At 61.7% G+C, this 333,740-nt stretch carries 312 protein-coding genes, 3 tRNA genes and 11 pseudogenes; 136 read left to right on the forward strand and 190 right to left on the reverse strand.

All coding sequences use genetic code 11. The features are described from left to right. A partial coding sequence (locus tag CO660_RS03585; RefSeq protein ID WP_141504778.1) for a DUF4082 domain-containing protein occupies nucleotides 1-2,562 on the forward strand: 2,562 nt, incomplete at its 5' end. A 181-nt stretch (nucleotides 2,563-2,743) separates the two neighbouring features. Further along, nucleotides 2,744-3,598 carry a heparin lyase I family protein gene (locus CO660_RS03590; protein ID WP_097597473.1) on the forward strand — a complete coding sequence of 285 codons (855 nt, stop codon included), beginning with the start codon at nucleotides 2,744-2,746 and terminating at the stop codon, nucleotides 3,596-3,598. A gap of 1,223 nt (nucleotides 3,599-4,821) precedes the next feature. Here CO660_RS03590 and CO660_RS03595 read toward each other — a convergent pair. From CO660_RS03595 to CO660_RS03615, 5 genes are all read right to left on the reverse strand, one after another. Further along, entirely contained in the window at nucleotides 4,822-5,505 is a 684-nt protein-coding gene (locus CO660_RS03595; RefSeq protein ID WP_097597475.1) for a phosphatase PAP2 family protein, read from the reverse strand. Nucleotides 5,506-5,672: 167 nt separating this feature from the next. Then, a complete protein-coding gene (locus CO660_RS03600; protein ID WP_097597842.1) occupies nucleotides 5,673-6,443 on the reverse strand; it encodes an SOS response-associated peptidase in 771 nt (256 codons plus the stop codon). Nucleotides 6,444-6,765: 322 nt separating this feature from the next. Continuing rightward, on the reverse strand, nucleotides 6,766-7,086 hold the full coding sequence (locus CO660_RS03605) for a hypothetical protein (RefSeq protein ID WP_097597477.1): 321 nt from the start codon (nucleotides 7,084-7,086) through the stop codon (nucleotides 6,766-6,768). A 2-nt stretch (nucleotides 7,087-7,088) separates the two neighbouring features. Then, nucleotides 7,089-7,289 (reverse strand): hypothetical protein, encoded by a 201-nt coding sequence (locus CO660_RS03610; RefSeq protein ID WP_085779998.1) that lies wholly within the window; start codon nucleotides 7,287-7,289, stop codon nucleotides 7,089-7,091. Nucleotides 7,290-7,433: 144 nt separating this feature from the next. Next, the gene (locus CO660_RS03615; RefSeq protein WP_097597479.1) at nucleotides 7,434-8,168 is read right to left on the reverse strand and encodes an SOS response-associated peptidase; all 735 of its coding nucleotides are present in this window, start codon (nucleotides 8,166-8,168) and stop codon (nucleotides 7,434-7,436) included. A gap of 191 nt (nucleotides 8,169-8,359) precedes the next feature. Between CO660_RS03615 and CO660_RS03620 the strand changes: the two are divergent. Continuing rightward, nucleotides 8,360-8,515: pseudogene (locus tag CO660_RS03620) on the forward strand (ATP-dependent DNA ligase); the annotation flags it as partial. A 297-nt stretch (nucleotides 8,516-8,812) separates the two neighbouring features. On the opposite strand, the gene CO660_RS03630 reads toward CO660_RS03620, so the two are convergent. From CO660_RS03630 to CO660_RS33155, 3 genes are all read right to left on the reverse strand, one after another. Then, complete coding sequence (locus CO660_RS03630) at nucleotides 8,813-9,412, reverse strand: hypothetical protein (RefSeq protein WP_176536219.1); 600 nt, start codon at nucleotides 9,410-9,412, stop codon at nucleotides 8,813-8,815. A 102-nt stretch (nucleotides 9,413-9,514) separates the two neighbouring features. Beyond that, complete coding sequence (locus CO660_RS03635; RefSeq protein WP_097597483.1) at nucleotides 9,515-9,799, reverse strand: CopG family transcriptional regulator; 285 nt, start codon at nucleotides 9,797-9,799, stop codon at nucleotides 9,515-9,517. Nucleotides 9,800-10,371: 572 nt separating this feature from the next. Further along, nucleotides 10,372-10,548, reverse strand: coding sequence for a hypothetical protein (locus CO660_RS33155; protein WP_176536220.1), 177 nt, complete (start codon nucleotides 10,546-10,548; stop codon nucleotides 10,372-10,374). Between the two features lie 55 nt (nucleotides 10,549-10,603). On the opposite strand from CO660_RS33155, the gene CO660_RS03650 reads away from it, so the two are divergent. Next, the gene (locus CO660_RS03650; RefSeq protein ID WP_245421290.1) at nucleotides 10,604-11,314 is read left to right on the forward strand and encodes a hypothetical protein; all 711 of its coding nucleotides are present in this window, start codon (nucleotides 10,604-10,606) and stop codon (nucleotides 11,312-11,314) included. Nucleotides 11,315-11,378: 64 nt separating this feature from the next. Here CO660_RS03650 and CO660_RS03655 read toward each other — a convergent pair whose 3' ends face one another. Together CO660_RS03655 and CO660_RS03660 are read right to left on the reverse strand one after the other, a co-directional pair. Next, the gene (locus CO660_RS03655; RefSeq protein ID WP_097597491.1) at nucleotides 11,379-11,720 is read right to left on the reverse strand and encodes an NIPSNAP family protein; all 342 of its coding nucleotides are present in this window, start codon (nucleotides 11,718-11,720) and stop codon (nucleotides 11,379-11,381) included. Nucleotides 11,721-11,935: 215 nt separating this feature from the next. Then, nucleotides 11,936-13,897, reverse strand: a complete 1,962-nt coding sequence (locus tag CO660_RS03660; RefSeq protein ID WP_097597493.1) for an elongation factor G — start codon at nucleotides 13,895-13,897, stop codon at nucleotides 11,936-11,938. A gap of 233 nt (nucleotides 13,898-14,130) precedes the next feature. Between CO660_RS03660 and zwf the strand changes: the two genes are divergently transcribed. Further along, on the forward strand, nucleotides 14,131-15,600 hold the full coding sequence (gene zwf / locus CO660_RS03665) for a glucose-6-phosphate dehydrogenase (protein WP_097597496.1): 1,470 nt from the start codon (nucleotides 14,131-14,133) through the stop codon (nucleotides 15,598-15,600). A 139-nt stretch (nucleotides 15,601-15,739) separates the two neighbouring features. On the opposite strand, the gene CO660_RS03670 is transcribed toward zwf, so the two are convergent. The 9 genes from CO660_RS03670 to CO660_RS03710 are packed head-to-tail and all read right to left on the reverse strand — an operon-like array spanning nucleotide 15,740 to nucleotide 25,120. Continuing rightward, on the reverse strand, nucleotides 15,740-16,630 hold the full coding sequence (locus tag CO660_RS03670) for an intradiol ring-cleavage dioxygenase (protein WP_097597498.1): 891 nt from the start codon (nucleotides 16,628-16,630) through the stop codon (nucleotides 15,740-15,742). 7 nt (nucleotides 16,631-16,637) lie between these two features. Further along, nucleotides 16,638-18,392 (reverse strand): FAD-dependent monooxygenase, encoded by a 1,755-nt coding sequence (locus tag CO660_RS03675; RefSeq protein WP_097597501.1) that lies wholly within the window; start codon nucleotides 18,390-18,392, stop codon nucleotides 16,638-16,640. Continuing rightward, entirely contained in the window at nucleotides 18,385-19,500 is a 1,116-nt protein-coding gene (locus CO660_RS03680; RefSeq protein WP_097597503.1) for a branched-chain amino acid ABC transporter permease, read from the reverse strand. Before CO660_RS03680 ends, CO660_RS03675 begins: the two co-directional genes overlap by 8 nt. 7 nt (nucleotides 19,501-19,507) lie before the next feature. Further along, entirely contained in the window at nucleotides 19,508-20,371 is an 864-nt protein-coding gene (locus CO660_RS03685) for a branched-chain amino acid ABC transporter permease (protein ID WP_097597505.1), read from the reverse strand. After that, nucleotides 20,358-21,077 (reverse strand): ABC transporter ATP-binding protein, encoded by a 720-nt coding sequence (locus CO660_RS03690; protein WP_097597507.1) that lies wholly within the window; start codon nucleotides 21,075-21,077, stop codon nucleotides 20,358-20,360. Before CO660_RS03690 ends, CO660_RS03685 begins: the two co-directional genes overlap by 14 nt. Nucleotides 21,078-21,079: 2 nt before the next feature. Then, a complete protein-coding gene (locus tag CO660_RS03695; protein ID WP_097597509.1) occupies nucleotides 21,080-21,799 on the reverse strand; it encodes an ABC transporter ATP-binding protein in 720 nt (239 codons plus the stop codon). Between the two features lie 50 nt (nucleotides 21,800-21,849). Next, on the reverse strand, nucleotides 21,850-23,130 hold the full coding sequence (locus tag CO660_RS03700) for an ABC transporter substrate-binding protein (protein ID WP_097597511.1): 1,281 nt from the start codon (nucleotides 23,128-23,130) through the stop codon (nucleotides 21,850-21,852). 56 nt (nucleotides 23,131-23,186) lie between these two features. Beyond that, a complete protein-coding gene (locus CO660_RS03705; protein ID WP_097597514.1) occupies nucleotides 23,187-24,248 on the reverse strand; it encodes a maleylacetate reductase in 1,062 nt (353 codons plus the stop codon). Continuing rightward, entirely contained in the window at nucleotides 24,245-25,120 is an 876-nt protein-coding gene (locus tag CO660_RS03710; RefSeq protein ID WP_097597516.1) for a dioxygenase, read from the reverse strand. The genes CO660_RS03705 and CO660_RS03710 overlap by 4 nt, the downstream gene beginning before the upstream one ends. A 98-nt stretch (nucleotides 25,121-25,218) precedes the next feature. On the opposite strand from CO660_RS03710, the gene CO660_RS03715 reads away from it, so the two are divergent. Together CO660_RS03715 and CO660_RS03725 are read left to right on the forward strand one after the other, a co-directional pair. Further along, nucleotides 25,219-26,169 carry a LysR family transcriptional regulator gene (locus CO660_RS03715; RefSeq protein WP_097597518.1) on the forward strand — a complete coding sequence of 317 codons (951 nt, stop codon included), beginning with the start codon at nucleotides 25,219-25,221 and terminating at the stop codon, nucleotides 26,167-26,169. Nucleotides 26,170-27,351: 1,182 nt separating this feature from the next. Beyond that, a complete protein-coding gene (locus CO660_RS03725; RefSeq protein ID WP_097597522.1) occupies nucleotides 27,352-29,058 on the forward strand; it encodes an adenylate/guanylate cyclase domain-containing protein in 1,707 nt (568 codons plus the stop codon). 319 nt (nucleotides 29,059-29,377) lie between these two features. Here CO660_RS03725 and CO660_RS03730 read toward each other — a convergent pair whose 3' ends face one another. Next, the gene (locus CO660_RS03730; protein ID WP_097597844.1) at nucleotides 29,378-30,319 is read right to left on the reverse strand and encodes a LysR family transcriptional regulator; all 942 of its coding nucleotides are present in this window, start codon (nucleotides 30,317-30,319) and stop codon (nucleotides 29,378-29,380) included. A gap of 105 nt (nucleotides 30,320-30,424) precedes the next feature. Between CO660_RS03730 and CO660_RS03735 the strand changes: the two genes are divergently transcribed. Beyond that, on the forward strand, nucleotides 30,425-31,165 hold the full coding sequence (locus CO660_RS03735) for an SDR family oxidoreductase (protein ID WP_085777303.1): 741 nt from the start codon (nucleotides 30,425-30,427) through the stop codon (nucleotides 31,163-31,165). Nucleotides 31,166-31,245: 80 nt separating this feature from the next. Continuing rightward, entirely contained in the window at nucleotides 31,246-31,635 is a 390-nt protein-coding gene (locus tag CO660_RS03740; protein WP_097597523.1) for a limonene-1,2-epoxide hydrolase family protein, read from the forward strand. Between the two features lie 349 nt (nucleotides 31,636-31,984). Here the strand turns inward: CO660_RS03740 and CO660_RS03745 are convergent, their stop codons facing one another. Further along, complete coding sequence (locus CO660_RS03745) at nucleotides 31,985-32,536, reverse strand: DUF1003 domain-containing protein (RefSeq protein WP_085777301.1); 552 nt, start codon at nucleotides 32,534-32,536, stop codon at nucleotides 31,985-31,987. Between the two features lie 349 nt (nucleotides 32,537-32,885). Here CO660_RS03745 and CO660_RS03750 point away from each other — a divergent pair, with 349 nt between their 5' ends. Next, on the forward strand, nucleotides 32,886-34,154 hold the full coding sequence (locus tag CO660_RS03750) for a DUF892 family protein (RefSeq protein ID WP_097597525.1): 1,269 nt from the start codon (nucleotides 32,886-32,888) through the stop codon (nucleotides 34,152-34,154). 233 nt (nucleotides 34,155-34,387) lie between these two features. Here CO660_RS03750 and CO660_RS03755 read toward each other — a convergent pair whose 3' ends face one another. The 5 genes from CO660_RS03755 to CO660_RS03780 all read right to left on the reverse strand — a co-directional run bounded on the left by CO660_RS03755 (nucleotide 34,388) and on the right by CO660_RS03780 (nucleotide 39,012). After that, nucleotides 34,388-35,293, reverse strand: coding sequence for an NAD(P)/FAD-dependent oxidoreductase (locus CO660_RS03755; protein ID WP_097597527.1), 906 nt, complete (start codon nucleotides 35,291-35,293; stop codon nucleotides 34,388-34,390). 327 nt (nucleotides 35,294-35,620) lie between these two features. Continuing rightward, complete coding sequence (locus tag CO660_RS03765) at nucleotides 35,621-35,881, reverse strand: DUF982 domain-containing protein (RefSeq protein WP_097597531.1); 261 nt, start codon at nucleotides 35,879-35,881, stop codon at nucleotides 35,621-35,623. A 308-nt stretch (nucleotides 35,882-36,189) separates the two neighbouring features. Further along, a complete protein-coding gene (locus tag CO660_RS03770; protein WP_097597533.1) occupies nucleotides 36,190-36,657 on the reverse strand; it encodes a DUF2269 domain-containing protein in 468 nt (155 codons plus the stop codon). Further along, nucleotides 36,654-37,940 (reverse strand): SDR family oxidoreductase, encoded by a 1,287-nt coding sequence (locus CO660_RS03775; protein ID WP_097597536.1) that lies wholly within the window; start codon nucleotides 37,938-37,940, stop codon nucleotides 36,654-36,656. Before CO660_RS03775 ends, CO660_RS03770 begins: the two co-directional genes overlap by 4 nt. 325 nt (nucleotides 37,941-38,265) lie before the next feature. Next, a complete protein-coding gene (locus tag CO660_RS03780; protein ID WP_097597538.1) occupies nucleotides 38,266-39,012 on the reverse strand; it encodes a glucose 1-dehydrogenase in 747 nt (248 codons plus the stop codon). Between the two features lie 107 nt (nucleotides 39,013-39,119). Between CO660_RS03780 and CO660_RS03785 the strand changes: the two genes are divergently transcribed. From CO660_RS03785 to CO660_RS03805, 4 genes are all read left to right on the forward strand, one after another. Continuing rightward, nucleotides 39,120-39,464: a helix-turn-helix domain-containing protein gene (locus tag CO660_RS03785; protein WP_097597539.1), complete on the forward strand. Its 345-nt coding sequence runs from the start codon at nucleotides 39,120-39,122 to the stop codon at nucleotides 39,462-39,464. 839 nt (nucleotides 39,465-40,303) lie between these two features. Further along, nucleotides 40,304-40,648: a hypothetical protein gene (locus CO660_RS03795; RefSeq protein WP_245421291.1), complete on the forward strand. Its 345-nt coding sequence runs from the start codon at nucleotides 40,304-40,306 to the stop codon at nucleotides 40,646-40,648. Nucleotides 40,649-40,794: 146 nt separating this feature from the next. Next, nucleotides 40,795-41,478, forward strand: coding sequence for a winged helix-turn-helix domain-containing protein (locus CO660_RS03800; RefSeq protein ID WP_097597541.1), 684 nt, complete (start codon nucleotides 40,795-40,797; stop codon nucleotides 41,476-41,478). Nucleotides 41,479-41,536: 58 nt separating this feature from the next. Next, on the forward strand, nucleotides 41,537-42,934 hold the full coding sequence (locus CO660_RS03805) for a HAMP domain-containing sensor histidine kinase (RefSeq protein ID WP_176536221.1): 1,398 nt from the start codon (nucleotides 41,537-41,539) through the stop codon (nucleotides 42,932-42,934). On the opposite strand, the gene CO660_RS03810 is transcribed toward CO660_RS03805, so the two are convergent. The 9 genes from CO660_RS03810 to CO660_RS03850 form a co-directional block, all read right to left on the reverse strand. Next, complete coding sequence (locus CO660_RS03810; RefSeq protein WP_097597543.1) at nucleotides 42,831-43,727, reverse strand: glycosyltransferase family 25 protein; 897 nt, start codon at nucleotides 43,725-43,727, stop codon at nucleotides 42,831-42,833. The genes CO660_RS03805 and CO660_RS03810 overlap by 104 nt on opposite strands. A 297-nt stretch (nucleotides 43,728-44,024) precedes the next feature. Then, nucleotides 44,025-44,441 carry a GFA family protein gene (locus tag CO660_RS03815; RefSeq protein WP_245421292.1) on the reverse strand — a complete coding sequence of 139 codons (417 nt, stop codon included), beginning with the start codon at nucleotides 44,439-44,441 and terminating at the stop codon, nucleotides 44,025-44,027. Nucleotides 44,442-45,019: 578 nt separating this feature from the next. Further along, nucleotides 45,020-45,613, reverse strand: a complete 594-nt coding sequence (locus CO660_RS03820; protein WP_097597545.1) for a hypothetical protein — start codon at nucleotides 45,611-45,613, stop codon at nucleotides 45,020-45,022. A gap of 14 nt (nucleotides 45,614-45,627) precedes the next feature. Then, nucleotides 45,628-45,837 (reverse strand): helix-turn-helix domain-containing protein, encoded by a 210-nt coding sequence (locus CO660_RS03825; protein WP_097597546.1) that lies wholly within the window; start codon nucleotides 45,835-45,837, stop codon nucleotides 45,628-45,630. Then, nucleotides 45,834-46,130 carry a GcrA family cell cycle regulator gene (locus CO660_RS03830; RefSeq protein ID WP_097597549.1) on the reverse strand — a complete coding sequence of 99 codons (297 nt, stop codon included), beginning with the start codon at nucleotides 46,128-46,130 and terminating at the stop codon, nucleotides 45,834-45,836. The genes CO660_RS03825 and CO660_RS03830 overlap by 4 nt, the downstream gene beginning before the upstream one ends. After that, nucleotides 46,127-46,528, reverse strand: coding sequence for a hypothetical protein (locus CO660_RS03835; protein ID WP_097597551.1), 402 nt, complete (start codon nucleotides 46,526-46,528; stop codon nucleotides 46,127-46,129). Before CO660_RS03835 ends, CO660_RS03830 begins: the two co-directional genes overlap by 4 nt. After that, the gene (locus tag CO660_RS03840) at nucleotides 46,494-46,862 is read right to left on the reverse strand and encodes a hypothetical protein (protein WP_097597553.1); all 369 of its coding nucleotides are present in this window, start codon (nucleotides 46,860-46,862) and stop codon (nucleotides 46,494-46,496) included. Before CO660_RS03840 ends, CO660_RS03835 begins: the two co-directional genes overlap by 35 nt. A gap of 20 nt (nucleotides 46,863-46,882) precedes the next feature. Continuing rightward, entirely contained in the window at nucleotides 46,883-47,149 is a 267-nt protein-coding gene (locus tag CO660_RS03845; RefSeq protein WP_097597556.1) for an RNA polymerase subunit sigma-70, read from the reverse strand. 136 nt (nucleotides 47,150-47,285) lie between these two features. Further along, nucleotides 47,286-47,507: a hypothetical protein gene (locus CO660_RS03850; RefSeq protein WP_097597848.1), complete on the reverse strand. Its 222-nt coding sequence runs from the start codon at nucleotides 47,505-47,507 to the stop codon at nucleotides 47,286-47,288. Between the two features lie 83 nt (nucleotides 47,508-47,590). Here CO660_RS03850 and CO660_RS03855 point away from each other — a divergent pair, with 83 nt between their 5' ends. The 3 genes from CO660_RS03855 to CO660_RS34440 all read left to right on the forward strand — a co-directional run bounded on the left by CO660_RS03855 (nucleotide 47,591) and on the right by CO660_RS34440 (nucleotide 49,545). After that, nucleotides 47,591-48,238 carry a S24 family peptidase gene (locus CO660_RS03855; RefSeq protein ID WP_097597558.1) on the forward strand — a complete coding sequence of 216 codons (648 nt, stop codon included), beginning with the start codon at nucleotides 47,591-47,593 and terminating at the stop codon, nucleotides 48,236-48,238. 802 nt (nucleotides 48,239-49,040) lie between these two features. Next, entirely contained in the window at nucleotides 49,041-49,304 is a 264-nt protein-coding gene (locus CO660_RS03865) for a hypothetical protein (RefSeq protein ID WP_097597563.1), read from the forward strand. Then, complete coding sequence (locus CO660_RS34440; protein ID WP_097597565.1) at nucleotides 49,297-49,545, forward strand: hypothetical protein; 249 nt, start codon at nucleotides 49,297-49,299, stop codon at nucleotides 49,543-49,545. The genes CO660_RS03865 and CO660_RS34440 overlap by 8 nt, the downstream gene beginning before the upstream one ends. Before the next feature lie 26 nt (nucleotides 49,546-49,571). On the opposite strand, the gene CO660_RS03875 is transcribed toward CO660_RS34440, so the two are convergent. Continuing rightward, nucleotides 49,572-49,811, reverse strand: coding sequence for a DUF982 domain-containing protein (locus CO660_RS03875; protein ID WP_085777278.1), 240 nt, complete (start codon nucleotides 49,809-49,811; stop codon nucleotides 49,572-49,574). Between the two features lie 610 nt (nucleotides 49,812-50,421). Continuing rightward, nucleotides 50,422-50,649 carry a hypothetical protein gene (locus tag CO660_RS03880; RefSeq protein ID WP_097597568.1) on the reverse strand — a complete coding sequence of 76 codons (228 nt, stop codon included), beginning with the start codon at nucleotides 50,647-50,649 and terminating at the stop codon, nucleotides 50,422-50,424. Nucleotides 50,650-51,148: 499 nt separating this feature from the next. On the opposite strand from CO660_RS03880, the gene CO660_RS03885 reads away from it, so the two are divergent. Beyond that, nucleotides 51,149-52,204 (forward strand): septal ring lytic transglycosylase RlpA family protein, encoded by a 1,056-nt coding sequence (locus CO660_RS03885; RefSeq protein ID WP_245421293.1) that lies wholly within the window; start codon nucleotides 51,149-51,151, stop codon nucleotides 52,202-52,204. A gap of 218 nt (nucleotides 52,205-52,422) precedes the next feature. On the opposite strand, the gene CO660_RS03890 is transcribed toward CO660_RS03885, so the two are convergent. After that, a tRNA-Pro gene (locus tag CO660_RS03890) sits at nucleotides 52,423-52,499 on the reverse strand. A gap of 262 nt (nucleotides 52,500-52,761) precedes the next feature. On the opposite strand from CO660_RS03890, the gene CO660_RS03895 reads away from it, so the two are divergent. Next, a complete protein-coding gene (locus CO660_RS03895; RefSeq protein WP_097597570.1) occupies nucleotides 52,762-53,169 on the forward strand; it encodes a hypothetical protein in 408 nt (135 codons plus the stop codon). Between the two features lie 423 nt (nucleotides 53,170-53,592). Here CO660_RS03895 and CO660_RS03900 read toward each other — a convergent pair whose 3' ends face one another. Further along, nucleotides 53,593-56,568, reverse strand: a complete 2,976-nt coding sequence (locus tag CO660_RS03900) for an NAD(P)-dependent oxidoreductase (protein WP_097597850.1) — start codon at nucleotides 56,566-56,568, stop codon at nucleotides 53,593-53,595. Between the two features lie 666 nt (nucleotides 56,569-57,234). Here CO660_RS03900 and CO660_RS03905 point away from each other — a divergent pair. Continuing rightward, nucleotides 57,235-58,428 (forward strand): TCR/Tet family MFS transporter, encoded by a 1,194-nt coding sequence (locus CO660_RS03905; RefSeq protein WP_097597573.1) that lies wholly within the window; start codon nucleotides 57,235-57,237, stop codon nucleotides 58,426-58,428. A gap of 276 nt (nucleotides 58,429-58,704) precedes the next feature. Here the strand turns inward: CO660_RS03905 and CO660_RS03910 are convergent, their stop codons facing one another. The 3 genes from CO660_RS03910 to CO660_RS03920 all read right to left on the reverse strand — a co-directional run bounded on the left by CO660_RS03910 (nucleotide 58,705) and on the right by CO660_RS03920 (nucleotide 63,208). After that, a complete protein-coding gene (locus CO660_RS03910) occupies nucleotides 58,705-62,100 on the reverse strand; it encodes an acyl-[ACP]--phospholipid O-acyltransferase (RefSeq protein ID WP_097597576.1) in 3,396 nt (1,131 codons plus the stop codon). Nucleotides 62,101-62,192: 92 nt separating this feature from the next. Then, entirely contained in the window at nucleotides 62,193-62,474 is a 282-nt protein-coding gene (locus CO660_RS03915; RefSeq protein ID WP_097597578.1) for a YiaA/YiaB family inner membrane protein, read from the reverse strand. Nucleotides 62,475-62,521: 47 nt separating this feature from the next. After that, nucleotides 62,522-63,208, reverse strand: coding sequence for a PspA/IM30 family protein (locus tag CO660_RS03920; protein ID WP_097597581.1), 687 nt, complete (start codon nucleotides 63,206-63,208; stop codon nucleotides 62,522-62,524). A 111-nt stretch (nucleotides 63,209-63,319) separates the two neighbouring features. Between CO660_RS03920 and CO660_RS03925 the strand changes: the two genes are divergently transcribed. The 3 genes and pseudogenes from CO660_RS03925 to CO660_RS33710 all read left to right on the forward strand — a co-directional run. After that, the gene (locus CO660_RS03925) at nucleotides 63,320-63,934 is read left to right on the forward strand and encodes a TetR/AcrR family transcriptional regulator (protein ID WP_097597583.1); all 615 of its coding nucleotides are present in this window, start codon (nucleotides 63,320-63,322) and stop codon (nucleotides 63,932-63,934) included. 528 nt (nucleotides 63,935-64,462) lie between these two features. Further along, nucleotides 64,463-65,245: an SDR family NAD(P)-dependent oxidoreductase gene (locus CO660_RS03930; protein WP_097597585.1), complete on the forward strand. Its 783-nt coding sequence runs from the start codon at nucleotides 64,463-64,465 to the stop codon at nucleotides 65,243-65,245. A gap of 127 nt (nucleotides 65,246-65,372) precedes the next feature. Beyond that, nucleotides 65,373-65,538: pseudogene (locus tag CO660_RS33710) on the forward strand (CopG family transcriptional regulator); the annotation flags it as partial. On the opposite strand, the gene CO660_RS03935 reads toward CO660_RS33710, so the two are convergent. After that, a complete protein-coding gene (locus CO660_RS03935; RefSeq protein WP_097597587.1) occupies nucleotides 65,484-66,359 on the reverse strand; it encodes a DUF3800 domain-containing protein in 876 nt (291 codons plus the stop codon). The pseudogene CO660_RS33710 and the gene CO660_RS03935 overlap by 55 nt on opposite strands. Before the next feature lie 629 nt (nucleotides 66,360-66,988). Further along, nucleotides 66,989-67,063 (reverse strand) — tRNA-Gln (locus CO660_RS03945). A 163-nt stretch (nucleotides 67,064-67,226) separates the two neighbouring features. Here CO660_RS03945 and CO660_RS03950 point away from each other — a divergent pair. The 3 genes from CO660_RS03950 to CO660_RS03960 are packed head-to-tail and all read left to right on the forward strand — an operon-like array spanning nucleotide 67,227 to nucleotide 70,325. Then, entirely contained in the window at nucleotides 67,227-68,135 is a 909-nt protein-coding gene (locus CO660_RS03950; protein WP_097597590.1) for an MBL fold metallo-hydrolase, read from the forward strand. A 22-nt stretch (nucleotides 68,136-68,157) separates the two neighbouring features. After that, nucleotides 68,158-68,607 carry a DCC1-like thiol-disulfide oxidoreductase family protein gene (locus tag CO660_RS03955; RefSeq protein WP_097597592.1) on the forward strand — a complete coding sequence of 150 codons (450 nt, stop codon included), beginning with the start codon at nucleotides 68,158-68,160 and terminating at the stop codon, nucleotides 68,605-68,607. Then, nucleotides 68,604-70,325 carry a DUF4166 domain-containing protein gene (locus CO660_RS03960; RefSeq protein WP_097597594.1) on the forward strand — a complete coding sequence of 574 codons (1,722 nt, stop codon included), beginning with the start codon at nucleotides 68,604-68,606 and terminating at the stop codon, nucleotides 70,323-70,325. The genes CO660_RS03955 and CO660_RS03960 overlap by 4 nt, the downstream gene beginning before the upstream one ends. A gap of 225 nt (nucleotides 70,326-70,550) precedes the next feature. On the opposite strand, the gene CO660_RS03965 is transcribed toward CO660_RS03960, so the two are convergent. After that, nucleotides 70,551-70,949, reverse strand: a complete 399-nt coding sequence (locus CO660_RS03965) for a VOC family protein (protein ID WP_097597596.1) — start codon at nucleotides 70,947-70,949, stop codon at nucleotides 70,551-70,553. 89 nt (nucleotides 70,950-71,038) lie between these two features. Between CO660_RS03965 and CO660_RS03970 the strand changes: the two genes are divergently transcribed. From CO660_RS03970 to CO660_RS03985, 4 genes are all read left to right on the forward strand, one after another. Then, complete coding sequence (locus CO660_RS03970) at nucleotides 71,039-71,746, forward strand: YafY family protein (RefSeq protein ID WP_097597598.1); 708 nt, start codon at nucleotides 71,039-71,041, stop codon at nucleotides 71,744-71,746. An 83-nt stretch (nucleotides 71,747-71,829) separates the two neighbouring features. Beyond that, a complete protein-coding gene (locus CO660_RS03975) occupies nucleotides 71,830-72,399 on the forward strand; it encodes an NUDIX hydrolase (RefSeq protein ID WP_348627630.1) in 570 nt (189 codons plus the stop codon). Next, nucleotides 72,396-73,394: a PHB depolymerase family esterase gene (locus CO660_RS03980; protein ID WP_097597603.1), complete on the forward strand. Its 999-nt coding sequence runs from the start codon at nucleotides 72,396-72,398 to the stop codon at nucleotides 73,392-73,394. Before CO660_RS03975 ends, CO660_RS03980 begins: the two co-directional genes overlap by 4 nt. 114 nt (nucleotides 73,395-73,508) lie before the next feature. Beyond that, complete coding sequence (locus tag CO660_RS03985) at nucleotides 73,509-74,189, forward strand: redoxin domain-containing protein (RefSeq protein ID WP_097597605.1); 681 nt, start codon at nucleotides 73,509-73,511, stop codon at nucleotides 74,187-74,189. A 579-nt stretch (nucleotides 74,190-74,768) separates the two neighbouring features. Here CO660_RS03985 and CO660_RS03990 read toward each other — a convergent pair. Continuing rightward, nucleotides 74,769-75,677: a DUF1499 domain-containing protein gene (locus CO660_RS03990; protein ID WP_097597607.1), complete on the reverse strand. Its 909-nt coding sequence runs from the start codon at nucleotides 75,675-75,677 to the stop codon at nucleotides 74,769-74,771. Between the two features lie 334 nt (nucleotides 75,678-76,011). Here CO660_RS03990 and CO660_RS03995 point away from each other — a divergent pair, with 334 nt between their 5' ends. Next, nucleotides 76,012-76,398 carry a hypothetical protein gene (locus CO660_RS03995; RefSeq protein WP_097597610.1) on the forward strand — a complete coding sequence of 129 codons (387 nt, stop codon included), beginning with the start codon at nucleotides 76,012-76,014 and terminating at the stop codon, nucleotides 76,396-76,398. Nucleotides 76,399-76,413: 15 nt separating this feature from the next. Here the strand turns inward: CO660_RS03995 and CO660_RS04000 are convergent, their stop codons facing one another. Further along, a complete protein-coding gene (locus tag CO660_RS04000; RefSeq protein WP_097597612.1) occupies nucleotides 76,414-76,659 on the reverse strand; it encodes a hypothetical protein in 246 nt (81 codons plus the stop codon). Nucleotides 76,660-76,763: 104 nt separating this feature from the next. Between CO660_RS04000 and CO660_RS04005 the strand changes: the two genes are divergently transcribed. Together CO660_RS04005 and CO660_RS04010 are read left to right on the forward strand one after the other, a co-directional pair. Then, nucleotides 76,764-76,961: a hypothetical protein gene (locus CO660_RS04005; RefSeq protein WP_085777255.1), complete on the forward strand. Its 198-nt coding sequence runs from the start codon at nucleotides 76,764-76,766 to the stop codon at nucleotides 76,959-76,961. Between the two features lie 212 nt (nucleotides 76,962-77,173). Then, on the forward strand, nucleotides 77,174-77,449 hold the full coding sequence (locus tag CO660_RS04010; protein WP_097597614.1) for a hypothetical protein: 276 nt from the start codon (nucleotides 77,174-77,176) through the stop codon (nucleotides 77,447-77,449). Nucleotides 77,450-77,468: 19 nt separating this feature from the next. Here the strand turns inward: CO660_RS04010 and ppdK are convergent, their stop codons facing one another. Further along, a complete protein-coding gene (gene ppdK / locus CO660_RS04015; RefSeq protein WP_097597616.1) occupies nucleotides 77,469-80,135 on the reverse strand; it encodes a pyruvate, phosphate dikinase in 2,667 nt (888 codons plus the stop codon). Between the two features lie 902 nt (nucleotides 80,136-81,037). Between ppdK and CO660_RS04020 the strand changes: the two genes are divergently transcribed. Next, complete coding sequence (locus CO660_RS04020) at nucleotides 81,038-82,021, forward strand: phosphotransferase (protein WP_097597618.1); 984 nt, start codon at nucleotides 81,038-81,040, stop codon at nucleotides 82,019-82,021. 161 nt (nucleotides 82,022-82,182) lie between these two features. After that, nucleotides 82,183-82,836, forward strand: a complete 654-nt coding sequence (locus tag CO660_RS04025; protein ID WP_097597620.1) for a glutathione S-transferase family protein — start codon at nucleotides 82,183-82,185, stop codon at nucleotides 82,834-82,836. 570 nt (nucleotides 82,837-83,406) lie between these two features. On the opposite strand, the gene CO660_RS04030 is transcribed toward CO660_RS04025, so the two are convergent. The 8 genes from CO660_RS04030 to CO660_RS04065 all read right to left on the reverse strand — a co-directional run bounded on the left by CO660_RS04030 (nucleotide 83,407) and on the right by CO660_RS04065 (nucleotide 93,238). Then, nucleotides 83,407-86,868, reverse strand: a complete 3,462-nt coding sequence (locus tag CO660_RS04030; protein WP_097597622.1) for a chromosome segregation SMC family protein — start codon at nucleotides 86,866-86,868, stop codon at nucleotides 83,407-83,409. Between the two features lie 219 nt (nucleotides 86,869-87,087). Continuing rightward, nucleotides 87,088-87,864: a DsbA family protein gene (locus CO660_RS04035; protein ID WP_097597625.1), complete on the reverse strand. Its 777-nt coding sequence runs from the start codon at nucleotides 87,862-87,864 to the stop codon at nucleotides 87,088-87,090. Nucleotides 87,865-88,009: 145 nt separating this feature from the next. After that, nucleotides 88,010-88,312 (reverse strand): type II toxin-antitoxin system RelE/ParE family toxin, encoded by a 303-nt coding sequence (locus CO660_RS04040; protein WP_097597627.1) that lies wholly within the window; start codon nucleotides 88,310-88,312, stop codon nucleotides 88,010-88,012. Next, complete coding sequence (locus tag CO660_RS04045) at nucleotides 88,302-88,577, reverse strand: type II toxin-antitoxin system ParD family antitoxin (protein WP_097597629.1); 276 nt, start codon at nucleotides 88,575-88,577, stop codon at nucleotides 88,302-88,304. Before CO660_RS04045 ends, CO660_RS04040 begins: the two co-directional genes overlap by 11 nt. 191 nt (nucleotides 88,578-88,768) lie before the next feature. After that, nucleotides 88,769-89,770: a substrate-binding domain-containing protein gene (locus CO660_RS04050; RefSeq protein ID WP_097597631.1), complete on the reverse strand. Its 1,002-nt coding sequence runs from the start codon at nucleotides 89,768-89,770 to the stop codon at nucleotides 88,769-88,771. Between the two features lie 25 nt (nucleotides 89,771-89,795). Continuing rightward, nucleotides 89,796-90,731: an ABC transporter permease gene (locus CO660_RS04055; protein ID WP_097597634.1), complete on the reverse strand. Its 936-nt coding sequence runs from the start codon at nucleotides 90,729-90,731 to the stop codon at nucleotides 89,796-89,798. A 13-nt stretch (nucleotides 90,732-90,744) separates the two neighbouring features. Continuing rightward, a complete protein-coding gene (locus tag CO660_RS04060; RefSeq protein WP_097597635.1) occupies nucleotides 90,745-92,232 on the reverse strand; it encodes a sugar ABC transporter ATP-binding protein in 1,488 nt (495 codons plus the stop codon). A gap of 1 nt (nucleotide 92,233) precedes the next feature. Continuing rightward, nucleotides 92,234-93,238, reverse strand: a complete 1,005-nt coding sequence (locus CO660_RS04065; protein ID WP_097597638.1) for a LacI family DNA-binding transcriptional regulator — start codon at nucleotides 93,236-93,238, stop codon at nucleotides 92,234-92,236. Between the two features lie 240 nt (nucleotides 93,239-93,478). Here CO660_RS04065 and CO660_RS04070 point away from each other — a divergent pair, with 240 nt between their 5' ends. Beyond that, the gene (locus CO660_RS04070) at nucleotides 93,479-93,922 is read left to right on the forward strand and encodes an RbsD/FucU domain-containing protein (RefSeq protein ID WP_097597641.1); all 444 of its coding nucleotides are present in this window, start codon (nucleotides 93,479-93,481) and stop codon (nucleotides 93,920-93,922) included. Between the two features lie 46 nt (nucleotides 93,923-93,968). Here CO660_RS04070 and CO660_RS04075 read toward each other — a convergent pair whose 3' ends face one another. Further along, the gene (locus CO660_RS04075; protein WP_097597851.1) at nucleotides 93,969-94,460 is read right to left on the reverse strand and encodes a DUF721 domain-containing protein; all 492 of its coding nucleotides are present in this window, start codon (nucleotides 94,458-94,460) and stop codon (nucleotides 93,969-93,971) included. A gap of 96 nt (nucleotides 94,461-94,556) precedes the next feature. Here CO660_RS04075 and mutY point away from each other — a divergent pair, with 96 nt between their 5' ends. From mutY to CO660_RS04090, 3 genes are read left to right on the forward strand one after another with little or no spacing between them, the layout of a single operon-like run. Beyond that, nucleotides 94,557-95,648: an A/G-specific adenine glycosylase gene (mutY, locus tag CO660_RS04080; protein WP_097597644.1), complete on the forward strand. Its 1,092-nt coding sequence runs from the start codon at nucleotides 94,557-94,559 to the stop codon at nucleotides 95,646-95,648. Between the two features lie 2 nt (nucleotides 95,649-95,650). After that, nucleotides 95,651-96,265, forward strand: a complete 615-nt coding sequence (locus CO660_RS04085; protein ID WP_097597647.1) for an HAD family phosphatase — start codon at nucleotides 95,651-95,653, stop codon at nucleotides 96,263-96,265. A 5-nt stretch (nucleotides 96,266-96,270) separates the two neighbouring features. After that, entirely contained in the window at nucleotides 96,271-96,636 is a 366-nt protein-coding gene (locus CO660_RS04090) for a nuclear transport factor 2 family protein (protein ID WP_097597650.1), read from the forward strand. A 118-nt stretch (nucleotides 96,637-96,754) separates the two neighbouring features. Here CO660_RS04090 and CO660_RS04095 read toward each other — a convergent pair whose 3' ends face one another. From CO660_RS04095 to CO660_RS04105, 3 genes are all read right to left on the reverse strand, one after another. After that, on the reverse strand, nucleotides 96,755-97,885 hold the full coding sequence (locus tag CO660_RS04095; protein ID WP_097597651.1) for a site-specific DNA-methyltransferase: 1,131 nt from the start codon (nucleotides 97,883-97,885) through the stop codon (nucleotides 96,755-96,757). Nucleotides 97,886-98,007: 122 nt separating this feature from the next. Further along, nucleotides 98,008-98,358 carry an antibiotic biosynthesis monooxygenase gene (locus tag CO660_RS04100; RefSeq protein ID WP_097597653.1) on the reverse strand — a complete coding sequence of 117 codons (351 nt, stop codon included), beginning with the start codon at nucleotides 98,356-98,358 and terminating at the stop codon, nucleotides 98,008-98,010. Next, nucleotides 98,355-98,684 carry an NIPSNAP family protein gene (locus tag CO660_RS04105; protein ID WP_097597655.1) on the reverse strand — a complete coding sequence of 110 codons (330 nt, stop codon included), beginning with the start codon at nucleotides 98,682-98,684 and terminating at the stop codon, nucleotides 98,355-98,357. Before CO660_RS04105 ends, CO660_RS04100 begins: the two co-directional genes overlap by 4 nt. Before the next feature lie 68 nt (nucleotides 98,685-98,752). Here CO660_RS04105 and CO660_RS04110 point away from each other — a divergent pair, with 68 nt between their 5' ends. After that, a complete protein-coding gene (locus tag CO660_RS04110) occupies nucleotides 98,753-99,436 on the forward strand; it encodes a metalloregulator ArsR/SmtB family transcription factor (protein ID WP_097597657.1) in 684 nt (227 codons plus the stop codon). A gap of 53 nt (nucleotides 99,437-99,489) precedes the next feature. Here CO660_RS04110 and CO660_RS04115 read toward each other — a convergent pair whose 3' ends face one another. Then, a complete protein-coding gene (locus CO660_RS04115) occupies nucleotides 99,490-99,921 on the reverse strand; it encodes a hypothetical protein (protein WP_097597659.1) in 432 nt (143 codons plus the stop codon). A gap of 270 nt (nucleotides 99,922-100,191) precedes the next feature. Next, nucleotides 100,192-100,413, reverse strand: a complete 222-nt coding sequence (locus tag CO660_RS04120) for a hypothetical protein (protein WP_097597661.1) — start codon at nucleotides 100,411-100,413, stop codon at nucleotides 100,192-100,194. A gap of 255 nt (nucleotides 100,414-100,668) precedes the next feature. Between CO660_RS04120 and CO660_RS04125 the strand changes: the two genes are divergently transcribed. Genes CO660_RS04125 through CO660_RS04135 form a run of 3 tightly spaced genes read left to right on the forward strand, consistent with a single transcriptional unit; the run spans nucleotide 100,669 to nucleotide 102,093 of the window. Beyond that, nucleotides 100,669-101,241: a hypothetical protein gene (locus CO660_RS04125; protein ID WP_085777238.1), complete on the forward strand. Its 573-nt coding sequence runs from the start codon at nucleotides 100,669-100,671 to the stop codon at nucleotides 101,239-101,241. Nucleotides 101,242-101,295: 54 nt separating this feature from the next. Beyond that, nucleotides 101,296-101,640, forward strand: coding sequence for a hypothetical protein (locus CO660_RS04130; protein ID WP_097597663.1), 345 nt, complete (start codon nucleotides 101,296-101,298; stop codon nucleotides 101,638-101,640). Nucleotides 101,641-101,649: 9 nt separating this feature from the next. Further along, entirely contained in the window at nucleotides 101,650-102,093 is a 444-nt protein-coding gene (locus tag CO660_RS04135) for a hypothetical protein (RefSeq protein ID WP_097597665.1), read from the forward strand. A gap of 219 nt (nucleotides 102,094-102,312) precedes the next feature. Here CO660_RS04135 and CO660_RS04140 read toward each other — a convergent pair whose 3' ends face one another. After that, nucleotides 102,313-103,212 carry a LysR family transcriptional regulator gene (locus CO660_RS04140; protein ID WP_097597667.1) on the reverse strand — a complete coding sequence of 300 codons (900 nt, stop codon included), beginning with the start codon at nucleotides 103,210-103,212 and terminating at the stop codon, nucleotides 102,313-102,315. 118 nt (nucleotides 103,213-103,330) lie between these two features. Between CO660_RS04140 and CO660_RS04145 the strand changes: the two genes are divergently transcribed. Both CO660_RS04145 and CO660_RS04150 read left to right on the forward strand, forming a co-directional pair. Further along, on the forward strand, nucleotides 103,331-104,719 hold the full coding sequence (locus tag CO660_RS04145; RefSeq protein ID WP_176536222.1) for an MFS transporter: 1,389 nt from the start codon (nucleotides 103,331-103,333) through the stop codon (nucleotides 104,717-104,719). Between the two features lie 135 nt (nucleotides 104,720-104,854). After that, nucleotides 104,855-105,544 (forward strand): HAD family hydrolase, encoded by a 690-nt coding sequence (locus tag CO660_RS04150; protein WP_097597670.1) that lies wholly within the window; start codon nucleotides 104,855-104,857, stop codon nucleotides 105,542-105,544. A gap of 686 nt (nucleotides 105,545-106,230) precedes the next feature. Here CO660_RS04150 and CO660_RS04155 read toward each other — a convergent pair. Further along, complete coding sequence (locus tag CO660_RS04155) at nucleotides 106,231-106,878, reverse strand: hypothetical protein (RefSeq protein WP_176536231.1); 648 nt, start codon at nucleotides 106,876-106,878, stop codon at nucleotides 106,231-106,233. 248 nt (nucleotides 106,879-107,126) lie between these two features. On the opposite strand from CO660_RS04155, the gene thrC reads away from it, so the two are divergent. The 6 genes from thrC (at nucleotide 107,127) to CO660_RS04185 (ending at nucleotide 114,318) form a co-directional block, all read left to right on the forward strand. Further along, nucleotides 107,127-108,551 carry a threonine synthase gene (thrC, locus tag CO660_RS04160; RefSeq protein WP_097597672.1) on the forward strand — a complete coding sequence of 475 codons (1,425 nt, stop codon included), beginning with the start codon at nucleotides 107,127-107,129 and terminating at the stop codon, nucleotides 108,549-108,551. Between the two features lie 3 nt (nucleotides 108,552-108,554). Beyond that, nucleotides 108,555-109,850 (forward strand): pitrilysin family protein, encoded by a 1,296-nt coding sequence (locus CO660_RS04165; protein ID WP_097597674.1) that lies wholly within the window; start codon nucleotides 108,555-108,557, stop codon nucleotides 109,848-109,850. 28 nt (nucleotides 109,851-109,878) lie between these two features. Then, the gene (locus CO660_RS04170; RefSeq protein WP_097597676.1) at nucleotides 109,879-110,493 is read left to right on the forward strand and encodes a GNAT family protein; all 615 of its coding nucleotides are present in this window, start codon (nucleotides 109,879-109,881) and stop codon (nucleotides 110,491-110,493) included. Beyond that, nucleotides 110,490-113,402 (forward strand): sensor domain-containing phosphodiesterase, encoded by a 2,913-nt coding sequence (locus tag CO660_RS04175; protein ID WP_097597679.1) that lies wholly within the window; start codon nucleotides 110,490-110,492, stop codon nucleotides 113,400-113,402. The genes CO660_RS04170 and CO660_RS04175 overlap by 4 nt, the downstream gene beginning before the upstream one ends. Nucleotides 113,403-113,486: 84 nt before the next feature. After that, nucleotides 113,487-113,906: a hypothetical protein gene (locus CO660_RS04180; RefSeq protein ID WP_097597680.1), complete on the forward strand. Its 420-nt coding sequence runs from the start codon at nucleotides 113,487-113,489 to the stop codon at nucleotides 113,904-113,906. Between the two features lie 103 nt (nucleotides 113,907-114,009). Further along, nucleotides 114,010-114,318 carry a Dabb family protein gene (locus CO660_RS04185; RefSeq protein WP_097597683.1) on the forward strand — a complete coding sequence of 103 codons (309 nt, stop codon included), beginning with the start codon at nucleotides 114,010-114,012 and terminating at the stop codon, nucleotides 114,316-114,318. Between the two features lie 61 nt (nucleotides 114,319-114,379). Here CO660_RS04185 and CO660_RS04190 read toward each other — a convergent pair whose 3' ends face one another. The 5 genes from CO660_RS04190 to CO660_RS04210 form a co-directional block, all read right to left on the reverse strand. Beyond that, complete coding sequence (locus CO660_RS04190) at nucleotides 114,380-115,279, reverse strand: zinc ABC transporter substrate-binding protein (RefSeq protein WP_097597685.1); 900 nt, start codon at nucleotides 115,277-115,279, stop codon at nucleotides 114,380-114,382. A gap of 16 nt (nucleotides 115,280-115,295) precedes the next feature. Next, the gene (locus CO660_RS04195; protein ID WP_097597688.1) at nucleotides 115,296-116,168 is read right to left on the reverse strand and encodes a metal ABC transporter permease; all 873 of its coding nucleotides are present in this window, start codon (nucleotides 116,166-116,168) and stop codon (nucleotides 115,296-115,298) included. Next, complete coding sequence (locus CO660_RS04200; protein ID WP_097597691.1) at nucleotides 116,165-116,914, reverse strand: ABC transporter ATP-binding protein; 750 nt, start codon at nucleotides 116,912-116,914, stop codon at nucleotides 116,165-116,167. Before CO660_RS04200 ends, CO660_RS04195 begins: the two co-directional genes overlap by 4 nt. Nucleotides 116,915-117,409: 495 nt before the next feature. Beyond that, the gene (locus tag CO660_RS04205; RefSeq protein WP_097597693.1) at nucleotides 117,410-117,895 is read right to left on the reverse strand and encodes a peroxiredoxin; all 486 of its coding nucleotides are present in this window, start codon (nucleotides 117,893-117,895) and stop codon (nucleotides 117,410-117,412) included. Nucleotides 117,896-117,970: 75 nt separating this feature from the next. After that, nucleotides 117,971-118,810 (reverse strand): protein-disulfide reductase DsbD domain-containing protein, encoded by an 840-nt coding sequence (locus CO660_RS04210; protein WP_176536223.1) that lies wholly within the window; start codon nucleotides 118,808-118,810, stop codon nucleotides 117,971-117,973. Nucleotides 118,811-118,951: 141 nt separating this feature from the next. Here CO660_RS04210 and CO660_RS04215 point away from each other — a divergent pair, with 141 nt between their 5' ends. The 3 genes from CO660_RS04215 to CO660_RS04225 all read left to right on the forward strand — a co-directional run bounded on the left by CO660_RS04215 (nucleotide 118,952) and on the right by CO660_RS04225 (nucleotide 120,997). Further along, entirely contained in the window at nucleotides 118,952-119,557 is a 606-nt protein-coding gene (locus CO660_RS04215; protein WP_011424313.1) for a YqgE/AlgH family protein, read from the forward strand. 84 nt (nucleotides 119,558-119,641) lie between these two features. Continuing rightward, complete coding sequence (locus CO660_RS04220; protein WP_064800933.1) at nucleotides 119,642-119,833, forward strand: CsbD family protein; 192 nt, start codon at nucleotides 119,642-119,644, stop codon at nucleotides 119,831-119,833. 90 nt (nucleotides 119,834-119,923) lie between these two features. Next, nucleotides 119,924-120,997, forward strand: a complete 1,074-nt coding sequence (locus CO660_RS04225) for a putative zinc-binding metallopeptidase (RefSeq protein WP_097597855.1) — start codon at nucleotides 119,924-119,926, stop codon at nucleotides 120,995-120,997. A 419-nt stretch (nucleotides 120,998-121,416) separates the two neighbouring features. Here the strand turns inward: CO660_RS04225 and rnhA are convergent, their stop codons facing one another. The 5 genes from rnhA to CO660_RS04250 form a co-directional block, all read right to left on the reverse strand. Next, on the reverse strand, nucleotides 121,417-121,872 hold the full coding sequence (rnhA, locus tag CO660_RS04230; RefSeq protein WP_011424310.1) for a ribonuclease HI: 456 nt from the start codon (nucleotides 121,870-121,872) through the stop codon (nucleotides 121,417-121,419). Further along, on the reverse strand, nucleotides 121,869-122,834 hold the full coding sequence (locus CO660_RS04235; RefSeq protein ID WP_097597695.1) for a homoserine kinase: 966 nt from the start codon (nucleotides 122,832-122,834) through the stop codon (nucleotides 121,869-121,871). Before CO660_RS04235 ends, rnhA begins: the two co-directional genes overlap by 4 nt. Nucleotides 122,835-122,890: 56 nt before the next feature. Then, a complete protein-coding gene (gene ispH / locus CO660_RS04240) occupies nucleotides 122,891-123,892 on the reverse strand; it encodes a 4-hydroxy-3-methylbut-2-enyl diphosphate reductase (protein ID WP_097597698.1) in 1,002 nt (333 codons plus the stop codon). A 76-nt stretch (nucleotides 123,893-123,968) separates the two neighbouring features. Continuing rightward, a complete protein-coding gene (locus CO660_RS04245; protein WP_097597700.1) occupies nucleotides 123,969-124,724 on the reverse strand; it encodes an SURF1 family protein in 756 nt (251 codons plus the stop codon). After that, nucleotides 124,717-125,097, reverse strand: coding sequence for a DUF983 domain-containing protein (locus tag CO660_RS04250; RefSeq protein WP_097597703.1), 381 nt, complete (start codon nucleotides 125,095-125,097; stop codon nucleotides 124,717-124,719). The genes CO660_RS04245 and CO660_RS04250 overlap by 8 nt, the downstream gene beginning before the upstream one ends. A 235-nt stretch (nucleotides 125,098-125,332) precedes the next feature. Here CO660_RS04250 and CO660_RS04255 point away from each other — a divergent pair, with 235 nt between their 5' ends. Both CO660_RS04255 and CO660_RS04260 read left to right on the forward strand, forming a co-directional pair. After that, a complete protein-coding gene (locus CO660_RS04255) occupies nucleotides 125,333-125,974 on the forward strand; it encodes a chloramphenicol phosphotransferase (protein ID WP_097597705.1) in 642 nt (213 codons plus the stop codon). A 240-nt stretch (nucleotides 125,975-126,214) separates the two neighbouring features. Then, entirely contained in the window at nucleotides 126,215-126,478 is a 264-nt protein-coding gene (locus CO660_RS04260; protein WP_097597707.1) for a hypothetical protein, read from the forward strand. Nucleotides 126,479-126,588: 110 nt separating this feature from the next. On the opposite strand, the gene CO660_RS04265 is transcribed toward CO660_RS04260, so the two are convergent. The 6 genes from CO660_RS04265 to coxB all read right to left on the reverse strand — a co-directional run bounded on the left by CO660_RS04265 (nucleotide 126,589) and on the right by coxB (nucleotide 131,894). After that, entirely contained in the window at nucleotides 126,589-127,467 is an 879-nt protein-coding gene (locus CO660_RS04265; protein WP_085777208.1) for a cytochrome c oxidase subunit 3, read from the reverse strand. Between the two features lie 61 nt (nucleotides 127,468-127,528). After that, nucleotides 127,529-128,137: a cytochrome c oxidase assembly protein gene (locus CO660_RS04270; protein WP_097597709.1), complete on the reverse strand. Its 609-nt coding sequence runs from the start codon at nucleotides 128,135-128,137 to the stop codon at nucleotides 127,529-127,531. Further along, complete coding sequence (locus CO660_RS33160; RefSeq protein WP_004672998.1) at nucleotides 128,134-128,274, reverse strand: hypothetical protein; 141 nt, start codon at nucleotides 128,272-128,274, stop codon at nucleotides 128,134-128,136. Before CO660_RS33160 ends, CO660_RS04270 begins: the two co-directional genes overlap by 4 nt. Beyond that, nucleotides 128,274-129,224, reverse strand: coding sequence for a heme o synthase (locus CO660_RS04280; RefSeq protein ID WP_097597856.1), 951 nt, complete (start codon nucleotides 129,222-129,224; stop codon nucleotides 128,274-128,276). The genes CO660_RS33160 and CO660_RS04280 overlap by 1 nt, the downstream gene beginning before the upstream one ends. 66 nt (nucleotides 129,225-129,290) lie before the next feature. Then, nucleotides 129,291-130,991: a cytochrome c oxidase subunit I gene (gene ctaD / locus CO660_RS04285; protein ID WP_097597711.1), complete on the reverse strand. Its 1,701-nt coding sequence runs from the start codon at nucleotides 130,989-130,991 to the stop codon at nucleotides 129,291-129,293. 18 nt (nucleotides 130,992-131,009) lie between these two features. Further along, nucleotides 131,010-131,894, reverse strand: coding sequence for a cytochrome c oxidase subunit II (gene coxB / locus CO660_RS04290; RefSeq protein WP_097597713.1), 885 nt, complete (start codon nucleotides 131,892-131,894; stop codon nucleotides 131,010-131,012). A 315-nt stretch (nucleotides 131,895-132,209) separates the two neighbouring features. On the opposite strand from coxB, the gene CO660_RS04295 reads away from it, so the two are divergent. From CO660_RS04295 to CO660_RS04315, 5 genes are all read left to right on the forward strand, one after another. Beyond that, the gene (locus CO660_RS04295; protein WP_097597715.1) at nucleotides 132,210-132,866 is read left to right on the forward strand and encodes an invasion associated locus B family protein; all 657 of its coding nucleotides are present in this window, start codon (nucleotides 132,210-132,212) and stop codon (nucleotides 132,864-132,866) included. 472 nt (nucleotides 132,867-133,338) lie between these two features. Further along, complete coding sequence (gene tldD, locus CO660_RS04300) at nucleotides 133,339-134,754, forward strand: metalloprotease TldD (protein ID WP_097597717.1); 1,416 nt, start codon at nucleotides 133,339-133,341, stop codon at nucleotides 134,752-134,754. Between the two features lie 16 nt (nucleotides 134,755-134,770). Beyond that, nucleotides 134,771-135,262: a GNAT family N-acetyltransferase gene (locus CO660_RS04305; RefSeq protein WP_097597718.1), complete on the forward strand. Its 492-nt coding sequence runs from the start codon at nucleotides 134,771-134,773 to the stop codon at nucleotides 135,260-135,262. 163 nt (nucleotides 135,263-135,425) lie between these two features. Beyond that, nucleotides 135,426-136,067: a DUF47 domain-containing protein gene (locus tag CO660_RS04310; protein ID WP_085777201.1), complete on the forward strand. Its 642-nt coding sequence runs from the start codon at nucleotides 135,426-135,428 to the stop codon at nucleotides 136,065-136,067. After that, nucleotides 136,067-137,080, forward strand: coding sequence for an inorganic phosphate transporter (locus tag CO660_RS04315; RefSeq protein WP_097597719.1), 1,014 nt, complete (start codon nucleotides 136,067-136,069; stop codon nucleotides 137,078-137,080). The genes CO660_RS04310 and CO660_RS04315 overlap by 1 nt, the downstream gene beginning before the upstream one ends. A gap of 24 nt (nucleotides 137,081-137,104) precedes the next feature. Here the strand turns inward: CO660_RS04315 and CO660_RS04320 are convergent, their stop codons facing one another. Beyond that, entirely contained in the window at nucleotides 137,105-137,416 is a 312-nt protein-coding gene (locus CO660_RS04320; protein WP_097597720.1) for a MazG nucleotide pyrophosphohydrolase domain-containing protein, read from the reverse strand. A 76-nt stretch (nucleotides 137,417-137,492) separates the two neighbouring features. Next, complete coding sequence (locus CO660_RS04325; RefSeq protein WP_097597721.1) at nucleotides 137,493-138,776, reverse strand: D-alanyl-D-alanine carboxypeptidase family protein; 1,284 nt, start codon at nucleotides 138,774-138,776, stop codon at nucleotides 137,493-137,495. A 217-nt stretch (nucleotides 138,777-138,993) separates the two neighbouring features. On the opposite strand from CO660_RS04325, the gene CO660_RS04330 reads away from it, so the two are divergent. Next, nucleotides 138,994-140,031: a polysaccharide deacetylase family protein gene (locus tag CO660_RS04330; RefSeq protein ID WP_097597722.1), complete on the forward strand. Its 1,038-nt coding sequence runs from the start codon at nucleotides 138,994-138,996 to the stop codon at nucleotides 140,029-140,031. Between the two features lie 8 nt (nucleotides 140,032-140,039). Here CO660_RS04330 and pdxH read toward each other — a convergent pair whose 3' ends face one another. Beyond that, the gene (gene pdxH / locus CO660_RS04335) at nucleotides 140,040-140,660 is read right to left on the reverse strand and encodes a pyridoxamine 5'-phosphate oxidase (protein WP_085777196.1); all 621 of its coding nucleotides are present in this window, start codon (nucleotides 140,658-140,660) and stop codon (nucleotides 140,040-140,042) included. 65 nt (nucleotides 140,661-140,725) lie between these two features. Here pdxH and CO660_RS04340 point away from each other — a divergent pair, with 65 nt between their 5' ends. From CO660_RS04340 to CO660_RS04355, 4 genes are all read left to right on the forward strand, one after another. Beyond that, entirely contained in the window at nucleotides 140,726-141,184 is a 459-nt protein-coding gene (locus CO660_RS04340; protein WP_064800911.1) for an RT0821/Lpp0805 family surface protein, read from the forward strand. Nucleotides 141,185-141,514: 330 nt separating this feature from the next. Then, on the forward strand, nucleotides 141,515-142,675 hold the full coding sequence (locus CO660_RS04345; RefSeq protein ID WP_097597857.1) for a DnaJ C-terminal domain-containing protein: 1,161 nt from the start codon (nucleotides 141,515-141,517) through the stop codon (nucleotides 142,673-142,675). A gap of 121 nt (nucleotides 142,676-142,796) precedes the next feature. Further along, nucleotides 142,797-143,615 (forward strand): enoyl-ACP reductase FabI, encoded by an 819-nt coding sequence (gene fabI, locus CO660_RS04350; RefSeq protein ID WP_064800910.1) that lies wholly within the window; start codon nucleotides 142,797-142,799, stop codon nucleotides 143,613-143,615. Between the two features lie 19 nt (nucleotides 143,616-143,634). Beyond that, complete coding sequence (locus tag CO660_RS04355; RefSeq protein ID WP_097597723.1) at nucleotides 143,635-144,225, forward strand: histidine phosphatase family protein; 591 nt, start codon at nucleotides 143,635-143,637, stop codon at nucleotides 144,223-144,225. Between the two features lie 291 nt (nucleotides 144,226-144,516). On the opposite strand, the gene CO660_RS04360 is transcribed toward CO660_RS04355, so the two are convergent. Then, entirely contained in the window at nucleotides 144,517-144,777 is a 261-nt protein-coding gene (locus CO660_RS04360) for a DUF1344 domain-containing protein (protein WP_003569889.1), read from the reverse strand. A gap of 369 nt (nucleotides 144,778-145,146) precedes the next feature. On the opposite strand from CO660_RS04360, the gene aroC reads away from it, so the two are divergent. Together aroC and ribB are read left to right on the forward strand one after the other, a co-directional pair. Then, complete coding sequence (aroC, locus tag CO660_RS04365) at nucleotides 145,147-146,244, forward strand: chorismate synthase (RefSeq protein ID WP_097597724.1); 1,098 nt, start codon at nucleotides 145,147-145,149, stop codon at nucleotides 146,242-146,244. Between the two features lie 8 nt (nucleotides 146,245-146,252). Next, nucleotides 146,253-147,356, forward strand: coding sequence for a 3,4-dihydroxy-2-butanone-4-phosphate synthase (gene ribB / locus CO660_RS04370; protein WP_085777193.1), 1,104 nt, complete (start codon nucleotides 146,253-146,255; stop codon nucleotides 147,354-147,356). Nucleotides 147,357-147,537: 181 nt separating this feature from the next. Here ribB and CO660_RS04375 read toward each other — a convergent pair whose 3' ends face one another. Continuing rightward, a complete protein-coding gene (locus CO660_RS04375) occupies nucleotides 147,538-148,728 on the reverse strand; it encodes a winged helix-turn-helix domain-containing protein (RefSeq protein WP_097597725.1) in 1,191 nt (396 codons plus the stop codon). Between the two features lie 312 nt (nucleotides 148,729-149,040). Between CO660_RS04375 and CO660_RS04380 the strand changes: the two genes are divergently transcribed. Genes CO660_RS04380 through CO660_RS04390 form a run of 3 tightly spaced genes read left to right on the forward strand, consistent with a single transcriptional unit; the run spans nucleotide 149,041 to nucleotide 150,911 of the window. Further along, entirely contained in the window at nucleotides 149,041-149,715 is a 675-nt protein-coding gene (locus CO660_RS04380) for an ABC transporter ATP-binding protein (RefSeq protein WP_097597726.1), read from the forward strand. Further along, nucleotides 149,715-150,323 (forward strand): energy-coupling factor transporter transmembrane protein EcfT, encoded by a 609-nt coding sequence (locus tag CO660_RS04385; protein ID WP_097597727.1) that lies wholly within the window; start codon nucleotides 149,715-149,717, stop codon nucleotides 150,321-150,323. Before CO660_RS04380 ends, CO660_RS04385 begins: the two co-directional genes overlap by 1 nt. 24 nt (nucleotides 150,324-150,347) lie before the next feature. Further along, nucleotides 150,348-150,911, forward strand: a complete 564-nt coding sequence (locus CO660_RS04390) for a biotin transporter BioY (protein ID WP_011424275.1) — start codon at nucleotides 150,348-150,350, stop codon at nucleotides 150,909-150,911. Nucleotides 150,912-151,106: 195 nt separating this feature from the next. On the opposite strand, the gene CO660_RS04395 is transcribed toward CO660_RS04390, so the two are convergent. Both CO660_RS04395 and CO660_RS04400 read right to left on the reverse strand, forming a co-directional pair. Then, nucleotides 151,107-152,246, reverse strand: coding sequence for an acyltransferase (locus tag CO660_RS04395; protein ID WP_097597858.1), 1,140 nt, complete (start codon nucleotides 152,244-152,246; stop codon nucleotides 151,107-151,109). Between the two features lie 587 nt (nucleotides 152,247-152,833). Continuing rightward, a complete protein-coding gene (locus CO660_RS04400; protein WP_097597728.1) occupies nucleotides 152,834-153,727 on the reverse strand; it encodes a LysR substrate-binding domain-containing protein in 894 nt (297 codons plus the stop codon). A 232-nt stretch (nucleotides 153,728-153,959) separates the two neighbouring features. On the opposite strand from CO660_RS04400, the gene CO660_RS04405 reads away from it, so the two are divergent. After that, the gene (locus tag CO660_RS04405) at nucleotides 153,960-154,346 is read left to right on the forward strand and encodes an ectoine synthase (protein ID WP_085779980.1); all 387 of its coding nucleotides are present in this window, start codon (nucleotides 153,960-153,962) and stop codon (nucleotides 154,344-154,346) included. 93 nt (nucleotides 154,347-154,439) lie between these two features. On the opposite strand, the pseudogene CO660_RS04410 reads toward CO660_RS04405, so the two are convergent. The 3 genes and pseudogenes from CO660_RS04410 to CO660_RS04420 all read right to left on the reverse strand — a co-directional run bounded on the left by CO660_RS04410 (nucleotide 154,440) and on the right by CO660_RS04420 (nucleotide 158,817). Next, nucleotides 154,440-155,788: pseudogene (locus CO660_RS04410) on the reverse strand (SLC13 family permease). Nucleotides 155,789-155,881: 93 nt separating this feature from the next. Further along, entirely contained in the window at nucleotides 155,882-157,396 is a 1,515-nt protein-coding gene (locus CO660_RS04415) for a malonyl-CoA synthase (protein WP_097597729.1), read from the reverse strand. Then, nucleotides 157,393-158,817, reverse strand: coding sequence for a malonyl-CoA decarboxylase (locus CO660_RS04420; protein WP_097597730.1), 1,425 nt, complete (start codon nucleotides 158,815-158,817; stop codon nucleotides 157,393-157,395). Before CO660_RS04420 ends, CO660_RS04415 begins: the two co-directional genes overlap by 4 nt. A 165-nt stretch (nucleotides 158,818-158,982) precedes the next feature. On the opposite strand from CO660_RS04420, the gene CO660_RS04425 reads away from it, so the two are divergent. Next, a complete protein-coding gene (locus CO660_RS04425; protein WP_097597731.1) occupies nucleotides 158,983-159,633 on the forward strand; it encodes a GntR family transcriptional regulator in 651 nt (216 codons plus the stop codon). 293 nt (nucleotides 159,634-159,926) lie between these two features. Here CO660_RS04425 and CO660_RS04435 read toward each other — a convergent pair whose 3' ends face one another. Then, complete coding sequence (locus tag CO660_RS04435) at nucleotides 159,927-160,328, reverse strand: thioesterase family protein (RefSeq protein ID WP_085777184.1); 402 nt, start codon at nucleotides 160,326-160,328, stop codon at nucleotides 159,927-159,929. 266 nt (nucleotides 160,329-160,594) lie between these two features. Between CO660_RS04435 and CO660_RS04440 the strand changes: the two genes are divergently transcribed. The 4 genes from CO660_RS04440 (at nucleotide 160,595) to CO660_RS04455 (ending at nucleotide 163,652) form a co-directional block, all read left to right on the forward strand. After that, the gene (locus CO660_RS04440) at nucleotides 160,595-161,530 is read left to right on the forward strand and encodes a histone deacetylase family protein (protein WP_085777183.1); all 936 of its coding nucleotides are present in this window, start codon (nucleotides 160,595-160,597) and stop codon (nucleotides 161,528-161,530) included. 2 nt (nucleotides 161,531-161,532) lie between these two features. Continuing rightward, nucleotides 161,533-161,784: an exodeoxyribonuclease VII small subunit gene (locus tag CO660_RS04445; protein WP_039618216.1), complete on the forward strand. Its 252-nt coding sequence runs from the start codon at nucleotides 161,533-161,535 to the stop codon at nucleotides 161,782-161,784. Nucleotides 161,785-161,871: 87 nt separating this feature from the next. Further along, a complete protein-coding gene (locus CO660_RS04450; RefSeq protein ID WP_097597733.1) occupies nucleotides 161,872-162,639 on the forward strand; it encodes an SDR family oxidoreductase in 768 nt (255 codons plus the stop codon). Nucleotides 162,640-162,728: 89 nt separating this feature from the next. Continuing rightward, nucleotides 162,729-163,652, forward strand: coding sequence for a pirin family protein (locus CO660_RS04455; protein WP_097597734.1), 924 nt, complete (start codon nucleotides 162,729-162,731; stop codon nucleotides 163,650-163,652). A 25-nt stretch (nucleotides 163,653-163,677) separates the two neighbouring features. On the opposite strand, the gene CO660_RS04460 is transcribed toward CO660_RS04455, so the two are convergent. Continuing rightward, entirely contained in the window at nucleotides 163,678-165,657 is a 1,980-nt protein-coding gene (locus tag CO660_RS04460; RefSeq protein WP_097597859.1) for a phospholipase D-like domain-containing protein, read from the reverse strand. A 263-nt stretch (nucleotides 165,658-165,920) separates the two neighbouring features. Here CO660_RS04460 and dxs point away from each other — a divergent pair, with 263 nt between their 5' ends. After that, on the forward strand, nucleotides 165,921-167,837 hold the full coding sequence (gene dxs, locus CO660_RS04465; protein ID WP_085777180.1) for a 1-deoxy-D-xylulose-5-phosphate synthase: 1,917 nt from the start codon (nucleotides 165,921-165,923) through the stop codon (nucleotides 167,835-167,837). A 235-nt stretch (nucleotides 167,838-168,072) separates the two neighbouring features. Here dxs and CO660_RS04470 read toward each other — a convergent pair whose 3' ends face one another. Continuing rightward, a complete protein-coding gene (locus CO660_RS04470; protein ID WP_097597735.1) occupies nucleotides 168,073-170,016 on the reverse strand; it encodes a methyl-accepting chemotaxis protein in 1,944 nt (647 codons plus the stop codon). Nucleotides 170,017-170,280: 264 nt separating this feature from the next. Between CO660_RS04470 and CO660_RS04475 the strand changes: the two genes are divergently transcribed. Together CO660_RS04475 and CO660_RS04480 are read left to right on the forward strand one after the other, a co-directional pair. Next, nucleotides 170,281-171,027 (forward strand): TlyA family RNA methyltransferase, encoded by a 747-nt coding sequence (locus tag CO660_RS04475; RefSeq protein WP_097597860.1) that lies wholly within the window; start codon nucleotides 170,281-170,283, stop codon nucleotides 171,025-171,027. Beyond that, nucleotides 171,024-172,274 carry a class I SAM-dependent RNA methyltransferase gene (locus CO660_RS04480; RefSeq protein ID WP_097597736.1) on the forward strand — a complete coding sequence of 417 codons (1,251 nt, stop codon included), beginning with the start codon at nucleotides 171,024-171,026 and terminating at the stop codon, nucleotides 172,272-172,274. Before CO660_RS04475 ends, CO660_RS04480 begins: the two co-directional genes overlap by 4 nt. Before the next feature lie 64 nt (nucleotides 172,275-172,338). On the opposite strand, the gene CO660_RS04485 is transcribed toward CO660_RS04480, so the two are convergent. The 3 genes from CO660_RS04485 to CO660_RS04495 all read right to left on the reverse strand — a co-directional run bounded on the left by CO660_RS04485 (nucleotide 172,339) and on the right by CO660_RS04495 (nucleotide 177,162). Beyond that, nucleotides 172,339-174,420 carry a methyl-accepting chemotaxis protein gene (locus CO660_RS04485; RefSeq protein WP_097597737.1) on the reverse strand — a complete coding sequence of 694 codons (2,082 nt, stop codon included), beginning with the start codon at nucleotides 174,418-174,420 and terminating at the stop codon, nucleotides 172,339-172,341. Nucleotides 174,421-174,623: 203 nt separating this feature from the next. After that, entirely contained in the window at nucleotides 174,624-175,376 is a 753-nt protein-coding gene (locus tag CO660_RS04490; protein WP_097597738.1) for a crotonase/enoyl-CoA hydratase family protein, read from the reverse strand. A 10-nt stretch (nucleotides 175,377-175,386) separates the two neighbouring features. After that, nucleotides 175,387-177,162: an acyl-CoA dehydrogenase gene (locus CO660_RS04495; RefSeq protein ID WP_097597739.1), complete on the reverse strand. Its 1,776-nt coding sequence runs from the start codon at nucleotides 177,160-177,162 to the stop codon at nucleotides 175,387-175,389. Between the two features lie 206 nt (nucleotides 177,163-177,368). Between CO660_RS04495 and CO660_RS04500 the strand changes: the two genes are divergently transcribed. Together CO660_RS04500 and CO660_RS04505 are read left to right on the forward strand one after the other, a co-directional pair. Next, a complete protein-coding gene (locus CO660_RS04500; RefSeq protein ID WP_097597740.1) occupies nucleotides 177,369-178,364 on the forward strand; it encodes a transporter in 996 nt (331 codons plus the stop codon). 438 nt (nucleotides 178,365-178,802) lie between these two features. Further along, nucleotides 178,803-179,066 (forward strand): DUF982 domain-containing protein, encoded by a 264-nt coding sequence (locus tag CO660_RS04505; protein WP_085779977.1) that lies wholly within the window; start codon nucleotides 178,803-178,805, stop codon nucleotides 179,064-179,066. A 111-nt stretch (nucleotides 179,067-179,177) separates the two neighbouring features. Here CO660_RS04505 and CO660_RS04510 read toward each other — a convergent pair whose 3' ends face one another. Together CO660_RS04510 and CO660_RS04515 are read right to left on the reverse strand one after the other, a co-directional pair. Beyond that, nucleotides 179,178-179,645, reverse strand: coding sequence for a BA14K family protein (locus tag CO660_RS04510; protein WP_097597741.1), 468 nt, complete (start codon nucleotides 179,643-179,645; stop codon nucleotides 179,178-179,180). Nucleotides 179,646-179,762: 117 nt separating this feature from the next. After that, on the reverse strand, nucleotides 179,763-181,007 hold the full coding sequence (locus CO660_RS04515; RefSeq protein ID WP_085779976.1) for an aromatic ring-hydroxylating dioxygenase subunit alpha: 1,245 nt from the start codon (nucleotides 181,005-181,007) through the stop codon (nucleotides 179,763-179,765). 403 nt (nucleotides 181,008-181,410) lie between these two features. Between CO660_RS04515 and CO660_RS04525 the strand changes: the two genes are divergently transcribed. From CO660_RS04525 to CO660_RS04535, 3 genes are all read left to right on the forward strand, one after another. Beyond that, nucleotides 181,411-182,019: a DUF6656 family protein gene (locus CO660_RS04525; RefSeq protein WP_085777171.1), complete on the forward strand. Its 609-nt coding sequence runs from the start codon at nucleotides 181,411-181,413 to the stop codon at nucleotides 182,017-182,019. A 68-nt stretch (nucleotides 182,020-182,087) separates the two neighbouring features. Further along, entirely contained in the window at nucleotides 182,088-183,068 is a 981-nt protein-coding gene (locus CO660_RS04530) for an L-threonylcarbamoyladenylate synthase (RefSeq protein WP_097597743.1), read from the forward strand. Between the two features lie 29 nt (nucleotides 183,069-183,097). Next, nucleotides 183,098-184,534, forward strand: a complete 1,437-nt coding sequence (locus CO660_RS04535) for an FAD-binding oxidoreductase (protein WP_097597744.1) — start codon at nucleotides 183,098-183,100, stop codon at nucleotides 184,532-184,534. 249 nt (nucleotides 184,535-184,783) lie between these two features. On the opposite strand, the gene CO660_RS04540 is transcribed toward CO660_RS04535, so the two are convergent. After that, a complete protein-coding gene (locus CO660_RS04540) occupies nucleotides 184,784-188,119 on the reverse strand; it encodes a DUF1217 domain-containing protein (RefSeq protein ID WP_097597745.1) in 3,336 nt (1,111 codons plus the stop codon). Between the two features lie 301 nt (nucleotides 188,120-188,420). On the opposite strand from CO660_RS04540, the gene CO660_RS04545 reads away from it, so the two are divergent. Then, nucleotides 188,421-188,987 carry a DUF6101 family protein gene (locus CO660_RS04545; RefSeq protein ID WP_085777167.1) on the forward strand — a complete coding sequence of 189 codons (567 nt, stop codon included), beginning with the start codon at nucleotides 188,421-188,423 and terminating at the stop codon, nucleotides 188,985-188,987. Between the two features lie 93 nt (nucleotides 188,988-189,080). Here the strand turns inward: CO660_RS04545 and ubiA are convergent, their stop codons facing one another. The 5 genes from ubiA to CO660_RS04575 all read right to left on the reverse strand — a co-directional run bounded on the left by ubiA (nucleotide 189,081) and on the right by CO660_RS04575 (nucleotide 195,595). After that, on the reverse strand, nucleotides 189,081-190,040 hold the full coding sequence (gene ubiA, locus CO660_RS04550; RefSeq protein WP_097597861.1) for a 4-hydroxybenzoate octaprenyltransferase: 960 nt from the start codon (nucleotides 190,038-190,040) through the stop codon (nucleotides 189,081-189,083). A gap of 153 nt (nucleotides 190,041-190,193) precedes the next feature. Further along, nucleotides 190,194-191,006 (reverse strand): MipA/OmpV family protein, encoded by an 813-nt coding sequence (locus CO660_RS04555; protein WP_097597746.1) that lies wholly within the window; start codon nucleotides 191,004-191,006, stop codon nucleotides 190,194-190,196. Nucleotides 191,007-191,276: 270 nt separating this feature from the next. Then, nucleotides 191,277-191,858, reverse strand: coding sequence for a histidine phosphatase family protein (locus CO660_RS04565; protein ID WP_097597748.1), 582 nt, complete (start codon nucleotides 191,856-191,858; stop codon nucleotides 191,277-191,279). A 34-nt stretch (nucleotides 191,859-191,892) separates the two neighbouring features. Then, nucleotides 191,893-193,152 carry a cyclopropane-fatty-acyl-phospholipid synthase family protein gene (locus tag CO660_RS04570; RefSeq protein ID WP_097597749.1) on the reverse strand — a complete coding sequence of 420 codons (1,260 nt, stop codon included), beginning with the start codon at nucleotides 193,150-193,152 and terminating at the stop codon, nucleotides 191,893-191,895. A 133-nt stretch (nucleotides 193,153-193,285) separates the two neighbouring features. Further along, a complete protein-coding gene (locus CO660_RS04575) occupies nucleotides 193,286-195,595 on the reverse strand; it encodes a Tex family protein (RefSeq protein WP_097597750.1) in 2,310 nt (769 codons plus the stop codon). A 239-nt stretch (nucleotides 195,596-195,834) separates the two neighbouring features. On the opposite strand from CO660_RS04575, the gene glyS reads away from it, so the two are divergent. After that, the gene (gene glyS, locus CO660_RS04580; RefSeq protein WP_097597751.1) at nucleotides 195,835-197,949 is read left to right on the forward strand and encodes a glycine--tRNA ligase subunit beta; all 2,115 of its coding nucleotides are present in this window, start codon (nucleotides 195,835-195,837) and stop codon (nucleotides 197,947-197,949) included. Between the two features lie 369 nt (nucleotides 197,950-198,318). After that, the gene (locus tag CO660_RS04585; RefSeq protein ID WP_097597752.1) at nucleotides 198,319-198,807 is read left to right on the forward strand and encodes a DUF523 domain-containing protein; all 489 of its coding nucleotides are present in this window, start codon (nucleotides 198,319-198,321) and stop codon (nucleotides 198,805-198,807) included. An 80-nt stretch (nucleotides 198,808-198,887) separates the two neighbouring features. Here CO660_RS04585 and CO660_RS04590 read toward each other — a convergent pair whose 3' ends face one another. From CO660_RS04590 to CO660_RS04640, 10 genes are all read right to left on the reverse strand, one after another. Next, nucleotides 198,888-200,711 (reverse strand): methyl-accepting chemotaxis protein, encoded by a 1,824-nt coding sequence (locus CO660_RS04590; protein ID WP_097597753.1) that lies wholly within the window; start codon nucleotides 200,709-200,711, stop codon nucleotides 198,888-198,890. A 428-nt stretch (nucleotides 200,712-201,139) separates the two neighbouring features. After that, nucleotides 201,140-201,601, reverse strand: a complete 462-nt coding sequence (locus tag CO660_RS04595) for a plant virulence effector HPE1-like domain-containing protein (protein ID WP_097597754.1) — start codon at nucleotides 201,599-201,601, stop codon at nucleotides 201,140-201,142. Nucleotides 201,602-201,694: 93 nt separating this feature from the next. Then, nucleotides 201,695-202,978: a phosphoribosylamine--glycine ligase gene (purD, locus tag CO660_RS04600; RefSeq protein ID WP_097597755.1), complete on the reverse strand. Its 1,284-nt coding sequence runs from the start codon at nucleotides 202,976-202,978 to the stop codon at nucleotides 201,695-201,697. Between the two features lie 66 nt (nucleotides 202,979-203,044). Further along, nucleotides 203,045-204,979 (reverse strand): DUF2207 domain-containing protein, encoded by a 1,935-nt coding sequence (locus tag CO660_RS04605; protein WP_097597756.1) that lies wholly within the window; start codon nucleotides 204,977-204,979, stop codon nucleotides 203,045-203,047. 38 nt (nucleotides 204,980-205,017) lie between these two features. Then, nucleotides 205,018-206,280, reverse strand: coding sequence for a 3-phosphoshikimate 1-carboxyvinyltransferase (gene aroA, locus CO660_RS04610; RefSeq protein WP_097597757.1), 1,263 nt, complete (start codon nucleotides 206,278-206,280; stop codon nucleotides 205,018-205,020). A 91-nt stretch (nucleotides 206,281-206,371) separates the two neighbouring features. After that, complete coding sequence (locus CO660_RS04615; RefSeq protein ID WP_097597758.1) at nucleotides 206,372-206,923, reverse strand: LemA family protein; 552 nt, start codon at nucleotides 206,921-206,923, stop codon at nucleotides 206,372-206,374. Between the two features lie 61 nt (nucleotides 206,924-206,984). Beyond that, nucleotides 206,985-207,536, reverse strand: coding sequence for an AAA family ATPase (locus CO660_RS04620; RefSeq protein WP_097597759.1), 552 nt, complete (start codon nucleotides 207,534-207,536; stop codon nucleotides 206,985-206,987). Beyond that, entirely contained in the window at nucleotides 207,533-208,489 is a 957-nt protein-coding gene (locus CO660_RS04625) for a glycine--tRNA ligase subunit alpha (RefSeq protein ID WP_064694016.1), read from the reverse strand. The genes CO660_RS04620 and CO660_RS04625 overlap by 4 nt, the downstream gene beginning before the upstream one ends. A gap of 390 nt (nucleotides 208,490-208,879) precedes the next feature. Further along, nucleotides 208,880-209,071 carry a hypothetical protein gene (locus CO660_RS04635; protein WP_003584596.1) on the reverse strand — a complete coding sequence of 64 codons (192 nt, stop codon included), beginning with the start codon at nucleotides 209,069-209,071 and terminating at the stop codon, nucleotides 208,880-208,882. Between the two features lie 18 nt (nucleotides 209,072-209,089). Then, nucleotides 209,090-209,950: a S49 family peptidase gene (locus CO660_RS04640; RefSeq protein ID WP_097597862.1), complete on the reverse strand. Its 861-nt coding sequence runs from the start codon at nucleotides 209,948-209,950 to the stop codon at nucleotides 209,090-209,092. A gap of 182 nt (nucleotides 209,951-210,132) precedes the next feature. Between CO660_RS04640 and CO660_RS04645 the strand changes: the two genes are divergently transcribed. Beyond that, entirely contained in the window at nucleotides 210,133-211,473 is a 1,341-nt protein-coding gene (locus tag CO660_RS04645) for an Nramp family divalent metal transporter (protein WP_097597760.1), read from the forward strand. On the opposite strand, the gene CO660_RS04650 is transcribed toward CO660_RS04645, so the two are convergent. Further along, the gene (locus CO660_RS04650; RefSeq protein WP_097597761.1) at nucleotides 211,463-212,254 is read right to left on the reverse strand and encodes a methyltransferase; all 792 of its coding nucleotides are present in this window, start codon (nucleotides 212,252-212,254) and stop codon (nucleotides 211,463-211,465) included. The two genes, CO660_RS04645 and CO660_RS04650, sit on opposite strands and share 11 nt — an antisense overlap. Nucleotides 212,255-212,261: 7 nt before the next feature. After that, entirely contained in the window at nucleotides 212,262-212,489 is a 228-nt protein-coding gene (locus CO660_RS04655; RefSeq protein ID WP_085777151.1) for a DUF2007 domain-containing protein, read from the reverse strand. A gap of 108 nt (nucleotides 212,490-212,597) precedes the next feature. On the opposite strand from CO660_RS04655, the gene CO660_RS04660 reads away from it, so the two are divergent. From CO660_RS04660 to moaB, 4 genes are all read left to right on the forward strand, one after another. Continuing rightward, nucleotides 212,598-213,614, forward strand: a complete 1,017-nt coding sequence (locus tag CO660_RS04660; protein ID WP_064800854.1) for a polyprenyl synthetase family protein — start codon at nucleotides 212,598-212,600, stop codon at nucleotides 213,612-213,614. Between the two features lie 127 nt (nucleotides 213,615-213,741). Next, complete coding sequence (locus CO660_RS04665; protein ID WP_097597762.1) at nucleotides 213,742-215,574, forward strand: tetratricopeptide repeat protein; 1,833 nt, start codon at nucleotides 213,742-213,744, stop codon at nucleotides 215,572-215,574. A gap of 12 nt (nucleotides 215,575-215,586) precedes the next feature. Further along, nucleotides 215,587-216,471, forward strand: coding sequence for a 4-(cytidine 5'-diphospho)-2-C-methyl-D-erythritol kinase (locus CO660_RS04670; protein WP_097597763.1), 885 nt, complete (start codon nucleotides 215,587-215,589; stop codon nucleotides 216,469-216,471). Continuing rightward, on the forward strand, nucleotides 216,471-217,022 hold the full coding sequence (moaB, locus tag CO660_RS04675) for a molybdenum cofactor biosynthesis protein B (protein ID WP_097597764.1): 552 nt from the start codon (nucleotides 216,471-216,473) through the stop codon (nucleotides 217,020-217,022). The genes CO660_RS04670 and moaB overlap by 1 nt, the downstream gene beginning before the upstream one ends. Before the next feature lie 79 nt (nucleotides 217,023-217,101). Here the strand turns inward: moaB and CO660_RS04680 are convergent, their stop codons facing one another. After that, complete coding sequence (locus CO660_RS04680; RefSeq protein WP_176536224.1) at nucleotides 217,102-217,458, reverse strand: hypothetical protein; 357 nt, start codon at nucleotides 217,456-217,458, stop codon at nucleotides 217,102-217,104. A 370-nt stretch (nucleotides 217,459-217,828) separates the two neighbouring features. Further along, on the reverse strand, nucleotides 217,829-218,347 hold the full coding sequence (locus CO660_RS04685; RefSeq protein ID WP_097597766.1) for a glycosyl transferase: 519 nt from the start codon (nucleotides 218,345-218,347) through the stop codon (nucleotides 217,829-217,831). Nucleotides 218,348-218,487: 140 nt separating this feature from the next. Here CO660_RS04685 and CO660_RS04690 point away from each other — a divergent pair, with 140 nt between their 5' ends. Together CO660_RS04690 and CO660_RS04695 are read left to right on the forward strand one after the other, a co-directional pair. Further along, entirely contained in the window at nucleotides 218,488-219,645 is a 1,158-nt protein-coding gene (locus tag CO660_RS04690; RefSeq protein ID WP_097597767.1) for a PA0069 family radical SAM protein, read from the forward strand. A gap of 167 nt (nucleotides 219,646-219,812) precedes the next feature. Beyond that, on the forward strand, nucleotides 219,813-220,502 hold the full coding sequence (locus CO660_RS04695; protein ID WP_085777144.1) for a ribonuclease HII: 690 nt from the start codon (nucleotides 219,813-219,815) through the stop codon (nucleotides 220,500-220,502). Between the two features lie 382 nt (nucleotides 220,503-220,884). On the opposite strand, the gene CO660_RS04700 is transcribed toward CO660_RS04695, so the two are convergent. From CO660_RS04700 to CO660_RS04755, 11 genes are all read right to left on the reverse strand, one after another. Continuing rightward, nucleotides 220,885-221,376: a F0F1 ATP synthase subunit B gene (locus CO660_RS04700; protein WP_085777143.1), complete on the reverse strand. Its 492-nt coding sequence runs from the start codon at nucleotides 221,374-221,376 to the stop codon at nucleotides 220,885-220,887. Nucleotides 221,377-221,379: 3 nt separating this feature from the next. Further along, on the reverse strand, nucleotides 221,380-222,003 hold the full coding sequence (locus tag CO660_RS04705; protein WP_085777142.1) for a F0F1 ATP synthase subunit B: 624 nt from the start codon (nucleotides 222,001-222,003) through the stop codon (nucleotides 221,380-221,382). A gap of 77 nt (nucleotides 222,004-222,080) precedes the next feature. Continuing rightward, nucleotides 222,081-222,308 carry a F0F1 ATP synthase subunit C gene (locus tag CO660_RS04710; RefSeq protein ID WP_003588243.1) on the reverse strand — a complete coding sequence of 76 codons (228 nt, stop codon included), beginning with the start codon at nucleotides 222,306-222,308 and terminating at the stop codon, nucleotides 222,081-222,083. A gap of 68 nt (nucleotides 222,309-222,376) precedes the next feature. Beyond that, nucleotides 222,377-223,129, reverse strand: coding sequence for a F0F1 ATP synthase subunit A (locus CO660_RS04715; RefSeq protein WP_097597768.1), 753 nt, complete (start codon nucleotides 223,127-223,129; stop codon nucleotides 222,377-222,379). A 63-nt stretch (nucleotides 223,130-223,192) separates the two neighbouring features. Next, nucleotides 223,193-223,528 carry an AtpZ/AtpI family protein gene (locus CO660_RS04720; RefSeq protein ID WP_097597769.1) on the reverse strand — a complete coding sequence of 112 codons (336 nt, stop codon included), beginning with the start codon at nucleotides 223,526-223,528 and terminating at the stop codon, nucleotides 223,193-223,195. A gap of 271 nt (nucleotides 223,529-223,799) precedes the next feature. After that, complete coding sequence (locus tag CO660_RS04725; RefSeq protein WP_097597770.1) at nucleotides 223,800-225,011, reverse strand: cell wall hydrolase; 1,212 nt, start codon at nucleotides 225,009-225,011, stop codon at nucleotides 223,800-223,802. Nucleotides 225,012-225,353: 342 nt separating this feature from the next. Further along, complete coding sequence (locus CO660_RS04730) at nucleotides 225,354-227,252, reverse strand: potassium transporter Kup (protein ID WP_085777138.1); 1,899 nt, start codon at nucleotides 227,250-227,252, stop codon at nucleotides 225,354-225,356. An 18-nt stretch (nucleotides 227,253-227,270) separates the two neighbouring features. Beyond that, complete coding sequence (locus CO660_RS04735; protein WP_097597771.1) at nucleotides 227,271-228,245, reverse strand: magnesium transporter CorA family protein; 975 nt, start codon at nucleotides 228,243-228,245, stop codon at nucleotides 227,271-227,273. A gap of 451 nt (nucleotides 228,246-228,696) precedes the next feature. Then, a complete protein-coding gene (locus tag CO660_RS04745; protein ID WP_097597772.1) occupies nucleotides 228,697-229,866 on the reverse strand; it encodes an Mrp/NBP35 family ATP-binding protein in 1,170 nt (389 codons plus the stop codon). A gap of 571 nt (nucleotides 229,867-230,437) precedes the next feature. Then, nucleotides 230,438-231,172: a LuxR family transcriptional regulator gene (locus CO660_RS04750; RefSeq protein WP_097597773.1), complete on the reverse strand. Its 735-nt coding sequence runs from the start codon at nucleotides 231,170-231,172 to the stop codon at nucleotides 230,438-230,440. Between the two features lie 220 nt (nucleotides 231,173-231,392). Then, nucleotides 231,393-232,187, reverse strand: coding sequence for an IclR family transcriptional regulator (locus tag CO660_RS04755; protein WP_097597774.1), 795 nt, complete (start codon nucleotides 232,185-232,187; stop codon nucleotides 231,393-231,395). 103 nt (nucleotides 232,188-232,290) lie between these two features. On the opposite strand from CO660_RS04755, the gene CO660_RS04760 reads away from it, so the two are divergent. The 5 genes from CO660_RS04760 to CO660_RS04780 all read left to right on the forward strand — a co-directional run bounded on the left by CO660_RS04760 (nucleotide 232,291) and on the right by CO660_RS04780 (nucleotide 236,362). Continuing rightward, entirely contained in the window at nucleotides 232,291-233,088 is a 798-nt protein-coding gene (locus CO660_RS04760; protein WP_097597775.1) for an SDR family oxidoreductase, read from the forward strand. Then, entirely contained in the window at nucleotides 233,088-234,005 is a 918-nt protein-coding gene (locus CO660_RS04765; protein ID WP_097597776.1) for a 2-dehydro-3-deoxygalactonokinase, read from the forward strand. The genes CO660_RS04760 and CO660_RS04765 overlap by 1 nt, the downstream gene beginning before the upstream one ends. 13 nt (nucleotides 234,006-234,018) lie before the next feature. Continuing rightward, the gene (locus CO660_RS04770; protein ID WP_085777130.1) at nucleotides 234,019-234,651 is read left to right on the forward strand and encodes a 2-dehydro-3-deoxy-6-phosphogalactonate aldolase; all 633 of its coding nucleotides are present in this window, start codon (nucleotides 234,019-234,021) and stop codon (nucleotides 234,649-234,651) included. A 4-nt stretch (nucleotides 234,652-234,655) separates the two neighbouring features. Beyond that, a complete protein-coding gene (locus CO660_RS04775; RefSeq protein WP_097597777.1) occupies nucleotides 234,656-235,543 on the forward strand; it encodes an SMP-30/gluconolactonase/LRE family protein in 888 nt (295 codons plus the stop codon). A gap of 213 nt (nucleotides 235,544-235,756) precedes the next feature. After that, nucleotides 235,757-236,362 carry a PRC-barrel domain-containing protein gene (locus CO660_RS04780; RefSeq protein ID WP_097597778.1) on the forward strand — a complete coding sequence of 202 codons (606 nt, stop codon included), beginning with the start codon at nucleotides 235,757-235,759 and terminating at the stop codon, nucleotides 236,360-236,362. Nucleotides 236,363-236,591: 229 nt separating this feature from the next. Here CO660_RS04780 and CO660_RS04785 read toward each other — a convergent pair whose 3' ends face one another. Both CO660_RS04785 and CO660_RS04790 read right to left on the reverse strand, forming a co-directional pair. After that, nucleotides 236,592-237,956 carry an EAL domain-containing protein gene (locus tag CO660_RS04785; protein ID WP_097597779.1) on the reverse strand — a complete coding sequence of 455 codons (1,365 nt, stop codon included), beginning with the start codon at nucleotides 237,954-237,956 and terminating at the stop codon, nucleotides 236,592-236,594. A 138-nt stretch (nucleotides 237,957-238,094) separates the two neighbouring features. Continuing rightward, nucleotides 238,095-239,825, reverse strand: a complete 1,731-nt coding sequence (locus CO660_RS04790; protein WP_097597780.1) for a response regulator — start codon at nucleotides 239,823-239,825, stop codon at nucleotides 238,095-238,097. Between the two features lie 183 nt (nucleotides 239,826-240,008). Here CO660_RS04790 and mutL point away from each other — a divergent pair, with 183 nt between their 5' ends. Beyond that, nucleotides 240,009-241,811 (forward strand): DNA mismatch repair endonuclease MutL, encoded by a 1,803-nt coding sequence (mutL, locus tag CO660_RS04795; RefSeq protein ID WP_097597781.1) that lies wholly within the window; start codon nucleotides 240,009-240,011, stop codon nucleotides 241,809-241,811. A 67-nt stretch (nucleotides 241,812-241,878) separates the two neighbouring features. Further along, entirely contained in the window at nucleotides 241,879-242,109 is a 231-nt protein-coding gene (locus tag CO660_RS04800; protein WP_011424196.1) for a DUF2093 domain-containing protein, read from the forward strand. Here CO660_RS04800 and lpxK read toward each other — a convergent pair. The 6 genes from lpxK to CO660_RS04830 all read right to left on the reverse strand — a co-directional run bounded on the left by lpxK (nucleotide 242,106) and on the right by CO660_RS04830 (nucleotide 247,942). Next, nucleotides 242,106-243,149 (reverse strand): tetraacyldisaccharide 4'-kinase, encoded by a 1,044-nt coding sequence (gene lpxK / locus CO660_RS04805; protein WP_085777124.1) that lies wholly within the window; start codon nucleotides 243,147-243,149, stop codon nucleotides 242,106-242,108. The genes CO660_RS04800 and lpxK overlap by 4 nt on opposite strands. 89 nt (nucleotides 243,150-243,238) lie before the next feature. Continuing rightward, nucleotides 243,239-243,961 carry an HAD family hydrolase gene (locus CO660_RS04810; RefSeq protein WP_097597782.1) on the reverse strand — a complete coding sequence of 241 codons (723 nt, stop codon included), beginning with the start codon at nucleotides 243,959-243,961 and terminating at the stop codon, nucleotides 243,239-243,241. A gap of 9 nt (nucleotides 243,962-243,970) precedes the next feature. Continuing rightward, a complete protein-coding gene (waaA, locus tag CO660_RS04815) occupies nucleotides 243,971-245,290 on the reverse strand; it encodes a lipid IV(A) 3-deoxy-D-manno-octulosonic acid transferase (protein WP_085777122.1) in 1,320 nt (439 codons plus the stop codon). Nucleotides 245,291-245,449: 159 nt separating this feature from the next. Next, a complete protein-coding gene (locus tag CO660_RS04820; protein WP_085777121.1) occupies nucleotides 245,450-245,698 on the reverse strand; it encodes a DUF4170 domain-containing protein in 249 nt (82 codons plus the stop codon). 62 nt (nucleotides 245,699-245,760) lie between these two features. Next, a complete protein-coding gene (locus CO660_RS04825; protein ID WP_097597783.1) occupies nucleotides 245,761-246,570 on the reverse strand; it encodes a 3'(2'),5'-bisphosphate nucleotidase CysQ in 810 nt (269 codons plus the stop codon). 25 nt (nucleotides 246,571-246,595) lie between these two features. After that, nucleotides 246,596-247,942, reverse strand: coding sequence for a TldD/PmbA family protein (locus tag CO660_RS04830; RefSeq protein ID WP_097597784.1), 1,347 nt, complete (start codon nucleotides 247,940-247,942; stop codon nucleotides 246,596-246,598). Between the two features lie 119 nt (nucleotides 247,943-248,061). Between CO660_RS04830 and CO660_RS04835 the strand changes: the two genes are divergently transcribed. The 3 genes from CO660_RS04835 (at nucleotide 248,062) to CO660_RS04845 (ending at nucleotide 250,844) form a co-directional block, all read left to right on the forward strand. Continuing rightward, nucleotides 248,062-249,876 (forward strand): monovalent cation:proton antiporter-2 (CPA2) family protein, encoded by a 1,815-nt coding sequence (locus tag CO660_RS04835; protein ID WP_097597785.1) that lies wholly within the window; start codon nucleotides 248,062-248,064, stop codon nucleotides 249,874-249,876. A gap of 113 nt (nucleotides 249,877-249,989) precedes the next feature. Beyond that, nucleotides 249,990-250,361, forward strand: coding sequence for a VOC family protein (locus tag CO660_RS04840; protein ID WP_097597786.1), 372 nt, complete (start codon nucleotides 249,990-249,992; stop codon nucleotides 250,359-250,361). 3 nt (nucleotides 250,362-250,364) lie between these two features. Then, a complete protein-coding gene (locus CO660_RS04845) occupies nucleotides 250,365-250,844 on the forward strand; it encodes an EVE domain-containing protein (RefSeq protein WP_097597787.1) in 480 nt (159 codons plus the stop codon). Here the strand turns inward: CO660_RS04845 and CO660_RS04850 are convergent. From CO660_RS04850 to CO660_RS04860, 3 genes are read right to left on the reverse strand one after another with little or no spacing between them, the layout of a single operon-like run. Then, nucleotides 250,833-251,714: a patatin-like phospholipase family protein gene (locus tag CO660_RS04850; RefSeq protein ID WP_097597788.1), complete on the reverse strand. Its 882-nt coding sequence runs from the start codon at nucleotides 251,712-251,714 to the stop codon at nucleotides 250,833-250,835. The genes CO660_RS04845 and CO660_RS04850 overlap by 12 nt on opposite strands. A 15-nt stretch (nucleotides 251,715-251,729) precedes the next feature. Continuing rightward, the gene (rsmD, locus tag CO660_RS04855; RefSeq protein WP_088396576.1) at nucleotides 251,730-252,290 is read right to left on the reverse strand and encodes a 16S rRNA (guanine(966)-N(2))-methyltransferase RsmD; all 561 of its coding nucleotides are present in this window, start codon (nucleotides 252,288-252,290) and stop codon (nucleotides 251,730-251,732) included. Continuing rightward, nucleotides 252,271-254,205 (reverse strand): pseudouridine synthase, encoded by a 1,935-nt coding sequence (locus CO660_RS04860; RefSeq protein WP_097597789.1) that lies wholly within the window; start codon nucleotides 254,203-254,205, stop codon nucleotides 252,271-252,273. Before CO660_RS04860 ends, rsmD begins: the two co-directional genes overlap by 20 nt. 90 nt (nucleotides 254,206-254,295) lie before the next feature. On the opposite strand from CO660_RS04860, the gene CO660_RS04865 reads away from it, so the two are divergent. Then, a complete protein-coding gene (locus tag CO660_RS04865) occupies nucleotides 254,296-254,733 on the forward strand; it encodes a nucleoside deaminase (protein ID WP_097597863.1) in 438 nt (145 codons plus the stop codon). 112 nt (nucleotides 254,734-254,845) lie between these two features. On the opposite strand, the gene CO660_RS04870 is transcribed toward CO660_RS04865, so the two are convergent. After that, a complete protein-coding gene (locus CO660_RS04870) occupies nucleotides 254,846-255,475 on the reverse strand; it encodes a hypothetical protein (protein ID WP_085777111.1) in 630 nt (209 codons plus the stop codon). A 131-nt stretch (nucleotides 255,476-255,606) separates the two neighbouring features. Next, nucleotides 255,607-258,513 carry an isoleucine--tRNA ligase gene (gene ileS / locus CO660_RS04875; protein ID WP_097597790.1) on the reverse strand — a complete coding sequence of 969 codons (2,907 nt, stop codon included), beginning with the start codon at nucleotides 258,511-258,513 and terminating at the stop codon, nucleotides 255,607-255,609. 353 nt (nucleotides 258,514-258,866) lie between these two features. On the opposite strand from ileS, the gene CO660_RS04885 reads away from it, so the two are divergent. After that, the gene (locus CO660_RS04885) at nucleotides 258,867-259,130 is read left to right on the forward strand and encodes a type II toxin-antitoxin system Phd/YefM family antitoxin (RefSeq protein WP_097597864.1); all 264 of its coding nucleotides are present in this window, start codon (nucleotides 258,867-258,869) and stop codon (nucleotides 259,128-259,130) included. Continuing rightward, on the forward strand, nucleotides 259,127-259,585 hold the full coding sequence (locus tag CO660_RS04890; RefSeq protein ID WP_097597791.1) for a type II toxin-antitoxin system VapC family toxin: 459 nt from the start codon (nucleotides 259,127-259,129) through the stop codon (nucleotides 259,583-259,585). Before CO660_RS04885 ends, CO660_RS04890 begins: the two co-directional genes overlap by 4 nt. A gap of 11 nt (nucleotides 259,586-259,596) precedes the next feature. Here CO660_RS04890 and CO660_RS04895 read toward each other — a convergent pair whose 3' ends face one another. Next, nucleotides 259,597-260,580, reverse strand: a complete 984-nt coding sequence (locus tag CO660_RS04895) for a bifunctional riboflavin kinase/FAD synthetase (protein WP_097597865.1) — start codon at nucleotides 260,578-260,580, stop codon at nucleotides 259,597-259,599. Between the two features lie 14 nt (nucleotides 260,581-260,594). Next, a complete protein-coding gene (locus tag CO660_RS04900) occupies nucleotides 260,595-261,443 on the reverse strand; it encodes a TIGR01459 family HAD-type hydrolase (RefSeq protein ID WP_097597792.1) in 849 nt (282 codons plus the stop codon). 341 nt (nucleotides 261,444-261,784) lie between these two features. Here CO660_RS04900 and groES point away from each other — a divergent pair, with 341 nt between their 5' ends. From groES to CO660_RS04915, 3 genes are all read left to right on the forward strand, one after another. Further along, nucleotides 261,785-262,081 (forward strand): co-chaperone GroES, encoded by a 297-nt coding sequence (gene groES / locus CO660_RS04905; RefSeq protein ID WP_004675403.1) that lies wholly within the window; start codon nucleotides 261,785-261,787, stop codon nucleotides 262,079-262,081. Between the two features lie 72 nt (nucleotides 262,082-262,153). After that, the gene (gene groL / locus CO660_RS04910) at nucleotides 262,154-263,791 is read left to right on the forward strand and encodes a chaperonin GroEL (protein WP_085777109.1); all 1,638 of its coding nucleotides are present in this window, start codon (nucleotides 262,154-262,156) and stop codon (nucleotides 263,789-263,791) included. A gap of 590 nt (nucleotides 263,792-264,381) precedes the next feature. Continuing rightward, a complete protein-coding gene (locus CO660_RS04915) occupies nucleotides 264,382-264,828 on the forward strand; it encodes a hypothetical protein (RefSeq protein ID WP_097597793.1) in 447 nt (148 codons plus the stop codon). A 316-nt stretch (nucleotides 264,829-265,144) separates the two neighbouring features. Here CO660_RS04915 and CO660_RS04920 read toward each other — a convergent pair whose 3' ends face one another. From CO660_RS04920 to CO660_RS04930, 3 genes are all read right to left on the reverse strand, one after another. Next, nucleotides 265,145-266,053, reverse strand: coding sequence for a sigma-70 family RNA polymerase sigma factor (locus tag CO660_RS04920; RefSeq protein WP_097597794.1), 909 nt, complete (start codon nucleotides 266,051-266,053; stop codon nucleotides 265,145-265,147). Beyond that, on the reverse strand, nucleotides 266,050-266,793 hold the full coding sequence (locus tag CO660_RS04925; protein WP_097597795.1) for an SDR family NAD(P)-dependent oxidoreductase: 744 nt from the start codon (nucleotides 266,791-266,793) through the stop codon (nucleotides 266,050-266,052). The genes CO660_RS04920 and CO660_RS04925 overlap by 4 nt, the downstream gene beginning before the upstream one ends. A 444-nt stretch (nucleotides 266,794-267,237) precedes the next feature. After that, nucleotides 267,238-267,948, reverse strand: coding sequence for a glutathione binding-like protein (locus CO660_RS04930; RefSeq protein WP_097597796.1), 711 nt, complete (start codon nucleotides 267,946-267,948; stop codon nucleotides 267,238-267,240). A 202-nt stretch (nucleotides 267,949-268,150) separates the two neighbouring features. Between CO660_RS04930 and CO660_RS04935 the strand changes: the two genes are divergently transcribed. Further along, complete coding sequence (locus CO660_RS04935; RefSeq protein WP_085777104.1) at nucleotides 268,151-268,570, forward strand: DoxX family protein; 420 nt, start codon at nucleotides 268,151-268,153, stop codon at nucleotides 268,568-268,570. Nucleotides 268,571-268,647: 77 nt separating this feature from the next. Here the strand turns inward: CO660_RS04935 and hisG are convergent, their stop codons facing one another. From hisG to hisS, 3 genes are all read right to left on the reverse strand, one after another. Further along, the gene (gene hisG / locus CO660_RS04940) at nucleotides 268,648-269,343 is read right to left on the reverse strand and encodes an ATP phosphoribosyltransferase (protein WP_097597797.1); all 696 of its coding nucleotides are present in this window, start codon (nucleotides 269,341-269,343) and stop codon (nucleotides 268,648-268,650) included. After that, complete coding sequence (locus CO660_RS04945; protein ID WP_348627632.1) at nucleotides 269,340-270,515, reverse strand: ATP phosphoribosyltransferase regulatory subunit; 1,176 nt, start codon at nucleotides 270,513-270,515, stop codon at nucleotides 269,340-269,342. Before CO660_RS04945 ends, hisG begins: the two co-directional genes overlap by 4 nt. A gap of 126 nt (nucleotides 270,516-270,641) precedes the next feature. Continuing rightward, nucleotides 270,642-272,213, reverse strand: coding sequence for a histidine--tRNA ligase (gene hisS, locus CO660_RS04950; RefSeq protein WP_097597799.1), 1,572 nt, complete (start codon nucleotides 272,211-272,213; stop codon nucleotides 270,642-270,644). Nucleotides 272,214-272,341: 128 nt separating this feature from the next. On the opposite strand from hisS, the gene CO660_RS04955 reads away from it, so the two are divergent. From CO660_RS04955 to CO660_RS04965, 3 genes are all read left to right on the forward strand, one after another. After that, complete coding sequence (locus CO660_RS04955; RefSeq protein ID WP_097597800.1) at nucleotides 272,342-273,106, forward strand: hypothetical protein; 765 nt, start codon at nucleotides 272,342-272,344, stop codon at nucleotides 273,104-273,106. A 78-nt stretch (nucleotides 273,107-273,184) separates the two neighbouring features. Continuing rightward, nucleotides 273,185-273,553 (forward strand): hypothetical protein, encoded by a 369-nt coding sequence (locus tag CO660_RS04960; RefSeq protein ID WP_085777099.1) that lies wholly within the window; start codon nucleotides 273,185-273,187, stop codon nucleotides 273,551-273,553. A 74-nt stretch (nucleotides 273,554-273,627) separates the two neighbouring features. Next, on the forward strand, nucleotides 273,628-273,987 hold the full coding sequence (locus CO660_RS04965; protein WP_097597801.1) for a DUF305 domain-containing protein: 360 nt from the start codon (nucleotides 273,628-273,630) through the stop codon (nucleotides 273,985-273,987). A gap of 71 nt (nucleotides 273,988-274,058) precedes the next feature. On the opposite strand, the gene CO660_RS04970 is transcribed toward CO660_RS04965, so the two are convergent. After that, nucleotides 274,059-275,108 carry an aldo/keto reductase gene (locus tag CO660_RS04970; RefSeq protein ID WP_097597802.1) on the reverse strand — a complete coding sequence of 350 codons (1,050 nt, stop codon included), beginning with the start codon at nucleotides 275,106-275,108 and terminating at the stop codon, nucleotides 274,059-274,061. 255 nt (nucleotides 275,109-275,363) lie between these two features. On the opposite strand from CO660_RS04970, the gene CO660_RS04975 reads away from it, so the two are divergent. Then, the gene (locus tag CO660_RS04975; RefSeq protein ID WP_097597803.1) at nucleotides 275,364-276,068 is read left to right on the forward strand and encodes an HAD family hydrolase; all 705 of its coding nucleotides are present in this window, start codon (nucleotides 275,364-275,366) and stop codon (nucleotides 276,066-276,068) included. Between the two features lie 12 nt (nucleotides 276,069-276,080). Here CO660_RS04975 and CO660_RS04980 read toward each other — a convergent pair whose 3' ends face one another. Together CO660_RS04980 and CO660_RS04985 are read right to left on the reverse strand one after the other, a co-directional pair. Continuing rightward, nucleotides 276,081-276,581, reverse strand: coding sequence for a hypothetical protein (locus tag CO660_RS04980; RefSeq protein WP_085777095.1), 501 nt, complete (start codon nucleotides 276,579-276,581; stop codon nucleotides 276,081-276,083). Further along, entirely contained in the window at nucleotides 276,578-277,207 is a 630-nt protein-coding gene (locus CO660_RS04985; protein WP_097597804.1) for a DNA-3-methyladenine glycosylase I, read from the reverse strand. The genes CO660_RS04980 and CO660_RS04985 overlap by 4 nt, the downstream gene beginning before the upstream one ends. Before the next feature lie 228 nt (nucleotides 277,208-277,435). Here CO660_RS04985 and CO660_RS04990 point away from each other — a divergent pair, with 228 nt between their 5' ends. From CO660_RS04990 to CO660_RS05000, 3 genes are all read left to right on the forward strand, one after another. Continuing rightward, nucleotides 277,436-278,182 (forward strand): L,D-transpeptidase, encoded by a 747-nt coding sequence (locus tag CO660_RS04990; RefSeq protein WP_097597805.1) that lies wholly within the window; start codon nucleotides 277,436-277,438, stop codon nucleotides 278,180-278,182. 234 nt (nucleotides 278,183-278,416) lie between these two features. Beyond that, nucleotides 278,417-279,109 (forward strand): L,D-transpeptidase, encoded by a 693-nt coding sequence (locus CO660_RS04995; RefSeq protein WP_085777092.1) that lies wholly within the window; start codon nucleotides 278,417-278,419, stop codon nucleotides 279,107-279,109. Nucleotides 279,110-279,230: 121 nt separating this feature from the next. Then, nucleotides 279,231-279,905 carry an outer membrane beta-barrel protein gene (locus CO660_RS05000; protein ID WP_097597806.1) on the forward strand — a complete coding sequence of 225 codons (675 nt, stop codon included), beginning with the start codon at nucleotides 279,231-279,233 and terminating at the stop codon, nucleotides 279,903-279,905. A 23-nt stretch (nucleotides 279,906-279,928) separates the two neighbouring features. Here CO660_RS05000 and CO660_RS05005 read toward each other — a convergent pair whose 3' ends face one another. The 4 genes from CO660_RS05005 to CO660_RS05025 all read right to left on the reverse strand — a co-directional run bounded on the left by CO660_RS05005 (nucleotide 279,929) and on the right by CO660_RS05025 (nucleotide 284,594). Next, nucleotides 279,929-280,366: a hypothetical protein gene (locus CO660_RS05005; RefSeq protein ID WP_097597807.1), complete on the reverse strand. Its 438-nt coding sequence runs from the start codon at nucleotides 280,364-280,366 to the stop codon at nucleotides 279,929-279,931. Nucleotides 280,367-280,409: 43 nt separating this feature from the next. Continuing rightward, the gene (glcF, locus tag CO660_RS05010) at nucleotides 280,410-281,720 is read right to left on the reverse strand and encodes a glycolate oxidase subunit GlcF (RefSeq protein ID WP_097597808.1); all 1,311 of its coding nucleotides are present in this window, start codon (nucleotides 281,718-281,720) and stop codon (nucleotides 280,410-280,412) included. A 238-nt stretch (nucleotides 281,721-281,958) separates the two neighbouring features. Continuing rightward, nucleotides 281,959-283,158: a glycolate oxidase subunit GlcE gene (gene glcE / locus CO660_RS05020; RefSeq protein WP_097597809.1), complete on the reverse strand. Its 1,200-nt coding sequence runs from the start codon at nucleotides 283,156-283,158 to the stop codon at nucleotides 281,959-281,961. Continuing rightward, entirely contained in the window at nucleotides 283,155-284,594 is a 1,440-nt protein-coding gene (locus CO660_RS05025; RefSeq protein WP_097597810.1) for an FAD-linked oxidase C-terminal domain-containing protein, read from the reverse strand. Before CO660_RS05025 ends, glcE begins: the two co-directional genes overlap by 4 nt. 156 nt (nucleotides 284,595-284,750) lie before the next feature. On the opposite strand from CO660_RS05025, the gene CO660_RS05030 reads away from it, so the two are divergent. Beyond that, the gene (locus tag CO660_RS05030; RefSeq protein WP_097597811.1) at nucleotides 284,751-285,647 is read left to right on the forward strand and encodes a LysR family transcriptional regulator; all 897 of its coding nucleotides are present in this window, start codon (nucleotides 284,751-284,753) and stop codon (nucleotides 285,645-285,647) included. An 88-nt stretch (nucleotides 285,648-285,735) separates the two neighbouring features. Here CO660_RS05030 and CO660_RS05035 read toward each other — a convergent pair whose 3' ends face one another. Beyond that, on the reverse strand, nucleotides 285,736-286,893 hold the full coding sequence (locus CO660_RS05035; RefSeq protein WP_097597812.1) for an adenosylhomocysteinase: 1,158 nt from the start codon (nucleotides 286,891-286,893) through the stop codon (nucleotides 285,736-285,738). A gap of 97 nt (nucleotides 286,894-286,990) precedes the next feature. After that, nucleotides 286,991-287,869, reverse strand: coding sequence for a LysR substrate-binding domain-containing protein (locus tag CO660_RS05040; protein ID WP_097597813.1), 879 nt, complete (start codon nucleotides 287,867-287,869; stop codon nucleotides 286,991-286,993). Nucleotides 287,870-288,130: 261 nt separating this feature from the next. Between CO660_RS05040 and CO660_RS05045 the strand changes: the two genes are divergently transcribed. From CO660_RS05045 to CO660_RS05065, 5 genes are all read left to right on the forward strand, one after another. Further along, a complete protein-coding gene (locus tag CO660_RS05045; RefSeq protein WP_097597814.1) occupies nucleotides 288,131-288,643 on the forward strand; it encodes an NUDIX hydrolase in 513 nt (170 codons plus the stop codon). A gap of 64 nt (nucleotides 288,644-288,707) precedes the next feature. Continuing rightward, a complete protein-coding gene (locus tag CO660_RS05050; RefSeq protein WP_097597815.1) occupies nucleotides 288,708-290,204 on the forward strand; it encodes an inorganic phosphate transporter in 1,497 nt (498 codons plus the stop codon). 17 nt (nucleotides 290,205-290,221) lie between these two features. Then, on the forward strand, nucleotides 290,222-290,959 hold the full coding sequence (locus tag CO660_RS05055) for a 16S rRNA (uracil(1498)-N(3))-methyltransferase (protein ID WP_097597816.1): 738 nt from the start codon (nucleotides 290,222-290,224) through the stop codon (nucleotides 290,957-290,959). 145 nt (nucleotides 290,960-291,104) lie between these two features. After that, a complete protein-coding gene (locus CO660_RS05060) occupies nucleotides 291,105-292,478 on the forward strand; it encodes a glutamate--cysteine ligase (RefSeq protein ID WP_097597817.1) in 1,374 nt (457 codons plus the stop codon). 151 nt (nucleotides 292,479-292,629) lie between these two features. Continuing rightward, the gene (locus CO660_RS05065) at nucleotides 292,630-293,493 is read left to right on the forward strand and encodes a DUF937 domain-containing protein (RefSeq protein WP_097597818.1); all 864 of its coding nucleotides are present in this window, start codon (nucleotides 292,630-292,632) and stop codon (nucleotides 293,491-293,493) included. A 121-nt stretch (nucleotides 293,494-293,614) separates the two neighbouring features. Here CO660_RS05065 and CO660_RS05070 read toward each other — a convergent pair whose 3' ends face one another. Then, a complete protein-coding gene (locus tag CO660_RS05070; protein ID WP_097597819.1) occupies nucleotides 293,615-293,914 on the reverse strand; it encodes a DUF1127 domain-containing protein in 300 nt (99 codons plus the stop codon). Between the two features lie 204 nt (nucleotides 293,915-294,118). Here CO660_RS05070 and CO660_RS05075 point away from each other — a divergent pair, with 204 nt between their 5' ends. Next, nucleotides 294,119-295,075 carry a LysR substrate-binding domain-containing protein gene (locus CO660_RS05075; protein ID WP_097597820.1) on the forward strand — a complete coding sequence of 319 codons (957 nt, stop codon included), beginning with the start codon at nucleotides 294,119-294,121 and terminating at the stop codon, nucleotides 295,073-295,075. A 6-nt stretch (nucleotides 295,076-295,081) separates the two neighbouring features. Here the strand turns inward: CO660_RS05075 and CO660_RS05080 are convergent, their stop codons facing one another. The 3 genes from CO660_RS05080 to CO660_RS05090 all read right to left on the reverse strand — a co-directional run bounded on the left by CO660_RS05080 (nucleotide 295,082) and on the right by CO660_RS05090 (nucleotide 297,267). Then, complete coding sequence (locus CO660_RS05080; RefSeq protein ID WP_097597866.1) at nucleotides 295,082-295,723, reverse strand: TetR family transcriptional regulator; 642 nt, start codon at nucleotides 295,721-295,723, stop codon at nucleotides 295,082-295,084. A gap of 266 nt (nucleotides 295,724-295,989) precedes the next feature. Further along, entirely contained in the window at nucleotides 295,990-296,406 is a 417-nt protein-coding gene (locus tag CO660_RS05085; RefSeq protein ID WP_097597867.1) for an MAPEG family protein, read from the reverse strand. A gap of 105 nt (nucleotides 296,407-296,511) precedes the next feature. Beyond that, on the reverse strand, nucleotides 296,512-297,267 hold the full coding sequence (locus CO660_RS05090; RefSeq protein ID WP_097597821.1) for an SDR family oxidoreductase: 756 nt from the start codon (nucleotides 297,265-297,267) through the stop codon (nucleotides 296,512-296,514). Nucleotides 297,268-297,360: 93 nt separating this feature from the next. Between CO660_RS05090 and CO660_RS05095 the strand changes: the two genes are divergently transcribed. Beyond that, complete coding sequence (locus CO660_RS05095; protein ID WP_097597822.1) at nucleotides 297,361-298,278, forward strand: LysR family transcriptional regulator; 918 nt, start codon at nucleotides 297,361-297,363, stop codon at nucleotides 298,276-298,278. Between the two features lie 7 nt (nucleotides 298,279-298,285). Here the strand turns inward: CO660_RS05095 and CO660_RS05100 are convergent, their stop codons facing one another. The 3 genes from CO660_RS05100 to CO660_RS05110 form a co-directional block, all read right to left on the reverse strand. Then, entirely contained in the window at nucleotides 298,286-298,840 is a 555-nt protein-coding gene (locus tag CO660_RS05100) for a hypothetical protein (protein ID WP_097597823.1), read from the reverse strand. A 2-nt stretch (nucleotides 298,841-298,842) separates the two neighbouring features. After that, nucleotides 298,843-300,327: an IMP dehydrogenase gene (gene guaB / locus CO660_RS05105; RefSeq protein WP_085777072.1), complete on the reverse strand. Its 1,485-nt coding sequence runs from the start codon at nucleotides 300,325-300,327 to the stop codon at nucleotides 298,843-298,845. A gap of 276 nt (nucleotides 300,328-300,603) precedes the next feature. Beyond that, the gene (locus CO660_RS05110; protein WP_097597824.1) at nucleotides 300,604-301,596 is read right to left on the reverse strand and encodes an MBL fold metallo-hydrolase; all 993 of its coding nucleotides are present in this window, start codon (nucleotides 301,594-301,596) and stop codon (nucleotides 300,604-300,606) included. Between the two features lie 239 nt (nucleotides 301,597-301,835). On the opposite strand from CO660_RS05110, the gene CO660_RS05115 reads away from it, so the two are divergent. Further along, nucleotides 301,836-303,260 carry an MFS transporter gene (locus CO660_RS05115; protein WP_097597825.1) on the forward strand — a complete coding sequence of 475 codons (1,425 nt, stop codon included), beginning with the start codon at nucleotides 301,836-301,838 and terminating at the stop codon, nucleotides 303,258-303,260. A gap of 5 nt (nucleotides 303,261-303,265) precedes the next feature. On the opposite strand, the gene CO660_RS05120 is transcribed toward CO660_RS05115, so the two are convergent. The 4 genes from CO660_RS05120 to CO660_RS05135 form a co-directional block, all read right to left on the reverse strand. Continuing rightward, nucleotides 303,266-303,649 (reverse strand): VOC family protein, encoded by a 384-nt coding sequence (locus CO660_RS05120; RefSeq protein WP_097597868.1) that lies wholly within the window; start codon nucleotides 303,647-303,649, stop codon nucleotides 303,266-303,268. Nucleotides 303,650-303,756: 107 nt separating this feature from the next. Continuing rightward, the gene (locus CO660_RS05125) at nucleotides 303,757-305,031 is read right to left on the reverse strand and encodes an O-antigen ligase family protein (protein WP_097597826.1); all 1,275 of its coding nucleotides are present in this window, start codon (nucleotides 305,029-305,031) and stop codon (nucleotides 303,757-303,759) included. 294 nt (nucleotides 305,032-305,325) lie between these two features. After that, on the reverse strand, nucleotides 305,326-306,033 hold the full coding sequence (locus tag CO660_RS05130) for an RlmE family RNA methyltransferase (protein ID WP_085777067.1): 708 nt from the start codon (nucleotides 306,031-306,033) through the stop codon (nucleotides 305,326-305,328). Between the two features lie 10 nt (nucleotides 306,034-306,043). Then, nucleotides 306,044-307,600 carry a Ppx/GppA phosphatase family protein gene (locus tag CO660_RS05135; RefSeq protein WP_097597869.1) on the reverse strand — a complete coding sequence of 519 codons (1,557 nt, stop codon included), beginning with the start codon at nucleotides 307,598-307,600 and terminating at the stop codon, nucleotides 306,044-306,046. Nucleotides 307,601-307,844: 244 nt separating this feature from the next. Between CO660_RS05135 and CO660_RS05140 the strand changes: the two genes are divergently transcribed. Continuing rightward, nucleotides 307,845-307,918: transfer RNA gene (locus CO660_RS05140), tRNA-Gln, on the forward strand. 374 nt (nucleotides 307,919-308,292) lie between these two features. Here the strand turns inward: CO660_RS05140 and CO660_RS05145 are convergent. From CO660_RS05145 to CO660_RS05160, 4 genes are all read right to left on the reverse strand, one after another. Beyond that, nucleotides 308,293-309,378: an AI-2E family transporter gene (locus CO660_RS05145; protein ID WP_097597827.1), complete on the reverse strand. Its 1,086-nt coding sequence runs from the start codon at nucleotides 309,376-309,378 to the stop codon at nucleotides 308,293-308,295. 810 nt (nucleotides 309,379-310,188) lie between these two features. After that, entirely contained in the window at nucleotides 310,189-310,365 is a 177-nt protein-coding gene (locus CO660_RS33165) for a hypothetical protein (protein ID WP_176536225.1), read from the reverse strand. Between the two features lie 129 nt (nucleotides 310,366-310,494). Next, entirely contained in the window at nucleotides 310,495-310,620 is a 126-nt protein-coding gene (locus CO660_RS33715; protein ID WP_245421294.1) for a DUF1515 family protein, read from the reverse strand. An 85-nt stretch (nucleotides 310,621-310,705) separates the two neighbouring features. Beyond that, nucleotides 310,706-311,467 (reverse strand): Crp/Fnr family transcriptional regulator, encoded by a 762-nt coding sequence (locus CO660_RS05160; RefSeq protein WP_097597829.1) that lies wholly within the window; start codon nucleotides 311,465-311,467, stop codon nucleotides 310,706-310,708. A gap of 454 nt (nucleotides 311,468-311,921) precedes the next feature. Between CO660_RS05160 and CO660_RS05170 the strand changes: the two genes are divergently transcribed. After that, nucleotides 311,922-312,740 (forward strand): IS5 family transposase, encoded by an 819-nt coding sequence (locus CO660_RS05170; RefSeq protein ID WP_097597831.1) that lies wholly within the window; start codon nucleotides 311,922-311,924, stop codon nucleotides 312,738-312,740. An 853-nt stretch (nucleotides 312,741-313,593) separates the two neighbouring features. Next, entirely contained in the window at nucleotides 313,594-313,788 is a 195-nt protein-coding gene (locus CO660_RS05175) for a hypothetical protein (RefSeq protein ID WP_097597832.1), read from the forward strand. A 402-nt stretch (nucleotides 313,789-314,190) separates the two neighbouring features. Here CO660_RS05175 and CO660_RS05185 read toward each other — a convergent pair. The 10 genes and pseudogenes from CO660_RS05185 to CO660_RS05225 all read right to left on the reverse strand — a co-directional run. After that, a pseudogene (locus CO660_RS05185) lies at nucleotides 314,191-314,493 on the reverse strand (IS21 family transposase); the annotation flags it as partial. A gap of 98 nt (nucleotides 314,494-314,591) precedes the next feature. Beyond that, a pseudogene (locus CO660_RS33720) lies at nucleotides 314,592-315,418 on the reverse strand (ISL3 family transposase); the annotation flags it as partial. Between the two features lie 135 nt (nucleotides 315,419-315,553). Further along, a pseudogene (locus tag CO660_RS05195) lies at nucleotides 315,554-315,970 on the reverse strand (alpha/beta hydrolase); the annotation flags it as partial. Between the two features lie 3 nt (nucleotides 315,971-315,973). Further along, entirely contained in the window at nucleotides 315,974-317,917 is a 1,944-nt protein-coding gene (locus tag CO660_RS05200) for an ATP-binding cassette domain-containing protein (RefSeq protein ID WP_245421295.1), read from the reverse strand. Nucleotides 317,918-318,153: 236 nt separating this feature from the next. Continuing rightward, nucleotides 318,154-318,286: pseudogene (locus tag CO660_RS33725) on the reverse strand (IS6 family transposase); the annotation flags it as partial. Nucleotides 318,287-318,314: 28 nt separating this feature from the next. Then, nucleotides 318,315-318,467 (reverse strand): annotated as a pseudogene (locus CO660_RS33730) (pyridoxamine 5'-phosphate oxidase family protein); the annotation flags it as partial. A 16-nt stretch (nucleotides 318,468-318,483) separates the two neighbouring features. Continuing rightward, nucleotides 318,484-319,104, reverse strand: a complete 621-nt coding sequence (locus CO660_RS05210; RefSeq protein WP_245421296.1) for a DUF1003 domain-containing protein — start codon at nucleotides 319,102-319,104, stop codon at nucleotides 318,484-318,486. 72 nt (nucleotides 319,105-319,176) lie between these two features. After that, nucleotides 319,177-319,350 (reverse strand): hypothetical protein, encoded by a 174-nt coding sequence (locus tag CO660_RS33180; protein ID WP_176536228.1) that lies wholly within the window; start codon nucleotides 319,348-319,350, stop codon nucleotides 319,177-319,179. A 362-nt stretch (nucleotides 319,351-319,712) separates the two neighbouring features. After that, on the reverse strand, nucleotides 319,713-320,138 hold the full coding sequence (locus tag CO660_RS33735; RefSeq protein ID WP_245421297.1) for a PAS domain-containing protein: 426 nt from the start codon (nucleotides 320,136-320,138) through the stop codon (nucleotides 319,713-319,715). 89 nt (nucleotides 320,139-320,227) lie between these two features. After that, nucleotides 320,228-321,268, reverse strand: coding sequence for a fatty acid desaturase (locus CO660_RS05225; protein ID WP_097597835.1), 1,041 nt, complete (start codon nucleotides 321,266-321,268; stop codon nucleotides 320,228-320,230). Between the two features lie 617 nt (nucleotides 321,269-321,885). On the opposite strand from CO660_RS05225, the gene CO660_RS05230 reads away from it, so the two are divergent. Further along, a complete protein-coding gene (locus tag CO660_RS05230; RefSeq protein WP_210421945.1) occupies nucleotides 321,886-322,248 on the forward strand; it encodes a hypothetical protein in 363 nt (120 codons plus the stop codon). A 1,172-nt stretch (nucleotides 322,249-323,420) separates the two neighbouring features. On the opposite strand, the gene CO660_RS05235 is transcribed toward CO660_RS05230, so the two are convergent. Both CO660_RS05235 and CO660_RS05240 read right to left on the reverse strand, forming a co-directional pair. After that, complete coding sequence (locus CO660_RS05235; protein ID WP_097597836.1) at nucleotides 323,421-323,750, reverse strand: succinoglycan biosynthesis protein exoi; 330 nt, start codon at nucleotides 323,748-323,750, stop codon at nucleotides 323,421-323,423. A gap of 188 nt (nucleotides 323,751-323,938) precedes the next feature. Beyond that, the gene (locus CO660_RS05240) at nucleotides 323,939-325,432 is read right to left on the reverse strand and encodes a glycosyltransferase family 39 protein (protein WP_097597837.1); all 1,494 of its coding nucleotides are present in this window, start codon (nucleotides 325,430-325,432) and stop codon (nucleotides 323,939-323,941) included. Nucleotides 325,433-326,086: 654 nt separating this feature from the next. Between CO660_RS05240 and CO660_RS05245 the strand changes: the two genes are divergently transcribed. Then, entirely contained in the window at nucleotides 326,087-326,827 is a 741-nt protein-coding gene (locus tag CO660_RS05245) for a membrane-anchored protein (RefSeq protein WP_176536230.1), read from the forward strand. An 89-nt stretch (nucleotides 326,828-326,916) separates the two neighbouring features. Here CO660_RS05245 and CO660_RS05250 read toward each other — a convergent pair whose 3' ends face one another. Continuing rightward, nucleotides 326,917-327,606 (reverse strand): glycosyltransferase, encoded by a 690-nt coding sequence (locus CO660_RS05250; RefSeq protein ID WP_097597838.1) that lies wholly within the window; start codon nucleotides 327,604-327,606, stop codon nucleotides 326,917-326,919. A gap of 85 nt (nucleotides 327,607-327,691) precedes the next feature. Next, a complete protein-coding gene (locus tag CO660_RS05255) occupies nucleotides 327,692-328,519 on the reverse strand; it encodes a 3-deoxy-manno-octulosonate cytidylyltransferase (RefSeq protein ID WP_097597839.1) in 828 nt (275 codons plus the stop codon). 558 nt (nucleotides 328,520-329,077) lie between these two features. On the opposite strand from CO660_RS05255, the pseudogene CO660_RS05260 reads away from it, so the two are divergent. Both CO660_RS05260 and CO660_RS33740 read left to right on the forward strand, forming a co-directional pair. Beyond that, nucleotides 329,078-329,844 (forward strand): annotated as a pseudogene (locus tag CO660_RS05260) (ATP-dependent DNA ligase); the annotation flags it as partial. Between the two features lie 15 nt (nucleotides 329,845-329,859). Then, nucleotides 329,860-329,964, forward strand: a pseudogene (locus CO660_RS33740) (IS110 family transposase); the annotation flags it as partial. Between the two features lie 605 nt (nucleotides 329,965-330,569). Here the strand turns inward: CO660_RS33740 and CO660_RS05270 are convergent. Next, nucleotides 330,570-331,379: a membrane-anchored protein gene (locus tag CO660_RS05270; protein WP_097597840.1), complete on the reverse strand. Its 810-nt coding sequence runs from the start codon at nucleotides 331,377-331,379 to the stop codon at nucleotides 330,570-330,572. 789 nt (nucleotides 331,380-332,168) lie between these two features. Here CO660_RS05270 and CO660_RS05280 point away from each other — a divergent pair. Beyond that, nucleotides 332,169-333,128, forward strand: a complete 960-nt coding sequence (locus CO660_RS05280) for a glycosyltransferase family 92 protein (protein WP_097597841.1) — start codon at nucleotides 332,169-332,171, stop codon at nucleotides 333,126-333,128. 296 nt (nucleotides 333,129-333,424) lie between these two features. Here CO660_RS05280 and CO660_RS05285 read toward each other — a convergent pair. Further along, nucleotides 333,425-333,640 (reverse strand): annotated as a pseudogene (locus tag CO660_RS05285) (transposase domain-containing protein); the annotation flags it as partial. Nucleotides 333,641-333,740 lie beyond the last annotated feature (100 nt).

Genomic DNA, 333,740 nt, shown 5'->3' on the forward strand with positions numbered 1-333,740 from the left:
ATTACATCCGTAAGTTCCAGCCCCGTCAGCCTCTTCACCACCCAGACGCCGGCCCAACCCAACTTCACCGACGGGCCTGGAGTGGACTGGGAAGTCGGGATGCGCTTCGTCAGCAGCAATACCGGTTCGATCCAGGCGATCCGCTATTACAAGTCCCCCAGCGAGACCGGCACGCATGTCGGCCGCATCTGGTCGGCTACCGGGCAGCAGCTGGCCAGCGTCACCTTCACCAATGAGACGGCCTCAGGCTGGCAGCAGCAGACCTTGGCAAGCCCGCTGGTCATCAATGCGGGCACCACCTATGTCGTCTCGGTCAATGCCAACAGCTACTATTCGCTGACCTCGAACGGCTTTGCCAACCCGATCAGCAATGGCGGATTGACCGCCCCGGCCGGCGCCGGTGTCTACAACGAAACCATCGGCACCTTTCCAGCCCTGGTCTACCAGAACGAAAACTACTTCCGCGACGTCGTGTTTTCTGCTGGATCAAGCGTTGCCTTGCGGGACAACGCCACCATCTACGTCAGTGAAACAGCGGGTGCTGCAACAATCACGGTCGTTCGCACAGGCAGTACGAGCGGACAGCTGACACTGGAGTACACGACCAACGAGATCGGCGGAGCCGGAGCGGCACAGGCTGGAGCGGACTATACGTTGCCGACCTTCAATGGCCGAGCCAATACCGGGCAAGTTGTTTTCGAGGACGGCGAGAGCAGCAAGACGTTTGCCATCCCAATCGTCAATGATCCTGATGCCGAAGGGACCGAGACATTTTCTGTCGGCATCCAGAATCCCGGGCCTGGTGGCTCGCTGGCAGCGCCGCGGACTGTTCTGGTCTCCATCGTCGACAACGATTCCGCACCAACCATCTCCTTGAACAATCCAGTCATCACCTTGTCGGAGGCCGCCGCCGCCACCATCACGGTTCAGCGCAGCGGAAACATCGATGCCACGGCCACCGTCGCATATGCAACGAGCAATGGCAGCGCGATCGCGGGCTCCGATTATACGACAACAACGGGCGTGCTCACCTTTGCCGCAGGGCAAGCGATCCAGACCATTTCTGTTCCGCTGCTCAACAACACGACGGCCGAGAGCAACGAAAGCTTCACTTTAACCTTGAGCAACCCGACAGGTGCTGTCCTGGGGAGCCAAACGACTGCGACCGTCAACATCCTGGACGACGACAGCAACCTCGGCAATCTGGTCCGACAGACCGTCGTGTCCGGCTTGACCGAGCCAACGACCTTGGATTGGACCCCCGATGGCCGCTATATGATTGTCGCGCAACAGAATGGCATTGTGCGGGTGGTGGACAACGGTACGCTGAGATCGACGCCGTTTGTCGATTTGTCCAGCCAGGTCAACTATACGCCCGGAGACCGGGGGATGCTGGGGCTGGCAATTCATCCGAACTTCGCGGCAAATCCATACGTCTATCTGCTCTACACCTACGATCCGCCGGAAACCGCGAATGGAACCGGCCTGGCGGGACCGGATACCAAAGGGAACCGTCCTTCGCGCCTCGTTCGGCTTACGGTCAACCCCAACACGATGATTGCCGATCCGGCCAGCATGGTCGTGCTGGCCGGTACCAATAGCACCTGGGCATACACCAGCCGTCCGGATCTCGACAGTACCGGCGCTGTGAACATACCGCCGTCCGGCATCGTCAACGGCACCACCATTACCGCCCCTGCAAGCCAGATCGAGGTGGGAACGCAGGACAACGATCCAGATCGCGCCGGAATCCAGAACCAGAATATTCGGGACTATCTGGCGACGGACAGTGACTCCCATTCCAATGGAGCACTCCATTTCGGGCCCGACGGCATGCTGTACTTCAGCAACGGAGACGGCACCTCATACAATTTCATGGACCCTCGCACGGTTCGCGCCCAAGACGTTCACAATCTGTCCGGCAAAGTCCTGAGGATAGATCCGATGACCGGCGCGGGCGTTCCGGGGAACCCCTTCTATGACCCCGCAGATCCGAACAGCAATCAGTCCAAGGTATTCTATTCGGGCGTGCGCAACGCCTATCGCTTCACCTTCGATCCAGTGACCAACCTGCCCGTGCTCGGAGATGTCGGCTGGACCACTTGGGAGGAAATAAACACCGGCCCTGCAGGATCGAATTTCGGTTGGCCCTATCTGGAAGGTCCTGGCCGAACGGGCGGCTACCAGGGTCTCCCTCAGGCGATCAGCTTCTACAACAATGGGAACCGAAACAGCCCTTCTGATCAGGCTGCTGTTTTTCCGCTGCTATCGAGAAGCCACGGTTCGCCCGACAACGCCACTGCGATCACCGTCGGGGACTTCTACAACGACAACACCCTGATGTTTGCGGATCTTGTCAATGGAAATGTCTACACCGCAACGATGAACGCAAGCCGGCAGATCTCGAACGTACAGGTCTTCGATACGGGCGTCGCCTATCTCGTAGACATTCAGAAGGGACCGGACGGCTGGCTTTACGGCGCTGATTTGGGCACCGGCACTATCCGTCGCTGGGCAGACCCCAATGCGCCGACCGGCGCGACCCTGTTGACACCGACTTGAGCCGCAGCATTCAGGATGGGATTGGTGGCACGGCTCATTCGGTCGTCGTTAAGCGGTGTGCCGCTGGCCACCGCTGAAGTCGTCTGGTTGAAGCTCCATAATTCCTTCAAAGCTGAAGGTCGCCCCTTATGGCATATTGAACGCGTAACAGGCGATGCCGAGACAATGAGGGAGGTTGGTGATGCCGCTGAGACCTAATCGGCCAAGCTCAGGGTTCAAGAATATCGGCATATTGAACTTCCTCCGCAAAATCCTGGTGGCAGTACTTCTGCCAGTTCTTTCAGCAAATCTTTCATTCGCTGCGGAAAGGACATTTAAAGTTCCTGGCTTCACTCACCCGTTTAGAGTTACGACGGAGCGCAATCAGCCGGGCGGCTTTGCTATGGTGAAAGACCCGCTGGATCAGTACAACGCGGCCAAGGTGTTCAAGTTCTCGATCAATCCAGGCCCGTGCGTGCAGGACGACTGCGAGCAACAGTCGGCTCGCGCGACGGTTCAGCAGGGACGCAAGGCCAAGCAACCCAAGGAGGCATGGTATGGCTGGGACATGTATTTCGTGCCCGACTTTCCGATTGGTTCGAAGCAGGTAAGAGGTCACCAGATATTCGTCGAATTCAAGGATCAGGACCAATGCCAACTCGTTGCCCTGACCACCAATCCCCATAGCAACGACCAATTCCTTTCATGGAGTATGGAAAAGCCAAGCGGGAAGCAGATGACCCAGTTCGGCGGTGACTGTATTAACCTTTTCGACATGCGCGTCGCCTCTATCAGGGAACTGGCGGGCGCTTGGCACCGTTTCGAACTCTTTGTCCGATGGACCAGGGAAGGCGACGGACGCTTCTTGATGTTTCTGGATGGGAAGCAGGTCGTGGACTATCACGGCGTTACCTGTTTTTCATGCGATAAGCTAAATTACTTTCTTTTCGGCAACTACCTGTGCTGCACGACTGGCACCAAATTGGTGGTGCCCGCGACGGTCTACTATCGCTACGTCAGCATGGCGAAATCTCGTGAGGCTCTCGTTTGGAAGTAGCTCAGCAGGATCGACGGCGATGGGGCTCCGCGAACAACGAAGTTTGCGGAGCCGAGTGCACGGAGGGAGGTGGGCGGCCCGTCATCAAAATTTCCACGACTCACGAACCAATCCGCCGTCCTTGATCAGCAAATGTGTTCGACACTTATGTTCATTTGGCTGGGCTGAGAAAGAAGTCGTGCGTCGCGTTGGGAGCCCACTGGGAAACTTACTCCGCACGACCCAACTCTGAGATGGGGTGGATCGCAAGCAGAAAAGGCGTGTGCGATCCGAAGTTACTACCTCTCCGCCGGCGATCCGGTGAGTTAACCTCACTGCGCTGCCTGTGGTTCCCGTACACTACCGGACAATGAAGCCCTCGCAAGGGGGCAAGTCTTGGCAGGCGGCGCCAGGCATTGTGGACATTGGAACATGAGCCGCCGCCAAACATTATGTGCTTGCAACCTGGCTCATTCCCATTGAAGGAGATTCCACGTGAATAACTTAATCTGGCTCGTCGGCGCCGTCGTCATCGTGCTCGCTATCCTGAGCTTCTTCGGCTTCCGTTGAGAAAGAAGTGCGGCGGCTCAACTGCACCATCCATGAACGCAGGAGCACGCCGCTACGCCGGACGAAGAACCCGACCGGCGCAGCATGTTATATGGGGAGCGTTAGCAGGGACTTAAATGTCTGCTGTCGTACCCACTGTGGATCGAGGCTGTTCGGTCGAACTCGCGAACTGGATGCGTCCGCGTTTGATGGCGCCTCACATGGAAACGGCGCCATGAGGCCGCGGGCGTTAGAACCCCTCACCTTGATACGATCCGAGGATGAATTCGATTGAACATCACTCGGCGATTTCTTTCGAATTGTCTTGGAAGTGGGCTCGGGCAGTCTCGTCAAGATGTCGATCGCTTCCTCAACAGCGGCGGGGTGATCGGGCATAGTGCGGTTCCGGTACGATGCCGGACAAAAAAAGCCCCGCCGAAACGGGGCAAGTCTTGACAACACGGATCGCACAGGAGGAACACCCGTGCTTTCCTGTTGCCTCAACGAACGAGGGACCGGCTAGGTTCCGTTACAGCGTTGGAGATAGTTAAACTCAGCTTCGGCCTTCTTATTAGGCCAATCTCCGCTTGCTACGGTTTCGATTTTCGCCAGCCGGCCGCTCAAGTCGTCTATGTGATCCGGAACGGCCTGCAGTGGAAGGATGTGCTGTTTATCCGAGCTCGTCGATCTCGCAATCACGAGATGAGGTGTTGAATGGCCCTTCCGACGAGCCGCAGCTCGTCGAACTGCGTCACAAATTCATAGGATATGACAAAGAAACCAGAGAAGAACAAACCTGGAAAGCGCTCCTCAGCCGTTAGCACAGACGGCATCAATAGCTTCTGAAGAGGGCGTGCAACCAGAAGGGCTGTGCACACGCCTACAAAAGCGCCACCCAGGATGTCGGTCGCATAATGATAGCCAGCATAGATGCGCGGCAGGCAAATCACGAACGTCGACCAGATGAAGCAGGCCGCACCAAGCGGTCGGGATGCACGCCACATCGTTGTCGATACCGCGAAGGTCAGCGCGGCATGGTCACTGGGGAAGGAACTCCAATGCTCAAGCGCTTTCGGATCAACGCCCAAAGGCAGCACGAAGTCGGGATTGCCTGAATGCAGCGGCCTGAGACGCTCTGGCAGAAACAGTTGTATAAATCGCGATATGCCAATTCCGAAGAACATGTCGATGATGCATTCGACAATAACCGGCTTCCACTTCTTTCGAAAAAACCATAAAAACCATAATAATATAAATAGAGTCAGAAATTTTACAGTGTTCAAGTCAAGAAAATGAATAATGAACTTATTCGCTATAATCGACTTGGATGAATATTGACCCACCAGCTTCATCACGAAGGTGTCGAGACCGTTCAGCATTTGAGAAGCCAGCCAATTTCTTTGGTTTGGAATGATCTATGATGTATAGTTATGTCATCATCCCATTAAGACCACTCCGCGCAGCCGGCGACACAGCAATAGTGCTCGATAATCAGGTTAGCGCCCGGCGCCGATGATGCCTTTATGCCCTTGTCCACTCACGGTGATTACAGCAAACTCGTTTGCACCGGCTCCCCGTCGTTGCTGATGATGGTGGAGCCATAGGCCTCGCGCGAGATCACCCTGATTGCATCGTTCGGCAGCGGGCGGGCGAGCGCCTTCGCCTCTTCCCAAGGGGCGCGCATCCACACGTCGACTTCTTCTTGCGTCAGCAGCAAGACCGGCATCGCCTTTCCATGGATCGGTTTGACGACATCGTTGGGGTCGGTGGTCAAGAAGCCGTAGAGGTCGTCGGTCGTAAGACCATCCTTGACTTTCCGAACGCTTTGCCATTGCGGAACGTGGATCCCAGCGAAGAACATCAACGGCCTGCTGTCGTCACGGGCGAACCACGCGTTCGGCGTGCTTCCACCGTCCTGTTTGCTGGCGGGATCGGGTTCGGCAAAACTGGTCACCGGCACTATGCAACGGCTCTGGACGCCGAACCATTTCTTCCAGTGCGAAACATTGAGGTTGCGGACGTTGGTGACGCCCTTATCCGGCTCCATCCGGATGAGCATGTCCATGTCGACGGGCTTGGCTTTTTGGCGCAATTTCTCTGCCCGGGCCTCAGCTGCCTGTTTGATCACGAAGAATGGCGAAGGAAGACCCCATCTCGCATGGACAAGCTGCTTGCGGCCATCTGCTGTGTTGCGGACGATCGGGCCCAATTGGTCCGGGTTCATCTGGTAGGCCGGCATCAAGTTGACCAGACTCTCGACGTCTTGAGCCCACTTATTGACCCAATCCTTCGCATCCATCCGGTATAGATTGCACACATCTCCCTCCTTCGGCGTCCAGGCCCCATTGCGGGCCACTTCGTCCGTATCGATAAACTGGCCGTCCCAGCGATCCCTGAATTGCTCTGCAGCTTCGCGGCTGCTGAAGCAAAAGACAAGACAGCTATACCACTCGATCGACGCCCTATAGCTCTTCGATCTGCTGTCCAGTGCGAGCGCGGAGGTGATGACCGTACCCCGATCGTGAACGGAATAGGGGTGTTCGCCGGAGTGATAGTTGCCCCACCAGAGTATGACGTGATGAGGAAGATCAGTTTTTAGGCGCCAGCGGGCGCTAGGGTTATCTCGGCGCGACGTCATCCTACAAAACTCCGTCTTCCCAGATTGGTTTTTTGACCGATGTCACTTTGACCAGTCGGCGCACTGGAAGCTTGCCGATTTCAGCCCCCCAAATCTGAACGACCTTCAGGTTCATGTATTCCCTTCGGTCGCAGAGCTGACACCGGAACCGGCCGGCCAAGCGATCGAGGCTCACGTTCTTCGTCAGCTTCAACAGATCTCGCGGAAAAAACCGGTAAGTCCTTCGACACAGCTGGCACGTTACCTCGAGCAATTGGTTAGCATCAGCCGCGTCGCGCAGGGTCCACCCGCGCAACTTCTTGGAATAGTTGATTTCCGGCATGGTCAGTCTCGGTCGTATCTCGGCCGCCACCCACGCGTGATCCCTCGGCCCATAGCGCCTTCGGTCAGCACTAGCTGCCAGCGAAGGTGACGGATGTCCGCCAGGAGCGTTCCTATCGCCGCTTGCACATCGCCTTTGTGATAGGCAAGCACCTCGGCAATCTCATCATCAACCATGGCTTCGCCAATCGGCTGCTCGCGCATCCCGTGCTCCATACTTTAGTTTTCAGATTGGCGGCCGCACGCCGATGTTCTCATTATGTTCACGCGGGCGATGGAGTCAATAATCCTCTACTTCTTTTCGAAGGGCGGCTGATGTCGTGGCAGTGTGGAGGGCGGTTCCGCCTCTCAGCGAAGCTGACGAGTCAGAGGACGCTGCGGAGCAAGATTAACCGGGCTGATGATCTCGGGGCCGGTATTCTTCAGATTGTCAACGCCCGTGCCGATCGGCCACATGGTCAAAAGGTCGGCCGAGTATGGCTTCATCAGGTCGGATGGATTTGGATCAGGAGATAGCCAGCGCTCATAGTCTTGCCGACGGAGAATGACCGGCATTCGTTCACTGATTGTCGTCATCATCTCATTCGGCGCGCAGGTGACCACGGCGAAGGTGCGGATATCGATGCCGGCTGGGTGGCGCCAGAGCTCCCAAATGCCTGCGAGGGCAAACAGAACGTCCGTCTTCATCGCGATAGCATAGGGTTGCTTGTCTCGGCTGTGAGCGGAGATCAACTTCCACTCAAAGAATCCGTTGACTGGGATCAAGCAGCGCCGAGACCGGTAGGCGGGCCCGGCGAGTCTGTGTGCGGCAATCTTTTCGCAGCGAACATCGACCAATGGGCGACGCCGGTCGCTAGGCGTTCTAGATGCAGGCGCCAGTCCCCACTTTGCTATTGCAAAGACCGGGGCAACGATACCGGTTCCCGGCGCTGCTTCTTGGATGATGATCGGATAGACTTGGCCTGGTGAGCCGTTGTATCGAGGGATGCGGTCAACCAAGCCGTCAAGCTCGCCGTATCCGGCGAAAGAGAAACTACGCGCGAGCTCGTGAAGCGATTCTTTGATGTAAACGCGACTACACATTCGGTATTCCATGGGGAGACTACTTATTTAGATATAACCCTCCCTCAGCAGGTCAAGGCAGCAGAAATGTTTTCCTCGCCGCGACTTATGAAGTGTCAATACTCAATATGGGTCAATTGCATTTTAAGATATGGCTGTTCAACTTGCGGTATGACAACGCCGCCTCGCAAGCCTTCCCAGCCGGAACTGGCTTTAAGGCAAGCCGCAAGAACCTGATCTGGATCAAGCCGAAACTCATCGCTGAAATCGAATACAGAGCTTGGACACACGACGGGAAGCTGCGCCATCCGTCATATAAGGGACTGAGGGAGGAGCAGGACAACGCGGAGATCTATGAGCTGGAGTAGTGCTGCAACTGTTACGATCCGCAACCGACACTAAAGCCTGAGAAGAGCCAAGAGCAGCGCAGAACTCACAGCCACAACAACGGGCCACCCGATCAGAAACTTTTCTCTAGGCTTGGCTCGATCGAGATCGTCATGGAACTCGGACCAGAACATACTAGGGCCGAAGTCCACGCTGAAATCGAAGCCATTTTTAAGGTAAAAGATGACCGACCTGATGTACCAATACCAACTGTAGGCGCAACTGGCCCCCACAAAGAGGACGAGCACTACCCACAGCGCAATTTGATCTCCACTCAATCAAGCTTCCCCATCAATTCTGTTCGGCCTTTTGATTCTCTTGGCCAGCAACACGTTCGCCGATATCCCACCGCTCAGCATCCATAGAACAACGATATTGAAAAAGGTGAGAAAATACGCATTTCCGAGAACTGTTGTCGAAGCGCCTGTACCGTAGGCCGGCAGAGGAATAACAAAGATAAAAGTGACGAATGTGAGCAAGTATACCAAGGATATTTTCACGAGCCTCTTTGGGTCGGCAACTATAATTTCTTGGCCTAGTTTAGATGAGATGATATAAAACGAAAACAATAGTGTTTTCGCAAGCGTGAATGTGATCAGAGAAAACGAAAGACATGTGTAAAGGGCGATCTGCTCCGGATGATTTTCCGCCAACCATGGCAATTCATAGTAGTATTTTGGCAGAATAACCAAAATGTATCTTAGGTACGGGCTGGCATGGTCCAGTAAGTCTGCTCTGACCACCCAAAGAAGCAAGAGGGAGATAGACAAAATGACCGTATCGAGCGGTGGACCGCTGATATGGCTCTCGTATCGTTTTATGAAAACCTGATTATGAAGGCGAAAGAAAAGATCCACCCCGGCGAAATTTTTAAACATTTAGGTCCAGCCTTTGCCCCGAACTATGCTTGAAAAACTCAATCAAAGGGGCAGGGCACTTTCGTAGTGAGAGTGGGCGGAGTCTGTCAATCACAACGCCCGTCAACCATTCCCATCAACATCGCCATCTTCATCCAGCTCGTGCACCGGCAGATAGGTGTTCTTCTCCACCCACTCCCGAACGATGAGCCTGATGGCGTCCTCGCGCGTCAGCACCAGCTCGCTGGAGACATTCCGTAGGGCCTCTTCAGTGTCGTAGTCGAGCGCGATCGAGCCGCGCACCAGTAGCGCGGCGCGGCGCAGCATGATCTGCAAATCCCGCGTGGAAATTTCGCCTGTCCGGTTCGCGGCGTCTTCGAGTAGGGCGGCGGTGTCGTGCATCGTCATTCGCCATCGATTATGAGATGAGAGCAAGGCGTGAGCTTGCCGTGGTCACGAAAAAAGCGTCTGCTTTTGCCACCTTGCGATCCTGGCACCGGAGCGCCGGGAAGACGATGGACCGCCCCGGCGATTTAAAGGCAGACGGACACAGCTCTTCCGCCCCTCCGGCAGCAAATTGGTCTCATGTCGACGTCGTTGCGTCAAGCATAGTCACACCCGCAGACGCTTAACAATTGCGCGGCACACAAACCAAGCTAGATAGGTGGCTAGAATGATTAGCTGCTGCAAGAAGATGGCGACCACGACTATAAACTGGTCCAATCCGTTATAAGAGTCGCCCACATCCCGGATATCTGGCGTGAACGTCACTCTGTGGCACACGTATACTGACAGAACGATCCAGATCACCGCCAAAATATGCAATGTCTTCCAGCAACGTGGCCATGTGCGTCCAGCGAGAAAAGCCGTGATCGGAGCTGCAAAGTTGCTCATCATTATGATGGCGAATGCGAGTTCAGGCCTGATCATTGAGTAATTGATCCTCCGGAAGACCGAACAGCTCAGTGGCTGCCACGCAATCAATCATCGTCTTCCATGTCAGCGATGTCCTCGGCCAACGACACCGCGTGCTCTGACAGAATGGCAGCCACGTTGTCGAGAAGCGTTGCCAGGTCAGGGTCGCTATCAAAAAGCTCTTCCTGCTTGGCTTTCAGCTTTCCGATATAGAAATTGTGGATATGCAGTGAACCAGTCATCTGCGCGAGAGTCGGCGTGCTGACCCTCCATTTTCGTGCCCATCAAGAATAGCCCGTGTCAGGCACTCCCATCAACATCGCCATCTTCGTCCAACTCGTGCACCGGCAGATAGGTGTTCTGCTCCATCCTCTAATGGACGATGCTAACTACTGCCCCGTCGGCAGAAGCGTACACGTCATCAATCCAAGAAAGCTGCGGGAGCCGGACCGTTGTCATACACACCTGCGCGTGCAATTCTGTCGCGTAGACTATTTGGGCAAGGTGCATATGGCGGCAACAACATTCGCATCTCCCCCCTGGTGGAGAATTGCAGTTGCACTAATCGTAGTGCCTTTGGTGGCATCCTTCGCACATGCGGTTTACGCACCAGCCTATCAGGGCCTGCCGGATGTTATGGAGCGCGTTGTCCAAACGACTGCAGTCGTCGCGTTCTTGGGTGCGTATCCGCCAACCGTTGCATTGGGGATACCATTGATCCTCTACCTCAGGGGACGAGTACGGGCATCTCTTGCAAATTGTGCGATGGTCGGGGCCTCCATTGCGACCTTCCCGTGGTTTTGCCTAGCTATATTTTTCGGCCCCGACGAGGCCTACACGAATGATCACATGACCTACCAACACGGAATGATGACGTGGTGGGGATTGCTGGAAGCAATCGAATTGCTCACAGAAATAGCTGTATTCGGAATTGCCGCGGGGGGATTGTTCTGGCTGATCGCCGCGGCCGGCATCGAAAAACAGCCCCCTTCTAAAGTGTTTGAATAACGGCTCTCGGTATCGCCTGATGACGGTGCCGGACATGGTCATGGGGTCTCGGCTGCCGTAACCGCTATTCCGACAGGTTGGAGAAACCACGGTAGAAGCGTGTCGGCTGCAGCAGCGAACTGGTGATGTTGGCGATGATCGGCCCATCCGCCTCGCTCTTCGCCTTCGCTTCCTTCCACTCCGGATCGGCGATGAACTCGGCCCATTTTTGCTCGCGCTCCGCCAGCGACCGCCATTCGAGCAGGTAGGTCAGATCGTTGCTGGAAGAACCGATCATCGTTGTCCAGAAGCCGAGTGAGCGGATGCCGAGCCGTTCCCAGATCGCCAGCGTCGCGGTCTCGAAACGCTGTTGCAGTGCCGGCAGCCTCTCCGGCAGACAAGTATAGATGCGCAATTCGTGGATCATCGGATGCCCCTCATGAATGCCCTTTGGAGCGTCCTCAAGCCGCTCACGGTAATGAGGGCAGCTTATAAAGTTTCGCAGGGTAATCAATGGTTCCGCGGCGCGCCATCCTCGAAAGCGAGGATCGGAGCTCAGGCGCATTCTGAAAACCAGTGCGAACTGGCCGGCCCCGGCCGCATACTGCCCCCCAAGGCCGTCGAGGTATTGGCGGGAAGATTTCAGTGTGCGCCGCCCGTTTCCTCCTGTGCCCTCACGATGGCGTCCGCTTCCTTGCCGTATAGCTCCTCGAAGTGATCGAAGGTCTTGGAAAAGTAACCAATGCCCTGCGTCGCCGAGCGCAGCGCCCGCGCCAGATCGTCAAGTGCGCCGCCCGGAACAAGTGCCCGGAAGATGTCCCATCCCTTGGCGTTTTCATCCCGGTCGAAGCCGAGAACCTGACCCTTGAGCGCGGAGACGATCTGGACGAGGCTGCCGGAATAGATCGACGGAATGTGAATTTCGCTGCGGAAGACCGGTTGCATTAAAACGGCCGAGCCTTCGGAAAGCGCCTGTCGCACTCCCATTTTCGAAGCAGTCCTGAAGGCGTGTTCCGAACTGTCGACAGCATGGTGCTGACCATCGAACAGCGTTACGCCGACATCGATGACCTGGAAGCCGAGCGGCCCTTTCTCCATCGCTTCGCGCGCGCCTGCTTCGACGGCAGGGATGTAGTTGCGCGGAACGACGCCACCCTTGACGGTTTCGCTGAAGGTGAAGCCCCGGCCACGCTCGTTGGGGCGAATGCTGAGCTTCACATCCGCGAATTGCCCGGCGCCGCCGGTCTGTTTGCGATGCCGGTAGTGAACCTCGGACGGTTTCGCGATGGTTTCACGATAGATCGGGCGGGGCGTTCGATCTGTTACCTCGATGTGGAAGACGTCGGACAGGGTTCGGCAGAGATCGCGCAGATGTACCGGGCCCTGGGCGCGGACGAGCTGGGCGCCGGTGCCTTCCTCCTGCAGAACGACAAGACCGCGATCCGTCTCGGCAAGTTTTGCCAGCGTTTCGGAGAGTTTGTTTTCATCGCGTTCGCTGCCCGGGACCAGGATCCTTTCAAGCATCGGCGTCGGTGGCTCGGTCCATTCGGGCGGGGCGATCGCCGCGTTTGATGTCAACAGCGACGGGACGGGCAAGTGGTCGGACTTGACTGTTGCGAAGACATCCCCCGGTGCAGGCGTGATCGCCGAGCTGGACCGTCCGTTTGCGGGATCCTGCACGGCGCCGAGGCCGGAGCCGCCGAGTGATGCGCCTTGCCGCAGTCCCTCGCCAAACGCACGCACCAGCACAGTCTTGCCGATATTCTGACGATGATAGGCATGGAAGCTCACGGCGGTCAGCTTGTTTTCATCGACATTGCCCGCACGAGCCAGGCGCTGTCGAAGAGCCGTGACCTGCGGCGCCTCGTGGCGCAGCGCTTTCATCAGCCTCATCATGCCGTTGCCGTGACTTGCGGCGCCGATCAGGACCGGAATAATCCTGTTTTCGCTCAGAACCCGCGATGAAATGGCATAGAGCGCGTCGCTGGGCGGCTCGCGATCTTCGATCAGTTCCTCAAGAAGCCAGTCATCGAATTCGGACAGGTGTTCCAAAAGCTCGCTGCGCGCTTCGTGCTCGCGCTCGGCAGCACTTTCGGGGATTGCGATCAGCGCCGAAGTCTGGCCTTCCCGGTAGCGCCACGCCCGTTCCGAAATCAGATCGCAACTGCCGATGATCCTGTCTCCCTCGCGGATCGGGATCTGGCGAAGCAAAAGCGTGTGGTTGGCGTAGTCTTGAAGCGCGGCGATTACGTCCCTCAGCCGCCCTCTCGGTTCGTCCATCCGGTTGACGAAGAGGATGCAAGGCGTCCCCGAGGCTTCGATTATCCGCAGATAGGGCGCGGCGAGCACGGCCTCTTCGGGAGCCGGAGAAACACACAGAATGCAGGCGTCGCTGGCAAGAAGCGCGTGCTGCACATGCGCCAAGGCTTCGTTCGGTCCCGGCGCATCGAGCGCGCACCACGCCTCATTTCCAAAGGTGAATTCCGTGAGGTTCAGTCCATAAGGGGAGCTGGATTTTCTCGGCGTTCCCTCCAACGAGCCGAGCTTTTCGACGACCGTCGATTTTCCAGTCTGCGAGGGTCCAAGTACGGTAAAGCAACGCATCGGCATTCCTCCAACTGCCATAGACACAACTTTCAGCCATCATAGGATGCCCTGAACCGCTGCAAGGCGCCAGAGGGGTTCAGCCCCCTTGCTCCGCTACACGATCCATGCCTCTATTTAACCTTAGAGGGATGAGCTTCAACGTCATGGCATCACGCACGAAGATAGCCGCTCCGCGGCAGCGCGGAGCTGGGGTCGACCTCCATCCCCAAGCGACAACGGAAGGCTTGAGGATGAGTGTTTTGCGCAAGAATTCAACTCGGGTTGGCCCCGGCTACCCACAGGTCGTTGTGCTCGTCGGCGCGACGGGCGATCTCTCAAGGCGCAAACTACTGACCGGGCTGTTCCACCTCACCAATGCGGGCTTCATCCCAGGATGTCGCATTATCGGCGTCTCGCTCGACGACATCGATGCCGATGCCTTCCGCACCATCGCCCGTGACTCACTGGACAAATTCTTGACTCGCAAGTTCTCGCCGTCCGAATGGGAAGCGTTTGCCGCATCGCTCGACTATGTTCCGCTCGCTGCCGGCGCCAATGCTCTCAAGGAAGCGGTCGATAGAGCCGAGAAAGCACTGGGCGCCGAGACGCGGCGCGTGCATTATTTATCCGTGCCACCAAGCGCCGCCCTTCTGGCCGTGCAACTCCTCGCCCAGGCTGAGCTGACTGAACGCTCCCGTATCATCATGGAAAAGCCCTTCGGCACGGACCTTGCCAGTGCCGTTGAACTGAACAAGAAGCTGCACGAGGTGTTCGACGAAAAGCAGATATTCCGGATTGACCATTTCCTTGGCAAGGAGCCGGCGCAAAACATCCTGGCCTTCCGATTTGCCAATGGCCTGTTCGAACCAATATGGAACCGCAACTTCATCGACCATGTGCAGATCGACGTTCCGGAGACGCTCGGCCTTTCCACCCGCGCCGCCTTTTACGAGACCACCGGCGCCTATCGTGACATGGTGGTGACCCACCTTTTCCAAATCCTCGCCTTCATGGCGATGGAGCCGCCCACTGCCCTTGAGCCTGCGCCGATCTCGGAAGAGAAGAACAAGGTGTTCCGCTCCATGTTGCCGATTGAGCCGCGCGACGTGGTGCGCGGTCAATACATCGGCTACCGTAAGGAGCCTGGCGTCGATCCCGAAAGCGACACTGACACCTTCATCGCCTTAAAATGCGCCATCGACAACTGGCGCTGGGCTGGCGTGCCCTTCTACCTGCGTACCGGCAAGCGCATGGCCGAGGGGCAGCGCATTATTTCCATCGCATTCCGCGAGCCCCCGAAATCGATGTTCCCTGCGGGTTCCGGCGTGGGGGCGCAGGGCCCTGACCACCTTACCTTCGATCTTGCCGATGCCTCCAAGGTCTCGCTTTCCTTTTATGGCAAGCGCCCTGGACCGGGCTTCCGACTCGACAAGCTCTCGCTGCAATTCGCCATGAGCGAAACCGGCCTGATTGGCGAAGTTCTGGAGGCCTATGAGCGTCTGATCCTCGACGCCATGCGCGGCGACCACACGCTGTTCACTACGGCCGAGGGTATTGAGCGGCTCTGGGAGGTTTCCCAATCTCTCCTCGATAACCCGCCGCCCGTACGCCTCTACGACCAGGGCGGCTGGGGGCCGAAGTCGATCCACCAACTCATTGCCCCGCACGCCTGGCGCCTACCGTTCGAGCGCGCCTGGAGGGATGCGGCAAAGCGTGATTGAGGGTCTGCAGTTGGATCGGTGCCGGCGACCAGAATGGCGCCGACCAATTGCATGCGCCGGTTGCCGAAGCGGTTCAGCCCTCCAAACATTGCGGTGAACTCGTCTGCGCGTGCGGCGCCGCGAAATCTCGGAGGCTGGACTATTTTCGCTTGCGTTCCGGCGCCAGCACGAAATCGTGCTCGACCTGCCAGAACGATCCTGCGAATCCGAGCTCCCTTGCCCTTGTGGGATCGTCCATCAGCTTGAATTCGGCCAGCAAACTCTCCTTGACGCCGAATACCGCATCGGAATGGATGTAGCGATCATCGGGATCGAAAATATGGGTCGTCAGCGTCTCAAACCCGTCTGCCTTGATAATATAGTGCAGATGCGCAGGCCGGTAGGGGTGACGGCCGAGCGCACCGAGCAATTGCCCAACGGGTCCATCATTTGGGATCGGATAGTATTTCGGCTTCACCGCGCGGAACCAATAGCGTCCGTCCTTGCCGGTGCGGAATACGCCGCGCAAATTGAAATCGGGCTGGATGCCCTTCTGCTGGACGTCATAGAACCCTTCGTCATTCGCCTGCCAGACGTCGAGCACCGCGTTTTCGATCGGGCGGCTTTCAGTATCGAGGATACGGCCGCTGATCACCATATCCTCACCCTTCTGGTCGAGGCAGATATTGGCGCCCATCGGCAGCTCCGGCGCATCCGCGACATGGAAGGGGCCGAGAACCGTGCTTTCGGAGGCGCCCGATGGTTTACGGTTGTTGATTGCGTCGACCAACATCGATACGCCGAGTACGTCTGACAGCAGAATGAATTCCTGCCGCCAGTCGGTGCAGGTGTGACCAGTGCGGGTGAGAAAGAGGATCGCTTCCATCCATTCGTCCTGGGCCGGCTCCAGTTCTTTCACCGCCTCATGCAGCTTGCGGGTCACCACCTCCATCACCTGCTTCAGCCGCGCATCGAGTGCATTGGTGTTGCGGCCGGTGACGACCTCGACAGAGTTTTCCTCAGTGAAATAGCCTTTTTCTTCAATGCTCATTGTCGCCTCACCGATCCAGAATTGCTGTCAATACACGACGCAGCTCGTTTTCCGGATCGGCGACTGCGGCATGCGAACGCCAGCCGACATGATGGTCCGGACGCACGAGCAGAACGCCGGCATCGCGGATTTCACGGGCGCGCGCCCAGTCTCCCGTCAGGTCCTGCCATTCCTGCCGCGGGCCGATCTTGTGAGTCGTGATCGGCAGGCCGAACTCCTTCGACAAAGCCCTCGCCGCCGCAATCCAGCCGTCGCCACCGATCCCGGTCAACAGGGTGAAGACGCCATGACCGGTGAGATCGAGGCTCGATACTTTCCTGCCGCTGTCGTTGAACAGCCAGGCATGCGGCAGCCGCGCACCCGGCCACGTCGTCGGTTGGAAATGCAGCTCGGCATCCTTCTCGTAGGCTGGCTCCGGCTGCCCGTCCTTGACGACGGCATTCGAAGCGTAGCGATGGTTCATCTCCACGCCATGCGCGTCGAACTCGTAGACCTTATAGGCGATCGCCTCGCGGATTGCCGTGCGCTGGCGTTCGGCATCGGCGGTATCATCGCAGCGCGCATCCATGTTCTGCTGCATTTTCACCGGATCGACGGAATCGAGCAGACCCAGCGACTTGAAGATCGGGCCGAATTCCTCGATCGACTTGTTGGCGCGGGTAACGATCTGCTTGGCAACCGGCGCACGTTCGGCCTGGTAGCTCTCGAGCAGGGCCATGCCCGCCTGACCCTTGAGGACCAATGCGAGCTTCCAGGCGAGGTTGAAGCCATCCTGGATCGAGGTGTTGGAGCCGAGGCCGTTCGAAGGCGGATGGCGATGGACGGCATCCCCCATGCAGAACACCCGACCGTTCGACATACTCGTCGCGTACATGTTGTTCACAGTCCAGGTCGAAACGGATTTGATCTTCGGCTTGAGATCGGCAACGCCGACCAGTTCGCGCACGACCTTGGTGGCGAAAGCATCGTCGACCTGAGGCGCGGGCTGATTGATGTCGTAGCCCCAGACGATCAGCCATTCGTTCCATGGCCGCACCATGCGCACAAGGCCCATGCCGATGCCGCCGACATCGGCGCCAGGCTGCAGCACCCAGTAAAGCACCGACGGGCGATGGGCGACATAGCGTGAGAGATCAGCCTCGAACAGAATGTTCATCGAGCCGGCAACGCCCATCCTGCCTTCGAAGGTCAGGCCGGAATGCTCCGCCACCTTGGAGTTGCCGCCATCAGCGCCGATCAGGAATTTCGAGCGGATCACCAGCTCCCTGCCGGTCATGCGGTCGAGACAGGTGGTCGTGACCCCTTCGGCATCCTGAACATGGCTCACATACTCCGTCGACATGCGCGCCTGCGCGCCGCGCGAGCAGGCTGTCTTGAACAGCAGCGGCTCCATGTAAGTCTGCGGCAGGTCGTTCATGTGGGTGGGTGATGAAAGAAGGTGCTCGGCACGCGACAGCGGGTGGTTGCCCCAGCTCTGCATGCGGCCGATTTCCTCGCCGGCAACCGCCGTGCAGAAGACATTCTGCCCCATCAGATCCTGTTCGACCGCGAAGAGATAGGCCTCCTCCTCGACGTCGCGACCGAGATCGCGCAGAACCTCCATCGTCCGCTGGTTGGTGATGTGCGCGCGCGGCGTGCTAGCCAGCCAGCGATAACGGTTTATCACCATCGGCTCGAGGCCGTAGGTCGCAAGCAGCGCTGATGTCGCCGAGCCGGCGGGTCCCGTACCGATGATCAGAACGTCGGTGGTGATGTCAGCCATTTGGCCCTCCCTTTTCATCATGTAGCGTTGATCCGCCTTTCAGCAGGCGGCGGACCGGAAAGAGTTCCCAACCGGTACGGCTGGATATGAGACCCCACAGACCCCGTGGCGCGAACAGCATCGTGACGATAGCAAGCGCCCCGAGCGCAAGGAGATACCAGGAGCCGTAGCTCGAAAAGGCATTCTGCAGCAGGAAGAAGACGAGCACGCCGACCAGCGGGCCTTCGATGGTGCCGATGCCGCCTATGACGACAATGAACACGACATAGGCGGTCCAGTCAGTGAGCGAGAAGGCGGCATCAGGCGATATGCGCGCCTTCTGCAGGTAGATGAGCGCGCCGACCATGCCGGTCACGTAAGCGGTTGCCAGATAGACAACGATCTTCAGCCGCCGGGCGTCGACGCCGAGCGCACGGGCCGCTGTCTCATTGTCGCGCACGGCGGCAAGGCCAAGGCCCTGCTTGCTGCGCAGCAGCCGATAGATGAAGCCGATCGTCAGCGCGACGAGAGCCAGCGCCAGCCAATAGGTGAGCGCATCGGCCGCGGCCGCGGAACGCATGCCGAACCAGTTCTGCAGCACCGAAATACCGAGCATATCCTTGGTGGCTTCGCGTGGCAGCGAAGTTCCCGTTCCGCCGCCGAGCATCTTCCATTGGGCGAACAGCAACCGCCCGACTTCGGCGATGACCCAGGTGCCGATCGCAAAATAGGGGCCGTAAAGCCGGAAGGAAAAGAAGGCGGCTGGCGCTGCGATCAGCATTGCAAAGAGGCCGGCGAGCGGAATGGCAAGGATCGGGTCGACACCGGCAAGAATGACGAAGCCGAACAGCGCATAGGCGCCGGAGCCGACAAAGAGCTGCTGCCCGACCGAGATCAGTCCGGCATAGCCGGCAAGCAGGTTCCAGCTCTGCGCCAGCGCCAGCATAGTCAGGATGAAGAACAGATCCTGCACGACGCCGCGCGACACCATGAAGGGTGCAGCGGCGAGCGCGGCCGCCGCGACAAGCGAGAGGATGATGAAGATGTTCGAAAGCCGCGTCCGCGTTTCCACCCGCCAGCCCGGCGGTGCAGCAATTTCGGTCGGCATTGTTTCGAAACCCGGAGTCATGGCGCCCTCAATCCACGGCGCGAGGGAAAAGACCGCGCGGCCGGAAGAGCAGCACGAGCAGGAAGGCGATATGCCCGGCAAGAATCTGCCATTCGGGATTGACCGCAGCGCCGACCGTCTGGGCAACTCCCAGGATGACGCCGCCTGCAAGCGTGCCCCAAAGCGAGCCGAGACCACCGATGATGACGGCTTCGAAGGCGTAGATCAGCCGCGCCGGCCCAGCCGTCGGATCGAAGTTCGCCCGCATACCGAGATAAAGCGCGGCAACCGTCACGATCATCATCGCAAGGCCGGTCGCGACGGCGAAGATCGTATTCGGCCGAATGCCCATCAGGCTCGCCGTCACCACATCGTCCGAGGTGGCCCGGAAGGCGCAGCCGAGCTCAGTGCGGTAGATGAGCTGATTGAGACCGACGATGACGAGGACTGCCGAGGCAAAGGTGATGAGCGGCATCAGGCCGGCGCCCACACCACCGAATTGGAGTGAAGCCGTTTCGAGGGCGCCCGCGGAGATCCGCCGGCTATCGGCCGTGAAGCCCTCCAACAGACCGTTCTGAATGACGATCGACAGGCCGAAGGTGACGAGCAAGGGTGGCAGGATGTCCTTGCCAAGGGTGCGGTTCAGCAGGTGATATTGTAGCAGCCAACCGACGGCGAACATCAAGGGTGCGGCGATCAGCGCAGCCAGGAAGGGATTAAGCCCCAACAAAGAAACAAGTACCAGGATCAGGAACGCCGCCAGGACGATGAGATCGCCATGGGCGAGATTGACCAGGCGCATGATGCCGAAAACGAGGCTGAGACCTGCCGCAAACAGCGCATAGAGCCCCCCGAGCAGAACACCTTGCAGAAGCGTATCAAGCCAGTTCATGGGTGTCCGCTCCAAAATAGGCCGCATGGATATCGGCGCGATCGAGTTCTGCGGGGCGGCCGGTCAGGGTGATGCGGCCCTCCATCATGCAGTAGATACGATCGGCCACCTTCAGCGCCTGGGCGATATCCTGCTCGACGATGACGGTGGCCGCACCCGCAGCGCGGATATGGGAAAAGGCGGCATAAATGTCCTTGATGATCACGGGGGCGAGGCCGAGGCTCAGCTCGTCGCACAGAAGAACCTCCGGATTGGACATCAGCGCCCGGCCGATGGCGACCATCTGCTGTTGCCCGCCCGAGAGCGCCGTCGCCGGATTGCGGCTTCTCTCCTTCAGGACCGGAAATAGCGAATAGATGCTGTCGAGCGTCCAAGGTCCAGCGACGCGGCGGCCATAGCGGCCGATCTGCAGATTTTCCTCGACCGTCAGCGACGGGAACAACTTCCGCCCCTCCGGCACGAGCGCGATGCCGCGCCGCACGACATCGGATGCAAGCATTGCCCCAATCGGCTCGCCATGGTGCAGGACCATATCGGGCTTGTTGGCGATGACACCGGCGATCGAGCGCATCAATGTCGATTTCCCCGCACCATTGGCGCCGATAATGGCGATGGTCTCGCCCGCCTCAAGCCTGATATCAACGCCGAGCACGGCCTGGAAATCGCCGTAGGAGGCCGTGAGGCCGCGAGTTTCGATGAGGCTCATCGTCAGACCTCCATCCCGAGATAGATTTCGCGCACCTCGCTCGAAGCCATGATCGCATCGGGCTTGCCGATGCCGATCACCCGGCCGAAATTGAGCACGACGATGCGCTCGGCCACAGCAGTAAGAGCATGCAGCACATGCTCGATCCAGATGATTGCGATGCCGCGCTGGTGAACCCGCTTGATCGTCGCGACGAGCTGGCGGCATTCGCCTTCCGTCAGTCCGCCGGCGATCTCGTCGAGAAGCAACAGCTTCGGCTGGGTGGCGAGCGCACGCGCCAATTCCAGCCGCTTGCGTTCAAGCAGGGTCAACGATCCGGCAGGCACATTGGCTTTGGCGATCAAGCCGGTCTCGACAAGGATGTCCGCGCACGAAGCCGAGACATCGCTTTCCCTCGCCTTGGCACCGAAAGCACCGGCAACCAGCAGGTTTTCATAGGCCGTCAGACGCGCGAAAGGCTGCGGGATCTGGAAGGTGCGGCCCATGCCGGCAAGGCAACGTTGCATCGGCGGCACATGGGTGACATCGCGGCCGTCGAACTGGATCGATCCTCCGGCAACGGAGAGATTGCCGTTGATAAGGTTGAACAGCGTCGATTTGCCGGCGCCGTTCGGCCCGATGACGCCGAGCGCCTCGCCAGGCTCGACAGAGAAGCCGATATCCTCGGCGACGACGAGCGCGCCGAACGACTTCGAGACTCCCTTCAATTCCAGTAGGGGCATTGTCGTTCTCCGTTGGCGGCCGCCCGACCGAGTGCCGGGCAACCCTCCTTTCACGCAAGGGCTTCGAGCTTGCCGCCAAGCGGTACGTTGGGCGCCAGGCCGTTTTCAACGACGACGAGATCGTAGCCGCCGCCGGATTTCAGCCGCCATTGGCCGCCGACCAGCGGCGTCTTGGCGACATTCTTTTGCGCGAACGGCGGCAGCTTCTCGTTGCCCCAGGCAACCGGCCCGACGAGCGTGTCGAGCTTGGTCTCGCCGATCGCCTTGGCGACGGCATCGCCATCGCCCGCATCCTCGGTCCGCGTCACGACATCGACGGCGAGCTCGAACAGTGCATGGGCAAAGCCGATCGGCTGGGTCCATGGTCGGCCGGTTGTCTTGGTGAAGGCAGCCGCCACGGCGGCTGCGGTCTCGCCCGTCAGCGACGATTTGAACGGATGCGTCGGGGTCCACCAAACCTCGGTCGATAGATTGTGTCCTGCGTTTCCCAACGCTTCGACGGTCTGCGGGAAGAGAAGCGCCTTGCCGATCGAGGCGACCTTCGGCTTCAGGCCTTGCTGCTTGGCCTGGTTCCAGAAAGTGGTGAGGTCGGGGGGGATCATCACCCCGGTCAGGATATCGGTGCCTGCCTGCTTGAAGGCGTTGATCTGCGCCGAGAAATCATCCGTGAGGTTCTGGTAGCGGCCGGTATCCGTCAGCCCGTAGCCGAGCTTTTCCAGGACCGGCGGGAAGCCGACGACCTTGTCGCCCCAGGCATTGCCGTCACCATCGTTCGGGAACAGGCCACCGACCTTTTTATTCGTCTCGATTTGGCTCCACATGCCGGTAAAGACGGCGATGATATCCTCAAGGCCCCAGAAGAAATGATAGGCGTAATTGAAGGGCTTCCAGGAGGCCGGATCGCCGGGATTGCCCTGCTGGCCGATGAACCAGGGCTGCCACGGCGCGACCGTGGAAATGCAGGGCATCTCCTCGCCCTCGCAGGTCGTGGAAACCGGATTGGTCGTCTCCGGCGTCGAGGATACGAGCATCAGGTTGATCTGGCTGTCGACGATCAGCTCCTTTGCGACCTCGGCAGCGCGGTTCGGGTTCGACTGGCTGTCCTTGACCACGACCTCGTAGTTCAGGCCCTTTGCCTTCGTCGTCGCCAGAAAGGCATCGATGACGAACTTGTCGGCTTCGCCGAAAGCGGCGAGCGGCCCCGTCTGCGGGCTGACATAGCCGAGCTTGATTGCCGCATTCTTGGCAATCGCCGGCATGGGCAGGCCCGAGGTTGCAATCAATGCGCCGCCGGCCGCCGTCGTCTTCAGAAAATCGCGTCTCGTGAACATGTTTCCTCCTCCCATTGTCTCTCCTCCCAAAGAGTGCGCCCGCAGGCGCCTGTGTCTCAGTCCGTCGGCCGCCGGCCCTCCCAAGCGTCCTGTAGAAGCTGGCGGATCGCAGTCCGTTCGATCGGCCGCGGATTCCAGTAGGGATTCTCGACAGCAATCGCAGCCGCGCGATCGAGATCGATTTCTGTCAGCCCGAATTCCTTGAGCGATAAGGGAGATCCGATCGCCCTTGCGAAATCCCAGAGCCCGCCACCGATGGCGCCGCTGAAAATATCGGCCGCTCCTGCCAGCTCCGATGCCGCGGCTGCGGCATTGAAGGCGGCCGTATGCGGCAACATCACCGCATGGGTTTCGGCATGCGGCGTATCGAAGGAACCGCCGAGCGTGTGACAAATCTTGTGATGCAACGCCATGCCGACCGTGCCGAGCACCGATCCGCAGAGCCAGGCGCCGTAAAGGGCATCGCTGCGCGCCTCAGCGTTCTTGGGATCGTTGACGATAACCGGCAGGCTTCGGGCAAAGGCGCGCAGGCCTTCCAGCGCCATCAGGCTGGAAATCGGGTTGCGGTCTTGCGCGTAAAGCCCTTCGATGGCATGGGCCATCGCGTTCAGGCCACTCGTCACGCTCATGGCGACCGGCAGGCCGAGCGTCAGCGCGGGGTCGTAAATCACGATCTCCGGCAATATGCTGGCATCGCGCACCGTCGTCTTGCGGCCGCCTTCGGTCTGCCCGAGGATCGGCGTCACCTCCGACCCGGCATAGGTCGTGGGAATCACGATCTGGAGAAGATCGGTGCGATAGGCAATCGCCTTGCCGAGCCCCGTCGTCGATCCGCCGCCGAGGGAGACGACACAGTCCGCCGCGGTTTCCGCCACCACCCGCATCGCCGCCTCCGTCACCTCGACGGGCGTGTGCATGGTCGCGCCTGAGAAGACGCCGCAGGCAAGCGGCCCGATCTCTTCGGCCAGCGCGTCTGCATCAGCCTTCTGATGCGGCGTCGAGAGGATCAAGGCCCGCTTGCGGCCGGCTTTGGCGACCCATTGCGCGACCCGATTGCGGCTGCCGGCACCGAAGACGATTTGGGCGGGACTGCCCGCATAGGAAAAATCCTGGGTCATGCCGCCCTCCCCGGCTTTGCTCGAACCATCACGAAGGTGAGGCTCAACGCCTTGGCGGGCTGTCCATCGATCTCGGACGGCTCGAAGCAGACAATGAGCTCGGGCCGCACGCCGAAGAGGGCGTCTTCGCCAAGGTGTGGATCGCTCGCATCGTAAATCTGGGTGGTGATCGTCTCGAAGCCCTTGGCACGAACGACGAAATGCAGGTTCGCCGGGCGGCGCAGCGGATAGCCCGCCTCGGCGAGCAGCCGCCCGACCGGGCCATCGTCCGGCACGCCATAACCCGACGGCATGACGGAGCGATAATGGAACCGTCCGTCGATATCGGTATGGAAGAGGCCGCGCAGATTATGTTCCGGCTGCAAATCCGGCTGCTGGTTCTCGTAAAAGCCCTCGGCATTCGCCTGCCAAGTTACGACCTCGGCGCCTGCGATCGGCAGGCCATCGAGATCCTGCACCCGCACGGCCACCGCCAGCGGCTCGCCGATGCCGTCGAGCGAGATCGAAGAGCCCGATACCCTTGCTGGCGCATCATTGCGGAAAAACGGTCCGCGAATGGTATTCGGCGTCGCCGCTTTCGGTCGCCGCGAATTGATTTCCTCGACCAGGGCCGACGCGCCGATGAGATCGGACAGAAGCACCCATTCCTGTCGCCGCTCGTCCGAGGCATGGCCGACATCGGTCAGGAAGGCAATAACCTTGCGCCACTCGTCCTGGGTCGGGCGAAACTGCTTGATGAGATCATGAACATGGATGACGGCGGCAGCGATCAGCCGTGACAGATTGCCGTCACTGCCGGCGGAGAAGCGTTCCGAGAAAACCTCGGCCGACGTCGCCTCGCTGAATGTGAGCGCCTTTGCACGCTCCGCCATGCTCATCCTCCACGATCTCACGTGTATCCGAGATTGATACTAGCAGTCGGAATTGCATGGATTGATGATTTTGTTGCAAAACAATATAACGGATTGTTATGAAGTTCGATGAACGTCACCTGATCCAGCTTGCCGCCGTTGTCAAAACAGGGGGCGTAACCGAAGGTGCGGCCTTACTGGGCCTCGCTCAGCCTGCCGTGTCGCGCACCTTGTCCATGTTGGAGAAGCGCGTGGCCGAGCCGCTCTTCGTCAAGGGTCGCCGGCCATTGCAGCCGACGCCGTTTGGACTTTCGCTCGCCGAGCACGGCCTGGTCATGCTCGCAGCCTCGCGCAAGGCCTCCGATCTCGTCGAAAGCTTCCGCGTCGGCAAGAGCGGCGTCGTGCGGATCGGCGGCACGCCCTTCTTCATGGATGCGCTGATTGCCGGGCTGTGCGCAGAGTTTCAGACAAGCCGTCCGGACGTGCGGATCGATCAAAGCTACGGTTATTTCCCGGATCTGCGCGCAGCGCTGAAGGCAGATCAGATCGACCTCGCCATATGCCCGATCGACATACTCGACGAGGGTTCCGGGCTCGAATTCCAGCAGATCCTCCCGGGCCGCAATGTCGTGGCCTGTCGGGTAACCCATCCGCTGCTTCTGAAACGGCGGCCGCAGCCGAGCCATCTGCTCGACTATCCGTGGATTGCGCCGCCACCGGGAAGTCCGCTGCTGGCGGACCTGCGCGCACTGCTGCTCTCCTTCGGCGCCACCGAGATCAAGATCCGCTACAGCGGCGGCTCGCTGATGAGTGTAATCAATTATCTGAAATCGGCGGATGCGCTGACCATCATGCCGCACAGCGTCGTCTTCGCGCAGCGCAAGGAAAAGACGATCACCGCACTGCCAATCACGATCCCTCATCCAGAGCGCGCACTTGCGATCCTCAAGCGCGTCGATGCTCCACGAGCTCCCGCCGTCGATCAATTTGCCGAATTCGTCCGCCTGGGTTTCCAAGATCTTCGGCACTTGATCAAACGTCATGAGGAGTCGGTGATTTGGGGAGTTTGAGAGCCCCCGTTAAAATCAGTCGGTCTGCCACAAGCCTGCAGCAGTGATCTAAGATTTGCTTTTGCAGTTGATGGACGAACCGAGACCGCGTTCTTGGCTAGAAGCCCACTATCTCAAATGTTCCAGCAGCAGGCTCGGCTGCGGCCGAGAAGGAATGACCGATTTGGGGCCGGGAGCGGTCGTCGGCCTATCGGCTCTCAAGAGAGAGTTTCACAAGCAAAATTATCTTCGAAAAAGCATGCGCCACGCCGACTAAGACATATCCCAATAGACACGCTGCCACCTCTCCGAGAACCGGCAAAAGAACGAAGCCAGCGCCAGGGCCAGTGCTCTCGTCAGGGCGCATGTCCGGCGACGCTAAAAAGGCTGCCAAAATAGGTGAACAAGCAAGCCATACGAATATGATGACATGCGGCAACCATTTGAGGCGGGGCATGTTTATTGAGGCGAGAAACGCCGCGCAAAGCGCAATTAAGTTCACGACGAAGATAAGCGCGACTGCGAATTCCGGCGGCAAAATCGTAGGGTATGCTGGGTCAGATTGCGTGAACATGAGCTGCCGGTTTGTTAGGCTGCGATTTCAGTTAGGCAGATAAACAAGAATTTTGTGATCTCCGCAATGGTCGCTATGGAGGCGCATTTCAGCCATCTCTGTCACAACGCTGTTATTCGAAATGGCAATACGCGCCTAGTCAAGGTGCGAAGCAAACAGCGCCAGCGATGATTGCGCCAAAGCCGATAATTGTAGTGATTTGTCAAACGCTGCGCCGCCGGCGAGTTGGGCGGAAACGCACCCTCAACCTCCGTCATTCCAGGCCTTGAGCCTGGAATCCTTGGCCACAGCCGATGATGCCGGCGTGGGTCCTCGGGTCAAGCCCGAGGACGACGGAGGGTGGGTGAACCGATATCCGAGTATGCGCGCGCTGAAGAAGCGCGCGCTTTTCATTCCCATCTCAGCGGAAGCCGCCGCTCGCCACCAGCCGCTCGCCGCCCCCAGACGTTCAAGAACCGTCGGCTTTCCATGGATCCTTATTTCCGTGTCGTCCACTCGACGCCGGCGGCCACAAAGAGGGATGCGGCTTGATGGAGGTGGAGGTCGCCTGGGCTTTAGCCCTTACCTTTTGTTGACTCACCCGCGCTTGAACAATAATTTGGGAACTTGGTCGTGGGGCTTGTCCTCAAATGACGGATCATTCTCTTCAGCGTCGCCTTGCCGTCATCGTCGTTGCCGATGTGGTGGGATATTCACGCCTGATGGAGGCTGATGAAGTCGCAACGCTTGAGAACCTCAGGGAACTCCGTTCCGGCGTTATCGAGCCGGCTGTGTTGCGTCACAATGGTCGCATCTTCAAGGTCGTGGGCGACGGCTTCCTTATCGAATTCGCCAGCGCGGTGGACGCGGTCGACGCGGCCTTGGAAATGCAACGAGCCACCACCGCTGTTGAGGGTTCCGAAGACCGGCGCCTGCTTTTGCGCGTGGGCGTCAATCTCGGAGATGTCATCGACGACGGTTCAGACGTCCTCGGCGACGGGGTCAATGTCGCGGCGCGCCTCCAGACGCAGGCCGCGCCGGGAGGTATCTGCATTTCATCAAGCGTTCACGGCGAGATCGTCGGCGAGATCGCCGACCAGTTCTTCGATGCAGGTGAACGCTATTTGAAGAACCTGACCCGCCCAGTCCACGTGTGGCATTGGCCGGATGCGCTGCAGAGCATATTGCCGCTGCCGGAAAATCCCTCGATCGCTGTATTGCCGTTCACGAATATGAGTGGGAATGAAACGGACGAGCCTTTCGTCGACGGCTTGACTGAAGACCTGATCACCGACCTTTCCCGCACGGCTGGCCTGTTCGTCATCGCGCGCAATTCCGTCTACGGCTACAAAGGCAAGCCGATCGACGTACGGCTCGTCGCCCAGGAACTCGGCGTCCGCTACGTCCTCGAGGGGAGCGCCAGACGCGCTATGGGCCGTGTCCGCATCAATGCCCAATTGGTCGACGCGCTTGGCGGCCAGCACTTGTGGGCCGAACGGTTTGACAGGACGTTGGAAGATGTTTTCGAGTTGCAGGATGAGGTCAACGCCAAGATTGTTGAAGCTCTCGTCGGCCGGCTGACCATTCCGACGCCGCGCAATCGGCCGAAAAACTTCGAGGCCTACGATCTGTGTGTGCGCGCCCGCCTGCTGACGGAAGAGTCGCCGCAAACCGAGCGTGAGGCCTATATGCTGCTCCAACGCGCGGTCAAGCTCGAGCCATCCTATGCCGAGGCGCTCGGTCTGCTCGCCTATAACCGTTGGCTTGCCTGGACTCATTTCGGCGAGCCCGAAGATCCCAACCGTCGGATGGCGGTGACATCAGCACAGAAGGCGGTCGACCTCGATCCCAACGATGCCGGCTGCCGTTACGTTCTGGGGACCATTCTGGCTTATGAGCGGCGATGGGAGGAATCCGAGGCCGCCTTCGCCATGGCCCTGAAACTCGACCCCAACCACGCCGATACCTGGGCCGCCATGTCTGATATGTCCGTGCTGGACGGCAGGATTGCCGACGGACTGGCGCAGATCGAAAAAGCTCTGCGGCTCAATCCCTATCCAGCCTGCTGGTATCTTTGTCATCTTGGCCAGGCGCAATACGCTGCGGGTGACTATGAGGCGGCAACCGCTACACTGCGCAGGAAAGAAACGTATCGCACCAACTCACGCAAGTTCCTGGCTGCTGCGCTTGCGCAGCTGGGCCACCATGAGGAGGCGCGGCGAGAGGCAGAATTGTTCCTGATCGCCCACCCTCATTTCACGATCGGCCATTGGCTCAGCTCCCAGCCGCTGCGCGATGCATCTGTACGAGACCACTTTGTCGACGGCTTCCGAAAGGCTGGCCTGCCGGAGACGTGACAGCCGGCGGGGACAATCCCGACGCGTTCAGGACTTGATCAACGGATATGCGCTGGCGGCGCGTTTCTGCCATCTCTGTCACAGCGCCATTATTCGAAACGGCAAGAGGCGCATGATCAAGGCGCGAAGCAACCAGCGCTAGCGATGATTGCGCCATAAGACATCACCGCTAGCGGTTTGCGAGGCGCCGCGCCGCCGGCGAGTTGGCGAATACGCACCTCCGGCCTCGTCATTCCGGGCCTCGGGCCTGGAATCCATGGCCACAGCCGATCAGCGCCGAAGTCTGGCCTTCCCGGTAGCGCCACCCCAGGCCGCAACACTACTGTCCGGCAAACACCACCTCGTCCCAAGGTGGACGCGCCGGGAAAACCTCATCGAGAAATGTCAGAAATGCTTTGACATTCGGATTGGCGCGGCGGCTCTCTGGCCAGAGTGCAATCATGCTGGAGCGGTCGACGGCGAAGGCGGCGAGGATCGGCACGAGTTCGCCGCGTTTCACATAGGGCGCGGCGATGTAGGTTGGAGAGATGCCGACGCCGCCGCCGGCGACGAGGACAGCGGCGACACCATCGCTTGTGTCCACCGTGATCCCAATCTCCGGCGTGGCCTCGAAGACTCGTTTTCCTGATGCAAAGGGCCAGCGAAGTGTCTGGCCCGAGCTCTGGAAGCGAAAATTGACGCAGTCATGCCCCGCCAGTTCGTCAGGATGTCGAGGCGTACCCCGTCGTCTCAGATACTCGGGCGAAGCAAAGGCGCAAAGGCGATGCGGCGCAAGCCGTCGGGACTTCAAACGGGAGTCGGCCAGTGCTCCAACCCGAATGGCGACATCTATACCTTCCTCGATCATGTCCACGAACTGATCTCCCAGGCGCAGATCGATTGCGAGTGTCGGATGGCGTTCGCGCAAGCGAGGAAGCGCCGGGCCGAGTATATGCACGCCGACAGGAAGTGGTGCCGATATCCGGAGAATGCCCGACGGTTCGGCGCGGGCGGCCATTGCGGCCTGCTCGATATCCTCGGCCTGCCGCAACAGACGCAGCGCGCGATCGTGCAGATCGCGGCCTTCCGGCGTAAGCGTCAGAGAGCGCGTGGTACGGAGGAACAGGACAATGCCGAGCTGCTGCTCGAGCCGCTGGACGCTCTTGCTGACGGCCGACGGTGACACCGCAAGCGCGCGGGCTGCCGCCGTGTAGCTTCCAAGGGATGCGGCCCGCGCAAATGCAATCAGGCCCGTGAGACGTTCTATACCGATTTGTGCCATGATGGCATGAGTAAAGCGAATATTGGGCCAATTATCAATCGAGGCAATTGGAATTACTTTCTGGCCATCGGCGCAATCGAGCGCCTCCACAACGGAGCCAGAGCGATGGGCACTCAATCAAACATCTCGGATACCCTTTCAGGCAAAACCATACTCATCGTCGGCGGCACCTCGGGGATCGGCCTCGCCGCAGCCACACAAGCCAAGTCCTTCGGCGCAAAAGTCATCGTGGTCGGATCTGACGCCGAACGGGCAAAACAAGCCGCAGAACAACATGGCCTCAGTGGCTGGAGGGCGGCCGATGTGACCAAGCGCGCGGCCATCGAATCCGCGCTCGCTGATATCGACCATGTCGATCACCTCGTCTTGATGGCCGGAAGCTTCGTCGTCGGCAAGGTGCTGGAAGCCGACGTCGACCATCTCCGCCGCGCGTTCGAAGAGCGCGTCTGGGCGGCGATATATACGCTTCGGTCCCTTGGAGACCGGCTCGCCGCCGACGGTTCGGTGACATTCATCTCCGGAGCACTGGGCGACCGGCCGAATGCCTATGGGACCGCCGTTCTCGCTGCCGCTTCGGCAGCGATGGAAGCATTGGCACGCGGCCTGGCGTTGGAACTCGCGCCGCGCCGGGTGAACACCCTTTCGCCGGGTCCGATCGATACTCCACTGCTCGGCAAGGCACTTGGCGACGGTCGCGACGCCTTTGTCGAGGGCCTCAGGGCAACATTGCCGTTACATCGTCTCGGGAGCGCTGAGGAAGCCGGGGCGGCAGTCGTGTTCTTGATGGCGAATGGCTGGATGAATGGCGCGACGCTCAACCTGGACGGTGGATCGCGGCTGGTCTGAAGGCTTTTCAGCATTGCGAGCCAGAACTCTCTGAAATTTGTCGCTCGGGTTTTCGAACCCTTCAAGAAGGAATTCACTGAATGTCGACTGATCCGACCAAGACAGCCCTGACCTTCTTCGGCCACTGGAACGCGGGCCACATCGACGAGGCGATCGCCATGCTCTCCGAAGAAGTGCTGTATGACAACGTACCGTTCCCGAATATCGTCGGGCGCGAGAACGTCCGAAAGTTTCACCGGGATTTCGGAATTGGAACGACGTTCACCGTCGATTGGACGGTGACACAGATCGCGGCGGCCGGAAATGTCGTCCTTAACGAACGGCTTGATGTGTTCCTGCATGAGGGTGGTGGAAAAATCATACTTCCGGTCATGGGGACGCTGACGGTCGTGGAGGGAGCGATCACCGTATGGCGCGACTATTTCGATCCCTCTGATTTCGATCGGCAGTTGGCTCTCATCGGGAAATAACTCAATGGAATATATTGGAGGGCCAACGACGAGCGGGCGGCAACGCACCCCCCACTCACCGTCATTCCAGGCCTTGAGCCTTGAATCCATTGCCACAGTCGCGGAGGCGGCGTGGGTCCTCGGGTCAGGCCCTAGGACGACGGAGGGGTGAACCTTCTGCCAATACAGTATGCGCGCGCCAAAGGCGCACGCACCGCCATCGCAAGCCTCAGCGGAAACCGCGGCCACATCATCAACATGGCATCCGTGGCCGCCTACAAGCTCTTTCCGACAGCGGCCGTCTACTGCGCCGACAACAACGGCGAGGCACCAACATCCGCCCGCTTTTACAGCGCGAACATTGCCACTTCTACTTGTCTTCCCCTTCCGCCTGGATGCGATCCAACACGGCTTCCGGCGCGATGTCCTTCTTCAGCTCTTCGACCTCATGGTCCGCCTCGGTCGGGACTTCAAGCTTCTTTGCAATGGCTTCGACCATGGCGATCAGGCGTGTCGTCTCGTGTTCGTTTAATAAGCTGATCTGGAGGTCGAGGTCGGCGCGGATATTGTCTTGTGCAGCCATTCGGTTCTGGTTGATCAAGACGAACGTCGAGAGAAAGATCGCCTCGACCGAAGCCTCCATAGCGAGAATCACCAAAGAGGGGTCCCAGGGTGGAACCTGCGGGAGCAATCCTACGTTGGCGATGATCCAGACTCCGTAAAACACGATGTGAATGTAGACGAACATCATGGAACCGGCGAACTTGCTGATCAAAGCAGCGGAACGCTCCTGAGCAGACGCTGCATTTTGGCTCTGCCGGCGGCGCTGCATGATAGCCTCGATGTTACGGGTTAACGCAGGCGTTAATCCTTCCGCGGCCGGTGTTGTCGGGCTTTTGCGCTCCGGATGGTCGTCGTTCATTCCGCAATCCTCGGATCTGTAATTGATGGTTTCCACCTTTGCCGAAAACTGCCCTACGAAGATCCGGTTCAATGTTGGCTGCAATTCCCTGGGGCGAACGTCGCCCCGGCAGTTTGCGCCAAGCGTTGCCGCCGTCGTTCTGCAATATCTCTCATTGAGTGGAGTTGACTGTGGACGCGGCGACTCAGACAGCAATCAAGTATCATGCGGCAACTCTGCGCTGGCGAGTAGGCTTGACCGAAAGATTGCACGCGCTTGACGACCGGGTGACTAGCTACCTCCTCCGCCGGCCCGTGTGGAACATTCGTCACCGAGTGCGGTTTTGGGCCAGTTCAAAGGAGGACGCGGCATGTACCATCACGTCAAAAAGCTCATGTACACCGTTCGGGTGGATGAGCCTGATCCCCGATTCGGAAATATGCTCCTTGAGCAGTTCGGCGGGGCCAACGGCGAACTCGCGGCGGCAATGCAGTATTCGATCCAAGGCCTGAACTGCGAGGATCCCGGGCGAAAAGACCTGCTGATGGATATCGGCACCGAGGAGCTCAGCCATCTCGAAATCGTCGGCACGCTTGCCAGAATGCACCTAAAACCCTTGAAGTCCGTTCGCGAGGAGGCTGAAGCCGATCCTTTGATTGCCATTGCTGGAGGCGGCGGCGTGAACCTCTTCAACTCCATGGGCAACCCCTGGACGGCCGACTATCTGAAGATAACCGGCGAGCTGGACGTGGACTTGCGAAGCAACATCGCAGCCGAAGCCCGTGCGAAGATCGTCTATGAACGCCTGATCGACTTCTGCCGCGATTCCGGCACGAAGGACGCTCTGCAATTTCTCATGACAAGAGAGATCACCCATATGCGGGCATTCCAGCTCGCACTCGAAAGCATGGGTAAACCTCCCCTCAGTGTTGGAAGAATCGCTCCCACACCGGGGCTCGTCGACCAATTCTTCAACGATTCGACGGGCGAAGGCGACCTCGGCGAGGTCGATGTTCGCGGTCCGTGGAACGAAGGAGAGCCCTGGAAATTCGTCGAGGCTCCGGCGTTCCAGGGATTCAAGGGCGCCGACGAGACTGCACCGTCGATCGAAGCGCGAAGCGCGCCGCCGGAAAGATCGGAAGGGATCGAGGCGGTGCTCGTGGACGAGCTTCGCGACCTGCTGCATGCCGAAAAGCAGTTGCTCAAAGCGCTCCCCAAGCTGCAGAAGGCAGCCCGCTCCCAGCAACTGCAGACTTTGCTGCAGAAACATCTTGCCGAGACCGAAGCGCAGGTCGAACGGCTGAACGAGTGTCTGCGAGTACTCGGCTCCGCGGCAAGAGCAAAACCTTGCAAGGGAATGGCTGGCCTGATCGAGGAGGGTGAAGAGGTGATGGCGGAAGGCAAGAAGAGAGAAGACGCTCCTGCAGATCTGGCTCTCATCGGTGCAGCATTGCGCGTCGAACATTACGAAATTGCCGCTTACACCACCGCGCGTAATCTTGCCCTTCAGCTTGCACAGCCGGCGGTCGCTCAATTGCTGACATTGTCGCTGGGTGAGGAACAGAATGCGGGCCATTTGTTGGATCAGCTTGCTCAACCCCTTATGTCGGCGGCAAGAATGCCTGCCAGCGTCCGTTGACGTGGCTGGTAATCGTGGCACCCGCGGAGGCGTCAGAGGCGCCGACCGCGGGTGCCGCTTTACGGCAGAATTGGGCTAAGGCTCTATCGCACGCCTCCCCGTCGAGCTTCCTGGCAGCGGCTCAACTTTGATTTGCGAGATCGTGAGCGCCGACGCAGAGCAAGGCTCAGGCTCACCCTGTCCACAAACTTTCCTGGAAATGCGTTGGTGGGGCTCAGAAGCGACGGCATCCCTTAGCGCGCTAGAGGGCTAGCCTCGTTCAGATCGTTTCGGATCGCGCTGGCCGCTATGCCCGCCTGCCCCATTGCGGTCCCGATCTGATCCAAGCCGATGACCACGTCTCCCGCTGCATAAAGGCCAGGAATGCTTGACCTTTGGTGACCGTCGACGATGACGCAGCCGTTCTCCGACAATTCTGCGCCGACCATAGCTGCCAGTTCCGACCGAACGTCCGATCCAAGCGCCGGGTAAATAGACGAAAACACGCCGATGCTCGAAGCTGTTGCGATTGTGATCCTATCGCGCTCAGGGTCGATAGATTTTATCGGACCTTCCTGGAGGCCGATCCGCAAGTCCCGCAGCCGATTGAGCTCAATCTCCGAGAGCTCGTGTTCCTCTTGCGGAGTAATGATCGTTAGGTGTGTCGTATAACTCCGCAGGAACAGCGCCTCTGCAAACGCTCTCGATCCGCAACCGATGACGGCGACAGGCTTGTCGGTGATCTCGAACCCGTCGCAGACAGGACAGTAGCGGATAAGGCCGCGCGCAACAGCCTCGTCATGAAGCTCGGCCAACATCGGTGGCTTGCGGTCGGTGACGCCGGTGGCGAGAAGGACTGTTCGCGCCCGCATGCCGCCATGGCTGGAAACAACGTGAAAGCCGTCATGCTCCTGCTGAAGCTGTCTGACGCCCTCACTGCGGATCTCAACTTTGTACCTTTGAAGCTGCGTGCGCATCCTGGCGAGAAGCTCCCTTCCGCTGATACCCTCCGGGAACCCTGCGAGGTTATGGGAAATCGGAATGGTGGCGGCACGACTGCAATGGTCGTCGAATACGGTTGTCGAAAGGTGGTAGCGCGCAAGATAAACGGCCGCAGTCAAGCCAGCAGGTCCACCTCCGATGATAATGCAGTCGCGCATCGTGTCTCCAGACCGTCGCCGCTCAAGATGTCGTAAGGCGTTGGAATAACTCACATCGCCTGCATCGACCAGGTAGACCGCTCCGAGGAAGCCGTCCGGCGTCTGCTGCTCTTCAGGCGGATACCAAGATGGTAATCATCGCTAGTGCAAAGCCAACGCCGGCCCCAGCGAGGCCCGGTGTCATATAACCGGTAAATCTCCCGGCTTGACCGTGCCTGATCTCCTCAGCCGTCCCGAGAACGGCCGCCAGGCCGGCAGCAATCCAGCATGCAAGCGTCAACGTCCCCAAAAGTATCGCCCAGTGCGGTGCGTCGATTGAAAGCACGGTCATGCGAATACCCTCGCGGCGAGCGCCGCCTCCATGAAAGCCCTGCGGGCTCCCTCGGCACTTCCACGGCGAGCGATGGCATCGACGCATCTGCGCTTGGCGATGCCGAACTCACGAGAATTGGTCGACGGCCAGCGATGGAGAAGCGCCGCAAGCGCCGCATCCGGGCCCTCAATGCGCTCACGCATGCCGTCGCCGATCCGGACGTATACCGGTGGCTTCCAAGTGACATGGAAGTCGATATTGATAACCTTTTCCATTGCAGACCTCATTGCCAGGTTTTCCCCGACAACCGCCTTCAGCTGTCCGAGTTCCCAAGCCGTAATGGTTGGTCCGTTATCGGACAGCTTGGGAGAGAACATGGGGAGAAGGTCATGATCGTTAAGATCTTACACGAGCGTCGATAGGGATTCGCTGGAGTGTGCAGTCTGAGCGACGGCGTCCGCGATGACGCCAAGTTCGTGCAGCGGCGGTGGAGCCGGCGCGCGCCGAGTCCACATTTCCGGTCGGAGGGTGGCACGGAGGTCGGACAGGCAGGAGGTTGGTCGAAAAGCCGGAACTCCGCGGATTATCCAACCGGGCGGGTGATCATCAGCCAGAGAATTGCCAGCACCGCCGCGAAAGCCGGAAAGCCGAAATAGAACCAAGTCCAGAACAGCCGATGGTATCGCGCCGGCAGCGGCTCACCGTTGGCCGCTGCTCCCTTCGCAATCTTGCGCATCTCCATCTGCATCCAAACGACCGGCAGCCAAAAAGCACCCGTGATGAGATAAAGAACGATCGACCAAACGATCCAGCGCTCCCAAAGCGAATAGCCGACATACCAGGCGAGCGCCATGCCGGTGATCGGCTGAGCGATCACGGCGGTTGTGGTGAAGACGAAATCCGCAATGACCACGATCCGCGCGACGGCGGCCACGGTCGTTGCATGGCCGGTGCGATGCGCGACCAACATGAAAAAGGCGATGCCCGCGCCGGTGCCGAGGAGAACGGTGGCGCCGATGATATGCAGGAATTTCAACGCGAAATAGGTCATCGCTCCTCCAAGATCGCGAGAGCAACCAGGTGCAACACGAGGATCGGCCATATCTTTGTCAACGGGCCAAGCGGCTCATTCCATAACTCCGGCAATATCGCGGTGCCGGCCGCCGCATAGAAAAGTGACAGCAGGATAGCTGCGTAAAGGCCCCACCGCGCAGTGCGGCGTATGGCGATGGCGCATCCTATCGCGATGTCTGCAAGTGCCCCGGCAATAACGGTTGGTGCCGCCAAACTACCTGCCCCGCCCCCCATCATCAGCGTGACACCCTGCTCGAAGCCCGATGTCAGCGAGATTATTCCCGTCGATATCCAGAAGAGGGGCAGCAGCACAAAAGTGACGGGCTTCAGGAAGTAGAGTTTTGCAAACCAACGCTCCTGAACCGAAACCGGGCGACGTGCCAAGGCATCGTCCAACGACGATGGCCGGATACCCGTTGCGGCTATCCATTCGCTGGGATCGCCGACGGCGCCGCGCGCGATCTCCCTTGCGGCCGTGCTTCGAACCGGCGGCCGCCAGCCCAGCGACCCGGCAAAATCGCCCAACCAATAAAGAAGGCTGGCGAGCGGGCGGGGCAGCAGGTAGCGCTTGGCCGGAGGCCAGCCGAGCCAACTGCGGTATCGCGCCACAATCTCTTCAAACTCGAGCGCCTGCGGGCCGACGATTTCGAGCGCGATTTTCGACGGGGCCGTTCTGTCGAGCAGCCGAATGACGGTTTCGGTGACGTCTTCGAGCTGCACCACCTGAAGTTTCCCGGTCGATGGCATCACTGGCAGGAACGGCAGCGCCGCAAGTCCGCGAAACAATGCACTGGAGCCGAAGGCCGCATCACCAAGGATCACGGACGGACGCAGTATTACCCAGTCGAGATCCGTCTCCATTAAGGCCATGTCGCCGGAAAGTTTCGTCCGCGAGAACGTCGATGGCTGCTGCCGATCCACTCCAATTGCCGAGAAATGAATCACACGGCGCACGCCGGATTGCTCGCATGCGCGGAACAGCGCTCCCGGTCCCTGCGCGTGGACGCCGGCCATGTTGTGGGTCACTCCGTCCTGCAATGCCCCGGCGCAATTGACGACGGCGTCTATTCCCTCGAGATGATGCAGCCAGGCAGACGGCGCCACTGCTTTGGCCACATCGACTTCAACCCAACTGCCGGTGCTTTCAACCGGCCGTTTTCCAGGACGCACCACACAGATGATATCATGTCCGCATGCCGCTAGCCGGGCTGAGACGGCACAGCCAACAAGTCCTGTTGCGCCGATAACAAGGATTTTCATACGGACGACCTTCGCACTCAAAAGCCCCGAACCTTTGCGTGCAGGATTTCGTTCCAGCGCCCTTCCTCGTGACAATGCTGGGATAAATTTTGAATTGCGTCGACCCAGCAATTCCGAGTGCTTGAGTTCCCGGATCGCGTCTGCTCGATGCGGCGAGTTGGACGGAAACGCACCCTCATTCTCCGTCATCCCAATGACGATGGCCACAGCCGATGACGCCGGCGTTGGTCCTCGGGTCAAGCCCGAGGACGACGGAGGGGTGAACCTTCTGCCGACACAGTATGCGCGCGCCTCCATAAAGGCGCACGCACCGCCATCGCAAGCCTTAGCGGAAACCGCCGCTCGCGACCAGCCGTTCGCCGGTCAGCCAGCGGGCATCGTCGGAAGCGAGGAAGACGGCAACATCGGCGATATCGTCCGGCTGGCCGATGCGGCCGAGCGGCGTCTGGTCGGCCATGTTCTGTTCGAGATCGGAGCCGATGACGCCGGCCGTATGGGTGCCCTCGGTCTCGACCATGCCCGGCAGAATGGCGTTGACGCGGATCTTGCGCGGGCCAAGCTCCTTGGCAAGCACGCTGTTGATGCCCTCGACGGCGCCCTTGGTGCCGGTGTAGACGGCAGTGGCCGGCAGCCCGATGCTGGTGACCACCGAGGAGATGTTGATGATGCTGCCGCCCTCGCCGAGATGCTTGGCCGCTGCCTGGGTGGTCAGGAGAACGCCGAGAACATTGACGTCGAACATGCGGCGATAGTGCTCCTCGGTCACCTCGCCGATCGGGGCGAATTCATAGACGCCGGAATTGTTGACCAGCACGTCGAGCTTGCCGAATTCCTTGACCGCGGCATCGACCACGCCCTGCGCCTGCTCGGCTTTGGAAACATCGCCCTGCACCGCAATGGCCTTGCCGCCGGCCGCGCCGATCGCCTCGACCACGGCGTCGGCTCCGGCCTTGCTCGAAGCGTAATTCACCACCACTTCAGCACCTTCAGCCGCCATCGCTTTGGCAATCGCGGCGCCGATGCCCTTGGAGGCTCCCGTTATCACTGCGACCTTTCCTGTGAGCTTAGCCATTTCTTGTTCCTTCTGATCCGGACGGCCGCCGGAATTGACGGCCTTGTTCCGTAGTTCAGAAATTCGGAACTGTTGATCTCGATGTCAAGTGGCCCTATATAAAATTCATGCGACCGATTTTTCACCCCGCCCTGGAGGACATAAAACCCGAGGCGATCCTCTATGCGCTCTCTGATCCGGAGCGCGTCGCGATCTTCGCCAAGCTCGCCGGCACCGCCTGCGGCGGCACCTGTTCAGCGCTCGCCGATCTCGGCGACCGCGTCATTCCAAAATCGTCGCTCTCCAACCATTTCAAGGTGCTGCGCGAATCCGGCCTGATCCGCAGCGAACGCCAGGGGGTGGAGATGCGCAACCAGACCCGCTGCGCCGAGCTCGACGAGCGCTTTCCCGGCTTGGTCAGCGCGATTCTGACGGCTTACGGACAGCTTCCGGAGCAACTGCAGACGGGTTGACGGCTCTTGGAGCGATAGCAGCTGCTGTTGGTGGTTCGCCTGGGTCCTCGGTCAAGCCCGAGGACGACGGAGAGTGTTAGGTGCCCTGCGGTAACAGGGTGAGGTTCGGCAAACCTGGCGCAATCTCACTTTCTGATCTCGCTGCCAGACTTCGTCATTCACGCTAGCCGATGCATATCCGCTGCGCCGGCGGCGCGTTTGGCGAGAACGTCAACCCCCACTCTCCGTCATCCCAGGGCTTGACCCTGGGATCCATACTCGCGACTTGCCGACGCATGTCGGGAGGACAATTAGTTATAAGGTCTTGGCAGAAACTTATAACTGGAGATCGCCGCCAAAAGACACGCCATGCCTCTGAGCTGACAGATGCGTGGGCGGAAGCGTGGGATCGGGGGGTTTCATGGAAGGACGGCCTGTGCAAGGGTCTCCTGAGGCCTCCTCATAAGGGCTTCGAACCGCTCGGCAAGGCCCTGGGATCCGAGATGCCCGATTTGGAGAAGTTGAGAACCGAAACTCGGCAGAAGTGATTTCTGCTGCCGTTGCCGATCGACGACTACGGACGACTGCCTGCGGGCAAAGCAGTCGGGCCGATTGCGTTCGAGCCTCCTGTATCATTCGTCCAATTGAGAAGCGGACGCTGATGAAGGCGTCCGCAAGTTCTGCAGCAATTAGTGAAAACACAACCATACGTATTTGCCTTTGGTTTAAGTTCCGCTGCTAGTGATTGCGCATCGCGATCGGGTTGTGACACAGCCACCACGGGAAGGCCGCCTTTGCATGTTGCATCATTTCATTGCTAACCGATCCGCCAATTTCGGAATCATGGAGGCGGCACAGGGATGATCAGAGTTTGTTCGTTGGTCGTAGGGTGTCTGCTGGCCGTGTCCGGCGTGCTGTTCAGATCTTTCTGGTTGTCCGAATGGGGTGTGCCCAGCTTCATCTTCCTCGCGTGGCTCCTGGCCCTCGGCTTGGGGTGGGGAGGAAAGGACAAGCCGTACTCGATCCGCTTCGGGTTCATCTGCGCCAGCGGCATCGCGCTCGTCCTTCTGGCCACGGTCTACGTCCACCGCTATTTCGGCATCGCCCTGTTGCTCGCGCTCGTTTATCTTGGCGCCAAGACGAAATTCTTTGAACGCCAGTGGGGAGCCGCTCCGACCGGCCGGACGGGCAACCAGCAGCAATGAGCCCCTAGTTGCAGGGAGGCATTGTCACACTCGAGTCGAACTTCACCGGTGGAGCACCCTGCCCGCCCTCCCTTACCAATCCGTAAGTTGCCGCCAGACTGTCGTCTCGGCTAGATCTTGCCGCACCAGGCATCCGGGAGCGGCCGATGCGAATCCTGCTGATCGAGGACGATACCAAGACGTCCGATTATATCGCCAAGGGCTTCTCCGAGGCCGGGCATGTCTGTGACGTATTCGGCGACGGCCGCGACGGGCTGTTTCAGGCGCAGCGCGAGGCCTATGACGTCATCGTCGTCGATCGCATGCTGCCGGGCCTCGACGGCCTGGCGATCGTGCGCTCGCTGCGCGCCGCGAAGGTCGGCACGCCGGCGCTGTTCCTGACCTCGATCGGCGGCGTCGACGATCGGGTCGAGGGGCTGGAGGCGGGCGGCGACGATTATCTCACCAAACCCTTCGCCTTCTCGGAGCTTCTGGCGCGCGTCAATGCGCTCGGCCGGCGCCCGCCGGTGCAGGAGCAGCGCACCGTCTTGAAGGTCGCCGATCTCGAGCTCGATCTGATCCGGCGGGAGGCGCGGCGCGCCGGCCAGGTGATCGAGCTGCAGCCGCGCGAATTCACCCTGCTCGAGGTGCTGATGCGCGGCGAAGGCCGGGTCATCACCAAGACGATGCTCTTGGAGCGGGTCTGGGATTTCCACTTCGACCCGAAGACCAGCGTCGTCGAGACCCATATCAGCCGCCTCAGGGCCAAGGTCGACAAGCCGTTCCAGGCTCAGCTGCTGCACACGATCCGCAACACCGGATACAGCCTGCATGCCCCTCGAACAGGATGATTTCAGGCCCATCGGCCTGAAAATCTCAAATCCTGTTCGCAATTTAAAGAGTAAGAGCATGATGCCGTCCGAAAACCGCGCACACTTTTCGGCATCATGCTCTAGCCTGCGCAGGAGCACGCCGTTTCGCCTGGCCGTCACCTTTGGCGTGCTCTTCGTCGTCGCCTTCGTCTTCAGCGGCGCGATCATCTATCACATGCTCAGCCTCGGCCTCGGCCGCGATGTCGACCAGTCGCTGAGCGAGATGAATTCACTGATTGTCTCGACCTATCAGCCCGGCGACACCGAAGATCTGATCAACACGCTGAACAATTATGCAAGCTTCCAGTCGACCTCCGACGGGCTCTATTCGCTGACCGATGCCGGCGGGCGCAAGCTTGCCGGCAATTTCACAGCACCACGCATTCCGAACGGCGTCTATACTGTCACCTCTGGCGATGTCGGGCTCAAGGGGCATGAACGCTACCGGATGCAGGTATCGACGATCGGCCCCTACAGCCTTGTCGTGGCCGAGAACTTCAACGATGCCGACGAGATGCTGCGGATCGTGCTGGTCAGCTTCGAATGGGCCGCCGCAATCGTCGTGGCGACGGCGATCGGCGGCGGCGTCTTTCTCGCCGTTCGCGCCCAGGCACGGCTGGACCGGGTCGCCAACACCATGAACGACGTGTCGCACGGCGCGCTCGAGGCCCGCATTCCGATCACCGGCAACGGCGACGATCTCGATACGGTGGCGATCCAGATCAATGCGGCGCTGGAGCGGCTGCAGCGATTGGTCGAGAGCATGCGGCAGGTGAGCGCCGATATTGCCCATGATCTGAAAACGCCGCTCAACAGGCTGCGCCTGACGCTCGATGCTGCCGCGGCCGAGAACGACCGGCAGGCGGATGTTTCGGCTCTGCTCGACGAAGCCAGAAACGAGAGCGACCGGATCAATCTCACCTTCGAGGCGCTGCTGCGCATTTCCCAGATCGAGGCCGGCGCCCGCAAGGAGCGTTTCCAGGCGACCGATCTCGACGCCGTGCTGAGCGTCATCTCCGAGGTCTATGGCGATGTCGCCGAAGATGCGGGGCAGTCGTTCCGGATCGCCGCGCGCGCTCCCGCCGTCATCTGGGGCGACCGAGATCTCCTGACGCAGATGATCGCCAACCTGGTGGAGAACGCGATCACCCACTGCCCGGCCGGAACCGGCATCACGCTTTCGCTCCGCCGCGAAGGCAGCCGCGCCCTTCTTTCGGTCGCCGATACCGGCCCCGGCATACCCGCCGAGGAAAGGGACAAGGTCTTCCGGCGGCTCTACCGGATCGACAAGAGCCGCACGACGCCGGGAAGCGGCCTCGGCCTCAGCCTCGTCAAGGCGATCGCAGAGCTGCATTCGGCCGAGATTGCGCTGACGGACAATTATCCCGGCCTTCGCGTTTCGATCGCCTTCCCATTGATGCCGGAGAAATCCTGAGCCGCCATGCCGCGAGCCTGATGAAGCGGGCAACAAAGCGGCGGATTTCGGCCGCAGCGCGAAAGGGCAGCACGCTCCACGGCCTGCGGCGGCCGAGCCGGTAGGCCGAAAGCCCCGCCTGGATCTGCGAGCAGGGATCGGCCCTTTGGCTCACCGGCAGCGGATCGACGAAGCAGGCGCGTAGCCCCTCATCGAACTCCAGGTCGAAGGCGAGATCATAGGGCAGCCGCATCGGCAGCATCGCCCCAACAATCCAGCCCGCCGCCTTGCGGTTGATCAGATAGGCGCCGGAGCCCTTCTCGCGGGTCAGCGCGATGGCGAGCGAGCGGGCGGCGGTCAGCGGCTCGACCCGGTGCTTCCGCCCGGAATTGACCGTCGAGAGCCGCAGAATGTCCCACTGCGCCTCGTGCTGGAGGGCGGCCTCGAGCAGCTCGGCGAAATCATCGTCGAAGTCGAGATCGTCTTCGAGAATGAGGGCGAATTCGCCATTGCTGCCGAGGAAGCGCCTGGCGCATACGACATGGCTGAGATAGCAGCCGATCTCGAAAAGGTTCGGCCGGCGGCCGTGCCGGCGGAGATAGGATCTCTCGTCGAAGTCGGGATGCGGCAGGCTCAACCCCGCCCCGTCGACGGCCGCCACGCGCTCATAGGCAAGGCCGAAGCCTGACAGCAGCCGCTCCATTCGAAACCGGCGCAACGGCGCGCGGTCGAGATTGATGAGATAGGTATTCACCCGCAGGCTGACCGGATGAATGGCCGGCATAAGGGCGGCAGGCGTGGCGCGCATATTCATGAGACTTGGCCTCGACTTGGCAATGACGACGCCAAGCCTGCGCTGCCAATCTCACCGGGACTTCGCCTGAATCATACATTTCCGTAAGCTGCGCCATCGCCGGCCGAGCGATGCATTCTTACGGATTGGTATTGTCCCGGCAAAAAGCCCGTAAGAATGTTGCGCTACATCTCGCTTGCTGCACGCAATGGGTCACTTCCCTTCCCGCGATCATGACGACATCAATCAAGCCTTCGATGACGACGGCGACCCATTGCGTGCCGCGCCGGAGTCAGAAACTCGCGTCGGCCGGAACCCCTAATTTCCGGCATCACGCTCGATCGAGTGGGCGAGGTCGATCCATTGAGGGCGATTGTCCCACCAATGAACGTGATCGGGCGCAGGAAAGGACGGATCGGCGAATGTGCCGGCCGCGATGACGACGGTGCCGGGTAAGTATGCGCCGGATCTGGAAAACCCGCCGCCACCACAGATCCGGCAGAAGGCTTTCATCACATCCGGCACGGCTTCGCCCTGCGGAAACCATAGGGAATAGTCTCCCGAAACGATCCGGACATCTTCCTCACGGAACCATACATTGTGGGCGAGAGCGCTACCGGATGCGCGCTGGCAGCGCGTGCACGTGCAGACGTGATTGTGCACCGGATCGCCATCGACCTCCAGGCACAGGGCGCCGCAGCTGCACTTGGCATGAAAGACGGGCATTTGGCTCATTCCATGTTCATCTCACGGCGGAGTGCCGTTGTTCAGATCGTTCTGACGCGCCTCGCATCCAAAATACTTCGTCGGTTCGGGAACAACGGGCTTCCCCGATCGTAAGGTTTGTGGGCCGTGCGGAGGTGCTTATAACACAGCCATGCACTTCGATACTCTGTGCGGCCCACTCCGGTCAAAGCCAGGACGCGTCCACGTATGTGGGAGCGCCCCGCATTCTTGCCCACTTTTGATCCACATCGCGATTGGAGCGGCAGCCCGGAGGCACGTCCGGATAAATTGATCCTCGTTGGCGCTGTGCCATGCGGCCCCCTCATCCGACCCTTCGGGCCACCTTCTCCCCGCTGGGGAGAAGAGGGAGCAAGTCGCGCCTGCCTTGCCCAAATGAATCCGCCTGATCAAGGCACTCGGTACAATGGGGTTGACGAAGGAACGGCATTTCCCCCTTCTCCCCAGCGGGGAGAAGGTGGCCCGAAGGGTCGGATGAGGGGGCCTCACGGCACCGCATTCCATAGGTCGATCTGGTCAAAGCTAGGGTGCATCGTGCCAGTTCGAAGCCGCCCACAAGCTCGCCCCCATCACCCCGCCTTCGCCCTCCTTAGCGCGATCAACCCCCGCCGCAGCCACAGCAATTGTTGCGGCGGCATCTGGCGCAGGTGTTCGTAATCCATCACCGCCACGTTATAGACGGTGCTGCGCACCTGCGGCCCGTCGTCGCAGCGCAGAAGGACGGCCTGCAGTTCCATCATGCGGTTGCTGGCCTTGCGGGCGCGGTCGGCGAGGCTTTCGGTCACCTCGCCTTCATGGCCCTTGACGGCAAAGAGCGACTGGGCCCGCGGGCTCGGGGCCGGGATGCCGGTCGTCTTGTGGTAGCGGGCCATGACCTCGGCATAGTCGTCGCCGGCCTGGCGCTGCTCGTCTGATATCAGCCCGTCGAGGAACATGCGGCCAAGGGTATAACCGGCATAGGGGCTCCTGACCGTCTCGTCATCAACCGTCCTGCCGAAGCCGTGAATGCGCCGGCGCGCCGCCATCGCCACGCTGATATTCTCCTTCTCGGTTTCGAAGGGCTTGATCTTGCCGCAGGGGAAACGCTCGACATTGGCCTTGCGCGGCCGGCCGGCGCCCTTGTTAACCCGCTGTATCTTCACCTTGGTGGCCTTGCCGCCCATGCTGATTATCCTTCCTATCGAATGATGCCGTTTCGCAGCGCAGCGGCGACCAGGGCGGTCTCCTTGAACACGCCGAGTTTGGCCTTGGCATTGGCAATGTGGGTGTTGACGGTGATCGGCGAGATGCCGAGGATGGTGCCGATCTCGGCGGCGGTCTTGCCTTGCGCCATCCAGCCGATGATCTCTCGCTCGCGCGGGGTCACGGCACTGGTAACTGCACTCATGGCGCCGGCCCGTCGATCGTCGGCACGCGCGGCATCGTCACCTCGGCGCCGGACAGCGTCACCCGCCGCACCCGGTCGGGATGGCTGATCGGCGCGGGCGCCTCGCCGGCGACCGCCAGCGCCTTGCGCGCATCCTGCCTCGAGGGAAACCGGTCGCGGTTGCGATGCGCCATGTTGATGACGGTGTTCTTCTTCGAGCCGAAGAGTTCGGCGATCTCACGCGCCGAAAACCCTTCCTGCCAGAGCTTCTGCGCCTTGACGATCTTGTCTTCCGTCCAGAACAAATCTCTCATCCCATTGCCTCCTGTGCGTCTCGTGCGGCCCTTGCGATGACCGGATTGTCGGGAAACATCTCAGCCAGCGCCCGTTTGGCGCTGCGGCTGCCGTTTGCCGCCTGTCTCAGCAGCCGCATCTTGTGGGCGGCGACCTTCGGCTGCGGCGGCTGTTCGGGTGGCGCCTCGACGCGCGGGCGGCGTTGCGCCGTCATCACCGCCTGCTGCTGGCGGGCGATTTCGGCAAAACTCGCCGCGCTCGGGGCGAAGGCGCGGTTATGATCGCGGACCTTGCCGGAGAGGAACAGCTTGGCGGCCTGCCAGACCGCCTCTGCCGGAATGCCGTCGATGGCGACGAGATAGGCGCGGATCTGCATGTCGGGATCAATGCCGGCGGAGGCCGGAAAGCCCGAAAGCATCCCCGCTATGATCTTGACCGGAGATGAAATCTCTTGCGGCATCGACCGTTGTCCTTCTGCCCGTGCTTGCATTGATCGACCCGGCTTCCCTCGCCTTTTCATTGAAATACCAATCGGATTTGATCGCCCGCAAGCCGCGCAGGATCTGCATCTCGGCAGCCTCGACCGGGTTGCCGGTCTTCAGGTACTCCCTGACCTGGATCCGCGCCGCATAGGCCGTCAGCGGCTTTTTCAGCGTGCGGCTGCGATGCTCGATGATCGCCGCCGCCAGTTCCTGCCCCAGCACGGGGCTCAAGATCTCCATGATGTCCTTGCTCATCTCTGTCTTTTCCATGTGATTGCTTCTCGCCGTCCTTAAACCCGGAGCTTCAGCCGCCCTCGGGCGAAGTTGACCAGGGCGCCCGGCCTTACGGCGCGGCCGGGAAAGCGCCGGACCGCGCGGCCGTCATGATCCTGCTGGGCGGTGTCGCCCTTCTCGGCGCTGCGAAGACGGTGAATCTCGCTTTCCACGGCGGGCACCGGCAGGCCGAGGATGGCGGAGATTTCGATATAATCCCGGCCGGAGCGGAAGAGCTCGAGGGCGTTCATGTGAGTGGCTTGATGCGCCGGGGCGGTGCTCATCGTTTGATCTCTTTTCATTCGATCCGCGGCCGAGCTCTTCCCGCAAAGCGGGCGCCGGCGAGATCGTTCGTCTCAAATCTTGTGGAAGGTGCCGGCGTCGCCGAGGGAGCGCGGCGACGCCAGCTGCCGATAGCCTTCAGGGAGGAGTGAGGCTGCCGGAATTGCTGATCGGCCGAGAGCCGGGGACCGGCGTCTGCCGCATCTCTGCGGGCTCGGTCTGGCGGCCGCAATTTTCGCAATGGCGTTCGATCACCTCGGCGATCGACAGCGCCCTGCCGCAGCGCGGGCAGCCGGTGTAACGGGCATTGGCTAGGCCCGAAAGCCGGGGCCGGTTGTTGATGATATCGTTGCTTGTCATGACCATAAGGGTACGTAAAATACCTCGCACGTCAAGCGATTTAGGGGATTACATGTACCTTATTTTAGGGTATTATTTATATCATGTTGAAAGATCAGGAACAATTTGAGCGCGAAGAACGCGCAAAGCGTCTGGTCATGGCCAGGAAGAACGCGGGCTTTACCGGGCCGAAGGCGATCGTCGATCGTTTCGGCTGGAACGCCAATGTTTACAAGGCGCACGAGTCGGGCCGGAACGGCTTCGGCATCGCCGACGCGAAGAAATATGCCAAGGCGTTCAGGGTCAATCTCAACTGGCTGCAGTTCGGAACCGGCGATGCGCTCGATCCGGAGGAGCGGCCGGTTTCCGTCGCCGACGTGCCGAAGATCTCCTGGGTCAGCGCCGGCCAGCTGACCGAGCAGGCGCCGATCACCGACTTTTCGGAATTCCCGACCGTCGCCGCGCTCGATCTGCCCGACGGCGACTGGATCGCGCTCGAGGTCGAGGGCAATTCGATGAACAAGATCTCGCCGCCAGGCTCGATCATTTTCGTCAACCGCCGCGACAAGCGCCTGGCGCCGAACGCGCTCTATGTCGTCGCCGACGAGACCGGGGCTGCGACCTACAAGCGCTACCGCCCGAACGACAATCCGCCCTTCCAGCCCGCCTCCTACGAGGACGTGCCGCCGCCGGAATTCCACGGCGCGGTCACCATCGTCGGCCGCGTCCGCCGGTCGGTGATCGAGATGTGAGAGCAAGGCTCTTCAAAAAAATATAAATCTAATCTGTGACTTAACGCTTAGCGCTCCAGCAACATTCCAACCACTTCCCAAAAAGATTCAAGATCATCCGCCCGTCCTCACGAGCCGGCAGGATCTGGTTCCAAATCGCGACACTTGCCGTGCTGATCACCGCTTTCGGCGCCACGCTAGCGATCCTGCTTTGAGGTGAACCCCTCACAACGAAGACGGCTCTCAAGAAGCCCGCTCTGCCCGGCGCTCCACTCACCCCGTGCAAGGTACCTGCAGCGACCTCGCGACTGACGCCTGCAAACAACCGCTTCGAGCGCAGGCGTCCAATCTGAAGGCCGCGACGCGCCGCAGAGCGGAGCATCGCCCGCCCCGCGCGCCCGCGATATCCTGATCTCTCTCACTCCCTCTCTCTTCCATCTCTTTCCCGTTCCTGAAGGCTGGTGAGGGAGGGTTCCGGCCAAAGCTTCCCCCTACCCCATGAGCAAGGCCCATGAAGCCGGGAGAGCATTGGCCATGTCCTGAAGGCCGGAGCCGGGATGGGACACGTGCCAGAGGGGCCATTCGCTTCGCCCTCGTCCTGATTTTCTGACAGCGCACTTAAGGACTTTCGCTTCCCGCGCCGCTGGGCTTCGTCAGCTCGGGAGTTGCACCCGGTCGCCCAATCATCTGGTCGAGACATACGCCTACGATTCGTACCTCGTCAATCTGTCAGGTATTTTTTATACCTTTTTCGATTGACGATTTGGGGTATGTTATGTACCTTTTCCGATATGCCGACCGGCCGGCACGAGAGGGCAGAGCAATGCAGCATATCCGCAGGATCGAGACCGAGCAGAGCCGGCGGGACGCCCGCTGGAATGCGGTGCGAGAGCTCGACGACTGTGATGCCTATATGGCCAACGAGGCCCAGCGCATGGGCGCCCTCGGCTTTGCCTATCTCGGCCGCCCCGAACATTCGGTCCGCGGCCCGTCATGGCTGCGCGGCGCCACGGCCAGCGTCGAGGCGCATTACCGCTATGCCCGCGAGATCATGGGCATCACCGATCGCGATCAGCTCTATGCCTAAGGGAGAAACGGACATATCCGCCGATTGCGTTATCAGAGCTTTTTCCGGCTGTACCTGCCCACCCGGTCAATGCGCCGAGAAGCTCTTCGCCCCGGCGCCGGCCTCCTTCGTCTCCTGGCGGCTCCAGGCAATCACCTGCATCGCCTTCGGCTTTCTGGCGGCGATCGTCTCGTCCGCCTGGATGCAGCCGCAACTCAAGAATCCCGACCTCGATAATCGGAAGCAAGCATCATGGAAGTAAGCGAATGGTTCTCGAAGCGCCGCCGGTTAGGAGCTGAACTTGATGTCGCTCGCCTTCGCCGCGGTGATGAAGGCGCGGCGCACCTGCTCGGGCTCGGCGACATCGTTGAACACATCGAGCACCAGCAGCTCGGCGGCCTTGGCCGCCGGCGTCTGCTCCGGCCAGTCGTTCAGCAAGGCATTGCCGGCCTGAACGACGTTGTAAACGGTCCTGGTCTTGCCGTTGATGGTGATCTTCACCGGCTTGAAGCTTCGTCTCCTGCTCATGATGCAGCCCCTCACGCGGAACACGCGACTCAACGAGCGGCGCTCGGACTCGTTCCGGTTGCGATGACTATCTCACATCTAATTGTCGCCGAGCGAATCAACTTGCGGGCAGCCAGACGTTCGAGAGCCAGAAAAACGTGGCGACCGGTTTTTGGGTCGACCGCCTGACGTTCAGGGACGCGATGCTTGGGGTTTAGCAAACGATCATCGGACGGCCACCGAATACCAAGAAATTATGAGCCTGAGTTGTAGATAGTTTGCTTCCCTGAAGAATAAACTACAATCGCTCGAATATTCCTTCTATTTATAGCCGCTAGAATAGCACTCACGATAGTGTTAATCCTTGCAATAAATATTGATTTGTGTATAATAATTTCACAAACCTAGACACTGATACCTAGGAAACACCCCCTCTCTTCATCCCCGCTTTTGCGGGGCTTTCCTTATCTCAGCCGTAGTTTCAGAAGCAGGTGGACTTTTTGTTGTGTAGGACTTTCGGCAGCAGGCACCGAGCGCGCTCCTGCCAATCGCCGACCGTGCCGGCGCGTCCTAAGTATCAGCAAAAGCGATTTTGGCGCCCCTGCGGGGGCTGGCGACATCAATGGTGCCATCATGGAAAGCTCAGGTCCAAACCGAGCATCCTGCTGAGGACGAATGCGACGAGCCCCACGGCCAGGATCGTTAGCACGAAGACTGCGGCGATCGTGACGCCCGTGCGTAGTGCCGCTCGCCTCTCCCCCTTCTCCCCTTGATCGTAATGCCACTTGATGGCGAAGAACATGGCCATGCCTAACGCGAGAACCTTGAACGTAACGAAGACTATAGGGACCCAATCCATAAAAAATGGCTCTCCTGAGCATCAGCCACGCGCCTTATGACCTCAATCTCGGGCAAACGCATACTTCCTGTTATGCAATGCTGATGTGTAGCAGCAGTCTGGCGGCTTGCTGGCCCGTATCGTTGGGTTTGGGAATGACCGCTTAGGGCCTCAGCAGACTTCAGCCGTGTGTTCGCCCCCGGCAATTGGATAGTGGTCGTCCGATAGCCAATGCCGCCCGGCGACCACTCGGTGCCTGAGGTGGCAACCGGCCCTGGCAAAGCACAGCGTAAAATCGCATGTCCCCACGGAACTATTGCCCTCAGGCCAGCTTTCACTCTCAGGGATGGAGCGAATTGACGACAATCCCAGAAGGCAGTAGGGCCTCGAAGTGCGCTTGGGCTGCTATTCTGTCTGGCTCTCGCCCCCCGCGTAGCAAACTTCGAGTACGCGGCCGGCATGAGCGTTTGTATCGACCCATGGCGCGGATACATGGAAGACTGTTGTCAACGATGAACGGATGGCTATTGATGTAAGTGCTGCAAAGGGCTTGCGATGGCTGGCGATCATGGCGGTCTGCGCATGCTGTGCCTGTACGACCACACAAACACCGAACACGTATCGCAGCAGAGGATATGTTTCCGAGAAGGTTTACGGTGTGACGGCGAGCCCGCGACCCGCCCACGGCAGGAATATTCGCAAGGGCGGTGGCCGTTATACCGTCGGCAAGCCCTACGTGGTGAAAGGCAAACTTTACTCACCGAAGGAGGACCCGAGTTACGACAGGAATGGTGTCGCTTCCTGGTACGGCTCAGCGTTTCATGGTCGCTTGACTGCAAACGGCGAAGTTTACGACAGGCATCACCTTTCCGCCGCGCATCCCACCCTCCCTTTGCCCAGTTACGTGAGGGTGACCAATCTTGAAAACGGTTCTTCCCTCATCGTGCGTGTTAACGATCGCGGTCCCTACCATAGGGGCCGCATCATTGACCTTTCCAGCAAGGCAGCAGATTTGCTGGACCTGAAGCACCATGGCACGGCCTATGTTCGGGTCCAGTATGTAGGCCGCGCCCGCTCGGACGGACATGATATGCCTTTTCTTATGGCGTCCTACGTCAGGAAGCGTGATCGCCTCCAGGACATCAAACCCGAGCCTCAGATCGCGACCGACGCGACGGTGGCCTCGAACCAGTCGACCGGCGATCATTTGGGGGGCCACAGCAAGTTCTTCTCGTCGTCACGCGTGAACCCTGCCATCAAGGCGATGAGCGCCTCCTCCCAGCCAGGGGCAATCGCCGCGGCGTCGTTTCCGACATTCGGGCAATTCGTGATGTTACCTGAGATCGGCCCTACTACCTTTGAGCGGACGCCCGAATTCGCTCCGTCGCTGCCGCAACTAAAATACTGCTTGAACGAGGATAGTGATGACCGTGAGCGCGGCTCCTGCGAGGTTCAGGCTCTCCCGCTGCCGGGTGTCAATCGCAATGTGCGTCTGACGGTGGTTGTCTCAATAAAGCGACGCCGCTCTCGACTAAAAGGCCACCGCCGGCGAGGAACAGCACTGGTTCTTCCCTAGAATGCGCAAGAAGCCGTCACGAGACATGCCCACCCGCGGCGATCGTGCCGAGATAGCGGCCGATAGCGCCCGGTCAAAAGCCGTGGCAGTAAAATCAATACAGCAATTCTACCGCCCCAGAGCAGAATCAAATGCTAAGTCCGGGGTGGCTGTCATGATGGCGGATCGCAAGGCATATTAGCGATAAGAAAAAAGCCAGCTTTCGCGGGCTTTTCGGCTGGTCGGAGTGGAGTGATTCGAACACTCGACCCCCACGTCCCGAACGTGGTGCGCTACCAGACTGCGCTACACTCCGTGACCAGCGGCGCTTCTATAGAACAGCCTATCTGGTTGCACAAGCGCCAAATTTCAAAAAGGCGAGGGATTTTTTGACCGGTTGATGACAGAGGCCGGAATGGGCCGCTGCTGCAAAAAGACACACTCTGAGCAAATCGAACGGAAGTGCAAAAGGGGCAATTTTCTTTTGCCGGGTTCCGCGCTAAAGGGCTCGGCGGGACAGGCGAAACCGCCGTGACGGCGGCTTCGCAGCCATTGCGCTAGAGATCAGGGACGACACGATGAAACTCCGCACCATTACCGCGGCCGGGCTTGCAATTGCGCTTGCCGGATGCACGACCATTCCTTCCGCCGGCAATCCGATCGAGGCCCGCTGGGTCGGCAAATCGGCCGGCGTCTTCTTTGCCGCCTACGGGCCGCCGATCAGCGATCGTGAGGAAGGTGCGAGCACCATCTACACCTGGCGCGGCGGCTACAAGACCGTGCGCATTCCGGCGAAATATGCCGAGGGCGCCGACGGCAAGCGCGGCAAGCAGATCGCCGCCGCCCGCACGGCCTATCTGCGCTGCCAAGCCGAAATCACCACCAATTCCGACTACACGATCCGCGACATCCGCACCGTCGCCGACATTCCGGGCGGCAACGGCCCGTCCTATTGCGCAGAGTTCCTAGCGCCCGAACAGAAATAACGGACGCTTCGTCCGGCACATGGAGACAGGCGGCCAGGGTGCCGCCTGTTTTCGTTTGGGGCTACAAGTCTAGCCTCAAAGCATCCGCACGAGGGGCAGTTGCGGATCGTTTCAGGGACGGGGACGGGGTCGGGCACGGAGTCACCGAGCCAATGATGAATTTTGGTTGTGCCGCGAGGCCCCCTCATCCGACCCTTCGGGCCACCTTCTCCCCGCTGGGGAGAAGGGAAAGCAAGTCGCTCCGACACTGGCAAACGAACCCGCCTGCGTGTAGGCACTTCATCCAATGGGGTGGATGGCGAAGCGCCACTCTCCCTCTTCTCCCCAGCGGGGAGAAGGTGGCCCGAAGGGTCGGATGAGGGGGCCTCGCGGCACGACATCAATGACAAGAGCCGTCGTTGCCCGACGAGCCGTCGATAGGTCTCACCCCTCCGCCGGACCGTAGAGGCCGAGCTGGTCGAGAAGCGCCCGCTGCCGGTCGGCATTTTCGACCAGGAGGCCGGTGTAGCGTTCGACGATCCGCGCGCGGTGATCCGGGTCGGAGACGGCGGAGAGCGCGCCTGTGATGGCGGCGATCTTTTCCGAGGTCTGGCGCAGCTCTTGCAGAAGCTCGGCCTTGCCGCCGGCCTCGGCGACCACCTGCTTCGTCACCTTGCCGATGCCGGCCGGCGTGCGGCTGCCGGCAGAGACGTAGCCTTCCGGCAGGTCGCCCTTCAGATTGACGACCGACTTGAAGCGGATGACGTCGAAGATCTGGTCGACCGCCTGCTTGGCGCCGGTCACCCGCGAGGGATGGTCGGTGTCGGCGGCCGCATGCGGCAGCAGTTCGAGCTTACCCTTGTGGCGCTGTTCGAGCGGCAGGTAGGGCAGCATCGGGCCGCTGAGCGTACCGGTCGCAGCGTCCCGGAACAGGTCGGCATCGATTGCCGCATGCGCGATCTTGCCGGATGCCAGTGCTGCATGGAGCGCATTGGGATCGACGACTTCGCCGCGGTCGTAATTGACGAGCACCGCGCCGTCCTTCATGGCGGAGAGCACTTCTGCATCGACGGTGCCGGCATTCGAATAGACGCCGGTCGATGCATCCAGGCGGCCGAGACCGATATGGACGGAGAGCACGTCGGCGCCGCTTGCCGCTTCGACAGGGCTTGCGGCATAGGTAAAGCCTTCCGCCTCGATCCAGCGCTTGTGGTGCTCGCGGGCATAGATCGCCACCTTCATGCCGAAAGCCTTGGCGAGCTTGGCGACTTCACGGCCGATATTGCCGTAGCCGAGCACGGCCAGTTTGCGGCCCTCGAGCTTTGCCGTCGGGAAATCCTTCAGCTGACGGCCCGTGTCGAAATCACCGCCGGCGACCATCCGGTGCAGCCGGTCGACCGGCAGGTCGGGAACGACCTTAAGGATCGCCTTCATCACCATCTGGGCGGTCGCCCGGCTGTTGATCCCCGGCGTGTTCATCAGGGCGGCAGTGCCGCCCTCGCCATTGCCGCCGCCCCAGGAGGCCGAGCCCATATTGCCGGTGCCCGCACCAATGCGCACGCCGCCGAGCGGGAAGACCGAGGCCTTGGGAATGAAGGTCGCCGCGGCGATCAGCGCGTCGTACTGGCCCTTGTCGGTCTGCGGCAGGATCTCCGCCTCGGTGCTGAGGTTCGGCTGATAGAAGAAGTGGATGCGGCCCTTTTCGAGGCCGGCGCGATCACTGAGCGGACCGAGATGGAAGACGCCACCCTTCTCCTCGATATAGGCCTTGACCTCGCTGTAATCAGGCTCGCCGTCGGCGCCGAAACGCAGGCCCACCAGGTCGGCGATCAGCACCGTGTAAGCGCGGGTCGGATCGTCCTTGCGAACGGCGCCTTCGGCTTTGACCGGCGCCTCGAAGGTCACGCCGTGCTTTTCCAGCTCCTCCTCGAGAACCACGATCTTGGCTCTGAGATAGGCATATTGCAGATTTTCCAGCAGTGCCACGACATCGTCCGGCTCGCGGATGCCGCCGACCCAGGCGCGGTAATCGCCCGGCGTGCCCGGGAAGGCATTGACGTAGCGGGCCGCGTCGAGGCCGGGCTCGTATTCGCCGTTCGGATGGGTAATGCCCTCATAACCCAGCAGCTGCTTCGACCGGGCGATGATCCGGGCGTGGATGCCAGCATCGGTGATATCAGCGTCCTCGACCTTCAGCAACGTCACGGCGGCGCCACGCCGTTCGGCGTCGGCGACTGCAAGCGACAGCAGCGGATGCGACCCGACCCATTCGTCGATCACGGCGCGATTGGCGGCGGAGCGGCGGTTGAGCTCGACGACGGAGCCGACCCGGGCCTCAGACTGCAGCAGGCCGAAAGTGGTCTCGGCAAAGGCAAGCGCGCTGTAGGTGTTGATGACGCCGCCGAGCATGCGGTCTTCACCGGCATCGTAGAACGGGCCGGCATCGACGGAGCGCTTGGCCGAAAAGGGCTGCCGGGGATCGATCGGCGGGGCGATCTTCAGCTGCCGCGGGATCGCCCAGGCGGGATCCTGCTGGTTCCTCTCGATCAGCGCCAGGGCATGCGGGGTGAAGGAGGCGACGAAATAACCCGAAATGCCGCCGATCGCCTTCTGGAACGGCATGAACAGGCAGCATTTCGCCATCACGGCGCTGACCAGTTCCGGCTCCCACGGCATGGCGCCGAGCATCGAGGTGGCATCGAACACCGCATGGCGGTTGGCCGGATCGCCGTCGAGCCAGCTCAAGAGTTCGCTGATTTCGCGGCTGGTATAGGCGTTCGCCCCCGTCGTCTCGTGGCCGACGCCGACGAAGATCGAAACGCCGAGGTCGGCAAGTTCAGCCCCGGTCGGGATCACGCCTTCGGAGGCGGCGAAATGGATGCGGCTCTCGCAGCCCTTTTCGGCGAAGCGCTGCATCTCGATCAGCTGTGTGGCCCAGGACTGGCGGAAGAAGCCGGCGGCCTTCGACGGATCGCTCTCCGGCCGCGGCGTATCGACATAGACGCGCTGGCCGGCGTCGTTGGCATTCATCAGGTGCTGGATGCAGACGGTGAAGCCGCTATGGCCGCCGCCGAGCCCGACCGCCATGCGGTTGACCTTCGGAAAGCCGAAATAGCGATGGATCGCCCGCATCATGTCGGTCAGGATCTTATCGGCCGGGTAGCCGCGATGCATGCTGCGGGAAATCTCGGCCGTGGTGAAGCCGCCGATATCGTTGCCCCGGTCGTCTAACTTGCGATAGGTCTTTTCGATCCAACCCTCGAAGGCGATGCGCCGCAGGCGGCTGTCCACTTCGTCGGTCGTCGCGTCGGTGATCGGCCCGACGCCGAAGAAGGGGTTGGACGGCAGCTTCGGCGCACCCGACGCGGTCTGTCGGAGGGCGATCAATCGCTGTTCCTGCATCTTGGCGATATCTGTCATTGCCTGCCTGTCTCTGTCCGGAGCTGAAGTGCCGTCAATGGTGAAGCGAGTGCTCCGGCTCGACAACCTCATATGCGCCGAACGACAGGCGAAACGCGTCATTGCGATCGCTGCGGTGATGTTCCCGCGTTTGGCAGCAGGCGGGACGCGCCGATGCCTGCCCCTCATCCGCCTGCCGGCACCTTCTCCCCGTTCTGACGGGGAGAAGGGGATATGCCGCACGCTCTCCGTTCCCACCAACCTCTCGCAGGGCACGTCCCCTCTCCCCGTTTTACGGGGAGAGGGTTAGGGTGAGGGGCAACTCTCTGCTCGGATCCGAGGTCTATTGCCCGTCGACATCGCAACCCGCAGTCGCTCACCTCACGCAAAAACAGGCTTGCCGCACGCAACCATCCAGCGTATGTCTTTGCCGTCGCGAAAAGCGACTGCCTCCCTTGATCCGCTCAGTGGCGGAGTAAACAGGTGGACGAATGGGTCGTCCAGGCGGTCGAGCACACGCCGGCCATGCGCTTCAGCCATGGTTCGGCCAGCACTCCCTGAAACCAACGCCTGACGAGATCAGGCCTCATCGTGAGCCCTCGGCGTCGCGACGCAATTCCGTGATTTGAACGAAATCAGGGATGCGCTGGCGAGCCTCCCAGCTTGCGTCGACCGTGGAACGCACCCATGACCAGACCCCTCATCGTCATCTTTACCGCCATTGTCCTCGATGCCATCGGCATCGGCCTCATCTTTCCCATCCTGCCGCAGCTCCTGCAGGACATCACCCACAGCGGCGACGTCGCCCCCACTATCGGCGCGATGACCGCCCTCTACGCAGTGATGCAGTTCATTTTCGCGCCGGTGCTCGGGGCGATGAGCGACCGGCTCGGCCGCCGGCCCGTGCTGCTGCTTTCGCTTGCCGGTGCAGCCGTCAACTACCTGTTCCTCGCGCTCGCCCCCAACCTGCTGCTGCTCTTCATCGGCCGGGCGATCGCCGGGCTGACGAGCGCCAACGTCTCGGTGGCCACCGCCTATATCACCGACATCTCGCCGGAGGAGAAACGCGCCCGCCGGTTCGGCCTGTTCAACGCCATGTTCGGCCTCGGCTTCATCATCGGCCCGGTCCTCGGCGGCGTGCTCGGCGATCACTGGCTGCGGCTGCCCTTCATCGCAGCCGCCGCACTCAACGGCGCCAACCTGCTGCTCGCCTTCTTCGTTCTGCCGGAATCGCAGCCTGGCAGCCGCGAGAGGATCGACCTTGCCGCGCTCAATCCGCTGAAGCCGCTGAGCGCGGTGCTGGAGGTCAAAAGCCTGCTGCCCGTTATCATTCTCTTCTTCCTCTTCAGCGCCACCGGCGAGGCCTATGGCACCTGCTGGGCGCTCTGGGGCAGCGACGCCTTTCACTGGAACGGGCTTGCGATCGGCCTGTCGCTCGGCGCCTTCGGCCTCTGCCAGGCGCTGGCCCAGGCCTTCCTGCCGGGACCGGCGGTCCGGCTGCTCGGCGAACGCGGGGCGATCCTGACTGGCGTCGCCGGCGTCTCCATCGCGCTTTGCACCATGGCCTTTGCCGACCGGAGCTGGATGATCTTCGCCATCATGCCGGTCTTCACGCTCGGCGGCATCGGCGTGCCGGCGCCGCAGTCGCTGGCGACCCGGCAGGTCGATGAAAACAGCCAAGGCCAGTTCCAGGGCGTGCTCGCCTCGGCCGTCAGCCTCGCCTCGATCGTCGCCCCGCTTGGCTTCTCCAGCCTCTACTTCCTCGTCCGGCAGCAATGGCCGGGCGCCATCTGGCTCTCGGTCGTCGCCGTCTATGCGCTCGCCGTGCCGCTGATTCTCAGTCTCGGGCTGAGGAAGCCGGCGGCTGCGGCGGCGGGCTAGAATGCGAAACCGACCGCGAAGACGATTTTTCAGACCCCTCCCCAACCCCTCAAAGACGAGCGGAGATTCAATGAACGCAACATCCGCCCCTCAGCGATCGGCGAGAGCGGCCCCTCATCCGGCTGCCGCCACCTTCTCCCCGCTCGCGGGGCGAAGGGACATGCCGCACCCTCTCCGTTCCCCACCAAACTTTTGCGGGGCACGTCCCCTCTCCCCGTCAGAACGGGGAGAGGGTGAGGGTGAGGGGCAAGTCGCGATCCCGAAGGCGACGAACGCTCACGCCGCCTCTTCCTTCTGCACCGCCCCCTCCGCCAGCTTGCGGGCGGCGACGAAATCGACCTTGCCGGAGCCCAGCACCGGCACCTTGCCGATGGTGATCTCGGCAGGGACCATCATGTCCATGGCGCCCCTCGATTTGGCGAAGGCGAGAAATTCGGCGCGGGTGGCGGTTTCGGCGTCGGTCAAGAGCACCAGGCGCTCGCCCTTCTTCGGGTCGGGCAGCGACGAGACGACCGAGAGCGCGCCCGGCCAGAGCTCGGCGGCGAGTGCTTCGATCGCCGCCAGCGACACCATCTCGCCGCCGATCTTGGCGAAGCGCTTGGCGCGGCCGCGGATCTTGACGAAGCCGTCCTCATCGATGGTGACGATGTCGCCGGTGTCGTGCCAGCCATCGGCGAGCGGCTCGAGCACGCCCGGCTTTTCGGCGCGGAGGTAACCGGCCATGACATTGGCTCCGCGCACATGCAGCCTGCCGCCCTCGTCGATGCCCGGCACCGGCTCGAGCTTCCATTCCATGCCCGGCAGGATTTTGCCGACCGTGCCTGAGCGGTTGTACATCGGCGTGTTGATGGAAATGACCGGCGCGGTCTCGGTGACGCCGTAGCCTTCGAGGATGCGCAGGCCGAATTTCTCCATATAGATGTGGCGGGTTGCGGCCTTCACCGGCTCGGCGCCGGCGAAGATATAGCGGATCGAGCGGAAATCATACGGATGCGCCGTCCTGGCATAGCCGTTGAGGAAGGTATCGGTGCCGAAGATGATCGTGGCGTTGGAGACATAGATCAGCTCCGGCACGATGCGGTAATGCAGCGGCGAGGGATAGAAATAGACCGGCACGCCCGAAATCAGCGGCAGCACGGTGCCGGCCGTCAGCCCGAAGGAATGGAAGACGGGCAGGATGTTGAACACCTTATCGCCGCTGTGGAAATCGATGCGGGCGGCGGCCTGGGCGGCGTTCGACAGGATGTTGCGGTGGGTCAGCACCACGCCCTTCGGCGTGCCTTCCGAGCCCGAGGTGAAGAGGATGACGGCCGGATCGTCGGCCTGGCGCTTGACGAGCGGCCGGCCCTTTCTGAGAAGCCCGACGAGCTTGTCCTTGAAGGAGATTTCGGCTCTCAGATCATCGAGCCAGACGATCGCCAGCTGCTTTTCCAGTTCCTCGACCACCGGGCCGAGCTTGGCCTGGGTGACGAAGGCGCGCGAGGTCAGCACGTGTTTCACCTCGGCCGCCTTGCAGGCCGAGAGGATATTGGCCGCACCCGCGGTGAAGTTCAGCATGGCCGGCACCTTGCCTGATGTCATGACGCCGAGAATGGTGGCGGCGGCGCCATTGGCATTCGGCAGCATGACGCCGAGATTCTGTTCGGGGAAACGGGCGCGGAACTTGGCGCCGAGCACGGCCGCCCCGGTCAGCAGCTTGCCATAGGTCAGCCGGCCGGTGACCGGATCTTCGACGGCAAGCTTTTTCATGCCGAATTCGTCACCGGCCTGGATGACGCGCTCGAGCACGGTCGACGAGGTATCGGCGGTGCGGAACAGCAGGTTCGACATCACCTGATAGAGGGCGGCTCCCGCCGCCGTGCGGCGCTTGCGGCCCTTCAGCTCCGGCGGCACTTCCAGCTTCACCGGCTCGAGAATGGTGACCTTGACCTTGGGGAACAGCCGGCGGCGGATCTTGCCGTTATCGAGATAGGAGAAATAGGTCTTTTCCAGCCCGTCGATCTTCACCGGCACCACCATCGAGCCTGTCTTGTCGGCGACCATGGCCGCCCCGTCATAGACCTTCATCAGCGTGCCGGTCACCGTCAGGCGGCCTTCGGGGAAGATGCCGATCGGGCTTCCCTCCTGCGCCACCTTGATCAACGAACGTGTCGCCATCGGCTTTGTGGGGTCGAGCGGCAGGAATTTGCACATTTTCAGGAAGGGGCGAACCCACCAGGCCTGGGCGATCTTGTAATCGACGGCAAAGACCGGCTCTTCCTCGGTGATGGCGAGCGCCAAGGCACCGTCGAGCAGGCTGACATGGTTGAGCGCAATGATCGGCGCCGGGCCGGCCTTCTTGATATTCTCCAGTCCCTCGACCTCGAGGCGCATGAAGGCGCGGAACAGGATTGAGATGAAATCGCGGAAGGCATTGGTCGGCAGCGTCTTCAGCATCAGCCAGGCGACCGCGAAATTGACCACGCCGAGACCGATCAGGATCTGAGGTATGGAAGCGCCGAGCGCCTGGATGACGGCGACGAGGCCGAGGCCGACGGTGATGAACAGCGCCGAGAGCACATTGGCCGCACCGATGACGCGGGCGCGGCGATCCTCATGCGCCCAGCTCTGCAGGCCGGCAAAGGTCGGGACGGCGATGAAGGCTCCCGAGATCGCCATGCCGGCAAGATCGATGGCGACGCGGATGGTATTTTGCCCGGCGAAGAACGCAAGGATGGTCGTCGCGTGCGAGGTCGAGGTGAGGCCCCAGAGGTTCCAGGCGAGATCGAGGCTGAATAGGCCGAGCAGCGCGGTGCCGACCGGGGCCGGCAGCAGCACGATGCGGCCCGACGACATCCAGGCGGCGATGCCGGAACCAACGGCGACGGCAATGGCGAAGACCGTGAGATAGGCGGGCACGACGAGCTCGGAGCCGCCGAGCAGCTCGGTCACCATGGTCGGCAGGATGGAGAGGGTGAAGGCGCCGACCAGCCAGAACCAGCAATTCATCAGCGCCGAACGCCACAGCCGCTTGTCCTCGCGGATCTCCATCACCAGCGTATAGCTGGAGCGGATGACGTTGCGGTCGATCACAAGATCCGGCGCCTTGGAGCCGGTCGCCGGGATCATCCGCGCCGACAGCCAGCAGAGCACCGACAGCCCCATCATCATCGAGCCGAAGAGCAGCACATTGTCGCCGCTGGAGAAGGCAAGGGCTGCGATGATCGTGCCGCCGAGAATGGCGATGAAGGTGCCGCCCTCGATCCAGGCATTGGCCTTCGGCAGGTCGCGGCGTTCGAGATGATCGGGCAGGATGCCGTATTTGATCGGCCCGAACAGCGCCGAGACGACGCCGAAGCCGAAGAGCGCGGCCATCAGCACAAAAATCGAGGAGAAGGCGAGGCCGACGACGGCAAGGGCGGCGATGCCGATCTCGCAGCGTTTCAACAGCTCGGCGATTTTGGCCTTGTCGTGCTTGTCGGCGATTTCGCCGCCGAGTGCGGAAAGCAGCAGGAAGGGCACGATGAGGATGACGCCGGCGAGCGTCACAAGTGCTGCCCCCTCGCTTGCCGACATCTTGAAGAGGATGAGGAAGACCAGGGTGTTCTTGAGGAAATTGTCGTTGAAGGCGGTCAGGAACTGCGTCCAGAACAGCGGCGCGAATTTCCTCGATGTCATCAGATTGATTTGCACGGCGGGACCCTCTTTCAGCAGGCAGAGAAGGCCACAGAGTTGTTACGCAAAAGTTGAGTGCGATAACAACTCTGCGATGTGGTTAAGGAAGATCAATCTTCACCGTTGCGATTGAATTTGACCAGCAGCTTTTCGGTGCGGGCATCTTCGACCTTGCGGATCAGCTTCTCGGATTCGGCATTGTCGCGCAGCGTCTTGGTGATATTCACCGTCGTCTGCACCAGCATCAATATGCCCATGGCGAGATAGCCTTTGCCCCAGAGATCGAGCGGCATCATGTAGAGGCCGAGCGCCAGCATGAAGGCGGCGGCGCCGAAGGAGAAGTAGGAGAAGCTGACCCAGCTGGCGGAATGTTTCTGAAAACTGTCGTTCATGGTCTTTGTCCTTTGCTTCGATGAATGAATGGCTGGATGGAATGAGATCAGGCGGCCGGCGTGATGCGGCTCTTCAGCCGGGCGAGCACGTCATCGGCCGATGAGGCGAGCGGCGCGCCGCAGCCGGCATTGGCGAGCTTTTCGATGATGCTGGCCGGCCGCGTGGCGCTTTCCATCTCCTTCAGCGCCGCCGCCGTCAGCTCGTTCTGGCTCTGGCGCAGGCGCAGCCTGGCCAGCGTCTCCTCGGCCTCGTCGAGGGTTGCGAGGCCGGGGCCGGCGACTGCCACATCGAGCTTCTGCGCCTCCTCAGTTGCGCGGGCCAGCCGCTCGCCGCGCTGCAGCGCCTGCAGCCGCGCCTCGGCATCCCTGACGATGCCCTTCAGCTTGGCGATCGAAGTGGTGAACTGGCTCTGCGCCTGTTCCGACGCATCGCGCTCGGCCTCAAGAAAGGCGATCGCCTCGGCCGCTTCCCGTGCCAGCCCTTCGTTGCCCTTGGTGAGTGCCGCGGTGGCGCGGGTCTCGAGATCGGCGATGCGGGCGAGGATCGTCTGATGCTGCGCCTTCTCCTGCTCGTTCTGGGCGATGGCGACGGCGACGCTGCGCCGCGCCGTCTGGATCGATTGCGCGGCATCACGGATCTGCTGGGCCAGCAGCGGCACGGCGTTGCGATCGGCAAAAGCCTGCTCGGCATCATGCACCCTGCCCCGCAACAGTGTGGAAATCAATTTGAACATTTCCTTCCTCCGGTTTATGAACGTTGTTCACGAGATGAGTTATGGCAGAATCATGAACGACGTTCAAGATAAATTTTGAACGTCGTTCAAAAATTCGAAGGGAAATGGTTAATGGCCGGCAGACGAGAAGAAAAACGCGAGGACCTGAAGGCCCGGCTGATCGAGGCGGCGCGCGAGCGCATCGCCCGCGACGGGCTTGCCAACCTGCGCGCCCGCGACATCACCCAGGATGCCGGCTGCGCGCTCGGCGGCCTCTACACCGTCTTCACCGATCTCGCCGAGCTCGTCATCCATGTGAATTCCGCGACGCTGAAGGCGCTGGAGGCGAGGCTGACGCTTGACGAGGCCAGGGGCAAAAGCCCGACCGATCGCCTGCGCAACCTCGCCCAGGGCTACCTCGCCTTTGCGGTGGAACACCGCAATCTCTGGAAGGCGCTGTTCGACCACTTCCCCCCCGCCACCAGCCCGACCCCGCAATGGCACCTCGACGAACACCTCTTCCTGATGGACGTGATCGCCGAACCGCTCGCCGAACTGCAGCCCGACATGCCGGCCGAAGACCGCGCCATCCGCGCCCGCACATTGTTCGGCGCGGTGCATGGGGTGGTCAGCATCAGCCTTGAGGGTCGCTTTGTGGGCCTGCCGCTGGAGCGGCTGGCGCGTGAGGTGGACGAGCTGGTGCAGACGATTGCCGCCGGCGCTGAGCTGCGGCGGCAAGGGATGTGAGGTGGTGTCGGGTGGAGTGAGGTCGGAGGACGAGCGGACGTCGAAAGAGCGGTGTTTGGTAGAATGACGTAGAGAGGAAGCGGTATCATCTGATTACCCGCCTTGCGGTTCTAGCCTAAGCCCCACCCCACTCTCCGTCATCCTCGGCCTTGAGCCGAGGATCCAAGCACGCCACCGATGATCTCGACCGGGTATTGGCGACAACCGCTGAAATCACCGCGAAAAACGCCCCTCATCCGCCTGCCGGCACCTTCTCCCCGTAAACGGGGCGAAGGGAATATGCCGCACCCTCTCCGTTCCTCTCCCACGTTCCGCAGGGCACGTCCCCTCTCCCCGTCAGAACGGGGAGAGGGCTAGGGTGAGGGGCAGAACCACAGGCAAAATCGCACCCACACGCTGGTGGACTTGCTCCACCATCTCGCCTCTTGCCGCTCGCGCCCTCCCTACCTCCGTCGTCCTCGGGCTTGACCCAAGCACCCCTACCCTATCACTCTGCACCCACCCCCACCGCTCGCGAAAGGAACCCCCATGAGCCGCATCTTCATCACCGGTTCCACCGATGGCCTCGGCCTCGCCGCCGCCCTCACCCTCATCCGCGAAGGCCACGAGGTCGTCCTCCACGCCCGCTCCCGCGAGCGGGCCGCGGCAATCGCCGAGACCTCCGCCGCCGCCCTCGGCCTCGTCATCGGCGATCTCGCCAGCGCTGAGGAAACCCGCTCCATCGCCGACCAGGTCAACGCCATCGGCCGCATGGACGCCGTCATCCACAATGCCGGCATCTACCTCGAGCGCAGCCGCGGCGAAACGCCCGAAGGCCACGCCAAGACGCTGGCGGTCAACACGCTCGCCCCCTATCTCCTCACCGCCTGGATCACCCGGCCCGACCGCCTGATCTATCTCAGCAGCGGCATGCACCGCAGCGGCAGCAGCGCGCTCGACGATATCGACTGGAAGACGCGGCCATGGAGCGCCAGCCAGGCCTATTCCGAAAGCAAACTCTACATCGCCACCCTTTCCGCCGCCATCGCCCGCCACTGGCCGGATGTGCTGAGCAACGCCGTCGACCCCGGCTGGGTGCCGACAAAGATGGGCGGCGCCGGCGCGCCCGATGATCTGGAGATGGGGCACCTGACGCAGACATGGCTGGCGACGAGCGAGGACGAAGCGGCGAAGGTGAGCGGCGGGTATTGGTATCACCGCCAGCAGCGGGAGGCGGCGGCGGAGGTGGGTGATGCTGGGTTTCAGGAGGCGCTGGTGGAGAGGCTTGCGGGGTTGACGGAGGTGCGGTTGTTTGTGCACGATAGCCGATAACTCACGCTTGAACTGGGCAAACCGGGCCCTCTCTCCCGAGTGCAGACGGAATAGGAAATTGATAAACTCGCGCGATACCCCAGACTCCTGGAGGGCCCCCCTGATCAAATCGCCGATGTCTCACCAATTGCGTGCTGCGCTCCGCCTGCGCAACTCCGTCGCCATTTAGATGATGTCGAAGAAGCTGACGCGGAATGACACGATCAGACTCATCATGCGCGACACGCAGAGAACACACCTATCTGCCGGTGCGCGAGCTGGAGGAAGATGGCGATGTTGATGGGACGGCATGATGCAGATCCGCCACCCACGTGCCATGGAGCATATGCTCCGGAGGCAGAATTATTACTTCTTTACCTGACTGGCTCTTCGCCATTCGTGCGAGGGTCGGCAAAAATTGCTCTTCGCTAAACTCTATGTCCATTGTGACTCTAGGCGAGCGGTGAACGGCCACGGCGGCAAACTCTTCAAAATCATGTCGCAATATTCTCTGTGGCGCGCCTCGTTCGGTCCATTCACGGACCCACCAGGCCCAAAGGTCAGCGGCCTGCAGTGGCGGCACATTCTTGTCATCCTCGAATATCGGAGTACCGGCATAACGTTCGCGGACATCATCCGATCGATGGGAGATATATTCTTGCCACACGCTCTCAACCATCCTTCGATCGGAGGTATCATCCATATGAAATTGAACAACTTCATCAAGCGGAATCAATTTTTTTAGCTGTGGTCGCTCTAGATGGAATTTGTCCATCAGCAACCGGAAAGCGATCCAATAAAAGTTCACTGAGTCCCACTCGATTGTCGAACCCGGAATATAAATTCGCCTTCTTGCGCGATTGAACTCAGATCGATTGAAGCGGGCAGAAATGAAAACAGGCACATGCCTGCTTATCACCGAATAGAAGAAACCCACTTCCTCTAGCCTGTGCGTCATTTCGACCATGTGGAAATATCGGCGTCGAGTAGCATCTATCCGGCCAAAGCGTTCTGTGAACAACTGCCATTCTGCTGAAAAATCTTTCCACTGCGCTTCAGTGGCGATGCAGCCGCCGATCACGTAAGCATCGCGCTCGGGGTTATAACTTTCGTCAATATAGGCATGCCAGGACATGTACTCTCCCGTAACTCACAAACAGCGGCGTCTTCCTCAGCATCCCACGGCCCCTTTTATGAGGCGTGGCGCAGCTTCCCATCATGCGTCCAGCCTCCGTGATGGATCTGCAATAAGCTGCGGACGAATGAACCTCGCATTCCGGTTTCTGCAGGCACCGACAGTAGGCTTGCCGATCATCAGCTTGTCCATTGCTTCCGCGGGTCGTCAACGGAACGCTGTTAATGCCCGTTGCCGCCACCCCGACTAGACGAGTTCCCAAGTTCGGATTCGGAACATGTGATTGTGATGCGCGGTAGCACTATTAGGTGGCATACAATCTTTCTCAAATGGGCATTGGCTGCCGATGATGCTTGCGTGCTTCTCTCCGCAACTGTGCACACAAATGTTTCTTGCGATATGCTTTTTCAATGTTTCTTGCGATATGCTTTTTCCGAGGTGTGGCGGCCGCTACGCCTCTAGATCGAAGACCAGATCTGGCTCGCAGGCTTCACGGATTACGACCTAGGATACTTCGGTGACGAGACATGCAGGCTCGAACCGTTGCCGAAGCCTTTCGGCGCAAAGGTGTTACCTATGTCTCAGGAATAAACCGTAACCTATGTGTCCAGAACGGACCCAAAGAGCATTGGCTGGGGCGCCTGGATTCGAACCAGGGGATGGCGGTACCAAAAACCGCTGCCTTACCGCTTGGCTACGCCCCACCAGAGCTTGAGCGGAAACCGCTCGCTCAAATCGACGCCTGATTAGCAAAGCTCTTTGCCTGTCACAATGACTAAGTTGCGCCTGCCGCAGATTTATGCGCGCGAAGCGGCGGGCGGCGTGCTAGCATAAGGCGATATTATCAACCTGAGATCATCGTCCCGCATGGAAAGTCCCGCATTCGACCTTGCTTTCGAGCCGGCCTATGGGCGGGCCGTGCCGGTTGCTCCGGATGTCCTGCGCATCACGGCGGAAAATCCCGGGCCCTTCACCTTTTTCGGCACCAACAGCTATCTCGTCGGCGCCTCCTCGCTTGGCGTCATCGATCCCGGGCCGGAGGACGAGGCGCATTATCAGGCGCTGATGGCTGCGATCGGCGGGCGTCATGTGACGCATATCTTCGTCAGCCATACCCATCGCGATCATTCGCCGCTCGCCCGCCGGCTGCAGGCGGAAACGGGGGCGGTGACGGTGGGGCAAGGGCCGCATCGGCCGGCGCGGCCGCTGCGGGAGGGCGAGGTCAATCCCTTTGCCGAAAGCGCGGATATGGATTTCGTGCCCGATATCGCCGTCGGCGACGGCGAGACGATTGCGGGGGACGGCTGGGCGCTGACAGCGGTGCTGACGCCGGGGCATACGGCCAATCACGCCGCCTTCGCGCTCGAGGGCCGCGACATCCTCTTCTCAGGCGATCATGTCATGGCCTGGTCGACCTCGATCGTCGCACCGCCGGATGGGGCGATGGCGGATTACATGGCCTCGCTCGACAAGCTGATAGCGCGCGAGGACGGCCTGCTGCTGCCCGGCCATGGCGGGCCGGTCAACGAGCCGAAGACCTTCCTGCCGGCGCTGAAGGCGCATCGGCTCAGGCGCGAGCAGGCGGTGCTGGCGCGGGTTGCGGCCGGCGATCGCGAGATTGCGGAGATGGTGAAGGCGATCTATCGCGATACCGATCCGAAGCTGCATGGGGCGGCGGCACTTTCCGTGCTCGCCCATATCGAGCATCTCATGGAGCGCGGCGAGATTGCAGCGGATGGGCCGCCCTCGCTTGCCGCGCGCTATTGGCCGGGGTAATGAAAGGCGGAGGGAGATCAGCATGGGCCGCGCCGATTACAGCTATCGCACCGATCCCGCCGTCCCGGCCTTTGCCGATGACCGGCCGCTCATCGTCTTCGATGGCGAATGCGTCTTCTGCTCCGGCTGGGTGAAATTCGCGCTGAAGCACGACAGGCGGCAGCGCTACCGCTTCGTCGCGGCGCAGTCGCCGCTCGGGCAAGCGCTCTATAGGCATTACGGGCTCGATTGCCGCGATTACGAAACCAATATCCTCATCGAAGAGGGCCGCGCCTTCTTCAAGTCGGACGGCTCGATCCGCATGGTGGCGGGGCTCGGCTTTCCCTATTCGCTGGTGAAGCTGTTCCGGCTCTTGCCGCGGCGCGCGGCGGACGCGCTTTATGAATTCATCGCCCGCAACAGGCTGAAGATCGCCGGCCGCCAGAGCTGCATGGTGCCGACGCCGGAGCAGCGCAGCCGCTTCATCGCATGAGCGGCGGCACCTTTTCCCTGCTGATCATCGGCGGCTACGGCGCCTTCGGCGGCCGGCTCGCCCGGCTGCTCGGCGAGGAGCCGCGGCTCAGGCTGCTGATCGCCGGCCGCTCGCTCGAAAAGGCCGATGATTTCGTCTTCGATCTCCGCTCGCCGAAAGGCGGCGCCGGGCGGCTCGGCAGCAACGATCTCGGCGCCTGGCTGCAGGCGGTGACCTTCGATCGCGACGGCGACCTCCGGGAGCAGCTGACGCGGCTGAGGCCCGATCTCGTCGTCGATGCCTCGGGGCCGTTCCAGAGCTTCACCGGCGATGGCTACAAGGTGGTGCGGGCCTGCATCGAGCTCGGCATCGATTATGCCGATCTCGCCGACAGCAGCGGCTTTGTCGCCGGCATCGGCGGGCTCGATGCTGAGGCGAAGTCGAAGGGCACCTTCGTGCTCTCCGGGCTCAGCAGCCTGCCGGCGCTCTCCTTCGCGGCGCTGGAGGCGATGGCGCCGCATTTCTCCCGCGTCGAAAGCGTGGCGGCCGGCATTGCCCCGTCGGCGCATGTCAGGATCGGCCTCAATGTCGTCAGAGCCATCGCAAGTTATGCAGGCAGGCCGGTGGCGCTGCTGCGCGAGGGGCAGCCGGCCAAGGGGCGCGGGCTGATCGACGAGATGCGGGTGACGATCGCGCCGCCCGATGTGGCGCCGCTCGCCAGCCGGACTTTCCTGCTGGTGGATGCGCCCGACCTGACGCTGCTGCCCGGCCGCTTTGCCGGCCTGCAATCCATCTTCACCGGCGTCGGCACAGAGCCGCAGGCGCTGCAGCGGCTCTTGAGATTTGCGGCCCGGCTGGTGGAGATCGGGCTCTTACCCTCGCTCACGCCGTTCGCCCGGGCGCTGCAGGCGGCCAGCCATCGCTTCGCCGTCGGCGCCCATCGCGGCGGCATGTTCGTGCGCCTGGGCGGCCTCGATCATGAGGGACGGCGGCTGACCGCTGACTGGTCTCTGATTGCCGAAGGTGATGACGGGCCGTTCATTCCGGTTCTCGGCGTCGAGCTGCTCGTGCGCCGGCTGCTCGAAGGCAAGCGGCCGCAAAGCGGCGCGCGGCCGGCGGCCGGCGAATTGTCGCTTGCGGATTTCGAAGCGGCCTTCAGCCAGTTCTCCATCGCCTCAGGCATCCGGCTGGATTACCAGGAAGAGGCCCAGCCGCTCTACCGGCGCATCCTCGGCGACGCCTGGGAGAAGCTGCCGCCGGCGCTGGCGGCGATCCATGCGGGCGGCACGCGGCTTGCCTCCGGCCGGGCGCGGATCGAGCGCGGCAGCGGGCTCCTCGCCAGGCTGATCGCCGGCCTCATCGGCTTTCCCGCCGCCGGCGAGGATGTGCCGGTGGCGGTGCGCTTTGCCGCCGATGGCGAAAGGGAGATCTGGACGCGGTCTTTCGGCAGCAAGACCTTCCGCAGCTGGCAGACTGAGGGCAGCGGCCGCGAGCGCCACCTGCTCGTCGAGGTGTTCGGGCCGTTCCGGGTGCTGCTGGCGCTGGTGCCGGAGGGGCAGCGGCTCAGGCTCGTGGTGCGCGGCTGGCGGTTTTGCGGCATTCCGCTGCCGCTGTTCCTGGCGCCGGGCGGCGATACTTACGAGGAGGAGCGCGACGGGCGGTTTCATTTCCATGTGGAGATCGGCGGCCGACTGACAGGGCTGGTGGTGCGGTATTCGGGGTGGCTGGTGTTGGAGTGAGGGGTGGCGGCAAGCGCTGCTGTCCCGTTCGTGCTGGGACAGCCCCTCACCCTAACCCTCTCCCCGTAAAACGGGGCGAGGGGACGTGCCCCGCGTGAGTTTGGTGGGGAACAAAAAGGTTGCGGCATGTCCCCTTCGCCCCGCGCGCGGGGAGAAGGTGGCGGCAGCCGGATGAGGGGCGCGCGGCGTTCTCCGTGCGTTGGAGGCAATTTTGCAGGCAGCCGATCAATGGCCGGCGAAACGCTGTCTGGCGGCCTCGGTGACGGGCGTATAGAGGGCGACGCGGGTGCCCTCGGGATCGGCAAACTGCACTGTCCGATTGCCCCATGGCAGATCCTTGGGCGGGTGCACCACGGTGACCCGGTCCTTGAGCCGCGCGAATTCCGCATCGACATCAGAGACCATGAATTCGAGAATGGCCGTGCGGTTGGCCCCCGGCTCCGCGCTGCCCTCGCTGAACAAAGCCACCGTTTCGGCGCTGCCGATGGCGAGCGCCGCGCCTGGTGTGACGATCTCGGCGAAGACGGGCGCAAGCCATTCGGCGGGGCGGCCCGTCACAAGTTCATAAAAGGCCACCATGCTGTTGATATCAGCGGCGATCAGGCGGGTGGATGCGAATTTCATGATGTTTTCCCTGGCTGCGCGACAATCTCTTGGCTTGCCTTTGTCACACAGCCGTGCTGACAGCGTTGTGGCAGCAGGAGTCAGCAGGCATGCGAAAAGCGGAGCGGCTTTTTCAGATCATCCAGATTCTTCGCCGGTCGAGCCGCCCGGTGACCTCGTCGGCGCTCGCGGAGGAACTGGAGGTCGCCAGGCGCACCGTCTATCGCGACATCGCGCATCTGATTGCCCAGCGTTTGCCGATCGAAGGCGAAGCGGGGTTCGGCTACGTGCTCGATCCGCGATACGACATGCCGCCGCTGATGCTGACGCCCGAGGAGATCGAGGCGGTCGTGCTCGGCGTGCAGATGGTGGCAAGGCTGAATGATGCGGCGATGCGCACTGCCGCCGGCGATGTCATGGCCAAGATCACGTCGGTCATGCCGCCGGACCTGCTTCCCTATATCGCCGAGCCGGCGGTCGGCATCAGACCGGAGGATATCGGCGGCGATGCGACAATCGACACGCGGCCGCTGAGGTCGGCGATCAGGGAAGGCCGCAAACTTGAACTCGATTATCGCGCGGCGGATGGGACGGTCAGCAGCCGCATCGTCTGGCCCGTGCTGCTCGGCTATGCCGAGGCGCACAGCCTCCTGATTGCCTGGTGCCAATCGAAACAGGCCTTCCGCCACTTCCGCACCGAACGGATCCTCAGGGTCGAGATTCTCGCTGAATCCATCGGCATGTCCAGGAGCCGGTTGCGGCAGCAATGGCAGCAGTGGCGCGATGCCGAAATGCGCAAGCCGGGTGGGCTGCCGTAACTGCTTCCGGCCGACGAGCGACGTCACTGCCTTGTCGGGTTTTCGCAAAAGATCGGAACCAACGACGGCATTGCGGGCTTCTTGTGACGGTCGGTTCGGACGACAACTTGAACTCCGGCTGCCAGAGGAAACAACTCAACGCGGAGCAGACTGTCACTGTTCGATGCTACAGCTCTGATGAAAGACAGGAAAAATTGAACACAGCCATGCTCCACGGTGACGATCAATCCAACTCGACAATCGCAACCGACGTTCCGCAGGCGGGTGCGATCTGTTATCGAAGAAACGGAAGCGGGCAGCTTCGCATCCTTCTCGTGGGAAGTCGTCGGCATGGACGATGGGGCGTTCCGAAAGGCAATCTCGACCCCGGCGAGACGACATCGGCAGCAGCGAGGCGGGAATCCTTCGAGGAAGCGGGCGTCGTCGGCGACGTGGAGGCGACAGCCTTCGGTTCATTCAGCTACCACAAAGACAGCTCGCCGCATCACTACCATGTCACCGTTCACCTGCTGCACGTCGTCGAGGCGCAAGCTGATTTCCCGGAGAAGGGCATGCGCAAACAGAAATGGTTCCCTTTAAAAATCGCGATCCGAGATGCGGCGCAGCCCTGCTTGAAGGCTCTGCTTTCCAGGCTTGAAGGCGTGGCCCTTTGAAGCTCGGCTTCACCAAATCGCTGTCGAGATTGTTGAAGACGCGACGGCGAGCCGTACGTCTGCTGGAGAAGACATGGAGTCCGGTTCGCCACAAGCCATCCAGGCAGGAGCGACCGAGGCTCCAGACGACCTCCGCATTTGGCAGCAACCCCGGAAGGCTTGTGATGAAGACCTTCGTGCCAGCCGATCTGCCAGGCAAGCCGGCCCTTGTGGTGGTGCTTCATGGATGCCGGCAGACGCCGGAAAGCCTGGACGCCGCCAGCGGCTTCTCGAGGCTGGCCAGGGAGAGAGGCTTCGTGGTGCTTTACCCGCAGCAGACCCACGCCAACAATGCCCAGAAATGCTTCAACTGGTTCCGTCCGAGTGAGGTCGCTCGCGATCGCGGCGAAGTGCTTTCCATCAAGCAGATGATCGACCATGCCCTCAAACGATATCGAGCCGATCGCACGCGCGTTTACATTGTCGGCCTTTCTGCCGGCGGAGCGATGACAGGTTCATTGGTCGCCAACTATCCCGATATGTTTGCAGGCGCCGCTATCGTCGCCGGAATGCCGGTTGGCGCCGTGCGCGATGCAATGTCGGCGCTCCATGCGATGAAGTCCGGCGCGGCACTGCCCGCGGATGGCTGGGGCGCAAGGATTGCCGAAATCTCCCCCCGCCAACGGTCCTGGCCGCCGATCAGCATCTGGCAGGGGACTGCGGATCGCACGGTCAACCCGGCAAATGCGAGGGCTTGCGTCGATCAATGGCTTGAAGCGAACGCTGTCGATCGAAGCAGCGTCCGTGTCGAGAAGAAGCCCTGGGGCGAGTTGTCCTCTTGGAACGTCGCAGGCGCCCGCCCCGTATCGCTCTATTCGATCCATGGCATGGGGCACGGTCTTCCCGTCAAGAGTCGAAAGCCGGCCCCCTCAGGAGCGACAGACCCATTCGTGTTGGCAGCGGAGATCTCGGCTCCGATCGAACTGATGCGTCTGTGGCGTCTGCCGAGGCGGTAAGCATGCCTGGCCACTCCAGCCGATCTCAACACCGGGCGCTGGGTCTTCTTGCAACGAGTGCTATATTCAATTCCGGTCGTTTCACCTGAGACGATCCGGGAAAGGAATTCTTCCATGGGAGACCAGAAGCGCCCGCTGCAACCCGGAAACACCGCGCCCGCGTTCGAACTCGCCACGGCCAATTTCGAAGGAACGGTTTCCTTGGCCGACTTGAGCGGTCGCGCGTTCCTGATCGGCTTCTTTCGCGGGCTGCACTGCCCATTCTGCCGGCGCCAGCTCGAACAGCTTGCCGGCATAGCGCCCATCCTCAGCGCCGCCGGGGTGAAGACCGTGGCCGTTATCAACACGCCGGTGGAACGCGCTCGCCTGTATGTCCGCCACCGTCCGACGCCGGTGACGCTCTTATGCGATCCCGACTGCCGCACGCATCGCGCTTACGGCGTGCCGCATGCCGAGTTCCTGCCCGATGGCAGCGGCGAGCAGCCCGAATGGCCTTATCGCGCGACGATGGCGCAGTTCCAGGCGGCGCGCATCAACCCTACAGGCGAGTTCCCGGAACCGCTCCAGCCGATGGAAGCCAACACGGTGCTCAACGCCAAGGACCGCTTCGAGCTTGATGAAGCCGATCATGCGATCTTCGCCAAGCACGCCACCCAGCTCGTCGGGCACTTCCTGGTCGATCAGAACGGCACCATTGCCTGGGCGCAAATCGAGGCGCTGGACGGACCCAGCAGCCTTTGCATTTTCCCAACTGCAGCGGAGATCATCGCCGCCGTGGGTGAGCTTGGACGCTAGGTTGCAGGGGCGTAGCCGGATGATTGGCGGCCCGATTCACGTGGGCAAGGAACGGAGCTCGCGGCACGTCCCCTTCTCCCCTCGGGGAGAAGGTGCCGGCAGGCGGATGAGGGGGCCACACGGTACATCCTCGCATCACAACCCTAGGCGAGAATTTTCGAAGGATGCGCAGCTGTTTGGAAAGATCAGCGCGACCGGCCCCCTCATCCGCCCTACGGGCACCTTCTCCCCTCGGGGAGAAGAGGGGATCGACAGGTTGCGGCATATCAGCCTATTCCGGCCTTCGCTTTGGGCTCAGGGCGTTCGCAACTGCAATCGATTCACTGGATCGATTGCTGGCGCCTCTGGCGGCACCGGATCAGAGGGTCGCGTCTGCCGCACCCTCTCCCGGCCCTTCGCTTGGGCTCAGGGCGTTCGCCGCTGCAATCGATTCACTGGATCGATTGCTGGCGCTTTGCGCCACCGGATCAGGGGTCGCGTCTGCCGCGCCCTCTCCCGGCCCTTCGCTTGCGCTCAGGGCGTTCGCCGCTGCAATCGATTCACTGGATCGATTGCAGCCGCCTCTGGCGGCACCGCGGCTCACCCACCCGCAATCCCCAGAAGTTCGGCGTCGAGCGCCTTCAGATAATCGCCGGCGATTTCGGCGCTGAGGCCGAGGTCGTGCTGGCCGTAGCGGGAGGCGACGCGGATGTCGACGAAGGTGGTTTCGGCCTCTTCGCGCAGCCGGATGATCATATCGAAGCGCAGGCCGAGGATCAGCGTGCGGGTGGTGGCCTGCAGCGTCACGCCGTTGGCGCCGCGGATCAGCTTGGCGACATCGTCATCATAGGGGCGCGGCGTCGGCACCGGAATGATGCCCGGCGCATCGGTCACAGCGTCGTCGCCGGGGCCGGGCTTTGCCGGCCTGTCCTCGAGATCGCGGTCCGGCTCTGATGTGCCGGTGCTCCTGACGATCGTAAAGCCGCTCTGTTTGGCAACCTTGCGCACCGCTTCCAGCACGCGGTCGAGCGCGCCCTCATAACGCCGGCCGGTCAGTTCCGGATAGGCCTCCATCTGCTTCTCGCGATCTTCAGGCGTCACCACCGGATTGCGCTTCAGCCAGATCTGGTCGGATTTCGGCGGCGATAGCCACTCCGGTGCCGAGACCGGATCGGTGGAGACGTCGTAGATCGCAGGCAGGCCGATGTAGCGTTCGGCGGCCACAGCGCCGATACCAAGCGGAAAGGCAGCATAGATCAGCGCCGCCAGCGCGGCGAGCCCGCCCTCCGCCCCCGTCATCCAGAGGCTGCGCAGGCCGAGCGCGGCCAGCATCGTAGCGAGCAGCGCGCAACCGGCGGCAAAGATCAAAAGCAGCACCAGATAGGGGGTTGCGAGGCCGCCGAAGCGATGGGCGATCAGCACGGCGAGCGCCAGAACCAGCGAAAATGCCCCGAGCAGCCGCGAAAAGCGGGCGGCGCTGGAAACGGGGCGGTCGTAGCGGATGGCCATCAAACTTACCGGTTGCTCGTCAGCGCCGCGCCATGAACCACGCAAATCGCCATAGACCTGTTTAGAGCATGATGCCGAAAAGTGTGAAGCGGTTTTCGGACGACATCTTGCTCTATTTCTTTGATTTAGATCCGGATTCAGATTTTAGGTCGGCCCGGCCTAAAATCATCCGGATCTGGGGCAAGATTCGGCTGACTTGAAACTGTTGTCGCAAGCATATCCGCCGGAATCCACGGCGAAGGCGGAATGGCTATCCGTAAGCCCTTGCTGATATGCCAAAAAAAGGCCATTCTGCCGCGGTTTCATCTCCAAGGTCACGGACAGGAGAGACGGGATGATTTCACCCGAGATAGCAGCAAGGCCGCAGGCGTCTGCGCTTGGCGCGATCGACCACACCGAACCGTCGCTGCCGATGGAGCTCGTCGAGCTCGAACTGTCGCTCGAAGGTTATGCCGGTGGCGATGCCGGCTTCTGCGAGGCGGTGCGCCAGGCAGCTGGCCGTTCCGGCGGCGAACTGCTGTTCGACCTGCCGGCCGCCGGCCTGATCGAGGATTGCCGGCGCATCGCCGTCTTGCGCATTCCCGATGGCGAGAACATGCGCGTCGTGCTGGCGCTGCTCAATCATAACGGCACCGAGATCCGCATGCAGGCGCCCGACGAGGAGACCGCCCATCTGGTGCGCTTTGCCGATGCCTTCATCGAGGTGCTGGAGCGGATCTGAGCGCGACCGAGATTTCTAGCGCCGCTCGGCCGCGGCTTCCGCCAGGCTGCGGAAGGGAAACTTGCGCCCGCATTCGCATTTGATCATGAAGCTTTCCTGGTGGTTGGAAGCCCGCTGCACGCCGAAGCCGCGCGGCAGGTGATCGACCGTGAAATCCGGATGCTTGCGCTTGGGATCGTCGATCTCGGAGGCTTCGGCAAAACCCGCATTGCCGCATTGCGGGCAGTTCAGTTTCTTCGAAAATCGATCGCGGATGGCCATGCTCGGTTCCAGTGTTTTCCGGCCTCCTCATACAGAGGAATCGCCGGCGGCGAAAGTGGAACCATCTGCCTGGGCTGCCGTTCCTTTTTCAAAAGGAGGCGATCATGCCCAACAGAGACCCGATCCCGACACCGACGACTGACACACCGCGCGGCCCGACGCCGACGCCGGGCGTCCCCGACCGCACCCAGGAAAAACCGCCGCTGACGCCAGCCCAGGACCCGGGCGACACCAAGAACCCGCAAGACCCGCCGCTCGACCCGGCGCTCTTGCCGATCGGGGATCCGGCCGGGGCGGCGTGAAGATGCTGCCGTGATTTGCCCCTCACCCTAACCCTCTCCCCGTAAACGGGGCGAGGGGACGTGCCCCGCGAAAGGTTGATGGGAGCCGAGACAGTGCGGCATATCCCCTTCTCCCCGCGCGCGCGGGGAGAAGGTGCCGGCAGGCGGATGAGGGGCAGCTTGACGGCCTCGCCCGAATGGCATTTCCTCAGGGAAAAGCAAGGACCAACCCGATGCGCCTCCCCCTTCTCCTCACCCTTCTCGCCACGCTCGCCGGCCTTTCCGCCTGCCAGACGATGACGCCGGAGGAGCGGCGGGCGGCGGATGAGCAGCGATGCCTGAGCTATGGTTTCCGCCGCGGCACGGATGGGTTTGCCACCTGCCTGCAGCGCATCGATCTCGACCGGCGGGCCGAATCGCGGGCTGCGAGTGCCGAGCTGATGCACAGCATGGCCTGGGATCTGAACGGGCCCTATGTCTACCGCGATCACTGGCGCTATCACCACTGACGGCAGGCCTCGCCCGGTTTTACCGGTTTTCCGAAATGACCGCCTGCGCCGCCGCCAATCTGGCGATCGGCACGCGAAACGGCGAGCAGGAGACGTAATCAAGGCCGATCGTTTCGCAGAAGCGGATCGAGGCCGGGTCGCCGCCGTGTTCGCCGCAGATGCCGAGCTTCATGTCGTTGCGGGTGCGCCGGCCGCGTTCGGCAGCAATGCTGATCAATTCCCCTACCCCGTCGAAATCGAGCGAGATGAAGGGATCGTGCTCGATGATGCCCTTACGCTGATAGGTGGGGATGAAGGCGGAGGCATCGTCGCGCGAGATGCCGAAAGTGGTCTGCGTCAGGTCGTTAGTGCCGAAGGAGAAGAACTCGGCCGCCTCGGCGATCACATGCGCGCGCAGCGCCGCGCGCGGCAGTTCGATCATCGTGCCGACGAGATAATCGATCTTCATGCCGGCTTCGGCCATGACATTGCCGGCGATGGCGTCGATGCAGGCTTTGACGTAATCGAGCTCGGAACGGAGGCCGACGAGCGGCACCATGATTTCAGGCACGACGGCCGCCCCGGTCTCCTGGGCTGCGGCGACGGCCGCCTCGAAGATGGCGCGGGCCTGCATCTCGACGATCTCCGGATAGGAGATCGCCAGCCGGCAGCCGCGATGGCCGAGCATCGGGTTGAACTCGTGCAGCGCATCGACGCGCTGGCGCAGGACAAGCGGCTCCATGCCCATGGCAAAGGCAACCTCGGCCACCTCGTCGTCGGTCTTCGGCAGGAATTCGTGCAGCGGCGGATCGAGTAGGCGGATCGTCACCGGCAGGCCGTGCATGACAGTGAAGAGGCCGGTGAAATCGGAGCGCTGCATCGGCAGGAGCTTGTCAAGCGCCAGCCGCCTGCCCTTCTCATCCTCGGCAAGGATCATCTCGCGCATGACATGGATGCGCTCGCCCTCGAAGAACATGTGTTCGGTGCGGCAAAGGCCGATGCCTTCGGCGCCGAAGGAGCGGGCGGCGCGCGCATCGGCCGGCGTATCGGCATTGGTGCGCACCGTCATCCGCCGCGCCCGGTCGGCCCAGCCCATGATGCGGCCGAAATCGCCCGACAATTCCGGCTGGATCATCGGCACCTCGCCCTTCAGCACCTGGCCGGCCGAGCCGTCGATGGTGATGACATCGCCCTTCTTCAGGGTGACGCCGATGCCGAGCAGCCGCTCGTTGCGTTGATCGATGCGCATGGTGCCGGCGCCGACGACGCAGGGAATGCCCATGCCGCGGGCGACGACCGCCGCATGGCTGGTCATGCCGCCGCGCGTCGTCAGGATGCCTTCGGCGGCATGCATGCCGTGAATATCCTCCGGGCTGGTCTCGACCCTAAGCAGGATGACCTTGCGGCCCTCGGCTTCCGCCTCCACCGCCTCTTCCGCGGTGAAGACGATGGCGCCGGTCGCAGCCCCCGGCGAGGCCGGCAGGCCGGTGCCGATCACCTGGCGGTTGACGCGCGGATCGATCGTCGGATGCAGGAGTTGATCGAGGCTCGACGGTTCGATGCGCAGCACCGCCTCCTCCTCGGTAATCACTTTCTCGTCGACCATGTCGACGGCGATCTTCATCGCCGCCCGGGTCGACCGCTTGCCGGCGCGGGTCTGCAGCATCCACAGCTTGCCGCGCTCGATGGTGAATTCGATATCCTGCATATCGCGGTAATGCATCTCGAGCTCGCTGCAGATGCGGGTGAGCTCGCGGAAGGCCTCCGGCATCAGCTTTTCCATAGAGGGCTTGTCGGAGCCGGAGGAAAGCCGCCCCTCCTCGGTGATGCTGTGCGGCGTGCGGATGCCGGCGACGACATCCTCCCCTTGCGCATTGACGAGGAATTCGCCGTAAAGCGCCTTCTCGCCGGTCGAGGGGTTGCGGGTGAAGGCGACGCCGGTGGCCGAGCTATTGCCGAGATTCCCGAAGACCATGGCCTGGATATTGACCGCCGTGCCCCAGCCTTCGGGGATATTGTGCAGCTGGCGATAGGTGACGGCGCGCGCGCTCATCCAGCTGGAAAAGACCGCGCCAACCGCGCCCCAGAGCTGGACTTCCGGATTCTGCGGGAATTCCCGATCGAGCTCCTCCTCGATCAGCCTCTTGTAGAGCGAGACGATATGCTGCCATTCGGTGGCGCTGAGCTCGGTATCGAGTTCGTGGCCGAGCTTGGCCTTCTCGTCTTCGAGAATCTCCTCGAAGGCGTCGTTGCCGAGGCCCATGACGACGTCGGCATACATCTGGATGAAGCGGCGGTAGCTGTCCCAGGCAAAACGCGCATCGCCGGCATCGTGGCCGAGCGCCTGCACCGTCTCGTCGTTGAGGCCGAGGTTCAGCACCGTGTCCATCATGCCGGGCATGGAGACGCGAGCGCCGGAGCGCACGGAGAGCAGCAGTGGCTGGCTGGTGGATCCGAAATGGCGGCCGGTGATGGCCTCGATCGCAGCTATGCCGGCGCGCACCTCGGCCTTCAGCCGGTCGTCGATATGACCGCCATTCGTGTAATAAGTGTTGCAGGCACTGCTGACGATCGTCAGCCCCGGCGGGACGGGAAGACCGAGAGCGCACATTTCAGCGAGGTTGGCGCCTTTGCCGCCGAGAATCTCATGGTCGCGCGCGCCACCCTCAGCCTGTCCGTCGCCGAACCTATAGACCCACTTGGCCATCTTCCCCCCAACACCACAAAAGGATCAGCGTGATCCCTCAGTTTGCTGACATGTCCTTGCTCCCCTCGCCGTCATCCTCGGCCTTGTGCCGAGGATCTGCTCCATATCGACTGGCTGCAGATGCTCGGGACAGGCCCGAGCATGACGAAGGAGAAGTTTAACAAACACCGCCAGCGTCTGAGAAATCAGCTTAATGCCTTGGAGTTGAAATGAAAATCGACAAATGCGGCGAAAATGCTGCGTCGCACAATATTTTCACAGTCACTGGCGGCCGAAAGCCATGTAACCCCGCCTGAAGAAGGCATAAAAAAAAGCTTTGCGGGACTGCAACAATGTCCCGCAAAGCCTTGTTTCCGTCCGGCCAGGAAAACCGGACGGGGGGTCCCTCAACCCAGGGCGATTCATGGACCCGCCCTGATCTTTGTTTTCCGCAACTCCTCAAGAGACGCTTCGCATTTCCAGGGATTGCTCAAACAGCTTCCAGGTCCTTGCCCTCCACCTGAAAAGCGCATCGCAAATTCGACAAATCCGCAACTTTGACCGCCCCGCTCTTCAGCAAAGTCATCAGGTTGCGTTGAAACAACTTCTAATGCAAGTCAGAGAAAAGAGCATCACCCAAATGGGGTAGGGAACGCAAGACAGCCGACCTTTTTTGGTGTTTATCGCCAATTGAGAGAAAATTGCACCCGATCGGTTCTTCCCCCGGCCTCAGCTGCGGGTCCTGGTCGGCGCGTGCCGGCCATCAGACGGCCGCTCGGCCAAGCTCCGCGAGTGCTTTCCGGCCACAGAACGAATCCAATAGACGCCTGGGCGGACGGCACACCGGACACAATCAAGCGTTGCAACTATCGCAGAATACCTTATCTTGTCAGGCCTCCGCAGATGCCACCCCGGACGTCCAGATGCTCGATTTTGAACCGCAATATTCCACCCCCGGGGTCGAAACGATCGGGCGGTTCATCGATCGGCATTACGGCCTCGCCGGACCTGTGGACTGCCGCCTGCTCAATCGCGGTCTCAACGACAGTTATCTGGTCATCGACAGCATCGGCGAGCGCTATGTGTTCCGGCTTTCACATCGCCGCAGCCGCGGTCCGGCCGACGTCTGGACCGAAACGGCTTTCCTCAGGCATCTCCAGGAGGAAGGCGTGCCGGTCGCAGCGCCCATGCCGACGCGAGACGGCTCCTTCTTCCTGCAGGGACAGGCGCCGGAGGGGCTGCGCGAGGCTGTGCTGTTCAGGGAAGTTTCCGGCCGGGAGCCAGGCGCGGCAGATGCGGGCGATGCCCGGGCGAACGGCAGGACGCTTGCCCTGCTGCACAATGCGGCGCAGACGTTCTCGTCCGAGGGAGCGCTCTATCGGCTCGACCTCGAACACCTGCTACATCGCCCCCAGGCGCGTATCCGCGACAGCGGCCTGGTCGAAGACGCTGATGTGCTTCGCGACCTCGAAAGCATCGCCATGCGCACCGCAAAGGCGATAGACGCGTTCAGAAATCTGACCTGGACCCAATGCCACGGCGACTGTCACGGCTTCAACGCGCGCATCAATGACGCAGGCGAAGCGGTCTTTTTCGACTTCGACGACGGCGGGCCGGGATATCTCGCTTATGATCTGTCGGTCTTCCTCTGGGCAAAGGTTTCCTTTGGCCGGAGCTTGACCCCGATGTGGACGGCCTTCATCAACGGCTATCGCGCCATCCGGCCGATAACGCCTGACGATTTCGAAGCCGCTCTCCGCTTCGTGATCGTCCGCCACTTCTGGCTCATGGGCGAATATGCCAGTCGCGCGAACGAATGGGGAAGCACTGATGTCGGCTGGATCGCGCGGCAGGCGGATTTTCTCAAGACCTGGGAGGCAGAGTGCTTCGGCGATCGCCTGTTCTGACGGACGACTCGCCATGAATCCGTAGGGGAAATGGGCGTCAGGAACTATCTCATCGAAGGCGTTTCCGGCAGCGGCAAGACCGGCGTGGTCGATCGCGAATAGAAGATGTCGGATTCCCGTTTGGCCGCACGTCTTCAATACAACGAGCCATGGAGGAAACGATGCCGATCACCATCACCGCCTTTGAACGTTCGCCCGATCGGGGCCGGGGCCTTGCGCGCGACATGCGGGTTCGCTGGGCGCTCGAGGAAGCGGGCCAGCCCTATGAGGTTCGCCTCGTCACGTTCGAGACGATGAAGCAGCCGGCGCATCTGGCGCGCCAGCCTTTCGGCCAGATCCCGACCTATGAGGAAGGCGATCTGACATTGTTCGAATCCGGCGCGATCGTCCTGCATATCGCCGAGCGTCATGGGGGCCTGTTGCCGCAAGACGTCAATGGACGGGCGCGGGCGATTGCCTGGATGTTTGCCGCGCTCAATACGGTGGAGACGCCGGTCTTCGAGCACAGCCTCGCCAGGATCCTGGAGCGCGACGAACCCTGGTACGAACAGCGCCTGCGTGCCCTCGAGGGTAGCATCCGCAAAAGGCTGGACAGCCTTTCCACGCACCTCGGCGATGCCGACTGGCTGGACGGCGCATTCAGCGCCGGTGACTTGCTGATGGTGTCGGTGCTGCTGCGCCTGAAGTCGTCAAACATACTCGAGGATTACCCCAGCCTTGCCGCCTATGTCGCTCGCGCTGAGGCGCGACCCGCCTATCAGCGCGCCTTTGCCGCGCAGCTCGCGGTCTTCCAGGCCGCATCGGCGGCGGACTGATCAGGGATCATGGCCGGTCGGTGAACAGCGAAGGAGTTGCACCGCAGAGAAATAGAAGCCGCCTGCTCGGTTATGGATCCCAGGGTCAAGCCCTGGGATGACGGAGAGTGTGGTTGGTTTTGTTGCCAGACGCACCGGCGATGCAGCTTGCTCCGCCGCGCCTGCCGTAGCTTCATCGCGCCAGGCGCGCCCCATGGGCCTCAGCACCACCCCTCCGCCCTCAAGTTTGTACCGTTTCTCGTCCGTCGCCCCGGCACCACCTCTCCTCCGTCGACGGGCACCACCTCCTCCGTCATCCCAAGGCTTGACCCTGGGATCCATGCGGCTGGCACTGGGTGAACGGCGAAGGCGTCCCACGGCAGGGAAATAGAAGTCCGCGTGTTTGGCCATGGATCCCAGGGTCAAGCCTGGTCAAGCCCTGGGATGACGGAGAGTTTGGTTGGCGTTCTCACCACGCACCGGCGACGCAGCTTGCGGCTCTGCGCCGGCCGTAGCTTCATCGCGCCCCGCACCAACTCTCATTGGTGATCCGAGGGCTTGACCCTGGGAGCACAGCCTCCTCGCAAGACCTCAGGCAATCTCGCGCAGGCGTTCGGCTGTCTGCAGGTCGACGGAGACGAGGGTGGAGACGCCCTGTTCGGCCATGGTGACGCCGAAGAGGCGGTTCATGCGGGCCATGGTGATGGGATTATGGGTGATGATGACGAAGCGGGTCTCGGTCGAAGCCGCCATTTCGTCCATCAGGTTGCAGTAGCGTTCGACATTGTGGTCGTCGAGCGGCGCGTCCACCTCGTCTAGCACGCAGATCGGCGCCGGGTTGGTGAGGAAGACGGCGAAGATCAGCGCCATCGCCGTCAGCGCCTGCTCGCCGCCCGACAGCAGCGTCATCGTCTGCGGTTTCTTGCCGGGCGGCCGCGCCAGGATTTCGAGGCCCGCTTCCAGCGGATCGTCGGATTCGATCAGCTGCAGCTCGGCGGTGCCGCCGCCGAAAAGATGGGTGAACAGCCGCTGGAACTGGCCGTTGACGACGTCGAAGGCGGCGACCAGGCGCTCGCGGCCCTCGCGGTTCAGGCTCTGGATGGCGCCGCGCAGCTTGCGGATCGCGTCGATGACGTCGTCGCGCTCCTTGATCAGCGCTTCGAGCTTCTCGCTCAGCTCCTTCTGCTCCTCGTCGGCGCGCAGGTTGACGGCGCCGAGCCGTTCGCGCTCCATCTTCAGCCGCTCCAGCTCGCGCTCGACCTCGCGCGGATCGGGCAGCGCCTGCATCGGCTGCAGGCCGGCGAGCCGAAGCGCCTCATGCGGCGGCACGTTCAGCGCCTCGCGGATGCGGACTTCACTTTCGTGCCGACGTTCGCGGGCCGAGACCAGGCGCTCCTCGGCGCGGCCGCGGCGTTCGCGGTATTCGGCAAGCTCGGAAAGCGCGGTCGCCGCCTTGTGATCGGCATCGCGCTGGATGCGTTCGGCTTCGGCCAGGAGATCGCCGGCGTTGCGGCGCGCCTCCTCGGCCTTCTGTAATTCGCTGAGCAGGGCGCGACGCTTGTCGTCGAATTCGTCAGGCGCCATTTCGAGATCGGCCGCCTCATCGCGCGCCTCTTCCTCGCGCTCGCGCAGTGTCGCAACATGATCCTCGCCGCTTGCCGCCCGCTGGCGCCAGGTCTCGCGTTCCTGGCCGATCGCCATGATGCGGCGCTGGCGGGCTTCGTTTTCCCTCGCCAAGCTTTCATGATGGGCGCGGGCCTCGGCGAGCGTGCCGCGGTCGGTCGCCACTTCCGCCTGCTGGAAGCGCAGCCGATCGTCGATCTCGGTCAGATCAGGCGCGTCCTCCAGCTCGATGCGGGCATTTTCTTCCTGGACGCCGATCTCTTCCAGCTGCGCGCCCAGCTGGCTGGCAGCCTCGCTGACGACATCGCGGCGGCGGATGAGATCGCCGGAAGCCCGCTCGGCCGCAGCCAGCGCCTCGCGCGCTTCGGCCAGATGACGCGCCGACAGCCGGCTCATATCGCGGGCCTCGGCCAACCGCCGCTCCTCGAGGCGGATTGCTTCGGCCGCCGCTGCCTGCCGCTCTTCGGCCTCGGCAAGCACATCACGGGCGATCGCCGCTTCGCTTTCGAGTTCGGCCAGGCGGTTCTTCTGGGCAAGGCGCAGCGCGGCAGCGCTCGGGGCATCGGCGCCGGTGACATGGCCGTCCCAGCGATAGACGGCGCCCTCCTTCGTCACCAGCCGCTGGCCGGGCTTCAGCGCCGCCATAAGCGACCGCGCGTCGCCATCGGCGACCAGGCCGATCTGGCGCAGGCGGCGGGTGAGAGCTGATGGCGCGCTGATATGAGCGATCAGCGGCACGGCGCCTTCGGGAAGCGCCGGATCGCCGGCGCCATCGCCATTGACAGACCAATGGGCCGGCGCCTCGGCATCGAGCGGCGATTCCAGATCGTCGCCGAGTGCGGCACCGAGCGCCGTCTCGAAGCCGCGATCGACCTTCAGCTCTTCGGCCACCGGCGGGAACTTGCCGGCCGCCGCACCGGCGGCGAGCATGCGGGAAATGGTGCGGGCTTCGGTTTCCAGCGCGTTCAGCCCGGCGCGGGCCTGCTCGACGGGGGCGCGCGACATGGCTTCGGCCTGGCGGGCGGCGGCGAGCGCCTGTTCGACCGTCTGGACGGCGGCTTCGGCATCGGCGAGCGCGATTTCGCCTGCCTCGACGATCGCGCGTTTTTCATCCGGATCGGGCAGGCCTGATATCTTCTCGCCGATCGCCGACAATTCCGCATTTGCTTCGTCCATCTGGCGCTCGAGGCGCATGCGGCGGTCGGCCAGATCGCGAATGGCGCGCTCCAGCTGGTTGCGGCCGGCGGCGGCTTCCGCCCGCTCGGCCGTCAGCTGCGTGAAGGTCCGTTCGCTGTCGGCAAGTTTTGCCGCCGCCGCTTCGAAGGCTTCGCGCGTCTCCTCGGCATGACGGCCTGAATCGGCGAGGATGTCCGAAATCTCGGCCTCTTCGGCGTCGAGCTTGGCGAGGATGACGGCATTATCGGCCACCAGCCGCTCCTCGCGGCGGATATCCTCGGCAAGCTGGGCGAGACGGCGGGTCAGTTCGTCGCGGCGGCGCAGGATGCGGCCGGCATCCTCCTCCAGCTGGCTCCTGGCGATCTGCAGGCGCTGCAGGGCGGCGGCGGCGCGCGCCTCGCCGTCGCGCAGTTCCGGCAGCTTCAGGCTGGCGATGCCCTGCTGCTTGGCGGCCTCCATCTGAATCTGCGCCTTTTCGGCGACGATTGATGTTGCCTGATTGAGGGCGCTGTCGGCCTCGGCCTCAGCCTCCTTGGCCTGCACCCAGCGGATATGCAGGAGCATCGCCTCGCGGGCGCGGACATCGGCCGACAGCGTCTTGAAGCGATTGGCCTGGCGGGCCTGGCGCTTCAGGCTCTCGATCTGGCTTTCGAGCTGCGAGGTGACGTCGTCGAGGCGCTCGAGATTGGTTTCGGCGGCGCGCAGGCGCAGCTCGGCCTCATGGCGGCGCGAATGCAGGCCCGAAATACCGGCCGCTTCTTCCAGGAGCTGGCGGCGGGCCTGCGGCTTTGCCTGGATCAGCTCGCCGATGCGGCCCTGGCCGACCATCGAGGGCGAGCGGGCGCCGGTCGAGGCATCGGCAAACAGCAGCTGCACATCCTTGGCGCGGCTTTCCTTACCGTTGATGCGATAGAGCGAGCCCTGCTCGCGCTCGATGCGGCGGGTGACCTGGATCTCGTCGCTGTCGTTGAAGGCGGCAGGCGCGGTCCGCTCGCCATTGTCGAGATAGAGGGCCACCTCGGCGGTATTGCGGGCTGGGCGGTTGCCGGAGCCGGAAAAGATCACGTCGTCCATGCCGGAGGCGCGCATGTTCTTGTAGGAATTCTCGCCCATCACCCAGCGCAGCGCCTCGACGAGATTGGACTTGCCGCAGCCGTTCGGCCCGACGACGCCGGTCAGCCCCCGCTCGATGATGAATTCCGTCGGCTCGACGAAGGATTTGAAGCCGACCAGGCGCAGCTTGTTGAACTTCATGCGGAAATATCCACGGCAGGAAGCCCCCTCATCCGCCTGCCGGCACCTTCTCCCCGCTGGGGCGAAGGGGGTGTGCCGCAACGCCTCGATTCCCTCTTCTCCCCAGCGGGGAGAAGGTGCCCGTAGGGCGGATGAGGGGGCCACGCCCGCAAACTGCGCTGAAAACGAAAACCGGGCGCACGGCTTTCGCCGTCGCCCGTTGTGGTCGAACGATCCGGTTCAGATGAGGCTGTCGATGAGCTTCGACATGGTGTCAACCGGCATGTCTCCAGAATAGCGCTTGCCATTGATGAGGAAGGTTGGCGTGGCGTTGACGCCGAAATCCTTCGATCCCCTTTCCCGCGTGGCGTTCACTTCATCCAGAAGCTTCTGGTTCGTCAAGCATTTCGTGAAGCTATCCTCAGTAAATCCGGCAAGCTTCGACATCTGCAGCAGTGCGGCGCGGCCGTCATCGGCGGCGGCCCAGACCTGCTGCTGCTTGAACAGCATCGAAACCATCGGGAAATACTGTTCCGGCGTGCTCAACTGCTCCGGATTGGAGGAACTGCAGCGAGCGAGCATGAAGGCGGCCGCCGCACGCGGATCGAAGGGGAATTCGCGGATGATGAACTGCACCTTGCCGGTATCGACGTATTTCTGCTTGATGGCGTCGAAGGTGGTGTTGTGGAAATGGGCGCAATGCGGGCAGGTCATCGACATATATTCGACGATCTTGACGGGCGCGTCGGCCTTGCCAAGCGCCATTTCCGGCAGCGCGCCGGGTTTCAGCACCTCGGCCATATCGACATCGCCGTCGGACTGCGGCATGTCCCCCGTCGTGGTGGCCGCCGTCTGCATGGTATCGACATTGCTGCCGTCGGCCATGGTCTTGCCGGAAGACGAAGCATCGGCAGCGTCCTTGCTGTCGTTGCAGGCGACAAGCACGGCCGCAGCTGCGGCGATGGCGATCCCACCCAAGAGGCGGCGTTTCCTCAGTTGCATTTCGGACATCTGCATGGGTTCCCCATAAATGAGATTGACGGCGTGACTGTGCGATATAACGGCTTGCGGCCACTCACAAGCCACGGTTCGCCAACTTCCTTCAAAGAATTGTGACCGTGATGGGACCGAAAGCAGATGCCGTAGCCGAAATGAGCGATTCTCAGTTTTCACGGAAGGCCGAAGGCGTATTCCGGCCAGCATAAAACAGCCTCAGTATCTGCACCTGCTCCTTCACGACCCGATAAGCAATGGTCACGCGCCGCTCGAAAACCAGAATGCGAACACCCGGGGCAAAATCCTCACGCGGCGCTCCCCTTTCCGGCATGTCTTCCAAGCCATGACAAAACTGTCTCAGCCGGCGAACGAGTTCTATTGCCGCCATTGGATTGTCTGCAGCGATGAATTCGTAAATATCGAGCAGATCCTTCTCCGCCCTAGGGCGAAATACCACCTTAGGCATCATCGCCCTGGGGCTTCATTCGATCGGTGTGCAGACGTTCGAGTCGCTCGAAGACCACATCAGCGTCGATATCCGAACCCGGATCGTCAATCGCCTCACGGATTTTCCGACGCATGATTTCGTCGATCGCATTCTCTTCCCGGTCGAGCGCGCGCAACGCGGCGCGGATAACCTCGCTCGCCGAACTATAGGCGCCAGATTCCAGCCGCGCTTCCAAGCTCTTCTGCTGGCTCCCGAGCGTCACCGTAATGGGTTTGCTGCTGCGCATTCCTGTTCACTCCTCTCGGGTGATTACAGTGTAATACACTTGCGATGGAGTTCAAGACCGGCTTCATGCCTAGGCTTTCTAACTGACGTCGGGCTGCTCGACCAGCCGCCGACCAGGCAGCTTGATCGTCGGATCTCAACCGAAAGTCCGGCGCTCCCCATGGATCGCGCCGGACTTCGACTTCTATCGGATCATTTGCATTCAGGGTCGTCGCCGAAGCCCTTGCAGAAGAACTCGGCGGCGTTTTCCTTGGTGATCATTTTCGATGCGATCTCGATTTCCATCGAGCCATCGTCTTTCTTCGTCAAGGTTCCGAGCTTTTCAAGCGCCGCGGTATCGTTGGTGGCGAGCGCGTGCGCGGCGATGACGCCTTCCGGCGCGACGGTGGAATAGGTGAAGGTCGCTGTGAGGTCACCCTTGGCGACGGCACGGATGGCGGCATTCTCGCCGTCGATGCCGATGATGAGGATGCCTTCCTTGTCACGGCCGGCGGCCTGAATCGCCCGTAGCGCACCAAAGGCCATATTGTCGTTATGGGCGTAAACGGCCTGGATTTGCCCGGCCGGGAAACGCTGGAGCGTATCCTCCATGAACTTCAGCGCTTTTTCCTGGTCCCAGTCGGCGTGGGTCTCGGCGATCACCTTGATATCGGTGCCGGCGATGGCTTCGGCAAAACCTTCATGGCGCTCGACCGCGGGAGCGACAGCCGGGTCGCCCTTGATCTCCACGACATTGCCCTTGCCTTTCAGGGCTTCAGCTATGTATTTGCCGGCAAGCGTGCCGATGGGTTTGTTGTGCGGGCCGACATGCAGCGTCACGGGAATATCAAGGCTGCGTTCGAGCGTAATGACCGGAATGCCAGCGGCCAACACCTGCTTGACGGTCGGAGCGATCGCGGCGCCATCCTGCGCCGAGATCATCAGAACCTTCATGCCCTGAACCATCAGGCTTTCGACGTCCGAAATCTGCTTTGCGGACTTGCCTTCCGCGTTGGTGACGATCAGATCGACATCCTTGAAGTTTTCGGCGGCATAGGCCTGGTTGCGTTTGGTCATCGTGTTGCGATGCGCCGAGTTCGAGCTCGCCTGCGAGAAGCCGATGACGATCTTGTCCGCACTGAAGGCGGGGACCGCTGTCAGGACGGTGGCGAGTCCGGCGGAGATAATGAGCATGCGTCTGGTGATATTGAGCATTTTAGTTCTCCCTCTGTTGAACACGCTAGCTGCGTGGCTTTCTTCCGGCTTCGAGCAGCACGGCAAGAACGATGATCCCGCCCTTCACCACCTGTTGTGAAAATGGTGAAACGCCTGCGAGATTGAGAATGTTTGCGATGATGGCGAGCACCATGGCGCCCCCCATCGTGCCGAGAACCGTGCCCTCGCCGCCAAACAGCGACGTGCCGCCGATCACCGCGATCGTGATCGCTTCCAGTTCGAGGCCGAGGCCGGAATTCGGGTCGCCGACGGAAAGGCGGGACAGGAAAATCAGGCCGGAAAGCGCCGCCAGCACGCCGCAGATGATGTAGACGCTGAAGATGACCAGCGGCACGTTGATGCCGGACAGCCTCGCCGCCTCCTCATTGCTGCCAACCGCATAGATCGCCCGGCCGAACGGCGTGAAGCTCAGCACGATGGCAGCGATGATGCAGACGATCGCGAAGACGTAGATCGGAGTGGGCACACCCAGAATATAACCGCCGCCGAGCACGAAGAAGCTGTCGGCGAGCTTTCCCGGATTGACGGTTCCGCCGTCGGCAATCATCAGCGCGAAGCCGCGCACCATCACCATGCAGCCCAGCGTCATGATGAATGCCGGAATGCGGAAATGGGAAATGCCGAAGCCGTTGACGCAGCCGACGAGGGCGCCAATGGAGAGACAGATCAGCACCATCAGCGGGATGGGCATGCCCTGCTCCATCAGGACCGCGCCGGTGACGCCGACCAGCGCCACGATCGAGCCCACCGAAAGATCGATCCCCTTGGTGAGGATCACGAATGTCATGCCGATGCCGAGAATCCCGTAGAGCGCGACCTGCCTCAGAACGTTCAGAATATTAATGGGGTTGAGAAAATGAGGAGAGATCAGCGAGGCGGCGATGATCAGTACGATCAATGCACCGGCAAGACCCGTCCCGCGCGGAAGACTTTTTTTCATGGTGGTCCCCTCATTAATGTAGCGCCGCAAAGTGCATGACTTCTTCTTCGGTCGCAGTGCGTGCATCGAGTTCGGCCGTTATTTCGCCCTCTCTCAAAACATAGAGCCGGTCGCACAGACCCAGGATTTCCGGTAATTCGGAAGAGGCGATGACGATCGCCAAGCCGCGGGCTTCCGCCAGCTCGACCAGCAGATCGTAGATCTCACGTTTGGCCCCGACATCGACGCCGCGCGTGGGCTCGTCGGCGAGCAGGATCTCGCATCCGGCGCTGACGAGCCTCGCCAGCACGCATTTCTGCTGATTGCCACCCGAAAGGTTTTGCGTCGCCGCTGCGGCGTTCGGCGTCCTGATCCGCAGCCGCTCGATGAGACCGCTGACTATTCGGCGCTCGCGGCCAAGGGATAGAAGTCCGAACCGGACGATCTGCGCGAGACTGGCCGACATGATGTTGAAACCGACGCTCTGTATCAGGAAGAGGCCTTCGGTCTTGCGGTCTTCCGGCACGAGGCCCAGTCCCTTCACGATGCCGGCGCGCGGCGAACCGATGCTGGTGCTGGCGCCGTTGATGCTGACCTCGCCGGCATCGCGCGGGTCGGCACCGTAGATGGCGCGCAAAAGCTCCGTGCGGCCGGCGCCGGCCAACCCGAACAGACCGACGATCTCGCCTTTTCGAACGTGGATACTGACGTTCCTGAGCAGCGCGTGCGTCGAAATATCCTTGGCGGACAGGGCTTCCTCGCCGATCCGGGGCGTGCGCTTGGGAAAAACGTCGCCCACCTCCCGGCCCACCATGCTGCGAATGAGATCGTCCGTCGTCAGCCCGTTGGAGGGTCCGTTGTGGACGACGGTGCCGTCACGCAGAACGGTCACCGTATCGCTCAGCTCGAAAACTTCGCGCAGGCGATGCGAGATATAGACAAATGCTACGCCGCTCTCGCGCGCCAGCTGCCTGACGACCCGGAACAGCTGGTCGATCTCCGCCTGCGCCAGTACGGCCGACGGCTCGTCGAGAACGATGATCTTCGCGTTGCGCGCAAGCGCCTTGGCGATCTCAACCATCTGGCGCTTGGCAACGGAAAGCGTTCCGATACGGGCCGTCGGATCGACATCGAAACCGAGCCGATCGACGACCTCGATGGTCCGGCGCTTTGCTTCGCCCCAGTCGATCAGGGCGCCCTTGCGCGGCAATCGCCCCATCAGAACGTTTTCGGCGACGGTCAGGTGCGGCGCCTGAGCCAGTTCCTGATAGATAACCGCAACACCCCGCGCGATCATTCCCGCCGGGGTCGGGTCGAGAACCTCCTCGCCAAAAAGCTCGATACGCCCCTCATCGGCGGAATAGGCGCCGGAAAGGATCTTCATCAGCGTCGATTTGCCGGCGCCGTTTTCCCCCACCAACGCCCTGATTTCTCCGGGCTGCAGAGAAAACGACACGCCCTTCAGGGCGCGCACGCCCGGAAAGGATTTGGTGATCCCAGCAAGAGCGAGCGCCGACGTCATTTCAGTGTCCTCCGCAGCCGCAGGAGCGGCGAATTGTCAGTTTTGCCGGCAGACGGACCTGTCGCACGCTTTCGGTGCTCGATTTGATCCGCCTGGACAGCATTTCCGCCGCCTGCATGCCGATCATCTCGCTCGGCTGCGCCATGACGGTCAGCCGCGGTTCGAAACAGTCGGCCCAATCGAAATCATCGAAGCCGATCAGCGCCAGATCCTCGGAAATGCGCAAGCCGAGGTCCCGCACCGCGCGCATGACGCCGATTGTCGCCAAATTGTTGCCCGAGGCGATGGCGGTCGGACGATCGGGCCGACCAAGGATGGCAAGCGCGGACTGGTGAGCATCCGCGCTATTGGCATTGCCTTCGCTCATCAAAGTGGGATCAATCTCGAGACCGTTCTTGCGCATCGCATGCACGTATCCACGCACGCGCTCGAGCGTGGACCGCAGCCCCGGCTCACCGGCGATGAGGCCTATGCGGCGATGCCCGTGGCCCACCAGATGGTCGATCAGCGTTTCCATCGCCGCCTCGTTGTCCAGGCAGACCCCGTCCGCATCCTCAACGGTCAGACGGTCGACGAGCACAAAGGGCATGCGAGCCGATCTGAGATATTCGACGGCGCGGTTTTCCGGATCGCTTGACGGAGCCAGAATCACTCCATCCACCCGCCGCTGGACCAGTTCGCGGACCAGCTTCAGTTCGGTCGCCGGATCGTTCTGCGTGTCGCAGAGAAAGACGAGCTGCCCGATCGCGGCGCAGGCCCGTTCGATCGAGGATACGATATCGTTGAAATAGTAGTTGGTGCTGATCGAAATGGCGATCCCGACGGCATCGGTCGAGGATCGCACCAGTGACCGGGCGACGGCGTTCGGCACGAATCCGAGGTTTTCGATCGCCTCTTTGACGAGCTTCGCGGTCGCCTCGTTCACATGCCGCGTGCCATTGATGACGTGCGAAACGGTAGAGACCGACACGCCCGCGGCGCGCGCGACATCAGTGATTGTCGCCATGATTGCAGACCTCCTCCCCCACGCCCGACGCGACAGTTTCAAGCCGTCGCCGCGTCGCCTCCTCCGAACGAAATCGAAATAGCCAGGCGATCCCGAACAAGGCCGCAGCTCGCCGGTCGCTTTCTGCCCGCTTCATCCTCCAATGAAACGATCGCAGGCAGCGTATGGCCATCGAAACGTTTGCGCAAGCGTTTTCTTCGGTGATTTATAGTGATATACGGGCGTAAGGGAGGAACGCACATGGCGCTGAAAAACATCCCCGGGATTCTCTGCCCGGATCTTTTGTGGATACTGAGCGCGATGGGCCATGGCGACGAGATCGCCATCGTCGACAAGAATTTCTCGGCGTCCCGCGTGTCGAAAAAGACCGGAAGCGGCAAACTCATATCGATGAACGCGGCCAGCGCCACGGAGACCATAGAAGCGATCCTGGCGGTCATGCCGCTCGATCACTTCGTCGAACAGCCGCTCATGCACATGGAGGATCCGGATCAGGCCGGGATATTACTGCCCGTTCATTCGGATGTGGAATTGCTTTGCGCGACCGCCGAACAGCGCGGCATCAGGAGCAAGCCTGTCGAGCGCTTCGCCTACTATCCGATTGCAGAAGCCTGCTTCGCGGTGGTTCAGACGGGTGAAACACGGCCCTATGGAAACTTCATCCTGAAGAAGGGTGTGATTTAGGAACGCCCCTGGAACCGCGCTAGAGCCGGATGCTTGTCCACTGCATTCATCGTCCCCGCTTGCCCATCACCGCCGTGCCCAGGCGCTCAATCGCCTGGCGCAGCTTGTCTCCCTCTATCCCCTCCATCATGCCTTTGAGCTTGCGGGCGGCTTCGCCCTTCAGCGGCGGCGGGGTGTGGGAGCGGCGGACGGCTTGCGACACCGGCTTCTGGACGATGCGGATCTGGTGGATGGCGGCGAAGCCGAAGAAGCTGTTGATGCGCTGGATGAGTTCGCCCTGGGCATGAGTGAGGAAAAGCGCGCGCGCGCCTTCGCAGGCGATGGTCAGCACGCCGGGGCGGAAGCTGCCGTCATCGCCGCCGCCGCGAGCCCAGGCTATCTTTTCCGGGCGGGTGCAATCGGCGAAATCCTCGCCGGCGATCTCGCTCCAGGAGCCAAGCAGCGCCGTGTTGATGCCGGCGCGGCGCGCCAGGACCGGATCGATCAGCCCGTTCGCCAGCTCGGAAATCTGTTTCACATCTTTGCGTGGATAACTCATCGAAACCCTTGGACGGCGCCACGAAGTGGCACGGCCGACTTGATCGCGCGCCATTGCTTCGCCAAGTATAAGGCCTTCCCCCCATTGCGGCAAATCATGACGACCACGACACTCGATACGCTCTCGGCAAAGCCCCTCCTCGACTGGTACGACCGCCATCACCGCGATCTGCCCTGGCGCGTTTCGCCCGGCATGGCGGCGCGCGGCGTCCGCGCCGATCCCTACCGGGTGTGGCTGTCCGAAGTGATGCTGCAGCAGACCACGGTGCAGGCGGTCAAACCCTATTTCGAGAAATTTCTCCGGCGCTGGCCTGACGTCACCGATCTCGCCGCCGCCGAGAACGACGAGGTGATGGCCGCCTGGGCGGGGCTCGGCTATTACGCGCGCGCCCGCAACCTGAAGAAATGCGCCGAAGCGGTGGCGAGGGAGCATGGCGGCGTCTTTCCCGATACCGAAGAAGGGCTGAAGTCGCTCCCCGGGATCGGCGACTATACGGCGGCGGCCGTCGCGGCCATTGCCTTCAACCGGCAGGCGGCCGTCATGGACGGCAATGTCGAGCGGGTGATTTCAAGGCTTTATGCCATCGAAGCGCCGCTTCCCGGCGCCAAGCCGCTGATGAAGGAGAAGGTGGCGCTGCTGACGCCGCCGGGCCGGCCGGGCGATTTCGCCCAGGCGATGATGGATCTCGGAGCGACGATCTGCACGCCGAAGCGGCCGGCCTGTTCGCTCTGTCCGTTCCGAGACGCCTGCCAGGCGCTGAAATTGTCCGATCCCGAGCTCTTTCCAGTCAAGGCGGCAAAGAAGGAAAAGCCGGTGCGCCATGGCGCGGCCTTCATCGCGGTGACCAGAGAGGGCGAGATCCTGCTCAGGCGGCGCGATGAAAGCGGCCTGCTCGGCGGCATGACCGAGGTGCCGACGACGGCCTGGACGGCGCGGCTCGACGGCGAGACCTCGGCCGCGGCCGCTCCTTTCGCTGCCGGATGGCAGGCAAGCGGCACTGTTACCCATGTCTTCACCCATTTCGAGCTCAGGCTTGCAATCTGGCGGGCGGCGATCGCTCAAAAGCCTGACATGGATGACGGATGGTGGGAACCCGTTACAAATCTTGAAGCGCAGGCCTTGCCCACCGTCATGAAAAAAGCGATCGCAGCGGCTATTCCTCTCGCATTCAAAACATCCAGGGCATAAACATGACCACCGAAATAAAGCATATCGTTTTCGACATCGGCAAAGTCCTCATTCATTACGATCCCAATCTACCCTTCGCCCGCCTCATTCCCGACGAGGCCGAGCGCAACTGGTTCTTCGCCAATATCTGCACCCATGACTGGAACGTCGAGCAGGACCGCGGCCGCACCTGGGCGGAGGCCGAAGCGCTGCTGATCGAAGCGCATCCGACGCGCGAGGAGCATATCCGCGCCTTCCGCAAATACTGGCATGAGATGGTGCCGCACGCCTATGAGGAGAGCGTCGCGATCATGGAGGGACTGATCGAGGAGGGCCGTGACGTGACGATGCTCACCAACTTCGCCTCCGACACGTTCCGCGAGGCGCAGGTGCGTTTCCCCTTTCTGACGAAACCGCGCGGCGTCACCGTTTCCGGCGATGTCGGCCTGATCAAGCCTGACATCGCGATCTACGAGACGCATACGAAGAGCTTCGGCCTCGATCCCGCCGCGACGATCTTCATCGACGACGCGCCGGCCAATGTCGAAGGTGCGAAGGCTTTCGGCTGGAATGCGGTGCTGTTTTCGGGCACGGATAAACTGCGCAGCGATCTCGCCGCCCATGGCGTGAAGGTCTGAGACCCATGGCCTTCGACCCGGCAGAAGAAATCGAACGCTTCCACGCCGCCATCAACGCGCTGGATTTTCCCACAATCGAGGACTATTTCGCCGAGGACGCGACTTATGTCTCGAACGGCGTCGGCAGCCTTGCCGGGCGCACCGAGATCATGGCCGCCTTCCGGCGCTATTTCGACGATTACCCCGATCAGACGGCCGAGAATTCGCTGGTGGAAAACCTGACGCCCCTCTCCGGCCGCGCCGTCTGGTCGCTCCGCGCCACCCACAGCCAGACCGGCAAGCCGCTGCTGCGCGAGGGCGAGGAGACGATCACCTTCAATGAAGACGGCCGCATCACCCGCGTCGAGGTCACCGATTACAAGGCGTTTTGACGAGGCAATCCGGACGCTGAAATAGAAGACGCCCGAGGCTCGAGCCCCGGGCGCCTTGGTCTTCTTCCGCAACTGGAGGAAACCGGAAGAAGGTATTTCGATCCCGCGAAGGCGCTGCTCAATCCACCTTTGCCAGATCACTGCGGATGACGGACCTCAAATCGTCGATCGGGCGCAGGGACTGCCCGTCTTCGAAATGCCAGAAGGTCCATCCGTTGCATGCATCGAGACCCTGCACCTTGGCGCCGAGACGATGAATGGAGCCGGCCTCGCCGCCGGAGGCTACGGTGCCGTCGGCGCGAACGATGGCGCTGTAGCGGCGCTTCGCATCGGTCAGCACCTGGCCGGGCTTGATCAGGCCGCTTTCAACAAGCACGTTGAAGGCAACGCGCACCTCAGCCTTCTTGCCGGTCATGACCGTCAGTTCCGCCTTCCCCAGCGGCTCGACGGCGGCAATGCGGGCCGAAGCCGCATCGATATAATCCTGCTCCCGCTCGATACCGACGAAGTGACGGCCGAGACGCTTGGCGACCGCACCCGTCGTTCCCGAACCGAAGAAGGGATCGAGCACGATATCGCCGGGCTTCGTCGAAGCCATGATGACGCGGGCAAGCAGCGCTTCCGGCTTCTGCGTCGGATGCACCTTCTTGCCATCCTCGCCCTTCAGCCGCTCATTGCCGTTGCAGATCGGGAAGAGCCAGTCGGAGCGCATCTGCACGTCGTCATTGGCGGCCTTCATCGCATCGTAATTGAAGGTATAGCCCTTGGCCTTGGCATTCGGGCTTGCCCAGATCATCGTCTCATGGGCGTTCTGGAAGCGGCGGCCCTTGAAATTCGGCATCGGATTGGTCTTGCGCCAGATGATGTCGTTGAGGATCCAGAAATTCAGATCCTGCAGCGTGGCGCCGACGCGGAAAATATTGTGGTAGGAGCCGATCACCCAGATCGAGCCGGTCGGCTTCAGCACGCGGCGGCAGGCGAGCAGCCAGGCGCGGGTGAAGGCGTCATAGGCTTCGAAGGAAGCGAACTGATCCCATTCGTCGTCGACCGCATCGACCAGCGACTGGTCGGGACGGTGCAGCGTTCCGCCGAGCTGAAGGTTATACGGCGGGTCGGCGAAGATCACGTCGACGGAGTGGTTGGGCAAGGCTTCAAGGGCGCTCACGCAGTCGCCCTTGATGATCGTGTCAACCCAGGAGTCCGCCTTGGCGGAAGCCTTGAGGTCGGCAAGCGGAAAAACTGACGCCATTCTGATACTCACTCATACGCTTTACGCTTAACTCTCCGTTATGGTTACCCAACTTAGTTACCAAAGCCTGAAGCGATGACTGAATTCCGGAATTTATTGTGGCGGCGACACCCCTTCCCTCATCAAGCAGCCTCGTGAACCCTGCGGCTGTCGGCCGGCGCCTCATCGCGTTCGAACATGCCGTAGTCGCGCACGACACTGGCGATCCGCAGGCGATAATCGGCGAAGATACCGCCGCGGCCGGCCTGCTGGGCGGCGCGATGAGTTTCGCGGTTGCGCCATTCCTTGACCGCCGCCTCGTCGCGGAAGAAGGAGAGCGACAGCAGCTTGCCGCGGTTTGTCAGGCTCTCGAAACGTTCGATCGAGATGAAGCCGTCGATCGTTTCGAGCTCGGCACGCAGTTCGCCGGCAAGATCGAGATATTTGTGACGTTCGCCCATATAGGGCACGACTTCGAAGATGACGGCGATCATGGCAGCACCAGCTCGGCATGTGGGGTCGAGACGTTTTTCAGGAAGATGCGGTCCTCCTTCAGAATGAAGCGTTCACGCCTGGCGAATTCGTAATTCTCGCGGCCGAGCGGGTCCGCGGCCAGCCTGGCGCGATAGGCTTCGTAGGCGGCGAGGCTCCCTATGTTATAGACGCCGTAAGCGGTCGTCGCCGATCCCTCGTGCGGGCCGTAATAGCCGATCAGGTCGGCGCCGTTTTTCGGGATCGCCTGGCCCCAGTTGCGGGCATAGTCGGCGAAGGCGTCCTTCTTGAAGGGGTCGATCTCATAGCGGATGAAGCAGGTGATCATCGGGTTCTCCTTTGTGCTTCCCGTTTTCGCACATTGCCGGACGGCGATGCTTCGGTTACGATCGAACTATGAAGGAAGGACCAGACATTGCCCAGATCGGCGCGCTCATCGGTGATCCCGCTCGCGCCAACATGCTGGCGGCGCTGACCGGCGGCCGGGCGCTGACGGCGACCGAGCTTGCCGGCGTCGGCGGCATCACCGTGCAGACGGCAAGCACCCATCTCGCCAAGCTCGAAGCCGGCGGCCTGATCGCCCAGCGCAAGCAGGGGCGCCACCGCTATTTCACACTGGCCGACGAGGCTGTCGCCCGGCTGATCGAAAGCATGATGGGCTTTGCCGCCGGCCGCGGGCATCTGCGCCACCGGCCCGGTCCGAAGGAGCCGGCGCTGCGCAAGGCGCGCATCTGCTACGATCATCTCGCCGGCGATTACGGGGTGCGCATGCTCGACAGCCTGATTGCCTCAGGCGCGATCGAGGCGGTCGGAGAGGGTCTTGCGCTGACTGATAAGGGCGAGAGCGATCTCGCCCGCATCGGCATCGACGTCGGCAATCTCAGATCCTCGCGCCGGCCGCTCTGCCGCTCCTGCCTCGACTGGAGCGAAAGGCGCGCCCATCTGGCCGGCAGCCTTGGCAAGGCGCTGCTTTCAAGTTTCCTCGACAGGGGCTGGGCGCGGCGAACGACGGAAAGCCGCTCGATCCTCTTTACCCCGGAAGGCGACCGGCAATTTCTATTGCTTTTTCCGGCTGGATAGACTGGCCGCAGATCTGCAAAAACCTGCCGCGAAGTTGCGGAAACGGCGCGCAATTATGCACTTGCCGTCTTTTCACCTTCCTGCCGTACGTGCGCCCGCAGCGCCGCCAGCGTCAGCGCCAACGCCGCGTGATTGCTCTCGGCTTCACCCAGGACGCTTTGGCCTTCCGCCGTTTCACGCAGTTGAGCACCGTAAAGCGGATCATCCGGCGTATGTCGGGCGCGGGCGAGGTGCCAGATCGCATCCGGCCGAATTTCCCGGCATAGATCGATGGCGTGATTCACGTCATGGGTGAACGGCCGCGCCATCAGGAAGCCGTGCCCAGACCTGATGCTGCTCGGCAGGTAGTCGCGAGGGCCGTCGAAATCCTTCGGCTCGGCCGGCCGGAACTGTTTCAGCATAAAGGCGCAGGTGATGAAGGCGTCGATCCGGCCGTCGGGCATATCCGTCCTTTCCAGGGTTTCGATGATATCCTCGATCGTCATACAGTCTTCCTCTTCGTCCACTTTCGGGCATGCCGCGTCCCTCCCACGGCGGCGGTGGTTTCATCTTCCCGGAGCGCCATCTAGTGCACGAAAAGTCCAAAGGTAGTCCTGGCAATGTAGCTGGTTGCCGATCAACCGAATTTCATCGATTTCCCACTCGCCTCGCTTGAGTTGCCGCCCCTGCGCGCCCGCTCCAGTCGAGCCACGCTCGCATTCGGCACGAGTGCGGGCTCCATCCGGCGTCCTTTGCTGGCGCGCGAAGCCATCAAGCTAGCAGCCTTTCTTCCGCATCTTCTTTTCGATCTTTGCCTTCCTTTCAGGCCCGTCGCCGGCATGTTTTCCGCCGGTCAAACCATGATCCATCATCGCCTGCAGCTGCGCACAGCTCTTGTGATTGTGGTGCTTGCCGCCCTTGGCGGTGGCATCGGCGGACGTGAAGGCAAATAGCAGCGCTGCGGCCGCCGCTGATTGAAAAAGAGCAGCCAGCCTCATGGTCCCTCTCCTCTTGTCGCCCATAGTAGGATCAAGCCCTTGGACCGGCAACGCTGCTCGTGTCGCGCCGCTGCAGAAACAGCATTGCTAATTTCTTCGCCGCCAGCCGATCGCGATCGGGATCAGACCAAGGTCGGGGTTTTATCCGACCGAGGGCTTAAGAGAGGAACAGTGAGGTTTAACCGAAGTTTGCCATGGAGCTATCCATCCACTCCGGATGCGAAAGCGCTTCAAGAACAAACGGAGGAATATCCTATGATGAAGGTAACACATCTGGCATTGGCAGCGGCCCTTCTGGCCGGCACGGCGGCGTCCGGCTACGCCCAATCGTCAAGCACGGTCGGAACCGGCGGTTCGTCGGCAGGCGGCGGAACTGCGAGCAGCACCGTCGGTACTGGTGGCAGCTCTGCCGGGGGCACCTGCCCGGCCGGCACGACCAACTGCAATTCCGGCTCGTCCTCGACCCTCGGCACCGGCGGCTCGTCGGCCGGCGGCGGCACATCCAGCAGCTCCGTCGGCACCGGCGGTAGCGCTGCTGGTTCGGGGTCCGGCTCAGGCTCTGCTTCGACGCTCGGCACCGGCGGCTCATCGGCCGGCGGCGGCACGTCCAGCAGCAGCGTGGGAACCGGCGGTAGCGCCGCAGGTTCGGGCGATGCCAATTCCGCTTCGAGTGTCGGAACCGGCGCATCGTCGGCGGATGGAGACAAGACCGGCAGTACTGTCGGCACCGGCAGCAGTGCTGCAGGCTCTTCGCACGACAACAAAGGCAAGAAAGGCTGCGCACCGGGCCAGGTCAAGAAGGACGCCGCCGGCACTAAAGGTTGCTGACGATGTCGGCCGGCGCCTTGATGGCGCCGGCCAAAACCTTTGGAGATGAAAGCAATGACCAGATTTCCGACAATCGCATTGACGGCATCGCTCGTGGCGATCGGCGGGCAGGCCATGGCCGAGGAGATCAAGCTCGACGACGGAACGACGTGCACCGTCGTCCAGTCCCAGGCGGGCGACATGTCCACCACCGTCACCGCCGGCAACGGGCATGTGTCCTCGTCGACCACGAGGGGGAGCGGTTCGGCCGGCTCCACCTCGTCATCGGCCTCCGCCGGATCCTCGTCGAGTTCGGGAAGCGTCGACAGCTATTCGACCGCCAGCGTTACCCGGCCCGACGGCACCGTCATCACCAAACGTTCCGATGGAACCTGTTCGGTGACGAAACCGAAAAAATAGGAGATGGCAATGAAACCTATCAATCTTATCGCTGCCGCCTCGATCGCGCTGCTCGCATCGAGCCCGGCCGTTCTTGCAGAAGAGTGTAATGCGGCAGGAACCGTTGGAACGGCGGGAAGCGCTGCTGTCGGCGGCACATCCGCGAGCTCCGTCGGGACGGCCGGCGCCTGCCAGACTGACGGCGGCACGACATCGTCGATCGGATCCGGCGGAAGTGCCGCGACGGTCGACGGAAAGGCGCAAAGCAAGACCCACATCAATGACAATGGCGACAAGCTGAAGGCGCAGACCAAGGCCCAGGCGGTCGACCAGGGCACGTTTAGCAAGTCCCGCACCAAGACCAGCACGGACGGCGACAGCTTGCAAAGCACAACGCGTACGATGTCGCATGTTCCCGGCGAGAAGCCGGTGAAAGGCACGACCACTCAGAAGATCATCTTGCCGCAACAATAAGGTAAGGGGGCTCACCTCTCTTGAACAAGGTGAGCCGTGCCTTGCCGCCATTGCGGACCGGCGCTCAATGCCGGTCCTCCCCGCCGCCAACACAGAGCATTCAACCATCCATCGAGCGAAACCGCTACAACCTGCGGAGCTGCAAAGCTGCGTGAGCTCGTTTCCCGATTCAAGCTGCGTTCGACAGCTTCGACGCAGCCTGCGGCGTGCCTCGCTTCCTCAGTTCATGGCGTTGTGGAAAGTCTCGAAAATCAGCGCCCGCAGCCAGCGATGGGCGGGATCTGCATCCATGCGAGGGTGCCAGGCCTGGACGATGTTGAAAACCGGCACGGCGACTGGCAGGTCAAAGGTCCTGATCCCGCTGATCGGGGAAGACTTGCAATAGGACTTCGGGATAGAGCCGATCAGATCGGAAGCCGCTGCAACGGCGATCACCGCCGGGAAACTCGGGACGATCAGCCTGACATCCCGGTAAAGGTCCAGCTCGGCGAGCGCCCTGTCGACGGGACCGGCATAGTCCGCTTGCGGCGAGAAGACCACATGACCACAGGCGGCATAGCCCGCAGCCGTTAGCCCTGCATCGAAGATCGGATGCCCCGCCCTTGCGACACCGACGAACCGGTCCTCGAAAAGACTCTGGCAACGCAGCTCCCCGCCGTCCCGCGGCAGGACACCGATATCCAAATCGATTGCCGCGTCCCGCAAAGCCTGAACGTCCTTGTCCGATCGCGGCGCAAAACGAAGCCTTATCCCCGGCGCGGCGTTGGTCACGGCGGCGCTGAGGTCGGCGGCGTAGAGAAGCACGAAGGCCTCATTGGCACGGATGGTGAAGTCGCGCCGCACTTCCCGGATTTCCACGGTCGATGGCGGACTCAGCACCGCTTTCACGGCGTCCTTCAACACCTGCACCTCTTCGGCAATCGCCAGGGCATGCGGTGTGGCGACCATGCCGCGCCCGGCCGGCACCAGGATCGGATCGCCGAGTGCCGCCCGCAAGCGCGACAGCGTCCGGCTCATGGCCGATGTGCTGAGGCCAAGCCGGCGAGCGGCGGCCGATACGCTCTGCTCGCGCAGCAACGCATCCAGCGCCACCAGAAGATTGAAATCGAGATCGGACATGGCGCTATTCTATCAGGCATGGCGCTATATGCAACGGTCAATTGCTTCAGTTGCGTCTGGCGCAGGAGATCGACGAGGGCTAATGAATCGGCCATCCCATAAGCATCCCGGAGTTTCCATGTCCCTCACCTGCACCCCCCCGATCTCTCAAGATGGCCTGGCGTCGCCCCGACGGTACCTGGCTGTCGCCCTCCTGCTTCTGGCAATTGTTCTCGTCGTTCTGGATGGGGCGATCGCCAATGTCGCTTTGCCATCGATCGCGCTTTCGCTTCACGCGCAAGCGGACAGCACCGTATGGGTCGTCTCCGCCTATCAGCTGGCCGTGCTCGTCGCCATTCTTCCCTGCGGGGCGCTCGGCGAGATCTACGGCGCGCGCAGGGTCTTCCTGATCGGCGTCGCGCTGTTTACCGCGGCATCCGCAGCCTGCGCCTTGGCGGACGACCTGCCCGTGCTGATCCTTGCTCGCTTCGCACAGGGCCTTGGTGCGGGCGCGATCATGGCGCTCGCGATGATGAACCTGCGCCAGGCCCTGCCGCAGCACATGCTGGGTCCGATCATCGGCGTCAATGCCATGATCATCGCCATTTCCTCCGCGGCGGGCCCGGGCCTTGCCGGCGCCATCCTTTCCGTTACGAGCTGGCCCTGGCTGTTTGCGGTCAACATACCGCTAGGCATGATCGTTCTCTTCGGCGGCGGCCTGCTGGGGCAGGTCGAAGGCGCGAAGCGGAAGCTGAATGCGAAGGTGTTGCTGGCCAATACAGCGATGTTCATCCTGTTCTTTTCAGGCGCCGATCGGATTGCGACCGCGCCGGTCAGCGGCGCCGCCCTCATCGTGGCGTCGCTCGCCTGCCTGTTCAGCCTGCTGCGCCTCGAACGGAACAGTGACGTCCCGCTCATTCCGACCGATCTCCTGGCCGCACCGGCATTCCGCGTATCGGTCATTGCCTCGATTTTCTGCTTCTGCGGTCAGATGCTGGGCACCATCGCGCTCCCTTTCTACCTGCAGCACAGGCTGCACATGACGCCGGTTCTGGCCGGTCTCTACATGATGGCCTGGCCGGCCGCGACTGCGATCATTGCGCCCATCTCGGGACGCCTGGCAAACCGCGTCAAGACGGCATGGCTTTGCGCCATCGGCGGGGCGCTGTTGGCGCTTGGTCTGCTGGTGGCGGGCCTGACGCCGCCCGATCCGCGCGGTACCGCCTTTGTCGTCGGCACCGTGGTCGCCGGCCTCGGTTTCGGACTGTTCCAGACGCCGAACAACCGCATTCTCCTTCTTTCGGCACCGAAAGCCAGAAGCGGTGCGGCCGGCGCCATGCAGGGCACCGCGCGGCTTCTCGGCCAAACCCTGGGCGGGATCTCCATGTCAATCCTATTTGCAACATTGGCGCTGTCGACGGCACTCGACTTTGCGGTCGTCATATCGGGCGGCTGCGCAGCCGCAGCCAGTTTGGTCAGCCTGAGCCGGGCGCGCTACGAAGTGGCGGGACAGCCCGGAGCGTCCTGAACGAGCTTCTGGCTTTACGGAGCCGGTCGCCTGCCGCATCGCAGCCATGCTTGAGATCAGGTTGAGCTTTGGCCGGCCATCGTGTAAAGCCGCAGCATCCCCGGACAAGACCAGATTTCCAGCAAGGCATGAACAATGGACGGCTTCGATCTCATCATCTTCGACTGCGACGGTGTTCTCGTCGATTCCGAAATCATCGCGGCCGAAGTTGAATCCGCGCTTTTGACGGAGGCCGGATATCCGATCGGCGTCGAGGAAATGGGCGAGCGTTTCGCCGGCATGACCTGGCACAACATCCTGCTGCAGGTTGAGCGTGAGGCCAGCATCCCGCTTTCGGCTTCCCTGCTCGACAAGTCCGAGAAGCTGCTCGACCTCAGGCTGGCGAATGACGTCAAGGCGATCCCAGGCGTCGAATTCGCCGTCTCCAGGCTGCCGATGAAGCGCTGCATCTGCTCGAATTCGAGCATGAAGCGGCTCGACATGATGCTGGGCAAGGTCGGGCTGAAGCCGCTCTTCGCGCCGAACATCTTCTCCGCCAAGGATCTCGGCGCCGACCGCGTCAAGCCGAAGCCGGACATCTTCCTGCATGGCGCAAGCCGCATGGGCGTCTCCCCCCAGAAGACCGTCGTGGTCGAGGATTCCGTCCACGGCGTGCACGCGGCCCGCGCCGCCGGCATGCGCGTCATCGGCTTTACCGGCGCGTCGCACAGCTACCCCGCCCATGCCGACAAACTGACCGATGCCGGCGCCGAGACGGTGATCTCACGCATGAACGACCTGCCGGGCGTCGTTGCAGCGCTTGCGGCCTGGGAAGGCGTGCTTTAAGGCCTCGGCCATTCGCTCGGCTGCTGGGCCCGATGCGGTCGCGGCACACCCCTCCTCCACGCCGACGGGCGTATGCCTCCCGGCAACGCCTCTCCTCCGTCATCCCAGGGCTTGACCCTGGGATCCATGCGGCGGGCACGGCGTCAGGAGCGATGGAGTGCAGCTGCAGGAAATTATTGAGGCCGCGTGCTTGGTTGTGGATCCCAGGGTCAAGCCCTGGGATGACGGAGTGTGGGGTTGGCGTTCTCGCCAAACGCATCGGCGGCGCAGGTTGTGAGACGTCGCTTTCGCCGAAGCTTGTGGGCGCCGGATCTGGCGTCGCTTCATCGCCGTAGCTGTGCCGATGTGCCCAGACACCACCTCTGATGCGCCGGCGGGCTAATGCATCCGGCACCACCTCTCTCCGCGCCGCGGAGTTATCGATCGCGGCACCACCTCTCCTCCGTCATCCCAGGGCTTGACCCTGGGATCCATGCGGCGGGCACGGCGTGGAAAGGCACGGCATCCAACTGCAGGAAAATCACAGAAGCCGAATGCCGGGTCGTGGATCCCAGGGTCAAGCCCTGGGATGACGGAGTGTGGGGTTGGCGATGTTGCCAAACGCACCGGCGGCGCAGCTTTTAAGACGTCGCTATTACCGAGGCTTGTGAGGGGCGCTCCTGCCGAAGCTCGTGCGAATGCAAAATCTAGCTGCTCTTCTTGCTCTTGGCCGGCTGGGTGTCGAAGCCGACGTTGACGCGCACCAGGGCGCCGGCGCCGACGGGCATCTTGATGCCTTCCTTGCGGAAGATGACCTGCGTGCCCGGCGAGCCCGGCGGGATTTCGGTCGCGAACTTGGTGACCTCGGAGTAGAGCACGTTTTCGCCATCGAGCACGCTGACGCGAATCGGCAGCGTCACCGGGCCGGGAGCGCCGGCGGGGCCGGTGATCAGGCGCAGCTGGGCGACGACCGTCATCGTCAGGTTCGTGTCGTTCAGCATGCACTGGCGGGTGTAATCGCCGAAGGAAGCCTGGACGGCGATCTGCTGCGGATCGTCCTTCTTGCCCTTGGCATAAGTGCGGAAGATCGCATCCTGATCCCGCATGAAGATCTGCGGGCAGGCGCCCTGGACGACCGGGGCAGTCGTGCCCTGCGCGGTCTTGGCAGTGCCGATCGACGGATTGTTCGACGAGGGGTTGGCGGGTGCCAGCGGCATGATCTGGGCGTTGCCGTTCGGCTGGGCGGGCGCAGCCTCCGGTTTGCTGTCGCCGCCGATGCCGAGCGAATTGCAGCCGGCGAGCAGGCCGACAAGAGAAGCGGAGACGATGAGACGCGAGACCTTGCCGAGCACGATATTCCACCCCTTGCACAAGCGTTTCTTGGCGGCCCCATGTCTTTTGCGTGAGGCCTTTCACGACGGTTTGCGATGGTCTATATCAGCGGCTCAAACAAAAATCGATTGGGTACGCGCCGTTTTGATGCACTTTTCGCCGCCGGATGCGGGCAACTTCAACAAGATAACGGCGATCATATGTCCGCAGCGCCGCGCCCACTCGGTTTCCGGCGAGCAAGCGGCCGGTTTCTTTCAGCGATAGATCAAGGATGACCAACGTGGACTATATCTCGACCCGCGGCGAGGCCCCTTCCCTCGGCTTTTGCGACGCCCTCTTGACCGGGCTGGCGCGCGACGGCGGGCTCTATGTTCCCCGTGAATGGCCTCACTTCTCCAAGAAGGAGATCCGTGCGCTCAGGGGCAAGACCTATCAGGAGATCGCCTTCACCATTCTCTCGCCCTTCACCAATGGCGAGATCCCCGAGGCGACCTTCCGGGCAATGATCGACGAGGCCTACGGCACCTTCCGCCATCCGGCGATCGCGCCGCTCATCCAGACCGGGCCGAACAGCTTCGTCATGGAACTGTTCCACGGTACGACGCTCGCCTTCAAGGACGTGGCGATGCAGCTGCTGGCGCGGCTGATGGATTATGCGCTGGAAAAGCGCGGCGAGCGGGCGACGATCGTCGGCGCCACTTCGGGCGACACCGGTGGGGCGGCGATCGATGCCTTCGCCGGGCGCGAGCGCACCGATATCTTCATCCTCTTCCCGCACGGCAAGGTCTCGCCGGTGCAGCAGCGGCAGATGACGACCTCAACGTCTTCGAACGTGCATGCGCTCGCCGTCGAGGGCAATTTCGACGATTGCCAGAACCTGGTGAAGGCGATGTTCAACGATGCGGCCTTCCGCGACAAGGTCCGTCTCTCCGGCGTCAACTCGATCAACTGGGCCCGGATCATGGCCCAGATCGTCTATTATTTTACGACGGCGGTGGCGCTCGGCGGCCCGGACCGGAAGATCTCGTTCACGGTGCCCACCGGCAATTTCGGCGATATCTTCGCCGGCTACTGCGCCAAGCGCATGGGCCTGCCGATCGACCGGCTTGTCATCGCCACCAATGAAAACGACATCCTGACGCGGACGCTGAAGACCGGCCGCTACGATATGAAGGCGGTCAAGGCGACAAGCTCGCCGTCGATGGATATCCAGATCTCGTCGAACTTCGAGCGGCTGCTGTTCGAAGCCTATGGGCGCGATGCCTCGAAGGTACGCGCGGCGATGGAAAGCCTGAAACAATCCAACGGCTTCGAGATCGGCGGCCAAGCGCTGAAAGCGATTCGCCGCGACTTCCGGGCCGGGCGCGCGAGCGAGCGGCAGGTGGCCGAGACGATCCGCAAGACCCATGCCGAGACCGGCTACCTGCTCGATCCGCATTCGGCGATCGGCGTCTTCGTGGCAAAGAAGAAAGAGAAGCCGAACACGCCGATGGTGACGCTTGCGACCGCGCATCCGGCGAAATTCCCGGTTGCCGTAAAATCGGCCAGCGGTATTGACCCGGCGCTTCCGACGTGGCTTGCTGGTCTGATGCAAAGGGAGGAGCGTTTCCAGATCATCAAACCGGAGCTGAAAGCCGTTGAGACCTTCATCGGCAAACACGCCCGCAGCGAGACGACGGCAGGCGCAGAAAGATAGCCAATGACAGTTGAGTGCACCCGGCTCAAATCCGGGCTGACAGTAGTCACAGAAACCATGCCGCACCTGGAAAGCGTTGCGCTCGGAGTCTGGATCAAATCGGGATCGCGCAACGAGACGGAAGATGAGCACGGCATCGCCCACCTGCTCGAACACATGGCCTTCAAGGGCACGGCGCGCCGTTCGGCCCGCCAGATTGCCGAGGAGATCGAGGATGTCGGCGGCGAGGTCAATGCCGCCACCTCGACCGAAACGACCTCCTATTATGCCCGGGTGCTCAAGGACCACGTGCCGCTCGCCGTCGACATTCTCGCCGACATCCTGACGGAATCGGCCTTCGAGGAGGAGGAGCTGGAGCGTGAGAAGCAGGTGATCCTGCAGGAGATCAACGCTGCCAACGACACGCCCGACGACGTCGTGTTCGACCGCTTCTCCGAGGCCGCCTATCGCGACCAGACGCTCGGGCGCGCGATCCTCGGCACGCCGCAGACCGTCGTCTCCTTCACGCCGCAGCAGATCCGCACCTATCTCGGCCGCAACTACACGACCGACCGCATGTTCGTGGTGGCGACCGGCGCCGTCGACCACCAGGAATTTCTGCGCATGGTCGAGCAACGTTTCGCCAGCCTGCCGACGCAGCCTTCGGCGCCGCCGGTGATGGAAGCGGCCCGTTATATCGGCGGCAGCGTGCGCGAGCCGCGCGACCTGATGGACGCGCAGATCCTGCTCGGCTTCGAGGGCAAGCCTTACCACGCGCGCGACTTTTACTGCTCGCAGATCCTCGCCAATATCCTCGGCGGCGGCATGTCCTCGAGGCTGTTCCAGGAAGTGCGCGAATTCCGCGGCCTCTGTTATTCCGTCTATGCCTTCCACTGGGGCTTTTCCGATACCGGCATCTTCGGCATCCATGCCGCCACCGGCGGCGAAAACCTGCCGGAGCTGGTGCCTGTCATCATCGACGAGCTGCACAAGTCGGCCAGCGAGATCCACGAGAAGGAGATCGAACGCGCCCGCGCCCAGATCCGCGCCCAGTTGCTGATGGGCCAGGAAAGCCCGGCCGCGCGTGCCGGCCAGATCGCACGGCAGATGATGCTCTACGGCCGGCCGATCTCCAATCCGGAGATGATGGAACGGCTGGAGGGCATCACCATCGAGCGGCTGACCGACCTCGCCGGCCGGCTGTTCTACGATACGGTGCCGACGCTTTCGGCGATCGGGCCGCTGGAACAGCTCGCGCCGATGGAAGACATCATCGCCTCGCTTTCGGTCCCGGCGCCGAAGACGATGCAGGCCAGCTGAGCCGACGTCCGTCTGCCGGGAGTGATCGATGCCAAAATCGGTGTTTCGGTTTCTGTCGCGGCAGCCGGATGCGGTGGAGCTGGAGAACGAGAAATACCTTTTGCGCCTGCCGCGCTATCAGGATTTCAACCAGTGGCACCGGCTGCGCGCCGAAAGCCGCAAGTTCCTCGAACCCTGGGAGCCGACCTGGCGGCGCGACGAGCTGACGGAGGGCGCCTACCGCGCCCGCGTCATCCGCGGCAAGCAGGAATATGCCTCGGGACAGTCGATCCCGCTGTTCATCTTCCTCAAGGAAAACCGGACGCTCGTCGGCGGCATCACCATCGGCTATATCAGGCGCGGTGCGGCACAAAGCTGCATGATCGGCTACTGGATGGGCGAACGCTATGCCGGCCAGGGGCATATGTACGCTGCCCTTCAGTTGGTTATTCCTTACATCTTCTCCGGGCTTGAGTTGCACCGTATTGAAGCAGCCTGTATTCCAGATAACGCGCGCAGCATGCGTCTGCTTGAAAAGGCCGGGTTTCAGCGGGAAGGTTATCTGCGCGGATATTTGAAGATCAACGGTCAGTGGCACGACCACGTGATGTTTTCACGGCTCGCCACCGATACGGATAAAGGCAGGAAAACCGACAGCCGATGACCAGAAACAGCATGCTGCCCAAGTCACCGTCCGGACGAGTGATCGCGGTGATCGCAGCCCTTTTCCTGGCGGTCTTCGCCCTTTCAGCGGGCGTTTCGCAGGCGGCCGAACCGGTGAAGATTTCCCGCGACGATACCGCGCTCGACCTGACGGCGACGACCGAGATCTACGCCAACCAGGGCGAGGCCTTCCAGGTGTCCACGGCCGCCGGCGCCGACGGCATCCGCCGGCGTATCGAGGTCCGGGCGAGTTCGGAGAACCATCAGGGCGACTGGGCGGTGTTTGCGCTCGCCAACGTCTCGGAGGAACAGCTGGAGCGCGTCATCGTCGCGCCGCATTTCCGTCTAGTCAATTCCAAGCTGTTCTGGCCGGATCTCGGTTCGCAGCGCATTATCGCCATTACCCCGAGCGAAGGCTTTGCGCTCGACCGCCAGCCCAGCGACGAGGCCGACGTCTTCCGGATCACGCTCAATCCGGGCGCCGTCATCACCTTCGTCGCCGAACTGTCGACGCCGCAACTGCCGCAGATCTATCTCTGGGAACCGAACGCCTACAAGGATACGATCAACGCCTTCACGCTCTATCGCGGCATCGTGCTCGGCATTGCCGGCCTGCTCGCCGTGTTCCTGACCATCCTCTTCGTCGTCAAGGGCACCTCGATGCTGCCGGCAACGGCGGCGCTCGCCTGGGCAGTGCTCGGCTATATCTGCGTCGACTTCGGTTTCCTCGGAAAGCTCATCAGCGTCGCCTCGGCCGACCAGCGAATATGGCGCGCCTGCGCCGAAGTTGCGCTCGCCTCGAGTTTCGTCATCTTCCTCTTCACCTATCTGAACCTCAATCGCTGGCACGCCCATCTCGGCTACGCCACGCTCGCCTGGGTGCTCGGCCTTGCCCTGCTGTTCGGCGTGGCGATCTACGATCCGTCGATCGCCGCCGGGATCGCCCGGCTGTCCTTTGCGCTGACGGCCGCGACCGGCCTGCTGCTCATCATCTATCTCGGCTTCAATCGCTATGATCGCGCCATTCTGCTGGTGCCGGCCTGGGCGCTGACGCTCGTCTGGCTGTTCGGGGCGTGGCTGACCGTGACCGGACGGCTGGACAACGACATTATCCAGCCGGCGCTCGGCGGCGGCCTGGTGCTGATCGTGCTCTTGATCGGCTTCACCGTCATGCAGCACGCCTTTGCCGGCGGCGCCTTTCAGCAGGGACTGTTTTCCGATCTCGAGCGGCAATCCCTGGCCTTGACCGGCTCCGGCGACATGGTCTGGGACTGGGATGTGGCGCGCGATCGCGTCGTCACCATTCCCGACGTCTCGGTCAAGCTTGGTCTCTCCCCCGGCACCATGCATGGGGCGGCGCGCAACTGGCTGCCGCGGCTGCATCCCGACGACCGCGACCGCTTCCGCGCCACGCTCGACGTGCTGCTCGAACACCGGCGCGGCCGGCTGAACCACGAATTCCGCATCCGCGCCGAGGACGGGCATTTCCATTGGCTCTTGATCCGCGCCCGGCCGGTGCTCGGCTCCAACGGCGAGATCATCCGCTGTGTCGGCACGATCGTCGACGTCACCGAGCAGAAGAATTCCGTCGAGCGGCTGCTGCATGATGCGCTGCACGACAATCTGACCGGCCTGCCGAACCGGCAGGTCTTCCTCGACCGGCTGCAGTCGGTGCTGGCGCTAGCGCCGGGCGGCGAGACGCTGCGCCCGACTGTGATGGTGATCGATATCGACCGCTACAAGCTGGTCAATGATTCCCTCGGCGTTGCCGCCGGCGACAACATCCTGATTGCGCTGACGCGGCGCCTGCGGCGTCTGATGAAGCCGCAGGACACGCTGGCGCGGCTTGCCGGAGACCAGTTCGGCCTCATCCTGGTCTCCGAGCACGATCCGGCCAAGGTCGCCGATTTTGCCGATGCTGTGAGCAAGGCGATCATGGTGCCGATCAATTTCGCCAATCGTGAGATCATCCTGACCGCCTCGATCGGGCTCGCCTCCTGGGTGGACCGGCAGGAGAGCGCCAGCGGCCTGCTCAGTGATGCGGAGCTTGCCATGTATCGGGCAAAACGGGCCGGCGGCAACCGCGTCGAGCCGTTCCAGCCGGCTTTCCGCGACTTCGGCACCGACCGGCTGCAGCTCGAAACAGACCTGCGCCGCGCCATCGAGCGCAGGGAATTGTCGATGGTCTACCAGCCGATCGCCCGGCTTGAAGATGTCGAGGTCGCCGGCTTCGAGGCGCTGATGCGTTGGGAGCATCCGAAACGCGGCAATATCCCGCCGTCGGAATTCATTCCGCTTGCCGAGGCGTCCGACATCATCGGGGCGCTCGGCATGTTCGCGCTCGAACAGGCGACCAATGACCTGATGAACTGGCAGAACCAGACCGGCGAACTGCCAATCTTCGTGTCGATCAACCTGTCGAGTGTGCAGCTGCTCAACAACGAGCTTTATGACGATGTGCGCTCGGTTCTCGCCAAGACGCATTGCACGCCCTCGCGGCTCAAGCTGGAACTGACGGAATCCATGGTGATGGAAAATCCGGAACAGGCCCGCCTCGTTCTGCAGAAGCTCAAGGAAGCCGGCATCGGGCTGGCGCTCGATGATTTCGGCACCGGCTATTCGTCGCTTGCCTATCTCACCCGCTTCCCCTTCGATACGATCAAGCTCGACAAGGCGCTGGTGCGCGACAGCAGCGACAAGAAGGCAACCGTGCTCCGATCGGTGATATCGATGGCGGCCGAGCTCGAGATGAAGGTGGTGGCCGAGGGAATCGAATCCAACGAGGATGCGATCGAGCTTGCCAAAATGGGCTGCAGCTACGGGCAGAGCTATCTCTTCGGCCCGCCGATGCCGTCGGACTCGGTGCTGCGGCTGCTTCGCGATCGGTTTCCGCTGACGAAACGGGCGTGATCACCGGCAATGATCTCCCTAGAAATGGCGATTGACCGGCGGCCGGCAATATGCGCCACTCGCTTATCATATAAGGAATTTGCGATGCTCAAACTTCTGCTCGCCCTGTCGATCGGCGTCTTTTTCGTTTCGCCGCTTCAGGCCGGTGACGTCCATCCCGTCATGAAAGCCTGCGTGCCTGGGGTGAAGCATTGTGAACGATGGACCCAGGAATTCCAGACGGCGCTCGCGCTGGCACAGAAGGGCGATCATGCCGCACAGCAGACCGTGGCTTTCTGCCTGTCTTCCGGATGCCATGGCGCGGTGGTCGTCGACAAGGTCGCCTCCTGCAGCTGGCATCTCGTCATCACCAATTCAGGTGCGGCCACCGTGCTCGACCGGTCCAACCTCAGGAACACCTGCCGGCCGATGACGCCGGCTCAGAAGGACGAAGCCCGTGCTCACGCCGGCGAGCTCGTCCGCAAGATCTATAATCGTGACATGGCGGCGACCGACCAGATGTAGGCTCGGCCTCCTGCGGCGCTCGGCCAACGACACGTAAAATAAATCTCATTGCCCTTGCGGCTTTGGCCGCTATTCTCCTCTCAAGAAAATCGGGAGGACCATAATGATCCTGCATTGCGTGTTCCTGCGGCTGAAGACGGCGCTGACGATGGACGACAAGCAATCGCTGTTCGACGCGATCGTCGCGCTAAAACAGGTCATCACGGGCATATTGGATATTAAATACGGGCCGAATGTTTCGCCCGAAGGCCTGCATGCCGGCTTCGTCGACGGTTTTGCCGTAACCTTCGAAAGCGCCGAAGCCCGGGACGCCTATCTCGTCCATCCCGAACATGTGGCGGTCGGCGAGCGTATCGTCTCCTCGACGGACGGCGGCCTTGCCGGCATCCTGGTCTTCGACCTCAATCTCTAGCGTAGGAAGCGCGCCGCTTGATTCAAGGCTTCATGCGACGCCCTTTCAGAGCGGCCAGCCTTTAGCTCGATTTCGCCATAGCGGCGGCGAGTTGATCGACATTGTAGCGGAACATCTTCTCATAGGTCGGCGCCGGGCCCTTGGCGTCGGAGAGAGATTCGACATAGAGCTCGCCGCCGGGCTCCGCGCCGGTGGCCTTGGCGACCTGCTTGACGAGGCGCGGATCGTTGGAATTCTCGAAGAAATAGGCCTTCACATGCTCGCTCTCGATCTGCTCGATCAGCTTGGCGACGTCGGCGGCCGAAGCCTCGCTCTCGGTGGAAAGGCCAAGCGGCGCGAGGAAGCTGACATTATATTCGCGGCCGAAATAGCCGAAGGCGTCATGGCTGGTCAGCACCTTGCGGCGGTCGTCGGCGATCTTGTCGAATTTCGCATGGGCATAGGTGTTCAGTTCATCGAGCGTCTTCGTGTATTTCTCGGCATTGGCCTTGAAGGCGGCGGCATCGGCCGGATCGGCTGAAGACAGCGCCTTCTCGATATTGGCGACCCAGACCTTGACGTTGACGGGACTGTTCCAGACATGCGGGTCGGTGATCTCAGCACCGTCCTCCTCCATGGTGCGAGTGGCAATGCCTTCGGACACCATGACCGGCTTGCTCTTGTAGCCCGAGGCAGTGATCAGCCTGTCCAACCAGCCTTCCAGCCCTTCGCCGCTGACGAAGGTGACTTGTGCCGCCTTCAAATTCTTCGCATCGGCCGGCGACGGCTCGAATTCATGGGGGTCGCCGTTCGGTCCGACCAGGCTCGTCACATGCACATGGTCGCCGCCGACCTGTTTGACGACATCGGCAAGCACGGTGAAGGAGGCAACCACCTTCAGCGTTTCGGCGGAAGCCGGCGCGGCCGAGAGCGCCATCAGCGCGGGAAGTGCGGCGGCAAGAAGCAGTCTGCGCGGGTTCATCGAAGTCTCCTTGAGATCAGCCCTTCAGATGCGGGCGGGGAAAGAAGCGCCGGGCGAGGCCAGAGGGCGCGAAAAGGATCGAAAATGTGTAGATCGCCGCCGCCGTCATGATGATCGTCGGGCCGGAGGCAAGCTCGAGATGGTAGGAGGCGATCAGGCCGAGATAGCCGGAGGCGGCGGCGCTCGCGGTCGCGATCAACATCATCACGGGCAGGCTGCGCGACCAGAGCTGGGCGATGGCGGCCGGTAGCATCATCAGGCCGACCGCCATCAGCGTGCCGAGCGCCTGGAAGCTGGCGACAAGGTTCAGCACCACCAGCAGCAGGAAAAGCACATGATAGGCCGGGCCGCGCCCGCCGACGGCCCTGAGAAAACCCGGATCGAAACATTCGGCAACCAGCGGCCGGTAGATGGCGGCGAGCGCGACGAGCGTCAGCGAGGTGATCGCGCCGATCAGATAAAGCGCCGGCGCATCGATCGCCAGGATGGTGCCGAAGAGCACATGCAGCAGATCGATGTTCGAGCCGCGCAACGACACGATCAGGACGCCGAGCGCCAGCGATGCGAGGTAGAAGCTGGCAAAGCTCGCATCCTCCCGCAGCACGGTCATCCGGCTGACGGCGCCCGACAGCAGCGCCACCGACAGGCCGGCGACAAGGCCGCCGATGCCCATCGCCGTCAGCGACAGCGAGCCGGCGACGAGGTAACCGATCGCCGCCCCCGGCAGGACCGCGTGGCTCATCGCGTCGCCCATCAGGCTCATGCGCCGCAGCATCAGGAAGACGCCGATCGGCCCCGAGCCGATCCCGAGGCAGAGGCAGGCGACGAGAGCCCGGCGCATGAAACCGAAATCGGCAAAGGGCGCGAGGAAGAGATCATAGGCCGTCATGCCGCCGGCGCCTCTTGGGATTCGCAGGCCGCGGCATCCTCGTCCCAGCGCTCGGCCATGGCGCGCGCCTGCAAAAGATTGGCCGGCGACATGACCTCGGCGGTCGGGCCCCAGCCGACGAGTTCGCGGGCAAGCAGCAGGGTTTCGGGGAAATGGCCGCGGACGAGATCGAAATCGTGAAGCACGGCAATCACCGTGCGGCCCTCGCCATGCCAGCGCAGGACGAGATCGACGAGGTCCCTGGTCGTGCGGGCATCGATTGCCGTGAACGGTTCGTCGAGCAGGATGATGCGGGCATCCTGCAGAAGCAGGCGGGCGAAGAGCACGCGCTGGAACTGGCCGGCCGAGAGCGATCCGACATGGCGTCGGCCGAAGCCCTCGAGCCCGACGGCGGCAAGCGCCTCGCCTGCCCTTTTCACATCGGCCGCAGTGATCCGGCCGAAGGCGCCCGATGTCTTCCAGGCGCCGAGCATGACGGTGTCGATGACCGAGATCGGAAAGCGGCGGTCGATCTCGGCCGCCTGCGGGAGATAACCGAATTCCGCCCGCCCGAGCCGATGCTCGACCCTGCCCTCGGCCGGGCGAAGCTCGCCCATGATCGCCTTCAACAGCGTCGACTTGCCCGCCCCGTTCGGCCCGGCAATCGCCGTCAGGCTGCCCGGCGCAAATGCGCCGGAGACATGATGGACGGCGGGATGCCTGTCATAGGCGACGGTCAGATCGTCGAGACGGATCAACGGCGTCATGGCAGCAGAACCGCCCAATGGATGGTGAGCCAGAGGACGGCAATGACCAGTGCCACGCCGAGTACCCTCGATAGGGCCGATTGTCCAATGAGGCTGATGGGAAGGCGATCGGGGTTTCGCGGCATGGCTCGTCCTACAATGTAATAACATTACCGTTATGTTATAACAATTGCGGCAAGATTGAGGCGGGAGGCGCGGCCTTCTCTGTCACGATGTGAACATGTCCACCACGTTGTTGGATCGGCCCAAGGCCTGACGACGGAGGATGGGGAGGACGCGGAGCGACATCGCCATTCTGCACCATCATTGGGTTTGCCACAGCCTCGGGCTAGACCGAGGCCCCATGCACCGGCCATGGATCCCAGGCTCGAGGCAGCTCGAGGCCTGGGATGACGGAGATTTGGGGTGCGCTTCTGCCAAACTCGCCGGCGCAATGCCTATCCGACAAAAAAGGGCGACCAATCGGCCGCCCTTTCATCTCTCGCGCGTGGCTTCTCAGAGCAGCTCCAGCATCGCCGCAGCACCGGAAACCGTCGCCTGGCCGGGGCTTTCCTCGACGTTCAAGGCTTTCACCACGCCGTCTTCGACCAGCATCGAATAGCGCTTGGAGCGCAGCCCGAGGCCGCCGGCGGAGAGGTCGGCGTCGAGGCCGACGGCCTTGGTGAAGGCGGCGTTCCAATCGGCGAGGAAGTGGATCTTGCCGAGGCCGCCGGAGGATTGCGCCCAGGCGCCCATCACATGCCAGTCGTTGACGGCGAGAACGGCGATGTCGTCGACGCCCTTGCCGAGGATGGTATCGCGGTTTTCGAGATAGCCCGGCAGGTGGTTCAGCGAGCAGGTGGGCGTGAAGGCGCCCGGCACGGCAAAGAGCACGACGCGCTTGCCGGCGAAGAGCTGCTCGGTGGTGATTTCGACCGGGCCGTCGGCGGTCTTTTCCTTGAAGGTGGCGGCAGGAAGCTTGTCGCCGATCGCGATGGTCATGGTTTTCTCCTCGGGTTCTGTGGGTTCGGGCTCTGCGGCGGGCGCCGCCGGGGATGGGGCGACTATAAGTGCCGGTCAGTCAAAGGCAAGCGTGGTCTCCATCGCCCTGTCGCCATCGATGACAAGCACGTCCCAGCGCTTGCCTGAAATATCGTAATCCTTGGGCAGCCTGCCGATTGCCATATCGGTCTTGAAGGTGGCGCCATCGCGTTTGCCGCCGCTCTGCTTGGTGAAGGCATAACCGCTCGGACCGGTGACGATGATATCGGGGGCGCCCTTCCCGTCACCCGGCAAAGCGAGCGTCAGCGACAGCGTCTTCCTGTCAGGTGAGATCGCATGCGCCGTCACCTTGAAATCATCCGAAGGCGGCTTCGGCAGCGTCGCATCAGCGGCCGCAAGGATCGCCTCTTCCTGCGGATGCGACTGCATGGCACGGCCGAGCTTCAGGCTTAAATTCGCCTGGAAGGGAATGCAGATATCCTTGCAGATGCCGATGAAGACGGCGGCGTCGATCTTCACCCCGCCTTTGCCGGCCGCCCTCATGGACAGCGGCAGCGTCACCGGCGCGTCATAGGCGATATCCTCGATCTCGCCATTGAAAAAATGCTTCGGCACGGGATAGGCAATGGCGTCGAGCGTGACGCCGCCGGCCGGCGCGATGGTGACCTGAGGCGGAATGCCGCTGTTGCCGGGTTCGCGCCAGTAGGTGATCCAGCCGGGTTTCGGCTCGATCTGCAGGCCGGCGCGAATTTTGCCGCCGGCATCGGGCGCCAACGCCACGAGGCGCATGCGTCCACCCTCGGCCTCGGCCCAGGCGCTCATTTCCGCATGGGCCTGGCGAAGGGGCATAAGAACAGCAGCCCCTGAGACGGCCGCAATTAAAAACCTACGCGGGACCAAGCTAATAATCATCATGGAACAACGGTTTACCGAAAGTGCTCTCCGGCCGCCAGAAGCCGCGCCCATTTAAATCTTCATTTTCGGTTGATTGATTTGTGACATTGGCCCATCTTTCTCTTGTCGGGGCCTTGGTGCGGTCTGGCAGCAGGAGGAACGATGTCCTTATCGACGCTGAAGAACAGACGGGAACGTGGCTTCTTCGATGGCCAGTTCCTCATCGCCATGCCAGGCATGGAAGACCGCAATTTTGCGCGCACGGTGATTTACATCTGCGCGCATTCGGATGCCGGCGCCATGGGCTTCGTCATCAACCGGCCGCAGAGCCTCACCTTCACCGACGTGCTCCTGCATCTCGACATGATCAAGCAGGAAGAACCGATCGTGCTGCCGCAGCGGGCGCGCGATTTCCCAATCCAGACGGGCGGCCCGGTGGAGAGCGGCCGCGGCTTCGTGCTGCATTCGGACGATTATGCCAGCGACTCCTCGATCCCGGTCAGCGACGACATCTGCCTGACGGCGACCCTCGATATCGTCCGCGCCATCTCCAAGGGCGCCGGGCCGAAGCGCGCGACCATGCTGCTCGGCTATTCCTCCTGGGCGGCCGGCCAGCTCGAAAACGAGGTCGCCAACAATGGCTGGCTCACCTGCCCGGCCAATGAGGAACTGATCTTCGACCGCAACCTCGACGACAAGTACGAGCGGGCGCTTGCCGGCATGGGCATCAACGCCGCCATGCTATCGGCCGAGGCCGGCCACGCCTGACGGTCGCGGGAACGAATAGCCGCCAGTGACGTTCCCTTTCCGCGCGGACGACAGGTCCGACGCCGAAGCATGGAGACATCACAGATGGGTAGCACCAGCGACAAGATTTCAGGCAAGGCAAACGAAATTGCCGGCAAGACCAAGCAGGCCGCCGGCAAGGCCACGGGCAATCGCGACATGCAGGCCGAGGGCGACGTCCAGGAAGCCAAAGGCAAGGGACAGGTCGCAACAGGCAAGGTCAAGGACAAGCTCAAAGGCGCCGTCGACCGGCTCTGAACCACCAGCTCAGCCCGGATGAACCAGGCCTGCCGCGCACGCGCGCGGCGGGCATTTTTCATCCGCCCCTGCTTTGCAGAGATCAAAACGATGAAACTCTTTGCCTGCGACAATTGCGATCAGGTCGTCCACTTCGATAACCGGCACTGCGTCCGCTGCAATCACCGTCTCGGCTTCCTCCCGGGCGACCTTGCCATGCACGCGCTGGAGCCGCGCGACGAAATGGTCTGGCAGCTCGTTTCCGACCCCGACCGGCACGTGCGCTTCTGCGCCAATGCCAGCCTCGACATCTGCAACTGGCTGGTAGACGTCGAGAGCGACGGTGAATTCTGCACCGCCTGCCGCCATAACCGGCTGGTTCCGAATACCGACACCCAGGACGGCATCGATCGCTGGCGTCGCATCGGTCAGGCGCAGCGTCATCTGTTCTATTCGCTCTTGCGCTGGAAGCTGCCGCATCCCGATCGCGGCCAAGATCCGCAAGGCGGCCTGGTCTTCGATTTCCTCGAAGATTCCCTGCAGGGCAACGGCAATGTCGTGCCGGCCATGACCGGTCATGAGGAAGGCCTGATCACCATCCGCGCCGCCGAAGCCGACGACGCGACGCGCGAACAGGCGCGCAGCTCGATGAACGAGCCCTACCGCACGCTGCTTGGCCATTTCCGCCACGAGGCCGGCCATTTCATTTGGAACAAGCTGGTGCGCGACCAGAACGGCCTCGACGATTTCCGCGCCGTCTTCGGCGACGAGCGGCAGGATTATGCGGCCGCGCTGCAAAACCACTATGCCAACGGCCCGCCTTTGGGATGGCAGGATAATTTCATCAGCGCCTATGCTTCGTCGCACCCCTGGGAGGATTTCGCCGAATGTTTCGCGCATTACCTCCATATCGTCGACACGCTGGAGACGGCCCGCGCCTTCGGCATCGCCATCGATCCGCGCGGCCACGAGGAAATCGCCGGCGAGGTCGATTTTCTTCCCTATAGGGCAAAGAGCGCCGAGCAGCTCGTCAGCGCCTGGGTGCCGCTCAGCATCGCGATCAACGCCATCCAGCGCAGCATGGGCCAGCCGGACTCCTACCCCTTCGTGCTCTCCTCCCCTGTGGTGGCCAAGCTCGAATATCTGCACCGGCTGATCCAGGGGGCGGCGACGCGGCAGGCGTGAGAGGCAAAGCCTCTCCCTGAGCTCGTCACCGAAACGAGAGAGCAGGATGCAACCAACAGTGCAGGGAACGCAGATCGGCACCCTGGTTGTCGTGGCGCCGGCATATCTCCACCCTCATTCCTGTGCTCGTCACAGGAATGAGGGAGCAAGGCGAGATGCCAGCCTCCATTGCGGGCTTTGCTCTACCTCGAAAACAGCAAGATCCTACCCTGTCCGAGACAGCAAAACTGCGTGCATGGGACGTCACCGCACATTCCGTCGTCCTCGGCCTTGAGCCGAAGATCTATGCCCAATCTGGTGGGTGTCGCGTGGATCTAGGGTCCAGCACCAGCATGACGGGGATTGGGTTGGACCGACGGGCGCATTCAAGCCGCGAGCGAGATGATAGGAATAGGAGCGAGACGGCAAACCGCGCACCCTTAAAACGAAACCGCCTTGCCCTTCTTGAAAGGCTCCATGCCGCGGCGCGCAAGTTCATCCGCGCGTTCGTTTTCGGGGTGACCGGCGTGGCCCTTGACCCAGTGCAGCGTCACCTTGTGGCGGTTGCGGGCTTCCTCAAGCGCCTGCCAGAGCTCGGCATTCTTCACCGGCTTCTTGTCCGATGTCTTCCAGCCGTTTTTCTTCCAGCCGAAGATCCACTTGGAGATGCCGTCCTTGACATAGGCGCTGTCGGTATAGAGGTCGACTTCGCAAGGGCTCTTCAGGGCCTGCAGCGCCGAGATCGCCGCCATCAGTTCCATGCGATTGTTGGTCGTCTCCGCCTCGCCGCCGCAAAGCTCCTTTTCCACCTCGCCGTAGCGCAGCACCGCGCCCCAGCCGCCGGGACCGGGATTGCCGGAGCATGCGCCGTCGGTGAAGATATCGACATGTTTCATAGGCTCAACCCGTATTCGGCGGCCGAACCGATCTGGCGGTGGAAGCGCAGCTTACGCAGATATTCGAGCGGATCTTTCTTGGTGACCATGGCGCCTTCCGGCGTCATCAGCCAGTCATAGAGCCGCGTCAGGAAGAAGCGCAGCGCCGAGCCGCGCGCGAGCACCGGCAGGGCGGCGATTTCTTCACCGCTCATCGGCCTGACGCTCTGGTAACCATCGAGCATCGCCATGCCTTTGGTGATGTTGTAGGCGCCGTCCTTCTCGAAGCACCAGGCATTCAGGCAGATCGAGACGTCATAGGCGAGCAGGTCGTTGCAGGCGAAATAGAAATCGATCAGGCCGGAGAGCTCATCACCCAAAAAGAAGACGTTGTCGGGGAAGAGGTCGGCATGGATGACGCCGGACGGCAGGCTCTTCGGCCAGACGGCGGCGAGAAAATCCAGCTCATTGCGGATCTCGCCCTGCAGGCCGGGCTCGACCTCATCGGCACGCGCCTCGGATTTCTCCCAGAGCCCCCGCCAGCCGTCGATCGACAGCGCGTTGGGGCGCTTCAGATCGAAGCCCTCGCCCGCCACATGCATCTCGGCCAGCGCCTTGCCGACCTCGCGGCAATGCTTCGCCTCCGGCTTCCTCAGCCACATCCCTTCGAGGAAGGAAATCAGCGCGGCCGGGCGGCCGGAGAGCGAACCGAGCAGCGCGCCGTCGCGGCGCGGCAGCGGCAGCGGGCAGGAGAGGCCGCGGGCCGAAAGATGCTGCATCAAGCCGAGGAAGAACGGCAGGTCGCGCTTTTCCACGCGCTTCTCATAAAGCGTCAGGATCAGCGGCGCCTTGGAAGTATGCAGCAGGAAGTTGGAGTTTTCCACGCCTTCGGCAATGCCCTTATAGGAGAGCAGCGTGCCTGCATCATATTCCGTCAGGAACCATTTCAGATCGTCTTCGGCGATATCGGTGTAGACTGCCAAGTGAGCTCTCGTCTCTGTATTGTGGATGGTAGATGACCGGGGACGCGGGTGGCGGCCTAGCCGTTGACGAAGGCCATGTCGGCCGCCGTCAGCTCGATGCTGCGCAATTCGCGGTTGACCAGGAAGTTTTCGGTTTCCTGCACCGTCTCGGCCAGTTCGACCCGGGCATCGAAGCGGGCGCGGAAGGCTTCGATGATCTCGTTGACGATCACCTCAGGCGCCGAGGCGCCGGCGGAAAGGCCGAGCGTCGAAATCGCGCCGATCTCCTCCCAGTCGAGCTCGGCGGCGCGCTGCACCAGGATCGATTTCTTCGCCCCTGCCCTCAGCGCCACTTCGACGAGGCGCTTGGAATTGGACGAATTCGGCGCACCGACGATGATGAAGAGATCGCAGCCGGGGGCTGCCTGCTTCACCACTTCCTGGCGGTTGGTCGTGGCGTAACAGATCGAGTCAGCCGCCGGCGCAGTCAAATTCGGGAAGCGCTCCTGCAGGCGGGCAATGACGCCGGCCGTATCATCGACTGACAGCGTCGTCTGGGTGACATAGCCGAGGTTGTCGGGATCGGCGGGGGCGTAGGCGTCGGCATCCTCGATGGTCTCGATCAACGAAACCGCGCCTTCCGGCAACTGCCCCATCGTGCCGATTACTTCGGGGTGGCCGGCGTGGCCGATGAGGACGACATGGCGGCCAAGGCGATTGTGGCGCATCGCCTGCTTGTGGACCTTGGAAACCAGCGGACAGGTGGCGTCGAGATAGAAGAGATTGCGGCTCACCGCATCCTCCGGCACCGATTTCGGCACGCCATGGGCGGAGAAGACCACCGGCTGGGCGCGATGCTCGGCCGGGATCTCGTCCAGTTCCTCGACGAAGACGGCGCCCTTTGCCTCCAGTCCCTCGACGACATAACGATTGTGGACGATCTCGTGGCGTACATAGACCGGCGCGCCATAGGATTTCAGCGCCAGCACGACGATCTGGATGGCGCGGTCGACTCCGGCGCAGAAGCCGCGCGGGCCGCAGAGCCTGATCGTCAAAGGAGGTTTCGCCGCAATATTCATGTCCGTTCCGTCAAAATTCCGTCCAGCGTGGGAGTAAGGGACCTCTAGCCCAATATGGCCGGGAATTGAAGCGATACTATTGCCGAGGCGCCTTGCCGGGTTTTCGGAACCAGGAGATCGCCACCACGGCCACGAGCACGGCGGCAAGTCCGTACCAGGTCAGGGCATATTGCAGATGATCGTTCGGCAGATCGACCTGGGTGACGCCGCCGATCGGCAGGCCGGCCGGGTTGGGCGTGGAATCGGCATCGACGAAGAACGGGATGACACGCGCCTTCTCCAGACCGACGCTCTCGGCCATGACGTCGAGATCCTTCCAGTAGAAGATGTTCTTGCGGACGTCGTTGTCAGGCACCAGCCAGGAGGGCTTGCCGGCAAGTTTGGCGCGCGCCAGGCCCGTGACCGTCTGCTGATCCGTCAGCTGGCCCTGCACGCGCATTTCGGGCTCCTTGTTCTCATAGGGAACGAAGCCGCGGTTGACGAAGAGGATGCGCCCGTCGGCAAGCTCGAGCGGGGTATAGACGTAAAAGCCCGTCTGGCCGCGCCAGGTGGCGAAGAAGTGCCGTTCCTTGTTGTTGATATAGCGGCCGGTGGCAGTGACCTTGCGGTATTCGATATCGCCGCCGGAGGCCGCCAGTGCCTCGATGTCGGCGAGCGGCACCGGCGCGGCAGCCTGGCGCGCGGCGATATCGGCGAGCAGGCCTTGCTTCCAGTGGAGGCGCTGCAGCTGCCAGGTGCCGAGCGACAGCAGGATGGCCAGCGCAATCAGCACCAGAATGCCGGTTATCACAGGCAGCCGGCGGCGCGGCGCGGCGCGATCGATATCAGTCACTCAGACGTCCTTCGCGGGCATTGTGGCGGTACTGCATGGCGATCAGGATGCCCTTGAACCAGCGCAGCGTCAGAAGCGACAGGATGATCGTCAGCGGCCCGAAGATGAGGATATGCACCCAGATCGGCGGCCCGTAATTGACCTGCAGCCACAGCACCATGCCGATGATGATGAAGCCGACGATCAGGATGACGAAGACGGCGGGACCGTCACCGGAATCGGCGAAGGAATAGTCGAGGCCGCAGGAGGCGCAGCGCGGCTGCAGGCCCAGCAGGCCATCGAACAGTTTGCCATGGCCGCAGCGAGGGCAGCAGCCTTTGATACCGGTTTTTACCGGATCTAGAGGGGGAAATTGCGCGCTGTCGTCGCTCATGCTGCTCCTCTGTACGGCCACTTGCGGCCGCGGCATTTTCGATGCTGCCTTAACTCTCCCATAAAGTATTCGCATCCCGAATGGAAATGCCTGCGCGGTTTCGCCGCTGCATAATTCCTCCGATCGGAATCGATGTGAGGAATGGTGCAGCAATTCAAGGCGTTACGGCGTCCTTGCGTGTCTGAGAAGACACGCGGCGCTGTAATGATTCGCGCCAAACAGAAGAAGAAGACTGATGACCAATGACAGCCATGCCGGACAGATCATCGTCCTGAACGGGGCGCCGAGAAGCGGCAAATCCAGCATTGCGCGCGCGGTTCAGGACGAATTCGAAGGGCCGTGGATCAACCTCGGCGTCGACGCCTACAACAACATGACGCCCAAGCGCTACCTGCCCGGCATTGGCCTGAGGCCCGGCGGCGAGCGCCCGGATCTCGAGGAACTCGTGCCGTTCCTCTACGCAGCCCTTTACGAATCGATCGCCATTCATGCCGGCCTGGGGCTCAATGTGGTGGCCGATCTCGGCCATCACGACAGCTACTCGCAGCCGCTCGGCATTCTCGCCGATTGCGCCCGGCGGCTGGAGGGATATCCCGTGCTGTTCGTCGGCGTGCGCTGTCCGATCGAGAGCATCGTGCAGCGGCGCGAGATCAAGCAAGAGGGGCGCGAGACACTTTATGCAAGAGCATCCGAAGACGTGCCGGTCCCCGAACCGGTGCAGCGCTGGCAGGACGAGGTGCATCGGCCTGGCATCTACGATATGGAGGTCGATACGTCGGTGCTGACGGCACTGGAATGCGCCGAAACGATCCGCCACCAACTCGATCTCGGCATACCCGCCCCCTCGGCCTTCGAACGGATCGCCGGCGGGCGGTGATGCCGATCGTACGTCCCACTCTCCATGAGGCTCAGGCTTGACCGACTTGACCCGAGCATCGACGCCGAGTTCGGCGGCAAATGCCACCATGATCGCTTCCAGGTGCGAAGCTGGGGCCGAAAGCGACGAGAACATCGACATCTTTGCCATCTGACGACGACGATGCGCCCGCCCATCCGGGTAATATCAATGCGATCAATCGCGGCGTAGTGTTCCATTTGGCTTTGAGAGGAGGATGCTATGCCTACCATATTGGCCTACCACGACGTCAAGGACGTCAAGCATTGGCTCACTTCACCGCGCCGCAAAGAGGTCTTCGAGCCCCTCGGCTGCACGAACATTCGTACGTTTGTCGATCCACAGGCGTCCAATCGCGTTGGCCTCGTCATGGACGTTCCCGACATGGGCCGCCTGGAGGAATTTATGAAGTCCAAGCAAGCGGCGGATGCGATGGAGTATGACGGAGTGTTGCCGGAGACCTTGGTGATTCTCACTCAATCGTAGCGGGACGTCAGGGGCCGCGCCGTGGATTAAGCCCTGCGATCACGGTGCGTGGAGCAAAAAACAGAAAAGGCGGACCCGAGGCCCGCCTTTCGCTTGAACATCGCTCCCGATCAGCCTGCGGCGACCGGAGCGCCCCAACCGCCCCAGACGTAGATGCAGAAGAACAGGAACAGCCAGACGACGTCGACGAAGTGCCAGTACCAGGCAGCCGCCTCGAAGCCGAAATGCTGCTTCGGGGTGAAGTCGCCGCGCAGCGCGCGCAGCAGGCAGACCAGCAGGAAGATCGTGCCGACGAGGACGTGGAAACCGTGGAAGCCGGTCGCCATGAAGAAAGTCGCGCCGTAGATCGAATTCTTGAAGTCGAACGGAGCGTGGGCATATTCGTAAGCCTGCACGCAGGAAAACAGGATGCCGAGCAGCACGGTCAGCGTCAGGCCCTGAACGAGGCCCTTGCGATCATTGTGCAGCAGCGCATGGTGCGCCCAGGTGACCGTCGTGCCGGAGAGCAGCAGGATGACGGTGTTGTAGATCGGCAGGTGCCAGGGATCGAGGACTTCGATGCCCTTCGGCGGCCAGACGCCGCCGGTATAGGCCATGCGCGAGGCCTGGATCGCCTCATTCGGAAACAGGCTGGCGTCGAAATAGGCCCAGAACCAGGCGACGAAGAACATCACTTCCGAAGCGATGAACATGATCATGCCGTAACGCAGGTGCAGCGAGACGACGCGGGTGTGAGAGCCCTCATGGGCTTCCTTCACCGTATCGGCCCACCAGCCGTACATGACGTAGAGAACCAGCACGAGACCGATGTAGAAGAGCCAGGGATTGGCGAGTTCGGCGCCCGCGACCTTGAAGGAGCCGCCGTTCAGGTAACGCATGTAGCAGACGCCACCGATCGCCATGATGAAGGCGCCGAGCGAGGCGAGAATCGGCCATGGGCTCGGATCGATGATGTGGTAGTCGTGGTTCTTCTGATGCGCATCGGCCATGTGGCTAATCCCCGGATGTCTTCCTCACTTCGCTCCCGGCTTAGCCGGAAACGAGCCTTGATCAAAGTCTCTTTTCAATCTTTACCGCTCCACCCTCATTCGAAGCGACGGGCTTCGGACCCTCTTTTGGGTAGAACGTATATGACAGCGTCACCGTGTGGATATCCTTCGATTCCACCGCCTTGACGATTTCAGGGTCGATATAGAACACGACCGGCATTTCCAGCTTCTCGCCCGGCTTCAGGTCCGTTTCCGTAAAACAGAAACATTGCACCTTGTTGAAATAGGCGCCCGCCTCGCCCGGCGTGACGTTGAACACCGCCTGGCCGCGCTGGGTCTCGTTCGAGCGGTTCTCGGCGACGAAATTGACCTGGATGGTTTCGCCGATCTTCGGATTGACCTCGCGCTCGACCGGCTTGAAATTCCACTGCAAGCCAGGGGCGACATTGGCGTCGAAGGTCACGCGCATCTTGCGGTCGAGCACGACGCTCGACATCTGCTCGACGCGCTGCGTCGTGCCGTTATAGCCGGTCACCTGGCAGAAGATGCGGTAGAGCGGCACGGCGGCATAGCTCATCGCGCCCATGCCGAAGACGAAACTCAGGCACATCAAAACGACCGCGCCGTTGTTGCGGCCCTGCTTCCTGGGTGCGGCGGCTTTTTCGCTCATCCGGCCATTCCCCCGCCGATCTTGACGATCGTGATCGCATAGAACAGGACGACGAGGCCGGCCAGCACGAGCCCGAGGGCGATGTTGCGGTTGCGGCGCGACTTCATCTGCTTTTCGGTGAGCTTGACGAGATCCATCAGAACGAGCCTCCTGCTTGCGAGACCAGCATGGCGGCCAGCCGGTCGATCATCAGCGCGGAAAAGACGGCGAAGAGATAGAAGATCGAGAAGGCGAAGAGCTTCTTTGCCGGGATCATCTTCAGATCGCCGTCGGGCATGCGCCAGACGGCGATGGAACAGGTGATGAAGATCGCGCCGAGAGCGGCGGCAACCAGGCCGTAGCCGAAGCTTGCGAAACCGAGGACGGAGGGCAGCACCGCGCAGATGGCGGTCAGCACCGCATAGGCGACGATCTGATGCTTGGTCATCCGCTCGCCGGCGACGTTCGGCAGCATCGGCACGCCGACGGCCTCGTAATCGCGCATCTTGAAGAGGGCAAGCGCCCAGAAATGCGCCGGCGTCCACAGAAAGATGATCAGGAAGAGAACGGTGCTCTCGATCGTCACCGAATTCGTCACGCAGGCCCAGCCGATCATCGGCGGAAAGGCGCCGGCGGCACCGCCGATGACGATGTTCTGCGGCGTCGAGCGCTTCAGCCACATGGTGTAAATGACGGCGTAGAAAAAGATGGTGAAGGCGAGGATGCCGGCCGACAGCCAATTGACGGCAAGGCCGAGAATGACGACCGAAAAGCCCGACAGCACCAGCCCGAAGGCGAGCGCTTCCGACGGGGCGATGCGGCCGGCCGGAATCGGGCGCTTGGCCGTGCGGCTCATGACCGCGTCGATATCGGCGTCGTACCACATGTTCAGCGCGCCCGAGGCACCGGCGCCGACGGCGATGCAAAGGATCGCGATCAGGCCGAGGACAGGGTTGATGTGGCCCGGGGCCAGCACCAGACCGGCAAAGGCGGTGAAGACCACGAGCGACATGACCCGTGGCTTCAAGAGCTCGAAATAATCGCGCGCGCTCGCTTCCGACATTTCGCCGTCCTCTGCAAGCGCCTCGTGATTGTCGATAACCGTCATCATTCCGTCCTGAATTTACTTATGCCGGACGCCGTTTCGAGTGCGGCGTCCGGTTTTCCGCACGTCTTACTTGATGCGCGGCAGCTGTTCCCACTGGTGATAGGGCGGCGGCGAAGGCAGCTGCCATTCCAGCGTCGTCGCACCCTCGCCCCACGGATTTTCGCCGGCGAGGCGCTTCTTGGCGAAGGCTTCGAAGACCGACACGAGGAAGATCAGCACGCCGAAGGCCGAGATGTAGGAGCCGATCGAGGAAACATAGTTCCAGCCGGCAAAGGCATCCGGATAATCGATGTAGCGGCGCGGCATGCCGGCGAGACCAAGGAAGTGCTGCGGGAAGAACACCAGGTTGACGCCGATGAACATGACCCAGAAATGCAGCTTGCCGAGGAACTCGTTGTACATGTAGCCGGTCATCTTCGGGAACCAGTAATACCAGCCGGCAAAGATCGCGAAGACGGCGCCGAGCGACAGAACGTAGTGGAAGTGAGCCACGACGTAATAGGTGTCATGCAGCGAGCGGTCGAGACCGGCATTGGCAAGCTGGACGCCGGTGACGCCGCCGACCGTGAACAGGAAGATGAAGCCGATCGCCCAGATCATCGGAGTGCGGAAGGAGATCGAGCCGCCCCACATCGTCGCGATCCAGGAGAAGATCTTCACGCCCGTCGGGACGGCGATGACCATCGTGGCGAAGACGAAGTAGCGCTGCGCATCGAGCGACAGACCGACCGTATACATATGGTGGGCCCAGACGACGAAGCCGACGGCGCCGATCGCGACCATGGCGTAAGCCATACCGAGATAACCGAAGATCGGCTTCCTCGAGAAGGTCGAGATGATGTGGCTGATCATGCCGAAGCCCGGCAGGATGAGAATGTAGACCTCGGGATGACCGAAGAACCAGAACAGGTGCTGGTAGAGGATCGGGTCACCGCCGCCTTCCGGAGAGAAGAAGGAGGTGCCGAAGTTGCGGTCGGTCAGCAGCATGGTGATGCCGCCTGCCAGAACCGGCAGCGACAGCAAGAGCAGGAAGGCGGTGATCAGCACCGACCAGGCAAACAGCGGCATCTTGTGCAGCGTCATGCCGGGGGCGCGCATGTTGAGGATCGTTGTGATGAAGTTGATCGCGCCGAGGATCGACGAGGCGCCGGCGATATGCAGCGCGAAGATCGCCAGGTCGACCGCCGGTCCGGGCGTGCCGCTCGTTGCCAGCGGCGGATACATCGTCCAGCCGCCGCCGGTGCCGTAAGCGCCTGCCGGGCCCTCGACGAACATCGACAGCAAGAGCAGCGCGAAGGCCGGAACGATCAGCCAGAAGGAGATGTTGTTCAGGCGCGGGAAGGCCATGTCGGGGGCGCCGATCATGATCGGCACCATCCAGTTGGCAAAACCGCCGATCATCGCCGGCATGACCATGAAGAAGATCATGATCAGCGCGTGCGCCGTCGTGAACATGTTGAACATCTGCTTGGCGCCGTCGATCGCGGCATCGCCCTCATAGCCGTAGACCATCGAGGCCAGGCCGTGGAAGATCTGGATGCCCGGCTCCTGCAGCTCCATGCGCATGGCCACCGACAGCGCGCCGCCGATAATGCCGGCGATGATCGCGAAGATCAGGTAGAGCGTGCCGATGTCCTTGTGGTTGGTCGAGAACAGCCAGCGATTGACAAAGCTCGGCTTGTGCCCGTGATCGTGGTGATCGTGATCATCATGCGCATGGTCGTGGTGGGCGTGAGAATGATCGTCGTGAGCGGAAGGTCCAGCCATTGTCCCGATCCCCTTTAATTACTGTGCTTCGGCAACGTCGACGGTCTTTGCGGGACCATCGGTTGCGGCCATGAGTGTCTTGTAGGCGCCGGGCAGGTCGCTGGCGGCTGCGGTCAGCCACTGCTTGTACTTGTCCTCGGAGACGACGCGGATGGCGATCGGCATAAACGCATGGTCCTTGCCGCAGAGTTCGGAACACTGGCCATAGAACAGGCCTTCGCGCTCGGCCCTGAACCAGGTCTCGTTCAGGCGGCCCGGCACGGCGTCGATCTTGATGCCGAAGGACGGCATGGCGAAAGCGTGGATGACGTCGGTCGGTGCCGCGGTCACGAGAACGCGGACCGTCTTATTGACCGGCAGCACCAGCTCGTTGTCGACGGCGAGCAGTCTCGGATAGACCGACTTGTCTTCCTTGCCGGCGGCGGCGCGATCCTGATCCTTCAAAAGGTAGGAATCGAAGGCGAGCGGGCTGTCGCCCGAACCCTCATATTCATAGTTCCACTGCCACTGGGTGGCGGTCGCCTTGATCGTCACGTCAGGATTTTCGGGCAGCGTCAGCTGCGCTGTCAGAAGGTTGAAGGAGGGAATGGCGAGGAAGAGCAGCACCAGGACCGGCCCCACGGTCCAGATGACCTCGATCAGCGTATTGTGGCTCGTGCGCGACGGAACCGGGTTGGCGCTGGCGCGGAACTTGAAGCAGACGACGATGAGCAGGATCAGGACGAAGAGCGTGATCGGAACGATAAACCACAGGGTATATTGTTCGAACCAATGAATTTCCCGCATGATCGGCGTCGCCGCCGGCTGCAGCGTCGCCTGCCACGGCGTCGGCTGGTCGGCATATGTGCCGGAAGCAAAAAGCAGACAGACCAGCGTGGTCAGGGCTGCATAAGCCTTCTTCATCACCTTATTATCTCCCTCGAGCGCTTGACCTGCTAAATCGAACGCAGAATCCTTGCCATCTTCAGCGCTTCAAACCACAGTTTGGCATTTGCCGCAACAGGCAGGAGCAATTGTCTATGCGGCATTTTTGCTTAAAGCACAGGCAGGCCGAACGGCAAAACATCCCAAGTTTTTCATCGGCATATGAAAAATGCCCTTTCCGGCCGATCCGCCCGCCGTACATTATATGACAAAGGTCCAATTTCTGCCGCAGTCCCCCGGTTTTCACGGGGTGGGGCTTTTCATTTCCGGTGGGCAGCTTCAACAATAGCCGCAATGATTCGATATCCAGAGGTTTCCATGGGTTTCCGTTCCCTCGCGCGGTCGCTTCTCGTGACTGCAAGCATCGCGGCCGCAGCGACGACGCCCGTCTTCGCGCAGCAACCCGCCCCCTCCCCGGCCACGCCCACCACCCCTGCACCGGCCACCCCTGCCCCGGCCCAGCAGCCCCCGGCTGCCAACCCGAATATCCAGGTGACGCCCGGCCAGACCCAGCCGCAGGCGCCGGGCACAGTGAAATCCAATCACGGCGCATGGTCTGTCGTCTGCGACAAGCCGGCGGGGGCGGCGACCGAACAATGCGCGCTGATGCAGAATGTCATCGCCGAGGACCGGCCGGAGGTCGGGCTTTCCGTCGTCGTCTTGAAGACGGCCGACCGCAAATCGAAGATCCTGCGCGTGCTGGCGCCGCTCGGCGTGCTCCTGCCGAACGGCCTCGGTCTCAATGTCGACGGCAAGGATATCGGCCGCGCCTACTTCGTCCGCTGCTTCGCCGACGGCTGTTATGCCGAAGTCGTGCTCGAGGACGAGCTGCTGAAGACCTTCCGCAGCGGCGCCCAGGCCACCTTCATCGTCTTCCAGACCCCGGAAGAAGGCATCGGCATCCCCGTCGACCTCAAGGGCTTCGCCGAAGGTTTTGACGCGCTGCCGTGAGGCTGGCGGCCGCGGATTTCGAACGCTGAGCGCAGCTCCGCTACCCTTCAAACCCGAGCATTTCACGGGGCCCGCGAGGCAGCCATGGATCCCAGGCTCAAGGCCTGGGATGACGGAGGTTGGGGTGGGCTGCCGCCAAACTCGACGACAGCGCATGGCCGGTGCTCTTCCCTCGCCTTCCATGTGTTACTCCGCATGTCCCCTCACACTCCGTCATGCTCGGGCTTGACCTGGCTTGACCCGAGCATCCACGCCGCACTCGGAGGCGCCGATGATCCCAAGTTCGGGGGCATGGGACGACGAAGGTTAGAGTGCCGTTGCTGCATAATACCTCGTACGAGACAATTCCCCTCTCAACTTGCCAGTCCAACTCCAGCAATAATAATTCCACCGCAGGGCTTCACTCTTTATCAACAGGAGCCCTATCTAAGGCGCAAGCGCATTCCCGAACGCATGCCATTGGAGCCAGACCATGACCACCGATCTCCTGACGCTTTTCGATGCCGACGAAGCCACGATGCGCGGCCTTGTCGCCGAAGCGCTCGCCGGCGCCGATGACGGCGAGCTGTTTATCGAACATGCCCAGGCCGAGGCGCTGACCTTCGACAATGGCCGGCTGAAGGGCGGCAGCTTCAATACGGAACAGGGTTTCGGACTTCGCGCCGTTGCCGGCGAAGCCGTGGGTTATGCCCATGCCGGCGACCTCTCGGTGGCGGCGCTGAAGCGGGCGGCCGATGCGGTCGGCGCGGTGACGCGGGGCTATTCCGGCACCTATGCCGCCGCTCCCCAGGGCACCAACAAGAAATTCTACGGCGACCAGAACCCGATCGGCCAGCCGAGCTTCGAGGAGAAGGTCAAGGTCCTGCAGGACATCGACGCCTATCTCAGAGGCAAGGACGACAAGGTGCGGCAGGTGACTGCTTCGGTCGCGGCGAGCTGGCAGGTCGTCGACATCCTGCGCGCCGACGGCCACCGTGTCCGCGACATCCGGCCGATGACCCGCATCAACATTTCCGTCGTGGTCGGCGAAGGCGAGCGGCAGGAGAGCGGCTCTTACGGCAGCGGCGGGCGCATCGGCTTTGGCGATTTCATCGCCGAGGGCAGCTGGCAATATGGCGCCGACGAGGCGCTGCGCCAGGCACTCGTCAATCTGGAGGCGATCGATGCGCCGGCCGGCACGATGGACGTCGTTCTCGGCTCCGGCTGGCCGGGCGTGATGCTGCACGAGGCCGTCGGCCACGGGCTGGAAGGCGATTTCAACCGCAAGAAGACGTCGGCCTTTGCAGGCCTTCTCGGCCAGATCGTCGCCGCGCCCGGCGTCACCGTCGTCGATGACGGCACGATCGACAACCGCCGCGGCTCGATCACGATCGACGACGAGGGCACGCCGTCCGGCTACAACGTGCTGATCGAGAACGGCAAGCTGGTCGGCTACATGCAGGATCGGCAGAATGCCCGGCTGATGGGCATGGCGCCCACCGGCAATGGTCGCCGCCAGGGCTATGCCCACGTGCCGATGCCGCGCATGACCAACACCTATATGCTCGGCGGCGACAAGACGCCTGATGAGATCATCGCCTCGGTGAAGAAGGGCATCTATGCCGTCTCCTTCGGCGGCGGCCAGGTCGACATCACCTCCGGCAAATTCGTCTTCGGCTGCACCGAGGCCTATCTGATCGAGAACGGCAAGCTCGGCGCGCCGATCAAGGGGGCGATGCTGATCGGCAACGGCCCGGATGCGATGAAGCGGGTGTCGATGATCGGCAACGACATGAAGCTCGATACCGGCATCGGCAATTGCGGCAAGGCCGGCCAATGGGTTCCGGTCGGCGTCGGCCAGCCGCATCTGCGCATGGATCAGATCACCGTCGGCGGCACACAGACCTGAGGCGGAGTATTTCATCATGGCAGAGATCGAAATCAGACCCTTTGCCGCCGGCGATGCCGATGACGTGCTGTCGGTGATCCTGCCGATTCAGCGCGAGGAGTTCGGCATCGACATCACAGCCGATGCGCAGCCGGATCTCCGGGTCATCCCGGATTTCTACCAGTCCGGCAAAGGTCAGTTCTGGGTCGCCGTCAAGGACGGCGCGATCGTCGGCACGCTCGGGCTGAAGGACATCGGTAACAATCAGGCAGCGCTGCGCAAGATGTTCGTCGCCGCCGAGGTTCGCGGCCGCGAGCACGGCGTGGCGGCGCGGCTTCTCGAGCGCCTGTTCGACCACGCCAGAGATGCCGGCCTCACCGACATCTTCCTCGGCACCACGGACAAATTCGTTGCCGCCCATCGCTTCTACGAGAAGAACGGCTTTACCGAGATTGCCAAGAGCGCCCTGCCCCGCTCCTTCCCGTTGATGGCCGTGGACACCAAGTTTTACCGGTATAAGGTCGGCTGACTGCGGATGCTGCAAAGGGTCGGCGGCCGATAACGGCCATGTTCCTGTCGGCCACAACTGTCATAAAACTGTCACAAACCGAAACTCGGCCCTATCTCTTCAACGGGATAGGGTTTAGGACGGCTCGTCATCCATAGCGCAGATCAAAAATCACGAGGTGTTCATGCTGGGTTGGTTTCGGAAGTTGATGCCGCGCGAAGACCGGTTTTTCGTCCTTTTCGAACAACATTCCAGAACGATCGTCGGCGCCGCACAGGCTCTGGACAGGTTGCTGTCGGGAGTAGAGATCGAGCATCAATGCGAAACGATCGTGCGGTTGGAAGATCAGGCCGACGATATAACGCGCGAAGTCATGCAGGCCGTCCGGCGTAGCTTCATCACACCTTTCGATCGTGGAGACATCAAGGATCTCATCCAATCCATGGATGATGCGATCGACATGATGCACAAGACCGTCAAAACCATCCGGCTCTTCGAGCAGACCAGCTTCGATCCGGGGATGCAGGAGATGGGCAAGACCGTTGTGGAAGCTGCCAATCTCATCGCCGAGGCCATTCCCTTGCTCGATCGCATGAACGCCAATGCGCCGCGGCTTTCTGCCATCGTCGAACAGGTCACGCGGGTGGAAGGGCGCTCCGACGAGTTGCACGAGCAGGGGCTCAAGGATCTGTTTCGCCGGCACCGCGCCGGCAATGCGATGGCCTATTTGATCGGCAGCGAGATCTACGGCGAGCTGGAGAAGGTGGTCGACCGTTTCGAGGACGTCGCCAACGAGATCAGCGGCATCGTGATCGAGAATGTCTGATGGATGCCGCCCTCGCTCTTCCGCTTCTTGTCGGCCTCATCGGCGTCGCGCTGCTGTTCGATTTTCTCAATGGGCTGCATGATGCGGCCAATTCGATCGCAACAATCGTCTCGACACGGGTCCTGAGGCCGCAATATGCGGTCTTCTGGGCGGCATTCTTTAATTTCATCGCCTTCCTGTTCTTCGGCCTGCATGTGGCCGAGACGCTCGGGACCGGCATCATCGACCCGGCGATAGTGACACCGCAGGTGATTTTCGCGGCCTTGATCGGCGCCATCGTCTGGAATGTCGTGACCTGGATCTTCGGCATTCCCTCCAGTTCATCCCATGCCCTGGTCGGCGGGCTGGTCGGTGCGGGCCTTGCCAAAACCGGCTTGAGTTCGATCGTCTGGAGCGGCCTTCTCAAGACCGCGAGCGCCATCGTCATGTCGCCGATGATCGGGTTCCTGCTGGCATTGTTCCTCATTCTGGCGGTGACCTGGACCTTCATCCGGCAAACGCCTTTTGCCGTCGACCGGTCCTTCCGTTTTCTGCAATTCGTGTCGGCATCGCTCTATTCGCTCGGTCACGGCGGCAATGACGCCCAGAAGACCATGGGCATCATTGCCGTGCTTCTTTACTCGCAAGGCTATCTCGGTGGCAGCTTCCACGTGCCGCTCTGGGTGGTGATTTCATGCCAGGCGGCGATGGCGCTCGGCACCTTGTTCGGCGGCTGGCGCATCGTCCATACGATGGGCTCGAAGATCACCCGGCTGAACCCGATGCAAGGATTCTGCGCCGAAACGGGCGGTGCCTTGACGCTGTTCGGCGCCACCTGGCTCGGCATCCCCGTTTCGACCACCCACACCATTACCGGCGCCATCATCGGCGTCGGCGCCGCCCGGCGCGTCTCCGCCGTCAGGTGGGGGCTTGCCGGCAACATCGTGATCGCATGGATCATCACCCTGCCGGCCGCGGCAATGATTTCGGCAGTTTCGTTCTGGCTCGTGAGCCTGTTGGGCCAGCTCTCTTAGTCGATCGGACAGCTGACGTGGCGCTTAGGTCGTCTGTGCCGGCTGAAACCGCCACTTCCGTTCGACCGCGGCGGCGATGTCGATGTCGTTACGGCGAGCAAACAGCAGGAGGTGACCGAGCAGGTCGGCAGTCTCGTCGGCGAGATCGCGCCTGATATCCTCGAGAGAGCGGCCTTTGGCACGGCCCCGACCGGTCAGCCGGTTCCAGGCCTCGGTGAGCTCTCCCATTTCCTCCTGCAGCTTCAAAAGGAACCAGTCGTCATCCCGCTCGATGCCGCTCTCGGCGACATGGACAGCGGAAGCGGCTTCGAACTGGTCGGCGAGACGGCGCAGCATGGATGTTCTCCTTTTGTATATGGAGGAGACGCTGATTCCCGCTGCTTGTCCAGAGCCGAGTATGATGCCGCTGGGATCAGCTGTGGTCGGGCAGCAGCACGCAGTCATAGGAGCGCTGCTTCAGCGCATCGCAGGCGGAGGCGGCGGCGTCCTTGCTGGCAAAGCCGACGAAGCGGGCGCGATAGATCCGGTTCGCCCCCTGCCCGACCGCCTCAGTGTAGGGCGAGGCGGAAACCAGCGGTGCGCCGCCTTCCGACTGGGCCTGTGCAAGAAGCGCACGCGCCGCATCGGCGCTGGGGGCCGCCGAAATCTGGATCTGCCAGGTGCCATCGGTCTTCTCGGCCGGAGCCTTGCCGGTCTTGCCGGCATTCAGGATCTCGTCCATGGCGACAGGACGTTCCAGCGGCACGACGGCGTCATCGGCATAAGCCAGGCTCTTGGCTGCGGGATCTTCGTCCGGGCGCCGGGCGTTGAGCGGCACCGGAACATCGGAAGAGTCAGCCGCAGACGCGACTTCGACCGGCTCCCTGGCGCCGACGCTCGCCATCAGCCTGGCGCCGCCGGATGACGAGGCGCGGCCGAGATAGCGGTCGAGCAGCGCTTCCATCCTGGCGTCGCGGCTGCGGGCGGTGCGGCCGCCGAGCACGACGCCGACGACGCGGCGGTTGCCGTCTCTGACGGCGCTGACGAGGTTGAAGCCGGACGCGTTGGTGTAACCCGTCTTGATGCCGTCCATGCCCTGGTAGCGGTACATGAGATTGTTGTGGCCGCGCACGGTCTTGCCGCGGAAATTGAAGCTTGCCATCGAGAACAGGCGATATTCATTGGGATAATTCTTGATCAGCGCCACGGCGAGCGTCGACATGTCGCGCGCCGTCGTCACCTGCCGGCCGTCCGGCAGGCCGGAGGCATTGACGAAGACGGTGCGGCTCATGCCGAGCTGGCGGGCTTTGGCCGTCATCATCCGGGCAAAGCCGGCCTCCGAGCCGCCGAGCGTCTCGGCCATGGCGGCAGCGGCGTCATTGGCGGACTTGACGATCATGCCATAGACCGCCTCGCGCACGGTGATGGTGCCGCCGGCCTTGACGCCGAGCTTGGTTGGCGGCCGGGCGGCGGCATATTTCGACATTTTGATCGGCGTATCCCAGGCGATCCTGCCGCGTTTCAGCGCCTCGAAGGTGAGATAGAGCGTCATCATCTTGGTGAGCGAGGCCGGATGGTTCAGCGTATCGGCGTTTTCGGACGCCAGGACCTTGCCGGTTCGGGCATCGAGGACCAGCGAGGCGCTGCCGGCAAGAGCCGCAAGCGGCGCCGAAACGACCAGCGTCACGGTCAAAACAGCCGCCAAAAGCTTTCTCATGGAGTTCCCCCTGATGCGCTGGTCTCTCGATGGGCCGGCCATGTGTCGTAATGTGACAGAAGCCGGAAGTTTGGCGCGACTTTGCGGCAACGCCTACGATTTTTCTAGTCTTTTCATCGCCTTGGTTAACAGAAAACGAAAGAAGCTGTGTGAAAGCGGGATTCAGCAAGGCTTAAGCCGCCGTTGCTAGTTTGCGGCAAACGACAATGGGCGGCGCATGACGGGGCAATTGAAGCGACTGGCAAAACGCGTGGCGATCGGCGCCGGGCTCGAGGCATCCTCGTTGATCGCCGCGGCCGGCCTGATGCGGCAGGCTCGCGGGTGCGGGGTCATCTTCACGCTGCATCATGTCCGCCCGCACGAGCCCCACGCCTTTGCGCCGAACGCGCATCTTGAAATCACGCCGCATTTTCTCGATGCGGCGCTCAGGCGACTGACGCGCGACGGCTATCGCTTCGTGCGGCTCGACCAGCTGCCGGCGCTTCTGGCCGAACCCGAGGGCGGCCGGCCGTTTGCGGCCTTTACGCTCGACGACGGCTACATCAACAACATGGAGCATGCGCTGCCGGTGTTCGAGCGGCATCGGGCGCCTTTCACGGTGTTCGTCACCAAGGGTTTTGCCGAACGTTCCCACAGCATCTGGTGGGAAACGCTCGCCGTCCTGTTGCGACGGCCAAAAGAAATCCGCTTCGATTTCGGCCACGGCAGCGAGCGGCTGGCCCTCGCCAACCCGCGGCAGCAATGGGATGCCTTCGACCGCTTCGCCGGGTATATCCACCGCTTCGACGAGGCGCGCGCCGTTGCCACCCTCGATATGCTGGCCCGGGAACACGGCATCGAGCCGACCGATATCGTGCGCGATCTGGTGATGGGACCGGTGCAGTTGCAGCGGCTCGCCCGACATCCGCTTGCAACGCTCGGCGCCCATACGATCAGCCATCGCGCGCTTGCCCGCCTGCCGGAGGCCGAAGCGCGGATCGAGATGGAAGTTTCGGCCGATTATGTCGAGGCGCTGACGGGCGCCCGTCCCGCCGCGATTGCCTATCCCTACGGCACGCCGGAGGCGGCGACCGCCCGCGAGGAGACACTTGCCGGCCGGCTGGGCTTTTCGGTCGCGGTCACGACGCAGCCGGGACTGCCGGCGACCGGCAAGATCGGCTATCTCCCGCGCATGTCGCTGAACGGCTACTACCAGAAGCGGCGCTACGTCTCGGCGCTTGCTTCCGGCATTCCGCTGAAACTGATGGGCCGGTAGAGGGTAAGCTAAGGGTACATCCGTACCTTTTCCCAGGCCCCGACTGGGGATGGGCGACGAAATTCGATGCGGTCATGCAGGCGGAACTGCTGATCTTTCCAGAATTCGATCGAGGTCGGCCGGATGCGGAAGCCCGACCAATAGGGAGGCCGGGGTATCTCGCCAATGGCGTAGCGGGCGGTGTATTCCGCCACCGCCTTCTCCAGCGCGAATCGGCTTTCGAGCGGACGCGATTGTTTGGAGGCCCAGGCGCCGATGCGGCTGCCGCGCGCCCGCGTCTTGAAATAGGCGTCGGCTTCGGCGTCGCTCACGATCTCGACAGGTCCGCGCAACCGCACCTGGCGGCGCAGGCTTTTCCAGTGGAAACACATGGCGGCTTTCTTCTGCCCCAAGATTTCGCGACCTTTCTGGCTCTCGAAATTGGTGTAGAAGACGAAACCGTCATCGTCGAATCCCTTCAGGAGCACCATGCGGACATTGGGAAGACCATGCTCATCGACCGTTGCCAGCGCCACGGCATTGGGATCGTTCGGTTCGGAGGCCTCCGCTTCCTTCAGCCATTCGGCAAAGAGCTTGAAGGGCTCGCCACTTTCGGTAAAGTCACCGCTTGTTAACTCGTTTGCCGACATATTGGTTCAAATGCCCCGGATTATTCAAAACTCGCCCAGCTTTTGATAACTGGACAGGACGCAGGGTGGAAGTCATAGCAAAGTCATATCGCCATACAAAGGGCCTGCGGCAACGCAGCAGCGTCTTCCTGGTTGTCGGCGCCGCAATGCTGTCGCTTTCCGGCTGCCTCGCGGGCGGGATGGATTTCTTGAGCGAAGCCAAGGTCGACCGGTCGGTAGCCACCGGCACCGTGCCGCAGACGCCGCCGAGCACCGACACGCTTTCGGACGAGATGACAGTGCGCAACGCCGTGACCTCGGCCGATGTGCACAAGCTCGAAGGCCAGCCGCTTCCCTGGGCGAATGCATCGACCGGCAGCGCCGGCGTCATCGATACGATCGTCGAAAACAACGAATCGGGCCAGGTCTGCCGGCAGTTCCGCACGACGCGGCATTCCTATGTCGGGATCGCCAAATTCTACGGCAAGACCTGCCTCGTCGGCGGCGGCAACTGGCAGCTGCTGAGCTTCCAGCCGGAAAGTTAATTTCCGGCGGGAAAGCTAATTTCCGGCGTGAAAGTTAATGTCCGGCGGGAAATTTGATCTGCCGCAACCGATTCGGCGCGCGACAGTTAACGGCCGCCGGCTTTGTCGCGAATGCTTAGCAAAGAGCTAACCATTTACGGCAAAACACTCCCCATCTCTCCACGGAAATAAGAAGTGATTAGCAACTCGGCCGCACGATCGGTGTCGAGAGTGGCTCTGCCTGCCTTTGCGGCCGGTGGCGCCTTACATGTTGATATTGGACTTCGATATTGGGCGGGGATGCCGGGCAAGGACAGGCGTCACCCGCATCGCAACACCGGCGGTTTTGACATGCGCGATCCTTACAAAATTCTGGGCGTCAAACGCGACGCGGCGGCAGAAGAGATCAAGGCGGCCTGGCGCAACATGGCCAAAGCAGCCCATCCCGACCACAATCAGGACGATCCGACGGCGACGGCGCGGTTCGCCGAGATCGGCCGCGCATACGAAACGCTGAGAGACCCGCGCAAACGCAGCCTGTTCGACAATGCCGTGCGGGTGGCGGAAGCCAAGAAGCAGGAACAGACGATCATGCAGCAGCGCCAGGCCGCGCGCGAGGCTGCGGCCCGCGCCAAGGCGGCGCAGGCCAATGCCGAGCGGGTGATGGAAGAGCTTGCCCGGGCTGCCCAGAAGGCCGCGGCCGAAGGCCCAAAACAGCAGGCCGGCACCGGCGAAGGTGCCGAGGAGATGGTCGAGCGCATTTTCGGCGCGCAGACACGCGCTGCGGCGGGCGGCCAGGCGCAGGGCCGCGCCCAGCAGACGCAGTCCCAGCAGACGCAGGGCCAGACACAGTCCGAAGCGGGCAAACGTGTGGATGGCGAGGCCCCCGAAGCCGAGGAGGAACCCGGCGAGACATCAAACAATGCCGCCAACCTGTCGCTGCCGCTCAGCATCCTGACATCGCTGGTGCGCCGTTTCACCGGCGCCAAGGATAGCGGCCTCGACAAAGCGCCGGACGAGGTCACGACGGCGACGGTCACGATCGACGACGTGCTGAAAAGCGGCTGGATCAACGCGTCGTTGCCGGAGGGCCGCGAAATCGGCTTCGTGCTGCCGGCCGGCACCACGGATGGTCACGAGATCAGGCTCAAGGGACAGGGCTTCAAGCTGCCGGGCATGCAGCGCGGCGATGCCGTCGTCAATATCCGCATCGCCCCCGATCCGCGCTTCAGCGTCGATGGTTTCGACCTGCACGCCGTGCTGCCGATCAGTATCGAGAATGCCGTGCTCGGCACCGAGGCGCGCATCGAAGGCCCGGCCGGGCCGCTTGATATCACCGTTCCCGCATGGTCGGGCTCGGACAAGACGATCGCGATTCCCGGCCAGGGATTGCCGCGGGAAGACGGCAGCAGAGGCGATCTCGTCGTCGAATTGCGCATCATCCTGTGGGAAAAACCCGACGATAAGATCACAGATCTCATGCGGAGTATGCGCGAAGGCCTGTTCCTGTGAAATTTTCATGACATTCGCACCCTTTGTTACGATCCCTAACAGTTGATGATCCAGGCCAAGCTTGAACCGATTAACGGCCTATGCCATAGGCAGGATCGATCAGAATCCTAGGGAGCGAAATATGGCTCAAGCATCCGGCCTCATGGCAGGCAAACGCGGCGTCATCATGGGTGTCGCCAACAATCGTTCGATTGCGTGGGGTATTGCCAAGGCCATTCATGCGCAGGGCGGAGAAGTCGCGCTCACCTATCAGGGCGATGCGCTGAAGAAGCGTGTCGAGCCGCTTGCAGCCGAGATCGACGCGACGCTCGTCGGCCACTGCGATGTCGCCGACGAATCCACCATCGACGCGGTTTTCGAAAATGTCGAAAAGCTGTGGGGCAAGATCGATTTCCTCGTGCATGCGATCGGCTTTTCCGACAAGGACGAGCTGACCGGCCGCTACATCGACACCTCGCCCGACAATTTCACCAAGACGATGCAGATTTCCGTCTACTCCTTCACCTCGGTCGCACGCCGCGCCGAGAAGCTGATGACGGACGGCGGCTCGATGCTGACGCTAACCTATTACGGCGCCGAAAAGGTCATGCCGAACTATAATGTCATGGGCGTCGCCAAGGCCGCGCTCGAAGCGAGCGTCAAATATCTCGCCGTCGATCTCGGGCCGCAGAACATCCGCGTCAACGCCGTTTCGGCCGGGCCGATCAAGACGCTCGCCGCCTCCGGCATCGGCGATTTCCGCTATATTCTGAAGTGGAACGAATATAATGCCCCACTGCGCCGCACGGTCACCATCGAGGAAGTGGGCGACGTCGGCCTCTATCTGCTGTCCGACCTGTCGCGCTCGGTCACCGGTGAAGTGCATCACGCCGACAGCGGCTATCATGTCATCGGCATGAAGGCGGTCGACGCGCCGGATATTTCGGTCGTCAAGGACTAAGTCCCCCGGAGTCGAGACCGTGCTCATCTACGTGATCAGACACGGTCAGACCGACTGGAATGCCGAGCGTCGCCTGCAGGGCCAGAAGGATGTGCCGATGAACGCCATCGGCCTGGAACAGGCCCGGCAGAACGGCATCGAGCTGGCCAAGATCCTCGGCGATACGGTCGGCGAATTCGATTTTGTCGCAAGCCCGCTCGGACGCACGCGCGCAACGATGGAAATCATGCGCGCGGCCATGGGACTGCCGCCGCTTGCCTATCGCACCGATCCGAGGCTGGTGGAGATTTCCTTCGGAGACTGGGAGGGCTCGACGCTCAAGGAACTGAGGGCGACGCAGGCCGAGCGGGTGGCCGAACGCAATGCCTCGAAATGGGATTTCATTCCACCCGGCGACGATGCGGAGAGCTACGAGATCCTCTCCTGGCGCACAAGCGCATGGCTGCACTCCGTCGATCGCCCGACTGTCTGCGTCACCCATGGCGGCGTCATCCGCACGCTGTTCCAGGCGATTGCCGACCTGCCTAAGAGCACCGCCGCCGAAGGCGGTATACCACAGGACCGGATCGTCAGGATCGATACGCGCGAGCGGACAATCGTCTGGCTGTAGGCATCGCAGGGCGCTGCGCTCAGTGTTGGTCGGATTGGGATGGGAGCGAGTTGTTCGGCCCGGGGGAGATCGCCGATATGAGCCCCTCATCCGGCTGCCGCCACCGAACCGGGGTCGAGCCACGTGCGACCCGTCCTTCGGACCCACGCTCGCGGGGCGAAGGGACGTGCCGCGCCCTCTCCGGTCCACTCGCTCTCGTGGGGCAAGTCCCTCGCCCCGCGAGCGGGGAGAGGGTTAGGGTGAGGGGCAGCCATTGGCGCCAACCTCACACGACCATTCTCCGGAAACTGCCTACTTGACGATATCGAGATCGTTGATGACGCGCTTGCCGTCGACCTCGGTGTAGAAGACGATGACCTTCACGCCGGCTTCGAGGCCGTCGAAATTGAATTCCTCCGGCGCCTGATAGGTCTTGCCATCGTCGAGCGTCAGCACGAGATTGGCCGTGTCGACCTTCTTGATCGTCGCCTCGACATCGGCGCTCTCGGCAAAACCGCTCATCGGCGACAGGAAACTTGCTGTGGCCAAAAGCGTGGCGACGACGAAACGCATGGCAACAATCCTCTTGAAACGCTGCACGAGAACACTGGCCACAGATAATCTCCTGAATATGGCGAAAATTGCCCGTAAGAATGGCTTTTCCCGCCCAATTGATGAATGGCATTTTAAACATAATCAAGGCGCTGCGTTAACCACGCGCTTCCCTCGCTGATCTCACCGCCGCTGCGGCCGGAACTGGATGGCGGCTGGCTTCGTGACGGCCATGCTGCCGCAAAGGAGCGAAACAGCATTTCCGCCGCTGCCGGTTTGACGCAAAGAAAGGCTTTTGCCTCGGCGGTTTTTTGGCCTATGAGTGTCGCGCCTTTTCAAGCAATGGCGCGGCCGGCGGCGACCGGCGCTCAGGCGCCGCCGTGGGAACACATGTCACACAATACATTCGGTCACCTCTTCCGCGTAACCACCTGGGGCGAAAGCCATGGCCCGGCGCTCGGCTGCGTCGTCGACGGCTGCCCTCCAGGTCTGCGCTTCAAGCTCGAAGACCTCCAGGTCTGGCTCGACAAGCGCAAGCCCGGCCAATCCCGCTTCGTCACGCAGCGGCGCGAGGACGACTTGGTGAAGGTGCTGTCCGGCGTCATGCTCGATGCCGACGGCGAGACGATGACGACCACAGGCACGCCGATCTCCATGCTGATCGAGAACACCGACCAGCGCTCCAAGGATTATGGCGAGATCGCTCGGCAATACCGGCCCGGCCATGCCGACTATACCTATGACCTCAAATACGGGATTCGCGACTATCGCGGCGGCGGCCGCTCCTCGGCGCGCGAGACCGCCGCCCGGGTTGCGGCCGGCGGCATCGCCCGCCTCGTCGTGCCAGGTGTCACCGTGCGCGGCGCCCTGGTGCAGATCGGCAAACACAAGGTCGACCGCAGCAACTGGGACTGGGACCAGGTCGGACAAAACCCGTTCTTCTCGCCGGATGCGGCAATCGTGCCGGTCTGGGAGGAATATCTCGACGGCATCCGCAAGGCCGGCTCGTCCATCGGCGCTGTTATCGAAGTGATCGCCGAAGGGGTGCCCGCAGGTCTCGGCGCGCCGATCTATTCCAAGCTCGACCAGGATATCGCCTCGCTGCTGATGTCGATCAATGCCGTCAAGGGTGTGGAGATCGGCAATGGTTTTGCCGCTGCCGAAACCTCAGGCGAAGACAATGCCGACGAGATGCGCATGGGCAATGACGGCACGCCGATCTTCCTTTCCAACAATGCCGGCGGTATTCTCGGCGGGATCTCGACCGGACAGCCGATCGTGGCGCGTTTCGCCGTTAAGCCGACCTCGTCGATCCTGACCGAACGTCAGTCGATCGACGCCGATGGCAAGAATGTCGACGTGCGCACGAAGGGCCGACACGACCCCTGCGTCGGCATTCGCGCCGTACCGATCGGCGAGGCGATGGTCGCCTGCGCCATTACCGATCATTACCTTCGCGACCGCGGCCAGACAGGCCGTCTGAAATAGGAGCGTCCATGTCTTACGATCAGAAGCGCGTCGTCGACGCCATCAGGGCCTTCGAGGCGGGCGAAATCGTCGTCGTCATGGACGACAATGACCGCGAGAACGAGGGCGATTTGATCGTCGCCGCCGTCCACACCACGCCGGAGAAGATGGCCTTCATCGTGCGCCACACCTCAGGCATCGTCTGCGCACCCATGCCGAAGGAAGAGGCCAAGCGCCTCAACCTCAACGCCATGGTGGCGGAAAACGATTCGGCCCACACGACCGCCTTCACCGTCTCGGTGGATTTCAAGCACGGCACGACGACCGGCATCTCGGCCGACGACCGGACGCTGACGGTGCGCAACCTCGCCAATCCGAATGTCGGGGCCGCCGATTTCGTCCGTCCCGGCCATATCTTCCCGCTGGTATCGCGCGAAGGCGGCGTGCTGATGCGCTCGGGCCATACGGAAGCGGCCGTCGATCTCTGCCGGCTCGCCGGCCTGCCGCCGATCGGCGTCATCTCGGAACTGGTCAATGACGACGGCACCGTCACCCGCGGGCCGCAGGTTGTCGATTTCGCCGAGAAGCACGGGCTGAAGCTCGTCTCCGTCGCCGACCTCATCGCTTATCGCCAGCGCAAGGAAACGCTGGTCGAGCACGGCGCGAGCTTCGACATCGACACGCCGTTCGGCAAGGCCAAGGCCCACACCTATGCCCTGCCCTGGGACCCGATGCAGCATCTCGCCGTCGTCTTCGGCGACATCCGCGACGGCGTCGACATTCCGGTGCGCCTGCATCCGGAAAATGTCGCCGAGGATCTCTTCGGCAAGAACAGCCCGGTCGACTTCTACATGGAGAAGATCGCCGCCGAAGGCCGCGGCATCATCGTCTATCTGCGCGAGGGCTCCGTCGGCGTCGGCCATTACGACAATGGCCGCAAGGCCCGCAACCAGGGCCGCGAAGCCCATGCCGAGGCGCAGACGCGCGAGAGCGAATGGCTGGAAATCGGCCTCGGCGCCCAGATCCTCAAGGATCTCGGCGTCAGCTCGATCAAGCTGCTCACCAGCCGCGAGCGCCACTATGTCGGCCTGGAAGGTTTCGGCATCAAAATCAGCAAGACGGAGATCTGCTGAGGGTCAAACGAAAGCCGGATGGCAGCCCCTCATCCGCCTGCCGGCACCTTCTCCCCGCCCGCGGGGAGAAGGGGACATGTCGCACCGGCGTCCTCCATCTCAACGTTTGGCACGTCCCCTCGCCCCGTTTACGGGGAGAGGGTTAGGGTGAGGGGCAATCTGATGCGCTCTCTCGAGGAAATTATCCTCTCCACCCCTCGAGCAACACCACCTTCTCCACACCCGCAAACCGCGCCACCCGATCCAGCTCGGCCTCCAGCCGCTCCAGCCGCCCGGCTGAAGCCTTGACACCCGGTTCCAGCCAAAGCCGCCTGACGTCGAGGGTCGATTTCTTGCGGTCCGCCTTCATGTCGATGCGGCCGATCAGGCGGTCGCCTTCGAGCAGCGGGAAGACGTAATAGCCATATTCGCGCTTGGCTTCGGGCACGAAGACCTCGATGCGATAGAAGAAGCCGAACAGGCGTTCGGTGCGGTTGCGGTCGCGGATCATCGGGTCGAAGGGGCTGAGTACGCGGATGCGCGGCGGAGCGTCCGGATAGGTGTCGAGCGTCGAGAGAAAGTCGGCAAAGGCCCAGGACGGGCGAGGCTTGCCGCCGGGCGCCGGTTCGATCAGCACTTCGGTCAGCTCGTCACGATGGGCTGATACCCAGCCCTTGGCCTCGTCGGGCGAGACCAGGTTCCAAAAGGCTGCGATCTCGCCGTGGGTGGCGAAACCGAGGCGGGCAAGCGCGCTGCGGCAGGCCCAATCGACGAAGTCTTCGCGGCTCACCTCCGGCTCGCGGAATTCAGCGGGGATAACGCGCTCGGTCAGATCATAGATCTTCTGGAAATTCGAGCGGCCGGCGATGGCGAACTTGCCGGTGTGCCAGAAATATTCGAGCGCCGTCTTGTTCGGATGCCAGTTCCACCAGCCGCCGGAGACGTGGCCATCGGCCTTGACGTCGCGCGCCAGCATCGCGCCGTCGCGCCGCACACGTTCATAGGTCTCCTCGAATGCCGCCTCGAAACCCTCGCCGCGCCACTTGCGCCAGCGCTCGACGAGGACTTTCTCCTGGTGGCGGAACTTGTGCTTCCAATAGACGAAGAAGGCGCTGGGCAGGATGGAGGCGTCGTGCGTCCAGTGCTCGAACAGCGCACGCTCCTTTTCGAGCAGTGCCTTCAGATGCTCGCGCCGATAGGTCTGGTTGCGGGAAAACAGGATCTGATGATGCGCCCGCTCCACCGTCTGGATGCTGTCCACCTGGACAAAGCCGAGATCGTGGATCAACTGCAGCAGGCCGGCCTTGGTCAAGGCGCGGTTCGGTGAGGCGCTGAGGCCCTGCTTGGCAAGAAAGACACGGCGGGCATCGGAATTGGAAAGCAGATTCGTCATGGCCACATCATAACGCGGAAAATCTTCCTAGCCACCCGATTATCCGCCCAAATGTCGGCATCGCGATTTGCGCTTTCATCATCCTAGCTTCCCCGTATAGAAGCACTGCTGTCGGGTTGGCGCCAATGGCTGCCCCTCACCCTAACCCTCTCCCCGTAAACGGGGCGAGGGGATGTGCCCTGCGAGGGGCCCGCGGGGAACCGAGAGGGCGCGGCATGGTCCCTTCGCCCCGTTTACGGGGAGAAGGTGCCGGCAGGCGGATGAGGGGCCGGCATCGGCAACCCCTCCGGTAGAAAATGCGAGGGAATTAGTTTGGATATTCGCTTCGAAGGCGCCGGTGTCAGTTTCGGGGCGCGGGTGGCGCTCGAGCCGCTGACGCTCGGCATCACCGGCAAACGGATTGGCATCATCGGACTGAATGGCTCGGGCAAGACCACCTTTGCGCGGCTGATCAATGGGCTGACCAAGCCGACCACCGGCCGCGTCATGGTCAACGGCCGCGACACGGCCGACGAGAAGACTGTTGGCGCCGATGTCGGCTTCATCTTCCAGTCGCCGCAGAACCAGATCATCCTGCCGATCGTCAAGGACGACATCGCCTTCGGACTGAAGCGGCGCGGCTTCAGCAAGGCTGAGGTCGAGGCAAGGGTCCAAGGCGTGCTGGCCCGCTTCGGCGCCGAGGCGCTAGCCGATCGCCGGGCGCACGAGCTTTCCGGCGGCGAGCTCCAGCTGGCGGCGCTCTGCTCGGTGTTGGCGACCGGCCCGGGCATTCTCATCCTTGACGAGCCGACCAACCAGCTCGATCTCAAAAACCGGGGGCTGGTCGAGAGGATCATCGCCGGACTGCCGGAAAGCGCCATCGTCATCACCCACGACCTTGAGCTGATTGCCGGTTTCGATCGGGTGCTCGTGTTTCACGAAGGGCGGCTTGCCGCCGATGCGCCTGCGGCCGAAGCGGTCGCCCGCTATCGGGAGATCGCCGCCTGATGCAGACGCTCTACGTCGAAGGCAACAGCCCGATGCACCGGCTCTCGCCGCGGGTAAAGCTCCTGTCGCTGACGGCCTTCGCCATCCTGCTGTTCATCGGCCACAATCTCCTCCTGCTCTCGGGCGCCGTGCTGGTGGCGGCGGTGCTCTACGGCACGGTCGGCCTGCCGCTTGGCGAGGCGTTGCGACGGCTGCGGCCGATCTTCCTGACGATTGCGGTCGTCGCTCTCTTCAACTTCATCTTCAATCCCTGGCAGGCGGCGCTCGTGCCCGTGCTACGGTTGACGGCGCTGATGCTTCTCGCCGCCAGCGTGACGGCGACGACTTCAATTACCGAGTTCATCGACGAGGTGACGGCGCTTGCCCGCCCGCTCGAACGCACCGGCCGGGTTCAGGCCGACGATATCGGCCTTGCTCTCGGACTGGTGCTGCGCTTCGTGCCTGAGATCGTCAACCGTTACCAGGCGATCCGCGAGGCGCACATGGCGCGTGGGCTGAAGGTCCGGCCGACAAGTATGCTTGCGCCGCTGATCATTCTGACGCTGAAGGACGCGGATAATGTCGCCGCGGCGATTGACGCGCGCCGCATTCGGCGGCATGGAAGTTAACGATTTTTTAATACGGAGTTCATGATGAGCACCCGCGACCTCGTCCTTACCGCCCTCTTTGCCGCGATCATCGTGGCGCTCGGCCTGCTGCCGCCGATCTCGCTCGGCTTCATTCCGGTGCCGATCACCGCCCAGTCGCTCGGCGTCATGATGGCCGGCGTCGTGCTCGGCGCCCGGCGCGGCGCGATCGCCGTGCTGATCGTGCTGCTGCTCGTCGCGATCGGCCTGCCGGTGCTTTCCGGCGGCCGCGGCGGCCTGGCGATCTTCGCCTCGCCGACAGCTGGCTTCCTCGTCGGCTGGATCTTTGGCGCCTTCGTCACCGGCTATCTCAGCGAGCGCCTAGTCAACCATGGGCAATCCGGCCTGGTGCAGACGGTGAGCTTCTTCCTCGCCGCCATGATCGGCGGCATCGTCGTGCTCTACGCCTTTGGCATCACCTATCTCGCGACCGTCGCAGGCCTCGGCTTCACGAAAGCCTTCGTCGGCTCCATGGCCTTCATTCCGGGCGATGTGATCAAGGCCGTCGTCGCCGCCCTGCTCGGCCGCGCCGTCATGGTCGGCTATCCCCTGCTGCCGGCGCGCGCTTGAGCGTTTAGGGCCTATCCATACCGTCAGTGGCCGCCTTCCACCGAAGGTGGCCACTGCGTATTAGAGGATGTCGCATGGATGCTCGGGCAAGCCCGAGCAGGACGGAGAGTGGGGTCAAGGTCGAGGCAAGAGCCGAGAAGGGGGAATTCGGACATCATTGCGCCTCGGGCCTACTCCCTCTCCTCGATTTTACCCCTAGACCCGAGACTCCCTCGCCAGAAAAACGGCAGCCCGTTGCCCAAGCCGATCGAGCAATCCTCGCAAAAGGCTCCGCATCGGCGGCTCTCCCCATTTGCATACGGCAAGCGACATGGCGCAGATGATCGCGACGGCCAAAGCCAGTGCCAGCAGCGGCGCCATTCCGCGGGCGGTCAGCCAGTCGAGAAGCTGGACGCCGATGGCGAGATGCAGGAGATAGAGCGGATAAGTCATCGCGCCGAAGGTTTTCACCGATCGAAGCAACAGGGTTGGCAGACGGCTGATCCGCTTGGCATAGCCGACGCTTGCGACGATCGATATCAATCCAGCCAGCCAGATTGCGATTGCGGGAAAGGAGGAGAAAGAATGACCCGCTGCGGTGAGCGTGCGGTCGCTGCTGTTCTCTCCGGCCATGTAGATCTGGGCGCCCCCCGCGGCCAAGGCGCAGAAGAAGCCCAGCCAGGATATCCCACTCATCCGGCCTTGGGACAGCAGCCAGATATAGATGCCGACGGCAAATTGGCAGCCGTAGTAAAAGGGGATGGCCCGCCAGGCGGTCTCGGTGAACATGTCCTGTATGGCTGCATCGGGAACGGCGTAAGACAGCGCGATGAAAGCCGCGCTGGCCAGCGACAGGCCGAGCGCCAGGGCGGACATCCTCGTCTTCTGCCCGGTCGCGCACATGATGAAGACGATGGCGTAGAAGCAAATCTCGCATGCCAGGGTCCAATACTGGCCATCGATCCAGGGCCCCCCGGGATAGAGCGTGATCGAGCGCAGATAGTTCATGAGGATGCGCCAGTTGACGTCCTGTGTGGCAATGACGATCAGCGTCAGCGATGCGCAGATCCATACCGCCGGATAGAGCCGCAGAATACGCCCCTTGAGAAATGACAGGGCGCTGGCGGAAGCGGCGGAATTGACGATGACGAAGCCCGATATGACGAAGAACAATTCGACGCCGACCCATCCGGGCTGGGCGACATTCTCGATCGCCGGCATTTTGTACGGTCTGAGATATAAAGGCGAGGCCCAGGAAGTAAATCCGAGATGGAACACTGTCACCATCAGGGCACATGCAAAGCGCAGTGCGTCGATCCCGTAAATATACGGGTTTCCCGCCGCAGATTTAGCCATATTGATTGTCTCCAACACCTTCGCCCAGCCCGCCTCGACAGACATAGGGCTCGAGTTTCCTGTGACGACCCATAAATTGGATTGCGTGTCGGATCCGTTCGTCTATTCGCCCGTCAGATCAGTTCCGCAATCCTCGAGCGGGCCTGACATTCCGGCCTATTTGGAGGCCTGGTACGGAGTGGAGTTCGGGCAACAAAAAACCGCCTTGAGGCGGTCGGGCATGCTATCGATTTCCGTTTGATCTAGTCTCCTCCACCGTCTCCGCCACCTCCGTCGCCGCCCCCATCATCAGAGACCTCGAACCCAATTCCGCCATCGCCACCCGAATCGGGACTGCGCCTGGTATTTGCGGTGGTCTGGGCAGTTGTTCCGGCTTTTACCGCGGTTACGGCGAAAGCGAGGAGGCCTGCAACGAGCAGGGTCGTCAGAAGATATGAATCCAATCAGTTTCCTTTCGTTTGCTTCAGGAAATCGCGTTTCCTGATCAAAAGTGTAGATTATTTTTCAATCGCCGCAATAGCACCAATATGAAACTTTCATGACATTTCAGCTCGGGTCAAAACGAGCCGGGCCCCGTGGTTTCCAGCCTATTCCATGGTCGGCGGGCCGCCGGATCGACACTCCGCCGTGAACCATTCCGCAAAGCGGCGAACCGGCTTCTTCGCCCAGGAGCTGGTGATCAGGTAATAGCCTTGAGTCTCTGCCGTCGAAATGTCCGAGAGCACAACGAGGTCGCCGCGATCGATCTCTCGCCGGAACACTTCGACAGGGCATAGTGCGACGCCATGCCCAGCGATTACCGCCGTGGCAAGAATGTTGAAGTCCTGGAATATCGGCCCGCGAAGCGGGTCGGGCGCCGTTATCTCAGCCTTTCGGAACCATTCTTTCCAGCCGTCAATGGATTCATCGTGCAGCAGTTCGGCTGCCGCAAAGGGAACGCCGTCGGCCACCCAGTTTCGCTTTGCCAAATAATGAATGCTGGCCACCGGCTGGTTGCGCCTGGAGAAAAGCAGGCGGCTCTCCCGTCCCCCTGACACGTCTTCTCCCATGGTAATGAGAACATCCAGGCTTTCGTCATCGAAGCGCTCTTCCGCTTTTGCATAGACGATCCTGACATCAAGATCAGGATCGCTCTCCCGAAAAGATGGAAGTGCCGGAACCAGCCAGCGCGACGCGATCGAAGGAATGCATCCCACGGTTATCGAACGCATATTGTGGTCTCTGCGCATGTTGCCGGTGGCGTGGTCGATGGCGGCCAGCGAGCCCGAGACGGCCAGATAATATTCGGCACCCGCCGGCGTCAGTGCAACGCCGCGTCCGGATTTTTGCAGCAGCTTGCGTCCCATCCATGTCTCCAGATGTTTGATCTGGTGACTGATCGCGGCATGGGTCACGTGCAGTTCGTCTCCGGCCTTTGAAAGACTCATGAGCCGGGCGGTTGCTTCGAAGGCTCTCAATGCGTTCAGCGGCGGCAGTTGCATATGTTCGAATTCCTCACATAAGCAGCAGGATCCATTGGCCGCCCGATATGTCAAATCTTTTAGTATCACTCCGAACATGCCGGAGAATATCCGATCACTCTCGGCCCGGGCCAGATTATGTGTAGAATATTCTAACAAGTCTCTCAAATTAGATCATTTGAAAGAGTCGCGGCTGCAGTGCCTAATGGATCACGGAGATCAACACATCTCAGCCAGTCGCGAGGAGACGAACATGTTTGTGAGAAGCCTGAGAGAAGTCGAGCAGACCGAGCGTTTCGTCGATTGGGGCAATGGCACAAGCCACCGTCTGCTGACCAGGGATGACGGGATGGGGTTTACGGTTTGCCACACCGTTGTTCGCGCCAACACCGAAGCCCTGCTGCAGTACCGCAACCATCTGGAGGCCTGCTACTGCATCCAGGGAGCAGGCGAGGTCGAGGATATGGACGGCAATGTCTTCCCCATCCGCGCCGGCGATATCTACGTTCTCGACAAACACGATCGGCACTATTTGCGGGGTGGCAAGGATGAGGATCTCATCCTCGTCAGCGTCTTCAATCCACCATTGAATGGCACGGAACGTCACGATCTAAGCAATAGAAGCGGTTCGGAATACTGAGCCGGCCGCCCCGCCCGCACACCACGCCGTTCAGGTTTTTCGCCGCCGCGGGCGATGGTCCGCGGCGGAAAGCGATGGGTTCGGCGGTGGCCGTCAAACCAGCCCCGGCACGACGAACACCAACCAGGCGACGATCGGGCCGATAATGGCAATCAGCGCGCTATAGATCAGCAGTTGCTTGAGGACCTGCTCTCGCCTGTCATCCGGCGCATTGGCAACCACGAGGGCGCCATTGGTGGAGAAGGGGCTGGTGTCGACGATCGTCGTCGAGATGGCGATGGCCGCGACCACGCCTATGGCGCTGACATGTCCCTGCATGAGGAACGGAACCGCAAGCGGGATGATGGCGCCGAGCAGCGCGGTCGAGGATGCAAAGGCCGAGACGATGGCGCCGGTAAAGCAAAGCAGGAGCGCCACCAGCAGCGGCATGCCGAGACTGGATATGCCGTTCGCGACATAGTCGACCGTACCGGCCTTCTCCATGACGCCGACATAGGTGATGATGCCGGCAATCAAAAGCACGGTCGACCAGCTGACCTTGTCGATTGCCGCCTTCTGGGTCTTCGGGGACAGCAGCGCCAGCGCAACGGCGACGGTCATGGCGACCAGACCGACATTGAACTTGAAAACCAGGGCGCCGATGCCGAGCGCCGTCAGGCCGATCAGGGTGGTGATTCTTTCATTGTTCAGACGCAGCGTCGCCGCCGTATCGGCCGCAGTGCCGTAGGCATGGTCCCGGATCGGCTTTGCCGGCGTGCCGCCGTGGCCCCTGATCGAGGCCGACACGCCCTCGGGATGCAGTTCGGGCAAGGGCCAGGTGATGTTGCCGGCGCGTGCTTCATGACCTTTGCGCCGCCGAAGGCGAAGAACACCAGCACTGATATCGCCAGGTTGAAGAAAAAGCTCGAGAGAAACAACGACGTCGGAGCGAAAGGCAGGCCGGCCTTCGCCACGATCTGGTTGGTGATGCCGCCATAGATGCTGATCGGTGAAAAGCCGCCTGCCTGCGCCCCGTGGATCACCATGAGACCCATCATCACCGGGTGAATGCGGTACTGAATGGCAAAGCTCAAGGCCACAGGGGCGAGAATGGCCACTGCGGCCGGCCCAAGCGCGCCGAAACCGGTGATGACGGCGGCGACGAGGAACATCACCTAGGGGATCAGACCGATGCGTCCACGCACCAGGCTCACGGCGCATTCGACCAGCCAGTCGATGGTGCCGTTGATCTGCGCGATGGCGAAGAGGTAGGTGACGGCGACGAGCGTCAGGAACAGATCGCTCGGGAAGCCGGCAAAAATATCGCCGGTCTTCATGCCGATGGTCATGGAGCCGAGAAGGAAGGCGCCGGCAAAAGCGAGCGCGCCCATGTTGATCGGCTGGATCGTCGCAATGATGAACATCGCGACCAACAGGCCTATGGCCAGTATTTCAATACCCATGATTCCCCTCCCTCCGGCGCCTCCAGCGCCGTAGCTGTTGCGTTCAAGTTTGATGCGGATGCCGGCGCGCCCTCCTCCCAGAGGGCGGTCGCCTTACGTCCTGGTGTAAAGATCGGCGTATTGCTGCCGCAGGATGTTCTTCTGAACCTTGCCCATCGTGTTGCGCGGGAGGTCGTCGGCGAAGATGATGCGTTTGGGTTGTTTGTAGCGCGCGAGGCGGTCTTGGAGGGCGCTGACAATGCTCTTTTCATCCAGGACGGCGCCAGGCTTGCACACGACGACGGCGGTGACGCCTTCTCCGAAATCGGGATGCGGCACGCCGATCACAGCGCTTTCGACGACACCGTCGATCTGGTCGATCTCGCTCTCGACCTCTTTCGGATAGATGTTGTAGCCGCCCGAAATCACCAGATCCTTGCCGCGGCCGACGATGTGGACATAGCCGTCCCGATCAATCTTGCCGAGATCGCCGCTGATGAAGAAACCGTCGGCGGTGAATTCGGCCGCGGTTTTCTCCGGCATGCGCCAATAGCCCTTGAAGACGTTCGGCCCCTTGATCTCGATCATGCCGGTTTCTTCAGGCGGCAGCACCTGCCCGCTGGCGGGATCGGTGACGCGCACCGTCACGTCAGGCAGCGGCAAGCCCACCGTCCCGGCAATCCTCTTTCCGTCATAGGGGTTCGACGTGTTCATATTGGTTTCCGTCATGCCGTAGCGCTCAAGAATGGCATGGCCGGTCCGCGCCTGGAACGCGTTATGCGTCTCCGCCAGCAGCGGCGCCGAGCCGGAGATGAACAGGCGGATGTTGGCCGCCGCTTCTTTGCCGAATCGGGGGCTTTGCAGCAGGCGCACATAGAAGGTCGGCACGCCCATCAGCATCGTTGCCTGCGGCATCAGCGAAACGACCTCATCGGCGTCGAACTTCGGCAGCAGGAACATCGAGGCGCCGGCGAGCAGGGTGACGTTGGTGGCGACGAAGAGCCCGTGCGTGTGGAAGATCGGCAGGGCATGAATCAGCCGGTCATCTGATGTGACGCGCCAGTAGTCCCGCAGGGTCAGGGCGTTGGAGAGCAGATTTCCATGGGTGAGCATCGCTCCCTTCGAACGGCCCGTTGTTCCCGAGGTGTAGAGGATCGCGGCCAGATCATCGGCGGCGCGCGAGGCATCGACAAAGTCGGCCGGCTCGTCGCGCGCAAGATCGAGCAAAGAGCCGCTACCGTCGGAGTCGAGGGTTTCGACGATCGCGCCGTGGCGTTTGGCGATGGTCTCCACGCCTTCCCGGGCGGCCGGGGCGACGACCACCAGACGCGGCTCCGCATCACCGATGAAATAGTCGAGCTCGGCCAGCGTATAGGCGGTGTTGAGCGGCAGGTAGACGGCACCGCTGCGAAGACAGGCGAGATAGAGGATGAGCGCCTCGACGCTTTTTTCGACCTGCACCGCAACCCGGTCGCCGGGGCGGATGCCGAGCGTGTCCATCGCGCCGGCGATGCGGCCGGAAAGAGCGAAGGCGTCGTCATAGGTCCATATGCGGGTGCTATCGATCCGGATGAACGCTGCGTCGCCGGGCGCGGCGGCCCGCATGGCGTCGAAAAGATGGTTGCTCACTTTCGCCCTCCTCCAAGCGTGGAATTCATCAGTTGTACGAATGCTCGAGAGCCCTGCTGGCCATGGCCGCCGCGGCGGCCGTCATCGCTCTGGCTGAGCAGGTTTTTGACGGCGGGCGAGGCGATCACTTCGCCGCGCTGCGCCAGCGCCTCGTGGTTGGCGACGATGTCGTCGAGCTTGTAGAGGTAATTGACCATCAGACCGTGCGCCTGCTGGATAGCCTTGGGCGAGCGGTCGCCGAGGAAATTCAATCGTTCAAGCCGCGCGCCATTGCCGAGATGGAAGCGGGCAACGGGATCGACGGGACGGCCCTCCGGCGTCCGCTCGGTCAGGAAGTAGCGCGCCGCAAGCGGCAGCAATACGCGCTCCACTTCGGCCGCGCCGTTCTCCTTGCCGGGCCAGTTCGGATCGTCGAGCAAGGCCAGCGTTTTCAGGGCCGCTTCGGATAGAACCAGGCCGTCTGCCGAGGCGCGCACCTTGGCAAGCCAACGGGCAAAGCCCGGGACCGGCGACAGTGTGACGAAATTCTTCAGGCCGGGCAGGTCGCGGCGCAGGTCTTCCACGACCTGCTTGATCAGGAAATTGCCGAAGGAGATGCCGCGCAAGCCATCCTGGCAGTTGGAGACCGAATAGAAGACGGCCGTCGTCGCCTCGTCGGCATTGATCTGCTCCCTGCCCTCATCGAGCACATCGGCGATCGCCTTCGGCACGGATCGGGTAAGCGCCACCTCAACGAAGACGAGCGGCTCGTCGGCCAGTCGCGGATGGAAAAAGGCAAAGCATCGACGGTCGGCCGGCGCCAAGCGACGGCGCAACTCCTCCCAGCTGGCGATCTCATGCACGGCCTCGTACTTGATGATCTTCTCCAGGATGTTTGCCGGCGTCGACCAGTCGATGGGTCGCAGCGTCAGGAAGCCGCGATTGAACCAGGAGCCGAACAGATGCGTGAAGTCGGCATCAAGCGCGTCATAGGCTTCTGATCGGTCTTTGGAAGCAAGCAGCTGCTGACGCATGCGAACGAGCGTGGCGGTGCCGTTCGGCGCGTGATTCAACCGGCGCAGAAGCTCCTGCCGCCGCGGCTCGGCTGCCTGGTGGAGCGCAATAACGGCGGCCGAACTCTTGTCGGTGCGGTAGCGTTCAATCGCCTGGTCGAGCTTGCTCGCATCAGGCCCGAATTTTTCGTGAAGCATCTGGAGGAATGCCTGCGCGCCCTCGCTGTCGAGGGCCTCCCAGCGATCGAGTATCTCGGCCGCAAGGGCCATGCCGGATGCTTCGCCCCGGCTCGACAGCAGCATTTCACAGAGGGTCTGAAGATCGGCTTTGGCGGCGGCCTGTGTGTTGCGCGAGCCGGAAAACAAAAGCTGGCGACCGTGATCCGTGATGCTTTGCAGCATGTCGGTGAAGAAAGACGCCTCGGGCATGCCATTCTCCTCTCTTCCGAAGACCAGCCGTATTGTGCGGCCATTCAGACCATCTGCTTCCCATCACCGGGCTTCATCGGTAGTATGTAGAGTGTCATCTTTCGTACACGGCGTCAACATTCGTGTATACAAGAATGGCGATTGTGTATGAAGGATGCGAGACAAATGTCAGAGAATGCCGGCCGGTGGCTTCGGGATGAGATTGAAAACGCGATACTTTCCTACGAGTTCGCCCCTGGTGAACGGCTTGATGAAACGGTGCTTGCCAATCGCTTCGGCGTTTCGCGAACGCCGGTGCGCGAGGCGTTGATGCAGCTTGACGCCATCGGGCTGATCGAAATCCGCCCGCGCCGCGGTGCGATCGTGATAGATCCCGGGCCACACCGGATCTATGAGATGTTCGAGGTGATGGCGGAACTCGAAGGCCTGGCGGGATCGCTCGCCGCACGCCGGCTGGACAAGGCCTCCCGGGAAGCGATCACCGCCACCCACAGCCGCTGCGAACAATCGGCCGGCGCCGGCGACAGCGATGCCTATTATTACGACAATGAGGAATTTCATAAGGCGATCTACGCGGCAAGCCGCAGCGATTTCCTTGAGGAGCAATGCCAGCAATTGCATCGACGCCTGCGGCCGTACCGCCGCCTCCAGCTGCGCGTGCGCAATCGCCTGTCGACCTCCTTCTCGGAACATTGCGCCATCGTCGACGCGATCTTTGCCGGAGATGGAGATGCCGCCCGCCGCCTGCTTCGAACGCATGTCGGCATTCAGGGCGAGAGGTTCAGCGATCTGGTGGCCAGCATGGCGTCGAGATGACGAGAGGCCCAAATTTCAGCCGGCGGAAAACCGAGCCGCATCGCGGAGATCAAGGAAACCATCTGCGTAAAAACCGCAAGCACCGGGCTCTTACTCTTGAGGTTCATCTCCACGATGCGGGGAAACGAAAGTTTTTTTCTTATTCGGCCAGGCCGAGCGAAGTGCTTTCCAGAAATCCCGCAGCGCCAGAAGCAGCGCGGCTCTTTGTGTTCCATACATGAACTTCACGACGTCGTCGGCGTCCCACCGACCGGTCTCTCGCTCGTCCTTCATCGCTACCTGCCGCAACGCCCCTAATCCAAAAATCCATAGAGCCAGTCGCGCGTTTCCTCCGGCAGGGAGGCCGGCTGCTCGTCCTCTCTGTTGCGGGCCTGCCATATGATCTCGACCTCGGCGGCGCGCTCCTCCCCCGTGTCGATCGAAACCAAAAAGCCGATGGAGCGCACGCCGATCTTGTCGATGGCGGCGGTGAAGATTGCCGGCTCGTCATGGTGCAGCGGGCGGTGAAGCATGCAGGAGATCTTGCTGGCGCTATAGAGCGGTTCGTCGTCTACATCGGGCCGTGCCGACCAGAAGCTCGCAATGACGGATTCAGCGTAAGAAATATAGGAGGCCAGGAACATCTTGCCGTTCATATCGACATCGCGAAACGGCACGCGTATTTCCGTCACCCCAGGACGCTTTGACTCACTCATCAACAATACTGCCTTACAACATTCCCCCAAACCGACATTACTGCATAATTCATTGGATCGAAACAGATTTGATTCAAAGCGTTAGAGCCTGGCTTGCAGGTTCTCGAAGGCGCGCCGCGGGTATGACGATGCGATCGGAGCAAATATTGCGAGCAACGGTTCGCGTCCCGTAGCGTGCGCAAGCGCCGCGGGAGCACTTGTTGAAATCGGCGGGCGATGCCCCATCTGCTGTGGAACATGACAGAAGCGGCCGATAGAGTGTCTCCATGAGCACCCGTCTTTACGAACACCCGATCTTCCTGGAACATGTGACGCCCGCCGGACACCCCGAGCGGTCGGACCGGATCCGCGCCATCAACGTCGCGCTGGAGCATCCGAATTTCGAACGGCTGGAGCGCCGGCAGGCGCCGCAGGCGAGCGAGGATGCGGTGCTGCTTGCCCATCCGGAGGAGCATCTTGCCGCTGTCATAAGGGAGATTCCCGAGGAAGAGGATCGGATCAACCAGCTCGAAGCCGATACCTATGCCAGCGTCAAGAGCCTGCAGGCGGCGCTGACCGGCATCGGCGGCGCGATGGCGGCGGTGGACGACGTCTTTTCCGGCCAGGCCGACAATGTCTTCGTCGCCGCCCGTCCGCCCGGGCACCATGCCGAGAAGATGACGGCGATGGGCTTCTGCTTCTTCAACAATGCGGCGATCGCCGCCCGCCATGCGCAGAAGAGGCACGGCGCCGAGCGCGTCGCCATCGTCGATTGGGACGTGCATCACGGCAACGGCACTCAGGATATCTTCTGGGACGATGCCTCGGTGCTGTTCTGCTCGACGCATCAGATGCCGCTCTATCCCGGCACAGGCGCCAAGGAGGAGAAGGGCAAGCACAATACCATCGTCAATGCGCCGCTTTCGCCGAATGTCGGCAGCGATCATTTCCGCGAAGCGTTCAAATCGCGGGTGCTGCCGGCACTCGACGATTTCCGGCCGGATCTGATCATCATCTCCGCCGGCTTCGACGCGCATCACCGCGATCCGCTGGCGCAGATCAATCTGACGGGTGAGGATTTCGACTGGGCGACGGGCAGAGTCCTGGAACTGGCCGACCGGCACGCGAAGAACCGGGTCGTCAGCCTGCTCGAAGGCGGTTATGATCTCGAGGGGCTGGCCGAATCGGCGGGCATGCATATTCTGAGAATGATGAAGGGTTGAGAATGACTGACAGCGCCAAGCCTGAAGTATCAGGCCTTTCCTTCGAAAAGGCGGTCGCCGAACTCGAAAGCATCGTTGCCCGGCTGGAACGCGGCGACGTGGCGCTTGATGAATCCATCGAGATCTACGAGCGCGGCGAAGCGCTGAAGAAACATTGCGAGACGCTGCTTTCGGCGGCCGAGAACCGCATCGAGAAGATCAGGCTCGACCGCGCCGGCAGGCCACAGGGCGTCGAGCCGCTGGACGGCGCCTGAGCGTAGCGAACGCGGCACTTGAAGACGCTTGGCGATCGGCTTTCGGTCGATCTATGATCCCCTTCCGGAACCATCAGGGGACAAACAATGACGGACAGATTGAAGGGCAAAATCGCCATCATCTCGGGCGGCGCGACCGGCATGGGGGGTGCTGCCTCGAAGCTGTTTGCGGCCGAAGGCGCGCGCGTTACGATCATCGACCGCAATGGTCAGGCGGCCGCCGAGACCGTGAAGCAAATCCGTGATGCCGGCGGCGAGGCCGACTGCTGGACGGCCGATGTCTCGGACGAAGCCGCCGTCAATGCCGCCGTGGCCGGCGTCGAGGAACGCTATGGCGCGGTGACGGTCCTCTTCAATCATGCCGGCACCATCGTCATCAAGCCTTTCCTGGAGACGACGCTTCAGGAATGGGACTGGCTGCACGCCGTCAATGTGCGCTCGATGTTCCTGATGACCAAGGCGGTGCTGCCGAAGATGATCGCCGCCGGCGGCGGATCGATCGTCTGCACCTCGTCGATCTCGGCGGTCGCCGCCACCCCGATGGAAGTGCTCTACGACACCACCAAGGGCGCGGTGCACATGTTTGCCCGCGCCATCGCCGTCGAGTTCCGCGACCGAAACATCCGCTGCAACGCCGTCTGCCCCGGTTTCATCCGCACGCCGCACGGGCTGCGCGAGGTCGCCGACCTGCAGGCGCTCGGCGTCGATGTTTCGGATGCCGCCATCGCCGCGCAGCAGGGACGGATCGGCGAACCGGAAGACGTGGCGCGCGCCGCCCTTTATCTCGCCAGCGATGAATCGAGCTTCGTCAATGGCGCTCATCTCTTCGTCGATAACGGCTTCACCGCAATCTGACATCATGGAGCCTCTTCGGCACATCCTGTTGGACGCGCGGCGCTGCAGGGACTATCTGTGGTCGACGTCCCTGCAAGCGGAGATCCCTCATGTCCTTCTTTCCCGGTAAAGATCCCCTGCCCGGCGATGCCTTCGCCTGCGATGCGATCGAGAACCTGATCATTCCGCGCAGCAGCGATATCGGCGGCTTCCAGGTGCGGCGCGCGCTGCCGACGCGGCAGCGGCGGCTGGTCGGGCCGTTCATCTTCTTCGACCGCATGGGACCGGCGATCCTGAAGCCCAATGAGGCGCTCGACGTCAAGCCGCATCCGCATATCGGCCTTTCCACCGTCACCTATCTGTTCGACGGCGAGATCCGCCATCGCGACAGCCTCGGCACCGAAAAGGTCATCCGTCCCGGCGACATCAACCTGATGACGGCAGGCCGCGGCATCGTCCATTCCGAGCGCACGCCGGACAATCTGCGCGGCCATCCGTTGCTGATGTCCGGGCTGCAGACATGGCTCGCGTTGCCCGACGACAAGGAGGAGATCGATCCTTCCTTCGCCCATACGGAAAAGACCGACATGCCGCTGATCGAAACATCAGGGGTGCGCGGCCGGGTCGTCATCGGTTCGTTCGAAGGCATGACATCGCCGGTCGGCACGTTCTCCGACACGCTCTATGTCGATCTCAACCTGCAGCCGGGCGTCCGCTTTCCCTTCGGCGCCGGCCATGAGGAGCGCGCCGTCTACGTGCTGTCGGGCGAGGTGGTCATCGCAGGCGATCGCTTCGCCGCCGATCAGTTGCTGGTCTTCCGGCCCGGCGATCCTATCACGCTGGAAGCCGGCGGCGACGGCTGTCATCTAATGCTCTTCGGCGGCGCGGCGCTGAATTCGAAACGCTATATCTGGTGGAATTTCGTCTCGTCCTCGAAGGAGCGGATCGAAAAGGCCAAGGAGGAATGGCGCACCGGCCGCTTCGATATCGTGCCGGGTGACGAAGAGGAATTCGTGCCTCTGCCGGAGGGGTGACGGCGGCGGATAGGCCGCCTGGAAATCAACCCGCCGCGAAATAGCGCGTCAGCGCCCCCTTCGTGCGATTGACGTAGCCGTCCTGCCAACTGTCGTCGACGTTGAGGAAGCCCGACCAGCCCTTCTTGCCCTGGCGCTTCAGTTCCGCCTCGACCGCACGGAAGCGGTAGTGGTCGTAGACATCGAGGATATGCACCGCATAGGCCTCGGCAAGGGCGCGGTCGCCTTTGACGATCAGCATGTTCTCATCATTGGCGTAGGAGGCCTTGAAACCGAGATTATGGCTGCCGAGGACGACGACGCAGTCATCCGATAAGGGATCGATCACCAGCACCTTGTCGTGAATGATGGCGCCGACCTTCTTGGCCGTCAGTTCCTCCGCGCCGAAATCCGCCAGCAGTTGCCGGTCGTCGATGCGCGAGGCGCGGACGATCGAGACGTTGGCCTCGTCGAACGTATGCGGCGAGATGGCGTCGACATCGTCGTCCTCGTCGTCGGGATCGTTCTTTTTGCTGGGGACATAGTTGGGCATGGCCTGGGGGCTGGAAACGGCGCCGGTGACGATCAGCTTCTGATCCTTGAGGCCGATGTCGATCGCCTCGCCGACGATGCAATCCTTGCCGGACTGTCCGGGATAGAAGGCCAGAAACAGCACCGCATGCTCGGCGCGGCGCATCAGCCGGTAGACCTCGCGAAGATCGGGCGGTGTAGCCTTGCCCTTCCTTCGGCTCTGCATGTTCGGCGAGAACCATGCTTCCACCGAAGCGCCATTGCCGGTGGGCACAATGGACGGCGTCTCGTTCGAGCGACGGAACGCCTTGCTCTGCTGGTTGTCGGGCATGCCGTCGTCGAATTCGACCGGCTCTTCCAGCGTTGCATTGTCTTCCAGCATCCGCTCCCAATAGGAGACATAGGCCGCGGCAACGGCATCGTTCCTGACGATCAGCGCATTGTTGGATTGGCCGGCAAGGCCCGTCGCCGTCCAGTTGGTGCTGCCGGTGAAGACGCTGCGACCCGCGCCGCCAGGCGGAATATGGACGACGAACTTGTTGTGGCCGATCTGACTCGAATTGTTGAACATGCGGTGGTGAATTTCGGCGCCGGCCTCGATCAACGCGTTGCGTGCATGGGCATTGCGCACATCCCAGTCGTCACCGACCTTTCCGGTATTGGCGAGGATGAGGCTGAACTTGTCCTTGTTGGCAAGCAGCAGGTCGAGCAGTTCCTCATCCTCGAGCTCGTAGAGCGCGACAAGGAACCGGCCAGGCGCATTCATGAAGTCCTTGAGCATGGGAATGACATCGCCGGCAAGATATTTGCGGATGCCGTTTTCCGGATTGGAGATCATGTCGATCAGCTCGTTCGGCTGTTTGACGCCGTCTTCCAAGAGCACGTTTCGCAGCCACTGGGCGGCGAGGATGCCGTTGGTGAAGGTGGACTCGAACTGGCCACGCTTGCGCGTCACATGCACCGGATTGGAGGCGACGGCCGGCCCGAGATAACCGAGCGGCCGCGGAGGCCCCTCATAGGCCTTGACCGCGATCTTCTCGAAGGTGCCGTCGAGCTTTTTGATCGGCCGGCCATTTTCATCCCGCTTGTTGATTTCGACGATCTCAGGCGTCGGATCGGGCGCGGCCTGCATGCCCGGCTTCAGGTCGCCGAGCGGGCGGATTTCATAGCGCACGCGGACCTCGTCCGGTCGGCGCTTCATCTCGTTGCGGCGCTTGCGCAGCGTCAGGTCGCGCCAGGACAGCTTCTGCACCGGCCAGAGCGACGTCGTCTGCGGCAGCCAATGCGGATTACGCTGCCCCTTGAAGGCGACCCAGGCGGCGCAGGTCACCCGGTCCTCGCTGCCGTCGGACCTTATCGACACGTTACCCTGTTCGTCGAGATAGACGCGGACGACTTCGAACCCGAGGCACCCGTCGATCTTGGCATCGATGTCCCAGGCCACATAGGCGACCTCGTTATTCACGTAGGCATGCGCTGCAACAATCGTTCCCATGACCCGTCCCCCAGTCAGTCCGGCAACATTGCTACCATTCCGTGTCATATTCAAGCTGTTCGCCAGCGCTTCGCGCATTCGATCGCCCGGGCAAATCAGGCAAATGCAACTCATAGAAATAGAAAGTGATATCTTCCGAAACCGCTCACACTTTTTTCCGCCATGCTCTAAGGTGAAAACCTTCGGTTCCTGAAATGCACTTGTTTTGCCCCGATCTAATCGAATAAAGCGAAACGAGGAAAAGCAAGAAAGAGCACCCGCCCGTGACACAACTGCCGAAGACTCCCCTGCTCGACCAGGTCATCTATCCAGCCGACCTGCGCAAGCTCGAGGATCGCGAGCTGCCGCAGCTTGCCCGCGAAGTCCGGGACGAAATGATCGATGCGGTGTCGCGCACCGGCGGTCATCTCGGCGCCGGCCTCGGCGTGGTCGAGCTGACGATCGCCATCCACAGCGTCTTCGATACGCCCAACGATCGGCTGATCTTCGATGTCGGCCACCAATGCTATCCGCACAAGATCCTCACCGGCCGGCGCGACCGCATCCGCACGCTGCGCCAGGAAAACGGCCTTTCCGGTTTCACCCGCCGGGCCGAAAGCGAATATGATCCGTTCGGGGCGGCGCATTCCTCGACCTCGATCTCGGCCGGTCTCGGCATGGCGATCGCCGCCGATCTGGAGAAGACCGACCGCCGCGTCATCGCCGTCATCGGCGACGGGGCGATGTCGGCCGGGATGGCCTATGAGGCGCTGAACAATGCCGGCGCCCTCGACGCCCGCCTCATCGTCATTCTCAACGACAACGACATGTCGATCGCCCCGCCGACGGGGGCGATGAGTGCCTATCTCGCCCGCCTCGCCTCGGGGCGCACCTATATGGGCTTCCGCGACTTCGGCAAGAAACTGACGGCCTATCTCGGCAAGAACATCGACCGGGCAATCACCCGCGCCGTCGAGCATGCGCGCGGCTACGTCACCGGCGGCACAATGTTCGAGGAGATGGGCTTCTACCATATCGGCCCCATCGACGGGCACTCCTTCGACCACCTGCTGCCGGTGCTGCGCAATGTGCGCGACAATGCCCGCGGACCGGTGCTGATCCACGTCGTCACCCAGAAGGGCAAGGGTTATCCGCCGGCGGAAGCCGCGGCCGACAAATACCATGGCGTCAACAAGTTCGACGTCATCACCGGCGCGCAGGCGCGGGTCAAGCCGAATGCGCCGAGCTATACCAGCGTCTTTGCCGAAGCGCTGGTGCAGGAAGCCGCCCTTGACGACAAGATCGTCGGCATCACCGCCGCCATGCCGAATGGCACCGGCCTCGACAAACTCGCCGAAGCCTTTCCGTCGCGCTGTTTTGACGTCGGCATCGCCGAACAACATGCCGTGACCTTCGCCGCCGGGCTTGCGGCGGAAGGCTACAAGCCGTTCGCCGCCCTCTATTCCACCTTCCTGCAGCGCGCCTACGACCAGGTCGTGCACGACGTGGCAATCCAGGGCCTGCCGGTGCGTTTCCCGATCGACCGCGCCGGCTTCGTCGGCGCCGACGGGCCGACCCATGCCGGCTCCTTCGACACAGCCTTCCTCGCCACCCTGCCCGGCTTCGTGGTGATGGCGGCGGCCGACGAGGCTGAACTCAAACATATGGTGCGCACGGCCGCCGCCTATGACGCCGGCCCGATCTCCTTCCGCTATCCCCGCGGCGAAGGTGTGGGCGTCGACATGCCGGCGCGCGGCGAAATCCTGCAGATCGGCAAGGGCCGCATCGTCAAGGAAGGCACCAAGGTGGCGCTGCTCTCCTTCGGCACCCGGCTTGCCGACTGTCTGCTTGCCGGCGAGGATCTCGACGCCGCCGGGTTGTCGACAACGGTCGCCGACGCGCGTTTCGCCAAACCGCTCGACCACGACCTGATCCGCCAGCTCGCCCGCCACCACGAGATGCTGATCACCGTCGAGGAAGGCTCGGTCGGGGGCTTCGGCAGCCAGGTGATGCAGTACCTTTCGAGCGAAGGCCTGCTCGACAACGGCCTGAAGATCCGCTCGCTCGTCATGCCCGACATCTGGATGGAACAGGCCAAGCCCGAAGCGATGAACGCTCATGCGGGATTGGATCGCGCCGGGATTGTTTCGACGGTGTTCCGGGCGCTTGGACGCGGGGTTGCCGTTGGAGTGGCCGGGTAAGTGATCGGCCGAGGGTGCGCCGCGTAGCCCCCTCATCCGCCTGCCGGCACCTTCTCCCCGCTGGGGAGAAGAGATTTGCGGCGACCTCTCGACTCCCCCTTCTCCCCTCGGGGAGAAGGTGCCCGTAGGGCGGATGAGGGGGCTGCGGGACCGCACAATCACTATCTTCATGAAAAAAGGGCAGCCCATCACTGCGCCGCCCTCTTCCTTAGCCGTTCCTTCCGAAAGCGCGCTCTCAGAACTCCGTCCAGTCCTCCTGAACCGCAACCGCAGCGCTCGCCTGTTTGCCGCCGAAGGCCTTGGTGACCTTGCTGGCGAGTGCGCGGGCCGGTGAGGCGATGGGGCGCGAGGCCGGCGTTGCGGCTGCCGTCCTCTGGACCGGAGCGGCAGGCTCGGTTCCGAGCTTGAACTGGCGCAGCAGCTCGTCCAGGGCGCTTGCTTCCTGGGCAAGCGCATGGCTTGCAGCGGTCTGCTGCTCGACCATGGCCGCATTCTGCTGCGTGCCCTGATCCATGTTGTTGACGGCGGTGTTGATCTCCTGCAGGCCGATCGACTGTTCGCGCGTGGCGGTGACGATCGCGTTGACGTTGCGGTTGATCTCCTGCACCTCGGCGACGATGGCTTCCAGCGCCTTACCGGTCTCGCCGACCAGCGACACACCGGTCTGAACATGCGTGCCGGAATTGGTGATCAGGTCCTTGATTTCCTTTGCAGCCTTGGCGGAACGCTGCGCCAGCTCGCGCACTTCTTGGGCGACGACTGCAAAGCCCTTGCCTGCCTCGCCGGCGCGTGCCGCTTCGACGCCGGCGTTCAGCGCCAGGAGGTTGGTCTGGAAGGCGATGTCGTCGATGACGCCGATGATGTTGGAGATTTCGCCGGAGGATTTTTCGATCTGCTGCATGGCCGAGACCGCCTTGCGGACGACATCGCCGGATTTTTCGGCGCCGAGGCGGGTGCGCTCGACGAGATTGCCGACATCCTCGGCGCGCTTGGCGCTGTCGCGCACCGTCGTCGTCACCTGCTCGAGCGCTGCAGCGGTCTCTTCGACGGCTGCGGCTTGCTGCTCGGTGCGATGGGCAAGATCGTCGGCAGCCGAGCGGATTTCGCCAGCGCCTGCATTGATCGCCGAGGCATTGCGGCCGACTGACTGAAGTGCCGCCTGCAGCTTTTCGACGGCGTGGTTGAAGTCGTTGCGCAGGCTGTCATATTGCGGCGCGAACGGCGTCTGGATGCGGGCAGCGACATCGCCGACGGCAAGGCCGGCAAGGCCACCGGCCAGAGCGTCGACGGCATAGCGGAGCTCGCCTTCTTCGCGCGCCTTCTGCTCATCGCTTGCCTGGCGCTGGCGCTCTGCATCGTCGCGCATGCGGTCGGTTTCCCCGGCAAGACGCAGCTTCTCGATCGCCGCCTGCTTGAAGACCAGGACCGACTTGGCCATGCGGCCGATCTCGTCGCCGCGTTCGACAGCCGGAACCTCGATATCGTTCTGGCCGCCGGCGAGCCGGTCCATGGCAGCGGTCATGCCGACGACCGGGCGGACGATGGTGCGCGACATCAGCCAGGCAAGAAGGGCGGCGGCTAGCGAGGCGACGATGCCACCGGCAAGCAGCGTCGTCGTCAGATCGCTGTTGGCATCAGCCCGGATCGCCGCGAGCGCATTCGACTTTTCGCGGGCGGTCGCCTTGATCTTGGCGGACGCCTGGCGGAAACCGTCGAGCTGGCCCTTGGCGGCGTTGACGCCGATCTTGACGACCTCTTCGATCGGCATGTCGGTTTCCTTGCGCGCCTTGGTCTGCGGTTCGGCAAGTTCATGGAAATAAAGGTCGGCCGCCTTCTGCATGCCGTCGATCATCTCGACCAGCTGCGGCTCGCCGGCCGCGGTCTGCTTGGCGGCGGCGATTGCCTTCAGCATGCGCTCGCGATTGGCGAAGACATCGCCATAGGTGCTGTCGCTGCGGAAGAGAATGAAGCCGCGCAGGTTGACCGCCTGCTCGAGCATGGCCTGCAGCGCATCGTCGATCTGGTTGACGAGCAGCTCCGATTTTTCCTGCTCGGTGGAGGCGGCCGCCGATGCCGTCGCCTTGGAATAGACGAAAGCCGAAACGGACACGAAGATCAGAATGAGGGCTGCGAACGTGGCCGCAAGCTTCCCATTCAGGGATATGTTTTTAACAGACATCGGTGAGTTCTCCTGGCGACAGTCGGCGCGGCGAGAGACAGTCGCGCGCAAGGCGCAACCGCAGAGACTTGGAATTGGAAACATGATCGGCGGAAGACGCCTGCGCCTTCATGGCACGAAGCGGTTCGGACCAACCGCTGCAATCGTGCCGACCCTATGCGGACAGGCTTTAAATTTGTTTAAATCGCGGATCGCAGGAATTGCCCTGCAACCGGCAGGAATAAAATGCTTGCAAGCGGCGGCTTTGCCGGTCATTCACAGCCGATGTCCGATCAAAACAGCCAACGCCTCGACCAGCTTCTCGTCTCCCGCGGCCTCTTTGCCAGCCGCTCTCGGGCGCGCGACGCCGTGCAGCGCGGCACGGTCCGGATCGCCGGTGAGGTGGTAACCAAGGCCGGCGCGCTCTTCGGCGACGATGCCGATATCGAGATCGACGACCCGGCACAGGCTTACGTCTCGCGCGCCGCCCTGAAGCTTGCAGCCGCTCTCGACCATTTCCGGCTCGATCCGGCCGGCCATCACTGTCTCGATATCGGCGCCTCCACCGGCGGCTTCACCGAAGTGCTGCTGCTCAGGGGCGCCCGGCACGTCACCGCAATCGATGTCGGCCATGGGCAGATGCATCCGCGGCTATCCGGCGATCCGCGGGTGACGAACCGCGAAGGCCTCAACGCCCGCAGTCTCAGCGCCGACGATATCGGCGAGCCCGCCACCTTCATCGTCTCCGATGTCTCCTTCATCTCGCTGAAGCTGGCGCTGACTCCGGCGCTCGATCTCGCTGCGGCGGGTGCTGTCGCCGTGCTGCTGGTCAAGCCCCAGTTCGAGGCCGGGCGCGAGGCGATCGGCAAGGGCGGGCTATTGAAGGATCCCTCGTCTGCTCCGGCCGTCGCATCCGAATTGGAGCGCTGGTTCACCGAGGACATGGGCTGGAAAAGCCTCGGCCTCATTCCCTCCCCGATATCAGGCGGCGACGGCAATCGGGAATATCTTTTGGCAGGATTAAAACCGTGAGCACCGAAACCGTCACGATCGAAAAACTCGGCGCCCAGGGCGACGGCATCGCAAGCGACGCCGGCGGGCCTGTCTACGTGCCCTTTTCCCTGCCTGGGGAAACCGTGGCGATCGCCCGCGTCAAGAGCCATGGCACGATCATGTCGATCGCAGCGCCCTCACCCGACCGGCAGGAGCCGCCCTGCCGGCATTTCGGTCCGGACGGCATCAACGGCACCTGCGGCGGCTGCACGCTGCAGCATCTGGCCGACGGCCCCTACCGCGCCTTCAAGCGCCAGCTGGTCATCGACGCGCTGAAATCCAAGGGGCTGACGCCTGAGGTCGGCGAAATCGTCCCGGCTCACCCGGGCGAGCGACGGCGCGTGGTGTTTGCGGCGCGCCGGACCGAGAAGGACATGCTGATCGGTTTCAATCAGGCCGAAAGCCACCACATCGTCGCCATCGAGGAATGTCCGATCTCGTCGCCTGGGATCGTCGCCCGGCTGCCGGCGATCAAGGCGATCGCCGCGTCGCTCGCGACCAGCGCCGAAGCCTTCCGGATCGCCGTGCTTGAAACGCTCTCCGGACTCGATGTAGCGTTCGACGAAATCAAGAAGCTCTCCGACCCGCAGCGGCGCAAGGCGATCGAGACGGTGCTGGCCTTGCGCGGCATTGCCCGCGTGACGGTGAATGGAGAAATCCTGGTCGAGCCATCGAAGCCGCTCCTCGATTTCGGCGGTGTCTCGGTTTCGCCGCCGGCCGGCGGCTTTGCCCAAGCGACCAAGCCGGCGGAAGAGGCGATGGCGGAGCTGGTGCTTGCCCATGCCGGCAAATCGAAACGGATCGCCGACCTCTTTGCCGGCACCGGAACGTTTTCGCTCCGGCTGGCGCGGATCGGCCGCGTGCATGCGGTCGAAGCCGAGGGCAAGGCGCTTGCAGCCCTCGACCAGGCTGCCCGCAAAACTCAGGGCCTGAAGCCCGTGACGATCGAAAAACGCGATCTCTTGCGCCGTCCGCTGATGACGCAGGAGTTCAAGCCCTATGACATGGTTGTCTTCGATCCGCCACGCGCCGGCGCGGAGTTCCAGTGCAAGGAGCTCGCCCGCTCGGCGGTGAAGAAGATCGCCGCCGTAAGCTGCAATCCGCTGACTCTGGCGCGAGATCTGGCGATCCTCGTCGAGGGCGGCTACCGCATCACCGGCGTCACGCCGATCGACCAGTTCCTCTGGACTTCACATGTCGAGGTGGTGGCGACGCTGGAGAAGTAACCGGCGTCATTAGGCAATCGGAAACGCCCGCGGCGAGCGCGGGCATCTCCGATGACAACTTTTGTCAAGCTGCGCGGCGGACAGCCAAGGCTTCCTGAGCGCCGAGTCTGAACTGCGCCAGAAGCCGCATCAGTTTCGCGGCCTCCTGGGCAAGACCATGGCTGGCGGCCGTCTGTTCCTCGACCATGGCTGCATTTTGCTGGGTGCCCTGATCCATTGTGTTGACGGCAGTGTTGATCTCGGCGAGGCCCGTCGACTGTTCACGCGTGGCGATCACAATCGCCTCGACATGGCGGCTGATTTCCTGCACCTGCGCAACAATCGACTGCAGCGCCTTGCCGGTATCGCCGACGAGTGTGACGCCTGAACGAACCTGAGCATTCGAAGTCGTGATCAGACCTTCGATTTCCTTGGCGGCCTGGGCCGAACGCTGGGCCAGTTCGCGCACTTCCTGGGCAACGACGGCAAAACCCTTGCCGGCTTCACCAGCGCGTGCGGCTTCGACGCCAGCGTTGAGAGCCAGCAGGTTTGTCTGGAAGGCAATATCATCGATAACGCCGATGATGCTTGAGATCTTCTCCGAGGACTGTTGGATGCCGGTCATGGCATCGACGGCCTTGCTGACGATCTCGCCCGAATGTTCGGCGTCGTTGCGTGTGCGGCCAACCAGACTGCCGGCCTCTTCGGCGCGGCGAGCAGTATCCTTGACGGTCGTGGTGATCTCTTCCAGAGCGGCAGCCGTTTCCTCGACGGAGGCGGCCTGCTGTTCGGTGCGGCGGGCAAGACCGTCCGCGGCGGTACGGATTTCCGTCGCTCCAGCGTCGATTGCATGGGCATTGCTGCCGACGGCATGGAGGGCAGCGTCCAGCTTGGCGACGGAGGTGTTGTAGTCGCTGCGCAAGCGATCGAGGTGGGAGGCAAAAGGCGTATCGATGCGATGGGCAAGATTGCCTTCGGAAAGTGCTCCGAGCGCGCCAGCAAGCGCATCGACGGCCTCACGGATTTCCGCCGCCTCACGCGTTTTCTGCGCTTCGCGTTCCCGGCGCTCGCGCTCCGTCAGCGAACGGCCCTGCTCGGCTTCGTCTTCCAAGCGCTCCCGGTCGACGGCATTCGCTTTGAACACGGCAACGGCCTCCGCCATCGAGCCGATCTGATCACGGCGCTCTTCGCCTGGAATGACGGCGGAAAGATCACCGGCGGCAAGCTTCTGCATGGCAGCGGTCATCGCCGTGATTGGACGGATGACGAAGCCGTGCAGCAGCCATGCCATGGCGGCAATCATGATGCCGACGGCAAGGAGCGTGGCGACCAGGGCTGCGATGCGGAACTGGTCGAGCGTCGCGAAGGCTTTGTCGCTGTCGACCACGAAGCCGAGATACCATTTTACAGTCGGAAGACCTTCGACCGGCACGAAGGACACAAGCACCGGTTTGCCGGCAAATTCGGTTTCGGTGAGGCTGCCGCCGATCGTCGGCGTGATCGTCGGGAAGGCATCGGCCAGCGTCTTCGTTACCAGCTTCGCATCGGGGTGGATGAGAATTTGGCCGCTGTTATTAACGAGGAAAGCCTCGCCCTGCCCGCCAAGATTGATCTCCTTGATCATATTGACCATGGTTTCCAGCGAGAAATCGCTGGCAGCAACGCCGGCGAGCTTGCCATCGCGGGAAACTGGAACGGCAGAGCTGATGATGAGATTGCCGCTGGATGCGTCAGTATAGGGTTCGGTCAGCACGGGGGCGTTTGCCTTTACGGCATCCTGATACCAGGGACGCTTGCGCGGATCGTAATCAGCCGGCAGCGGCAGGTCCGGCCACGACGTGAAGACGCCCTGCTCATCGCCGAGGTAGGTGCTGACGAACTGGGTGGCGAGCACATTGTTCTGCAGAACCTTGCGAACACCATCACGATCGACTGCCTTGCCAACAGCATCACCGACCATGGCGGTCAAGATGACGCGCCCGTTCATCCAGTTGGCGAGGCTGTGGGCGGCCTGCTCGCCAGAGGATTTGATATTCGCTTCGATCGAAGCGGTGGTCACGCTACGCTGAACGTGATCGATGTAATAGGAAAAGGCGGCGAAAGCAGCTAGGACTACGACAGACGCTGCAACCAGGATGCGCGTCATCAAATTGGTCTTCTTTGTCATGCCATGCACTCCATCAAATAGATTCGGGGGCGCAACGGTTAAGCACGCCGCGACATGGGCGGCGACACCGTTGGATGAATTTGAACAAGGGGGTCAAGCACATCATGCGCCCGGACGGCCGAGGAATCCGTCGCGCTCTAGTTATTTAGCTTATACTTAAAAGGAGCTTAAAATTTCAGCAAAAACCATGAGATTATAGGGGCTCAACGTCGCATAAAAGCTTCGAAAGCGGCCCGCGCCTCTGCACTTTTCAGTCGGGCTGAGAAATGGCGAGCCTCTTCATCGATACGGGCGATAATTTCCTCCCGCGGACCGCGGACGAGCTCACGGGAGATGCGCAGCGCCTCGGGCGGCTTGGCGGCGAGGTTTGAGGCAGCGGCCAATGCCTGTCTTTCAACCTCTTCCGGCGTCGTCACCTTCCAGACAAGCCCGGCCTCCCGTGCCTCCTCGGCGCTGAAGGCCTCTCCGGCAGCGAGCATGGCAAAAGCCCGCTGGTGACCCATGATGCGCGGAGCAATCAAGCTCGACGCCGCTTCCGGCACCAGCGCCAGATCGACGAAGGGCGTGCGGAACTGGCTGCGGTCGGAGGCGATCGTCAGGTCGCAATGCAGGTTGAGGGTCGTGCCGATGCCGATCGCCAGGCCGTCGACGCCGGAGACCAGCGGCTTTTCGGATCTGACGAGCGCGTAGAGAAAATCGATCAGTTCCTCTCCCATGCCGCCGCCCATGGCGACGGCCAGAAAATCGCCGATGTCGTTGCCGGCGGAAAAGCTGCCTTCAGTGCCGAGGAAGACCGTCACCCTGATGTTTGCGTCCGCATTGGCGGCATTCAGCGCATCGGTCATGGTGCGGTACATCGCCCGCGTAAAAGCATTCTTTTTTTCCGGCCGGTTGAAGCGGATGAGCTGGACGCCGGGATGGGCGGAAGGCTGCTCGACGACGATATGATCAGTCATGGGGATCTCCTCAGGCAAGCAGAATGCGGGCGGCGGCAAGGCTTGCCGCGCCGTTGACGATCCGGTCGCGAAGGGCTGCGGTCTCGGAAAGCAGGTTTTCAGCGGCGAAGCGGCAGAGCGCGATGCGGCCCTCGGCTTTGCCGTCGCCGCTCTCGGCCAGGCCACCCTTGGCAAGATAACAGCCGGTGAGCACCAGCCCGAACAGGCGCTGATAGGGCGTGGCGCCGGCAAGCGCTTCCGCGGTCCTGTCATCTGCCAGCGCCTTCAGGAGCCAGATCGTAGCCTGCTCCAGGTCGGCGACGGCTGCATCGAGGCGCGCGGCCGTCTCGCCGAAACCATCGAAATTCGAGCGGCGGACATCGTCGGCGATCCCCTTCAACTCGGCGATGAAGCCTTTTACCTGATCGCCGCCGGAAAGCGGCAGCTTGCGTGTAACGAGATCGATCGCCTGAATGCCGTTGGTGCCCTCGTAGATCGGCGCGATGCGGGCATCGCGGAGATAACGGGCCGCACCGGTCTCCTCGATGAAGCCCATGCCGCCATGCACCTGGATGCCAAGCGAGGCGACCTCGACGCCGGCATCGGTTGAAAAGGACTTGGCGATCGGCGTCAAAAGCGCGGCACGCTCCTGCCAATGGCGGCCGTCGGGTGCCCGGCGGGACATGTCGATCGCGTGGGCGCAGGCATAGGAGATGGCGCGCGAGCCTTGGGTCAGCGCCTTCATGGTCAGGAGCATGCGGGCGACATCGGGATGTTCAATGATCGGGCTCATGCCGGCGCCCGACCAGCCCGGGGCCTTGCCCTGCGTGCGTTCGCTTGCATAGGCGATAGCCTTCTGAGTGGCGGCCTCGGCGATCGCCACGCCCTGCATGCCGACGGCGAGGCGCGCATTGTTCATCATCGTGAACATGCAGGCGAGCCCCTTGTGCTCCTCGCCGACCAGCCAGCCGATCGCCCCCTTTTCGTCGCCGAACCGGCCGTCGCCATAGATCATCGTGCAAGTCGGCGAACCATGAATGCCGAGCTTGTGCTCCAGCGCGTGGCAGAAGAGATCGTTGCGGGGCCCAAGCGAGCCGTCGTCGTTCACCAGGAATTTCGGCACCAGGAAGAGCGAGATGCCGCGCGTGCCGGCCGGTGCATCCGGCAGCCGCGCCAGCACCAGATGGATGATGTTGTCGGCAGCGTCGTGTTCGCCCCAGGTGATGAAGATCTTCTGACCCGATATGCGATAGCTGCCGTCGGGCCTGCGTTCGGCACGGGCCTTCAGGACGCCGAGATCGGATCCGGCATGCGGCTCGGTCAGGTTCATGGTGCCTGTCCACTCGCCCGAGACCATCTTTGCCAGATATTTCTCCTTGAGCGCGGCGCTGCCATGGGTGCTGACCGCCTCGATGGCGCCCATGGTCAGCGTCGGAGCGAGCGCAAAAGCCATGGATCCGGAATTCCACATTTCGAGAGCCGCGACATTCAGCATGTCAGGCAAGGCCTGGCCGCCGAAAGCCTCTGGCGCCGTCAGGCCGTTCCAGCCACCTGCAATCCAGCTGCGGTAGAGATCACGCCAGCCATCCGGCAGCCGGACCTCGCCATCGACGAGGCGGGCGCCCTGGCGGTCACCGATCTCGGCGAGCGGCGCCACCTCCTCTGTGGCAAAACGTCCCGCCTCGGCCAGGATGGCGTCGACGAGATCCTCGCCGAGATCGTCAAAAAGACCGTTCGACATCGCCTCGCCCATGCCGGCTACATGCTTCAATGTGAACGCGATTTCCTCAACGGGCGCCTTGTACATGCTTTCTCCTCCGTCGGGTGCCTGCACCTCATGCAAAGCCCTCCCCGGCAAGGGCTAGTTGATTTTTACGTAAACGTCAATTTTGATTCATACGACGCAATGCGATAATTCCACCCGGCATGGCGCTTTCTTCTTGCACAGCGGCGCCCATGGACGGCATGGAGAACTGAAGACAATATATCGCCCTCGCAAAGGATCGGCGACCGATGGATACATTGCCCGTCAACATACCCGGTTTCGTCTGGGCCTATCGTTTCTCGCCGGATGAAAAGACGGCGGTGCGGCTGACCAACACCGCGACGGTAGCGGATCTGATCGCCGAGAACTGTTTCTACTGGCTGCATCTCAACCTCGTCGACGCCCGTGTGCCGGCCCTGCTCGAGACGCTCGACGGACTGACGGAGGAGGCGAGATCGGCCTTGACGACGCATGACACGCATGCGGCGCTGACCGTTGACGAGCAGATGCTCTATGGCACGCTCGTCGATTGCCAGCGCGATTTCGACCAGGACACCAACAATCTCGGCTGGCTGCATTTCGCCATGTCGGATCGCTTCATCATCACCACAAGGCTGCAGCCGCTGCGCAGCGTCGAGCGGGCGCGCACGCTGATCGAGAAGAATCCAGGCAAATTCTCGCGACCGGTCGATCTCTTCGAACTGCTTGTGATCGAATTCCAGCGGACGCTGATCGCGATCGTCATCGAACTCACCGAGGAACTCAACCAGATCGAGGATATCGTCTACGACAATGCGCCGCGCGACGAGCGCCGGCGGCTGGCGCCGGTCCGGCGAACCGTGGTGCGGCTGCACCGGCATCTGCGCACCGTGCTGGCGCTGATGCGCCGCGCCGGGGCAGCCGACGAGGACGAGATGCCCTTCGGCTTCGACGATGTGGCCCGGCGGCTGACGAGCCGGCTGGAAACGGTCGACCACGATGTCTATGCCCTGCAGGACCGGGCCCGGCTGCTGCACGAAGAAATCGATTCGAAACAATCCTCAGAGACCAACCGCCACCTCTATCTGCTGTCGATCATGACGGCCTTCCTGCTGCCGCCGACGCTGGTGACGGGTTTCTTCGGCATGAACACCGCCAACCTGCCCTTCGCCGTCGGCGATTACGGCACGGAATACGCCATCATCCTGATCATCGCCTCGATCGTCTTCGCCTGGTGGCTGCTGCGGCGGGTGGATATTCTTTGAGGGTGAAAGGTTCGGCGTGACTCTCGGAGTGCGAGCTCGCTCCTATTCCGTCAAACGTCGCGGTACTTGCCACAGAGCTCACCCAACGCTCCGTCATCCCAGGGCTTGACCTGGCTTGACCCGAGGATTCATGTAGGCCTCCTCCACCAGCACCGGGCATGGATCCTCTGCTCAAGGTAGCTCAAGGCCGAGAGTGGGTTAACGCTCTTGCCAATTCGCCGCCGACGCAGCGGATGGCGCGGCGTTGCGCCTATCGCATCATGCGGGACGCGGCCACTGTCAGCATTGCGACGCTTCGTCCATCTGATTATGACCTCGGCGATGGCGGGCAATCCCGGAGATCGGTGCCCGCGTGAATTAGCTGCTTCATGCCACCACCTCGCGCGGAACGGTTCTTGCACGGTTACTAATATGTTCACCGTGGGGAGGCCTGATGTCATGAAGTGGCACACACCTGGAGAATTCAGCCCGCTGATGCTCGTTGTGAACGGGCCGGAAAAATACAAGCTTGTCGCGAGCCTTTGGGAGGCGGCCCAGATGCTGACGGCTTGCTGGCCGCTCGACGACGGGGAAGAATATCTGACCGCGGTGAAGGCTTGCCGGGATGCGATCCACGGGGACCTTCCTGCTGAGGACGCACGGTACGCGCTTATCCGTGCCGCCAAGGAAGCAGGCATTCCGGTGATCACCGTCGTTCACTGAGTTGTTGCGCCGTTGCTTCGTGCCACGGCCCTCCGCTTCGCTCCCCACGTTGGCCCTTCCCTCTTCCGTTTGCGGGAAAGGGGAAGGGTGACGGGCGGCATTCGGGACCTATCAATAAGGCGAATAGCACTGCTGGCGTGGGCCGTTATAAGGCTGGAAGGTGTTGTCGTAGGCGCGGTAGGACCGGTAGCGGTTCGCGCACCAGGCGACGTGAGCCGAACCCATGCGCGGCGCGGGCGCGGCGTAGCGCGGAGCAGCAATGATCGCGCCGGTGCCGAAGGCGGCGAGCGGATACCAGTAGCCGTTATAGCGGCGATAGCCGGGGCGGTAGTAGGAATAGCCGCGATAGCCGCCATACCAGCCGGGCCGGTAGTAGGCGCCGGGGCGATAGCCGGGCCGGTAGTAGTCGCGGCGGTAAGGCCGATAATAATCGCGGTAGTATTGGACGTTCTCGACAGCCGAGGTTTTTCCAACCTGCGGCGCGGCCGGCATCTGTATTGCTTGCGACGGCACGAAGCCCGTCAGCACGACGGCGGCGGCCAATACCGCGGTCGCAATTTTGTTTCTCAGGCCGATCATTTCTTTCTCTCCATTCAGCAGCGATAACCGCTTGGTCTTGCAACGCTTTCGGGAGAAAATGGTTCCAAAAGCGGCCGGAACGGGCCGCTTTTGGATAAGCGGGGTCAACCGGCGCGCTCAGGCGACGGCGGAGATTTTCGCCGTTTCACCCTGCAGGCGGTTCACCATGAAGTTCGAATACCATTCGAGGAACTGCATGACGCCGCCCTCGTGCACGGCCGAATAGGGGCCGGGCTCATAGGCGGGCGAGTGGATGCCGAAGGCATTCTCTTCGACGATCCGGCGGTCCTGGTCGTTGGTCTCGGTCCAGACGTGCGTCAGTTCCTCGAGATTGTAATCGACGCCTTCCACGGCGTCCTTGTGGACGAGCCACTTGGTCGTCACCGCCGTCTCGTTGGCGCTGAGCGGCAGCACTCGGAAGGAGATAGCGTGGTCGCCGAGCAGATGGTTCCACGTCGTCGGATAGTGGAAGAGCAGCATCGTGCCGATACGATTGATCGAGATGTCGTCGGAGATCCGGCGCTGCACGGCCGGCTTGCCCGACATGGTGTAGCTTTCGGCATCCTCGATCAGCGGCATGCGGGCGGTGCGGAACTGGCCATCCGGCGAGATCTGGAACTTGCTCGGCAGGCCGGCGGCCTCGCAGCGCGCCCAATGGCCTGCAATCTCCGGATCGTCGGCGCCGCCGTCTGTGCCGGTGACACTCGGCGCTTCCGGATAGGTGCGGCAGAGTTCCGGGTGATTGGCGGCGCAGTGGTAGCACTCGCGGTTGTTTTCCCAGACGAGCTTCCAGTTGCCCTTCTCGATGATCGTGCTCTGGAAAGCCACCTTGGTCTCGCCGATCCGATGCGGCGCCATATAGGGCTCGATCGTGTCGCGCACCGGCTTGAAATCGGGGGCGACGTCGGCAAGGCAGATGAAAATATAGCCTGCGACGCTCTCGCAGTGGACGGGCTTCAGGTTGAAGCCGGTTTTGTCGAAATCATCGCCCATGTGACGGGCAAAGGCAAGTTTGCCGTCGAGATCGTAAGTCCACTGATGATAGGGGCAGACGAGACGCACGGAAGAGCCGTGCTCCTTGGTGCAGACGCGCGAGCCGCGATGACGACAGCTGTTGTGGAAGGCGCGGATGACATTGTCACGGCCGCGGACGATGACGACCGGATAGGTGCCGATCTGGACGGTGAAATAGGCGCCCGGCTTCGGCAACTCGCAATCATGGCCCATGAACAGCCAGTCGCGATAGTAGATCATCTCCATGTCGAGTTTGAAATAATCCTCGTCGGTGTAGAACGGCTGTTCGAGGCTGAAGCCCTCGCGGCGGTTCTTGAGCTGACGTAAAACGTTGCTGCGAATATCCATCTTCATGTCCTCGTGCACCGGCTGCCGCCTTCAGCGGAAGGCTATGGAAGCGCGCCTGCTAACCTTCTCCTGCGGGAGAATTGCTCATGGCGCCATTTAATCACCTGGCATTCCTGCCGCTTGGTTGTAATGCGACATCGGCTTCGAAATTGACGACAGGAAGCGCGGAGGCTTCAAAACAGCCCTTCCCGGTCGACCCGATGTCCGACTCTGCAGGCAATTATCGTCAATTGCGACATTGCGTAAAGACCGGATCGGCAAAGAAGGCGGCTCTCCGGTATCGGCGATTGTCGCATTTACGACATTGCCGGCTTCCGGCCGATGCGACGGCCGTATCTTAATGCTGCGTTAAGCATACGCTCTTATCCTGCTGCCGACCTCAGACCGACAAAGCATGTAAACCATGGCCAGACTCCGCTATTTCGACGCGAAAGAAGTAATCCGGCCGCAGGAGCGGCCATTGGTCGCCGCCCATTCCGAATTCCTGCGCACCGGCCGCATCCCCCGCGACCGGCGCCACTGGCTGGCCGAGGAAAGGCGCTACCTCACCCATGATGAGGTCGCCGCAAAGACCGGCCGCAAGCTGCAGGCGGCTGGCGAGAAGACGCATCAGCACATCAACGGCTTCCACCACTCGATCCAGTTTCCGAAGATGATCTTCCACCGGACGCTGGAGGACAGCCCGCATCTCGGCTATTGCCACGTCACCGCAGCGCGCACGAAATTCGCCCGCTACGAGGAGGTCAGCTGGGCTTTCTACATCGCCAACTTCTATTCCGAAATCGGCGACAACGACAACTTCTTCGAACGGATCGACGTCGGCTATTCGCGGATGTATTTTGCCGTCGCGATCAAGCCGGGCGAGGAGTCCTCCGAAAAGATGACGATCGATCGATCGGTGCGCGGCAACGGGCTGCTCTTTCGCACCCACGATCCGCAGGCAGCGATCCGCAACATCCTGCTGCTCGGCGCCCGCAACGAACAGCTGCGCGAAATCATCCGACAATTGTGAGCGAACAAGGCGATTGATCGCCGGCGACGGAAAGCCTAATGACTGCCGGAACCAGAGACGGGCAGCATATGGCACGCATTATCGATATCAGAGCAGACAGGCAGGCGGCGCTCGAAGCGGCCTGTGCCGCTCTTTCCCAAGGCTTTGCCATCGCCATGCCGACGGAGACGGTCTACGGCCTTGCGGCCGACGCCACCAATCCGGCAGCCATCACCCGCATCTACGAGACCAAGGGACGGCCGCGCTTCAACCCGCTGATCTGCCATATGGCCGATCTCGATATGGCCGAGCACCATGCCGAGTTCGACCCGGTATCGCGGGCGCTCGCCGAAGCCTTCTGGCCCGGCCCGCTGACGCTGGTGCTGCCGCTGAAGGCTGAAAGCCCGATCCACGCTCTGGCGACCGCCGGTCTCGACAGCGTCGGCGTGCGTGTGCCCAAGGGCTTCGCCGGTGCCCTGATCGGCGCCTTCGGACGGCCGCTCGCGGCGCCGAGCGCCAATACGTCAGGCGCCATCAGTGCCACAAGTGCTGCCCATGTCGAAGCCGATCTCGGGGCGAGAATTCCATTGATCCTCGATGCGGGACCGAGCGCCGTCGGCGTCGAATCGACCATTGTCAAGGCGGAGGGTGGCCGGCTGCGGCTGCTTCGCCCCGGCGGGCTGGCGGCGCGCGAGATCGAGCGGGTCGCAGGCCAGCCGCTGCTGCGCGCCAAAAAGGCATCGGCGGCAATCGAGGCGCCCGGCATGCTCGCCTCGCATTATGCGCCGGGCGCCAGCGTGCGCCTCAATGCGACCAAAGTGGAACCAGGCGAAGCGCTGATCGCCTTCGGCGGTGCGGCGGTCGAAGGCGCGCGTAGGGCACGCATCGTCCTCGATCTCAGCCCACGCGGCGACCTGGCGGAAGCGGCGGCCAATCTTTTCGACTATATGAAGCGTGCCGATGCCAGCGGCGTATCGAGTATTGCCTTCTCGCCGATCCCGGACGACGGGCTCGGCGAAGCCATCAACGACCGGCTGCAAAGGGCTGCCGCGCCCCGCGCGACCAACTGACCCGATAGAAGCGATAGAGGATCGACCTGATGAGCAGCGCCGGCATTTTCACCGATCTTCTCGACCGTTTCGCAGCAATCGTCGGCGAAAAATATGCGCTGCGCAGCGAGGCCGATCTGGCGCCGCACCTGATCGAAAACCGTGGGCTCTATCACGGCTCCTCCCCTCTCCTGCTGAAGCCCGGCTCGGTCGAGGAGGTCTCCGCGATCATGAAGCTCGCGACCGAGACCAAAACGGCGATCGTGCCGCAGACCGGCAATACCGGCCTCGTCGGTGGCCAGACGCCGCGCACGGGGCAGGCCGACATCATCCTGTCGCTCGAACGCATGACGAGGATCCGCGACGTCGACCCGGTGGCGAACGTGCTGGTCGCCGATGGCGGCGCGATCCTGGCCGATGTGCAGAAAGCGGCCGAAGCGCATGGGCGGCTGTTTCCGCTCTCGCTCGGCTCGGAGGGCTCCTGCCGCATCGGCGGCAATCTCTCCACCAATGCCGGCGGCACGGCCGTGCTTGCCTATGGCAATATGCGCCAGCTCTGCCTTGGCCTCGAAGTGGTGCTGCCGACTGGCGAGATCTGGGATGGTCTGCGCCGCCTGAAGAAGGACAATACCGGTTATGACCTGCGCGATCTCTTCATCGGCGCCGAAGGCACGCTCGGCATCATCACCGGCGCGGTGCTGAAGCTGTTTCCTCAGCCGCTCGGTCATCAGGTGGCGTTTGCCGGCCTCAATTCGGTCGAGGATGCGCTTGCGCTTTTCAACCTTGCCGCCAGCCTCTGCGGCACCTCCCTCACCGGTTTCGAACTGATGCCGCGCTTCGGCGTCGAGATCACCACCCGTCATATCGACGGCGTGCGCGATCCGCTGGAAGCGGCCTACCCCTGGTACGTGCTGATCGACATCTCGACCTCGGATTCGGCCGAGACGGCGGAGCGGATGATGAACGGCGTGCTGGAACAGGGCTTCGAGACCGGGCTGGTGCAGGACGCCGCGATCGCCGCCTCCGTCGCCCAGCAGAAGGCGATCTGGCACATGCGCGAGAGCATGTCGGACGCGCAGAAGCCGGAAGGCGGTTCAATCAAGCACGACGTCTCCGTGCCGGTGTCGAAGATCCCGCATTTCATGGCCGAGGCGGAGAAAGTCGTCATGGCAGCCATGCCGGGCGCCCGCATCTGCGCCTTCGGCCATATGGGCGACGGCAATATTCACTACAATATTTCCCAGCCTATCGGCGCCGACAAGGCCGCCTTCATCGCACGCTGGCGCGAAATGAACCACATCGTGCATGGACTGGTGCTCGCCCATGGCGGCTCGATCTCGGCCGAACACGGCATCGGCCAGCTGAAGCGCGACGAACTGGCGGCAATCCGCCCGGCGATCGAAATCGAGCTGATGCGCCGCATCAAGCGCGCCTTCGATCCGGCTGGTATCATGAACCCCGGGAAGGTGGTCAGTCTCGAGATATGAGGTTTGCCCCTCATCCGCCTGCCGGGGTCGAGCCACGGGTCTCGACCCGCCCTTCGGACCCCCGCACGCGGGGCGAAGGGGATATGCCGCAGCCTCTCCGTTCCTCACCAACCTCATCGCAGGGCACGCTCGCCCCGTTTACGGGGAGAGGGTTAGGGTGAGGAGCAGCCGTCCGTACGAATGGCCGGTCTTGGCTTGAGCCTGCTGATCGTGGGAAACTCGGAGCAATTTCCCGTTGCTCGAACCACCTTACGCCTGCTGCGTGCCGCCGCCGGTCAGGATCTGCAGGGCCGGCGACTGCTGGGTGCTGTTCTGGACGTCGTACATCGCGGTGAAGCGCCGCAGCAGCTTGTCCACCTTCTTCGGATCCTGGAGGTCCTCGAGCTTGACGAAACGATTAATGAGATCGGCCTGTTTGGCGACGTCCATGCCCGATATCTGTGACGGCAGGCTGTAAGCCGTGGTGATGACCTGATAAAGCGCCTTGTCGCCAAGGAGCGAATAGATTGAGGTGATGCTGGAGGCTTTGCGGCTGAAATAGAGCGCCAGGCGGACGCCGTCGTTGCTTTCGCCTTGCTGGGTTTCCAGCGTCTGCTGCAGGTAGAGCTCCTGGGTATTGTCCTCGGCCGCCTCGTTCTGGATGGCGCCGATCTTGGCACGGGTCAGATTGCCGTCCTTGTCGAAGTTGAAGGCAGCGACGATATCCTTGAAGCGCGCATCGGCCTTGGTGTTGAGGTAGCTCTTCTTGTCGTCGGGATCGGAAGTGAAGATCTTCTTCAGCGTCGCCTTGTCGTAATCCTTCGGGTCGAGGTTGTTCGCCTTCAACACCAGATCGGTCAGGCGGCTGTCAGCGAGGAAATCGTCGAGCGACTGCACTTTCGCCATACCCTTGGCGAAATAATCCACCTCGGCGGTTGCGTCCTTCGATGCCTTGTCCTTTACCGGGCCGGCCTTCAGCAGCATGGTCACATGCGCCTTGTAGTCGGTGGCGTATTTGGCCATGGTCGCGTCGGGCAGCGCCTGGAGGGGTGCGGCCGCCTTGCCGTCGGGGCCGAAATTGAAGGCGCGGGCGAGATTGGTAATTCGCTCGTCCTTGAGCGAGGCGATATAGCCGTCCGGATCGTAGGCATCGCTCGTCAGGATCTTGCGCATCATCGAGCGCGGCACGTCCTGATCGGTCAAGCCGAAGGCCTGCAGCGCGACATGATAGAGATCCGGCAGGTTGTCGTTGCTCCTGGTGAAATCGGCCGTTCGATTGGTGCGCAGGAAATCATTGACGGTCTTGACGTCGGAAAAGTTCAAGAGGCTGCTGCTGTCTGCCATCATGCTCTTGTAATTGTCGGCAACTTCTTCGATCGCCTCGTCGCGCTCGTCGTCATAGCGCGCCATGTAGTTGTCGTTGGTGGTCTGCGCCTGATCTGCGGTCTGGATCGAGCTGACGACGGGAAGCGATCCGTCGGCGGCAAAATTGAAATCGGCATTGAGGTCGGAATAGCCGGCCGCGGCGGCGGCGGTCGCATCAGTCAGGATGCTCCTGAGATCGGCGTCCGTGATATCGAACGGCAGATTGTAGGTGCTCTTCAGGAAGTTGGTGATTGCAGGATCGGCGATGAGATCATCGACATTGGAGATCGTCGCCATACGGGCGGAATAGTCGTCCGTGCGCGCCGTGGCGGCAATTTTCGTGTTGGTGATCTGGGCGGACGTCTGTGCCGCCATGCCGTCCTCGAGCGAACCGTCCGCCTTGAAGTTGAAGGCGGCAGCGACGTCGGCATAGGTGCCGGTGCCGCTCTGATCGGTCAGGATAGCGCGCAGATCGACATCGCTGACGGTCGAGGGGATGCCGTAAGCGTTGCGGATGAAATTATTCAGCCGCCGGTCGGCCAGCAGCTGGTCGACATTGGAGATGCCGGCGATGGTTGCCTGGTAATAGACGGCGGCATCGTCGGCCTTGCTTGCCGTGCTGGCGCTTTGCGCCGCGCTCTGCGTGGCATAGAGGGTCGCGACCGAGCCGTCCGTTTTGAAATTGAACAGATCGTGGACGTCGCTGTAGCCCTGGGCGCTGGCCGCCGAGGGATCGACGAGGAAGCTCCTCAGCGTTGCGTCGGAGACGCTGTCGGCGATCTGCATGCTGGTTCTGAGATAGCTAACGGCGACGGAATCGGACATGATGTCGTCGACATTGGTGACATTGCCGATCATGCTGTTGAAGTGCGTTGCGTTCGCCGCCGATTTGTCGGTGGTCGACTTGCGCTGCGCGTCGGTCTGAATCACCGACCCGTTGATCGAGCCGTCAGCCTGGAAGTTGAAGTCGGCATTGAGATCGGAATGCCCCTGGGCGGCGGCATAGGTCGAGTCCGTCAGAATGCTCTTCAGCTCGGCATTGCTGAAACTGCTGCCGAGGCCGTAGGCATCCTTGATATAGCGTGCCAGAACGCTGTCGGCGAGCAGGTCGTCGACATTGGTGATGCTGCTCGACCGCGAGGTCACGCTATAATAATTGGCGGTGCTTGCCGCCGCGTCCTTCAGCTTGTTCGACTGGGCGATCGTCTGTGCACGCGCCGTTGTCGATGTCGTGCCGTCGGCCTTGAAATTGAAGGCGTTGTAGACATTGGTGAAGCCCATCAGCTGGGCGTAGCCGGGGTCGGTCAACACCATGCGCAGCGCCGGCGCGGTGAAATCGGCGCCCATGCTGTAGGCGGTCTTGATATAGGACGTCAGACGACTGTCGGCGACGAGATCGTCGACATTGGTGATCGTGCCGATCTTGGCAGTATAATAGGCCTGGTTGTATTCGGCCGCCGTCTTGCTGACATAGACGACATCAGAACCGACGGAATTGTCGATGATGACGGACTGGTTATTCAGCGTATAGGTCTCGATGATCGACGCCTTCTGCGTCGCGGTCTGGGCGCTGCCGTTGACCGTACCGTCGGCATTGAAGCTGAATTGGGCCGCAAGCGCCTTGTACTTGTCGCCGCCCTGCGCGTTCACGACGCTTGTCGGGTCGCTAAGATCGCTCGTCAGCACCTGCCGCAGGAAATCCTTCGAGGCATAGGTGGGATCGATCTTGAAGGCCTTCAGCACATAGGTGCGCAGCCGGGTGTTGTTGACCAGGTCGTCGACGGTCTGCACGCTGTCGATATTGTTGCTGTAATAGGTGCTCTCGGTGGCCGCCGCCTTGTCGGCATCGACGAAGGACTGCTTGTACAGGCCGATGAGCTCGTCTTCCTGCGCGTCGGTCTGAACGTCCTTCTCGGGCGCATTGAAGTTGAAGGCGGCCGCGAATTCACGGTAGCGCGTATCGGAGAGCTTGTTGGCGTAGCTGTTCGGGTCCGTGAGATCGCTTTCCAGCACCTTCTTCATGAAGGCCTTGGCATAGGTCATATCCTCGAGGCCATAGGCCTTCATGGCGTAGCTGTAGAGCTTGTAATCGCCGAGAAAGTCGTCGACGTCTTTGACCTTGTTGATATTGTCGGCGTAGTACTGGGCATCCTTCTTGACCGTCGCCTGCGAGGCGACCTTGTTCAAGCTCGACGTCATGTCCTTCGACAGGATCGTGTAAGCGAGGGAGGCCGTGATCATGAAAAGCGCCCTTTTCGGCAAAATCTCTAAAAGAACGACAAACTGCTGGTAAGCCCATTTTGCCACGCAAAGCTTACCCGAGACTTACCTTTCGACTGCGCCATTTCAGGTCAGCCAGCCGTTCACCTTCCGGAAACCCTGCCGGATTCGGTTTTGATAACCATCAGGGGAGGCAAAGTTTTCTTAACCGCAATTTTTAAGCAGTACGGAAGGGGGGCCGCCTATTGTCGGCCATAGAGGACGAAAAGTCCCGAGGAGAAGACCGCAAACCGGCTCTCAGGTAAGACAAGGGTAGAATGAAATGAACAATCCCGTTTTGAAGCCCGTTTGGGCTGGCACGACGCTGCGTCTCGATCCGTCCCGCTTCCCGCAGCAAATCAGCTACGCCATCCATGATTGTTCGGATGATGTCAGCATCACGATAGACGAACGTGGCGCAGTGCTGCGGAAAGTCCTTCCCTCCAGCGGTCTGCCGCTCTCGATTGCCCTGCCGAGGCGCGTCTTCAAGGGTGTCGCCGCCCGCGCCATCGACCATGGCGACGGCGAGGTCACCGTCACGCTCGAACTTCACCACGCCGATCCCGAGCTCTGCATTCCGCTGCTCGTTGCCCATGATCTCAGCGACATCGCCGCCGACTGGCGCAGCTGGTCGGAGGCCTTCCGCATTCCGATGCTGATGGTCGAGGCAGATGGCGTCGCCCGGCCGCTCGAGGACCATATCGGGGCGCTGCGCACCAGTGACCTCAAGCCGCGTCGCCGTCATTCCTACTTCGCCAATCGCCGTCCGCGCTTTCTCGTGCGTCGCACCACCGGGCAGCTGGGCGTCGCCATGAAGATCGAAGGCAAGGAAATCATCGCCCGCAACTGACCGAAATCGCGACTGTGCCATCTCGGCAGGAAGATCTGGAAGAAGCCAAACCCGGCCCTCGTGCCGGGTTTATCGTTTCACGAACCATTCCATTCAGGGAATGGCAAAGAGCAGCGAAAAGAACAGCCCGGCGAATATGGTCAGGCCGACGCGGTTGTTCGACTTGAAGAGCGCCAGGCATTGGGCGGGATCGTTGATATCAAGGCGGATGATCTGCCAGGCGAACATGCCGGCCGCGCCGAACAAGGCCAGAAAGGCGATGAGATTGGCGCCGGCGAGCGCGAAGGCCGCAAACATCAGCACCAGCGTCAGCCCATAAAGGCCGATCAGCCATTGCCTCGTCTTATCGCCGAAGAGGCGCGCGGTGGAGCGGACACCGATCAGCTCGTCATCCTCCTTGTCCTGATGTGCATAGATGGTGTCGTAACCGATCGTCCAGGCGACGGAGGCGGCATAAAGCAGGATGGCGGCAAAGGAGAGGCCGCCCAGAATGCCGGCCCAGCCCATCAGCGCGCCCCAGGAAAAGGCAAGGCCGAGATAAAATTGCGGCCAGTCGGTGAAGCGCTTGGCATAGGGATAAAGTGCCACGATGCCGAGCGAAAGCAGGCCGAGAAAGACGGTGAACCAGTTGAACTGCAAGAGCACGAAGAGGCCGACCAGCGCCTGAATGCCGATGAAGATCTTCGCGCGTCCGCGGGTGACGCGGCCCGAGGGCAGCGGACGCGAACGGGTGCGCGCCACTTCCATGTCGATCTCGTGATCGACGAGATCGTTATAGGTGCAGCCGGCGCCGCGCATGGCGACGGCACCGATAAAATAGAGGAAAAGGTGGGAGACCAGCAGGCTGCCGGAATAGAGCCCTTGGCCGATCGCCGCGTTGGAGGCGAGCGTGGCCGACCAGAAGCACGGCCACATCAAGAGCTCCCAGCCGATCGGGCGATCCCAGCGTGCAAGCTGCGCATAAGGCCAGAGCCATGGCGGCAGGGTCCGGTAAACCCAGTTATCGGAAGGTGCGTCGGAGACGCGATCGTTGAACTCGCCGGTATCTTGCATGCCATCCATCTAGCGGCGGGCTGGCGATCCGGTCAAGAAGCGATCGCGACGGCGCCAGAAGCGTGTCGCATCAAATCTGATTCCTGTGATCGCTTTGGCTCTTTGTGATGCATGACGCCCGGAACCGCGGCACACTTCCGGGACATGATTTGATCACTGCAGAGAGAAATTGAACCTGTAGGTCGCCGAGACACCGATGAGCACCTGGTTCTTCGAGCCGCGCTGCCGCACGAGACTGCTGTCGGCCGCCGGACCCGCCAGTCGTTTGTATTCGAGGAAAGAGCTGGCCGACAGGTTTTCCGTCGCCTTCCATGTCAGAGCCGCACCGGCGCCATAGGACTGGATGCCCGACGACGGCTTGTATTGATCAAGCCCGCTCGCCGCCGCCTGTTTGGCGTTGACGCCGTAATAGGCATCATAATAGCCGCTGGTGGCGAATGTCGCGCGCGGACCGCCTGACAGTTGCAGGTTGGGGGCGATATCGGTGAAGGCATCAACGGCGAGATCGGCAACGACGCCGTCATGCGAGCGGATGCCCTGGCGAACTTCGGCGCGGGCGCGCAGGAAATCGGTCGGATAAACTTCGACGAAGCCACCGGCTTCCGCTCCCCATTTGACCTTCTTCATGCCCTTCAGCTCGTGACCGTCGCCCTCATCGCGCGAAGGCACGAATTTGCCGACGATGCCGGCGCGGAAGGTGCCATTATCCATGAGGGCCAAGGACGGATTGTCGTTGCGCGAGGAAAAGCGTGGAGCCGAGCCCTGCCGGCCGGCCGAAATCAGCGGGCTGAACCGGAATTCATAACGCCGTGAACCCTCGAATTTCGGCGCTGAAAAGCCGGCGACACCAACGCTCAGATACCAGTCGCCGGACCAGAAATGCTGGCCGCTTTCCTGCGCGGTGGCCGAACCAACGGATGAAAAAGCAATAAGAAAAGAAATCGATACGACTGATCGATGAGACACGTCTGCACTCCAGGAAACGCAAAAACAAAGCCGCGGAGAGCGGCGGCCGCTAGACTTATCCTGATGTCGTTACCCCAATGTTAACCACAGTGAAACTCATGAAACTCATGCCGTGCGGCCCCCTCATCCGCCCTACGGGCACCTTCTCCCGCTTGGGAGAAGAGGGGATTGAGACCTCGCGACACGTCCCCTTCTCCCCAGCGGGGAGAAGGTGGCCCGAAGGGTCGGACGAGGGAGCCGCACGGGCCGACGCCAGCTATGGAATTTGCCCTATCTCTGGTTCCAGCGGCGGATGACCGGCTCGGTCAGGTCGTGCTCATAACCGAGCACGCTGATGCTGGCGGTATCGAGCACGAAATGCGCGCCACCCTGCGGCGGCAGGCCAAGCCAGCGGGCGGCCAGCACGCGCAGGAAATGCGAGCTGGAAAAGATCAGGATGGGCGCTGCCGCTTGGCGAAGCGCATGGATGACGGCATCGGCGCGGGCACCGACATCGGCAGCCGTTTCGCCGTTCGGGCAGCCGTCGCGAAAGAGCTGCCAGCCGGGACGTTCCGCCAGGATCGCCTTCGTCGTGACACCTTCATAGGCGCCATAGTCCCATTCGGCGAGGTCGTCGCGGATCAGAGCGCCCGCTCCGAAGCCGGCGAGAGCGCAGGTGTTGCGGGCTCGCGCCGACGGGCTCGACCAAACGGCGGAAAAGGAAAGGCCGGCCAGCCGCTCGGCAAGTTTTCGAGCGGCGGCTTGACCATTCGCCGTCAAGGGAATATCGCTGCGCCCGGTATGGCGCCCGGACAGGCTCCATTCGGTTTCACCGTGTCGAACCAAATATATTTCGGGAAACGCACTGCTCATCCGCATTCTCTTTCATTCCAAACGCTGCGGCGGTTCAGAACGTCACCTTTTCCAGCGGCGCCCGCCGCGCCTCGAATTCCTTCAGCTTGGCTTCATTCTCGGCGATGTAGTTGCGGTTGTCGGGAACGGCGAACTGGTTCTTGGCGATCTGGATCTGCAGGATGAACAGCTCATCCCAGCGGAAGCCCATTTCCGAGCCGGCGAGATAGAATTCCCACATGCGGAAGAACTGTTCGTCGTAAAGGGCCACCGCCTCGGCCTTGCGCGCCACGAAACGCTCGCGCCAGTGGCGCAGCGTATAGGCGTAATGCATCGGCAGGATTTCGACATCCTTGACCAGAAGCCCGGCCTTTTCAAGCGGCGGCAGCACCTCTCCGACGGAAGGGATGTAGCCGCCAGGAAAAATATATTTCTCGATGAAGGCATTGGTGCCGAAGCTCGGCTTCGGACGGCCGATCGAATGCAGCACCATGACGCCGTTGTGGTCGAGCAGGTCCGAGACCTTGCGGAAGAAATTGCCGTAGTTGCCGATCCCGACATGCTCGAACATGCCGACCGAGACGATGCGGTCGAACTTCCTGCCCGTCATGGTGCGGTAATCCTGCAGCTCGAAACGTACCCGCTCGGAAAGACCGCGTTTCTCGGCGCGTAAGCGGGAGACCTTCAGCTGCTCTTCGCTCAGCGTGATACCGGTGAAATCGGCTCCCTCCGTCGCCTCCGCCAGATACATGCCCATGCCGCCCCAGCCGGAGCCGATTTCCAGGATGCGCTGGTTGGGCTTAAGCAGCAGCTTGGCTGCGATATGGCGTTTCTTGGCGAGTTGCGCCTCGTCGAGACTGATGCCCGGCGGGTTGAAATAGGCACATGAATATTGCCAGTCCTCGTCGAGGAAAAGATCGAAGAGCTTGGCCGAGAGATCGTAATGATGGGCGACATTGTGCTTGTTACGATTGATCGGCACGCGGCTTTTCAGCTGCTGCCAGGCGATACGGCCGACGAGCAGCGCCGCCATCTTGAAGTCGAAGATCTCGTTGGTGGTGTTCTGCTTCACCAGCGACAGGAAGTCGTAGATGTTGCCCTGTTCGAGAATGAACCGGCCCTGCATGTACATCTCGCCGAGCTTCATCGTCGGGTCGCGGCGGATGGCGTCTTCAGCCTCCTGATCGGCAAGCCGGGCGACCACCAAGTCGCCGGTGCCGTCGCCGATCACGTGGGTCTCGCCGTTGGCAAGGGTAAGCTTCAACGAACCCTTGCGGATGATTTGCTGGACGATCGAGAAGAAAGCCGACGCCATGGACGCCTCGCAAATGTGACAGGATGGTCACATCAACTTAATAGCTCTCACTCGCCTTACAAGCGCCGGATTTAGCAGTCAGCGCAGAACGCTGCCAAACTGTGGCATTTTTGCCAGAATACCGGCTAAATCCTTATTTTCGCTTCATGGCTTCAGCGAGTGCAGCGCCGAAAGCACCCTGGCCCTCCGCTTTCGGAGCTGCGGGCCGGCGCTCATTCTGCGGCCGGGCGCCCTGACTTGCGCGAGAATCACCCCGCGCCTGAGACGCAGAAGAACCATCGTCGCGGCGCATCGAAAGGCCGATGCGCTTGCGCTTGGCATCGATTTCCACGACCCGCACCTTGACGACATCGCCCGCCTTGACCACCTCATGCGGGTCCTTGACGAAGCGATCGGCGAGTTGCGACACATGCACCAGGCCATCCTGGTGCACGCCGATATCGACGAAGGCGCCGAAGGCCGCGACATTGGTGACCGTGCCTTCGAGCACCATGCCGGGCGTCAGGTCGGAAATCTCGTGGACGCCCTCGGCGAAGGTCGCGGTCTTGAAGCTCGGACGCGGGTCGCGCCCGGGCTTTTCCAGCTCGGCGATGATATCCTTCACCGTCGGCAGGCCAAATTTCTCGTCGATGAACTGACGCGGATCGATCGATTTCAAGATGGCGCTATCGCCCATCAGCGTGCGCAGGTCGCGGCCGCAGGCGGCGACGATCTTCTTGGCGACGCCGTAGGCCTCGGGATGCACCGAGGAGGCATCGAGCGGCTCCTTGCCGTTCGGAATGCGCAGGAAGCCGGCGCATTGTTCGAAGGTGCGGCCGCCGAGGCGTGCGACCTTCAGCAGATCGCGCCGCGTCTCGAAGCGGCCCTCGCTGTCGCGGTGGCGGACGATGGCCTCGGCGATCGACGGGCCGAGGCCGGAGACACGGGCAAGCAATGGCGCAGAGGCGGTGTTCAGATCGACGCCGACGGCGTTCACCGCGTCTTCGACGACGGCATCGAGGGAACGCGACAGCTTCTGCTGATCGACATCGTGCTGATACTGGCCGACGCCGATCGATTTCGGCTCGATCTTGACGAGCTCGGCGAGCGGATCCTGCAGGCGGCGGGCGATGGAGACGGCGCCGCGCAGCGATACGTCGAGATCGGGAAACTCCGCCGCGCCGGTCGCCGAGGCGGAATAGACCGAGGCGCCGGCTTCCGAGACGATGACCTTGGTCGGCTTCGGGGCCGGCAGATCGGCCAGCATGTCGGCCACCAGCTTTTCCGTTTCGCGGCTGCCGGTGCCGTTGCCGATCGCGATCAGCTCGACATTGTGCTTGCGGATCAGCGAGGCGAGTTCGATCTGGGCGCCGCGCACGTCGTTCTTCGGCTGGAAGGGATAGACGGTCGAGGTCGCCACCACCTTGCCGGTGCCGTCGACGACAGCGACCTTGACGCCGGTGCGGATGCCGGGATCCAGGCCCATCGTCGCGCGCGAGCCGGCGGGTGCGGCCAGTAGCAGGTCCTTGAGATTGCGGGCGAAGACGTGAATCGCCTCCTCTTCGGCCCTTTCGCGCAGCTCGCGCATCAGGTCGAGCGACAGCGACATGGAAAGCTTCACCCGCCAGGTCCAGCTGGCGACCTCCATCAGCCAGCGGTCGCCGGGGCGACTCGTGCCGATCTCGTAAGCAGCGGCGATCATCCGTTCGACCGGCTTATTCGGCGAGGCGGTCTCGGCATCGGCCTCGATCGTCAGCGTCAGCACCTCCTCGTTCCAGCCGCGCAGCATGGCAAGCGCCCGGTGGCCGGGCGCGGTCGCCCAGCGTTCGGAGTGGTCGAAATAGTCGGAAAACTTCTCACCCGCCGCCTGCTTGCCATCGACGACCTTGGCTTTCAGCAGCGAAGCCTGACGCATATGGGCGCGCAACTTGCCGAGCAGGTCGGCATTTTCGGCAATGGCTTCGGCGATGATATCACGCGCGCCTTCAAGCGCCGTCTTCACGTCGGGCACATCAGCCGTGACGAAGCCTTCAGCGAGCACCGCTGGCTCCCGGCCGCGATCGGCAAGGATCGCCTCGGCAAGCGGGCCGAGGCCGCGTTCCCGGGCGATTTCGGCGCGGGTACGCCGCTTCGGCTTATAGGGCAGATAGAGATCCTCGAGCTCCGCCTTGGTTGCGGCACCCGCGACCTTGGCCATCAGCTCCTCAGTCATCTTGCCCTGACCGGTGATCGATTCGACGATCGTGTCGCGCCGGGCCTCGAGCTCGCGCAGGTACACCAGCCGCTCGGCGAGATCGCGCAGCTGCGTGTCATCGAGCCCGCCCGTCACTTCTTTGCGGTAGCGGGCGATAAAGGGCACGGTGGCCCCCTCGTCGAGCAGCTCGATGGCGGCCTTGGCCTGGTCGGGCCGGGCATTGATTTCGGCGGAGATGCGGGCTGCGAGAAAACGGAGGTCTGCGGCCATGGGATTCCCTATGTCGACGAAAGTTGCGGGACCATAGCGGCGAAAAGCGGCAAGGCAATGCCCGACTGGGGTTTCCACAGCGGAAGTTGACGGGTTGGGGCTACACGGCACAACGCCAACCGTTGCCCACTACCCCATTGCTCTCTTCCGTTTTTGCGGTTGTGCAGATGCGGCATTCTTTGATAGCAGAAGCAACGTTTTTGGATCGCCCTGCCCGCGGGCGCAAGGAAAAGAGTGACATGCCAAACCTTCTTCTCGAACTTCGCTCCGAAGAGATTCCGGCCCGCATGCAGCGCAAGGCTGCGGGCGACCTGAAGAAGCTCGTCACCGATGCGCTCGTCGAAGCCGGCCTGTCCTATGAAGGCGCGCGCGAATACTGGACGCCACGACGGCTGGCGCTCGACATTCACGGCCTGACGGCGCGCTCGGCCGATGTGCGCGAGGAGCGCAAAGGGCCGCGCACCGACGCCAACGAGAAGGCGATCGAGGGCTTTCTTCGCGGCGCCGGCCTTTCGTCCGTCTCTGAGGCCCAGGTGGTGAGCGACCCGAAGAAGGGCGATTTCTACGTCGCTGTGATTTCCAAACCCGGCCGCTCGACGGAAGAGATCGTCGCCGAAGTGATGCCCGGCATCATCCGCGATTTCCCCTGGCCGAAATCGATGCGCTGGGGCAAGGCTTCCTCCAAGCCCGGCGCAATGCGCTGGGTGCGGCCGCTGCAGTCGATCGTCTGCACCTTTGGCCCGGAGCATGAAGAAACCACCGTCATCCCGTTTGAAATCGACGGCATCACCGCCTCCAACATCACCTACGGCCATCGCTTCCACGCGCCCGAGGGAATCACCGTCCGGCGTTTCGACGATTACGTGGCGAGCCTGGAAAAGGCGAAAGTCATCCTCGACGCCGAGCGGCGCAAGGACATCATCCTGCATGACGCGCGCGACATCGCTTTTGCCAACGGGCTCGAACTGGTGGAAGACGAAGGCCTGCTGGAGGAAGTTTCCGGCCTCGTCGAATGGCCGCAGGTGCTGATGGGTTCCTTCGAGGAGGATTATCTCTCCATTCCCTCGGAGATCATCCGCCTGACGATCAAGACCAACCAGAAGTGTTTCGTAACCCGCAGGCAGGGTGAAGAGACGCTGTCGAACAGGTTCGTTCTCGTCTCCAACATCCAGGCGAGCGACGGCGGCAAGGAAATCGTTCACGGCAACGGCAAGGTCGTGCGCGCCCGGCTTTCGGATGCCCTGCATTTCTGGAAGCGCGACCAGGGCGATATGCCCGATCTCGAAACGCTGAAAGCATCTGCGGCAAAGTTCGGTCTCGACCTGAGCAAGCCGCTCGACCAGCGCATGGCCAAGCTCGACGCGCTCGACGTGACCTTTCATGCCAAGCTCGGCACGCAGGGCGCCCGCGTCGCCCGCATCCGGGCGCTGGCAAGGGAACTGGCGGCGATCACCGGCGCCGACCAGACCCTCGTCGATCGTGCCGCCGTGCTCGCCAAGGCGGATCTGCGCACCGAAGCCGTCGGCGAGTTTCCGGAACTGCAGGGCTTGATGGGCCGCAAATATGCGGTGCTGCAGGGCGAGAACGCCTCCGTCGCCGCGGCGATCGAGGACCATTACAAGCCGCAAGGCCCCTCGGACCGCGTGCCGGACGACAAGGTGGCGGTTACGCTGGCGCTTGCCGACAAACTCGACACGCTGACCGGCTTCTGGGCGATCGACGAAAAGCCGACCGGTTCGAAGGATCCGTTCGCACTTCGGCGGGCGGCCCTCGGTGTCGTCCGCATCCTGCTGGAGCGACGGATCCGCCTGCCGTTGCTGGCGACCACCAAAGACGGCGATCTACTCTCCTTCTTCCATGACCGTCTCAAGGTCTACCTGCGCGACCAAGGCGCCCGCCACGATCTGATCGACGCCATACTGACGCCTGAAGCCGACGATCTGTTGATGGTGGCGCGCCGCGTCGAGGCGCTGACGGCCTTCATCACCTCGGAGGACGGCAAGAACCTGCTCGCCGGCACCAAGCGCGCCACGCAGCTGCTCGCGGCCGAGGAGAAGAAGGGCACCGTCATCGCCGACGGCGTTTCGACGGCGCTCTTCAGGCTCGATGCCGAGAAGGAGCTGTTCGCCGCCATATCGAGCGCCTCGAAGGATGCGGCGAATGCCGTTGCCGGCGAAGATTTCCGCTCCGCCATGGAAGCGCTTTCTAAGCTGCGCGGCCCTGTCGACCGCTTCTTCGAAGACGTGCTCGTCAACGACGAGGATGCCGCGATCCGCGCCAACCGTCTAGCCCTGCTGCGGTTGATCCGCGAGGCAACGGGAACGGTGGCTGATTTCTCGAAGATTTCGGGATGAGCGGATTTTGAGCTGGGTGCTCTCGCCAGTGCTAACGCGAACGCTGTGCTTGCCGCATGGATCCTCGGGTCAAGCCCGAGGATGACGGAGTGGGGAGTGAGCACTGCGCCAAATGCGGCGCCGCAGACGCAATACGATCAGCGACTTCGAATTCAGTTTCCTAGAGCGCAGCCAGCTTTTCATGGGAAAGATGCAGACGTCCTTTCTTGCCAACAGTGCCGCCCATCTCTCCGTCATGCTCGGCCTTGACCTGCCTTGACCCGAGCATCCATGCCAAGCACTCTGCTTGTGCGGTTTGTTTTGGTCGGTCACCATACATCGATGATCCAACCCTAGCGTCACCGCCCCAATGCGGTTACTCAAGCAGCCATGCAAAACAAGATTCTCGTCAGCGCCTGCCTCGTGGGGCACGCCGTCCGTTATGACAGGCGGGCGAAGCCGTTGCTTCACCCGGCGATCGAGAGATGGCGGGCCGAAGGGCGGCTGGTGACGATCTGTCCGGAGATGTCGGCGGGCATGCCGGTGCCGCGGCCGCCGGCGGAGATCGCGGATGGAGCGACCGGCGAAGAGGTTCTGGCCGGCACGGCTCGGGTTATAGAGCTGACGGGCGGCGATGTGACGGAAGAGTTCCAGCAGGCGGCCGGAAATGCCGTGGCGCTCGCACGCCAGACCGGTTGCCGCTTTGCGCTGCTCATCGACGGCAGCCCATCCTGCGGGTCTGGGTTCATCTATGACGGCACATTTTCCGGGCGCCGGCAGGCTGGCAATGGCGTGACGGCGGCGGCTCTCAAAGCGGCCGGTGTCGACGTGTTCTCCGATCGTGAAATCGAGCGGCTGATCGAGCGCATCGCACGATAGGCCTCCAAATGACACGGCCGCCGGAGAACCGACGGCCGCTAAGAATTTCGTGATAAAAAGGCTTGTTGCCTCCGCGCCGTTTAGGCCGCGCGGCGACCCTGATGTGCAACGGGAGCAGCGCCGGCATTGCCGACCCGGAAGCCGCGGATGAGATCGATCAATTCGTCGGTGTCGCTGGCGAGCGTCTCGGCCGATGCCGTGGTCTCTTCGGCCATGGCGGCGTTCTGCTGGGTGGCGGCGTCGAGCTGGTTCACCGACGAGGAGATCGAGCGCAGCGTCGTGTCCTGCTCGGAGGCGCTGTGGGCGATCTTGGCGACGATCTCGTTGGCGGCCTTGATCTGGTCGGAGATGCGCTTCAGCGCCTCGCCTGCCTCGCCGACCAGACGGACGCCGTGTTCGACCTGGCTGGAGGAGCGGGCGATCTGGTCCTTGATCTCCTTTGCCGCGGCGGCGGAGCGCTGGGCAAGTTCGCGCACTTCCTGGGCGACGACGGCAAAACCCTTGCCGGATTCGCCGGCCCGGGCAGCCTCGACGCCGGCATTCAAAGCCAGGAGGTTGGTCTGGAAGGCGATCTCGTCGATGACGCCAATGATCTTTGATATCTCCGAAGACGATTTCTCGATGCCGCTCATCGCCTCAATCGCCTGGCTGACAATCGCATCGCTATGGGTGGTCTCGGCACTGACGGCGTGCACGCGCTTGCTCGCCTCATGGGCGCCATCGGCCGTCTGGCGGACGGCAACCGTGAGCTCATCGAGGGCGGCGGATGTTTCCTCCAGGCTTGCGGCCTGGCGCTCGGTCCGCTGCGACAACTCGTTGGAGGCGCGGCGGATCTCTTCCTTGCTGGTGCCGATATCACTGCCCTTGGCGCTGACCTTGGCCATGGCAGCCTCGAGATGCGACAGCGCATCGTTGAAGTTATCGCGAAGGGCGGCGTATTTTTGGCCGAGATCGGCGCAGCGGACCGTAAGGTCGCCGCGGGCGATCAGTTCCAGCGCCTGGCCGATCGTCGCCACCACGCGGGCCTGGAGCGCCGTCTCGTCCTGCTGCTGGCGCAGGTTGTTTTCGCGCTCGCTTTCCAGCGCCAGCTGCTGGGCTGCCTCGCGATCGGACATCTGATGGCGTTCGCGGATCTTTTCCTGCAGCGACAGCGTCGCCTTCGCCATCATGCCGACCTCATTGTTCATGCCGGTATGCGGGATGGCGATGGAAACGTCCTCTTCGGAGACCGCCTTCAGGGCGGCATGGACATTGTTGAGAGGGCCAGAAATGCCGCGAATGACGACGTAGGCAGCCGCCATGGCAAGGACGAAGAGAACGATGCTGCCGGAGAGCGCGGTCAGGATCGTGCTGTTAATCTGGGCATCGAGATCATCCATATAGACGCCGGTGACGACGACGACCTTCCAGGGGTCGAAGGCCTGGCCATAGGCCGTCTTGCGATAATCGCCGGCCGGCTGGCCCGGCTTGCTGGTGGAATAAAATTCAACGAGACCGCCACCCTGCTGACCGAGCTTGACCAGCTCTTCACGATAGAGCTTGCCCTTGCTGTCCGGCTGCCCCTTTAGGTTCTGTCCGACCTTCGAGGCATCGTAGTGAAACATCATCTGGACATCGTAGCTATAGCCGAAGAAATAGCCGTCAGGATCGTATTTCATGCCGTTGACGGTGGCGTAAGCCTGCTTCTGGGCATCCTCCAGCGTCATTTCGCCTGCGGTGACCTTGGCCTGGTAAAGCTTGAGAACCGAGATCGCCGACTGAACCTCGGCACGGAGCATGTCGTAACGCTCCGTGTAAATCGCATCGACCGAGGAGCGGATCTGCAGGGACGTGGCGATCGCAAAGGCCGCCATCAAGCCGACGATCAGCAATATGAGCTGCTTCGATATCTTTAGATTTTTCATGATTCCTCGCAAAGGGAATGAGCGAATACATTCCGGTGCGGTCTTCTACCGCCTGTGCGAGCGCATCTGAGAAGGACGCGTCTACCGCTGCTAAACAACATGCTGCGACCGGCGAATAAGAATTGAAGGTGACTCAATAAGAAAGCTTTAATTTTATTCGAACTGACGCGAATTTCCCTAAAAATCAGGGGGCTGAGTTACTAAGACAAGCGGTGAGTTTCCCCTCATAGTCGAATATCGCTCGTTTTCGCTCTGCGGATCTGCCGGGGCCTCAAAGCAGGAATGCACCCCCGCTTCTCTTCGAGGGTGCATCCGCTCCACCGCAGTGGAACCCCAAGCGATCGAAACCTTGATCGGGCAGGGGCAGGGAACTGTCGCAGCGGCTCAAATTGGCTTAAGGGCACACAGCCCTCTAATGCCGTGGTTTTTTAGAAACGCAGCTTGAATTCGGAAACATCGGGAGCCGGCGGCTGCTCAACAATGCCGGCGGCAACCGGCCGGGCATCGCCGCCAATGACGGCTGCAGTCGTTGCGTTCATGTCGATGCCTGGCGCGGGCGAGATCGAAGGTTCGGCGGCAGCCAAGGCTTCCGGCGTTGCCTTGCTGACGAAGACGACGGGCGAACCGCCCATCCAGGCTTCGGTGCGGAAGATCTTCGTTTCGCCGCCGACGTCGCGAACTTCGCTCGCCTGGAGGACGCCGGGTTTCAGTTCCGGCACCGTATAGTCCTTGCGGCTTTGCTCGGCCTGTAGCGGCGGGCAAGCAGTGCAGCGTTCAGTGACGATGCTGCCTTCGGCACGCCCTGCCGTTTTGCCGATCACCTCGATCGAGGAGGCCATCGCCGAGCCTGCCATCAGCAGGACTGCCGCACCGAGGAAAATCTGACGCATCAACGCACCTCCGTCTCACTACGACAGCGGTATAGCGCAGCTTCGTTTCCATCCCCTCAGGGGAAAGGCTAAAAATTTAAGGAACACCACGATTTATGCGTCGTTCGAGGCTTTTTCGCGCTCGATCGCGCGCCAGCCGATGTCGCGCCGGCAGAAGCCGTTTTCCCACCGAACCCTGTCCAGCAGGGCATAGGCGCAGCCCTTCGCCTCGGCAACCGTGCCGCCCGATGCCGTGACGTTCAGCACGCGGCCGCCGGTTGCGACCAGCACGCCGTCCTTCATGCCCGTGCCGGCATGAAACACCTTCTCGCCCTCGCCTGCCTCCGGCAGGAATTCGATCGGCGTGTTCTTCTCATAGGTGCCGGGATAGCCCTTCGAAGCCATGACCACCGTCAGCGCCGGATCGTCGCTCCATTCGGCGCTCACCTGATCGAGCGTACCATTGGCGGTGGCAAGCAGCAGCGGCAGCAGATCGCTCTTCAGCCGCATCATCAGCACCTGACATTCCGGATCGCCGAAGCGGACATTGTATTCGATGAGCTCCGGCCCCTGCTTCGTGATCATCAGTCCGGCGAAAAACACGCCGGAGAAGGGATGACCGCTCTCGGCCATGCCGCGAATCGTCGGCTCGATGATCTCCTTCATGGTGCGCTCGACCATCTCGGCCGTCATCACAGGCGCCGGCGAATAGGCGCCCATGCCGCCGGTATTGACGCCGGTATCACCCTCGCCCACCCGCTTGTGATCCTGGGCGGTCGCCAGCGGCAGCGCATGTTTTCCATCGCAGAGACAGAAGAAGCTCGCTTCCTCGCCATCGAGATAAGCTTCGACGACAACTTCGGCGCCAGCGACGCCAAAAGCGCCCTCGAAGCAGTCGTCGACGGCATCGAGCGCTTCGTCGAGCGTCATCGCAACAGTCACGCCCTTGCCGGCGGCCAGCCCGTCGGCCTTGACGACGATCGGAGCGCCCTGGGCGCGAATATAGGCTTTGGCTTTCGGCGCGTTGTTGAAGCGCTGGTAAGCGCCGGTGGGGATGCCGTAGCGGGCGCAGATATCCTTGGTGAAGCCCTTGGAGCCCTCGAGCTGGGCGGCACCGGCGGAGGGCCCGAAGACTGCCAGGCCGTCGGCGCGCAGCCGGTCGGCGAGGCCGGCGACGAGCGGCGCCTCGGGCCCGACGACGATGAAGTCGATCGCCTTGTCCTTGCAGAAAGAGGCGACCGCTTCGTGATCCTCGACATTCAAGGGCGCGAGGATCGCATGTTCGCCAATGCCGGGATTGCCGGGGGCGGCGTAGAATTCGCTCATCAACGGCGATTGCGCCAGCTTCCAGGCGAGCGCGTGCTCGCGTCCGCCCGATCCGATCAACAGAACCTTCATGCGCGATCCCTTTCCTGTTCCGTCAGGCGGTTAAGGGCCGAGGGCCGAAAGGTCAAGCGGGAAAGCTTACCAGCCCCCGCCTCCGCCGCCGCCTCCACCGCCGCCGGAGGAGCCGCCGCCGGAAAAACCGGAGGATGAACTCGATGGCGGCGGCGAGGGTATCGTCGACGCGATGGTGGAGGCCATCGACGAGGAGAAGCCGCCGATGCGATCGGAGAAGCTGCCGCTGTTGAAATCGCCGGAATACCAGGAGGGGGCATAGGCTGCGGCAGCGCCGGCGGCAGCGGCCGCAAGCCAGGTCTCGAAGGTGCGCGACCAGGGCTTTTCGACGCCGAGCGCCACCGCATAGGGCAGCAGCGTCTCGAAATGCTGCGGCGACATTTGTGGGGCGCCGGCCATATTCATGCGATCCTTCTCGGCCAGCGTCAGATATTGTCGCAGGCCGTCAATGCCGTCCATCATCCTGGCGCCGAGTGGCGTCGGCGCGCCCATGATGAAGAAATAGAGGACATTGAGCAGCACGATGCCGCCGACGGCAAAGAGCATCGGAGTCTCGTGCAATTCCACCAGCGACGAGGCAAGCGTCAGGACGATAATGGAAAGAATGCCGATGCCGACAAAAACGCCGACCGCTGCGGCGATGACGGCCATGACCTTGGCGAACAGCGATCTGCCCTGGTGCAGCGACTTGACCAAACCGGCGATGAAGACGGCAATAAAGACGGAAATGCCAATCGGGATCAGCATCAGCGCGATCGTATCCGGCTCCAGCGAGCCGAAGACGAACAATGCCACCAGGGCGGCGGCGCTCAGCGCAACGCCGCCGGTGGTGTAGCCGATGTTGGAATTATAATATTTGCCGCGATGCTCCCTCTCGATCGCCGAACGGAAGGACTGGCCGATCGTTTTCACCCGATCACCATTCGCCTCGTCGATCGTCAGCGTCCGGCCTTCGCCGCCGGCGGCCTTCAGCAGCTCTGTCTCGCCGGCCTGGAATTTCTCCTTGCCGAGCGGCTTGCCGGTGCCGCGGATGATGATTGAATCCTTGAGGTCGTCGAGCTTGACATAGCCGCGCACCGCAAGATTGAGCGCGGTTGCGGCAAGCGCCGTCCAGCCGCCGCCGGAGAAGCCCTTATTGTCGATATAGTTGACCAGCGCCGGCGAGATGCCATCCGGCGCATCCCAGCGCGGCACGACGACGCCTCGGGCGGGGTCGCGGCCGACCTTCAGCCAGGATCTGAGGTAGTAGGCAAAAACGAGGATCAGGCCGCCGAAGCCGATAAAATAATTGCGGTTATCCTTCAGCCACCAGGTGCTTTCCATGTCCGCGCCCGGCGGATCGATCGAGCCCTTCGGCATGCGGATCGCAAAGGTCAGGCCTTCATTGGGGCCAAGAGGCGCGGTGGTGGAAAAGACGATGCCGGCGCCGCTTTCGCTGACACTGGCATCCTTTCCCCTGGCGCCCTGCGGGCCGGTAAAGAAGGTCGTCTCGGTCGCGCTGACATCAGGCGGCAGGTTCACGGTTGCGGTGACTGACCGGATCGGAAAGATCCAGCCATTGCCGGTGACGTTCCAGTAGAGTTCTTCGTGATCGTCGAAGTAGCGGATCTGGCGGTTGGTCCGGTAGGTGAAGACATAGCGATGACGGCCCGGCGTCACCGTCACCTCGGCTGAGCCGGCATAAATGCGGATACCGCCGGATATCGATTCCGTGTGCCAGGGCTCGTTCGCGCCATCGCGCGTGACCGAGACCATGTCGAAATCGACGCTGCGGCGACGGCCGCCGGCGTCGGTGAAATAGAGCGGGAAATCCCGGAAGATGCCGTGGTTGATCCGGTTACCCTCGGCATTGACGGTGATGGTTTCCGTCACCGTCATCACGCCGCTCTTTTCGAGCGCGATCTCGGAGGCAAAACTGTCGATCACCTCGGCTGCAAAGGCCGCCGGGGCGGCGACCATCAGGAGCAGCGCCAAGCAAAACCCCAAAAACCGACGCCCCATCCCTGTCTCCCCGCCGGCTGCCCCGGCTGCGCCTTGCTTCAATCCTTATCCCGATAGGTCACGCCAAGCGCGGCAAGCGTCCGCCAATAGGCGGGGAAGGTCTTGCCGACGCAATCGGGGTCGAGAATAGTGATGCCGTCGATCTTGAGGCCCGCAAGTGCGAAGCTCATCGCGATGCGGTGGTCGGCAAAGGTGTCGATCTCGGCCGGCAACGTCTGACCGGCGAGAGCAGGATCGGAGTGGACGATCAGATCGTCCCCCTCCTCGACGGCCAGACCTTCGCGGATATTGTTGAGTCCGGTGGACAGGGCGCGGATGCGGTCGCATTCCTTGACGCGCAGATTGGCGATGCCGACGAAGCGGACCGGCGTCTCGTTGAAGGCGGCCAGCACGGCGATGGTCGGAACGGCATCCTGCATCTGCGAGCCGTCGATTTCAGCCGGCAGATGCGGAAATTTGGCGATCGTCTCGTAGGCCTTGGCATCCGGCTGGGTGAAGGCATCGTTCGGCACGCCGAGATCGATCCTGCCATCGCTCAGCACTTCGGCCGCCCAGAGATAGGTCGCGGCGGATGCATCCGGCTCGATGACGAAATCGGCGGCGCGATAGCCGGTCGGCTCGACGCGCCAGGTGACGGGGCTGGTCTTTTCGACATTGGCGCCGAAGGCCTTCATCGCCGCGGTGGTGAGATCGATATAGCCAAGCGCGCCGATATCCTCGCCAACGAGTTCGATGTTGACCGGACGGTCGCCGCCGGCTGCCATCATCAGCAGCGCCGAAACATATTGGCTGGACAGCCCGCCATCGATCAGGATTCGATCGGCCTCAAAGCGGCCGGTGCCTCTGACGGTGACCGGCGGGCAGCCGGTCTCAGCTGCGACGTCGATGCCGAGTGTGCGCATCGCTTGAACCAGCGGTCCGATCGGGCGCTTGCGCATGTGCTCATCGCCGTCGACGATGACGGTGCCGTCGACCAGAGCCGCAGCCGCCGTCAGGAAGCGTGTGGCCGTGCCGGCATTGCCGAGGAAGAGCGGCGCCTTCGGCGGCATGAGTCTGCCGCTACCGGTGACGACAAAGGTCGTGTCGTCGGGCTCGTCGATCACAACGCCCATGGCGCGCAGCGCATCGGCCATATAACGGGTATCGTCGCTCTTCAGCGCACCGGTCAGCCGGCTCGTGCCCTTGGCAAGACCGGCGAGCAGCAGGGCGCGATTGGTGATCGACTTCGAACCTGGTGGCATCGCGCGGCCCGAAAGCGGCCGGCCCAGCGGGATGATCGTGAGTTTGGCTGTGCGTGTCATGCTATGTCTTCCGTCCATGAGCGAGGCTAAATCGCGTCGCCATCTGCCTTTGCTCTTAACCGCTTTCTCGCAAAGGCAAAATGCCGGATCGTCAGAATTTGACGCTGGGGACGGCGCGATCGGCCTCGTTGGTGATTTCGAAATAGTCGCGCTTGGCAAAACCGAACTGGCCGGCAACAAGATTGGAGGGGAAACTTTTGACCTTGACGTTCAGGTCGCGGGCCGCGCCATTGTAATAACGTCGCGCCATCTGCAGCTCACCTTCCATGGTTTCAAGCGACGCCTGCAGCTCGGCGAAATTCTGGTTGGCCTTGAGATCGGGATAGGCTTCGGCGAGCGCGATCACCCGGCCGAGCGCCTGGCCGAGCAGCCCTTCCGCCTGCGCCCTGCCGGCGACATCGCCCGATGGCACGGCCTGCGCCTTGTTGCGCAGCGCAACCACCTCCTCGAGCGTCGACTTTTCATGGGCGGCATAACCCTTGACCGTCTCGATCAGGTTCGGAATCAGATCGGCGCGGCGCTTCAACTGCACATCGATGCCCGACCAGGCTTCCTCCGCCATCTGCCGAGAGCGAACCAGGCCGTTGTAGATGAAGACGACATAGAGTGCGACCAGAACGATGACGCCAAGCGCAATATACATCGCGAATCCCCTGCAACGAAGTAATGTTTGTACAAAGACTACGCAGGATACCCGGCTGTCGTCAAATGCCGATATGCGTGAGAATTCGAGCCGCCGTCTGCTCGGGCGAAAGGTCCGTCGTATCAATTTCGACTGTGCGTTCAGCCAGTCCGCGCAACAGTTTGTAGTTTGCCCGGAGCTGTTGCAGCCTCGCCGTATCGGTCAGCTTGAGCGCCTCGGATCGGCCGGGAGAGATGAGGCGCCTGGCATTCTCCTCCGGCGCGCAATCGAGGAGAACCGCGACCAGATCCGCGCCTCTGGCGGCAGCCAGATCGCGATACCAGGAAAACATCGCACTATCATGCTCGTCATCGGCAAGAGCATCGGTAAAGACGAAACTTTCAGCCGGATCAGCGCGCACGGCATGGTCGAAAAAAGCTCGCCGAATCTGCTCACGCAGAGATAGATGCAGAGGGTTGCTGCGGGCGAAAAGCGCTTCGGCTGGATTAAGCAGCGTGTGATTGTCGATAAGCCGCGCGCCGATTCTTTTCGCCAGCAAGCGGCCGATAGTCAGCTTCCCGGCGCCTGGCCAGCCGTTGATATGGACGATACGACTGGCAGGCTTTTGCGTCACGCCGCCTCTTTCGACAGGTTGACGCCGCCGGCGTCGGTCAGCAGGAAGGCTTCGCCGCAGGCCTTGGCGAGCGTGCGCACCCGCAGGATGTAGCTCTGGCGCTCAGTGACCGAGATGACGCCGCGTGCGTCGAGCAGGTTGAAGACGTGGCTGGCCTTGATGCACTGGTCATAGGCCGGGAAGACGCATTTGTGCAGGCGCTGATTGTCGCTTTGGCCCGGCGCGCCGGCATCGAGCAGCGCCCGGCATTCCTTCTCGGCATCGACGAAATGGCGATGCAGCATTTCGGTATTGGCGAATTCGAAATTGTGACGCGAATATTCCTGCTCGGCCTGCAGGAAGACGTCGCCATAGCTGATCTTCTCGTCGCCTTCGCGGCCATTGAAATTGAGGTCGTAGACATTGTCAACGCCCTGGACGTACATGGCGAGGCGCTCGAGACCGTATGTCAGTTCGCCCGCGACCGGCGCGCATTCGATGCCGCAGACCTGCTGGAAATAGGTGAATTGCGAGACTTCCATGCCGTCGCACCAGCATTCCCAGCCGAGGCCCCAGGCGCCGAGCGTCGGGCTTTCCCAATCGTCCTCGACGAAACGGATGTCGTGCAGCAGCGGATCGAGGCCGATGGCCGCGAGCGAACCGAGATAGAGCTCCTGCAGATTCGGCGGATTCGGCTTCAGGATGACCTGATACTGGTAATAATGCTGCAGCCGGTTCGGGTTTTCGCCATAGCGGCCATCCGACGGGCGTCGGGAGGGCTGGACGTAAGCCGCTTTCCACGGCTTGGGGCCGAGGGCGCGCAAGGTCGTTGCCGGGTGGAAGGTGCCGGCGCCGACCTCCATGTCGTAGGGCTGCAGAACCGCGCAACCCTTGTCCGCCCAGTAGCTATGCAGGGTCAGGATCAGCGCCTGAAAGGAGCGCTTCGGGTTCATATGGTCTGGGAGAGCTGACATGGGATGGCACCGCTGGCTTGGGAATTATCGGCGCGACAGGTGCCATGGAGGGCGGCAGGGGTCAAGGGTTTTGCGGCGGTCGGGGTCGAACGTCGATGTGGAAGCGGAACCTAACTGCGCCTAACCTCAATCCAGCGATGGTGGCTAGGCACCCCCCTCTGTCCTGCCGGACATCCCTCCCACAAGGGTGGAGATTGGCAAGAGGCTTGACCATCGCTCCCTCTCTAACGGCAGCGACAATCATAATGCTCAGTTGCTTGGGGAAGCCGTCACGCCCAGCCGATCTCCCTCCTTGTGGGGGAGATGTCCGGCAGGACAGAGGGGGGTGCCCAGCCCACCTACGTTTGCGCGGCGGACCCGCAGCCGGATGAGGCAAATCCAAGGATGTATCTATTCCTCATCCCGCTTCAGCCGATATTCCCCGGTCACGGGGTCCTTGACCAGCGTGCCGATTGCGCCGGTCTGGCGTTCCTTTTCGGCGCGGCGCGATTTTTCGGCGAGCTTGCGGGCATCGGAGACGAAGCGGCGGTAGAGCCACCAGGCTGAGAACACCAGGACCAGGATCGTGATAAGCTGTGCCATGCCCCTCTCTTGCTCCTCTCAAAGCCCGAAGCGGCTCCACAATGCTCTCTCTTCCGCCGCTTCGACAAGTCCTGTTGCGAGACCTGCCCCCGCGCCTTCGAGTGTAACAGGCGATACGCCGGGAATGCGGCGGCCGAAGAGGCCGCGGCCGGCGGTGACGAGCTCCAGCCGGGCCTTCTGGCCGTAGCGCCGCTTCAATTCCTGGCGCATGTCGCCGAGGCCATCGATGAGGCCAAGCTCGAGGCCGCGGGTGCCGCTCCAGAACAAGCCGGAAAACACCGTCGCATCATCCGTCAGCTTGCCGGCGCGGCGCTCGCGCACCATTGCGATGAAGACCTGGTGGATTTCGAGCTGCAGGCTCTTGAGGTACTCGATATCCTTTTCCTTTTCCGGCTGGAACGGATCGAGGATCACCTTGTTTTCGCCAGCCGTATAGACGCGGCGCTCGACGCCGATCTTCTTCAGGAGTTCGGGAAAGCCGAAACCGCCGGAGACGACGCCGATCGAGCCGACGATCGAGGTGGCGTCGGCGATGATCTCGTCGCCGGCAAGCGCGATCATGTAACCGCCGGAAGCGGCGACATCCTCGACGAAGACCAGCACCTTCTTCTGCTTTTCGCGGGCGAGCTCGCGGATGCGGGTGAAGATCAGTCGGGACTGGACCGGCGAGCCGCCCGGCGAATTGATTGTTATGGCAACGGCCGGCGCCTCCTTCATGGCGAAGGCCTTTTCCAGGACGGGGGCGACATTGGCGAGATTGAGGGTGGGGCGGAACTGGCCGCCGCCGCTGATGATCGCGCCCTGCAGCCTGACGACGGGAATGGTGAGGCCCTCCCTGCGGAACCGTTTCGGCAGCAGCTTTCTCAAGAATCCGGCCATTTCCCATCCTTCGCTTCGGGTCGCACGATCGTCATTTCGCAGTCGCATCCATGTATGCGCTGGAACGACAAACGCAATGCCCGCGTTCCTGAAAAACACCGGATTGATTTTCTTGTTGCGAATGACTTGCATTATCATTCTAATCGGTCATAGTGCACGGACGATAACTAGGTGGAAATGGCATGGACGCTCTCAATCCCAATGCAAACAGCGGCTGGCGGCACGAACGCGGCGAGGCGTCGCTGTCGGATGTCTACCGCACTGTCGGAACGGGGCGTCACAGCTCGATGTGGCGCCGGGCGGCGGCCTTTGCCGGGCCGGGCTACATGGTCGCAGTCGGCTACATGGACCCGGGCAACTGGGCGACCTCGCTCGCCGGCGGCTCGAAATTCGGCTATGCACTGCTCACTGTCGCCCTGCTTTCCAACCTGATGGCAATCGTGCTGCAATCACTCTGCGCGCGCCTGGCGATCGCCTCCGGCCGCGACCTCGCACAGGCCTGCCGCGACGCCTTTCCCAAATGGGTTTCGGTGCCGCTCTGGGCCTTTGCGGAAATCGCCATCATCGCTACCGACATTGCCGAGGTGATCGGCACGGCAATCGGTCTCAATCTGCTGTTCGGCATTCCGCTTGAGCTCGGCGTTCTCATCACCGCCTTCGATGTCTTTCTGATCCTCTTCCTGCAGAGGCTCGGCTTCCGCTGGGTGGAAGCCTTCATCATCGCGTTGCTTGGGGTAATCGCGCTCTGCTTCGGCGTGCAGATCTTCCTTGCCGATCCGCAATGGGGCGCCGTCATCACCGGCTTCTTCCCGACGACCGAGATCGTCACCAACCCGGAAATGCTCTATCTGGCGCTCGGCATCCTCGGTGCGACCGTCATGCCGCACAATCTGTATCTGCACTCCGGCATCGTGCAGACGCGGGCCTATGGTCACACGATCCCCGAGAAGAAAGAGGCGCTGACCTATGCGACGATCGACTCCACCGTCGCGCTCTGTTTCGCGCTTCTGATCAATGCCTCGATCCTGATCCTTGCGGCCGCCGCCTTCAATGCCAATGGCAAGACCGATGTCGTCGAGCTCGGCAACGCCTATGCGCTGCTGTCGCCGCTGCTTGGCCTCGCCATCGCCCCGACGCTCTTCGGTATCGCGCTTCTCTGCTGCGGCCTCAACTCGACAGTGACGGCGACGCTTGCCGGCCAGATCGTCATGGAAGGCTTCCTCAAGATCCGGCTGAAACCCTGGGTGCGCCGGCTGATCACCCGCGCTATCGCCATCGTGCCGGCGGCGGTCGTCACCATCTGGTACGGCAACCAGGGCACGGCTGAACTGCTGATCCTCACGCAGGTCGTGCTCAGCCTGCAGCTTTCCTTCGCCGTCTTCCCGCTGGTGATGTTCACCGCCAGCCGGGCCAAGATGGGCGAACTCGTGGCGCCGCGCTGGCTGAGCGGCATCGCCTATGTGATCGCCGTCGTGATCGCCGGGCTGAACGTCAAGCTGCTCTTCGACTTCGTCACCGGCTAGAGGTTCGAAGCCTGGGATAGGCCGCCCGGCCATTGTTGAAATCGTCGACCAGAGGGGAGAACTTGTGGCTCCCCTCTTCGTGCATGATGAGGGCCGCGCGCAGTGTCAGTCGCGCCCGCGATCCTTTGATGGCGGTTACCAGAATGCGGACGGCATTTTCCCCGGGGCGCGGATGGATGGCTGTCACTTCGATGCCGCCGAAGCGCCGGCCGCAGGCATCGATGATCTCGGCGATCGATTGGGGTCTGGCGATCAGCGACAATTGCCCGCCCGGGATCATGATGGCGCCGGCCGTGCGGATCCAGCTTTCGAACAGACCGTCGGTCATCGCATGAGCTTCGGCCTTCAGCGCATCGGGCGTGCGCCGGTCGCCGGCATCGTTGAAGGGCGGGTTCATGATCACGTGATGGAAGCTTTCATCGGCAAGGCCGGCATCGTTGCGCGCCTTGGCGGTCAGCGCTACATCGGCCTCGACGACACTGAGGCGGGCGGCTAGATGGGCGTTTTCCGGCAACAGGATGCTGCGGCGGGCATATTCGGCCATCTCGGCAGAGCGTTCGAAGAGCACCACTTGCGCCTTGGGAAGGCGCGAGGCGACGGCAAGGCCGGCGGCACCGGCGCCGGCGCCGAGATCGGCCACCCTGATCGCGCGATCGTCGGCGACGAGGGCGGCCAGCAGCATCGCATCCATGCCGGCGCGATGACCCCTGCCCTTCGGCTGCACCAGATGAAAGGCGCCGCGATGGAAGGCATCGATGGTTTCAGCCGGTCCGCCGGTCATCGTCCGCTCACGTCCTGTCGCGCAGCTCGCCGCCGAGGCCGGCATCGATCAGAATGCGGCGGGCCCGGTCGGCCATGTCCTCATCCACCAGCAGGCGGCGCGGCAGCATGCCGAGCGAGCCTTCCAGCACGCTCATGCCCTGATCGGCGATGAAGCAGTGAATTCCGGCATCCTTCATCAGGCTCTCGGCGAAGGAGAGCAGAACGGGATCGTTGGCGCGGATAAGTTCATGCATTTGCCGTCTTTTTCCTTCCAATTTCGGCTGGCGCGACAATTCACCCCTTGCCGCGTCCATCGCCCCTTTCTATTGTCAGATGCAATGAGTGAACAGGAGTCCGGGTCGTTGGGCGTGGTCATACCGCTTGAAGAAAGCAAAAACAAACTGGCATCCATCAAGCCGCTGGTCGATCTCACCCGGGCTGACATGGAGCGGGTGAACCAGCTCATTCTGTCCAAGGCCGGCTCCGACGTGCAGATGATCCCCGAAGTGGCGAACCATCTGATCTCATCAGGCGGCAAGCGGCTGCGGCCGATGCTGACGCTGGCGGCCGCCTCGCTGTTCGACTATCGCGGCGAAAACCACGTCAAGCTCGCCACCTCGGTCGAATTCATGCACACGGCGACACTGCTGCATGACGACGTCGTCGACGAAAGCGACCTGCGCCGCGGCAAATCGACGGCGCGGATGATCTGGGGCAACCAGGCAAGCGTGCTGGTCGGCGACTTTCTGCTCGGCCAGGCCTTCCGCATGATGGTCGATGTCGGCTCGCTCGATGCGCTCGACGTCCTGTCGTCCGCGGCCTGCGTGATTGCCGAAGGCGAAGTGCTGCAACTTTCCGTCGCCAAGAACATGGAAACGACGGAGGACGATTACCTCTCCGTCATCCGCGCCAAGACGGCGGCTCTCTTTGCGGCTGCCGCCGAAGTCGGGCCGATCGTCGCCGATGCCGGCCGCTCCGGCCGCAATGCGCTGAAATCCTACGGCATGAATCTCGGCCTCGCCTTTCAGCTCGTCGACGACGCGCTCGACTATGGCGGCAAGGCCGCCGATCTCGGCAAGAATGTCGGTGACGATTTCCGCGAAGGCAAGATCACGCTGCCCGTCATCCTCGCCTATCGCCGCGGCACGACGGAAGAGCGCGCCTTCTGGCGCGATGCGATCGAGGCCGGCAATAGCAGCGACGCCAACCTGGAAAAAGCGCTCGGGCTGATCACCAAATACGGCACGCTGAGCGACACGATCGGCCGGGCGGTCCATTACGGCACGATCGCGCGGGACGCGCTGGCGCCGCTACCCGATACGGTATGGAAATCCGCTCTGATGGAAGTGATCGACTTCTGCATCGAGCGCGTCAATTGATCGAACGCCGCGATCGAGGCTGATTTTCTTGCAGCGCCGCTCCAAAAAAGCCATCCTGTTATGACTCAGTGATGACGACTGATTTGCGACCGGCAGCGGCCGGACGCTCTCGAAGAAAGGTTTTCTAATGCGGCAGAGAATTGCCATCCGTCTCCTTACGAGCGCAGCGCTGGCGGCTGTCCTTTCGCTTGGCGGCGTTGCCGGCGTGAGTGCCGAAGACGCGGCCAAGGCGGGCGATGCCGGCAAAGCCGAGAGCTTCTTCGATGCCGATAACGTCACCACGTTCTCAGGCGCCTTCCTCGCCGCGCGCACAGCCGATGTCGATCACGATTACGAGACCGCGATCGCGCTCTACAAGAAGGCGCTGCAGATCGAGCCCGGCAATCCCGAGATCCGTCAGCGGCTGATGATCTCGCTGCTGCTCAACGGCGACATCAAGGAAGGCGTCAAATACGCCAATGATCTGAAGAGCGATCCTTCGGTCGAGCGTATCACCACGATCGTGCGCGCCATGGATGCCGTGCGCCGCGACGACTACAAGACAGCCGAGTCGATCCTGAAATATAAGGGTCCGAACGATCTTGACCGGATGATGAACGACCTGCTGCTCGCCTGGGCCCGCGTCGGCGCCGGCCGCGGCAAGGAAGCGCTCGCCATGGTCGAGAAGATGAAGGGGCCGGACTGGTTCCGCATCTTTCAGAACTACAATGCCGGCGCGATCGCCGTCGTTACCGGCGATGTGAAGTCGGCCCGCCAGCATCTCAACGACGCCGTGCTCGACAAGGAAGGCGGGGCGACGGCGCCCGACACCTTCATGCGCGCGGTGATGGCGCTTGCCCGCCTGGAGGCGGCGCAGGGCAACAAGCAGAAGGCGCTCGATGCGGTTTCCGTCGGCGATAACCTGCTGCCGAACTACGCGCCGCTGAATGCGCTGCGCGACAGCATCGAGAAGGGCGAGAAGCAGGAGCAGCAGGTCAAGACGGCCGAAGAAGGCGCCGCCGGCGTGCTCTTCTCCGTCGGCGGTGCTCTGAACCGCGATGGCGCCGAGGATATCGTCTCTCTCTACCTGCAGACCGCGAAGGCGCTCGACCCCAACAGCGCCGATACACTGGTGCTGCTCGGCGGCATCGCCGAAAAGCAGAACCAGATGGACCGCGCCATCTCCCTCTATAAGAAGGTGCCGGAAGATTCGCCGATGCGGCGCATCTCCGAGCTTCAACTCGGCCTCGCCCTTGCCCAGGGCGGCAAGGTCGACGAGGCGCGCAGGCACCTGCAGGCGCTGATCGCCTCCGATCCGAAGGATATCCGCAGCTACCTCGCCTATGGCAGCGTGCTCTCCGACGCCAAGGACTACGAGGCGATGGCCGCCAATTACGACAAGGCGGTCGAAGTGATCGGCCCAATCCCCGGCCGCGCCAACTGGAGCGTCTTCTTCCAGCGCGGCATTGCCTATGAGCGGCTGAAGAAGTGGGACCAGGCCGAACCGAATTTCCGAAAAGCCCTGGAGCTCAACCCCGACCAGCCGCAGGTGCTGAACTATCTCGGCTATTCCTGGATCGACATGAACCGGAATCTCGACGAAGGCCTCGCCATGATCAAGAAGGCTGTCGATCTTCGCCCTGACGACGGCTACATCATCGATTCGCTCGGCTGGGCCTATTTCCGCCTTAACCGCTTCGACGATGCCGTCGACGAACTGGAGCGGGCTGCGCAGATCAAGGCCGGAGACGCGACGATCAACGACCATCTCGGCGATGCCTACTGGCGGGTCGGGCGCAAGCTCGAAGCAGTCTACCAGTGGAACCGGGCGCTCGCCTCCGAGCCAGAAGCGGCCGAAATTCCGAAGATCAAGGAAAAGATCGCAAACGGCCTGCCCGCTAGCGACGATGCCAAGGCGGCCGACAAGAAGCAACCGGATCCGGCGCCGGTCACGCCGCCGCCGGTCGACAAGAAGTCCTGACGGGCGCGACCGATGCCTGAGCAGGGCTTGGCCGACGCTTTCGGCGTCACCGAAGAGGCGCGCGCGAAGATCAATCTCGCCCTGCATGTGACGGGCCAACGGCCGGACGGCTATCACATGCTCGATATGCTGGTGACCTTCGCAGATTGCGGCGACCGGCTGGGCTTCCTGCCCGCGCAGGCCGACGCCTTCACCCTGTCGGGCCGCTTCGGAGAGACGCTTGCCGGCGACGGCGACACCAACCTTGTAATCAGAGCGCGCGATCTCCTGCGCGAGGCTGTCGGCGCCCTTGCCTTCCCTGTTCACATCCATCTCCAGAAGAACCTGCCCATTGCCTCCGGCATCGGCGGCGGCTCGGCCGATGCGGCGGCGACCCTGCGGGGGCTGATGCGCCTCTGGGGCTTGCGATTGCCGGTGGAGACGCTGGCGGCGCTGGCGCTGAAGCTCGGCGCCGACGTGCCCATGTGCCTCGAGAGCCGGCCGCTGATTGCCCGCGGCATCGGGGAGGAGATCGAAGCCGTGCCCAATCTGCCGGCCTTTGCCATGGTGCTGGCCAACCCGCTGAAGGGGGTTTCGACGCCGGAGGTTTTCCGCCGGCTCACGGCAAAGAACAATTCACCCCTGACGCTCGCACACACCGAAGGCTGGCTTGCGGCGATCGGCGCGGCTCGCAACGACCTGGAGCCACCGGCACGCGAAGCCGTGCCCGAAATCGCGGCGATCTCGGCGATGCTGCAGGCTGAGGGCGCTCTTCTTGCCCGCATGTCCGGCTCCGGCGCCACCTGCTTCGGGATCTTCGCCGATATGGCCGCCGCGCGCCATGCGACGGCAGCTCTTCACGAGGCGCGGCCCGACTGGTATTTCCAGGCGACGGAAACGGTTTCGGGAGGCATGTGATGGCAGGTTTGGACGAAAAACGGCCCTTCATCGCCGTCGGCATAGCCGTCCTCACCGTCTCGGATACGCGCACGCCGGAGACGGACAAGTCCGGCGATACGCTGGCGGTGCGGATCGCCGAGGCCGGCCACAGGCTGGTCGAGCGGGCGATCGTGCCCGATGACCGGGAGAAAATCGCCGCTCAGGTCAAAGCCTGGACCGAGCGGGATGAGATCGATGTCGTTATCACCACGGGCGGCACCGGCTTTACCGGCCGAGACGTGACGCCCGAGGCGCTGGAGCCGCTGTTCGAAAAGCGCATGGATGGCTTTTCCGCTGTCTTCCACCGTATCTCCTATGACAAGATCGGCACGGCGACAATCCAGTCGCGCGCCACCGCGGGCGTTGCCAACTCCACCTTCATCTTCGCCCTGCCCGGCTCGCCCGGAGCCTGCCGGGACGCCTGGGACGGCATATTGAAAGCACAGCTCGACTATCGGAGCGTGCCTTGCAACTTTGTCGAGATCATGCCGCGCCTGGACGAGCATCTGAAACGCGGCGCAAAGAAATAGACTGGCGCTGCCGTTACAGTGCCGCGATCGCGCCGTCGAAAACCGATTTAGACTTTCGAGGCCGACGCGCTGGCCTTTGTTATGTGGTAATGCCCGGCAGAGCCGGCATCGAATCCCAGCTATCACCCGACAGCAGAATGCAACTTATGCCGTGGACATCCGTGACGACGAGCGTCCAGGTGCCGCTTTTGGCGGCATAGACCTCGAGAACGGCGTTTTGGTTGATCAGGCCGACGGCGGTGAGCTTCTCACCGAAATTCCTGTCGAGGAAACTGACGACGTCGGGTCGGCCTGCGCAACTGAGCATCGTCTGCGATGCTGCCGAATTCGGATGCGCGATCACCAATGTCGGCAATATGATGGCCAGCAGGCCGTAGATCCTACCGCGTACGCCGCGGATCCTACCGCGCATGCGGTAAATCCTACCGTTTGGCATGACGCACCTCCTTTCGCCGGAAACCCGGCAGAAGAGGAGATTTTTCGCCGACCTGTTCTGCCGTTCACCGGCATTCCACGGCATCCGTTGCGAAGCGCGGCGCTTCGGCGGCGCCATAGGTGAAGTATAGCGCGAAATCCGATTGGGCGCCATCTTTGCACGATGGCGGGACGTAATCACCAAAGCGCGCTTGCGACGAGACCAGCCATCCGGCTGCCGCCACCTTCCCCCTTGCGGGCGAAGGGGATATGCCGCACCGGCTTCCTCCATCTCGACGTTGCACTGGGCACGTCCCCTCGCCCCGCTTTTACGAGGAGATGGTTAGGTGAGGGACAATCTCTCAGACAGCGTCGATGCAGCGATGGGCATTCTACCGCGTGGCACGCGCCACCCAGGAAGGAATCAATTCACTTGCAAGCTTGCGCGGCTTCTGGCCCTTGGCGAAGTCGCCGACAGGCATCCCGCTTCTGGCAGCGGCGAGCGCCAGGTTCTTCGGCATCAACAAGCCAAGCTCCAGCGGCGGTCGACTGCGGGCAACGCGCTGGAAGAACGGGCGTCGATAGCCGCGCGACGCGGCAAAGCGCGCGGGTGTCTTATTCAGCGCCACATATTCGGCGATCTCATCGATCCAGCCGGCCTGGGGCCTGGCGCCCGGCTCGATAAAGAGCAGCCATTCGCCTCGGGCGGAGCGCACGATGTCCTTGATATCCCACTGTGAATGGAAACGGCAGCCGGCGGCGTCGGCAACCCGCGAGGTGCCGTCGCGCGAGCCGTGATCAAGCACGATCACATCGCTGACCAGTCCTTCCACCGCGCCTGCCACCAATACCGATAAGGTCTGCGCCAGTTCGGATTCCTGATCCTGGCATTCGAGAACAACCGTCAACATCGATTATTCATAATGCGCCGCACAATTTTTTGCCAGCACCGTTTTGCGTATTTTGTTCTTGCATTGTTCTCGTTTTATCGATAGGAATTTAATCATCACAAACGGGCGGAGACAACGGCTTTCCGCTGCGGGAGAATCCGATGAGAGAGCAGTCCCTGGCAGGGCAGGCCGCATTCGCGCCTGCCAATACGGCAGATATTGCCGATGCGATGATCGTGTCCTCTGGTCTTCGGGTCGAGGTTGACCGGCGGCGCGGGCGTGGAGCGGGACTGAACCCAACAGGCCGGTTCGAAGCGCTGCAGCGGGAGACCTTCGACGACGGTTGGCAGACGCTGGAAGAACTGCCACCGTTCAAGACCGAGGTTCAGATCGAAAAGCCGCGCACCGCGATTACACGCAATGAATCGCCGGACCTTTCCTTCGACCGTTCGATCAATCCCTATCGCGGCTGCGAGCACGGCTGCATCTATTGTTTCGCCCGCCCGACGCACGCCTATATGGGGCTTTCGGCGGGGCTCGATTTCGAGACGAAGCTCTTCGCCAAGCCCGATGCGGCGAAGCTCTTGGAGCGGGAGCTCGCCAAGCCGGGGTACAAGGTGAGGGTGATCGCGATCGGCACCAATACCGACCCCTATCAACCGATCGAGAAGGAATGGCGCATCATGCGCGGCATCCTCGAGGTGCTGAACAAGGCGAACCATCCGGTGTCGATCGTCACCAAGTCGGCGATGATCCTGCGCGATCTCGACATTCTGCAGGAGATGGCCGGCAAAAACCTGGTGCGCGTCGGCATCTCGGTCACCACGCTCGACCGCAAGCTTGCCCGGGCGATGGAACCGCGCGCCGCCACGCCGCCGCGACGGCTGGAGACCATTCATGCGCTGTCTGAGGCAGGGATCCAGACTGCCGTCATGGCCGCTCCGCTGATCCCGGCGCTGAACGATCACGAATTGGAGCGCATTCTGGAATCGGCGAAGGCTGCCGGCGCAACCGAGGCGAGTTATGTCATCCTCAGGCTGCCGCTTGAAGTCAGCCCGCTCTTTCGCGACTGGTTGCTGCAGCACTATCCCGATCGTTACCGGCACGTGATGTCGCTGGTGCGCTCGATGCGCGGCGGCAAGGATTACGACGCCGAATTCGGCAAGCGCATGAAGGGCGCCGGTCCCTATGCCTGGCAGATCGCCCGGCGCTTCGAAATGGCGGCGAGACGCTTCGAGCTGACACGCCGCAGCGTGCCGTTGCGCGACGATCTGTTCGTGCCACCGGATGGCAGCGGCGTACAGCTGTCTCTGCTCTGATTTTTTAAGCTTGCGCATCGGCTGCTCAGAAAATCCGCCCTGTTTTCGAGCCCCGAGCGCAATTTCCGCGGATGGCCCTGACCGCCTCCATCCGCCGGACCGTCCCCGGCCGCCGCCCTGATCCGGGGACTTGCGGGAAATCGGGTTGGCGTGCGAGGTTCAGCCGCATGAAACGTCGCACGCCACCCGATTCTCCCCTGCTTTTCGACACGGTCCCTCTCGTGCCGGATTTCAAGCTTGAGCTCAAAGCCCGCAAGGCCGGCCACTGGCCGGTCGCCGGCGCCGACGAGGCAGGCCGCGGGCCGCTGGCGGGGCCCGTGGTGGCCGCTGCGGTCATCCTCGATCCGAAGCGCATCCCTGAAGGCCTCAACGATTCCAAGCAGCTCTCGGCGCAGCGGCGCGAAGAACTCTTCGTGCAGATCCTGGCGACCGCGACGGTTTCCATCGCCTCCTCCAGCTCGACCCGGATCGACGAAACGGACATACGCAAGGCAAGCCTGGATGCGATGCGCCGCGCCATCTGCAGCCTCGCCATTCCCGCAAGCTACGTCCTGACAGATGGGCTTGATGTGCCGCCCGGCCTCGATTGCCCAGGACAGGCCGTGGTCAAGGGTGACGCCCGCTCGGTTTCTATCGCCGCCGCCTCTATCGTCGCCAAGGTGACGCGCGATCGGATGATGGCGCGGGCGCATCATGTATTTCCCGATTACGGTTTTGCGGCCCACGCCGGCTACGGCACGGCGCAGCACCGCGCCGGCATTGAACAGCACGGCCCCTGCTCCCTGCACCGGATGAGCTTTCGGCCACTGCGGAAGGACGGCGACGAGCCTGAGATGGACGAACTGCTTTCGGAATAGTCGCCGAAAAAAGATCGGCATATTCCGCCTTTGGACTGGCGATCAGCCCCTCATCCGGCTGCCGCCACCTTCTCCCCGCATGCGGGAGAAGGGGATATACCGCACCCTCTCCGTTCCCCTTAGTCTAGCTCTCGCAGACACGTCCACTCGTAAGGCCATCCGAGCGCGAGCTGCAAAAGGACAGAGTGGAAGGGACAGAAAGGTTGCTGCATGTCCCCTTCTCCCTGCAAGCGGGGAGAAGGTCGCGGCAGCCCGATGAGGGGCGGACGCCGGAGCAGGGACGCTGCGCTGCCTCCGCACGAGGCCAAGCAAAGAACAGGCCTTATCACCAAAGAAAAAGGCCGGGACATGCCCGGCCTTTCCTTATTCCAGTCGATACTGCTCAGTTGAGCCGTGTCTTGACCTGTCCGACGGCGTTGCCGAAGAGCTCGGACTGGACCTTGCCGTCGGCCTTCTTGGCGAGCACCGTTTCTGCGGCCGCGATGGCAAGGTCGACGGCGGCGGAACGCACCGCCTTCATCGCATCGGCCTCGGCCTGCTTGATCTTCTGCTCCGAGAGCGCCGTGCGGTTGGCGACGAATTCTTCCGTCTTCTTCTTCGCCTCGGCGGTCAGCATCTCGGCTTCGCGCTCAGCGGCGGCAACGATATGGGCCGCTTCCGCTTCCGCTTCCTTGCGCTTGCGCTGGTATTCAGCGAGCAGATGCTGGGCTTCCTCGCGCAGGCGCTTGGCTTCGGCCAATTCATTGCGGATCTGGTCGGCGCGGTCGTCAAGCGAGCGTGCCATCATGCCCGGAACCTTCAGATAGACGACCAGCGCCAGAAAGAGGACGAGGCCGACAAAGGCGAAGAAAGTCGCGTCGAAATGAAATTCCATCGATCAAGCCTCCTTCTTGGCGGCCGCGACGGCGGCGGCGACATCTGCCTGCGCAGCGCTGCTGCCGATCAGCTGTTCGACGACGGCGGCTGCCGTTTCCTCGGCAATGGTGCCGACGTCGGCGAAGGCCTTGGCCTTGATGTCGGCGATCCGGGCTTCCGCAGCCTTGATCTTTTCCGACAGGCTGGCCTCGACGGTGCGGCGATCCTCTTCGGCCTTGACCTTCGCGGCGTCGCGGGCGGCGGAACCGATCGCGTGGGATTTGGCGCGGGCAGCGGCCAGTTCGCCTTCATAGGTCTCGACGGCGGCATCGGCTTCCGCTTTCAGGCGGCCTGCTTCTTCCAGGTCCTGGGAGATGCGCGTGTGGCGCTGGTCGAGGATGGCCCCGATGCGCGGCGCAATGACCTTTTGCATAAGGAGGTAGAAGACGCCGAACGTAATCACCAGCCAGAGCAGCTGGGATGCGTAAGTCGTCGAATCGAAAGGCGGGAACGGGCCGCGGGCGTGTTCGCCTTCGGCAACACCGGTCTCGGTATGGACCTCGCCTGCGGCCGGAGCGGCATGCGCATCCGTGCCGGTCGCTGCCGCCGGTGCTTCTTCAGCGTAAGCCGGGGTCACAAAAAACATGCTCACCTCCAGGTGGACTGCAAATGCAAAGGATCACGGCTTGCGGTCGCAGGCCGTGATCCATCTATTCGCCGATATCAGACAGCGAAGAGGAGGAGGAGAGCGACGAGCAGCGAGAAGATGCCCAGAGCTTCCGTAACGGCGAAGCCGAATACCAGACGGCCGAACTGGCTGTCAGCGGCAGACGGATTGCGCAGAGCGCCGGAGAGGTAGCTGCCGAAGATATTGCCGAGGCCGAGAGCCGTACCGGCCATACCAAAGCAAGCCAGGCCTGCACCGATGAACTTTGCTGCTTCCGCTTCCATGTTGAACTCCTTTGAAATGGTTGTTGCGGCGAATGACTGACGCCCTGGAGACGTCGTTGTCGTTATCCTTAGTGCCCGCCCGGATGGATTGCGTCGTTGAGGTACATGCAAGTCAGCACCGCGAAGACGTAAGCCTGAAGGAAGGCGACGAGGAACTCGAGACCGGTCAGGGCGACGGTCATGATGAGGGGAAGAACGGCGCCGCCGACACCGACCGCACCGAGGGTTCCAAGCGAGGCGACGAAGCCTGCGAACACCTTCAGCGTGATGTGACCGGCGAGCATGTTGGCGAAAAGACGAACGGAGAGCGAAATCGGACGGGACAGGAAGGAAATGATTTCGATCGAGACGACCAGCGGCAGCAATATGCCGGGCACGCCCGAGGGCACGAAGACATTCAGGAAGTGGAAGCCGTGCTTATAGAAACCGTAGGCGAGCACCGTACCGATGACGAGAATCGCCAGCGCGAAGGTGACGATGATCTGGCTGGTGATCGTGAAAAAATAGGGGAACATGCCGAGCAGGTTCGCCGTCAGCACGAACATGAAGAGCGAAAAGACCAGCGGGAAGAACTTCATCCCCTGCTTGCCCGCGCCCTCTTTCAGCATGTTGGCGATGAATTCATAGGACATTTCCGCGACCGACTGCGAACGACCCGGCACGATGGCGCGGTTCGAGGTCGAGAAATAAAGGAAGCCTGCAGCAACGACTGCCGAAGCGACCATGAAGAGCGACGCATTGGTGAACGAAAAATCAATTCCGCCGATTTCGATCGGCACAATCTTCTGGATCAGGAACTGATGAGTCGGATCGTTAGACACCGCTTGTTCTCTCTCTTTGGCCCGCAGGACGCGGGGTCATTGCACTGGACCGGGACCGGCCCCCTATTTCTTGTCGTCCTTGTCCAGAGAGTGGGCCACCACCCCCGCAGAACGCAGCACGTTCAGAACGCCGGCACAGAATCCGAGAAGCAGAAGAACAATCAACCCCCAAGGCGCCGTGCCAACAAAACGGTCGAGAAGATAGCCAAGGACGGCGCCGACGACGATCGCGGAAATGAACTCGCTGGAAAGCTTCATCGCCTGGGCATAACCTTTGCGGCTTTCCTCGGCGCGGGCTTCGCCTGCCTCTTCCACTTTCGCCTCTACGCGCTTGGTCGCGAGTTCCGCTTCCAGCTGCGCACGGCGCTTCTCAAGACTTTCCTCGCGGTCGTCCGCCATGGATCTCTCCTCGCCTGCCCGTCGCCCGCACTCCCGCTACCCCGGTCATTCGGACCCCGGACGCGAAGGTTGAGAACCTTCCGGCCCGTTCTGAAGTCGCGCGCAACATAGTTTTAGGGCTTGGTATAGTCAAGGCGTAGACGGCTTCTGTCCAGCCAGAAAATTAATTTGTGAAATCAAATGGTTAAGTCGATTTCCGGCCGAGCGCGCAAATTCGACGGAAAGAATCCGCTTTTGGGGGCGGAAAATCGGCATCGCCCAACGCTTTCTCTCAGCTCCAGCCGCCGCCATAGGTGCGATAGAAGACGTGAAGACCGATGCGCCCGACCTTTTCCATGGTCTTTGCCCATTTCGGGCGGACGTAAACGGCATGGTAGTGCGTCGCCGACCCCACCTGCGGCAGCCAGATTCTGCCTGATGTCACCGCCATGGCCACGTCGCGGGCGACCCGCCAGTGATATTGCGAATTCACCCGGTCCTTGATGGCGTCGCAGGCGAAGGAAAACTGGCAGCGGTTGCGCCAATCCTCGTTCTGGTAGACGACGCCGCAGATGCTCTTGGGATAGGCGGGGTTGCGAACGCGGTTGAGTATGACCTGGGCGACGGCCGCCTGGCCCTTCACCGATTCCCCGCGCGCCTCGAAATATATGCCTGAGGCAAGGCATTGCTGCTCGCGGGCGGAAAAGACGCTCGGCGGCAGCACGCTTGCCGCCCAGGCATGGTCGCCCGGACCGATCTGGGGGACGAAGCGGCCGCTTTCCGGTTCGGTCAGGATCGAATCGAACGGCGAGTGGCGGGCATAATCCGGTGCCGCCGGCGCATAGGCGGTGGCAAGCACGTCGGCCTTGTTGCTGGTGACGAGGCTTGCGAGCATCGCCGGCATGCCGACCTCCGGCCTCACCGGCTGTTTCCTATAGAAAGAGGTGGCGATCTCGATTTCCCTACCCTGGATCTTCGGCTTGACGAAAGCCGACCTGTCCTTGAGATCGAAATTCGGAGTGAACAGCATCTTGGTGCGCTCAAGAATGGAGCCGGCGGAAAAGTCTTTCGGCGGCTGCATCTTCTCGATGGCGACGACGCGGCCCTTCTTCGTGCCGCGAATGACCCGGTCCTCGTCCGGCGTGTCCTCGTGCCCCTTGTCCTTGGCCGTAAATGCCACCTTGCGGCCGTCGGGCAGCACCATGCCGGCGCCCGAGGCGATCGAGCCGGTCGCTGCCGGATCGGCGAAGGCGAGCTCGGCCTGATGGATGGAGCCGGCCGGCGAATTGGTCAGCACCATGCGCCAGCTCTCCCCCTCACTGTCGAGACCGGCAAGCATGGTGGCGAGATCGGCGTGGGAGGCAACGCTCGGGAAGATCAGCCAGCCGGCAAGTCCGAAGATGACGGGCGACACCCAGTTCTCGGGAAGAAGACGCAGCTTGCTACGGGAAGGGCTCTTTCGACGCAACACGAACTCCGGGCATGGAACGCGGGAACATGCCATCGAAAATCTCTCATTAACCTTGATGCCTGGTTAACGAGGCGTGCCGGAAAGTAGCAGTGTGAGTTTTTGGATGTTCTAATATGGCTGATAACTTCGTCCACCAGGAGCCGCTGCGCTCCTGGTGGCGCTATGCCTGTTGACCTGAACCTGCGGGGCGAGTTCGACGGAAACGAATCCCCAATCTCCGTCGTCCTCGGACTTGAGCCGCGGACCCATGCCTCAGCTGCTGGTGGGTGTGGATGCTCGGCTCAAGACAGCTCAAGGCCGAGCATGACGGAGGTTAGGTGGCGGAAGGGCAGATCCAAAGCGCGGGCGCTGACGTTAGCAATCACTTCCCATCCATCAAATAATAACGTGCGAGCCCAGCTCCACCACCCGGTTGGCCGGCAGGCGGAAATAGTCCGAGGGGTTGGCGGCGGCGTTGGCCAGCGCGATGTAGAGCCGGTCCTGCCAGTAGGGCATGCCCGACTTGGCATCCGGCACCAGCTTGCGACGGCCGAGATAGAAGGAGGTCGACATGATGTCGAACTTCAGTCCGGTCTTGCGCAGCGTCGCGAGCGCCTGCGAGACGTTCTGCGATTCCATGAAGCCGAACAGCAGTTCGACACGGGAGAAACGCGGGGAAATCTGCTCGACCTTGTAGCGGTCCTGGCTCGCCACCCGCGGCTTATTGACGGTGCGGATCGTCAGGATGACGTTGCGGTCGTGAAGCACGTGGTTGTGCTTGAGATTGTGCAGCAGGGCGGCGGGGGCCGATTCCGGATCGCTGGTCAGGAAGATCGCCGTGCCCGGAACCTGGGCCGGCGAATGCTCGCTCTTTCGCTCGATGGAACTGACGAAGGAGGCGAGCGGAATATCGGTGTGCCGGGTCTTCTCCATCAGGATCGCGGTGCCGCGGCGCCAGGTCCACATGACGACGGTAAAGGCGGTGGCGATCAGGATCGGGATATAGCCGCCATCGTGGATCTTCAGAAGGTTGGCGCCGAGGAAGATCATTTCCAGCACGACGAGTGGCGCGAGCGCGATCACGGCGACCGGCAGCGACCAGTTCCAGCGTGCGCGGACGAATTCGAAGGCCATGATCGAGGTGACGACCATGGCGCCGGTGACTGAGATCCCGTAGGCGGTCGCCAATGCGTCCGAGGTCTTGAAGCTCAGCACCAGGAAGATGACGCCGAAGAACAGCACGGCGTTGACCGACGGCACGAAGATCTGTCCCGTGTTGGTTTCTGAGGTGAAAAGGATTTCCATGCGCGGCAGGAAGCCGAGGTTGATGCCCTGGCGCACCAGCGAAAAGGCGCCCGTTATGACGGCCTGGCTGGCGATGATCGTCGCCGCTGTCGCCAGGATGACGACCGGCAGCAACGCCCATTGCGGATACATCAGATAGAAGGGGTCGGACATCGTCATCGGATTGCCGAGGACGAGCGCACCCTGCCCGAGATAATTCAGCGTCAGCGCCGGGAACACCAGCAGGAACCAGGCCCATTGAATCGGGCGGCGGCCGAAATGGCCAAGGTCGGCATAAAGCGCCTCGGCACCCGTTACCGTCAGGAAGACGGCACCGAGCACGACGACGCCGTAAAAGCCCTCATGCAGCAGGAAGCTGACAGCATAATAGGGGTTGAAGGCGGCGAGGATGCCGAAATCGTCCGAGATATGGGAGATCCCGGCGGCGGCCATGACGAGGAACCAGAGAGCAGTGATCGGCCCGAAGAACTTGGCGACGGCACCGGTGCCGCGCGATTGCACGACGAAGAGCAGCGCCAGGATCACCACCGAGATCGGCACGATATATTCCGCCAGGCTGGGCGTGACGAGTTTCAGACCTTCGACCGCCGACAGCACCGAAAGTGCCGGCGTGATCATCGCATCGCCGAGGAACAGGGCAGCGCCCATCAGTCCGAGCAGCATCAGCAGTGCGGTATGGCCGTTGGCGGTCTTCATCAGAAGGGCGAGCAGCGACAGCGTGCCGCCCTCACCGTCGTTGTCGGCGCGCAGCAGGAAGAGGACGTATTTGATGGTGACGATAATGGTCAGCGCCCAGATCATCAGGGAAATAAGACTGATGATCTCGAAACGGGTGACGCCGTCATGGGCGACGGGCTTCAGCGCTTCGCGAAAAGCGTAGAGCGGGCTCGTGCCGATATCGCCGTAGACGACACCAACGGAACCGAGCGCGAGATAGAACAGCTTGCGCGGCGTCATGTGGCGTTCGTGCGGATCGCTCTCTTCGGACATGAAATTTCAACAGGCTCTTCAGAGCCAGCCTTTCCAGCGAAAAAAGAAAAAGGGGATGACGGCTGATATTACCATCAAGGCCAGCGAATAGGGATAACCCCCCGCCCAGGCCAGTTCCGGCATGACCTGAAAATTCATGCCATAGATGGAAGCGACCAATGTCGGCGGCAGGAACACGACGGAGGCGATCGAGAAAATCTTGATGATCGAGTTCTGTTCGATGTTGATGAGGCCGAGCGAGGCGTCGAGCAGGAAGGTGATGTTGCCGGCGACAAAGGAGGCATGCTCCGACAGCGATTGAATATCGCGCGAGACGGTGTGGCACAGCTCCTTCGCCTCGTGGTCCTGCTGGATCGCCGGGACCGTGTAAAAGAACGTCAGAAGCCGGGAAAGCGAGCCGAGACTGTCGCGCAGCTTGCTGATCATGCGGTGATGACCGGCGATATCGCGCAATTTCTGCTCGAGGTAGTTCGAAGGCTTGCGGACCTTATTCGCCCTGCCGAAGACATGCGTCGACAAGATGTCGATGCGCGAGACGGAGGTTTCGAGGATTTCGGCGGTCCGGTCGACGATCGTCTCCAGCAGCTTGGCGAGAAGGGCCGCGCCGCCGCGCCAGTTTTCCGGCAGCCGGTGAAGGGCGGCGATGAACAGCGCAAAGGATTTCGGTTGGGCGTAGCGGATGGTGACCAGGCGGTTACCGGCCAGGATGAAAGCGACATCGGTCAGCGTCGGCGCGTCGGTGTCCGCCTTCCAGACGAGCGAAGCGGTCATGAAGACGGCGTCGTTTTCGATATAAAGGCGAGCCGACGGTTCGATGTCCTTGAGATCGTCGCGAGTCGGGACCTCGATACCGAGAACCTTCTCGACATAAAGCTCCTCCTCGCGGCTCGGCTCGAGCATATCGATCCAGACGACATCCTCGGGAAAGGATGCCGGCTGCGAGAGATCGCCGATCTCGACCGATTTGCAATTGGAACGGTAAGCGGTGATCACCGGCAGCGTCTCCGCTGCTCACGACACTTCGCGGTCATCATCTTCATTGCAAGCCTTTCCATCCGTCCGCCATCGCGGCAATGCGAGGGTGGCTCGTTCCAGGCCCAAACGGAAGCGGATCAAGAAAGTTCATACAACTCCGGCTGCATCCGGCCTCGGAAGCCAGCATGCGCATTGTGCTCCACCGCATCGCAGTTACCAATCCCTTCGACCTTGCAGGCGGTCCGGGACCTTCGAAACGAAGACGGCCGTCATTGAGCATCTGCAGCAATGCCATCATGGCGCCGCGGCATATGAAGCAAAGCCGTGAAATAATCAAGACATCTTCCGTGAAGCGCGGCTTTTCACCACATTTCCCGCACAATTCGAGATGGTCGCAACGGTGATTCGGCGCTTCAGCGCTTTGCTGTCATACGCTCCGGCCCGGAAGTCCTGCCCATAAACCGAGACGTTATTCAAAGACGATCGCCGGCGCCGAGCGCTGTGGCTGGCCGCCGAGCTGCTGCCACACCTTGGCGGCGATGCCGCGATAGATGCCGGCGACGACGCCGTTCGGATCGGAGGCGACGAGCGGCGTGCCGGCATCGGACGTTTCGCGGATGTTCATCGTCAGCGGCACTTCACCGAGGAAGGGCACGCCGATGCGCTCGGCCTCCTTGCGGGCGCCGCCATGACCGAAAATGTCGTAGCGGGTGCCGGTGTCGGGTGCTATGAAATAGCTCATGTTTTCAACGATGCCGAGAACCGGCACCTCGACCTTGCGGAACATGTTGAGGCCCTTGCGGGCATCGATCAGGGCGAGATCCTGCGGCGTGGAAACGATGACGGCGCCGGCAAGCGGCACCTGCTGGGCCATCGTCAATTGCGCATCGCCGGTGCCGGGCGGCATGTCGACGACGAGAACGTCGAGCTCGCCCCATGCCACTTCGCGCAGCATCTGCATCAAGGCAGACTGGACCATCGGCCCGCGCCAGATCATCGCCGTCTCCTCGTCGACGAGGAAACCCATCGACATGACCTTGAGGCCGTAATTCTCCATCGGATTGATGATACGGCCATCGATCTGCGTCGGGCGGCCGGAGATCTTCAAGAGCCGCGGCATCGACGGGCCGTAAATATCGGCATCGAGAATGCCGACCCGGAGACCGTTGGCGAGCAGGCCGAGCGCCAGGTTGACGGCGGTGGTGGACTTGCCGACACCGCCCTTGCCGGAGGCGACGGCAATGATGGCGCCGATACCGGGGACACCGATCTTGCCGGCGCGGGGCGGCTGTTGCTGCGGCGTATGCGCGTGGCTCCCATGATCATGACCGGCATGACCGTGGGGCGGGTTCGGCGCAGGGCGGGCAGCGGGCGCCGCGGCGGCCGCCTTCTTGTCCGCCGTCAGCGTGACGAGCGCACCCTTGACACCCGGCATCTCCTTGATGACGCGCTCGGCGGCGAGCCGCATCGGCTCCAGCTCCTTGGCGCGTTCGGCCGGAACGGTGATGGAAAAATAGACCTTGCCGTCGGAGATGAAGACATCGGAGACCATGCCGAGCGAGACGATGTCGTGTTCGAGATCCGGTCCGCGCACGGTCTTCAGCGTTTCGAGAACCTGTTCCTTGGTGACGTCGGTCATTCCACCCTCATTGCTTTTTCTCGCAGACTACGGCGCCACGCGTCTTTCATGAAATCATGCGGTAGAGATAGTGGAGCCACACGTCTTCGCCAAACAAAATCATCGGGAGAAAAATCAATTTGCCGGCTGCGAAAAACGCCGGCGGGGACCCCGCGAATCCGCTGCGGCCATCAAGTCCGCCGGGCTTTTCGCCCTGATGGCCGCAACGGTCTCTCTCCCCAAGAACCGGCGCAATGCGGGGCGAATTAGCGCAAGCCGAAAAAAAGGCCAGTGAAAAGTGACCGGGAAGAGGAAATCGTAAACAGCTGCGCAAGAAGCGGTGCCAAAAGGCAACAACCGCCACCGACGCCGAAGGCCGGGAGAGAAGCGGCGTCGGCGTCGGGCAGCGATGTGTCGGCCGCGCCATTTCCTGGCGCTGGTCATCAAAGTCCCCTCTGGACCTCTGGCGAAGGAGATGCAGAAAGCGTGCCAGATGAAAAAATCGGAAAAAGCGCCGAGAAACGCCGCGGCAACATCCCGGTTCTGCCTAAGCGCTGAGCGGACGGCCACGGCGCGCCACCATCTTTGCGACTTATTTGATCAGACCGATCCGCAGTGCCTTGGCGACCGCCTGGGTGCGGTTGACCGTGTCGAGCTTCTTGGTGGCGCGGTTGAGGTAATGATTGACCGTATGCTCCGACAGCGCGAGGATTTCGGCAATCTCGGCGCTGGTCTTACCGGCCGCCGTCCAGTTGAGGCAGTCGATCTCTCGGTCGGTCAGCGAATCCGTCATGCGCGTATCGAGGTTGCGGATTTCGGCAAGCCTGTCAAAGACATGGATGGCGATATAACAAAGCTCGCGCATTTCGGCGGCGCTGAAGGGTTCGCGGTCGCCGGAGAAGGAGACGGAACCGCGCAGGCCGGAGGCCTCGTGGGTTGGGAAATAGGCGCCGCGTATCATCCTGAAACGCTCGAACAACCCCGTGACCAGGACGGACTTGCCGTCGTCCCGCGCCCAGGCCTCCCGCGACATGTCGTAAAAGAAAGGCCGCGTCGATGTTCTAAGCCGCCTCAAAACCGGGCTGTTCACCATCAGCGCTTCCTGGTCGTAGAGCGCCAGAAGCTCGGCCGGCCAACTGGTGATGACGGTGTTGGCCTGCAGGTCGAGAGAGGTGATCGGCGGCAGGTTGAGAACCATGAAGGCGCGACTGCGATAGGCTTCCGTGACGCGTTTCAAGAAACGGAAAATATCGAACTGCGTCTTCAGGCCGGCGATTTCGTTGATATAATCGTCTTCTTCCGTGGAGGTTTGCGACAAGGGTACCATCACAGTTTTCATCTTCGGCGCCGCGGCCGGTTCGGTTGCATCGAGGCGTGACGAGCGTGTATTGGATACGTGGAAGCGATCTCGGCAGACAGGCTTCAGCCAATGCGTGGTTGTAGATTCGCGGGTCATTCCACTTCGCGTGATTCGCCCGCAAATCTCAATAATTCGCTCATCATAAGCATGCTTAGCGAGCCGTCCAGCGAAGGTGGTAGCGATACCGTCACCGGCGCGGGCCGAGGCGGACGCGCATGCCCTCCATAATCCTCGCAGCCGCCAGCTGTACGGGAACGGCCCACTGACGCAGAAGTTCCATCGAGAGCCGGTAGGCCGGGCCCGTGACCGAGATGCCGCCGATGAAGGTGCGATCCTCCGACCAGACGGGTGCGGCGACGCAGCGGATGCCAGCCTCGTGCTCCTCGAGGTCGAAAGCATAGCCCTGTTCGGCAATCTCGCGGATTTCGGCGGCAAGCGTCTCGGGCGAAGCATGTGTCGAGGCGGTAAAGCTGGTGAAGTTCAGGCCGGCGAGGAGATCGGCAAGAGTTTCGGGCGGAAGCTGCGAAAGAGCGGCCTTGCCGACGCCGGTGCAGTAGCAGGGCGAGGCGTTGCCGATCTGCGAATACATGCGCACCGGCTGACGGCCTTCGACCTTGTCGAGATAGATGATCGACTGTCCCCGGAGAACGCCGAGATGCACCGTCTCGCCGGTCGCCTGCTGGAGTTCGCTCAGGTGCGGTTCGGCAACCAGACGGAATTCGTTGCGCGCCCAGCTGCGCGCGGCGAAATCGAGCAGGCGCAGGCCCGGCGCATAACAGCCGTCACCATCGAGCTCCAGCAACCCCTCCTCCACCAGGTGGCTGAGCTGGCGATGCAGCGTGCCGCGCGGCTGGCCGGCGAGCGTCAGGATATCGGTGAAGCGTAGGGGCGTATCCGCATGGGTGACGAGATCGAGGAGAACCATCAATTTGCCGAGGGTGCCGGTCTCCCGGGCCTGGGCCATGCCGTCGCCTGAAGTCATTGTCTATGTGCCATCGAATCGATCCGCGCCGGCGAGCGTGCGCCCTTGACAGGAAGACCAGCATAATCCGATAATTCCACATAGTCAAATTAAGTTCCGAATAATGGAACATCTAGGAGGGAGGAAAACGGTGAGCGCAGTGGCAGCACAATTTCCCGAGTTCAAAGATCGCGCCGTGCTCGTGACCGGCGGCGGATCGGGCATCGGTGCCGCGATCGTCGAAGGTTTCGCACGCCAGGGCGCCAAGGTCTCCTTCATCGACATTGCCGAGACGGCCGGCAGCGAACTCGCGGAAAGACTGTCGCGGGAAACGGCGCATCCGGTGCTGTTCTACTATGCCGATCTGCGCGACATCGAGGCGATCCGGCGCACGGTCGATGTCGTCGTTCAGACATCCGGGCCGATCCGCGTGCTTGTCAACAATGCAGCGTGGGATGACCGCCACGAATTCGACGCGGTGACCGAGGCCTATTGGGACAACAATCAGGCGGTCAATCTGCGGCATGTGTTCTTCACCTCGCAGGCGGTGGCGCCGTCGATGCGGGCAGCCGGCGGCGGCGCGATCGTGAATATGTCATCGATCGCCTTCAAGCTGAACATGGGCGGCTTTCCTTCCTATGCGGCGGCGAAGGCGGCGGTCGTCGGACTGACGAAGAGCATGGCCGGCCGGCTCGGGCCGGAAAATATCCGGGTGAACTGCATTCTGCCCGGCATGGTCGTCACCGAACGGCAGATGCAGCTGTGGCTCACCGAGGAAAGCATCGCCCGCTCGGTCGAGCAGCAATGCCTGAAATTCCCGCTCAAGGCGGATGCCATCGTCGGTCCCTGCCTGTTTCTTGCATCCGACTGCGCGGCTGCGATGACCGCTCAGTCCCTGATCGTCGATGGAGGCGTTTTGTAATGGCTAATCCCGCGTACGTCGCGGTGGACTGGGGCACCAGCAGTTTCCGGCTCTGGCTGATCGACAAGGACGGCGGCATCCTTGCCGAACGCCGCAGCGGCGAAGGCATGACGAGCGCGGCTAAGATCGGCTTTTCCCAGGTGCTGTCGGGCCATCTCACCGCTGTCGAAGCGCCGCAAGGTCTGCCTGTCATCGTTTGCGGCATGGCCGGCGCAAGGCAGGGCTGGGTCGAAGCCGGCTATATCGACGTGCCCGCGCCGCTCGCCTCGATCCTCACCGCGGCGGTCCGCGTGCCGGGTGAAAGCCGTGACATCCGCATCCTGCCGGGCCTTGCCCAGCGGGATGTGGCGAGGCCCGATGTCATGCGCGGCGAGGAGACCCAGCTTCTCGGCGCGCTCGGCCGCGCGAACTCCGCGGCGCAGGCAGTCTGCATGCCCGGCACGCATTCGAAATGGGTGCATGTCGCGGACGGCAAGGTCGCCGGCTTTTCGACTTTCATGACCGGCGAACTTTTCGACGTGATCAGCAAAAACACGATCCTGTCGCATGCCGTGGCAGGTGCCGAACAACAGCCGGCGGATGCGGCTGCCTTCGAAGCGGCCGTATCGGCGGCCTTTGCGCATCCCGCACTTGGCTCCAATCTGCTGTTTGCCGCCCGTTCGGGCCAGCTGCTGCACGGGATCTCCGCCGCGGCCGCGCAGGCCCGGCTCTCCGGCACGCTGATCGGCCTCGAAATTGCCGGCGCGCTGCAGGATGCCGCCAACGGCACTGGCATCACCCTCGTCGCCTCCGGACGCCTGCAGGCGCTCTATGAGCAGGCCTTCAACACCCTCTCCCTTGCCTTCACCGCCATCGACGCCGACGCGGCCGTGCGCCGCGGCCTATCGGCAGCCGCCGAAGCCATCTGGCCGAATTGAGAAAGCTGACATGATGAACCGTATCCCCTTCCCCGACATGAAGCGCCCGCTGATCGCCATCCTGCGCGGCATCCGGCCCGACGAGACCGAGAGCATCGTCGGCGCCCTGATCGAAAACGGCCTGACGGCCATCGAGATTCCGCTCAATTCGCCGGAGCCGTTCAAATCCATCGAGATCGCCGCGAAGATGGCGCCGGCCGAGGTGCTGATCGGCGCCGGTACGGTGCTGACGGTCGAGGCTGTCGACAACCTGAATGCGGCCGGCGGCAAGCTGCTGGTGACCCCGAATGTCGAACCGGACGTGATCATCCGGGCGCGCGAATATGGTATGGTGACGATGCCGGGCGTCTTTACGCCGACGGAGGCCTTAGCGGCCGCACGCGCCGGCGCCACCGGTCTCAAATTCTTCCCGGCGAGCGTGCTTGGCCCTTCCGGCATCACGGCGATCCGCGCGATCCTGCCGCCGGAACTGACGATTGCCGCCGTCGGCGGCGTGTCGGACAAGAATTTCGCCGATTACACCAGGGCCGGCATCTCAGCCTTCGGCCTCGGCACCAGCCTCTACAAGCCCGGAATGACCGCGGCAGAGGTTGCCGAGCGCGCCAAGGCGACCATTTACGCCTATGATGCAGCCATGGGAGCGTGAACGTATGACCGACATTTACGAGTTCGAAGGCAAGACCCTTTGCAACACCAATTCCGTTCTCGGCGAAGGTCCGACCTATGATCCGGACAGCGATATCGTCTGGTGGTTCAACATCCTCGGCAAAGAGCTGCACGAGCTCAGACTCGCAACAGGGGAGAAAACGGTCCATCCGCTGCCCGTGATGGCAAGCGTGCTGGCCCGCATCGACGCCGGACGGCAGCTGATCGCGACGGAGGAAGGGCTTTTCGTGCGTGATGTGGCGAGCGGCAACCTCACCTTCTATGCGGCGCTCGAGAACGACAGGCCGGAAAACCGCTCGAATGATGGCCGCACCCATCCGTCGGGGGCGCTCTGGATCGGCACCATGAGCAAGCGAGCGGAAAACCAGGCCGGCGCCATCTACCATGTCGCCGGCGGCAAGGTGACAAAGATCTTCAACGGCATCAGCATTCCCAATTCGATCTGCTTTTCCCCGGATGGCACCATCGGCTACTACACGGATTCCCGCATCAACCGGCTGATGCGCGTCATGGTCGATCCGCAGACCGGCCTGCCCTCGGGCGAGCCGATCGTGCTCGTCGACAGCATGAACGAGCCCGGCGACATTGACGGTTCGGTGGTGGATGCCGATGGCTATATCTGGAATGCTCGCTGGGGCGCCGGCGTCGTCGATCGCTACAATCCCGATGGCTTGCGTATCTCGCGCTACAAGGTTCCCGCCGTCCAGCCCTCATGCCCCGCCTTCATCGGCGCCAATGCCGACCGACTGGCGGTGACGACGGCCTGGGAAGGACTTGACGAGGACGCCCGTTCGGCCCAGCCGAGCGCCGGCGCGCTTCTGGAACTCGGCATCGAGGTCAAGGGCGTGTTCGATCCCGTCTATGTGCTCTGACAGCAGTTCGGCCAATGCAAGGCGCTCCCGAGTGGGCGTCTTTTTCGTTTCCGGGGCCGTTCGCTAATAAAAGTTCCGTGATAATCGAGAAATTTTCCGTGTTTTCAACCGGAACCAATCGGCGCACCACTCATTTTCCCTTCGAACCGGCGCGGCAAGGATGATGCATTGCCGGGTCAGCGATCACTCTAGGGAAATGAAAGTAGGTTCGAAATGACACGCAAACTTTTGACGACCGTTGCCGCTGGCGCGCTGTTTGCCACGGCTTTCGCACCGGCGGCATTTTCGCAGACGGCGCCGCAGCCTGCCGATCCCGCCGCGACCAATCAGGCAGCGCCGGCCGATCCGGCTGCCCCCAAGCCCGTCACCCCTGATGTCACTAAGCCCGCGGGCGACGCTGCACAGGCTCCGGCTGCAAAACCGAGCACGGATTTAGCTCAGGGTACCTATCTGACGGAGCAGGCTCCGGACCAGATCAGCGCCAACACTTATATCGGTCAGTCGGTCTACAACGCCAACAATGAAAGCATCGGTAGCATCAACGACCTGATCATGAAGAAAGATGGCGGCATCGTTGCTGCGATCGTCGGCGTGGGCGGCTTCCTCGGCATCGGCGAAAAGGATGTCGCCGTTCCGATCGAAAAAATCACCATCGCCCAGAACACTCAGGACGGCAGTCTCAAGCTGACAACAACCGAAACCGCTGAATCGCTGAAGGCTGCGCCCGAGTTCAAGACATTGGCAATGCAGTCTGCAGAGAAGGCCCCGGCCGCAACCGGTACCGACACGACGGCAACCGGCTCGACCACGCCGAAGTAAACCGCGCGCGCGGTAGTACAGCGTAGGCGATGGCGCTCCTAGGGGCGCCATTGCTTTTTGCATGTTTCACGCAGTTCACCACGCAAAACCGCTGCGCACGTGCGCTGGTATTGGCTTTTTTGCTTTACGCAAGCCCGGACGCAAAGCCGCTGCGCGCTTTTGCTGGTATTGGCTTTTTGCTTTGCGCAATCCCGCACGCAAAACCGCTGCGCACTTTTGCTGGTATTGCTTATGCGCTGACGCGCTCGGCGGGCACCATATCGTAATAGTTCTCGTGCAGGAAGCGCAGCGTGGCGATGCCATCGGCCGGGCGGCCGAAATGGTAGCCCTGGCCCATGCCGCAGCCTAGCGTGCGCAGCTTCACGGCTTCGGCATAATCCTCGATGCCTTCGGCCACGACTTCCAGTTCCAGGCCTTCGCACATGGAAAGGATCGCCTTGATGATGTGTTCGGAGGCGCGGTCGGAATTGATGCGCGAGACGAAGGCGCGGTCGATCTTGATCTTGTCGAAGATGAAGTCGCGCAGACGACCGAGGCTCGACTGGCCCGTGCCGAAGTCGTCGAGCGAGATGCGAACGCCGGCTGCACGCAGATCGGCGATGATGCGGTGGGCGGTGTCGGCCGAACCCATCACCGCCGTCTCGGTGATTTCCAGTTCCAGGCGGTGCGGATCGAAGCCGACGCGACCGAGGATCGACAGGATGCTGCCGCTCGTGCCGGGATCCATCAGCTGCGCCGAAGAGAGATTGAACGACAGAAAGAGTTCACGCGGCCAGGACAAGGCTGCTTCAGCAGCCTTGCGAAGCAGGGCCTCCGACAGCGCGTCGATGAAACCACGCTCTTCGGCGAGCGGCACGAAGACGCCGGGCGCCACGAAACCGAGATCGGGATCGTTCCAGCGGGCGAGCGCCTCGAAGCCAACGACCTGATTGTTGGCAAGCGAGACGATCGGCTGGAAATGAATGTCGATGGCGTCCGAGATGATGGCGTTTCTGAGCGCCTGCTCCAGCTGTGTTGCGCGCTTCATCTCCTGGGCGATTTCCCGCGAATAGACGGTGATCTGGCCGCGACCGCGGCGCTTGGAGCGATAGAGGGCGGTGTCGGCGCTCTTTAGCAGTTCTTCGCAGTCCTCGCCGGCGAAGGGGTAGATGGCAAAGCCGAAGGAGGCGGAGAGGCGGACGTTGCGGTCGCCGAGATCATAGGGCGCCGACAACACCTCGCGGATCATCTGGCCGAACTTCTCGGCGCTCGCCCGTTCGAAAATCAACGGCAGCACGAAGGCGAATTCGTCGCCGTCGTGGCGGGTGACCAGCGCCCCGTCCGGAATGCAGGCCCTCAGCCGATGGGCGACCTGGCAGAGGATCTCATCGCCGGCCGAGGAGCCGAAGAGATCGTTGATCGGCTTGAAGCTGTCGAGATTGGCGATGCCGATGGTGAAAGGGGCCGGATCGCTGGCACGTTCGGCGGAGATCTGCAGGACCTTTTCGCGCATGCGATTGCGGTTTCCCAATCCGGTCAGCGGATCGGTATAGGCCATCGCTTGAAGCTCATTATGACTCACGGCCAAGGAAGCCGTTTCCGCCGATCTCATCATCCAAATCCGAGCTTTCCTCCGCAGCCGGGCAAAGAATGACCGGGATTTCTTAACAATTCGCTAGTAAATCAGCGGCGTCGGCAGCCTGGTTCGCCCCAAAATTGGGGACTTGACGACACGCGCCGCCGGATACCGGTATCATCCGCTCGCTCGGACCCGTGCAGCGTCTTCCATCAGGTATTTCTGGAATATCGCCTCGAGCATGTCGGGGCTGACGGGTTTCATGATGACGTCGTCCATGCCTGATTTGGCGCATTCGGCGCGATCGCGCTCGAAGGCCTGCGTGAGCACGCCGATGATCGGGGTGCGGGCTGCGCCGCCGGCTTCCTCCATCTGGCGGATCAGGCGCGCGGCCTCGAAGCCGTTGAAACCCGGCAGCGAAATGTCCATCAGCACCACCTGCGGCCTGTGCTCGGCCCAAAGGCGCACGACCTCGTCGCCGGTCGCGGCGATCATATGGCGATAGCCAAGGCCCTCGAGTATCTGTGAAAACACGATCTGGTTGATATCGTTGTCCTCGGCGACGAGAACCTGCAGGCCGACCAGCTCGTCGGACGTGCTGATTTCCCAATCCGCATCGGCGCCGACACCGTTGTTGCGGCTGTTGCGATTGAAGTGGCGGGCGATCTGGAAGGTGAGCTCGTTGGCGATCTGGAAGCCGTCCATGACGAGCGCCGGGATGCCGTATTGCTCGGAAAGCTCGAGGCAGCGCATGCCCATCTGGTTGTCGATGATCAAGAGATCGAGCGAAATGCCGGAGGAGGTGGCGATTTCCAGGAATCGTTCCTCTTCATCCTCACCACGCACCGAGCAGGATTCGAAACCATATTTCGACAGCGTCCGCAGAGCGGCGGCCTCGGCGGCAAGGTCGGCGGTGACGACGAGGATCTTGCGGCCGGAGAAATTCTCCGGAACGATCGCCTCCATCGCCGCCGGCTCGCGGCGCTCCACAGCGCTCGGCACCGGCACATAGGCGCGGCGATAACTCTGATTGGCGGAGGCGGTGATCGCCGAGGCACGATCGAACTCCTCAAGATCGGCGCCGTCGCGCGGCAGGTCCTGCATGGTCGACACCAGGAAATAGCGGCCGGGCTTGCCGATGCGATGCTTGCGGCTGACGATGTCGCGCTCGATGCCCTCGCGGGAGATCTGCCGCTGGCGGGAGATCGACATCTCGCCGGTTTCCAGCACGTGACGATCGCTTTCTTCGAAGCGCTTGGCGATCTCAGGTGAGAAGAGATCGCCGCTCTTGCGCCCGAGCACCTCGTCGGCGCTCCTCTGATATTTCTCACAAAAGGCGAGGTTCACCGCAACATAGGTGAGGTTGCGATCCTTGACGAAAAGCGGGAACGGCAGATTATCGAGAATGTCTTCGGTGAGCTGCACCCGCTCCAGGTCCGAGCGCCACTGCGCCTCGCGCTTCTTGTCCTCGGAGATATCGGAAACGACGGTGACGCCGTAACCGCTCGGCAGCCTGCGCTTGACGAAGCGGACCCAGCTGTCGGCGCCATGTCGCTCGACAGATTCGAAGCGCTCGCGCCAATGCGAGGCGATTTTCTGCGACAGCCAGTCCTCGCGGCTGAGCGAGCCGCTCTGCCTGATATCATATTGCTGGCGAACGCCGGTATCGTAGATCGCGCCCAGGAAATCGCGCAGCCGGATGCCCGGCTTCAGCATCTCGGGCGGCAAGGGGAAGAATTCGAGAATCTGGCGGCTTGCGAAGATCAGATGATCGTTCTTGTCGTAGATGATGAACGCTGACGAAAGGCTGTCGCACACCGCATCGAAGAGCGCCGTCTGCAGATCTGCCCCGGCGAGCGTCCCGTCGGTTTCTGATGATGTGTCCGCCTTTTCGAAGCCGGCACTCATTCCATTTCGTCCCACATCTGTTCGATTTCGCGGCTTCTGGAGGTGTGTGATTAAAAATGCCATTTTTCTGTTAAAACCGGCTTAACACTACCGATCCCCGAATGCGGGGGAGCCGCGGATCACAGTTCCACCAAGCGATCGGAAACCCCTTCCCTCCCGCCCGCGAATCCTCGAAAATAGCTCATGGCCATCAGACAGCTTTCCGAAACGCTCATCAACCAGATCGCCGCCGGCGAAGTCATCGAACGGCCGGCGAGCGCTGCCAAGGAATTGATCGAGAACGCGCTGGATGCCGGAGCGACGCGCATCGAGATCGCCACGGCAGGCGGCGGCAAGGCGCTGCTGCGGGTCAGCGATAACGGCTGCGGCATGGACGCGGCCGATCTGGAACTGGCGATCAAGCGCCACTGCACCTCGAAGATCTCCGAAACGCTCGAGGATATTAGAACGCTCGGCTTCCGCGGCGAGGCACTGCCTTCGATCGGGTCCGTGGCGAGGCTCAGCATCGCAAGCCGCAAGCGCGACAGCGCCGGCGGCCACGAGATCGCCGTTGCCGGCGGCAAGGTCTTGCATCTGAGGCCGGCCGCCGCCAATCCCGGCACGATCGTCGAAGTCCGCGACCTGTTCTTCGCCACGCCGGCGCGGCTCAAATTCCTGAAGACGGAAAAGGCCGAGGCGGGTGCGATTACCGAGATCGTCAAACGCATGGCGATCGCTTTTCCCGCCGTGCGCTTCGTGCTGTCCGGCTCCGACCGTGCCACGCTCGAATTTCCGGCAACGGGCGACGATCATCTGGCGCGCATGGCGCAGGTGCTCGGCAAAGACTTCAGCGACAACGCCATTGCGCTCGACGCCGTACGCGAGGAGATCACGCTGACCGGCTTTGCCGGCGTGCCGACCTTCAATCGCGGCAACTCCGCCCATCAATATGCCTTCGTCAACGGCCGCCCGGTGCAGGACAAGCTGATCCTCTCGGCGATCCGCGGCGCCTATGCCGAGACGATCCCGTCCGGGCGCTATCCGGTGGCGGTGCTGTCGATCGCACTCGATCCGGCCCTCGTCGACGTCAACGTGCATCCGGCCAAATCCGACGTGCGCTTCCGCGACCCAGGCCTGGTGCGCGGCCTGATCGTCGGCGCCATTCGCGAGGCGCTCGCGCGCGACGGCAGCCGGGCGGCAACGACCGGCGCGAGCGATATGCTGCGCGCCTTCCGCCCCGGTTTCCAGCCCTTTGCCCAACGCTCGCAGGCGCCATGGTCGGCGGAGACCTCGCCCTCCCGCCCCTATCAGCCAGCAACGGGTTTCAGCGAACGATCCCAAGCCGCTTTCGACGGACTTTCGATGCCGACAGCGCGGGCCGAGACGCAGTCTTCGCCACAGCCTGCTGCGCCTGAACCGGCCGGGCGTTATCCGCTCGGCGCGGCACGGGCGCAGATCCACGCCAATTATATCGTCGCCCAGACCGAGGACGGGCTCGTCATCGTTGACCAGCATGCGGCGCATGAGCGGCTGGTGTTCGAGGCGATGCGCAAGGCGCTGCATTCAAAGCGGTTGGCCTCGCAGGTGCTGCTGATCCCCGAGATCGTCGACATTCCGGAAGAGGATTGCGACCGGCTGATGCTGCTTGCGGCAGAGTTTGCCGAACTCGGTCTGGCGATCGAGCGCTTCGGTCCCGGGGCGATCGCGGTGCGCGAAACGCCGGCCATGCTCGGCGAGGTCGACGTCCATGGCCTGATCCGCCAGCTCGCCGACGAGATTGCCGAATGGGATACGGCGTCGGGCCTGTCGGCCAAGCTCGAATATGTGGCGGCGACCATGGCCTGCCATGGATCGGTTCGCTCCGGCCGGCGGCTGCGGCCGGAGGAAATGAACGCGCTGCTGAGGGAAATGGAAGTGACGCCCGGCTCCGGCCAGTGCAATCACGGCCGGCCGACCTATATCGAATTGAAGCTCAGCGACATTGAGCGGCTTTTCGGCAGAAGCTGAAAAAGCTGGCAAAGCCGCCTTTGCGGGAGTATGGCAGACGGATGACAAGTTGCAGGGAACGGAGCGCATGAATTTGTTCGAAGGGCACGGAAACCGCGAGGCGAAGATCCGTTATCTCGACGGCGATTTCCAGATTCTCTCGCCCGGCTCCTATGTCGTCTGTGCGATGACCGGAAAAAACATCCCGCTCGACGAACTGCGCTACTGGAGCGTCGCCCGCCAGGAGCCCTATGCCGACGTTATTTCTGCAATCGAAGCCGACAAACGTGCCGGCATGCTGCCGAACCAGCGGCGTTAGCTCTTAACTTTCATTTCCCTTAAACGCCGCTCGCGACAGGCGACGATCGCCCGGTCGATGATCAGGCTCGGGGCGAGATGATCCTCGAAGACCATGTCGACTTCGATCACCCGGCATTTTTTCGCCAGTTGCTCCGCCTTGCCGTGATGGCCGGAGAGACGAACGAAATCCTTTGACGTGGTGACAATCAGGAGATCCTGGCGTTCGGCGGTCGTCAGGATGTCGTCGATCTCCTCCTCGGTCAGATGCTCGTGGTCGCCGAAGCTCTTGGCGAGGGCGATTTCGGCGCCGCGCGATTCGACGGTGCGGAAGAATTTGGCGGGATCGGCGATGCCAGCGAAGGCGAGCACCTTGATGCCGGCAAGCCGGTCGTCGCCGCGCACCTTCAGCGATGCGGTGAAATAGGGCTTTGCCGCGCGTGCCGCCATGCGAACGATCGCGTCGGCAGCATTGCCGCCGCCGACCTTCAGCAGCGCCGTCGCCGAACGCAGCTGCTGGCGGATCGGCGCACGGACCGGGCCGGCCGGCACGATATGGCCATTGCCAAGGCCGCGCGTCGCGTCGATGACGAGCAGCGCATAGTCGATCGCCAGCCGGGCGCTCTGAAAACCATCATCCATGATGATGAGATCGGCGCCTTCCGCCACCAGACGCCGAGCACCGTCGACGCGCCGGCGGGAAATCACCGTCAGCGCCTCCTGGGCGAGCAACAGCGGTTCATCGCCGACGGCGACCGCCCGGTGATGATGGGGATCGACCACGGTCGTCACGTCGAGCGAGCCGCCGTAACCTCTGCTGAGAAAGCCGGGTTTCAGGCCTTTCGCCTTGGCGGCGCGGGCGAGCGTCAACGCCGTCGGCGTCTTGCCGGCGCCGCCGACTGTGAAATTGCCGACGCAGATAACGGGAACGGAAACCGAGGCGCGGCGCGCATGGGCCATGCGATGGCCGGCGACACGGCCGTAGACAAAGGAAAGCGGCGCCAGCAGCCAGGCCCGCCAATCGGCTTTCCTCCACCAGAACGGCGGCGCTTCTGAAATCATTTTGCCGTCCGCTCCCCGCCGGCTAGAGAATTTCGTCTTCCCGGCCGGATTGAGAGATTAAAATCGATGAAAATGCAAGCCTTTACCGATCAGGCCGGCTGCAGATCAGGCAGCAGCGTCTCAAGGGCGGTGATATCGTCGAGCACATGATCGGCAGCCGCAGCAAGTGAATCGCGCGAGCCGGTTCCCGTCAACACGGCGATCCTCAGTCCCGCGCCGGCATTTAGGCCCATGTGCAGATCGTGATTGTTGTCGCCGACCATGGCGACCTCTTCAGGCAGAAGACCGGTCGCAGCGCAGAAGCCGAGCACCATGCCCGGCTCCGGCTTGACGCCGAAGCCGCTGTCGTAGCCGGCGATATAATCCACATAGTGGGCGAAACCGAAGCGCTCCGCCGTCTGGCGGATGGAGCGCTCATTGTCGCTGGAGGCGACACCGAGCTTGAAACCGCGCCGATGCAGCCTTGCGAAGAAGCCGGCAAGGTCGGTCACCGGCACGGAAAATTCAGCGGCGCCGGAAAAGAGGTCGTCGAGACGGATCGTCAATTCGTCGATGTCGACCATCGACCCGGCGGCGGCGAGTCCCTCGGCGATCTGCCTTGTATTGCCGGCGGCGAGCAGGCTGTCGGGGACGATATGGCCGCTCACCGGATCCATGCCGCAGGCGGACAGCAGCCGGTCGGCCAAAAGCGGGTCGCCCTCAGCGGCGATGCGGGCAAGCTCGCGATTGACCGGCAGCCAGCTCTCATCATAGTCGAGCAACGTGCCGTCCTTGTCGAAGAGGATGCCTTTGATATGCGCCGGTCCGGACATCGCGTCTCCTCAAACCTGGGCCGCGGTCCTGGGCAGCAAACGCGCCTTGACCGTCAGCGGATTGATATAGGGTTCGAGCCCCTTCACCGTCGCCGACAGTGCGCCGCGCATCTCGTGCACGGTGGCGACGCCGGCCTCGATCATGTTACGGCGGGCTTCATCGTTGGTCAGCAGGTAATGCACGCCCTTGGCCAGCATTTCGGTATCGCGCACCATTCGGGCGCTGCCGCTGCGGGCGAGCTTCTGATAGGCCTCGCGGAAATTCTGCACATTGCCGCCGGAGAGGATGGCGCAGCCGAGCATGGCAGGCTCCAGCGGGTTCTGACCACCCTCGGCAAAGAGCGAGCGGCCGACGAAGGCGATTTCGGTCAGACGGAGATAAAGCCCCATTTCGCCGATCGTATCGCCGAGAAAGATATCGACATCGGCGGAGAGGACATCGTCGCGGGTGCGGCGGGCGACTTTCAGCCCCTGCTTGACGAGCGCCGCCTCGATCTCGTCGCTGCGCTCGGGATGGCGGGGCACGATGATCGTCAATTGACGATCGCGCTCCTTCAGGGCGCGATGGACGATGCCGGCGGCATTTTCCTCGCCGTCAAAGGTGGAGATCGCCGCCCAGGTCTTGCGATCGCCGATCTGCTTCTTGTAGCGGGCGAAGACAGCGCTGTCATAAGGCGGCGCATCGGTATCGACCTTCAGATTGCCCGAGGTTATGACGGGAACGGCACCGAGATCGCGAAACCGCTCCGCATCGACATCGGATTGGGCGATGACGAGAGCGAGGTTCTCGAACAGGGCCTCAGCAATCGACGGGCGGCCGCGCCAACGGGCAAAGGAGCGGTCCGACATGCGGGCATTGACCAGGATTTGCGGGATGCGGCGACGGCCGAGTTCCAGCACCGTCGCCGGCCAGATTTCGGATTCGGCGATGATGGCGCAATCGGGCTGCCAATAATCGAGGAAGCGGCTGACGGATGGCTTCAGATCCAGCGGCACATATTGATGGATCGCCTCCTGGCCGAGGCGCTCGGCGGCGAGCCTGGCGGAGGTGATGGTGCCGGTGGTCAGGATGACATGAATGTCGCGGCGGCGAATTTCGCGGATCAGCGGTATGACCGCATTGGTTTCGCCGACACTTGCGGCGTGGAACCAGACGAGCGGGCCCTGGGGCCGATTAGCGCTCGGATAGCCGAAGCGTTCAAGGCGGCGCGCACGGTCTTCCTTGCCCTTGGCCGTGCGGTAGGTCAGATAGAGGCCGACGACCGGGGAAGCCACGGTCCCCGCCAGACGGTATGTGCTCAGACCGAGCCGCGCCATCCGGGAGCTCATCGCGCCAGCCTCCGACCCAAGACGATCGACATCAAACCCATTCCCTTATTATCGTTGCGGCCGGAATGGCCGATCAATTTGTTCAGAATGCGTCAAACGATCCGGATCGACGGGCGCCCGATGCACGAAGGCCCGTTCGGCTGGCTGCGGCTGCCGAGGTCAGTTGCCCCCAGCCTTTTGCTGCGGATCGAGCAGACGGTGCATGTGGACGATGAAATAGCGCATATGTGCGTTGTCGACCGTCTGCTGCGCTTTCGCCTTCCAGGCCGTCAGCGCCGAGGCATAGTCGGGAAAAATGCCGACGATATCGAGGCCGTCCAGGTCACGGAACTGGACATCTTCGAGGCTTTCGAGTTCGCCGCCGAAAACGAGGTGCAAAAGCTGTTTCTTGTCACCGGAGTCAGTCATTTTCTTGTTCTCTTTCTGCCTAGTTCCTCCGCCACCTCATCTGCGGGATTTTGACGGAAACGTCAACTGTCTCGTCGCCCGGCGAAGGCCGCGAGGAACTCATCGATACGGGGCGCTGGCGCCGCACAGAGGACCTTATGGGTGACGTCGGCCCTGTTATAGACGATGGACTTGCCGTCGAGGTCTACAAGCCCGCCGCCGGCGCAGGCCAGAACGAGATCGGCGGCGGCAAGGTCCCAGTCATGCGAATTGCCCTTGACGAAGGTGGCTTCCAGACGGCCATCTGCCACCATGGCGATGCGATAGGCCAGCGAGGGGACATATTTTTCGCGTCTCACCCGGTCACGGAACGCCGGCGGAAAGGTCTTCAACAGGTCTTCGCCGATCGCAAGCCGGCTCATCTCGTCCGGCCCGGCGGCGGAAACGGTGAAGGGCGTGCCGTTCTTCAGCGCCACGCCGCCGTCGACGGCCTCGTAGAGCTCTTCGAGCGCCGGTGCATAGAGCACGCCGGCAACCGGGCGGCCGCGATGCACGACCGCGACGCTGACGCACCAGACTTGCTGCCCGCCGAGGAAGGCGCGCGTGCCGTCGATCGGATCGACGATGAAAAGCGTCTCGCGCGACAGGCGGTCTTCATCGTCCTCGGTTTCCTCAGACAGCCAGCCATAATCCGGCCGCGCCTTACGCAGGATCGTTTCAAGCGTCTTATTGGCGGCGAAATCGGCGGCGCTGACTGGAGAGCGGTCGCCGTTCTTCCACCAGACCTCGGGAGACTGGTTGAAGAAGCCGTAGGCGACCGCGCCGGCCTCCTTCGCAGCATCGGCGATCAAGGCGAGATCGCTCTGCCAGCGCAGCTTTTCTCTATCGCTCATCCCGTCATTCCATTCCTGCCCGTTTTTACTGCCCGGCGAGCGTCATGCCTTCGATCGCGAGGGTCGGAGCCGCGACGCCGAACTTGCGGTCGATGTCGTTTGCCGGCGTCAGGCGCATGAACATCTCCTTGAGGTTCGAGGCGATCGTCACCTCGGATACCGGGAAAGTGAGTTCGCCGTTCTCGATCCAGAAGCCGGTGGCGCCGCGGCTGTATTCGCCGGTGATCATGTTGACGCCGTGGCCGATTAGTTCGGTGACGTAAAAACCGTTGCCGATGCTGCGGATCAGTTCCTCCGGCGAGATCTCGCCCGGCTCCAAGGCGAGGTTGGTGGAAGACGGCGTGACGGCGCTGCCGCCGCGCACGCCGCGGCCATTAGTCTGCAGGCCGAGCTCGCGGGCCGTCGAGGCCGAGAGGAACCAGTGCTTCAGGACACCGTCTTCGATCATGACAAGCCGCTCGCCGGACACGCCCTCACCGTCGAAGGGACGCGAGGAAGGCCCGCGCACGATCAGAGGATCGTCGGTGATCGAAAGGCCCGACTTCAGCACCTGCTGACCCATCCTGTCACGCAGGAAGCTGGTCTTTCGGGCGACGGCGGCACCGTTGATCGCACCGGCGATATGGCCGACAAAACCACGGGCGACGCGCGGATCGAAGACGACGGTGACGTTCTTGCCGGTCGGCACCTGGCGCGGATTGACGCGCTTGACCACCCGTTCGCCGGCGCGGCGGCCGATTTCGGCGGGATCGTCGAGCTCGGCGTAATAAAGCCGGCTGTCGAAATCATAGTCGCGCTCCATGCCCGTGCCTTCGCCTGCGATGACGCTGACGGAATTGCCGAAACGGGAGGCCATGTAGCTGCCTTGGAAACCGTGCGACGTGGCGAGAACAAGACCGCCCATGCCGGCCGACGCGCCGGCGCCGGAGGAATTGGTGACGCCCTTGACCGCAAGTGCGGCCGCCTCGGCGGCAAGAGCCGCCTCGCGCAGCATCTCGGAGGACACGTCGGTGGCATCGAGCAATTGCAGGTCAGGATAGGACTTGGCAAGGTTCGCCTCGTCCGCCAGGCATGCGAAGGGGTCTTCCGGGGAAACCTTGGCCATGGCGACGGCACGCTCGGCCAGCGCCTGGAGATCGAAGCCCGGATTGGCCGAAACGCTGGCGACGCGCTGGCCGATGAAGACGCGCAGCGAAAAATCGTCGCTTTCCGACAATTCCGTCCCCTCGACCTTGCCAAGCCGGACGCTGACGGATTGCGAGCGAGAGCGAACGACCACGGCGTCGGCAGCGTCGGCCCCTGCCTTCCTTGCCAGATCGATCAATTGACTTGCGCGGGAAAGAAGTGTCGAAGAATCGATTTCAGAGGACATGATTTGGCCTTTCCTTCGGCTTCCATTTATTGTGCACTCTCCCTGGCATCAAGGCCGCCGCCGCCGATTCTTTGCCGGGGCTGCCAGGATGTTTCCCGCCGCCGAAAGAAATTGCCAGCATGTCAGCGCCCAACGACCTTTTCTCCGAAACGATCCTGCTGCTCGGCGGCGCGGTGGTCGCCGCTCCGATCTTCAAGAAGCTGGGGCTTGGCACGGTGCTCGGTTATCTCGCCGCCGGCATCGTCATCGGCCCGGTCTTCCACGGCATCACCGACGGCGAACAGATCCTTGCCGTCGCCGAGCTCGGCGTCGTCTTCCTGCTCTTCATCATCGGCCTGGAGCTGAAGCCAAGCCGCCTCTGGCAGATGCGGCGCGACATCTTCGGCCTCGGCACGGCGCAGGTGGTGGTGACAGGGCTGGCGCTGACCGCGCTCGCCTGGTTTTCTGAAATTCTCGATTGGCGCGGCAGCATCGTCGCTGGCTTCGGCCTGGCCCTGTCCTCGACGGCCTTCGCCATGCAGATCCTTGAGGGCGATGGCGACGTCAACACGAGATACGGGCAGCGCTCCTTCTCGATGCTGCTGTTCCAGGACCTGGCGATCGTGCCGCTGCTCGCGCTGATCACCGTTCTCGACGGCAGCGGCAAGAGCAGCAATACGCCGCTCACCGATTTTGCCGTGGCCGTCGGCGCCGTGGCGGCGATGATCGTCGCCGGGCGTTATCTATTAACGCCGCTCTTCCAGATCATCGCCCGCACAGGGGCCCGCGAGGCCATGATCGCGGCCGCCCTTTTTGTCGTCATGGGATCGGCAAGCCTGATGCAGCTTGCCGGACTATCGATGGCGATGGGCGCCTTCCTCTCGGGGGTGATGCTCGCCGAATCCTCCTACCGGCACGAGTTGGAGGCCGACATCGAGCCTTTCCGCGGCGTGCTGCTCGCCATCTTCTTCATCGCCGTCGGCCTGTCGCTGGAGCTGGACGTTCTCGTCGACAATGCGCTCTTCGTCATCGTCACGGTGCCGATCGTCATGGCCGTCAAGGCGATTATCATCTATGGTCTCTGCCGGATATCGGGATCTCCGCACAATGACGCGATCCGCATCGCCTTCCTCTTGCCGCAAGGCGGCGAATTCGGCTTCGTGCTGTTCACCACTGCGGGCGTCGTCGGCTTGATGTCGACGAGCACGGCATCGCTGCTGGTGGCGATCGTCACGCTGTCCATGGCGCTGACGCCGATCGGCGCGGCGCTGTCGAAGCGGCTGCTCAACGGCGATGAACAGGAAGAGCTCGACGAGGATTTCGAAGGTGCGGGCGCCGACGTGCTGATGGTCGGCTTCTCACGTTTCGGCCAGATCGCCGCCCAGATCCTGCTTGCCGGCGGGCGCAGCGTCACCGTCATCGACTTTTCCGCCGACCGCATCCGCCAGGCCTCCTCCTTCGGCTTCCGCATTTATTTCGGCGACGGCACCCGCAAGGACGTGCTGCGCTCGGCCGGGATCGACCGGGCGAAGATCGTGCTCGTCTGCACACAGAAGAAGGAGATCACTGACAAGGTGGTCGAACTGGTGCAAGCGGACTATCCGCAGACGCGCCTTTACGTACGCTCCTATGACCGAATCCATTCGATCGAACTGCGCAACAAGGGGATTGATTACGAGCTGCGCGAAACGCTGGAATCGGGCCTGCTGTTTGGACGGCGGACGCTGGAGGCGCTCGGCGTCTCGGAGGTCGATGCCTATGAAATCGGCGAGGATATCCGCAAGCGCGACGAGGCGCGGCTGGTGCTGCAGGTCTCCGAAGGGCTGCAGGCGGGGCGCGACATGCTGTTTTCCCACCCGGTGCGGCCCGAACCGCTGGTCAAGCCGAAGCGCACGGCCGATCCTTTCGAGGACGATCCGCTGGCGGGAGTCGCGAATGCGGTGGCGGACGCATAAACCTGTTGCCGGAGCTGCGACGGTCGAGCAGTTCGAAAACAGTGGGGCTACTGCCAGAATCTGTCAGCATGTCTCTCTAAATATTCTCCTGCCCGACATACAGGAGGTTTATCGTGCTCGACAGCAACAGCATTCTACTTTTCGTAACCGACGCGCCGAAGAGCGCCAGCTTTTATGCGCGGCTGCTCGGGCAAGATCCTGTGGAGGCCAGCCCGACCTTCGCAATGTTCATTCTGCCTTCGGGCCTGGCCCTCGGACTGCGGGGCCGGACGGGCGTCCAGCCGGCGCCGGCTGCTGCGGGCGGCGGCTGCGAGGTCGGTTTCAAGGTCGCGACAGCGGACATGGTCGATAGGCTCCATATCGAATGGCAGGGCAAGAGCGCGGCGATCCTTCTGCCGCCGATCGACCTCGATTTCGGCCGCAGCTTTGTTGCTGCCGATCCCGACGGGCATCGCTTGCGCGTCTACAACGTCGCGGAGGACTGAACCATGTCCCGCAGCTGGATTGCCGTGGCATCAGCAAACCACGTCCGCATCGGGCGCGCAGCCGGGTTCATGCAAGTCTGTCACGGCAAGGCCGCTCCGCTCAAGCGGAGCGCGCCAGGGGACCGCGTGATTTACTATTCGCCGACTGAAACGTTTGGCGGCAAGGATCGCCTGCAGGCGTTCACGGCCATCGGCGTGGTCGAGGAAACGGCGGCATATCAAGTGGAGGCTCACCCCGGCTTCCGCCCTTGGAGGCGGGATGTCGTCTGGTGGCGGGCCATTGAAACGCCCATCCGGCCGCTGCTCGATCGGCTATCTTTCACGAGCGATCGGACAGGCTGGGGCTATCGACTGCGCTTTGGTCTCTTTGAAATCGACAATGACGATGCCGACCTCATAGCCGAAGCGATGCTCGCTGAACCGCTGGCGCATGTCTCGCGGACGCCGGCAACGGCGCCCGTGCAAGGTTCCTTAGCGTTTTAGCCGCGCTTCGATCTCGCGGTCGAGGGCGAATTTCAGATCGTCCTTGACGCCGACGGACATGGCCAGCACTTCGCGAGCCTTGAGGAAATCCATCACGCCGGTGCGGCCGACCGTCGGGCGCAGGAAGATGTGCGGCTGGCAAAGCTTCAGCTTCAGGGAGATTGCCGTCTGCATCATCAGCTGTCCGGAACCGAAGATGCTCTCCATGCGGTTCGGGATATGGGTGCCGTCGCCCTCGGGAGCGCCGACGACATCGACGCCGACGACGATGTCGGCAAGATCCATCAGGCACTCATAAGGCACAGGATTGCTGATGCCGCCATCGATCATCACGCGGCCGCGCAGGCGCACCGGCATGAAAACGGCGGGGATGGAGGACGAGGCGGCCAGTGCGGGAAACAGCTCGCCCTCTTCGATGATCACCTCGTTCTGCCCGTAATAATCCGTGGTGATCACCTTCATCGGCACCAGCAGATCTTCAAATCGGGCCGGCAGCTCCGACGGCAGAAAAGCTTTCAGGATCCGTTCCAGATTGAACTGGCCGATGCGGATGCCCTTGGCCACCGCATCGCGCACTGTCGTCGGCCTCATGCCCCAGATGCGGGCAACGACGGCGGTCTTGTTGCCGACGGTTGCCAGCGCATGTTCACGGATTTCGGCGCCGGACATGCCGGCGGCCATGCCCGCCCCCATGATCGCGCCGATCGACGAACCTGCAATCGCCACCGGGCGGATGCCGAGTTCGTCGAGGGTTTCGATGATGTGGATATGGGACAGGCCGCGTGCGCCGCCGCCGCCGAAGGCGACAGCGACCGTCGGCAAATCGCTGATCGCAGGCAGTTTCGGACTGATGATCTCTGCCTGCTGCACGCCCCGCCCCTGCGCCTATTGCGGCTGATATCGGAAGAAATGCACCCTGGTGTCGCCAAAGATGCGGCTTTCGAGAAAAACATAGGAAGGGTGGACCGAAACGACAATGTCGGCGCGTTCTTCGAGTACCGCGATCGCCCCCGGCCGCAGCCAGCCGCCAACGGCGGCCGCCGCCATCGCCTTTTCGCCGAGGCCCTTGCCATAGGGCGGGTCGGCAAAGAGCACGTCGAAAGGCTCGAGATTGCCGACGCTGCCGAGATCGGTCGCATCGCGGCGCAGGATGCGGGTGCGGCCATGCAGACCGAGCGCATCGATGTTTTCCCAGAGCAGCGCCCTGCCCTCGACGCTGTTTTCGACGAAGAGCGCATGACGACAGCCGCGCGAGACGGCTTCGAGGCCGACGGCGCCGGTTCCGGCAAAAAGATCGAGGATCCGGGTGCCGTCGACACATTCCGGATAGGCATGGCTCAAAATATTGAACAGGCTCTCGCGCGTCCGGTCGGCGGTCGGCCGGATGTCGTTGGATTTTGGCACGGCGAGAGGCCGTCCGCGAAACTCACCGCCGACGATCCGCACCGCGTGTCATTCCCTTTCCTCGAGCACCACCTCTGGACGGACTGCCCGCCGGCCTATCCCCGGCCGGCCTTTCACCGCCTGGCTTGGCGCCCTTAGGTTTGCCGGAAAAATTCTTGGGTCCACCGGGCTTGCCAGCAAAGCCCTTGCCGCGCGGCTTATCGCCCGAAGGCTTGCCGCTCACAGCCTTGTCGCCGAACGATCTTTCGCCGCGCGGACGCTCGGAACGCCCCTCGCCGGCAAAGCTTCTGGCTGTCCGCGGGCGCTCGTCACCCTCCTCGCGCGGCTTTCGATCGCCACGCGGCTTGCCGGCGAAAGGTCGATCGCCACGCGAAGGTCGATCGCCGAAGGGGCGGTCGCTGCGCGGACGCTCAGAACGACTCTCGCCGGTGGACGCTCTGGCGGCGCGGGGACGCTCATCACCATCCGCGCGCGGCTTGTCGCCGAATGGCCGGTCGCCGCGCGAACGCTCCGCACGGCCTTCGCCACGCGCCGGGCGGTCGCCATAACCGCGGTCTTCGCGGGCCGGGCGATCGCCGAACGAGCGCTTGTGGCCGCGGCCTTCGCCCTCATCCTTGCGGTGGGGCTGCTCGCTCGAGCGGATCCATTCGCCGTCCTCTTCGCGCACACGGTTGATCGGCGTGCGCGGACGATCCTCGATGCGATCGAAAGCATTGGTCTTTGCCGCCGGCTGTTCGCCGCGCCGGCGCGCGGTCTGCGCATTCTTGGCGGCCTTGGCTGCCGCCTTCTCGCCGAGGGGCCGGGCGCCGGGCGCCATCCAGACATTGGCGCTGCGGCGCTGGCCGAGCGGCTGGGCGCGCTTGGGCTTTTCTTCATCCCTGCGGCCGCCGCGGCGATCGTCGTCTCTGCGCCCGCCGGGGCGATCGTCGCGCTTGGTATCGAGGCGGCTCAGCGCCCGTTCGCGCTTATCCTCCTCGCGTCGCGGCCGCTCGCGCTTTGCTGGTGCGGCCGGTGCCGAAGCCTCTTCCTCTTCTTCGGCAGCGACGGCGGGCGCATTATAGATCGGCGCGTCGAAATTCGCCTTGGCTTCCTCGATCAGGCGCGGGCCGAGTTGGTCACGCAATGTGCGGCCGCGCACCTCGACGACATGGCCTTCCGGCAAGTCACCGAGCTGGAACGGCCCATAGGAAATGCGGATCAGACGGTTGACATCGAGACCGAGCGCTCCGAGCACATTTTTGATTTCGCGGTTCTTGCCTTCGCGAAGGCCCATGGTGATCCAGACATTCGAGCCCTGGGTGCGGTCGAGGGTCGCCTCGATCGATCCATAGAGCACGCCGTCGACGGCGATGCCGTCCTTCAATTTGTCGAGCGCTTCCTGATCGATCTCCCCATGGGCGCGAACGCGGTAGCGCCTCAGCCAACCGGTCGCCGGCAGTTCGAGGGCGCGGGCGAGGCCGCCGTCATTGGTGAGCAGCAGCAGGCCTTCGGTGTTGATGTCGAGCCGGCCGATCGACATGACGCGCGGCAGTTCTTCCGGCAGGTTGTCGAAGACGGTCGGACGGCCTTCCGGATCGGCATTGGTGGTCACCAGGCCTGCCGGCTTGTGATAGAGCCAGAGCCTGGTTCGCTCGATGCCGCGGATCGGCACGCCGTCGACCTCGATGCGGTCGGCAAGCGTGACGTTGACGACGGGGGTTTCGAGAACCGTGCCGTTCAGCGTCACACGGCCTTCCATGATCATGCGCTCGATGTCGCGGCGGGAGGCGACGCCTGCGCGCGCCATCACCTTGGAAATGCGTTCGGCCTTGGTGTCGCTGTCGGCTTCGGCCGCCGCCGAGCGCGCGGTTGCGGCCTTCGCCGGCTTCGCGCCGCCCGCCTTCGGACCGGCCTTCGGCCTGATATCCCGTGAAAGGGGCTTTGCGCCCGGGCGTTTTGGCTTGTCTTTGGGTGTCATTTGCTGTTTGCCTGCCTTTTGGGCCTGTCTATCAGGTCACGCATCTGCGGTTAAGTGGAAATTCTTGCGATCGTGAAGACAAATCGTTTCATGGAGATGGCGCTTGAAGAAGCGCGTGCCGCCGGAGAACGCGGCGAGGTGCCGATCGGCGCGGTCGTCGTTGTCGACGATATTGCTGTTTCACGCTCGGGAAACCGCACGCGCGAGCTCAACGACGTTACCGCGCACGCCGAGATCGCCGCAATCCGGCTCGCCTGCGAGGCACTTGGGCAGGAGCGCCTTACCGGCGCCGATCTCTATGTGACGCTGGAGCCTTGCACCATGTGCGCGGCAGCCATCTCGTTTGCGCGCATCCGCAGGCTCTATTACGGCGCCGAGGATCCGAAGGGCGGCGCCGTCGACAATGGCGTGCGATTCTATGCGCAACCGACCTGCCATCACGCGCCGGAAGTCTATTCGGGAATCAATGAGGTGCAGTCGGCCGAGATTTTGCGGCGATTCTTTGCGGAACGAAGAGAGGCGCCGTAATCTCAGGGCCTGCACAATACCGTCATCCCGGCAGGCGGATGAGGGGCCGGTTCGGTGATATCGATGAACTCTAACCAACCGAAAAGCATGCACTACAGGCCGGTCAAAGCTGCTACTGCAGGAAGTTCCACCACTGCTTGCCGGAATTGGCGATTGCCGCGTCCTTCTTGCGCTTCTTCTGCTTCTTGAGCTCCGGCTCGCCGACGTCATCGAGCTTGGCCGGGTCATCGACGGTGCGGTAACCGGGCGGCGGATCGGAAATATAGCGACGCTGATCGACGTAGGAGCCCTTCTGCAGGGCGCGGGCCTCGCGATAGGCCTGGGTCTGGGCTTCGGTCGTGCGCCGGCCGCCTTCGATGGCGGAGCTTGCCAGCGGGGAGCGGTAATTCGGATTGTCCGAATTGGCGTCAGCCTCGGAAACGAGGCGGGCGCGGGTCTCCTCCGGCGATTCAAGCCATTGCGGATTGTCCTTGTTGGCCACCGTCGGCTGCGGCGCGACGAGGGTCTCTCGCTGGCCCTCAGCCGGCAGCACCAGCGTCGGACGCGGCGTATATTTGACGCCCTTGTTCTTCGGTTCCGGTCCGGTCAGAGACACGGACTGGCCAAGATCGTCGGTCAGCTGCTCCATGGCGGTCTTGTCGGTGCCGTAGGTCGGGCTGCTGGCGCAGCCGGACACAAGGGAGCATCCCGCCATGACAACAGACAGGCAGGCGCCAATACGGAACCAATGCGTTGCGAACATGAAAACCCTTCCAGCCACCGGTGCAATCGTCGCCCTACCGGACAACCGTCCCCCTGACGCAAAAATCCGGCCATTTTCAGGCAGCTTTTACCGGATGAACGCCGCAAAGGCAATTCACCCGGCAAATATCTTCAGGCGCGGATGCCGAGTTCGCGCAAGGCGGCAGCGTCGCGCGCCGAGACGTCGGGATAGTCCGGATCGGAACCGACATCGGTGGTGATGCGCCAGGAACGGGCGCATTTGACGCCTTCGGCAAGCTTCGGCACGACGGCGACGTCAGGCACGTCGGCGAGACGGAAGGCTTCGGCCGGGCCGGCATCTGACTTGATCGTGATGCCAGAGGTGATGCAGACTTCGCTGAAATCCTGGCCCTCGAGCGCCTTGCGAAGCGCCGCATCGGCGACATAGACAACGGGCGCCGCCTCGAGCGAGGAACCGATGCGCTTGTCCTTGCGCTCGATTTCGAGCGCGCCGGTCACGACGCTGCGGATCGCGCGGATCTTCCTCCACTTTTCGGCGAGCGCATCGTTGCGCCATTCCTTGGCGACCGGAGCGAACTGCTCCAGATGGACCGAGATAGCCGAGGGATTGCGTGAGAGCCATGCCTCTTCCGTTGTAAACGGCAGCATCGGCGCAAGCCAGGTCACCACGCAATCGAAGATCATGCGGATGACATAGAGCGCCGAGCGACGGCGGAGGCTGGAGGGCGCATCACAATAGAGCGCATCCTTGCGGACGTCGAAGTAGAAGGCCGAGAGCTCGACATTGGCAAAGTCAATCAATGCGCGGGCGATCTTCTTGAAGTCGAAGGCATCATAATTCTCGCGCACGAGCTGATCGAGCTCGGAGAGACGGTGCAGCATCAGCTGCTCCAGCTCCGGCAGGTCGGCAAGCGCGATGACCTCGCCCTTGTCATGCGCCAGGGTGCCGAGCATCCAGCGGATGGTATTGCGCAGCTTGCGATAGGCATCGACATTGGTCTGGATGATCGTCTTGCCGACGCGCAGGTCATCGGCATAATCGGAGGTCATGACCCAGAGGCGCAGGATGTCGGCGCCGGCATCCTTCATCACCTCCTGCGGCGAGGTGACGTTGCCCTTCGACTTCGACATCTTCTCGCCCTTCTCGTCCATGGTGAAACCATGGGTGAGGACAGCGTTATAAGGCGCGCGGCCGCGGGTGGCAGCCGATTCCAAGAGCGACGAATGGAACCAGCCGCGATGCTGATCGGACCCTTCGAGATAGAGATCGGCCGGCCATTTCAGGTCCGGGCGGTCTTCCAGCGTGAAGGTGTGCGTGGAGCCCGAGTCGAACCAGACGTCGAGGATATCCATGACCTGGGTCCACTTGGCCGGGTCATGCTCGTTGCCGAGGAAGCGCTCCTTGGCGCCTTCCGCAAACCAGGCGTCTGCGCCCTCGACATCGAAAGCGTTCAGGATGCGCTGGTTGACGGCCTCGTCCTTCAGGACCTCGCCCTGCTCATCGACGAAGACGCAGATCGGCACGCCCCAGGCTCTTTGACGGGAAAGGACCCAGTCCGGGCGCTGCTCGATCATCGCACGCAGACGGTTCTGGCCGGCGGCCGGCACGAAACGGGTGTCGTCGATCGCGTTCAGCGCCCGATTGCGCAGCGTCGTCCCATCCGGCAGCGTCTTGTCCATATAGACGAACCACTGCGGCGTATTGCGGAAAATGACAGGCTTCTTCGAACGCCAGGAATGCGGATACTGGTGCTTCAAGCGGCCGCGGGCAAAGAGCGCATTGCGTTCGATCAGCGCTTTGATGACGCGATCATTGGCATCGCCCTTCTTGCCGTTATCGTCGATGACGCGTGCGCCTTCCAGGCCGGGAGCGTCGGCGGTGTAGAAGCCGCCGTCGTCGACCGGGAACGGGATCTTGGTCTCGATGCCGCGGGCCTCGATCTCCCGGGCATGCGCCATCCAGACGTCAAAGTCTTCGCGGCCGTGGCTCGGTGCGGTGTGCACGAAACCGGTGCCGGCATCGTCAGTGACGTGATCGCCCTCGAGCAGCGGCACGGCAAATTCGTAACCGCCTTCCAGGCCTCGGAGGGGATGTGCGCAGGCCATGCCGGCGAGATCGGCAGCCGTGACATCGGCTAGGCGCCGGTACTGCAGCTTCGCCTTGGCAAAGGATTCCTCGGCCAACTTATCGGCGAAAACAAGCTTCTCGCCCGGACGCGGTCCAAAATCATTCTCGGCAGCTGTGACTTCGTAAAGGCCGTAGGCAACACGTGAAGAATAGGCGATCGCGCGGTTGCCGGGGATCGTCCAGGGCGTGGTCGTCCAGATGACGACGAAGGCATCCTTGACGCTGTCGGGGCCTTTCGCGATGGGGAATTTCACCCAGATCGTGTCGCTTTCATAGTCGTGGTACTCGACCTCGGCTTCCGCCAGCGCGGTGCGCTCGACCACCGACCACATGATCGGCTTGGAGCCGCGGTAGAGCTGGCCGCTCTGGGCGATCTTCAACAGTTCTCCGGCGATGCGGCTCTCCGCATGGAAGTTCATCGTCAGGTATGGGTTTTCGAAATCCCCGATGATGCCGAGGCGCTGGAACTCGCCACCCTGGATCGCGATCCACTTTTCGGCATAGGCGCGGCACTCCCGGCGGAATTCGATCATCGCCGACGGCTCGGTCAGGTCAGGCTTGGCCTTGCCCTTGGCTCGATAATTTTCCTCCTCGATCTTCCATTCGATCGGCAGGCCGTGGCAATCCCAGCCGGGCACGTAGTTGGCGTCGTAGCCGCGCATCTGGAACGAGCGGTTGATGACGTCCTTGAGGATCTTGTTCAGCGCATGGCCGATATGGATGTTGCCATTGGCATAGGGCGGGCCGTCGTGAAGGACGAACTTCTCGCGGCCGGCGGCAGAGGCGCGCAATTTCTTGTAAAGATCCATCTCCTGCCAGCGCTTTACGAGCTCCGGCTCCTTCTGCGGCAGGCCGGCGCGCATCGGGAAATCGGTTTCAGGCAGATAGAGGGTCTTCGAGTAATCGATCTTTTCGGCTGTTTCGGTCATGTGTGACAATCGTTTCTGGCGGCCCAGGGAGGGGCGCAACGGACGTGAAAATAGGTGGCGGCGGAAGCGCCTGCTCGCAAGCGCCAAAAACCCGGACCTCCCGGCCGCTTAGCGCGCGCGGAAGGCCGGGCCGATAATTCGTATCGTCATTGCCAGCCGAGGTTTCGTCATAGCGCCGGTTCATAGGCGTTTTTGCCGGGAAAAGGAAGAGAGGAAATTGCGGCCCGCAATCGGCACCGGTGACTGGAATTGCCAGCGCCGCATCCTTCCGGGAAAGCATCGGACTGGAAAATCCTCTTCGCTCGAGATATAAATCTGACTATCTGACCAGATTCGATCGAGAGATGAATGGCATGAAAAAAATCACGAAGCAAAGCTGGAAGCTCGAGGACGCGAAAGCGCGCTTCAGCGAGGTGGTTCGCCGCGCCCGCAGCGAAGGACCACAGCGCGTGACGGTTCGCGGCCAGGACAGCGTCGTCGTCATCAGCGTCGAAGAGCTCGACCATCTAACCAAAGCTGAGCCGAAGAAGCCTTTCGTCGCTTTCATGGAAAGCCTTGACCTCAAGGAGCTCGACCTTGAGCGAGAGGCCGATTACGGGCGGGATGCCGAGCTGTGATCGGCTGGCTGCTCGATACGAACGTCATTGCCGCTCTGATCAACCCGAACGGTGCCCCCTCCGTCAAATCCTGGGCTGCGGCTCAAGACGAGGAGAGGATGTTCATCAGCATCCTCACGCTGGCGGAATACGACAAGGGCATCGAAAATCTGCCTGAGGACGATCAGAACCGCTATCGCTATGCTGCCTCCCGCGATGCACTGGAAGAGAGGTTTTCGCAACGCGTTCTTTCGCTGAGCGACACAGCCGTCAGGCATTGGGGCGCCATTTCCGGGCGCGTGAAACTGAGGACCGGACATGCACCGTCGGTTGTCGACACGATGCTGGCCGCCACGGCAATCGAGCACAATCTCTATCTGGTCACGCGAAACGTCCGAGATACGCGCTTCTCCGGCGCAGCGGTCTTCGATCCGTGGACCAACGATCCAGATCAATTTCCGCTCAGCCGGAGATAACTCGAAGCCACTCAGGCGAAGCAAAGCTTCCGATCGAGCTCGCCGAGCGGCGTAACGCTCGCCAGCAGCGCCCTCGCCTCCTCTTCGTCGCGTTTGATCTGGGCGACGAGCGGATCGAGCCCGTCGAATTTCAGCTCGGGTCTAAGATAGCCGAAGAAGGAGACGGCGCAGAGCTGGCCGTAGAGATCGCCGTGAAAATCGAACAGATAGGTTTCGAGCAGCGGCGCGCCGTTTTCCGTCACCGTCGGGCGGCGGCCGTAGCTCGCGACGGCATCGTGGAGCGTTCCGTCCCGGCGGCGGAAGCGGACGGCGTAGATGCCGGCGGCGAGTTCGGCCTCGGGCGGCAGGCGCATATTGGCGGTGGGAAAACCGAGCTGCCGGCCGAGCTTTTCGCCGTCGATCACCTCGGCTTCGACCGTATAGCGGTAGCCGAGCATGCCGGCGGCTTCGCTGACATTGCCGTCCTTCAGCAGCGCCCGGATATGGCTCGACGAGACGACATCGGCGTTCTCGTCGCGGAAGGCGTCGATCAGGGTGACGCCGAAACCATAGGTCTGGCCGGCATTCATCAGGAAGGCAGGCCCGCCTTCGCGGCCGCGGCCGAAATGGAAATCGAAGCCGGTGACGACTTCGGTGGCGCCTAGCCAATCCTTGAGGATCGAATGGATGAAATCGTCGGCCGAGCGCTGCGAAAATTCGTAGTCGAAAGGATATTCGATGACTGCGTTGAAACCGAGCGTTTCCAGAATCCGGGCCTTGAGCGGCGCGGGTGTCAGCCGGAAGACCGGTGTCTGCGGCCGGAACACCGTGCGCGGATGCGGCTCGAAGGTCAGCACCAGGGCAGGAATGCCGCGCGCCTTCGCTATTTCGAGCGCGCGGTTCAGCACCGATTGATGGCCGCGATGCACGCCGTCGAAATTGCCGATGGCAATGACCCCGCCCTTCAGATGGGCAGGCAAGGCTTCGCGGGTTTCATTGCGGTGGAAGACGGTCATCGGCTGGCTTCTCTTCATGCAAGGCGCGGCATCCACCACTTCGGCGCGGCCTTCTCCCGCTCGAGATAGGCGTTGAGGATCGCCTCGTCGGTCTCGCCGTTCAAGGTGTATTCCTTGGCATGGATCCCGCCGCTGATGTAGAGAAGATCCAGGCCGAAATTCAAGGCGCCGCGCACATCCGTCGGCATGCCGTCGCCGATCGCCAGCACACGGTCGGTGGAAAAATCGCCGCGAAGCTCGCGGGCGGCCGAAAGTGTCGCCTCGTAAATCGGCCGGTGCGGCTTGCCGGCAATGCGGGTTTTACCGCCGAGCTGCTCGTAATAGGCAGCCATGGCGCCGGCACAGGGGATGATGCGATGGCCGCGTTCGACGACGAGGTCGGGATTGGCGCAGATCATCGGCACGTCGCGCGCCTGGAAATCGAGGAGCATGTCGGTGTAGTCCTCGGGCTTTTCGGTCTCGTCGTCGAAAAAGCCAGTGCAGACGAGCGATTGCGCTTCACCGGCCGGCCGGCGCTCGACGCCGATGCCTTCGAGAAGCGCCTTGTCGCGCTCGGGGCCGAGCAGAAAGACCGTCTTCGGCCCCTCGGAAATCAGCCCGCGGGTGACGTCCCCCGAGGTGACGATCCGGTCATAGGCGCCGTCGGGAACGCCGATATGGCGCATCTGCTCGACCACCTGCCAGGAAAGGCGCGGCGAATTGGTGATGAGGACGACGGCAAGGCCGCTCTCACGCGCGGATTGAAGGGCGGCGGCGGCCTTCGGAAACGGATCCACGCCGTTATGAACGACGCCCCAGACGTCGCAGAGCACCACGTCATAGCGATCCGTGATCTCCGAGAAGTTTCCTATCCGCCTGGCCATTCCAATTTCCCGATTTGCTTCAGTCACCGGTGACATTGCAAAGGCGCAAGGCGATGGCAAGGCATTTTCTTCACCTGGCAGACAAGATCGTCGGCAATCCCGGCGGGAGGGGACGGCAAGGTCTGGCAACGTTGCCATGCCAGACGAGATTTCTGCGGGAACCTCCGATAATTCGCCGCCTCTTCACAATTCCGGCACAAAAATTCGTGATTGCTCTCATTGACTCCTCTCGGAGCCATCCCTAAATGCTCGAGCGCTAGCACTCACCAGAGAGGAGTGCTAACACTTATCCATGCGGACCGCTCCGGCCCGCGAATGTCATTCGATCGAGGGATTAGACAATGGCAAGCACCAATTTCCGTCCGCTTCACGACCGCGTCGTCGTTCGTCGCGTCGAGTCCGAAGAAAAGACCAAGGGCGGCATCATCATTCCCGACACCGCCAAGGAGAAGCCGCAGGAAGGCGAAATCGTCGCCGTCGGCTCCGGCGCTCGTGACGAGTCCGGCAAGGTCGTCGCTCTCGACGTCAAGGCTGGCGACCGCGTTCTGTTCGGCAAGTGGTCCGGCACTGAAGTCAAGATCAACGGCGAAGACCTTCTGATCATGAAGGAAGCCGACATCATGGGCATCATCGGCTGATCGGCCGATCCGCTTTCCCGAAATGGCTGACGGGCTTTTTGCCCGAACAAATCGAATTCAGGAGACACAAACATGGCAGCTAAAGAAATCAAGTTTGGCCGCACCGCGCGCGAAAAGATGCTGCGCGGCGTCGACATTCTCGCCGATGCAGTGAAGGTCACGCTCGGCCCGAAGGGCCGCAACGTCATCATCGACAAGTCCTTCGGCGCTCCGCGCATCACCAAGGACGGCGTTTCCGTCGCCAAGGAAATCGAACTTGAAGACAAGTTCGAAAACATGGGCGCCCAGATGGTCCGCGAAGTCGCTTCGAAGACTAACGACATCGCCGGTGACGGCACCACGACTGCAACCGTTCTTGCCCAGGCGATCGTTCGCGAAGGCGCCAAGGCCGTTGCCGCAGGCATGAACCCGATGGACCTGAAGCGCGGCATCGATCTCGCCGTTGCCGAAGTCGTCAAGGATCTCCAGGCCAAGGCCAAGAAGATCAACACTTCGGAAGAAGTCGCCCAGGTCGGCACGATCTCCGCAAACGGCGAACGCCAGGTCGGTCTCGACATTGCCGAAGCCATGCAGAAGGTCGGCAACGAAGGCGTCATCACGGTTGAAGAAGCCAAGACCGCCGAAACCGAACTCGAAGTCGTCGAAGGCATGCAGTTCGACCGCGGCTACCTCAGCCCCTACTTCGTCACCAACCCGGAAAAGATGGTCGCCGACCTCGAAGACGTCTTCATTCTCCTTCACGAGAAGAAGCTCTCGAACCTGCAGTCGATGCTCCCGGTTCTCGAAGCCGTCGTCCAGACCGGCAAGCCGCTCCTCATCATCGCTGAAGACGTTGAAGGCGAAGCCCTTGCTACGCTCGTCGTCAACAAGCTGCGTGGCGGCCTGAAGATCGCTGCCGTCAAGGCGCCCGGCTTCGGCGACCGCCGCAAGGCCATGCTCGAAGACATCGCTATCCTGACCGGCGGCACCGTCATCTCCGAAGACCTCGGCATCAAGCTCGAGAGCGTCACGCTCGACATGCTCGGCCGCGCCAAGAAGGTTTCGATCTCCAAGGAAAACACCACGATCGTCGACGGTTCGGGCGCCAAGTCCGACATCGAAGGCCGTGTTGCCCAGATCAAGGCCCAGATCGAAGAAACCACCTCCGACTACGACCGCGAGAAGCTGCAGGAACGTCTCGCCAAGCTCGCCGGCGGCGTTGCCGTCATCCGCGTCGGCGGCTCGACGGAAGTCGAAGTGAAGGAAAAGAAGGACCGCATCGACGACGCCCTCAACGCGACGCGCGCTGCCGTTCAGGAAGGTATCGTACCGGGCGGCGGCGTTGCCCTGCTCCGTTCTTCCGTCAAGATCTCCGCCAAGGGTATCAACGACGACCAGGAAGCCGGCATCAACATCGTTCGCCGCGCTCTGCAGGCTCCGGCCCGCCAGATCGCTGAAAACGCTGGTGACGAAGCTTCGATCGTTGTCGGCAAGATCCTGGACAAGGATCAGGACAACTACGGCTACAACGCCCAGACCGGCGAATATGGCGACATGATCGGCATGGGCATCATCGACCCTGTCAAGGTCGTTCGCACCGCCCTGCAGGATGCCGCTTCCGTCGCATCGCTGCTGATCACCACCGAAGCCATGATCGCCGAGCTGCCGAAGAAGGACGCTCCGGCTATGCCGGGCGGCATGGGCGGCATGGGTGGAATGGACATGATGTGATAGGCGAAAGCCGTCACTGACATCCATTCCGGCACATCCGGAACAGGAAGGGCGGCCCCGGGTCGCCCTTTTCTTTTGTCCGCTGCGATTCGTTCCGTTGCGCACTATTTTATCCCGTGCAGCGCGTCAGCCGACCTCGAAGCTTTCGTCAGGCTTGCGTCGCTGCTCTTTTTCCAATGCCGGAAAGTGCGCGGGAGATTGCTTCCCGGGGAAGGTTTCTCACGCAATAGATGCTAAACCGTCCGAAAAACGCCGAAACTGGTCGCTTCTGGCTGAAGAGCGTGGTGATGCCGACATCTCTCACAAACAATGCCGATCCGAACAGGCTCAAAAAGCCGTTGCCGTTTGTGCAAAAGCTCCTATAAATCCGCGGCTGCAATCGAAGCGCGCCCGGCGATCATTTTCGCTGTCAGACGAGCGCGGGAAGGCGATGCCATAAATGCGTGTTCGAAGGGCTCAGGTCCGGAGACTCGAATGGCTGCAACGATCGCCGATGTAGGCGCGGGCATCATGCCCGCCGTCCCATGATCCTGTTTCTTTGTGTTTGCCGAGCGTGCGGCGGAGGAGCCGCATCCGAACTGGGGAACGCCTTGTTTAAGATCGCCAAAGCCAATGCAGCCGTGCCCTTGATGACCGGCTCGCTGAACGACAACCATCAAAATCACCAGATGCTGGCGCAGTTGTCGGTTTCCGAAAGCTGGACCGGAGATTTTTCGAGCGGCCTGATCCGTCTCGGCAAATGGAGCGCGATGCTGCACGGCCTTTCCGCCGAGGAATGCGGGCTGCTGAACCTGATCCGCTGCTACGATAGCAAGGATCGAGCCCGCGTGCTGGAACTATTCGAGCAGGCGGCGACGCACTGCTCCTCCTTCTGCTTTTCAACGACAATCATCATGCCGAACGGCTCGCGCCAGCCACTGTTCTGCATGGGCGAGTCGAACGGGCTCGAGGAGAAATACAGCGGCAGCATAACCGGCGTCTTCATCTTCCCTCGCTTCAAGCTCGAAGGCGCAAGGCAGATCACCAGCCGGCAATAAGACCGGCGACGCTAGATAGAGGCCGCTCATGGCCCAGCCATAACGTAAATGTGGAATCGCTAAATTTTGCGGTTCCACATTTTCAGCCCACGACCGACGGGCCCATTGCAGCTATCCGTACTATCGCATCAAGCGGTCCGGCGGCCAATTTGGATTGGGTAGCTTCATCACCCGCCCGCAAGCGGCCGCCGGCCGCAAAATCAAAGAGGAATCGCAGCGTACCCTTTGGCATAGCGGGAATAGTCATGTTTTACGAAACGTCCGCAAGTGGCCGCGCATAGCGGGCCGCGAGGAAGCACGTCTCGACCAGTATCGGTCACCGCGATGCGGCCGGCATGACATCAGCACCATCCATGACATAGGTCGCATAGCGATGGTCGCGGATAAGGCTTATCTCTTGCCCCCGCCATTCGAGCAGCATGAAATAGGAAGGCCCGCTCGCCGGTTCGGCCGAAACCAGGAATATTTCCCTGCCTTCCAGCCAGGCAGGTTCGACCCTGACTCGCGGATATTCGGCATAATAGGTGAAAAATCGACCGACATCGGCGGCACCCGAGATTTCAGGCCGTCGCGCCTGGCGAAGCCGAACGTCATCGGCCAGCAAGCGACGCAGCGCGTCCCAATCTTGGGCGTTGAAGAGCGCTGCAAAGTTCAGGGCCTCCGGACTTGGCAACGGCGCAACGCCAGACCGCACGTCGGAGATCGCACGCAATCTCGCCCTACCGCGCGACAGATGGGCCTTGACGGCGTCGACACTCAGTTCCAGCAGCGCTGCGATATCCGCAAGCGACTCTCCCAACACATCCTTGAGGATTACCGCGCTGCGTTGCGGCACCGGCAATTCTGCAAAATGACCCAGGGCGACCCGCACCGTGTCCCGCCGGATCAGCGCGTCCTCCGGACCGACTGCGCTGATATCGGGCAGATCAAAGGCCATCTCAAGGGGCTCCGACCGGCGCGTACTGCGCTGGCGCAGGGAATCTATGGCTCGATTGTGGACGATGCGAAACAGCCACGGTCGCAGCGGCGTGCCAGGTGGGATCGAGCCAGCCGTCGCAAATACCCTGGCAAACGCGTCCTGTATCACGTCCTCGCCGTCGATCACCGAACCCACCAGACGAGCAGCGTAACGATGCAGTTGGGGGCGAAGCGCGTCCGCTTCCCTGGCCAGGTCTGCAAGCAGAGTTTTCCTCTCTTCAGTCCCGAGAGCTGGGTCTTTCGTCATTCGATGACCGTCACACCCGTATCCCCACGCACGGCATAGACCATGGCCTCAGCGAGGCCGGAATCGCCGATCAGTTCGGCGACCGTATCACCGAAAGCCCGCGGCGTCATGTCCGGCCAGGTGGCGGCCTGTTCGGCAAATGTCCGACTCGCCTTCGCAGCATAGGCCCCGATTCCGGTATCGCCCACACCAGTTCCAACGAACATCTGCCGGGGAACGATGACCCGGAACCGCAAGCCCAGGCCGAGTTCCGCCGACAAGTCGTCGGCATATTTTGCAATGAACCACTGCGCGCGCTTGGCGCCGGCATAACCTCCCGATAGTGGCGACCCCTGCACGGCGGCTCCGCTGGAGACCAGCACGAAGAGCCCGCCCGGCGCCATTGGCAAGGTCAGAGCAGCCTGTACCCAATGCAGCGCGGCCTTGACGTCTACGTTCCAGTTGGTCGTGAATGCCTCCCAGCCAATCCGGTCGATCCGCTCCATGGGCGGTTTCGCACCGGCATTCATGATGACGACATCAGGTCGCGTCTGCTCCATGATCCGCCACGCCGCGTCGGCATCAGTTGCATCGGCCGATATGGCGGTGACGGCCAGTTGCTCAGCCGGCCCCTGCACAGCCGTCGCGTTTCGGGCGACCACGGTGACTTCGGCCGCGCGAGCAACGAATGCCTCGGCAAGCCCACTCCCCAAGCCGCGGCTCCCGCCGACGACCACAATTCGCTTTCCTTCCAGATCCATTTCTCAGTCCTCGTTCATTCGACCGCTCGACGACGGTCGCAACAACGACGGTTCAAGGAGGTGAAAAGAGTCATCGCTATCTGCGATCTGTGGAAGCCAGCGTCAAAAAAGTCTGGCTCGACCGAATGCCGCCGTGATTGCGGTCGCCAGCCGAAGCGGATCGCGCCCTTGTTACGGGGTTGCTTGTTCCGGTTGACCTATCGCGCCGATCCTCCAGATCTGCGGCGATCCCGAATTTCGGCCGATGCGGGTTCTTGCAAAGGTTGGCGTTCACTCCCCGGAAGGGACAAGCACGAAGCCGCCTTGAATGTCTGAGGAAATCTCCGGCATGAGCAATGCCCCGACCACCAGCGTTATTGGGGTTTTGCTTAAGATGGTCCTCACGATTCCACGTTAGTGGGCGGGCGGCAGGGCGGCCTTTTGCATTTTCCGGCGGATCGTCCGTTACTCCGGTTTGATAGGAATGTTGAGGCCTCTGGTGCTTGCCGGGCGCGCGATGCAGCGCTCCAGCCAATCGGAAACGGCGGGGAATTTCGCATATTCGAGAATCTCACGGCCGCCATAGAAGATATCGGCGCCGCGAATCCAGGTAAAAGTGGTGATGTCGGCAATCGTATATTGTTCACCCATGATCCATTGGCGGCCTTTCAGCCGGCCTTCGAGCACGCCGAGCAGCCGCTTGGATTCATCGCGGTAGCGCTCCACCGGATAGGAATTATTGGCGACCTTGTCGGCGGCGAATTTGTAGAAATGCCCGAACTGACCGAGCATTGGGCCGATCCCGGCCATCTGGAAAAACACCCACTGGATGCATTCATAGCGGCCGGCGGCATCGGCGGGGATGAGCTTTCCGGTCTTTTCGGCGAGGTAGAGCAGGATGGCGCCGGATTCGAACAGCCCGATCGGCTTTCCCCCAGGCCCGTTCGGATCGATGATCGCCGGAATGCGGCCGTTCGGATTGAGCGATTCGAATTCCGGCGACTTCTGCTCGTTGGCGGCAAAGGAAATATAGTGCGGCTCGTAGGGGAGCCCGAGCTCTTCGAGGGCGACCGATACCTTCACCCCGTTCGGCGTCTGCAGTGAATAGAGCTGGATGATATCGGGATTTTTCGCCGGCCAGCGCGTGGTGATCGGAAATGCGGAAAGATCTGCCATAAGAGACTCCATATTGTCGGCCGACCATAGAAGACGATGCTCCGGAAAGGCAAGCGAGGGTATTGTTCCATATTGTTGAACGAAGCGTCCCCTTCTGTTTATCTTTCCATGACGGAAGAAATAGGCGACATACGGGTATCAGAGATCCACAGCGTGCCGGGGGCACCGAGATCTCCCGAGCCTTCAAACGGAGACAATATCCATGTCGAACGCCATCATCCTGATTGCCCGCATTCTTCTGTCATTCATGTTCATCCTTTCCGGCTTCATGAAGCTGACCGATCCCGCCGGTACTGCGGGCATGATCGCCGGTGCCGGCCTGCCGGCGGCAACCCTGTTGGCCTATGTCGCAGGCCTCTTCGAACTGCTGGCCGGCCTTGCGGTTCTCGCAGGCTTCCAGGTCCGTATTGCCGGCTGGCTGCTCGCTGGCTTCTGTGTCTTTACGGGCGTTGCCTTCCATCTGCCCTACGCTAGCGGCACGGAACTCGTGAACATTCTCAACCAGATCATGGTTATGAAGAACATCACGCTGGCCGGCGCGTACATCCTGCTCGCCACCGTCGGCGCCGGTGCCTATTCGATCGACGCACGCCGTGGTCTGCAGGCCGTCGCTGCCCGCTAATTCCATCTCCTCCCAAGCATGCAAAACCCGCCGTCATTGAACTGACGGCGGGTTTTCTTACGCGTTGATAGTAGAGATTAGAGGGCGGCGCGCACCGCGTCGACGATCGCCTGCACGACCGGCGAGTCCACGTGGCTCTCCTTGCGGGCACGCACGAGGCAGGCCTGCGAGTGCAGGATGACACCGTCTTGGAGCACCTTCAGATGATTGGCGCGCAGTGTCGAGCCGGTGGAGGTGATATCGACGATGATATCGGCCGAACCGGAGGCGGGAGCGCCCTCGGTCGCACCCAGGCTTTCGACGATGCGATAAAGCTGGATGCCATGCTGGCTCGAAAAGAACTGCTGGGTCAGGCGCCAGTACTTGGTGGCGATGGCAAGGCGTCGGCCGTGGCGGGCGCGGAAATCGGCGGCGACATCGCCGAGATCGGCCATGGTGTCGACATCGAGCCAGATCTCGGGCACCGCGACCACGACATCGGCGTGGCCGAAGCCGAGCCGGGCGCAGAATTCGACACGCTTGTCGACCTCGGAAAAGCCCTCGCGCATCAGGTCCTCGCCTGTAACGCCGAAATCGACGGTGCCATTGCCGAGTTCGCGGGAGATTTCCGACGCCGACAGGAAGGCGATCTCGACATCATCCCAGCCGTCGACGCGGCCGCGATAGGAGCGGTCGTTGCCAACCGCCGAAATCGGCATGCCGGCCCGCTCAAAGATCGCCGAAGCGTCGTCCTTCATCCGGCCCTTCGAGGGAAGCGCGATCGTGATGGTCATGCGGCTGCCCTTTCGGTTTCGATGCGGTCGAGCCAGAAGGAGAAGCCGACGGCCGGAATGCGATCCGTCGCGCCGAGGAAGGTTAAGAGCCGGTCGAAGCGGCCGCCGCCGGCTAGAACCGCGCTCGAACCCTCCACCGTCACCTCGAAGACGAGGCCGGTGTAATAATCGAGCGGACGCCCGAAAGCGGCGCGATAGTCCAGGCAGGACAGATCGACGCCGGCATCGGCAAGGGCGGCAACGCGGCCGTTGAAGCGCGACAGCGCATTGCCGAGCTTCAGGCCGGCAACGTCGGCAAAGCCGGCAAGTGCTGCGGACGCATTGACGAGCGGCACGTGCAGCGACAGGAACTCTTCCAGCACATGGAAGGCGGCATCGTCGAGACGCGTCTCGGACAGGATGAGCTTTTCCTTGAGGCGCCGGGCGATCTCCAGCGGCGAGCGGCTGGCATTCGTCGAGTAACCAGTCGCCTGCATCTCGTGCTCGATATGGGCGACCAGCGCCTGATCGTCGCCTGAGGCGACAATCCTGGCGATATCATCGTCGAGGCCGGTGACGAATTGCGGGCTGACGAGGCCGGCCAGCAGCGCCTCCAGCTGCCTCATGTTGCCGAAAGCGTGGATCAGTCGCTTCTGCCAGCCGAGCGGCAGGCCGAGCGCCTGGACGACCGCCTCGAACACCGCCTGATCGCCCAACGTCACGGCTAAGCGCCGGCCCGGCAGCAGGCGGGCGAGAATGCCGGTGGCGTCGCCGATGGCGCGCGCATCGGCGCCCGGTATGTCGATGTCGCCGAGATCCTCGATGCCGGCCTGATAGAATTCATTGGCGCCGTCGCGGCGCTGGCGGAAGACCTCGCCGAGATAGGCGTAACGCTTGGGCGTGCCGGTCGCCGTCTCGATGTGGCGCAGACAGACGGGGATGGTGAATTCGGGCCGCAGGCAGAGGCTGGCGCCGGTTTCGCTCTCGGTCATGAAGATGCGCCGGCGCAGATCCTCGCCGGCAATATCGAGGAACGGCTCGGCCGGCTGAATGACCGGCGTATCGATGCGCTCCGCGTTGCGGGCGTCAAATTCGGCAAGCAGGTCGCTGGAGAATTCGGGGAGGTTGATCAGGGGCATTGGGTTGACTTCCCTCTTCTCCCCAACGGGGAGAAGATGCCCGACAGGGCAGATGAGGGGGATGAGAAGTGTAAACGACGAATGTCCTGAGCGGCGAGCGAAGGACAGCTTCTGCCGTGGCGCCCCCTCATCCGACCCTTCGGGCCACCTTCTCCCCGAGGGGAGAAGGGGAGTTCTCTCTCAAATGTCGTCATCTGTGTCACCGGCTTGAGCGGGATCATATGGAGTTTCGAAGCGGGAGCCTGCCCTCTTCCGATCTTCCGCCTGCGCCGCAAGGATATCTCGCACCTTTGCGACGAGATCGGCTTCCGCAACCGTCTCCTGCGCTACGCGGGCCTCGCGCCAGCTGGCATTGTCCTCGATTTCGCCAGAGAGCCGCTTGCCCTCGATCAGATCCTTGATCTGCACGACGCCTTGGGCGCGCTCGTCGCCGCCCTGGATGATCGCGACGGGGCAGCCGCGGCGGTCGGCATATTTCAGCTGGTTTCCGAACTTCTTCCAGTTGCCCTGGAACATTTCGGCGCGGATGCCGGCGGCGCGCAACTGCTGGGTCATCCGCTGGTAGCGGCCCATCGCCTCGATGTCGCCGTCCATCACCGTCACCAGCACCGGCTCGATCACCGCGCTCGCTCCGAGCTTGCCGAGGTTCTTCAGCGCCGTCATCAGGCGTGAGACGCCGATCGAAAAGCCGGTCGCCGGCACCGGCTGGCCCATGAAGCGGGAGACGAGGCCATCATAACGGCCGCCGCCGCCGACGGAGCCGAAGACGACCTTCTCGCCCTTTTCATTGGTCACGTCGAACAGAAGCTCGGCCTCATAGACCGGGCCGGTATAATATTCGAGGCCACGGACGACCGAGGGGTCGATCTTGATGCGGTCGGCGCCATAGCCGGCGCTCGTGACGAGCGCGCCGATTAAATTCAGTTCTTCGACGCCTTCGGCGCCCTTCGACGTCCCCGCAACGAGTTCGGCCAGACGTCCGGCGCTTTCGGCATAATCCTTGATGCCGACGAAGAACAGCACCTTGTCGATCTGCTCCTGATTGAGGCCGGCGCCCTTGGTGAAGTCGCCGGATTCGTCCTTGCGGCCGGGTCCGAGGAGCAGCGCCACACCTTCCGGCCCGAACTTGTCGAGCTTATCGATGGCGCGCAGCACGTTGAGCCGCTGGCCGGCCTTGTCGTCCCCGCCGAGGCCGATCGCCTCCAAGACGCCGTCCAGAACCTTGCGGTTGTTGACGCGGATGACGTAGTCGCCGCGCTTGATGCCGAGAGCTTCCAGCGTATCGGCCATCATCATGCACATTTCGGCATCGGCCTGGACGCCAGGCGCGCCCACGGTATCGGCATCGAACTGCATGAACTGGCGGAAGCGGCCGGGGCCGGGCTTCTCGTTACGGAAGACGTAGCCGGCGCGGTAGGTGCGGTAGGGAAGCTGGATCTCGTTGAAATTCTCGGCGACGTGGCGGGCGAGCGGCGCCGTCAGGTCGTAACGCAGCGACATCCACTGCTCGTCATCATCCTGCAGCGAGAAGACGCCCTCGTTCGGCCGGTCGCTGTCGGGCAGAAACTTGCCGAGCGCATCGGTATATTCGAACAGCGGCGTTTCCACAGGATCGAAACCATAATGCTCGTAGACTTCCCGGATCTTTGCCGTCATCTCGTTGACGGCGCGGATATCGTCGGCCGAGCGGTCGACGAAGCCGCGCGGCAGGCGGGCCTTGAGCTTTTGCGGTTTCTTCTGCTTGTCGTTCATTTCCGGGAATTCCGCTGACTGTGACAGTGGCGGTGTCCTAGCGGATTGGGCGGGGAGCGGCAAGGGCGAAGGGCCTTGATGGCACTGCCGGAATAGATTGAACGAGAGGCATTGTTCAGAATGGGGATATGCTCATGATCACCGAGGCGCTCCTCTATGCCGCGACGTTGCCGCTGACCGGCAAGCGCCATCGAAAGTTCATCCGCTATTCCGTCAATCTCTGGTCGCGGGCTGGACGCTGCGCCCGTAATTGGGCCGACCACGAAGAGAAGAGCCGCAATGCGATCCGTGCGGCGGCGGCCGGGCTCCGTCAGAAACGGACCGCCGTCGTGCTCGGCTCCGGCCTGTTGCGGGACGTGCCGATCGACGAGCTGGTACGCGATTTCGACACGGTCGTGCTCATCGATCTCGTTCATCTCGCCTCAGTACGGCTGAGGCTTGCGGCCAAGGGCTATCGCAACGTCCGGCTGATCGAGCGCGATCTCTCCGGCTATGACGAACTCGCGGCCGGGCAAGAAGCCGAACCGCTCGGCTTCCTGCGTAGCGTGCCCTATCTCGATTTCGTGGTTTCCGCCAATCTCTTGTCGCAGATCGGCCGCGGCGTGAAACGGCGCCATGAGGCCGAGGCGGCCGGTCGAATGCCTGAAGACACGGTGGAGAGGCTGGTCGCTGCGCATCTCAGCGGCCTTTCGGGACTTTCCTGCCGGCATTGCCTCGTGACCGACATCGCCTATGCCGTCATCGACCGCAACGGCAAAACACATGAGGAGGCCGACCTGCTGCGGGGCGTCACCCCGCCGCCGGCGAAAGCGGTCTGGACATGGCCGGTCGCTCCGCTCGGCGAAGAGAGCAGGGATTACCGGATCGAACACAAGGTGATTGCCGCCTGGTGAAAGGCCTGTCGCGCCGTCGACGATTGAGATTTGCGTTACTGACTTGGCTTCCGCCGGGATTTGCCTACATTGAAACTCATGCGCACGCTCGCTCTCATGACGATGGTACTCGGCTGGCTGGTCTACAGCGCGATGTCCGCATGGGCAGGCTGTCCGACATGCGCATCGATGAACGGGCCGGCGGCCCCCAAGTCCGCCACCATGGATCACGCGATGGCCGGGATGGACATGTCCGGAGCGACGGGCAAGGCGCAGGCGCTGAAAGATCCCTGCGCTGCCGGCAGGGCGGCGCAAATGCCACTTTGTGCGGCCTGTCTGTTGCTGCCGCCGGCGGCCATGACGGCCGCTGGTGTAAAGCCGGTTTTCGCCTATCCCGCGCCGGCGCTTGCCCGCGTCCTGGATGACGATCGCCCTGCTCCGCTGGCGCCCCCTCCCCGAATGTTCTGATCTCGGATTCTTTCATGCCGAACGGGCGGCAGGCGCCGCCCAAAACCTATTGTCAGACAGAGGAAGGAACTCTCATGTCTCTGAAAATCATCGCCATCACCGCAGTGCTCGCTGCCCTTGCTTCGCCCGCTCTTGCCGAAGACAAACCCATGGACATGAGCAAGCCGATGACCGGCCACGACGCCTCCAGCCAGGCGTTCAAGAAGGCGAACGACAAGATGCACGAGGATATGATGATCAAGTACAGTGGCGACGCCGATACGGATTTCGTCCGCAGCATGATCCCCCACCATCAGGGAGCGATCGACATGGCCAAGATCGAGCTCCAGTACGGAAAGGACCCCGATCTGCGCAAACTCGCCGAAGCCGTCATCAAGGCACAGGAAGCCGAGATTACGGAGATGAATGCCTGGCTCAAAGCTCACGGCAAATAGCCGATCGTCTGAAAACGGGGACGCCGGATCTTTCCGGCGTCCCTGCGAAGTGCTGGACCGGATTTCGGCGATCAGTCCTTCGGCTCGAAATCGGCCGGGCGTCGGCCGGCTCCCTGCCTTGCCAGCATCCAGCCCGGGTATTCAGGCGCCAGCGCGCTTACCTCGTCGAGCCTCTGCATATCGCCTTCGTCGAGCTTCAGCCTGACGGCGGCGAGGTTCTGGTCGAGCTGATCGACACGCTTGGCGCCGATGATGACCGAGGTGACGAAAGGCTTTGCGAGGATGTAGGCGAGCGCAACGGTCGCGACGCTGACGCCATGCTTTTCGGCAATCTCGCGCATGACGGCGACGCAGGCCCAGGCCCTGTCCTTGTCGACCGGCGGGAAGTCGAAATTGGCGCGGCGGCCCTCGCCGTTGCCGGGGGCGCCCGGACCATACTTGCCGGAGAGCAGGCCGCCGGCGAGCGGCGACCAGACCATCAGGCCGAGCTTTTCCTCCTGCATCATCGGCACGATGTCCCGTTCGAGATCACGGCCGGCGATGGAATAATAGGCCTGCACCGTTTCGAACCGGGCAAAGCCGCGGCGTTCGGAGAGACCGAGCGCCTTGGAAATGCGCCAGGCCTGCCAGTTGGAGACGCCGATATAGCGCACAAGACCACGCGAAACGAGATCATCGAAAGCGCGCAACGTCTCCTCGATCGGCGTCACCGTATCTGTCGCGTGGATCTGATAGAGGTCGATATGATCGGTCTGCAACCGCTTGAGGCTCGCCTCGACCGAATCCATGATATGGCCGCGCGAGGCGCCGCGGTCGTTCGGCTTGTCGCCCATGACGCCATAGACCTTGGTGGCGATGACGACGTCCTTGCGGGGGATGTCGAGGTTCTTCAGCGCTTGGCCGAGCAGCCTTTCGGACTCGCCTGATGAATAGACATCGGCCGTGTCGATGAAATTGACGCCTGCTGCAAGCGAGCGCTCGACGATCCGGTCGGCGGCATCCTGGTCGACATCGGCGATAGCGCCCCACATGCTGCCTTCTTTGGCTTCGCCGAAGGTCATCGTGCCCAGGCAGATTTCCGAGACGAAAAGTCCCGTATTTCCGAGTTGATTGTAACGCATGGTCGAAAAAATCCTTTGTGTCTGCCGCAAGAGGGACTTGCGAACGGAAGAACTTCATCTTTTGATTATTGGCCTGCGCGCGACAGGCACAGCCGTGGCTGGCTGCTGGGTGAGGCCCATTCGATGTAGTGCGACGGCGGCGCTTTTCAACGCCAGGCCTTGTCGCATCGAAGGCTGACGCCCTTGTCTCGACTTAGCCCTTGTCTCGACACAGGCGGCCGATAGATTGCCGGCCATAGTTCAAGAGGTGCACATGTGACGACGCGAGCACTGACGACGATCGGCTTCGACGCCGACGACACGCTTTGGCAGAACGAACAATATTACCGACTGACGGAAGCTCATTTTACCGAGCTTCTTGCCGATTTCGCCGAAGGCCCGAAGATCTCCGAGCGGCTGCTGGAAGCCGAGAAACGCAATCTTCGCCACTACGGCTTCGGCATCAAGGGCTTCACGCTGTCGATGATCGAGACGGCGATCGAGATCACCGAGGGCAAGGTGCCGGCGAGCGTCATCGCCAAGATCCTCGATACTGGCCGCGACCTGCTCAGCCATCCGGTCGAGACGATGCCGCATGCGCGCGACACGCTGGAGGCGCTCGCCGGCAAGTATCTGCTTGTCATGATCACCAAGGGCGATCTCTTCGACCAGGAGCGTAAGCTCGCCCAATCCGGGCTCGGCGACTTCTTCGATGCCGTCGAGATCGTGTCCGACAAGACTGCCGTCACCTATCGCCGCATCTTCTCCAAGGTTGGCGACGGGCCGGAGCGAGCGATGATGGTCGGCAATTCGCTGAAATCGGATATCGTGCCGGCGATCGCCGCCGGCAGCTACGGCGTCTTCGTGCCGCACGAACTCACCTGGGTGCTGGAACATGTGGACGAACCGACGGAAGCGCCGCGCTTCCGCAAGATCGACCATCTCGGCGAATTGCGCGAACTGATTGACGGGCTCGCATAGCGCGGCCGCGCCTCACTTCGCCTTGGGAGGCGCCTTCGGAAACAGTGAGGGCGATTCCGGCTCAGCCGGCGGCTGCTGCGGGGCTGCGGTCAAGGGCTCGATCAGGATGCTGAAGGGGGCGCCGAGGCCGCGGCGCGGCGAGACCTTGGAGTAATAGGGCCGCAGCAGCCAGGTGGTATTTTCCTTCACCGTCGTCTGGTAGCTCATGCCGTCCTCATCGGTGCCGAAGAAAGCTTCGTCATCGGGTTTCGACAGGTCGAAGATCGCCAGGAAGGCGAACTTGCTCTTGGTGGAAAAATCGATCTTCACGTGCTGACCGGCGCGCACCGGCAGCGTGTAAACATGGCTATTGCCGAATTTCGTCCATCCCTTGAGTTGCATCGTGACGGCCGGAAACTGCAGCTTCTCCAGCTTCTCGCCGGGATCGAGCTGCGGCGTCTGCGCCGCGGCAAATGCCGGCAAGAAGAACAGGGCAAGGGCAGCGAACAATATTTTCACGGACAGATCTTTCATGGTCGAACCAGCACGGCGCGCATCGCCTCCACCTCGGGCCGGCAGAAACAACCCTCCAGATGATCGTTGACGAGGCCCATCGCCTGCATGAAGGCATAAATTGTGGTCGGGCCGACAAAGGTCCAGCCGCGTTTCTTCAGATCCTTCGAAATGATGACCGATGTCGGCGTCGTCGGATTGGCGACGATGTGGTCGCGATCGACCACAGCCGGCCTCTCGTTGTGGCCGGGTTCGTAGCGCCAGAAATAACCGGCGAGCGAGCCGAATTCGTCCCGAAGTTCGATGGCGCGCCTGGCATTGTTGATCGTGGAGACGATCTTGCCGCGATGACGGATAATGCCGGCATCGGCCAGGCAGCGGGCCACATCCTGCTCACCGAAGAGGGCAACCTTCTCGAAATCGAAACCGGCGAAGGCGGCGCGGAAATTCTCCCGCTTGCGCAGGATGGTCAGCCAGGAAAGGCCGGACTGGAATCCTTCGAGGCAAATCTTCTCGAACAGGCGGATATCGTCGGTGACCGGCCGGCCCCATTCCTCGTCGTGGTACTTGAGATAGTCCGGCAGGTTGGCGTGCCAGTGGCAGCGGCTCCTGCCGTCCTCGCCGATGATGATGCCATTCGTGCTCATGTCCGCTTCATTTTCGGGGATCCGCTTCGCTGTCCAGTCATGATTCCGGCTTTACCATTTGCAAACCGTCTTTCCAAACCGATCGGTAACCCTGACGAAAAGTTTATTCGGCCCGTCGGTTTTTCACGGATCGATATTTACCATTCGCTGGCGGATGGGGTGGCAGCGTCTGTGCGAGCGGATCCGTCCCGCCAGTCCATTTTCGGTCATTTGTAGAGAGTTCGTCCGATGATGAAACACCTTTTTCTAGCCGCAGCCTTCTGCGGCATCTTCTCCACGGCCGCCGTTGCGGACGACCGCTACGCCACCCGTCCGCCAATCATCCTCAGCCCCGATCTGACCGCACCGTGGATCAATCAGCTCGGCGGCAAGGTCCGGCCTGTCGTCTATCAGCGCCCGGTGGTGCAGCCGCAGCAGCGTGGTCTTTTCCAGCGCCGCATCATGCGTCAGGCGCCGCAGCCGGCCCCTCAGACCGTTTCGGCGATCAATCCCGGCATACCGGCGATCCGCCATCCGATCGAGCCGCAATATCTGCCGCAGATGGTCGATTACGACACCACGGAAAAGCCCGGGACCATCGTCATCGACACCAACAACCGCTTTCTCTATCTGGTCATGGACGGCGGCAAGGCGCGGCGCTACGGTGTCGGCGTCGGCAAGCCGGGCTTCGAATGGGCGGGCGTCCATAAGATCACCCGCAAGACGGAATGGCCGGACTGGACGCCGCCTTCCGAGATGATCAGCCGCGAGGCCGCCAAGGGCCATTATCTGCCGGCGCGCATGGACGGCGGCCCGGAAAACCCGCTCGGCGCGCGCGCCATGTATCTCGGCTCGACGCTTTACCGCATCCATGGCACCAACGCGCCCTGGTCGATCGGCAGCGCCGTTTCTTCCGGCTGCATCCGCCTGCGCAACGAGGACGTCGTCGATCTCTACGACCGCGTCAACGTCGGAACCCGCGTTATCGTCATGTAACGGCACACGCAAAAGCTGGAGCACCAGCAAGAGTGTTCAGCGGTTTTGCGTTGGGAATTGAGTAAAAACAATGAGATGGAGCATATTCGTGTTTCGGAGAAATACGGAAATGCTCTATGACGCCGTTAAGACAGGCGGCTTCACTCGTCAAAATTGCTTTATCCGGCCATGTCGATCTTGAATCGGGCAGAAGATCATGTAGCTTCGGGCGGACTTGCTTGAGGGGAATCGACTATGATCAAAGTGATGCCGGGACTGGCCGCGGCCGGACTTGTCCTGTCCTTGATTTCTACATCAGCCTTCGCCGCGCCGGTCGGCTCGGCTTCCGACAATGCACGGCAGCCGGCGCAGATCGTGCGCGTGGCGCAGATGCCGAAGTACGTAAAGCCGCAGTTCAAGCGCAAGAAAGTGCGCCTGGTGACGACGGAAGCGGCTGGCACCGTCATCATCGATACCAACAACAAATATCTCTACCTGGTCGAAGGCAACAACCGCGCCACCCGCTACGGCATCGGCGTCGGCCGCGACGGCTTCGGCTGGTCGGGTATCGTTAAGATCGGCCGCAAGGCCGAATGGCCGGCCTGGACACCGCCGGCCGAAATGCGCCGCCGCGAAGCCGCCAAGGGCCACATCATCCCCGCCTACCAGGAAGGCGGCGAGGACAATCCGCTCGGCGCCCGCGCCATGTATCTCTATCAGGGCGGCCGCGACACCATCTTCCGCATCCACGGCACCAACCAGCCCTGGACGATTGGTCTCAATATGTCTTCCGGCTGCATCCGCATGATGAACGAGGACGTGATGCATCTTTACGATCGCGCCCCGGTCGGCACCAAGGTGATCGTCATTGGTCCCGGCAACAAGCAGGGCAACGTGGCGTTCGAAGACAGAGGCATCGACGTGTTGCGCACGATGTTCGGCGGCTGAGCAACACTTTAGAAAAAAACGAAAGGCGCCATTGGAGGCGCCCTTTGTTTTGCTTAGACATTGCGGCGGAAAACTGCCAAAGCTGCCTCAGAGTCGACATATTGCAATTTGGGGTTATTCAATGACGTCTGCGCTGCGCTCCTCCGCCTCCCTTCTTGCGGGCATCGCGTTTTTCACCATCTTTTCAGCCGCCTCGGCTTCAGCGGAAGATCTGGAATTCTCCATCTATGGCGGCTACCAGACCGCGCCGCACAGTGGTGTCGACGTCTCCGACGGCACGCATTTCACGGCCGGCTGGGAAGGCAAATCCTTCGGCAGCCCGCCCTATTACGGCGGCCGCGTCACCTGGTGGCTCGAGAATTTCAACAAGCCGAACTGGGGTATCTCGCTCGATTATACCCATGACAAGGTCTATGCCGACGACGACACGCTCGCCAAGGCCGGCTGGTCGCATTTCGAATTCACCGACGGCCTGAACCTGCTCACCGTGAACGGTCTCTATCGCTTCCAGGATCCGACTCGCCGCTGGACGCCCTATCTCGGCGCCGGCATCGGCGTCAACATTCCGCATGTCGAAGTGATTCGCCCCGAGGGCAAGACCTGGGCTTATGAATTCGGCGGCGTGACGCTGCAGGCTCAGGCCGGCGTCGACTTCAAGGTGACCGACCGCTGGTCGACCTTCGTCGAATACAAGGGCACTTATTCGCGCGTCGACGTTCCGATCGACAGCGGCGACCGGCTGAAGACCAACATCTTCACCAACGCCGTCAATGTCGGCGTATCGTTCCACTGGTAATGAATTGAAATTCAGCTGCGGCGCTATTTCGTGCCGCAGCTGACCTTGCCCTCGGCGGCGTAAGGTTTGCCGCCGCCCTCGATCGTCAGGGAATAGGTGCCGCTGAAATTCGCCGCCGGCTTGCCACGCGCGCCGGCGACCACCACCAGATCCAGCGTTGCGCCGCCGGTATCGTCACCGCCGCCGTCGAAGACTTCCAGGAGCAGTTCGCCATCGCGCGACCAGTGATTGCTTAGATGCTGTGATTCGAACACACGTTTTGCAAAGGCCGCTTGTGCGGGATCCTTGACAATAAGCGCGCCGCGGAAATGGTTGAGCCTGTGGCCGGCATCGCTTGCGAAACCGCTTTCGAGGGTGAACCGCGCCTGCGCGTCATCGGCGGAACAAAATAGGCGGCTGTCGGCACGGGCCGCGCCTGCCGCACCGAGCAGTCCCGCAAGTACAATCATTCCCCGCCACATCGCCCAACCTCCCGGGAGCGGCCCGAATGGGCCCGCATTCCCTTCAGCCTAACGACAAACCGGTTAATTTTTCCGGCATAGCGCCGCCATAGGCCCAATCGAGAAGTTCGACCGTATGCAGGATCGGGATCTCGGTTCCGGTGGCGATCTGGGTGATGCAGCCGATATTGCCGGTGGCGATGACATCGGCCTTGGTGGCTTCGATGTTTTTGACCTTACGCGCCTTCAGCGCCGCCGAAATCTCCGGCTGCAGGATGTTGTAGGTGCCGGCCGAGCCGCAGCAGAGATGGCCTTCGGCCGGATCGCGCACGGTGAAGCCCGCCGCCTTCAGCAGTTGCTTCGGCTGAAGGGTGATGCGCTGGCCGTGCTGCATCGAACAGGCGGAATGATAGGCGACCGTGATGCCCCTCGGCATATGGGCCGGCAGGTCGAGGGTCGCCAGATATTCGCTAATGTCCTTTGCCAGCGCCGAGACCCTGGCCGCCTTTGCTGCATAGGCGGGGTCGAGGCGCAGCATGTGACCGTAGTCCTTGATCGTCGTGCCGCAGCCCGAAGCGGTGATGATGATCGCATCGAGGCCATGACTCTCGATCTCGCGCGTCCAGATATCGACGTTGGTGCGGGCGCTTGCGAGCGCCTGCTCGGCCCGGCCCATGTGGTGGACCAGCGAACCGCAGCAAACCTCGCCTTCCGGCGCCACGACCTCCACGCCGAACCGCGTCAGCAGCCCGATCGCCGCCGCGTTGATGCCGGGATCGAGCACCGGCTGGGCGCAGCCGGACAGGATCGCCACCCGGCCGCGCCGCTCCGCCTCGGGCCGATATGTGCCGGGTTTTGAAAAATCTGAAGGCGCGGGAACGCGGCGCGGTGCAAGCGCCAGCATGGCGGCAAAGGGTTTCAGCGCTGCCCCCCGCATCAGTGCGGCAAAGGGGCGGCCGAGACGGGCCAGATGGAGCGCCAGCCGGAACCGGCCGGGAAAGGGCAGCACGGCCGCGAGAATGGCGCGCGTCAGCCGGTTCATGAACGGCCGTCTGTAAGTCTTTTCGATATGGGCGCGGGCGTGATCGACCAGATGCATATAGTCGACGCCGGAGGGACAGGTGGTGACGCAGGAAAGGCAGGAGAGACAGCGGTCGATGTGGGTGACGACCTCGGCATCGGCGGGCCGGCCGTTTTCCAGCATGTCCTTGATGAGATAGATGCGGCCGCGCGGGCTATCGAGCTCGTTGCCGAGCGTCACATAGGTGGGACAGGTGGCGGTGCAGAAACCGCAATGAACGCATTTGCGCAGGATCTGCTCCGATTCGGCGACATGGGGATCGGCGAGCTGGGCTGGGGTGAAATTGGTTTGCATCTAGCGGGGCCTCCGCTTAGGGGGCGCTGTGCCTGGGGCACCCCCCTCTGTCCTGCCGGACATCTCCCCCACAAGGGGGGAGATCGGCAAGACGATCGGCCATCGGTCCCTCTCTGCCGTGTTCGACCGGCAGTGCCCCCGTTGTTTGGGGAAGCCGTCGCCCCGATCCGATCTCACCCCTTGTGGGGGAGATGTCCGGCAGGACAGAGGGGGGTGACCCGCGCACAGACTCATCTTCTCACCCCATCTTCCCCGGATTAAAAATCCCAGCCGGATCGAACTTTTCCCTCACCCGCCGCGACAGCATCGCCACCGCCTCCGGCTCCGGATGAAACGCCGCCGTTGCCGCCCTCGCTGCCTCCGATGCACGGATCAGTGTCGCATGGCCGCCGCCGAGCGCCTTGATGAAGCGGCGGACCAGATCTGCTTCAGGATCCGCCTCCATCCTCATCCAGACGAGACCGCCCTGCCAGTCGTAGAAGGCGTCGACGCCGGCTTCGAGGCGGAGCGCCGAGACCAGTTGATGGCCGGTTCCCGGCGCAACCGAAACGCGCCAGACCGGCCGCGTCGTGCCGTCGGCATAGGGTAATACATCACGGATTTCTCGCCAGAGTCTGCGGCTTTCCGGCTCATCCAGCCGCGTCACCGTGGCAAAGGCCGACATCGCGGCCGCAAGCTTCTCGATGCGCACGTCGACCGAACCGGGCAAGCCTTCGACGCGCAGAACCGTCGCCTCGCCCTCGGGCAATTTGCCGGCAAGGAATTTCCAGGTCACCGTCAGCGGCAGATGGGCAGCACCGGAGATCTCGACCGGCAGCGCCATCGCCGCCGCCATGGCATTGGCCGCTTCGGCATCGTTGAGGCCGGAGAGCACCAGCGTCTGTTCCGTCTTCGGGCGCGGCGGCACGCGGAAGGTCAGTTCGGTGATGAAACCCAGCGTGCCGTGCGAGCCGGCGATCAGCTTGACGAGATCGAGGCCGGTCACATTCTTCATCACCCGGCCGCCGGCCTTGATGATCTCGCCCCTGCCGTTGACGAAGCGCACGCCGAGCAGGCTGTCGCGGGCAGCCCCCGCAATGAGGCGGCGCGGGCCGGAGACATTGGCGGCAAAGACGCCGCCAATCGTCGGCTCGCCCGATCTGCGCATGATTGGCCGATGATCCATTGGCTCGAAGGCAAGCATCTGGCCGCCTTCGGACAGTGCCGCCTCGACCTCGGCAAGCGGCGTACCCGAGCGGACCGTCATGACCATCTCGCCGGGATTGTAGGCGATGATGCCGGAAAGCCTGGTCGATCGCAGGCGGTCTTCCGATGCAACGGCGTTGCCGAAACCCGAGCGCGTATCACCGCCACAGATAGCCAGCGGCCGGTTCGTCTCCGTATGTGTGAGGACGATCGCCGCCGCCTGTTCCTCGCTTGTGGGCATCAGATCGATCATTGGGCCGGGCGCCCTTCGAGCGGGAAGACCTTCGATGGGTTAAGGAGCCAGCCCGGATCGAAGGCGGCGCGCACCGCCATCTGCTGGGCGAGATCGGCCTCCGAATACTGATGGCGCATAAGGTCGCGCTTTTCGATGCCGACGCCATGCTCGCCGGTGAGGCAGCCGCCGGCGTCGACGCAGAGCTTGAGGATATCGTTGCCGGCGGCTTCGGCGCGGGCGGCATCCTCGGGGTCGTTGGCATTGAAGAGGATCAGCGGATGCATGTTGCCGTCGCCGGCATGAAAGACGTTGGCAACCCGCAGGCCGTAATGATCGACGATCTCCGTGGTCTTCTTCAGCACATGGGAAAGCTGGCTGAGCGGCACGGTGCCGTCCATGCAGATATAGTCGGCGATGCGGCCGGTGGCGCCGAAGGCGGATTTGCGCCCTTTCCAGATCAGCGCGGCCTCGGTGGCCGACTGACATTCGCGTACGGTCTTCACAGCATGGCGGCGGGCGATCTCGACGATATCCTTCAGGGTGGCGTCCATTTCGGCTTCCGAACCCTCGACCTCGACGATCAGCAGCGCCCCGACATCGAGGGGATAGCCGGCATGGGCGAAGGCCTCGCAGATCTCGATTGCCGGCTTGTCCATGAATTCGATGGCAACCGGGATGATGCCGGCGGCGATGATATCGGCAACGCAGGCGCCGGCCTCTTCCGAGCTTTCGAAGCCGAAGAGCACGGGACGGGCACCTTCCGGCTTGGCGATCAGCCGCACCGTTGCCTCGGTGACTATGCCGAGCTGGCCTTCGTGGCCGCAGACGAGGCCGAGCAGGTCGTAACCGGCCGCATCCAGCGCCTTGCCGCCGAGCTCGATCACCGTACCGTCGACCAGCACCATTCTGACGCCGAGCAGATTGTTGGTGGTAACGCCATATTTCAGGCAATGGGCGCCGCCGGAATTCATGCCGATATTGCCGCCGATGGTGCAGGCGAGCTGCGAACTCGGATCGGGCGCATAGAAAAAGCCGTCCGCGGAGACGGATTCGGAGATGTTGAGATTGGTGACGCCGGCCTGAACCACGGCGACACGGTTCGGCAGATCGATTTCAAGAATGCTGTTCATCTTCGACAGGCCGAGCACGACGGCATCCTCCTGCGGAATGGCGCCGCCGGAAAGCGAAGTGCCGGCGCCGCGCGGCACGACGGGAATGCCGTAGCGGTGGCAATAGCGCATGACGGCCGCGACCTCGGCCGTGGTGCGCGGCAGGGCGACGGCGAGCGGCAGGCGGCGATAGGACACGAAGGCGTCGGTTTCGAACGGCACCAGCTCGCGCGCCTCATGAACCAGGCATTCGGGCGGCAGAAGATCGGCGAGATCGGCAACGATCCGGGCGCGGCGCGCCAGCACATCGGCGCGCGGGGCGAGAAACGGAATGGCGTCGGACATGGTGTCCTCCCTGACCCTGACGACCGGAAATCGCAGCGGAAAGATGACAGCGGGACGGCCGCCAGCCTCTGCCGCCGGTGAACCGGCTTAGCACTTTCCCGAAAGTGGCGCAAATGCTAAGCACTTATGTCAAAAGGGAAAAAGTCTGAAAACCTTATGACCAATCTGGGTGATCTCGAAATCTTCGCCAAGGTCGTTTCGACTGGCAGCATGTCGCTCGCCGGGCGGGCCCTCGGCTTTTCGCCCGCGGTCGTCTCCAAGCGGATCAAACGGCTGGAGGACCGGCTCGGCACCCGGCTTCTGCAGCGCACAACGCGGCAGATCTCGCTGACGGAAGCCGGACAGGGTTTTTACGACCGTGTCCTCGGTATTCTCGCCGGGTTGGAGGAAGCTGAATTTTACATTTCCGGTCGCTCGGCGCAGATGCACGGCACGCTGAAGATCTCGGCGCCGACCTCCTTCGGCCGCATGCATATCGCGCCGCATTTGAAGGCGTTCATGCAGGCGCACCCGGAGCTTGCCATTAACCTGGTGCTGACCGACGAATTCAGCGACATCATCGGCGGCGGCTTCGATCTGGCGATCCGCATCGCCGAGTTGACGGATTCGAGCCTCGTTGCCCGGCGGCTGGCACCGGTGCGACGGGTGCTCTGTGCCTCGTCGGACTATCTCGCTGCGCATGGTCAACCGGGGGACATCGAGGATCTGAAACACCACCGATGCCTTCCGGCGCACAACAACGACACGTGGCGGCTGATCGGGCCGGAGGGTGCGCTCAGCCTGCGGCCGGAGGGCATGCTGATCACCAATTCCAGCGAAGTGATCCGCGAAGCGGTGATCGCAGGCCTTGGAATTGCCCTGCGCTCGACCTGGGATATCGGCAAGGAACTTAAGTCCGGCCGACTGGTGCAGGTGCTGCCGGCCTATGAGGGCTCACAGAATGTTGGCCTGTCGGCCGTCTATCCCAGCCGCCAGTTCCTGCCGGCCAAGGTGCGGCTGTTCATCGACTATCTGGCCGAGCTTTATGGTCCCGTCCCTTATTGGGAGCTCTGACGCAGATCCGCTGCCTCGGCTTAAAAGCGCGCCGCGATCTTCTGGATCCGCTCGGCCCACGCTTTCAGTCTTGATTTCCCGACATGCTCTAACGCCAGAGATCGAGATAGGCGCTCGCCACCATCGCATCGATATCGGAGGGCACCGGCACCACGCAGGCTTCGGCACCGGCCTCGCCTTTCGCGATCCGCTCCAGGCAGCGGGCCTGAAGCGTGAAGCCGAGGTCCATCGACTCGGCGGAATTGCCGAGCGGCCGGGGACCGGCCAGGTTGGCCATATGGCCACGGCCAAGCACGTGGAACGAACGGCCATCCTTCAGATGGAAGGTCTCGATATGCTCGGCCTCATATCGGTCGATACCGGCGACATCGGGATGGCGCCGAAAGGCTTCGACATCGATCTCCAGCGGAAAATGGCCGCCATTCATCAGGATCGCGCCATCCTTGAGAAGCGGCAGATCGGCCGCCGTCACAATAGCGGGAAAACCGGTGACGGTGATGAGGATATCGGCCGAGCGGATCGCGGCGTCGCGCAAGGGCGTCACGAAACCGTCGAGATGGGCTTCGAGCGTCGTCACTGGATCGATGTCGACAACGCTGACGGTGGAAAAAGCATTGCGAAAACAGGCGGCCGTGCCCTTGCCACAGGCGCCATAGCCGAAAACCGTCACCCGTTTGCCATTGGTGGAGCGATTGGTGAAGCGAAGATAGCTCTCGAACAGGCTCTGACCGACCGCATGCCGGTTCTCGGCAAACTGCTTGATCGGGCTGTCGTTGATGACGAGGATCGGCATGTTCAGGCGTGCGCGCATCGGCAACAGCCGCGTGCGGCCAGACGTCGTCTCCTCGGTGCCGCCGAGAAGATTGGCGAAAGGCTTTTCCACGGCGATGGCGAAAAGATCGCCGCCATTATCGAGCAGCAGATCCGGCCTTTCGGCGATCACAGCTTCCAGGCTCTGGTGATGGGCCGCGGCATCGGTCGTCAGGGTCGCAGAGACGGTGATGCCCTGTGCGCGCAGGAACTCGACCGTCGAGGGCTGGGTGCTGTTGAGATTGCCGGTGCAAACGAGGCGCGCTCCGCCGGCACGAAGCGTCATGAGAAGCGCCACAGTCTTCGGCTCCAGATGGATGCCGGTGCCGATCGACAGGCCATCGAAAGGGCGCGTGCGCTCGAATTCCGCCGCTGTTGCCTTGAGCAGCCGACAGCCGCTGCCGATCCAGTCGATGCGGGTTGCGGTGCTTTCCATCTTCTCTTCCCTTTTCCGTTTCCGCGCCTGTATTAGCGCAGCGGCAGTAAGGCGGACATGGACGTAATTCTGGCGCTGGAGCAGAAAAACTGCCCTTTCAGGCCGGTGTTCCGCAGCGAAGCAGCCAGGCGGACAAGGCCGCTAAGGCCGGCCGCCTGGCATCCGGCGTGCGGCAGCAGAGACTGTAACCCGACGGCCGGGAAATGAAGCCGAAGGGCGCGGCCAGTTGCCCACGTGCGAGGTCGTCCTCTATCGAGGCGCGCGGCGCAAGCGCGATGCCGAGCCCGGAGCGGGCAGCGGCGAGCGCCAGCAGCAGATCCTCGAATTCCTGCCGGCGGGAAAAGCTGACCGGCGGCGTGCCGCTTTCGGCGAACCAGTCGTCCCATAACCGCGGAACGCTGCGGCTGATGAGTTGCGTCAGAGCGCCCATCGCGCCGAGTCCTGCGGACAATGTCGCGGCAAGCGCCGGGATGATGACGGGACCGAATTCGTCCTCCATGAAGCGCAGCGCGACAATTCCTGCAGCCGGCCGGTATTCGCCGCCCATGATCACCGCATCCAGTTCCGGGTGCATCTGCAGCGGCTCGGCCACGGCCATCGGCACGATGTCAATCAGAGTATCGCCGAGGCTTGCCTGCATATCCGCAACGCGCGGCATCAGCCACCAGATCGCGAAGGCGGAAGGCACGCCGAGGCGAATACGGCCAGGTGCGGCACCCTCGAAATCCAAAGCGGCCCGCTGCAGAATATCGAAAGCCGCGCTCGCAGCCTCGGCGAACGCGCTCGCCTCTGGTGTCGGGACCAGCCTGCGGCCGTCGCGCGTGAAAAGCTTCCGGCCGAAGTGATTCTCCAGCGTGGCAATCTGCTGGCGCACGGCGCCGCGCACCACGTTCAGCTCCTCGGAAGCCTTCAGAATGCTGCCATGGCGGCAGACGGACACGAAGGCGCGGATGGCATTGAGAGGCGGGAGACGCATAATTACCACATTGGCAAAATGATAGGGGAACAATTCGTCCCGGCATTGATTAGGGGTCCGGACCGACTCATACTGTACACCTGTGCAATATGACGCATTCGAGACAGGTCGCGACGGATTTCTGAGCCTGCCCCAGCTCGATTTCCCCTAAAAACGGCAGCTAATCATGTTTTGGATCGCCCGCGGCTTTGGATTGCGTCAGGGTTCCGTGATACACGTATATGAGTGATTCCTAACAACCATGCAAAGGTGACCCGACAATTGACTCTTCTCGCCCGATTGGCATCCGATGTGCAACTGATGTTCCGGCGCCCGCCGCGACAGCAATATGGTGCCATCTGTTACCGGGTGAAGAAGAAAAGCGCTGAGGTCGAAGTTCTGCTGATGACGAGCCGTGACACCGGCCGCTGGGTCATTCCCAAGGGCTGGCCGATGAACGGTAAGTGCGCTCGTGAGGTCGCCGCGCAGGAAGCCTTGGAAGAAGCCGGCGTACGCGGCGCGGCCGAGGCGGAAACGCTCGGTTCCTACACCTATCAGAAGGTGCTGCGTGACGGAGTGCAGGTCGTCTGCAAGGTGCAGGTCTATCCGCTTGAGGTTACCGACTTGGCGAAGAACTTCAAGGAAAAGGGCGAGCGCACCATCGAATGGGTCTCATGCGACGAGGCGGCCAGCCGCGTCCGCGAACCAGAACTTCGCAATCTCTTCCTCGCCTTCAAGCAAAAGATGACCGACAGACTGTCGGCCAAGGCGACGAAACAAATTCCGGCGGAATGAATCCTGCCATCTTGCACTGCTAGGAAAGCAGCGTAGAAGCAGATTTCATCCTTCAGGAAAAAGAATGCCGCCCCGTCCCGCAGTTCTGACGAAACGCACGCTCGACAAGGACCTCGATAAGATTACCTATGTCGAGGACGCGGCAAAGCATGTTGCGCGGCGGCTGGTGGCGCCTGGGCTAGGGCTGATTTTCGTCGGCATCGTCATGCTCTTTGCAGGCGTCTACGTCTTCGACCGTCCGGGCGCCGTGCTCGTCGTGGCGGCAGCGGCCTTTGCCGGCTACATGGCCATGAATATCGGCGCCAATGACGTGACCAACAATGTCGGTGCGGCCGTAGGCGCACGCGCCATGACGATGGGCCAGGCGCTTGTCATCGCTGCGATCTTCGAGGTCTTGGGCGCTACGATCGCGGGCGGCGAAGTGGTCAAGACGATTTCCTCCGACATCGTCGATGCCGGCCAGGTGTCGCCGGCGGTGCTCGGCTGGATCATGATGGCGGCGCTGACCGCAGCAGCCCTTTGGATCAACCTTGCAACCTGGATGAATGCGCCGGTTTCCACCACGCATGCGATCGTCGGCGCAGTGATCGGGGCCGGCATCTCAGCTGTGGGGCCGGAGCCGGTGAATTGGCGGGTGATGTTTGAGATCACCTCGAGCTGGATCACCTCGCCGCTGCTCGGCGGACTGATCGCGGCCGGTCTGCTCTATCTCGTCAAGACCCTCATCATCTATCGCGACGACAAAATCGCAGCGGCGCGGCGCTGGGTGCCGGTGTTGGTCGCGACGATGGCCGGCGGCTTCATGGCCTATATGCTGCTGCAGCTGTCGCCGATCGGCAGATTTCCGCCCTTCACCGTCATTCTGATTGGAATCGGCATGGGGCTGGTGAGCTGGCTTGCCGTTCGGCCGCTCGTCCTCGCCCAGGCGCGGGATCTCGAAAACCGCAACAGCTCACTGCGGGTGCTGTTCCGGCTGCCGCTGATCGGCTCGGCGGCGCTGCTGTCATTCGCGCATGGCGCAAACGACGTTTCGAACGCAGTCGGGCCGCTTTCGGCGATCGTCCATTCGGTGGGTATCGGCGGCGACGGCGTCGGCCATCCGCCCCTCTGGGTAATGCTGATCGGCGCCTTCGGCATCTCCGTCGGCCTGCTGCTCTTCGGGCCGCGCCTCATCCGCCTCGTCGGCGAAGAGATCACCAAGCTTAACCCGATGCGCGCCTATTGCGTCGCGCTGTCGACCGCTTTCACCGTCATAGTCGCCTCCTGGCTCGGCCTGCCGGTCAGCACCACGCATATTGCCGTCGGCGCCGTCTTCGGCGTCGGCTTCTTCCGCGAATGGTACACCCGCCGTTCCAAGCGCCGCATCGCCTATATCAGGCGCAAGGCCGAGAGCTGGGAACTGGATGAACCGGAGGAGCCGAACATTCATGAAAGGCGGCGGCGCTACCTCGTCCGCCGCTCACATTTCATGACGATCATCGCGGCCTGGATCATCACCGTCCCGGTTTCGGCGACGCTTGCAGCGATGATTTATTGGGTTATGTTCGCGCTCTTCATCTGAGGCTCCAGGTTTTTCGAATGCGCGCCAATTTCCGCATGCAACGGCTTTTCGTCGATGCGCCCCTTTCCAGCGGCGCCGTCGTGGAGGCGAATGCCGATCAGTTCAACTATCTCGCCAATGTGCTGAGAATGGAGAACGCTGCGGAGATCCTGCTCTTCAACGGCCGGGACGGCGAGTGGAAGGCCTCCCTCTCCTTCCCCACGCGCAAACGCATCCAGCTGACGGCGATCGAGCAGACGCGGCCACAGCCGGCGCCTTGCGACCTGCATTATCTCTTCGCGCCGCTCAAAGTCGGCCGCATGGATTATCTCGTGCAGAAGGCTGTCGAAATGGGCGCCGGCTTGCTGCAGCCCGTCATGACCCAGCACGTGCAGGGCAAAATCACCAATCTCGACAAACTGCGTGCCAATGTTGTCGAGGCAGCCGAGCAATGCGGCATTCTCGGCATTCCCGATGTGGCCGAGCCGGCGAAGCTTTCCGACCTGCTCGACCGCTGGCCGAAAGAACGGCGCATCATCTATTGCGACGAGGGCGATGCCGGGCAAAACCCGCTGCCGGTGCTGGCAGCCATCCAGGAAAGGCATCTCGCTCTGCTCGTCGGGCCGGAAGGCGGCTTTTCGGAAGAAGAGCGGGCGCGGCTTCGAAGCCTCGATTTCGTCACCGCCATTCCGCTCGGGCCGCGCATCCTCAGGGCAGATACGGCGGCCGTTGCGGCGCTGGCGGTGGTCCAGGCGGCGATCGGCGACTGGACGTGACCGGGAAAACGGTTGACGCGGAAATCACTGCTGTTTTTTTGATGCGTCGTTGAAAGAATTTCACTTGCAACAAACGTGGCTTGGGTCCTAATCACCTTCCAACTGCCCGCCCCCCTGGGCGCCTTCTTGAATACAGGTACCCCGCATGGCCCGCGACACTACCGACCAGACGCCGCTCTCTTCGGTTCAGGATCTGACCGATTACATCGCCGCGGGCAACAAGCCGCGGGAGCGCTTCCGCATCGGCACCGAACATGAGAAGTTCGCCTTCTTCCGCGCCGACAACAGCCCGGTTCCCTATTTTGGCGATGCTAGCATTTCTGCCCTGCTCACCGGCCTGCAGAAAAAGAGCAGCTGGGAGCCGATCGTGGACGGCGGCAACATCATCGGCCTTGCCGAACAGAACGGCATGGGCGCGATCTCGATCGAACCCGGCGGCCAGTTCGAACTCTCCGGCGCGCCGCTGGAAACGATCCATCAGACCTGCAAGGAATCGAACCAGCACCTGGCGACGCTGCGCGAGATCGCCGAGCCGATGGGCATCCGTTTCCTCGGCATCGGCGGCAGTCCGAAATGGACCTATGCCGAGACTCCGCAGATGCCGAAATCGCGCTACGAGATCATGACCCGCTATATGCCGAAGGTCGGCACCAAGGGTCTCGACATGATGTATCGCACCTGCACGATCCAGGTGAATCTCGATTTCTCCTCGGAAGACGACATGCGCAAGAAGATGCGTGTCTCGATGAAGCTGCAATCGCTGGCGACTGCGCTGTTTGCCTCCTCGCCCTTCACCGAAGGCAAGCCGAACGGTTTGCTTTCCTGGCGTGGCGATATCTGGCGCGATGTCGACAACCGACGCGCCGGCCTGCTCGACTTCACCTTCCGCGACGACTTCGGTTTCCGCGCCTACGCCGAATGGGCGCTCGACGTGCCGATGTATTTCATCGTCCGCAACGGGCGCTATCACGACTGCACGCACGTCACCTTCCGCCAGTTCATGAATGGTGCATTGAAGGGCGAGGTCGCCGATCCGGAGCCGACGATGGGCGACTGGACGAACCATCTTTCGACGCTCTTCCCCGACGTGCGGCTGAAGCGTTTTCTCGAAATGCGCGGTGCGGACGGCGGCCCGTGGCGGCGCATCTGTGCACTGCCGGCCTTCTGGGTCGGCCTGCTCTATGAAGATGCAGCCCTCGAGGCAGCCGACCAGCTGACCAAGGATTGGAGCTTTGCCGAGGTCAGCGCCCTGCGCAACGCCGTTCCGGCCGAAGGCCTGCAGGCTGAATTTCGCGGGCACTCGCTTCTCGAGACGGCACGCGAGGTGTTGGGCATATCGAGGGCCGGCCTCAAAGCCCGCGGCAAGCTCAACGGCGAAGGGCAGGACGAGAGCATCTTCCTGGCGCCGCTCGACGAAGTGCTCGCCAAGAAGGCGACGCTCGCCGAGGATCTGCTGTCGCTCTATCACGGCCGCTGGCAGCTTTCCGTCGAGCCGGTCTTCGAGGACTACCAGTATTAGGTTTGCCGCACCGGCACTCTCCAGCTTGGATACCTCGCTCCGCGCCTTTGCCGGAACGGCTTTAAGTTCTTATGGCAAAAAGCCGTTTGCACATTACCTTTTCCGGATATAGTGGCGTTACACGCGTCACGACTCGGGGAAAGGGACCTCCATGCTGCCACTCTTCGACATGATGATGCAGGCGCAGAACGGCGCAGCGATGGAAGCAGTCGCCCGTCAATTCAACTTGGCTCAGGAGCAGGCAACGAAGGCCATGGCCGCGCTGATGCCGGCCTTTTCCGCCGGCCTGAAGCGCAGCACCAGCAATCCTTACGATTTCGTCGGATTGATGCAGGCCGTCGCCTCCGGCAATTACGCACGTTATTTCGAAGATATGAGCCGGGCTTTCACGCCTGAGGGCATTTCCGACGGCAACAATATCCTCGCCCAGCTCTTCGGCTCCAAAGAGGTTTCGCGGGCGATCGCAGCCCAGGCCGCCCAGATGACCGGGATCGGGCAGGAAATCTACAAACAGATGCTGCCGGTGCTGGCAGATACGCTGATGGGCGGGCTCTTCAAGCAAACGACCGGTCAGATGGCCGCGCCCGTCAATCCCTTCGTCAACACGGCGATGGGCGAGACCATCCAGAAATGGCTGGAAAGCACGGGCTTCGCACCGAAGCCAAAGACTGCTCCTGAAGCCAGCATCTTCGACAACCCGTTCACGCAAGCGATGCAGACGATGTTTTCGGCACCGAAGCCCGAACCGGCGCCTCAACCCAACCCCTTCCTCGACAATCCCTTCGCCAAGGCTTTCCAGGAGATGATGGCCGGCCTCAGCCAGCAGCCGGCGGCCCAAAAGCCGGCAGCGAAGACGCAGGCAGCGCCGAAGGAAGAGCAAAAACTCAATGCCGAGAGCTATGCCGAAATGCTGAACGCCATGTTCGACAGCGGGCTGGAGGTGCAGAAGAGCTATCAGAGGAATCTGGAGGCGATCTTCGAAACCTACCGGCCGAAGCCTTCGTCAGAGACCTAACGCGTGTCGCGTCCAGGCGACATCCGGCACGCATAAAAAGACCCGGCGATGGCTGGGAAAGCCGATCACCGGGTCAAGCGGCAGGGCTATTGGCTATCACCCTGCGGGGAAACTCGCGCTCCTACTCGTCGGAGGAGCGGAAGAACTGCAGGCGCCAACGATTACGCGCCGAGCGCGTCAGATGTTCCGACGGGTCCTCAAAAAAAGTCGAGGCCAGGAACGCCGAGGTCAGGTCGGCCCGGGTGAGGCCGATGTCCCTCAGCTGCGCGTCGTTCAGATCATGCAGCGCGTTGATCTCCATGCGATTGCGGAACACGCGAAAGAGGAAGGTCAACGGCGCAAGGCCTGCCGCCAGACGCTGGTAAAACGTCGGGGTAAGCTTACCGCAGTCGAGTTCTAGTGTCCGGTCTGTCGTGTGCATCGAACTCTCCTTTCTTTCGGGGCACGCAACAACCCACCCCTGCCGCGAGGTCGTGCGGAAGGGAGCAGGCTGGATTCGGCTCGGACAGGCAGGGTGTCTGTCCTTCACTTTGCTTGATTTGCATCTCGAAGATGCCAAAGACCTATTGATCAGTCCAACGAATGTTTCTAATGATTATCATCAGCTATCTTTATAGGTGAACCCATGTCCGCGCCTCTTGATCTCGACCAGTTGCAGACTTTCATCGCCATCGTCGATTCCGGCAGCTTCACCAAGGCCGCCGACAGGGTCTACAAGACCCAATCCGCCGTCTCCATGCAGATGCGCCGTCTCGAAGAGCGCATCGGCAAGCAGCTGTTCATCAAGGACGGCCGCGGTAACCGGCTGACGGTCGAGGGGGAAAAACTGCTCAATTACGCCCGCCGCATCATCCGCCTCAACAATGAGGCGATCGCCGCCTTCGACGACAACAGGCTGGAGGGGACGCTGCGCATCGGTACGCCGGACGATTATGCCGATCGCTATATGCCTGAAATCATCGGCCGCTTTGCCAAGACCCATCCGAACGTCGAGCTCTACATCGTCTGCGAGCCCTCGGTGGATCTCGCCGAGCGCATGCACAAGGGTGAGCTCGACATCGCGCTCGTCACCCACAATCCGCGCGAGCGCATGTCCGATGTGGTGAGAACCGAGCCGCTCTGCTGGGTCGGCTCGGCCAACCATCCGATCCGCGACGACGCGCCAGTGCCGCTTGCCGTCGGCCGCCGCGACTGCCAGTGGCGCCAGCTCGCCTGCTCGGCTCTCGATGCCGTCGGCCGCGAGCACCAGATCCTGTTCACCAGCTGGTCCTGCACCGTCGTCGCCGCGGCGGTGCTGGCCGGCATGGCGGTCTCGGTCATGCCGGAATCGGCGCTGCGGACGGGCATGAAGGTGCTAAGCCAGGCCGACGGTTTCCCGGCGCTGCCGCCGGTGCAGATCGGCATCATGAAGCGGCCGGGCGTCTCGCTGTCGCTGATGAACGCGATTACGGCGCATATCACTGCCTGCCTCGACAACATCACGCCGGCTGTCGTCGACGACGGTCTGGACGCGGATGTCAAATCGGCTCAGGCGCGCCTTTACCCGCGGCCGAAGGCCGCCAACATGATGCCGAGCTGGTAGAAAGCCTCAGGCGGCGCTCGGCGCGGCCGTGGCGAAAAGGGACGCGCGGATGACGCGTTTCCACTCGCCGAGCATGCGCCGCGCTATGGTCTCTTCGCTGACGGCTGCAAGCCGGACTACGGCGCCGATCAGGTGGCTGAAAAGGTAAGTGCGCGCGAACATTTCCTCGTCGCAAAGGTCGGGAGCCAACCTGCTTACGGCGTCATGAAAGATACCGGCGACGCGACCGCTATGCTCGATGTTCAGCCGAAGCAGATCCTGATCGGTTTCGGTTCCCATCCAGACGCCGCGATAGACGGGATCGTCGCGATAAGATTCGTAATACCAGTCTATGGTGGCGCAGACGCGATCGAGGGCCTGGTCGAGTGACTGCACATCGCTGAACATCGCCGCCGTCTTCGCCTGGATCGCCGAAGCGTGCTGGTCGAACAGGGCTTTTACGATCGCCGCCTTCTCGGGAAAATACTGGTAAACCGAGCCGATCGGTACCTTGGCGGCGATCGCGAGTTCCGTCATCCGCATGGCGCTGACGCCCTTTTTGGCGATGATCTTGGCGGCGGCGGCGAGAATAAGATCCAGCCTCTGGATACTGCGCTCCTGCTTCGGCTGCCTGCGCAAGCCGATCCGATCCATGCTTTCCGCGCCCATGTCGTTCCCATTTCTTATTGTTTCGCGGCGGAGGCTATCTGCCGCCAGCGCGTCGAGCGGATATGACATTCCAGGAGTTCATCAGCGGTAAATGGAAAAGCTCACATTTTAACGACCGGCGAAAGCCTGTGAAATCAAGCCCTCACAGCATATCGCGGTAATTGACGGGCATTGAAAAAGACTTCGAAAGGTTGTGTGAGAACAGAGATAAGCGGCGGACCTACCTAGGTACAGGCGCGCGTTCGGTCAGGTGCGATCGACGCAAGTCAGTCCATCGCCATCCACACAGCGAGCCAGACCCACAGGACAGCGAGCACAAGATAGCCTGCCGCAAAAAGAGGGCTGCGGTAGCGCATTTCATTGCTGGTGACGTGAATGGCGGCGTGAGCATAACGCAGCGCGACGAAGATCCACGCAAGACTGACGGTGAAGATGTTGTCGGCCTGCGTGATATAAAGGAGAATGCTGCAGGCATAGAAGAGCACCGGCAGTTCGAACTGGTTGGCGAGAGCGTTCTTCACAACGAGGCTTTCGACCGGCTCGCCGCGATTTTCTCGGTAATCCGACCGAGCGACTTTTCCGGCTCGGACCATTTTCTTTCGCCTCAAGCCAAGAAGCGCGTAGAGACCATAGACCAGGGCCACATGGGCGAGGAGTGGCCAGAAGATTTCATAGCCGGTCATGATCGCCACTTCCTTTCCGCTTTCGTATGTCATTGGCTGCATTAGCGGAAAGGATAAGCGGATGCCAGCGGCTCGCCGCCGGCATCCGCAAACCCGATATCGTCTTCACACCTGGGCGCTGCCGCCATCGACGAAGAGTTCGGCACCGGTGACGAAGCTGGAATCCTCCGAAGCGAGGAAGAGTGCGGCAGCGGCAACTTCCTCGGCACGGCCGACCCTGCCCATTGGCACCTGGGCCGCCAGGACGTCAAGCAGGCCCTGCTGTTGCACTGGGTCCTTACCCGCCAATTCGACCAGTCCGGTCGTTTCCGTCGGACCAGGGCTAAGCGTGTTGACCCGAATCCCGCGATCCTTCAAGTCGAGGATCCAGTTGCGCGCAAAACTGCGCAGAGCGGCTTTCGATGCAGCGTAAACGCTAAAGGCGGGTGTCCCGGTCGAGCCTGCTGTCGATCCTGTCAGGATGATCGATGATCCTGCCGAAAGCAGTGGCAAGGCCTTCTGCACCGTAAAGAGAACTCCCTTCACATTCCGATCGAACGTGTCGTCATACTGCTCTTCGGTAATTTCGCCGAGGGGCAACATGGAGCCGCCACCCGCGTTGACGAAGAGCACGTCGACTTTCCCAGCTTCTGCCTTCACCCGTTTATAGAGGCGATCGAGGTCGGCTGGATTGGCTGAGTCAGCCTGAATTCCCACAACCCCGCCGCCGATCTCAGCGATTGCCGCATCGAGAACGTCCTTGCGACGGCCCGTGATGAAAACCCGTGCGCCCTCAGCGACGAAGCGCTTGGCCGTTGCAAGGCCAATGCCAGACGTGGCGCCGGTGATAACCGCAATCTTCGCATTCAATCGTTGTGTCATTTGTCGTCTCCTTTGGTTCGACTGAAGCTGAGATATGGACGGGGGCATTCTTTCGGAATAGAAAGAATTGAAAGCTATTGTTTCAGGAATGAAATGAACAAGTTTCCCGATTTTGAGGGTCTGGCGATGTTTGCGAAGGTCGCCGAAGAGCGTTCTTTCCTTCGGGCTGCACAGACGCTCGGCGTGTCAGTGCCGACCGTTTCGCGCGCCGTGAGCCGTCTTGAGCACAGGCTGGGGGCAAGGCTCTTTAACCGCACCTCTCGGCAGCTCGCGTTGACTGAATTCGGCCTGCGACTGGTCGACAGCGCCGCACGAATCTATGCGGAAGCCGAGATGGCAGAGGACACTGCCAGGGAGATTGCCACTCGGCCGAAGGGGCTCATCAGGCTTGCCGCACCGATGGCCTTCGGGACACGCTGGCTGGCGCCGGTCCTGCCTGAGTTTTTCGAGCTCTTTCCGGAGATTTCGATCGACCTGCACATGAGCGATGCCGTCGTCGATATCGTGGGAGACGGCTTTGATGCGGCGCTCAGAATCGCGGTGCTGCCGGATTCGTCATTGGTCGCGCGCAGGCTGACGCCGGTGGATCGCTTCATTCTCGCTGCACCCGCATTTCTCGATCGGTACGGCGTGCCGGAACATCCGAGCGAACTAGCGGCTCATCATTGCCTCGGATACTCCTACAGGGCGCGGCAGGATGTCTGGCGCCTGCGCAACAGTGAAGGTAAGGAGGAGGTCATCGTACCAAGTGGCTCTCTCAAGGCCACCAATTCGCAAGCTTTGGTGCCAATGGCGCTACGCGGCCTCGGGATCATCGAGCTACCCGAGTTTCTCGCGCATGACTATCTCTTAGACGGCCGGCTGAAGCCGATCCTTCCCGGCTGGACGCTGCCAACAGGCGCACTGTATTTCGTCACACCTTCTGCTCGCAATCGGCCAGCGAAGGTCGAGGTCCTTTCCGATTTCATGATGGCAAGACTGTCAAATCCGGTCTGGCGGCGAAGGAGCTGATGCCGCTTCAGTCCTGGCCTGTCGACAGCCAACGGGCGACGGCAAGCCGGGCGGCGACGATGAAGCAGATCGCGAGGCTTGCGAATTTCAACCGCGTCATCCACGGCAGCACGTGCATTGCAGGACCTGCGAACGCGCCGTTGCCAAAAGCAATTAGGCTGGAAATGTTCTCGCCGTAGTCCGAGATGCCGTAGATGAAAGGCAGCAGATAGATCGCCTTGGCTATGAGCGGATGAAGTGACCGGCCGAACCACGAGCCGACGGGGCCGAGCCTCACGAAGACAAGGAACAGCAGCACCGTGAGCAACGCCGGAAAAATCAGCTCCGGCCCGAAATACATGGCGCTGAGCAATTTGGCCGCCGTCTCGTTTTCATCGAGCAGCTTCTGCATGTGGAAGACGGCCGATTCGTCGTAACCGGCGAAATAGGTGTCGAGTACCGCCTGCCCGGTTTCGTGCTTGAAAGGCACGACGAAGCCGAAGGTCGTCCAGGCGAGCACGGCAAGGCAAAGGGCGGCGAGCAGCGCGACGATCCAGAGCGGAATTGCGCTGCCCGCCTTCATGATCAGAGGCCGGCGCCCGGATAGTTCGGGCTCTCGCGGGTGATCGTCACGTCATGGGCGTGGCTTTCGCGAAGGCCGGCGCCGGAGATGCGCACGAAGGTGGCGCGCTCCTGGAAATCCTTCAGGTCCTTGCCGCCGACATAGCCCATGGCGGCCTTGAGACCGCCGGCGAGCTGGTGGACGACGGCCGAGACCGGTCCCTTGTAGGGCACCTGACCCTCGATGCCCTCCGGGACGAGCTTCAGCGTGTCGCGCACCTCAGCCTGGAAATAGCGGTCGGCCGAGCCACGGGCCATGGCGCCGACGGAGCCCATGCCGCGATAGGCCTTGAAGGAACGGCCCTGGTAAAGATAGACCTCGCCCGGGCTCTCATCGGTGCCGGCGAGCAGCGAGCCGATCATGACGGCGGAGGCGCCGGCGGCGATTGCCTTGGCAAGATCGCCGGAGAATTTGATGCCGCCGTCGGCGATGACGGGCACATCCTGATCCTGGGCGGCCTGGACGGCCGACATGATGGCGGCGAGCTGGGGAACGCCAACGCCGGCGACGATTCGCGTCGTGCAGATCGAACCCGGGCCGATGCCAACCTTGACGGCGTCCGCACCGGCATCGATCAGCGCCCTGGTGCCGTCATAGGTTGCGACGTTGCCGGCCATGATCCTGACCGAGTTGGAAAGCTTCTTGACGCGGGTCACGGCATCGAGGACGCGCTGCGAATGGCCATGGGCGGTATCGACGACCAGGAGGTCGACGCCGGCCTCGATCAGCCGTTCGGCGCGCTCGAAGCCGTCGTCCCCGACGCTGATGGCGGCGGCGGCGCGAAGCCGGCCCTGCGCATCCTTGGAGGCGTTCGGGTTCAGCTGCGACTTCTCGATATCCTTGACGGTGATGAGGCCGACGCAGCGGCCTTCGGCGTCGACAACCAGCAGCTTCTCGATGCGATGCGAATGCAGCAGGCGCTTGGCCTCCTGCTGATCGACGCTCTCCTTGACGGTGACCAGATTGTCCTTGGTCATCAGCTCATGGATCTTCTGCTCCGGATCGGAGGCGAAGCGGACGTCGCGGTTGGTGAGGATGCCGACGAGGCGGCCGGACTTCTCGACGACCGGGATGCCGGAGATGCCATGCGATTTCATCAGGGAGAGCGCTTCGGCAAGCTTCGCTTCCGGGCCGATGGTGACGGGGTTGACCACCATGCCGCTTTCGAACTTCTTCACCTGGCGGACCTCTTCGGCCTGCTCGATCGGAGTCAGGTTGCGGTGGATGACGCCGAGGCCGCCGGCCTGGGCCATGGCAATCGCCAGCCGGCTTTCGGTGACGGTATCCATGGCTGAAGAGAGGATCGGGATGTTGAGATCGAAGTCGCGGGCGATGCGGGTGGCGATGTTCGTCTGGCCGGGCATGACCTCGGAGTGCCCCGGCTGCAGCAGCACGTCGTCGAAGGTAAGCGCGTCCGCGCCGGTTGCCGTTTCAATGATGCGTGCCATGGCCAAATTCCTTCGTTTAAGAAAATGCAACCGGCCCCGGAAACGAATCGTCCGCCCCGGCGGTGTGCATGAGTTGCTTGGAAGTTGGCGAGGGCTGGTAACACGTCTATGACAGGAAGGAAATAGCAAAAAGCCCGGTACATCGGCCGGGCTCGTCATGGGTGCCATGCACGGAGAGCAATTCCCAGCTAAATCGCGAAGCAGGTTTGCCGGAAATCGCGCCAAACAAAGGGATCGCGCGGTTTCCTCCTTCGGTGAAAGCTGAACCGCCCTGGATCAAATGTCGAACTGATAGGTCTTCGGCACGAAACGATAGCCTCCATCCTGCTTCGCGGCGAAACCGACCGCCGGGAAAGGCATGTGGTAACCGAGGAAGGCGATCTTCTCGGTGGCGATCATGTCGAAAACCTTGCGGCGGCTGGCTGCCGCCTGTGCCTTGTCCATATCGAAGCGCACTTCCCAATCTGGGCGCAGCAGCGACAGAATATAATGGTTGGCCGTATCGCCGGTCAGCACCAGGCGTTTACCCTCGGATTCAACATGGAACACCATGTGGCCCGGGCTGTGACCGGCTGCCAGCATCGCTGTCATGCCGGGCGCAACGCTGTCACCGTCTTTGATGAAGGTGGCTTTTTCGACGAGCGGCGTCACGTTGGCGAGCACGGCTTTGTGGCCGCCTTCGGCGGGCGTACCTTCGCGTGATTTGTTCGACCAAAAGTCATATTCCGCCTGGCCGATGACATAGCGGGCATTCTTGAAGGCAGCTGCGGCATTCTCCGTCAGGCCGCCGATATGATCGCCGTGCAGATGGGTGAGCGCCACGACGGTGACGTCGTCGGCTAAATATGCTGCGGCTTTCAAGCCTTCGGCAAGGCGGCCGGCGCCGCGCACCCGCCCGGCTGCACCGAAGCCGGTATCGACAAGAATGACATCCGAGCCGGTATCGATGAGGGCAGGCGAATATCCGTTGAGAAATTTATCTGCCGGCAGGAAGTTTGCGGTCAGCAATGCCTTGACCGTTTCGGGGTCCTGATTGGTGCCGAAGGTTTCATGGGGCTTTTCGGAGATGTTGATGCCGTCGCGCACGACGGTAACCTTGTAGGAACCAAGCTTGAATTGATCGATTTCGGGCAAAGGCGCTGCATCCATAGTGCTGCTTTCTCCAGTCACGGCCGCTTCGGCCTTCTCTCTTAAAATCATCGGCGCCGCCAACAGTCCGAGGCTTGCGACAAAAAGCGTGCGCCGCTTTATATGCGTTGAGATTGCCATATCCACTCCCCTTTGATGCGCAGTGTGCCGCCGCGCTGCCCGGACGATGTGTCTGCCCGGATTTTCTGTCCGGAACATCTGCCAATCTTGATAGCGAAGGTTTTCGTGCAAGCCATCTCACGCAGACGTGAACCAAACGTGCGATCGAAGTGGATTGAAGGATTGGCAGGCCCTGGAACTGGGTCTACACAGCAAGTGCCTTTCCTGCTCCGATCCGCAGCCTATCAAGGCTCCCGCCTATGAACCGCATCGTCCCGCTGATCCTTGCCGTCGCTCTCTTCATGGAGCAGATGGACTCCACCGTGATTTCGACGGCGCTCCCGGCAATCGCCAGGGATCTCAATGTCGGGCCGATCACGCTGAAGCTCGCGCTGACCTCCTACATGGTGGCGCTGGCGGTGTTCATCCCGGTCAGCGGCTGGATGGCCGACAGGTTCGGGGCCAAGAAGATCTTCCGCCTTGCCATCTCGGTCTTCGTCATTGGCTCGATCTTCTGCGCCGTGTCCTCCAATCTCGTCGAATTCGTTTTCGCCCGGTTCCTGCAGGGCATGGGCGGCGCGATGATGACGCCGGTCGGCCGTCTCGTCCTGGTGCGCACCACGCAGCGCAGCGACCTTGTCTCCGCCATGGCGCTGCTCACCATTCCCGCCCTTGTCGGCCCGCTCACCGGCCCGCCGCTCGGCGGCTTCATCACCACCTATTTCAGCTGGCACTGGATCTTCCTGATCAACGTGCCGGTGGGCATCATCGGCATCTGGCTTGCAACGATCTTCCTGCCGGAGGTGGAAGCAATGGCGCCGCCGAAGCTCGATTTCACGGGCTTCGTGCTGACCTCGCTTTCAGCCGCCGGCGTCGTCTTCGGCCTGTCGGTGGTCAGCCTGCCGGCCCTGCCGCCGATCATCGGCATCACCGCGACCTTAGTCGGCCTTGGCTGCGGCGTCCTCTACATCAGCCATGCGAAGCGCCACCCGGCGCCGATCCTCAACCTCAATCTGTTCAAAAATCCGACGTTCCGGGCTTCGACCATGGGCGGCAATCTCTTTCGAATCTGCGTCGGCGCCATGCCGTTCCTGACACCGCTGATGCTGCAGCTCGGCTTCGGGCTGACGCCGTTCCAATCCGGTCTCATAACCTTTGCCGGAGCGATCGGGGCGATCACCACAAAGTTCATGGCCAAGCGCGTTTTCGCCGCCACTGGCTTTCGCACGACGCTGATCGGCGCCGCCACGGTGACGACGCTCGTGACCATCGTCACCGGCCTCTTCACGCCGGCAACGCCGCACCTCGTCATCATCGGCGTGCTGCTTCTCGGCGGCTTCTCCCGCTCCTTCATGTTCACCGGCGTCAATGCGCTTGCCTTCGCCGATATCGATGATGCTCAAGCCAGCCAGGCGACATCGATGAGCTCCGTCATGCAGCAGGTCAGCTTGGCGCTCGGCGTCGCGGTGGCGGCCGCAATATTGGAGACCTCGATCTATATCAGGGGCGAGGCGCTTGATGTGGCCGATTTCCACCTGGCTTTCTATATCATTGCCGGACTGACGGTGATTGCGACCATTCCCTTCATCCGCATGGATCGCAATGCAGGCGCGCTCGTTTCCGGCCACCGCTCGAGACGCGTGGCGGCATCTGCGATCGAGGCCGAGCAGCAAGCAGTGAAATGAGCTTCCTATTCAGGGCTCTCGCAGACGGCAGAGAGTTTGTTGCCGTCGAGATCGCGGACATAGGCGGCGTAGAAATGGGCATGGTAGGAGCGCAGACCCGGCCCGCCTTCATCAGCGGCGCCTGCCGCAATAGCCGCCGCATGGAAGGCATCGACGGCTGCCCGCGTTTCGGCTGTGAATGCGACCATGGCGCCATTGCCTGATGTGGCCCGCCGGCGATTGAAGGGCGTCACCACCCAGAAGCGGCAGCGCGTATCGCCCGCGGCGGAATAGCCGATTTCCTCCTGCGAAAAATGCTGGCGACGATAGCCGAGCACCGGCAGAACGGCATCGTAAAAATGCCCTGCGCGGTCGAGGTCGTTGGTTCCGAGGGTGACGTAAAGAAGCATGGGATCATCATCGGCCGGGATCGCCCCGAGATCAAGCTTGCTCTGCGTCAGCTTCCGCCTTGCGGCCTTTGAAGGCCTTGGCCAGCCGCCTTCCAATATGCAAGACGTCAGCTCGAAACAACGGGCGCAAAGCGTATGCTGCCTCGATCCGTGCAGATAAGTGCGACCATATAGGCGAAGATAGGGTCCAGAGCCTTCTGGTTGAACATGATGCCAAAGCTGCCGGTTATGACGTAGCTGCTGAAGAGCAGAAGAGCGAGCGCAATCGCCAGATCGCGGCCCGGCCCGGCTTCTTTTCTCCACGCGCCGATCACCGGTGTGAGCAGCATCAGCGAAAGCGCCGCGATGCCGAAAACGCCGGCGTCGATTCCCGCGGTCAGAAAACCGTTGTGGACATGTGTGAAAGACAGTTGTGGCCTTATGTTGTCAGGCAACTCCGCCAGAACCGAAGCCATCCGGTTTTGCGGGCCGTAACCAGTCAACGGGTCCTTGCTGATTGCCGATAGTGCACCTTTGTACAAAGCGAACCGCGCACTGAGCGAGGTGATCTCACCGTCGGTGCGTTCCAGCGATGGCAGATCCCCTCGCAGCGCTTCGATGCGATGAAAGACCGGGCCGCTGCCTAAGGCAATAAGGCCCACCAATAGTAGGGAGCCTATGATGCCGAGGCTGCGCAGGCTCAGATGGAAGCTATTTTTGCGAAAATACCAGACAAAGATGATGAGATGGACGGGAATGACCAGCCAGGCCGAGCGCGTTCCCGACAGCAGAACGCAGCCGAGACCCGCGGCATATCCCAAAATCGCAATCCTTTGCTCCATGCTTTTGGGTGATTGAAGGTTGAGGAGCGCAATGCCGCCGAAGAGAATGCCTATGATCCCGAGCAGTGCAGCGTTCGTAGTCCCGCCCTCCGCCCGGTCCATAAGAAACGCGATCTGCAGGAGACTGAGCAGAAAAGTAACGATCATGCCGATCCCAGCGCCGAGGATGAAGAGCGGCACGAGACGGCCATCGGGAGATTGGCGCATCCGCGGCAATACCAGCCAGATCGAAAAGAAGGGCAGCAGCCGGAGTATCCAGTGCAATTCTTCGGAGTAAGGCGGATTGATGAATATGCTCGCGATCATCACCAACGGGTATATCGACATCCCAACGGCAACCAGCCAGTCGGATCTCGACAGGTTCAAGGCAAGGCGGCCTGTCGCCAGCGAGTAGGCGCCCCACAGCATCGACGCGAGGAGGATGAAGGAGTTAAAGTTCGGCGAAAGTCCTGGAACGATTGCAAAGAGAAAAACCGCAATGCCGTTGTTTCGGTCGTGTGCACTTGCAGCTCCATTTCCGGGATAAAGCAGTTCTATCATGAGTTGTTTGAAATATTTCATTTTACCGGCCTGATCGTATCGGTGCTGCCTCGCTACGGATCGTGATGCCGGCTGTCAAGCCGGGGCGCAATCCATAACCTTATTCAATGCGGTATTCAGACAACAGAATTCCGAATCGCCTTAACCCAATTTCCACAATGATCAACGATGCGACGCACGGATCAAGCTGATCGGCAGAAAGACACGGCTGAGGTGCTGCTAGGGCAGTCCTGTGTCCCACAAGACTTGGCCGGCTGAGACCATCCGGATCCAATTAGGACCGCCATCATCTGATAAGAGTGGTCCTCAAGCTTGCTATTCAGCTTCCGCCTTGCGGCCTTTGAAGCCCTTGGCCAGCAGGAACATCTCGACCGATTCGGCGCGTGACGAGTTCGGCTTGACATGGACGACCTGGCGGAAGTTCTGCTTCAGCATGGCAAGCAGGTCACGCTCGGTACCGCCCTGGAAGGTCTTGGTGAGGAAATGCCCGCCCTCCCCCAGCACCTCGATGGCGAAATGGGCCGCGACTTCGCACAAATGCATGGTGCGCAGGTGATCGGTGCGATGGTGGCCAGTGGTCGGCGCGGCCATATCGGAAATGACGAGATCGGGCGTGCCGCCGACAGCCTCCATCAGCTTTTCCGGCGCACTGGGATCGAGGAAATCGAGCTGCAGGATCTTGACGCCGGGAAGCTGGGCCATTTCGAGGAAATCGATCGCGGCCACACGCACGTCCTCATCCGTCGAACCGGTGACCTTGGCGGCGATCTGCGACCAGCTGCCGGGAGCCGCCCCCAGGTCGATGATGCGCCTGGCGCCGCGCAGGATGTGGTATTTCTCGTCGATCTCGAGGAGCTTGAAGGCGGCGCGGGCGCGATAGCCTTCGAGCTGGGCGCGCTGCACATAGGGATCGTTGATGTGGCGCTGCAGCCATTGGCGGGAGGATGCCTTCATCTTCTTGTTCTTGACGCGCTGACCGAGCTTGCGGCCGGTGCGGTTTCCCGCGATCGGTGCCTTTGTCATGCCCTTCCCCTTATTTCGCCCGCTGGCCGCGGCGGTTGCGGTTTCGCCGCCACACGCCGTCGTCGGCCATCATGTCGGTGAGCAGGCCTTCCCTCAAGCCGCGATCGGCAACGCGCATGCGCGGGCTCGGCCAGCGGCGGCGGATCGCCTCGAGGATGGCGCAGCCAGCCAGCACCAGATCGGCCCGGTCCGGCCCGATGCAGGGATTGGCAGCGCGGCTTTCGAAATCCCAGGAGAGGAGCTTTGCCTGCATGGCGGAAACCTCGTCATCCGAGAGCCAGATGCCATCGACCTTGCGCCGGTCATAACGCGGCAGGTCGAGATGGACGCCGGCAAGCGTCGTCACCGTGCCCGACGTGCCGATGAGGTGAAAATCGCCGGTCTCAGCGATCTCGATCTCCGGGCAATCGAAGCATCCGAGCATGGCTTCGACCTCGCGCACCATGCCTTCGAATAGTTCCGGCGTGACGTCGCGCCCGCCGTGACGTTCCGACAGCGTCACAACGCCGACCGGCAGCGAGGTCCAGTGGGTGATGTGATTGGCGAGCCGGCTGAAGCGACTATCGCCGATACGGATGACGGCGATCTCCGATGAGCCGCCGCCAATATCGAAGAGGACGACGGAACGGGTCTCGCGGCCGACAAGCGAGGAGCAGCCGGAGACCGCAAGCCGCGCCTCGGTTTCCCGGTCGATGATCTCAAGCTGGAGGCCGGTTTCGGCAACGACGCGTCCGAGGAATTCCGCACCATTGACCGCCTGACGGCAGGCTTCGGTGGCGATCAACCGCATGCGGCGGATCTCCCGGTTCCTGAGCTTGCCGGCGCAGATCCTCAGCGCCTCGATCGCCCTTTCCATCGCCTCGTCAGAGAGACGGCCGCTGGCGGCAAGACCCTCGCCGAGGCGTACGATGCGGGAAAAGGCATCGACGACGCGGAACTGACCCGGCCGTGTCGGCTGGGCAATGAGCAGGCGGCAATTATTGGTGCCGAGATCGAGCGCGGCATAGAGTTCTTCCGGCCATGCGTGCTCGCCGGCCTGGCGATCCCCCTGGTGACCGTTGCTCTCCTGGCGACCTTTGCGGCCGGCGGCCGCGCCGTTCTGCATCTCGCGCAGGACGGCACTGCGCGCCGTCTCTTCGACGCGGATTTCCTGCAGCGGGACATGGGAAGGCTTTGCCGACGACAGCGGCCGGCCCTGCAGCCCGCGCTTGCCGCGATGCTTGCGGCGGTTGCGCCGGCCCGATGCCTGTTCGCCATCGGACCGGGCGGCACTGGCTGCCGCGCCTGTCTGTTCGATCGCCTGGGCTTGAAGCGAACCGTCCTGCGAAACACCTTGACCGCCGCGACGGCGGCGCTTTCGCTTGCGAGCCGGATGTCCGGCCGCATCGTCCATGGGGCGCGCCGGCTGCCCGGCACTGCCGGAGAGCTCATGCGGAGCGGCTTGAGCTGCGCTGCGGGTTTGCCCGCCGCGCTTGCCCTTGCGACGCCTGAACTTCTTGCCGTCCCTGCGCCCTGCCGCCATCGCCCCGTCAAATTGCGGCTTCGCGCCGCCTTCGGGGTCTTCCACGTTGTTTTCCACCGCGCCGCGCAAGTCCCTGGGATATGCAGCAGGCGCTCATTCGATTTTGCGTTGCCGCAAGAATATCAGCGCCCGCCAAAATCACCAAATTCTTTTTTGACAGAGGGCTTTGCGGAAGAGTTTCGCCCCTGGCCTGAGAAGGCCGATTTTTTTCAAAACAGGTATTTGCAATCGCCGGGCTTTTGTTTATAAGCGCCGCACACCAGCCGAACCGCCCCGCCGGTTCGCTTGCTGGGGAATAGTTCAATGGTAGAACAGCGGACTCTGACTCCGTCGATCTTGGTTCGAATCCAGGTTCCCCAGCCAATTCTCCCTAAACGCCCTTGATTCCTTGATTTTCCAGTCGTGCCGGATATCGTTTTGGCATCATTGGCGACCTGATGCCCAGAACTGGTGCCCACAGGTGATACCCAGGCGGAAAACACGCAGTGCCGTCGCAGGTGGCAGGCAAGGGCAAGTACTGTTGATTTGCACTGAGAAGTGATCCGCCATTGCGAGATATTTTCATCGAGAATTTTGTGCGCCGGTTGACACTCCTGCACCTTCCCACGCTGCAGACCTCGCGCTATTCCAACTCGTAAACCGCCGCCTCATCCTGCTCGTCTCGCAGCCCCTTAAATGACACGTGCCGTCACTGCGTCCGAGCCGATGTGCGTTCCCCACCACAAGCTTGGGATCGATCAGTCGGAGTCGGAAGGTGGTGTGGGGTTACTGCGTTCCTCGACTTCGGCCCTGGTCCACTCACGGAACAGGCTGTATGCAATCGCCAGCAGCGTTGGCCCAAGAAAGATTCCGATGAAGCCAAAGGCGATGACACCGCCTAGGAGTCCGAAGAGGCCGAGCAACACCGGCAGGTCGTTGGTCTTGCCGAGGACGTACGGTCTGATGACGTTGTCGATGCTGCTGACGAGGAGCAAACCCCATGCTGCGACGAAGATGCTCCACCCAATGGCTCCCTGGACAAGGAACCATAGTGCCACCGAGCCCCATACGAGCGGAGGGCCGACCGGCACAAATGACAAAAGGAACGTAAGGAAACCAAGCAGCAGCGCCTGAGGTACACCGGCGATCCAGAACCCAAGGCCGGCTAAGAGAGCCTGGGCGAGCGCCGTGCCGATCAAGCCGTAAATGACGCCCTTGACAGTCGCCCCCACGACCACCAACAGCTCTCGGGCCCGAGGGCCGGCGAATCTTTCGCCGACTGCGCGCACGTGGGCCCCCATCCGCCGGCCGTGGAGGAAGAAGAAAAAGGCGATGAATACGCTCAGTCCAAGTTCTAAGAGCCCAGCGCCGAGCACCGCCCCGCTGGCTACTGCCAAGTTTGTGGCAGGGCCAATCAGCTTCTTGAGTTCAATGGTGAATGCGGGAGCATTGTGGGCCAAGCTCTCCCAATAGGCAGCCAGGTTCTCGCCGATTACCGGGAGCCCTACGACCCAGCGCGGCGGCGTCGGAGGGCCTTGCTCGAGAACCTGGTTCATTGCCGCGAGCAGGTTGCCTATGTTGGCCGTCAACGTCGGCACCATCACGGCGAACGGTGCGACCAAAACGAGGGTGACCAGCAACGTCATCATGGCAGCGGCCGTGCTTTTATTGCCACCTACTGCCCGCTCGCACCTTCTGTAGGCAGGCCATGTCGAGAAACAGATCACCGCCGCCCACAGGATGGCTGAGAGAAAGGGCTGAAGCACGAGAGCGCAGCCGAAGGCGAGGAGAAGTAGAGCGCCGATCCCCAGAATTTGTTCGATTGGTTTGCCGAGAGGTATCATGCCTCATTTTCCTGTTGCTTCCGGCCAGATTACCAGCGAATGACGCAATGTGCAGCCAGTGGCTCGAACGTCGCTGGACGAGGCGCCAACGCGGCGCCAACATCCATCGAACAAATGGGGAAGAGATCGGGAAGGAGCTGCTCAAGGAGGGGTCGCGCGAACGTGGATCCCGAAGCGGCGGAATGATTGGTGTGATTGATAGATCAAGCTCGCCGCTCAGCGCACAGGAGACGCGCTGCTTAGGGTTTAGCAACAATCGCCGAGCGGCTCGCCGAGTAACAATAACTACACTTACTCAAAGAAACGGAATCAATTTGTATTTGAGAGCAAAATCTAACAATGAACCCCTCGGTTGAAAAACAAATCGGTGGACGCGGGAATCTGAAAAGTATTATTAAGGAGAGATACCATCTTGTACATGAGTATCTTCATAACGCCACGATGCGTAAATCACCCCCCTTCCTGGCCCCCCCGCGAGAGCGGGGTTTTCTTTTCCGCTCGTCAATGGCAACCGATCCCAGGCGCAAGAAGTCTAGCAGTAAAAGGTAGTAAGTTAAGGCTAGTTGAATATCTTCCAAACCATGTCATTGCCTCCCTCGCGTTTTGGCATCATTGATCACTAAAAATGCCTCGCTTCCTATTTGCGGGGCATTTTTCTTCTGGATATCGAAGGACGTATTACGTTCACGACGTGCGAAAGGTGGAACGTTCTTTTTATCACGGTATTATTGGTGAGGGCGTGAGTAGTTGGCGCGCCCATTCCCTACCGCAACAATTGCCCCGCGAGAATGCGGGACTTTTTCTTGGCAGTCAGGTTCCAGATTTCTGTTGGTCAACCCCGTCTAATATGAGCTGATCCAATTCTTCTTCCGCTTCAACAATCACCATGTCGAGAAGGTAAGCTGTCATGCTCATAGAACCGCTCTTGGCGGCGATATGCTTTGCGGATTTTAGTTTTTCAAGTATTTTCAACAATTCGTCTTCCATGAAGACACCTTGAAGATGCGATAACATAAAATGACTATCAGAACTCAGTTTATCTTCAATCAGTGAAGCGCACTATGGCTGGCACACCACCAATCTGAAGCGTGCGTATTCGTCGACCAGTCAACCATGTCATTGCCGCCGATCTCGAACTTTGTGAGGATGAAGGTAAGCGGCCGATGCTCCTATTCCGATGATCCCCAACGCTCCCAGCCCTATCAGCTTCCACCTGCGCACGTCATCGGTCACCGGTCGCATCCTAAAAGATCCTCCTTAACAGCGGCGACATTGCCTTCGACCTTTGAGGTCCGCTCCCAAGCGACGCTCCGCGCGGCCCGACGCCTCAAAGAGCATGGCGGACCGTACCAGGCATTGCACTTTGAATTTTGAACGTCGGCTTCGACCCGAGAAGCCGTTCGTACTCGGCTTCTGGGGCGCCGTAACAGCCACCGGCAACGTCGAGGAGTAGCCGACGGATTAAAACTCGGACGTTGCCTCGTGTGGCTTTGATCGCATGCATACCCTCCAAGATGTGTAGATGGTCGGTGACACCCGAGCGCCTGACGCCAAGCATCAAAGAAAGAAAATCGTGCGTGAGTGGCATGTCGTCCACAATGAGACGGTCATGACACATGAGCAGCCAGCGCGCCAATCGCTGATGCATGCCATACCGTGCAGCCGCCAAAGCGGAGTGCGCCAGCTGCAGTTCCCTGGTGTGGGCGTAGCGGAGGAAGATCAGGCGGGCTTCTTGATTGTCCATTAGCGAAAGGAAGCAGCTGGTCGATAATTCGAGGCCATAGCCTGCAACCTGCATGGTAGCTCTATTCGGCGTTCGGTCGGTCCCGAGCAACAGGGGGTGTCCACTGATGCCTTCGAACCCGAGCTGGCCGACCTCAAGACTATTGCCATCTGGACTTGCCGCAATTATAGAGGCTAGACCGCTCTCTATGAAATAGACACGCTCGATCGGCTGGTTGGATTCAACAAGCGGCTGGCGTACTGGGAGATCAACCGACCTAAGAGCTGGTGCGATATATTCAAACGCATCCTCAGGCAGCAGCCTCAATAAGTTGTTCCTGGTGTCTTCTTGCGAAAATTTTTTCACAGCTCGCCTCCGTCAATGTCTGCGTACACGCATCAACGCTTCGCGAATTTCGACAGTGAAAACGCACAAGTATGGAAATTGGTACTGTAGTAATCCCAATTGATGATACGTTTCGACACTGCGGGAACTCGGCCGTGGCAAAGATGGTTTTACGCCCATCTGCAGGTTGGACCGTCTCCTGTACAGGCGCGCGCTGGTTGCCTCTTGCTCAGTGCCATCGCGCAGGTGCTTGCCGACGAGGGGCAACTGAAAGAAGTGCAAGGCGTGCCAACGTATTACTTTCACATCAAACACGCTGGCTATGTCATAGCCGATCCGGACGGTGGGAATTTCGTAGATCTTGACTCAACGAAAATAGAGGCCAGCGGAGCCCTCAGAGCCTGACCGAAAAAGAGTTGAGTGAAATCAGCCAGTTGTGATTCTGTTTGTTTGCTTAGGACGAACGGAGACCACAATGGGCTGGACTGATTTCACCCGTCGGCAATATGCCCGACGCGCAGTGCGGTATGCAAGCGATCTGACGGACCGGGAATGGGGACTGCCCGGACCGAGGCGGTTGGGCAGGCCTCGCAGCACCGATCTTCGCGAGGTCGTGAATGCGTTGCTTTACATCGCTACGACGGGTTGTCAGTGGCGAATGCTGCCCAAGGACTTTCCGCCGTTTACGACAGTGCAGGCCTATTTCTACGCATGGCGAGCGATGGGTTTATGGGGACGGATCAACCATCACCTTGTGATGGAGGCGCGCGAGCTGGAAGGCCGGCAAGCCTCGCCATCCGCTGGCGTGATCGACAGCCAGAGCGTCAAAACGACCGAAAGCGGCGGGATTGCGGGCTATGATGCAGGTAAAAAGATCAAAGGACGCAAGCGTCATATCGTCGTCGATACGCTGGGATTGATGGTCGGCCTCATGGTTCACAGCGCCGATATTCAGGATCGTGACGGCGCGCCTGCCGTCCTCAAATCCATTCTCAAGCGTTGGCCGTGGCTGAGACATATCTTCGCCGACGGTGGTTATGCCGGACCGAAGCTGAAGGGCGCGCTGCAAAAGATCGCTGCGTTCACTCTCCAGATCGTCAAGCGGACCGACAAGGCCAAGGGCTTCGAGGTTCTGCCGCGTCGCTGGGTCGTGGAGCGCACATTCGCCTGGCTTGGCAGATGCCGACGATTGGCGAAGGATTGGGAAAAGTCCGTCGCATCAGCCGAGGCCTGGATCACTATCGCCCACATCCGGGTCCTGACACGACGCTTGGCAAGATACGGATATCGTTGAAACCTTTTCGAGTCAGGCTCTCAGAGAAATAGTTGCAAGAGCTATCCTATCCAATCGACCGGAAATTCCGCAGGCAATCGAGATTTGGGACGTGCGCGGTCATCCGGTTGCCGGAGTTGATATTGATGCAGCGATCCCCCAAATCGCTCATCGAGGCAAGAACCAATGACGCGCTCGAAACCACAAAAAACCGCCTCCCAGGCTAAGGAGAGGCGGCTAGCCTTTAGGTCGTCTGCGACAGCACCGGCACAAGCTCATTCGTCAGCGCGAAGGCGCTGGCGAGGAGCGCTGTGCGTGCGGCCGGATAGTTCGCAGAATCCTGGAACGTCCGGTTTTAATCGCTTCTGCAGCCACTTGGCCAGGGCTCTGACCGGCCTGCCAAACAGAACGAATGGGGAAGAAATCGGCAAGAAGCTGCTCAAGGAGGGGGTCGCGCGAACGTGGAGCCCGACAGCGCAATGACTGGTGCGACTCAGAGCGTACGAAATCGTACCGGAACCCGGCCGATCCCCTTTTGTTAGGCGACAGGATTGCACGGGGCCCTGAAAAGGGTGTTGCCATCTCTCCATTCATTCCTGTGCAATCCGTTCTTTCCCAGAGCCCCGTCTCGGCGGGGCTTTTTCCGGGGAATATCTCGACGATATCAGAGGTATTCTACAGTGCCCAGAACAACATGTTGCGCTGTGAGTAAGGTAGGGTCGCCGGGCCGCGCAACGAAGAGTCTTCCGTAAGCGCCACAATGGCTGTGGCCTGCCCTGTTAAGGTCGGCTGCGTCCAAAACTCTAGAAGAGCCCTGCAACCATCGGTGACGTTCTTAGTTCGACGCCCGAGATGGACTCGAGAGGAGAACGAGATGAGACTGGTGCCATTCCAGTACGCGGGCCATAACACCGCCGTCGTCTTCATCAATCCGGAACAGGTTATTGCTGTGCGAGCGTTCCCCAACAGCACTCACATCTATGTTGCTGCACCGCAGAAGGATGGCGGACCGAGTTACTATCCTGTCAGAGAGACGATCGATGATGTCGTTAAGCAGCTAAACGGCTAGCACGCCGGGCGGCGGAACTTCCCTACTTCATCGATGTTGTAGATCGCATGAGCAACACAGAGCAAAAAGCCGCGAAAGGCATGATCAAGTACGTCCTATGGCGAGAGCGAAACCACGATCACATTCGTTCGGGACGCATTCTTCACGGAAGAAAAAACGTTCTCGAACATGCGAGATGCTGTCGATTACCTGAAGGCATTGGACCCTATACCGCTTCAGATAGTTCTCCACATCCACGCTCACGGTCGCGACATACCATTCGACCGTGATAATATAGCGAAGCTGATGCGGGAGCTTTGATCATGACCAATTATCACTCAAAACACCTCCCAACTGACGAGGAAGAGGCCGAAACCCAGAGGCTGATCGCTTCGGAACCGGACAATCTCGAGCTGACAGATGAAGTAGACCGACCTGGTTCTCGACCTGTCCCTTCTCCCATCCGGATGCGGGCGTGTAGGCAACGGGATGGACCAGATAGTGGCTGCACATCTGCAGGAAGCGGCGATTGTATTGTCGCTCCTTGCCGACGAACACCGCCTCGACCGCAGTCTTCATGTTATCGTAGATGCCGCGCGTGCAGGTGCCACGGAAGAAGGCGAAGGCCTTGTCATGGGCATCGAAGACCATCTCCTAGCTCTCACGCATATAGGCTCGAGCGAACATCATCCGGCTGTGGCAGAGCCGGACGTGCGCGAGTTCGACTGGAGCCACGAGATCATTCTGGTCAACGGGGTGACGACGACCGTGAAGGACGTCCTTCGACAGGGCCATGATGGCCGCGTTCGTCTGTTCCGTTGGAGATAGCCCTCGTATTGAATGCGTTCGGCCGCAGTCAGCAGCTTCGGATCGAGGCGCGTTGCGTCGAGCGTCTTGCGGATTTGCCGCATCGATTTGCAGACCGCGTTCAGGAATGCATGGCTGGCGTTCTCCATCAAATGCTATCGATCAGCGACTTGAACTGCGTTAGGCAACGCCCTTGCCGCCGCCAACCCGTAAGCGCCGCCACGATCGCGGGCAACGATTTGGATTTGGGGGTTCCGCCGCAGCCAAGCCTCCGCCGTCGCTGCCTCGCGGTCTGGCAGTAAACTGACCGGACGCCGCCGTTCCAGATCACACACAATCGTGCCGTAGCGATGACTGCGACGCCAGGCCCAGTCGTCGATGCCAATCACCGAGGGCGGTGCCGGCGTTGGCAGTCCTTGCCTGCGGATGACGCGCAGCAAGGTGTCGTTGCAGCATCAGCCGTTGGGCAAAACGCGCCGCCGGGCGTCCTCCAAGCGCAAGCGCCAAATGATGGACGACATCTCAAGACGCCCAGTTCGTCTGGCGTAGGGCGGCAGCACATCGCGAAACCCTCAGCGAATATCTGCCTTCCGCAGAGCACGGCATCACAAACGAACCTTCATGTCTGCACGAGCAGCCTGACGCGTTTTCCAGAGAGGGGAAGGTCCGCAACCTGGCGGCAATAGCGACTTCGAACCGTTCGCGACATCCGTCCGCACGCTGGACAGGCCGCGGTGACGCCGGCTCGGGAGAGCAAGATGCAGGTTTCATCGTCAATGTAGGTGATGCGTTCGGCGATGAAGCCTGCCGGTACCAAATCAGAGGGGCGAAACTTGGTGCTCATCATTCTGATCCCTTTGCAGAAAGCAGCAAGGCAGCACGTTACAACTGCATCAAAACTGAGTCAGAGCCAAAATTGGATGCCGATAACGGGTGAATTTCGGATGCTGATTGACAGGTCTGGCTGGGAAGCGGTCACCAGATGCTGTCCGAAGAAGTCGGTGGTCCGGTCGAAGGGGATCTTGTCCATCGGATCGTACAGGTCCGTGTGGCTGGCAACGGGTATGATCATCAGCTCCTCAGGCTCCGCGGCAGCGGCGAAGGCCGTTTCGGCGAAGTGGCGCGAATGGGCCTTCGCGCCGTGGATGAACAGGACTGGGCGGAGCGAGATCTCCGCGATGTAGGTCAGGACCGGCATGTTCATGAACAACAACGGCGTCGGCTGCGCACAGGCTTTCCGGAGTTGACCGCGCGCGGATGATAGCTGTCCGCCCAACGCTACTCAACTGCTCCAGCGCCTGCGTCCGCTGTTCCGGCGTCACGCTATCGTTGCAGCCTTTCGACGTACCCGCGTCATATTGCGCATCGTGCTGGCGACGACCGCATTGACGCGCTTGGTCTACGGTGACGGCATGGTCTGGCCGCCGTTATCTCCCGCCGTCTGACGCCAAACAGCAATTGGCATTTTCTTTGCCACGCCTTTCTCTATGGTGAGCACGCTGTCGAAGAAATCAACGCCGCTTCCTGTTCGGATGGGCGAAACGTCATGCATGACGGCGATCACAGTCACCTCCGGGCAATGATCCATAATAGCCTGGTGAAATGCGCGAACTGCTTGAGTGTCAAGGGCGCTCGTGGCCTCGTCGAGAAAGATGAGGCCAGGCCGCAATAAAAGGATCCTGGCAAGAACGAGCTTCTGCTTCTGGCCTCCCGACAGCAGCAGATCCCAGCTCTGGCCGTTTCGGCCTTCGTTGGGGAGTTCATCAATGAATTCGCCGAGTCCCGCCTCGTGCAACGCCACCGCGACGTGCGTCTCCGGATAATCGCTCGCCGGGTCTGGAAGGCAAACGAGCTCCTTCAAGGACACGGCCTGAAGTTTTACGTCCTGGGCGGCATATAGGATTCGGGCGTGTCTTGGCGTTGCGACAGTACCGCGGCCGTGCGCCCAAAGACCGTTTATCGCCTTTATAAGTGAGGTCTTCCCGCTCCCCGACTCGCCGACGACCAAGGTCCACTCGCCGGGCAGGAACTGAAGTCTGTCGGCGGCCAGAAACGGGAGCTCGGTGCCTGCATGCAGAAGGTCAATCTGCTCGAGACTCAGGCCGAGCGCCGGGTCCTGCTTGGTATATTGGAATTCGTAAAGGCCTGTTTGGGCATAGAACTCCTCGGGTCGCTGAACAGTTTCGATCGCCTTCGCGAGATCGGTCATTCGCCGGGCGTTTGCCTTCAACGTCGCAATATCGGGCATGACGTGTATGAACCACGAGCATTCGTTGATCAGTGCAGTCGCCAGTTCGGCGCCCGTTACGTAGTGCTGCAGGGTGACCTTGTTGTCCATGTAGGGGAGCAGGCCGGGTGCATAGGCGACAATCCGCGAACCAATGAAATTATGGACCAGTTCGAACCCCATGTAGCCGGCAGTCACCCGATTCAGGCTGGCCCAAGTTTGATCAATGTCAAGATACCGGCGCTTGTTGACGACGTTCTGGGCTCCTTCTCCATGGAGGACGGCAACATGGAAGCTGCGGTGCAGCAAAGCGTTCAGTTCCGTGCGGTAGCTTCCCTCCGCCCATTGCATGCGTCCCGACAGGCGCTGGAGAACCCCGCCGAGCTTAGCGGCAATGGCGGTGTTGAGCGGTACATAAATCGCCACTGCCGTGAAGGCCAAGCAGGCGCTTCCATAGCTGCCCAGGAACTCAAGCCCTCCGACTTCGCTCGACATCTCAACAAGTTTACTGCCGACGAAGCCAAGGGACAGCACGACTCCCGCAATGCCCATTGCGAGCCCGATAGCACCGCCAGTCAAGCCTTTGATAGACTCCTGGACGCGCTGATCAATATTGTCCGGCGCCGGCACGGCGGAGCCGGACGCATCGGAGCCCATTTGCAGAAGATGGAAATGCGTATGGTTGCTGTCGAGCAGGGCATCGTTGAACCGTCGGTCGAGCCACGCGCGCCATTTGCGATGAAGCGTGGTCGAAAAGAAATGGCGGACAGCGGTGAAACACACGTCCCTCATGATCGCGATCGCGGCAAGCGTCGCCGCTGTTGTCAACAATTCCATGGGCGTCGTGGGCGTGGATGGATGGTGGAAATAGGCGATCCGATTGATCAACTCGCCCGAGGTGATAGCGAACCAGACGCTGGCCTGGGCGGACAATGCCGTGAGGATAAGAATAGCGGACGTCAACCCCCAGGCTTCGCGCCAGCTTTCGGAAAGCCAGTAGGCGCGCATAAGGCCCCAGAAGCTGCACATCGCGGAAACAGGACTTGTATGGCTCCGTGCTTCGCGGGCGAGGATCCGCTTGACGAATGCGCCTATCTGCCAATCACGAACTCGCATAGGGCTACACTTCTCCATAACGGTAAGAGCAGAGTTTTGTAGCACGTGTCTAGGTTGTCAACTCATCACAGCTGAGGCGAGAGGCAAGCGCTGAGACAAACTGCAGCGACAGGTACAAACCATCATCCTGGGCACCGCCAATCTCGAACTGGAGAATCAGCTCTGCCTCGGCCGATTGTTTCATAGCGATGTCACTTTGTTTCATCAGTGATCGAAGAGGCTGTGGATCTGCGAAATCAGGCAGGTGCGCCGGTCACGGCCCTCCACTGCGCCGTTGGCGCGGATTCGATGGATGTGGGTGGCGAGAGCTGAGCATTTTTGAGGTGGTGCGACGAAGAGATTTCTGACTGCCGAAAAGATCGATACGAAGGCTGGCCAGGGGGTTTGCCCGAAGCCGATCTATCTTCAGGCTAGGCAGGGAAAACATAAACAGCGTGCGTTCTTCATATGCGTAGTGAATCGGAACGATATAGGGATATTGTTCACCGCTGCATGCCAGATGGCCAAAGGTGTGGTTGGCAAGGAACTCGAGGCAGCCATCATCGCTCATCTACCGCAGTTGCATGCTAGCCTCCGGTGCCTGATATGCTCACTTCTTGCTGATCCGGCCGGCCGAGCATCAATTTCGTCAGAAGTGCGATCTGCTCCTGCTGCTGGGCGACGAGCGATTTCAGATCAGTATTTCTAAGCTCGTCAAGCTTGTCATGCAGCGCCATAATTTCGATCTCAGCCTTCAAATTGACCTCGTAGTCGTGCGCGGCATCCACCCGGTCTTTGGCGGCATGCCTATTTTGGCTCATCATGATGACCGGCGCCTGCACAACTGCCAGCATAGAAAGGATGAGATTGAGGAATATGAAGGGATAGGGATCAAAGGCGCGCGTTGCGGCCAACAGATTGCCGGCAACCCAAACCGCAAGGACGATCCCAAAAAGCATGATAAAGGCCCAAGAACCGCCGAATTCCGCCACCTTGTCGGCCAGCCGCTGCGACGATGTCAGCTTTGCATAGAAGGACTGAGTGGAATCGTGGGCAATCGCGTGCCGGGAGATCAGTCGCCTGAAGACTGCCCGTTCCCGCTCGGTTAAGAGCTCGAAGGGTTTGCCGAGATACCTGTTCGCGCCGGATTCAATGGATGCGTCGCCAATCTCAGCACCAGCTACTTCAGTATCATTTCCGGTCGACATGATAGTCTCCCGCCGGATACAGCGCCGCCTTAGCGACCCACAAAGTCGCCCATCAAATTTAACATCTCGATATCATTGCGCATTCACATCAAAGAAGTCTTCCATCTGCTTCAGCCGGTACATGGCCCGCCTCTTGCGATCATAGAGCCTGCCCAGCAACGCATGCTCCACAGCTAACGGTCCGCCTAGGACGCGGAGCTTGCTTAAGGTTATTTCCTGCCTGTTGACCCGCTGCTCTGCCTTCATGGCGCGGTGCCTTGCAAACCTCAGGTCCTTTTTCTTGTATCGCCGTGATTGCATCTTTCTCGCCAATCGTTGTCGTCATCGCGCCTGGCCGATGATGAACGTATCTGCTCTCTTGCGCGGATGCGGCCGCAGGTAAAGTCCTAACAACCGCCAAGAATAGCACAATTTCCGCAGCAGGGATGCTCCAACAGACAGGCTGTTCTTCGCGCGGTGGTTAACTTCAACGAGAAGCATTTCACGTTCCGCGTCTGCCTTTCTAAGTGCAGCGTTCGCTGCCTCCAGGGTACGCGTGCGCTCCTCCACTCGTTGTTCTAGTTCTGCATTGAGCCCGCGTAGTGCCTCCTCGGCTTCCTACCGGCGGGTTATGTCGAGATATGACATGAAATGATTGGTGACACGTCCGTGACCATCGTCGAGGGGGGTCGCAGCATGCTCTGGAACGCCGATCCGTCCTTGCGGTATTGCAGGATCTCCAACGTCACGTCACGCCCCTCCCTCATCGCAGCCTCGTATTCCGCGATCGCCTCTGGCTCGGTCTTCGGCCCGTTCATGAAGTGAGGGTGCTGGCCGAGCAGCTCCTCGGGGCTGTAGCCTGAAAGATGTACGAACGCCGGGTTTGCGAAGGTGATCGGGTTGCCGGGGAGCGTGGCGTCAGTGACGATCATCGGCATCCGTGTCACGCGAACCGCCTCAACGAACATGCCGCCCTGCACTCTCACGCTTTCAAATTTTTGCTCGGCGGCAGTGCGGGCAGGGGTAGCTTCCACCCCTTCTTGAAACTCGTTCATACATTCACCTCTAGCCAGTGGCCTCAGTTGAAGACGTTCATTGTGTCACTAAGCAAAACCATCCGAGACGAGGCTGATCTCGCTAAGGGTTAAGGATTGGAGGACGGAAGCGTCTTTGCCTCCTGGAGGGAAATCAGCCGCTGCGAGGCCTCGTCCCAAAGGATGAGTTTGACGCAGGCAAAGCTCTCACGCAGGCTGATGCGGCCAAGTTCCGCGAGCTCGGGATGGTCCCTTAGAACTTCCGGCAGTCGGTAAAACGGCACCTTGCTCGAAAGGTGGTGCACATGATGCATCCCAATATTGCCAGTGATCCATCTTAGCGGCCTTGGTAGATCATAGTGTGATGCACCATGCATGGCAGCATGCGGAAACGTCCACTCTGGCGGCCTCGACCAATAGGTGTCTTCAAACTGGTGCTGGACATAGAACAACCACACGCCAGCCGATCCCGCGAGCAGGACAATGGGCAGGTGAACAAGAAGGAAGGGCACTAAACCAATTGCCCAAATCAATAGGGCGGCTAGGACGGCTACAGCGATGTTTGTCGCCATCGTCGAGAGCCAGGGCAGGACGCCCGATCGCATCATCCCGAAGGGGAGGCGTTGCTTGAACAAGAAAAGGAAAGCAGGACCGATGCCGAACATAACCATGGGATGCCGGTATAGACGATAGCCTAGTTTTCCTCGGGGAGTGAGGGCATGATATTCCTCCACAGTCAGTGTCGTGATGTCGCCGACGCCTCGTTCGTCGAGATTTCCGGCAGAGGCGTGGTGCTCAGCATGTGCGCGGCGCCAGTAATCGTATGGAGTAAGCGTCAAGACGCCGATCACACGTCCGGTCCAGTCGTCCCAGCGACGTCTTCCGAAGAATGAGCCGTGCCCACAATCATGTTGCAACATGAAAAGGCGCAACAGGAACCCGGCCGCTGGAACAACGAGGATCATGCCGATCCAATAGCCGAGATGAACCGCCAGCCACGCTGCTGCCCAAAGGAGCACGAACGGAACGAGCGTTACCGCGAGCTCGTAAAAGCTTCGGCTTACGGTGGGCTGACGATATCCCGATAGGATCTTGAGGCATGCCTTTTCCGAGAAACCGCCAGGAGAGGCAGCCGAATTGATTGCAGTCATAGCAGACCGGTGTCTTTCTGTTTAGCAGCACTTTGTAGAAGATGTCGGAATAGTGGTTTTCTGCGCCTGATCACCTGCTGATCCGGTGAACCTGTGCTGCTTCCAGCCTTCCAGCAGTCGCTGGCGAACGGTATAAGGCCTAGTATGAGTAACACGGTATTGTGTCTGCTTCACGTCCGCGAGCGAACCAAGACCTGCTTCATCGGAGCAACCTCTTGACCCGGATGACAGCAACCTTATTCCCGGTGGTTGATATTGGACGGTCGGTTCACGGCACAGATGCGGTCATTCCGGCGAGCCGAACTCTTCGATTATCCGTCTATCTCGCACGGAGGGGATTTATCAATGACGAAGGTTCGATCCCACCCAAGGCGAATTAGCCGCTCCCTAGCGTTCCCATCCGTCACCATTGGCAGTTTCCATGTTAATGTCGTTCTTGCCCTGACATTTAGTCGTGCCCTTGCCGGAGCTGACGTCTCTTCGGATGACAAAAACAGTGGCACCTTTGTTCATTGGTCTGCGCAGCTGCTGTCATAAGCTAGCGGCGCCTGCCCTGGACGGTGGCACGACGACTATCAGGCTCTCGCGCCCTGCCCAAGGCCGTGAAGGCGACAGTCGTGACCCATAGTCCCGATGTCGCAACCGCGCTTCTTGATCATTCGGGATTGGACGTGGAGCTAATCGGCGGTCGCATCTACAAGCATTCGAACGTCTCTGTCGGCACAGTCGCCATCGAAGCAATCTGTCGAATCCGCAAGGATCTGTACTTCATTGGTGTGACCGGTATCCATGCAGAGCACGGTCTGACGACTGGAGACTGCGAGGAGGCGGCGGTGAAGCGGGCGATCTGCCGGCGGGCTGCGGAAACTGTCGTGCTTGGCTCTAGGGAAAAGCTCGGTGCCGTGTCTGCATACAGCGTTGTCGGCTTCGATGACGTCGATGGGCTTGTCGTGAGCAGGAAGTGCCCAGAGGATTGCTGAGCCCTCTTCGCGAAGCCGGCATGCAGATCATCGGCACATCGTCGTGAACTTGATGGGGAGGCGCAGCCTTGGTAGCGCTCAAGAACGCGGATCCGAGGGAAGCATGATTGTAAGCAGAGAGACTGCAGAGCACTACACCTGGGGAGACGAGTACGCGCTTTACGGCCAACCTATCGCAAACTTGAGGTCGAAAGCGGAAATAATTGCCGCTCCGCCAACCTGTTGACTGATGCCCAGAGCCAGGGCACAAAGGTGGCATCCACGGTCGCTCGCGACAGGAAATCAGAGGGAATTTCAAGGCTTTTCTGCTAAGTGGCTGAAATCATGTGAGAATCCAGGTTCCCCAGCCAAAATTTTTCCCGGCAGAACAAAGACTTACGGCCTTCCCCGCTGCTTCTTGCTGCCGTTTTCATGTTGCATCGGCTGCGACAGATTTCTCAATGTTTACAACGGTTGTCATTTGCTGACGGTAGCTCCATGCGACATGTATGCGACATGCCGGCTCGCCCCAACCCCCGCCGTACCTCCCTTTTTAACCTTCGGAGTTGTGCGATCCTTCCCCCATGCCCGTGTCATCGAAAAGAACTCCGTCCTCCGATCCGCATCGCTCCTTGCGGCTTCAGCTTGCTTATCCATTCGCAAATTAAGTCTGTGCTATAGGGAGCTGACCTGCTCTCTGTCTTCTAGCTTTCAAGGAAGTTTTAGGTGAAATAATTTCAATGAAGATCCCCGAAAAACAGCTGACGATATACCGGGCGATCTTGGTCGCATTTATCGCTGTAGGCTCTTGTATCTCAGGAGTGTGCTGATTTTGTATATCGGCTGGGGCATCCTTTGCGTCCTCGGCTTGTCCGTCAGGTACGGCTTATTTCGCAGCAAAGAGACTGAGAGCGAGAAGTATGCGTTCTACAGGTTTTTATTTTTTCTGCTGATGGCAGAATATACATGGAACGGATTTAGGTGGGATCCGGCCAAAAGCGATCGTGAAAGCCGCCCGTGACCTCCGCGAATGCCTCGATCTGCTCTGTGAATATTGGAACCTGATCCACCAGGCGCTGGTGCTCCGCCTTGCCTCCCACGGGGCCGCCAGCGCGCTTCACAGCTATCGGCCGGCGGGACATGCTACACACCAATGATCGCGCGCGTGGAGCCTTCTCTTTGCTGCCGTCGCCCTAAGCCGAAACATCAGATTTCGATTCCCGCCAGCCGGCCGCCCAAGCTTGGAATTCTGAGCAGAACCACCGTTCGCCATACTGGGGGCTGATCTTCGTCTGTGCGTAGTATTTCTGCCCCGGCACGTGGAAGATGCGCTCGCCCGTCTCGATGGAGACGTTGCCCTTGATCCTGCATGATAGACCGGAGCCGCCAGAAGCGTTCCATGAGGCCAGCATGTCGCTAGCGGTCCAGCCTCCGGCCGCACCAAACGCAACCGCGCCGATGACCAAACCCGGCGCCGTGAGCAGCACCGATTTCTTCTGCGAAACGCGATAACCCTGACCCAATGCCCCCATCTCCGCCATGCGCGAAGATCGTACCCGCGTTGGCGCCGGCGGAACATCTCTACAAAAGGGGTATCAAGGACCGCAGGATCGCGGCTCCAAAGGTTAAAGACATTAGATATTCTTACGCGGGATGAATGCAGACGTTGTCTCCGTAGGCTTTCCCCTCAATCGGCTGACCTGCCGTAACGCTATTTCGCGCCGCCTTCGACCCAGGAGTAACCAATGGAGAAGCTGCGTTTGCCGCCACTAAAGAGATAGGGCAAGGTCAGCGTGTTCAACTCCTGCAGGTGAATGCCCGATCTCACGAGACCGTTCGCGAAATCCGGGGAAATTGTTGGGTCATCGGCGGTCTCGCCGCGCCAGATTACGAGCACCGGCCCCTTGGCAGTCACATATTCGGGAACCCCGGAACCTGGAAAGAAGGGGATCACGACGGGAACGTCAGGGAATTCCAGCTTCATGTTGCCGGCCACGAACTTGGTTTCCGCTACGATGAGAACCGGCTTGCGGGTCGCGGTCAGTTCGTCAACGAAGCCGGCGAAGGGCACGTTCGTTCTCGTATAGGTGCCGATATATTGAATGGCGACGATCCGCAGCAGAAGGATCGCCAAGATGAGGGTCATGAAGACCGGTATCACGGGCCGGAAGCGCGCAAGGCCGGCGGAAAGATCGAAACCTGCGGTCTCCAGCTTCAGGAACAGATAGATCAGCAGCACGAGCAGGCATGGATCGAGCCAGCGCTCGTGGATATCGCTGGCGCCGGCGACGATGACGACACCCACGAGGGCGAGCAGGCTCACGATCATCATTCGCTCGATGACCCGGATCATCGGACTGGACGCGGGAAGCGCACGGAAGAAATCCCGTCGGAAGGCTGCTGCGAAGAGAACGATCGGCAGTGCGACGAAGCCGAGGACGGCGATGACGAGGGACAACAGACCCTGTCCGATGCGGGGAAGGCCGGCGGCTGCCTCATGCTCGGCGGTCATCCGCTTCAGGGTCGGCAGCGAAGCGCGGGCGAGGTTATCGGGCAGCCAGAGCGCGTGCGGCAGCACGATCAGGATGGCGATTGCGATCGCCGGCAGCAGACGCCAGTCGAAAAGGCGGCTGCGCCACTTCCTGTCCGGCAACACGGCGATGAAGGCGGCAAACGGCAGGATCGCGAAGTTATATTTGGAAATGAGGCCGATGCCGGTGGCGATGCCAATGATGAGATAGCTTGCGATCGTCGGCTGGCGCAGCGTGCGGAAAAAACCGAAGAGGAAGAGCGAGGTCGCAAACAGCAGCGCGACAGTATGGGTCAGTTCGCGCTGCGCCATTAGACCAACCTGTGGCAGGGTAATCAGGCTTAGCATGGCGATCGTTGCAAGCGAGCGGCTCTTCAGCGCTTCCCGGGCGGCAAGTCCGTAGAACAGGTAGCAGCCGAAGAGAATGATGTTCTTGGGTACCGAAAGCGCCCACATCGATATGCCGGTCACCGAAACGATGGCATATTGCAGCCAGTTGTAGAAGGGCGGCTGCGGGCCGTAGCCGGCAAGCAGATATTGTGAATAGAAGGATTGCTCCGCCTCGTCGAGATCGAGCGTATGGGGCAGGGCGATGCGAAGCACGATATTCAGCAGGAAATATCCCGCCAGAAAAATGCTTGCCCTCGTAAGACTTTTGGTAATCCGCTCCAACATCGATCTCCAAGTCAGGCCAGCAAGGTGCCGTCATCTACCGGTCGCCGCCCGGGTGCCGGGGTGGAAGAGTTCGCTGCCATCGCCAGGCGTGGCCATTGATCGCTGGTGAAACCAGGGGGCCGGATCGCCAGGCAGGATGTTCGCGTAAGCGTCCATGAACTCATCACCCTCCATGAATATTCTGACGTGCAACGCCAATGACAGCAAATCCCGTTTTGATAGTGTTGCCTGCGGATAGGCCAATTTTGCGAACTAAACAAGATTCGCGGGAAGCGATGCCAACATTCTGACCGACCTGCATTAGGACGCCACAGCAGCGCGGACGTGGATTACCCTGTCGTGCTCTTCGCCCCGATCGTGGGCGGGAACCATTGAATAACCACTCCTTCCGCCGTGGAAAGCAGGCCGTGACCACGGCCGACGGGGGCGTGTCTACGCCTTCCACGCCGCCGCGTGAATGCCGGAAGCCGGGCGCTATGAAAGACTCTGGGCAGCGCACCTTGCAGAGCGTTGCCTGTAATATGCGCCTTTCGCCTGTAAGGGCCGGTCACGGACAGGCCCCCTTCTGTGTCCGATCTTGTTCGCAGGCGATCGCCTTGCGTCCCTACATGGCGTTATGTTACATCGCCCTTATCTCTAAAGTGGTATTGCCCGATGTTGATGACATTTGCGGCGGCGAAAAAATTCATCTCCCGCCGGATCAAATATCTGTTGCGGAACCCCACGCCGCCGACCACCACAGTGCCTTTTGCTGGACCGGTCGTGGTTCTGGGGTCGGCGCCGACATCTCACAAACCGCTAGGTCTCGACTCAACTTATCGCATCATCTCGGTCAACGCCTCACAACTCGCGCTTCAATTCTGGGGCATCGATGCGCCGGACATCACGTTGATGGGGTATAACGAAATCGAAGGCACCAATAAAAGTGCCGTAGAAACAAGACGCGTTCTCGGCGGGAAGCGCACCGGCTCCCTTTATGTGTTGGCCTGGCGGCATGGCCGCGAGCGATTGCAAGCAGGTCTCGAAGAATTCGGCTACCGCTGCACAGAGGCCCACATCATCGATCGTTATCAGCGGATCGCTCTATTGCACCAGGTAAGCGGGCAACTAAATCTTGAGCTCGACGCCGATACCAAGTGTTCAAACGGCGTCATCGCAGTGCTTTTTGCGCTCTACAACGGCGCGACGGCGGTGATACTTTCAGGGATAAATCCGAACTCCACCGGACATGTCTACAATAGCGCCAACCTAGAGCGTAAACATGTCCGAATGGACAGCGAAATGTTGGCGAGGCTTGTCCGGCTCGGTTACCCCATCTACACCGCCGATCCTCAGGTCGCCGAGAATGTCAGCCTGCCGCTCTGGCAGGGCAATGGGCAAGTAAAGCTCGGTTGATGGAAGGATATCCGACCGCCGCTAGCGGTATTACCCGGAGAATTCTCTCCGGGTAGTGTAACAGCGGTTTGGCGGCCTTTCAGACGTCCCTACGAGCGCTGCTGTACAAATAGCATGCGTTCCCGAGCGGCGAACCACTCTTCAGCGTAATCGTCGTTCTTGTATTCCTCGAAATACGGCCCGCCATCGGTGAAATGGACGTTCTTGGCGTCTTCGCGGTAGTCGTATTCATTGACGAGGTAATTCCACGTCACCGGTAATTCGCCGATGAGGTCTTCATTCTCCAGCCATTTGAACTGATGCAATTGCAGCCCGGTCGCGGTATTGACGTATTCGGGCGTCAGCGCGCGGCATTTGTCGTTGTTGAAGAGGATGAAGCTCGACCAGTTCTTCTTTTCGTACTTGGTCTGCGTCTGGCCGAGGAACTTGGTGTCGATCTTCGGCTGGTAGTCGTGCTTGACGCACATGACGGCGTAACGCTCGTCGCGCAATGCCCAAAGCTCGGCGATATCGGCACGCATCAGCATGTCGCAATCCATGAAGATGCTCCAGCCCTCGTAACCACTGAGATAGGGCGTCAGGAAGCGCGAGAAAGAGAATTCAGTCGATTGCAGCGCATTGCGCTCACGAGTGAAAATCCCGCCAAGATTGGAAAGCGCAATGGGCGAGAACTCGACCGGGATCGACGACTTCTCGATGATGCTCTGCACGAGAACGTGGTAGGCGACCACTTCTTTGGAGTCGAAGCCCACGAAGATCCGGACCGTCTGTTGTTTCATTTTCCACCTCGAGCATTGTAAACAGTGAATTGAACTTAGAAGCGGCTTTCTCGGCAGCCCACGCCGTCAGCGAGGCTTGCGACAGTCATCCCTTCGACTTTTCGAGAAAACGCTGCTTGCGGGTTTTCGGTTTGAACCGCCGAAAGAAATTATCGACAGCGCGGATGAATTTAGTGAGGGACATCAGCCTGTCGATCTGGCTGTTGGTATTGTCGAGCCGCTCCGACAAGACTTCAGCCGCGGTCATCGCGATCTCGATCGGCGGCACCTCGGGAAACCGTTTGGCAAGCGCGGAATAGGGGCTGGCATCGACGCCGCCCATCATCGAGATCGAACCCATTCGCGCAAAGAGACGCAGGAAAATCTGCTCGAATGTCCAATCATGAACGTCGAACACCTTCCACTTCTCGCTCCGCTTCGCCGAAAAGCCGGCAAGCAGGATCTTGCCCGGCAACTGCAGATCGGCGAGCCACAACGCGACCGCAAAGCCGCTCGTCGCGATCTTGCCGATCGGATAGAGATCGGCGAGCATTTGCGTCAGATCGAGGTGACGGGCTTTAGCGCCTTCGAAGCAGCTCGTTTCGCTGAAATTTTCCTCGACGGAGACCCGGATATTGACGACGCCGAGGAAATCGTCGCCGCCAAAGAAGCGCAAGACATCCGCAACCTCGCGCCGATGAACGATATTGGCACCCATCACGCCGCTGCGGGCCACCAACACCGAATGGCCGGAGAAGGGCTCGTCGAGCACCTTATAGACCTTGTTGAAGAAGACGTAGAGGGCCGTGTGCGGCAATTCGCTCCGCAGCCGCTGGAAATCGACAGCTTCGCTGTTTGCCACCAGCACAATATGGGAATAGCGCGACATCAACGTCTTCCAGGCGTCCGGAGGCAAGACATTGAAAACCTTCATTCGCCTTCACCGCAGCTCTAGATACACTTTTCAAGTATGCGCTCTGCGCAATCGGCCGCTGCCCAATCCAGTATTCCCGAGGTCGTCCAACCTTCTTCTTCGAAAGCGGGGAACCTGCCACTCACTTCGCACTTCGAACCTTGACGAGGACGTGGAAGGCAGTCAGCCGCCGGCATGTCCGCACGCAATCCACGTTGGCATTCGCCGTCATCGGAAATTCGCAGGTCAATGTTGAGCCGAGTTGGTTTGCGGCAATTTCCCAGGAGCAGCAAGCCCTGCGGCGGGACCAGAGGTTCGCCCATCGTATTGACATCAGAACAGAATATCACGGCCCTCTGCTTCAAAAACTTCCCCTGCGAATCAACACTATACTTCGTCAACTTTCTAGTTGGTTTGAGAATGCGCTGCAATTGCAAATTACAAGGCAACTCAATCGCCCCGCTCGGATGGACTGGCTGGGGATGCGCTAGCCGCCGGTCTTATAATATTTGCGTAGGACGTAGATAATAATCACTCTAGGAAAATTGCTTTTTAAGGTGTTGCTGCTGAACTGCCGGCATGACAAAGCCGCCTCGCAAGCCTTCTAAGCCGCTGCTCGGTGCTGCCGAAGCACCTCTCCGCAGCCGGCCCCGCAGGCGGCGCGACCCAGCCGAGCCGCAACTGCTTCTCGATCCGATGCCGGCTCGCATCGATCCGTGCCTGGCGCTGCTGAAGCCACGGCCGCCGAAAGGACGGCAGTGGGCGTTTGAGGTGAAATGGGACGGCTATCGCCTGGCCGTTCATATCGAGCGAAGGGCATCAGGATACTGTCCAGCGGCGGTCATGACTGGACCGATCGTTTTCCTGCCATTGCCGCCGCGGCGCGGCGCCTTCCGCTTTCAACGAGACATTGGATGGCGAGGGCGTCGTGTTCAATGAGCTGGGCCGGTCGATTTCGGCAAGCCTCAGCAGTCACTCGGCGGCCGCGGCGGAAAGCGGACATGAAAGCATCATCGCTAAAGACCGGAACAGCACGTATCGCGGCGGGCGCGGCGGCGAATGGCAGAAGATCGAATGCATCCAGAGCGACGACTTCGCCATTGTTGGCCATCACAGGTCCAGCTCGGCGTCCGGGAATATCGGCGCTGCTGGTGGCTGTGCAGAGGGAGGGCCAGCTGGTCTATGTCGGATCGGTCGGAACTGGCTTCAAAGCAAGTTAGGCATTGGATCTTCGCGCTGCGATGGACACGATTAAGGTGTCGGCGCGTCCGGTGAGATATTCCGGCCAGCGCAAGAACCTGATCTGGACCAAACTGAAACTCGTCGCCATCGTCATACGTCAAGCCATACGTGAGCGGCAGAAGAATGACGCGACGGATGATGAGACGATTTGCGAGGCGTTGACGCGACCGACGATTCGCATTGTTCCGGCAAAGAGCGAGGAGCAACAGAGTGTACTGATGCTGCAGGGGTTTGCGTGCTTTTGATCCGGCAGGGGAGGATGCTGGCGAACGCCGTGCGCGGCCACTTAGTTGAGTGCCGCGACAGGGCATTGCCGGCGTCGGAATGCTGATCGCGTTGATCGAAGACGATGATCGCGATCTCAGCTCACCGCTTGCGCGGTCCGCGCTTCTTTCACTGATCGGGCAGTTGCGGGCGGTGCACGAGAAGGTCAGCGAGATGAATCGTCCAAATTCACGTGTAGCATTCCTCGAACGAACTGAGCCGTCGCCTCGGGACCGTCACTGGAATTGGCTTCCAGCGCAAATGGTCGCGACAGTGACACACCCGCTCTTAAAATCCGGCCCGACAATTTGGCGTGGATAAGACTGATACCCGCGGCAGAACTCATCTGGTGGCAAAGACCGGATCGGAGAGATCAGCAAACGAGGGCCCCTTAACTCCGGCGACTTCTCGGCGCTTCGCTTCAGCCGCAAGGCTAAGGTTGCACCGACGCGCGGGCCGCCGAGCTTCTGGCGACGAAGCCGTACAACGTCGCTGTTGCTTTGGCGAACAAGATGGCGCGGATGGTCTTGGCGGTGTGTTCTTTGGCAGCCTGAGCTGAACTGGATCATCTCGATTGACAAGCCCGGGAAGATCGCTGTTGTAAATTGCCGGTTGCTTGTTGTGCCGCCTTGGATCTTGGTTCTTTGTCGCCCTGCCAAAGCGGCAGGCCGACTTCATCCGAGACCTGCCGATCGGCTGTGTAGATGGGATAGCCTTGCCTGAGCAGCCTTATTAGGATGTCCCGGTCGAAACGGGTATGTTTGCGGGTCAGATTGGCGCTGTTGTATATGTGGCCATTCGAATGAGGATTTATGCCGGTTATGATGACCGCGCTGGCGCCGTTGTATAATGCAAACAGCACTGCGATCATTCCGTTCGAGCACTTGGTTTCAGCGTCGAGTTCAAGGTTCACCAGTCCGCTGGTTTTGTGCATCAACGCGATGCGCTGATAGCGGCCCACGAGGTGAAGATCCCGGTAGGAATAGTTGAACGAGTTTAGGTTGTTTTCTACGCGGCCCTGGCGCTTCTGCCCCCGCCGCCAGGTGAGAACATAGAGAGCGCCGGTGCGGTGCCCGGTGAGGACGCGCCTTGTCTCCACGGCTGCCGTATTGCCGCCCTGGAGCTCGTTGAAGCCAACCAGTGTGATGTCGGGCGCATCGATGCCCCAAGCATGGACGGCGATTTGCGAGGCGTTCACCGAAATGATGCGATATGTCTCATCGAAGCCGACGGGCTTTTGGGAAACGGGTGCAGATCCGACGACCACGACAGGGCCCGTAAATGGCACAGTGGTTTCCGGAGGCTTGGGCCTAGTCAGGGTATATCTGATGCGGCGGTAGATGATTTTATGCATCTGCGCGAGCAAATTTGCCATTCGAAGTATCACTCCAGCTCATGCTTAGCCTGAATATCTCAAAGTAAGGGGTGAACCGACCCCAAGAGTCTAAAAATTACCTTTGCAGCAAATAGTTATCAGATTGCAAGATGGGATCCGATGCAAACACACTTTATCTCTACGCAGCACGGATCTGAAGGCTTCGACGGTCACAAACTCGTGGCTGGCTTGGAACGCGTCGCGATTACCTGGATGCCAGCGCGCGCTCTGCTTCGCCACGTCGACAAAGCCATTAACCTTTTCGAGCGTATTGCGGCGTGCTCTATTGACGGCCGCGCTCCGGCTTGCGCGGTCCGCAGTGTGCTCATGGTCGGGCAGCGGATCGCGGCGATCGCCTTGGTCACTAGGGCGTCGACGGCTATGACAGGCTGCGCCATGGCTTGGTTCTTGGGCTTCCTACGACGGGCCAGCGATGGATGCTTTATTTGTCGAGCTGTTTCTGGAGGCCCAAGCCGAGCAATCGACCTAATGTGAAGGATCCGAACCGTCAGTACTTCCTTAGATTTAATAAGACTCTGGTTATTAGTGTGCGGCGTGAGCCGCCCCTATTATGGGACTTCCACGTAGCTCACCTGCGCGGATGAAGCCTCAGCCTGGCGGGTTTCAGATGTCTCGGGACTCGCCATGACGAGCCTTAGCACCGCGGCGGTTGCTGGATAAATTGCATCAGCAAGGCAAGCCCCCTCCCTGACTTCGCCGCCTCTTGCGTTTCGACGATGTCGAGCTTAGCTGTCTGATGCAGGCTTACAAGGATGACTGGAGCGAATAATGCATATGTGGCACGGGCTTAAGGCCACGCTCAGAAAACGCCGCCAGGCCCGCAACGGAAAAATTCTCGTAAGGGAACCTATTGTTGTTCCGCAGTCCGTCGTGACGACACACCCTGATCATTATTTGTCTTGCGTCACAGTCGCAAAGAATGAGGGTGAGTATCTCGATGAGTGGATTCAATTTCATCTGCTGGTTGGCATTTCTCACTTTTATATTTATGACAACGGATCGACGGATCAGTCCTTGTCGATACTGAGAGGCTATGAGAATGCCGGCATTGTTACTGTCGTTCCGTGGCGTCCCTTCAGCGTTTGGGCAAACACCCAGATTTTAGCCTATGCTCATGCCGTCAGCAATTTCGGATCACGCAGCCGCTGGATGGCTTTCTTCGACCTGGATGAATTCATGTTTCCGACGCATGCGCCTTCCTTGATGGAGTTTTTGCAGGCGCGGGAGCAGGAGCAGGCGATTTGTGTCGCCGGTGTCAATTTTGGAACGAGCGGCCACGCGGTTCGGCCCACGGGTCTGGTCACGGAAAACTTCCGACAGGCAGTTCCCATGGATGCCCAGCGCGAATATCCAAAGCTTCTAAACGTCAAGTCGATCGTTCAGCCAGCTCAGATCAGATCGATCGAGAGCGCCCATTGGTTCAACCTGAAAGGCACGAACAAGATCGGCGTGAACGAGGACGGCGAACCGCTACCACGTTATCCAAGGGAGGACCCCTTAAAATTCAAGGTCAATACTGTACGCTTCAATCACTATTATACGCGCTCGCATGAGGAATTCTCGGCGAAGGTCAATGGATCCAATGTGCGTGGACCTCAACTCCCGGCCGATGCCGAACAACGCTGGACATTGTTCCGACACATTGAAGAGTTCAGCCAACCGGACGATACCATACAAGGATTCATTCCCAATCTGAGGGAGAGACTCTCTACCTGCAGGAGGGCTTAATCGCAGCGCCGATCTTTCGTCATGACGAGAGAACGGCTGCGGGAGGGTTGTCGCCGATCCGGTCGCCGGCTCATTTCTGCAAAATCCGTGATCGTCGCCGGCTGTGAATGGCCACCCGTCATTTTTTCTAGCCCCATTTGGTCGAAACGCCGGGTTGGAAGCTTTTGGCGCGCTGGCGAGATTCCTCTCAGTAGGCGTTTAGGCTCCCTTGGATGCGACATAGAGTTGGTTCCCAGGTTCCCCAGCCAATTCTTCTTGAATTTGCACGACGAGCTAAGATTGCGTAAGCGCTGTTTTCAGGCCACGGCTTTGAGTTCGTGCCTTGCGGCATAGGTCCACGGCAGCAGGTCGTCGATTTGGCTATTTGGATGGCCGTTGGCGATCCTGGTGAGGACGTCTGAGAGATAGGCCAGTGGCTCGACATGGTTGAGCTTGGCAGTCTCGATGAGCGAGGCGATGGTCGCCCAGTGTTCGGCCCCGGCGTCGGAACCGGCAAATAGTGCATTCTTTCTTTTATGCAAATCTCTGCATAATCGAAATTATGCGAAGCTTGGGATTATGCGCAGGAGCTTTTCCAGCTCTACAAACTACTTTGGTGTTTCGGCGTTTGCA

Source organism: Rhizobium sp. L9 (assembly GCF_002531885.1).
Classification (GTDB): Bacteria; Pseudomonadota; Alphaproteobacteria; order Rhizobiales; family Rhizobiaceae; genus Rhizobium.

Coding starts and splice junctions, on each gene's coding strand:
- CO660_RS03590 (WP_097597473.1), top strand. CDS start 2,744: ATGCCGCTGAGACCTAATCGGCCAAGCTCAGGGTTCAAGAATATCGGC.
- CO660_RS03595 (WP_097597475.1), bottom strand. CDS start 5,505: ATGCTGAACGGTCTCGACACCTTCGTGATGAAGCTGGTGGGTCAATAT.
- CO660_RS03605 (WP_097597477.1), bottom strand. CDS start 7,086: ATGCCGGAAATCAACTATTCCAAGAAGTTGCGCGGGTGGACCCTGCGC.
- CO660_RS03610 (WP_085779998.1), bottom strand. CDS start 7,289: ATGCGCGAGCAGCCGATTGGCGAAGCCATGGTTGATGATGAGATTGCC.
- CO660_RS03615 (WP_097597479.1), bottom strand. CDS start 8,168: ATGTGTAGTCGCGTTTACATCAAAGAATCGCTTCACGAGCTCGCGCGT.
- CO660_RS03630 (WP_176536219.1), bottom strand. CDS start 9,412: ATGTTTAAAAATTTCGCCGGGGTGGATCTTTTCTTTCGCCTTCATAAT.
- CO660_RS03635 (WP_097597483.1), bottom strand. CDS start 9,799: ATGACGATGCACGACACCGCCGCCCTACTCGAAGACGCCGCGAACCGG.
- CO660_RS33155 (WP_176536220.1), bottom strand. CDS start 10,548: ATGACTGGTTCACTGCATATCCACAATTTCTATATCGGAAAGCTGAAA.
- CO660_RS03655 (WP_097597491.1), bottom strand. CDS start 11,720: ATGATCCACGAATTGCGCATCTATACTTGTCTGCCGGAGAGGCTGCCG.
- CO660_RS03660 (WP_097597493.1), bottom strand. CDS start 13,897: ATGCGTTGCTTTACCGTACTTGGACCCTCGCAGACTGGAAAATCGACG.
- zwf (WP_097597496.1), top strand. CDS start 14,131: ATGAGTGTTTTGCGCAAGAATTCAACTCGGGTTGGCCCCGGCTACCCA.
- CO660_RS03670 (WP_097597498.1), bottom strand. CDS start 16,630: ATGAGCATTGAAGAAAAAGGCTATTTCACTGAGGAAAACTCTGTCGAG.
- CO660_RS03675 (WP_097597501.1), bottom strand. CDS start 18,392: ATGGCTGACATCACCACCGACGTTCTGATCATCGGTACGGGACCCGCC.
- CO660_RS03680 (WP_097597503.1), bottom strand. CDS start 19,500: ATGACTCCGGGTTTCGAAACAATGCCGACCGAAATTGCTGCACCGCCG.
- CO660_RS03685 (WP_097597505.1), bottom strand. CDS start 20,371: ATGAACTGGCTTGATACGCTTCTGCAAGGTGTTCTGCTCGGGGGGCTC.
- CO660_RS03690 (WP_097597507.1), bottom strand. CDS start 21,077: ATGAGCCTCATCGAAACTCGCGGCCTCACGGCCTCCTACGGCGATTTC.
- CO660_RS03695 (WP_097597509.1), bottom strand. CDS start 21,799: ATGCCCCTACTGGAATTGAAGGGAGTCTCGAAGTCGTTCGGCGCGCTC.
- CO660_RS03700 (WP_097597511.1), bottom strand. CDS start 23,130: ATGTTCACGAGACGCGATTTTCTGAAGACGACGGCGGCCGGCGGCGCA.
- CO660_RS03705 (WP_097597514.1), bottom strand. CDS start 24,248: ATGACCCAGGATTTTTCCTATGCGGGCAGTCCCGCCCAAATCGTCTTC.
- CO660_RS03710 (WP_097597516.1), bottom strand. CDS start 25,120: ATGGCGGAGCGTGCAAAGGCGCTCACATTCAGCGAGGCGACGTCGGCC.
- CO660_RS03715 (WP_097597518.1), top strand. CDS start 25,219: ATGAAGTTCGATGAACGTCACCTGATCCAGCTTGCCGCCGTTGTCAAA.
- CO660_RS03725 (WP_097597522.1), top strand. CDS start 27,352: ATGACGGATCATTCTCTTCAGCGTCGCCTTGCCGTCATCGTCGTTGCC.
- CO660_RS03730 (WP_097597844.1), bottom strand. CDS start 30,319: ATGGCACAAATCGGTATAGAACGTCTCACGGGCCTGATTGCATTTGCG.
- CO660_RS03735 (WP_085777303.1), top strand. CDS start 30,425: ATGGGCACTCAATCAAACATCTCGGATACCCTTTCAGGCAAAACCATA.
- CO660_RS03740 (WP_097597523.1), top strand. CDS start 31,246: ATGTCGACTGATCCGACCAAGACAGCCCTGACCTTCTTCGGCCACTGG.
- CO660_RS03745 (WP_085777301.1), bottom strand. CDS start 32,536: ATGAACGACGACCATCCGGAGCGCAAAAGCCCGACAACACCGGCCGCG.
- CO660_RS03750 (WP_097597525.1), top strand. CDS start 32,886: ATGTACCATCACGTCAAAAAGCTCATGTACACCGTTCGGGTGGATGAG.
- CO660_RS03755 (WP_097597527.1), bottom strand. CDS start 35,293: ATGCGCGACTGCATTATCATCGGAGGTGGACCTGCTGGCTTGACTGCG.
- CO660_RS03765 (WP_097597531.1), bottom strand. CDS start 35,881: ATGGAAAAGGTTATCAATATCGACTTCCATGTCACTTGGAAGCCACCG.
- CO660_RS03770 (WP_097597533.1), bottom strand. CDS start 36,657: ATGACCTATTTCGCGTTGAAATTCCTGCATATCATCGGCGCCACCGTT.
- CO660_RS03775 (WP_097597536.1), bottom strand. CDS start 37,940: ATGAAAATCCTTGTTATCGGCGCAACAGGACTTGTTGGCTGTGCCGTC.
- CO660_RS03780 (WP_097597538.1), bottom strand. CDS start 39,012: ATGGCTAAGCTCACAGGAAAGGTCGCAGTGATAACGGGAGCCTCCAAG.
- CO660_RS03785 (WP_097597539.1), top strand. CDS start 39,120: ATGCGACCGATTTTTCACCCCGCCCTGGAGGACATAAAACCCGAGGCG.
- CO660_RS03795 (WP_245421291.1), top strand. CDS start 40,304: ATGATCAGAGTTTGTTCGTTGGTCGTAGGGTGTCTGCTGGCCGTGTCC.
- CO660_RS03800 (WP_097597541.1), top strand. CDS start 40,795: ATGCGAATCCTGCTGATCGAGGACGATACCAAGACGTCCGATTATATC.
- CO660_RS03805 (WP_176536221.1), top strand. CDS start 41,537: ATGATGCCGTCCGAAAACCGCGCACACTTTTCGGCATCATGCTCTAGC.
- CO660_RS03810 (WP_097597543.1), bottom strand. CDS start 43,727: ATGAATATGCGCGCCACGCCTGCCGCCCTTATGCCGGCCATTCATCCG.
- CO660_RS03815 (WP_245421292.1), bottom strand. CDS start 44,441: ATGAGCCAAATGCCCGTCTTTCATGCCAAGTGCAGCTGCGGCGCCCTG.
- CO660_RS03820 (WP_097597545.1), bottom strand. CDS start 45,613: ATGGGCGGCAAGGCCACCAAGGTGAAGATACAGCGGGTTAACAAGGGC.
- CO660_RS03825 (WP_097597546.1), bottom strand. CDS start 45,837: ATGAGTGCAGTTACCAGTGCCGTGACCCCGCGCGAGCGAGAGATCATC.
- CO660_RS03830 (WP_097597549.1), bottom strand. CDS start 46,130: ATGAGAGATTTGTTCTGGACGGAAGACAAGATCGTCAAGGCGCAGAAG.
- CO660_RS03835 (WP_097597551.1), bottom strand. CDS start 46,528: ATGCTTTCGGGCTTTCCGGCCTCCGCCGGCATTGATCCCGACATGCAG.
- CO660_RS03840 (WP_097597553.1), bottom strand. CDS start 46,862: ATGGAAAAGACAGAGATGAGCAAGGACATCATGGAGATCTTGAGCCCC.
- CO660_RS03845 (WP_097597556.1), bottom strand. CDS start 47,149: ATGAGCACCGCCCCGGCGCATCAAGCCACTCACATGAACGCCCTCGAG.
- CO660_RS03850 (WP_097597848.1), bottom strand. CDS start 47,507: ATGACAAGCAACGATATCATCAACAACCGGCCCCGGCTTTCGGGCCTA.
- CO660_RS03855 (WP_097597558.1), top strand. CDS start 47,591: ATGTTGAAAGATCAGGAACAATTTGAGCGCGAAGAACGCGCAAAGCGT.
- CO660_RS03865 (WP_097597563.1), top strand. CDS start 49,041: ATGCAGCATATCCGCAGGATCGAGACCGAGCAGAGCCGGCGGGACGCC.
- CO660_RS34440 (WP_097597565.1), top strand. CDS start 49,297: ATGCCTAAGGGAGAAACGGACATATCCGCCGATTGCGTTATCAGAGCT.
- CO660_RS03875 (WP_085777278.1), bottom strand. CDS start 49,811: ATGAGCAGGAGACGAAGCTTCAAGCCGGTGAAGATCACCATCAACGGC.
- CO660_RS03880 (WP_097597568.1), bottom strand. CDS start 50,649: ATGGATTGGGTCCCTATAGTCTTCGTTACGTTCAAGGTTCTCGCGTTA.
- CO660_RS03885 (WP_245421293.1), top strand. CDS start 51,149: ATGGCTATTGATGTAAGTGCTGCAAAGGGCTTGCGATGGCTGGCGATC.
- CO660_RS03895 (WP_097597570.1), top strand. CDS start 52,762: ATGAAACTCCGCACCATTACCGCGGCCGGGCTTGCAATTGCGCTTGCC.
- CO660_RS03900 (WP_097597850.1), bottom strand. CDS start 56,568: ATGACAGATATCGCCAAGATGCAGGAACAGCGATTGATCGCCCTCCGA.
- CO660_RS03905 (WP_097597573.1), top strand. CDS start 57,235: ATGACCAGACCCCTCATCGTCATCTTTACCGCCATTGTCCTCGATGCC.
- CO660_RS03915 (WP_097597578.1), bottom strand. CDS start 62,474: ATGAACGACAGTTTTCAGAAACATTCCGCCAGCTGGGTCAGCTTCTCC.
- CO660_RS03920 (WP_097597581.1), bottom strand. CDS start 63,208: ATGTTCAAATTGATTTCCACACTGTTGCGGGGCAGGGTGCATGATGCC.
- CO660_RS03925 (WP_097597583.1), top strand. CDS start 63,320: ATGGCCGGCAGACGAGAAGAAAAACGCGAGGACCTGAAGGCCCGGCTG.
- CO660_RS03930 (WP_097597585.1), top strand. CDS start 64,463: ATGAGCCGCATCTTCATCACCGGTTCCACCGATGGCCTCGGCCTCGCC.
- CO660_RS03935 (WP_097597587.1), bottom strand. CDS start 66,359: ATGTCCTGGCATGCCTATATTGACGAAAGTTATAACCCCGAGCGCGAT.
- CO660_RS03950 (WP_097597590.1), top strand. CDS start 67,227: ATGGAAAGTCCCGCATTCGACCTTGCTTTCGAGCCGGCCTATGGGCGG.
- CO660_RS03955 (WP_097597592.1), top strand. CDS start 68,158: ATGGGCCGCGCCGATTACAGCTATCGCACCGATCCCGCCGTCCCGGCC.
- CO660_RS03960 (WP_097597594.1), top strand. CDS start 68,604: ATGAGCGGCGGCACCTTTTCCCTGCTGATCATCGGCGGCTACGGCGCC.
- CO660_RS03965 (WP_097597596.1), bottom strand. CDS start 70,949: ATGAAATTCGCATCCACCCGCCTGATCGCCGCTGATATCAACAGCATG.
- CO660_RS03970 (WP_097597598.1), top strand. CDS start 71,039: ATGCGAAAAGCGGAGCGGCTTTTTCAGATCATCCAGATTCTTCGCCGG.
- CO660_RS03985 (WP_097597605.1), top strand. CDS start 73,509: ATGGGAGACCAGAAGCGCCCGCTGCAACCCGGAAACACCGCGCCCGCG.
- CO660_RS03990 (WP_097597607.1), bottom strand. CDS start 75,677: ATGGCCATCCGCTACGACCGCCCCGTTTCCAGCGCCGCCCGCTTTTCG.
- CO660_RS03995 (WP_097597610.1), top strand. CDS start 76,012: ATGATTTCACCCGAGATAGCAGCAAGGCCGCAGGCGTCTGCGCTTGGC.
- CO660_RS04000 (WP_097597612.1), bottom strand. CDS start 76,659: ATGGCCATCCGCGATCGATTTTCGAAGAAACTGAACTGCCCGCAATGC.
- CO660_RS04005 (WP_085777255.1), top strand. CDS start 76,764: ATGCCCAACAGAGACCCGATCCCGACACCGACGACTGACACACCGCGC.
- CO660_RS04010 (WP_097597614.1), top strand. CDS start 77,174: ATGCGCCTCCCCCTTCTCCTCACCCTTCTCGCCACGCTCGCCGGCCTT.
- ppdK (WP_097597616.1), bottom strand. CDS start 80,135: ATGGCCAAGTGGGTCTATAGGTTCGGCGACGGACAGGCTGAGGGTGGC.
- CO660_RS04020 (WP_097597618.1), top strand. CDS start 81,038: ATGCTCGATTTTGAACCGCAATATTCCACCCCCGGGGTCGAAACGATC.
- CO660_RS04025 (WP_097597620.1), top strand. CDS start 82,183: ATGCCGATCACCATCACCGCCTTTGAACGTTCGCCCGATCGGGGCCGG.
- CO660_RS04030 (WP_097597622.1), bottom strand. CDS start 86,868: ATGAAGTTCAACAAGCTGCGCCTGGTCGGCTTCAAATCCTTCGTCGAG.
- CO660_RS04035 (WP_097597625.1), bottom strand. CDS start 87,864: ATGCAGATGTCCGAAATGCAACTGAGGAAACGCCGCCTCTTGGGTGGG.
- CO660_RS04040 (WP_097597627.1), bottom strand. CDS start 88,312: ATGATGCCTAAGGTGGTATTTCGCCCTAGGGCGGAGAAGGATCTGCTC.
- CO660_RS04045 (WP_097597629.1), bottom strand. CDS start 88,577: ATGCGCAGCAGCAAACCCATTACGGTGACGCTCGGGAGCCAGCAGAAG.
- CO660_RS04050 (WP_097597631.1), bottom strand. CDS start 89,770: ATGCTCAATATCACCAGACGCATGCTCATTATCTCCGCCGGACTCGCC.
- CO660_RS04055 (WP_097597634.1), bottom strand. CDS start 90,731: ATGAAAAAAAGTCTTCCGCGCGGGACGGGTCTTGCCGGTGCATTGATC.
- CO660_RS04060 (WP_097597635.1), bottom strand. CDS start 92,232: ATGACGTCGGCGCTCGCTCTTGCTGGGATCACCAAATCCTTTCCGGGC.
- CO660_RS04065 (WP_097597638.1), bottom strand. CDS start 93,238: ATGGCGACAATCACTGATGTCGCGCGCGCCGCGGGCGTGTCGGTCTCT.
- CO660_RS04070 (WP_097597641.1), top strand. CDS start 93,479: ATGGCGCTGAAAAACATCCCCGGGATTCTCTGCCCGGATCTTTTGTGG.
- CO660_RS04075 (WP_097597851.1), bottom strand. CDS start 94,460: ATGAGTTATCCACGCAAAGATGTGAAACAGATTTCCGAGCTGGCGAAC.
- mutY (WP_097597644.1), top strand. CDS start 94,557: ATGACGACCACGACACTCGATACGCTCTCGGCAAAGCCCCTCCTCGAC.
- CO660_RS04085 (WP_097597647.1), top strand. CDS start 95,651: ATGACCACCGAAATAAAGCATATCGTTTTCGACATCGGCAAAGTCCTC.
- CO660_RS04090 (WP_097597650.1), top strand. CDS start 96,271: ATGGCCTTCGACCCGGCAGAAGAAATCGAACGCTTCCACGCCGCCATC.
- CO660_RS04095 (WP_097597651.1), bottom strand. CDS start 97,885: ATGGCGTCAGTTTTTCCGCTTGCCGACCTCAAGGCTTCCGCCAAGGCG.
- CO660_RS04100 (WP_097597653.1), bottom strand. CDS start 98,358: ATGATCGCCGTCATCTTCGAAGTCGTGCCCTATATGGGCGAACGTCAC.
- CO660_RS04105 (WP_097597655.1), bottom strand. CDS start 98,684: ATGATCACCTGCTTCATCCGCTATGAGATCGACCCCTTCAAGAAGGAC.
- CO660_RS04110 (WP_097597657.1), top strand. CDS start 98,753: ATGAAGGAAGGACCAGACATTGCCCAGATCGGCGCGCTCATCGGTGAT.
- CO660_RS04115 (WP_097597659.1), bottom strand. CDS start 99,921: ATGACGATCGAGGATATCATCGAAACCCTGGAAAGGACGGATATGCCC.
- CO660_RS04120 (WP_097597661.1), bottom strand. CDS start 100,413: ATGAGGCTGGCTGCTCTTTTTCAATCAGCGGCGGCCGCAGCGCTGCTA.
- CO660_RS04125 (WP_085777238.1), top strand. CDS start 100,669: ATGATGAAGGTAACACATCTGGCATTGGCAGCGGCCCTTCTGGCCGGC.
- CO660_RS04130 (WP_097597663.1), top strand. CDS start 101,296: ATGACCAGATTTCCGACAATCGCATTGACGGCATCGCTCGTGGCGATC.
- CO660_RS04135 (WP_097597665.1), top strand. CDS start 101,650: ATGAAACCTATCAATCTTATCGCTGCCGCCTCGATCGCGCTGCTCGCA.
- CO660_RS04140 (WP_097597667.1), bottom strand. CDS start 103,212: ATGTCCGATCTCGATTTCAATCTTCTGGTGGCGCTGGATGCGTTGCTG.
- CO660_RS04145 (WP_176536222.1), top strand. CDS start 103,331: ATGTCCCTCACCTGCACCCCCCCGATCTCTCAAGATGGCCTGGCGTCG.
- CO660_RS04150 (WP_097597670.1), top strand. CDS start 104,855: ATGGACGGCTTCGATCTCATCATCTTCGACTGCGACGGTGTTCTCGTC.
- thrC (WP_097597672.1), top strand. CDS start 107,127: ATGACCAACGTGGACTATATCTCGACCCGCGGCGAGGCCCCTTCCCTC.
- CO660_RS04165 (WP_097597674.1), top strand. CDS start 108,555: ATGACAGTTGAGTGCACCCGGCTCAAATCCGGGCTGACAGTAGTCACA.
- CO660_RS04170 (WP_097597676.1), top strand. CDS start 109,879: ATGCCAAAATCGGTGTTTCGGTTTCTGTCGCGGCAGCCGGATGCGGTG.
- CO660_RS04175 (WP_097597679.1), top strand. CDS start 110,490: ATGACCAGAAACAGCATGCTGCCCAAGTCACCGTCCGGACGAGTGATC.
- CO660_RS04180 (WP_097597680.1), top strand. CDS start 113,487: ATGCTCAAACTTCTGCTCGCCCTGTCGATCGGCGTCTTTTTCGTTTCG.
- CO660_RS04185 (WP_097597683.1), top strand. CDS start 114,010: ATGATCCTGCATTGCGTGTTCCTGCGGCTGAAGACGGCGCTGACGATG.
- CO660_RS04190 (WP_097597685.1), bottom strand. CDS start 115,279: ATGAACCCGCGCAGACTGCTTCTTGCCGCCGCACTTCCCGCGCTGATG.
- CO660_RS04195 (WP_097597688.1), bottom strand. CDS start 116,168: ATGACGGCCTATGATCTCTTCCTCGCGCCCTTTGCCGATTTCGGTTTC.
- CO660_RS04200 (WP_097597691.1), bottom strand. CDS start 116,914: ATGACGCCGTTGATCCGTCTCGACGATCTGACCGTCGCCTATGACAGG.
- CO660_RS04205 (WP_097597693.1), bottom strand. CDS start 117,895: ATGACCATCGCGATCGGCGACAAGCTTCCTGCCGCCACCTTCAAGGAA.
- CO660_RS04210 (WP_176536223.1), bottom strand. CDS start 118,810: ATGATGATTATTAGCTTGGTCCCGCGTAGGTTTTTAATTGCGGCCGTC.
- CO660_RS04215 (WP_011424313.1), top strand. CDS start 118,952: ATGTCCTTATCGACGCTGAAGAACAGACGGGAACGTGGCTTCTTCGAT.
- CO660_RS04220 (WP_064800933.1), top strand. CDS start 119,642: ATGGGTAGCACCAGCGACAAGATTTCAGGCAAGGCAAACGAAATTGCC.
- CO660_RS04225 (WP_097597855.1), top strand. CDS start 119,924: ATGAAACTCTTTGCCTGCGACAATTGCGATCAGGTCGTCCACTTCGAT.
- rnhA (WP_011424310.1), bottom strand. CDS start 121,872: ATGAAACATGTCGATATCTTCACCGACGGCGCATGCTCCGGCAATCCC.
- ispH (WP_097597698.1), bottom strand. CDS start 123,892: ATGAATATTGCGGCGAAACCTCCTTTGACGATCAGGCTCTGCGGCCCG.
- CO660_RS04250 (WP_097597703.1), bottom strand. CDS start 125,097: ATGAGCGACGACAGCGCGCAATTTCCCCCTCTAGATCCGGTAAAAACC.
- CO660_RS04255 (WP_097597705.1), top strand. CDS start 125,333: ATGACCAATGACAGCCATGCCGGACAGATCATCGTCCTGAACGGGGCG.
- CO660_RS04260 (WP_097597707.1), top strand. CDS start 126,215: ATGCCTACCATATTGGCCTACCACGACGTCAAGGACGTCAAGCATTGG.
- CO660_RS04265 (WP_085777208.1), bottom strand. CDS start 127,467: ATGGCCGATGCGCATCAGAAGAACCACGACTACCACATCATCGATCCG.
- CO660_RS04270 (WP_097597709.1), bottom strand. CDS start 128,137: ATGAGCGAAAAAGCCGCCGCACCCAGGAAGCAGGGCCGCAACAACGGC.
- CO660_RS33160 (WP_004672998.1), bottom strand. CDS start 128,274: ATGGATCTCGTCAAGCTCACCGAAAAGCAGATGAAGTCGCGCCGCAAC.
- CO660_RS04280 (WP_097597856.1), bottom strand. CDS start 129,224: ATGACGGTTATCGACAATCACGAGGCGCTTGCAGAGGACGGCGAAATG.
- ctaD (WP_097597711.1), bottom strand. CDS start 130,991: ATGGCTGGACCTTCCGCTCACGACGATCATTCTCACGCCCACCACGAC.
- coxB (WP_097597713.1), bottom strand. CDS start 131,894: ATGAAGAAGGCTTATGCAGCCCTGACCACGCTGGTCTGTCTGCTTTTT.
- CO660_RS04295 (WP_097597715.1), top strand. CDS start 132,210: ATGATTCGATATCCAGAGGTTTCCATGGGTTTCCGTTCCCTCGCGCGG.
- tldD (WP_097597717.1), top strand. CDS start 133,339: ATGACCACCGATCTCCTGACGCTTTTCGATGCCGACGAAGCCACGATG.
- CO660_RS04305 (WP_097597718.1), top strand. CDS start 134,771: ATGGCAGAGATCGAAATCAGACCCTTTGCCGCCGGCGATGCCGATGAC.
- CO660_RS04310 (WP_085777201.1), top strand. CDS start 135,426: ATGCTGGGTTGGTTTCGGAAGTTGATGCCGCGCGAAGACCGGTTTTTC.
- CO660_RS04315 (WP_097597719.1), top strand. CDS start 136,067: ATGGATGCCGCCCTCGCTCTTCCGCTTCTTGTCGGCCTCATCGGCGTC.
- CO660_RS04320 (WP_097597720.1), bottom strand. CDS start 137,416: ATGCTGCGCCGTCTCGCCGACCAGTTCGAAGCCGCTTCCGCTGTCCAT.
- CO660_RS04325 (WP_097597721.1), bottom strand. CDS start 138,776: ATGAGAAAGCTTTTGGCGGCTGTTTTGACCGTGACGCTGGTCGTTTCG.
- CO660_RS04330 (WP_097597722.1), top strand. CDS start 138,994: ATGACGGGGCAATTGAAGCGACTGGCAAAACGCGTGGCGATCGGCGCC.
- pdxH (WP_085777196.1), bottom strand. CDS start 140,660: ATGTCGGCAAACGAGTTAACAAGCGGTGACTTTACCGAAAGTGGCGAG.
- CO660_RS04345 (WP_097597857.1), top strand. CDS start 141,515: ATGCGCGATCCTTACAAAATTCTGGGCGTCAAACGCGACGCGGCGGCA.
- fabI (WP_064800910.1), top strand. CDS start 142,797: ATGGCTCAAGCATCCGGCCTCATGGCAGGCAAACGCGGCGTCATCATG.
- CO660_RS04360 (WP_003569889.1), bottom strand. CDS start 144,777: ATGCGTTTCGTCGTCGCCACGCTTTTGGCCACAGCAAGTTTCCTGTCG.
- aroC (WP_097597724.1), top strand. CDS start 145,147: ATGTCACACAATACATTCGGTCACCTCTTCCGCGTAACCACCTGGGGC.
- ribB (WP_085777193.1), top strand. CDS start 146,253: ATGTCTTACGATCAGAAGCGCGTCGTCGACGCCATCAGGGCCTTCGAG.
- CO660_RS04375 (WP_097597725.1), bottom strand. CDS start 148,728: ATGACGAATCTGCTTTCCAATTCCGATGCCCGCCGTGTCTTTCTTGCC.
- CO660_RS04385 (WP_097597727.1), top strand. CDS start 149,715: ATGCAGACGCTCTACGTCGAAGGCAACAGCCCGATGCACCGGCTCTCG.
- CO660_RS04390 (WP_011424275.1), top strand. CDS start 150,348: ATGAGCACCCGCGACCTCGTCCTTACCGCCCTCTTTGCCGCGATCATC.
- CO660_RS04395 (WP_097597858.1), bottom strand. CDS start 152,246: ATGGCTAAATCTGCGGCGGGAAACCCGTATATTTACGGGATCGACGCA.
- CO660_RS04400 (WP_097597728.1), bottom strand. CDS start 153,727: ATGCAACTGCCGCCGCTGAACGCATTGAGAGCCTTCGAAGCAACCGCC.
- CO660_RS04405 (WP_085779980.1), top strand. CDS start 153,960: ATGTTTGTGAGAAGCCTGAGAGAAGTCGAGCAGACCGAGCGTTTCGTC.
- CO660_RS04420 (WP_097597730.1), bottom strand. CDS start 158,817: ATGCCCGAGGCGTCTTTCTTCACCGACATGCTGCAAAGCATCACGGAT.
- CO660_RS04425 (WP_097597731.1), top strand. CDS start 158,983: ATGTCAGAGAATGCCGGCCGGTGGCTTCGGGATGAGATTGAAAACGCG.
- CO660_RS04435 (WP_085777184.1), bottom strand. CDS start 160,328: ATGAGTGAGTCAAAGCGTCCTGGGGTGACGGAAATACGCGTGCCGTTT.
- CO660_RS04440 (WP_085777183.1), top strand. CDS start 160,595: ATGAGCACCCGTCTTTACGAACACCCGATCTTCCTGGAACATGTGACG.
- CO660_RS04445 (WP_039618216.1), top strand. CDS start 161,533: ATGACTGACAGCGCCAAGCCTGAAGTATCAGGCCTTTCCTTCGAAAAG.
- CO660_RS04450 (WP_097597733.1), top strand. CDS start 161,872: ATGACGGACAGATTGAAGGGCAAAATCGCCATCATCTCGGGCGGCGCG.
- CO660_RS04455 (WP_097597734.1), top strand. CDS start 162,729: ATGTCCTTCTTTCCCGGTAAAGATCCCCTGCCCGGCGATGCCTTCGCC.
- CO660_RS04460 (WP_097597859.1), bottom strand. CDS start 165,657: ATGGGAACGATTGTTGCAGCGCATGCCTACGTGAATAACGAGGTCGCC.
- CO660_RS04470 (WP_097597735.1), bottom strand. CDS start 170,016: ATGTCTGTTAAAAACATATCCCTGAATGGGAAGCTTGCGGCCACGTTC.
- CO660_RS04475 (WP_097597860.1), top strand. CDS start 170,281: ATGTCCGATCAAAACAGCCAACGCCTCGACCAGCTTCTCGTCTCCCGC.
- CO660_RS04485 (WP_097597737.1), bottom strand. CDS start 174,420: ATGACAAAGAAGACCAATTTGATGACGCGCATCCTGGTTGCAGCGTCT.
- CO660_RS04490 (WP_097597738.1), bottom strand. CDS start 175,376: ATGACTGATCATATCGTCGTCGAGCAGCCTTCCGCCCATCCCGGCGTC.
- CO660_RS04495 (WP_097597739.1), bottom strand. CDS start 177,162: ATGTACAAGGCGCCCGTTGAGGAAATCGCGTTCACATTGAAGCATGTA.
- CO660_RS04500 (WP_097597740.1), top strand. CDS start 177,369: ATGGATACATTGCCCGTCAACATACCCGGTTTCGTCTGGGCCTATCGT.
- CO660_RS04505 (WP_085779977.1), top strand. CDS start 178,803: ATGAAGTGGCACACACCTGGAGAATTCAGCCCGCTGATGCTCGTTGTG.
- CO660_RS04510 (WP_097597741.1), bottom strand. CDS start 179,645: ATGATCGGCCTGAGAAACAAAATTGCGACCGCGGTATTGGCCGCCGCC.
- CO660_RS04515 (WP_085779976.1), bottom strand. CDS start 181,007: ATGGATATTCGCAGCAACGTTTTACGTCAGCTCAAGAACCGCCGCGAG.
- CO660_RS04525 (WP_085777171.1), top strand. CDS start 181,411: ATGGCCAGACTCCGCTATTTCGACGCGAAAGAAGTAATCCGGCCGCAG.
- CO660_RS04530 (WP_097597743.1), top strand. CDS start 182,088: ATGGCACGCATTATCGATATCAGAGCAGACAGGCAGGCGGCGCTCGAA.
- CO660_RS04535 (WP_097597744.1), top strand. CDS start 183,098: ATGAGCAGCGCCGGCATTTTCACCGATCTTCTCGACCGTTTCGCAGCA.
- CO660_RS04540 (WP_097597745.1), bottom strand. CDS start 188,119: ATGATCACGGCCTCCCTCGCTTACACGATCCTGTCGAAGGACATGACG.
- CO660_RS04545 (WP_085777167.1), top strand. CDS start 188,421: ATGAACAATCCCGTTTTGAAGCCCGTTTGGGCTGGCACGACGCTGCGT.
- ubiA (WP_097597861.1), bottom strand. CDS start 190,040: ATGCAAGATACCGGCGAGTTCAACGATCGCGTCTCCGACGCACCTTCC.
- CO660_RS04565 (WP_097597748.1), bottom strand. CDS start 191,858: ATGAGCAGTGCGTTTCCCGAAATATATTTGGTTCGACACGGTGAAACC.
- CO660_RS04570 (WP_097597749.1), bottom strand. CDS start 193,152: ATGGCGTCGGCTTTCTTCTCGATCGTCCAGCAAATCATCCGCAAGGGT.
- CO660_RS04575 (WP_097597750.1), bottom strand. CDS start 195,595: ATGGCCGCAGACCTCCGTTTTCTCGCAGCCCGCATCTCCGCCGAAATC.
- glyS (WP_097597751.1), top strand. CDS start 195,835: ATGCCAAACCTTCTTCTCGAACTTCGCTCCGAAGAGATTCCGGCCCGC.
- CO660_RS04585 (WP_097597752.1), top strand. CDS start 198,319: ATGCAAAACAAGATTCTCGTCAGCGCCTGCCTCGTGGGGCACGCCGTC.
- CO660_RS04590 (WP_097597753.1), bottom strand. CDS start 200,711: ATGAAAAATCTAAAGATATCGAAGCAGCTCATATTGCTGATCGTCGGC.
- CO660_RS04595 (WP_097597754.1), bottom strand. CDS start 201,601: ATGCGTCAGATTTTCCTCGGTGCGGCAGTCCTGCTGATGGCAGGCTCG.
- purD (WP_097597755.1), bottom strand. CDS start 202,978: ATGAAGGTTCTGTTGATCGGATCGGGCGGACGCGAGCACGCGCTCGCC.
- CO660_RS04605 (WP_097597756.1), bottom strand. CDS start 204,979: ATGGGGCGTCGGTTTTTGGGGTTTTGCTTGGCGCTGCTCCTGATGGTC.
- aroA (WP_097597757.1), bottom strand. CDS start 206,280: ATGACACGCACAGCCAAACTCACGATCATCCCGCTGGGCCGGCCGCTT.
- CO660_RS04615 (WP_097597758.1), bottom strand. CDS start 206,923: ATGTATATTGCGCTTGGCGTCATCGTTCTGGTCGCACTCTATGTCGTC.
- CO660_RS04625 (WP_064694016.1), bottom strand. CDS start 208,489: ATGTCAGCTCTCCCAGACCATATGAACCCGAAGCGCTCCTTTCAGGCG.
- CO660_RS04635 (WP_003584596.1), bottom strand. CDS start 209,071: ATGGCACAGCTTATCACGATCCTGGTCCTGGTGTTCTCAGCCTGGTGG.
- CO660_RS04640 (WP_097597862.1), bottom strand. CDS start 209,950: ATGGCCGGATTCTTGAGAAAGCTGCTGCCGAAACGGTTCCGCAGGGAG.
- CO660_RS04645 (WP_097597760.1), top strand. CDS start 210,133: ATGGACGCTCTCAATCCCAATGCAAACAGCGGCTGGCGGCACGAACGC.
- CO660_RS04650 (WP_097597761.1), bottom strand. CDS start 212,254: ATGACCGGCGGACCGGCTGAAACCATCGATGCCTTCCATCGCGGCGCC.
- CO660_RS04655 (WP_085777151.1), bottom strand. CDS start 212,489: ATGCATGAACTTATCCGCGCCAACGATCCCGTTCTGCTCTCCTTCGCC.
- CO660_RS04665 (WP_097597762.1), top strand. CDS start 213,742: ATGCGGCAGAGAATTGCCATCCGTCTCCTTACGAGCGCAGCGCTGGCG.
- CO660_RS04670 (WP_097597763.1), top strand. CDS start 215,587: ATGCCTGAGCAGGGCTTGGCCGACGCTTTCGGCGTCACCGAAGAGGCG.
- moaB (WP_097597764.1), top strand. CDS start 216,471: ATGGCAGGTTTGGACGAAAAACGGCCCTTCATCGCCGTCGGCATAGCC.
- CO660_RS04680 (WP_176536224.1), bottom strand. CDS start 217,458: ATGCCAAACGGTAGGATTTACCGCATGCGCGGTAGGATCCGCGGCGTA.
- CO660_RS04685 (WP_097597766.1), bottom strand. CDS start 218,347: ATGTTGACGGTTGTTCTCGAATGCCAGGATCAGGAATCCGAACTGGCG.
- CO660_RS04690 (WP_097597767.1), top strand. CDS start 218,488: ATGAGAGAGCAGTCCCTGGCAGGGCAGGCCGCATTCGCGCCTGCCAAT.
- CO660_RS04695 (WP_085777144.1), top strand. CDS start 219,813: ATGAAACGTCGCACGCCACCCGATTCTCCCCTGCTTTTCGACACGGTC.
- CO660_RS04700 (WP_085777143.1), bottom strand. CDS start 221,376: ATGGAATTTCATTTCGACGCGACTTTCTTCGCCTTTGTCGGCCTCGTC.
- CO660_RS04705 (WP_085777142.1), bottom strand. CDS start 222,003: ATGTTTTTTGTGACCCCGGCTTACGCTGAAGAAGCACCGGCGGCAGCG.
- CO660_RS04710 (WP_003588243.1), bottom strand. CDS start 222,308: ATGGAAGCGGAAGCAGCAAAGTTCATCGGTGCAGGCCTGGCTTGCTTT.
- CO660_RS04720 (WP_097597769.1), bottom strand. CDS start 223,528: ATGGCGGACGACCGCGAGGAAAGTCTTGAGAAGCGCCGTGCGCAGCTG.
- CO660_RS04725 (WP_097597770.1), bottom strand. CDS start 225,011: ATGGCATGTTCCCGCGTTCCATGCCCGGAGTTCGTGTTGCGTCGAAAG.
- CO660_RS04730 (WP_085777138.1), bottom strand. CDS start 227,252: ATGTCCGAAGAGAGCGATCCGCACGAACGCCACATGACGCCGCGCAAG.
- CO660_RS04745 (WP_097597772.1), bottom strand. CDS start 229,866: ATGACCGACGTCACCAAGGAACAGGTTCTCGAAACGCTGAAGACCGTG.
- CO660_RS04750 (WP_097597773.1), bottom strand. CDS start 231,172: ATGGTACCCTTGTCGCAAACCTCCACGGAAGAAGACGATTATATCAAC.
- CO660_RS04755 (WP_097597774.1), bottom strand. CDS start 232,187: ATGACTTCAGGCGACGGCATGGCCCAGGCCCGGGAGACCGGCACCCTC.
- CO660_RS04760 (WP_097597775.1), top strand. CDS start 232,291: ATGGAACATCTAGGAGGGAGGAAAACGGTGAGCGCAGTGGCAGCACAA.
- CO660_RS04765 (WP_097597776.1), top strand. CDS start 233,088: ATGGCTAATCCCGCGTACGTCGCGGTGGACTGGGGCACCAGCAGTTTC.
- CO660_RS04770 (WP_085777130.1), top strand. CDS start 234,019: ATGAACCGTATCCCCTTCCCCGACATGAAGCGCCCGCTGATCGCCATC.
- CO660_RS04775 (WP_097597777.1), top strand. CDS start 234,656: ATGACCGACATTTACGAGTTCGAAGGCAAGACCCTTTGCAACACCAAT.
- CO660_RS04780 (WP_097597778.1), top strand. CDS start 235,757: ATGACACGCAAACTTTTGACGACCGTTGCCGCTGGCGCGCTGTTTGCC.
- CO660_RS04785 (WP_097597779.1), bottom strand. CDS start 237,956: ATGATGAGATCGGCGGAAACGGCTTCCTTGGCCGTGAGTCATAATGAG.
- CO660_RS04790 (WP_097597780.1), bottom strand. CDS start 239,825: ATGAGTGCCGGCTTCGAAAAGGCGGACACATCATCAGAAACCGACGGG.
- mutL (WP_097597781.1), top strand. CDS start 240,009: ATGGCCATCAGACAGCTTTCCGAAACGCTCATCAACCAGATCGCCGCC.
- CO660_RS04800 (WP_011424196.1), top strand. CDS start 241,879: ATGAATTTGTTCGAAGGGCACGGAAACCGCGAGGCGAAGATCCGTTAT.
- lpxK (WP_085777124.1), bottom strand. CDS start 243,149: ATGATTTCAGAAGCGCCGCCGTTCTGGTGGAGGAAAGCCGATTGGCGG.
- CO660_RS04810 (WP_097597782.1), bottom strand. CDS start 243,961: ATGTCCGGACCGGCGCATATCAAAGGCATCCTCTTCGACAAGGACGGC.
- waaA (WP_085777122.1), bottom strand. CDS start 245,290: ATGAGCTCCCGGATGGCGCGGCTCGGTCTGAGCACATACCGTCTGGCG.
- CO660_RS04820 (WP_085777121.1), bottom strand. CDS start 245,698: ATGACTGACTCCGGTGACAAGAAACAGCTTTTGCACCTCGTTTTCGGC.
- CO660_RS04825 (WP_097597783.1), bottom strand. CDS start 246,570: ATGAGCGATAGAGAAAAGCTGCGCTGGCAGAGCGATCTCGCCTTGATC.
- CO660_RS04830 (WP_097597784.1), bottom strand. CDS start 247,942: ATGTCCTCTGAAATCGATTCTTCGACACTTCTTTCCCGCGCAAGTCAA.
- CO660_RS04835 (WP_097597785.1), top strand. CDS start 248,062: ATGTCAGCGCCCAACGACCTTTTCTCCGAAACGATCCTGCTGCTCGGC.
- CO660_RS04845 (WP_097597787.1), top strand. CDS start 250,365: ATGTCCCGCAGCTGGATTGCCGTGGCATCAGCAAACCACGTCCGCATC.
- CO660_RS04860 (WP_097597789.1), bottom strand. CDS start 254,205: ATGACACCCAAAGACAAGCCAAAACGCCCGGGCGCAAAGCCCCTTTCA.
- CO660_RS04865 (WP_097597863.1), top strand. CDS start 254,296: ATGGAGATGGCGCTTGAAGAAGCGCGTGCCGCCGGAGAACGCGGCGAG.
- CO660_RS04870 (WP_085777111.1), bottom strand. CDS start 255,475: ATGTTCGCAACGCATTGGTTCCGTATTGGCGCCTGCCTGTCTGTTGTC.
- ileS (WP_097597790.1), bottom strand. CDS start 258,513: ATGACCGAAACAGCCGAAAAGATCGATTACTCGAAGACCCTCTATCTG.
- CO660_RS04885 (WP_097597864.1), top strand. CDS start 258,867: ATGAAAAAAATCACGAAGCAAAGCTGGAAGCTCGAGGACGCGAAAGCG.
- CO660_RS04895 (WP_097597865.1), bottom strand. CDS start 260,580: ATGACCGTCTTCCACCGCAATGAAACCCGCGAAGCCTTGCCTGCCCAT.
- CO660_RS04900 (WP_097597792.1), bottom strand. CDS start 261,443: ATGGCCAGGCGGATAGGAAACTTCTCGGAGATCACGGATCGCTATGAC.
- groES (WP_004675403.1), top strand. CDS start 261,785: ATGGCAAGCACCAATTTCCGTCCGCTTCACGACCGCGTCGTCGTTCGT.
- groL (WP_085777109.1), top strand. CDS start 262,154: ATGGCAGCTAAAGAAATCAAGTTTGGCCGCACCGCGCGCGAAAAGATG.
- CO660_RS04920 (WP_097597794.1), bottom strand. CDS start 266,053: ATGACGAAAGACCCAGCTCTCGGGACTGAAGAGAGGAAAACTCTGCTT.
- CO660_RS04925 (WP_097597795.1), bottom strand. CDS start 266,793: ATGGATCTGGAAGGAAAGCGAATTGTGGTCGTCGGCGGGAGCCGCGGC.
- CO660_RS04930 (WP_097597796.1), bottom strand. CDS start 267,948: ATGGCAGATCTTTCCGCATTTCCGATCACCACGCGCTGGCCGGCGAAA.
- CO660_RS04935 (WP_085777104.1), top strand. CDS start 268,151: ATGTCGAACGCCATCATCCTGATTGCCCGCATTCTTCTGTCATTCATG.
- hisG (WP_097597797.1), bottom strand. CDS start 269,343: ATGACCATCACGATCGCGCTTCCCTCGAAGGGCCGGATGAAGGACGAC.
- hisS (WP_097597799.1), bottom strand. CDS start 272,213: ATGAACGACAAGCAGAAGAAACCGCAAAAGCTCAAGGCCCGCCTGCCG.
- CO660_RS04955 (WP_097597800.1), top strand. CDS start 272,342: ATGCTCATGATCACCGAGGCGCTCCTCTATGCCGCGACGTTGCCGCTG.
- CO660_RS04960 (WP_085777099.1), top strand. CDS start 273,185: ATGCGCACGCTCGCTCTCATGACGATGGTACTCGGCTGGCTGGTCTAC.
- CO660_RS04965 (WP_097597801.1), top strand. CDS start 273,628: ATGTCTCTGAAAATCATCGCCATCACCGCAGTGCTCGCTGCCCTTGCT.
- CO660_RS04970 (WP_097597802.1), bottom strand. CDS start 275,108: ATGCGTTACAATCAACTCGGAAATACGGGACTTTTCGTCTCGGAAATC.
- CO660_RS04980 (WP_085777095.1), bottom strand. CDS start 276,581: ATGAAAGATCTGTCCGTGAAAATATTGTTCGCTGCCCTTGCCCTGTTC.
- CO660_RS04985 (WP_097597804.1), bottom strand. CDS start 277,207: ATGAGCACGAATGGCATCATCATCGGCGAGGACGGCAGGAGCCGCTGC.
- CO660_RS04990 (WP_097597805.1), top strand. CDS start 277,436: ATGATGAAACACCTTTTTCTAGCCGCAGCCTTCTGCGGCATCTTCTCC.
- CO660_RS04995 (WP_085777092.1), top strand. CDS start 278,417: ATGATCAAAGTGATGCCGGGACTGGCCGCGGCCGGACTTGTCCTGTCC.
- CO660_RS05000 (WP_097597806.1), top strand. CDS start 279,231: ATGACGTCTGCGCTGCGCTCCTCCGCCTCCCTTCTTGCGGGCATCGCG.
- CO660_RS05005 (WP_097597807.1), bottom strand. CDS start 280,366: ATGTGGCGGGGAATGATTGTACTTGCGGGACTGCTCGGTGCGGCAGGC.
- glcF (WP_097597808.1), bottom strand. CDS start 281,720: ATGCAAACCAATTTCACCCCAGCCCAGCTCGCCGATCCCCATGTCGCC.
- glcE (WP_097597809.1), bottom strand. CDS start 283,158: ATGATCGATCTGATGCCCACAAGCGAGGAACAGGCGGCGGCGATCGTC.
- CO660_RS05025 (WP_097597810.1), bottom strand. CDS start 284,594: ATGTCCGACGCCATTCCGTTTCTCGCCCCGCGCGCCGATGTGCTGGCG.
- CO660_RS05030 (WP_097597811.1), top strand. CDS start 284,751: ATGACCAATCTGGGTGATCTCGAAATCTTCGCCAAGGTCGTTTCGACT.
- CO660_RS05035 (WP_097597812.1), bottom strand. CDS start 286,893: ATGGAAAGCACCGCAACCCGCATCGACTGGATCGGCAGCGGCTGTCGG.
- CO660_RS05040 (WP_097597813.1), bottom strand. CDS start 287,869: ATGCGTCTCCCGCCTCTCAATGCCATCCGCGCCTTCGTGTCCGTCTGC.
- CO660_RS05050 (WP_097597815.1), top strand. CDS start 288,708: ATGCCGCCCCGTCCCGCAGTTCTGACGAAACGCACGCTCGACAAGGAC.
- CO660_RS05055 (WP_097597816.1), top strand. CDS start 290,222: ATGCGCGCCAATTTCCGCATGCAACGGCTTTTCGTCGATGCGCCCCTT.
- CO660_RS05060 (WP_097597817.1), top strand. CDS start 291,105: ATGGCCCGCGACACTACCGACCAGACGCCGCTCTCTTCGGTTCAGGAT.
- CO660_RS05065 (WP_097597818.1), top strand. CDS start 292,630: ATGCTGCCACTCTTCGACATGATGATGCAGGCGCAGAACGGCGCAGCG.
- CO660_RS05070 (WP_097597819.1), bottom strand. CDS start 293,914: ATGCACACGACAGACCGGACACTAGAACTCGACTGCGGTAAGCTTACC.
- CO660_RS05075 (WP_097597820.1), top strand. CDS start 294,119: ATGTCCGCGCCTCTTGATCTCGACCAGTTGCAGACTTTCATCGCCATC.
- CO660_RS05080 (WP_097597866.1), bottom strand. CDS start 295,723: ATGGGCGCGGAAAGCATGGATCGGATCGGCTTGCGCAGGCAGCCGAAG.
- CO660_RS05085 (WP_097597867.1), bottom strand. CDS start 296,406: ATGACCGGCTATGAAATCTTCTGGCCACTCCTCGCCCATGTGGCCCTG.
- CO660_RS05090 (WP_097597821.1), bottom strand. CDS start 297,267: ATGACACAACGATTGAATGCGAAGATTGCGGTTATCACCGGCGCCACG.
- CO660_RS05095 (WP_097597822.1), top strand. CDS start 297,361: ATGAACAAGTTTCCCGATTTTGAGGGTCTGGCGATGTTTGCGAAGGTC.
- CO660_RS05100 (WP_097597823.1), bottom strand. CDS start 298,840: ATGAAGGCGGGCAGCGCAATTCCGCTCTGGATCGTCGCGCTGCTCGCC.
- guaB (WP_085777072.1), bottom strand. CDS start 300,327: ATGGCACGCATCATTGAAACGGCAACCGGCGCGGACGCGCTTACCTTC.
- CO660_RS05110 (WP_097597824.1), bottom strand. CDS start 301,596: ATGGCAATCTCAACGCATATAAAGCGGCGCACGCTTTTTGTCGCAAGC.
- CO660_RS05115 (WP_097597825.1), top strand. CDS start 301,836: ATGAACCGCATCGTCCCGCTGATCCTTGCCGTCGCTCTCTTCATGGAG.
- CO660_RS05120 (WP_097597868.1), bottom strand. CDS start 303,649: ATGCTTCTTTACGTCACCCTCGGAACCAACGACCTCGACCGCGCAGGG.
- CO660_RS05125 (WP_097597826.1), bottom strand. CDS start 305,031: ATGAAATATTTCAAACAACTCATGATAGAACTGCTTTATCCCGGAAAT.
- CO660_RS05130 (WP_085777067.1), bottom strand. CDS start 306,033: ATGACAAAGGCACCGATCGCGGGAAACCGCACCGGCCGCAAGCTCGGT.
- CO660_RS05145 (WP_097597827.1), bottom strand. CDS start 309,378: ATGATACCTCTCGGCAAACCAATCGAACAAATTCTGGGGATCGGCGCT.
- CO660_RS33165 (WP_176536225.1), bottom strand. CDS start 310,365: ATGGAAGACGAATTGTTGAAAATACTTGAAAAACTAAAATCCGCAAAG.
- CO660_RS33715 (WP_245421294.1), bottom strand. CDS start 310,620: ATGCGACCGGTGACCGATGACGTGCGCAGGTGGAAGCTGATAGGGCTG.
- CO660_RS05170 (WP_097597831.1), top strand. CDS start 311,922: ATGGGCTGGACTGATTTCACCCGTCGGCAATATGCCCGACGCGCAGTG.
- CO660_RS05175 (WP_097597832.1), top strand. CDS start 313,594: ATGAGACTGGTGCCATTCCAGTACGCGGGCCATAACACCGCCGTCGTC.
- CO660_RS05200 (WP_245421295.1), bottom strand. CDS start 317,917: ATGCGAGTTCGTGATTGGCAGATAGGCGCATTCGTCAAGCGGATCCTC.
- CO660_RS05210 (WP_245421296.1), bottom strand. CDS start 319,104: ATGTCGACCGGAAATGATACTGAAGTAGCTGGTGCTGAGATTGGCGAC.
- CO660_RS33180 (WP_176536228.1), bottom strand. CDS start 319,350: ATGAAGGCAGAGCAGCGGGTCAACAGGCAGGAAATAACCTTAAGCAAG.
- CO660_RS33735 (WP_245421297.1), bottom strand. CDS start 320,138: ATGAACGAGTTTCAAGAAGGGGTGGAAGCTACCCCTGCCCGCACTGCC.
- CO660_RS05225 (WP_097597835.1), bottom strand. CDS start 321,268: ATGACTGCAATCAATTCGGCTGCCTCTCCTGGCGGTTTCTCGGAAAAG.
- CO660_RS05240 (WP_097597837.1), bottom strand. CDS start 325,432: ATGTTGGAGCGGATTACCAAAAGTCTTACGAGGGCAAGCATTTTTCTG.
- CO660_RS05245 (WP_176536230.1), top strand. CDS start 326,087: ATGTTGATGACATTTGCGGCGGCGAAAAAATTCATCTCCCGCCGGATC.
- CO660_RS05250 (WP_097597838.1), bottom strand. CDS start 327,606: ATGAAACAACAGACGGTCCGGATCTTCGTGGGCTTCGACTCCAAAGAA.
- CO660_RS05255 (WP_097597839.1), bottom strand. CDS start 328,519: ATGAAGGTTTTCAATGTCTTGCCTCCGGACGCCTGGAAGACGTTGATG.
- CO660_RS05270 (WP_097597840.1), bottom strand. CDS start 331,379: ATGGCAAATTTGCTCGCGCAGATGCATAAAATCATCTACCGCCGCATC.
- CO660_RS05280 (WP_097597841.1), top strand. CDS start 332,169: ATGCATATGTGGCACGGGCTTAAGGCCACGCTCAGAAAACGCCGCCAG.